Genomic DNA, 349414 nt, shown 5'->3' on the forward strand with positions numbered 1-349414 from the left:
CCCCCCCCCCCGGCCCCTTTCGGAGCCCCACCCGACGTCGACTTCCCGGTAGGAGCGTCGCTCCCGAGGTCGGAATGTCGTAGGAAGCGGAAGGCCGGCTTCGAGGCTTACCGCGCGTACAGCTTCTGTCCGAGTAGTTCCGGCAGGTGGACGCCGCTGTTCGGCGTAATCGCCAGGTACGGGTGGTCGACGGGGCCGAACACGTCGACCACGCGGCCGACCGTGGACAGCGACTCGTCGACCGCCATCGTGCCGATGTCGGGCGTCGACCCCTCGGGCGCCCGGACGATGGCGAGGCCCTGAGCGGTGCGCGAGACGGTGCCGAGGCGTTGCATGGCCATCAGTCGCGGAGGATGCCGACGTAGGCGGCGACCGCCTGCACGATGTCGTTCTTGCTGGAGTCGTCGGCGCCCTGCACGAGGACGCGACCGCGCTCCTCCCACTCCCGGGAGTACGTCTTGTCGCGTTCGACGACGGCGTCGTAACCGACCTGCTGGACCGCCTTCGCTATCTCGTCGACGGTCGGGTTCTCGACGGCGACGTCGAGGGGGACCCGCCGACCTTTCCGGCGCGTCAAGTCCGCGTCGATGTACGCGGGATAGATGACGTTCTCGACCATGTCTCAAGGGGCGTGTCCGCCCCGTAATACGGTTGTGGTCCAGCCGAGCGAAGGCGAGGCTGGGCCAGAGAGCGTCAGCGACCGTGGTGTCGCCTCGGTCCCCTCGGCGACACCAGGGAGGACCGCGAGCGTAAGTGAGCGGTCCGACCGTGGTCCCGAGGAGCGAAGCGAGTCGGGAGGTAGGGAGCGTCAGCGAAACGAGCGAAATCGGAGAACGAAGAAAACGACCCGTACCGAGGGCCGCAGGAGCCGTCAGTCCCGCCGAACCGCCAGCAGGGCGCTCGCGAGGAGTGCGAGTGCGGCGACACCGGCGCCGAAGCCGGGGGAGGTGGAACTCGTCTCGTCGCCGGTCTCAGTCGGGGTCGCCGTCCCAGTCGTGACCTCGGCACCGCCGTCACCGTCCTCGGACGCGGTGGAGTCGGAGGCGACCGTCGTGCTCGTCGCGTTCGCGTCGGTCGACTCGTCGCCCGCAGAGGCGTTCTCGTCCGTGGCGTTCCCGGTCGAAGCGTTCGCCTCGACCTCGCTGCGCGAGACGAACTGCGCCTCGCCGTAGGCGTCGGGGTGGAACGCCTCCGTGAGGTTGCGGACGCCGAAGACGACGCTGCGCGGGGCGGGCTGACCCAGATAGGTCGAGTCCACCGTCACCGTCGCGTTGTTCTGCCCGGCGGGCGTGTCGGCCCACGGCTGGGCGCTCAGGTCGACCGCGCCGGGGTAGGTGACGACGACGTACTCCGGGTCGAGCGAGGCGACGGTCTCGTCGCTCAACTGGGCGAAGCCGGTGACGTTCGCCTCGGCGGCGACGTTGGTCGCGCCGGAGACGGCGAGCATCGCGTCGACGAACGTCTCGTCGCCGGCGACGAACCCGCCGCCGAGTGCGTTGATTGCGCGGACCGGCTCCACGCCCGCGGTGGCGTTCTCCGCCGCCGCGACGTTCTGCATCATCCACGCGTTGGCCTGCGCGGCCCCCTCACAGTTGCCGGTGAGTTCGCCGACGAGCGTCGTCTTCTCGCGCACGTCCTCGACGCTCGTGGCCGCCTCGAACTTCACGACCGTGAGCCCGGCGTCGCGGAGCTGTGTCACCGTCTGGTTCGGGACGACGTTCGGCGCGAGGACGAGGTCCGGCTCGGTGCCGACGACCTTCTCGACGCTGATAGCGGCCTGTCCGGAGCCGGAGACGTTCGCCTTCGACTCGGCGCCGTCGAGGTAGCTCGCGAAGCGCGTCACGCCGACGACCTGCGACTCGCCGCCGACCTCCCACATCGTCTGGGCGGCGCTCGGCGAGAGCGTCGTCACGCGCTCGGGTCGCTCCTCGACCGCCACTTCGGTCCCCGTCGCGTCGGTGGCGCTGACGGGGAACTCACAGGTCCCCGCCTGCACGGCGACGTTCGGGGTCGTCGGATTCGCGGCGGGCGATTCGACGCCGGTGCCGACGCCCGCGGCCGCCACCGCGCCCGGAAGGGCACCGGCGACGGCGGCGACGACCAGTAGTGTCGACAACAGCAGTCCGGTAGTTGGTGTTCGCATCGTCGTAGACGCCGGGCGTATTCAATAAATATTTACCTACTGCAAGTCGGCTTTAGTTGTGCACCGCGGAAGCCGGACGGCCGCCTGGTCGGCGGGCCTGCTTGCCGTCCTCGTGGCCGTCGTCGTCGTGAGCGCCGGCGTCGGCCCGGTCTCCATCGCTCCCGGGGCCGTCGGTCGCGTCCTCCTCAACGCGCTGGCGCTCCCGGCATCGGTCGGTCTCGCGTGGACCGGCGTCCCGGTCCCGGTGGTCGGAGTCGCACTGCCCGTCCCGAACCCGGAGGTGGGGTTCGTCCACCCGTTCGCCTTCCCGGTCGAGTCGACCCACGAGACCATCGTGCTGCAGATTCGGCTCCCGCGCATCCTGCTCGGCGTCCTCGTCGGCTTCGCGCTCGCCGCCGCCGGCGTCGTCATGCAGGGCTTTTTCAGGAACCCCATGGCCGACCCCTCTATCATCGGCGTCTCCTCGGGCGCGGCCGTCGGCGCCGTCGCCGTCATCGTCGTCCCGTTCGCCGTCCCCTTCGGCCTCGGTATTCGCGCGGCCGCTTTCGTCGGCGCGGTCGTCACCGCCTTCGGGGTCTACCTCATCGCCTCGCGGAACGGGAAGACCCCCGTCGCGACGCTCCTGCTCGCCGGCGTCGCGGTCCAGACGTTCCTCGGCGCGGTGACGTCCTTCCTCCTCCTGCAGAGCGGCGAGTCGATGCGGGAGGTCGTCTACTGGTTGATGGGGCACCTCGACGGGTCGGGGTGGAACGAGGTGGTCGGCGTCGCGCTCGTCGTTCCGCCGCTCGTGCTCGTCCTGCTCGTCTTCGGGCGCGACCTGAACGTGCTCCTGCTCGGCGAGGACGACGCCGCCTCGCTCGGCATCGAGGTCGAGCGCACCAAGCGGCTCCTGCTCGCGCTCGCGAGCGTCGTCACCGCCGCCGCGGTGTCGGTGTCGGGCGTCATCGGCTTCGTCGGCCTCGTCGTCCCCCACGTGATGCGCCTGCTCGTCGGGCCCGACCACCGAATCCTCCTCCCGACGAGCGCGCTCGCCGGCGCCGCGTTCCTCGTCACCGCCGACACCGTCGCCCGCACCGCGATGGGCGGCACGGAGCTCCCCGTCGGGGTCGTCACCGCCGCGGTCGGCGCCCCGTTCTTCCTCTACCTCCTCCGCAGTCGGGAGGTGCACGAGCTGTGAGCCGATTTTTCTCGGGTGGATGGCGGTTCTGGGAGAACGGCTCGTCCGACTCGGAGAGAGCAGGCGACTACGAGCGTGAGCGACCGTGCGAGGAGGACCGCCCCGTCGACCGCGACCCCGCGGTCCGCGTCGAGGACGTGTCGGTCGCCCTCGGCGGCGCCGACGTGCTCACCGGCGTCGACGCGACCGTCGACGCGGGCTCGTTCGTCGGCCTCGTCGGCCCCAACGGCGCCGGGAAGACCACCCTGCTTCGGACGGTCAACGGGACGTTGCGCCCCGACGCGGGCCGGGTCGTCGTCGTCGGCGAGGACGTCCACGCCGTCCCGTCGAAGGCCGCCAGCCGGCTCGTCGCGACCGTCCCGCAGGACACGAGCGTCTCCTTCGAGTTCTCCGTGCGCGAGACCGTCGAGATGGGCCGGACGCCGCACCTCGGGCGGTTCGACCGCTGGTCGGCCGCGGAGGACGACGTCGTCGACCGGGCGATGGCCCGGACCGGCGTCGCCGACTTCGCGGACCGGCCCATCACCGCGGTGTCTGGGGGCGAGCGACAGCGGGTGTTGCTCGCCCGGGCGGTCGCACAGGACGCCCCCGTCCTCCTGCTCGACGAGCCGACGGCCAGCCTCGACATCAACCATCAGGTGCGCACGCTCGAACTCGTCCGGGAGCTGGTCGGCGAGGGCCGGACGGTCGTCGCCGCCATCCACGACCTCAACCTCGCCGCCCACTACTGCGACGGGCTGCTCCTACTCGCCGACGGGGCGTGTGTCGCGTCGGGGACGCCCGAACGGGTCCTCCGGGAGTCGACGCTCGAACGCGCCTTCGGCGCCAACGCCGTCGTGACGCGACACCCCGTCACCGGGTCGGTGTACGTCACCGCCCTCCCTGACAGGCCCGAACGGGGCGCGGCCGGTCGCGTCCACGTCGTCGGCGGCGGTGGCGGCGCCGCGCGCGTCCTCTATCTCCTCACCGCCGCCGGCTACACGGTCAGCGTGGGCGCGCTCAACGAGGGCGACTCCGACACCGAGACGGCTCGCCAACTCGGCTGTGACACCCTCACCGTCGACCCGTTCGCGCCCGTCGACGCCGCCGCCCGCGAGCGCGTCGTCGAGCGCATCGAGAGCGCCGCCGTCACCGTCGTCGCCGACGTGGAGGTCGGGGAGGGGAACCTCGCCAACCTGGAGGCCGCCCGCGCGGCCGACCGACTCGTCCTCGTCGAGGAGCGCCCGTTCGCCGAGCGCAACTACGCCGGCGAGCGTGGAGAGGCGGTCTACCGAGGGCTCAGGGAACGGGCGACAGTCGTCGAACGCGCCGACCTGCTCGGGGCGGTAGCGGCGGCGGTGGGTCCGTCGGACTCCGACGGCCAGCCGACGACCCGTCCGCTCGGCCCCGACGGAAACGGGAGCCTCCCGGACTCGTAGGGGCGTCGATACGCGCGAAACGTCACGCTTACTCCGCGGGACGGCGACCGTCGGGTATGGACGTGCCCTGCGTGCGTGTGCCGCGCGAGGAGGGTGAGCGCGCCCGCCGGGCGCTCGCCGACGCCGACCTCGTCGACCGGAGCCACGGCATCGTCGTCGAGGACGGCGAGATATTCATCCCGGTGACCGACCCCGCGGCGGTACCCGACGAGTTCGCCGTCGTCGACCACGAGGCCCCCGCCCGCGAACCGCAGCGGATGCCCGCCGACCTGCTCGGCTTCGAACCGTCCTACGAGCGCCTCGGCGACGTAGTCATCCTCGACGAGGACGACCCCGAGCGCGCCCGCGAAATCGCCAAGGCAGTCGTCGCCTCCGACCTCAGAGTCGGGACGGTCGTCAACCGCGCCTCGAAGGTGAAGGGCGAACTCCGGGTGCGCGACTGGGAGGTGCTCGTGAACGCCCGCGACGCCAAGGACGCCCGCCCGCCGACCGAGACGGTCCACCGGGAGTACGGCCACGAGTTCTGCCTCGACATCGCGACGGTGTACTTCTCTCCCCGCCTCGCCACCGAGCGTCGACGAGTCGCCGAGCAGGTTCGCGGGGGCGAGCACGCCTTCGACATGTTCGCCGGCGTCGGCCCGTTCGTGGTGCCGATGGCCGCCCGCGGCGCCGAGGTCATCGGCGTCGACCTCAATGAGGCCGCCGTGGCGTACCTCCGGGAGAACGCGACGCGAAACGGGGTCGAAGAGCGGGTCACCGCGATACAGGGGGACGTCCGCGAGGTCGCCCCCGACTACGAGGGGTGGGCCGACCGGGTCGTGATGAACCTCCCCCACAGCGCCGACGAGTTCCTCGGGGCGGCCGTGACGGTCGCCGGCGACGACTGCACCCTGCACTACTACGACATCCAGCACGAGGACGACCCGTTCGGGCCCGGAGCGGCGGCGATTCGCGCCGCCGCCGAACCCGAGTACGACGTGGAAGTCGTCACCGAACACGTCGTCCGGTCGTACGCACCCCACGAACACAACGTCTGTCTCGACGTGCGGCTGACGCGGTAGGTCGAACCCGGGCCCAGGGAGCCGGAGACCGCCGGCGGCCTACGCGTACCCGTACCACGGGCGGACGAATCCGCAACCCTTATTGAGTGTATCGCGGTAGGTGTGAGTACACCTCGCCGGTGTAGCTCAGCTGGCAGAGCGATTCCTTCGTAAGGAATAGGCCGAGGGTTCAAATCCCTCCACCGGCTCTTCTTCGCGCGACCACGACGAGGAGCGAAGCGACGAGTCCGGGAGCGCGAGACAGGATACGTGAGGATTTGAACCAGGGAACGTCGCGAGCGAAGCGAGCAGAGTGACCGTGGTTCCACATCCCTCCACCGGCCAGGTGTCCCTCGACCGAGTCGACCGTCCCCCGGACCGAAGTGTGAAGCCGAACCGTGAGTATTGGTCGTGATGCCACAGTTCGAAATCGAGTCGTACGAAGCCAGCGTCCTGAATCGACCGGGGGAGAACTGGGAGCGCATCAGCCTCCGCCCGGCGAACTCGTACGACGGCCCCATCTGGACCGTCACCCTCTGGTTCAGATACGACCGAAACGACCCCGGCGTAGGGTACCGCGGGAACGGGTACGTCTTCGGCTTCGACTCCCGAGACCGGTTCGAGGTCGTACACAGGCTCCTCCAGACGGAGGAGCCGACGTTCTTCCGGTGGTCTCCCGACCGAGTAGGGTTCCTCGACTCGTACGACGTCACGACCGAGGCGGAGCCACCGGGTGAGGGTCCCGCGGAGTGAGCTACAGGGAGCTACCGATTCACGGCCGTCAGACGCGCGTCACACCCGAGAATCGCTCGCGATACGGAACGGGTCGCCTACTATCTTTCAACCCGCGTTTGCGCGGGAGATACCGGCGCCGAACGGGCGTGTGAAGACCTATCGCGGGGTGAGGCGCCCGCGACGAGTGACTCGACCGGACCGGTCGGCAGGCACCAAATACCCGGTTGAAACGGTCCGAAACGGTCGAAACGACCTGTGGTACTCTAATGCACCGACGACGTATATCTGAGTGAGATGGCGGCGACCGACCCAGCCACGACCCGACCCGACCACGCCCTCGGCTGCCTCGGACAGGTGCTCTCCGACCCCCGGCGACAGCGGACCCTCGACGCGCTCGACGCATCGGACGCCGGCCGCGTCGGTCTCGAGACGCTCGCGGGGGCGGTGGCGGCCCGCGAGTTCGACGACGACTCGGGCCACGCCGACCGCGTCGCGAACGCGCTCCACCACGTCCACCTCCCGAAGCTCGAGGAGCTCGACCTCCTCGACTACGACCGAGCGACCCGCGAAGTCACCCCGAACGACTGCCGGATTGCGACGCTCCGTGAGGCCGCCTCGCGCGCGGCGAGCGCTCTCGGAGGGGGTGTGAGATGACCGACGAGTCCTCCGTCCCGCGAGTGCCCGCGGTCGTCCGTCAGCTCCGGGCGCGACTCCGCGGCCGCCGGGGTGCGCGCTCGAGGCTCTTCCGGACCGACTCCGACACGACCCGGACCCACACGGGGTACTTCTGTCGGACCTGTGGCGCCGGCTTCGAGGGCCGACACGGGACCTGCCCCCAGTGTGGCGGCGGCATGATCGAACGGGGCGTCGAGACCGGCGGCGAAGCCGACAGCCGCTGAGTCGCTCCGGGCTACGGTCGCCGACGACGGCTGGGACCGCCTTCGTCCGTCGCTTGGTCCCGCCTCGGTTCTCCCTCTCTCTCCGCCTCGTTTCTCGGCACTTCGTCTCTCGGCGATTCAGTTCTCGGTCTTCGATTCGCGTGGACGCCCTCGTCTCCGACTGCCGACTCCTACGGCGGGTTCTCACCGGCACGGTGAGACGGCGGGCTTATCCCGACCGCCACGCGAGGGAGCGTATGCTCGACTTCATCGGACTGGGGCTCTACGACGAGCGGTCCATCACCGTCGAGGGCCACGAGGCGCTCTCGGAGTGCGACCGGGCGTTCGCCGAGTTCTACACCAGCAAGCTCGCCGGCGCGACCGTCGAGGAGCTCGAGGAGTACCACGACGTCGACATCGAGGTCCGCGACCGCGCGGGCGTCGAACAGGAGCCCGAACCCATTCTCGACGCGGCCGAGGGGGGAGAAGTCGCGTTCCTCACCGCGGGCGATACGATGATATCTACGACGCACGTCGACCTCCGGCTCCGGGCACACGAACGCGGCATCGACACCCGCGTGTTCCACGGCGTCACCGCGCAGTCGGCCGCGAGCGGGCTGACGGGGCTCCAGAACTACCGCTTCGGCAAGTCGGTGACGCTCCCGTTCCCGTACGCACACGGCGGAGAGGACGTGCCGAAGAGCCTGGTGGAGGGGCTCGAAGACAACCGCGAGCGGGGGCTCCACACGCTCGTCTACCTCGATATAAAGACCGAACGGGAGGAGTACATGAGCGCCGACGTCGCCGCCGGGATGCTCGCCGAGGGGTGGGCCGACGAACTCGCCGTCGCGGTCGCACGGGCCGGGAGTCCGGAGCCCATCGTCGCCGCGGACCGACTCTCCACGCTCGCCGAGCGGGAGTTCGGCGACCCGCTCCACCTGCTGGTCGTCCCGGGCGACCTCCACCACCTCGAAGCCGAGGCGCTCAAAGCGTTCGGCGGCGCCCCCGCTGAGCTGGTCGCGGTCGAGTAGTCGACGGGGAGAACGAACCGAAGACCGGCCGGAACGCGTCTACGCGACCGTTTTCTTCGCTACCGATTTGCTATCGTCGCCCGTCGCCGCCGCCGTCAGCGTCCGGAGCGTCGCCGTCGTCGAACCGCTCCCCATCGGCGCAACCCGAGCCGTCGGTCCCGGTCGACCGGTCGGCGCCGGCGGCCCCACCGGTGTCGTCACCGCCGAGCGGCGAAGTCTGCACGCCGCCGTCCGGGCGCGGGGCGTGAATGCCGAGCGCGCCGTGGAGGTCGTACTCCTCGCGGGTCGCGAGGTACAGCACGTCCTCGAAGACGGTGAGCAGTTCCGGGAGTTCACGGACGACGAGGTAGGTGATGCCGACGAGCGCGACGACCGCGAGCAGTTGGCTGATGACCCGGTCCGAGAGGTAGAAGGAGACGTTGTACGGGTCGGTACCGCCGAAGAGAAAGAGCACCTCGTCGACGAAAAAGTGCATGTACTGGTTGCCGAAGACGACGGTGATGAACGTCGTGCGCAGGAGGTTCAGCCCGTAGATGGTCGGGATGGCGACCGCGAGCGCGCGGGCTTTGCGGCGGAGCGGGGCGCGGACCGCGGCGATGAGGCCGCCGAAGATAGCCATACTGCCGAGGCCGGTGCAGGCGAGGACGACCTCCATGATGAGTCGGTGGCCGCTCTCGGTGACGAAGAGGAACGCGTTGTCGTACCCCGCTTCGGGACCGGCGACGCGCTCGGGGGTGTACCCCAGCAGTTCGACGAGGAAGCCGGTCTGGTCGGCGACGGTCTCGATGAGCACCTGCCGCGGGGCGGGGAACGCCACCCCGAGGAGCGTGAACGCCGGGATGGTCTCGAAGGGGAGGTAGATGAGCCCCATCGCGGCGACCGCCCTGGAGAGCAGGAACAGCGACTCGCGACCGTTCCAGAGGAGGTAGCCCGCGTAGAGACAGGCGGGGACGGCGGCGACGGTGAGCGCACCTTCGATGTAGCTCTTGTGGATGAACGCGAAGTGGTAGACGAGTCGGAGCCAGAACACGGCGAAGGCCCCCCAGCCGGCAGCGGCGAGGGCGCGGGCGCCGCGTTCGCTCCGGCGCTCGAACAGCGCGGCCGCGACGAACAGGGCGATCGCGACCCAGCCGAGCGCGTCGGAGAAAGCGTCGGGCTCGCTCAGGAACCACCCGAGCGGGTCGACGAAGGGGTCGGTCATGTCATCGGCCTAGCGACCCGACGGTAAATCCCTTGTCGTTGTGGGTAGACTGTTCGCATTATCGATAGGACCGCACGTATCGGTCAGTAAGTTTCGACGTCGAGACGTATTGAAGAGCACCAACGAACGCGTCGTAGCGGTCGAACACGGGACGACTCTATTCGGTCATCGACTCCGCCATCGGTCTGCCGGTCGAACCGAGACCGGCGTTCGTATCGCGTGAGCCGCCTGTATCGTACAGCGCTCCGTCGCGCTGTTCAGTAGCCCGAGAGCGAACGTCGCGAAATTTGGCTTCGGAGGTGAACTCGACCGGACAGCCGTCGCTACCGGGTGTGAGTCACGCGAAAGAATGGAACCGCGAAAGGTCGCTAAGCCGGCGCGTGCCGGGAGTTAGCGGTAGTTAGTCGCGACGGACCGCGAGGAGCGCGGCCGCGACGAGCGCGATGACAGCGACGGCGATACCGAAGCCGGGCGTGCTGCCCGTGGTCTCGCCCTCACCGTCGCCGGTGGTCGTCGTGCCCGCACCGTCACCAGTCGTCGTGGTGCCGTCGTCGGTCGTCGTCGTGCCGTTGTCGGCGGTCGTCGTCGTGCCGTTGTCGGCGGTCGTCGTCGTGCCGTTGTCGACAGTCGTCGTGCCGTTGTCGGCGGTCGTCGTGTCGTTCTGACCCTCGACGAACGTGGCGTCAGCCGTCACGTCGTCCTCGAAGCCGGGACTCGCGGTGGCTTCGACGGTGAAGTTCGAGCCAACTTCCTGACCGCTGAAGTTGAAGGCGGCCTCGAACGTGCCGTTCTCGGTGACGTTCGTGGTGACCGACTCGACGAACGGGTTCTCGGCGCCGGAGACGGACTGTGCGCGGACCGTCACGTCGGAGCCGGGCGCGATGGAGGTCTCACCGGAGATGGTCGAGTTCTCGGAGGCGGCAACCTCGAGGTTGTCGCTCTCGAACTCAGCCGTACGGTCGACGACGCGGAACTGCGCCGTCACCGAGGAGTCCTCGATCGGAAGCGGGCTGTCCTCGGGAGCCTCGACGGTCGCGTTGTAGCGACCCGTGTCTTCGCCCTGCGTGTTGATGACGACGAACACGTTGTTCGTCTCGTCGTCCGCGTAGATGGCCTCAGGAGTCACAGAGGCAGCATCCTGGTTCGGACCGGGGTTCGTCTCCTCAATCGAGAGGCTCAGAACGTCCGGGTCGAGCTGGCCGAGGAGGGTCTGGTCGCCGGTGAGGTTAGCCTCGACTCGCTCGAGGTAACCGAAGTGACCGGAGCCCTGAATCTGAACGACTGCGTAGTCCTGCTGCGCAATCGTACCGTCCTGGACGACGTCACCGGCCTCGACTGCTTCGAGGACGTCCTGCGCGTTGCCGACATCCTCAGCCGCGTCGGGGTAGGTGGTCCAGGTCTGTGCGCTCTCGAGAGCCGCGTCAGCGACGGCGAGCGTGCCGACAGCCTCGGGCGAGACGTCGTCAGCATCCTGCTCCGCCTCGGGCTGGTCGAGCTCGTCCTGGTAGTCGCCTGCGTTGTAGATTTCGACCTCGTAGTTACCCTGCTCGAGTGCACCGCTAGCACCCGTGTCGTCGCCACTGATGGCGGCGATGTCCGTCACGTCAGTGTCGTCGTCAGCAGCCGAAACACCGTAGAGCGGCGAGTCGGCGGCAGTGCCGAAGGTGTTGAGCGTGATGTTGGCCGTCTCCTCGTCGGTCTCGACGAGAACCGTGCTCTGGTAGCCAACGTCCTCGGCGTTACCGATCTGGACGACAGCCGAGTCGGTGTTCTCCAGGTTGATGGTCATGTTGACCGTGTCGCCGGAGTTGACCGTCGGGCTGCTGTCCTCGAGGCTGTAGGAGGTCGTCCCCTCCCGCGTCACCGTGATGCTCGCCTCGTCGGAAGCCGTCGTGTCGACGACGGCGAAGGTGAAGTTGTAGTCACCAGTGCTGATGCCATCGAAGTTCGCGTCGATGGGCGTCTCAGCGTCGCTGATGACGACTTCGTCCTCACCGTCGATCTCTTCGACCGAGGTCCGGTTGAAGATGTCCTGAAGCTCCTCGTCGTCGAGGCCGTCCGCGCGGACGTAGACCTCGTAGTTGTTACGCACGGAGGACGAGATGTCGACAGTCGTGCTGTCGCCCTGCTGGACCTCTTCGTCGTCGAACTCGGCGGTGATGCTCTGTTCGACGACCTCGAAGGTCACGATCTCGTTACCCGAGCGGCTCGTCGTGAGGACGTAGGTGCCGCTCTCGAGGTCGTCCGTGTCGATGAGGACGTCGCCGTCACTGTCGACTTCGACGGTCGACTCGAGACCACCGATGGTGCTCTCGGATGCGTCGTACGAGCGGACTTCGAGAGTGCTGTCGGTGGTGATGTCCGTGATAGTGTCAACGTTCTGTACGCCGAGCGTCTGGCCAGCGTAGACTGTCGCGCTGGCGCCGACGCCGTCCGCACCTGAAGCAACGTCTACCTCCGTGTCCCAGTCGTCCGCGTTAGCGGCGGCCGACGTCCCGGCGAACGCGACGGTCCCGGCGAAAACCGAGAAGACCATCAGCGCAGCCAGGAAGAGGCTACGAAGTTTTTCGTTAGTATCTGTCATGGGTTGTGTGGGTTCCGCAACTGCAATCGGCGACATCAGCTTTCGTCCGCCCTCCAGAGCTATCGCGCCCGGCGCAGCGCCGGGTCGATCCCAGCGCGACACCGCGCCGGACTCGAGCGGGGATACTCACTCCTGCCACCATGGGTAGGGGTGTTCGAAACCTGTGCCTGTCGTTATAAATGCTTTGTGGTGCTGCGTGGTATCCGTTACACGTTCACACTCCCGAATTCGGGCGCGAGACGGTTTCTTCGTCGATAGACACGTAAGTACTTTGTGGATAAATGCGCCGAGCGTCGTCGGACCGTCATCGTGGCGTCAGACGGGCGTCGGTCGCGCGGCACAGGCTCGGGGAAGGGGGTGGTTCGGGGGGACGAAGCGGGGAGGTCCGTCGGAACCGGCGAAGGTATTCGCCGGGAATACCTCTCGAGCCTCCTGTCGTTCTGTTCCATCCACGAGCTTTCCCCGCCATATCGCCCGCACATGTGGAGCAACATGTATGGGCCGTGAGCCTGTACGTGCTGATATGGCTGCGGACGACGCACACGAGGAGACGAAGGTGAGCGACCGAGGGATGGTGACGATTCCGGCGGAGATCCGTCACCGCCTCGGTATCGATGCCGGCGACAAGCTGCGCTGGGGTGTCGACGACGACGGGAACGTCACCGTCGAGGTCGTCCACCAACGGGACGGTGTCTTTGACGACTTCGAACCGGTCGACGCCGGTCCGACCGACGCCGTCGAGATCGAGCGGGAGTTCGGCAGCGAGTGATGCCGGTCCTTCTCGACACGAACGTTCTCTTCGCCACCGCCAGTGCCCGGGACGAGTACCACGATGCCGCACGTGAGATCGTCCGTGGCGTAGACCACGGTGAACTCCCGTCTGGCGTCGTCACCAACTACGTCGTCGCCGAAACCCTGAACCTCATCCGAGAGAAGCTCGGTCCTGAAACGGCGAACGCGATGCTCGACCGACTCGTCACGGGCGCACGGTTCGAGATCGCACACGCGACGCAGGTGGACTTCAACGCGGCACAGTCGCTGTTCCGTCAGTACCCCGCACTCTCGTTCGTCGACGCGACTATCGTGACGTACATGCACAGGGCCGGAATCGAGTACCTGTACTCGTTCGACGGCGACTTCGACGCCGTCGAGGGAATCACTCGACTCGCGACACCGGACGACCCGCTGGCCTGATTCTTACCGTGACGACGATTCTCCTCAGTCCGACGGCTCGACGATTTCTATCTCGTGGCCGTCCGGGTCTTTGGTGAACGCGTACATGTCGTCACAGGACTCGGGGTCGCGGTAGTCCTCGGCCTCGCGCTCCATCAGCGTCTCCCAGTAGTCGTGGAGGTCGTCCGCGCGCACGGCCACGTGCCCCCACGCGTCGCCCATGTCGTACGTACGCCCGTCGTAGTTGTACGTCAGTTCGACGGCCATCGCCTCGTCGGCGGCGCCCTCGGGCTTGACGAAGTAGTTCGCGAACGAGTCGGACTCCCAGCGGCTGGTGTGCTCGTACTCGAACTTCCGCGTCCAGAAGCCGAGCGCCTCGTCGGCGTCCTCGACGCGCATCATGGTGTGGTCGAGGCTCCACTTCGCGCCCTGGTCGGGGTCGCGCTTGACGATTTCGACCTCGTGACCGTCGGGGTCCTTCACGAACGCGTAGTTGTAGTCACAGGACTCGGGGTCGCGGTAGTCCTCGACGCCCTCGTCCATCAACTGCTGGTAGGAAGACTCCAGTTCGCCCTCCGGGACGCGGACGGCGATGTGGCCCCACGCGTCGCCCATCTCGTAGCTCCGGTCGTCGTGGTTGTACGTGAGTTCGAGCACGGCCCCCTCCTCGTGGAGGTCCTCGGGGCCGAGGTAGACGTTGGTGAAGGTGTCCGCCTCCCAGCGACCCTTCTCCTCGTAGTCGAGGTGGGTGGTGTACCAGTCGAGCGACGCGTCGAGGTCTTCGACGCGCATCATGGTGTGGTCGAGTACGCCGGACATGCCCGAACGAAGGGCCGAGCGCTCGAAAAGACTACCGGCGGCGGAAAGCGTGACGGGGCGACGCGAGGTCGAAGCGGCGCGAGGCCGACCGACACGGCGCGAGGAACGTGCTAGCCCGTGTCGACGCTTCCCCGGGTCGACAGCCCCATAACCTACGAACCGAAACAGTCGGTATCGACGTGTCCCGTCTCTCCGCCGCCCTCCGCTCCGTCCTCTCCCCTGCCATCCACTGGGTACACCGCGCCCGCTCGCGCGTGCGCAACCCGGTCCACCTCGTCGTCGTCGCGGTCGGCCTGCTCCTCGCGCGTCTGGGGCTGGTCGACCGGGAGCGCGCGGTCCGCACCGCCGACCTCGCGTGGCCCCGCGTCGTCACCGGCGTCGCCCGGATGTCGAAGAACGCGGTCGACGTGGCGATGGTCGGCGTCGCCGCCGGCACCGTCGCCATCACCGGCGTCGGCTTCGCCGCGCCGTACTGGGGACTCGCGTTCTCCGTCGGCGGCGGCGTCGCCGCCGGCACCATCGCCCTCGTCTCCCAGCGCTTCGGCGCCGGCGCCGACGAGGGGCTCGGTCTCGCGGTCCGGACGAGCGTCGCCGTCGTCGTCGCCGCCACGCTTCCCATCGCGGCGGCCTTCTGGCTGTTCGCTCCGGCCCTCATCGGCGTCCTGAGCGACACGCCCGAAGCGGTCACGCTCGGCGCCGCCTACCTCCAGGTCGTCGGCCTCGGCGTCCCCTTCGCCGCGCTGAACCTCGTCGGCAGCCGGGTACTCGTCGGCAGCGACGACGCCTACACGGCGATGCAGCTCCGAGCCGGCGGCGCCGTCTTCAACGTCGTCGCCAGCGCGGCTCTCATCTTCGGCCTCGACATGGGCGTCGTCGGCGCCGCCGTCGGCACCGTCCTCTCGAACGTCGTCGTCACCGGCGCGTTCGCCCTCGGCCTGAGTCGGGGAGGACTCCCGGGCGTCGGCGAGTTCCCCGTGCGAATCGACCCGTTCGGACCGGTCCTCGACCTCGGCACCGCCCGCGACCTCGTCTCCATCGGCCTCCCGGTGATGGGACGCAACCTCGTCTGGACCGTCGCGGAGTTCCCGATGCTCGCCATCCTCGCCGCCTTCGGGCCGACGGTCGTCGCCGCGTTCGTCATCGCCCGGCGGGTCTGGGGCATCATGAACACGCCGGGCTGGGGGTTCGGCCTCGCCTCCTCCAGTCTGGTCGGTCAGGCGCTCGGTACCGGCGACGAGGCGACCGCGGAGGCGTACGGGGTCGAAATCATCCGCTACGCGGTCGCGACCTACCTCGTCTCGGCGGCGCTGGTCGCGCTCTTCGCCGGCCCCATCGTCCGGCTGTTCGTCGACGACCCCGCGGACCCCGCGGTCCCCGTCGCCGTCACGCTCGTCTACGTCGCCTGCGTCGCCGTCGTCCTACAGGGCGTCTCCGGCGGCGCCGCCGGCCCGCTCGACGCCAGCGGCGACACCCGCTGGCCGTTCTACAGCCAGTTCCTGGGGATGTTCGGGCTCTCCATCCCGCTGACCTACCTCGGGGCGACGACCTCGCTGGGGCTCACGGGACTGTACCTCGCCTTCCTCGCGGAGACGAGCGTCCCCGCCGCGATCAACTACTACCGGTTCGCGACCGGGAAGTGGAAGGCCATCAGCCGGGAGTACCGCCCCGAGGCTGCAGCCGCCGACTGAGCGTAACGCCGGCTCACTCGTCGCCGCCGGTCCAGTAGACGACCAGCGCCACCGCCCACAGGGCGGCCGTCCCCAGGGGGTAGGCGGCACGGCCCGGCTGGACGGCGAGCCCCTGCGAGACGGAGAGGTGGGCCACCCCGGCGAACCCGAGCGTGAGTGCGGTGACGGTGGCGGTGTCGGCGCCGCGGAGTCGGCCGACCGCGTCGCTCGCGAGGGCGGCGGCGTAGAGGAGCGCGCTCAGGGGCCACGCGAGGAGGTAGTCGGGGAGCCCGCGCGTGTACACGAACAAGTACGAGTAGAGGTCGGTCACGTGGAGTGGGTCGGGGTCGACGAGTCCCCACGGGAAGACGAGCGCCACCTCGCCGCCGACGACGTACACCGTCCACGGGACGAACAGGGGCGCGAGGAGGAGCGCGGGGAGCGCGAACCGCGAGCGGGTGGACTGTCGTCGCTCCCGGTCGGCTCCGGACTTGGTGTCGGAGTCCGCGCCGGCCTCGGTGCCGGGACTCACTTGCGCGCGACGATGCGCAGGACGTCCTCGTCCATGAGTTCGTGGTCGCGACCGACCTGCTGTTCGTCGTGTTTGGCGCTGTCGCCGGAGACGCGAGCGAACTTGAAGCGCTCCTCGAAGTTGCCGCCGAGTTTCCGGAGCGCGTCGCCGACGGTGCACTCGCCCTCGCGGAGGACGAGCGGCTCCTCGTAGTCGACGCCGCGGCCGGGCTTGTCCATGTACACCCGGACGAGGCCGAGTCGCTCCCAGATGGTTTCCTTCAGCGAGTCGAGACCCTTCTCCTCGACGGCGCTGATGAACACCGCCGTCTCGGGGTCGATTCCGTGTTCGCGGAGGTCCTCCTTCACCGTCGGGAGGTAGTCGGGCTCGATGAGGTCGGCCTTGTTCACGCAGACCGCCGAGGGGAGGTACACCCGGTTGGCCATCACGCCGTCGATGAGTTCGTCGATGGTGGGGTCGCCGCGGACAGTCACTTCCGCGTTGACGTACCCGTGCTCGCGAAGCACCTCCTTGATGGTCGACTCGTCGAGGCTCACCTGGTCGTTCGTGGTGACGTTGATGCCGCCCCGACCGGTCTTGTTCACGGTCATGCTCGGCGGGGTCGTGTCGAGACGTATCTTGTTGTAGTACAGTTCCTGGCTCAGGCGCTCGTACTGGTCGATTTCGAACACTGAGAGGACGAACAGCACGAGGTCCGCGGTCCGAACCACGGAGAGGACCTCCTTCCCGCCGCCGCGTCCGCCGGCGGCGCCCTCGATGAGGCCGGGCACGTCGAGCACCTGGATGTTGGCACCGTTGTACTTCAGCATCCCCGGGTTCACGTTCAGGGTGGTGAACTCGTACTCCCCCGTCTCGCTGTCGGCGTTGGTGAGCGCGTTGATGAGCGTCGACTTCCCGACGGAGGGGAACCCCACGAGTGCGACCGTGGCGTCGCCCGTCTTCTCGACCGCGTAGCCGTGGCCGCCGCCGGAAGAGGAGCGGTTCTCCAACTTCTCCTTCTTCTCGGCGAGCTTCGCCTTCAGCCGGCCGATGTGGCCCTCGGTCGACTTGTTGTAGGGCGTGTTGGAGATCTCCTCTTTGATCTCCTCGATTTCCTCCTCCAGTCCCATTGTAGGGGAGTCGGCCGGGTCCGTCGAAAAACCTGTCCTTCCGGCGTCGTCGCTCCGGCGTCCTCCCGTGACGGGCCGCCACCTCGCCGTGCTTACTCCGCGCGCACGCGACTGGTTTAAATTCGCTCCCGCTTTCCGATACGATTATACTCCGACACCCGCATCGACCCACTAGACGATGCCGGACGCCGCCAGACTCCGTGACAGCACGCAGATAGTCCTGCCCTGCACCTCGCTGGACGGCATCCGCGGGGACCTCGAAGCGGAGTTCACCGTCACCGTGTTCTCGAAGGCCGGCCGCTGCCGAATCATCGGTAGCCCGGTCGAAATCAAGGCCGTGAGTGACTTCCTCGCGCGTCACGGCGTCTCCTTACAGTAGGTCGGCGAGGGGGCCGGACGGACCCGACCGTCGGGTCGACACCGCTCGATTCCGTTTCCGACACGCTTTGTACCCTGGGGTCACTATGTCGGCTATGGACGAGAACCCCGGGCTCAGCGACCAGTATCGGACCTCGAGCCCCTGGCCCGTCTTCGTCGCGTTCGGTTTCGTCATCTCGGAGGTCGGCATCCTGTTCGGCCTCTTCCCGGTTGCGGTCGGTGGCCTCCTGATGTTCTGTGGGAGCCTCGCCGGACTGGTTCACGAGGCTGGCTACGCCTCGACGCCGTGGCGGATGCTCGCCGCCCTCGCGGTGGTGTTTCTCGCCGCCGGCGGCGCGCTCGCGACGACCGACGTGGCCGCGACGCGCGGGTACGCCATCCTCGTCGCGGCGGGCATCCTACTGGTCGGCGCCGTCGTCGGCGAGTTGGTCGTCGACTCCGGTCCGACGCCGGTGTGACACGTCGGGTCTCGACTCCGGTCCGACGCCGCTCCGACACGTCAAACCGGAGCGGGCACCGAGGCCGTTCCGGGGCACCGACGAACCACCAACCTATTAGCGTTCGCTTCCGTACCCCCGTCCAATGGCGAACAAGATCTTCGACAAGGAGACGCTCCTCGACCTCACGGTCAACTTCGTCCCGCTGTTCATCATCCTCTTCTTCGTCGGCGTGTTCGCGGTACTGAACCCGTGGGGTGGCCTCGGGGACTTCCTCTCCATCGTCGCACAGGGACTGCTCATCATCCCCTTCATCGCCCTCGCCATCCTGACGTACATCTCGGGGAAGGCGATTGCGGGCGACGAGAAGACGAAGACCGTCTTCCCGCCGGGACAGGCGACGGTGCCGGGCACCCCGCCGCTGACCCACGACGAGGATGACGGCGAGACGGCCGAACTCGAGGGCGACTCCACGGCGGAGCACGCGGACGAACCGGCGGCGGTCGAGAGCGGCGAGCCGGCAGTCGTCGAGAGCGACGAGACGGCCGAGGAGGACGGCGAGACGGCCCAAATCGAAGCCACGGAATCGACGGACGGCGACGGCGACCGGTCGGCGTAGACGGCAATCCCGAACCTTTCATTACCCTCCGCTCCTGAGAGTTGTCCATGGCTGCAGTGAACGGAGAGTTAGCGCTGACGGTCCTCATGGGGCTTCTCCTCGTGGGGGTCGCCGCCTGGCTCGCCCGGGTGGAGAACTGGCGCTCGTACACGCCGCTCGGTAGCGGTGGTGTCTACGGTGGGGAGACCGGGCAGGCTCACCACGAGAAACCTTCGGGGTTGACCCGGTGGCTCACCACCGTCGACCACAAGGACATCGGCATCATGTACGGGCTGTACGGAGTAATCGCGTTCCTCATCGGAGGGGCGATGGTGATGGTCATGCGGGCGGAGCTCCTCGACCCCGGGGCGACCCTCATCTCGAACACGTTCTACAACTCGTTGCTGACGAGTCACGGGATTACGATGCTGTTCCTCTTCGGGACGCCCATCATCGCGGCGTTCTCGAACTACTTCATCCCGCTGCTCATCGGCGCGGACGACATGGCGTTCCCGCGTATCAACGCCATCGCGTTCTGGCTGCTGCCGCCCGGTGCCCTGCTCATCTGGGCGGGCTTCTTCCCCATCCCGAACCTCATCCCCGCCCAGACGGCGTGGACGATGTACACCCCGCTGTCGGCGGGTGTCGGCGGCGGTAACCAGGCGAACGCCGGCGTCGACCTGATGCTGCTGGGGCTCCACCTCACCGGGGTCTCGGCGACCATGGGGTCCATCAACTTCATCGCGACCATCATCACCGAGCGCGCCGAGGAGGTCACCTGGGCCAACCTCGACATCTTCTCGTGGACCATCCTCACTCAGTCGGGGCTCATCCTCTTCGCGTTCCCCCTGCTGGGGAGCGCGCTGCTGATGCTCGTCCTCGACCGGAACTTCGGGACGACCTTCTTCGTCAACGACGCCGGGGGCGCCATCCTCTGGCAACACCTGTTCTGGTTCTTCGGCCACCCCGAGGTGTACATCCTCGTCTTGCCGCCGATGGGTATCGTCTCGTTGCTCATCCCGCGGTTCTCGGGCCGGCGGCTCTTCGGCTTCAAGTTCGTCGTCTACTCGACGCTCGCCATCGGCGTGCTCTCCTTCGGCGTCTGGGCACACCACATGTTCGCGACGGGCATCGACCCGCGCCTGCGCGCCTCGTTCATGGCGGTGTCCATGGCGATTGCCATCCCCTCGGCAGTGAAGACGTTCAACTGGATGACGACGATGTGGAACGGGAAGCTCCGCCTGACGACGCCGATGCTGTTCTGTATCGGCTTCGTCCAGAACTTCATCATCGGCGGCATCACGGGCGTGTTCCTCGCCTCCATCCCCGTCGACCTCGTGCTACACGACACCTACTACGTCGTCGGGCACTTCCACTTCATCGTCATGGGCGCCATCGCCTTCGCCGGCTTCGCGGCCATGTACTACTGGTTCCCGCTCGTCTCCGGGCGGATGTACCAGCGCACGCTCGGGAAGGCCCACTTCTGGCTGTGGATCGTCGGCTCCAACATCACGTTCTTCGCGATGGTGCTGCTGGGCTACGGCGGGATGCCGCGCCGGTACGCGACGTACCTGCCCCAGTTCGCCACGCTCCACCAGATCGCCAGTCTCGGGGCGTTCCTGATGGTCATCGGCGGGCTCATCTGGCTGTACAACTTCGTCGTCTCGTACTTCGAGGGGCCGGTCGTCACGGACGGCGACCCGTGGAACCTCAAGGAGTACAACCTCTACACCGGCGAGTGGGAGTGGTTCGACCGCAAGCTGAAGACGACCATCACCGACGGCGGCGACGAGGAGGTCGCCACCGACGGCGGTCTCCACGGACCGGTCGGGGCGGAGACGGCGGACGCCACGGATTCGGACGACTCCGGTCGGGCGATGGACGCGAACGACGAGTAACGCCGGCCGCTGCGGTCGGTCCTGGCGGTCTTTTCTCGACGCGTTTCGGCGCGGTCACGAGAAACGAGAGAGTCGAGCGGCGGCGCCGGGCGTCTCGAGGGCGGCGGGTCGACTCTCGACGCCGGCCGAGCGCCGCCGCTCGCCGGGTCGGAAGAGGAGAAGCAGCCGCGTCGTCCGCTCAGACGGCGAGGATGATTCCGGTCGCGAACATGAGGAGCGCGACGCCGCCGAGGACGAGGGCGAGGAGGTCCTTGTCGGTCATGGCTAGAGCGTAGCGGTGTGCGCTCAAAGGTGCGTCGGTGTCGGTGAGCGAAGCGAGCCGACAACGGGGAGTGATAGTGACCGGGGTAGTGTCGAACGAGACGGACGAGTCGGAAACGATAATCCCGTTCGGACCCGAGCCACGACCGTGAGCCGCAGTCGAGTCAGCGGTCGACGCTTCGTCATCGGCCTGTACGCGACCCTCGTCACCATCGCCGGCGCCGCCGGCTACCTCACGGCGACGTTCGTCGACGGCGTCACGCGTCCGGCGTTCCTGTTCCTGATAGAGCTTCCGGCGACGCCGGTCGGCTTCGCCGTCTACGGCGCCGCGACCATCGCCCTCGTGCTCGGAATCCCGCTCCTCCTCGTCAGCTACGTCTCACAGAACATCGACGACGTGGAGGCGTGAGCCCGGAACGACGGAGCGTGGCCGGCGGTCGCCACCCCCAAAGGACTAAGCCTCGAGACGCGGATTCTCGCGTATGTATCACGTGGTACTCGGCGTCGACGAGGACGACGAGCGGGCGGTGCAGTGCGCACAGGAGATCGTCGACCTCCCGGGCGACGGCTCCGAGAAGGAAGTGACGGTTATCCACAGCTTCCAGGACAACCCGAGCGGAGCCTCCGCGACCCAGATCGGGTCGGTCCGGAAGGTCTCGGACCTCTTCGACGACGCGGGAATCGGCTACGAGGTCGAGGAGTCGAGCGGCGACGCCGCCGAGGCCATCATCGACGCCGCGGAGGGAACCGACGCCGACCTCATCGTCGTCGGCGGTCGGAAACGCTCGCCAGCCGGGAAGGCGCTGTTCGGGAGCGTCACCCAGACGGTCATCCTCAGCGCCGGCCGCCCGGTGATGGTCGCCGGGCTGGTCGACGAGTAACGCCGACGAGGAGAAAGGAGAGGTTCGACGGTCGCTTCTCTGCCGAACTGGCTCCGGCCGGCTACGTCTCGTACACCGACGCGAACAGCTCCGCGGCCGCCTCGGGGCGCTTCCGACCGGTCTCGGTCAGGCGATGCTCGCCGTCGCGGAAGCAGACGAACGCCGGCGCGGCGTTCACCTCGTACTCCAGTCGGAAGTCGAAGCAGGTCTCCCCGTCGATGCCGGCGACGGCGACACCCTCGGGGAGTGTGTCGAGGATGGACTCGATGTCGGCTTTCATCGCCTCGCAGGGCGCACAGCCGTGGGCCCACACCGTCACCACCGCGTCGGGGGTGGCCGTGAGGAAGTCCCGCCAGGACTCCTCGTCGAGCACTTCCAACCCGTCAGGAACGGGCGTCCCCGGCCCGACCTCGGCGACCAGCGCGGCCATCACCGCGAGCGTCTCCTGTCCGGGTGGGGTCTCGAGGAACGACCGGAGCGAGAGGTACGCGACGAGCTCCTCGCGAGTGACCCCGTGGCGCTCGACGTGGGTCGCGGCGTCGTCGCGGTCGAGCCCGAACAGCTCCGCGACGGTATCGTGGAAGCGCTCGTCGCTCGCATCGACGTAGCTGTCGTGGTAGATTCGTCGAGTGTCCTCGAACGCGTCGGTGGTAGTGAGGCTCCCGTCGGCCTCCTCGTCGACGACGCCGGCGGCGACGAGTTCGTCGAGGGCGGCCTCGGGGTCGACCGCGGATTCGGTGTTCTGTGACGACGGTCCCGCCACGTCAGACCCCCAGATACCGCTCGCGAGTCTCCTCGTCCTCGCGGAGTTCCTCGGCCGTCCCGTCGAAGACGATGGACCCCTGGTCGACGACGTACGCGCGGTCTGCGATTTTGATGGCCGCCGCCGCGTTCTGCTCGACGAGGAGGACGGTGGTGCCCTCCTCGTTGAGTCGGTGGACCGCCGCCTCGACGTCCTCGATGATCTTCGGCGCCAACCCCTCGTAGGGCTCGTCGAGTAGCATCAGGTCGGTGTTCTGTTTGAGCGCGCGGGCGATGGCGAGCATCTGCTGTTCGCCGCCCGACAGCGTGCCGGCCTTCTGGTCTTTACGCTCGCGCAGGCGGGGGAAGTCCTCGTACACCTGCTCGGTGGTGGCACCTTTGTGTTCGAACGTCAGGCTCCGACCCCAGGTGTTGGACTTGTTGCCGACGACCTCCGCGAGGTGGAGGTTCTCGGCGACGGTGAGGTTCGGGAACACTCGTCGCTCCTCGGGGACGAGCGAGATGCCCCGCGCCGAGACGTCCTCGGCCGGGACGCCGGTGATGTCCTCGTCCTTGAACCGGACCGTGCCGTCGCGGACCTGCGGCGGCGTCGCCCCGGAGATGGAGCGAAGCGTCGTCGTCTTCCCGGCGCCGTTGCGCCCGAGGAGGGCACAGATTTCGCCGTCTTCGACGGTCATCGAGAGGTCCCGCAGGATGTGGGACTCGCCGTAGTAGGCGTCGACGGCGTCCAACTCCAGGAGGCTCATAGCTCCACCCCCCCGAGGTACGCCTCCTGGACCTGTTCGTCGCCTCGAATTTCGTCGGGGGTCCCCTCCGCGATGACGCGGCCGCGGTTGAGGACGACGATGCGGTCGGAGATGCTGAAGACGATCTCCATGTCGTGTTCGACGAGCACGAAGGTGAGCCCCATGCGCTCTTTGACCTCCTCGATGAGGTCGACCGTCGAGCGGGTCTCCTCCGGCGACATGCCGGCGGTCGGCTCGTCCATCAGGAGGAGGTCGGGCTCGCTGGCGAGTGCGATGCCGATTTCGAGGCGGCGCTTGTCACCGTAGGGGAGGTCCTCCGCCGGCGTCTCGGCGCGGTCGAGCAGGCCGACCGCGTCAAGGGTGTCCGCGGCGACCTCGTGGACGCCGTGGAGCTTCCGCCGGTGGGTGAGGAAGTCGAAGCCGAACGACCCCCGCTCCGCGGCGAGTGCCGCGATTTCGGCGTTCTCCCGGACCGTGAGGTCGGGGAAGATGGAGGCGGTCTGGAACGACTTCGAGACGCCCCGCTGAACCACCTCGTGCGGTTCCATCTTCACGATGGACTCGCCCTTGAACCGGATGTCGCCCTCGGTGGGGTCCAGCCGGCGGGTGATGAGGTTGATGAGCGTCGACTTCCCGGCCCCGTTCGGGCCGATGATGGAGACGCGCTCGTCCTCGTTGACGGTGAGGTTCACGTCGTCGGTGGCGACGAGGCCGCCGAACTCCTTCACCAGCCCGTCGGTTTCGAGGAGCGCCATCAGCGCTCACCCCCCGTCTCCGCCGCCGAGTCGCCGCCGGTGACGCGGTTTCGGAGGTCCTGGAACAGCCCCCAGATTCCCCGCGGGAAGAACCACACGACGAGCACGAACAGGACCCCCAAGAGGAGGTGCCAGTACTCGCCGAACCCCTGGAGCAGGACGATGTCGGTGAACGGCACCGTCAGGTCGCGCACGCCGCTGACGATGTTCTCGAAGTAGAGGTAGATGCCGGCGCCGAGCATCGGGCCGAACAGCGACCCGGCGCCGCCGAGTACGGCCATGATGACGATTTCGCCGCTCTCGGTCCAGTACAGCGATTGGAGCGGGACGTAGTTCCCGTGGATGGTGAAGAGGCTCCCGGCGACGCCGGCGAACGCCCCCGAGATGACGAAGGACATCAGCTTGTACCGCCAGACGTTGAGTCCGACGAACTCGGTGCGCTGTTCGTTCTCGCGGATGGCGCGGAACACCATCCCGTACGGCGAGTTGAGGATGCGGTACGCGACGGCGACCGAGACCACCGTCATGAGACCGACGAACGCGTACAGCCACGTCCCCATGAGCGTCCCCAGAACCGAGGGTAACTCCGACTCGAGCTCGAACACCCCGAACAGGTGCCCGACCGTGACGGCGGTGAACCCGTTCTCACCGCCGGTGATTCCCGACAGCGGCGCCGAGGAGAGGTAGAACATCATCTGGGCGAACGCGAGCGTGAGGATGGAGAAGTAGATTCCCCCGCGCCGCAGCGAGAGGAACCCGAGCCCCCACGCCAACAGGACGGCAAACAGGGTCCCGACGACGACGATAATCACCGGGCCGGCCTCGAAGCCGAGCGACTCCGCCGCGAACTGCGAGAAGACGCCCGCCGCGTAGGCGGAGCCACCCCAGAACGCGGCGTGACCGAACGACAGCAGTCCGGTGTAGCCGAGCAGGAGGTCGAACCCGAGCGCGAAGATGCCCCAGATGAGCATGAGCGTCGCGAGCCCCTGATACCCCTGCAGGATGCCGCTCACGACGGGCATCCGGGCGAACACGTAGGGGAAGACCAGGACGAACAGCGCCGTCGCCCCGACGACGACCGGTTCGCGTGCGGTGTCGAGTTCGTAGCCGGCGAACCCCTCCTTCTCGGCGACGCCCTCCGAAGGAGCCGCTCCCTGAGCGGTCGCGTCCTGGGTCTCGTCGCTCACGGCGCCACCTCCTCGTTACCGAGGATGCCCTGCGGTCGCGTCAGGAGGATGACCGCCGCGATGGCGTACAGGCCGATTTGGGACCACGCTGGCGCGACCGCGACCAGCGTCGCGGTCGTGAGCCCGAAGATGACGCCGCCGATGACGGCCCCCACGATACTCCCGACGCCGCCGATGACGACGGTGAGAAACGCCGGAACGAGGATGTCGGTCCCGACAGTCGGGTTGACGACGTTCAACGGGCCGCCGACGACGCCCGCGACGCCGGCGAGCGCCGCGCCGATGCCGAAGACGACGATGTACGGCCGGGTGATCTTGATGCCGAGCAGGCGGACCATCTCCGCGTCGCGCGTCCCCGCGCGGACGACCAGCCCGAAGTCGGTGTACTCGACGAGGGCGTAGACGACGAGCACGAGCACCGCGGTGATGGCGATGACGTACAGCCGCCACTGCGAGAAGTTCCCGACGACCGGGAGGGCAATGGGGCCCGCGGCCCACGCCGGCTGGTCGAACGGGAGGCTGTTCGAGCCGAAGAGGATGCGAAACAGCTCCTGGACGACGATTGCCAGCCCGAACGTCACCAGAATCTGGTCGGTGTCGGGACGGTCGTAGAACGGTCGCGCGACGAACCGCTCCATCCCGAGGCCGACGACGAAGACGAACAGCGGGACGACGACGAGCGCCGCGAAGAACCCGAGGTCGAGTCCGAGGGAGGTGAACCCCCACGACTGGAGCTTCCCGCTCGTCAGGGCGATCTCGTGTGCCACGAGCAGACCGGTGTACGTCCCGACGACGTACAGCGCCCCGTGGGCGAAGTTCACGAACTTCAGGGTGCCGAGAATTATCGACAGCCCGACGGCCAACAGGGCGAAGATGGCCCCCTGCTGGAGACCGTTCAGCAGCACGGTCAGAACGTCGGCGAGGAGACTCATTCGTCCACCCCCGCCGGACGGCTACTCGCCCGAGAGGTTCGAATCGACGTGCGTGTGTTTGACTTACTCATGTACCTTGCGTATGCGTCTTTCACTAAATAGCATGAAGATAGCGACATCGGCTCGCGGAGCGACTACTCGTAGCTACCGAGTTCGCACTCCGCGGCCGGGCCCTCGTCGCAGCCGTAGCCGAGGTCGTCTCTGCTGGTCACGTTGACTATCTCGAAGTAGGTGCCCTGCTCCTGCTGGTCGGCGGGCAGTCCTCGGACGACCGGCACGTCGCGCTGAGCCTGGTGGTCGCACTTGCGCATCAGTTCCTGGCCCATGCCGATGTTGTCGTACTCGTAGTCTTCGAGCTGCTTGATGACCTCCGGCGGGTAGAACGTCCCGGCGCGCTCGACGGCGGCGGCGTACTGGAGCGTCTGGGCGTACGCGAGCTGTGCCGGCCCCGAGGGCGTCCGCTCGTACTCCTCGTTGAACACCTGCGTGAACTGCTGTGACGGCTCGTTGTCGAGCTGTGCGTCCCACGCGGCCGTCCCGAACACGCCGCTGATGGCGCCGCCCGCCGCCTCGGCCATCGGGCGATTGTACAGGGGAACGAGCAGTTCCATGTCCTGGTCGATGCCCATGTCGACCGCCTGCGAGAGCGAGTTCGCGCCGTCCAGCCCGTAGTGGTTGAGGACGATGACGTCGGCGCCGGAGTTCGCGGCCTCCGACAGGTACGAGGAGTAGTCCGACGTGCCGAGCGGCGTCGGGACGCTCTCGACCTGCGACCAGCCGGCCTCCTCTAAGAACATCTGCATCGAGGACTGCTGGGTCTGTCCCCAGGAGTAGTCGGCGTACAGCTGGTAGAACTCGTTGTCGCCGCCGTACTCCTCGGTGACGACCGGCGCGAGCGCCTGTCCCGTCATGTACGCGTTGAACATCTCGCGGAAGCTGTAGCGCACACAGTTCTTGCCGGTGGTGTCGTTAGAGTGGGTCAGACAGCACATGAACATGACCTTCTCCTGTTGACACAGCTCCTGCATGGCGATGGCCGTCGCGGAGGACGACCCGCCGGTTATCATGATGACGTTGTCCCGCTGAATCATCCGCTGGGCGGACTGGCGAGCGGTGTCGGCGTCGGTCGCGGTGTCGCCGCTCACGTAGTCTATCTCCATGCCGAGGACCCCGTCCCCCGAGAGGTCGTCGAACTGGGAGTCGACCCACCCGCCGCCGTTGTTCAGGTGCTTCACCGCCAGTTCGTACGCCCGCAGTTCGTCCTGCCCCTCCGAGGCGTACGGTCCGGACTGCGGGACGTTGAAGCCGAGCACGGCCGTGTCACCCTCGATGGGGTAGTTGCCGAGCGCCGGGTAGTCGTCGGACCCGGAGCCGCCACCGGAGCCGTTGCCAGAGCCACCCTCGCCGCCGGAGCCGTTACCCGAATCACCGCCCCCACCTGTACAGCCAGCCAGGCCGGCGATGCCGACCGCGCCCGCGGCGCCGGTCGTCTTCAACACGTCGCGTCTGGTTGGCAAATCGGTATCCCGTGCCATGGTTATTGCCAGCGTACTTCGTTAATAATAGTTGTGTACGTAATGCCCTAAGCCAGGATAATGATAGTTATATCATCTCCCTATACATTATATGGTATAATCTATCATGATATAGTTGTTCCAGCCGAACCGAGGCGGAGAGAAGTCCGTTCCGTCGGTCGGTCTACTCGAACGCGACCGCGACGTCGGTGAGCGTGCGGAACTCGTCGGTCGGGTCGGCCCCGATTTCCTCGGGCGGGTCTCGCGCGCGGTTCACCCACGCCGTCTCCATCCCGGCCGCTCCGGCCCCGGCTACGTCCCAGGCGTTGCCCGAGACGAGCGTGCAGTCGCCGATGTCGCGCCCGGTGCGCTCGGCGGCGTTCTCGTACACCGCCGGGGACGGCTTGAACGTCGACACCTCGTCGGCGCTGACGAGGTCGTCGAGATGGGGGGCGAGACCGGCGTTCTCCGCGAGTCGCTCCAGCATCTCCGGGTTGCCGTTCGACAACACGGTGACGGCGTGGTCGGCCGCACCGAGCCGTTCGAGCGTCTCCGCGGCCCCTTCGTGGGGGTCGAGGTGGTTGTACGCGTCGAGGATTCGCTCGCGCGTCTCCTCGTCCGGCGAGAGGGCGTACCGGGCGAGCGCGTAGTCGAGGGCGGCGCTCGTGACCTCCCAGAACGGCCGGTACGCCTCCATCAGCGACACCTGGTTCGCGTACTCGAGCTGGCGGCGGCGCCAGGTCGCGTCGATTTCGTCGACGAGCGCCGCCGAGACGCCGAGTTCCTCGCCGAGCGTCGCCGTCACGCTACTCGTATCACAGAGCGTGCCGTACATGTCGAAGCAGAAGGTTCGCGCCATGGCCGGGTCGTTCGTCACCGAGACAGATACACGTCGGCGAACGGGCGACCGTTGCCGAAATCGGCCGCGTAGCTTTTTGTGGCGAGGCCACGCACTGCCGGCATGGAGATTCGTGAGGCCACCGACGACGATATCGAAGGCATCCGAACCGTCGCCCGGGAGTCGCTGCTCGCCTCCTACACCCCGGCGCTGTCCGAGGAGCTGATCGAGGAGGCCGTCGACAACTGGTACGGCGACGGGTTCGAAGCGGAGCTCGCGGACGACGAGGCGTTGTTGCTCGTCGGCGTCGAGGACGACACCGTCGTCGCGTTCTCACAGAGCTACCTCACCCAGCTCGAGAACCAGACGGGCGACGTCAACTGGCTCCACGTCCACCCGGACCACCGGGGTCACGGGTACGGCTCGAAGCTCCTCACCGAGACCGAGGGGCGTCTCGTCGACAGCGGTATCGTCCGCCTGAAGGGCCGCGTACTCGAGGCCAACGAGTCGGGTCCGGAGTTCTACGAGAGCCACGGCTACGACCGCGGCGACGAGCGCGAGGTCGAAATCGGCGACGGCACGTTCACCGAGTGGTCGTTCGTCAAACTCCCCGGGGAGGAAGGCGAGGAGTACGAGGCGCCGCTCGACCCCCGCGAACTGGAGGACGGTCGGACGGTGTACGTCGCCTACGACGAGGCCGACCGCGGCGACAAGGGGCCGCTGTTCGTCGCGTACATGGACGAGAACCGCGAGGAGCGCTACGGCTACTTCTGTGGCCACTGTGAGAGCTTCGACATCGCGATGGACGCGATGGGCCGCATCGAGTGCAACGACTGCGAGAACAAGCGGAAGCCCTCCCGCTGGGACGCTTCGTACCTGTAGCGCTCGTCTTCCCGTCTTCCGTTCTCTTTCCCGGGTGGTCAGAAGTCGCTCAGCGACGACTGGTTGCGCTTCAGCGGTCGTGCCTCGTACCCCATGTTCGTCGCGAGGTGGTCGGCGAACGCCTCGTCGAACCCGTGGTTCGTGTACACCTGTTCCGGGTCGACGGCCCGGACCACGTCGCACAGTTCGCTGAAGTCGCAGTGGTCCGAGAGCACGAACGTCTCGTCGTAGCCGCCGCGGTAACGAAAGGAGTCGTTCGTCGCCCACCCGGAGAAGCCGGCCTTGATGGCGCCCGTCTCCTCGACGATGTCGTCGACGAACGCCAGCTTGCTCGTCCGCGAGGGGAGTACGAGCGCGTCGCCGGCGCCCAACTCGGTCTCCCGGCGGTAGCGCTCGGCGCCGAAGTCGATGCCCAGATGCTCCCCGATGACGCCGTTGACTCCCGCGACGGCCTTCGTGACGAACAGCCGGTCGCGCTCGGAGCGGGCGACGAGACGCTGGAGCTTCTGGGCGCGTCCCAGCGAGTAGCCGAACAGCAGCACCGGCGAGTCGTACTCCTCGTCGAGCCAGTCGACGATGCGTCGCTCCAACTCCTGCTGCTCGGGAAAGACGTACTCCGGTTTGCCGTACGTCGTCTCGATTATCAGCACGTCGGCCGGCTCGGGGTCGAACCCGGTGAGGTAGTCGCGGTCGCGCGTCGAGCAGTCGCCCGTGTAGCAGAAGACGGTCTCGCCGTCACCGGACTGCGTTCGGTCGGCAGAGGTGCGTGGCACCTCGCTCTCGTCGACGTACGTCGCCCGCGACCCGGCGACGTGACCGGCGTCTACCTGCCGGATGGCGGGGTGGTCGGTGCGTTCGAGGGGGACCGCGTCCTCGCCGCGGCGGTGGTTGGCGAGCGCGGCCGTCAGCTCGGAGCAGACCAGCGAACCCGGCGTCGCCCGGTAGAGGTGGTCGCCGTGGGCGTGACTCAGGGCGTTCACGTCGCCGGTGACGTCCTCGCTGTCGCAGGCGACCGTCTCGCCGGTCGCGAGGTCGATGCGGATGCCGTCGGTGTAGCGGACGTTGCTCATCGTTGTTCACTGCCCCTCGTACAGCTCTTCGACTTTCGACAGCGCGTCGGCGTCCGCCGGCCCGAGGTCGTCCCGGAAGCCGAGGAACCGGGGGAAGCGCAGGGCGAACCCGGATTCGTATCGCGGCGAGGACTGTATCTCCTCGTACTCCACCTCGACGACGACCTTGGGGCGGACGACCACCTCGTTCCCCCGGTCCTCGACGACGAGCGGTTCGAGGCGCTCGGTCATCTCCACCAGTTGCTCGTCGGTGAGCCCCGAGAACATCCGGCCGACCTTGACGAACCCCGACCCGGTCGAATCGGTCGACTCTCTCGGGTCTGCCGAGTCGGCCGTGCAGGCGAGGTGGAGCCGACCGAGCCAGTCGCTCTTTCTCCCCTGGCTCCACTCGGCGCCGACGACCACCAGGTCGAGCGGCTCCATCGTCGGCTTCACCTTCATCATGTAGCCGACGCGGGAGCCGGGCTGGTACGTCGCCGCGAGGTTCTTCAGGACGACGCCCTCGTGACCGTCCGCGAGGGCGGCCTCGTACAGCTCCGCGGCCGCCTCGTCGCTGGGGCCGTGGACGCGTTCGGCCGCTTCGACGTCGAGGTCCGTCGCCTCGAACGCGCCGTCGAGTCGGTCGAGTCGCTCCCGAAGCGGAGTGTCGAGTAGGGTGTCGCCGTCGACGTAGACGGCGTCGAACAGGTAGGCGACGACCGGAATCTCCTCGGCCATCGCTTCGACTCCCTCGGTGCGCTTGACGCGTCTGGAGAGTCGCTGGAACGGCACCGAGCGCCCGGTGTCGGGGTCGTAGCCGACGACCTCCGCTTCGAGGATGCAGGTCTCGACGTCGACCCCCTCGCGGACCGCCCGGACGAGGTCGGGAAACGCCTCGGTCACGTCGTCGAGCCGACGAGTGAAGACGCGCACCTCCTCGCCGTCCTTGTGAAGTTGGGCGCGAATCCCGTCGTACTTGTACTCGACGAGTACGTCGTCGCGGTCGCCGGCACCATTGCTCTCGTCGCCTCCGTCCCCCTCGTCGCCTCCGTGACCGTCGACCTCGCCTCCTTCCGGGTCGTCACCGCCGACGACCTCGACCAGTCCCGACGCCAACCCCTCCGCCTTCCCGGCGAGCATCACCTTGATGGGACGGAACAGTTCGACGTCGAGTCCGCGGAGACCGTCGAGACCCTCGTCCCGAGCCGTCGTCGCGACGACCCGGAAGTCGTTGGTCACCTGGTGGGCGCGCTCAACGGCGGCGACGGCCGTCTCGTCGTCGGAGTCGGCGTCCTCCGCCCCGGCGAGGAACGCCTGCGCCACCGCGTCGCGAACGGTGCCCTCGCCGACGCCGAGGCGCATGGCGCCGACGACCGTCCGGACGACGTAGCGCGCCTCGTCGGGGTCGGCGTCGGCGACCAAGTCGGCGACGGCGTCGACCCGGCGGTCGCGGCTCCCCTCCCCTTCGAACCCCGGGAGGGACCGGAGCGTCTCGACGACCCCCGCGACGGTGAGCGTCTCCGAGACGAGCGTCCGCTGGACGCGATTCTCGACCGCCCACGCCGCGGCGTCGCCGAGGTCCCCCCGCTCGCGGTACTGGGCGTCGAGTTCGTCGGCGTCGACGCCGGTGGCCTTGACGACCGCCTGCCGGGTCAGACTGGAGGAGACGCCGAGTTCGTCGCCCTCCCAGTCGGCGAAGGCGTTCCCGCGGACGAGCGTCGCGAGAAGCGGGAGGTGGTCCTCGGCCGCCTCGGGCGGGCGGGGGGCCGCCGCCAGCGTTTCGGCGACGATGGCGGTCTTCTCCAGGTCTGCCGGGGTGGCTTCGAGCCGCCGGTAGATGTCGGCGAGCGCGGCGTACTCCATCTGGATTCGGCTATGGAGTCAGCGAGCATAAGCGCGTTCGCCGTGCAATCAGGGTCAGGGTCAGAATCAGGGTTCTGGTTCGAAGGAGGGGTCCGTTGTGCAGAAAGTACTCATGCGGTCGGCGACTCCTCACCGAATATGTCCCTCCTCCGAACTGTCTCGCTGGTCGGTCTGACCCTCCTCCTCCTCGGTGCGGCGGCCGTCGGGGGAGCGACCGTCGGCGCAGTACCGAACGACTGCACCTCGGGGCACGGCGTCAGCGTTCACGCGCTCGGTGCGGACGAGTCCGTCGACCCGGGGACCGAAGTCGTCGCCTTCGAGGACCTGTCCCCGGTCGAACAACGGGTGTTCCTCGAGGCGTACACGGACCGGGAGAACGGGAACGACTACGGCTCCTCGCCGGTGTACGAGGGCGGCGTCCCGTGGGACACCGACGCCCGGGTCGTCGAGTACCGCGGCGAGCGGTACGAGGTCGGTACCTGGGTCGCCGACTGCGGGCCCGGATACCGGTTCGTACTCGGGTTCGGCGGCGGCGCCGTCGCCCTCGTCGGCGCCCTCGTCCTCGGACTCGCGGGTGTCGTCGGCGGGTACCGCCGAATCGCCGACTGACATCACGCGGGAACCGACGCCCCTCGCCGACTCGAACACCCTTTTGGCCGCCGGCTTCGACGAGCGACCATGCCCACCGCACTCGTCATCGGCGGCTCCCGGTTCATCGGCCGCCACGCCGTGACGGAGTTCCGCGACGCCGGCTACGACGTGGCCGTGTTCAACCGCGGGCGCCACGAGAACCCCTTCGCCGAGGACGACGCCGTCTCGCACGTCGAGGGCGACCGGAAGGACCGCACCGACCTCCGGACGGCGCAGTTGAGCGTCGACCCGGACGTCGTCGTCGACATGGTCGCCTACCAGCCAGCGGACGTCGAGGTCGCCGTCGACGTGTTCGCCGACGTCGACGCCTACGTGTACGTCTCCTCGGGGTCGGCCTACGGCGCCGAGACGATTCCCAAACGCGAGGACGAGACCGCACTCGAACCCTGCTCGGCGGAACAGGCGACCGACGACTCGTACGCCAGTTACGGCGCCCGGAAGGCGGAGGGTGACCGCGTCGTCTCCTCGGCCGCCGAGGACGGCGTCAACGCGATGAGCCTGCGACCGCCGGTCGTCTACGGCCCGCACGACTACACCGAGCGGATGGACTACTGGCTCGGCCGCGTGCTCGAACACGACCGCGTCGTCGTCCCCGGCGACGGGACGAACCTATGGCACCGCGCCTACGTCGAGGACGTGGCGAGCGCCCTCCGCGTCGTCGCCGAGGAGGGTGCGCCGGGCGAGGCGTACAACGCCGGCGACCGTCGACTGGTGACGCTCGGCGAGATGGTCGAGGTGATAGCCGACGCCGCCGGTACCGACGTGGAGGTCGTCACCGCGGGCGCGCGCGAGTTGGCGGCGGGCGACCTCGCTCTCGGCGACTTCCCGCTGTACCGCGAGTACCCGCACGTCCTCGACACGGGGAAGCTCCACGCGCTCGGGTGGGAGTCGACCCCCGTCGAGGAGGCGATGGCCCGGACCGTCGAGGAGCACCGCGAGAGCGACCGCGACGGGCGCGAGGAGGGGCCGGACCGGGAGGCGGAGGAGCGGGTACTGGGCGTGTTGGACACGTTTTGAGCGCCCCCCGCCGGACGGGCCGCGTGCAGGTGGGCGTCAGTCGCCGCCCTCGCCGGTCAGCCGGCCGACCGTCTCCAACAGGTCGACGACGGCTTCGAGCAGCCGGTCGACTTGCCGTATCAGGTCGACGAGCCAGTCGAGTTGCAGTGCGACGGCTCCGTGACTCGCGATGGGTACGGAGGAGGCTACGTCGCCGGCGTCGACGCCGACGGCCAGGGCGAGCGCGAGGGCGCCAGCCGCCACGAACAGGTGTGTAGAGGGGCGATGTTTCACTACAGCCGTGTTCCCCTCCCAACGGTCAAAGGGTGTCGGCCGTCGTCTACCTCGGTCGCCGGAGGCGGACGCTCGCCTCGGCGTAGCTGTCGCTGTCCGCCCGGCGTCCCGGGCGGGGAGAATCGCCGCGACTCAGTCCCTGCCGTCGCTGCCGCGGATGCGCTCCATCTCGGCGACCTCCTCCTCCAGCCACTCGCGGAACCACTTCACGCGTTTGAGGCGCTGGTGGGCGATACTCTCGGCGGTGTCGCTGACGATGCGCGCGGAGTGGTCGCGGCCGCGTTCGAGCACGCGGTCGACCATCTCGGCGGCGTCCATGTGGGTGCGGGCCTCGTACCCCATCCGGAGGAGCATTAGCGCGGTGCCGTTGGCGCCGACCTTGTCGAGGATGTCCGCCTCCATGAGACAGCGGGCTTCGAGCGACACGTCCTCCAGTGACCCCTGATAGGAGTGGTCGGAGACGCACTGGCAGATTTGGTCGACGAACGACGCCGGATACTCGCCGCGCGATTCGAGGTACTCGCGGGCGACACGCGCGCCCTCCTCGGCGTGGACGTCCTGTTCGGCGTCGAGCTTCGCGATGTCGTGAAACAGCGCGGCGACCCGGACGATGTCGGGGTCGGCCCCCTCCTCCTCGGCGATGTAGCTGGCGAGGTCGACGACGTTCAGGATGTGGTTGTACCGGTACTCGGCGCTGTGCCAGGGGTACCAACGCATTCGCCCGCCGTCATCCTCGTTCTCGACGCTCGCGGCCAGATAGTCGTAGACGAACCGCTTCATCTCCGCGAACTCCTCGTCGGAGACGGAGGACTCCTTTATCTCGACGCCCACGGTGACACCTCGCGCGGGAATCCGTCGTTACTCATTGTTGTTGGAAGTGAGGGTACTTCGCCTCTTAGGCGTTACGACAGGTTTTAGAGGGATGAATCCGCCACGGAAGCGAGGCGAGACCGGCCGTCGCCGGCAGAAGCGTCCGGATTCCGACAGAGTCGACGGGGTGGCGTGCGACCGCGGGCGGCGGTATAGGAGCGTCTGCAACTGTCTAGGCACTCGACCGCACGCTGTCGTGCGGTCCGATATGCCGGGACCTGCAGACGCTACTATATAAGTCGGTGTGGCGACTCCCCTCGAACGTGACCGAGGCACGCTACCTGCGGGACACCGACACCAGGGAGTTCGAGGCGCGCGTCGAACGTCGGCTCGACGACCGCGTCGTGCTCGACGAGACCTGTTTCTACCCGACCGGCGGCGGCCAGCCCCACGACACCGGCGAACTCGTCGTGGCCGGTGGGACGGGGGCGGACGGAACGACCGGCAGGGACGCGGCCGGACCGGAGACGTGGCGAGTCGTCGACGTGACGAAACGGGACACGATATACCACCGACTGGACGCCGACGGCGGCGGTTCCGACCTGCCACCCGAGGGAGCGACCGTCCGGGGTCGGGTCGACTGGGGCCGGCGCTCCGCCCACATGCGCTATCACACGGCTCAGCACCTCCTCTCGGGCGTCTTGCTCTCCGAGTTCGACGCGCCGACGACCGGGAACCAGCTCTACACCGACCACGCCCGCCTCGACTGTGCGTACCCCCGGTTCGACGAGGAGGACCTGGAGACGCTCGAACGGCGCCTGAACGCGCTCGTCGACGACGCGCTCCCGGTCCGCTGGTACGAACTCGACCGCGCGGAGGCGACGCTCGACCCCGACCGAACCCGAATCTCGCTCCTACCGGACTCCATCACCGAGGTCCGAATCGTCGAAATCGGCCCCGAAGACGACCCGTTCGACCGCACCGCCTGCGCCGGCACACACGTCTCGAACACCGAGGAGGTCGGCCCGGTCCGAGTGACCGGGCGACGGACACAGGGGAGCGAGGAGGAGCGAATCGAGTTCGTGTTGGGAGAGACGGGCGACGGTGACGGAGCCGACGGGGGCGACCGGAACCACGGAGCCGACGTGGAGACGGAGCGAGGGCGATGAACGTCCAGCAGGTGCTCCCGAGGGACGCCATCCCGAGCGTCGACGACCCGTCGTTCGTGACCGACTACGACGGTCGAGCGGACGACGAAGTAATCGTGGTCGACGTCGTCGACGCCGCCGTCGCCGACGACACTGCCGACGCCGCCGACGGTGGTGAGGTGGCCCGGGCCTACCCCGTTCGCTACCTCCACTACCACGAGATTGTCAACGACCGCGTCGGCGACGTGCCGGTCGCGGTGACGTGGTGTCCGCTCTGCGGGAGCGCCGTCGTGTACGACCGGCGGGTCAGCGGGGAGGGTGAGAGCCGAATCCTGGAGTTCGGCGTCTCGGGCAAACTCGCGGACGACGACCTCGTCATGTACGACCGAGAGACCGAGTCGGAGTGGAAGCAGTCGCTCGGACGCTGCATCGCCGGGCCGCTCGAGGGCCACGAACTCGACGTGCTCCCGGCGTCGCTGACGACGTGGGGCAGGTTCCGCGAGACCCATCCCGAGGGGGTCGTACTTGCACCACCGGGTGGAGCCAGCGAGGCCGCCAGCGACACCGACGACCCGGCACCCATCGACTACGACGCCGCGCCGTACGAGGCGTACTTCGAGATGGAGGGCTTCGGGCTGGGAGCCCACCGGGGCGACGACAGCCGCGACTGGAACCGAACGGACCTCGACCCGAAGACGGTCGTCCTCGGCGTCGAATCGGGCGGAGAGGCGATCGGGTTCCCGCTCCCGGTGGTCGAGGCGGAGGGTGGCGTCGTGACCGCCACCGTCGGCGACGTAGCGGCGGTGGTGTTCGCGGGCGACGGGGGCGTTCACGCGTTCGAGCGCCCGACAGGGTTCGAGTTCCGGCGAGGGGACGGGACCGACGACGGCGACGTGACCGCCGACAGCGACGTGACCGACGGCGACGATGACCAAACTGGGCGGTTCGTCGCCGACGGTACGACGTGGGACGGCGCCACGGGCGTCGGCGCGGACGGGCGTCAGTTGGTGCGACTCCCGGCGCGTCGGCTGTTCGCCTTCGCCTGGCAGGACGACCACGGTCGGGACGCGTTCTTCGGGGTGGAGGGCTGAGGAGGGGAGCCTCCCCCTCGTGAGGCGTCGGACCCCGGCAAACGAAGTGGGGGCCGACCCGTGACCGCCCGACAGCACGGGGGTCGGCACCGATTTTTCACCGTGTGACGGGATACCTATTTACGCTCCGGCCGAGAGACGGGAATCGAACTATGCCCCGTGAGGACGGCAAGCGCAACTTCGCGCTCCGCGATGCGGACGGTTCCGAGAACAGCGTCTACAGCGGCAACACCCCGCGTCAGGCCGCGCTGAAGGCGGCACGGCGGCTCCACCCCGCTCCGAGCGAGGAGGCGGTCGACGACCACGCGGAGCTCCGACTCCGCGAGAAGGGGACGGACCGGGTCCACGTCTACCACGGCTGGGCCTGGACCGAAGAGAAGCCCGACGACGGCCCCGACTGGATGCCCGACTCGGTGACGCGAGCGAACGTCTCGAAGCAGGGCATCGAACACATCGACGAGTAGCCGAGGACGCTCGGGGGCCCTGTCGGTCGACTCGGTCGGCGGACGACGCCGTTCGACCGAGAGGGCAGTTCGGGTGTCGGAACATCATACAGAAGAGAGCATATCGGTCGTGTCGCCGAGGGCGTCCGGCACGAGCAACGAGTGGACTGTCAGACCCCGGTCGTTCGCTCCCTGCTGTGAGGTCTCGGTGTCGACACGGCTGCTCGCCGACGCCCACAAAAGTAGTAGTCCCGGGCGGATTCGAACCGCGAGGACTCACCGTCCGCTATTCGTCCTCACTTCGTTCGGACAGAATAGTCCCGGGCGGATTCGAACCGCCGTCAACGGCTCCAAAGGCCGTTATGATTGGCCACTACACCACGGGACTGCGCAGCAGTTCGTACGAAACCCCGACACAATAGCGTTGCCGTTCGGTCCGCCCGGGCCGCCTCAGTCCGCCGGTCGCTCGCTCTCCAGTTCGAGGTACCGACAGGCGTCGCTCTCGGGGTCGAAGCAGTCCGGACACTCGGCGTTGCGGTCGATGATGGTGTCCAGTCGCTCGGCGACGAGGTCGTCGATGACCGGTTCCAACTCGCGAGCCTCCTCGCGGAACTCGTCGACGGCGAGCACGTTCGCGAGGAAGCGCTCGATGACGCAGTAGGTTTCGAGGGCGTCGCGGGCCTTCACGATGCCCTCCTCGGTGAGCGAGACGCCCTTGTACTTCTCGTGTTCGGCGAGCCCGCGGGATTCGAGCTTGCCGATCATCTCGTTGGCGCTCGCGGGACTCACGTCGAGCGTGTCCGCGAGGCGGCCGGTCGAGGCGGGACCGTCCTCGACCTGCTGGATGAGGTAGATCGCCTTCAGGTACTGGTCGGCCGTGTTCATCGTCGCCCTCGGCTGTGTGGCGTGGTTCGCGTCGCTGGGGTCATTCGCGTGTCTCCATAATCTGAGTCACTTCCTCGACGCCGGCGGCCTCCTCTTCGCGGATCTCCCGGAGCTCCTTCAGAAGGTGCTCCCGGTCGACGGAGAACTCGGCGTCGCTGGCCTCGATGGCCTCGATGAGGTCGTCGTAGAACTTGTACGCCGTCTCCTCGTTGCAGAGCTGGTCGTAGAGGACCCCGTCGAAGTCCTCGGGTTTCGTCTGTCCGTACTTCGCCTCGACGAGCGTCTCGATGTCCTCGAAGGGGATGGACTCGGCGTCGAGTTCGTCGATGACGGTTTCGAGGCGCTCGCGGTGGTCCGCGGACTCCTCCGCGGCCTCCTCGAGCAGCGTCTCGATTTCGGGGTCCAGCTTCCGGTCCTCGTCGGCGAGCGACTGGTAGTTGTGGTACGCGCGCGCCTCGACGACCTCCTCCAGCACGACCCCAATCTGGAGGAGCCGGGCGAGCTGGTGGTCGGAGGCGACGCGGTGGCCGACGCTCACGCGCTCCCCCGGCCGGTCGACTGACGTGGCGATGCGTCCGCAGTCATCTGTTCACCGAAAGTACGGGGCGTGTACGACTTAAGCGGTTCCCTCGCCGTCGGTCGGCACCTCCGACCTGCGAGGAAACCCGTCCCCGGCGTTACTTCACTTCGTCGCGGTCGACTCGGGAGTCGCGCCCACGTCCGCGAGGAACCCCAGGGCGTCGGCTTCGGCCCACGCCTCGACGACCTTCCCGTCCCGCACGCGGTTGATGACGACGCCCGTCGTCGTTCCTTCTTCGCGTGGACTCGGCGCCGACGAACGGCCCTTCGTGGTGCCCGAGTAGTGCAGGTACATGCAGACGAGGTCCGCCTCGTCGTCACAGAAGCACAGTTCCTCTCTCGCCTCGAAGTCGGGGAACGTCGCGTGGACCTCCTTCGCGTAGGCCTCGGAGGCGTCGATGCCCGTCGTCTCGCCGCCGGGGCCGCCGTAGAAGACGCAGTCCTTGGCGTACAGCCTCGGGCTGGCGTCGTACTCCTTTCCGTTCCAGACCTTCTCGACGGTGCGGCGGCAACACTGCGGAAACGAAGGTCGAGGGCGGGGTCCCGTTCTCGTGCGGACAGTACGATTTTCGGGAGTGTCCACACGGAGAGAGCGGGTCTCGACGGGGCCGGCGCTCGTCTCGGGGCAGTCACTCCGACGGTCGTCGACGGTGAGAAAAGAGAACCCGTGAAACGGGCGTGAAACGCGACCGCGTCAGCTCAGGACCGGAGCCGCTGGGCGATAAGCTCCTGCAGGTCCTCGCGGAACTCCTCGACTTCGATCTCCTCGAGGACGGGGACGAAGAACCCTTCCACGAGCATGTTCCGGGCCGTCCGCGTCGGGATGGAGCGCGACTCCATGTAGAACAGGTCCTCCTTGTCGACCTGTCCGACGGTGGCCGCGTGGGAGGCCTCGGTGTCGTGGTTGTTGATGATGAGCTTCGGCGAGGCGTCGGCCTCGGACTCGTCGCTCAGCATCAGCGTGTTCTCGCGCTGGTAGGAGTTGGTGTCCCAGGCGTCGCGGCCGACGTCTTGGACGCCCTCGTACACCGAGCGCGCGCGGTCGTCGAGCACGCCCCGGGTGACGAGGTCGGCCGTCGTGTGCTCGGCCTTGTGCCAGACGCGGGCGTTCACGTCGAAGTGCTGGTCGCCGTGGCCGAAGAACGCGCCGACGATCTTCGTCTCCGAGGAGTCGCCGTTGAGTTCGGTCTCGACGTCCGAGCGCGTGAGCCGCGAGCCGATGTTCCCCTCGATCCAGTTGATGGTCGAGTAGACGTCGGCGTCGCCGCGCTTCAGCGTGTACGTGTAGGTGTCCTCGTCGAGCGTCTGGAGCGAGCCGTACTGGACGTACGAGTTCTCGCCCGCGGCGATTTCGACGAGGTTGCTGAAGTAGCGCTCCTCGCCGGCCTCGGCGTCGAAGTCGCCGTCGGCGCCCTCGCCGGAGCTGATGCCCTCGAGGATGGTCGCCGAGGCGGACTCCTCGGTGACGACGAGCGTGTGGCTGAACAGCGACCGGGAGTTCATCTCGGCGCGCACCTTGATGTCCTCGGCGTCGACGCCCTCGGGGATGTAGACGAGCGTCCCGGTCGTGAACAGTGCCGCGGAGAGCGCGGTCAGGTAGTTCGACTCGAGGTCGACGACGCTGCCGAAGTGCTCCTCCAGCAGGTCGCCGTGCTCCGAGAGCGCCTCGGTGAAGGGGAGCACCGTCGCCCCCTCGGCGTCGACGCGCTCGGTCTCGTCTTCGGCGCCGAGCGGGTCGACGAGTTCCTCGAAGTCGAGCGCCTCCAGGTTGGTCCATCGACGGCCGGGCGTCTGGATGACGTCCGGCAGGTCGAGCTCTTCGAGCGCGGAGAGCGCCTCCAGGCGTCGCTGGAGGAGCCACTCCGGTTCGTCGCGCTCCTCGGAGATGGTGCGAACCGTCTCCTCGGAGATGTCGGCAGGCAGTGTCGTACTCATTGAATCGTAATCGTCGTCCTCGGAGTTACCCGAGGCTTCCCTCCATCTCCAGCTCGACGAGCCGGTTCAGCTCGACGGCGTACTCGATGGGCAGTTCCTCCGTGATCGGCTCGATGAACCCCGAAACGATCATCTGCTTCGCGTCGTCGTCGTCGAGACCGCGGCTCTGGAGGTAGAACACGTCCTCGTCGCCGATCTTCCCGACGGTCGCCTCGTGGGCGACGTCCACCGTCGACTCGTTGATCTCCATGTACGGCATGGTGTCGGAGGTGGACTCGTTGTCGAACATCAGCGCGTCACACTCGACCGAGGTCGAGGAGTTGCGCGCCCCCTCCGCGATGTGGACGAGGCCGCGGTAGTTCGTGCGGCCGCCGTCCTTCGAGATGGACTTGGACTCGATGGTCGACTTCGTCTCGGGGGCGTTGTGGTACACCTTCGCGCCGGTGTCGATGTTCTGGCCCTTGCCGGCGAACGCGATGGTGATGTGGTTGTCGCTCGCGCCGCGGCCCTTCAGGATGGAGGCCGGGTACAGCATGGTGGCCTTCGAGCCCATCGAGCCCGAAATCCACTCCATGCGGCCGCCCTTCTCGACGATGGCGCGCTTCGTGTTCAGGTTGTAGGTGTTCTTCGACCAGTTCTGCACGGTGGAGTACTGGACGTGGGCGTCCTCGCCGACGAACACCTCGACGCCGCCGGAGTGCAGGTTGAACGCCGAGTACTGGGGTGCCGAGCAGCCCTCGATGTAGTGGACCTCCGAGCCCTCCTCGGCGATGATGAGCGTGTGCTCGAACTGGCCCATCCCCTCGGAGTTCATCCGGAAGTACGCCTGCACGGGCATCTCGACGGTGACGTCCTCGGGCACGTAGAGGAACGACCCGCCGGACCAGATGGCGCCGTGGAGCGCGGCGAACTTGTTGTCGCTCGGGGGGACGCACTTCGTCATGAAGTACTCGCGGACGAGGTCCTCGTGCTCGCGGAGGGCCTTGTCCATGTCCATGAACACGACGCCCTTCTCCTCCCACTGCTCCTGCATGTTCTGATAGACGATCTCCGACTCGTACTGCGCGCCGACGCCGGAGAGCGCCTGCTGTTCCGCTTCGGGGATGCCGAGTTTGTCGAACGTGTCCCGGATGTCCTCGGGGAGGTCCTCCCAGGACTCGGCGCCGCCGCGGGTCTCGATGTCCGGGCGGATGTACGGGACGATCTCGTTCACGTCGACCTCGGAGAGGTCGGGCTGGCCGGGCCAGTCGGTCGGCATCGGCATGGCCTGGAACTGCTCCAGCGCCTTCAGGCGGCGCTTGAGCATCCACTCAGGCTCGTCCTTGTCTTCCGAGATGAGACGGATGGTCTCCTCGGTGAGACCCTTCTCCGTCTTGAACGCCGACGACTCCTCCTTCTTGAAGTCGAAGCGTTCCTCGGTGTCGGCTTCTTTGAGGTGGTCTTGATCTGAGCTCATTTGTTGTGTATCGCTTGGGGTTGTAGGGTTAAAGGTAGCAGGTCCGTGTTACGCCGTACCGTACACTTCCTCGCGGACCCAGTCGTACCCCTTGTCCTCGAGTTCGACGGCGAGAGAGGCGTCGCCCTCCATGGCGACTTCCCCGTCGAGCATGATGTGGACCTTGTCGGGTTCGACGTAGTCGAGGATGCGCTGGTAGTGGGTGATCTGGAGGACGCCGGTGCCCTGCTCGTCGCGCAGGGCGTTGATGCCGTGGGAGACGTCCTGCAGGCGGTCGATGTCAAGCCCGGAGTCGATCTCGTCGAGCACGGCGATGGTCGGCTCGAGGATGGCGGCCTGAAGCACCTCGTTCTGCTTTTTCTCCCCGCCGGAGAAGCCGGCGTTGAGGTACCGGTGGGCGAACTTCTCGTCCATCTCCAACTGCTCCATCTTCTCGTTGAGCAGCTGCTGGAACTCGGCGACGCCGACCTCGCCGTCGTCGGCGGGGCCCTCCATCGGGGAGGTGTCGTAGCCCGACTCCTCCTCTTCCGTGTCCGCCTCCGCCTCCGCCTCGTCGTCGTCCTCGAAGAGCTCCTCGCGCTCGTCGAGCTTCGCGTTGAGCGCCTGGCGCAGGAAGTTGACCATCGTGACGCCCTCGATCTCGGCCGGGTACTGGAAGCCGAGGAAGATGCCGAGTGCGGCGCGCTCGTTCGGCTCGAGGTCGAGGAGTTCCCACGTCCGCTTGTCGTCGGGGATGTCGAAGTCCTCGCCGAAGTCGCCGTCCTCGAGGTGGAGGAGTACCTCGCCGTCGGTGACCTCGTAGGCCGGGTGTCCGGCGATGACCTTCGCGGTCGTCGACTTTCCGGAGCCGTTCGGTCCCATCAGCGCGTGAATCTCGCCGCTCTTCACTTCGAGGTCGACGCCGCGGAGGATCTGCTCGCCGTCCTCCTCTGCGACCTTGGCGTGAAGGTTCTTGAGTTCGAGTGTAGCCATCGTGCTCTGATTCCTCGTGCCCGACCTTCGGCGTGTTTCGCCCATGAAGGTTACGCATTTGCCCCCGTGTGCTTTTTCGGCTGAGAAGAAATCTTTCCGATTCGGCAACGGCTGGCGGTGACCGTCGCGACGAACGCGGGTCGTGGGCGGGGAGAGTGTCCTCCGCCGCTACATGAAGGAGCCGAGACCAGTCTGTTCCTGTCCCGACCGCACCTCGTCCCACGAGATGCCGAGCGCCTCGATGACCCGCGAGATGGGTCCCTCGAGTGTCTTGTTCAGCATCTTCTCGTAGTCGATTTCGAACTCGTCGGGCACCTGGTCTTCGTACTCGAAGCAGACGACGTCCGGGTCGCGCTTGAACTCGCCGTACAGGTCGTTCGTCTGCGGGTCCATCCCCTCCTCCTCTTCCATCCGTCGCCAGAAGTCGGGGTGGACCTTCTTCAGGTACACCCGCTTCGGCTTCGCGCCGCGTTGGAAGTTCGTCCCGAGGAAGGCGTTCGCGTACTTCGCCCCGCGGACCTGCGCGGTCGCGGTGTCGTAGGCGTCGAGACGCTTGCCGATGCCCCCCGGGATGCCGATTTCGTCGAGGGGCACGTCGCCGGAGTCGAACCGCTGAATCACGTCGTGGACGTAGTCTTTCACCACGTCGAGGTCCTCCCCGGTGACTATCATCTCGATGACCTTCCGCTGGACCTCCTTCGTGATGCTCGCGATGTCCGAGCGCTTGTACTCGAAGCCCGTGATGTCGATGTCGTCGACGTCCTTCCCCTCCTTCCAGATGATGTGGCCGGCGTAGCGCTTCTTCTTGCCCGCCTGGAAGAACCGCCGATAGAGCTTCTCGAACTCTATCTGGAAGCGGTGTTCGTCGGCGCCGAGTTCCTCGCGCGCGAAGTCGTCGTAGCGACCGTTGATGTGCTCCTCGATGGCGAAGGACTGCTCGATGGCCTCCTCCTTCTCGACGCCGGGCCCCAGTTCGAGCATGACGGAGTCGGTGTCCCCGTAGGCGACCGTGTGTCCCATCTCCTCGGCCGCCTGCTCGGTGAAGTTGATGACCTCCCTGCCGGTCGCCGTGATGGCCGCCGCCGACTCCTTGTCGTAGAGCCGGAAGCGGTCCCAGCCCGACACCCCGTAGAGGGAGTTCATGATGACCTTCACCGCCGCCTGCTGGCGGTCGAACTGCCCGTACTCGGAGGTCCCCGGCTGGTGCTCGTCGCGCCGGGACTTCTTCTCCTCGCGCTCGGTGAGCAGTTCGTCGACCATCTCGCGCATCATCCCGTCCGGCTCCTGGCGAAACAGGGTCCCGTTGGGCGCGCGGTAGGTCGGCCCGTCGAACTCCTCGCCGACCTTGGTCTCGGGAGAGGCGTTCACCGTCACCATGCACATCGGGTACAGCGACTTCAGGTCGAGCACCGTCACGTTCTCCGCGACGCCCGTGATGGGGTCGAAGACGGCGCCACCCTCGAAGTCCTCGGACTCCTGCTGACCTTTCGTCGGCAGCGCGAACCGCCCATAGGCGTTGTGTAGGACGTACATGTCGACCGCGTCACCGGGGGTCGGGGCGTCCTCCAGCAGACAGCCGACGAAGGTGCGTACCTCGTCCCAGAACGTGACTACGTCCTGTTTCTTGTCTATCTCGACGCAGAGTTCCACGTCCCTCACGTTGTACTCGAGGAGGCGCTTCGGCTCCTGTTCCCAGAGGTCGCCGATGTCGCCGGCGTAACGCTCCTTGCCGACGTCGAGTTCGAGTTCCCCGACGGCGTCCAGCCGGTACGACTCCAGCTCGGTGAACTGCGTGCGCTTGTAGGCGTACAGCAGGTCGAAGACGACCCGGCCCTTCACGTCGGGGCCGCCCCAGCCGCTCCGCCACACCTCGCCGACCCGGGAGAGCCGCTCGATAGAGAGGTCGTACTCGGTGCCGGGGTCGAGCCGCTCGAGGCGGTCGAGGAAGTATGGCGCGTCGAAGTCCTCGAAGTTCCACCCCGTCAGCACGTCCGGGTCCGTCTCCTCGATGTAGGAGACGAACGCGTCGAGCATGGCCGCCTCCTCCTCGAAGGTCCGAACGTCGAGCGTGGGGCCGTCACGAATCGGCTCGTACTCGGCGAGTTCCTCGGGCGCCTCGCCGTCGCCGACGGGGGCCTCGTACAGCCACGCGACGTACTCGTCGCGGTAGGAGTCGTGGCTCGTCAGGCAGACGATGGGCTCCTCACCCTCCTCGGGGAACCCCGAACGGTCGTCGACCTCGATGTCGAACGTGTTCACGCGCAGGTCGGCGTCGACCTCGGTCGGCTCGACCTCGTTGCTCGGCACCTGAATCGAGCCGTCGTCGAGGCGGCGTTCGGGTACGCGGACCCCGCCGCTGATGTCGTGGTCGATGAGAAAGCGGTTGGGAAAGAGGATGTCGGCCTCGTAGCTCTCGGGAAAGTCGTCGCGAATCTGCCCCACGTCGCGGGGGGTACGGGCGACGATTTTCGTCAGCGCCTCCCCGCGGATGCTCTCGAAGCGTCGGCCGTTCGCGTCCTGTTCGCGGGCGTCGAGCACCACGTCGTACTCGTCGACCGGGTTCGAGGTGAGCGTGTCCGTCGGGACGTAGAAGTACGGCTCGGTGCCGAGGACGCGGACGTGCTCGGGTTCGTTGTCGGCGGTACGCCCGAACACGTGGACGACCGGATACTCCCCGCTGCCCTGCCCCTCGACGGTGTAGTCCACCTGCGACACCTGCAGTTCGAGGTGGTCGGTCGCCTCCGGGAACTTGGCGTCCTCCGCCTCGACGACGGCGCTCACGTGTCCGCCGCCGTTGCCGGCGACGACGACGGCCTCCTCGCTCGGGCGGGCGCCCCCGTCCCCCGTCGTCCCGTCCCCCGAGTCGTCGGCGGCGCTCCCGTCCGCGGCGCCGTCGAACTCGCCTAAGGTGGGCTGCGTCATGTTGTCTCCCCTTTGCGGTCGGGGCTAAAAACCCCCGTGGTGTGGGGTCCTCGGGCTGTTCAGCCCCATCTCACACCGCGGTCGCGACCACCTCCCCGACAGTCACACTCCGACGGCCACATTCCCTTTGGCGCTTCCAGCCGTCGGGACGACCCAGCGATGAGCACGATTGCGGAACTCGAGGTCCCCGCGGCCGAGTTCGCCCTCGCCGACAGCTTCGCCGCCCTCCCCGACCTCGAGGTCGAGGTCGAGCGGGTCGTCGCCCACGACTCCGACCGGCTCCTCCCCTTCGCGTGGGTCCGGGCCGACGCCGCGACCGCGACGGCGGTGGCCGACGCCCTCGAATCGGACCCGAGCGTCGCCGAGGCTCGGGAACTCGCGGACGTCGGCGACGAGCGGCTCTACGAGATGCGCTGGGAGACGGCGACGGAGCTCCTCCGACACGTCGTCCACGAACAGGGGGCCACGGTGCGTTCGGCGCTCGGGCGGGACGGACGCTGGTCACTCCACACGCTCTTTCCCGAACGGCAGGGGTTGTCGGCGACCCGCGAGTTCTGTGCGTCCGCGGACCTCACCCTCGACGTGCGCCGCGTCTACGAGTTGGACACCCGTCGCCGGGGCCGGTTCGGTCTCACGCGGAACCAGCACGACTCGCTCGTCCGGGCCGCACGAATGGGGTACTACGACGTCCCCCGCGACGCGACGCTGTCGGAGGTGGCGTCCGGACTCGGTATCTCCCACCAAGCTCTCTCCGAACGCCTCCGACGCGGCCACGGCCACCTCGTGCGGGGCGCCCTCACCGTCGGGGCTGACGGGAACGAGCGGTAGTACGCGGCGTGAAGAGCGTAGGTCGGACCGGGTGCGCGTCCGCGAGTGACCGCGAGTGGGCGCAAGAGCGCGCTGGGAGAACATCGCGACGGAGTCGTACCCGAGGCCGTCAGCCGTTCGTCGGACGAATCCGGCGAGATTCGCCGTCTAACCCGCAAAGCATATACCATGGTACCACATAGCACGCTCCGTCGATGACCGATCATGCAGACGACGGACGTCGGGACCGGACGGGCGCCGAGCGCCCGAACCAGACGTTCGACGCCGACGAGGTGGGTGCCAGTGGCGCGAACGAGGCCGACGGCGGTGCGGACGCGACCCCGGTCGAGTCCTACGAGACGGACGACGGGACGGTGTTCTACGAGTCGGAGAACCCGCTCGCGTGGGTGCAGTCTTCGTTGACGGTCACACTGCAGGACAGCGCCTGAACCCGCAGTCTTTTGTGCGCGCAGGGACCCTCTCTCGAACGTGTTCGACCCGGCACCTGACGAACCCGACGAGTGGTCCGCCGAGAAGCGGTGGGGGGACCCCGAGCGTGACCTCCCGAAGGTGCCGGAGGCGCCCTCCACGCGGGACACCTCGGAGAACGAGGTGTCCGCCGACGTCGCCGCCACCTTCTGGGGCGTCGTCTTCATCGTGAACATCGGGCTGTTCGCCGTCGCGCTCGGGCCGATGCTCGTCTTCTTCAACGGCCAGTGGGAGTGGGGTGGCGGTCTCTTCGCGTTCGGCGTGCTCGCCCTCGGGCACGCCTACAGCCGGTACCGGACGTTCAAACGTGACCAGGAAGCGAAGGAGCGCGAGGGGGACGGGGACGCAACGGCGGTCGACGGCGGCGGGGACGCCGATGGTACGGATGACGAGGGTGAGAATCCGGTCGACGCCATCGACGCGGCCGACACCGCCACCAGCGAGGAGGCGGCCGCCGACGGAGAGACGACCGAAGACGGGGGCCTGACGGAATCGTGGTCGTCCGACCGAGCGGCGACCGAACGCAAGCGTTAGGCGTCCGCCGACGCTCCGGACGAACATGCAGACCGTCGAGGACGACGCCGGCAAGCGGTACCTCCTCGTGAAACGCTCCGGCGAGTCGAGTCTCGTCCGCGACCCCGACACCGGCGCGGAGCGGTACCTCCCGAACGCCGACCTCGACCCCGTCGACGACGCGGCGACGCTCGTCGTCGCGAGCGAAGGCGTCCCCGCGAGCGTGCGGCGCGTCCTCACCGCCGTCCGCGACGAGCGGTCGCTCGGGCTCCTCCTCGAACTGGTCGACCGGGGTCCGCTCCCCGTCAGGACACTGCTCTCGGCGTACGACCTCTGTGAGAGTGACCTCCACGGGACACTGACCGAGTTCCGGGCGGCCGGACTCGTCGAGGAGGCGCGAGTCGCCGGCGAACGCGGCTACGCCGCGACCGACCTCGCGGTCGACGCCGCGGAGCGGCTTCGCTCGGGCGGAGCTGATACGGACGAGGAATTGGGGGAGTGGTAAACGGCAGACGCTGCGGCCACGTCGGTCGTCACCCTGTTGCGCCAAGGCGTCGACCGGAGACGGACTCCGGCCGTCGTTGCGCTCAGTCGTCACGCCACCGCGTCAGCGAATCGCGGGGCGACGGGACGCCCCGCGTCGTCGCGCTGGGTCGTCCACACCACCGCGTCAGCGAACCGGCCGCGCACGAGCGCGCGGCCGTCGTGGCGCTCAGTCGTCGCTCTGCCGCGGTGGCGCGTGCTCGCGCCCAGAGAGCGCTCGCGGCGCGACCGCGTCAGTCGTCGCCCGCCATCGCTTCGACCGCCCGCAGCGCGTCCGCGGTCTCGCGCTCCACGGTCGAACGGTTCGTCGTCGCGTCCTTCTCCACCGTCACGAGGTCGTCCGCGGCGCCGACGAGCTCGTCGTCGTGGCTGACGATGATTATCTGGGCGACGCCGAGCCCGCGCATCTCTTCGACGAGGTCGACCAGTCGGGAGACGTGTCCCGAGTCGAGAAAGACTGTCGGCTCGTCGAGGATGAGCGGCGGCATCGGCGCGGCCCCGTCGATTCCTTCCGCGAGCAGTCGGTAGATGGCACAGCGCAGCGAGAGGTTGAACAGCGCGCGCTCGCCCCCCGAGAGCTGTTCGGGGTCCAGCGCCTGCCCGTCCTTCTGGAAGACGGTGAGTTCGTACTCCCCGTCGAGGCGGATGCGCGAGTAGGCGTCGTTGCCGTAGACGAGGTCGAACGTCTCGTTGAGCATCCGCTCGAGACTCTCGACGTTTCGCTGCCTGAGCTCGGCACGGAGGTCGCCGTACATCGACTCCAACTCCTCGGTCTCGGCGTGGAGCGACTCCAGTGCGTTCACCCGCTCGGCGAGCGCCTCGCGGGTCTCTCGGAGGCGTTCGAGCTCCTCGATGGCGTTCTCGACGGCGCCGACCTCGCTCTGGAGCCCGTCGCGGCGCTCGCGGAGCTCTTCCAGTTTCGCCTCGACCTGCTCGAGGTAGTTCTCGGCACGTTCGCGGTCCGCACGTGCCGTCTCGACGGCCTCCTCGTCGACGGTCTCCTCGAGTTCACTCTGCGTCGCGCGCTTGTCCGCGAGCCACTCGCGGCGCTCGTCGTTTCGTTCCTCGATGGTCGCTCGCTTCTCGCGGAGGCGTTCGATGTCGTCCTCCGCGTCGGCGACGGCGTCCCGGAGCTCGCCCGCCCGCTCGATACGCTCCCGTTCGTCGGCGACCGACTCCCGCTCGGCCTCCAGCTCCTCGGCCTCCTCGCGGCGCTCTGCGGCCGCTTCCGCCTTCTCCTCGGCGACCTCCCGGAGCTCCGTCACCTGTGACTCCAGCTCCTCGGCCTCCTCGCGCAGGCGCTCGGCCTCCGCCTCCCGCCCGTCGAGGTCGCTCGCACGGTCCTCGACGAGCTGAGCGACGTTCTCCCGGTTCGAGCGCTTCCGCTCGACCGCGTCTTCGGTCGCCCCCAGCGCCTCGGCGGCGTCGACCGCCGAGTCGAGTTCCTCGACCTCGGCTTCCAGCTTCTCGACTTCGGCCTCCAGTTCGGCCACGCGCTCGCGGTCGTCTTCGAGGTCGGAGACGTGCGGGGAGCCGTCGAGGTCCTGCCCGCACTCCGGACACTTCCCCTCCTCCAGCAGGCGCTCCGCCTCCTCGACGCGGTCGCGGACCGACCGCAGCTCCCGCCGGACCGAGTTCAGCTCTTCGCGGCGCTCCTCACGCTCCGATTCGCGTTCTGCGAGGTGTTCGTCGGCGTCGCCCAACGCGACCGGCGCGTCGTCGAAGCGCGCCTCGAGCTCCGCGATGCTCTCGTCGAGCTCGTCGAGGCGCTCGCGACGGTCTTCGAGGTCCGCCTGCGACTGTTCGAGCTCGGCTTCGACCTCGTCGGCCCGCTCGCGCTTCGACGCGGCGCGGCGCTCGTTCTCTTCTGCCTTCTCGCCGAGGTTCGTCGACTGGTTCCGGAACCCGTCCGCCTCGCGCCGGAGGTCGTGCATCTCCTCGCCCAGCTCTTCACGGCGCGCCTCGAGTTCGTCGAGTCGCGCGGAGACCGCCTCCGCCTCGGCCGACGGGAGCGACGTGTCGGCGACGACCTCGTCGAGTTCTGCCCGGAGGTCGTCGATTCGCTCGCGCGTCTCGTGAATCTCCTCGCGGTGTGACTCGCGCCGGCGCTCGTCGGCCGCGATTTTCTCTTTCAGCTCCGAGATTTCGTCGGAGAGGGAGTCGAGTTCGGCGCGCTTCTCCTCGTGTGCGTCGAGGACGGCCGTCGCCTCGTCCCGCGTCTCCCGTGCAGTCTCCCGCTGTTCTTCGAAGCGCTCGACCTCCCCCTCGACCTCGCCGAGTTCCGACTGGAGCTCGTTGAGCCGGCCGTGGAGGTGCTGCTCCTCCTTGGCCTCTATCTGCGAGTCGAGTTCGGCGAGCCCGCCGCGCTTGTCCGCGAGCACGTCGTTGACGCCGAGTCGAGCCTCGCTCGCCCGCTCGCGGTACTCCTCCAGGCGACCGAGTTGGAGGAGGTCGTCTATCATGTCCTGACGTTGGCTCGGCGTGGCGTTGATGAGCTTGTTCACCTCGCCCTGTCGGACGTAGGCGCAGTTGACGAACGCCTCGCTGTCCATCCGGAGGAGGTCGGTGACGAACTCGCGAACGGCCTCCGCTCCGTCGCGGCTCTCGTCCGGCCCGTCGAGGGTGCAGTCGGCCGTGAGGACGCGCTCGCCGGAGCGCCGGAGCCGACGGTGGACGTGGTACTCGGCGCCGTCGTGCGTGAACTGCAGGTCGATTTCGGCCTCGTCCTCGCCGTTCGTGACCACGTCGTCGAGGGTGCCGTCGAGCGCCTTCGAGCCGTAGAGGGCGAAGAAACACGCCTCTAGGAGCGAGGACTTCCCGCTCCCGTTGAGTCCATGGATGACAGTCACGCCGTCGCGGAGTTCCAGGTCGGCGTCGGCGTAGGGCTTGAAGTTCGTCAGTCGGACGCGGTCGAACCTCACTGGAAGTCCTCCATGGAGACCTGGCCGTCGGTGTCGGTCTCGTTCCCGGTTCCACGTCCGTTCGTGGACTCGCTCCCGCTCTCGCTCGCGGACTCGGTCTCACTCGCCGACCCGCCATCGCTATCGCTCCCGCTTCCGGTTTCGCCCGCAGTCGCGGCGTCTGCCGTCTCCGCCGAATCCGTGGCTTCCGCGGTCCCGTCTCCGCCACCCGGTCGGTCCGCCTCCGCGGGGGTCGACGCCGATGCCGGACTCGTGCCCGCGTTCGCCGTCGCGGTCGACTCGGACTTCTCCGCGCGCGCGAAGGCGTCGGGGTCGTCGAGCAGGTCGGCCACCCGCCCTTTGACCTCCTCGCGGACCTTCGAGTCGACGACCTTGCTCGCGCGGACCGTCTCGTCTACGTCGAGCGCCGCCGTCGACAGCCCCATCTCGTCGACCCGTTCTCTGACCGCGGCGTCGGGGTCGGCGAAGGAGACGTCCGAACCGGTCTCGCCGTCGAACTCCCGGCGGTCGGTGACGCGAGCGACGAGTGCGCCGCGCTCGGTGGCGTACTCCTCGATGCTCGCGGGGGTGACGGGGTCCCCCTCGCCGGTTATCTCCACGACGACGACTGCGTCGTCCAGGTCGTACTGGCGGACTTGTTCACGCACGCGGTCGACGCCTTCGCCCTCGGCGAGGGGGGCCGAGACGAACCTGAACGGGCGGGTGTCGAGGGCCCGCCGCCGGATGTCGACGGCGGCAGGTGCCGAGCCGTCGTCGTGGTCGCTCTCGCCCTCGCTCCCGTCCACCGTCTCCCCCGTGTCGGCGCCGAACGTGACGAGGTTGTAGCCGCGGCCCGCCTCCTCGCTCGTGCTCGCGCGCTCGGTCGACCCGCAGTAGGTCACCCACGTCCCGAGCACCTCGGCGGTGTCGGCCTCGTGGTTGTCGCCGAGGAGGACGGCGTCGAAGTCGACGTTCGCGGAGTCGAGGACGGTCTCGGTGTCCCAGTTGGCGTGGGCGAAGGGCGTGAAGAGCCCGTGCCCGACGAGGGCTCGGTACGCCGCGTCGGTCTCAGCGAACTGGTACTCCAAGTCGTCGCGGCGGGACTCGGGGACGTGGTCGAGTCCGTAGAAGGCGGTGTCGCCGACGACGGTCGGCTCGGAGCCGAGTCGCGTCGCGAGTCCGAGGTTCTCGAAGAGGTCGAGCCACTGGCCGCCCCGCGTCGCCTCGTGGTTCCCCACGATGGCGAGAAACGGAATCCCGGCGTCGTCGAGCGTGCGGAGGACCGAGAGCACGCCGAGCAGGTCCTGAAGTTCGGGACGCCGGTCGTGAAAGAGGTCGCCCGCGTGGACGACGGCGTCGGCCTCGTCGTCGACGGCGTCCTCGACGACGGCGGCGAACGCGTCGAGAAAGTCCTGGCGTCGCGCCGGCGAGTGGTACTGCTGGTACCCCACGTGGGTGTCGCCGGTGTGTATCACCCGTGTCATCTGTCACCGCCTTGGCCAGCGTCCGATAAAGGCGTTCCGTGACCGGAGCGGAAGTGGTCCGGCGGGTCGGTGTCGGGCCCGGCGGAGGAACGTGCCGCCCGTCGATACCCGTCGAACCGGGCGACCGCCTCACGGCCGCTACGGGCGAGCGCGTCGTCCCCGCGGGCGTCGGCCCGGTCGACGACCGCTTCGAGTTCCTCCAGCCGGCCCCGTTCTCGGTACGCCGCCGCGGTGCGGACATCGCGGAGCGCCGCCGCCGCCCGACGGACGAGGGCGGCGTCCGCGTCCGTCAACGACGACTCGTCCGGCGGTGACTCTCCCAGTGCGAGCGCTCGGAGCGCCCGCTTCACGCGCTCGGTTTCCGGCATGGTGGGGAGTGGACCCACGCTCGTACTTGAACTCTCGGCGGCACCGGGGCGGTGATACGGCGGCACCGGAGTGGTGATACGACGGCCTCAGTGTCGAGCCGCGACTCGGACCGCGACGCCGGGGAGGCGGTTCAGATCGCGAGCCGGTACACGCGCTTGCGGGCGTCCGAGAAGGAGAAGCGCGACTCGACGGCGTCGACCGCTTCGAGCCGGGAGAGCGCGTAGCGGACGGTCCGCGGCGGGAGGAGCGTCTCCTCGGCCAACTGACTCTGTGTGAGCGTCTCCTCGTAGTCGAGCACCTTCGCGACGAGCTTCGCGCTCGGCGGGAGGTCCTCGACCGGTTCCCAGCGACCGGACTCCTCGGCGGTCGCCGACGTGACGGTACTCATCGTACACGTCGTTTCCCAATGCGATTGAATAATGGCTTCGGTATCGACTTATTACTGTAGAGAATCACGTCGGCGCCGAACGGGGCCATCGTCGCCCGTACGGGGACCTTACCCGAAGCCTCTTATTGAGGACCGCCTTAAGTGGACACAATGACCGACACGGTCGACGACGTCGATTTACCCTACGACGAAGAGGCGGCGTCGCAGCAAGAGAAGATCGAGGCGTTACAGGAACGCCTCGAGGTGCTGGAGGCGCAGAACGAGGAGATGCGGGACAAGCTCCTCGACGCGAACGCGGAGAACAACAAGTTCCAGCAGAAGCTCGAGCGGCTCACCCACGAGAACAAGAAGCTCAAGCAGTCGCCGCTGTTCGTCGCGACGGTTCAGGAAATCACCGACGAGGGCGTCGTCATCAAACAGCACGGGAACAACCAGGAGGCCCTGACCGAGGTCACCGACGAGATGCGCGAGGAGCTCGAACCGGACTCCCGCGTCGCCGTCAACAACTCGCTCTCCATCGTCAAGTCCCTCGACAACGAGACGGACGTCCGCGCCCGGGTCATGCAGGTCGAACACAGTCCGGACGTGACCTACGAGGACATCGGCGGCCTCGAAGAGCAGATGAACGAGGTGCGCGAGACCGTCGAGATGCCCCTCGAACGCCCCGAGATGTTCACCGAGGTCGGCATCACCCCGCCCTCCGGCGTCCTCCTGTACGGTCCGCCCGGCACGGGGAAGACGATGCTCGCGAAGGCCGTCGCCAACCAGACCGACGCGACGTTCATCAAGATGGCCGGCTCCGAACTCGTCCACAAGTTCATCGGCGAGGGGGCGAAGCTCGTGCGCGACCTCTTCGAGGTCGCCCGCGAGAACGAGCCCGCGGTCATCTTCATCGACGAGATAGACGCCATCGCCTCGAAGCGCACCGACTCGAAGACGTCTGGCGACGCCGAGGTCCAGCGCACGATGATGCAGCTGCTCTCGGAGATGGACGGGTTCTCCGAGCGCGGCGACATCCGCATCATCGCCGCGACCAACCGCTTCGACATGCTCGACCCGGCCATCCTCCGACCCGGCCGCTTCGACCGCCTCATCGAGGTGCCGAAACCCGAAGTCGAGGGTCGCACGCTCATCTTCCAGATTCACACGCGCGACATGAACGTCTCCGACGACGTGGACTTCGCCGCCCTCGCCGAGATGGCCGACGACGCCTCCGGCGCCGACATCAAGGCCATCTGCACCGAGGCCGGGATGTTCGCCATCCGCGACGACCGCACGGAGATATACATGGAGGACTTCGAGGAGGCGTGGAAGAAAATTCAGGCCGAGGCCGACGAGGACCCGGACACGTCGCGCGCGTTCGCGTGAGGTTTCCGGCGTAACTCTCGGCGACTCGCGGGCGGTTTCGTTTTCGACGACGTGCTCAGAACAGCGCGAACAGTAGCCACGGCACCACGAACAGCGCGAGGAACATCGCGGCGAGGATGAGCCCGTAGGCGACGCCGGTGCCGACTGCGGCCCGGAACGAGTCGTGGCGGTGGTCGACGGAGTCGGTCATGGAGACGAGTGTGACGGCGAGGGGCTTACCTCTTGTCGTCGGTGCGTCGGCCCGCCGGTCCGGTGGTCCGTCGGTCACGGAACCGACCGACTCCGAACCACTCAACAGGGCCGCTCCCGCAGAGGCGATATGGGCCAGCCGCTCGACTCGCGCGAGGCACAGGTGACGGAGGTGCTCGACCGCCTCTACGAGACCTACCCCGACACGACCATCTCGCTTCGGTTCTCGAACCGACTCGAACTGCTCGTCGCGGTGATGCTGTCGGCGCAGTGTACCGACGAGCGCGTCAACTCGGTGACGGAGGAGCTGTTCGACACCTACCGGACGCCGGAAGAGTACGCGAACGCGCCACAGGAGGAGCTCGCCGAAGCCATCTCCTCCATCACCTACTACAACAACAAGGCGAAGTGGATTCGCTCGGCCTGTGCGACCATCGTCGAGGAGCACGACGGCGAGGTGCCCGACACGATGGACGAGCTGACGGCGCTCACCGGCGTCGGCCGGAAGACGGCGAACGTCGTCCTCCAGCACGGCCACGACGTAGTGGAGGGCATCGTCGTCGACACCCACGTCCAGCGCATCTCGCGTCGGTTAGGTATCACGGAGGAGGAGACGCCACAGAAGATAGAGCAGGACCTCATGACCGTCGTCCCCGAGGCGGACTGGCAGCAGTTCACCCACCTGCTCATCAGCCACGGGCGGGCGACCTGTACCGCCATCAACCCGGAGTGTGCGGACTGCGTGCTCGAGGACGTCTGTCCATCCTCGAAGGTCGACGGCGACGTGGACCTCGCGAGCGGCGAGGTGTGGGGCTGAGTGACGACGGCGATGCGGGACGGACCGCCCCGACCCTGTTGTCGACGAGGGGCCGGAACTCATAACAGCCTCTCCGACCAATCTCGACCTATGACGAAAGACGAACACGGCATCGACCTGGAGGAGGACACCGACCTCGACGTGCAGAGCGAAGACGCCGACGACGAGGAACAGGCCGAAGCCGACGAGGAGCGCGAGGAGGAACTCGAGGAGGCAGAGCGCAAGCAGAAGGAGCGCGAGGTGGAGCAGCAGTCGGAGATGCGCGAGGAGGAGGCCGACGAGCAGGAGAACATCGACAACCACCGCGACGAAAAGCCCTTCGAGAGCTAACGGGGAGCCGGCCGCTCGACTGCACTCGTTTTGCGATATCTCGCGGACCCGTTCAGAGCACGTACTGGACCAGATACCTGATGACGCCCAGCCCGTAGGCCGCAATCCAGAACAGGACGTAGCCGAACACGCCGATGCGGAGGCGACTGCGCCAACTGGGCATATTCTCGTGAAGTTCGTCGAGGTCGGCGTCGGCGTCGGGGTCTCGATAGAGGTTCGCCCGGTGTTTGGCCTGGAAGATGCGGACGATGCCGGTGAGCGCGAACACGAGCATTGCGTACGCCTGGAGGCCGAGGACGGCGTGGAGCGCGGAGAGGCCGCCGAACTGGTCCAGGAGGCGAGGCATCATCCACGTCACCACCGGGACGGTGTTCAGCACCAGCCCGGCGACGACGAACCGCAGGTGGTAGGTAAGGACGTTCCACGACACCGTCTCGGCGTCGATCATGATCCAGGCGCCGTAGAGGTAGAAGGGGAAACTGGCCGTGACCGCGAGCAGGGCGAGCGTCGCGAGCCCCGTCTCGCTGGTCAGGAGACCGATCGCCGACTGGAGTGCCATCGTCGGCGTTAAGGGGAGTGTGCTGGTAAAGGGACCGGAACCGGTGTGCCGGTGAGGGGTCCGGAGGGGCGTCGACGGTGGTCGGGTGGAAGGTTCGTCCGGCCGGCCGAGACCGGGTGCGAGCCGAATCAGCGGGTCGGCGGTGTCGGAAGGCGTATAGGCGCCGCGCGACTAGTGACGAGCCGATGGCAGACCGGTCCTCGAAGCCGTCCGACTCGTCCGGTCGGACGGAGACCACGACGGAGGACGGCCCGGCGTCCGACGCGCTCGACGGGCCGGACCGCGACGCGGACGCCGAACTCGACGCCCTCAGACGCGAGGTCGAGGAGAAGTACGACTTCGACGACTTCGGCCCGGCCGACATGGCCCGGATGTCCGGCGAGGAGTGGGAGGCGGTGTTCGACGCCGACTCGTGGATAACCGGTCCAGAACTCCTGGAGCGGGTCGAAGCCGACCTCAAGAGTCGCATCGCCACCCGCGACGTGTTCGCCGTCCTCGAACGCACCGAACGGGAGGGCGAGCGCGTTCTCCTCGCGTACTCGGACGAGGGGTACGCGGTGGTCTACCCGGACGGGAGCGTCGAGGGGAGTGGGACGGTGCTCCGCGACGTGAAGCCCACCGTCGCGCTCTGTTCGATGGACGACTACGAACCGCCGACGCCGCCGGAGAACTACCAGCTCCCCGAACCCGAGGACGTGCCGGAGGGGACCGGCCAGTTGGGGAACTGGATGCTCCAGTTCATGGCCGCCGCCCAGATTCTCGCCGGGGTCGGCATCGTCGTCCTGTGGCTGTTCACCCCCCTCATCGAGTTTCAGGCGGGCAGCGGCGCGAACGACGTGAACATCGTCCCCCCCATCGCCGCGCTCGCGTTCATCGGCTTGGGAATCTTCCTCTTCGCGACCGTCGCCAACGCGCGCCTGTCGGACCGGTTCCGCGCCGAGGAGTACCGCGACCGGCTCCGGTCAGTCTCGCGGGACGGCGGGCGGCCGCCGATTCACCCGTTCGAGGGCGAGACGGAGCCCGGTGAATCGGCCGCCGACCGGGGGCGCGAGGGCCGCGACGGGTCGGGGACGAGGGAGTCCTGAATTCCGCCGCCGGGGGGTTGTTTCGGTGGGTTTAAGCGCGTTCCATCCTGAGCAAATACTTGTATGAAACGGCGGGATTTTCTGAGAGCGGCAGGTGGTTCGGCCGCCGCCGCGACGGCCGCGACGGCGGCTCAGCCCGCAGCCGCAGCAGAGGGCGGCGGGGGCGGCGGACAGGTCCCCGACTGGGGCGGCTGGCTGAGCGGCGTCGACGGGTCGGTCGTCGACGCCCGTGGGCAGAGCGAAGTTACAGTGCAGGTCGGTGCCCAGGGGAACGGCGGCGCGTTCGCCTTCGAACCGGCCGGCGTCTGGGTCGACACCGGGACGACCGTGAAGTGGAACTGGACCGGCCAGGGTGGCGGCCACAACGTCGTCGCCGACAGCGGGCCGGCCGCCCTCGACAGCGGGTCGCCGGTGTCGCAGTCGGGCGTCCAGTACGAGTACACCTTCGAGGAGGGCGGCATCACGACGTACTACTGTGACCCCCACCTGAACCTCGGCATGAAGGGCGCTGTCGCCGTCGGCGAGGACGTACCGACGACTGCGGCCGGCGGGGGTCAGAAGGAACTCCACGACCTCGGCGTCCCCATCCAGGCCCACTGGGTCGGGTTGGCGACCATCCTCGGCATCATCGGGGTCATCAACTACACGTTCTACGTGTTGAAGTACGGCGAATCCCCGAACACGGGTAACACCGGCGGAGGTGAGGACTGATGTCCTCGTCCGGGAGCACCTACGGTGACATTCACCGGTACGAGCCGGCCCGCGAGAGCACGGCGGCGGCCATCGCCATCGTCCTCCTGACGATTATCGAGGTCGTCTTCGTGTTCATGTTCACCTACGGGCTGGTGACGGGGTGGGCGCTGACGGACATCGGGAACATGTTCCTCGGCGCCGTGTTGGCCGTCATCTTCATCGACCTGGCGTTCATTCTCGGCCTGTATCGCAAGGAGTTCCTCCCCGACGTGATGATCGTGAAGAAGCGTCGGCGCAAGTGGGAGGACCTCTACATCCGCGGGGACCAGGTAGACGGCGAGTCCCTCACGGGTGGCGAAGACGGCGGTCCCTGGGAGACGGTGAAGCGCGCCGTCTACCCGTACTACAAGCGGTGATCCGATGAGCTTAGAGAAGAAAGACGACCACGACCACGGCGGGTGGATGAAGACGAAGGACCTCACTCCCATCGAGAAGGGGTTCCTCACCACGCTCATCTACCTCGACAAGCGGCTTCGCATCGTCGATTATCTGGAGATCATGGAGAACCTCTACTACAAGGTCAACCTCCAGATGCCGAAGAGTCACACCGAGCAGTACAACCTGGACAACAAGTTCTGGTACTGGTACCCGCTGTACACGCTCGGGCTGTTCTCGACGCTCGCCTACGGCGTCGCGGCCATATCGGGCGCCATACTGGGGTTCTACTACTCCCCGTCGACGGCGGCCGGCGCCTGTGCGAGCGAGATCAGCGGCGCGACGGTCAGTTACTGCTCTATCGCGTTCATCATGCGGGACCTCCAGTTCGGGTTCATGCTGCGGTCGGTCCACCGGTGGTCCGCACAGGTGATGGTCGCGGCCGTGTTCCTGCACATGCTCCGCGTCTACTTCACCGGCTCCTACAAGGAGCCCCGCGAGCTGAACTGGATTCTCGGCATCGTCCTCATCAGCCTCACAATGGTGTTCGGGTACACGGGCTACCTGCTCCCGTGGGACCAGCTCGCCTTCTGGGCCGGCCAGATCGGCGTCGAGATGTCGCTCTCGATTCCGCTCGCCGGCGAGTGGGTCGCCCAGCTCCTGTTCGGCGGCTTCACCTTGAGCCAGTCGACGCTGATGCGGATGTACATCATCCACGTGTTCCTGTTGCCGTTCGTGGTGACGACGCTCATCGCCATCCACATCGGCATCGTCTGGATGCAGGGCATCGCGGAACCCCACTGATACCATGACCGACCAAGACACCACCACCGACACCCCGAACCGCCGTCTCGTCACCGACGGCGGCACGGACGCGGACGAAGAAGCACAGCCCGACGGCGGGGAGGACGTGCAGGCCGACGGCTCCGGTATCGTCGCCCCCGACGACGAGACGCCGACGTGGCGCGAGCGCAAGGAGCGGAAGGTCGGCCTCTCGCGGCTGACCTACGAGTACTTCGAGCGCGCCCGCCGTGAGGACCAGGACCTGCGCCAGGAGTCGACGTACGTCGAGCGCGACGTGCTCGCCTTCCCGACGTGGCCCCACGAGACGGTCCGGAACCTCTCCATCGCGGCGATGTTCGTCGGGATGATTCTGTTCCTCTCGGCGACGCTCCCGCCGCACATCGGCAACCCGGCGAACCCGAGTTCCACGCCGGCGGTCATCCTGCCCGACTGGTATCTCTACTGGTCGTTCGGCCTGCTGAAGCTCAACCCGCTCAACCCCGAGCTCGCCATCCTCGGCGGTAGCAAGCTGATGGCGGACCGCACCTACGGCGTGCTGGCGAACGTCGTCGTCGTCGGGTTCGTGGCCATCGTCCCCTTCCTCAACAAGGGGTCCGCGCGCCGCCCCGTCGAGCAGCCGTTCTGGGCCGCGGTCGGCGTCTTCGGCGTCGTGTTCGCGTTCACCATCTCGGCGCTGTCGGTGAAGAACCTCATCCCGATGAACGTCGACCTGCTGTTCGACCTGACGTTCCTCCTGCCCGTCGTCGCCGGCGTCATCACCTACGCCGTCCTCAAGACGATGCGCGAGGGGTACATGTACGACCTCAACCGTCGGTACTACCGGCTCCGGCCCCCGAAGTGACGTAAGGGCGCCGCCGTCTCGAGTCGGCTCACCTGCCGCACCCGCCTCCCCTCTCGCTCGGTCGTCGTCCCGGCGGACGCGACGACGAACGAAGTACCGAAGTACCGCCGCCCCTTCTATCGACACATGAGTACCGACCCGTCGAGCGAGTCGTCCGCCCCCGGGACGGCCGGAGGGGAGGCGGCCGCTGGCGAGGCGTCCGGCGACGAACCCGCAGCCGACGAGACGCCCGACGACGAGGTGTCCGGCCCGTCCGGCCGCGGCCGACGCGACGTGGTGGTGCCGATGCGCGTGTACAAGACGGTCACCGTCTTCTCGACGCTCATCGCCGTCGTCGCCGTCGTCCTCGGGTTCGTCCTCATCGACGCGGCGACGCTGGGAGTGAGCTTCCTGCGTAGCTTCGTCGTGTTCCTCCTCTCGGCGGTCGGCCTGTCCGTACCGGGGGACGTGCTGAGCGCTGTACTGGCCGCGCTGGGACTGCTCGTCATCGCCGCCGGCGCCGGCGTCTACGTCCTCGGAACGCGCTTTCGGGCGGGGGGAATGGGAAACTCTCAAGAGGACTCCGGCGAAGGTTTCGATAATGGCTGACGAGTTCATCAAGGGGCTCGGGATATTCACGCTCGCCGGACTGGCGTGGATGGTACTCGCCGGGTGGTACCAGACCCCGTCGTTCGAAGGTACGCAGCTCGCGGCGACGCCCGAGGAGGCCGCCAACCTGTTCGACACCATCGCTATCGGGCTCATCGACGTGATGCTGTGGTTCGCCCTCTTCGGCGCCCTCACCTTCTGGGTCATCATCCCCGCGGTCCGTGAGGGCCGCCGCGCGTTCCGCAACTGAACAGACTCGGCGGCGACTCCCCGACTCCCGGCCGTCGCCACCGACGCACCGTACCGACTACGCACCGCCGGTTCCCGGTTCCGTTCCCGTTCCCGTTTCTCTGCCTCCTGTCGCCACTACGAGGAGACGGTACTCACGCCCCCGACGAGCCTCGCGGTCGGGGTCGGAGACTGGTCGACGTCGGCGAACGGTGAGAGCGGAGACGGGGAGTAGTAGTCGCCGAAGTGGGCGTCGGTCGTCGAGGTCGGAGCCGGTCGCCGAGGCCGAAGCCGGAGCCAGTCGTCGAGATGACCGACGCCGAGTCGGTAGGCGCCGTCTACGACCGCCGATTCAGCCGGCTGCGCGTGCGAGCGTCTTCACCGTGCCGCGGAGTTCGGCCTTGCGGACGGGTTTCTCGAGGGTCGTGTGAGCACCGCTCGCCTGTGCTCGCTCGCGGGCCGCCGCCGGGAGACGCCCGGCGAGGACGAGAATCGGGACGCCCAGGGCCTTGATTCGTTCACAGCGTTCCCACACCGAGGGGGTGAACCCGTCGAGGTCGAGGACAACGACGCTCACGCCGTCGGAGTCGGAGAGCAGCTCGTCGAACCGCTCCAGCGTCGACGCGGTCTCGACCTCGTACCCTTCCGAGCGGAGGTACTCGGACATCAACTCGAGATTCCGCTCGCGCGTCGCGATGGTGAGGATGAGCGCGGTCCGCCCCGAGGAGTCGCTCGAGTCCGCTTCGACCGACTCGTCGGGCGTGGTCATCGGTGCCGCCTCGACGACGGCCCGTCGGGTGGCGTTCGCGTTCGGTGCGGTCCACTCGTGCCGCCGCGACGTGCCTCGGCGCCGCGACGATGCTGTAGAAGCATGTAGGTCACCCGGATACCCGGCAGTCCGAGCCCCGTGTACAAAACGTTGGTCCCCGCCTGTCGGAGCGTGCGAGAGAAGCGAGCCGCGCCGTCAGATGACCGCGTTCCAGAACGGTGCGATGAGGAAGAACAGCGCCTGGTAGCTGGCGTACAGGAGCACGAACACCGACGCGACGAGGCCGGCCTTCGGGCGCTCGAGCGACAAGGCGTTGCGTGCCTCCACGTTGCGCGCCTCGAACTCGAAGAAGTCCGTGATGACCATCCCGAGGACGAGCACCGACAGCACCATGCCGCCGTGTGGCGCCACGATGAGGAACATGAACGAGACGAACAGCAACACGAGCGAGCTGACGATGTGGGGGGCGTACCAGCTCAGGTCCTCCTGACCGTCCTCGACCTGTGAGCGGTGTTTCCGGTAGCTCAGCAGGCGCGTCGCCATGTTCACCAGCACCAACACGAGCGCGGCAATCGCGATGGCCCGCTCGAAGTCGGCGAGGACGCCGACGGGGACGAGAAACTGCAGCGGTTGCATGGTCGTCATTCGGACGAGGAGTCATTAGAGTTTTTCCAATCGCCCCGCCCCGACGACCCGGGACGGAGGTCCGGCGCGTGGACGAGCGTCGCCTGCGCGTCCGGGGAGACCGTCACCCGCTCGCCCGGGTCGACAGGTCTGACGGACCGCCCGTCGACGACGAGCGACACGTCGCCCTCGTCGCGCTCGACGGTCAGGGTCACGTCGTCGCCGGCGACCCAGCAGTCGCGGCGCGTCGCGAACGCCGAGACCGGGACGACGCTCATCCCCGCGTCGGGGGCGAGCAGGGGTCCGCCGGCGGCACGAGCGTACCCGCCGCTCCCGAGCGGGGTCGCGACGACGACCCCGTCCGCCCGGAACGACGTCACCGCCTCGCCGCCGAAGCGGACGGCGTACTCGGAGATGCGGGCGGGTTCGGTCGTCACCAGCAACGTGTCGAGGGCGGCCTCGGTGACCGGCTCGTCCGCGACGTGCACCGACGCAGTCGGGTGATCGACGGTCCGCCACTCCCCGGCGAGGAGTGTGTCGAGTGCGCCCTCCGCATCGGAGCCCGCCAGCTCAGCGGTCGTGACACCGTACCGGCCGGCGTCGGCGTCGACCGGGAGGACCGGACGCTCGGCGTCGGCCCGGGCGGCCTCGGCGACCGACTCTGCGCCCACGGCGAGAACGAGGTCGGCGTCCGGCCCGTCGACGACCCGTCCGCCGCCGGCGGCGACGGCGTCCGCGAGCCGACCGTCGTCGCCGCGGAGCGCGACGTTCACCGCGGCTCACCCTGCGTCTCGTACATCGGGAGCGACTTCGCCGCGCGCGATAAAAAGCCCCAGTGGTTCCGGCCGCCCGCGTCGCGTCGGCGCGGGGTCGAGTCGAGTCGCCGAGCCGACTCGGCGTCCGTGGTCGCTTCAGCCTTCGTACGGCCAGTCGCCGGTCACTTTCATCCCGGCGGCCTGGTCGTTCGCCTCGAGTTCGGTCGCGATACCGTCCGTCTCCCGACGGGCGACCGTCGTCTCCGCGCCCGCGAGGTCGACGACGAGGTCCGTGAGGAGGATGGCCTGCTCGCGGAGCGTTCGGACTTCGAGTTTCTCCAGCGTGTCGGCGTGGGTGTGGCCCCAGCCGCGGCCCCGCGTGTCGGACTCGGCGGCGACCATGTAGCCGGGGACGCCGTGCTTGACGAACGACCAGTGGTCGCTGTGGGGGACGAGGTCTCCACTCGTCGCCACCGGGTGGTCGAACCGGTCGGCGACGCGCTCTGCGGCGGCCTCCAGTTCGTCGAAGCCGTGGGCGTCGAGCGTGAGGGTGCGCCCGTGGACGTTGCTGTCGACGTTGACGACGGCTCTGATGGCGTCGCGGTCGGCGCGGTCGGCCTCGTGGTTCGAGCCGACGAGCCCGACCTCTTCGGCGCCGAAACAGACGAACCGTACGCGGGTGTCGAGTTCGTCCTCGCGCTCCGCGAGGGCGTGGGCTAGCTCGACGACCGTCGCGGTTCCGGCACCGTTGTCCATCGCCCCCTCGGCGATGTCGTGTGCGTCGACGTGAGAGGTGACGAGCAGTTCCTCGTCGGTGTCGGGGCCGAGTTTGGCGTGGACGTTCCCACTGCGGGCGTCGTGCACGTCGCAGTCGGTCGTGACGGTCACGCTCTCGCCCTCGAACCGGCGGGTGAGGCGGGCACCGGCCTCGCGGCTCACACCGACGGCCGGGATGTCGCCGACGGGGGCCTCGGCGGTGCCGACGGAGCCGGTCGGAGGGAGACACCCCTCGACGTGGTTCTCGAAGACGAACGCGGCGGCGCCGGCCTCGACGGCGTAGTAGTACTTCTCGCGACGGTGGATGAACCGGTCGTAGTCGTCGGGGACCGTCGAGGAGACGCGGACGACCTTCCCGTCGAGGTCGGCCTCCTCGAACTCCTCGGGCAGGCCGTGGCCCACGTCGACCAGTTCGCCCGTCGCCGAGGCGTCGGGACTACGCGGGAGGGCGATACACTGGTGGGCGGCGTCGAACGTCTCGGCGGCGGCGTCGGGTCCGTCGCCGCCGGCACGAATCTCGCTCGACCCGCGGGCCCACCCCTGGATGTCGAACTCGTCGACGTGCGCCCCGCGGGCGCCCGCCTCGGCGAGCGCGTCGCGCGTCAGTTCGAGCGCCTCCCGCTCGCCCTCGCTCCCGGCCATCCGGTTGCCGACGTCGACGAGCGATTCGAGGTGGTTCCAGCCCGCGTCGCTCGTGAAGGTCCGGCCGATCCAGTCGGTCATAGACGGTCCTGCTCGCGGTTCGCGCCTAACGGTTTCGGTCGCCGGCACGGCCGCCAGGTCTCCGAGGGACTGTCAGTTCGGGGCGGAGTCGTCGAGCAGCTTGCGGACCGAGACTGCGACGACCTCCAGCGCCCGCGCGTCCAATTCGTCCGTCGTCACGATGACCCCGTGGCCGCCGGTCGCGACGCGACTCGCGAAGCCGCCCGAGAACACGCGAACGGTGAACTCGTAGTCGCCGAACCCCGGAGAGAGGTCGTCGTCGTGAAGGTGGGTGACGTACGGGTCGTCGGGCCACACCTCCAGCCGCTCGTTCTCGACGAGCGCGGCCTTCACCGTCCGCGCCGTTCGCTCGTCGTCGTACAGGTCCTGTCGAAGGTAGAGCAGGTCGAAGGTCTCGGGTGTGAAGTACACCACGCTCCGGAGCTCGTCGCCGAGGCCGGTACGGCACGTGCTGACGATGCTCTCGTTCAACTCGGAAGTGAGAGCGGAGTCCATGAGAAGAGTAGGTGGGAGACCAGATAACGGCGCCGGTGAGACGGTCGTGGAGCGCGGTCACCCGGTGACTCCGGACGGACATGTTTTGCCGGTTCCACGCCTACGGTACCGTGGACCATGACCGAGGCAGATGTCGACAGCTTGTCCGGGAACCGAATGGAGGAGACCGAAGCGCGGGCGTTCCTGAAGGAGCGCGGAACCGGCGTCCTCTCTCTCGCGCGCGAGGGCGAGGCGTACGGCTTCCCCGTCTCGTTCGGGTACGACGAGGACGCCGACCGTATCTACTTCGTCTTCGTCGGCTACGGCGAGGAGAGCCGCAAGGAGTCGTTCGCCGGCGAGACGACGCGCGCGAGCCTCTGTGTCTACGCGGCCGACTCGGCACGGGACTGGCGGAGCGTCGTCGTCGACGGGGCGATCGACGCCGTCGAGGACGGCTGGGAGGACTCCCGGGCGGCGCTCGAGGACAACGCCTGGTATCCGAGCCTCTTCTCCGAGGCCGACCCCCGTCGAGACCTGTCGGTCTGGGGGCTGAACGTCGAGTCGATAAGTGGGTTGCGCGGCCCCGACGCCGAATCGACGTCGGAGTAGTCTGGGTCGGAGTCCTCTGAGTCGGACTACGCGTCGTTCATGCGGACTTTCTCCTCCGAGCCACACACGTCACACTCCGAGACGCGGTAGGGCTCGCGGGAGAACTCCGCGTTGCGCTCGCGCTCGCTCTCGGTGACGAGCTCTATCGAGACTGTGTGGGTCGTCCGCGTATCGCACACGGTACACTCCTCCGTATCGGCTTCTGGGGGTTTTCGGCTTGACATAGGCATTCCGGCGTGCGCTCGGGGCGGCCGCCCCGCCCCGGCGCTTCCGACTCTTCCTACATGCGGGCGACGGAAAAGGGTAGGGATACGCTGTTTAGGTTCGTTCGGGTCAGATTCGAAGACAGTTAGGTTCGGTTTCCGAACCCGGGCCTAATCGGTCGTCCGGCGGAGGACGCAACCGGCACACGGCGGCGAGAGGGACTCGCCGGTCGGTGTGAGACAGGGAACCACGTCCATCGACGCCGTGGCGTGGCGTTCGGCCGCACGCACCGCCAGGTCGGCGCAGCCGTGTCGGCTGAAGCGCCTCGCGTGTGACACTCGCGGCCGACGAGGCTCAGTCGACGGCGACCGTGAAGTCGATAGCCGACTCGGTGACTCTGATATACAGCGTCTCCGCGTTCCTGCCATCCGACTCGGACCCCACGTCCCACTCGTGTTCGTCGCTCGCACCGTCGGCGACGGTCACCGCCGCTCGGTGCGGTCCAGTCGCGTCGAGCGGGTCCTGAAAGTCCACGTGGTCCGATGCGTCGACGTCGACGGCGCGCTCGAACACCGTCTCGCCGGACGCGACGTGGACGACGGAGACGTCGACCGAGACGCTCGACTCGGTGTGATTGCTGAGATAGATGTCCGGTGTTTGGCCGCCCGGTCCGACCGCGTAACAGCCACTCAGGGCCGCGACCGTGGAGACTGCCAGGGAGGTAACCCGCCTGCGGGTGAAGGGGCGTCTGAGCACGGCACCGACGACTCGGCGGCGACCCACAAAACGGTATCCGAAGGAATCACGTCGGCGTGTCAGCGCGTCACGAGCGGACGAATCCGCTCGCCGGCATTGCGCTCAGTCGCACCTCCGCGACGGCGCGTCGGGGCGTGCCAAGCCGCGCCCCGTCCGCGGTCGCTCCGGGCTAATCGTCCCGAGTCGGCGGCTCGTCGCCGCGTGACGGAGCACGCGGCGAACCACGGCCGACTCGGCTAGTCGTCCCACACCACCGCGTCGGCGAATCGAGCGCGCACGAACGCGCGCTCGTCGCGGCGCTCAGTCGCACCTCCGCGACGGCGCGTCGGAGCGTGACGAGCCACGCTCCGTCCGCGGTCGCTCCGGGCTAGTCGTCCCCTGACACGTACTCTACGCCCTCCCGACCCTCCTCGCCGGGTTCGACGGGCGCGGCCGACTCGGGGAGGGACTCCCGGACGTCCTCGCGGCCGTGCTCCTCGATGGCCTCGTGGTAGGCGTCGGGCATCACCTTCACGAAGTCGCCCACAGCCGAGGACCAGTCGTCGAGCAGGTCGGCGGCCCGGTCGCTGCCGGTGTGGGCCGCGTGGTTCTCGACCAGCCGACGGAGCATCGCCTCGTCGGACTCGTCGAGGCGCTCGTGGAGCGTCACCATCCCGGTGTTCGCCTTCTCGGGGAACTCGCCGTCGGGGTCGTAGACGTACGCCACGCCGCCGCTCATCCCGGCCGCGAAGTTCCGGCCGGTGTCGCCCAGGACGGCGACGACGCCGCCGGTCATGTACTCACAGCCGTGGTCGCCGACACCCTCGACGACCGCCTTCGCGCCGGAGTTGCGCACCGCGAACCGCTCGCCGACCTGGCCGTTGACGTAGGTCTCGCCGTCGGTCGCGCCGTACAGGCAGACGTTCCCCGCGAGGATGTTCTCGCTCGCCTCGAAGGCCGCGTCCTCGGGCGTCCGGAGGACGACCGTCCCGCCGGAGAGCCCCTTCCCGACGTAGTCGTTCGCGGCGCCGGTCAGCCCCATCCGGACACCGCGCTGGAGGAAGGCCCCGAAGGATTGGCCGGCGGTGCCGCCGAACTCGCAGATGATGGTGTCGCGTGCGAGCCCCTCGCCTTCGGTCGCCGTGGAGATGCGGTTCGAGAGCAGCGCGCCGACCGCGCGGTCGACGTTCGAAACCTCGCCGTCGACGTGGACCGGCTCGCCGCGCTCGATGGCGGCTTCGGCCTCCTCGAGGAGCGCCCAGTCGAGCTGGTCGTCGAGGTCCGAGTGAGCCTGTTCACGGGTCTTCCGGCGCTGGTCGCCTGCGGGCTCTGCGACGACCGCCGAGAGGTCGAGATGCTTCGCCTTCGGGTGGTCGGTGTCGCGCTGGGTGAGCACGGCGGGTCTGCCGACCATCTCGTCGAGGGAGCGGAAGCCCAACTCGGCCATGATCTCCCGAAGCTCCTGGGCGATGAACGTCATGTAGTTCACGACGTGGTCGGGCTGGCCGGGGAACCGCTGTCGGAGGTTCTCGTCCTGCGTCGCGACGCCGACCGGACAGGTGTTCTCGTGACACTGCCGGGCCATCACACAGCCGGAGGTGACTAGGGAGGCGGTGCCGAAGACGTACTCCTCGGCGCCGAGGAGGGCGGCGACGGCCACGTCGCGGCCGGTCTTCAGCCCGCCGTCGGCGGAGACGCGAATCCGGTCGCGCAGGCCCGTGGCGCGGAGCATCTGGTTCGCCTCGGCGAGGCCGAGCTCCCAGGGGAGGCCCGCGTTCTTGATGCTCGTCTTCGGCGAGGCGCCGGTGCCGCCGTCGTGGCCGGAGATGTGGACCACGTCGGCGTTGGCCTTCGCGACGCCGGCGGCGATGGTGCCGATGCCGGCCTCGGAGACGAGCTTTACGTTGATCTCGGCCTCAGGGTTGGCGGCCTTCAGGTCGTGGATGAGCTGTTTGAGGTCCTCGATGGAGTAAATGTCGTGCAGCGGCGGCGGCGAGATGAGCCCGACGCCGGGGGTCGCGTAGCGCACGTGGGCGATCATCTCGTTCACCTTCGAGCCGGGGAGGTGGCCGCCCTCGCCGGGCTTCGACCCCTGTGCCATCTTTATCTGCAGTTCGTCGGCCTCGGCGAGATACTGGCTGGTGACGCCGAAGCGGCCGGAGGCGACCTGCTTGACGTTACACTCCTTCTCCGTACCGAAGCGCTCGGGCGGCTCGCCGCCCTCGCCGGAGTTCGACTTCCCGCCGATGCGGTTCATCGCGATGGAGTTGTTCTCGTGGGCCTCCGGGGAGAGGCTCCCGAGACTCATCGCGGCCGTGGAGAAGCGCTCGACGATGTCGGACACCGGTTCGACCTCGTCGATGGGAACCGGGTCGCGGTCGGGGTCGAACTCCAGCAGACCCCGGAGCGTGGCGAGGTCCTCGGACTGGTCGTTCACGAGGTCGGCGAACTCGCCGTACCGCTCGTAGTCGCCGGAGCGGACGGCCTGCTGGAGCGTCCCGACCGTCTTCGGGTTCCAGCCGTGGTGGAGGCCGCCCGAGCGGTTCTCGTACTCGCCCTGCCGTTCGAGGTCGGGCGCGTCGCCGCCGAAGGCGACCTGGTGGCGGGTGAGCAGGTCGTCCTCTATCTGTTCGATGCTGATACCCTCCGTCCGAATCTCGGTGCCTTCGAAGTACTCGGCGACGAAGCCGGAGTCGAGCCCGACGGCCTCGAATATCTGGGCCCCCTGGTAGCTCTCGACCGTGGAGATGCCCATCTTCGCCATCGTCTTCAGCAGGCCGTCCTCCAGGGCCTTCCGGTAGGCCGCCTTCGCCTTCTCGGGGTCGGCGCCGTCCGGCCCGGAGACGATGTCCTCGATGGACTCGTAGGCGAGGTAGGGGTTCACCGCGCCCGCGCCGTAGCCGACGAGGGTCGCGAGGTGGTGGACCTCGCGGGGGTCGCCGGACTCGACGACGAGACCCGCCCGGTTTCTGAGACCGTCGCGGACGAGCGTGTGGTGGACCGCGCCGGTCGCGAGCAGGCTCGGCACCGCCACGCGGTCGGGGCCGACCGCTCGGTCCGAGAGGACCACGACGTCGGCGCCACCCTCGATGGCGTCGCGGGCGTCGTCGCGGACGCGCTCGACCGCCGCTTCGAGGTCGACGCCGCGCTCGTAGGTGGTGTCGACGACGACGGAGCGGAGGCCGTCGGCGCCGTCGTCACGGTCGCTCCCGTCGAGCGCCTTGACCGCCGCCGTCGCCTCGTCGGTCAGGACGGGCGAGTCGAGTACGAGTTGGCGGGCGTGTGCGGGCGACTCGCCGAGCAGGTTGCGCTGGTTCCCCAGCCGGGACTGCAGCGAGGTGACCAGCTCCTCGCGGATGTAGTCGAGCGGCGGGTTCGTCACCTGCGCGAACAGCTGTTTGAAGTAGGTGAACAGCGGCCGGTCCAACTCGGTGAGAACCGAGAGCGGCGTGTCGTCGCCCATCGACCCGACCGGGTCCTTCCCCTGTTTCGCCATCGGCTCGACGAGGTGGTTGAGCTGGTCGTGGGTGTAGCCGAAGGCGGCCTGGTGGGCGCGGACGGAGCGGTCGTCCGCGGCGAGTTCGCCGTCGCCGTCGTCCTCTGCGCCGTCGGGGTCGGTGTCCGTCTCCGCACCGTCGGCGCCGTCCGCGTCGAAGTCGGCCGCCTCGGCGTCGGCGAGCAGGTCGTCGAGGTGGCGCTGCTCCTCGCGGAGCCACTCGCCGTACTTCGGGTCGGTGAGCCCCTCGAACACCTCCTCGTCGGGGACGACGCGACCTTCCTCGGGGTCGGCGACGAACAGTTGGCCGGGTTGGAGGCGACCGCGTTCCTCGATTTCGGCGGCGGGGGTGTCGAGGGCGCCGGCCTCGCTCGCCATCACCAGACGGCCGTCGGTCGTCACGTCGTAGCGGCAGGGACGGAGTCCGTTGCGGTCGAGCACGGCGGCGATGCGGTCGCCGTCGGTGGCGGCGACGAGCGCGGGACCGTCCCACGGTTCGACCAGCGAGGCGTGGAAGTCGTACCAGTCCTTGCGTCCCGCGTCCATCCGGTCGTCGCCCTCGAACGCCTCGGGGACGAGCATCCGGAGGACGTGAGGAAGGTCCCGCCCGCCTTGGAGGAGCAGTTCGACGGCGTTGTCGACGCTCGCGGTGTCGGATTGGTCCGCGCTCGTCACCGGCCGGAGGGTGTCGAGGTCGTCGCCGAGTTCGGGGTGTTCGAGGTCGTTCTCGCGGGCGCGCATCCAGTTGACGTTGCCGCGGATGGTGTTGATTTCGCCGTTGTGGATGACGTTCCGGTACGGGTGGGCGAGATGCCACGCCCCGAGGGTATTCGTCGAGAACCGGGCGTGGACGAGCGCGAGTTCGGACGACACGCGCTCGTCGGCCAGGTCGGGGTAGTACTCCCGGAGCTGTTCGGCCGTCAAGAGCCCCTTGTAGACGACCGTCTTTCGCGAGAGCGAGCAGACGTAGAACCGGCCCGCACCGTCGGTTTCGAGGGTCTCGACGGCCTTCTCGGCCGCGCGACGGGCGACGTACAGCGCCCGGTCGAACTCCGAGAGGCCGCTGGCGCCGGGGTCGACGTCGACGCCGTCGTCGGGCGCGACGAACACCTGTCGCACGGCGGGTTCGTTCTCCAGTGCGGTCTCGCCGAGGCTCGCGTTGTCGGTCGGGACGTCGCGCCACGCGAGAACGTCGAGGTCGTAGTCGGCGAGTGTCGCCTCGAACGTCGACTCGACGGCCTTGCGCGCGTCGTCGTCGGTCGGGACGAAGAGGGAGCCGACCGCGTACTCCTCCGGGAGGTCGGCGTCGACGACTTCGGCGAAGAAGGCGTCCGGCCGCTGGAGGAGGATGCCCGCGCCGTCACCCGTGTTCGGGTCCGCCCCCGTCGTTCCGCGGTGTTCGAGGTTCGCGAGTAGGTCGAGCCCGTCCGATACGACGTCGTGGGAGCGACCCCCCTCGAGGTCGACGACGGCGCCGACCCCGCAGTTCGATCGCTCGTCGGTCGGGTCTGTCAGCCCGACCGACTCGTCGCTCCGTGGCTTGGTCATACACGTGCGGACCAATCACACAGGTAAGAGTCTACTCCTGAATGAATAAGGGTACATTTGTGTCATGGGTATGGATATAAGGTGTCTATGTCTCTCAAAGGATAGACTCGAATCCGAGTGAACAGTAGTGAGCGTCGGACCGGGGACTGAGCCACGCACGAAGCCCGGACGCCGACCGGCGCCGACCGCGTGGGTCGGGGGCGCTCAGTACGACTTCGCGAAGTACGCCGTCTCCTCGGCGTCGTCGCCACAGACCGCACAGTCCTCGCCCTCGTGAACGTGCTTCTCCTCGTCGTCCTCGAAGGGGACCATCACGATTTCCGCCGCGATCTGTTCTTTGATTTCGGTCTCGCAGTCCTCCTCCCCACACCAGGGCGCACGGACGTAGCCGCCGTGCTGGCCGATGGTTCCGAGAATCTCGTTGCGCTCGGTCGCGTCGCGGACGCCCTCGGCGAGGGTCTCCTCCGCGGTCGCGTACAGCTTCGCGAACACCTCGTCTAAGTGCTCCTCCGTCGTCTCGACGATTCCCTCGCGGGAGACGGTCTCCTCGGCGCCGTCGGGGCGGTGGACGACCGTCACCTCGTCGTCTTCGACCTCGTGGGGGCCGATTTCGAAGCGGACGGGGACGCCCTTCAGCTCGTGTTCGTTGAACTTGAAGCCGGGGTTGCGCTCGTCGCGGTCGTCGAGTTCGACGCGCACGCCCGCCTCCTCGAGGTCGGCGGCGACGCCGGTGGCGTACTGGAGCACGTCGTCGCGGGTGTCGTCCTGCCAGATGGGGACGATGACGACCTGCTCGGGGGCGACGGTGGGAGGCAGGACGAGCCCCTGGTCGTCGCTGTGGGTCATGATGAGCGCCCCGAGCGAGCGCCACGAGAGCCCCCACGAAGTGGTGTGAGCGGCCCGCTCCTCCTCGTCCTCGGCCGAGAACGTGAGGTCGAACGCCTCCGCGAACGACTGGCCGAGGTGGTGGCTCGTCGCCCCCTGCACGGACTTCCCGTCGGGCATCAGCGCCTCGACCGTGGTGGTCGTGTGCGCGCCGGGGAACTTGTCGTGGTCGGGTTTCTGTCCCCGGAGCACGGGGATGGCGAGGGTGTCCCGGTAGAGGTCCTCGTACTGGTCGAGACGGGTCATCGTCTCGTTCCACGCCTCGTCGTGGGTCTCGTGGGCCGTGTGGCCCTCCTGCCAGAGGAACTCCTTGGTGCGGAAGAAGGGCTTCGTGTCCGTCGCCTCCCAACGCACGACCGAACACCACTGGTTCACGCGCAGGGGGAGGTCGCGGTGGCTCCGGACCCACTGGGCCATGTAGGGGGCGATGATGGACTCGCTGGTGGGACGGACGGCGAGGCGCTCCTCCAGTTCCTCGTAGCCGCCCTGCGTGACCCACGCCACCTCGGGGTCGAACCCCTCGACCACGTCCTTCTCCTTCTCCAGGTAGGACTCGGGGATGAACAGGGGGAAGTAGGCGTTCTGGACGCCCGTCGCCTTGAACGCGCCGTCGAGTTCGTTCTGGATGGACTCCCAGAGCGAGTACGCCCGGGGCCGGGTGACGATGAACCCGCTCATCCCCTCGGGACCGTAGTTCGCGAGTTCCGCCTTCTGTACGACTTCGGCGTACCACTCGCCGGTGTTGTACTCCTTGGACTCGGTGATTCCGAGGTCCTGTCCGTCGTCTGCGTCGCTCATTGTCGAATGGATTCGGTCGGGGGCGGTAAGCGTTCTGGAAGTGTGCTAGTCGGGAGGGGCGCCAACAGGTTGTTCGACAGCGGCCACGATGACCCCGAAAGCCCCCGGCGGTCTCGACTCGCGCGGCTCGCTGCGGTCCTCACTCACTCGCTCCGCTCGTTCGTTGCGGTCCTTTCGTCGTCACCAGAAGCCGCGGGCTTCTGGCTGGCTCACGAGAGCTTTGCTCTCGTGAACGCCGTGCTTCGCCGAGACCGTCGGCCCCTTTCAGTCCCACCCACGGTAGTTCCGGACTCACGTCGAGCCTCCGAAATCGGACGCGTACCCCGGGATTTCGGCCGAGGGTCGTTCCCCTCACTCCTCGACCGGCTCCACCGCGAACGGGCTCTCCCCCTCGCGCCACTCCCAACCGGGCAGTCGCGTCTGAAAGCCCGCGGCGAGCGCCGCGTCGAGGTCGTCGGCGCCGGCCGTGTCGTCTTCGCCCTCGTGTGTGTGTACGTCCGCGAGGTGGAACGTCGCCTGTGCGAGCGTCGAGAGGGGCTGACCGCCGGCGACCGCGGCCGCGAGTTCCCGGCCCAGCACCTCGTCGACGACGAACCCGGGGTAGTCGCCCTCGACGTCGAGGTCACGGAGGAGGGCGACGAGGGCGGCGACGTTGACCGCGAGGTCGCCGTCGGCGAAGACGGCGTCCACCTCGGCGCGGTATCGGGCCTCGGAGACGTGAGCGACCTCCGTCTCGAACAGTTCACCGAGGCGGTCGCGGGTGTCGTTGAGCAGTCCGACGACCGTCGGGGCGCGCTCGCGGCAGCGGTCGCGTTCGGCGGCGACCGTCTCGGGAGTGAGTCGCATACTCGGAGCGACGGCTCCGGGACTCTTCGGCGTTACGTAGGGTGGTTCTAGCGTCGGTGGGGACGACGGCATTTGCGAAGCCCTTTTATAATCGGAGAGCAATTCAGCGAATAAGCGGGTTTTCGTGGCTCTTCCCGCAGTTCGACACTAACGAGAGTGTATTTCATCCGCCTATGCGCTTTCGCACGACCGGCAACGGACTCGCTCTCCCGGTCCCGGTGACCGACGGAGCGTCCCACTGTGTCCCACCCGGAGCGGGAGGGGAGACCCACGCCGCGACCCCGGCGGACCGTTTCGACCCATGAGTTCAGTTGAGAAGCAACTCGAGGACCTGAAAGCAGAGATCGACGGCGAACTTCCGAGCGACATCACCGTCTCCGACGTCAAGTACGAGGGCCCGGAGCTGGTGGTGTACACGCGCCATCCAAAGGAGTTCGCGAGAAACGGCGACCTCGTCAGGAAGCTCGCCAGTAAACTGAGAAAGCGCATCACCGTGCGTCCGGACCCGGACGTGCTCTCGGACCCCCGCGAGGCCCGGGAGAAGGTGATGTCGGTCATCCCGGAGGAGGCCGGCGTCACCGACCTCGACTTCCACGCCGACACCGGCGAGGTCGTCATCGAGGCCGAGAAGCCCGGCATGGTCATCGGCCGACACGGTTCGACGCTCCGGGAGATAACCAAGGAGGTCGGTTGGACCCCCGAGGTCGTCCGGACGCCGCCCATCGAGTCCTCGACGGTCTCGAACGTCCGGAACTTCCTCAAGCAGGAGCGCGAGGAGCGCCGCGACATCCTCGAGCGCGTCGGCCGGCAGATTCACCGCGAGGAGATGTCGAAAGACGAGTGGGTCCGCATCACCACGCTCGGCTGCTGTCGCGAGGTCGGCCGCGCGAGCTTCATCCTCAACACGCCCGAGACCCGCATCCTCATCGACTGCGGTGACAAGCCCGGCGCCGAGGGCGAAGTGCCGTACCTGCAGGTGCCCGAGGCGCTCGGCGCCGGCCCGCAGAACATCGACGCGGTCGTCCTGACCCACGCCCACCTCGACCACTCCGCGCTCATTCCCCTCCTGTTCAAGTACGGGTACGACGGGCCCATCTACTGCACCGAGCCGACGCGGGACCTGATGGGCCTCCTGACGCTCGACTACCTCGACGTGGCGAGCAAGGAGGGGCGCACGCCGCCGTACGAGTCCGAGATGGTGCGCGAGGCCATCAAACACTGCATCCCGCTGGAGTACGGCGACGTCACCGACATCGCGCCGGACGTGAAGCTCACCTTCCACAACGCGGGTCACATCCTCGGCTCCGCCGTCTCGCACTTCCACATCGGCGACGGCCTCTACAACGTCGCGTTCTCCGGCGACATCCACTACGAGGACACCCGCCTGTTCAACGGCGCCGTCAACGACTTCCCGCGCGTCGAGACGCTCGTGATGGAGTCGACCTACGGCGGACGCAACGACTACCAGACCGACCAGGAGGACTCCGAGAAGACGCTCGTCGACGTCATCAACCGCACCCACGACCAGGGTGGGAAGGTGCTCATCCCGGCGTTCGCCGTCGGGCGCTCCCAGGAGATCATGCTCGTCCTCGAGGAGGCGATGCGCAAGGGGAAGATTCCGAGCATGCCCGTCCACCTCGACGGGATGATTTGGGAGGCGACGGCCATCCACACGACCTACCCCGAGTATCTCCGTGACGACCTCCGCGACCGTATCTTCCACGAGGACGAGAACCCGTTCCTCGCCGAGGAGTTCAACCACATCGACGGGGGCGAGGACGAGCGCCAGGACGTCACCGACGGCGGCCCCGCAATCATCCTCTCGACCTCCGGGATGGTCACCGGCGGCCCCATCATGTCCTGGCTCCGCCACCTCGGCACCGACCCCGACTCGAACCTCGTCTTCGTCGGCTACCAGGCCCAGGGGACCCTCGGGCGACGCATCCAGAGCGGCTGGGACGAGATTCCCGTCTCCGACCGGAACAGCTCCGGGCGGACGAGCACGCTGTCGCTCAAAATGGGCGTCGAGACCGTCGACGGGTTCTCCGGCCACGCCGACCGACAGGGCCTCGAGAACTTCGTGAGTACGATGAACCCACGCCCGGAGAAGGTGCTCTGTGTCCACGGCGACGAACGCTCCGTACAGGACCTCTCCTCGGCGCTGTACCACGACTACAACATGCGGACGTTCGCCCCGAAGAACCTCGAAACGTTCCGATTCAAGTAGGTCGCCGGCGACCGGTTACGCCGAACGACCGTTCTCCCCGGTGTATTTTCCGTTCGGTCGGCTTTCGTTATAAGTCGCTTCGCCGTTGAAGCAGACGTACTTTATCAGTGTCGCCGCAAGTATCGGGCGTCCGGAAGGGGGCGAGTTCCGCGTCTTCAGACGGAGGGAGGGAACGACCCCACCGGCCGGACGCCGACCCCGCGGTCGGAAGGCGTGGCCCCACCCACCCACCCCACGCGTCCGTTCCGTCCGCGGGGTTCGGCCGTCACACGGTCCAACTCTCCCCTTCGGGAGAGTTTCCCCCTACCGACCCGGAGCGGTCGTGTCGTCGTCCACCATGTCCGAGGAAATCCCGAGTCTGGGTGTCTGCCCGCGCTGTGAGCGGACGCTGGGCGAGGAGTGGCTGCTCATCGAGTACGAGAGAGCCGACGGGAGTCGGGGGCAGTTCGCCGAGTGCCCGGAGTGCGACGCCGTCGTGGCGCCCGAGTCGGAGTAGGCGGTGGTCCCGGGAGTCGGGCCGAGGCTCGGGTGAGGCCCGGGCGAGGCTCAGATGAGGTTGTCGAGCTGGTCGTTCTGGAACAGCGAGTCGGCGCTCTCGCGTTCCTCCTCTATCGCGTCGGTCTCCTGCTGAGCCGCCTTCGCGCGTTCGAAGAACTGCTCGACGCGCTTCGAGCGTTCGACCCCGCCGAGCAGGACGAGCGCCGCGACCCGCTCGGAGCCGAGCGGGAAGTCGCCGCCGCGGACCTGCATGCAACCGAGCTCCTCTTCGAGCCAGCTTCGAGCGCGTTCGACACCCTTGCGCGAGAGGCGGTCGGGCTCGCCGGCGATGGCGAGCAGGGCCGCCTCCGCCTCCGTCGCGTCCGGAAGGCTCGTCCCGGTCAGGAGGGCGCGACGGGCCGTGCTCATGACGACGTTGATGTTCTCCTCGGCGTCCGGGGCGGCCTCGGCGGTGGCGTAGCCGAGTGCGGCGATGCCGCCGGTGCGGAGGGTGTTGATGACCTCGCTGGTGTCGACGACGCTCTCGCCGACCCCCTCGACGGCCTCGCCGGCGGCCAGCAACAGCCCGAAGCGCTGGGCGATGGCCTTGTTGATGGCGTCGAACCCCTCCTCGACGCTCTCGCCGGCCGAGTGCCAGGCGTCGTTGTCCACGAGGAGCGTCGCGTCGGCCTCGCGGGCCAGCGTCTTGAGCGAGCGGCCGGCGTTCACCTGGTACATCGACCCCTCGCCCTGCCCGGGGAGGACGCCGAGCGCGTAGACGGGGACCGAGTAGATACGCGAGAGCTCCTTCACGAGCACGGGCGCGCCGCCTGAGCCCGTACCGCCGCCGAGGCCGGCGGCGACCCAGATGGCCTCGGCCTCGCTCGTGATGCGCCCTTCGAGGGCCTCGACGACCTCGTGAGAGTCGGCCTGCATCACCTCGGCGCCGAGTTCGTTGTCGCCGCCGACGCCGTGGCCGTTCACGCGGTCCTGTCCGATCAACACCGTGTCGAGGGGGAGCGACCGGAGGTCGGTCTTCGCGCTGTTGACCGCGAGCGCACCCGTGACGGCCCCGAACTCCATCTCCGCGTCGAAGTTCGCGATCTCCGTCGCGAGTTTGCCACCTGCCTGTCCGACACCGATCAGGACGGTCTTCATACCCGTCACTCCGAGTCAGCTGCCTTGAATTTTCCGACGGCGAGAATTTATCCCGAAAGAGGCGACCACCCTCGCCGTGCCGACCGACACGTCCGACCTCGACCGCCGTCTGCGCGCCGTCGAACGTACGCTGACCGACGGGACCCTCGACGCCGGCGACGGCGACGCCGACACCCGCACCGACGGTGCTCGCGACCACGGCCTCGACGCCCTCCCGGAACGCGCGGCGCTCGCCGCCCGTCTCGGTGAGGTGGAGACGCAGTTGGAGACGGTCGAGTCCCGCCTCGACGAACTCGACGCGGCCACGCAGGCCGTCCGTGGCTACGTCGGCGGCGTCCGGGCGGTGAACCGCGACGTGGAGCGCCGGGCCGACGCCGCGCTCGCCGCCGTCGACCGCCTCGAACGCGCGATGGCCGACGGGTCGGGAATCGCCGGCGACGACGGCCTCTCCCGAGCGGTCGCCGCCGCCCGGGACGAGACTCCCGTCGGCGAGAGTGGGGGGAACGACGGAGGCGACGGCTCGGACGACGCCTGCGACCCCTCCAGTTCCGGCGGGGTTCGGTCCGGTGCCGACCTGACGGGTGACGACGCCGACGCCGCCGACGGGGCCGGTAGCACCGACAGCGCCGACAGCGAGAGCCCGGTCGATACCGTCGAGAGCGGCGACCGCGGCGGCCACGACGGCTCGGTGGCTGGTCGGCTCCGCGACGTGCTGTGATTCGCGTCGTCCTCGCCGTCGCGCTCGCCGTCGCCCTCCTCGCCGCCTCGGTGCCGGCCGTCGAGGACGCGCGGGAGTCCGCCTCCGTCTCGGCGCTCGACCGCGAGGTCCGTGCCGTCCACGGCGCGGCCGCCGGACTCGTCGACGCCGAAGACGCGACCGCCGACGGGGTGCCGGGCGCTCGCCGGACGTTGACCGTCGTCCTCCCACGCCGGGGGTGGCGCAGGGCCGGCGTCGACTACCTGAAAATCGGCTGTGACCCCCCCGACGCCGCCGGCGACGACGTCATCTCCTACCGCCTCACCGGTGGCGTCGCTCGTCGGTTCGGAGTGCCCGGCGTCGACCTCGACACGCCGGACCAGCCAGTGGTGTTCACCGAGCCGGGGGCCCACCGTCTCACGCTCGGGCTGGCGCGCGGGTCGTCCGGCGAGGAACCTCGGGTCGTCGTTCGCCGCGGGACGACGCCCTCGGGCTCCGGTCGGTCGCCCGCCCTCCTGTCGCCCCCTCCCCTGTTTCCTACCCTCCTGTCGCCCGTCGTCCCCGCGAGAGTTCAAGTGAGGTGAGGCGACCATCGAGCGTCGTGTTCCCCATCTCGAATTTCGACATCGGGTTCGACCTCGACTTCGACCTCGAACTCGGTTCGGTCGTCGGCTCCGACCCGAGCGGACTCCTGACCGACGGCGGCGACGACTCGAACGGCGACTGCCGCTGTCGGGCTTCCTTTCACGAGCCGCGGGGAACCGGGCTCGACCGACGGGTCGAACTCCACCTCGACGGCGACGACTGTCCGGGAGCGGGCGACCTCGCCGCGTCGCCACCCTGCCGAGAGCGGGCGATTCGAGCCCTCGCGAGCCGCGACGCCGACGTGGTCAGGAGCCGCCACCGGGGCCGCGAACGCCGGTACGTCGACGGCGCGGCCGGACTCCTCCTCGCCGCGGGACGCTTCGTCGAGCGCGCCGAGTGGCACGACGAGCGCCTCGCCGACCGTGCGGCACGCGACCCCCTCGCGGCGGCGCGGGAGGCGACCGGTCGGGCCGGCCCGGTGCGCGAAATCGCCGTCGAGACCGGACTCGCGGCGGGCGCCGACCGCGTCCGTGACCTCGGCAGGTGCGCGAGCGACGGGGGCGGCGACGGAGTCGGCCGGGGCGACGGTGTCGACGTGGACGACGCAGACGCGGACGACGTAAACGTGGTAGACGACGACGTCCGGGGTGACGAGGGCGACCGCTACGCCGGCGCGCTCCGGGCGTTCGTCGGCCCGACCGTGGCGCGCTCCCGGGTCGCCGGCCCGCCGCCGGGGGCCAGACTACTCGACCGGCGGACGCTCGACTCCGGCGCGGTGGTCCGGCGGTACGGGACCGCCGACGGGCGGGAGCGGTACTGTCTGGACCCCGTCGCCCACCGGCTGGACGACGAATCGACCGCCGTACTCGCCGCGGCCCGCGACCGTCTCGCCGCCGGCGCCGTCGACGGCGGGGAGCGGGCGCCACACCGGGCGGTGAAGGCCGTCGTCGACGCCGGGGAGGGAGGAAGGGAGCGAGGTGGAGGGAAGGGAGACACCGGAGGAGACGACGCACTCCCCGTCGAGCGCCTCGGGACCGTCCTCGCGCGCTACACCCGAGGCAACGGCGTGGTCGACGCGCTGTTCGGCGACCCTCGGGTCTCCGACGCCTTCGTCACCGCGCCGGCGGCGGCGAACCCGGTCCGCGTGACCGTCGACGGTGAGACGCTCCCGACGAACGCCCGGCTCACGCCGACCGGGGCGGCCACGCTCGCCTCCCGGTTTCGGCGGGCGAGCGGGCGCTCGTTCTCGCGGGCGGCGCCGACGCTCGACGCCGCGATTTCGGGGCCGGACGACGGCCGGATTCGCGTCGCCGGCGTCACCGACCCGGCGAGCGACGGCGTCGCGTTCGCCTTCCGGCGGCACGGCGGGGACGCGTTCACCCTGCCCGCGCTCGTCGCAAACGGGACGCTCCCGGCCGACGCCGCCGCGCTCCTGTCGCTCGCCGTCGAGCGCGCCGCGGCGACGCTCGTGGCGGGCACCCGCGGCGCCGGGAAGACGACGCTGCTCGGGACGCTCCTCTGGGAACTCCCCGAGTCGACGCGGACGGTGACGGTCGAGGACACGTCCGAACTCCCGGTCGAGGCGCTCCAGCGCGAGGGTCGGGACGTCCAACCGCTATACGCCGGCACCGACGCGGACGCGACGCTGACGCCGACCGACGCGCTCCGGACCGCCCTCCGACTCGGGGAGGGCGCCCTCGTCGTCGGCGAAGTTCGCGGCGAGGAGGCCGCGGCGCTGTACGAGGCGATGCGCGTCGGCGCGGGCGGCAGTGCGGTGCTCGGCACCATCCACGGCGACGGCGGCGAGGACGTGCGCGAGCGCGTCGTCGCCGACCTCGGCGTGACCCCGTCGGCGTTCGGCGCGACCGACCTCGTCGTCACCTGCGGCCGCGACGCCGACGGCCGCCACCGGGTGAACCGAATCGAGGAGGTTCGAACGACCGACTCCGGCGTCCGGTTCGCGACGCTGTTCGAAGTCGGCGGGGGTGACGGCGTCGACGAAGTTCGCGGCGAGGAGGAGTCCGCCGGACTCCGACCGACGGGGACGGTCGACCGCGGCAACAGCCGACTCGTCGCCTCCCTCGCCCGCCCCGACGAGTCCTACGCGGACGTGCTCGACGCCCTCGGCCGCCGCGAGTCCGCCGTCGCCGCCCTCGCGCGGACCGGGCGGACGCGACCGGCGACGGTCACCGCCGCGTACCGGAGCCGACGGGGCGGAGGTGAAGCCGCCGACGAAGCCGGCGGCGGCGACTCCGTCGCCGGGCGGGCCGACGACGGGGGCACGCCGTGAGTCGCACGTCGGGCGAGCGTCGACTCGACGTCGCGGTGAAATCCCTCGCGGGGGTCTACCCCTGGCCTGCGCCGGACGCCGGCGACGACCTCTCCCGGGCGCTCGCCTTTCTCGACTCGGCGCGGGCGCCGTCGGAGGTCGTCGCCGCGGGGTACGTCGCCGGTGCGGTCGCCGCGGCCCTCCTCCTCCCCCTCACGGTCGTCCTCCCCCCGCTCGTCGCGACCGCGGCCGCAGTCGCGGCCGGTTTCGGCACGATGTACGCCGCCCACCGCGGACCGGTGGTACTCGCCCGAATCAGGCGAACGCGGGCGCTCGGCGCGTCGAGCGACCTGGTCGGGCGGGCGGTGCTCCGGATGCGCCTCGACCCGGCACTCGAAGGGGCGGCCGCTTTCGCCGCCCGGGGTGGCGACGGGCCGCTGGTCCGGAGCCTCCGCCGACACGTCCGTCGGGCGGCCGGCACGCCACGGAGCGGCCTCGACGACTTCGCCGCCGAGTGGGGGTCGTCGTTCGCGGCGCTCGACCGGTCGGTGTCACTGCTAGTGGCGGGCGCCGCCGCGCCGGCGGAGGAGCGGGCGCGGACGCTCGACCGCGCCCTCGACACCGTCCTGGAGGGCACTCGCGAGGAACTCGCGGCGTTCGCCGGGCGGGTCAGGGGGCCGGCGACCGGCCTCTACGCCTTCGGCGTGCTCCTCCCGCTGGCGCTGGTCGGCGTCGTCCCCGCCGCCGGCGTGGCCGGCATCGGCGTGACGCCGCTCGCGTTCGTGCTCGTCTACGACCTGTTGCTCCCCGGGGGACTGCTCACCGCGAGTGTCTGGCTCGTCTCCCGCCGTCCGGTGGCGTTCCCGCCGCCGTCGGTGACTCGTGACCACCCGGGCGTTCCCGAGCGGCGCTGGTCCGAACCCGCGGCGGCACTGAGCGCGGGTGTGACCGGCTGGGTCGGCGCGGGCGTCGCGGCCGGGGACTGGGCCGCGCCGGTCGCCGCCGTCGGCGCCGGAGCGGGCGCGTGGCTGGTCGTCCGCTACCGACCGGTGGCGTCGGTCCGCGAGCGCGTCCGTGCCGTCGAGGCCGGCCTCCCGGACGCGCTCTACCTCGTCGGCCGGCGCGTCGCGGAGGGGGTCGCCGTCGAGGTCGCACTCGACCGCGCGGCCGACGAGGTCCCCGACGCGACCGGCGACGTGCTCGGGGACGCCGTCCGAGTCGGGCGCACCCTCCGAGTGGACGTCCACAGCGCCTTCCTCGGCGACTGCGGTGCGCTCGCCGACGTGCCGAGTCCACGCCTTCGGGGCGCCGCACGCCTGCTCGCGCTGGCGGCCGCCGAGGGGCGGCCCGCCGGGGAGACCGTCGTCGCGATGGCCGACCAGCTCGCCGACCTGCGACGGCTCGAACGCGAGGCGCGCCGCGAGTTAGCGTCCGTGACGGGGACGCTCTCGAACACGGCCGCCCTCTTCGGCCCGCTCGTCGGCGGCGCCACGGTCGCGCTGGCGGACGCGATGGCCGACCACGCCGGCGGCGAGGGGATGACGGGCGCACCCACCGCGCCGAACGGCGCCGCCGGCGCGACCGGAGGCGCCGCGCTCGCCACCGCCGACCTCGGACCGGCCGTCTTCGTCTACGTCCTCCTGCTCGCCGCAATTCTCACCGGTCTCGCGGTAGCGCTGGAGCGAGGACTGGACCCGGCGCTCGTCGGCTACCGCGTCGGGCTGGCGCTGCTGTCGGCGACGGCGACGTTCCTCGCCGCCGTCGCCGGCGCCGGCCTGCTGGCCTGAACGAGCGAGACCGGGCTTCGAGCGTGAACACACGAGCGTTCAAGTACGGGGACGGGACCACCCCCGTCGTGTTCGACGCACCCATCGACGCCTGGTACGTCTGGTTCGGAACCGCCGTCGCCGGCGCGACCCTGCTCGGCGTCGTCGGCTCGCTGCCGACGACAGCGCCGCCCGACGCGACGGTCGTGGCCGACACCGTGGACTCCGTCGCGGCCAGCGAGACGGCGGCGACGGGGGAGGTCCCACTCGACGCGACCGCGCTCAGAATCGGACCCCACCGGGTCGCCCTCCGCAACGACGCCGGAACGGCGCACGGGTCGTTCGCGTTCGGCCCCGTGACGCCCGTCGCCGACGGCTCGCGCCTCCAGCGGGTCGTGTACGGCACACCCCCGAACCGCGTCTTCGACTCGCCGACCGCCTTCCAGCAGGCGGTCGTCGAGGCGCGGACCCGCGAAGCGACCTGGGAGACCGCCGACCGAACGATGGTCGTCAGGTCGACCGAGTGGGGAGGTGTCGATGTCACGCTCGTCGACGCGTGAAGCCGGTCGAATCGGCACGCCGTCGCCGACACGACTATCGAGCCGACGGAGTGGCTATCCCGGCGACCGCGCACAGGCCGAACCGACAGTCGCGCTGGCGGCGGTCTTCGCCGTCGCCGTGGGGGTAAGCCTCTACGCCGGCGTCCTCGGCGACGTCGTCCCGGACCGCGAGCGAGACCTGTCGGAGCCGACGCTCCGACGGGTGTTCGACCGGGTGACTGCGGGCGGAGTCGCGTCGCCACCCCGACTCTCGGAGGCTCTCGCCGGCGACCCGGAGAGCGGTCGCGGCGGGTCGCAGGTCGGCCCGTCCGGGTACGGCGTGAACGCCACGCTCCGTGCGGGCGGCGAACGCTGGAGCGCCGGCCCGACGCCGCCGCCGGGCGCCGACCCCGACGTGACTTCGCGCTCGGTGAGTGTTCGGCTCGACCCTGGCACCGTCAGAGCGGGGAGACTCGTCGTCCGGGTGTGGTCGTGACCAGCGCCCTCATCGACGCGACGGTGTGTCTGTTGCTCGTCTCGGCCGGCGTCGGGACGCTCGTCTCGGTGAACGACCCGTCGGCGGTCGGCGGGCCGGCGTCCGGCGAGCGGGCGGCCGACCGTGCCGACGCGACCGCGGAGACGCTGGCGACGGCCACGGCGTCGGTGAACTACTCGCTCGCGACGGGGGTTCGCGAGGCCGGCGGGCCGACCGACCGTCTCCCCAGACTGGACGGCAACCGCTTCCGCCGGACCGACCACGGGTCGCTCGCCAGACTGCTCGCCGACGCTGCGGTGGCGAACACGACGGTCGACGGCCGGCGGACGAGTCTGGCATCGGTCGGGTTCGTCCGTGCCGTCCGGACGACGGTCGCGAACCGGACGGGCCCGCGCGTCCAGGTCGTCGCGCTCTGGCGGCCGTCTCCCGGGGGGGCCGTCGAAGGACGGGTCGTCGCCGGCGCCGAGCCGCCACGAACCGGAGCCGTCCACGCCGCGGCGCTGGCGGTTCCCGTCGGTGGAACGGGGAATTCCGGAGCGAGTAGGCGAACCGGAGAAGCGTCGTTCGGACGGCTGGCCGAGGGAGTCGCTCGGAAGACGATTCGAACGCTCGTCCCGGCCGGACGAACCGAGACTGCGCTCCGGGCCGACTACCCGGCGTCGGCGCTCGTCGAACACCGGTATCGTCGACTGGGTGCGGCGCTCGGCGTCGAGGTCCTCCCGGCCGTCGAACGGGGGAACACGACCGCCGCGAATCGTCAGCTCACCCGGGTACTCCAGCCTCGGGTCGAACGCGGCCTTCGGGACCGGTTCCCCTCCGCCGAGCGCGCGGGGGAGTCGACCGCCGCGAGCCGGGTGCGAATCGTCGTCAGGACGTGGTCGCCGTGAGGCTGGCCGAGGACCGTCGCGCCCGGGTCCCGTTCGCACTCGTCGGCGTCCTCCTGCTGGTCGGGAGCGCGACGTTCGCCGCGTCGCTCGCGCAGCCACCGGTCCGCGAGGACCGTTCGGTCGGGGTCGCGATGGACCGTGCCGAGGCGTCGGCGACGACCGAGTTGCGCTCGGCCGTCCGCGAGGCCGCGCGCGACGCCGCCCGTCGTCCGGTTACCGCGGCGGCAAACACGACGGCCGGGCGCGCCCTGAACGAGTCGACGCCGTTCCGAGACGCCCTCCGGCTCCGAATCTACCTCGCCGCCCGCGAGGCGTTCGCCTCCTCGTCCGTCGACCGACGGGGGGTCGTCGCGAGCGCGACCCTGTCCGGCGTCGAGGAGACCACGGCGTCGGTCCGGACGGCGAAACGCCGCGTCGGAGTCGAGTCCGTCGGCGGGGGGAGCGCGGTGCGCGTCGTCCTCCGGAACGTGACGATTCGGGCCGAGCGCCGGGACCGCGTCGTCGCGAGCGAACGGGAGACGCTGACCGCGACGGTGGCGACGCCCGTCCTCGCCGCACACGACCGGACCGTGGAGTACGAGCGACGGCTGAACGCCGCCCCGCTCGCGGGGCCCGGGCTCGGCAACCACCTCAGCGCTCGACTCTACCCCATCGCGTGGGCCCGGGGTGGCGCGCAGTTCGGCGGCGCGCCCATCGAGAACGTCGTCTCGAACCGACACGTCGAGTTCGCGACGAACGGCGGCCTCCTCGCGACCCAGCGCAACGTGTACGGTCGGACCGACCGCGGCGCCCGCTACGGCTATCGCGTCGCCGCCGGCACGGTCGCGCTCCACGACCTGTTCGCGGGGGAAGTGGTGACGGAGGGGAACCGGGCCGACGAGTTCGTTCCGCCGCCCGCCCTCGAGCCGCCCCGCCAGGGCACGCCGCCGACGCTGACGGCCGAGAGGAACGGAGGAACCGACTCCGGACCGAATCGGACGTTCACCGTGAGCGTCAACCGGACCGCGGACCTCGCGTACCTCTCGCTTCTCGACGGCGAGCCGACGCGTGGCGTCGCGCGGTCCGACGACCTCGACGCCGCGCTCGGCGGCGCGTACCGCGCCGAGGCCGTCCTTCTGACGCGTGTTCGCCAGACGCGGAACGAGGACCGACCCCCGGCGACCGCTCCCGGGGCGAACTGGTCGCTCGTCCGCGAGTCCGTGTCGACGCGGACCGTCGTCCGGGACACCGCGGTCGACGAACGGTGGCGTCCGACGACGGCGGGCGTGGAGGGGAGTAGGGGCGGAGGCTCGGACCAGACGTTCACACGGTTCGCCCGGTACGTCGTCGAGCGCCACACCGTGACCCGAACGTGGCGCCGGGGGAGCGAGACGGTCCGCCGCGAGTCGACCTGGGCGGACCGCCACCGAGTCGACGCCGCGCTCCGTGGCCGGTACCGGCCGACGGCGGGCGCACCGAACCGGTCGACCCGACCGCTGTTCCGCCGCGGCGGCGCCGTCGACGGCCCGAACCTCGCGGACGTGCGGGGAGCCGCCCGGAGCCGTCTCGTCGACGGCAACGGCGGCCGCGACGGCGTCGCCCGCCGAGCCGTCGAGGGTAGTCTCGACTCCGGGTCCCGACTCGGCGTCGGCCTCGGGGGCGGCGGGACCGAGACCGTCGTCCGCGGAGACCGCCCGAGGACGTTGCGGCCGTGGGTCGCCGCCGACCTCGCCGACCTCCGCGAGCGGGTCCGAGCCGTCGGCGTCGAGGTGTCGAGCGGCGCCGTCGCGGCCGGCGACGCGAACCCCCCGGCGGCGCTGGCGTCTCGCCTCCGGTCCCGGCGTGCGTCGCTCGTCGACGCCCCGGAGACGTACGACGGCGCCGCCGACCGCGCGAGAGTCGCGGCGCGAGCGGCGTACCTCGACCGGGTGCTCGCGGCGCTCGACCGGCAGGCGGCCGACCAGTCGACCGCGAACGGCCGGCTCGGGGACCTGCTGGCCGAGCGCGGACCGGGCCCCGGCGACGTGCGGCGTCTCGTCGCCGGGCGGTACGACGAGGGGTCGACCCCGGAGTCGGTCGTCGACGCCGACGCTCCCGGTGGGTCGGTGACGCTGGTTCCGGACGGGTCGCCCGGCTACCTGACCCTCTCGCCGACGACCGGTCGCCACGTCGCGGGCCTCCCGGAGGGCGCCAGCTACCGCCCGCTCGCCGCCAGGAACGTGAACCTCTTCACGGTTCCCTACGGCGACGCCGCCGACGCGGTGTTGGAGCCGCTCCTAGCCGAGGAGAAGCGCGTCTCGCTTCGCACCGGGGCGGCGACGCTCGTCGCCGCGAACCGGACACTGGAGCGAGAGGGCGGGTCGAACCTGACGCTCCAGAGACGGCGGACGCGGCTCCGGAAGGCCGTCTCCAGGGGGATACGACCGGTCGATACCGCCGCGAGGGCGACGCTGGCCCGGCGGACCGACCTCTCGAAGCGCGAGCGGGTGGCCGTCGTGACGGCGGCCGGGCGCGAGTGGAACGGCGTCGGGCGACGGGCGCTCGCGGCGACGAACGGGTCGTTCGCCCGGGCGGTGGCGGCGGAGGCGAGGACCCGAGCGGACCTGTCGGCGCGGGAGGCAAACACCCTCTCCGTCCGACTCCGGGTTCGCATCGGGAGCGTCACCGAGCGCTCGGCCGCGTCGGTGCCGCAGGCGCCGACGAATCGAACCGCGGTGGCGACGCAGGCGGTCTCGCACGCCCTCGTCGAGCACGCGGTCTCGGGGGCGGCCGGGAACCTCTCCGAGAGGGCGGTGGAACGGCTCGCCGGCGGCACCTACGGGTCGGTTCCGGCCGGACTCCCCGTCCTCCCGCCGGGCGTCGGACCGACGTACGGCGTGGTCAACGCGTGGACGGTCGACGTGCGCGGCGAGTACCGCCGCTTCGCCGTGCGAGCGCGAAGCGGACCACCGTCCGACGGTGCCGGCCTAACGTACGTCCGCGACGGGGCCTCGGTCCGTCTCGACGTGGACGGCGACGGCGACGGCGAGCGACTGGGGGCGAACGAACGAGTGTCGTTCCGGACCGGGACGGTCGTCGTCGTCGCCGTCCCGCCGTGGGGTACCGGCGTCGGCGACGTGGACGGCGTGATGAACGAGAGTTCGGAGGGGTGGCCTCGGCCCGGGTGCGAGTCCGAGCCGGCCCAAGCGTGTGAGACGGGCGGCGTGTGAACACCGGACGCCGTCGACCCGACCGCAGTGACAACCGTTTTGCCCGCGGCGGGCCGACTCCGGGGTATGTTGTACGACGCAGTCGACGAGCCGGCCTCGCTCGACGCCGCGGCGCTGCAGGCCGCCTACGAGCGCGAGCTGGCGGCCGTCGTCGAGGCCGAGGGGCTCGACGCCGTCGCCGACGAGACGGGAGTCGACCGGGACCGACTGGCGGCGCTCGACGGCGAGCGCGCCGACAGCGACACCGACGTCGGCCAGCTCACGCTCTCCGAGGCCGCCGCGGTGCTCGCGGTCTCGGACGACTACCCCGACGCCGAGGCCATCGTGATGGAGGTCCGCGACCACCTCCTGCTGTCGATGACGACCGGCGTCGTCGACGTCGACATCCTCGCCGCCAACCTCGACCACGACCTGACGGGCCAGGAGGTCCAGCAAGCCATCGAGGGGCGCAACCCGATGACGCTCGCCCAACTCGCCGCCATCCAGCGCTTCCTCGCCGAGCGCAACGACCGCTGACCCATGAGCGAGCCATCGACGACCGGCGCCGAGCGCGTCGTGATTCTGGGCTGTGGCTACGTCGGACTCGAACTCGGTCGCCAACTCCGGGCGGCCGGCCACGACGTCGTCGCCGTCCGGCGCTCCGACGACGGGTTGGACGCGGTCGAGTCCGCGGGGCTGGAGGCCGTTCGGGCCGACGTGACCGACCCCCACAGCCTCGCGGCCGTCCCCGACGCCGACTGGCTGGTGTTCGCCGCGAGCACCGGCGGGCGCGGCGCCGACGCGGCCCGCGAGACGTACGTGGAGGGGCTCCGGGCCAGCATCGACGCGTTTGCCGACCGCGACAGCGCACCCGACCGGCTGGTGTACACGTCGAGTACGGGCGTGTACGGCGACCACGGCGGCGACTGGGTCGACGAGTCGACGCCGCTGTCGCCGACGACCGAGAAGACCGAGGTGCTCGTCGAGGCCGAGTCGATAGCGACCGACTACGCCGAGGAGCGGGGAGTCGACGGTACTATCGCCCGTTTCGCGGGGCTGTACGGCCCTGACCGGTACCGGCTGGAGCGCTACTTGGAGGGGCCGGTGACGGCGGGCTACCTCAACATGGTCCACCGCGACGACGCCGCCGGCGCCGTCCGGTACCTACTCTCCGAGGACCTCGCGCGGGGGGAACCGGTGCTCGTCGTCGACGACGAACCCGTCTCGAAACACGAGTTCGCCGACTGGCTGGCGGACGCCTGTGGCGTCGACCGGCCGGAGAAGCGGACGAAGGAGGCGCGGTTGGCGGCCGGCGACCTCTCGGAGGCGGCGAGACGCCGGATTCTGACGAGTAAGCGGTGCTCGAACGCGCATCTACGGTCCTTGGGCTACGAGTTCACGTTTCCCACGTTTCGGGAAGGATACCGCGCCGCGGTCGACGGGTTTCCGTCGGGATAAGCCCGCCATTCTCCCTGTACGAGCGGGTTAACGGGCGGTTCAGTCGCCTGAAACCATGGGGAACCTTCTTGCCAGTCCCCACGTACTTGCAGGATATGCGTGGCTGGGCAGATAACCCCGCGGAGTCGTTCGCGGCGGCCGAACGGTTCGTCGTGACGAACCCCGGGGTGGTGGCCGCGGTGGCCGTCGCGGTGCTCGCGCTCGCTCTCGGGCTCTACGCGCTGCGTCGCTTCCGGCGGCCCATCGGCGCCCGCTTTCGAGGGGTCCTCGCGAACCGGGACCGCATCGTCGTGTTGATGCATCCGAACCCAGACCCCGACGCGATGGCCGCCGCCATCGGGGTCGCCTGCTTGGCCGAACAGGTCGACACCGACGCCGTCCTCCAGTTCTCCGGACAGATTCGTCACCAAGAGAACCGCGCCTTCCGGACCGTCCTCGACCTCGACCTCGAACGAATCGACCACGTCTCCGACCTCGCAGCGCCGGACGTGGTACTCGTCGACCACAACACCCCCCGCGGGTTCGGCGGCGCCGGCGGGGTCCTCCCCCTCGCCGTCGTCGACCACCACCCCGGCGAGGGCGCCGGCGAGGAGTTCACCGACGTCCGCACCGACTACGGCTCCTGTTCCTCCATCGTCGCCGAGTACATGCAGGACATCGGCGCGAAGCCCGTGCCGCCGGACCAGCACGCCTCCGAAATCGACGCCGAGTACACCGTCCCGTCGACGGTCGCGACCGGCCTCCTCTACGGCATCCTCGCCGACACGAAGCATCTGACGGCGGGCGCGGCGGCCGCCGACTTCCGGGCCGCCTCGTACCTCTCACCGGGCGTCGACGAGGACCTGCTCGACCGCATCGCCAACCCGCAGGTGAGCGCCGAGGTGCTCGAAGTGAAGGCCCGCGCCATCGCCGGGCGCAAAGTGGAGGGTTCCTTCGCCGTCAGCGACGTCGGTCAACTGTCGAACGTCGACGCCATCCCGCAGGCCGCGGACGAACTCATCCAACTCGAGGGCATCACCGCGGTCGTCGTCTGCGGCGAGCGCGAGGGGACGCTGTACCTCTCCGGGCGCTCCCGCGACGACCGCGTCCACATGGGCCGAGCGCTGGAGGCCGCGGTGTCGGACATCCCCCACGCCAGCGCCGGCGGCCACGCTCGGATGGGCGGCGGCCAGATTCAACAGGGGACCGCTCTCCCCGGCGGCGCCAACGGCGGGGGCGGAGGCGGGGGTGCCGGCAGCGTGGCCGAGCAGGAACCGGTCTCTCGCGCCGAAATCATCGAGCGCATCTTCCGGTCGATGGCCGGGGACGTCTGAGTTCCGTCCCGTCGACTGAGTTCCGTCCCGTCGACTATGTCCGGTCCCGCCGACCGGCACCGCGGACCCACGACCCTTTTCGCCCGTCCCGCCCAAACCCGAGCATGGCGACGACCAGCGGCACGTGGGGGTATCGCGACCGGTTCGGCGACGCCTTCGGCCGGACCTACTTCCGCCGCTTCGGGCCGGGCGTGGTCTCCAGCGTCGGCGTCGGCACGTACCTCGGTGACCCCACCGACGACGCCGACGACCGGTATCGCGAGGCGGTCCGGACCGCGCTCGACGCCGGCGTGAACGTCGTCGACACCGCCGTCAACTACCGCGCCGGGCGGTCCGAACGGGTCGTCGGCGAGGCGCTCGCCGAGTCGAGCGCCGACCGCGACGAGGTGCTCGTGGCGACGAAGGGCGGGTTCCTCCCCTTCGACGGCGAGCGGCCGGAGGAGCCCGCGGCGTACGTCCGTCGGGAGTTCGTTGAGCCGGGGCTGGTGGACCCCGACGACCTCGTCCGCGGGAGCCACTGCATCGCGCCCGACTTCCTGGACGCGATGGTCGACCGCTCGCTGTCGAACCTCGACCTCGACGCGGTCGACCTCTACTACGTCCACAACCCGGAGACACAGTTGACGGAGCACCCACGTGACGAGGTGTACGACCGACTGGAGGCCGCCTTCGAGACGCTGGAGCGGCGGGTCGCGGCCGGCGACGTCGGGGCGTACGGCGTGGCGACGTGGGAGGCGTTCCGGATGCCCGAGGGCCACGACAGCTACCTCTCGTTGCCGGCGGTGGTGGCGCGGGCAGAAGCCGCCGCGGAGACGGTCCACGGCGACGGTGCGAGCCACGGCTTCGAGGCCGTCCAGTTGCCGTTCAACGTCGGGATGGCGGACGCGTTCTCGCTGAAGAACCAGCGGAAGCCGGAGTCGGGCGACTCGGTGAGTACCCTCGAGTACGCCCACGACGCCGGCCTCGGGATGTTCACGAGCGCCTCCCTCTCGCAGGGCGAGTTGGCGCGCGAGGGCGTCATCCCGGACGACGTAGCGGCGCTACTGGAGGGCGACTCGGCCGCCCAGCGAGCCATCAACTTCGCGCGGTCGGCGCCCGGCGTGACCTGCTCGCTGGTCGGGATGGGGTCGCCCGAGCACGTCGCCGAGAACGTCGCCGCCGGGACGTTCGACCCGCTGGGCGCACAGGCGTTCGACTCGACGTTCGAGTGAGCCTCACCGGCCGGACGGCGGGGAGCAGACGGCCGACTTACGGATAGCTCCCGTAGCGGTCCTCGTACTCGAGGGCAAGCCGTTCGGCCGACAGCCCCGCGTGTGCGAGTTCGGGAGATTCGACCGCGAGTCCCCCGGCGAGCGTCCCCAGACGCATGCAGGTCTCCGTGTCTTCCCCCTGTGCGTGCCCGTAGAGGAACCCCGAGACGTAGGCGTCGCCGGCGCCGTTCGTGTCGACCATCTCGAAGGACTCGGCGGGCACCTCGATTCGCTCCCCGTCGGCCGTGAGCGCCGTCGACCCGTCCGCCCCCCGGGTGCAGACGACCAGTTCGGTGCCGGCGTCGACGCGCTCCCGCATGAACTCGGTCGGGTCGTCCATCCCCTCCTCGCTCAGAAAGAGGTAGTCGGCGGCGTCGACGAACGCGTCGTGGTGGGGGTCCACGCCGTCGTAGGCGTGCACGTCGCACCAGACCGGCGTGTCGTGGCGCTCGGCCGCGGCGAGGAGCGGACGGGTGTAGTCGACCGGGTTCACCACGAAGGCGTCGCAGGTCTTCACGAGGCGCTCCAGGCGCTCGTAGTCGATGTCGGGGGCCGGCGTCGACTCCACGACGAAGATGCTGATGCGCTCCCCCTCGGCGTTCATGAGGTTGACGTGGCGTTCGGTGCCGTTCGGGTCCACATCGTGGAGGAACGTCGCCGGCTCGTCGGCGAACGTCTCCCGAACGATTCGCCCGTAGCGGTCGTCGCCGAGCATCGCGTGGAACGTCACGTCCAGCCCCAATCGACCGAGGTTCATCGTCTTGCCCGCGCCGGTCGAGCCGACGGTCTCCCGGAAGTCGCGTGCGCGGTGCGTCTCCGTCTCCCGTGGGAACTCGTCGAGGTAGACCATCGCGTTGTACGAGCACCCGCCGGCGACGAAGGCGTCCATGCGTCGGGGTAGCCGAAGGTGCGGATTAGGCCTGCCGGTCGCCGACGACTCGCACGCGGAGACGTCGAACTGTTGAAATACGGTCTCGGAGATAGCACCGTATGACCGACACCAGCGGCCACTCGGCTCGCATCGACGACTCGGCCCGAATCGTCGACTCCGACGTCGGACGCTCCACGATTCGCGAGTTCGTCACCGTCCACGACTCGACGGTGGGCGACGACTGCGAAATCTACGAGCGAACCTCCCTCAAGAAGTGCCGAATCGGCGACGACGTGGTGGTCAACGCGGGCGGGTTCCTGGAGAACGTCGATGTCGAGGACGAGGTACAGGTCGGCCCGAACTGCAGCGTCGTCGGCGTCACGCACGAACTTAGCGAGTCGGGGATGAAACACCACGACGACGTGTTCGAGACGATTCTGTTGCGAGAAGGGTCGTTCGTCGGCGCCGGCTCGGTGCTAACGCCCGGCGTCGAAATCGGCGTGGACAGCGTCGTCGCGGCCGGGGCGGTGGTCACGGCGGACGTGGGCGACCGGAAGCTGGTCCTCGGCTCGGCGCCGAATCAGCGGGTCGTCGACCTCCAGGAGTGGGTGTGATATCCGACTCACGTCGACCCGGGAACGAATAGAACCCACCTCTTACCGCCTCGGTCGGGACAACTCGACTCTCGGACTCGGCGGGTGTTTCCAGCAGTCGGACCTAAGAGTCGGGCTGGTACGTTCGGCGATGTGTAGTTAAGAGGGGTTGAGTCGGTAGAAGTGCTGTGTCGGTAGTTCACGGAAGCCTCCGCGCTCGCGGCGAAGGCCGGCGTTCACGAGAGCTTCGCTCTCGTGAGCCCACGAGAAGTGCCGTCGGCACTTCTCGGGACGACGTAAGCACCGCAGGCGAGCGAACGCAGTGAGCGAGCCGAGGAGCGCAGCGAGCCGCCCGAGTCGCGAGCGCGGCCCCTTTCGAATTCCCTCTCAACACCGGCTGTTCGGCCGGTTGTTGCCCGTCTTTGCTCGGTGGGTCGCTCAACTAAACACGACCGTACGTTCGTGCCCATCTCTTATCAATGGCGAGTAGTAAGCGGTCCGCGCCGGGAAAAGACGCCCCGGCTCAGGGGGCGCCGCGTCGACCGGAATGCCTTGATGCAATCCAACTGACCCGGTTCGTATCGCCCGAGATGCTGAATTGCAGTTCCGTTTTTGGGGGTGTGACGGGAAGTACATGGCGGCAGAAGCAGCCGTGTTGCTGACTTGTAACTAACAGCGAAACGCTCGCGGTTTCTATCGAGTTCCCGGACTCGCGGTACGGCTCCGGGAGCCGACATAGTTCGACTTCGACCGAGAGAGACCCGGCCGGGAACGCCCGAGCGACCCCGACTACCCCTCGCCCACCATCCGGTCTTCCTCGTCCCACTCCCGCTCGCGGAGTTCGTACTTCTGGACCTTCCCGGTCGCCGTCGTCGGCAGCGACTTCACGAACTCGACCTCCCTGGGCACCTTGTACGAGGCGAGGTGCTCGCGGCTGAACTCGATGAGGTCCGCGGCGGTCACGCCCGGGTCGTCCACGTCCCCGTTCGCCGGGACGACGAACGCCTTCGGCGTCTCGCCCCACTCCTCGCTGGGCGCCGGGACGACGGCCACGTCGGCGACGGCACCGTGTTCGAACAGCGTGTCCTCGAGTTCGATGCTGGAGATGTTCTCCCCGCCGGAGATGATGATGTCCTTCTTGCGGTCCTGGATGGAGACGAGCCCCTCCTCGTTCACGACGGCGAGGTCGCCCATGTGGTAGTACCCCTCGACGCGGTCGTTGAACGCCTCCTCGGTGGCCTCGGGTTTCTCCCAGTAGCCGTCCATCACCTGGTTGCCGCGGACGACGATTTCGCCGACCGTGGCGTCGTCGTGGGGCACGTCGTTCCCGTCCTCGTCGACGACGCGGACCTCGGTGCCGAGGTAGCCAAAGCCCTGGCGCTTCTTCACGGCGAAGCGGTCGGGGTCGTCCTGGTCGAAGAAGCGACGGAAGTCGGAGGTGGTGATGAGTGGGCCGGTCTCGGTGGCGCCGTACACGTGTTTGAGATACCAGTCGAACTCGTCTTCCACCGTGCGGATGGTGGCCTCGGGCGGGGCCGCCCCGGCGGTGGCGACGCGCACGGGGTTCTCGCCGAGGGTCTCCGGGTCGTGCTCGTCGTAGTAGTCCATCAGGCGATTGAGGACGGTGGGCGCCGCACAGAGGTAGGAGACGCCCTCGTCGCGGACGGCCGAGAAGATCTCCTCGGCGTCGACGCCGCGGGTACAGACGTGTCGGGCGCCGTTGCCCGTGACGGCGTAGATGTGCCCCCAGCCGTTGACGTGGAACATCGGGAGCGTCCAGAGGTACACGTCGTCGTCGCGAATCTCCCCGTGGTGGGAGACGAGGTACGCGTGGATGGTCTCGGTCCGGTGGGTGCGACAGACCCCCTTCGGGTCGCCGGTGGTGCCCGAGGTGTAGTTGATGGTGATTATCTCCTCTTCGTGCATCTCGGGGCGCTCGTACTCGGCCGACTCGGCGACCACCTCGTCGAAGGACTCCCAGTCACCCTCGACCTCGTCGGCATCGTTCGTCACGAACGTGGTCGTCGGCACGTCGTCGCGAATTGACTCGATCTTGTCGGCGTAGGCGTAGTCGGCGTACACGACGTCGACGCCGGCGTCGTTCAGGATGTACTCGAAGTCCGACTCGATGAGCCGGTAGTTCAGCGGCGTGTGGATAGCGCCGACCTGCATCGACCCGTAGGCGGCTTCGAGGTGGTAGTGCGTGTTGGGGTCGAGCACCGCCACGCGGTCGCCCTTCTCGACGCCACGGGACTGGAGGAACGCGGACCAGCCGTCGGCGCGCTCGCCGAGTTCGTCGTAGGTGTAGCGCTCGCCCGTCGTCGCGAGCACCGCCTCGTGGGCGCCGTAGTTGCGCCGTGCCCTGTCCAGAAAGTCGGTGACCAGCAGTGGCTTCTCCATGCCGTCCGGTGATTCGTGAAGCGCATTGAAAAAGATGAAGGATGGTGTAACCCATGCGCCGACCCGGGCCGGAGCGCGCCGTGGTTCGGTACCGCTCCCGAGACGTTCGTACCCGTCCGTACGGGACCCTCCAGCAATCTTTTCTCCGTACTAATACCCACAAAAATCTCTTGTAGGCGACGGTCCGAATCGAGCGTATGGGACTCGCCGAGTTCACCGGGCTGACACCGACCGGCTACGACGAGGGCACACGAATCGAGCGCGTCTCCCGACACCACCGCTGGGACGTCGACCGCGAGGCTTGGAGCGACTGTACGAACTGCGGCTCCGAACTCCGACTCCGAGACCGTCACCTGCTCGTCAGGCTCGGTCCGGGGCGGGGCCACGAAGCCGGCCGCGTCCACGTCTGTGACGAGCGCTGTCTGGCCGAGTGGGTCGGTCAGGGGTGAGTACGGACGGTCGTTACGAGTCCACGAGTCGGCTCGCGTCGTGTGGAGGAGACGAACGCGGCGGGCCTACGACGACCCCCTCGTCGCCTCCAGCGACCAGAAGAACCCGAAGTAGGCGACGACGCCGAGCCCCATCGCGAGATACGTCGCCCACTGGGGCGCCGAGAGGAACCCGAACAGCGCCGAGACGACGGTCACCCAGACGAGGGCGAAGACGAGGTCGACGACCATCCCCGAGCGGTGGTCGCGGACGTGCTCGCCGACCGCTTCGAGGCGGCTCATCGGCTCCCCCGACCGGCGGGCTCCGGCACGGCTCACGCCTCCTCCTGTCGGTCGACGACGAGGACGGGGCGGTGTGTCGCGCGCAGAACACGTTCGGTGACGCTCCCGAGCAGGGCGCGTCTGACGCCCGCTCGACCGTGGCTTCCCATGACGACGAGGTCGACGTCCGCCTCCTCGGCGTAGTTGGCGACGACGACGTGGGGCTGTCCGACGCGCGTCTCCTCGACGGCGTCGACGCCGCGTTCGCGGGCCGCGGCGGCGACGGCGCCGGTCGCGGCCGACGCGCGTTCGCCGAGCTCCGTCATCTCGTCGAGCTTCCCCTGTCGGATGCGGTCGACCTGTTCGGTCCCGAGGCCGAGGTTGACGGCGTCGATGTCGACGACGTATAGGGCGTGAATCGTCCCCCCGTACTGTGCGGCGAGGTCGACCGCGTGGTCGACGGCCAACTCCGCCACGGGGCTCCCGTCCGTCGGGACGAGGATTCGGTCGTACATGCTCAGTCGTCTCCCTCGACCTGCCCGCCGTCGGTCGCGGCGACCTCCTCGGCGGACTGCATCTTCGACATCGGTTCGGGGCTGTGACACTGCCGGACCAGCCGCTTCGTCGCCATGTCCGGCTCTTCGGTCGCGAGCGAGACGGCGATGGTGACGACGAAGACGATCGGGACGGCGATGAGCGCCGACCCGATGGCCGGCACCCACTGGGCGAGCGCCGCCGAGTACGGCTCCCCGTTCCCGACGTAGGCGGGGAGCACCTCGTTCATCATCGGAACCAGCCAGATGACGAGGCCGGTGGTCATCCCCGCCAGCGCCCCCTGCCGATTGGTGTTCTCCCACCAGAGGCCGAGGAAGAACATCGGGAACAGCACCGCACCGGCGAGCGAGAACGCGTAGGAGACCAGCGCGGCGATGGGCGCCGCCGGGTCGAGCGCGGCGAGCGTGGTGACGACGCCGAGCGCGACGATGCTCGCGCGGCCGACGAGCACCTGCTGGCGCTGGGTCGCGTCCTCGTTGATGATGTTCGCGTAGATGTCGTGGGAGATGGCCGAGGAGCCGGCGATGAACAGCCCCGACACCGTCGCGATGGCGGCGGCGATGCCGCCGGCGGCGACGAGGCCGACGAACCACTGCGGGAGGTTCGCCAACTGGGCGGCGAGCACGACGATGACGTCGCCGGCGGCGCTCGTCATCCCGGGGTCGCCGTACGTCGGCCCGATGTTGTCCGTGTAGAGGTCGGTGCCGAACGCCGCGAACGCCGGCGCCGACAGGTAGAGCAGGCAGATGAAGCCGAGGCCCCACACCGTCGACCAGCGGGCGGTCCGCTCGTTCTCGACGGTGTAGAAGCGCACGAGCACGTGGGGGAGCCCACACGTGCCGACGACGAGCGAGAACGCGGTGGCGATCCAGAGATAGTAGCTCTGGTTGACGAACGGCTCGCTGAACTCGTTCCCGAGTGTGCTGATGAGCGCCCCGTACTCTATCTGGGGCAGTATCGTCGAGTATCCCTGCGTGTAGCCGACGGCGTAGAGGCCGGCGAGGAAGGCGACGATGAGGATGACGAACTGGACGGCCATGTTCTTCGTCGCGCCCATCATCCCCGAGAGGGTGAGGTAGCCGACCGTGATGGTCATCATCAGGACGACCATCGACTGGTAGCCCGTCAAGCCGAGGATGCCGAGGTTGCCGAAGATGTACAGGCCGACGAGCCCCATCCCGCGGGCCTGCCCGATGGCGTAGACGAATCCGATGAGGAACGTCGTCACCGCCGCGATGGCGCGGGCCGCGTCGGAGTTGAAGCGGTCGCCGACGAAGTCCGGCGCCGTGTACTTCCCGAACCGCCGCATCTGCGCGGCGAGGAAGATGAGGAGGATGAAGTAGCCGGTCGACCAGCCGACGACGAACGCCAGCCCGTAGAACCCCGAGAGGGCGATGAGCGCCGCCATCCCGAGGTACGACGCCGCGGACATCCAGTTGGCGCCGATGGCCATCCCGTTCTCGACGTTGCCGATGGACCGTCCGGCGACCCACATCCCGTCCGTGTCCGCGACGCGGAAGGCGTACCCGATGCTCAGGAACACCGCGAGCATCGCCGCGACCATCACGGCGGGAACGAGTTTGAACGAGACGTTCAGCCCCTCCGGGAGCAGGCCGCTCTGGAGGAGCAGGGCGAGCGACGCCGTCATCGGCGCTCACCCCCGTCGGCGGCGACGGCGTCACCGGCCTCGTCCTGTGCCGTGCCGGCGCTGTGGTCGATGCCGTACTTCGCGTCGAGCGCGTCGCGCTTGCGGGCGTACCACACCGACAGGAGCAGCGCGCCGCCCGGTGCCCCGATGGCGACGAGGAAGTAGTGCAGCGGGAACCCCAGGACGGGCATCGGCGCGGTCATGACGTCGGGTGCGACCGCCGTGAGCGTCACGGGGCCGAAGACGATGAGCGCCCACGCGACGAACCCGGTCCAGATGACCTTGAGATGGTCCCGCATGAACGGCGTACTCGGCCGGAGAAGATTCACCTCGCGTTCGAGGTAGTCCGTCTCCCGGTGGCCGTGTGTGGACTGTGTACCCGTACCACCGTCGGTCTCGATAGACGGGTCTCGTCTGTCGTTTTCTGCCATCGACCGGACTGACACAATCCTTCAGTATAGATGCTTTGAATCCCGAAGGCGTTGCGAAAAAGTCGAGTTCGGAGTCAATCAGTTTAGCCGACCAGTCTATATGATTACAATTCGGCGACTCAGTCCTCTCGCTCCACCTTCGTCTGGATGTCCTCGACGATCTCCGGGTTGCGGAGCGTCGTCGTGTCGCCCAGTTCCTCGTCGTTCGCTATCTGTTCGAGGAGGCGACGCATGATCTTCCCGGAGCGCGTCTTCGGGAGTTCGGGCGTGAACACGACCGCCTCGGGGCGGGCGATGGGGCCGATGCTGTCCTCGACGCCGCCGACGATGCGCTCGCGCATGTCGTCGTCGCCCTCGTACCCGTCTTCGAGGATGACGTAGGCGTAGACGGCTTCGCCCTTCATCTCGTGGTCGCCGCCGACGACGGCGGCCTCGGCGACGCCTTCGACGCCGACGATTGCGGACTCGATCTCCATCGTCCCCAGGCGGTGCCCGGAGACGTTGATGACGTCGTCGACGCGGCCCAGTACGGTGATGTACCCGTCCTCGTCTATCTTCGCGCCGTCCTCCGGGAAGTACACCCAGTCCTCGGGGTCGTCGCTGTCGGTGTCGGAGTACTCGGCCCAGTACTCGTTGACGAACCGCTCGTCGTTCTGATAGAGGGTGCGCAGCATCCCGGGCCACGGCTTGTTCACCGTGAGGTAGCCCGCGCGGCCGGGCTCCACCTCCTCGCCCTTGGTGTCGACGATTCGCACGTCGAGACCCGGAAGCGGCGGGCCGGCCGAACCGGGCTTCATCTTCTTGATGCCGGGCAGGGTCGTCACCATCATCCCGCCGGTCTCGGTCTGCCACCAGGTGTCGACGACGGGACACTCCTCGTTGCCGATGTGCTGGTAGTACCACTTCCACGCCCGCGGGTTGATGGGTTCGCCGACGGTGCCGAGCAGGCGGAGCGAGGAGAGGTCGTGCTCCTCGGGGAACTGCTTACCCCACTTCATGAACGCCCGAATCGCCGTCGGGGCGGTGTACAGCTGGTCGACCTCGTACTCCTCGACGATTTCCCAGAGGCGGTCGCGCTCGGGGTAGTCGGGCGTCCCCTCGTACATCACCGAGGTGGTACCGAGCGCGAGCGGCCCGTACACGATGTAGGAGTGGCCGGTGATCCAGCCGATGTCGGCCGAACACCAGTAGGTGTCGTCCGGTTTGATGTCGAGGACGGCCTGGGAGGTCCACGCCGCCCAGGCGAGGTAGCCGGCGGTGGTGTGTTTGACCCCCTTGGGTTTGCCCGTCGTCCCCGAGGTGTACATGAGAAAGAGCATGTCCTCGGCGTCGCGGTGGACCGGTTCGACCTCGGCGCCCTCGTGGTCGGCGACCAACTCGGCGTAGTCGTGCTGGCCGTCCCGGAGGTCGTGGCCGTGGCCGTCGTCGCCGAGGCGGTCGACGACCACCGTCGCCTCGACATCGTGGTCGACGCCGTCGAGCCCCTCGTTGGCCTTCTCCAGATGGTCGAGCGCGTCGCCGCGGCGGTAGTAGCCGTCACAGGTGACGAGGAACTCGGAGTCGGCGGCGTTCATGCGAGTCGCGAGGGCCTCCGCCGAGAAGCCGGCGAACACGACGCTGTGGGGCGCACCGATGCGAGCGCAGGCGAGCATGGCGACCGGGAGCTCCGGTACCATCGGCATGTACATCGTGACCACGTCGTCCTCCTCGACGCCGAGGTCCCGGAGGGCCGCCGCGAACTCGTTCACTTCGCGGTGGAGCTCCTCGTAGGTGAACGTCCGATTCTCCTCGTCGGTCGGCTCGCCGACCCACTCGATGGCGACCTCGTCGCCGCGTTCTTCGAGGTGGCGGTCGAGGCAGTTGTCCGAGACGTTGAGCTTTCCGTCGGTGAACCACTTGTAGAACGGCGGGTTCGAGTCGTCGAGGACCTCGTCGTACCCCTCGTACCAGTCGAGGAGGTCGGCAGCGCCCTCCCAGCACCCCGGCCAGTCCTCCTCGAACTCCTCGTAGATGCCCTCGTCGGTGACGTTCGCCTGCGAGACGAACTCCTCCGACGGCTCGAACTCCTCCTGTTCCTCCAAACGGGCTTCGAGTTGTCCCTCTTCCTCGGACATAGTTCGTTACGGTCTTCCCGGACTAGCGTGATAAGGGTTACCTCCACGGGCGGTATTTTCCGGGGGATAGCGTCGGGGTACGAAGAGTACCCCTCCCGAGGGAGGGTCCCCCATCCGCACCCCTTTTACCGGATTCCGAACTGTTCAAATTATAATTATTATAGAAGTATGTATCGAACGGCACGGGTGGCCCCTGCGTTCCGCTACCGGGGAGAGCTTCCGCCGACCGAAAGGATAGTGAGCGCGCCTTCACAGCCCGGTGCCCGCCGTCCACGCGAGGTCGTTAGTCTCAACGGCGGGCTCCGGCCCGTTCGCGCCGAATAGAGCATCGACGGGGAGGGGAAAAAGCGGGATGCCCTACCAGTATGTATCTCCCGGGCGGGCGGTGAGTCGGTCGGATTGGGCCGACTAGACGACCCCGACCGTCTCCCGGTAGCCGCCGTGTTTCGCTTCGAACACGCCCATGATTTCGCCCATCGTCGCGTACGCCTTCACCGCGTCGACGATGGCGGGCATCACGTTGTCGCCGCGCTCGACGACCTCCCGGAGTTCGTCGAGGGCGGCCTCGACGGCGTCGTCGTCGCGTTCCTCCTTCACCTCCGCCAGTCGGGCGAGTTGGCGGTCCTGGGTCTCCTCGTCGACGTGGAGCAGTTCGGGACGGGTGTCCTGGTCCATCGTGTACTTGTTGACGCCGACGACGACCTCCTCCTCGTCCTCGACGCGGGACTGGTACTCGTAGCTCGCCTCCTGAATCTCGCGGTGGAAGTACCCCTCCTCGATGCCGGCGAGCACGCCGTCGCGCACCGAACCGTCGCCGAGTTCCTTGATTTCCTCGATGTACGCCATCGCCTTCTCCTCGGTCTCCTCGGTCAGCGACTCGACCATGAACGAGCCGGCGAGCGGGTCGACGGAGTCGGCGGCGCCGGACTCCTCGGCGATTATCTGCTGGGTTCGCAGGGCGACGCGGACCGCGTCCTCGCTCGGCAGGGCGAGCGCCTCGTCGAAGGAGTTCGTATGGAGCGACTGCGTGCCGCCGAGTACCCCCGCGAGCGCCTGAATCGTGACGCGGACGACGTTGTTCATCGGCTGCTGGGCCGTCAACGACTGGCCGGCCGTCTGGGTGTGGAACTTCAACTGCAGGGAGCGCTCGTCCTCGGCGCCGTACCACTCGTTCATCACGCGGGCGTAGATGCGCCGGGCGGCGCGGAATTTCGCGACCTCCTCGAAGATGGAGTTGTGGGAGTTGAAGAAAAAGGAGAGTTGCGGGGCGAACTCGTCGACGTCGAGCCCGCGGTCCATCGCGTCCTCGACGTAGGCGAACCCGTCGGCGAGGGTGAAGGCGAGTTCCTGAATCGCCGTCGAACCGGCCTCGCGGATGTGGTAGCCGGAGACGGAGACGGGCTTGAGCTTCGGCGTCTCCGCGGCCGCGTACTCGATGGTGTCGGTGACGATGTCCAGCGACGGCTCGGGCGGGATGACCCACTCTTTCTGGGCGATGAACTCCTTCAGCATGTCGTTCTGGAGGGTGCCCCGAAGCTCCTCGCGCGGGACGCCCTGCTGGTCGGCGATGGCGACGTACATCCCGTAGACGACCGCCGCGGAGGGGTTGATGGTGAACGAGGTGGACACCTCACCCACGTCGATACCGTCGAAGAGAATCTCCATGTCGCGCAGGGTGTCGACGGCGACGCCCTCCTTGCCGACCTCGCCGTCGGCCATCGGGTCGTCGGAGTCGAGACCCATCAGCGACGGCATGTCGAACGCCGTCGACAACCCCGTCTGGCCCTCGTCGACGAGGAAGTGGAACCGCTCGTTCGTCTCCTCCGCCGTCCCGAAGCCGGCGAACTGCCGCATCGTCCACGTCCGCCCGCGGTACATCGTCGGGTACGGCCCGCGCGTGTAGGGGTACTCGCCGGGGTTGCCGAGGTCCTCACCGTAGTCGAGGTCGGCCACGTCGGTCGGGTCGTAGAGGCGGTCGACCTCGAGGTTCGAGACGGTGGCGAACCGGTCCTTGCGCTCGCCGAAGCGGTCGAGCACCGGGTCGAGGGTCTCCTCCTCCCACTCCTCGCGTGACTCCTGAATCTCCGCGAGGTCGTCCTCGTCGTACATGACTCGTGGTTGTGCCGGGCAATTGATTAAGGATTCGGGTCGTCGTGCACCGCGCCCTCGCCGTCGGGTCGACCCATAGATTTATCTACTCGTGTAAAGTATCCTTGACTGTAAAGCGATCTTTCCGACAAGGCCGCTTTCCATCCCCCATGACACCGACCGAAACCCCCGCTGCGAACCGGCTCTCCGAGGCGCGTACGTACCGACGACTGCTGCTCGGCGTCGTCATCGGCGGCGTCGCGCTCAACGTCGTGCTCAGGTACTTCGACTACTCGGTGCTCGCCGAACTGACCTACATCGGCGCGTTCGTCCTCGCGTTCGTCGTCTGGCTCGGGACGGACGTCCGACTGTTCGACGAGCGCGACGTGGCCATCGAACAGCGTGCGAGCCAACTCGCGCTCACCGCCTCCGCGCTCGTGCTCGTCCTCGGCGCGTCGGGCGCGCGACTGGTCACGGCGCTCGACCTCTACACCGTTCCGACCGTCGTCTGGGGCGCGCTGTACGGCTACGTCGCCGTGTTCCTGACCTTCGCCGGTGCGTATCTCTGGGTCCGCACTCGTCGATGAGAAACGACCTCCGGGCACACCGCGACCGGGAGGGACTGAGTCAGGCCGACCTCGCCGCCGCGGTCGGCGTCAGCCGACAGACCATCAACTCGATAGAACGCGAACGCTACGACCCGTCGCTCGAACTGGCGTTCAAGCTCGCGGCACGCTTCGAGTGCCGTATCGAGGACCTGTTCCACCCCGATTTCGGCGACGCCTGAATCACCCCGCCGACGCGGTCCTCCACCGACCCTCGTTCCCTTCTCGCTCTCCGGTCAGACGCCCTGCCCCATCAGGTGTGACCTGAGTAGGTCCGCCGTCTTCACCCCGGCCTCTCTGTTGACCAGGACGACCGTCTCGTCGCCGTCGAACGCCCCCTCGTCGGCGAGTTCCCACGCGCCGGCGAAGGCGATGCCGGCGTTGACACTCACCTCCAGCCCCTCGTGGTGGCCGGCGACGACCGCCGCTTCGAGCGCGTCCTCGTCGTCGACGGCGACCGCGCCACCCTCGGATTCGGCGAGGGCGTCGAGCGCCAGCGACCCGCCCGGCGGGTCCGGCACCTCCAGTTCGCCACAGATGGTGTCCGGCGGCCCCCACGGCTCCGGCACGTCGAGGCTGCGCTCCCACGCCGTCGCAATCGGCGCACAGCCGTCGGGTTGGGCCGCGTAGAGCCGGGGCAGTTCCCCCACTTCGACGAGTCCAACTTCGGCCAACTCCCGGAACCCCTTCCAGACGCCGTACAGCACCTCGCCGGTCCCGGTCGGGACGACCAGGGCGTCGGGGAGGTCCCAGTCGGTCCCGGCCGCGACCTCCCACGCGAGGCTCTTCTGCCCCTCGTGGCGGTACGGGGTCGTGAACGGCATGAGGTCGGTCCAGTCGTCCATCCAGCCGTCGGCGAGCGCCTCGACGGCGTCCGGGTAGCGCCCGCCGACCACCCGCATCTCGCCCCCGTGGACGTTGGTCATCGCCTTGTTGAGAAACGTCGACCGCGACGGGGTGAACGAGTGCGGGCGCATCCCCGCTCGCCCGGCGTAGGAGCCCATCGACTGCCCGCCGTCACCGGGTTCGGCGACGGCCACGTCGGTGGCGTCGGCCGCGTTCGCGGCCGTGACGGCGACGGAGAACCCCCGGTCGAGGACGGTCCCGGTCGGGTTGCGCCCCTCGTCTTTCACGAGCACCCCCGCGACGCCGAGTTCGTCGGTGAGCCGCGGCGCCAACACCAGCGGCGTCGCCCCCTCGGCGACCGAGACGGCCGTCTCCGCCGGGAACGGGAGGAGGGCGTCGACCGCCCAGACGCCGTCGCGCGGTCGCGGAGCGAACGCCGCGCGGTCGAGGTCGGCGGCGAGGGCGTCGTAGTCGTAGTCGGCGTCGAGCGGGGCGTCGCAGTCGGGACAGCGTCCCGAGACGACGACGGACCCCGACGACTCGCCGTCGCTGGCGCCGACTTCGGCTTCGTCACCCTGGTCTCCCACAACTCGCTCGCCACAGCCGGTACACCGGAGTCCGGTGAACGCCGCGGTCGTGTCCATGTCCGACCCTTCGACGCGACGGACAAATCGCTTCCCGTCCGCGGCGACGCCGCTGTCGCCGGGGCCGCGGAAGCGGCGAGGGCGATGGAGCCGAGGGAATCAGCGGGGGTGATAGAACCGACGGAGCCGGTGAGGGCGACAGAACCGACGGAATCGGTGGGATTACCGAGACGGGCGGCAGAAACGGCACCGACGAGACCGTCAGCGACGACGTCGGAACGGACCCCGACCACCGACACCTCACCTTTCGCACACAACCGCTATCGCCGTCCGTGGCCTTCGGATACCCGTACTCGGGCTGTCGACGGCCCGGTCACGACCATGTCATCCGCACCCCTCGCGGCCTCGGTGTACGAACGTCGGCACCGGGTCGCAGTCGAACGCCGGGCCGTACTCGCGGCGGCCGCCGCGCTCCTGCTTCTCGGGGTCGCCAGCCGCGTCGGCACCGGGCCGGCCGAGAGGTCCGAGCCGCCCGTCGAGGTCGTCGCGGCGTCGTTCTACGTCGGACGCGGTCTCGCAGGGGTCCGCGGCAGCCTCCGAAACGTCTCCGGGGAGTCGCTCCCGACGGTGACGGCGACGGTCCGGTTCCTCGACGTGGCGGGCGAGCGCCTCGCCGAAGGGACAGATCGCGTCGAGAGGCTCGCCCCCGGGGTTCTCTGGCAGTTCGAGGTACCATGTCTGGACACCCGCGACGGCACGGTGGACGCGGGAGCGATTGCGGATTACGACCTCGTGGTGCGGGTCGGCGGGTGAACGCCGTCGGGGTCGGAACTGCCGCCGAACCGACGCTTATGTGACGCCCGGCCGAAGCTCGTGGCATGGACGAAGACGCCTCCGTCGTCGTCGCCGGCGCGGGTCTCGCCGGCCTGGTCGCCGCCCGCCGACTCGCCGAGGACGGTGCCGACGTGACGCTGTACGAACGCCGCGACGAGGTGGGTGGCCGGGTCCGCACCCGCCACGAGAACGGGTTCACCCTCGACCGCGGGTTCCAGGTTCTCTTCACCGCCTACCCGATGGTCCGCCGGTATCTGGACCTCGACGCCCTCAACCTCCGGTACTTCACCCCCGGTGCGGTCGTCGCCCGGCCGGACAGTCGCTCGACGCTCGCCGACCCCCGGCGCGACCCGGGCGCTATCGTCGACTCGGTCACGACACGGGAGGTGACGACCGTCGACAAACTGCGGACCCTCGCGCTCGTCCAGCACCTGCTGAGTCGCCGCGAGGCGGAACTGTTCGCCGGTCCGGACATGACCATCCGCGAGTACCTCCGCGAGTGGGGCTTCTCGGAGAAGTTCGTCGAGCACTTCGTCGCCCCGTTCTACGGCGGCGTCACCCTCGACCGGTCGCTGTCCACCTCGAAGCACGTCTTCGAGTACACCTTCCGCGCGCTGGCGAAGGGCGATATCGCGGTGCCCGCCGCGGGGATGGGCGCGATTCCGAAGCAGTTGGCAGAGCGCGCCCGACGAGCCGGTGTCGAGTTCGCGTTCGACGAGCGGGTGACCGAGGTCGACGCGAACGGTGACGGGTCGGGCGTCACGCTCCGGGTGTCCGGAGAGACCGTCGAGGCCGACGCCGTCGTCGTCGCGACCGACCCGAAGGCCGCCCGAGAGCTCACCGGCGTCGAGTCTATCCCGACCGAGGGACGAGGCTGTGTGACCCAGTACTACCGGCTCCCACGCGGAACGGGCCTCGACGTGGGGACGAAGCTGGTGCTCAACGCGGGCGGGTCGGCGCCGAACACGGTCGTCCCGCTCTCGAACGTCGCTCCGGAGTACGCCCCCGCGAGCGCGGAGCTACTGAACGCGACGTTCCTCGGCGAGGGGGCGCTCGAAGCCGACGACGAGGACCTCGTGGCGGAGACCCGCGCCGCGCTCTCCTCGTGGTTCCCGGCGAGGGGGTTCGAGACGATGGACCTCGTCGCCACCGAGCGCGTCCCCTTCGCGCAGTTCGACCAGCCGCCGGGCGTCCACGAGACGCTGCCGGACGTTCGCGCCCCCGGCGCCGGCGTGTATCTCGCCGGCGACTACACCGAGTGGTCCTCGATTCAGGGAGCGATGGAGAGCGGCCACGAGGCGGCGCGGGCGGTGCTCGACGACCGCCGCTGAGCCCTCTCGAGACTCGTCTCGGTGTCGACCGGCAGGAACCACTCCGCTCCCGGAGGCGGACCGTGAGGTCCTCCGACCCGACGCGCCGCAGGAGGTGTGACCGACCCTGCAACGCGTGGTACATTCCATTACTATCTAGGTGGAAAATATTAAATATGGGTACTCATGAGATACAGATGGGCCGAGCAGAGGTGGTTGGTCCCCGCTGACGCCGCGCCCATCCACTGGTGCCACACCCCCCGCGGTTTTCGTCGGCTGTCGACTCGTTCCGGTGAGCGGAGACGATTCTTACGGCGTAGGCCCGAGGACGCGACTCGTGCCCGATAGCTGGCTCCGCCGACACGACACCGAGACGGGACGGCGGCGGCCTTTCGGGGTGGACGGTCGACTGCCACCGGCTACGGCGTCAGCACCGCCCGCCCCTCTATCTCCCCGTGCTCCAACTGCTCCGCGACATCGTTGATTTCGTCGAGGCCGTAACGCGTCGTCCGCAGTTCCACGTCGCCGCGGTCGACCAGCGCCATCAGCTCCTGCAGTTCGGCGTACTTCCCGACGAGCGTCCCTTTGAAGCTGAACTCCCCGTTGACGAGCGCCTGCGAGGGTTCGTGGACGTGCCCGCCGTAGCCGATGACGTGGAAGTCCCCGGTGCCGGCGACGATGTCGGGTGCCATCGAAGTCGTCGAGTCGCTGCCGACGAAGTCGAGGACCTGGTGGGCGCCCGTCCCGTCGGTGAGGTCGTCGATGCGGGCGGCCACGTCCTCGTTCGTCGGGTCGACGGTGTGACCCGCGCCGAGGTCGCCCGCCAGGTCGCGGGCCGCTTCCTTGGGGTCGAGGGCGACGATGTCGGTCGCGCTCATCGCGTCGAGACACTGGAGCCCGATGTGGCCGAGGCCGCCGACGCCGACGACGACGGCGGTGTCGCCGGGGTTCAACTGCCGGACGGCTTTCTTCACCGCGTGGTAGGCCGTGATGCCGGCGTCGGCGTGCGGCGCGATATCCGTCGGGTCGACGCCCTCTGGAAGCGGGATGACCGACCGTTCGGCGGTAGCGAGGTACTCGGCGAAGCCGCCGTCGCGGGAGAGGCCGGGGAACTCGGCGTTTTCACAGTGCATGTCCTCACCCATCCGACACGGGCGACACACGCCGCAGGTGACGTGCGGGTGGCAGATGACGGGGTCGCCCTCCGAGACGAGCGTCACGTCCTCGCCGACCTCGCGGACGATGCCGGCGTTCTCGTGGCCGAGCGTCATCGGGAGGTTCTGCTCGACGTAGTCGGTCCACATCCCCTCGACGATGTGGTTGTCGGTCTGACACCAGCCGGCGCCCTCGACCTCGACGAGGACGCCGTCCGGACGGTCGAGTTCGGGGCGGTCCACGTCGTCGAGGCTGAGCGCCTCGCTCATGTCGTCGGTGTACGCGTGGAGTCTGGCGGCTCGCATGGTACGAATAACCATGGTAGACCCGCAAGTAAACGTTGTTGCCGCGGCGTCGTCGGCCGATTTCCCGCCGAGCCGACCGTCGGTTCACGGCCCCCGCGTCCGCGCCTCCGCCAGCGGAATCTCCCGGATTCGGACCTCGTACTCCGGGTCGTCCGCGAGGCGCACCAACTTTCCTCGTCTATCCTCGGCGGTCGCTCGCGAGGCGTACACGTCGCGTTCGGCCGGGAGTTCCCAGCCGCTGTCGGGGCTCTCGCGCGCCTCGACTCGGTACACCGTCCCGGGGTGGAAGTAGAGCGTGAATCCGAAGTACGCCTCCGGGGTGACGCGGGCCTTGTAGCAGACGCGCTCGTGGTCGACGTCCGGGAGCCTGAGCTCGCCGGTCAGCTGTTCGTCGGAGGAGGCGGTCCGGAGGTACGGGGCGCCGCAGTGAGGACAGCCGTAGTCGGTCATGGTGGTCGGTGCTGTGTGTAGGCGTCGGCAGGTAAGGAGTCCGGCGGCCGGCGTCGCGAGCGGAGAGCGTCGAGAGCGGAGCGCGTCGGAGACAAGGAGCACCGACGGCGCGCTCGGACGACTTTACAGCATCCGCCGGAGTCGCCCGAGCGGGGGAAACGGCAGCGTCTCCTGGCTGTCCGGGTCGTAAACGACGGGGCGGAACTCGTTCACTGAGGAGACGAGCGGCGACTGGAAGTCCGTCCCCCACATCCCGTTGACCGTCGCGCCCGCGGCGAGGCGGTTGAACGCCGGGAGCATCAGCACGTCGCCGCCGCGGTAGACGCCCGAGCCGTAGAGGTAACAAGGTCGCTTGCGACCCTCGATGTCGATGGCCGGATGGTCGTGGCCGACGACGTAGAGAAGCGCCGTCTCGGCGGGTTCCTCGTGACCGTGGGCGACGAGAACGTCCTCCCCCTCGTAGGCGTCCTCGAGGCGGTAGCAGTCGTGGACGGCCCCGTCGTACACCTCGTCGAGGAGGGTGTCGTGGTTGCCGGCGACCAGCACCGGGGTGGCGTCGGCCGCCGCACAGCAGTCGAGCAGCTCCCGGAGGCCCGACTCGGCGTCGGGAGTGACGTCCCCGAACTGGTGGAGTACGTCGCCCGCGAAGACGACCTCGCGGGGCTCGAAGTGCGCGAGCAGGGCTTCGAGGCGCTCGCGGAGGTCGGCGCGCTCGCCGAGCGGGAACTCGACGCCGGAGGCCTCGTCGCGGCCGACGTGCGTGTCGGCGACGACCAGCGTCGCCGCGTCGGGGAAGTAGACGGCACGGTCCCGGAACGCGAGGTCGTTCACGTCCGAGACGACGTCGGCGAGTGATAAATCGTTAGCGTCGCGGGTCGGCCGCCCACGGTCGCTCGCGGCCTCCGATGAGTCGGCCGGTGACGGCGCTCGCCGAAGTCGTCACGTCCGTCACTCGGCGAAACAGGGGGTCGCCTCGGGGGCGTCGCCGGCCACGTCCTCGCGGACGAAGAACGCGAGCGGCCGGCCGTGCTGGTACCCCTGATACTCCCGGCAGACGTAGTCCTCGGCGAGGTACGGCCGGAGGTCGGTCGCGTTGTTCCCGAACCCGTTGCTGTCGAGCGCGACGACCACGGGCGGGCGGCGCTCGGCGAACGTCTCCGCCGAGTTCGTGCTGTTCACGTCGGCGTCGTAGCGACTGAAGTACCAGGGGAGCGGGAGCCGACTGAACCAGCCCGGCGTCGGCTGTTCACCCCGACTCCAGTTCTCGTCGGGCGAGTAGAGGTAGTAGCGGTCGTTCCCGTCGTTGTACCCGCCGTAGAACATCACGTCCGTCCCCTCGTTGTCGGCGGCGATGCGCTCGATTTCCCGGAGTTGGCCCTGCATCTCGCCCGCGGGCTGGGCGTACTGGACCATCCGGCTGTCCGGCCCCTGCGGGTTCACGTACACGTTGTCGACGGCGACGAACCCGGTGAACCCCGCGGAGACGAGCAACAGGGCGGCGGCCGCGCCGACCGCGACGCCGTCGTCTCGAGCGAGTGCGAGCCGCCCGCTCCGATACACCGCGGCGAAGCCGACGGCCGCCGGGACCGCGAGCGGCGTGTTGACGTGTGCGAGGTTCCAGGCGGCGTTGATGTCGACGGCGAGGGGGTAGCCGAAGAAGCTCGCCACCCCCCAGAAGAAACAGAGCGCGACGAGGTTCCGCGGCCCCTCGGGGTCGTAGCGGTCGACCAGGAACCCGACGACCGCGGCGGCCGCGAGCGGGGCCGCGAGGAAGGCCATCGTCTTCGCGAACCAGCCGAAGAACTCCAGATAGGAGTGGTCGCGGAGGTGGCCGCTGAGCCAGTTACGCTGGAGTTCGTTCCAGACGCGGGTTATCGTCGAGTCGGCGACGCCCCCGACCGCGAGCGGGTCGGCGAGGACGCCGTACAGCTCCGGTTTCGGCGCGTAGAAGAGGAAGACGACGAGCAGGAAGAGCGCGAGTGCGGCGACGACGTGGCCCATCCAGCCCGCCAGCCCGCGGCCGACGGCGGCGAGTCGGTCGGCGACGGCGTCGAGCGGGTCCCGGCCGTCGCGGTGACTCGCCAGCAGGGTCTCGCGGTCGAGAATCAGGACCAGCGCGCCGAGCCAGCAGACGGGGTAGAGAAAGGCGTTCTCCTTCATCGCGAAGCCGAGCCCCATCACGAAAGCGGCGGGGTAGAGGTAGCGCGGCCGGCGGGTGTCGAGCGCCCGGACGAACAGCCCCAGCGCGACGAACATCACGGTCGCGAGCGGCACGTCGTTGCGCATGAACCGCGAGTAGTAGAGGAGAGCCGGGTCGGCCGCGAGAACCAGCGCGAGCGTGACGGTCTCGGTCCGGGAGAGGCGCTCGCGAAACAGCCACGCCGAGAGGGGCAGCAGCGCCCCGAAGAGCGCGACGACGAGCCGGGCCGTGAAGTCGCTGGCGCCGAACAGCGAGAAGACGACGCCGTTGACGTGGGGGAGGAAGGGGCCGTGAATTATCGCGCGGTACTGCCACTCGCCGAACTCCATGTAGTGGAGAATCCAGTCGCCGACGCGTCCCTCGTCTTGGTGGAAGACGCGCCAACCGAGGGCGTACAGCCGCGCGAGGAGGGCGACGACCGACACCGCGACGAGGAGGGGGAGGACGCCGCCCTCCTCGCGCTCGCGGAGCCGACGCACCGAGAGGCTACTCATACCCGGGAGTGTTCTGCCGGTAATAAACGCTTTCCCATACGTCAAAGAGCCGCTTCACCGTCCGCCGGCGTCGCTCCCCAGTTCGGAGTCGCGGCGGCGGCCGGGTCGGAGTCGGTCGTCCGAGACGCGGCGAACCGAGGGTCGGCCCCTCGGCGACCGCGCCGCCTATGAAGGCCCATCGGGCGTTCGACCTGTCAGAGGCGGTGGGGGTCGTCGGACCGCGGTGGGCATGGCACGCGGTCTGACGGTCGGGTTTCAGTTCCCAATCCTCCCGATGAGCAATCCCACGTTTCGCTCCCATGTGTGTAGGTGCCACGGCTCGCCAACGAAGGTCGTTAAGTCAGCGTGAAGGCGAACGGATAGGTTCAACGACTGTTAATTACGCTCGGGTTTCGCCGACCATCCGTGACTGATGTCCGCCTTCCACCGTCGAATCGACAGCCTCGTCCCGTCGCGGCCGCAGTTACGACGGTCGGTCCGGCCGCAGCTCGAGTCCGTGACCCCGGCGGCAGCAGTCGGCAGTTCCTGCCGATCGTCGCAAGTTATAAATCCGCACACCGACGTGATGCGAACGTGAATCGACCCGTCGTCGTGGCCGGGGGCCGCTCCCGCACAGCGACGGCGACGCTCTTCTCCCTCGAGTTCGGTAAACCGAAAACACGCGACTGAATCGCTCGCGGCGGGCGTAGCGCCCCCGTCCCGGGTGAGCACCCGACCACACAGTAGCGTCCGGTAAACCCGACTCCGAATCTCGGAACCCACACCACACCATCGAACCCCTATGACAGGCACACACTCCCACTTCGCCGGGGTCTACCCGGCCATGACGACGCCGTTCGACGAGGACGGCGGAATCGACCACGACCAACTCGCCAGCGACGCCCGCCGTCTGGAGGACGCCGGCGTCGACGGCGTCGTCCCCGTCGGCTCGACCGGCGAGAGCGCGACGCTGACTCACGACGAACACGTCGCCGTCGTCGAGACGGTCGCCGACGCCGTCTCCGTCCCGGTCGTCGCCGGCGCCGGCTCGAACTCGACGCGCGAAGCGATCGAACTCGGCCGGCGGTCGGTCGACGCCGGCGCCGACGCGCTCCTGCTCATCTCGCCGTACTACAACAAGCCCGAACCAGCCGGGATGGAGGAGCACTTCCGGACCGTCGCCGACGAGGTCGACGTCCCGCAGATCGTCTACAACGTCCCCTCGCGGACGGGTCGAAACGTCGCCGTCGACACCGTCGTCTCGCTCGCGAGCCACGAGAACGTCGCGGGCTACAAGGCGGCGAGCGGCGACCTCGGGCGAATCTCGGAGGTGTGTGAGCGCACCCGTGACGAGGCGTTCGACGTGCTCTCCGGCGACGACGGGCTCACCCTTCCGACCTGCTCGGTCGGCGGCACCGGCACCATCAGCGTCGTCGCCAACGTCGAACCCGAGCGAAGCTGCGCGCTGGTCAACGCCGCGCTGGCGGACGACTATGAGCGCGCCCGCGAGATTCACCACGACCTCGGCCCGCTCGTCCGGGAGCTGTTCGTCGAGACCAACCCCATCCCGGTGAAGGAGGCGATGGCCATCCGCGGCTACGGTCCGGCGGACCTCCGCCCGCCGCTGTCGCGACTCTCCGAAGAGCACGTCGACGACCTCGCCGCCCTGCTCGACGACCTCGAGACCGAGCCGGTCGAGGACGAGTACGCGGAGGCGACGCCGTGAGCGGGTCGGTACGCGACGCCGCGAGCGGCCCCGTGCGACTCGCCGTCACGGGCGCCGGCGGACACATGGGCCGGGAGGTGCTCGAAGCCGCCACCACTCGCGACGACGTCGAGGTCGTCCTCGCCGTCAACCGGCCGCCGGTCGAGTCGGTAGCGGGGTACGAAGTCGAGGACGAGGCCGACCTCCCCGGTCTCCTCGCCGAGCGCGAACCGGACGCGCTCGTCGATTTCACGCTCCCCGAGGCGTCCGTCGACTACGTCTCGACCTGCGCCGAGGCGGGCGTCCCGGTCGTCGTCGGAACGACCGGCTTCGACGACGAGGCTGAGGCGGCGCTCGACGCCGCCGCCGAGGCGGTTCCCCTGCTCCACGCCGCGAACTTCTCGCGGGGGGTCGCCGCGCTCCGGCGGGCCGTCCGCGAGGCGGTCGCCGCGCTCCCCGGCTACGACGTGGAGCTGACCGAGACCCACCACAACCGCAAGCGCGACGCGCCGTCGGGGACGGCGAACGCCGTCCTCGACGACGTAGAGGACGTTCGGTCGGACCTCACCGCGCGCCAGCACGGCCGGGAGGGCGAGCAGCCCCGCTCGGGGGACGAAATCGGCGTCCACGCCCGCCGTGCCGGCGACGTGACCGGCGAACACGAACTGCTGCTCGCCGGCAACCACGAGACCCTGTCGCTGACACACCGTGCGGGGTCGCGGGGCGTGTTCGCCGAGGGGGCGCTCGACGCCGCCGTGTGGCTCGCCGGACGCGAGCCGGGCCGGTACGAGTTCTCGGCAGTAATCGACGGTGCCGACGGTTCGAACACCCGGGGCGACGCAGGTGACCGACAATGAGCCTCCAGACCGACGTGGACGACCTGTGGGAGCGCTACCGGAACGACGAGGTGTCGGCCGAGACGGTCGGCTCCGGCGGATTGGGGACGCTCGACGAGTTCCTCACCGCACTCGAGACCGGCGACGCCCGTGCGGCCGAACCGCTCGGCGGCTCGGGCCCGGACGCGTGGACGGTCAACGAGTGGGTGAAGCGCGGCGTCCTCCTGAACTTCGGCCTGCGCGAGACACAGGGGCGGAGCTACGGCGACGTGACCTACTACGACGTCCTGCCCCTCAGGGACACCGAGGACCTCGGCGCCCGCGGGACGCGCAACACGCCCGACGGCACCGTCATCCGCCGCGGCGGCTACCTCGGCGACGACTGCATCATGATGAGCCCCTCGTTCGTCAACGTCGGCGCGCGCGTCGGCGACGGGACGCTCGTCGACTCCTGTGACGTGGTCGGCTCCTGCGCCCAAATCGGCGCGGACGTGAAACTCGGCGCGAACACGCTCGTCGGCGGCGTCCTGGAGCCGGTCGAGGACGCGCCCGTCGTCGTCGAGGACGGTGTCTCCCTCGGTGCGGGCTGTCGGGTCACTTCCGGGTTCCACGTCGGCGAGAACTCGATAGTGGGCGAGAACACCCTGCTCACGCCGCGCATCCCCGTCTACGACCTCGTCGAGGAGGAGATACTGTACGGCCACCTGCCCGCGGAGCGCCGCGCGTTCCAGCGCATGGTCGAGTCGAGCGTGGGCGACCACGACCTGTTCGAGGGCGGGGCGTACAAGCCCGCCGTCGTCGCGACCGACGTCGAGGAGGAGACGCTGGACGCGACGCGGCGGGAGGAGGCGTTGCGTGAGTAGCCCGGACGACGACACCGACGCAGCGGGAACCGGCGGCGACGGCACCTCGACCGTCGACGCCGACGGCGGGTCGGCGGTCCGCCGACTCGACGACTGGGACCCCGCCCGCCTCGTCGGCCTCGCCGAGGAGTACGACACCCCGCTGTACGTCACCGACCTCGACCGCGTCCGCGAGAACTGCGCGCGCCTCCGGGCGGCGTTCCCCGACGCCGACGTTCGCTACGCCGCGAAGGCTCACACCGGTCGGGCCGTCCTCGAGACGGTCCGCGACGCCGGCCTCGACGCCGAGTGCGCCTCCGCCGGCGAGGTCCGCCGGGCGCTCGACGCCGGCTTCCCGGCCGAGCGGGTCCACTACACCGCTGTCAACCCGCCAGCCGTCGACCTCGACGCCGTCGTGGCGTGGTGGGCGGACGGCGGCGACGAGGAGAACGGGCACGACGGCCTCACCGTCACCGTCGGCGCGGCGGACACCGTCGACCGTCTGCGCGAGCGCGGCTACGACGGTCGGCTCTGCGTCCGGGTGAATCCGGGCGTCGGCGCCGGCCACCACGAGAAGGTCAGGACCGGCGCGGACGCGAAGTTCGGCGTCCCGCACGACCGGGCGGCGGACCTCGTCGCCGACGCCGAAGACGACTTCGACGTGGTGGGCATCCACGCCCACGCCGGCTCGGGAATCACCGGCGAGGACGACCTCGCGGCCCACCGCGAACTCGTCCGGCGGATGGGCGACCTCGCGCGCGACGTCGTCGCGGACGGAACCGACCTCGAGTTCGTCGACGTGGGTGGCGGCTTCGGCGTCCCGTATCGCGAGGACGAACCGGCGCTCGACCTCGGTTCGGTCGCGGCGGCGACCCGCGAGGCGCTCGGCGACGTGGACGCGACGCTGGCCGTCGAGCCGGGTCGGTACGTCGTCGCCGACGCCGGCGCGCTCGTGACCCGCGCCAACACACTTAAGACAACTGAGGAGACGACCGTGGTAGGAGTCGACGCCGGCATGACCACGCTGCTTCGCCCCGCGATGTACGACGCCTACCACGCCCTCCGGAACCTCACGGCCGCGGTCGAAGCCGAGGCCGCCGGGACCGAGAGCGGGGCGGAAAGCGGCGATGCCGGCCGGGACCCGAACCGTGTGGCAATCCCTGCCACCGTCACCGGCCCTATCTGTGAGTCCAGCGATGTGCTATGTGAAGACAGACCGCTCGCGCGGCCCGACCGCGGCGACCTCCTCGCCGTCGGCAACGCGGGTGCGTACGGATACGAGATGTCGAGCACCTACAACTCCCGCCCGCGCCCGGCAGAGGTCGCCCTCGAAGGCGGTCGAGCCCGCCTCGTCCGTCGCCGCGAGCGCCTCTCCGAGCTGACCGACCTCGAAGTGACGACCGACGAACCGACCGGTAGCGACCGAAGCGACCGAAGCGACGCAGACACCGACCGCGATTCCGGAGCCGAGTCGAACCGTACCCGACCGGGACCGCACGCAGACCACTGACCGAGCATGAGCCTACACGAGAGCCGAGCACGACCCGTATCGTTCGAGAAGTACCACGGAACCAGCAACGACTTCCTCGTCGTCGACGCCGACGCCTACGTCCCCAACCGGGCGGCGTTCGCGACCGCCTACTGTGACCGCGACGAGGGCGTCGTCGCCGACGGCGAGAGCGTCGAGGAGGAGGGACGACGCGGGGCGGACGGCACGCTCTTTCTCGCACTCGAAGACCAGTACTCCCCGCCGCGGGTCATCATGACGCTCGTCCAGCCCGACGGGTCGACGGCCGCGATGTGTGGCAACGGCGCCCGCGTCGCCGCCGCCTGGGCCGCCGAGCGCACCGGCGCAGACGAGGTGATGGTCGACACGCAGGCCGGCACGCGCCACGCCCGCGTCGAGGACGACGGCGACGTGACCATCGAGATGGGCGTCCCCGCGTTCGACCCGAAGAACGTCCCGCTCGCCCGCGACGCGCCGCTCGTCGAGGAGGACGTGGAAGGGCTGACCGTCACGGCGGTCAACACCGGCGTCCCCCACGCCGTCGCGTTCGTCGACGACGTGGACGCGGTGGACCTCGACGCCGTCGCCCCCGCCGTCCGCCACGCGGACGTCTTCCCGGAGGGCGCGAACGTCACCGTCGCCTCCGTCGAGGAGGACGCCGAGGGCGAGGTGTCCTTCCGCCAGCGCACCTACGAGCGCGGCGTCGAGGGCGAGACGCAGGCCTGCGGCACCGGCGCCGTGGCGCTCGTCGCCGCCGCGAAGCAACTCGACCTCGTCGGCTCCGAGGCGCGCAGCGCCTCGGGTGCGAGCGGGGAGCGAAGCGACTCGCGAACGGGCACGAAGTTCACCGTCTCGCCGCCGGGCGGCGACCTCGAGATTACTGTCCCCGACCGGCGCGGCGTCGCGACCCTCCGCGGCCCCGTCGTCCACGAGTTCTCGGGCGAGGTGCCGCGCCGGCCCGACGCCGAGCAGTGAGTTCCGATTCGGACCCGGCCGGACGGACTGACACCGGATTCGACCCCGTCTCCTTCCTGAACGACGCCGTCCCCGTCGCCTCCGACGAGGACGTGGCCGAGATGCGGGAGCTACTCGTCGACACGCTGGAGCGCCACAGTGACGACGCCGCGCTCGACGCGGACGTAGCGGTGGACGACGCGGGCAACGTCGTCGCGAGCAGGGGTGCCGCCCTCGACGACCTCGGCGGACCTGGCGACCCCGACACGGCCGGCTCGCACGTCGTCTTGAACACCCACGTCGACACCGTCACGCCACACGTCGCCCACGAGTACGACGGGGACGCCGGCGTGATTCGCGGCCGGGGGTCCTGCGACGCGAAGGGACCGCTCGCCGCGCTGCTGACCGGCTTTCTGAGCGTCGACCCCGGCGACGACCGCGTGACGCTCGCCGTCACGCCGGACGAGGAGACCCTATCGACCGGCGCCCACGCGCTCGTCACCGACCCCGACGGACCGCTCTCCGGCCTCGGCGACCGCGACGGTGACGCTGTGCTCGTCGGCGAACCCACCGGGCTCGACGTCTGCACCGCCGCGAAGGGTCGATTCGAGGGGACGGTCCACCTCTCGGGCGTCAACGCCCACGCCGCCGAGGCCGAGTCGGGCGCCAACGCCGTGGCCGCGCTCGAGGGCGTGCTCGCCGCGGTCCGCGAGTTCGACGCCGAACGCGACCCCCACCCGGAGCTCGGTCCCGCGTCGCTGACGCCGACGGTCGTCTCCGGCGGCGACGCCACCAACCAGGTCCCCGCCGACTGCGCGCTGACGCTCGACCGCCGGAGCGTCCCGCCGGAGACCGCCGACGGGTTCCGCGAGTCACTGCTCGTCGCGCTCCGCGACGCCGCTCCCGAGGAGGTCGGCGTCGACTTCGCGTTCACCGAGCGCGACACCCCCTTCCTGGAGGCGTTCGCGACCGACCGCGACGCGCCGGTCGTCCGGGCGCTCGCCGACGCCGCGGAGGGGGTGTCCGACCGGGCGGGCCGCGACTGCGGCGCCGTCCGGCCGTTCGGCGCCGCGACCGAGGCGTCGTACTTCGCCGACCTCGCGCCGACCGTCGTGTTCGGCCCGGGCGACCTGGCCGACGACGAGGGAGCGGTCGCCCACGCCGACCGGGAGTACGTCCGGGTCGCCGAGGTCGAGGCCGCCGCCGAGGCGGTGACGGCGGCGCTACGCTCGCTGGTCGGCGGGTAGTCCGCCGTCGGAGTCCGACTCGCCGCGTCCCCGGTTCCGGCCGCGAATCGGGTCCCGGTCCTCGCCGTGAAAGAGGAGGCCGAGCGCGACGGCGAGCGGCGACAGCGCCACGGCTCCGACGCCCAGCATCAGGTAGTCGTCGGTGCCGAGCGCGCCCGAGCCGCCGGCGCCGACCGCGTCGCCGACGACCACGACCCCCTTCATGCCGAGCGAGACGTGCGGCGCGCAGGCGTACTTCGTCACGCCGGCCGCGTCGAACGTCCGCTCGAACGTCGTGCCCGCGTCGCCGAGAAGGTCGCTCTCGAAGCTTCCGTCCTCGGCGACGACGTTGTGTGACCCGCCGTCGCCGGTCCACTCCCAGCGGACGGTCGTCCCGGGGTCGACCTGCACGGCGGGCGGGTCGAACGCGAACGCCCCGCCGTTGCCGGCGGCGCCGACCCGGACCGTCACCTCGCTCTCTCCGCGTTCGTCGGCGACGCCGTCGTAGTTGTCGACGCCGTCCAGCCAGCCGTCGAACGTCGGCGCCGCGGGGCCGGAGTCGGCTACGTCGCCCGCCCCGGGCAGTTCCGTGTCGCCGACGAGGACGGCACCCTTCATCCCCATCGCGCGGTGGGGCATGCAGTAGTACGCCGCGAAGCCGGGGGCGTCGAACGTCCGCTCGAAGGTGTACCCCGCGTCGCCGACCAACTCGCTCTCGAAGGAGCCGTCCTCGGCGACGACGTTGTGCGACCCGCCGTTGCCCGTCCACTCCCAGACCACCGTGGTACCGGGGTCGACACGGACCGCGGCGGGACCGAAGCCGAAGTCGCCGCCGTTGCCGGCGGTTCCGACCTCGACGGTGACTTCCGATTTCCCGCGTTCGTCGACGACGCCGTCGAAGTTGTCGACGCCGTCCAGCCAGCCGGCGGGTCCGCCGGAGCCACCGGAGTCGCTCGCTCCGTCAGTCTGGGCCGCCGCAGTCGACGCCGACGCGCCGAGCGCGAGCGACGCGGTGGCCGCACCCGCGCCGAGGCGGAGCGCGTCGCGTCGGGTGTAGTTCGTACTCATCCCCGGTCACCCCTCGTACCCCGCGTACTCCATCAGCTTCGCGAAGATGTCGGTGTTCATCGCCTCCTTGTACACGACGCCGGAGAGCATCCCGCCGGGGTACGAGGAGCCGTTGCGGACGTGGTCGACCTTGTGGCAGTGCATGAGGTAGATGCCGGGGTCGACGTCGGCCTCGAACTCGATAGTGTAGCGCTCGGCCGGCGCGACGTTCAGCACGTCCTGGTCGAACTGGAGCGCCTCGGGCATCGGGCTCCCGTCCTTCTCGACCACGCGGAAGCGGTGGTTGTGGATGTGTAACGGGTGGCTCATGAACCCCGCGTTGACCCAGTGGACTCGGACGGTGTCGCCCCGCTCGACGACGATGGGCGACCCGTCCTCCGGGTGGAGCGTCCGCGGGGCGCTCTTCCCGTTGACGGTGAAGGTGTCGGGCCGGCGGTTCGTGAGGTCGTAGGTCACGTCCTCGCCGCCGTACTGGCGGGTGAGCCGGGAGTCCCACTCCTTGACGGTCATGAAGTACTCCTTGTCGGCCGGCTCGTACCCCTTCGGGTCGACCCGGAGGATGCCGTACATCCCCATCTCCATGTGGTTCGGCGTCTGGTAGTGGCAGTGATAGAGGTGGGTGCCGGGGACGTTCGCGGGAATCTGGTAGGTGTGCTTCTCGCCGGGCTTCACGACGACACCGGTCGTCGTGGGGACGCCGTCGTTCTCCCACGTCTTCTGCACCCCGTGGAAGTGGAGCGTGTGGGGTCGCATGCTGTCCGTGTTGTCCAGCGTCACCTCGAGGTCGTTGCCCTCGGTCGTCCGCAGGATGGGACCGGGGACCGACGGCGCGCTGTCGTTCGCCTGGAACGCCCACACCTGGGGGAAGACGATGGGGCCGCCCATGTTCTCGCCCGGGTGGACGGCGTGACGGGCACGGGCCATCCGCATCGTCACCTTCCCGTCCGTCTCGTCGCAGTCGACGACCTCCGGCGGGCCGGTGAAGGGGAGGTTCTCGTTCATCGACGCCGACGCCCCGACGCCCGCGTCCGCGCCGTTCGTCTCCGCGACGGGGGCGGAGACACAACCCGCCGTCGCCGCGACGCCCGTCGCACCGGTCGCCGCGAGAAAACTCCGTCGTGAGATGCCGGTTCCGGGTGCACCGATTCTGTCTCGGCTCATACATCAGGGTGCGTCTCCGGGGAGGTTATAACGGGAGAGCGGTTCTCAGCCGTGTGAAACGGCGTCTTCCATCCTACGGGCTTCACCCGAGGAGTGTATATAAACGGCCGCCGATTCCGAGCGCGTGAGAACGGGGGTTGAGTCGAGTCGGGTCGAGTCGACCGAGTCCGGTCGGCGGTCGAGCCGCTGCCGGTCAGTTCGACGCGTCCAGTTCGTCCACCAGTTCGTCCGCGACGCCGGTGTACCCCGTCGGCGTCAACGCGAGCAGCTCCTCCCTGACCGACTCGTCCACGTCGAGGTCGGCGAACAGCTCCCGGAAGTCCTCGATAGTGACGCGCCGCCCCCGAGTCAGCTCCTTCACACGCTCGTAGGCGTCGGTGTCGCCCTCGCGTCGCAGAATCGTCTGGACGGCCTCGCCGATGACTTCGGGGGTCGACTCCAACTCCTCGCGCATCACCCGCTCGTTCGGGACGACCTTCGAGAGGCCCGCACTCGCCTTCGAGTAGCCGACGAGACAGTGGGCGAACGCGGCCCCGACGTTGCGTTTCACCGTCGAGTCGGAGAGGTCCCGCTGGAGCCGCGAGGTGGTGACGTAGTCCGCGAGGAAGACGAGGTCGGAGTTCGCCTTCGAGAGGTTCCCCTCGGAGTTCTCGAAGTCGATGGGGTTCACCTTGTGGGGCATCGTCGACGACCCCGTCTCGCCCTCGACGGCCTCCTGGCCGAGATAGCGGTCGGAGACGTACAGCCACATGTCGCGGTCGAAGTCGAGTAGCACGTCGTTGACGCCCCGGAGGGCGTCGAACAGTGCCGCGAGGTCGTCACAGGGGTTCACCTGCGTCGTCAGGGGAACGTGTTCGAAGCCGAGCGAGCCGACGAACTCGCGGGAGAAGGCCCGCCAGTCCACGTCGGGGTAGGCGGCGACGTGGGCCGCGTAGGTGCCGGAGGCGCCGCCGAGTTTGCCGGCGAGGTCGTCGGTCGCCCCTCGAACGCGTCCCATCGCCGTCCCCAGTCGGGCGGCGTAGACGGCCATCTCCTTGCCGAACGTCGTCGGCGTCGCCGGCTGGCCGTGGGTCCGGGCGAGCATCGGCGTCCCGCGGTACTCCCGAGCCATCGCGGTCAGGTCGTCGCGCACGTCGGCGAGTGCGGGGAGGAGGACGTCGTCGACGGCGGGGCGCACGAGCAGGCGCTGAGCGAGGTTGTTCACGTCCTCGCTCGTGAGTCCGAAGTGAATCCAGGGGGAGAGCCGTTCGGCGTCGTCCACGTCGGCCGTTTCGCCGAGTCGCACCCGGAGGAAGTACTCGACGGCCTTCACGTCGTGGTTCGTCGCCGAGTAACCGGCCGCGCCCTCGGTCTCGAGGCGCTTGACGAGCCGTGCGTCGGCGGCGCCGAAGGACTCGTAGACGTCGCGGACGGCGGCCGCCTCCCCGTCGGAGAGCGAGAGCGGCGTCGCGTCGAGGTCGGCGAGCGCGAGCAGGTACTCGGCCTCGACCTCGACCCGGGCGCGCATCAGGCCGGCCTCGCTGGCGTAGGCGGAGAGCGGCGCCGTTCGGCCAGCGTACCGCCCGTCGAGGGGTGAGACGGCCGCCAGCGGGTCCTCGCGGGAGAGGCCGAAGGCGCCGCCGTCGGTCCCGCCGTCCGCGACGGTCGGCCCGGTGAAGTCGCCTGCGTCGTCGGTGTCGGTCATGGGTCGGGATGCCCGCGGAGCCCGCAAAAGCGTATCGGTGCGGAAGAACAGTTTCGTGTACAGGTGTGGCCCGAATCGGCCCGGTTCGGGGCGAGAATATCCACGAACGAGTACAACTCGCCCGCCGCAACCGGAACTGTTTTTCTCGCGGCCGAGGGTCTTTCGCACATGCTCACCATCGCCGGTCTCGCGAGCAACCGTGGCCGCAATCTCCTGAACCTGGCCGACCGCGCCCCCGGCGGGGCGAAACTGGGCGTCGTCGTCTCCAACCGGGAGGACGCACCCATCCTCGACGCCGCGGACGAGCGCGGCATCCCGACGGAAGTCGTCGTCCGCGACGAGGACGGCGGCGAGTCCCGCGAGTCCCACGAAGAGCGCATCCTCGAGGCGCTCTCAGACTACGGCGTCGACCTCGTCTGTCTCGACGGGTACATGCGTGTCCTCACGTCGACGTTCCTCGACGCGGCGCCGACGACGCTGAACGTCCACCCCTCCCTCCTACCGTCGTTCCCGGGGATGAACGCCCACGAGCAGGTGCTCGACGCCGGCGCCCGCGTCACCGGGTGCACCGTCCACGTCGTGAGCGAGGCGGTCGACGCCGGCCCCATCGTCACCCAGGAGTCGGTCCCGGTGTACGAAGACGACGCCGAATCGGACCTCAAGGAGCGCGTCCTCCACGAGGCGGAGTTCCGCGCCTACCCCCGCGCGGTCAAGTGGTTCGCCGAGGACCGCGTGACGGTCGACGACGCGACGGGGGAGGTGTCAGTCGACGGTGACGACGCCGGCGCCGGCGGGGAGGGGGACGGCGCGTTCCCCGCCCGCAAGGTCGACTCCTTCGACCGCGAGGCCGACCTGCGGTACGGGGAGAACCCCCACCAGGACGCCGCGCTGTACGCCGACCCGACCTGCGAGGAGGCGAGCGTCGTCCACGCCGACCAGTTGAACGAGGGCGCGAAGGCGCTGTCGTACAACAACTACAACGACGCCGACGCCGCACTGAACCTCATCAAGGAGTTCGACGAACCCGCCGCGGCCGTCATCAAGCACACCAACCCCGCCGGCTGTGCGACGAGCGACACCCTCGCCGACGCCTACGACCGCGCGCTCCGGACCGACGCCAAGAGCGCCTTCGGCGGCATCGTGGCGCTCAACCGCGAGTGCGACGCCGAGACCGCCGAGCAGGTGGTCGACTCGTTCAAGGAGGTCGTCGTCGCCCCCGGCTACACCGACGACGCGCTCTCCGTCCTCCGGGAGAAGGAGAACCTCCGCGTGCTCGACGTGGGCGACGCGGACGCCCTCGGCGACGTGAGCGAACGCTACACCGAGAAGGACCTCGTCGGCGGTCGACTCGTGCAGGAGCGCGACCTCTCCGCGCCGACGGTCGAGGACCTCGAAGTCGTCACCGAGCGCGAGCCCACCGACGAGGAGCTGGAGACGATGCTGTTCGCGTGGAAGACGCTCAAGCACGTGAAGTCGAACGGCATCGTGTTCGCGACCGGTACCGAGACGGTCGGCGTCGGGACGGGGCAGGTCTCCCGCGTCGACGCCGTGAAACTGGCCGCGATGAAGGCCGAGAAAGATGCAGATGGAAAGTCCGCGGAGGGCGCCGTGATGGCTTCGGACGCGTTCTTCCCGTTCCCGGACGGCATCGAGGAGGCCGTCGACGCCGGCGTCGACGCCGTGATTCAGCCCGGTGGCTCGGTGAACGACGACGACGTCATCGAAGCGGCGGACGAACACGACGTGGCGATGGCGTTCACCGGGAGTCGGTGCTTTAGACACGACTGAACGGGGTGAAGGAGGGTCTAAAGTTCGGAAGACGACCATAGGGAGTCTTCCGGTGTTTCAGGCACGACTGAGCGGTGTGAAGTCGGCCCCGGCACACGGGAGGCGACGCAGCTACTCCTCGCCGTCGCCGTCGATGGGAACGTCGGTCCCCACCGCGGAATCGACGTGGTCGTCGCCGTCGGCGGCGGTCCCGTCGATAGGTACGTCGGTTCCCTCTCCGGGGCGGACGGGGTCGACGCGGTCGGTACGGCCGACGTTCCGACCACCCCGTTCGTCGCCGACTCTCTCGGCGAGGTCGAGGGCGGTCTTCACGGCGCCGTACGTGTCGACACCGGTGCGCTCGTCCGGAGCGTCGCGAACCCCGGTACGGCGTTTCGCGAGGCGGTACCCCACGAACCCGCCGGCGGCGGCGCCGGCGACGACGGCGCCGGCCGTCCCGTAGTGTCGAAAACCGTGCTTCGCGGCCCACCGTGCGAGTGTCGTCTCTTCGGTCATCGGACCGCGGTAGGCCACTGTCGCGTTTCTACCTTCCGCCTGTGTGAACAGGGTTCCCGGTGAGTTGATACGTCGAGTTCGCGTCCGTCGCGACATGGTTTCGGACGAGCACACCCACGACACGCCCATCGCCGGCCTCGGCGAAATCGCCCTCCGCGTCGACGACCTCGACGCGATGGCGACGTTCTACGAGGAGGTCGTCGGCCTCCGGCGGATGGAGCGCTCGGAGACGATGGCGTTCTTCGACGTCGCGGCGGGAGTCGAGGGCCACACCCAGATTCTCGCGCTGTTCGACCGGAGCGAGCGCCAGGCCCACCCGCCCGAGTCGGGCCGGAGCACGCTCGACCACTTCGCGTTCGGCATCCCGCTCGACGCCTACGAGGACGAACGCGAGCGTCTGCGAGGCCACGGCATCGACCCCGAGGAGACGACGTTCGAGTGGGTGTCGTGGCGGTCGCTGTTCTTCTACGACCCGGAGGGGAACCACGTCGAACTCGTCGCGTACGACCCCGACGCGGGCGAGGCGCCGCCGCGGGAGTAGCTCGCGCAGGTGGGCGGCGTCGGCGGGCCGCCGAGACGACCCGACCACGACAGGTTCATCCGTCCGACACTCCGAGACGGAGTAATGGCCACGCGACGGTCGCTCCTCGCGGCGCTCGCCGGCTTCGTCGGCGGCGCCGGGGCGGCGACGTACACGGAGTACCCCGAGCGCTGGGACCTCCCCGACAGCACCCCGCTCCCGCCGATTCCAGAGCAGGAAGAGCGGACGCCGATGCCGACGCCCGAACCCGGCGAGGCGCCCGACCCGGACTCGCTTCGCGGCCGCGCCCGACAAGAGGGCCTGGAGGCTAGGCCCGGTGTCGTCTACCTCGAAATCGACCGCGGCGGCGGACGCTACGGCGCCGGCACGGGCTGGGTGCTCGACGAGGGACGCATCGTCACCAACGGTCACGTCGTCGGGGCCGCGACGGACGTGACCTGCTACACGCTGGCGGGTGAGCGCCTCGAAGTCGAGGTGGTCGGGACGAGCCAACGCCCGGACGTAGCCCTCCTCGCCACCGACGACCCGGTGCCGGCGACGCTCCCGACTGGGTCGAGCGACGACCTCGAGTCCGACCAGCCGCTCGTGCAGGTCGGCCACCCGGGCGGCGTCGGCTACTGGGTCATCTCTCTCGGTCGGCTCCGACGCGGTCGAGGGTTCGGCTTCGTCGGCGGCGACCAACTGGTCTCGACGGTGCCGAGCGCGCAGGGCTCCAGTGGCTCCCCGCTCCTGAACCTCGACGGCGAGGTCGTGGGCCTGACCTACGCGGGCGTGCCGGAGACGACCCGCCGACCGGGGTCGGCGCCCGAGCCGAGCGACCCCCGCGTGCGGGAGTCCTTCGAGGTCGACACCGACTCGCTGCACGTCCCCGTCGAGACGGTGCTCGAGACGGTCGCGGACTGGGGCTGAGCGTCGCGGAGGCGACGCCGGAGGGTCGGCGCCACCCGGTCCGACACGCCTAAGCGACCGCCCTCACTCTCCGAGAGCATGCAGTACCACGAGGCGGCGAACTTCCTGTTCGACCTCCGCCGGTTCCGGGTGAAACCCGGCACGGAGTCGATTCGGGAGCTGCTCGCACACCTCGGCGACCCCCACTCCGAGGTCGACTTCGTCCAGGTCGCGGGGTCGAACGGGAAAGGGAGCACGGCGAGGATGGTGGAGTCGGTCTGTCGCGAGGCGGGACTCCGGACGGGCCTCTACACCTCCCCACACTTCGACGACCTCCGCGAGCGAATCCGCATCGACGGCCGGAAGATGACGAAGGGAGCCGTGGCGACGTTCGTCGCGGCGGCGAAGCCGTTCCTCGTCGAGCGGGCCGCCGCCGGGAAGCCGCTCACCTTCTTCGAGGTCGTCACCGCGATGGGGCTCTGGCAGTTCGGCCGACGCGAGGTCGACCTGGCCGTCCTCGAAGTCGGGATGGGCGGCGAACTCGACGCGACGAGCGTCGTCTCACCCGTCGCGAGCGCGGTGACGAACGTGACGCTCGAACACACCGCCGTCCTCGGCGACACCGTAGCGGAGATAGCGACGACGAAGGCCGCCGTCGCCCCCGACGGCGCGCCGCTCGTCACCGCCGCGACCGGCGAGGCGCTCGACGTGCTCCGCAGGGAGGCCGGCGAGCTCCTCGTGGTCGGCGAGACGGGAGCGGACGGCGACGGGGACGGAGACGGGAGCGGTGGTCGGGCCACAGAATCCGAAGCGGACCTCCTCGTCGACTACGAGGGACGAATCAACGACCAAGAGTCGCGAGTCACCGTCGTCGACGACGAGCGGACGCTCTCGGCCCGGCTCCCGCTAATCGGGGCGTATCAGGCGTCGAACGCGGGCGTCGCGGTCGCGCTCGCACGGCAGGTGCTCGGCGCCGACACCGACGACGAGACGGTGGCACGGGGGCTCCGAAACGCCCACTGGCCGGGTCGATTCGAGGTCGTCGAACGCGAGCCGACGGTGGTGCTCGACGGCGCACACAACCCCGGCGCCTGCGCGGAGCTCGCCCGAACGGTCGACGAGTTCGACGTCGACGGCCTACACCTCGTGTTCGCCGCGATGCACGACAAGGACCACGCCGGGATGGCGGCGGCGCTCCCCGACGCCGACTCCGTCGTCACCTGCCGTCCGGCTATCGACCGCGCCGAGGACCCCGAGGTACTCGCGCGGGTCTTCCGGAACGACGGCGTCGACGACGTGCGCGTCGTGGACACGGTCGCGGACGCGGTCCGCGACGCGCGAGAACGCGCCGCACCCGGCGAGTTCGTGCTCGTCACTGGCTCGCTCTTCCTCGTCGCCGAGGCCCGCGCGCCCTACTCCCGGGTGACGGTGCCGAGGACGGTACAGGACCGCGACGACGCGAGCCGGGTGCTCGCCGGCGCCGACGTGACCGCCGAGGACCGCGAACGGACGGCCGACGAGACCGTCCACCGGACGGTACGGACGCGCGTCCAGCGCCGGCAGGCACGGGAACTCCGCGCCGAGATGCTCGACGTCGGCGGCGCCTGTGTGAGTTCGGGCCTGCGAAGCGGCGGCGAACTGGTCGAGGTCGTGCTGTCGGGGACGCTCGCGCAGTTTGCGGCGTTGGTCGACGCGCTCGACGGTCAGGGATTGGGGTTGTCGGGCGTCGCCGCCGAACTCGCCGCGTCGGTCGGCCTCGACAGCCCGGCCGGTCTCGACGACCCGGTCGACACCGACACCGACCGGGAGCGCGACGGCTACCCGTGGGCGGACCGGACGGCCGTGATGGGTATCCTGAACGTCACCCCCGACTCCTTCCACGACGGCGGCGAGTACCTCGATCCCGGGGTAGCCATCGACAGGGCGACGGAGATGGTCGGCGCCGGCGCCGACGTCATCGACGTGGGCGGCGAGTCCACCCGCCCCGGCGCCGACCCGGTCACCGTCGACGAGGAGAAACGCCGGGTCCTCCCCGTCGTCGAGGCGCTCGTCGACCTCGACGTGACCGTCTCGGTCGACACGCGCCGGGCGGAAGTCGGCGAGGCCGCACTCGACGCCGGCGCCGACGTGCTCAACGACGTGACCGGGCTATCCGACCCTGAGATGCGCTTTCTCGCCGCCGAGCGGGAGGTGCCGGTCATCGTGATGCACAGCATCGACGCGCCCGTCGTCCCCGGGAAGGACGTCGAGTACGACGACGTGGTCGAGGACGTAATCGCCGAACTCCGCGAGCGCGTCCTGCTCGCCGAGAAGGCCGGGATTCCGAGAGCGCGAGTGGTCGTCGACCCCGGCCTCGGCTTCGGGAAGTCGAAGGCGGAGAACTTCGAACTGCTCGGGCGACTGGAGGAGTTCCGCGCGCTCGGCTGTCCGGTCCTCGTCGGCCACTCCCACAAGTCGATGTTCGAACTCGTCGGCGGCGACGGCGGCGACGACCTGCCGAGCACGGTCGCCGGGTCGGCAGTCGCGGCCGCGAACGGCGCCGACCTCGTCCGCGTCCACGACGTGGCGGAGAACGTCCGGGCGGTCCGGGTCGCGGAGGCTGCGAGCGACCCGTCGCAGTTCGGGGACGAGAGTCAGGACTGAGGGCTGGGCAGTGTGGCACAGATGGGGCGAACAGGCGACTCGTCGAGGACCGGAGACGGGTGTCGCACTCGTCGGACCAGGACTCCGCGGCGGAGTCTCGACCGTCGTCGGAACGGCTGGCGGGCCGTCCCGATGTCGGACCGCTCCGGGTGGGTGGTCAGGACACGACGGTCGTGGTCCCGGCACCGTACTTCAACTCCCGTGTCGAGGCCCGGGCTCGATTCGTCCCCGGTTCGCCTCGTGGCCTCGGCCCCGACCCGTCTCCGGTTCGCTCGCGGCGACGACGAATCCGAAACACGAAACGTTGAAACGCCCGACCCCGGAACGTAGAGCCATGGAACTGCGGGTCATCGACAAGACCGACGAGGAACTCCGGATGGAGGTAGCCGGCGAGGACCACACGTTCATGAACGTACTGAAGGGCGCACTGCTGGAGACGGAGGGTGTCGCGGCCGCGACGTACGACGTGAACCCCGAGCAGTCCGGGGGGCAGACCGACCCCATCCTCTCGGTGAAGACAGAGGGCGGTCTCGACCCGCTCGACGCCGTCGCCGAGGCCTCCCGCCGCGTCCAGGACATGACCGCCGACTTCTACGACGCCTTCGAGGCCGCGCTGTAGGCGCCGCTCCCGTCCCGAGGGCCGATAGACACAACCACGGCGAGGCCGTCTTTCCGCCAACGACGCGGGCGCGGATTCAGCTCCGAACACGGAGGAGCCGTGGACCCCCGTCGACGCTACACACATGTCTCAAGCGTCAGAAACGTCCGGAGTGAACGCGTCGGTCGACAGGAAGACCGTCGCGAAGGCGCTCGCCGGGTTCGTCGTCGCCGGAGTCGTCCTCTACCTGTTCGGCCGGGTCATCGGCTGGGCGGAGATAACGCGGACGCTCCGGGACGCGAACTTCGCGTGGGTAGCCGCCGCCTGCGGGTCGAGCCTCCTCTGTTTACTGGTGTGGTCGAAGTCGTGGGACGTCATTCTCCACCTCCTCGACGTCCACATCCCGTGGCGGTCGCTCGTTCCGACGTACCTCGCGGCGACGTTCGCGGACTACGTCACGCCGTTCGGCAAGGCCGGGGGGAGCCCGTTCATCGCCTACATTCTCTCGGCGGACGACCGCGCGAACTACCAGGAGAGCCTCGCCGGTGTCGTCACCGCCGACCTGCTGAACCTCCTCCCCTTCTTTACGTTCGCCGGCGTGGGGTTCGTCGCCCTGCTGGTGCAGAATCGCGTCCCGCAGAACGCGCGGGGGCTCATCGTCGGCCTCGCAGTTCTCGCCGTCGCCATGCCGCTCATCATCTACCTGAGCTACCGCAGACGCGACTTCGTCGAGGGGCTCGTAGTCAAGGTCGTCGGACCGATCGCCAGGCGGACGGAGCGCATCGACGCCGAGAAGATTCGCGACCGGGTCGACGGGTTCTACGACCGCATCGACATCATCGGCGGCAACCCCCGTGTGATGGTGCACACGCTCGTCTACGCCTTCGTTGGCTGGGTGCTGTTCGCCGCCCCGCTGTACCTCAGCGCGCGGTCGCTGGGCATCACCATCGACCCGCTCATCGTGCTGTTCATCGTCCCCGCGAGCACGCTCGCCGGCGTCACCCCCACCCCCGGCGGACTGGGCGGCGTCGAGGCGGCCATCGTCGGTCTCCTCGTCGCGCTCACGCCGCTCGGCACGGGGACGGCCGCCGCGGTCGCGCTGCTGTACCGGGTAGCGAGCTACTGGTTCGTCGTGCTCGTCGGCGGCGTCGCGACCGGGTACGAAATCTACGCGCACTGAGTCGGCCAAGTGGGTGACGCCGGTCGGCACTACGGTGCCGTCTCCGACCGCGTCAGCCCCGGTGGCTCTCGCTCCCCTCGTACGTCTTCTCGCCGGCCTCGATTCGGGTCTCGAGCCAGTTCGAGGCCGGGACGAGCGGGCACTCGTAGGCCGCGGAGTACGCACAGAACGGGTTGTACGCGCGGTTGAAGTCGACCACCCAGCGGCCGTCGTCGGTCCGGTCTTCGTCGGCGTCGAGGTCGACGTACCGACCCGCGCCGTACGTCTCCTCGCCGCTGGTCCCGTCGCGGAAGGGGAGCCAGAACCCCTCGTCTTCGTCGTCGCCGGCGTTTCGGAACGCCCGAAGGGTGTGCTCCTCCTCGTCGAGGTCGAAGCGGAAGACCCCCCACGCGACGTACTCGCGGACGCCGTCGGTCGTCGTCTCGACGGTGAGCGTCTCCTTCTCGTCTGCCTCCTGCAGGTCGAGTTCGAAGCGGTACGCCGGGTCGGGGTCGAAGTAGTCGAGCCCCTCGAACCCCTCGCGTTCCCCCTCCGGGAGCGGGGAGTGGGGGTGCTCACGCAGGAACTCGTCTTTCTCGTCGCGGTGGGTCTGGAGGTCGGACCGCCAGTCGTTCTCGGATACGTGAGACATGGGGAGGTAGTACGCGTCGCCGCGTTATCAACTCGGTCCCTCCGCCCCGACGCGGCGCCGGAGCGTTCGGTGAGGCTGTTCTCCCGTACCGAACCGCAATCGACGCTCTCGAGGCGACGCGACGACGACGGGTGAAAATCGGGGGACTGGATGGACCGAACCGGCCCGGACCGGACGTGTGGACGCGGACACCGAGTCGGGTCGGCCGGTCTCAGGCGGACTGCTGCATCATGCCACGCATGTCGTCGTCCGAGACGTCCATGTCGTGGTGGTCCTTCGCGTGCTTTCGGACGACGTCCATGACCTCGCGTTCGTCGCTCGACTCGACCGAGAAGTCACAGTCCATCCCCGCGTCACGACAGCTGATACGGTGTTTCATGGTCCTCACGCTCCCGAAGAGCGAGGGGAGGTAGGGGTGTGAGAGGAATACTCCTTCCTGTGAACCGGCGTCTCGGGATTCACAACAGCGGCCGAGAGCGTCTCAGAGCCGGACCGGCACGTCGTGCTCGGCGAGGAACTCCTTACACTCGCCGATGGAGTACTCGTCGAAGTGGAAGATGGAGGCCGCGAGCGCGGCGTCCGCGTCGGCCTCGGTGAACACCTCGTACATGTCCTCCGGGCCGCCACAGCCCGAGGAGGCGATGACCGGCGTCGAGACGTTGTCGCAGACGGCGCGGGTGAGCGGGATGTCGTAGCCATCCTTCGTCCCGTCGGCGTCGATGGAGTTGACGAACAGTTCGCCGGCGCCGCGGTCGGCGGCCTCGCCCGCCCACTCCACGACGTCGCGACCGGTGCCCTCGCGACCGCCTTTCACCGTGCACTCGAACCAGCAGGACTCGCCGTCGACCTGCTCGTAGTGCTCCCCTTGCTCGTCGTAGCGGCGGCGGGCGTCGACGGAGATGACGATGCACTGGCTTCCGAACGCCTTCGCGCCCTCCTCGACGAGTTCGGGGCGCTCCAGCGCGGCGGTGTTGATGGACACCTTGTCGGCGCCGGCGCGGAGGGTCTCCTTGATGTCCGCCTCCGTTCGGATGCCGCCGCCGACGGTGAGCGGGATGAACACCTCGTCGGCGACGGCGGAGACGGTGTCGAGCATCGTCTCTCTGCCTTCGGCCGAGGCGGTGATGTCGAGGAAGACGAACTCGTCGGCGCCGGCCTCGTTGTAGGCGCGAGCCATCTCGACCGGGTCGCCGGTGTACTCGAGGTCCTCGAAGTTGACACCCGTGTACACCGCCGGGTTTCCGTCCTCGTCCAGGTCCACGTCGATACAGGGGATGACGCGCTTCGTCAGCATTCGTTACCGGAGGTTCGCGGGTCGCGCGTTTCACGGTTTCGACAGCGGCGACTGGTCGGGAGGCAGTAGTCGAGGACGGCGAGCGAGGACGACAGGCGAAGACGACGAGAAAAGACCGTGTCGGGGTATCGCCCCGGCTAGACGTTGTTCATCCGCTGTTGGGTCTGTAGTCCACAGACCGAGCAGACGGTGACGCGGTACGGTTCGCGGGAGAACTCGGTGTTCGCTTTCTTCTTCGACTCGGTGACGATGCTAATCGACACGTCGTGGGGGGTGTCGTCGCCGCACGCCTCGCACGGCTCGACGAACAGCTGTTGTCGCGGGTGTTTCGTTGCCATCGGTGGGGGTGTCCGGCGTCTGTGCCCGGAGCGGTCCGGGCGTCCCGAGTCGGTCGACGGGTGCCGACCGACGGAGACTGATCGCGCGCCGGGACGATCACGATGGCACGCCGCTTGCGGCGGCATGCATTCCGGCTGTCACGGGTCGGATGGCCGCGTGACGCTTCGCTCGTACGCCAGGCGGCCGCATAACAGGGAGTCATCGTCCCGAGCCTGCAACGGTCCGGAAACGGGACTCGTCCGGCAAAGTGACGGTTTACCGGCCCCAACGGTGCGTTGACCGGACGGTCGGCTCACGGAGCGGAAACGTAACTGGGGGCGTAATCAGACGCCGGCGGGCGTTCGGCGGCCGTCGACGCTCAGCGGACCGCGAGCACCCGCGCCTCGTAGGGGCGGAGTTCTTCGACCCCGACCTCGTCGACCGTCGTGTCGTAGTTGCTGACGAGCGTCTCGACGTCGAGTCCGCGGATGGACGCCGGCGGCTCGAACGTCGTCGCCGTGTCAGAGAAGTTCAGCACGACGAGCACGCGCTCGCCGCCGTCGCCCTCGTCGGGGTCGGTCTCCTCGCCGGACGGCTCGTCACCGTCCCGCTCGAACTCCCGTTCGGGGGCGAGTTCGCGCTCGTACACCCACAGACACTCGTGGTCGGGGAGGTGGAGGGTGTACGTCCCGTAGACGAGCACGTCGTGGTCGTGACGCAGGTCGATGACGCGGCGGTAGTACTCGAGCACCGACTCCGTGTCGCCGCGCTCCGCCTCGACGTTGATTCTGGTGTGGTTCGGGTTGACCGGAATCCACGGCGTCCCCTCGGTGAACCCGGCCTGCGCCCCGTCCGTCCACTGCATCGGCGTCCGGGCGTTGTCCCGCGAGCGGTGCCGAACGAGTTCGAGCATCTCCTCCTCGCTGCCGAATCGACCCTGCTTGCGGGCGACCTCGACGTTGCGGATGGTGTCGACGTCGCGCACCTCGTCGAGCCCGGAGAACGGGTAGTTCGTCATGCCGATCTCGTCGCCCTGGTAGATGTAGGTGGTCCCCTGGAGCGTCATGAGGACGGTCGCGAGCAGTTTCGCGGACTCCCGGCGGAACTGGCCGTCGTGGCCGAACCGCGACACCATCCGGGGCTCGTCGTGGTTGCCCATGTAGACGCTGTTCCACCCTTCCTCCTCCAGTCCGTTCTGCCAGCGGGTCAGCGTCCGTTTCAGTTCACGGACCGACCACTCGCCTTTGTCCCAGCGCCCGTGGTGCCCGAAGTCGAGGCGCATGTGGTCGAAGTTGAACGCCATGCTCATCCCGTCGCCGTGGGGGCCGATGAACTGCTTCGCCTCCTCGACGGAGAGGTCGACCATCTCGCCGACGGTCATCGCGTCGTAGTTCGACAGCACCCGGTCGTACATCTCGCCGAGGAACTCGTGGATGCGCGGCCCGTTGACGAACTGGTCGGCGCCGCGGACGATGGCGTCGTCGTCCTCGCCGTCCGGGAACCCCTCGGGCTTCGAGAGGACGTTGATGACGTCCATACGGAACCCGTCGATGCCCTTCTCCAGCCACCACTCCATCATCTCGAAAATCTCCGTCCGGACCGCGGGGTTGTCCCAGTTGAGGTCCGGCTGTTTCTCGTGGAACAGGTGGAGGAACCACTCCTGGGAGGCCTCGTCGTACGTCCACGCCGGGCCACCGAAGAACGACTCCCAGTTGTTGGGCGGGCGTTCGGCGGCCGCCCCGGCGCCGGCGGTCGAACTCCCCCCGGACGCGCCGTCGGGGCCCTGCGTCTCGACTGGCTCACCGTCCTCCCAGACGTAGTAGTCGCGGAACTTCGAGTTCGGGTCGTTCCGGGCCTCGACGAACCACTCGTGTTCGTCGCTGGTGTGGTTGACGACGAGGTCCATGATGAGTTTCATGTCCCGGTCGTGCAACCCCGCGAGGAGTTCCTCCCAATCCGCCATCGTCCCGAACTTGTCCATAATCGACCGGTAGTCCGACACGTCGTACCCGTTGTCGGCCTCGGGCGACTCGTAGACCGGGTTGAGCCAGACGACGTCGACGCCGAGGTAGTCGAGGTAGTCCAACTTCTCGACGAGGCCGGGGATGTCGCCGATGCCGTCGCCGTCGCTGTCGTTGAAACTCCGCGGATAGACCTGATAGACGACTGCTTCCTTCCACCACTCTCTATCGATACGCGGCACGCTCACTGTACGGCTCTCTCCCGTGCGTGTTCTTTGTTCCGTCGGTTCGCCCCGTCGAGTTCGTGGCCGAATGTTGATATTTTCGGCGTCGAAGCGCCACTCGACGCCGAGGCGACGCTCGGTCCGACGGCGCATCCGGGTCGGGGTTTTACTCCACGCCAGTCAGGTGGTACACTCGTGCCTCCCACGGGCGGAGGACGTACTCGCTCGGGTCGTCGGTCTCGCCGACCTCGTCGTAGTTCGAGAGGAGGAGCTCGACCTCGTCTGCGCCGTCCACGTCGGGCGTCCAGATGGGGTGGTCGCCGTCGTGGTCCTCGGGGTTCGGCACCTCGAAGAACGTCTCGGTGTCCGAGAAGTTGAGCGTCACGAGCAGTCGCTCGTCGTCGAGCGAGCGCGTGTACGACCACAGCTCCGGGTGGTCGAACCAGAGGTCGTCGTAGCCGCCGTAGACGAGGATTTCGTGGTCGTCGCGGAGGTCGAACAGGCGGCGGTAGTACTCCAGGACGGAGTCGGGGTCGCCGCGCTCCACCTCGACGTTGATCTCGTCGTGGTTCCCCGCCACCTTGAGCCACGGTTCGCCCGTCGTGAACCCGGCGTTGTCCGTGTCGTCCCACTGCATCGGGGTTCGGGCGTTGTCGCGGCTGTTCGCCTCGAGTCCCTCGCGTACCTGCTCGAAGCTGTCGATATCGCCGGATTCGAGGGCGTTTCGGACCGGCTGGAGCGTCTCCACGTCGCGGAACTCCTCCAGGGAGTCGAAGGAGACGTTCGTCATGCCGAGTTCCTCCCCCTGGTACACGTAGGGGGTGCCCTGCATCGTGTGTAACAGCGTGCCGAGCAGTTTCGCGGACTCCCGTCGGTACTCCTCGTCGTTGCCGAACCGCGAGACCATCCGGGGCTGGTCGTGGTTGTTGAGATACAGCGAGTTCCAGCCGTCGTCCTGCAGGCCGTGCTGCCACTTCGAGAACACGCCTTTCAGCTCCCGGAGGTCCCAGTCGCTCGTCTCCCATATCTCTCCGCCCTGGTCGAGCAGGACGTGTTCGAAGTGGAAGATCATGCTCAGCCCGTCGCCGTCGCGGCCGACGTAGCGCTGGGCCTCGTCCATCGCCATGTCGCTCCCGATGCACTCGCCGACGGTGAGGAGGTCCTCGGAGAGGACGCGGTCGCCCATCTCGCCGAGGTACTCGTGGACCTTCGGCCCGTCGATGGTGCCGCCGAAGTCCGAGGGTTCGGGCGGATCGTGTTGCGTGATGGCGTCGGGCTTCGAGATGAGGTTGATGACGTCCATGCGGAACCCGTCGATGCCCTTCTCCAGCCAGAACTCCATCATCTCGAAGACGTCCTCGCGGACCTGCTCGTTCTCCCAGTTGAGGTCCGGCTGTTTCACGTCGAAGAGGTGGAGGTACCACTCCTCGGAAGCCTCGTCGTACTCCCACGCGGGGCCGCCGAAGAAGGAGCCCCACTCGTTGGGCGGCGCCTCGCCCTCGGGCCCGCGGTGCCCGGTGAAGCCGTCGACGTCGGTGCGGCCCTGCCGCCAGATGTAGTAGTCGCGGTACTCCGAATCCGGCTCGTCACGGGAGTTGACGAACCACTCGTGCTCGTCGCTCGTGTGGTTCACCACGAGGTCCATGATGAGCCTGATGTCGCGGTCGTGGAGGCCCTCCAGCAGGTCCTCCCAGTCGTCCATCGTCCCGAACTCGGCCATGATGGAGCGGTAGTCGGCGATGTCGTACCCGTTGTCGGCGTTGGGGGACTCGTACACCGGGTTGAGCCAGATGCAGTCGACGCCGAGGTAGTCGAGGTAGTCCAGCTTCTCGATGATGCCCGGGATGTCGCCCACGCCGTTGCCGTCCGTGTCGTTGAAACTACGCGGATAGATCTGATAGACGACCGCCTCCTTCCACCACTGGCGGTCGATCTCGTCGCGCGTCACGCCACTCATGTCACGTTGACTCACTCGCGCCTCCCATTTAGGTGAATCGTCGGACGTCGCGTCTGTCGGTCGGTACCACGTCTACACGGCAGCCGTCGGTCCGAACGGCGGCGGCGGTCCACCTGGCTTTTTGTAGCGGCGCCTCCGACCTGCATCTATGGCAGACCACAGTCACGGGTCGGGGTCGGGTCCGGCGGAGGACCGCGACGGCTCGCCGCACAACCACAGCGACAACCCGGCGACGGGGCGGACGACCTCGCCGATGCAGGCGTACTCGACGAAGGAGGTCGGAATCGGCTTCGCGGTCCTCCTCGTCGGCCTGCTCGTCGTCTTCGGCGTCCCGTTGCTGTTCTGATTTCTCGACGCAGTTCTCGGTGACGGACACCGTCACCGTCTCGCTCCCGCCTTCAGCGGCCGCGCTCGCGTTCCGTGACGACCGAGGTCGTCCCGAAGCGCTCGACGACCGGTTCAGTCCAGGCCCTGGGCTAGCACGTCCCGAAGCTCCCGAATCTCGGCGACGCCGTACTCGAGTGACTCGTCGCCGACCGTCAGCTCCAGTCGACCGCTTCCGTCCGCCGAGCCGAGTTCGACCACGTCGGCGACGCCGTCGAAGCGCTCGGTCACCGACTCGGGGTCGGTCGTCTCGACGACGGCTCGGCCGGGCGTCTCGTCGAACAGCGCGAGGGCGTCGTCGACCGCCGCGGAGAGACCGGCGTCGTCGGTCACCATCTCGGCGAGCGCAACGGCGAGGCCGCCGTCGCTCACGTCGTGGACGGCGAGGGTCCCCTCGGCGTCGGCGACGTCGGCGATGGCCCTGAGAGTCGGGGTCGGCGTCTCGGGGAGCGCCGGGAACCGGTCGCTGCCGCCCGTCGTCGCGAGGTACTCGGAGCCGCCGAGGGCGCCACCGGCGTCGCCGACGAGGAGGAGCGTCCCCTCGCCGGAGAGCGCCGACCCGGGCGCCGAGTACCCCTCACGGGTGCCGACCATCGCGAGCGTCGGCGTCGGCGGGATGGGGCCGGCGACCGAGTCGTTGTACAGCGAGACGTTGCCGCCGACGACCGGGACCGACAGGTCCCGGCACATGTCGGCGAGACCGTCGACGATGCCTTTGAACCCCCCATAGACCGCCGGCTTCTCCGGGTTGCCGCCGTTGAGACAGTCGACCGCCGCGAGCGGGGTCGCGCCGACCGCCGCGAGGTTGGTCGCGTTCTCCAGCGCGACGGCGCGGGCGCCCTCGTAGGGTGCGCAGGCGGTCCAGTTCGGGACGGCGCCGGCGGAGAGCGCGAGGCCGACGCCGTTTCCGTCGCCCGTCTCAGTCTCCCTGATGGCCATCACCGCCGCGTCGTCGCCGGGTTCGACCGCGGTTCTGAGCCCGACCTCGTGGTCGTACTGGCGGTACACCCACCGCTTGCTCGCCGTCGAGGGGCTGGCGACGACCGCCTCGAACGCCTCGCCGAGGTCCGCGTCGGGGAGGTCGCGTTCCGGCTGGACCGGGTCGCCGCTGTCGAGGTCGTTCGTGGGTGCGCCGTCGGCGAGCAGTTCGGCGGGGACGTCGACGACGGTCTCGCGTTCGAGGTTGTCGTCTCCGTCCTCGCCCGGGAACGTACAGACGTAGTTCCCGTCGGTCACCTCGCCGATGACCGAACAGCCGAGGTCGAAGCGGGCGGCCAACTCGCGGACGCGCTCCACGTCTTCGGGGGCGACCTCGTAACACATCCGCTCCTGGGACTCCGCGAGCAGGATTTCGAGGGGGCTCATGTTCGGCTCGCGCTGGTGGACCCGGTCGAGGTCGATGCGGGCGCCGAGGTCGCCCTTCGCGACGAGTTCCGAGGAGGCGCCGCCCAGCCCGGCCGCGCCGAGGTCACGAGCCGACAGGAGCAGGTCCTCGTCAAGCAGCGCCTCGTTGCACTCGATGAGACGCTTCTCGGCGTAGGGGTCGCCGACTTGGACGGCAGGGCGGTCCTCGGTCTCCGCGTCCTCGGCGAGGTCCTCCGAGGCGAAGGAGGCGCCGCCCAGCCCGTCGCGACCGGTCGCGTTGCCGACGAGTACCAGCTTGTTGCCCGGCTCCTGTGCCACCGCGGTGACGAGGCGGTCCGAAGGGAGCAGACCGACGCAGGCGACGTTGACGAGGGGGTTCCCTTCGTACCCCTCGTGGAAGGCGACGCTGCCGCCGACCGTGGGGACGCCGATGCAGTTGCCGTAGTGGCTGATACCCTCGACGACGCCCTCCAGCAGGTAGCGGGTGTGCTCGCGGTCGAACCCGCCAAAATAGAGGGAGTCAGTCAGTGCGATAGGGTAGGCGCCCATCGACAGCGTGTCGCGGACGATGCCGCCGACACCCGTCGCCGCGCCGTCGAACGGGTCGACGTACGACGGGTGGTTGTGGCTCTCGATACCGAGGGTTATCCAGTGGTCGTCGCTTCCGGGGAGCGAGACGACGGCGGCGTCGTCGCCCGGGCCGACGACGACGTGCTCGCCCTCCGAGTCGAACGCGCCCAGCAGGGGCCGGGAGGAGCGGTAGGCACAGTGCTCGCTCCAGAGGTTCTCGAAGAGGGCGGCCTCCTCGGGCGTCGGGTCGCGCCCGAGCTCCGCCCGGATCAGGTCGTGGTCCGAATCGGCGAGACTCATCCACTCGTGTGGTCAGAACGACCGGAGAAAGGCCTTTCGTTGTGCACGTTCGTGGATTGACGAGCGCGTCGCCCGAATTGCCGGCCGCGTCGCTCGACCGGTCGAAACCTCAGCCGTGGCTCGGACGAAGAGACGTCGGCGGTGTCGGTGTCGCGGGGACACCGACCGTCGTGGAGTTGTTCGTGCCTCCGGCGTTGCTCGCGTTTTCGTCGAGACGGGCGACCACGGCATCCGGTTCGCCGACGCGGTCACCGCTTCCAGTACGAGGGAGCGAACACCACGAGGACGGACAGAATCTCCAACCTGCCGATCCACATCAGAAACACCATGTACAGCTTCGCCGGCGCGGAGAAGGGCAGGAAGTTGTTCATCGGTCCGACGACACCGACCCCGGGCCCGACGTTACCGAGGGTCGCCACGGTCGCCCCGACCGCCTCGATGGCGGAGAGTTCGAGCCCGATTCGGAGGCTGTCGACGTAGATGAGCACCGTCGACACCGCGAAGATGGTGAAGAACGTCATCACGAACACGAGGATGCTTCTGACCGTCTCCTCCTCCGCGACGTTCCCCGAGAGCCGAATGGGGTGGACCGCCTCCGGGTGAATCGACTGGAACACCTCGCGGGACATCGCCTTCTGAATCACGTACCAGCGGACGATCTTGATGCCCCCGGCCGCGGAGCCGGCCGACCCGCCGAGGAACATGGCCAGGAGGAGCACGAGCTGGGTCGACTGGTCCCACGTGTTGAAGTCCATGCTCGCGTACCCCGTCGTGGTCACGATGGCGACCGTCTGGAACACGGCCTGGCGGAGCGCGTTCTCGACGTTACCGGGGATGGGGTCGATGTTGGTCGGCGCCTCGGCGAGGCCGACTCCGGCGAACAGCAGCCCCGCCAGGAGCGCGCTGACGACCGCCATCGCGAAGAGGTAGCCGCGGAACTCGTCGTTCCGGAGCAGCCGGCGGGGCTCTCCGCGGAACCCGTACCAGAACAGCGCGAAGTTGGTGCCGGCGACGACCATGAAGAGTATCACGGCCCACTGGATGGCCGGCGAGAACGCCTCCATACTCCGAGCCCGGGGAGAGAAGCCGCCGGTCGGGAGCGTGGTCAAGGCGTGCGCCACTGCCCCGTAGAAGTCCATGTTCGGTGCGACTCCGAGGAGGTGGAGCCCGTAGTAGGTGAGGACGGCGGCGAGGGTGAAGCCGGCGTAGATGGCCCACAGCGCACGGGCGGTGTCCTGGATGTGCGGCGTGAGCTTGTCGATAGTCACGCCCGGTGCCTCCTCGCGGAAAATCTGAGCACCGCCGACCGACAGCTCCGGGAGGATGGCGACCATGAGAACCAGGATTCCCATGCCGCCAAGCCACTGCGTCAGCTGTCGCCACATGAGAATCGAACGCGAGTGCGCCTCGAAGGAGATTTCGCCGAGGACGGTCGACCCCGTGGTCGTGAACCCGCTCATGCTCTCGAAGAGCGCGTTGACGGGCGAGGCAACCGTCCCCTGTCCGGCGACGAGGTACGGAATCGTCCCGACGACGGGGACGATAAGCCACGTGAGACTCACGAAGAGGAACGCCTCGCGGTGGCCGAGGTCGGGATCCGGCTGGAGCCGTTCGAGGGCGGTACCGAGGACGACCATGACGGCGGTCGTCACGAGAAACGGGAGCGGGCTCTCGCCGTACAGGAGGGCGACGGCCGTCGGAAACAGCGGTGCGGCGGAGAGGTACTTCAGCACCCGACCGATGAAGCTCAGACTCGACCGGTACTCGACGAAGTCACTGGGCTTAGAACCCGGACCGCCGTCGAGGACGGAGAGAGAGGCGGGACCCATCAGTATACACGGAACCATCAGCGCGCGCATAAGGGGTTCGGTATCCGAGAAGTCCGGGACTCGGTGGGGCCTGTCTACGCTATCGTCCCACAGTCTGCCCCTGCGCGGTGTCGACGCCCCACGGGAACCCGTGGCGTTTATCATACCGACCCGTGTTAGTACCCGATATGACTCAGAGAGCCGCCGGAGACGGCGTATTCGACCCGCGCGGGGGTCGCGAGGCAAGACAGCCACGGCGCAGCCCCCACATCGAACCATGAGCGGGTCGCGACTCTGGGGCGCGCTCGGCGTGGCAGTCGCTCTGCTCGGCGTCGTCATCATCGCTCCCGAGACGCTCACCGGAATCGTCGAGCACGGGGTCACGTCGCCGGAGGTGCTGTACGGGTTCGGCGTCGTGCTCGCGGCCGTCGTCACGGTACTCATCGTTCTGCCGAGCATGGTTCGCGGGTAAGTCGGCGCGGACCGCCGCCGACACGACCGGTACGAACCGAGCGGACCGGGCCGGACCGAGAAACTTTTTTAGGGGAATCGACAAGGAGCGCTCGTGCTATCGGTCGAGCTGCACGCGCACTCCGCGCTCTCGTACGACGGCCGCGACCCCGTCGAGCTGCTGCTCGAACAGGCCGCCGCCGTCGGCCTCGACGCCCTCGCCGTCACCGACCACGACGAGATAGACGCCAGCGTAGCGGCCGCGGAACGGGCCCCGGAGTACGGACTCGTCGGCATCCCCGGTATGGAAGTGACGACCGCCGCGGGCCACCTCCTGGCGTTCGGCATCGACGAACTCGTGCCGGCCGGCCTCCCCTTCGACGAGACGCTCGACCGCATCCGCGACCTCGGCGGGGTCGCAGTCGTCCCCCACCCGTTCCAGAAGTCCCGCCACGGCGTCGCGCCACACGTCTCGCGTGACCAACTCGCGAGCGCCGACGCCATCGAGACGTACAACTCCCGACTCCTGACCGGCGTCGCCAACAGACGCGCCGACCGCTTCGCCGTCCGCCGGGGGCTACCGACGACCGCCGGCAGCGACGCCCACATCGCCGAGATGGTCGGGCAGGCGGTGACGGAAGTCGGCACCGACGAGCGCAGCGCGGCGGCGATTCTCGACGCCATCGTCGACGGGCGAGCCAGCGTCAACGGGAGTCGGACGCCGTGGCGGGTCTCCGCCAGACAGGCCGCCGGCGGCGCGAAACGGCGGGTTCGACACCGCTTCGCCGACCTGCTGTGACCGCCGCAGGGGAGGACGAATCCGACCTGTCGGGCGTCGACGCCGACCTCGTCCGGGCGGCGCTCGGGGACAGTACCCCGCTCCCCGGCACCGGCGGGTTCGCCGGACGCCTCGACGGCGCCCTCGTCAGGGACGTGCTCGGCCGCCGGCCGGTGTTCTCCGAGGCCGACGATCCGACCGTCTGGAGCGACGACCCGACCGACCTCGTCGACCCCGACCCGGTTCCGGCCGGCTGTGTCCGTGACGGGACCGGCGACCGACGGGTGTGGACGCTCCCGTCGCCGCCGGCGTCCGATTCGGAGTCGGCCGGCGACACCGTCGAGTCGGCGGTCCGAACGAGCGTCGAGTCCGTCGACGCCGACGGGTTGGCCGTCGCGTTCTCCGGCGGCGTCGACTCCGCAGTCGTCGCCGCCGGCGTCCCCGAGGCGCCGTGTTACGTCGCCGGCTTCCCCGGCTCACACGACGTGGCCGCCGCTCGCGACGCCGCCGACGCGATGGGTCGCGAGTTGCGGGTGGTCGAACTCACCCACGACGACCTCGAACGGGCGGTGCCCGAGATTTCCCGGGCGACCGGTCGGGCGAACGCCATGGACGTCGCCATCGCCCTCCCGCTGTACCTCGTCGCCGAGTGCGTCGCCGCCGACGGGTACGACCGCCTCGCACTCGGGCAGGGAGCCGACGAACTGTTCGGGGGGTACGCGAAGGTCGTCGACCCCGCCGAGGACCACCGCGTCGACGCCGACACCGTCCGCGGGGCGACCCGCGAGGTCGTCGCGTCGCTCCCCGACCAACTGACCCGCGACGTGCTGACGCTCCGTGCCGCCGGCGTCGAGCCGGTGACGCCGCTGCTCCACGACCGGGTCGTCGACGCGGCGCTCCGACTGCCGGACGACCTCCTCGTCTCGGGCGACGAGCGGAAGGTGGCGCTCCGGCAGGCGGCGAGGGGGTTGGTGCCGGAGTCGGTTCGGACGGCCGACAAGAAGGCGGTCCAGTACGGCACCTACGCGTCGCGGGAACTGGATCGGCTGGCTCGGCAGGCCGGGTTCAAGCGGCGGATGGACGACCACGTCGGGCAGTACGTCGAGTCGTTGCTGGAGGAGTAGGGCGAACAGGCGACACGTCGGCCCGCGGGACGTGGAGTCGGCACTCGGAGCGGCGTGTCACACGACAGCCTCGACCGGCTCCGGAGCGACTCGTCAGGACATACGCCGGGGTGGTCCCGGCATCGCGTATCAACCTTCGGTGTGAGCGGTCGCCGACGACTCGGCCGTGGCGGCCGCGACCGCCTCGACGGCTTCGATACCGATTTCGACCGTATCGGGGTCCACGTCGCTCGCTCGAAGCTCCGCGGGCGTGTACCACTGCCAGACTTCGGGGTCTTCCTCGTCGTCGCCGTCGGGGTCGATGTCGCGGGAGTCGGCTTCGGCGAAGAACACGTGGTCTATGTGCTGGTGGTACGCTTCCCCGTCCTCGTTCACGTCGATGTCGTACAGCATCTGATAGCGCGGCGAGGGGAGCGCGCGGCCCGCCGGTGCCGGCACGTCGGGGGCATCGCCGACGAGTTCGGCGGCGAGGCCGGTCTCCTCTCTCACCTCGCGGAGGCCGGCCTCGTGGGGGAGTTCGTCGCGGTCGACGTGCCCGCCGGGCGGGATGCGGATGCCGAGACGGTCGTGCTCGTGGAGGGCGACGGCGCCGTCGTTGACGACGTAGACGGTGGCAGTGAAGTGGCGGGTGGTCTCCATGGCAGTCGCTCCGAACGCAGCGGCTTCGGCGTTGCGGATTCGGGTGGAAAAGACGGTGACTGCCGGCAGGTGGCTACGCTTCCGGCGTTACGGCAGCTGGACCGCTTCCTCGGCTTCGAGCAGCTCGTGGTAGCGGTTCCGGATGGTGACCTCGGAGATGTTCGCCACGTCGCTGACCTCGCTCTGTGTCACCTTCTCGTTGGTGAGCAGCGAGGCGGCGTACACCGCGGCGGCCGCGAGTCCGACCGGGGACTTCCCGGAGTGGACGCCCTGCTCTTTCGCGTTCTTCAGGAGCTGTCGAGCGCGACGCTCTGCCTCGTCGGAGAGGCCGAGGTCGGAGGCGAACCGCGGCACGTAGCTCTCGGGGTCGGCGGGCTGAATCTCGAGCTTGAGCTCGCGGACGATGTAGCGGTACGTCCGGGCGATCTCGTCCTTCTCGACGCGGGAGACGGCCGAAATCTCGTCGAGACTGCGCGGCGTGCCGGCCTGTCGGGCCGCGGCGTACAGCGCGCTGGTCGCGACGCCCTCGATAGAGCGACCCGGGAGCAGGTCCTCGTCGAGCGCGCGGCGGTAGATGACCGACGAGGTCTCGCGGACGTTGTCCGGGAGACCGAGCGCGGAGGCCATGCGGTCGATTTCGCCGAGGGCCTGCTTCAGGTTGCGCTCCTTGGAGTCGCGGGTACGGAAGCGCTCGTTCCACGTGCGCAGACGCTGCATCTTCTCGCGCTGGCGGCTGGACAGGGAGTTGCCGTAGGCGTCCTTGTTCTGCCAGCCGATGTTCGTCGACAGCCCCTTGTCGTGCATCATGTTCGTCGTCGGCGCGCCGACGCGGGACTTCTGGTCTTTCTCCTTCGAGTCGAACGCGCGCCACTCGGGGCCGTGGTCGATGGAGTCCTCGTCGACGACGAGACCACAGTCCTGACAGACGGTCTCGCCGTGTTCGTTGTCGGTCGCGAGGTGGCCGCCACACTCCGGACAGTGGAGCTCCTCGTCTGCGGTCTCGTTCTCGTCGGCACCGGTTTCGGCCTCGTTCTCTCGGGCTCGCTCGGCCGTGTAGCTTCGGACGCTTTCAGTCATTGTGTGCTGGGGGGTTAGGGGGGGGTGGGTGGGGTGAGTCAGATGGCTCTGCGTCCTGTCGTTCTTCACTCCCCTCTAGCGGAGTCTGCTACTTAAGACTTCTGTCTTATTACACTACATGTAAAAAAGAAAATTGAGTCTGTGAAGTTCGTACCGGCCGAAACCGATTCCGTCGACCGGGTGGCGACGGGTTCCCGGGTTCACCACCACTCCTCACGTGAAGATATATGTAGGTTTCGTCGCCGAGGGGTGAATCGGAGGCGCTCGGGTCGGTGCGGGTGAGTGACCGCCCCCGATTCGAAACCCTTACTCCCGGTCCGTGGCACCGACGAGGTATGAGCGACACCGCCGACGAGGAGCGCGCGGCGTCGGTGACCGCCGACGACGTCCGTCACGTCGCCGAACTGGCGCGGGTCGACCTCGACGAGGGCGAGGTCGACGAGTTCGCCGCGCAGTTCGTCGACATCCTGGAGTACTTCGAGGCGCTCGACGAAGTCCCCGAAGTCGACACCGAGGACGACCTCGCGAACGTCATGCGGCCCGACGAGGTCCGCGACGGCCTCAGTCAGGAGGAGGCGCTCTCGAACGCCACGGAGACCGAAGACGGCTACTTCAAAGGACCGCGGGTGTCCTGAATGGCCGACGCCGACCTCAACGTCTTCGTCACGGAGGAGCGCATCGAGGGCGAGGACGACGGTCCCCTCGCCGGGAAGACGGTCGCCGTCAAGGACAACCTCTCGACCGAGGGCGTTCGCACCACCTGCGGGTCCGCCATGCTCGATGACTACGTTCCGCCGTACGACGCCACCGTCGTCCGCCGCCTGAAGGGGGCCGGCGCCACCATCGTCGGCAAGGCGAACATGGACGAGTTCGGGATGGGCGGCACGACCGAGACCTCCGCCTACGGCCCGACGCGGAACCCCGTCGACCCCGAGCGCGTCCCCGGCGGCTCCTCGGGCGGGTCGGCGGCCGCCGTCGCCGCCGGCGAGGCCGACCTCGCGCTCGGCACCGACACCGGCGGCTCCGTCCGTAACCCCGCCGCCTTCTGTGGCGTCGTCGGCATCAAGCCGACCTACGGGTTGGTCTCGCGATACGGGCTCGTCGCCTACGCAAACTCCCTCGAACAGGTCGGCCCGCTGGCCCCGACCGTCGAGGGGGCCGCCGCCCTGCTCGACGCCGTCGCCGGCCCCGACGAGCGCGACGGGACCACCCGCGACCCGACCGAGGCCGTCGACGACTACCCCGACGGGAGCTACGCGGACGCCGCCGACGGCGACGTGGACGGCACCACGATAGGGGTCGTCTCCGACCTCGTCGAGGGCGCCGACGAGGCGGTCGTCGGGGCGTTCGAGGACGCGATTGCGGACCTCGAATCCCAGGGCGCGGAGGTCGTCGACGTGTCGCTCGAGTCGGTCGAGCACGCCGTGCAGGCGTACTACGTCATCGCCATGTCCGAGGCCTCCTCGAACCTCGCGCGCTACGACGGCGTGCGCTACGGGAAGTCGGGGGGCTACGAGGGCAACTGGAACGACGCGTTCGCCCGCGCCCGCGAGGAAGGGTTCGGCCCGGAGGTCAAGCGCCGAATCCTTCTCGGCACCTACGCCCTCTCGGCGGGCTACCACGACAAGTACTACAAGAAGGCGCAGGACGCCCGCGCGTGGGTGAAGCAGGACTTCGACGAGGCCCTGAGCGAGGCCGACGTGCTCGCGACGCCGACGATGCCCGTCCTGCCGCCGAAGGTCGGCGACAGCCTCGACGACCCCCTCTCGCTGTACCTGATGGACGCGAACACCGTCCCGGTGAACCTCGCGAACCTCCCCGCCATCTCGGTGCCGGCGGGCGAGGCCGAGGGGCTCCCGGTCGGCCTCCAGCTCGTCGGCCCGAAGTTCGGCGAGCACGATATCGTCCGGGTCGCGAGCGCGGTCGAGAACTGAACGGTCGTTCCGTACCCCGTTTTCTCACCCCCTGAGCAGGTTCAGCACTTCGTCGACCACGTCGGACTCGACGGCGACGACGTAGCGCGCACCGGGTTCGAGAACGGTCTCCGGGCCGCCGATGCGGTTTCCCTGGTAGTCGACGACGATGATGCTCCCGCGGGGGAGCCGCACCTCGTCGAGACGCTTGCCCGCGACGGGTGCACCTTCGGCTATCTCGACTTCGAGCACCTCCACGTCGCCGAACACCTCCTCGACGGTGCGGACGCCGACGCCGGTTATCTCGTTGGCCGCGGTCCGGGCGCCGGAGCGTTCGGGGAAGACGACGCCGTCGACGAACTCGGCGTACAGGTCGTCCGGCGTCGTCGTCGTCCGCATGACGGTTCGCACGTCCGCGAGGCGCTGGGCGGCCATGCAGACCGCGAAGTTCGTCGCCTCGTCGTCGGTGAGCGCGGCGACTACGTCCGCGCGGTCGAGCCGTGCCTGTCGGAGCACGGAGGGCCGGGAGGCGTCGCCCTCGATGACGGTCGCGACGTACTCGTCGCTCAACTCGGCCGCGCGCTCGGCGTCAGTCTCGACGAGCGTCACGTTGTGGCCGCGGTCGTGGAGCAGTTCGGCGGTCCGGAGGCCGAGTTCGCCGCCGCCGGCGACGACGACGCGAAGGTCCCCGGTTCGTTCGTAGTCGGTGTCGGATGTCGGGTTTCGGCTCATATCAGGCGGTCTCCTCGTCGACATCGGCGTCGAGGTCGATAGGTTCGGGGTCGGCGACGGTCGCCTCCGCGGCCGCCGTCGGTTCGGGGCGTCCCTCGTCCGTACGCCCGCTACGTGCCAGCAGGAGATAGACGACCCCCCCGAGAACCAGCCAGCCGACCGCGAGCGCCCATGTCTCGGCGTCGATGAACAGCCCCAGCAGGAGGTTGCAGACGATGCCCAGCGCGGGCGTCACGGGGTAGAAGGGCACCTGGAACGGTCGCCGGAGGTCGGGCTGTTGGCGTCGGAGTCTGAACACGGCGACGTTGACGATGGTGAACCCCAGCAGGGAGAACAGGCTGGCGAGTTTCCCGACGGTGCCGATGGGGACGACGAGGACGGCGACGAGCATCACCGCGGCGCTGGCGAGGACGCCGACGAACGGCGTCCCGTAGCGGTGGTGGAGCCGCCCGAGGACGGCCGGGAGCTGTCGTTCCCGTCCCATCGCGAACGCCACGCGGCTGGAGCCGATGACGACGGCGTTGAGCGCGCTGATGGTCGAGAAGACGGCACCGAAGGCGATGATGGCCGCGCCGGTCCCCAACACCGGGAGCGAGGGCATGAACCCCTCCGCGGCCTGCGCGACGGCCGTCTCCCCCGCGGCGGCGAGGCGCTCCGGGCCGAGTGTCCCGATGGCGACGAACACGACGAACAGGTAGACGACGACCGTGACGACGACCGAGAGCAGGATGGCCCGCGGGATGTTCACGGTCGGATTCTCGACCTCCTCGGTCACCGTCGCGATGAGGTCGTACCCCTGGAAGGCGATGAACGTCAGCCCCATCGCCGGGAGCACCGCGAGCGCCCCGTTCGGGAACAGCGGGTCGAACTCGGCGCCGCGGGCGACCGGGAGGCCGAGGACGACGAACAGCCCGAGGATGGCGATTTTGACGAGCGTGATGGCCGTCTCCGCCCCGCCGCTGGCCTCCGTCGACAGCGCGTTCAGCGCGACGAGGACGACGACGGCCAGGAGGGCGTAGGCGACGGGTGGGCCCGGCAGGGTCACGCCGTACAGGTGGACGAATTCCACGAAGTTCGAGGAGAACCCGAGCGCGTACAGCGCGCCCGCGATCATGTACGTGAACCACCGCGTCCACCCCATGACGAACGCGACGGGCGCCGAGAACACCTCGCGGACGTAGGCGTACCCGCCGCCGTTCCGAGGAATCGCGGCCGCGAGTTCGGCGTACGAGAGTGCGGTGAACGTCGTCACGCCGCCGTTGAGGGCGAACGCGACGATGGCGGCGGGACCGGCGAGTTCGGTCGCCAACCCCGTGAGGACGAAGATACCCGCCCCGATCATCGCCCCGATGCCGACCATCGTCGCGTCGAGCAGACCCAGGCTCGCCGCGGGCGCACGCTCCCCGGGCTGACTCACGGTTCACCTCCGGTCGCCGGTCCGAACCGGCCGGGCGAAGCGTGCATACTGCTACCAATCGTCGGTGCGGAGCTAAAACGTTCCTCCCGACGGGGTTACTCGACGTCCAACAACTGGAGCGCCTGTCGGATGTGGAAACTCGTGGTGGGGTGCTCGGCGCTGTCGAGAGCCGAACGGAGGTGGTCCCGAAGTGTGTCGTCACGGTCGTCGGCCTCCGTGGGGGGGTCGAAACGGGTCATACCCCCACACAGATGTGGCCGATAGTTAATGTTTTGATAGTGTCACGAACTTTCGGCCGGACAGGAGCCACGTCGCCGTTCGGTCGGCCAACAACGACCAACTCGTTTTCGGTGGTTCCGGAACGCTTTTGCGGTCGTCGTCTGTGCGTGACAGCATGGCAAGCGAAGAAGTGGAGAGCGAACTCCGCACGCAGCTCCTCGAAGCGTTCTCGGGCGCCGACTACCCCGTCAGCAACCAGATGGACCTCGTCCCCGCCCTCCCGAACGGGCCGGGCACGAAGTTCGAGGCCGGCGACGGCGAGGTGTCGTTCACCGCGATGGAGATGGCCGCGAAGCTGGGCAGTCACCAGGAGTTCCCCTACGACTCCGCCGAGAAGCTCGTCGACGACGTGATGGAGGGGCTCCGCGAAGAGGGGATGCTCTGAGCGGACGGTCGTAACCGGGTCCGAGTCGCTCGCCGACACGGTCGGTGGTGGCTCGGACCCGAGCCCCGAGGCGACCCGCTTCCGACCCACCTCCTCGGCCGTCGCGACTCCTTCCTCGCGATGGCCGCGCAGTCCTCGACGTGAGCCACCGCTGGAGCGGTCGCTGTCGACCCGACCGCCCGGACTGCGTCACCGGGTCGCCGGTCGGAGCGCTCTGAACGTGTCCGCGTCTACCGACTCGGCGTCGACTTGGACGAACCCCCGCTCGGTGAACACCGACTCCCAGTTCCGGTAGTAGAGCGGAATCTCCTCCGTCACGTAGTTCACGCCGCGCGTACCGGTCGCGTCGGGGACGTCACCGGTGTGGTCGTCGACCACCCCGCCGGCCTCACCCTCACGCCCGCCGTCGCCGTCCTCGGCGCCACGCTCGCCTCGTTCGCTCTCGACTTCGACCGTGACGAGGAGGTCGCTGGCGATTCGAGCCACCTCGTCGAACACCCACTCGTTCTCGGGTGGGATGTGTTGGAGAGTCTGGACCGAGTAGACCGCGGCGAACGCGTCGTCGTCGGAGTCCGCGACGAGATTCTCTATCGACTCGGTGTAGAAGCTCCCGTCCCTCGTGAGGTCGGGGTACGCGTCGGCCATCACCTCGAAGGACTCGCCGTTCACGTCGACCCCGTGGAGGTCGTCGTAGCCGGCGTCGTGGAGGTGCGCGAGGTGGCGGCCGGCGCTACAGCCCAGTTCGAGGACGGGCGCGTCGGGCTCGACGAACCGGTCGAGAGCCCCCCGGACCAGCTCGCTTCGCTCGTCCGGCCCGTAGTACGCGTAGTACTCGGGGGAGTACTCCCCGGAGCGCTCGGCCCACCGTTCGTGGACCCGATGAGAAGTCACGAGTACCGACCCGACGCCCAGCCGTAAAGCCCCTCGCACTCGCCGGGCGACCGGCCTACGGGGTGACAGGAGCCGGCCGTCGGTCGGTCCTGCCTCAGTCGTCCGCGGCCCCGCCGAACTGCTGCGGTGGGAGCCGGAGGTCGTCCAGCCCGGGCAGGTGTTTGACGTTGTAGATGATCTGCAGTTCGTCGGAGGCGGGGACCCCGATACAGGAGAGGCGAATCCCGGCGTCGAGCATCTGCGCCGAAAGCACGTGGTTCGAGGGCATCTTCAGCTCCCCGTCGAACAGCGCGACCGCGCAGTTCGCACACGCCCCGCCCCGGCAGGCAAAGGGCCACGAGAAGCCGCGGTTCTCCGCGGCTTCGAGCAGGCTCTCGTCGGGCTCACAGTAGAACTTCCCGTAGTCCTCGGGGTCGTACCCGCCGTCCGCGGCCTTCTCGAACAGGTCGTCGTCGTCGATCTCCCACCCCTCGTCGGCGACCACGTCGTAGTTGAGATACTCGACCCGCGTCCCTTCGGCCTCGGATTCGGCCGTGTCCGGGTCGGCCGACGTCGACCCGCTCGCGGCCTCCGCCGAGCCGTTCGTCCGCGGCCCACCGGCGCCGTCGCCGGCTCCGCTCGACTCGGACGGCTCCGACGCCGCCGTCTCGGACTCCGCGGACGCACTGGCGTCCCCGTTCGTCGCGGGCCCGTCGGCGTCGGCGACGCCGACCGCGGCGCGGAACGCGCGCTCGGGGTAGTCGGTCTTCGTGGCCTCGTACGCGGCTCGCACCCGCGCGAACTCGTCGCGACTCCCGCCGTGGTCCGGGTGTGCCTCCTTCACCCGCCGTCTGTACGCTCGCTTGATTTCGGTGTCGTCGGCGTCGGGACTGACGTCCAGAACGTCGAACGGGGAGTCCACACGCCCGGTTAGGGGATGAGACGCATAAATCCTCTCTCATCGGAAACCCTGGCGTCCCACCGTCTCGCGTCCCGCAGTGGGCTGGCTCCAGGGAGTCGACCCGCCGCCGGCCGGAGCGCTCCTCGATTCGTTCCGGACTGCTCCGGGTCACTCCCCCCGTCGCTCCCGGCCGTGTTCCTCACAGAGCACTTCGCCGGTCTCGGGGTCGAGGTAGAACGGCTCGCCGGCGACCACCGACGCTCCGCAGACGCTACAGCCGTCGTCGTGACGCAGGAAGTACTTGCCTTCCGCCTCGCCGGTGACGAGCCGGTCGGCCCCCACCGCGGGCCGCGTCAGCCCCTCGCCGATTTGGGTCCGCTCCGCCGAGTCCGCCTCTTCGAACCGGATGGGTCGCATATCGGTCGATAGCGAGTCGGGCGACAAAAGCCGCGCGACCCGAGCCTGTGCGGTGGGCCGGCCGCCGCAGGCAGCCGCAGCGAGGGGTTCATTGTCGTCCGTTTCCAAAGACGGGTGTGCTTCCGGAGCTGCTCGCGGAACTGCCGGCGTGGCTGGTTGCCGGCCTCGGGATGGGTGCCGTCGCCAGTTGCGTCGTCGCCCTCGTCTTCGTCGTCGGCGGCCGCCTCTTTCCGACGGCCCCCGTCGACCCGGCCCAGCGTATCGACGGGACGGCCCGCCGACGCGCCGAGATTCGGAGCTACCTCCGGGCCATCGGCGAACCGTTCGCCGAGGACCACCCCGTCCACGGCCGCACGGTCGCCTTCTACCTTCCCGGTCGAGACGTGGCGATTACGTTCGACGCGCAGGCGTACTTCCACATCGAGCGCGAGGGGAGCTACGCGGTGCTGTGTGAACACGAGATGCCCGGCGCCGCGCTGGGCCGGCGCCTCCCCTTCGAGGTGCCCGAACTGGACCCTCGACTCGACGAGATGGACGACCCCATCCGCGAGGCGTTCGAGTTGCTCGGACTCGGCGCGACCGCGAGCCCCGACGACATCAAGCGAGCCTACCGAAACCAGGTCAAGGAGGCCCACCCGGACCACGGCGGCAGTCGCGAAGAGTTCCAGCGCCTCCGCGAGGCGTACACGACCGCGAAGAGCCACGCCGACTGAGGCGCCGACGTGGGGAGCGCGAGGCTCGGAAGACGGCCCTCGCCCTGTCAGCCGGCGACTTCCGCGAGCTCGACGACGAGTCCCGGAACGACGAGCAGGAACAGACCGGCGACGACGAGGAGGGCCGGCAGGAAGAGCAGCCCCATCTCGGTGAACAGCCACAGTCCGAGACCGGCGACGACGGCCAGCAGGCCGACGAGTCGGAGCAACCAGACGACGATTCCGTCGAGTCCGGCGTCCGCGAACGCGTCGACGACGTCGAGCGCTTCGTCCATCTGTGCGCTGGCGTAGACGCCGGAGCCCCTTATCGGTGGGTGGCTCGGTCGGCCCGCGAAACGAGTCAATCGAATCGGTCGTTCGTACAACAAGATATCGCCTACATACCCATACATACATTCTGATGCACTCGTTTTATCAATCTCGAACGTTCTGTGACGATTATGCGTCGACGTTCCTTCCTGACTGCGCTCGCACTGGGGACCGCCGGAGCGGCGAGTTCCTCGGACACGCTCGTCGCCGACGCCGCCGCGGCGACGGCCATCGACCATCTCGAGTTCGACTCGGCGGCGAGTCTCCTCGACGCCTCCGGCGGGAGGCTGACCGACGGCTCCCGAATCGCGGTCCTCGCGGAGTCGACCGCGTGGAACGGCGACGGCGACGGGGACGGCGACGCTGTCGACTACGGTTCGGCCGACGTCCCGCTCGTCGCCGTCGACGGCGACGTCGTCGGGTTCGGGGCGACGCTCGTCGCCGACGACGCGAACTTCCGTAGCGGGAACGAGGAGTTCGTCCTGAACGTCTGGGACGCTCACCTCGGCGGCTCCGGGACCGTGCTCTACGACGAGGGACACGACCAGTACAACTCCCTCTCGGGCTTCTCGAACATGGCGAACTACGCCGAGGAGGCCGGCTACACGGTGCAGGCCACCTCGACGCTCGCCGCCGACCTCGCTACCGCCGACGCGGTGTGGCTCACCGGCCCCGCGACGGCGTTCACGAGTTCGGAGCAGTCCGCACTCGTCGACTTCGTCGCGAACGGCGGCGCGCTGTTCGCCCACGACCGCTCGGACTACTCGAACTACGACGAGACGGCGAACCTCAACGACCTCGCGGAGGCGCTCTCGCTCGCCTTCCGCTTCAACGACGACGAGGTCGTCGACGACACGAACAACGCGGGCGTGAGCTACACGCCGACGACGACGCGGTTCGACACCGCCTTCGACTACTTCGGCGACCGGCCGGGGCTGGAGATAGACCCGAACGCGACCCACGACGTGGCCGTCATCGACGTGAACGACGGCGACACCGTCGACGTGCGCTTCGACAGCGGGCGCGAGGAGACCGTCCGCATCCTCGGCATCGACACGCCGGAGAAAGAACAGTACCAGCGGTACGAGCGCGAGGAGGAGTGGGAGGGCATCGAGAGCCTCGACTACCTCGCGACGTGGGGGCAGAACGCCACCGACTACGCGGTGCAGGAGCTCTCCGGCGCCCGCGTCGACATCTCCTTCGACGGCGCCGAACCGAGCATCTTCGACGCCTACGACCGCCTACTCGGCTACATCCACTACGACGCCGGGAGCGGGAGCCGCGACGCCTTCTACAATTACGACATGGTCGCGAAGGGGTACGCCCGCCTCTACGCCTCGGGCTTCTCGAACCACGAGTCGTTCGCGGCCGCCGAGCGTACGGCCCGTGCGGACGGGGTGAACGTGTGGACCGACAGCGACCCCGACGCCTCCTCCGAGTACCGCAACCGCGACGCCGACGACCTGTTCGTCCCGAAGGCGACGACGGTGCGGACGGCCTCGGGTGGTATCGAGGACGCACGGGTCCCGTTGTACGCCGAGTCCACGGCCACACAGGCTACCACCGGCGGCTACGACTACGGGGGCGCCGACCTCCCACTGATGGGCGTGGACGAGACCGCGGGCGTCGCCGTCGTCGGCGGCCTCCTCGTCGACGAGGCCTACGAGCAGAACGAGGGGTTCGCGGTCGACACCTCGACGTACGAGAACTTCGTCGTCCTGACGAACCTCGTCGACTACCTCGCCTCGCGCTCGGGCGACGTGCTCGTCGACGGCGGCCACGGACAGTTCGCCGAGGACTACGCGCTCTCGGCGGAGGACGTCGCGTACTACCAGCGCCACCTCGAAGGGTTCGACGTCGGCCTCGAAGGGGTGAACGACCTGACCGGCGAGAACCTCGACCGGGGCCGCGCGCTCCTCGTCTCGACGCCCCCGCAGGCGTTCACGAGCGCCGAACTCGACGCCGTGGGGTCGTTCGTCGACGACGGCGGTGCGGTGATTCTCCTGGGCGCGAGCAACGCCCCCGACGCGCCGGTGACGAACCTCAACGAGGTGGCGGCCGGTCTGGGCACGGACATCCGGCTGAACGACGACGCCGTCTCGGACGCCTCGAACAACGTGAACGGCGACTCGTCGCTGCCGACGACGACCGTCTTCGACACCTCGTTCCCGCTGTTCGACGCCTACCCGGCGACGGGCGGGAGCGGGTCGCTCGCCATCGCGACGATTCACGAGGACGCCGCCGGCGACGACTCCACGAACCTCGAAGACGAGTACGTCGTCTTCGAGAACGCGGGGAGCGGGGACCTCGACCTCACCGGGTACACCGTCGAGGACGAGGCCGGACACACGTACGCGTTCCCGACCGGCTACACCCTCACCGGCGGCGCGTCGGTCACGCTCCACACCGGAAGCGGCACGGACACCGACGCCGACCTCTACTGGGGTCGCGGGTCGTCGGTGTGGAACAACTCCGGTGACACCTGCTTCGTGTACGACGACGCGGGCTCGCTGGTCGTCCAACAGTCGACCTCGGAGTCCGGCGGGGACGACGGCGGGAGCGGCTCGATAGCCGTGCAGTCGGTCCACCCCGACGCCGCCGGTTCGGACGGCGACAACCTCGAAGACGAGTACGTCGTCTTCGAGAACACCGGGTCCGGGAGTCTCGACCTCACCGGGTACACCGTCGAGGACTCGGTCGGGAAGACGTACCGCTTCCCGAGCGGCGCGAGTCTCGACGCCGGAGCGACGGTCACCCTCCACACCGGAAGCGGCGCCGACACGGCCGCGGACCGGTACTGGGCCTACGGCTCGCCGGTGTGGAACAACACCGGCGACACGGTGAACGTCTTCGACGACGGCGGGTCACAGGTCGAGTCGTACACGTACTGAGGCGGCCCATCAGGGACGGTTCGGCGTCCGTCTCAGCCCAGTTCCTGTACGAACGTCACCTGCTTCTCCTCGAAGCCGGTCTCGCGGTAGAGCCGCCGTGCGGCCGCGTTTCCCCACTCGCAGGAGACCTTCAGGTGGTCGCACCCTCGCTCTTTGGCGAGCCCCTTCGCGCGCTCTATCGCCTCGGTGCCGTACCCCCGATTTCGGTGCTCGGCCGCCACGAACAGGTTCACCAGTTTCGTGTACCGGCCGAACTCCCGCGAGGGGTGTGTGCCCTCGGCGAGCGTGAGGAAGCCGACCGTCTCGCCGTCGACTTCGACGAGGTAGTCCCGGATGTCGTCGCGCTCGAAATGGTCTCGGAACGCGTCGCCGGGCACCTCGTCTGCGCCGTCGTAAACGAGTTCGTTGAACCGGGAGTACTGCTCCATCCCACTCGCCAGCGAGAACCAGTACTCGACGAGCGTCCCGGCGTCGTCCTCGGTGGCCTCGACGAGTTCCATGCTGTGACCGTCGCGCGGCGGGTACTCGACCCTTGCGTCGGCACGGAGTGTGTTCACGGTCGCCATGGGATGCCGCCAACCGCGTCCGTCGACCCCTACCCCTCGACCACTTCGTACGCCACGTCGCCGTCGCGGAGCGCGTCCGTCACGCGCCCCACCGCGTCCGTGGTCGCGGCCACGACGACCGAGCGACCGCGGGCGGCGGCCTCCGCGGCGGCTTCGCCGGCGGCGACCGTCACGGTGGGTTCGACGTCGACGCCGCGCAGGGCGACGACCGCCTCGACGCCGGCGGCGACGACGAGGTCCGCCCCGGCGCAGGCCGCGGCGAGCGCGTCGGCGTCGACCGCGCGGCTCCCGCCCGAGCGGACGGCCGGCACCTGGACGACGCTGACGCGGCCGGGTTCCATCTCGATGACGCCCTCGAACCCCGAGACGCCCACGTCCTCGCCGGCGGCCGCGTCCGTGGTGGCGACGCCCGTCGCCGGCCCCTCGTCGCCCGGCGTCGCGTGGAGCAGGCCCTCCCGAAGCGAGAGGGTGACCGTCTCGCCGACTTCCACGTCGGCGACGGCGACGGCGGCGTCCTCGCCGACGCTGCCGAGCACGTCGTCGGTGACGTGGTCGGCGAACCGACGGATGTCCTTCGCCTCCTGGAACAGCCAGTCGACGCCCTCCTTCGTCACGCGGTACCGCGACCGGCCCTCCTTCTCGACGAGGCCGTCCTCGACGAGGTCGCGGATGTACTCCGAGACGGCCTGGCTGGTGACGCCGACGGCCTCGGCGATTTCGCCCTGGCTCACCGCCGGCTGGCGGTCGGCGATCTCGACGAGGATGCGAAAGCGCGTCGCCGTCCGCTTGTCTTCGAGAGCGCCGCTCATACCTCGCCGCTTGGGGCCGGACGGTAAAAAAGCACGCCACGCGGGCGTGACGGGTACGTGTCGGGAGTGCCCTCGACGACCGTTCGGCTTTTCAACCGGAACCCTGAATCGTCGGTGTCGACATGGTCTCCGACCCCTCCGTCCCCTCCAACGACACCGACGACGCCGACGACGCCGACCGACCGGCCATCTCCAGACGGCGACTGCTCGGCGGCGTCGCCACCGCGGGTCTCGTTGCCGGTGGCACCCTCGCCGTCGGCGCCGAGTCGCCGACGACGCTCCCCGACCTGCTGACGGACACGGCGACGAAACTGTATCCGACGCCGCCCGAGATTACCGCGCTCTGGCGTCCCACCGTGACCGAGGGCCACGCCCGCGAGGCGGTCGACCTGCTCGCCGACACCGTCTCCGAGGGGGAGCGACTCTGGGAGCGGACCGACACGGACGAACACTTCCTCGGTGCGGGCGGGTGGCTGGAGAACGCCCGCGAGTCGCTCGGGGAGGCGAAGTATCACGATGCGCTGTTCGAGGCCGGGTACGGCCTCCAGTTCGCCGGCGAGAGTCTCGGAGTCGCTCGGGCGCGACTCGGCCGGGCCGACCTCGGGTCGCTGGCCGACCGCGGGTTCGGCCTCCTCGACCGGGTCGACGCCCTCGCGGCCGACCTCGACCCCTATCCGGTGAGCGACCCCGGCCGCGACCTCGCCTGGTACTACCGAATCGAGCGCGACCTCGTCTTCGCACGCTTCGACGCCGACTGGGGTACGGAGGCGATGGAAGCCGCCAGGAACGGCGTCGACGACGCGAACGGTCCCGAGGCCGAGGAGTACAGCCCCCGCGACGTCGGCACCCTCACGGGGCGACTCCTGCAGGGACGACTTCACGTCCGGACCGCCGAACGGTTCCGCGACCTCCTCGCGGAGAGACTGGACGGCGACACGGGCGACACGACCGACTACGCAGACCACCTCCGGAGCGCCACCGGGGAGTTCCGCGCCGAAATCGAGGCGCTCCCGTCGCGCGGCGAGATTCGGTCGTCCTATCTCGACGAGGTCGACGACGACGGTAGGTACGGACCGTACGGGTTCGCCCGGTCACGACTCGCGATGTGGTGTTTCGACTCGGACTACCGTTTCGGTTGGGACGACAGCGACGGGTTGCTCACACACCGTGCGGTCGAGACGTCGAAGGCGGTCGCACAGCGGCGCGCACACGAGTTCGCACTCGACCGACTGGTCGTCGGTCCCGACGACGAGGGGTTCGACTCGGGACACACCCTCGCGGAGAAGCGTCGGGCGCGAGCGACGTACCGCTCGGTCGTCGGGTCCGACCCGCCGCCGCTGCTCACGCGACAGGTGAAGCGAGCGGTCGAGGACCTGCAGGTGGCGAAGGTCGGCTTCGCCGGGAACTACCAGCGGCCGCTGTGGCGCGAGCGCCTGAAGGCGTACCTCTACGCGCTGGTCGGGCGGGCGAAACTCCGCGAGTACCCGGCGGTCTACGACGCGGTCGTCTCGGTCGAGTGAATCGCTCCGAGAGGGACGACCGGGAGAACGTATCTGTCAGACGAGGGTGACGAGGAGGTCCGTCGCCAGCGACGACGCCCGTGCGAGCGCCGACGCCGACTCCGGCCCTACCGCCGACGCCGACCCCGCCATCGACGCCGACCCGCCCGACCCCGACTCCACGTACTCCCAGTCGTACACGTGGTTCAGGAGGGCGTACGTCACGACTCCCAGCGACAGCGAGAGGAGCCACGACCCCGCCGCGACGCGCCCGACGCGCTTGTGGGGCGTCTCGTTTCTGAGCTCCGTCGGGGTGTGGGTGATACCGAGTACCAGCGCGTAGAGCACCACGGGCACCGCGACGATGGAGAGGATGATGTGCACCGCCAGCATCGCGAGGTAGGCGTAGTAGACACCCGTAGGGCCGACGAACTCCTTCGTCCCGCCGCCCCCGATCTTCAGCAGGTACATCACGAGGAAGACGAGGATGAGCCCGAACGAGGAGGCCATCGCGGCGCGGTGCTTGTCGACGTCCCCCTGTCGGATGAAGTACCAGCCAAGCGCGATGACGCCGACGTTGAGCGCGTTGACGGCGGCGATGGCGTCGGTGAGCAGGTTCACCTGTGGGAGGGTGAGTTCGGGGTACACCTGCGTGCCGGCGCCCAGATAGGAGGCGGCGAACGTCCCGACGACGAGACCGTATCCGAGGACGGAGAGGACTGCGGTGACGGCGGCGGGATGCTCCTTCACCGCGTTGTCTTCGCTGGCCGTTGCCATACCGGCGGTTGGGACGGGCGGGGGATGTGGTTTCGGATTCCGAGTCGGAGCCCTCCCGGTGTCGGTGAGGTCGGACCCCCCGGCCATCTCGGAGGAGCCGGACCCGGCACGCCGGGGTCCGGTGACTGTAACGCCGACTTCAGTATCCATCAGCTACTTGAGAGTCGAGTCGCGATGGCCACCGACGATGCCACGGCCCTCCTCCCGCAGGCGGGTCCTCGCCGGAACGGCCACCGCTTGTACGGCCCTGGCCTGTGGGAGCGTTCCGGAGCGCCTCGGCGCCGCCCACCGACACGACCCCTACCCGCCACGTGAAGGTGGCCGCCGGCGCGCACAGCGGACGACCCGGACGGCCGACCCCGACGGTCTCGAAGCGTTCGTCGACGGCGTCGTCGCGCGGAGCTTCGACGAACACGGACCCGACGGGGCGGCCGTCTCGGTGGTCCACGACGGCGAGGTCGCCCTGTCGAAGGGGTACGGCCACGAGTACCTCGACCCGGATACGCCGGTCGACCCGGGGCGCTCGAACTTCCGGGTCGGGTCGATTTCGAAGGTGTTCACGTGGACCGCGGCGATGCAGTTGGTCGACCGCGGCGCCGTCGACCCGCACGCGCCCGCGAGGGAGTACCTCGACGCGGTGACGGTCCCGGACGGCGAAGCACCGGTGTCGCTCGCGCACCTCGCGACGCACACGCCGGGGTTCGTCCAGCGGACGGCCGGCAACGTCGCGACCGACCTCGACGGACTCCGACCCTTGGCCGAGACGCTCGAGGCCTATCCGCCCCACCGGTTCGCCCCACCGGGTGAGGTGCCGAGCTACACGAACTACGTCGCCGCGCTCGCGGGCCAACTCGTCGCGGACGTCGCGGGGACGACGTTCGAATCCTACGTCGCGGACGAACTGTTCGACCCGCTCGGGATGGACCACAGCACGGCCGGACAGGCACCCGACGCGCTCTATCCGGAGACGGCCGCGGCGGCCGCCGACCGGGAGGACTGGTACTCGAACGTCCCGCCCGCGTCCGGGGTCACGTCGACCGCGACGGGGATGGCGGCCTTCGCCCTGGCACATCTCGGTGGCGGCGACCGAATCCTCTCGTCGGAGGCGACCGCGGCGATGCACCGTCGGTGGTTCACGCCCGACGAGGCGCTCGCCGGGATGACGTTCGGGATGCCGGCGTTCCGGCGGGGCGGAACGCGAATCCTCCGACACGCCGGCGGGACGCGTCGGTTCGCGAGCGATTTCCTGCTCGTCCCCCGACTCGGCCTCGGGGTGTTCGTCTCGTACCACGGGCAGACCCTCGGTGCGGCCGGCCGGGCGAAGACCGACTTCGTCGACGCCTTCCTCGACCGGTACGTCCCGGTCGACGACGCCGACGCTCCCACGCCCCGTGAGGGGCGGCCGACACGTGGGGACGAACTGGAAGGCACGTACCGGTCGGTACAGGCGGCGGAGAACCCGACGTACGAGAAGCTCCCGATAGCGCTGCTCGGTTCGCGACAGGTCGAAGTGCGCGTCGACGGCGACGCTCTCCGTACCGGCTCCGGCGACGACGCGGACCGCTGGGTCGAGGTCGAACCGCTCGTCTTCCGGCGCGAGGGCGGGTCCGGGACGCTCGCCTTCCTCGAATCGGGAGGGAGTGTGACACACCTCGTCGAAGCGGGGGCGCCGCACACCGCCCTGGAGCGGGTCCCACGACGGGGACATCTCGACGCACACGGGGCGCTCGCCGCTGCCGGCGGACTCGCCGCCCTCTCCGGCGCGGTCGCCTGGCCCGCGGGCGCCGCGTGGCGTCGGCTCCGGCGACTCCGCGGCGGAGGAGCCGGCGACGGCGGGGTCGGCGACCGGACGGGCGCCAGTGTCGACGGGCGGGAGGGTACCGACGGCGACGGCCCGCCGCGGACCGCAGACTCGCCGTCGGCGCCGCCGCGTCTCGCTCGCTGGACTGCCGGGTCGATACCGGTTCTCCTGGCCGCCTTCGTTCTCGCGCTCGGGCACGTCGTCGCCTCGAGCGGGCTCTGGCGGCCGCCCTCCTGGCTCCCGGCCGCGTTCGTCCTGCCGGTTCTCGCGGCCGTCGCGACGGGGGTGACGTGCGTGTACGCGGTGCGGTCCTGGCGCGAAGGGTACTGGAGCCTCCCGGCGCGCATCCACTACACGCTCGTCGCCGCCGGGGCGGTCGTCCTCTGTGGGCTACTCCGGTACTGGAACCTGCTTCTCGGACCACTGGCCCCGTGATGCGACTCGACTACTTCCCGTCGCCGAGCCGGTCGCGGGCCGACCCGGCCGCGTCGCCGACCCGCTCCGCCGCTCCCTCCGCGGCCGCCCGCGACGCCGCCCCCGTCGACCGCGCCGCCCGGTGGGTAGCGTGCCACGACGCGAGCAGGTGGAACCAGACGACGACGGAGCCGACGAAGACGAACGCCGTCGTCGAGAGCCCGTCGACGAGCAGTCCTCGGAGCGGGAACTCCGGGCCGACCGGTGCGAGGACGACCGACGCTGGGACGACGAGTTCGAGACCGACGACGTTGAGCGTGAACGCCGTCCCGCCGACGACGCCGTTGGCGGCGTTCTTCGCCAACTCCTTCTTCGAGGTGAACACGCTCCACGCAAGCAGGACGGCGCCGCCGACCGACGAGAGCGCGTCCCAGAGCTCCGCGACGTATCGTCCTCGGCTGACGCGGCGTCCGGCGCGCACGGCGAGAGCGCGACCGAGGCGCTTCAGCGCGACGACCCCGAGGCCGAGACCGCCGAAGAACAGGAGCGCGAACAGCACGCTGTGGCGGAACGGGTCGGCGACGAACGTGGCGAACGGGAGCGCCGCCGCGAGGCCGAGCGCGAAGACCGTCCCGGCGGTCGCGTACCGTTTCGGTCCGTCGACCCACAGGAGGACGACGGTCGTCGCGGCGGCGCCGACCGCGACGGCGACGACCGGCGGGACGACGGCCCCCGCGGCGAGCGCCGCGACGACGCCCAGGAGGGCGGCGAAGAGGTCGGTGCCGGACATCGGTTCGGCACGGGCGTTCGACCGGGAGCGGGAAAAGTCCGGAGGCGGTGAGGTCGGGCGGAACCGGCGCCGATTCAGATGACGCCCGTCGCCGTCGCCACGTGGACCGCCGCCTCCTCGGTGATGCCGTCGCCGAGGATGGTGTAGCGGTCCCGGATGGTGTGGGCCGTAGTCAGCGCCTCGACGACCTCCTCGTCGGTGACGCCGAGGTCGTCGGCCGTCGTGGGGGCGTCGATGCCGGCGAGAGCGTTGCGGATGTCCGCCCACTGACCCTTCTCGCCGGAGTGGAGGAACTCGGTCATGATGGAGCCGACGCCGACCTGGTGGCCGTGGAGCGCCTTCCCGGGCGCGATGCGGTCGAGTTGGTGGGAGAAGAGGTGCTCGGCGCCCGAGGCGGGTCGCGAGGAGCCGGCGATGGACATGGCGACCCCCGAGGACATGAGCGCCTTCGCGACTATCCAGGAGGACTCCTCCAGCCCTTTCTTGATGGAGCCCGCGTTGCCGACGAGCATCTCGGCGGTCATCTCCGAGAGCGCACCGGCGTACTCCGAGTACTCGACGTTCTTCAGGCGGTTGGCGAGGCGCCAGTCTTTCACCGCGGTGTAGTTCGAGATGATGTCGGCACAGCCGGCGGTCGTCAGCTCCCACGGCGCCTTCGCGAGCAGTTCGGTGTCGGCGACGACCGCGAGCGGCGGGTCGGCGGCGACGGAGTGACGGGTGTCGCCCTCCGGGATGGAGGAGCGACCGGAGACGATGCCGTCGTGGCTCGCGGCCGTCGGGACGGAGACGAAGCCGACCCCGAGGTGGTCGGAGGCCATCTTCGCGATGTCGACGGGTTTGCCGCCGCCGAGACCGACCAGAAAGCCGGCGTCGCACTCCTCGGCGGCCGCGACGACGCGCTCGACGGACTCGAAGCTCGCCTTCTCGACGGTGACGGTCTCCGCGCCGTCGAACTGGCCGACGACGCGGTCGCCGGCGAGACGCATCGGGGTCGGACTGGTGACGACCAGCGGCGTCCCCGAGAGGTAGAGCTCGTCGACGGCCTCCCCGAGCCGGTCGAGGACGCCGTGGCCCACGAGGACGTTCCGTGGGAGCTTGATCCACGTCGATTTCTCGAACATACCCGGTGTGGTGCGCCCCCGGATGAAACCGTTTCGGGAGCGACGTGTCGGGACGACGACGCCCGGTCCGGGAACCGCCGGCGGCGCTCGGCCGGCCAACCGCCGGCGGCGTTCGACCGACCAACCGGCAGGGTGGGGCTCCGGAAGGGGCCGGCTTCTGGACGAAGCACGGCGACGCAAGCACCGCAGGGAGTGAGTGAAACGAACGACCGAGGAGCACAGCGAGCCGCGCGAGTCCAGAAGCCGGGGGCTTCCGAGAGTCCTCAGAGAAACGTGGACCGTTCCGTCGTTCGTGTGGTGACCGAGAGCGTCAGCGAATCTTGCTCACAACAGCGTCGTCACCGCGTCGTAGAGGAACACGACGCCGAACCCGGCGAGCACGAGTGCGCTCACGACGGCGACGACGGGCGCGAACTCGTCGACGCGGCGCTCGGCCGTGACCAGCGCGGCCGGGAACCCCGTCGCCCAGAGCAGGATTCCGGCGAAGAACCCGACGACGAGCGCCGGGCTCCCCGTCTCGACGACGAGCGTCCCCGCCAGCGAGTCGCCGACGTACGGCATCTCGGCGAGCAGGTCGGCCTCGCCCTTCCTGAGTAGACCGACGCCCATCGTGAGCCAGAACAGAATCTGGTAGGGGTTGGCGAGCGCGAGGACGAACGCCTTGCGGAAGCCGGTACTCGTCGCGGCGCTCCCCGGTGCCGTCGGGGCGTCGCCGCTTCCGTCGGCCCGGGTGTCGGCCCCGTCGCCGCCGGCGTCTCCGTCCGACTGCACGCGTTCGGGCCGGAACGTCTCCTCCGCGCCCTTCGCGGCACCGTAGGCGAAGTACACCATGAGGAGTCCGCCGACGCCGACCATGAGGGCGCGGACGGTGGGGTACCGCTCGACGAAGCCGACGACCCCGACCAGCGCGAGGAGGAAGAACGTCGCGTCCGCGGAGAGGGCGCCAAGGCCGGCCTTGAAGCCGGCGCCCCACCCGCGCAGGACGCTCTCCTCGGCGATGACGGCGTTCATCGGACCGGGCGGGGCGGCGAGGGCGAGGCCGAACACGACGCCGGCGAGTGCGGAGGAGAGCGCGTCGAGCATAGCGTGCGTGACCGACGGAGGCGTCGCGCCGTGAAAAACGCCGCGTTCGGCCCGCGGAGCGGACTCCCGGGCGAACCCGTCGCTTCAGCCGACGATGGCCGCCGAGAGCGCCGAGACGACGGTCTCCCAGACCGAGAACCCGACCGTGAGCGAGAGCACCGTGTCCAGCCCGAAGAAGAGAAACACCGCCGCTCCGAGGAGGTGCGCCTTCCGAGCGTCGACCCGGTGGGAGAACTTGTAGAAGAACAGGGCGTTGGCGAGGCTCACCGGGATGATGGCGAGCATCTCCCCGAGCCAGATCGCCGGCGTCGCACCGTACTGGACGGCGAGCCCGATGGTGACGAGCTGCGTCTTGTCGCCGAACTCGCCGGTCGCCATCATCAGGAAGATGGGGACGAACCCGCCGAACTGTTCGGGGAGTTCGCGCCCGAAGACGGTGGGCTGGTCGACGGTGCCGACCGTCCCGCCGTCGGTCTGGGCGGCCATCGACGCCCCCGGTTCGGGGGCCGAGCGGAGCAGGAGGAGACCGAACAGGAGGAACAACCCGGCGGTGATGGTGTCCAGGACGACCCCCGGAAGGACCTGCTGGACGGCGCTCCCGAACGCGACCTCGACGGCCGTCCACCCCGCGAAGGCGGTGCCGGCCGCCGCCACCACGACGTATGGGTTGTAGCGGGTCGACAGCCCGGCGATGATGAACTGCACCTTCTCGCCCGGGAGGACGAGTAGCTGTGCGACGAACGCGACCGCGACGATTTCGAGGAAGCCGGTCACGCCCCTCCGGCCCCTGTCGCGGCGTCACTCTCGATTTCGACGGCGCTGACCCGGATGGAGCCCGCGACCGACTCGGGGAGGCTCTGTTCGTCGTCACGGTCGGCGACCGGGTCCTCGTCGTCGCCGCGTCGGAGCACCCTGACGGTCACCATCCCGAACGGGGCCACGTCGACGACTTCGAGCTCGGTTCCGGGAGTGATGCCGGCTTCGGCGAGGTACGCCAGCTCCGCCTCGTCGCGGTCGCTGACGCGGGTGACGACGACGCGGTCGCCGACCTCGTGACCGCTGAGGCGGCTCCCCTCCTCGACCTGCAGGGGTTCGAGGTCGGCGCCGGGGATGGGGTCGCCGTGGGGGTCAACGGTGGGGTTGCCGAGCGCCTCGGCGACGCGGCGCTCGAACTCCTCGCTGATGTGGTGTTCGAGCGCGTCGGCCTCCTCGTGGACCTCCGACCAGTCGTAGTCGAGGTGCTCGGCGAGGTACGCTTCGAGGAGCCGGTGGTGGCGGATGACCTCGAGGGCGACGGTCTCGCCCTCGTCGGTGAGCTCGACGCCCTTGTACTTCTCGCGGTCGACCAGCCCGCGCTCCTCGAGCTTCTCGACCATGCTCGTCACCGTCGGCGGCGTCTTCCCGAGCCGCTCGGCGATGGCCGACGTGGACACCGGCGGCCCCTCCTCCGACTGGAGGACGTAGATGGCCTTCAGGTAGTCCTCCATCACGTCGCTCAACATACGCGGGATTAGGCCAGTCGAACGCAAATAGTTGGTGGGTCGAATTACGGCTGACGGTGGAAGGGTGCGTTCGGTGGGGGTCAAACCGTCGACGATTCTCGGAAGCCCCCGAACGCTGGACTCGCGCGCCTCGCTGCGCGCTTCGTTCGCGCCTTCGGCGCTCACTCCAGTGCTTACGTCGTCCCGAGAAGCCTGCGGCTTCTCGTGGGCTGCACGAGAGCTTTGCTCTCGCGAACGCCGTGCTTCGTCCAGCACCGGGAGAGCGAAGCTCTCCCGAGCTCACGGGCGCTTCGCGCCCGTGACCGCCCGGCCCCTTCCGGAACCCCACCCGACGCCGGAAGTCCGGCCGGTCGTCGCTTCTCTCGGTCCGGTGAGTCGCTCGGCGGGACGCGATTCGTCTTCCGTAGCGAGCCAGTGTGGGACCGCCCTACCGCCCCTTCACGTGCTCGTCGAGGAACTCCACGACCGCCGTGTACGTCTCGATGCGGTTCGGGAGTTTGGCGACGCCGTGGCCCTCGTCGTCGAAGACGAGTTCGCGGACCGGAATCCCCTGTTCGCGGGCTTCCTCGACGATTTGGTGGGCCTCGCCGACCGGCACGCGCGGGTCGTTCGCGCCGTGGATGACGAACAGCGGCGCGTCGATGCGGTCGACTCTGTTGATGGGCGAGATGGATTCGAGGAACTCGCGGTCCTCCTCCAGCGAGCCGTACTCGGCCTCGCGGAGCTCGCGGCGCCAGGCGCCGGTGTTCTCGAGGAACGTGACGAAGTTGGCGATGCCGACGATGTCGACGCCGGCGGCCCACAGCTCCGGATACTCGGTCATCGCCGCGAGCACCATGAACCCGCCGTAGGACCCGCCCATGACGGCGATGCGGTCGGGGTCGACCTCGGGGTGCTCGTGGAGCCACTCGACGCCCGCCTGCAGGTCCTTCACCGAGTCCATTCGCTTCTCCACGTCGTCGAGGTGTGTGTACGCCCGACCGTACCCCGAGGAACCCCGGACGTTCGGCTCGAACACCGCGTACCCGTTGCGGAGGAGGTACTGCTTGACCGGCGCGAACGACGGCCGACGCTGGGACTCGGGGCCGCCGTGGACGTCGACGACGACCGGGACGCCGCCCTCGGAGCCGTCGGCGGCGTTCCCCCCGGCCGAGTCCGGAAGCGAGAAGAAGGCCGGAATCTCCCGGTCGTCGAACGTCGGGTACCGGACGAGTTCGGGTTCGACGAACGTCTCGCGGGGGATACCGGCGGTCGCGGCGGCGGTCCAGCGCGTCGTCTCGCCGGTGTCGGCGTCGACGACGTGGACGTTCGTGTTCTCGGTCCGTCCGGTGACGGTGATGGCGAAGCGCTCGGCGTCGGGGCCGAAGCTCACGCCGCCGGCGACGCCGCGGGGGAGGTCCACCTCGACGCGGTCGACGAGCGTGTCCGGGTCGTCGCCGAGCCGGGCGCTCGTCAGCTCGGTGTAGCCGTCGACGTTGCGCGAGAAGACGAGCCGACCCGTGTCCTGGTCGAGGGCGACGCCGCCGAGGTTCCACTCGCCGCCGGACTCGACGGTGGAGAGTTCGCCGGAGTCGAGGTCAAGCCGACCGAGGTAGAGGGTGTCCGTCCCGCGGTCGGTGACGAGGTAGAGGCTCCCCCCGTCGGGCGCCCACTCGACGCTCACGTAGTTCACCTCGTCGTCGGTCTCGGGGGTGACCTGTTCGAGGTCACCCGTTTCGAGGTCGAGGACGTGCACGTCGTGGTCGAAGCTCGCGCGGGCCTCGTGGACGAGCAGGCGGGAGTCGTCGGGACTCCACCCGGCCAGGGAGAGCCAGCCGTCGCCCTCGTGGACCATCGTGGCCTCGTCGCCGCGCTCGTCGCGACACTGCACGTACACGTCGAAGGCGGACTCGTCGCGGCGGTTCGAGGCGAACGCGAAGCGCTCGCCGTCGTCGCTCCAGCCGCCCCAGCGGTGTTTCGCCTCGGAGTGGCGCGTCAGGTCGACGAGTTCGCCCGTCTGGGGGCGGAGCAGGTGGAGTTGCGCGCGCTCGTTGCCGCCCTCGTCGATACCGAAGACGAGTTCGGGTCGCTCCGGCGACCACGTACAGAAGGTGACGCCGTCCTCGTAGAAGGTGTGCTGTTCGGGCCATCGGTTCGGTCCCCCCACCGACCACACCTGCGCGGTGCCGGTGGTGTTCATCAGGAAGGCGAGGGACTCCCCGTCGGGGGCGAACGAGGCGCCGTACGCGCTCCGGACGTTGAGGTAGCGCTCGACGTCGTACTGCGGGTAGCCGTCCCCGTCGCCCTCGTGGTCCTCCCCGTCGTCCTCGTGGTCGGTCATTGCACACGAGTGCGGCGCCGAGGACAAAGCGGTTCTCATGCCGGAACCCGAAGCCGACCACGGCGGGGAACACCGCCTCTCGAGAGGCCACGTCCGACTGGGGCCCACGACCGGCCTACCCGAGGTCCGTCGCGGCCGCCCGCCCGACCCCGGTGCGTCCGACGGTGCGAGAGGCGGACGACGCGAGAGGTGGATTTTTAACGGCGGGTCGCAACCCGACCGATATGCGTATCGCGTTCGTCTCCATGCTCACGGCGGCTCACCGGGAGACGCCGGCGACGCGGCGGACGCGACGGGTCGCTCGCCAGCTCGCCGCCCGAGGTCACGACGTAGTCGTTCTCTGTTCGGGCTGGTGGGACGGACCCAACGAAGAGTTCCAGGCGGAGAACGTCCTGTATCGGGCAATCGTCGACGAGCCCTCGGCGCGGACGTTCGCCACTCGGCTCCCCTTCGCGCTCAGAAAGGTCAAGCCGGACGTGGTTCACGCCGTCAACAGCCCACCGGGGCACGTCCGCGCGGCCAACGCCGCCGGAACCGTGGTTCGAGCGCCCGTCGTCGTCGACTGGTGGAACGACGTGGAGGGCGACTCCGCGAAGGGGTACCGCCGGGCCGCCCGCGCCGCCGACGCCGTCCTCACCCCCTCGGAGACGGTGAAGACTCGCGTCCGCGAACACGGTGCCCGCGAGGCCGACGTGCGGGTCGTCCCCGAGAGCGTGGACATGGACCTCGTCCGAAGCGCGTCGGTCGACAACCGTGCGGACGTGGTGTACGCCCGCGACCTCGACGCCGCCTGCAACGTCGAGGGGTTCCTCCTCGCGCTCGCCGAACTCCGGAACCGGGACTGGCGCGCGACCGTCGTCGGCGACGGACCCCTCCGCGAGGAGGCCGAGGGCGTCGCCCGCGACCTCCGCATCGACGACCGCGTGGAGTTCCTCGGCGACCTCTCCCGCGAGGAGCGCGTGCCGATATTCAAAGGCGCACACCTGTTCGCCCAGACGGCCTTCCGCGAGGCGTTCCCGGCCGACCTGTTGTGGGCGCTCGCCTGTGGCTGTCTCGGCGTCGTCGAGTACCAGGCCGACTCCAGCGCCCACGAACTGGTCGAGGGCCGGGACCGCGGGCGCCTGGTGACGAGCCCGCAGGAGTTGGCCGCCGAGATAGCGGCCGCCGGCTCGGTCCCCCACGAGACGGTCAACGAGGACTACGCGGCGTTCGACCACGACGCCGTGCTGGAGCGATACCTCGACTGCTACCGGGCCACCGTCGACGCCCACGGACTGTTCTGAACGCGTCTCACAGGGCGGGGGACAGGGGAAAGTAGATGACGACAGACATCGTGGTAGTACGTGGGACTATCTCCATATATGATACGAACAGACTGTCCGAACTGTGGGGCGCTCTCCCGCCACATCTGGAACGGGACGACCTGCCAGCACTGCGACTTCGAGAGCGGTGGGTGAGCGACCGTCCTGCGTTGGCGGGCCGACGTAGTGGTCGACGACCATCGGAATCGGAGAGATTGGCGGTCGACAGCGCTCCATCGCCCGATAGCGGCCCGCGAGTCACCGGACGCTACGAGGGTGAGGCGCTGTCGGTCGGCGCCGACTGCTACCAGGTCCGGACCCACCAGTCGGCCGAACCGCTCGAGAAGTACGTCTTCGTCGCCTCAGGTGTTCGTCAATCGAGAGGCGTGAGGGTGACGGCGTACCGGGTCGGGCGAGTGACCCCCAGACCGACGAGGGTGGTCCGTCGAGTACTGTCAGAAATCCAGTACTATTTTGTTGCTTCGGATTCGCGAACCTGTAGATGCGCCGACGAGAAATTCTTGCCCTCGCGGGGACTGGTTTGGTGGGTAGCGTTGCTGGGTGTACCGGTGAAGGTGGGACCGAGACGATGGACGGCTCCGAAGGGACGGAAGCCGGTTCCGGTGACAGCGGTAGCGAATCGACGACTACGGGGACCACGACCGCGGCAAGCACGGGTACGATGACGCCGACGGCGACACCGACGACGACAGCCACGAGCACTCCCAGCGGAACGGCGGACGTGGGTATCGGGAAAGCCGAACTGGTCAAAGAAAGCGGCTCGTACACTACCGACGTCGGCGCACAGGTCGACGTCGAAAACTCGGGGTCGGCTCGTGTGGGACAAATCGAACTCAGTGCGAAGTTCTACGACGATTCGGATTCCCTGTTGGAGAACTCTTCGGGGTTCCTCCCGACGCTCGGTGCCGGCCAGATGTGGGACGCGTACGTGATGTATCTCGGGTCGAACCCCGAGAACGTCGCATCCGTCGAAGTCGACGGCCAGTACGCCGAACGGGTCCCGGACTACAACCCCGATGAGCTACCTGTCAGCGGTGTCTCGACGGAGAAGACGGACATGGAAGTCATGACGACGGGGTCCGTGAAGAACGATACAGGGGGCAGCGTTAGTTACCTGGAGGCAGTGGCGATTTACAAGAAAGACGAGAATACGGTTCTCAACAGCGGACTCGACAACGTCAACGACGTGCCAGCCGGGGACAACTGGAAGTTCGAGACGTCGGCGATGCCGCCGAAGTGGCGGATGGAGGAGTACAGCGGGGCGACTGTCTTCGTCTCGATGTCGAACTACTGAATCGGCTCAACGTCTATCGGAGGGACATCCGTTCGGTAGCCTCCTACTGCGGACTCTGCCACAGATAGCTACGATTGGCAGGACCTCTCGGATGACACTACTCGACCCCTCAATTTCGAAACATTTCATCGATTCGCCGACGACGGAGCTGTAGCCCCGTCCCTGCACCCATCAGAGATGTGACTCGACACCCGGCGATAGAGAAAAACGTCGAGCAGCGTGTCTTCCGTTACTCGGTCTCCGCCGCGCCGTAGTCGCCGCCGTACTTCAGGAAGAAGTACGACAGCCCCAGCGTCGCGATCATCAGGAACGTCGTCGCGAGGCCCAGAGACTTCGCGCTGTCGGGCACCTCGGGCGGACCGCCACCGCCGCCGCCACCGCCGCCACCGCCGCCTGCGTCGGCGCTCACCGTCACGCTACCGACCATGCCGGCGCTCTCGTGGGGGGTACAGACGTACTCGAAGGTCCCCTCCGTCTCGAAGGTGAAGGTGTACTCGTGACCGGTGTCGAAGAGGTCCTCCCCGGTCCCCTCCCAGCTCGACCCTTCGGGAATCGACGTGGGAACGACGTTGTGCCCGTCGCTCTCCCAGACCCACGTAATCGTGGAACCGGGGGTCACCTCGACCTCGGCGGGGTCGAAGACGAGTTCGTTGTCCGGCCCCACCGCGACGGTCTCGGACATCGCGGACGCACCGCCACCGCCCGAGGCGTTGCCGCCCGACTGGTTACCTCCGGAAGCGTTCCCGCCGGAGGCGTTGCCGCCCGACGCGTTGCCGCCGGTCTGGTTCCCGCCGGTCGCGTTCCCGCTCGACGTGTTGCCGCCGGCGGAAGCGTTACCCGCCGAGGCGTTCGTGTCGGCCGAAGCGTTCCCGGTGGAGCCGTTGCCGGCGCCGCCGGCCGTCGTGTTGTTGCCGGTCGCCGTTCCGTTCCCCTCCTGCTGGGCTGCCGCCGCGCCCGCCGCCGCGGTCGCTGCTGCACCCGCGGAGCCGAAGAGGAAGGCACGCCGCGAGACACCCTCGTTGGCGTCGGTCATTGTCGTCGCTTGGGAACCGGAGGTAGTGAATACTTTGGTTCGCCACCGACCTTTTTCTGCGTCGGGTCGCGCTGCGCGCGACCGCTCCTTGAAAAAGCTCGATCAAAAAGGGCCGCTCGCTCGGGCATCGCCCTCGCTCGCGGTTCTGCCCACTGGCTTACCTCCTCCGCACCGCCACCGCTACCGCCTCCGCACCGCCACCGCTACCGCATCTGCACCGGCAACGCCTATTCTCGCTTCGCCCCTACACCACGCATGCCGACCGCCGACCACCTCGGACACGTCCACCTCAAGGTTCGCGACCTCGACCGCGCCGTCGACTTCTACGGCTCGTTGCTCGGTCTCGGTGTGACCGAACGGCACGCGAACTTCGCCTTCCTCTCGTTCGGGGACCACCACCACGACCTCGCGCTGCAGGAGGTCAGTGACGACGCCCCGCCCGCGGAACTGGGACCGACCGTCGGTCTCTACCACAGCGCGTGGGAGGTCGCGGACGCGGCGGCACTCCGAACGACGTACGAGTACCTCCGCGAGCAGGGTACCGAGGTGACAGCCGTCGACCACGGCATCAGCAAGGCGCTGTACCTCGACGACCCGGACGGGAACGGCGTAGAGGTGTACCTCGACACGCGCGCGGAGAAGAACCGCGAGGCGTGGGAGGGACGGAACACTCGGTTCGACCCGGGGGCGCTCCGGACCGCCGACTGAATCCGGTCAGCGACCCAACAGCGTCGCCGCGGCGACCCCGTCGACCGCGACGACGAACCAGTAGCTACAGAGGCGATAGAGCAGGGCGACGGCGGCGGCGAGGTCGACCGGGAGCCCGCCGATTGCGACGAGCCCGGACGTGAGCGCGACCTCGACGCCGCCGAGTCCACCGGGGAGCGGGACCCACGTCGCCAATCCGGCGAGCGGGACGAGCAGGAGCGCGAGCGGAAGCGACACGGAGGCGTCGAGCGCCAGCGCGGCGGCGTACAGCGGCGCCGCGTAACAGCACCAGCCGAGCAGCGCGACCCCGCCCGCGACGCCGACCGCACGGCGGTTCCGCGCCTCGCCGACGACGTCGAGGGTCGCGTAGTAGTCCCGGAGGCCGGCCTCCACCGCGTCCGGGTTCAGGCGGCGCGGGGCGTGGCCGGTCGTCCGCCGGGCGAGAGCGTGACCGGCAGTCGCGAGACGCCGGACGGCCCGGGTGAGCGTCGGTCGGTAGACGGTGACGAGCGCGAGCAGTCCTGCGACGCCGCCGCCGGCGACCGCCAGCGACGCGACGAACACGTCCAGCCCCCGTCCGCCGGCGACGGCGACGGCACAGACCCCGACCGCCGCGATGGCGAGCGACGCGAGGAGGTTGAGCAGGTCCGACACCGTGACGGCCGCGAGCGTCCGCTCGTACTCCAGGTCGAACGCGTCGCTCACCCAGTAGGAGAGGATGGCCGGCCCGCTCACGTGGCCCATCGGCATGACCTGCTTAGTGAAGTCGCCGGCGAGGTACGCCGCGCGGAACCGAACGCCCGTGACCGGCCCCACCCCGTCCTCGGAGGCGGGTACCGTGAAGCTGAGCACCCGACGGAGCGCCTCGCTCCAGCAGAGGACGGCGACGACGGAGACGACGCCGCCGAGGGCGACCGGAACTGGGTCGGCGCCGGCGAGAGTACTCACGACACCGCGAACCCCGACGGTCTGTAGGAGTCCACCGACGACGAGGAGCGCGAGGGCGAAGCCGACGACGACGCGGCCGAACCGTCGGAGACGAGAGGGCACGTCCGGAGACGACGCGTGCTCGGGGCTTCGGTCTGTCGCCCTCGCGACGTCGGACTCGGGGTCGCCGTCGGCGTCACTCCGTGGTCGTCGCGTGGTCGACCTCGTCGTCGCTGGCGACCGCGGGCACCACCGTTTCGGGGGGCTTTTCTCCCCCTCTCGCCTACCCCGGCCCAATGAGAGTCGTCGTCATCGACAACCACGGACAGTTCACCCACCTGGAGGGGCGCGCGCTCCGGGACGCCGGCGTCGACCAGGAGATCGTCGACAACGACACGCCTCCCGAGGAGATAGACGCCGACGGGCTCGTCCTCTCGGGCGGCCCGGACATGGACCGCATCGGCCGCTGTGCCGAGTATCTGGAGCTGGACGTTCCCGTGCTCGGCATCTGTCTCGGGATGCAGGTCATGGCCGACCAACTCGACGGGCGCGTCGGGAGTGGCGAGTACGGCGGCTACGCCGACGTGACCGTCGAGATACTCGACGAGGCCGACCCGCTCGTCGGCTCGCTGGCACCCGAGACCCGCGTCTGGGCCAGTCACGCCGACGAGGTGAAGGAAGTGCCCGACGGCTTCACCCACACCGCGACGAGCGACGTCTGCGGCATCGAGGCGATGAGCGACGCCGACCGGGACCTCTACGGCGTCCAGTGGCACCCCGAGGTCGCACACACCGAGCGAGGACAGGAAGTGTTCGAGAACTTCATCGCGCGCTGTCGGTCGTAGTCGAACGTGTCGTCGGACAGTCGGACCCGGCGAACCGGAGTCGGCCCCTCTCGCCGACGCGTCCCAAATCGTTCAGGCGAATTTCCTATACGGCGAACCATCATTCGCCCTGGTAACAGAATGGTGCAAGAAACCGTGGACGCACGAACCCCGCAAGGACCCGGTCCGAACCGAGCGAAGCGCTCGACCGTCCGTCTCGGACACGGTACCGCCGCGCGACTGGCGTTCGAGGACGCGACGCAGTTCTACCGGTCTGCGAATCGCGAACTCGGCGACGAGATGGTTCGAGATGGGCTGGTCCACCTCGCGGTCGCGTTCGAAGGGGCGCCCGCCGACGAACGGGGTCCGTCCGCGATGTCCTTCGGTGGGGCGGACGGTTCGGCGGCCGACGACTGAACGCCGTGCGGGCCGGAGCACTCCCGACAGAGACCCAACGCGAGGTCGCGTCGGCGCCCGCCGCCGCGGCCCGGTCGCTGCCGTTATCGACGGCGTTGCTGCCGGCTTCCGGCGGAACCTCCGCCCTCGGGTGTCAGTCCGGCGTCGGGTCCGATACCGGGGCATCCGCCTCACATCGCCGTGCGGGGTGAGAGGGTCGTTCCGGCCTCCCGGCGAATCTGCAGTACCGTCGCCAGGTCCGCGGCGGTGACCGTTCCGACCACTTCGCCGTTCTCCTCGACGACTGCGGTCTTCGCTTCCGACCCGTTCAGCAGCCCGACGACCTCGAACATCGGGGTGTGGCCCGCCACCGTCGGGAACCCCTCGGACATGACGTCACGGACGGTCGTCGCGTTCCGTCGGCGCTTGCGGCGCAGACTGTCGAGCGAGACGACCCCGACGACCGACCCGGAGTCGTCCACGACGGGGTACGTCGTCCGCCGCTCCTCGAACATCCGCTCGCTCAGGTCCGACAGCCGGGTCTCGGGGGAGACGGGTCGCACGTTCGTGGACATGACGTCCGCCGCCGTCACGCCTTCGAGCAGCGTTTCGAGCGCGACGAACCTCGATTCGCCGTTCGCCGCCCCGTAGACGAACAAGGCGAGGAGGAACAGCATCGGACTGAACGAGAGGACGCCGAGGATGGCGAACCCGACCGCGAACAGCGACCCGACCCGGGCGGCCGTCCGGGTCGCCGAAGCGTACGGTCGCGAGCGGGCGAGCAGCGCGCGGAGGACCCGGCCGCCGTCCATCGGGAACGCCGGGAGGAGGTTGAACGCCGTGAGGACGACGTTCGTGACGACGAGCCACCCGAGGACGAACACGGCCGCCGGAGCCGAGGACGGGACCACCAGGACGGCGCCGTAACAGACGACGGCGACGAGCACGCTCGCCGCCGGGCCGGCGAGGGCTATCCACAGTTCCTGCGTCCACTCACGGGGCATCGACTCGAGATTCGCGAGACCGCCGAGCAGCCAGAGGGTTATCGACTGCACCTCGATACCGTACCGGCGTGCGGCCCACGCGTGGCCGAGTTCGTGAATCGTGACGCTGACGAACAGGCCGACTGCCGCGACGATGCCGATGAGCCACGGCGTCGTCCCGGCGCGGAGGACCGCCGGGTCGAGCGCCACGACGGGGAACGTGTTTATCAGTCCGGCGTAGAGGTCGATCTGTTCGCCGCTCCCGATGAGCCACGCCAGTATCGGGAGGACCACGGGGAGTGAAATGTGAATTCGAATCGGTATCCCCCACACCGAGACGAGTTCGTAATCCCTCACGGTCGAGATGTTGGGGAGGGGGAGGGTTGTACCTTGTGAGGGAGGGAGTCGGCCCCGAACGTTCGGATGGACTCTCGTCCGGGCGCCTTCGGCCGTCCTCCTCGACGGTGTGGTCGGCGGCGTCTCGGACGTGAGGCATATACTCTCGGCGAGTGGATTACCCGCTATGCCTGACGGCCGTGCGGCTCACCGTTGTTGGGCCGGCTATCTGACGCTGTTTCCGCTCCTGTTCGCACTCCAGACGACGACCCCCGACCCCGGCGTCGGCGTCGGTGGGGTGGCCGACTACTGGCCCACTATCGTCCGCGCGGGGTGGTTTCTCGGCGGGTTCCTCGTCGTCGTCCTGGTCGGCCGGTTCCTCGTCGAACCCATCCTCGCTCGAATCGTCCGCGACAGGAACCGGAACAATCCGACCCTTCGGGACGCGATTTTTCTCTACTTTCGGGCGTTCTTTCTCGTCGCGGCAGTGCTCGTCGGGGTGGGGTTCGCGGGCTACGGGCAGGTCCTGACCAGCTCCGCGCTCATCGTCGGCGCGGCGACGCTCGCCATCGGCGTCGCGGGTCAGCAGGTTCTCGGCTCGTTCGTCAGCGGGACGGCGCTGGTGTTCGACCCCGACTTCAACGTGGGCAACTACATCGAGTGGGACGGCGGCGAAGGCATCGTCGAATCGATATCGCTGCGAGTCACCCGCGTCAAGACGCCCGACGGCGAACTGGTCACGATTCCGAACACCGTCCTGACGAGTCAGGCGGTCACGCGACCCTACGGCCGGGGAAAACACCGTATCGTCGAGCGAATCAGCCTCACGAACGTGGACGATATCGACGAGGTGACGAGGCTCCTCGAAGGGGCGGCGGTCGGCCTCGACGGGGTGCTCGCGAATCCAGCGCCGAGCGTGTACGTCGACGAACTCACCGAGGACGGGGTCGTCCTTCGCGTCCGGTACTGGATCGAGGACCCGTACCAGCGCAACGTGTTCGCCATTCGGTCCGCGTACGTCCGCACCGTCAGGACCAGACTCGCGGAGGCCGGAATCGCCATCGAATCCGTTCTCAGGTCGTGAGCCGCGGGCCGACGGGCGCTCCGTGACGAGAGGGCGGCGGGCCGCCTCCGTCGCTCCGAGCGTCGGCGATGGCTTTCTTCCGTCCGGCAGGCGAGTGTCGAACCGATGTCGAAAGACGATAGCTCGTCGAACGTCGCGATCGCCTGTCAGGGCGGGGGCAGTCACACCGCGTTCACTGCGGGCGTCCTCCAGCGACTCTTCGACGAGTTCCCGTCGGACCGCAACCTGGTCGGAATCAGCGGCACCTCGGGGGGCGCCGCCTGTGCCACCCTCGCCTGGTACGGGCTGAACCATCCGAACCGGACGCCGCGAGAGCTGCTGTCCGGCTTCTGGGAGGACCTCGGCGCGTCCTCTCCCCTCGACCGGACGGTGAACACGCTCGTCCGGTGGAACGTCACCCTCCGCCGTATGGGTGTGCCGCTCCCCGAGACGAGCCCCGCACACTCCCCCGTCGCTCGCTGGGGCCAGGACGAGCTACGTCGCCTCCTCGAACGGTACGTCGACTTCGAGGAACTGCCCGACCTGCTCGACGGAACGGAACCCGCCCTACTCGTCAGCGCAATCGACGTGCTCACCGGGGAGTTCGAGCTGTTTCGCGGGAACGACCTCTCCGTGGACGAAGTGTTGGCCTCCGCCGCCGAGCCGCACCTCTTCGAGGCGGTTCCCGTCGACGGCCACTACTACTGGGACGGCCTCTTCTCGAAGAACCCGCCGATGAAGGACTTCCTGACCCAGTCCGACATCCCCGACCCTGACGAGCTCTGGCTGGTCGAAATCAACCCCCAGCGGCGGTCGGAGGTGCCGACGACCAGAGAGGAGATCGACGGTCGGCGCAACGAGCTGTCCGGAAACCTCTCGCTGAACGCGGAAGTCGGCTTTCTCGAGGCCGTCAACGGGTGGATAGAAGAGGGCTACCTTCCGGACGACTTCACCCACACGGACATCAAACGCATCCGCTTCCCCCGTCGCCGCCGGTTGTCCTGGCGAACGAAACTCGACCGCGACCCGGAGTTTCTGGACGAACTGATGGACGACGGCGAGCGGGCGGCACGGGCGTTTCTCGAGGAACTGTAGCGCTCCCGACTCGACGCCCGACGAGGGAGACCACCCGGACGGACGCGCGAAGGTGGTGTTCGGTCGAGTCGCTCACCGGACGGGGAGGTGGCGGCGACCGGTCAAACGGCCGCTGTCGGGTGAGCGTTCGGTAGGAGCCGGCCTGTCGACGAAGGCCGGAGGCTCCCGTAGTCACCGATTCAGCCCGTACGCTGCCGGCTCCGTGCCTACCGTGTCTATACACGCCGTCCGCGCGAATCCACGAACCTTTACCACGCCACCGCGAGAAGCCGGTTCGTATGACGCAGACGCAGAGCGACCTCGCCGGGCTCTCGAAGTTCATCTTCCGTGCGCCGCGGTGGTACACGAGCCTCGGGTTCGCTCTTGCGATCGCCGCCTTCGTCGGCATCGCCGCGTTCGACTCGGGCGAAACCGTCTCCACGTGGCGCGGCTTCCTCTTCATCGGCCGCGACGCCTGGGAGGGCATCTTCTTCATCGGGGTTCCGACGGTCATCGCGAGCTTCGCGACGACGGGCATCGACCGATTCGTCGGCGGGAAGCTCACGCCGAATCGGTCCTCCCTGCTCGCGCTCGCGGGCGAGCTACTCATCGTGGCGTTCATCACCGTCGCCGCGGTGCTCACGACGCTGACGCCGCTCGACCAGACGTTCGTCTACGACTCGCTGGTCGTCGCGCTCGCGTCCGTGTTCGCCCTCCGCCTGCTCGTAATCGTCGCCGTCTCCCGGCGCTCGCTCCTGCTGGCGACCGTCCCGGCGAGTATCCAGACCCTCGCCGGGGCCGCGTTGCTGTTCGTCTACTCCGGCGCGCTCAGTTATCTGGAGGTCGGCGGCCCGCTCCTCCCCTACGCCGGGAAGTACCTCGCACGCGCCGAGCAGGCGCCACCGGAGATAACCGCCGTCACCGCGAACCACTTTCTCCTGCTCGGAGTGCTCTGTGCGCTGTACGCCGCCTCCGTCTACGCGGTCGTCGTCGTCATCGACCGGCCGTGGCGCAAGAGCCTCGGGGTCTCGCCGCTCGACTTCCTGCGGGGATTCATCGGCCACGTCGCTGAGGGCACCCGAGAGCTGGAGGAGTTCTTCGAGAAACTCGGGCAGGACGCTATCGTCCCCGTCACCGTGCTCTCGTTCGCCCGCGAGGACGGCTCCGAGAAGGCGCGGTTCGTCCTCCCGATGATTCACCCCGGGCCGATGGGGGAGATCGGCGGCGGCAACTTCCCGGAGCGGGTCGCCGAGCACGCCGAGGGGATGGCGTTCCCGCCGCACGCGACCGCCGGTCACGACTTCAACCTCGTCACGGAGCGCGAGGTCGACACCATCCTCGACGCCGTCGACCGCGCGATGGACGACGTGGAGTACAGCTCGGAGGCGACGACGAGCGTCCGGGCGCAGTCGGGCGAGGCGAACCTCCTCGGGCAGGGGTTCGGCGACGACGCCTTCCTCGTCTCGACGTTCGCACCGAACTTCGCCGACGACGTGGAGTACGGCGTCGGCCTCGCCGCCGGCACCGAGGCCCGAACTCGCGGACTGGACGACGTGATGCTCGTCGACGGCCACAACTCGAACAACGGGCTCGACGGCCCCGACCTCGGGCACGTCACGCCCGGGAGCCAGCGCGCGTTCGACCTCATCGGCGCCGCCGGCGAGACGGGCGAGAGCCTCGCGGCCGCCGAGCGAGGGGAGCTCACGCTCGGGACGGCCTGGAACCGCACCGACTGGACGCCGATGGAGGGAATCGGCCCGCTCGGCATCCGCGTCGCGGTCAGCGAGGTCGCTGGACGCACCACGGCCTACGTGCTCGTCGACGGTAACAACATGGAGCCCGGGCTCCGCGACCGACTCGTCTCCTCGCTGACGGGGACGCCGGTCGCCGGCGCCGCCGCCATGGAGGGGAGCGAGGCGACCGCCGTCGCCACCGACGGCGCGGGTGCGGCCGACGGGGCCAGCGCGTCGACCCGGGCGGCGCCCGGCGGCGCTCCCGGAGCGGGAACGGAAGGCGGCCACGGTGGCGACCGCCCGCGCGACGGCCTCGTCGACGAGGCCGAGGTGATGACCACCGACACACACATCGTCAACACGGTGAAGGCGGACAACCAGGTCGGCGCCGTCATCGACCACGACGAGCTGGAGGCGCTCGTCGACCAGCTAGTCGACGAAGCGTTGGACGACCGCGAACCCGTCTCGGCCGGGATGGCCGTCGAACAGGCGAACGTCACCGTCTTCGGGAACGACCGCACGGAGACGCTCGCCAGTCACGCGAACGTCGCCGTCTCGATGGGGGGTGCCTTCGCCGCGGCGGTCGTCCTCTCGGCGCTCGCCGTGAGCGTGCTCATCTTCTTCCTCGCCCCCTGACCGGGCTGGTGGCCCCTCGCCGACGCTCGCCGTCGACCGTCGGGGCGGTCGCTATCAGCGTCTCCTGCTATCGGCGCCTCCTTACTCGTCGTCGCGTGACCCGCCCAACCTGAGCACGCGGGTGCTTCGTGACCCGCAACTGGGACACAGATGCCGGTAGTACACCCGCGAGCCGGTCGTCTGAACGCGCCAACTCCCGGCCTCGTCTTCGAAGCCACACTCCGGGCAGACCCGCGCCTCCTGGTCGTACCGTGCCCTGAGCCGGTCCAGCGCCGACGTGCCGCGGCCGTCCATGCTCATAGGTACCATATGACAGTCACGACTGAAAACGGTTTCGTCGGGCGGGTATAAGTGTGTACGCGGCAGAGCCGGCCGGGCCGGATTCACTGGGCACGCTTGCCTCGCCAGGTACGCCAGCCGTAGCGGCCCGACGGTTGCTCGGCGGGAGCGAGACGACGGACGGGACCGGGCGGCTCGAATCGCGGTCGAGCGCGCCGAGAGCGACCGGACGGAGCGGCCGCTGGTCGGGAACTGTCGAGAAGAACGGTCGCCGGCGGTCGTACCGATACCGGTCGGCGACGGTCGGTTTAGGCCGAGTCCGCTCGGTCGAAGAGGTCGTCGACGGCCTCACCCGCCGCGCGGGCGGCCTCGTCGGCGACCGCTTCGGGGTCGTGCTCGTCGTCGGGCGCGTTGAGGTACACGTCGACTTCGAGCACGCCGTCCTCGAACGTGACCGTCACGTCGAGGTCCGTCACGTCGGACTGTTTGTACCGCGCGAAGACGACGCCCTCGGCCGCCTCCGACGCCGCCTGGACGACCTCCTCGTCGGTCGGGTCGTCGGGCTGTGCGTCCTCCGCGTCCGCGCCGGGGGTCATTACGAGCCGCCGCTCGGGCCCATCGGACCGCCGGCGCCGCCGGGGCCGCCCGCACCGCCGCCCTGCAGCATCTGCTGAAGCTCCTGCTGGAGCTCCTCGAACTGGCCCTGGACGCGCTCTTCCTGCTTGTCGAGCTGCTCGACGCGCACTTCGAGGCTGTCGACCTTCTCCTCGAGGTCCTCCTGAGCCTCGTCGTAGCTCGTCTCGACGAGAAGCTCGCCGACCTCGCGGTACATCTTCGTGTCGCTGTCGATGTCCTCGAGCGTCTCGAGGGCCGTCTTGGACTCCGAGAGCGTCGTCTCGGAGGACTGCTTCTGTGCGGACAGCTGCTGTGCCGTCTCCTGAAGGTCCTGGAGTTCCTCGATCTTCTCCTGGGCCTCCGGCGGAAGGTTACCCTGCATGGTCGGGTCGACGTGACCCGGACTGAAAAAGCCCTGCATTCCGTCTCGCGGACGGGGACGGTTCCCGAACGGCGTCTCGGGAGCCGTCGACGGCGCGGACCGAGAAGTCGCGTTCCGCTACGGTCGCCAGTACCGCGTGACGACCTCGAACAGTACCAGTCCGACGGCGACGCCGACGCCGACCGCCAGCCCGAGGACGAGCGCGCCGCCGACGCTCCCCTGTTCGTAGAACCCGACGACGACGGCCAACGCGGTGGCGGCTACGACGTATCGGAGGGCACGCCGACCGTCGAACGGCGGCGGTCGCGTCATCTCACCCTTCCGGGGTCCCCACCGGCCCGGCCGACCACGTCCTCGGCGACGCCCACTAGCCGCCGCCAACTGTTCAGGCCGGCACGGAGCGCCACGAGGTCGGCGGCACGGACCCGGACGACCACCTCGTCGCCGGCGCGGTCGACGGTCGCGGCCGAGCGGTCGTCGTCGATTTCGCCGACCTCGACGCCCACGGCGCCGGCGACGAGGCGAGCGTGGCGCTCGTCGGGGTAGCGAAAGCGGAGAACCGCGTCGTGGACGAGGTCGTCGTGGGCGGGCGCGTCGCGCCCGACAGGGCCGCCGGCGTCGTCCGCCCGGTCGGGGTCGGTCCCGGCGTCCACGGCGTTACTCGACGTCGACTTCCTTCACCGTGCGGGCGCGCTCCTTCAGGAGCACGCGGTGCCCGCAGTACGGACAGCGGACCCCGCCGTACTCGTCCAGTTCGACGTCGCGCTTACAGCGGGAGCACTTGTAGCTCATGAGATGTGGGTGGAGAGGTGTTACTCGCTGTCCGAGGAGAGCGCGGCGCGGATGGAGCGGGTGACGGTGCGGCCACCGGGGGTCTCCGGCCGGTACGTCCCGCCGGCGAACTTGTAGCCACAGTTGCCGCACTGCCAGATGGCGGTGCCCTTGCGGTCGACGCGGTCCTCACCGCAGTCCGGGCAGGTGTGGTCGTCGTGCATGTCCCCCTCGATTTCGGCGACGCGCTTTCGCGCGACACGCCCGTAGCGGGCGCCGAATCGGCCGGCGCTGCCGGTCTGACGTGCCTTGTTCTCGGCCATAGTACCGGAGATTACCGCCAGCGGGCACAAAAAGGCTACGAGTCCGGGCCGCGAGGTCGGTTCGGACGTGGTGTCCCCGCCATCCCCGTCGACGGGGTGGCCCACAGCGTTTTGCCCGGACCGGGCGAAGCGGTCGACGACCGTGATCGTCGCAGACCTGGCGCTCCCGACGCCCGCACTCCGTCGAGTCGCGGGCGCCGCCGCCGAGGGCGCCGTCACGCTCGACCGGGTGTACGCGACCGTCGAGACGTCTCGCGTCCGCGTCCAACTGGAGGTCCCCCCGCGGCCGAGTGACGGCGACGCGACGGAGCGAATCGAGACCGCGCTGGCGGCCGACCCGACCGTCGAGGAGTACGCGCTGCTGTCCGAGACCGAAGCGGAGCGTCGGTACCGCGTCACGCTCTCGCCCGCGGGCGAGCGGGCGTCGACGTACCCCGACTGGGTCGCCGTCGACGCGGTGCTCCTCGACGGGCGGGCGTCGACGTCCGGTTGGGACCTCCGGCTACGCTTTCCGAGCCGGGAGGCGCTCGCACGCTACCGAGAGCGCTGTGGGGACCGGGACGAGGGAGCCGAGGCGGAGCTCCGGGGCCTCTACTCGAGCGGGACCGACGACGACCCGGAGTTCGGGCTCACCGACGCGCAGACGGCCATCCTCCACCGCGCCCTCGAGCTCGGCTACTTCGACATCCCCCGGAGCGCCTCGCTCGCCGAGGTGGGCGACTCCCTGGGCGTCACCGGACAGGCGGCTTCCGAGCGGCTCCGCCGGGCGCTGAAGACATACCTCTCGAACTCGATGTTCTCGGGGGGACGCGGCGAAGAGGGCCGCGGGGCAGACGGGACGGCGGTCGGGTCGGACCGACCGACCGGGTCGCCGGCGGACCCCGGCTCCGACACCGTCGGCGACACCGCCGACTGACGCACCTGCTCCGGGGACGACTCCCGACCCGAACTCACCCGTTCACTGGAACTCCGCCTCGTCGAGCGCCTCGTTCAGGTCCTCGCGCACCCACTCGCCGGTCTCGCGGTCGAACGCCGTCGTCACGACGCGGTTCTCCTGGACGCTGGAGCCGTCCCGCAGGAGGAGTCGGACGTTGCCGTTGCCGTCGGCACGGGTCACCTTCGCGCGCAGGCCCGTCCGCGACCCCTTCCCGCCGGCGTCGATGGGGCCGGGGACGACCTTCTTCACGTGCGGGTGGTCGGCGACGACGCCGATGGCCCGAAGGCCGTCGCGGTCCCCGATGAGGGTACTGTGTGTACCCCCGAGTTTCTCCCGCGGCGGCGTCTCGACGACCTCCAGCGAGCGCTGGCCCCGGCGGTCGAGCACCGCCGCCACGGGGTCGTCGCCGGCGACCCGTCGGAACTCGTAGCGCACCTGCGCGCGGGTCTCCCGGAGCGCGTCCTGGGGCGTGCGGAGGTCGGTCGACCCGCCGCCGGTCGGTGCGAGCGCGTCGGCGTCCACGGCGGCGGCGTACACCGCCTCCGGGCGCTTCCGGCGGAGTTCGTCGGCGACCCGGCCGGCGAAGTTGCGGAGTTCGACCACGCCCGCCTCCCCACCCGACTCGGGGACGGTCGTGACGGTCGTCTCGCCGACGACGACGGTGTCGACTTCGTCGTTGGGGGCGCTCCCCTCCTCGTCGCGCAGGAGCGTGAGCGTCGCGCGGTCCGCCTCGAAGACGACGACGACGGCGTCGCAGTTCCCCGTCTCGCACGTCAGACAGTAGTCGCCCGGCTTCTCGAGCGGGGTGCCACACCGCCGACAGTCCATAGACTCGCTCGGCGGTGCGCCGAAATAAGTGCGTCCGTTTCCGGCCGCGGGGTCGGGGGAGACGAGCGACCCCCCGTCGGGGTCGTCGGCCACGCCGCTACCCCGGTAGTCCCGCCGGCAGTCCGAGCCACCCCACCCGGACGGCCGCGACGACGAGTACCGTGTACCCGACCGCCAGGACGACGTCCGTGAGCAGGGCCCGCTTCGTGTAGCTCCGTCCCTCCTCCGAGACGACGTCCTGTGCTCCCACGTGCAGCAACACCAGTCCGACGACGTTCGTCAGCCAGTAGCCGACCACGAGCGCCGGGAGAAACTGGTCCCGGGCGGCGAGGGCCACGACCGTCGCGAAGGCGTACGCTAGCGGGACGTTCACCAGCAGGTCGTTCCACCACGAGAGCGGCGACAGGACGAACCCGACGGTGGCGAGAACGCTGCCTCGCAGCCGTCGACCCGGGTCCGTCGGAAGCATCTACGATGCCGAGTGTAGGGCGCACGGACGGTTAAGCGACACACCGCCCGAAACGGGTGACGTCGTTCCGAGCGGGCCTCGATTCGGCCCGTCGTCGGTCACCCCTCGACATCCGCGGTCGTCTCTGCCGGAGGCAGTACCGTCTTGCCGCCAGCGACCCAACCCACGCCGATTCCCATGCAAGTTCTCGTCGCCGGCGCACACGGTCCGACCGGACAGCACACGGTTCGACTGTTGGCCGAACGCGGCCACGACGTTCGCGCGATGGTCCACCGCGAGTCGTACGCCGGCGAGGTGGAGGCGCTCGGCGACCGCGTCGAGGCCGTCGTCGCCGACCTCACCGAACCGGAGACGCTCGCCGACGCGGTCCGGGGCTGTGACGCCGTCGTCTTCGCCGCCGGGTCGAACGGCGAGGACGTGTGGGGCGTCGACCGCGACGGCGCGAACGCCCTCGTCGACGAAGCCGAGGACGCCGGCGCCGACCGCTTCGTGATGCTCAGCGCGATGAACGCCGACGCGCCCGAGGACAGCCCCGAGGCGCTCCGGGAGTACCTTCGCGCGAAGGCCGAGGCCGACGCCTACCTCCGCGAGAGCGACCTGACGTGGACGGTCGTCCGCCCCGGCGCGCTCTCCGACGACGAGGGCACCGAACGAGTCAGCGTCGGCGACGACCTCGACCGCGAAGGTGACGTCCCTCGCGAGGACGTCGCCGCGACGATGGTGACGGCACTCGAACTCGAGGCGACACACGGGGCGACGTTCGAACTGCTCTCCGGGGACGAGCCAGTCGAGGCCGCCTTACGGGGACTCGCAGGCGGCGACTCGGAGTCATAGCCGTCGGGACCGAAACCGGGTCCAGTCTCGCCCGCCCGGACCGAATCGGTGAGAGAAAATATCAGTAGTTATGAAACTCTCTCCCGTCGCCGTGGTTACCCGGCTCTCCGGGTCCCGGTTTCCGGTCGGTTAGCGACCAGTTATCAAGGAGAGACCGGTTGCCACGTGTATGCGGCACCACTCGAACGGCCGCGGTTCGCGCTGGCACGCGACGACCCACGAGCGGGACGCGGTTTCGACCGGGAGGGGACGATGAGCGTCGTCGGCCCGAAACGACCGACCGAGACAGATGAGCACGCGAGGCTTCCGCACTTCGACCTGGAGTGTCTGTTCGACGACGAGGACGACCCCTCCGAGGTGACGGTGGTCTCCTGTCGGGACGAGGACGACCTGCTGACGACGTGGCTGACGGTCGACAGCGACACCGCGGTCCCGCTCGAGGACGTCCGGTAGGCCCGCAGCCTGCCGGTCGCCGGACGTCTCGCCGTCAGGGGCCGGTTCTCGGTCACGGGGGGCGACCCTCGGTCTGGAAGCGGCTCTTGGTCGACGAGCGTCTCACGGACTCGCCTCCCGGCGGCCGAGCCCGCGTTCCAGGTACCCGAGTGCGAGCGGCCACGACTCCGCCGCCGCTCGGGCGTTCGCGGCCGGCGTCCCGCCCCGACTTCCTCCTGCGATACCGTGGTAGTCGGCGTAGGGGACGCCGAAGGAGTGTCCGCACTCGCAGTACGCCCGGAGCCCGTACGGATGCGGGTGGTCGTGGCGACGCAGTCGACGCACCGCGAGCGCGGCGGACGGCACCGATGGCCACTCCCCGTCGTCGGCGCCGGCGAGAAACAGCACCGGGCCGTCTATCTCCTCGACCGGGACGAGCGCCCGGCCGAGCAGTTCGGCCGGCAGTTCGGTGGTGACGACCTCCACCGCGGCGTCGGGGTCACACCGGTGTTCGTACGCCGCCCGTACCGCGTCGAACGCCCTGTCTGCGGCGTCCGTGGGGACGACCGGGTCGCCGTCCCGCGTCCACGCGGGCCGGTCGACGAACCGCCTCGGCGGGACGCCGGACACGCCCTGTGAGACGACGCCGCCGCCGGAGTAGCCGACGACCGCGACAGGTCCGTCGTGGGCGACGCCCGCGAGGAGCGCGGCCCCGACACCCTGTGAGAAGCCGACCAACCCGACGCCGTCGTCGCGGACGCCCTCCCGACCCGTGAGCTTCGCTATCGCCCGCTGGAAGTACTCGACCGGGACCTCGACGAGGGAGTCAGGGAGCCCTGGCCCGTCGAAATACCGCAGCGCGAGTGTCGCGTACCCCTGGGTCGCCAGCAGTCGGCTCAGCCGGCGCGGGAGCACCCCGTGTGCCCCGTGGAACGTGACGACGGGCGAGTGAGACCCCGCCGTCGACGGCGTGTAGAGCCGACCGACGACGCCGGCGGCACGAACCGACTCCGCCTCGATCTCGGGGTCGAGGTACACTCGCCTCTGCCGCCGACGCACCGCCGCGTGGCCGAGCGGTCCGGTACGTGCTCTGAGGGCGACGTCGACCGTTCGTCGGTCCCCCGTCACGAACGTCGGCGGCGACACGGCCGGCGACGGCGGCGACAGCCGGTGGAGGAGCATCTCGAACCCCGACCGGTCCCCGATGCGTCTCGCGTCAGCGGGTCCGTACCAGGCCGAGTCGGTAGCCTCGGTCCGAGCGACGACGTCCGCGAGCGCGGCGCGACCGTCGCCGTCGGTCCGGAGCGCCCAGGACCCGTCGTAGGTGACACCCCGCGCGTCGGTCGCGACGGCCTCCAGCGTCACTCGCATGTCCGGGCCGAAGCCGACGAGTCTGACCCCGGCCGGGTCGCCGACGGGAGTCCGGGCCGGCGCCTCGATGGTTCGACCGTCGCCGTCTGCGGGGGTGCCGGCCAGACAGCCTGCGCTGCCGAGCGCGGTCGCCGTCGAGGCCGTCGCCAGCAGGAGGTCGCGCCTCGACCGTCGGTCGATGTGTGCTGTGCCGGCGCCGTGGTCGCCGTCGTTGTCGACACGTCCGAGGAGGGCCATAGGATAGTGTGTATGTGTGGCACACTTAGTCGTTCGTGAGTGTCGAGTCGGTCGTGGGGCGGTGGGTCGAGGAGGAGCGTCGAGTCGGTCGTGGGTGACGAAAACACCCCGTCGAGTCGGTGACTCAGGCTGGATTACGGCCGGCGACCAGCGTCAGCCGCGTCGTCGACCGCTCACCCGTCACCGTCACGTCGAACGCGACGGCGAGCACCGCCGTCTCGTCCGCCCGCTCTTGGACGACGACGGCGCGGTCGGTCTCGCAGGGGCCGAAGCGTCGGTCGGGACCGCGCGGACACTCCCTCGCCGCCCACGCGGCCGCGGCCGAGTCGTTCCGCCGGATTCTGACGGCCACGCCCTCGTCGAGCCGTGCACGTTCTATTCGTTTCGTCGTCGCCCTCAGCCGCCGGTCCACGACGTCGACCGCGCCGTCCCGAGCCGACCAACCGTACTCGCCCGCGACGGGTCGGGAGGCGTTGTGGACGGCGCGGTCGAGCGCCCGTTCGGTATCGGCGCCGACGCGGCCGTGGTCCGCGGTCGCCGCCACGTCGGCGTGGTACCCCAACTGGAGGTAGGCGAGCACCATCGGGACGAGCGCGACGGCGACGACCGCGGCCGCCACGAGGACGAGCTGTGCGCGGTCGGTGTCGCCAGTCGCCTCGTCGGTTCCATCACGACGGCTCACGCGTACCACACCCTGACGGTCACGTCGCCGTGGAGCGTCGTCACCGTCGCCTCGCCGGTCGGAACCCCGACCGGACGACGAAAGCCGACGGCGCCGTGGGGCGTCGACACCCGGAACAGGAGGTTGTCGGTGAGGATTCGGTCCACCCGGCGTTCCAGCGCGTCGCGTTCGCGCTCGAACGCCCGCTCGCTCCGGGCGACCTCCGAGAGCCGCGTCGCACCGGCGTGCCGGGGCGGCTCCCGCGAGAGCACCGTCGCCGTGTCTTCGGCGTAGGCGTCGAGCTGGGCCTCCTGGGTGTTCGCCGTCGGGACGCCCAGCCCGAACCCCGCCGCGACGGCGAGGACGAACACGACGCCGACGCCGGCCTCGACCACCGAGAGCGAGAGCTGGGCGCGGTCGCTCGCGCCGTCACGTCCTCTCCGGCGGTCCCGCCTCCTACGCTCAGTCACCGACGCTCACCACCAGCGTCGCCTTCGTCGTCTCCGCGGGGAACGACGTGATTTCGACGGTGGCGTTCGTCTCCCCGCGGGTCTCGACCGCGAGCGTCGTCGTCTCGTATCGCGAGAGGTCGACCGTCGTGGCCCCGTCGAGCCCGGACGGGTTGTGGAGGACGACACGACCGTTCGCCCGGACGGTCCGCACTGTGGTGTTCGGTCCGGAGTCGACGGCCAGCCGCACTCGCGGCGTTCGCCGCGGGAGCGTGAGCGCGTCGTGTACTCGACGGTCGAGCGTCCGCGTCGTCGGCCGACGTTCCGCGACGAGCACGAACCGGCGGGTCGTCGCCCCCGCCGTCGGGTCCCCGCGCGAGACGAGGGTCCGGTCGCCGAGGCGGACCCGAACCGAGCGGTTCCGCACCGCGGGGGCGAGCGCGTCGAGGTCGGCGGCCGTCAGGCTCCGGAGCCGACTCCGGTTCAGCACGTTCGGCCGGTCCGTCGTCGGGGCGTCGGCGGCGACGAGGCGTTCCGCGAGCGTCCCGGCGGCGCGCCGTTCGAGCGGCTCGCGGTCCGCGCCGTCGAGCGCGCCGTCCGCGAGCGCCAGGGCGACGCCGGTCGTCGAGGCGAGCGTCACGAGCGCCACGACGAGTGCGACCAGGTTCGTCTGTGCGCGGGTCGCGGTCGGCGAATCGAATCGACGCCGCGTCATCGGGTCACCGCTCCCGGTTCTCCGTCCGTCGACGACGCAGCGTCGGACGACCCGATTTCGACGGCCAACCCGCCGGCGGTGTCGTCGACGCGGACGACCGCCGGGTCGTCGCTCTCCCACTCCCCGTTCACGGCGACGACCGCGTCGGGGAGGGAGAGTCGCACCCGCCCGTCGAGGCGGTCGTCGGGGTGGTCGAGCGCGAGCGTGGAGCCGTTGGCCCGGAGGCGGTACTGTGCCCCGCGAATCGTCCGCGGGAGGTCGACGCGCGTCTCGCTGTCGACGCCGGTCGCGTTCGGCGGTATCGCGGTCTCGACCCGCTCGGCCGCCGTCGCGAGCGTCCGGTCGCCCACCTCGTCCGCGGCGGCGGTGCGGTAGGCGGGGACGGCCCCGCCGTACAGCGTCGAGACGAGCAGCGTGACGAACACGGTGACGAGCGCGACCTCCATCGTCTTCCCGACGACCGGCGAGAGGGCGCGGCGGTCGGCGAGGAGGGACGCGAGGGAGAACTCAGCCACGGGTCACCTCCAGTCGCATGTCGTGGACGACGAGGTACGCGACCCGGTCGCCACGGTAGTCGGCGACGACGCTCGGCACGCCGTCGCCGTCGAAGTCGCGCCGGGAGACGCTCGCGTTCGCCCGCTCGAAGTGTCGCTCCCACGCTCGCGGCGCGGTCGTCTCGACCGCGACGCGATAGGAGCCGTTGCCGAGCGCGCGGCGGCGATGGGTGACGTTCGTCCGCAGGGTCAGGCTCGTCGGCGTCGACGACGCCACCGAGTCGGGGGTCGTCGCCGAGGCGTTGAGCCGGCCGGCGCCGACGAGGAGCGTCCCCCGCGAGGCGGCGACCGGCGGTGCGGCGTACAGGCGCGAACCGTTCCCCGAACCGCGGGTGACGGCGCCGGCGGTGAAGGCTACCTGCCTGGTTCCGGACTCGAAGACGAGCGCGTCCGTCTCGACGGTGGCGACGGTTCCCGAGTCGTTCAACACCCTGAGAGTACGGTCTTCGACTCCCAGGCGTCCCTCGGTGAACGACACCCGGCCGCGGCCGGCGCCGGTGTCGGAGACGGGGTTCAGGCTCCCGTCGAGGTCGGCGGCGACGCGCCCGGCGTCGGCCGCGGCGGCGTCCTGCTGGACGACGGTACCGACCGTCGCGGTGAGCGCTCCGAGGCTCAGCATCGTCAACCCGAGCAGGATGGCGACGCCGACGACGTTCGCCTGAGCGCGGCGTCGGCCCGGGTCGGAGCGGTCGAGCCGGCTCATATCATCCCCGCCCCCGCGAAGACGACGTAGCAGACGAACACGAGCGTCCCGGAGTGTAGGAGCGCCTCGTAACGCCCGCGGCTCGCGGCCCCCGCGAACCAGCCCGAGGCGAGCATCGTCGCCTGGGTCACGACGTAGAACCGGAAGCGGTCGCGAGCGGGCTTCACGGCGTTCGGGTCGAAGGCGTACGACGACGCCGACGACCCCGAGAGGGAGGCGAGTTGCGCGAACCCGTCGAGCACGTAAGCGTTGACGGCGACGGTGATGCCGACCACGAGCAGGGCCGTCGTCCAGCCGACGGCGACGTAGGCCAGCAGATTGGAGCGAAGCGCCCGACGCTCGTGGTAGAGGTGCCCAATCTCGGTCTGGAGCGTCTCGAACACCGCCTCGGTGTCGCTACCGGCGTCGAGCGCACCCGTCACCAACCCCATCGTCTGCTCGGCGAGCGGCGTGCCGACGCGGGCGACGAAGCGGTCGAGCGCGGCGGTCCGGAGCTCGCCGGCGTCGGTCGCGCCACCGTCGTCCGCAGGGGCAGCCGCGGTACCCGCCCCGGCACCCGTCGTCAGCGAGAGGTTGAACGCGAGGTCCGCCACGTCCTCGTTCAGCGCTCCGAGGTCCACGTCGCGGGCGACGTGCTCGACCGCCGCGGAGAACGGTCGGCCGAGGCTCACGTGCCCCGAGACGGCGTGAACGAAGTCCTTTATTTCGCGGTCCTTCGCGTCGTCCCGTCTGGCACGACGGACCGCGACCACGCCCACCGGAACCGCGTAGGCCACGTACGCGAGGAGCGCGACGTTTACGGGGTGGTAGCCGAGGCGCCACAGCCCGACCGCGACGGCGGCGGCGGGGACGAGCAGGACGGCCGCCGCGCTGGCCGGCGTCCGGAACGTCGAGGTGAGCGTCGCCAGCGCGCCGTCGGGCCGGTCGTACGTCGTCGACAGCCCCGCCGGCCGGAGGTTCCCGACCAGCGCCGCGGCGGCGAGGCCGACGACGAGGACGAAGGCGGCGTTGCCGTAGACGAGCGCCGCCCGCACCGACACCGTGCCGAGCGGCGTCCGAACCGGCGCGCCGAGCCCCGGTGCGAGCACGCTCATCACGGTGAGGACGATGACCAGTAGCGCGGGCATGACGAGCAGGACGATGAACATCTCGGCGAGGAGTTCGAGAAAGCCCTCGGCGCGCTGCCGGGCGCGGTCCTGGCGGTGGCCGAGCATCCGGCTCTCCATCCGGAGGTAGTTCGCCAGTGCGTCCGACCCCTGGTCGGCGTGTTCGCGGAACTTCAGCAGGAACGGCGCCATCGCGTCCCGAGAGGGGGTGTCGCGGGCGACACGCCGAAGCCCCTCGCCGACGCTCCCCGTCAGCGCGGCGGTGTTGAGCGCCTTCCGGATGGACACCGCCGACTCCCCGTAGGCGTCGCTGTCGGCGACCTTCCGGAGCATCGCCCGCCGACCGTCGCTCCCCGAGGAGAGGGCGTGGAGGTAGCGGACGGCGCCGGGGAGCGTGCGCTCGATGTCGGTGCGGCGCGACGCGGCGACCCACTTCAGGTAGCGCCCGCCGAGGCGGACGACCGCCGTCTTCCCGAAGCCGCCCGCGACGGCCGCGACCGCGACCGCGACGTACGCTCGGGGGAGCGCCGGGAGGCCGACCGCCGCGGCGAACGGGACGCCGGCCTCGACGAACGCGGCGGCGTCGGCGAGCAGTCCCGACGGGGCGGCGGCGACGACGGTGAAGGTGGGCACGACTACGAGGGCGAACGCGAGCCACGAGAGCCCGTAGACGCGGGCGAGGTAGACGTCGAAACCGGTCCGGAGGTCGGTCCCCCGATAGCGCTGGCGGTCGACCGAGTGGCGCTCGGCGTCGGCGTGTCGGGAGAACAGTGCGTACAACACCCGGTCGAGGACGGAGAGACCGGCGATGCCGGCACCGACGCGTCCGGGGTCGTCCGCCGACGCCCCCGACCCGACCTCCCCCGACGAGGCGGCCCTCGGAGCGTTCGTCCGCGACGAGACCCCCGGCGAGTCGGTGCTCACGACGGTCCTCCGCCGTCGGCCGCGACCGACCCGTCGGGCGCGTCGACCGCCGCAGTCGTCTTCGACGCCTCCGTGGCGTCCGCGGGGCCGCCTCCGCTGTGCTCCGCGGCGACCGCGCGCCGGTGGGCGATACGCTCGACCGTCGCCGCCTCGTCCGTTCGGAGGCCGGCGAGGAAGGCGAAGAGGTCGTCCACGTCACTCACGTCGTCGTCGACGAGGTACTCCACGTACCGGTGTTTGCGGTGGAACTCCCGTTCCACGTCCGCGACGGCGCGGTCGGTGAGGGTCGCGATGCGGTGGAAGGTGCGCAGACCACACCGCCGCGAGTCGTCGCCGAGGTCCGGGTGGTCGTAGTCGAGCCGGAACTCTCCCCCAGTGTCGCGCCACGCGACCCGGTTCCAGTGGACGTCGGTACCGCCCTTCTGGACGACGCCGTGTTCGCCGCTCGCCTCTTCGTACGCCTCCGGCGAGAGGAACTCGACGATTTCGCCGACGTAGCGCTCGCCGTCGACGTGGCGCGGGAAGACGACGAGGTCGAGCTCGCAGAGCAGGTAGGCGGGGAGCCCCTGTTCGACGACGCGGTTGACGAGCGTTTCCACGTCCTCGGCGTGGGTCGTGCCGACGACGCCGTGGCCGGTGTTGAGCGTCTCGCCGAAGGTGCGGAAGCTCTCGGGCGTGTTTATCTCGGCGATGACCTCCACGTCCGGGTTGAGGTAGTTCGTCTGGGTCATCAGGTCGGCCATCGTCACCCGCTTGTACTCGCTCTCGTGGTCGCGCGTGGTGAGCGAGACGGCCGTCTCGTGGGGCAACTGGACCTCTCGCGACCCCTCGTCGATGCTGATGGGCCGGTCGTCGAAGGGGACGAAGGGGAGGTGCGCGTTCATCAGCGTCGTCTTCCCGGCGCCCGTCGGGCCGGAGAACAGCACGACGCCGTGGTGTTCGTACACCATCCAGAGCAGCGCGACGAGTTCGGTGGAGAGCGACCCGCGCTTCACGAGGTCGACCGGCGTCATCGCCTCCGGCGACTGTTTGCGGATGGAGACGTGCGGACCGCCCTCGGAGATGACCGGGAGCGCGACCGCACATCGGACCGTCTCGTCGACACCCGGCGGGTCGAGGTTCACCTTCGCGCTCGGCGTGCTGGCGTTCAGTTCGGTGCCGTCGCTCGCGGCCAGTTGCGTGACGACGTTGACGAAGGTGGTCTCGTCGTCGAAGGCGAGATTCGTTGGAACCCGACCCTCCGGGACGGAGACCCGGCGCTCCTCCTCGCCGCTTCGGTCGACGACCTCGCCGCGCGGGACGACCTTCACGCGCTCGCCCACGCGGTTCGCCTCCACGTCCTCCAAGTGTGGGTCGCGGATGGGGACGGTGAGGATGCCCTCGCCGACGTAGTCCCGGAGCACGTAGTAGACGAGGTCGTCGAGGCGGTCCGCGGCGTAGCGGCTCCCCACCGGCGGCACCGCGAGGTCGTACTCGGCGAGCGCACTGCGCAGGCGGTAGGCCGTCGCGTCGACCCACGCGCGGGTGTTTCGCGCCGTGAGCTGGCGGGATAGGAACGTGCGGGCGTGCTCGGCGACGAACGCCCGGCGGTCGTCGACCACGTCGGCGACGTTGGTCTCCCACACCCGCTCCTTGCAGACCTCGACGAGTTCGCGGTCGCCGGGTAGGAGGTCCGGTTCGAGGACGGCGTACTTCGTCGCGAAGCGGTCGTTCCCGAGCAGGTGCTCGCGGTAGACGACCACGTCGACGCCGAACCCCGCGAACTCGACGGTGTAGCGCGCGAGGCGCTCGCCGGCGACCCGCTCGACGCCCTCCGCGTCGGCCGCGTAGTCGGTGACGGCGGGTGCGTAGTCGGCGGTGTGGACGAGGAGGCGGTCGGCGTCACCGACTACGCTCGGCCCGTCGTCGACACTCGGCCCGTCACCGACGTTCGTCCCGATGCCAGCCTCGCTGTCGTCGTCGGTACCGGGGGTCGTCGGCCCCCTCGGCGGACCCCCGCCGTCCCCGTCGACGACCTCGATGGCGTCGTCGAGCGCCAACGGCGTCAACTCGCCGAGAAGCCGAAGGTCACGGAGGGCGTAGTAGTCGAGTCGCCGACGGGCGGCCGGCGTGGCGTCGACGAGTCGGTCGAGCGCCCGGCGATACTTCGACTGCAATCCGGCCGCCGCCCGTTCGGCGGTCCCCTCCCGGGTGAGCGGGCGACGCCGACGAACGTCGGCGAAGTGCTCGCGGACGCGTTCCAGTTCGGCCTCGTGGTCGGCGCCGAGCGAGGGCTCGCGGACCTCGTAGGCGAAGCCGGTCGTCGTCTCCCTGACCGTGGCGACGACGCCTGGGTGGACCGCGTACTGCGCCCGCACGTCGGGGGCGTACCAGGCATCGGCGCTGTCCGGCGGCGCCGGCGGCGGGACGCGACCGACCGGGTCGGCGGCGGTATTGACGGAGCCGGTGCCCCTTACCGCGTCAGGCACGTCGGAGGCTTCAGTCACGGCACGGTCGCTCCGTTGGGCGTCGCAGTCGACATGCACGACTCTGGACCGGTACTTCTTTTTAAAATTTTGGATATTCTGAATGTGTTCTAAGTCGATTGCTGCGGCACGAAAGGTGACTGACGGCCGGGTCGGAGGACCGCGGAGGGCGACGGTGGTGCTGGAGCAGGGCGGTGCGGTGACGTCTCAGGATACGACGGCCCGCGAGGAGAGTTAAGCCCGCGGCGTCCCTGTCTCGATTCGGATGCGTTCGCTCCTCACCGTGACCGGACGGGACGTGTGTTTCGTCCACTGGCCCGTCGCTCCCGACGCAGTCCGGTCACTCGTCCCCGACGCGCTCGAACTCGACACCTACGACGGGTCGGCGTGGGTGAGCGCGCTCGCGTTGGAGGTCGTCTCCGTCGGTCCCGGGTCGGTGGCCCCCGGCCCGCTCTCGGCCGACCCGCTCGCCGCGCTGGGGCGGGTCGCGGGCGGGTTCCCCCAGCTCGTCTTCCGGACGTACGTCCGGCTGGACGACGAGCCCGGTATCTACTTTCTCTCGGTCGACACCGGCAGTCGGGCCGCCGCGACGGTCGGGCGGCGCGCGTTCGGCCTCCCTTTCCACGGCGCCCGGATGCGCCGGACGCGTCGTGAGGACGGGACGGTCACGTTCCGGAGCTGTCGGCGGAAACGAGGACTCGACCCGTCGGCGTCGGCTGCGACGTTTCAGGCACGGTATCGACCGACCGGCGAGCCCTTCGAGGCCGAATCGGGGAGCTTCGAGGCGTTCGCCATCGAGCGGTTCCGCTACTTCCTCCCGCCGTCGACGGAACAGGTCCTCGGCACCGGCCGCGGGCGAGTGACGAGCGGAGCGGGGGAGGCGACCCGTGTCGGGACCGTCGAGCGCGTCCCGTGGACGCTCCGGTCGGTCGACGCCGAGGTTCGACAGAACACGCTGTTCGAAGCCGTCGGATTGCCGGCGCCAACGACGGCGCCGACCGTGCGGTACAGCCCCGGCTTCGAGATGGCCGTCGGCTCGGGGTCGGAACGGGACCGCTGAGTCACGCTTCGGGTCGCAGTTCGCGGTCGAGGTACGCGGAGAGGGAGGTCCGCACCGCGGCGGCGGCAGTCTTCCTGTCGGTCGTCGCACGGCCGTACATCGCCCCGTTGAGCGTCGCGAGCACGTGTTCCGTGACTCGTCCCGTGTCCACGGCTCGGAACGCGCCGCGTTCTACGTCCCGGTCGATAATCTCCGCGATGGTCGTCGAGATGCGGTCGTCTATCTCGGTGAACTGCTCGCGGTAGGCGTCGTCGGCGACGGCTGCCCCGGAGGCTCGTCAGGACGAATTCGACCTGGCGCCGGTCCTCGTTCGGCCCGGCTGGGAGCAGTCGCTCGACGACGCGGTCGAGTTCCACCGGCGGGTCCGTCTCGTCGTCGGGGTCGACCGCGACCTCGAAACGGTCGAGCGCGTAGGCGAGAAACCTTCGGCGGCCGTCCACTCCCGAACGCTCGACTCGACCGTCCCGTCACTCGACCCGGCGGTCACGGCTCCCGTCGCCAGGGACGTCGGCCTCAGTGTCGTCCGGCCGGTCGGCGGCCCCGTACGACTCCACTTCGGTCGTACACCAGTGACAGAAGCCGAGGTCGGGGTCGAACGCCTTCCCACAGGCGGGACAGTCGGCGGTGTGACCGCCGGTCGCGGGGTCGACGCGCTCTTCGCCGTCCGCCGACGGCTCGGCGTCCGCCGACCGCGATTCGGCGTCGAGCGCGATGCGGTAGGCGTCGAACGCGCTGGCGGCCGCGACGGCGAGCATCGGGAGGGCCGCCACCACGTCGGGGCGCTCGCCGGACGCCATCGCGGTCAGCACCGACTCGGGGACGAACAGGACGGCGACGACGTACGCGGCGACGAGCCACCCGGCCGCCCTGAGCCAGCGCCGGAGGTAGAGGTGGCCGGCGCCGGTCACCAGCGACCCGAGCAGCGCCGCGACGATGGGCCGGTAGGACGTTCGAGTTCTCGACACGCCTAATACTGAACGTTCGGTAAGCAAAAACGTTCCGTCGACTCGTGTCGACGGTCGTCGTCTGTAAGGCCAAACACTCCTCGGAGTCGGAGGTCCGCCGGCGAGAAGCCGACGACGACGCTCAGTGCGTCAACAACAGCACTCGGTCGTCCGTCCGTGTCAGACAGAACGGCCCCGGCGGCGAGTCGAACGTGTTGTGGCGGCGCGAGGAGACGAACAGTTTGCCGAACTCCCGGCCGCAGGCGGGACAGCCGAACCCCTCGCGGTTCTCCAGATGCATCGTCTCGGCGCCCTGTTTGCGCAGTTTGAGACCGTGACGGTACTCGTGTACGTCGAACCCGTCCGCGACGTCGAGGCGTTCCATCGCCCGGACGACTCCCGGCGACCGTGATAAGTCGTTCGTCGTCCGCCGTCGCCGCAGTCGTCGTCGCAGTCGTCGTCCGTCGCTCGGTGCGTACATAGGACTAGCCGCCGTTTGTGCTAAGCGTAGGGCTATCTCCTCGGCGGTCCTGTTATCTCCCATGTCACCGACACGACGCGGAATCATCGAACTGGGCGCCGTCCTCACAGTGGGCGCACTCGCCGGCTGCCTCGGCGACGGCGGGACGGGTGACCCGGGCACCGATGACGGAGAAGACGGCACCGACGGCAACGGCTCGAACGGGGACGGCCTCCCGGGCGGAAACGGTACCGGCGGCAACGCCTCGGGCGAGACCCGTCCTGCCGGCACCGGCGGCCCCGGCGTCATCGTCGTCGGAACCGACGAGGCGCCCGACCTGCCGGTGCGACCCGCAGTCGAGGTCGTTCGCGAGGCGGCGACCGACGACCACCCGCCCCAGCTCCGCGTGACGGTCGAGAACACGAGCCCCGAGACGGTTCGCGTCGGCGAGGGCCGGGCGGTCGTGTTCTCGTACGTCACCGACGACTCCGGCTACCTGACTCTCCTCCCGACCGGAGAGGAGTACCCCGCGGAAGCCGGCTGCTGGAAGCTGACGGAGGGAATCGCGGTCACCGAGGAGTACCGAACCGTCGAGATAGCGGCGGGCGAGTCGCTCACCCAGCTCGTCGACCTCTACGCCACACAGCAGGCAGACGGCTGTCTCCCCGTCGGGGAGTTCCGCTTCGAGACGACCTACAGCGTCCTGGACGAGAACGCCGAACCGGTCGAGAACGGACAGGCCGCCTGGGGGTTCTCGGTCACGCTCGAGTGAGACCGCGCCCCCTGTCTCGCGGCCCCGCCGACCCCACCTGAGGGCTCTCGACCAACCACCACCGACCCCGGACCCGAGGTCGGCCGGCCGAATCACCGAGCGCGCGCGATTCGTTTCATCAGTTTCGTGCCGTAATCTGTTCGTTGGCCGAACAGTCCATCGAAACAATTATTAAGAGGATTACAGAAAGGGCGGGGGCGTTTCGACCAGTCGTCGCCTCGATGACCCGCGTCGAACCCACACAGTGCGGAATTTGACAACCCGTACGCGACCGAATTCGGCGAGCGACCGCCACCGCGTGACACCTCAGTCGACCCTCCGTTTCGGGTTTACGTCCGACCAAAAGGACTGTTTCACCGTGTTTACTCACATGATAACTAACTAGTGATGCCGAAAGCGGCCGACGAACATGACAGGTGCCTTGAACCGTCGGACGTACCTCCGCGCGGCCGGTGGGGCGGTCGCGCTCGCGTCCGGTGCTGGGGTGGTCTCGGGGACGGGGACGAACGGCAAGCTGGTCTTCGTCTACGACGACGGGCCGGACGACGACTACACGCGGGCCCTCCCGATCCACGAGGAGGAGGGCGTGCCGGCGTGCTCGGCCTGTATGGGTGCATCCGTGGTACCGGGGCGCGAACACTACATGGGTCCCGACCAGCTCGTCGAGCTCGAGGAGGCCGGGTGGGAAATCATGTCCCACTCGCTGTACCACCTCCACCACGGCGAGATCGACGTCACCCGGAGCGTCGCCGCCGAGGACGAGCGACTCTCCGTCGCCTGGGACACCCACGCGAACCCGCCGAAGATCAACAGTCCGCTCGTCGTCTCCGACGGCGGGCGCTCGGCGACGGTCACCGTCGTCGGGAGCGGGACCGACGACACCGGGGAGCCCTACCTCCAGCTCGACGGTTCGGTGGGGACGACCTTCGACGCAGGAGCGGGCGTCACCGAGCGGTTCTCCGAGGACATCATGCGCGACCGGCTCGCCCGTTCGGTCGAGCGACTGGAGGGAATGGGCGTCACCGTCGACAACTTCGTCTACCCCTACGGCGCGCACTCCGCGGCCTCCGACCGGGTGACCCGGGAGTTGTTCGACGCCGTCGCCAACTGGGGGAAGGAGGGCGGTCGGAACCCGGGCCAGGGCGCCGACCCCTATCGGCTCCGACGCCAGCAGTTCGACGGTCGAGAGGCTTCCTTCGAGGAGATTGCCCGGTACCTCGACCGCGTCGCCGAGAACGACGAACTAGGTATCCTCGGGGGCCACACCTTCTACGACGACCTCCCCGCCTCGCGCATCCGCAAGACCATTCGGATGGCGAAGAAGCGCGGGTTGGAAATCGTCACCCTCCGCGAGGCGCTGGAGGCCGACGGGACCGCGTCTGGTGGGTCGTCGGGGGCGACATCGACACCGACACCCACACCGACGGCGACACCCACGCAGACGTCGACGGCGACGCCCGACGAAGTGGAGGACGAGGAGGAAGACGCGTCGTCGGGGACAACCCGACAGTCGTCCGGCGGCTCGGGGTCGAGCAGCGGTGGTTCGGGGTCGAGCAGCGGTGGTTCGGGGTCGAGCAGCGGTGGTTCGGGGTCGAACACTGGGAGTTCAAAATCGAGCAGCGGAGGGTCGAAACGGAGCGTCGGAAGCGGCTCCGGCGAGCGTTCGAGGACGACCGCCACGTCGACGCCGACCCGGACGACGACCTCGGCAGAGGGACCGGCATCTCGCTCGACGTCAACGCCGACCGCGACGGCGACGGAGACCCCCACGTCGTCGCCGACGACGGAGGCGACCGCGACGAGGACGCCGACGCGGACCCACACGCGGGCACCCGCCGAGCGAGCACGGCGGACGACACAGCAGTCGCGGGCCAAGCGCCGTCGCGAGGGGGACGACCTCTTCGAGTTCGTCGACGACATCGGGGCGTTCTTCGCCCGACTGCTGGGCCTCTGAGCAGCCGGCCACGGCGACGAGCGCCGATACGGCTCTCGTGACGGCCGACTAGACGCTCCCCGCCCGACCAAAACACGCTGTACGCCGTACGACGCCGGCGAGTCGACCGTCGCCGCGTACCGGAACTGACGGAGCGGACGGGCCGAGTGAGCCGACGCACCCCCGGGCGTTCGTTACGAGTCGGTTACTGTCGTTTCGGTGTACCGTATCCTGTAGGCATTCTTGCGTTAACGTGATATCACTTCTCACACCACCGATACTGTATGGTAGCATACACCACACGTCGGGGGGCGCTCCGACTGGGCGTCCTCGCGTCGGTCGGGGGAGTGGTGACGGGGGCAGCCGCCGACCGCGCGGCCGGACAGCAGGGCCGCCGGTTGGAGGTCCGCTCAACCGCGGCGGAGGAGACGGTCCACTACGAGTTCGTCGTCGACGGAGGCGTCCGGAAAGTCCGGGACGGGTCACGAAGCGAGTCGGAGGCGAACGACACCATCCTCGACAACGGGAACGGGACGGTGACCGTGCGAGGGACGACCGGCAACGAACGCGGCGACGCGTTCGTGGTCGACGGCGGGGTCGTGGCGTTCCGCCGGACCGGCGGACGCTCGGCGTTCTCCATCCTGCTCGACGGCGAGAACGTCAGCATCCCGGAACTCACTGGCGTCGAGGGGTCAACGGTGCGAGTCCTGTCGACCACCTCGGGGGAGCAGGTACAGTACGAACTCGGCGTCGACGGCGTGGCCTGGAAGGTGCAGGACGGCTCCCGGAACGAATCCGAGGCGAACGACGCTATCGTCGAGCACGGAGACGGCACTGTCTCGATACGGGGGACGACCGGCAACGAGCGCGGCGACACGTTCGCGTTCACCGGGACGTACACGGGGTTCCGGCGGACGGGCGGCGACTCAGCCGTGACCGTCGAGGTGGACGGACGGCCGGTCGACGCCTGGCGGAGCCAGGGGGGCGACGCCGGAAACACTCACTTCAACCCCGGGACGGACGGGCCGACGACCGCCCCCGACCGGGCGTGGGCGGCCGAGTTCCCGGAGGCCCGGAGCAGGTCCGGTGCGGTCGCCGCGCCGGTCGTCGACGAGGGGGTTCTCTACACGGCGACGGACGACCGAGCGTACGCCATCGACGTCGGGAGCGGCGACGTGCTCCGTCGGTTCGCGTACTCGAAGACTGGGGTACGGGCGCGACGGCTGGCGGTCGACGGCGACACACTGTACCTCTGTGAGGAGGACGCGACCTGGGACGACGGGAGCACCGGGCCGCTCCGGGCGCTGGACGCGACGACCGGGAGGGAGCGATGGCGCTTCGACCCCGGGACGCCGAGGTGGTTTGACGTCCGGGTCGGACGGAGTCGGCTGTACGCCATCTCGCTGTCCAGACTGTACGCGCTGGACCCGGCCGACGGGAGCGTCGTCTGGTCGGCCGGTGACGCGACGGGTTCGTCCGGAGGGCTGGCCGTCGGCCGTGGCGCCGTCTTCGCCGGCCAGGCGCCGACCGCCTACGACCGAAGCGACGGGAGCAGGCTGTGGTCCGGCCCCGGGACGAAACTCATCCACGGCGTCTCGGGGCCGCTCGTGCTCGCGTCGGAAATCGGGAGCGGCGCGGTGTACGGGTACGACGGCGCCGTCGGCAGTTGGCGGTGGGACCCACCGTACAAACACCGAGCGAACTGGACCGGGGGGTGGGCGCTGACGGGCGACACCGTCCTCCTCACGACCGACAGGAAGTACCCGCCCGAGGTGAACGCCGTCGTCGCCGTCGACCCGGAGTCGGGAACCGAGCGCTGGCGCGACGAGTACGACGAGCCGTCCGGAGACTTCGACCACCCCGACAGGGCCGTCTCGGGCGTGTCCAGCGACGGTCGGTACGCCTACGTCCAGCAGAGCCCCGAACAGTACGAGAATCGACTCATCGCCTACGACGTGGCGACCGGCGACCGCGTCTGGACGGTCCCGACGGAGACGGCCGTCCCGGCGGACGCGACTCCGGCCCCCGTCCCGGTCGGCGGAACGGTCTACGCCGTCGGACGGTCGCGCATCGCCGCGTTCCGGAACTGACCGTCGAGGGGCGGTCCCTGTCTGACCGTCGAGGGGCCGTCTCTCCGTCGCCGCGCCCGTCGGCTCCGCGCGAACCTTTTTCGTTCGACACACGCATGGTAACACCGGCCATGAAGAAGCTGATCAACAGTCCGGAGACGGTCGTCGACGAGATGCTGGACGGGATGGTCGCCGCACACCCCGAGTACGTTCGCCGGCTGGAGGGGACACAGGTACTCGTCCGTGCGGACGCCCCCGTCGACGGAGCGGTCGCCGTCGTCTCCGGCGGCGGGAGCGGCCACGAGCCCTCCCACGCCGGCTACCTCGGGGAGGGGATGCTCGCCGGCGCCGCCGCGGGCGAAGTGTTCACGTCGCCGACCGCCGACGAGTTCGAGGCGATGATTCGGGAGGTCGACGGCGGCGAGGGCGTCCTCTGCGTCGTGAAGAACTACGAGGGCGACGTGATGAACTTCGACACCGCCGCCGAGATGGCCGAGATGGAGGGCGTCGAGGTCAGGCAGGTCGTCGTCGACGACGACGTGGCCGTCGAGGACTCCCTCTACACCTCGGGTCGGCGGGGCGTCGCCGGTACCGTCCTCGTCCACAAGTGCGCCGGCGCGAAGGCCGCCGCGGGCGGGAGTCTCGACGAGGTCGCCGAAGTCGCGGAGAAGGTCGTCGACAACGTCGGGACGATGGGCACCGCGCTCACCTCCTGTGTCACCCCCGAGAAGGGCGAGCCCACCTTCGACCTCGGCGACGACGAGATCGAACTCGGCATCGGCATCCACGGCGAGCCGGGCGTCGAGCGCACCGAGCACACGTCCGCCGACGAAATCACGGAACATCTCACGGAGCGCGTCCTCGAAGACCTCGACCTCGACGACGGTCAGGAGGTCGTCACCATCGTCAACGGGATGGGCGGGACGCCGCTGATGGAGCTGTACGTCGTGAACCGTCGACTCCAGGAGCTGATGGACGACCACGGACTGGAGACGTGGGACGCCTGGGTCGGCGACTACATGACCTCGCTGGACATGATGGGCTGTTCCGTCACCGTCTGTGCCGTCGACGACGAACTGAAGGAGCTGCTCGCGGCGCCCGCGGACACGCCGGCGCTGACACGCTGATGCGCTGAACCGGGAGACAGCCACGGGTCGGTGCGTCGACGCCCGCCGTCACCGCAGCGCCAGCCCATCGACGAGAATGTATTGTGTTTTGCATTCAGAGAGACTTTTTATCCACATGGGTGATTTTGTAGAGCATTTTATGCGCACTCGGCAGCTATCGGCGGTATGGTCCCGGACCGAGAACAGGCCGCGCAGGCCGAGAACGGCCGCCGACCCGCCGTGGCACGGACCGCCGCCGACGGCCCACGCGAGGACGCCGCGTCGCCCGGTGGGGTTCTGACCGCCGACCGAGCGTGGCTGCTCGTCACCGGCGTGTTGCTGGTCACGATGCCCGCGCTGACCCTCGCCGTCGCGTACGCCGTGCTGACCGCGACCCGGAGCGCCGTGCTCGACGGGCTCACGCCGGTCGAGATAGTCGAACTCTACGTCGTCGAACTCGGCGCGTTCGCCCTGTTCGCGTACCTCCTGTACCGGGTGGCGAGCTACGGCGCCCGTCGAGAGGAGCGGGGGTGAGGTCAGCGACCACCGCCACCACAATCACTTTCTCCGCGTCGGCCCCTCTACCGGTATGGTAGACCCCGACACCCAGCGCGAGGCCGTCGTCGCCGCCGTCGAGGCGGTGGCCGAGCGGATGGCCGAGGAACGCCGATACCTGACCGACCTCGACTCCGCCATCGGCGACGCCGACCACGGGGGCAACGTCACCCGCGGGTTCGAGGCGGCCGCAGAACAGGTCGCGGAGGCTGCCGAGGCGGACGACGACGCGACTCCGGCCGACCTCGTCAAGCGCGTCGGCCGCGCGCTCATCTCGGAGGTCGGCGGCGCCTCCGGCCCGCTGTACGGCGGGTCGATTATGAGCGCCAGCGCCGAACTCGACGGGGGTATCACCGCCGAGACGACCGTCGCGTTCGCGGAGGCGTACCTCGACAAGCTCCAGGAGCGCGGAAAGGCCGAACTCGGCTCGAAGACGATGGTCGACGCCGTCACGCCCGCCGTCCACACCTACAAGAAGTCCATCGAGCAGGACGACCTCCCGCCGCTCTCTGCGCTCGCGAAGGCCGTCGACGCCGCCGAGCGCGGGGTGCGCTTCACCACGCCGCTCCGGGCGAAGAAGGGCCGCGCCTCCTACCTCGGCTGGCGCTCCGTGGGGCATCAGGACCCCGGCGCGACGAGCACGCTGTTCGTCCTCGAGGAACTGCTCTCCGTCGCCGACGACTACCTCGAGGGCGACGTCGAGCGCGACGCCACGTCGCCGACGGTGCCCGACGCGGACCCCGAGGAGGCGGCGGACGACGAGGGAGCAGGCGGCGCGGACGGACCGGACGCCGGAGGCGACGACTGATGGTCGGACTCGTCGTCGTCACTCACAGCGCGAAGGTGGCCGAAGGGGTCGCCGACACCGCGGCGCAGATGGGCGGCGAGGGTCGCGTGGTTCCGGCGGGCGGCGACCCCGACGGGGGGCTGGGCACCGACGTGGACCGCATCGAGGCGGCGATTCGGGAGTCCTACGAGGCGAACGTGGACGCCGACGCCGAGTCCGAGGCGGACGGCGTGGTCGTCCTCGTCGACCTCGGGAGCGCCGTCATGAGTGCCGAGACCGCGGCCGACGTCGTCGAGGTGGACGGCATCGAGGTCGCGTTCGCCGACGCGCCGGTCGTCGAGGGGACCGTCGAGGCCGCCGTCGAGGCGACGAGTCCGAAAGCGACCCTCGACTCGGTCGTCGAGCGGGCCGAGGGGGCGCGGGAGTACCGAAAGTTCGGCTGAGTTACCGGTTCGAATGGTCGAACGCCCGGAGAGTCGGTCAGAATATCCGGATTCGGTACCGGCGGCGAACCGTGTGGCATAAACGTGTGAGTCGTTGCGTGCCGGTAATGATTATCTGTGAGTTCACGCTCGACTCGCCTATCCTCGCGGAGGCCCTGAGTCGATGTCCCGCCGCCGAACTCTCCATCGAGTCACAGAACGCTCTCGGCGACGGCACCGTCCAGCTCCAAGTCTGGGGCGAGGGTGTCGAACACGAGGCGTTCGGGGCGGCACTCGAGGCGGACCCGACCACCGCGGACGGGCGGCTCCTGTTCGACGGGCCCGAGCGGTGGTACTACGACGTTCGATACAGCCACGAGGCGGCCGAGTGGTCCGTCTACGATACGTGGGCGGACCTCGGGGGACAACTGCTCGCCTCGACCGGGTCGAGCGACGGCTGGGAGCTTCGGATGCGCTTTCCCGACCGGGCGTTCGCCCGGTTCTACGAGACCTGTGAGGAACGCGGACTCGACATCGAGATTCGGACGATATACGGCAGTGTCTCGGACGACGGCGACGGGTTCGGCCTCACCGAGTGCCAGCGGGAGGCGCTCTCGACGGCCCACGAGCAGGGGTACTTCGACGTGCCGCGGGGAACCTCGCTCGACGAACTCGCCGCGGAACTCGGCGTCAGCGACACCGCCGTCTCGCAGCGGCTCCGACGCGGCGTCGACCGGATGCTCGACCGCTCCGTCCTCTGATTCGCGGCCCGAAACAGCGACGACGGGGGTCGACGCGCACGCCAACCGTTTTACACGTCCCGTGCGAGTCGACGGTGTGTCCTCCAGAAACGCCATCGGCGTCGCCCCGCTGGTCACCGGACTCGTGCTCGTGAGTCAGTCGTTCGGAGCGCTCACCGGCGGCGACTCGACCCTGTGGGTGGTTTCGAGCGTCGTCGGCGGCTGTGCGGCGGCTCTCGTCGGCGTCGGGATTCTGTTCGGGTGGGGCGAGTTCGACCCCGAGTCGGGCGAGGCAGACGAGTCCGAGTCCGGCGGGACGGGCGAGATGGGCAGGCCGGTGCCGCTCGCACTCGCGGGCGTCGCCCTCTGTGCGTTCCTCGCCGGCGCGGCGGTGACCGTCCTGTAGCGCCTCACTCCTCGGGCAATCCCAGCGTCTCGCGAACCTCCCGCCGTGTCTCCGCCGCCAGCGCCCGCTCCGCGGTCTCGGCCGCCGCCGCCGACTCCAGGTCGGCGACGCGGGCCTTCACGTCCGGCACCGTCACGGCGCCCATGCTCAACTCGTCGACGCCGAGACCCACCAGGAGCTCGGTCAGCTGTGGGTCGCCGGCCATCTCGCCGCAGACGCCCACCCAGGCGTCGCCCGCGTGGGCGCCCTCGACGGTTCGGGCGAGCGCCCGCAGGACGGCCGGGTACAGCGGGTCCCGGAGGTCGTCCATCGCGTCCACGTCGCGGCTGGCGGCCATCACGTACTGTGCGAGGTCGTTCGTCCCGACCGAGAGGAAGTCGACGCGGTCGGCGAGCCGGTCGGCCGTGAGCGCCGCCGCCGGCGTCTCCACCATGGCGCCGAGTTCGGGGCGGGCGTAGTCGACCCCCTCGTCGTCGAGGTCGGCGGCGACCGACTCGACCCGCTCCAGGGCCGCGTCCAACTCCTCCACGGAGCGCACGAGGGGGAACATAACCGCGAGGTCCGCGCTCTCGGGGTCGGCGGCGACCCGCCCGGCCGCGCGGAGCAACGCCCGCAACTGCGTCTCGAAGAGGTCGGCGTGGGCGCCCAGCGACAGTCTGATTCCGCGCTCGCCGAGGAATCCGTTCTCGACGGGGTCCAGGTCCATGTACGGCACGTCCTTGTCGCCGCCCACGTCGAGCGTACGGACGACGACCCGGTCGCCGGCCCCGCCGTCGGCCGCACTCCCGCCCGAGAACGCCTCGCAGGCGACGACGTACGCCTCGTACTGTTCGTCCTCGTCGGGCGGGGAGTCGCGGTCGAGAAAGAGGAACTCCGTGCGGTAGAGCCCGACGCCGTCGGCGCCGCGGTCGGCCGCCGCCTCGGCCTCGGCGGCGTTGCCGACGTTGGCTGCGACCTCGATTTCCTTCCCGTCGGTCGTCTGCACGCGCTCGTGGCGCACCGGCGCCGACTCGTCGGCTTCGGCGGCCGCGCGCGTCTCCGCGCTCGGGTTCAGGACGACGACGCCGGCCTCGCCGTCGACGACCACCTCGCTCCCCGCCGCGACCGATTCGAGGTCGTCGCCGACGCCGACGACGGCCGGCAGGCCGAGCGACCGCGCGATGATGGCCGCGTGGGCCGTCCGACCGCCCGTCATCGTCGCGAGTCCGGCCACCCGGTCGGGGTCGAGACGCACGGTGTCGCTCGGCGTGAGTCGCTCGGCGAGCAGGACCGTGCCTTCGGGCAGGGCGCCGAGGTCGGTCCGCTCGACGCCCAGCAGGTGCCGGAGGAGCCGGTCGCGAACGTCGCGGAGGTCGTCGGCGCGCTCCGCCATCCGGCCCTCCATCCCCTCGAACGTCTCGATGTGGGTCGCGAACGCCTCGCGGACGGCGAACTCCGCGGGGAGCCCCTCATCGGTGGCGTCCTCGACCCCCGATTCGACCTGCGGGTCGGTGAGGAACCCGACGTGGGCGTCGAGGACGTCGGCCTCGTCGTCGCCGACGGTCGCCCGCGCACGTTCGGCCTCGGCTTCGAGTTCCTCGCGGGCCGCCGCGACGGCCTCGTGGAACCGCTCGCGCTCCGCGACCGGGTCGACGGTGTCGGGCTCTGGCGGGTCGCCGAGGTCGAGGGCGGCATCCGGTCGGTGCCAGACGACCGTCCCGACGCCCGACCGGGGCGTGACGCCGGTGCCGGAGAGTCGGCGTTCGCCAGTGTCCGAGTCGGGGTCGGACTCGGCGTCCGGACCGGAGCCGGCGTCAGCCATCCGCGTCCTCCTCCACCGGCGAGGAGAGTAACGATTCGAGGGCGTCGAGTGCGGCCTCGGCGTCCTCCCCGTCGGCGATAATCAGCACGTCCTCGCCGCCGCGCACGTCCAGCCCGGTGACGGCGAGCATGCTGTTCGCGGGGACGGTGTTCCCGTCGCCGGCGCGGCCGACGCGAACCTCGCTGTCGTACTCGTTGGCGGTCGAGACGAACTTCGAGGCGGGGCGGGCGTGGAGCCCCTCCTCCGGGACGACGGTGACGACGCGTTCCATGGGCCGGATATGGGGGTCGCGGGGCTTGACTGTTGGCTCGGCGGCACCCGTCGCGCATCGGGAAGCTTCTTGTCCCGTCGCTGTCGACTTCGGCACGTGCGTCCCCGTTCCCCCTCCCTCGACGGGTTCAGCCTCACGCTCGGCGCCTTCGCGGGCACCTGCGTGACGCTCACCCTCCTGTACGGTCTCCCCGAACTCGGCGTCGACGCGCCGCCGTGGTGGGTGCCGGCGATGCCGGCGGCGGCGCTCGGGTGGGCCGCCGCGGAACAGGTGCCGGACGCCCTCGACCGCGCCGCCGTGCGCCGATGGTACCTCCTCGCACCCGCGCTCGGCGTCGTCCCGCTCGCCGTCATCAGCCTCGCAGGGGCCGTCTGGACACCGCCAGCGGCAGTAGAGTCGCTTCGTCTCCCGGCGCTCGCGCTAGCTTTCGTCGGCGTGCTCGTCGCCGGCGCGGGGTCGGCCCGCCGGACCGACGTGGTCGCCGAGCGGGAGACGGTCCACGCGCGGGCGGCGCTGTCGGAGCCGATTCACTCCCGGCTGTTCGGGTGGGTCGTGACCGTCCCGCTCACCGTCGTCGCTCTGGAGTTCGTCCTGACGGGACGCGTCGGCCTCCGGAACGTCGTCTGGTCGCTCGGCGGCATCGGCGTCGCCGCGCTCGTCGTCGGCTTCTTCGACGGCCCGAAGCGGGTCGAACTCCGGGCGCTCGACAGCGGCCTCGTCGTCTCCGAGGTGGGGACGACCGGCGGCGACCTCGTCCCGTGGACGCGAATCCGGAGCGTCGAGACCGACGGCGCCGAGGTCCGACTACACAGGGGACTCCCGCGGCCGGCGCGGTATCGCGGGGACCTCCCGGCCCCGACCGAGGCGAAGGCGTTCGCCGACGAAGTGCGGCGGAGACGACGGTCGTCGTGACCGCCCACGAGCGAGTGCATCCCGCCCGCTGCCCGCTCAGTCCACGATGGGCTCGAAGTACCGGACGACCCGCTTCCTGACCGCGGCGTAGACGACGCCGACGGCTATCGTTCCTAGTGCGACCAACCGGACCGGCCCCTCGAAGACGACGAGCGCGGGCGCCGTGAGGAGGACGGTGAGCAACAGGTCTTCGGGGGCACCGTCGTAACGAATCACGTACCGCGCCCGGAGCCACCTCCCGCAGGCGTGACAGTAGACCGCGTTCGGGTTCGTGCGCTCCCACGGCCGGAGTTCCTCGCCCGCGCCGAGGACGTCGCTCGCGGCGTGGGTCGCGGCGGTGAGACAGGCGACCGCCAGCCCGACCGTCGCCGGACCGGGCGCGACGAGCGCGAGCGGGACGGCGACGAGGACCGGAATCCAACCCAGCACGGGGAAGTGCAGGGTCTTCCGGTGCTCCCCGGCGAAGAGGTCGAGGTCCGGGAAGACCCCGCCGAGCACGCCGCCGGCCGCCGCGGCGGTGACGAGCGCCGGGTCGACGGCAGCCACGGCGGCGGCGACCGCCAGTCCCGTCGCGACGTGCGTCGGGCTCATCATCGCGGCGTCCTCCCGGTCGGGAGCGTTCGACCGTCCATCGTCAGTCCGGTGCCCGGTAGAGGAGGTCGTACTGGTGGGCCACGTAGGTCAACTCGGCGTCCGCGAGTTGGCGGCGGCGGGTCGCGAGCCAGTCGTCGGCGTCGTCGCCACCGTCGTCGGCGCCGTCACCGTCGTCGGCGGGAGCCAGCACGTCGGCGTCGCCGCCGCCGACCGCGTCGGCGACGAAGTCGAGGATACGACCGAGGAAGTGGCGCTCGTCGGCCGGGTACGCGCCGTCGACCGGACGGACGACCCAGTCGGAGGCGCCGACCGCGAGGAGGTCGGCGTCGCGCTCCCGGAGGCGGTCGAGCAGGTGTCTGCCGGCGCGGCTGTCCCGACCGGGAACGTCGTCGATGTGGGCGTGGTAGGCGTCGAGCACCGCGTCGTCGGCCGGGTGCTCCGGCGCGAAGAGGGAGACGCCGTCGAAGGTTATCGGCAGGTAGGCCAGGCCACTGGGTCGGAGCGCCCGCTCGACGGCGTCCATCGCGGGGCCGAGCGGGACGAGGTCGAACACGGCCTGTGCGACGAGGAGGTCCGCCGTACCGGCCTCGACGGGGAGGTCCTCGTCGAGGAGGTCGCCGACGGCGAACGACACGTCGAGGTCGCCGACACGGAAGCCGCCGAGAGCGTCGTCGTGGCCTGTCGGGTTGTCCGACCCGACCGAGTACGACCCGTCGAGTTCGTCGGGGAGCGTCGCCAGTGCGTACCGGAGCACCCCCTCGTCGCGGTCGACGCCGCGGTAGGTGCCGGCGTCGACACCCCACTCCAGCAGGGTCGGGACGAACGACCCGGTGCCGGCGCCCACCTCGGCTACGTCGGGTCGTGAAGGGAGGTCGGCGAGCAGGCGGTCGCGGACCCGCCGATTCCGGGCGCGGGCGTCGACCGTCCGCTTGCTCTCCAGGTAGCGGGCGTCGGCGTGGTCCACCCCCGACTCAGAGCTCCCGGCGGTGGCTCGCCCAGGCGTCGTCGTCCTCCCACATCCGAACCGTCAACTCGGTCGGGACGTCGGTCGGGACCCGGTCCTCGACCCGGTCGGCGAAGTGGCGCGCGAAGCGCTCGACGCTCGGGTTCTGGCCCTCGAACTCCGGCAGGTCGTTGAGAAGCGTGTCGCGGTAGCGGTCGTCGAGCGCGTCGAGCGCGTCGTCCACGGCGTCGATGTCGACCAGGTAGCCGTACTCGTCGAGTTCCGGCCCCGAGAAGCGCACCTCCGCGCGGTACCGGTGGCTGTGTACCTCCCCCTCCGGACCGGGGTCGGGGACGGTCAGGAAGTGCTGGGCGACGAAGTCTCGGCCGACCGACAGCGAGTACATGTGACGTGGGTAGGAGGCGACGAGCAAAACGTCACGGGTCGGTCTCTGATATTGTTTCGCCACGGGTCGCCGAGGTGGTCTCGTCTCTCTCGGAATGAGCCCCACCCGATGCCGGCCGTCCGGCCGGTCGTCGGTCGCTCTCCGTCCGGTGAGACCCTTCTCGAGGGCGTCCGTCAGTCGTACGTGAACAGGACTCCGAGCGCGTCGGTCGCGCCGTCGTCGAGCAGGTCGTACGCCCGGGGCGCCTCCTCGAAAGGGATTCGGTGGGTGACGAGTCCGGCGGGGTCGAGGTCGCACAGGCGGTCCCACGCCACGCCGAGTCGGCGCTCCTTCGTCCACCGGCCGCGGAGAGCGGGGTCAATGGTCGACACCTGACTGGAGACGAGCGAGACCCGACTCCGGTGGAAGCGCCCGCCGAGGTCGACCGGCGCCCGCTTCCGGCCGTACCAGGAGCCGACGACGACTCGCCCGTCGTAGCCGACGTGGGTCACGGCGTCGTCCAGCGTCGCGGGCGACCCGCTCAGTTCGAGGACGGCGTCCGCGTCGCCGTCGAGCGTCTCCCGGGCGTCGGCGGGCGACACCGTCTCGTCGGCGCCGACCGCACGAGCACGTCCCCGGCGGCTCTCCAGCGGGTCGACGACCGTCAGCCGCGAGAGGGGGAACCGAGCCAGGAGGGCGGTCGTCAAGAGGCCGACGACGCCCGCCCCGAGGACGACGACGCGCTCCCCGAGCCGGGGGTTGGCGTCGTGGACGAGGTTCACCGCGGTTTCGACGTTCGGGAGGAACGTCGCCGCCTCGACCCCGACGCCCTCGGGAAGCGGGTGGAGCGACGCCGGGTCGGCGACGAAGCGCGTCTCGTGGGGGTTGAACGCGAACACGCGCCGACCGGCCCACTCCGTCTCGACCGCCTCGCCGACGGCGGCAACCTCGCCGACGGCCGCGTACCCGTACCGGAGCGGGAAGGAGAGGTCGCCCGCGAGCGCGTCGATGGTCTCGTCGGCCGGGAGGTCCGTCGGCGCGTTCCCCCGGTAGACGAGCAGTTCGGTGCCGGCGCTCACGAGCGACGCTCGCGTCTCGACCAGCACCTCGTCGGGTCCCGGGTCGGGCACCGCCCGGTCCTCGACGCGCGCCGCCCGCGGGCCGACGAAGTACAGCGAGCGTCCTGTCGTGCGGTCCACACGTGTCGGTTGGGACCGACGACGCATCACTCTTCACCCGACCCGTCGGCGGCGACTGCGCCGGCGTCGGTGTCGGTGACGGCGACGGTGTCGTCCCCGCTGTCTTCCCCGGTGCAACCCTCGTCAGTCGAATCGGAGCGACCCTCGTCAGTCGAGCCGGACGACGACAGCCGTCCGGAGACGACGAGCCAGTCCCGTCCGAAGACGAGGAGCGAGGGCACCATCGCGACCGTCGCCAGCGCCGTTGCGGCGCTCCGGGGGAGCACCGGCAGCAGCGCGGCGGTGATGACGGCCATCTGCAGGGCGGCGAGCGGCCGCCGGACCCGACTCTCCGGGAGCGGCGCGACGGGTCGGCCCCGGTGGCGACGGTAGGCCTCGCCCGCCCGGAACAGGTAACGGGCGACGGCGAGCGCGAGATACCAGACGGGGAGTCGGCCCCAGGCGACCCCGACGAGCGGGACGACGAGGAAGCCGAGCGTGTCGAACGCGAGGTCGAGTTTCGCGCCGAGCACCGACCGCCGGCCCGTCCGCCTCGCGACCCAGCCGTCGACGAAGTCGAGCGCGGCGCCGGCGCCGTAGCAGAGCCCCGGGAGCCACCGGATTCCGACGACCGGCGGGACGAGGAGGAAGCCGCCGGCGACGGCGTACAGCATCCCCCGCACGAGCGTCACGGCGTTCGCCGGGCCGAGGGACGCCCGAACCGGCCCGTCGCGGCCGCCGTTCCGGTCCAGGTGCCGACGGAGAAAGTCCAACTCGTAGACGAGCACGCCGCCGGCGACGAACAGCCACGCCCGGCCGGCGGCCGCGCCCGCGACGTCGCCGACGACACGGTTCCCGACGACTGCGACCAGGAGCGCGACGAGGCCGACGACGACCCACTCGGCCCGGAGCCTGACGCCGACGACGCGCGTCTCGCCGTTCATCGGTCGAACTCCGGGTCCGCGAGGGCGTCGACGCGCGCCCGTTCGTCGGCCGTGAGGCGAATCCCGGCCGCGGCGGCGTTCTCAACGACGTGCTCGGCGTCGACGCTCGACGGGATGGGGACGACGCCGCGCCCGACGTTCCACGCGAGGACCACCTGTGCGGGGGTCGCGTCGTGGGCGGCCGCCACCTCGGCGAGGACCGGTTCGTCGAGCAGGTCCGGCGCCGACAGCGGCGAGTGCGCCACGACGCGAATCCCGCGCTCGTGGCAGTACTCGACCAGGTCGGTCCGGGGCAGGTACGGGTGACTCTCGACCTGTACGACCGCGGGCGGGACTCGTGTCGCCTCCAGCAGGTCGGCGAGCGTCGCCCGGTCGACGTTGCAGACGCCGAGCGTCCGTGCGAGTCCGTCGTCGTGGAGTGACTCCATCCGGGTCCACGTCTCGACCAGCGTGGTGTCCGCCGTCCGGCGGTTACCGTCCTCGTCCGTCGGAAACGTCCGGGCCTCCTGTTCCTCGACCGGACGGTCGGCGAGTTCGCCGAGCGGCCCGGTGTACGCCCACGACGCCGGCCAGTGGAGGGCGTAGCAGTCGAACGCGTCGACGCCGAGTCGGCGGAGGCTGGCCTCGCAGGCCTCGCGAACGTGCTCGTGGTTCGTGTTCCACACCTTCCCGAGAAGGAAGAGCGCCTCGCGGGCGGGGCTCCCCGGCGCGTCGAGCACGTCGCCGATTCGCCGCTCGTTCCCGTACAGTTCCGCCGAGTCGAGCAGACGGTAGCCGGCGTCGAGCGCGACTTCGACCGACTCGGCCCGCTCGACGTACTCGCCGTCCCGGTAGCGCGAGCAGCCGAAACCGACCGGCGGGAGGCGGAGCGCGGCGCGGTCGGCGGGGTCGGCGGGGTCGGTGTAGTCGGTACGGTCAGCGCGCGCCCCCGTCGTCGACTCCCCGACCGACTCGGACCACCTCGTCGGCGCCGGCACCCCTTCGGGGACGAACCCACAGTCGCCGACGGCGACGGGTCCACCCGATTCTGCGGCGCGCTCGATGGCGTTGCAGACGGCGACGACGTGGGCCCCGCGCCGGGCCGAGGCGGTCGACGGCCGACCCGCTCGAATCGAGTCGGCGAGCGACGCCAGGCCGGCGAGGGGCGGGGTCGTCCGCGGCGGGCGCTGGAGGGGGACCGGGGTGTACCCGCGGCCGGCGCGGCCGAACGCGACGCCGGTGTCGCGCTCGCCGCCGAGGCCGCCGGCATCGGCGAGGTAACAGGAGCCGTCGTCGCCGTGGAGTTCGAGACCGTAGAACTCCCGGCCCCGGTGCGGAACGTAGAGGCTCGCCGTCAGGCGGACGAACGGCCCGCCGGCGAGGTCGAGCGTCGCCTCCACGTGGGTCGGGCGGTCGGGGGCGGCGGGGTCGACCTCGGCTCGGCCCGGATACCGGGTCAGCGTGTCGGCCGACCGGACCCGCGTCACGGGGCCGAACCACTCGGCGAGGAGGGTGAGCGGGTACACCGCGCCGTCGTACAGCGGCCCGACGGCTAGGAAAGAGTCGGGCCGCTCGTGCCACTCGGTGACGCGCCCGACGTGCGCCGTCGCAGTCGCGACCCCGACGGCGCCGAGGCTCCCGTCGGCGACCCGGCCGGCGGCGAGGCGCTGGCCCTCGCCGCGGTGGTTCGTCGGCGCACAGCCGAGGCCGAGACCCTCCGACTCGGCGAGTCGCACGAGGGCGCGCGCCTCCTCTGCGTCGAGTGCGAGCGGCTTCTCGCTGTAGACGCTCGCGCCGGCGTCGAGGCAGGTCCGCGTGACCGCCGCGTGGGCGCCGTGGCTCGTGAGGTTGAGCACAAGTTCGGGGCCGGCGTCGTCCAGCATCGCCGCCGCGTCGTCGTACCCCGAACAGCCGTACTCGGCGGCGAAGGCGGCCGCTCGGTCGACGTCGCGGTCGGCGGCGGCGACGAGTCGGAGGTCGTGCGCCCGCCCGAAGTCGCCGTCCGGTTCCGGACCCCCGTCGGTTCCGAAACCGGCCGCGTAGCGCGACGCGACCGCTCCACAGCCCACCAGTCCCACGTCCATGGTGGGTCGCAGGACCGTGTGAACAAAAAGGCACGTCCCGCGGTAACGTGGGGCGACTCCCGCTCACGGGAGCGCCACGGTCTTGCCGCCGCCGCGACAACTGCGTTCATGGCTCGCGTCGCCGTCCTCCACAACACGCTCGACCTGCGCGGCGGGGCCGACGCCGTCTGTCTCCACGTCTGTGCGGCGCTCCGTGCCGACCACGAGGTGACCCTCTACACCCTCTCGCGGGCGTCGCCGCGGGCGCTCGGGCGGTTCTTCGGCGTCGAGGTCGGCGCGGACCTCCGGGTGCGGACGCCGCGCGGGACGACCCTCTTGAACCGCGGGCTCGACGCCGTCGCCGACCGAGTCGGGCCACAGCTTCCGGCCCGGAGCGTCCTCCTCGACCGATTCTTCCGGCGCGAGGCCGGCCGGTACGACCTCGCGGTGAGCACCGCCAACGAGTTCGCGCTCCCGCTCCCCTCGGTGCAGTACGTCCACTACCCGCAGTTCCGGCTCCGGCGAATCGGCGAGGGGGGCCGGTTCAACCCGCTCTGGACGCGGCTCGCGGGCGTCGACCGGCTGGCGGCGGGCAACGGTTCGAACTCCGGTCCCGGGTCGGAGTCGCCGCCGACGACCCTGCTCGCGAACTCCGCGTGGACCGCCGGGGTCGTCGAGCGCCTGTACGGTCGGCGGCCGGCGGTGCTCCACCCGCCCGTGGACCCGATTTCGGACCCGCTTCCGTGGGGGGAGCGCGAGTTGGGAGTCGTCACCGTCGGTCGGTTGGCCCCCGACAAGCGGCCGCTCACCGCCGTGCGCATCGTCGAGGGCGTCCGCGAACGCGGTCACGACCTCCACCTGCACGTCGTCGGCTCCGCGAGCCCGACCTACCGGGAGTACACCCGTCGCGTCCGGCGGGCGGCGGCCGAGCGCGACTGGGTCCACCTCGAGGAGGAGGCCTCCCGCGACCGGCTCGACGACCTCCTGCGCCGGCACCGCTACGGTCTCGCGGCGAAGCCGGACGAGCACTTCGGCATGGCCGTCGCCGAGTACGTCGCCGCCGGGATGGTCGCGTTCGCCCCCGACTCGGGCGGGCAGGTCGACGTGCTCGACGGTCGACCCGAGCGGCTGTTCGGCTCCGTCTCGGCGGCGGTCGACCGGGTCGCGACAGCCGTCGAGCGCGACGACCGCCCGTCGCTCCCGCGGGACCGCTTCGACCGCGAGCGGTTCCACCGGGCGGTGCGCGACCGCGTCGTCGACACCCTCCGGCGGTAGTTTCGAGCCGGTGTGCGCCGACCGAGGTAGTTTCAAGTCGCTGGCAACCCGTGTGGTAGGTATGAGCACCGCAGGTGCCACGGAGAGCGGGGTCGGACTCCGGACGGAGACGCTGACGCCGCTCCACTGGGCCGGCATCGCACTCGCCGCCATCTCGGGGGTCATCCACCTCTGGCTCGGCGTCTCCTTCTTCCCGTCGCCGTTCGGGGTGGCCTTCCTCGTCGCCGCAATCGGCTTCTTCGCCGGTATCGCCGGCGTGCTCGTCGACGTCCGTCGCCGGGCGCTGTACGCGCTCGGGGTGCCGTTCACCGCCGGGCAGATAGTTATCTGGTACGCCGTCAACGGGCTGAAACTCGCGCCGGTCGACCTCGTCGACAAGGTGGCCCAACTCGCACTCGTCGCCGTCCTGCTCGTCCTCTACAGTCGGTCCTCCTGAGGCGACGGGCACGCTTCGGGGCCGAACCCGCGGACGGCTGGAGACTCCGGAGACGGAACCCGCGGGCCGCCGGAGCCGCCAAACCGCCGGAGGTCCCAACCACCGGAGCCCCCGAACCGGGACCCGCGACAGCGTTATTCGTGCTCCACCGTTAGGTCAATCATCGTGCAACGTACAGGTGTCGCCCTCCTCGCCCTCCTGCTCGTCCTCTCGGCCGTCCCCCTCGTCGGCCCCGCCCTCGCCGTCCCGGAGGCACGGCTCACGGTCGGCGACGTGACCGTCGTTCCCGGGACCCCGGTCACCGGCGCCCCCGTGACGGTCGAGGCGACCGTCCGGAACTCCCCCGGGAGCCCGTCGGCGGTGACGGTCGACGAGGTGTTCCTCCGGGCGCAAAACGGCGACCGACTCGCCGAGGCGACCGACCTCGGGGCGCTCTCGCCCGGCGACACGCTCGTGGCGCCGCTGACGGCGACGTTCGACGCGCCGGGGGCCCGAAGCCTGACCGTCGTCGTCGTCGGCACCGACGCGAACGACGAGGCGGTGCGGGTCACCCGCCCAGTGACGGTCGCCGTCGAACGCGCGCCGCCGCTGGTCGAACTCGGTGTCGGCACCGGCGCCGGCGCGGCCACCGGCGTCGGCGGCGCCGACCGCCTCGTCGCCGGCGTCGACAACCGCGTCTCCCTGACCGTGTCGAACCCGACGGCCGAGCCGCTCCGGAACGTCGTCGTCTCGGTCGCGCCCGACGCCGGTACCGCGGTCGACGCCCGGCGGACGGTCGCGGCCCTCGACGCCGGCGCCGCAGAGACGCTGAACGTCACCGTCCGACCCGCCGCCGACGCGACCGAACTGGTCGCGACGGTCGACTACACCACCGCCCGCGGCACGGGGGCGACGGCGACCCAGAGTCGGTCCGTCGTCGTCGACCCGCTCCGCGACGACGTGGGCGTCCGGGTCGAGCCCGCGACGACTGCGATGACCGGGGAAGCCGACCCGACCGGCGGGCTCGGCGGGCTCCTCGGCGGCGGCGGAGCGGCCGGCCTCGCCGGCACCGCGACCGAGGACGAGGGCGACGACACCGGGGACCGGGTCGACGTGACGGTGACGAACTTCGGGAACGCCCCGATTACGGACGTCGTCGTCACGCCTCGGGCCGGCGGCACGGGCGAGGCCGACGAGGTGGGCTCGCGTTACGCCGTCGACGGGCCGCTCGCCCCCGGCGAGTCCGACACCGTGACGGTGACGCTCGGCGGACTCGCCGCCGGCGACGTACGGTTCGAGGCGACCTACCGGGTCGCCGACGGCTCGGGCGGCGCCGACGGGAGTGACGGAGCGCCCCGGACGGCCGTCGGAACCTACGACTACCGACCCGGCGTCGGCGAGGTCGTCCTCACCGGGCTCAACGTGACGACGGCCGCCGACGGCACCGTGCGAATCGATGGCAACGCGGGCAACACCGGCGAGCGGAGCGTCACCGGCGTCGTCGTCGCCGTCGGCGAGGCGCCGGGTGTCGCACCGGCGTACCCCAGCCGCGACTACTTCGTCGGGAGCGTCGAAGGGAGCGAGTTCGCGCCGTTCGAGCTAACGGCGACCGTCGACGAGGGCGTCGACGAGGTACCGATTCGGGTCGCGTACACCGTCGACGGCGAGCGCGTCGAGCGCGAGGCGACGGTCCCCTACGTCGCCGACGACCGGGGGACGCCGCGAGCGGGCCTCCTCGGGCTCCTCGGCGGCGGCCGGAACGCCGGCATCGTCCTCGGCGCCGCCGTCGCCCTCGGCATCGGCGCGGTGGCGTTCGGCGTCGTCGCGAGGCGCGGTCGATGAGCGAGGCGGAGACGGTAGCGGCCGATTCGGGTGGCGAACGCTTCGACGGTCCGACCATCGAACTCCGTCGGGTCCGCAAGGAGTACGAGAGCGGCGCGGGAACGGTCGTCGCGCTCGACGACGTGGACTTCGGGGTCCAGCCGGGGGAGTTCGTCGCCGTCGTCGGCCCCTCCGGGAGCGGGAAGTCCACCCTTCTGAACGTGCTCGGCCTGCTCGACACGCCGACGAGCGGCCTTCGTCTCCTCCGAGGTCGAGACGTGACGAGCCTCGACGACGAGGCGCGGACGCGAGCGCGCAAGGACGCCATCGGCTTCGTTTTCCAGGATTTCTTTCTCATCCCGTCGCTGACGGCGACGGAGAACGTCGAACTCCCCACGCTGTTCGGCGACGACCCGACCGCGACCGACCGCGCCCGCGACCTCCTGCGGCGGGTCGGCCTCGGCGACCGTCTCGACCACACGCCGAACCAGCTCTCCGGGGGCCAGAAACAGCGCGTCGCCATCGCCCGCGCCCTCGTAAACGAGCCGGCGGTCGTCCTCGCCGACGAGCCGACCGGGAACCTCGACAGCGACACCGGCGCGCAGGTCTTAGAGGAGTTCCGACGTATCTGTGAGACCGGCGTCAGCGTCGTCGCCGTCACCCACGACCCGCTGGTGACCGAGTACGCCGACCGAACGGTCGAACTCGTCGACGGGCGGCTGGGCGGGGTCGACGACCGACACCGGTCTCGACCCCGACCCCGACCCCGGGAGGCCGACGAGTGAACCTCGACACCCGCCTCGACGGCCGGCCCCGTCTCGACCGGCGGTTTCCGGCGACGCTGATGGCGTGGCGCAACCTCTCGCGCAACCGGCTCCGGTCGACGCTGGCGGCGCTGGGCATCGTCATCGGCGTGTTCGCCATCGCCACGCTGGGGGTGTTCGGCAACGTGCTCCAGCTCTCCGCCACCGACTCGCTGGGCGACCTCGGGACGCAGGTGGTCGTCTCGCCGAACCCCGAGGCGGGCGTCGAGACGCTCACCTCGCGGGACCTGCAGGAGATTTCGCGGGCGACCGCCGGGAAGGGGACCGCCGTCCCCCTCTACACGGACCGGGCGGTGGTCACAGGCCCGGGCACCCGGACGGGGGCGTCGCTGTACGGCACCGCCGACCCGCGACCCCTGTTCGAGGCCGACCGCGGGACGATTCCGGCCTCCCACCGACAGGGGGCACTCGTCGGCAGCGAGGTGGCGACGCGCCTCGGCGTCGGCGTCGGCGGAGTCGTCGAGGTCGATGGCACCCGCTACCGCGTACTCGCGGTGCTCGCCGAGTCAGAGGGCATCTCCCCTGTCTCGCCGGACAACGCGGTCGTGCTCCCCGAGCGGGCGTTCGGCGCCGACGGCTACGACCAGGTCGTCATAGAGGCCCGGTCGGGCGAGGCCGCGACGGACGTGGCCCGTACCCTCGACACCCGGCTGAACGTCCGAACGGAGCGCGTCGTCGTCTTCGAGTTCGGACGGATTCTGGAGCAGATAGGCGAGTTCTTCGCGCTCCTCAACGGCTTTCTCCTCGGACTGGGCGCCGTCTCCCTGCTCGTCGCCGGCGTGAGCATCTTCAACGTGATGCTGATGAGCACCGCCGAACGGCGGGGAGAGATCGGCGTGCTCCGGGCCGTCGGGGTGCAGAAGCGCGACGTGCTCCGGACGCTGCTCGTCGAGGCGGCGCTGCTCGGTCTCGTCGGCGGGGCGGTCGGCGCCGTGCTCAGCGTCCTCACCGTGTTCGCCCTCTGGTGGGCGACGCCCATCGAACTGGCCGTGGTGCTCGTCGCGCGAAACGCCGGCGCCGTCCTCGTCGCCTTCGGATTCGGCGTCGTCGTCAGTCTGCTCTCGGGGCTGTACCCCGCGTGGAAGGCCGCGAGCGAGCGGCCGGCCGAGGCGTTGCGGGGGTGACACACCCCACGCCGCCCCTCGGGAACGCCACGGGGAAGGGTGAAATCCGCGCTTTCCCCATATCAGCGCCTCGAAACGCCTAACAGGCGGGCACTGCTACCACGTGGCGTGAATCGACGCACTGCCCTGACGGTGGCCCTCGCGGCCCTCGCGCTGGTGGCGGTCGCGCTCGCCGCCGCCACGCTGGACTCGGCGACGGCGAGTCAGGGCGGCGGTCTCGGCCTCGGGTCGACCGACCAGGCCGGCGCCGGCGACGGGGAGACCGGCCCCATCGGCGCCAGCGACGGCGGGCTGATGGAGTTCCAGAGCGCACAGACGCAGGTCTGTGTCCCCTTCCTGACTCGCCCACCGGTACTCTTCGCGATTGTCGGCGCGTTCCTCCTTCTGGGGTACGTCATCTACAACGAGACGGGGACGGTGTTCGTCCCGGCGGCCGTCATCATGGCCTTCGGCATCCCGGTAACCCTCGTCCACGCGCTGCTCACCAACTGTGGGCCGCCGCCGGAGTCGGACGGGCGAAGCCTCGTCCCGCCGCTCCCGTTCGACGGGAACGGAAGTAGCCTCCTCCCCTCCGGGGCCGGTTCGACGGGCGTGGCCGACGCCGCCGGGCAGGTGACGACGCCGACGATGCTGCTCGGAATCGTGTTACTCGCCGCGCTGGCGGGGAGCGTGCTCCTCCTGCTGATTTCGACCGGCGACGACGAGGAGGTCCTCCCGGACGAGGAGCCCGAACCGCCCGCCGAGACCGACGTGGCGGCGGTCGGGCGCGCGGCGGGCGAGGCGGCCGACCGCATCGAGGCCGACGCCGACGTGGACAACGAGGTGTTCCGCGCGTGGCGGGAGATGACCGACCACGTCGCCGTCTCCCGGCCGTCGTCGAGTACGCCCGGCGAGTTCGCCGCGGCCGCCGTCGACGCCGGGATGGACCGCGAGGACGTGACCGAACTCACCTCGCTGTTCGAGGACGTGCGCTACGGCGGCGAGGCGCCGACCCCGGAGCACGAGGAGCGTGCGGTCGCCGCACTCCGTCGCATCGAGGTGGCGTACGCCGACGGGGACGAAGGGTCGTCGGAAGCGGCGGGCGACGGCGGTGATGCGGACGACGTGGGGGGCGCAGGTGACCCCAGCGACGACGGCACCGACCACTCGGGAGGGACCGACCGATGAGAGTCCTCCGGGGGGTGACCATCGCGTTCGGCGTGCTCGCGGCGCTGGCCGGCCTCGCGAGCGTCGTCACGAACAGCACGTTCGGCTTCGCACTCGACTACCTGTTCGTGACACTCGTCGGACTGTTCGCCATCGCACAGGGGTTGCGGTACGCCGGCGCCCGACGCGGCGCCGACCTCGAGTTCACCGAGACCGGCGACCCCGAACTACGCTACGAGGTGCCGACGCCCGGAGGCGACTTCGACGAGCAGGTGGCGAACGCCGAGGGCTGGTCGTTCCGGAGCGTGCGCGACCGGGACGCCGTCCGGGACCGTCTGCGCGAGGCGACGGTGGAGACGCTCGTCGTCCACCGCAGCCTCGACCCCGAGGAGGCGACGCGCCGCGTCAACGCCGGCGAGTGGACCGACGACCCGGACGCGGCGGACCTGCTCGCCGACGGAACCGTCGAGCGGGGCGCCCGTGACGTGCTCCGTGGGCTGTTCCGGCGCGAGTCCCGACACTCCCACGGCGTCCGCCGGATCGTGGCCGAGGTCGACGCCATCCAGCGGGGGGAGCGATGAGCACCGTCGGGAGCGAGGAAGGGACCGACGTGGACGACGGGACGGCCACCGAGGGGCGGAGCGCGACCGCTCGCGACGGCTCGGACGACGCCGACGACCGCGAGGGCTCGATGCGAGGAGGTGTCCAGGAGGGCGCCGGCGACGGTCCGGACGAGCACGACGGAGACGACGAGTCCCCCGAGGAGGCCGAGCGCCTCACCGTCCGCGACGTGCTCGACACCGACCGCTGGGTCGGTGCGCCCGCGGTCACGCTGCTGTTCGCCGGACTCGCCATCGTCGTCGACCGGCAGGCGGGGCTCCTGCTCGCCGGCGCGGTCGGCGTCGTCTTCGCAGCCTACGCCTACGGTTCGGGGACGCCGGCGCCGACGCTCGCGGTCGAGCGGCGTCTGAGCGACGAGACGCCCGGCCCCGGCGACGACGTGCGGGTGACCGTCACCGTCCGCAACGAGGGGGAAGCGACGCTCCCCGACCTCAGGCTCGTCGACGGCGTCCCACCGGCGCTCGCCGTCGGCGAGGGGTCGCCACGCCACGCGACGGCGCTCCGGCCCGGCAAGCGCGCCACTTTCTCGTACGTCGTCCCCGCGGTCCGCGGGCGACACGAGTGGGAGTCGATGCAGGTCATCGTCCGCAACGCGCCCGGCACCCGCGAAGTCGACGCCACCGTCGACTCCGCCGAGCCGACCACGCTCCGATGCTCGCCGGACCTGGACGCGACCGGCGACCTCCCGCTCCGGGGGCTCACCACCCAGTACACGGGGCGCATCGCGACCGACGTCGGCGGCCCGGGTCTGGAGTTCCACTCGACGCGCGACTACCGACACGGCGACCCGCTCAACCGGGTGGACTGGAACCGGATGGCCCGCACCGGGGAACTCGCCACTCTCGACTTCCGAGAGGAGCGCGCGGCCACCGTCGTCCTGCTCGTCGACGCCCGCGAGGAGGCGTACGTCGCCCCAGAACCCGGCGCCGAGAACGCCGTCGAGCGCAGTGTCGAGGCCGCCGGGCGGTCGTTCTCGGCGCTCCTCGGCGGCGGCGACCGGGTCGGCCTCGCCGCGCTCGGGCCGGACGAGCTGTGGCTCGCGCCGGGCGCCGGCAACGACCACCGAGCACGCGCTCGCGACCTGCTGGCGAGCCACCCGGCGCTGTCGCCGACGCCGCCGGACGGCCGGTTCTTCCCCTCGCTCCGGCTCCGGCGCCTGCGCCGACAGCTCCCGAGCGACGCTCAACTCATCGTGTTCTCGCCGCTCGTCGACGACTACGTGGCGAGCGTCGCCCGCCGACTGGACGCCTACGGCCACCTCGTGACGGTCGTCTCGCCGGACCCGACCGCCGGCGGGACGCCGGGAGAGCTACTGGCGCGAATCGAGCGACGGAGCCGCATCAGCCGGCTCCGACGGGCGGGCCTCCGGGTCGTCGACTGGGGCGACGAACCGCTCGCGACGGCCGTCGCGGGCGCCGCCGGGCGGTGGTCCGGATGAGCGGGACGAGCGCCGTCGCGAACGACGGGGACGAACGGACGAACGGCCACGACGGGGACAGAAAGCTGGCCGCAGGCGAGGGAGCTACGGGGAGTGCCGACGACGCCGACGACACCGAGACTCACCAGCGCGGCGTCGACCGGTCGCCGGCGACGTTCAGCGCCTCGCTCTCGCTCCTGGCCGGGCTGTTCAGCGTCCTCGGGTCGGGCCTCGGCGTCCTCACCGCGGCCGCGCCGGGGTTCGCCGGCCTGCTCGTACTCGCGGCCGGTCTCTACCGGGGATCGAGACGCGCCGTCACGGGCGGCGGCGTCGTCCTGCTCGGCGGAGTCGTGTTCGCCGGCGTCGGCGGCGGCCCGCCCGCGGGGCTCCTGCTCGGCGCCCTCGGGGCGTTGCTGGCGTGGGACTACGGGGAGAACGCCATCACGATGGGCGAACAGCTGGGACGGGCGGCCGACACGCGCCGAGCGGAACTGTTCCACGCCGCCGCCAGCCTCGGCGTCGGGGTCGTCGGCTCGGGCGTCGTCTACGGGATATACCTCGGCGCGTCGGGCGGTCAGCCGGTGACGGCGCTCGTCTTCCTCCTGCTCGCCGTCGTCCTACTCGCGGGCGTGCTGAGCGAGTGACTGGTGAGTCACGAGTGAGTGGCGGACGGGTGACAAGTAAGTGACCGACGAGTTCGGCGGGTGACCCACGAGTGAGACGACGGCGGTTGGGCGCTCACTTCGCCCGACCGTTAATGTGCCGTGTTCACACGACTCGTGGTGAGTATCGGCCGAACTCAACAACGTTATTACTGGAGGAGCCCCAACTCGGGGATACGAATGAGTCTGCTCAGAAACCCGATGCTCGGCGCCGCGCTGCTCCTGCTCGGCACGGTCCTCATCGGAGCCGTCGTCTGGCTGAACGCCGGTCCGCTGGCCATCGGCGTGGGCGTCGTCGCCACCGCCGCCATGATCGCCGGGACCCTCATGCTCGGGACGAGCGAGGGCGGCCGCCCCGTCTGATCGGCGCGACCCACCGCTTCGTTTTTCTCGAACGCTCGCGACCGTCAGAGTCGTCTGTGGATGACATGGGGTAGCGACTCGCACGCCCTCGGTTAGTCCAGCGTCGGAACCGCCACGTCGCCGAGCACGTCGGCTACCACGTCCGATTTCTTCACGTCCTGGACTTTCGCGTCCGGCGTCAGCACCAAGCGGTGAGCGAGCACCGGTTGGGTGACGCGCTTCACGTCGTCCGGAGTGACGTACTCGCGCCCGTCGAGGACGGCGCGGGCGCGCGAGGACTCGAACAGCCGTTGGGTCCCGCGGGGGGAGACGCCGATGGCGACGCGGCGGTCCTCCCGGGTCCCGCGGGCGAGTTCGGCCATGTAGGTGAGGAGGTCCTCGTCGACGCGGACCGTCTCGGGGGTGGCGCGCACGTCGAGGACGGCCTCCCCGTCGAGCACCGGGGAGACGCTCGGACTCCGGGCTTCGCGGCCGGCGCGTCGTCGCAGCAGTTCGACCTCGCCGTCGAGTTCGGGGTAGCCGATGCTCGTCTTCACGACGAAGCGGTCGATCTGTGCCTCGGGAAGGGGGAAGGTCCCCTCCTGCTCGACGGGGTTCTGCGTCGCGATGACGAAGAACGGCTTCGGAAGTCGGTAGGTGTCGCCGTCGACGGTGACCTGCCCCTCCTCCATCGCCTCCAGCAGCGCGGCCTGCGTCTTCGGCGGCGCGCGGTTGATTTCGTCGGCGAGGACGACGTTCGCGAAGATGGGCCCCTCGGAGAACTCGAAGGTAGACTCGGCCTCGTTGTACACGTTCGTCCCCGTCACGTCGGAGGGGAGGAGGTCCGGGGTGAACTGCACCCGGGAGAACGAGAGGCCGAGTGCGGTCGCGAACGAACGGGCGGTGAGGGTCTTTCCGGTGCCCGGAACGTCCTCCAGGAGGACGTGCCCGCGGGCGAGCACCCCGAGCATCACGCGCTGGAGGAACTCTTCGTCGGCGATGACCGCACTCGACACCTCGTCCAGTACCTCGGCACAGGCGCGGCTGGCTGCGTCGACGTCCATACCGTCGTGGGGACCGTCCGAGACTTAGCTCCCCCGATGGCTCACATCGCCGTCTTCGTCTTCGATGCCGGCCGGGCGGAGCCCGGGCGCGCTGTGAAGTCGCGACTCCTTCGTGTAGCCGTGGGCGACGGTGGCACATCGAGAGGCTACGGCCCTCGCGAGACTCGCCACGGTCTGGCGACACGGTTAGGTCCGTGGAGAACCAAGCTATCTCGTTCCAGCGTGCCAGTAAATGACTATCGTCCCAACGAAGCGACCGTGGTTGCGGCGTACGAGGCCGACGACCCACCTCGCGCCCGCTTCGGGGGCGTTAGAGGTGGATTTGTGACCGACTCCGACGAGCCGGATGGACCCGACCCCGACGTTCCCGACCCGATAGACGTCCCGGACGAGGAAGGAGCCGACGCCCCAAACGGTCCGCTGTACGTCGAGTACGTCGCCGACTCCGGACGACACGTGATGCTGTTCGACCGTCGGCCGACAGCGCGTGGCTTCGGTCGTCCGTGAGCCACGAAATCGAGCCGTAGCCCGGCGTACGGTCGGGCTACGGGGGTTCCAGCCGACAGTCGGTGTGGGGTGAAGCCGAAACCGTAACTACTTAATCGGTTCCCATCGTCGTGTGAGACGAGCCGAGGTAGCCTAGCCTGGCCAAGGCGGTAGATTCGAAATCTACTGTCCATTCGGACTCGAGAGTTCAAATCTCTCCCTCGGCGCTTCTCTCGAAACTACGTTCCAGCGCGGCGTCTCGTCGCCGCGCGGCGAGCCGAGTTCGAGTGACTTGTACTGGAAGATTTGAACCAGAGAGTGAAGCGAGCGTATGCGAGCGAAACGACCGTGGTTCAAATCTCTCCCTCGGCGCTTCTCTCGATTCTACCACCGCGAGCGCGCTCTGTCGCGCTCGCAGGCGCGAATCGTCGTGGACGACACCGTAAGGTTCGAACCAGAGAGCGATGCGAACGGAGCGAGTGGAGCGACCTGATGCGAATCGCTCCCTCGACGCGACGTTCGAAATCACGACCGTGGAATGGGCTCGGCAGTCGGGACCTCGAAAGAAGCAGTCGAATCCTCACTCGGGAGCTCACCCCGCTTACGCGGCGGGGCGAGCGCGGTCGACGTCGGTCCGTCGGGCCAGCAGGCCGCCCAGGGCACCGCCGACGGCGCCGGGGATGCCGGCGACGAGGACGTACACCAGCAGGCCGAGTAGGCCGACGAGGCCGAGGAAGCCCGACGCGAGGGTGCCGAGGAGGACGAGCACGAGCCCGACGACGATGGCGCCGAGGGTCGTCGCGACGATGCCGTGCAGGGCGCCGCCGCCGACACCGCGGGCCGCCACGTAGCCGGCGACAAGGCCGCCGACGATGCCGGTGAGGCCGGCGCCGACGGTGGGGAGGGTGGCGTCGGTGAAGGGGAGTCCCGTACCGCTGAGGAAGCCGACCACGAGCGTGGCGACGAAACCGTAGATGACCGCTCTCCAGTTCATATCGTGTCGTAGCTCAGAACGCGCTCTGAGCTATTGAATCGCGATGCTCGGCCGGACGACCGTCCGGCGGCCGGGACGGACGACCCGAGTCGGGATGGATAGCCCGAACTCGGGTGGGCGAGCGGGTCAGGCGACCTGCGCCGGGTTCGGGTGTGGTCGGAGCCAGACGGGCGTCTCGGTTCCGCCGTAGGTCTTCGTCAGGTCGCCACGACCGGCCAGCCGTTCGAGGAGGTCCACCGCGGTCTCCTCGGCGATGCCGAACTCCTCCGCGACCATCCGCGCCGTCTTCGGCTGATACGTCGCGAACGTGGCGAGCACCGCGTCCGGGGTCGGTTCTGCGACGGTTCGGTGCCGTGGGGCGTAGGTGAGTTGGGTCATCGCTCTCTCTCCAGTCGTTCCTACGCGTCCGAGTGAAAAAACCCGAGATGCTCGTTCCCAGCAGGTGAGAACCGTGACGAACCTCGGGAGCACTGGACGTCGGCCGTCCCCGCGCTCGTCGTCTCCGGTGACCGTACCGTTCGCCCCCGGTAGGGGCGTCCCCGCCGGAGACGCACCTCGACCGACTCCGGGCCCCACGACGTCGACATCACCACCGCCACTGGCGACCGGCCCAATCGTATCCGGAAACACAAGAATTAAAAACGAGTTTCCCATCTCTCCGCCAGTTCCGGACCGCTGCGTTAGGCCGGAGTCGGTCCCGGAACGGCGCGGTGCGGGTCGTCATCCAGCCATCACCCGACGACCCGGAGCCGCTCTCGCGACGCTCTCAACCCGACGAGCGCCGCGATTGTCCGTTCCCGCGACCGTTCCGGACAGCTCAGTCCACTGGGAAGCGGAGCAGCGCGCCGACGTCCCCTTCCTCCCGGAACTGTTCGCTTCGGTCGACGTCGGTGGGGACGACGACGAACTCGCCCCCCTGCTCGACAGTCCGCTGTTCGAGACTGCGGAGCTCCTCGGTCGGCAGCGTTCCGGCGGCGAGCGTCGTCGCGACCCCCTCGTACTCGAGGGCTTCGTCGGTCGCCTCGCGGCCGGCGACGGCCTCCTCTCCGGAGACGAGTTCGGCGAAGTACTCGTCGAGCAGGTCGTCGACGTTCCGTCGCTGTTCCTCTTCGAGTCGCTCCCTGGCCTCCTCGGCGAGCCCTCTCAGCCCCTTCTCGGAGGCGTCGCCGACGGCGACCGCGTCGCCGACGACGCGGCTCTGCAGTCGGTGGTCGAGATACTCCTCGTCGAGGAACTCGGTGGCGGTGACGTCGGACCCGCCGACGAACAGCCCCTCGACGGGGTCGACGTCGGATTGGCCCGGGTTCGCGTCGTCCCTGCGTTGCTCGTCGGCGTCCTCGCCCAGGAACGCGACTTCGGCGCGCTCCGCGACCCGTTCGAAGAACTCGCGGCTCCCCTGTTCCCGGTCGCCGAGCGCCCCGCTCGTCGGGTTGTCCTCGCGTCTGTCGCTCCCGAGCGTCGCCACCTGCTCGACTTCGTCGCCGCGTAACGTGCCGAGCGTCGCCTCGCCGTGTTCGACGACCAGCAACCCGTACGTCGACTCGGCGGCGGCGACGTCGAGCGGGTCGGTGTCGAACTCGTTCGAGCGCTCGAACGCCTCCGCTCCGACGGGCGACGGGAGGTCGTCGAAGACGTAGTCGACGGTCTCGGCGTCGACGACACCGGCGTAGACGACGAGACCGTTCTCGGGCGTCTCCTCGTAGTCGTTGAGAATTCGCCGGGTCCGTTCCAGCGCCTCGGTGGCGCGCTCGCTCGTCTCGTCGGCGTCGATGTACTCGGCCTCGGCGTGTTTCTCTTCGACCAGTTCGAGCGCGGCGTCGAGTGTTTGTTCGGGCGGAACCGCGAGCGTGACGAGGTGGGGTCCGTCGGCGGTCGCGTTCGATACGTCCTCGATTCGGTCGTGTACGTCGTTTGTGGCGGACATGGGTGTTCGTTGTCGAGATGTCGTAGGTCGGTGAGACCGCCGGAGTCGAACGCGGCCGGCGGTGGGCTGTGTACGGACCGTTCTGCTGCCGGACGGATGAACTTCGTGGCAGTTCGCCCGTCAGACCGTCACACGGGGTGTCGAGGAGGGGACGACCGGAGCCGCGGGGTCGGCCGTCGTCGGCGGCCGGTGGCGCCGGGCGCGTTCGCAGACTCGGCGAACGCGCTCCGGGCTTGTCAGTCGCTCACCGGTGATTCCAGTGCGTTCGACCGACGTTCGACGGCCGCTGGCAGCAACGAGTCCGGCTCTCGTCGCGCCATCCGAGGGGTGTTCCGGCGTGAACGGAGTCTCGAGGGCCGGAAGCGAGTACGGCTACCGGAGCGTCTGCAAACACTGCGGGGCGAGACCTTTCAGCGAGGGCCCTCACCACGACCCCGCCTGTAACCGTCGCCGGGAGACGCTCGCGACGGAGAGCGAACTGGCGCTGAGCAAGGGCTGTCAGTTCTGTGACGGCCGGCCGTTCGTCGCCGGTCCCCACCACGACGCCGACTGCTGACGGTTCTTCGAGGTGGAGTCGGCCCGGGGCCGGCCGGCAGCCGAGGACGGGACGACCGTCGAATCCGGCGGGAGCGTCACCCCCGTGACCCCGAACGGCCTCCTCGACGCGTTCGAGTCGGCCGACCCGCCGCTGCTCACCGCCGCGGAGGTCGCAGAACGGGCGGGCTGTTCGGGCGGGGCGGCCCGCGCGGGCCTCGGCGCCCTCGTCGACCGGGGGCAGCTTCACCGGAAGGCCGTCGACCCGGACTCGACGGTGTTCCTGCTGTCCGAGAGCGGAGCCGACGGGAGCCGTCGGTAAGGGTCGACCGCCGATGGAACGGCGTCCGTCGTCGCGAGCAGTCGCACCTCCGCGACGGCGGAGCGCGGTCGCGCCGGGCTAGTCGTCCGCACCACCGCGTCAGCGAGTCGGCTGGCGACGGGCCGCCAGCCGTCGTTGCGCTCAGTCGTCCGCGGGCACCCGACTCTCCCCCTGCACCAGCAGGCGGTCGAGCGCGTCGACCATCGCCTCGACGGAGGCGCGGGTGATGTCCGAGTGCGACCGGGCGACCGTCACCGTGCGGTCGTCGCGGGACATCTCCACCTCGACGGTGACGACGGCGTCGGTGCCGCCGGTGATGGCGTCGACGTGGTAGGAGTCGAGCGACGCCGTCGCCTTCGGGCCGAGCGCCGAGCGCACGGCCGAGACGGCGGCGTCGACGGGGCCGCTCCCCGTCCCGCTCGCGACGCGCTCCTCGTCGTCGACGAGCAGACGGACGCTCGCGGTCGGCGTGCCGCCACCGGAGGCTGCGGTGAGGTCGACCAACTCGATGCGGCGCTCGCGCTCGCGACCCTGTACCTCCTCTGCGACGGCGAGCAGGTCGGCGTCGGTGACGCGCTTGCCCCGCTCGCCGAGGGCCTTCACGCGCTCGACGACGGCCGCGAGTTCCTCCTCGTCGGCGTCGACGTCGTGTTCGGCGAGCGCGGCCCGCACGCCGGCCCGACCGGCGTGCTTCCCGAGGACGAGCCGGCGTTCGCGACCCACCCGCTCGGGCGGGTAGGGTTCGTACATCCGGTCGTCCTTGAGCGTGCCGTCGGTGTGGATGCCGCTCTCGTGGGCGAAGGCGTTCTCGCCGACGACAGCCTTGTTCGGCGGGAGCGGGACGCCCGTCACCTGCGCGACGAGGCTGGCGAGGTCGTACAGTTCGTCCAGTTTCGCGGTCTCGACGCCGTAGCAGTGGTCGAGCGCGACGGCGACCTCCTCGAGGGCGACGTTGCCGGCGCGCTCGCCGACGCCGTTGACGGTCGCGTGGACCATGTCGGCGCCGTTCGTCAGGCCGGCGTGCACGTTCGCCATCGCGAAGCCGAGGTCGTCGTGGGTGTGGACGCTCGTCGGGCCGAACTCGGTGAGTCGAGCGACCGACTCGGCGACCTCCTCGGGGCTCGCGTGGCCGACGGTGTCGGCGTAGCAGAAGCGGTCGGCGCCGGCGTCGTGGGTCGCGCGGGCGACCCGGTCGAGGAAGTCGGCGTCGGCCCGGGAGCCGTCCTCGCCGATGACCTCGACCCAGAGCCCGTGGTCGCGGGCGTACTCGACCAGTTCCGTCGTGGTCTCGACGACGTCGTCGCGGGTCGTCCCGACTTTGGTCTCGACGTGGCGGTCCGAGGCCGGAACGACGACGTGGACGCCGTCGACGCCGCAGTCGAGCGCGAGGTCAACGTCGCCCTTCACGCCGCGTGCGAAGCTCGTCACCGTCGCGTCGAGGCCGAGTTCGGCGACCCGGCGGACGGTCTCGCGCTCGCCCGCACCGGTGCAGGCACTGCCGGCCTCCACCACGTCGACCTCCGCGCGGTCGAGTGCGCGTGCCACGTCGGCCTTCTCCTCGGGCGTGAGCGACACACCGGGCGCTTGCTCACCGTCCCTGAGCGTCGTGTCCAGAAGCAGTACGTCGTCGTCTTCGTGGGGGGCGAGTTTACGAGCGCCCACGAATTTCACAGCCAGCCGCCTCGCGGCGACTTCCTCTATCCTCCGTCGGGTGTTCCGACATTGTGAGTCAGTGTCTCCCCCCGACGGGCATAAAGCGGGTGGTTCGGACAGTTCTTGCTGTCGGGTGGTGCGGAGGGGGCGTCGTTCGAGTGACCGGTCAGCACGCTAACCGGGAGCGCTACGTACCGCCACACACCCGCTCGTATCCCACATATACAGGGCTAAACGACCGCCAGGCCACCCTTCCCTTGTCACCGACCGTCCGTCGCCGACGAGTCCCGCGTCCGTCGGCACGGCGCGGTCCTCACTCCCCCATGTCATCCACAGACGACCCGACGACGGCCGGAAGCGAATCGATTCACCGCGAGTACGTCCTCGACGTGCGCATCGTCGAAACCGAGTCGGTCGACGCCGACGGCCCCCGTTACCGCTTCGAGGCGCCCGGTCAACGGGCGGTCGAGTTCGAGAGCGCGGAGAAGGCGGAGCTGTACGCCGACGTGTACTTCGACGTGAACGGGTTCGACGAGGAGGGGACCGGCGAGCGCGGCGTCCCGCCCGAGATTATCCAGGCCGGGAAGGACACCCTCTCGGCGTACTTCCTCTCCCAACCGGGAGTCGACCGCAACTGGGTCGTCTCCTACTGGGGCATCAAGCCGATGCGGGTCGACCGGTACGTAAAGAGCGTCCGCCGGCGGGCACAGGAGATACGGGACGGCGCCGCCGAGATGGCTCCCGAGGAACTCGGCGTCGACTGAGAGCCGGAGCCGACCGCCATCCAGGCCACTGTCGTCGCCCCGAGGTACAACGGCCGCAGTCGGCCGGACCGCCCCGTACTACTGTGTTCGAGAGCCACAGCCCGATAACCGTCGACGGCCGGCCACGGCCGACAGTTGTTTTTGGCTGGCCGAAGAAATGTTTAGCTGAACGTCATTCTTGTTTCTCTCTCCGTAAAACTAACCAGTAGATGTAGAAGCGTCTCTATATGTCTCTGAACCCTCACCCCTTGATTCATCTCGCTCTACACCCGCATTACCAACCTACTTTCCAAGTCCGTTCGAGGCGACAACCGCAATGTTCGACCTGTCACGGCGGAACCTGATGGCGAGTTCGGCGGCGGCGGCGCTCGGAGCGAGCGTCGCGGGAAGGGCGGTCGCACAGGAAGACGAGGACACCGACACGCCGAAAGCGCCGATGGTGAAGGGTGACCTGGAGCGGTTCGCGTGGACCGCACTCGGTGCCGAGGTGACCGGCCCCGAGGTCACCAAGAGCGGCACGCTCTTCTTCAGCGTCCAGCACCCGAGCCGGAAGAACCCCGCCCCGTACAACAAGGGCGGCATCGGCTACGTGGAGGGGTACGACTGGGAGGACGGTAGCGAGTTCGACACGCTCGGCATCCCCGAGACGAAGGAACAGCAGGGGCAGGTGACGGTCGGGAGCGGCGACTTCGTCGTCTTCGCACAGGAGGGCGACAACATCGGCGGGGACGAGGACCTCGGGTACCCCCAGACCCCCGACGGCCTCGCGCTGAGTGAGTTCCCCGGCTCGCGTTACGGGAACTTCGGCTACAACCCGGACTGCAACCGGTTCATCCCGACGAACGAGGCGGAAACCGAGGGGTACCTGTTCACGAACTTCGAGCAGTCCCCCGGCGACGTCAGCCGGATTCCGCTCTCACGGGCCGAGGACGGGAGCTGGGAGGCCGACCTGGAGAACGCACGGAACCTCTCGAACACGGAGGAGCTGCGGAGCCTCGGCGGTACCCGCATCAACTGTTACGGCGACACCAGCCCGTGGAACACCTACCTCTCGGCGGAGGAGGAGTACTCTCACCCGCGGACGGCCCCGTACGCAACGGTGAGCGACTTCACCGGCGACTCGGACACCGAGTACGAGGGACCGAACAAGCGCGGCGCGGCCCAGTTCTACAACCGGCCGAACCCCGACGGTATCCAGTCGGCGGTCGACGAGTACTACGGCGAGGACTCGTGGTTCGTCCAGGGGTACTGGGCGCTCGCCGGCCTCGAACTGCAGGCGTACTATCTCGGCGCCGACGCGGTCGACACCCCGTCGGACCTCGCAGGCGACGTGGACCTGGAGACGAGCCTCCAGCCCATCGAGGGCCCGTACCCGAACCCGTACCGCTACGGCTACATCGTCGACTTCCGCGAGCCGGACTCCGAGACGCCGGAACCGGTCAAGTACCACGTGATGGGCCGTGCGGCATGGGAGTGTCCCGACGTACAGGCCGACGAGAAGACCGTCTATCTCAGCTGTGACGGCGACAACAAGGGGTTCTACAAGTTCGTCGCCGACGAGCCCATCCCGTCCTACGAGGATCCGATGGACGTCGAAGGGTCGCTGTACGTCGCGAAGGTCACCAACCAGCAGGCCGCCGCCGACCTCCCGCCGTACGAGGCCGAACTCGAACTCGACTGGTGGGAACTCGGTCACGCCCGCAACGGCGACGTCGCGGCGTTCATCTCGCAGTTCGACGACGTCGACCAGGTCTGTTACCTCGAGACCCACGCCGACACCGACTGGCAGGAGGACCTCCAGACGGCCCTCGAGGAGGCCGACAAGGAGGTCGTCGAGAACGGCAACCGGAACTACATCCCGGACGAGGACATCGTCGAGTGGGCGCGCCAGTGGGAGGAGAACGGCCCGAAGGGCGTCGACGCCGACCTCCAGTACCTTCCGTTCGTCGAGACCCGCGCCTGCGCCAAGGAGGTCGGCGCGACCGTCGAGTTCCGCAAGAGCGAGGGTATCGACAGCGTCGACGACGCCGGCCCCGGCGAGTACGTCTACCTCGGCATGTCCGAAATCAACACCGGACTGTCCGACGACGAGGGCGACGTGCAGGTCGACCGCGTCGACGGCGGTCTCGTCTACCGCGCCGAAATCGAGGAGGACTACAACCTCTCGACGCTCGAACCCGTCATCGTCGGCCCCGACGCGACCGACACGGCCGACGTGGCCAACAGCGCCCTCATCAACGTCGACAACGTGTTCGTCCTCGAGGACGGCCGCGTGCTCTGCTGTGAGGACGCGGACCAGTACAACCGGACGTACCCCAACGACTGCCTGTACGTCTACACGCCGCCGGAGTACGAGGGCGGCGAGGACGAGGGGGACGACGGCAACGGGAGTCCAGGAGACGGTAACTCGAACCCCGGGAACGGCAACCCTGGAAACGGAAAGGGGAAAGGGAACGGGAACGCCGGCGGCGGAAACGGAAGCGGCGACGACGGAGACGGAAGCGGCGACGACGGCGACGACGAAGAGGACGACGAGTAGCGACGCTCCGGCCTCCACACGCTTCCCCGGCACGGCTCCGCTTTTTCTCACCGACAGGACGAAGACGCGAAGCGTCGGCCGGCCTCAGTCGACCAGCGCGACCTCGTGACCAGGCTCGACGCCGTCGGCCGCACCCGCGGGGAGTTCGTATATCTCGTCGGCGGTCGCCCACCCTAGCCCCCGCCACGCCGGGAGGCGCTTCACCTTCGTCACCTCGCCCTCGACGGTCCAGACGGCGTCGATGGCGAAGGGGACGAACGCCATGTGGAGCGAGCGGGTGCCGGGCCCGTCGAAGCGGAAGGCGAGGGCGTAGTCGTCCGGGATGGAGCGTCGGAACATCAGGCCGCGGGCCTTGGTGAGAAACGAATCGGCGACGTCGACGTCGCTGGCGAGGACGCGCTCGTGTCCGTCGTGTCGGTGGACGAGTCGCACGTCGCCTCCCGACGCGGTGGTGTGGTATAAGTGCGGCGACGCCCCACCCCCGATATGGAGAAGACCCCCGACGGCACCCCGGTCGGGGTGGACGACCCCTACGAGTTCGCGGGTCGCTGTGACCACCTCACCGGGGACGGCCGCTGTCGGTACGCCCTGCAGTACGCCGGCCACGACCCGACGTTCGCCGCCGAGCGCCGCGCCGACGACTACCAGTGCGTAGCCGCCGACGAGAACGCCGACTGGCGCGACTGTCCCCACTACCGCTCGACGACCGACGGCCGCGAGTGCGTTCGCTGCGGGCTGGCGGAGGTCCGGATGGCCCACGAGTCGGCCCGGCCCCTCCTGGAAGAACACCACCTCTCGTACGGCGATGAGGCTTCCAACGCCGACGGGGAGGACGAACCGAACCACGAGATAACCGTCGCGCTCTGTCGCTGGTGTCACACGAAGGTCCACAAGTCGTTCGCGCGGGTCGACGACGACGCGAGCCCCGACCCCGAGGCGGTCGCCGCCCGCGAGGGACGCCGGGGGAAGGAGATGGACGAGTTCGGCTTCTCCTCGGCCAAGGAGCGCTACCGTCCGGACGACGGCTGACCGGCCCCAGCGCCGGCGCCGACGCTACGTTCATCTCCCCAGCCGACGACATCACTCCCGATGCGAGAGATTCGTACCGACATCGAAATCGACGCGCCGCCCCGGGTGGTCTGGGAAGTCCTCACCGACCTCGACGCCTACGCCGAGTGGAACCCACAGACGACGAACGCGAGCGGCGCGGTCCGCGAGGGCGAACGGGTCGCCATCACCGTCGACCGGCAGGGTCGGCGGTCGGCTTCGATGCGGCCCCGCGTGGTCGAGGCAGACCCCGAGCGACGGCTGGAGTGGGTCGCCACCGTCCTTCACCCGCGACTGTTCGAGGCGCGCCACTCCTTCGAACTCGACGCGCTGGACGGGGACCGGACCCGCGTCCACAACCGCGAGCGCCTCTCCGGAGTTCTCGTGCGGTTTCTCGTCGACGAGGACGCCGTTCGGGCGTACGAGGCGATGAACCGAGCGTTGGCGGCGCGGGTGGCCTCGCTGGTCGCCGAGAGCCGAACCGCCTGAGTCGCCGCCCCGCCCCGTCTCGTCGTCGTCCTCGTCGTCCTCGTCGTCCCGTCGTCCCCATCGTCCCCGTTGTCCCCGTCGTCCCCGTCACAGAACGGTCGGCACGTCCGCCAGCGACCGAACCGTCTCCACCCCGTCCGGCACGCTCGGGTTCACGTCGTCGCCGACGAGTACCCCCCGCCAGCCGCAGTCGACGGCGGGGAGGACGTCCCGCTCGAGGTCGTCGGCGACGAAGACGTACGAATCCGCCGCGAGGCGACCCTCGGCGGCCCGATAGATTGCTGGCTCGGGCTTCCTCGCACCCACCTCGCCGGAGACGACGACCGACTCGAACCGGTCGGTGAGGCCGACCGTCTCCAGCTTCGCCCGCTGTGCTGGACCGAACCCGTTCGTCAGGACGCCGAGTCGCCACTCCCCGGAGAGGGTGTCGAGAACCGCGTCGGCACCGTCGACGACGACCGTGTGCTCGGCCTCGGTTCGGACCATCGCGTCGCTGAACGCCGCCGGGTCGACGCCGGCGTCCGTTCGATCGATCGCCGCGGCGAACGGGTCGTCGGCGTCGCCGAGTACGTCGAAGAACGCCTCGCTGTACGTTTCGAGGAGGGTTCGGTCGGCGTCGACGCCGACCGCCGCGAACGCGTCCGAGAGCACGTCGGCGAAGGGTGCGTCGTACTCGACGAGGGTTCCGTCGAGGTCGAAGTAGCAGGTAGGCACGTCGCTACCTGCCGTGTGGCCCACGCAAAACAGTTCCGGGGGTGTGCGGGTCCGTCCGCTCGCGTCCGGACGCTATCGAACGGATTCCCGGAGCCGACGACACCCTCTCCGTTCCAGAACGGTCGTTCGTTCGCGTCTCTCCCCTCGACCGTGATGTGTGGTAACAGATAACACGATTGGAGTTCAATCGATAGGATGCCCGTCGCGGCCGGCCGACGGTCCGGTCCGTGGTCGGCGCGGCGGGGCAGGGAGGAACTATGGTCACGATAGGAGACGAGAACAAGGAACTCGTCCGGCGCGTGAACGATGGTCTCAACGAGCAGAGCCGGGAGGTCTTCGCGGCTCTCCACGCCGACGACGTGGTGGTTCACGACGGGAGCGAGGAGATACGGGGCATCGACGCGGCGCTCGAACACGAGTCGGAGCTCTGGACCGCCTTCCCCGACATCCACCACACGCTGGAGACCGTTCTGGCGGACGGGGACGAGGTCGCGTACCGGTTCACCGCGACGGGGACCCACGAGGGACCGTTCCACGGCGTTCCACCCACTGGACGGGCGTTCGAGATAACGGGCCACGGGTCGGTCCGAATCGAGGACGGCGAACTCGCGGAGGTGTGGCTCGACTACGACGCGCTCGGCATGCTGCGACAACTCGGGGTCGTCGACTCGCCAAGCGAGTGACGGCTCCGCCTCGGTACAGGGTTTCGGTGAACACGACCTCGCCGTGGACCGCCCATCGTCCGGACAGTCGAGCGGAGACGGGTTCGCCCTTCGAGGGTCGCTCGCGGCGCGACGCGCCGTTCGGGCGTTCGAGAAGCTATCGCTCTTCGGAGTCGAGCACGCGAATCTGGTCCCCGCGCACCGTCACGGGAATCGGGACCGTCGCCTCGTACAGTTCGACGGTGACCTGGTCCTTCCCCTCGTCGATGCGCTGGACGCGGGCCTTCTCACCCTTGAACGGGCCGGCGATGAGTTCGACGATGTCGCCCTCGGCGATCCCCTCCACGTCGGGGGTCGGCGAGAGGAAGTGCTCCACTTCGGCCATCGAGGACATGCCGGGGACGATGGAGCGCGCGTGGGGAATCTCGTCCATGAGCCGTTCGAGCACGGCCGTGTTGTCGGCTTCGACCATCACGTAGCTGGTGAGCTGGTCGGGGGCGAGCACGGCGTGAATCTCCGGCTCCTCCTTCGTCGCGAGCATGTCCGCGACCGTCCGCTCCTGGCTCGCGGTGGTCTTGACGGCGAAGATGGGCATCGACTCAGACACCACCGGGCAGCACGCTCATCACCGCGAAGATCAGGAAGCCGAGGAACCCGACGAGAATCACGCCGGCACCGGCGATCAGCGCGACCTGGGAGAACTCCTCCCACGAGGGCGTGCTGGCCATCTTCAGCACGCGCACGTAGGCCGAGAGGTCGTATTTGACGTCCATTGTTGTGACGAGGGTAATGCGTCACCCTTCTTCTATCTGACGATGGATGCGAGTCGCCGATGGCAGCCGGTGCGTTCGGAGTCGGGACTCACAGAAACCAACTGTCGTCGCTACAGAAGGCACCGCCGAACACCATCCCGCCTCCCGTCCGAGTTATCTCCGCGACGAACCCGTCTTCCGGAGGCCCGTCGTCGGGCGGGGTGGGCGTGTCGCTCCCAGAGTCGTCCGTCCCCGACCGCGAGACGGTGGTACCGCCGGCGCTCCCCCCTTCCCGACCGGCGCAGTCGGGGAAGTAGTGGTAGCTCGCAGTCCACTCCCGGTCGACCTCGAATCGGGCGAGGTAGGCGCCGCTCGGCAGGAGGTTCTCCAACCGTACGGTCGCGACCCCCGACTCGTCGGCCGCGGAGAGGTCGTACCACTCCCGGTGCGCCAGCCGTTCGCTGTACTCCGCGTCGCCCCCGAAGCGGAGCGCCTCGAACTTCACTTCGTGTGGTTCGTCGTGGCGATTGAGCAACAGTACGTCGATGGGCCGGTTCACGAAGGGGAGGGAGACACAACCCGCGAACGACGCGGCGGCCGCGAGACTCCCTGCGCGGAGGAGGGACCGTCGGTTCGAGTGGGGAGACACGAGTGACCAATCAGAATTCGTGATTATAGTGGTGTCGGTGAAGGGTACTGACGGGTCGAAACCCAACGCAGAAAAACCGAACCGCCGTCCGAGGCCCGCCGACTACTCGACGAAGTCGATGTCCTGCTGGTCCTCGACGCCCTGCGGCGCCGGGGCGTTCTCGCGGCCGTATATCTGGGGCGACTGGACGCCGGTGACGACGATCATCGTGCGCATCTGGCCCTCCAGTTCGTCGTCGACGCTGGTCCCCCAGATGATGCGGGCGTCGGGGTCGATGCGGTCGTATATCTCCTCGACGACCCCTTCGGCCTCCTCGATGCTCATGTCCGAACCCCCCGTCACGTTGACGAGCGCGGAGTTGGCGCCGGAGATGTCCACGTCGAGCAGCGGCGAGCGCAGGGCGCTCTTGACGGAGTCCTGGGCCTTCTGCTCGGAGTCGGATTCGCCGAGACCGATCATCGCGACGCCGCCCTTCTCCATGACGGTGCGGACGTCGGCGAAGTCGAGGTTGACGAGTCCGGGCTTCGTGATGAGTTCGGTGATGCCCTTCACGGAGCGCATCAGCACCTCGTCGGACACCTTGAACGCCTGACGGACGGGAAGCTTCCCGACGGAGTCGAGCAGGCGGTCGTTCGGTACGACGATGACGGTGTCGGCCACGTCGCGGAGCCGTTCGAGGCCGGCCTCGGCGTTGGTGCGGCGAACCTCCCCTTCCGCAGTAAAGGGCGTCGTCACGATGGCGATGGTGAGCGCGCCCGACTCGCGGGCGGCCTTCGCCACGACCGGCGCGGAGCCGGTGCCGGTGCCGCCGCCGAGACCGGCGGTGACGAACACCATGTCCGAGCCCTGAATCGCGTCGTGGATATCCTCCTGCGATTCGAGGGCGGCCTCCTCGCCGACCTGCGGCAGGGAGCCGGCGCCGCGGCCCTGCGTCTTCTGCTGGCCGATGAGAATCTTCGTGTCGGCCTCGATGTTCACGAGGTGCTGGACGTCGGTGTTGGCGGCGACCAGCTTCGCGCCGTGAATCCCCTCCTCGGCCATCCGGTTCACCGTGTTGCCGCCCGCACCCCCACAGCCGACGACGGTGATGTCGGTCTGGAGGTCCTGCAGGATGTCCTCGAGCTGGTCGTCGGACATCTTGCCGGTCATATTCGTGTGCGTCTCGGAAGCATCGACCGTCCCCTCCCCGTTCTGGGCCGGCCCATCCTCCGAATGTTCGGCCTCATCGATTGCATCCTCGACGATGGAGTCCATTTACGGCAAACGGTTACGAAGCAGGGTTAATTATCTTTCCCATGGCCGTCCGACGGCCGTCAGACGCTCATTTCAGCGAAATCCCCCTCGGAGGTATCTCAGCGGGTCGCCGACCGGCTCGCTATCCGGGTTTCCGGCCGGATATCCCTCCAGCTATCTCCGTTGATAGCCGGAACGTCGGACGAGGCGGCGGGCTCAGACGGCGAAGCGACGCTCCCGCTCGTCGCGCACGTCCTCGGGGTGAACCGTCGTCCCGTCGACCTCGACTGCCTCGCCGTCTGCCAATCTCCCGAACGCCGGTCCCTCCGGCACACCCAACTCCCGCGCCACCGCCGGGACGAACGCCGTCTCGCGCGCGACGACTTCGGCCCCGTCTCCGTCCCCCTCGGTCTCGACCGTCACCGAGTCGTACTTCTCGCGGAGCACCGCGGCGAGGGCGTCGACGAGCGAGCGGTAGGCGTCGCGGGTCGACTCGGCTCCGTCCGAGTCACCGTCGCCCGAACTACCGCCGGTCGCCGGAAACGCCGCCCGCCCGACCGCCCGCGTTCCGCTCTGCTCGGTCCAGAAGGCGACGGTGTCGGCCGCGACCGCCTCTCGAACCGCGCCGGCGTCGACGCCCTGTGCCTCGCTCAGCAGGTCGCCCGGGAGCGCTCGGACCTCGAAGGCGTCCCGCGGGCCACCACCGTCGTCGGCACCGAAGTCAGGGACGACGTTTCCGAACCGGAGGCCGTCGTCGACGCGCCCGAGTGCGTTCTCGAGGGCGGCGACCAGCGCGAGCGGTCGGTCGTCGACCTCTCGAGCCCACGTTTCGCTCACGACGCGGTAGCCGAGGTCGGTGAGCGTCGCCCGCAGTTCGGACTTCTCGCCCTCGACCAGGGCGTGCTCGGCGGCGCTCGCCGCGAAGGTCCGCCGGAGCACCTCGGGGTGGGTCTCGGGGTCGCCGAGTTCGTCGAGTTGCCAGTCGGCGGCGACGTGGCCCACTCCCCACGCCGTCTCGCGGAGGACGCGCTCGAATCGAGGCGCGTAGTGGCCGCCGCCGAACCCGACGAGGTGGCGGGGGGTCTCGGCGCCCTCGTCGCCCGTACCGACCGTACCGACCGACCCACCCGCGCCGCCCGCGCCGTCCGCGCCCCGAACGTCGGCCGCCACGCCGGCGAGGTCGAGCACCGAGCGGGCGACCGCCCGGGCGCCGTCGGGGTCCGCCCACTCGGTCTCGCCGCTGCCGAGTTCGACGAACATCGACGGGGCGCCCACCTCGCTCGGGCCGTGGTGCGTGCACTCGACGCCCACCTCGTACCCTTCGGGCGCGTGGTCGTCGAAGGCGGCGACGAGGCGCTTCTGGGCGTTCGGCGCGGCTCGGCCGAAGCGCCGGTCCGCGCCGCCGTACTTCGCCGGGCCGAAGTTCCCCGTGAAGTGGCAGGTGAGCAGGGGTCCGGTGTCACCGGAGTGCCGGGAGACGAACAGCAGGAGGTCGACTCCGGCCTCGGGACCGTCCTCGACGACGCCGAACGCGCCGGCCGGTCGGTCGAGGTCGAGATGCATCGCGTCGAAGGTCCGGAGTTCGAAGGCGGGGTCGGCGGAGTCCGCGTCGGAGTCGGCAGAGTCGACGTCGGAGTCGGCGGCGGCCTCGGCGTCAAGTCGGTACACCGTCCCGCCGCCGTCGTCGTCCGCACGGCTCTCGTCCGCGTGTTCGGTCCAGTCGGCCAGGTCGAGTAGCCGCTCGCCGATGTGTTCCGATGCGTGGTCGGCCCGGGAGACGACGATCGCGATCACTGGACGGGCGTTGTCCCAGCGTGGATAAAACGCGTCCGGGTCGCGGTCGCCGGCGCCGACTGAGGGTCGTCGGGGCGGTCACCGGCCGGAGTCGCTACATCACCGCGTCAGCCGGATGGCCGCGTGAACGCGCGGCCGTCGTGGCGCTCGGTCGTCCACACCACCGCGTCAGCGAGACACGCGGCGACAAGCCGCCGCGCGTCGTGGCGCTCAGTCGTCCACACCACCGCGTCAGCGAGACGAGCACGCATGAACGCGTGCTCGTCGTGGCGCTCAGTCGTCCCCGCTCTCGTGCCCACCGTCGGCCGCCGCCGGCCGGCCGCGGACCCGGTTCGCCGTCAGCCGGAACACCTCGCGGGTGTCGTCAATCCGGACCGCGAACAGGGCGAGTCCGAGCATCATGTAGAGGACGGTGAAGCCGATGAGCATCCAGTAGGAGTACGTCTCGGCGAGCGCCTCGGGGTAGAGTTGGATGATGGCGAACTCCGCGGCGACCTGCGAGAGGAACAGCACCAGCAGGGTGACCGCCTCGCGTACGCTGATGTTGAAGTTCACGAGGATGGCGATGGCGAAGAAGCTCTGGGCCGCGGTGAGCCAGATCTCCGCGGCCTGCTTCTGGTCGAAGGGGAGCACGCCGTAGCTTCCGAGAGCGATGCTGTACACCGCCACGAGTGTCCCGACGAGCAGCGTCCACTGGTTGAGCTTCGAGGAGATGAGCGCGTTGAACGCCGCGGTCGAGCGGGCCTTGTTGACGAGGTAGGCCGTGACGATGAGTTCGGGGCTCTCGGAGGCCAGCGGCGCGAACCACTGAATCATGAAGAAGCGGGGGATGCCCAGCTGGAGGCCGAGCTCTTCGAGCCCGTGGGCGAACGGCTCGACGGCGGTGAAGATGAGGAAGGCGGAGTAGGTGAACAGGGTCAGTACGACCGGAATCCGGACCGACCGGGACTTCTCGTGGAAGTACTTCGGGACGCCGACCTGCTCCTCGTGTTCCTCCACGTCGCCGCGGACGATGACCGCGATGTACGTGAGGTAGAGCCCGACGAGAATCACGAAGTCGACGGCGTCGATGCCGAGTCCCGGGGAGTTGGCGGCCCCGAACGAGAGCGAGATGGGGACGAAGAAGGCGAACAGCGTCGCGCCGAGGAGAAACACGATTTCGGTCGAGATGTCGCGGTCCAGCTTGACGGCGTCCTTCATCGTCCCGGCGCGGTCGATGACGGCGACGTCGTCGCCGCGGGTCGCCTTGTAGATGGAAAACAGCGCGATGGCCGACCAGCCCAGCCCGATGAGAATGCGGTTGGCCCCGGTCATGTTCGCGATGGCGAGGTTCGCGGCCTCGGTGTTTCCGGGGTTCGAGCCGGCCTCCCAGGCGTACAGCGCGTCGACCGCGTACTCCGGCGCTACCGCGAGGACGGCGAGGACGGCGAGGGCGAACGCCCGCGGGACGTCCTTCTCCGCGCTCTCCGCACCCCACGCGAGGAGGAACGACGCGCCGAGGACGCCGATGCCGGCGACACCGACCTGTGCGACCGTCGAGAGCCCAACGGCCTCGGGCCCGCCGACCGCCCAGACGAAAATCCACGGAAGTGTCAGTACCGCCGCCCCGGCCAGTGCCGTGAGCGGGTGTCGGAGGAGCGAGCTCATGGCACCATCGACACGAGGGCCGCAAGTAACCCTTCTGTTTTCGTGGCCCGGCCGTGGCTCTCGGTAGCTCGAAGCAGGCCCGTAGCGTCGAGTTCGGCGACCGACCCGGCCGCCGGGTCCCACATCGGCCGACAGCGTTCACTGTCGGCCCCCCGTAGTCCGACGCGTGACCACGTACGAGGACGAACTCCGCGTCGACGTCGCCCCCGGAATCGGACTCGCCGTCGCGTACGAACTCGACCCGAAGACGAACCGGACCCGAGTCCGGACGCGCATCGAGCGCCGGAACGGAGCGACCGACGCCGTCGGTTCCGAGGAGCGGTCGCCGGACGAGCAGGGGGACACCGTCGCCGCCGACAGTCGCGAGGAGGGTACTCCAGCCGAAGGCCGGGAGGAGGGTGTCCCGGCCGCCGACCACAGTGGCGCTTCCGACGGGCCGGCCACTCCAGATGCCCCCGGTAACCCAACTGACTTCGATGGCCACGGCTCCGCCAACAACGGCTCCGACGACGACGCGGGCGACGGCAGAACGGGGGAAACGCCGCCCGCCGCGGAGGACGACCCGGCCGCGCCGGACGCCGCCCGGAGCGTCGAGGTCGACCAGACGGGCGACGAACCGGTCGCCGTCGGGCTGGACGCGGGGCGCTCGCAGGCGACGTTCGAGCTCTTCCGGGACGCCGCCGACGAGTGGCGCTGGCGGCTCCGTCACCGGAACGGGAACGTCGTCGCGAGCAGCGGCGAGGGGTACTCCTCGAAGGCGAACGCGCGCAAGGGGCTCCGGAGCGTGAAGCGCAACGCGCCGGCGGCCCCGGTCGAGGAGGTGGCCGGGGCTGGCGACCGCGACGCCGACTGAGAGGTCGGTGAGGGCGCCGAGTCGGTCGACGCCGAGGAGTAGACATATCCGGACCCGACGCGACCCGTCGACCATGCAGGTCTACGGACTCCTCGGCAACCCGGTCGGGCACTCGCTCTCCCCGCCGATGCACGAGGCGGCTTACGAGACGCTCGGGATGGACGCCCGATACGTCACCTTCGAGCCGGAGCGAGACGCCGTCGAGGCGGCGGTCCGCGGCGCCGACGCCCTCGGCATCGACGGCCTGAACGTCACCGTCCCGTTCAAGCGGGAGGTCCTCGACCAGGGGCTCGTCGACGCCGACCCCTTGGCCGCCCGCGTCGGCGCGGTGAACACCGTCGACTTCGGCGACCGGGACGAGGAGGGCCGTCCCCGCGGCTACAACACCGACGTGGCGGGCGTCACGCGGGCGTTCGAGCACCACGGCGTCGGCCTCGGCGGTCGGGAGGCAGTCGTGGTCGGCGCCGGCGGCGCGGGCCGGGCGGCGGCCTTCGCCCTCGCCGACGCGGGCGCCTCGGTCCACGTGGCGAACCGAACCGCGTCGACCGCCGAGGCGCTCGCCGAGGACGTGGCCGCGACCGAGGGGGTCACCTCCGACGCCGTAACCGCTGGCGGGTTGGACTCGCTCGCGGCGACGGTCCCGGGCGCCGACCTGCTGGTGAACGCGACGACGGTCGGGATGGCGGAGAGCGACGAATCGGGCGGGGACGACGGCGAGTCGGGCGACGAGACGCCGGTCCCCGCCGAACTCCTGCACGGAGAGCTCGCGGTGCTCGACGCCGTCTACTCGCCGCTCCGGACCCGGCTCCTGCGGGACGCAGAGCGGGCGGGTGCGACGACGATAGACGGTCTGTGGATGCTGTTGTATCAGGGGGTCGAAGCGTTCGAGCGCTGGACCGGACGGGACGCGCCGGTGGCGGAGATGGACGCCGCAGTACGGTCCGCGCTGTAGTCTGTCGGTTGCTTTTAAATAGGGCCCACTCATACTGTCGGGCAATGGCACTACTCGACAAGCTGAAGTCGTTGCTCGGGATGGGGGACTCCTCCCGCGACGACAGTCGCCGGGAGCCCGGTGTGACCGTCGAGCGGGACACACGCGAGGGCGCCGGGGCGGAGGCCGGGACGGAGGCCGCGGTGAAGGGGACCGACGAGGCCGGAGCCTCGACGGACGCCGGTGCCGCCGCGGACGAGCGCGAGACGGGGACCGAACGGGCGGACGAGGCCGCCTCGACCGGCGAGATGGTCGACGAGACGGCCGAGGAGGAACCCGACGTGGCCGCCGAGCCCGGCGAGGCCGTCGAACCGGAGACGGAGCCGGTCGACGAGGCCGAGGACGTCGACGCCGGCGAGGTTGACACCCCCGAGGTCGAGGACGCGGTCGCGGCCGACGACGACGCCGACGCGACCGCCTCCACCGGCTCGATGGTCGACGAGGAGGCCGAGGACGCCGAAGCCGCGGAGCCGGCCGAGGCCGCCGGCCCCGAGTCCGAGGCCATCGACACCGACATCTCCGAAGCCGAGCCGGAGGCAGACACCGGCGCGGACGAGGACGAGGACGAAGCCGACGCCGAGGCCGACGCTGGCGAAGTCGACACCGAGGCCGAAGCCGACACTGAGGACGAAGTCGACACCGAGACCGAAGCCGACGCCAGCTCCGAGTCCGTCAAGAACGTGAAGGGCATCGGGCCGGCGTACGCCGACCGCCTGCAGGAGATCGGCATCGACACCGTCGCCGACCTCGCCGCCGCCGACGCCGAGGCGGTCGCAGAGCGCATCACCGTCTCCGAGAAGCGCGTCCAGCGCTGGATAGACCGCGCACAGGAGCACTGAGAGACCGGTCGTCGCCGGTCGCCACGGGTCGGAGTCGGTCAGCGGACCTGCGCCGGTCAAACGACGACTTCGACCGAGGACCGAGCGGTCGGTCGACCGACTCTTCCTCTCGAAACCGTTACTTGCGGGCGTACCCACGCTCAGTACGTGCCACGAGTCGCCACCGACCGAGGGGCGTTCCGCGAGGCGCTCGATTCGAGCGCGAGCGCCCCGACCGCGGACGCCCCGGTTCGCGTCCCCGTCGAGGTCCGGGTCGCGGTCGCGGACCCCTTCGACGCCTACCGACGGGCCCGCGACGGACCGGGCGGGTTCTACCTCGAGACGACCGGCGGAAGCGACGGCTGGGGCTACTTCGCGGTCACCCCCCGGGAGCGCCTCCAGGTCCGTGCCGACGCGGTCGAACTGGAGCCGACCGAACGCGGCTACGCCGGCTCGTCGCCGACCCTCGCCGCGCTGGAGGGAGTGCTCGACGGCGAGACCCTCGCCCGCGGCGACTGCGACGTCCCCTACCCCTGCGGCGTCGTCGGCTGGCTCTCCTACGACGTCGCCCGCGAACTGGAGACGTTCCCCGGCTCGGCCGACGGTGCCGTCGACGACCGGCGGCTCCCCCAGCTACAGGCGGGCGTCTACGACCTCGTCGCCGCGTGGGAGGAGCCGCGCGACCCGGACGGCGAAACGACACTGCGGATTACAGCCTGTCCCAGCGTCGACCCGGAGGCCGACGACGCGACCCTCGACGCCGCCTACGGCGCCGCCCGGAAGCGCGCGCTCGCCCTCGCCCGCGACTGCCTCGACGGCGACCCGGCGGTCGGGGCGGCGCCCGTCGCGGCCGACGAGGCGACGTTCGAGAGCGACACGGGGCGGGAAGCGTACGCCGAGGCGGTGCGGCGCGTCAAGGAGTACGTCCGCGCCGGCGACACGTTCCAGGCCAACATCAGCCAGCGCCTCGTCGCGCCCGCGGCGGTCCACCCCGTCGAGGCGTACGCCGCGTTGCGCCGGGTGAACCCCGCGCCGTACTCGGGGCTCGTCGAGTGTTCGGACCGCCCCGGCGGCGTGGACCTCGTCAGCGCCAGCCCCGAACTCCTGCTCGAACGCGACGGCGACCGTCTCGTCACGGAGCCCATCGCCGGGACGCGCCCTCGCGGGGCCGACCCCGAGTCGGACGCCGCGCTCGAAGCCGAGTTGACGGGCGACGAGAAGGAGCGCGCCGAGCACGCGATGCTGGTCGACCTCGAACGCAACGACCTCGGGAAAGTGTGTGCGTACGGCAGCGTCGAGGTGTCCGAGTACCGCCGCGTCGACCGCTACTCCGAGGTGATGCACCTCGTCTCCGTCGTCGAAGGGCGCCTCCGCGAGGACGCCACCCTCGCCGACGCCGTCGCCGCGACGTTCCCGGGCGGCACCATCACCGGCGCGCCGAAACCCCGGACGATGGAGATTATCGACGAACTGGAATCCACGCGGCGGGGTCCGTACACCGGGAGCGTCTTCCTCGCCGGGTTCGACGACAGGGCGGCCTTCGACATCCTCATCCGGACGCTCGTACGCCACGGCGAGGAGTACCACCTGCGCGTCGGCGCAGGAATCGTCCACGACTCCGACCCCGACCGCGAGTACGAGGAGACGCTGGCGAAGGGGCGGGCGCTCGTGACGGCCGTCGACGAGGCGCTCGGCGAGCGCGCGGACCTGGGGGTCGGCGACTCGGAACCGAGCCGGGGGGGACGCTCGGAGACGAACGCGGGCGGCGAGGAGCCTCCGGAGGCCCGCCGATGATTCTCGTCGTCGACAACTACGACTCCTTCGCGTACAACCTCGTGCAGTTCCTCGGGGCGCACGACGAGGTGGTCGTCCGGCGCAACGACGCCGTCGACGTGGCCGGCATCCGCGACCTCGACCCCGACGGCGTCGTCGTCTCGCCCGGCCCGGGGACCCCCGCCGACGCCGGCGTCTCGGTTCCCGTCTTCCGCGACCTCGACTACCCCTCTCTGGGCGTATGTCTCGGCCACCAGGCGCTGTGTGCGGCAAACGGCGCGTCGGTCGGGCGGGCCCCCGAGGTGGTCCACGGGAAACCCTCGTCCATCACCCACGACGGCGCGGGCGTCTTCGCCGGTCTGCCGGTCCCCCTCGACGTCGGGCGGTACCACTCGTTGGCGGTCGAGCGCGCGGACGTCCCGGACGGCCTCGTCGAGACCGCCCACACCGACGACGAGCGCCGGGTCGTCATGGCGGTGCGTCACCGCGAGCGGCCGCACGTCGGCGTCCAGTTCCACCCCGAGAGCGTTCTAACGGAGGGCGGACGCGACCTGATTCGGAACTTCGTCGCGTGGTGTCACGGGGGCGAACTCCCCGAAGGCGCCGGAGCCGACGCGGCGACGACGGGAGGCGACCGATGAGCGACGAACCCCCGTCGGAGCGCGACGCCGAACCCCGCTTCCACGTCGACGGTGCGGTCGTCCCGGCGAGCGAGGCGACCGTGAGCGTCCGCGACCGCGGGTTCAGGTACGGCGACGCCGCCTTCGAGACCCTCCGGACGTACGCCGGCGACGTGTTCGAGTGGGCGGCCCACGCCGACCGGCTCCGGGCGACCTGCGACCTGCTCTCCATCGACCACGGGCTCTCCGACTCGGAGCTCCGGCGACGAATCGACGAGACGCTCGTCGCGAACGACCTCGACGACGCCTACGTCCGGCTCTCGATTTCGCGCGGTGTACAGCCCGGGAAGCTCACTCCCCAGCCGGACGTGACCCCGACCGTGGTGGTCGAGGTCGACGCGCTCCCGCGGGGAGGACTGGAGGGGGAGTCAGTCTGGGACGGGCCGGCGACGCTCCAGACCGTCAAGACCCAGCGCGTGCCCGACCGCGCCATCCCGGCCCGAGCGAAGACCCACAACTACCTCAACGGCATCCTCGCCCGCCTCGAACTCCGCATCGACGGGCCGGACGGCCCGGAGACGACGGCCGACGAGGCGCTGCTGCTCGACGCGGACGGGGCCGTCACCGAGGGGGCGACGAGCAACGTCTTCTTCGTCGACGACCGGGCGCTGCACACGCCGAGTCTCGACGGACCGGTCCTCCCCGGAATCACCCGGTCGGTCGTGCTCGACCTCGCCCGTGAGGAGAGAATTCCGGTGAACGAGGGGCGCTACACACCCGACGACCTCCGGAGCGCCGACGAGGTGTTCCTGACGAACACGACGTGGGAACTCCGGCCCGTCTCGAAAGTCGACGGCATCGAGGTCGGCGGCGGCCCGGTGACGCCGCTGCTGTCGAAACTGTTCGACGCGCGGGTCGAAGGCGAGTACTACTGACGCACGGGCGGGCTTTCTTGACCGGCGCGCGCTGGCGCGGCCTGGGTGTCGGCGACGAGGCCCACCGTGTCGCTCCCGTAAGCGTAGCGAGCGGGAGCCAGCGGGTGCCTTGCTCCCGCATCGCGCCACGATTCGCGCGAGGCCGTGCTCGCCTCCGGGGGGAGCACACCGAGGCTGGGGAGGTACGAGGCCGCGGTGCTGTGGGTGGGGCTCCGGAAGGGGCCGGGTGCTCCGGGAAGCACGGCGTTCACGAGAGCTTTGCTCTCGTGAGCCAACCAGAAGCCCGCGGCTTCTGGTGACGACGAAAGCACCGCGACGAGTGACCGAAGGGAGCGAATGAGGAGCACAGCGAGCCGCGCGACCGGAGCAACCGGGGGCTTCCGTGTGTCGCTCGGAGCTACATCCACCCGTGCCGTCCGAGAAGGTTGAGTCCGTTCAGACAGAGGACAACGACCCCGTAGACCCCAGCCAAAACGAGAGGCCACCGCAGCCACGTCCGCTCTCGAACCGCCGGGCGCGTGAGCAGCAGCGACGACATGAAAACCACCGAGAGCACGACGAGGTCGGCCTCGTTAGGGAACGGTGGCGGCGTCCGGAGGGGAGACATACCCTACCCCTACCGCGACCGGTTGTAGGTCTTTCTCGACTCGCGAAGACTCGCGACACACTGCCACGACCCGGACCGAAACCACAAGCTACGAACGCCCCGCACACCAACCCGGCAACATGGAACTCGACGAGGACCGCCGCGTCGCGGCGGTCGAGGAGGTACCCGAGGAGGGGACGCTCCTCTTCACCGTCCGTGACGGCTTCGACAAGGAGGAGGCCATCCTCACGAAGCTCTCGGACGGGAGCGTCCACGCCTTCCGGAACTACTGCATGCACTGGACCGACGTGCGCCTCGACAAGGGCTCCGGCGCGATGGTCCGAAACGGCGAAATCGTCTGTCAGAAACACGGCGCGACGTTCGACCAGTCCTCGGGGTTCTGTGACTTCGGCCCCTGCGAGGGGTCGACGCTCGACACCGTCGACGTGACCGTCGCCGACGACGCCGTCTACCTCACCGACGAGGCCTACGAGTTCGAGGCACTCGGCCCGTCCGGCGAGCACGACCTCTCCTCGGGGAGTCGCATCGACTTCACCGGGACCTGAGAGGTAACCGCCCGCAATCCGGCGATTCGACGGCGCCAGACCCGACCCGCCGGCCAATAGTCCTAACTCTTTGGGGAGTATGGTAACGAGGTAACCACTCCTTCGTTCTGGCAGGGATTGGGTGAAATCATGGACCGGGCGAACTCCTCGCGCGCGGTGGGTGGGGCGGACTCGGCCGTCTCCGGACCTACCGCGGGCGACTTCGACGACACGGGTGAGACGGGTGTGAACACGGGTGCGAACGCGAGCGGAGATGAGAACGGGACCGCGGCCGCCGACACGGAGACGACCACGACGAGCGCCGACGCGGCCCCGATGGCGAAGGACGACCTCTTTCACGTCCTGCAGAACCAGCGCCGTCGCCGGGTGCTCGCGTACCTTCGCGGAGCGACCGGGCCGGTCGACATGCGGGACATCGCCGAACTCATCGCCGCCCGGGAGAACGGCAAGTCGGTGGCGGCAATCAGCTCCGACGAGCGCCAGCGGGCGTACATCGCGCTGTATCAGAGCCACCTCCCGAAGCTCGACGAGATGGGCGTCGTCCGGTACCAGCAGGACCGCGGCATCGTCGAGCGGACCGAACTCGCCGACCAGTTCGACCCGTACCTCGACGTAGACTCGGCGGCGACGACCACGACGACCACGACGGACGACGACCCCCGACCCGGCCGGACCGTCCGCTACTACGGCGGGGCGACCCTCCTCGGCGCCGCGATATCGCTCGCCTCCTGGGTCGGCGCGCTCCCGGCGCTGTCGCCCGCCGCGCTCGCGACGGCCGTCGTCTCGCTGTTCGTCCTCGTCACCGGTCTCGTCGTGTGGGGCCGACGGCGGTAGCCGCGAAACTCGGCCGCTCGTGTAACCCGCGTCGTCGCGCATCTCGTGTGACTCGCGACGAGTGACTGCCGTCACCACGTGTTCCGACTCGACTCGCTACGTTCGACGGTCGCGCGCCGCCGAGACGGCGCGCTCGGAAGGTGACCGGTGCAGAGACGATAGCGGGAGGTAGATTCGAACCACGGTCGCGTTGCTCACTTCGTTCGCAACGCTCCCTGATTCAAACCTACTCCGTGGACTATCTCGTGGCGCACGGCTCACGACTCGCTTCGCTCGTCGTTCGCTGTGTGTGCCACAGAAGATAGCGGGAGGTAGATTTGAACTACAGTCGTTCCACTCACTGCGTTCGTTTCACTCCTCAGTTCAAATCTCCACGTACACTATGACCGCCGAACTCGTCCGTCGCTCGGCGACGAGACGCCTCGCTTGGGGCGTGAGTTCGGCGAGAACATAGCGGGAGGTAGATTTGAACTACCGATCTCCGGGTTATGAGCCCGGCGGAATCTCCTGGCTATCCCATCCCGCTACTATCAGCAAACCGCGGCTTGCTGTTAAGGGTTGTGTTTCGTCCGCCGTGTGGGGGTTTCCGCCGTGGCGAGCGCCCTCACCCGGCGGTGACCCGCCACGTGAACAGCGACTCGGCGACGTAGTTGAACAGCACCGACGCCGCGATGGCCAGCGGGAACGGGGCCACCTGCCAGAAGTCGAAGCCGGCGACGACGAGCGTCACGTCCAGCAGGCCGAGCAGCCAGACGACCGTCACCTGGATGCCCAGCCCGCCGACCCGAACGAAGTTCGACTTGGCGAGCCGCCGGGGCCACGGTCCACCGTCGCTCTCGTCGGCGAACGTCCAGTACTCGTTGATGAAGAACATGATGACGATAGCCACCTCGGCGCCGACGAGCTTCGCGAGCACGCCCGGCGGGACCGAGAGGCCAACCCAGGGAAGCGAGAGTGCGCCGATTCCGACCACGACGAGCAGCAGCGTGCTGACCGTAAGGTCGAACACGGCACCGACCGCGCCGACCGAGAGGAACTTCCCGAACCGGACGCCGGAGACGAGTTCGTCCACCGCGTCGCGGTTACTCATCGGCCGGTTCCGGGGTGAAGCGGTCGACCAGTGCGAGCTCCTCGGTCCGCCCCGCGTCGAGTAGCGCGTGCAGGCGATTCTCCCGGATGAGCTTCGCACGGTGCCGGGAGACGAGGAGACTGCGGGCCATGTCGACCGACGCGCCGACGGGGTCGACCGTCGACCCGGGCTGGTCCTCCCACCGAACCGGCACCTCCGCGATTCGCCGGTCGAGCGCGCCCGCGACGGCCACGAACTCCACGTCCCACGCGAAGCCGGGCTCGTAGAGGTGCGGTCGGACGGTCTCCCACGTCGTCGCGGTCAACGCCTTGGCGCCACACTGGTAGTCGAACAGCTCCGCCTCCAGCAGTCGGCGGGCGAGCCACGCGAACCCGTCGCCGAGGCGCCGCCGGGCGAACGTCTGGTGGGAGGCGACGACCGAATCGGGGTGTCGTCGCGACCCGACCGAGAGGTCCGCCTCGCCGTCGACGACGGGGTCGAGAACGCGCGCGACCGACTCGGCGGGCGTGCTCCCGTCGGCGTCGACGAACAGCAACACGTCGGTGTCGAGCGCCTCGAACCCGGCAGTGACGGCCGCCCCTTTCCCCCGGCGGCGGGGGACGGTCCGGACGGTCGCTGGGAGCCCGCGCAGCTCGTCGACGACCCCCGGTCGCGGGTCGTCGAGTTCGATGCGAATCGTCGCCGGGCGGAGGCGCTCGTCGAGGGCGCGGACGTAGGCGGCGAGGCGCGCGGTGTCCGGGCGGTAGGCTGGGACGACCACCCCGACGGAGCGTGACATTACCCCCCGATTCCGCGTGGCCAGTAAAAAAGCGTTTGTCTCGGGACGAGACCAGTTCTCCGGCGCCCGGCGGGACGAACGACGAGGACACTCCGAATCCGGGGCGAGGAGGGAACCCAAAAAGCGTTTACACGCCCGCGGCGGTGAGACCGGTAGATGGAGTACGTTCTCGTCCTGCAGTGGCTCCTCGTCGTCGCCGCCCTCGCGACGCTCGCGCTGCCGGTGACGACCCGCCTGTTCGAGTCGCTCCCGGGACGCGGCGCCGGCTTCGCCCTGCCGGTCGCGCTCGTCGCCGTGACGACCGTCGTCTACTGGGTCGGCCACCTCAGCTACGGCCCCACGACCGCCCTGTTCGGCGTGCTCGCGCTCGCGGCGGTCGCCGGTGTCCTCGCCCTCGACACCGACGCCCTCCGCGACCGCCGAGTCGAACTCCGGACGGACCTCGGCGTCGACCGGACCGCGGTCGCCGAGGCCGCCGCCGTCTTCCTCGTCGGGTTCCTGTTCGTCCTCGCGATTCGTGCCGCCGACCCGGCGGTCTACGCACGGTCGGGCGAGAAGTTTCTCGACTTCGGCCTGCTGAAGTCGCTATCGCGGGCCGACCGGCTCCCCCCGGAGGACATGTGGTTCGCCGGCGAGGCGGTCAGCTACTACTACGGCGGCCACCTCGTCACCTCGACGCTGTCGCTCCTCTCGGGGGTCCCCCCGGCCGTCGCGTACAACCTCGGGCTCGCCACGTTCTACGGCGCGCTCGTCGCCGCCGCCTACGAGTTAGCCGGGTCGGTCGCCGCCGTCCGCCGCGGTTCCCGCCGGCTCGCAGGCGCGCTCGCCGTCTTCTTCGTCGGCGTCGCGAGCAACCTCGTCACCGGCGGCCGGCTCCTCGCGGTAGCGCTCGCGCCGGCCTCGCGAAAGCGCGAGGTCGCCCGGGTCGTCGCCGAGGCGTCCCCCCAGTTGACGACGGCGGACGTGCTCGCCGGCGCCGACTCCTTCTTCTACTGGCACGCGAGTCGCGTCATCCCCGGTACTATCAACGAGTTCCCCCTGTTCGGCTGGCTCAACGGCGACCTCCACGCCCACATGATGGGGACGCCCTTTCTCCTGCTCGGGGCGGGCGTCGCATTCGCCTACTTCCTGACCCCCGAGACGGACACCCGCCGGCGGTGGGCGCTCCTCTTCGGCGTCCTCCCCGTCGTCGGCGGGTTCCAGGTGGTCACCGACACCTGGAGCTTCCCGTCTATCTTCGGCGTCGCGTGGCTCGCACTGCTGTTCGCCCCCGCGGACCCGCTGACGCTGTTGCCGGGCGGGCTCGGCGGTCGGCTCAGGCGGACCGTCGGCGTCGCCGACGTAGAGACCGAGGCCCCGACGACCGCCGCGGACCGAGACGGTCGCCGCGAGGAACGTCTCCGGACCGACGGCGATGCGGCCGTCACCGCCACCACGACGGCGAGCGGGGACGACGACTGGCTCGCGGGCGAACTCGTCCGGCTCGTCGGCGCGACCGCCGTCGCCGCCGCCGCGACGGGGCTCGCGACCCTGCTCGGGCTCTCCTTCCTGCTCGGAGCCGGGGGCGGGAGCTCCCGCGAAGTCGCGCTGGTCGCCCTCGAGATGCGGAGTCCGCTCGGAAACTTCCTCCTCGTCCACGGGACCTTCCTCGTGGCTTTCGCGGCGTACCTGTTCGGACGCCTCGACACCGACCGCCCCGGTCTCGTCGCGCTCGCGGTCGGCGCGTTCGCCGCGCTCGCGTTCGGACAGGGGCTCGCGGCGGTCGCCGTCGCGCTCCCCCTGCTCGTCGGGAGTTGGCTCGCGCTCCGTATGGGCCGGGCGGTCGGCTTCGAGGCCGTCCTGATCGCGGCCGGCGCCGGGCTGGTGATGCTCGTCGAGCTCGTCTACGTCAAGGAGCAGGCCGGACCGGGCCGGATGAACACGGTGTTCAAGACCTACATGCAGGTGTGGGTGCTCTGGGGGAGCGCGATGGGCGTCGTCCTCGCCGGACTGGTGGACGGTCAGACGGCGTCGACCGCCCGGACGGCCGCGGGGGCGTCGGGACGGTGGCGACCCTCCGGACGGACGCGACGGCTCGCGGCGGTCGGCTTCGTCGGGCTCCTCGTCGTCACCACCTCGGCGTACGGCGTGCTCGCACTCGGCAGCCACTTCCAGGGGGCGCGTATGGAGACGCTGGACGCGACGGCGTTCGCGGACCGACAGCATCCCGAGGACGCGGAGGCCATCCGCTGGCTCGACGACAGGGAGGGTCGACCCGTCCTGCTATCCGCCCCCGGCACCGCGCAGTACCCGACCGCCGACGGCGGGTCCTACCCCTACCCGCCGGGGATGTACAACTGGAACGCGAACCCCGCCTCCAGCCTGACCGGCCTGCCGACCGTCGCGGGGTGGGCCCACGAGGTCGGATACCGCGGTCCCGACGCCTACTGGGCGCGTGCCAACGCCGTCGACCGGGCGTACACCGGGTCGACCGCCGACCGGGTCGCGCTGCTCCGTGAGTACGACGTGCAGTACGTCTGGGTCGGTCCGGCGGAGCGGGCACGCTACGGGGAGGACGTGAGCTTCGCCGACGTGCCGGGCGCCTCGGTCGCCTACGAGACCGAGACGGTCACGGTGTACGCGGTCGACCACGAGAGGCTCCCACAGCGTGGCGTGGTCGAGGCCGGGTCGCCGACACCGGAGCCGGCGTCCGTGGCCGCGGCTAGGAACCGGTAGCGAACAGGCGGCGCGTGAACGGCGTCTCGCGGGCCGGCGCGCCACACACCCGCCTCGACCGGCCCGCGACCGAACGCAGACCACGACGGGGATGGTTCCGTCGTCGGACTTGAACGTTCGCGGAGGTGAGGGGCGACGGCCGAAGACCGGCGAGGGACGGCCGCGATGCTGTCGGATTCGGCGTGTGGTTCGAAGAGAGCGGGAGAAGCGAAGCGGCGGGACCGAGTCGGGGGACGAGTTCAGACCGCGAGGTCGCCTTTCCCCTTCACGACCGTGAGCGCGTCGGCGTCGATGGCCTCCACGTCGAGCCAGTGAGAGACGTACTGGCGCTTCTCGAACGTCTCGCGCTCCGATTCGGTGCCGATGACACACCAGAGCTGGACCTCGTCGGGGCCGTGGAAGTCCCCCTGTCGCTGGACCGAGAAGAGGACCTGCTCCTCGTCGTCGTACTCGATGACGGCGTCCTTGCGGATGCCGGGGTCCCCGCGGACGATGAGGTGTTGCATGGTCGGGCGTTCGGAGAGTCCGGATTTAACGGCTTCGGATGTCGGTGCCTCCCCGGTCGCCCGTGGCCCCGTCGTGACGGGGTCGGCGGCGAACGAGGCGGCCGGCCGCGGCGACGGCACGCCCGACGGCGAAGAGCGTCGCTCCGAGGGCGGAGCCGACCGTCGCGGCGAACGGAGCGGCGAACGCGACCGACTCGCCGAGGGACGGCACCCCGCCGCCGACCGGTGCATTCACGACCAAGACGGAGAAGACCGCCGCGAAGGCGAGTGCGACCGTCGCGAGGAACCCCCCGTTCCGGACCGCCTCGGCGAACGCGAGCAGGAGGAGACCGACGAGGACGACCCACCAGACCGTGAGACGGCCGAACAGGAGGACGTCGACCCGCCGGAACGGGCTCGCCGCGAACGCGACCGCTGCGAGAGAGACTACCACCGCGAGGGTCAGGGCGACGACGGTCGCTCGCCGGGAGCGACCGAGGAGGACCGAGCGAACCGACGGGAGAGCGCGTGACATCCCCTCATAGACGACCGCTCAGGGGATAGCGATGTGCGCTCCGTGTCCCTCGCCGCGGACCGCGTCGCCGACGCGGCCCCGTCCGTGGGCGCCGCCCGGTGAACATCCCCCTACGCCCCGTCGTGAGCGTCCCGTCGGTTAGCGGAAACCAAACGGGTTTTAACGGGCGACGGCAAACTGTCCTCAAGGTAGATATCCATGCAGATGCCACGCCGCTTCAATACGTACTGTCCGCACTGCAGGGAGCACCACGAACACGAGGTGCAGAAGGTGCGGAGTGGCCGCCAGACCCACATGAAGTGGAACTGGCGCCAACAGAAGCGCCGAACGAGCGTCATCGGGAACACCGGGAAGTTCTCGAAGGTGCCGTCCGGCGAGAAACCGACCAAGAAGACGAACCTCAAGTACATCTGTGGCGACTGCGGCAAGGCCCACATGCGCGAGGGCTGGCGCGCCGGTCGCCTGGAGTTCCAGGAGTAATCATGGCAGGAAGCTTCGTCACGGTCCAGTGTCCGGACTGCGAGAACGAACAGGTCGTCTTCAGCAAGGCCTCGACGGTCGTCAACTGCGCCGTCTGTGGCACGACCCTCGCCCGCCCGACCGGCGGCAACGCCGCCGTCGAGGGTGAGGTCACCGAGACGGTCGAGGCTCGATAACATCACCCCTCCGGAGGAACGTCCATGAAATACAGTGGTTGGCCCGAGAAAGGTGACCTCGTCGTCGGCAAGGTCGACGAAATCGAGGACTTCGGCGTGTTCGTCGACCTCGAGGAGTACGAGGACAAGCGCGGCCTGACCCACATCTCCGAGGTCGCCAGCGGCTGGATCAAGAACGTCCGCGACCACGTCCGCGAGGGACAGACGGTCGTCGCGAAGGTGCTCGAAGTCGACACCGGCAGCCAGCAGATCGACCTCTCCATCAAGGACGTCAACGAGCACCAGCGCAAGGAGAAGATTCAGGAGTGGAAGAACGAGCAGAAGGCCGACAAGTGGATGTCCATCGCCTTCGGCGAGGACGTCACCGACGAGCAGTACGGCGCCGTCGCCAACGCGCTGCTCGCCGAGTACGGCTCGCTGTACGACGGCTTCGAGCAGGCGGCCATCCACGGGATGGAGGCGCTCGAGGACGTCGACCTCGAGGAGGAGGAGAAGCGCGCGGTCGTCGACACCGCCCGGGAGAACGTCTCGGTGCCATACGTCAACGTCACCGGGTACGTCGACCTCCGCTGTCCGGCGTCCGACGGCGTCGACCACATCAAGGAGGCGCTGCAGGCCGCCGAAGGCGAGGGTGAGGTGCCCGACGAGGTCGAACTCACCGTCGCGTACGTCGGCTCGCCCGAGTACCGCATCAAGGTCCGCGCACCCGACTACAAGACGGCGGAGTCCGAGCTCGAGGCCAGCGCCGAGCGCGCCATCGCGTCCATCGAGGCCGCCGACGGCTCCGGCAACTACCACCGAGAGCGCTCCGAAGAGGACGAGTAGCCCCTCGGAGTCGACTTCTCACGACGCATGAAGGCAGATATCCGGGTGTGTTCGGCGTGGCGCGACCGCCACGACCGCCCGGTGTACTCCCTCTCCGAGAGCTGTCCGGACTGTGGCGCGCCGACGGAGAACAGCGCGCCCGCACCGTTCACGCCCGAAGACCCGAACGGCGAGTACCGACGCCGCGCGAAGCGCAAGCGTCGAGACTGACGGGGCCACGACGGGCGATTTCTGCGCCGCGACGGTCGCTACCGACGACGACTTAAGTTCCGCACCCGCGAGTACCGACCATGGAGTCCATCGAAATCGACGAGATCGCCGACCCCGAACTCGACGAGCCGGTGCTGGTCGAGGGGCTACCGGGCGTCGGCCACGTCGGGAAGCTCGCCGCCGAGTACCTGCTGGAGGAGTTCGAGAGCGAACTCGTCCGCCGGGTGTACGCAGACGAGTTCCCGCCACAGGTGAGCATCGACGACGAAGGTGTCGCCGAACTCACCTGCGCCGAGTTCCACGCCGTTCACCTCACGGCTGAGGATGGAGCGGACGGAGCGGACGACGGGGACGACGAGGACGAGGCGGACGGCGAGGGGGACACGGAGAGCCAGGACCTGCTCGTCCTGACCGGCGACCACCAGGCCCAGAGCAACGCCGGCCACTACCACGTCACCGACGCGTTCCTCGACGTGGCCGAGTCCTTCGGCGTCGAGCGCGCGTTCGCCCTCGGCGGCGTCCCGACCGGCGAACTCATCGAGGACGAGGAGTACACCGTCCTCGGCGCCGTCACCGACGCCGCGATGAAGGAGGAGTTGGAGGCGGCCGGCGTGGAGTTCCGCGAGGACGAACCCGCCGGCGGCATCGTCGGCGTCTCGGGGCTCGTGCTCGGTCTCGGCGAGCGCCGCGGCCTCAAGGCGGCCTGTTTGATGGGCGAGACCAGCGGCTACCTCGTCGACCCCAAGAGTGCCCGCGCGGTGCTCGAAGTGCTGCAGGAGCGCCTCGGCTTCGAGGTGGACTACGAGTCCCTCGAGGAGCGCGCCGAGGAGATGGAGGAGGTCGTCAGCAAGATTCAGGAGATGCAGGGTGGCGACGAGGGGATGCCGACCGGCGACGACCTGCGCTACATCGGCTGACCTCGGCGGTCGAAGTCGACGATTCCGTTCGCTACGCCCCTTCACTACCGCTCTCGCCCCGCTCTCGCGTCGAGTCCGTAGACGGCCAGCGCACCGCCGAGCACCGCGAGGGGGACGCCGGGGTTCGCGAGAGCCGCGTCGACCGCGCCGGTTATCGAGCCGACGCCGTGGAACGCACTCCCCAGCGTGAACGCCACGAGTGCGGAGACGGCGGCGACGGCGAGGGTCGTGGACGTCAGCGAAGCGGACGGTGCCACGTTCACAGTCGCCACACCGTACCACACCAGTCTTTCGGTCGTCACCCCGGTCGCTCTGCGTCGGCGGTCGGTGTGACCCCACTCACTGCGCGTCTGCCCGCACCACGACGGTCGCGGCCGCGAGGTCGCCCAGCCGCTGGGTGTCGTCGGTAACGTACAGGAGGACCGCACCGAGCAGGTAGCCCGCCGGCAGCCAGTCGACGAGGCGGAGGACGTTCCGAATCGCGGCGGCGCGCAGGTCACACGGCCCGCCGTCGAGACGGACCACTCGGAGGCCGAACAGCTGTTTGCCGGGCGTCGTCCCGCGGAGGCCTTCGAGGAGGACGAAGTACGCGAAGAAGACGGCGACGACGGCGACCGAGGCGGAGGGAGTGCCCAACTCGGGCGGGACCGTGAGGGAAATCGCCCCGCCGAGGAGGCCCCCGACCGCCGCGACGACGACCGTGTCGACGAACACCGCGGCGGCACGGCGGACGAGGTGGACCCGGTCCGCCGCCGCCGACGACGAGGACACCGACGAACTGGGCGGGGTGGACGCAGTCGGGGAGGTCGACGACGGCGACTCGCTCATCGCTCGAAGGGTCGCCGAGCCGCGGGTTAACTCTGTCCAACCGCACGCCTGGCAGTCGCCCCGCCGGTCCTTCCCGGTCTTCCGTTAGAATCAAACGCTCCGGCGGCGACGACCCACCTATGAGCGCGGACCAGGACCAGAACCAGCGCCAGATTCGCTGCCTCGTCGCGAAGGTCGGACTGGACGGACACGACCGCGGGGCCCACGTCATCGCCCGGGCGTTCCGGGACGCGGGCTTCGAGGTCGTCTACTCCGGACTACACCGGTCGCCGGACGAAATCGTACAGGCCACCGTGCAGGAGGACGTCGACGTCCTCGGCATCTCCATCCTCTCGGGGGCACACAACACGCTCGTTCCGAAGGTCGTCGAGGGGCTGAAGGAGTACGACGCCTTCGAGGACACCCTCGTCCTCGTCGGCGGCATCATCCCCGACGACGACCGCGACGACCTCAAGGAGATGGGCGTCGCGGAGGTGTTCGGGCCGGGGACGCCGATGAGCGAGACCATCGACTTCGTCCGGGAGAACGTCTCCGGGAAGCGATGAGCGGGTCGGCAGAGTCCGACGCCGAACCGGAGTCGGCGAGCGAGTCGGACCTCGTCGCCGCCCTCCTCGACGGCCACCACCGCTCGCTCGCCCGGGTCATCACCCGAATCGAGAACCGCTCGGCGGGCTACCGCGACCTCGTCTCGGACCTCCACGAGCACACCGGCGACGCCCACGTCGTCGGCGTCACGGGGAGTCCCGGCGCCGGGAAGTCGACGCTGGTCGACAAACTCGCCAAACACTACCGCGACGAGGGGTTGACCGTCGGCGTCATCGCCGTCGACCCGTCCTCGCCGTACACCGGCGGGGCGGTCCTCGGCGACCGCATCCGGATGGCCTCCAACGTCGGCGACATGGAGGTGTTCTTCCGGTCGATGTCCGCCCGCGGCACTCTCGGCGGACTCTCGACGGCCACGACGGACGCCGTCCGCGCGCTCGACGCCTTCGGCAAGGACGTGGTCATCGTCGAGACCGTCGGCGCTGGCCAGAACGAAATCGACATCGTCCGCACCGCCGACACCGTCGCCGTACTCGTCCAGCCCGCCTCGGGCGACGACGTGCAGATGCTCAAAGCCGGCATCCTCGAAATCGGCGACGTGTTCGTCGTCAACAAGGCCGACCTCGACGGCGCCTCCCGCACCGTCACCGAACTGAAGGAGATGATTCACATGCGCGGCGACGAGCCGCGCGTGCTGGACTCCTTCGACGCCGGAGGCCACCACGGGACTGCCGGTGCCGGGTCCGACCCGGACGGCCACGGGTCCGGGGGCGGAGCCGAGCAGAACGGTGGCGGCGACACGACCGACCACGACGCCGGCGCCGACGACCCCGAGACGGAGCCCTGGACGCCGCCGGTCGTCGAGACGGTCGCTACCTCCGGCGAGGGAATCGAGGAACTCGCGGACACGCTCGCCGACCATCTGTCCTACCTCGAACGCTCCGGCGAACTCGAAGCCAAGGAGCGCACCCGCTACGCCGAGGAGATTCGCGCGCTCCTGCGTAGTGACGTGGGCGGCCTGCTTGAGGGCGAGATTCGACGACAGGGCGGCATGGCGTCGTTCGTCGACGCCATCTACGCCCGGGAGACGGACCCCTACACGGTCGCCGAGGAGCTCCTGAACCCGGTCCGGGAGTGTCTGGAGGAGCGGGACGGAGAGTAGCGTCGTCTCGGAATCCCGTCGACGGGACGGACGCTCGGCGTGGCCTCCGAACGAACGACACGCCGAGCGGGCAGCGAGCGACGACCGGCCGACTGTCCGGCGTCGGGTGGGGCTCCGGAAGGGGCCGGTCGGTCGACGAAGCACGACGACGTAAGCACTGGAGTGAACGAGCGAAGGGAGTGAACGAAGCGCGCAACGAGTCGCGCGAGTCGACCGACCGGGGGCTTCCGTGTATCCTGTCTTCTCGTCCGCTCCCCCGTCCGTCGCCGAGGCGCTTTTCGAAAACGCCTACAACGCATAAGTCGCCGGCGTCCGTCTCCACGAACATGAGCTTTCGACGCGCCCTGACCGTCGGCGCCGCCGGCGTCGCCGGCGTCGGTCTCGCAGTCGCCCTCGACCGCGCCCTCGAAGCCCGGGCCGGCGAGCTGGAGCCGCGGCTGTCCGGCGACCAGCACGTCTACCGCTGGCGTGGCATCGACGTGGCCTACAGCGAGGCCGGCGACCCCGACGACCCGACGCTCGTTCTCCTGCACGGCATCAACGCCGCGGGCACCAACGGCGAGTTCCGGTCGGTGTTCGACGCGCTCGCCGAGGAGTACCACGTCGTCGCCCCCGACCTACCGGGGTTCGGCCGGTCCGACCGACCGCCGCTTCGCTACTCCGCGGCGTTGTACGAGGACTTCGTCGCCGACTTCGTCTCGCAGTACGACCGGCCGGCGGTCCTCGCCTCGTCGCTGACCAGCGCGTACGTCGCCGCCAGCGCCCCGGACCTCGACCTCGCGGCGCTCGTCTGTGTCTGTCCCACCGCGGCGGGCGGTCCCGAGCCGAAGCTGTGGCTCCGCGAGTTGCTCCGCTCGCCGATTCTGGGGGAACTCGCATTCGACGCCATCACGTCGAAGCCCTCCATCCGGTACTTCAACGCCGACCACGGCTACTACGACCCGGAGAAGGCGACCGGCGACTGGACGGACTACGAGTGGCGCACCGCCCACCAGCCCGGCGCCCGCTACGCCCCCGCGTCGTTCGTCTCGGGGTACCTCAACTCCGCGGTCGACCTCGGGGACGCGCTCGCCGAGTTGGACTGCCCCGTGACGTTCCTCTGGGGTCGCGAGGCCGACATTACGCCGCTCTCGGACGGACGCGACCTCGCGGACCGCGCCGACGCCCGACTCGTCGTCTTCGACGACGCGAAGCTCCTCCCGCACGTCGAGTTCCCCGAGCAGTTCGCCGACACGGTGCTCGGCGAACTGAACCGGGCGTTCGCCTGAGACGGAGTGCGCCTCGGGCCGCGCCTGCGAGCACTCGCCGGCGTGTGAGCGCGAGCGGCCGACGAGCCGTCAGTTTCCGGAGGAAACGTCGCCGTCGGTACCCTCGGTTCCGTCGACTCCCTCAGTTCCGTCTGTTCCCTCGGTGGCGTCGTCCGCTTCGTCGCGCAGATTCTCGGCCTCGGACTCGGCGTCGTCGCTGACCTCGTCGAGGTCGACGTCGGTGTCCAGTCGGTCCTCGTCGACGACCTCGTCGAGCGTCCCCGGGTCGGTGACGGCGCCCACGCCCTTCTCGTCGACGACCCGCTTCACCGCGTCGGGGTCGATGGCGGACTCGGCGTTCCCCCCGCGGACTCGGGAGTTCAACGCGCGTTTCACCGCCAGGTAGCCGAGGAGCGCCGCCCCCCCGGAGGCGACCGCCCCCGGAATCCCGAAGCGTTTGTAGCCGAACTTGAGCGCCTTCTTGCCGACCGTGTACTTCCCGAGCATGATGCCTGCGCGTTTCGCCCGCGACACGGGAAAGGGCGTGGGCCGGAAGGAGTCGCGTCCGCTACGGTCGCGTCCGTCGCAGGCACGTGCGCCACGGTCGGTGTCGGTCCGAGTCAGTTCCCCGAGGACGCGTCGCCGGTCGCCTCGATTCGGCGCTCGTACTTCGCCAGTGCCTCGTCCAGCGCGTCGTCGAGGTCGACGTCGAGCGATTCGGCGACGGTGATGAGCGAGAACAGCGCGTCGCCGAACTCGTCGGTCGCGAGGTCGAAGTCGTCCGGGTTCTCCCCCCAGTCGGTCGACTCGCAGGCGTCTTTCGCCAGTTCGCCGACCTCGCTCGCCAGGTCCAGGAGTTGGAACTCGGGGCGGCCGTCCACGTCGTGGGTCTCGCAGAACTCGCGCACGCGGTGTTGGGCGTCCATGACAACCCATCGATAGGTGGGGCGGTAGAAAAACTGGCGGTTCGGTGGCGGGGCGGTCGCTCCGACCGGCCGTCTCAGCGCGGGTGGAAGACGACCAGTCGCTCACCGTCGGTCGTCTTCGTCCCCACGTCGACGCCGACGGCGGTTCCGACGGTCACGTCCTCGGGGGCGACGTCGCGGACGACGCCGGTCAGTCGTACGTCGCCGAAGTCGACGACGGCGGTGACGTACGGGGCGTCGTCGACGAAACTCGGCGCGGCGACGTGGACGACGGTGAACGTCTCGACGTTCCCGGAGTCGGGGAGGTCGACCTCCGAGAGCGCCGACGAGCCACAGTGCGGACAGACCCGCCGCGGCGGGAGCGAGCCGTGGCCGTTCTCGCAGGCGAGGTAGTAGCCGTCGCCCGCGGCGAGGGCGTCGAGCCAGTCGTCGTAGCCGGCGTCGCGTGGAGAAGCATCGTCGCCGCTCATTCCGCCACCTCCAACACGTGAACGACCGCACTCGCGACCGTCCCACCCGCGTTGTGGGTGACGCCGACCCGGGCGTCCGGGACCACGTCGCTGTTGGGGTGGTCCCCTCGGAGGAGGCGCGTCAGTTCGACGATTTGGCTCCCGCCGGTGGCGCCGACGGGGTGGCCCTTCGCCTTCAGTCCGCCCGAGAGGTTGACGGGAAGCCGGCCGTCGCGGGTCGTCTCGCCGCGGCGGGCCGCCCCGATTGCCTCGCCCGGTTCGTACAGGCCGAGAGACTCCAGTGCCAACACTTCCGCGATGGTGAAGCAGTCGTGGACCTCGGCGACTTCCACGTCGTCGGGGCCGATGCCGGCCTCGTCGTAGGCCATCTCGGCCGCACGCGTGGCCGCCGGGGTCTGAGCGAGGTGTTCGCGGTCGTGGAGCGCGAGGTTGTCGCTGCCCTGCCCGGTGCCGACGACGGCGACGGGGGCGTCGATGTCGTGCGTCTCGGCGTACGCCTCGGAGACGAACACGAGCGCGCTCGCCCCGTCCGTGATGGGGCAGGCGTCGAACAGGTGGAGCGGTTCGGCGACCGGGACGCTCTCCATGGCCTCCTCGACCGTTATCTCGCGCTGGTACTGGGCGTACTCGTTGCTCACGGCGTTCGCGTGGTTCTTCACGGCGACGTGGGCGAGGTCCTCGCGGTCGCCGCCGAAGGTCTCGAAGTAGGCGCGAGCCATCAGCGCGTAGGCGCCGGGGAACGTCATCCCCTGTCGGACCTCGAACAGTTCGTCGGCGGCGATGGCGAGTGCCTCGGTCGTCGCGGCCGTCGAGAGGTTCGTCATGCGCTCCATCCCGCCGGCCAGAATCACGTCGGCCTCGCCGGAGCGGATGGACTTCACGGCCTCGCGTGCCGCGACGCCGGCTGAGGCACACGCCTCCTCGTAGCGCGTCGCCGGACAGGTGAGGCCCGCGGCTTCGGCCATCAGCGGCGCCTGGTGGCCCTGGTGCTCCGCCAGCGCCCCCATGAAGTTCCCGTAGTTCAACCCCTCCACGTCGTCGCGCGGGACGCCGGCGTCCTCCATCGCGTGGAGGGCGGCCTCCGCGAACAGGTCCCGGCCCGTACGTTCCGAGTGCCGGCCGAACTTCGTCAGTCCGACGCCGGCGACTCGCACTCCGTTCATGCACGAACGTTCATCCGGGACCGGCTAAAGACCTGCCGGAAGGCGAGCGTCGACCGTGCGTTCGTCCACCGCCGGGCGGGGTCTCGTCGACGAGTCGAACTACACCCACCCGTCCGGCGACACGCCGACCAGCCCGCTGCTCACGTCCCAGAGCCGGCGGGCGACCGCGTCGTCGCGGGCGCGGTCGGCGGGGTCGGTCGGACCGTCGGGAGCGACGTACGTACCCGAATCGCTCGCGAGCTCGGTGTCGGCGACACACCGAACGAGCGCCGACGCGCCCGTTCCGAGGTCGTTCGTGAACGGCAACGGGAGCCGCGAGAAGAGGTCGAGCGCCGCCCGCGCCCGCAGACTTCCGGACCGGCTCAGCGCCGTCGACGGGACGAACCCCGGGTCGGCGGCGAGCGCGACGGCGTCGCTCCCCTCGGCTTCGAGGCGGCGAGCCAGTTCGCGGACGAACAGGACGTTCGCCAGTTTCGACGCGGCGTAGGCCCCGCGGCCGTCGTACTCGTGCGCTCGAAACAGGTCGTCGAATCGGAGGTCGCCGCGGCGGTGGAGCCCCGAGGCGGTGACGACGACCCGACCCGGCGGCCCGTCCTCCCGTCCGTCGACGCCGAGGGTCGGGAGGAGTTCGTGCGTGAGCAGGACGGGTGCGAGGTGGTTCACCGCGAACGTCGTCTCGTAGCCGTCTTCGGTCTCCGTGCGCTCGGTCCGGTAGACGCCCGCGTTGTTGACGAGGGCGTCGAGGCGGCCGTGGCGGTCGCGGAACTCGGCGGCGAGGTCGCGTACGGCGTCGAGCGAGGCGAGGTCGACGCGGTAGCACTCCGCCCAGCCATCGCCGTTTCGCGCGTCGATCTCCCGGCGGACCGCCCGGCCCGCCTCCCGATTCCGGCCGACGACCGCGACCGAGGCGCCGCGGTCTGCGAGGGCGAGCACGGCCTCGCGGCCGAGGCCGCTGGTGCCGCCGGTAAGCAGGACGACCCGGCCGTCGAGGTCGGTGTCTGTCGGGTCCGTGCCGGTGGGGTCAGCGTCCGTCGAATCGGCGTCGCGTCGGAGCATGGTCGACCGACGGTAGGCTCCGTTCCGGGAAGTCGGTCCCGGCTGTCTCCGGGGCGGTTCCCGGCCGACGAGTAGTTATCGACCGACGGTCGGACTCGCGGGTGCCGCCTCCACGATGGTCGCCAGCACCGAAGTCGCCTCCGAGGGAACGTACACCTGCGTGTCGAGGTCCTTGCGCTGACTCGGCCGGACGGTCCCGATGGGGAGGTACTCCCGACGGACCTGCGTACCGGCGTCGTGGACGACCCGCTACGCCTGCGCGTCGAGGAGCCCTGTGACGAAGTCGACGACTACGCCGGCGGCTGTCCGGCGTACGAGTAGCCAGACGCCGACCGTCGCGTTCGACTCGCCCGTCGAGTCGGAGCCGTCGGACCCGACCTCGGGAACCGAGCGGCGCCTTCTACCGCGCGACGATGCGGGCGAGCCACACGATTGGAATCACGGGAATCGCGAGTCCGGTGACTATCAGGAAGATGGCGATGACGACCTTCTCGGTGGTGCTCGAATCGTGCCAGATGGACTGCCACATGTCGTCGATGGCCTGTGCGGTTCGCTGGATGAGTCCTGCCATACCGGTGGCTGACGCGTGAGTCGCTTGAAAAGCTCGTGGCCGAGCCATGTCGTCGAACTGGCACTCCAAGGGCGACCGACACTCCGAGAACGACCGGCACTCCGAAGGCGAGGGCTCAATCGACCGTCCCGACGCCGAGCCGTGCGAACCCCAACGCGTGCGTCGAGTAGGTCGCATCGGAACAGCGCTCGCGGAGCCGACGTTGGGCGGCGGCGATGCGGGCGTCGAGCGCCGAGGCGGCGCCGGTCACCGCGCCGCGCTTCGACGGCGACGCGGCGAAGACGAGGCCGTGAAAGAGGGCGTTCGCCGGGCGGCCGACCGGCCGAGTGCTCCGGCCGAGGTCGAGGACGCCGACGCGCCCGCCGGAGCCGACGAGGTCACACCAACCGTCGACGACGGCCGCGGGGTCGGCGAGCATCCCGGAGACGAACGAGCTGAAGAGCGAATCGGCCGCAGCTATCGGCGGTCGGGTCGCGTCCCCGCGGACGACGTGGACGTTCTCCCACCCTTCGCGCTCGATTCGATGACGGGCGCGTGCGACCATCCCGGGCGTGAAGTCGACGCCGACGACCGTCCCCTCGGGGCCGACGCGCTCGCGGAGGGACGGAAAGTTGGCGCCGGTGCCACAGCCCATGTCGACGACGAGGTCGCCGGGTGCGGGGTCGAGCGCGGCGACGGCGCGCTCCCGGAGGCTCCCGACGCCGGGCGTGTGGGTGGCGACCGCGTCGTACAGCGCCGCCCAGCGCGTGTAGAACGACTGCGTGGCGGCGACGCCCGCGTTCCCCTCGTCCGCGTTCGAACTCGGCTCCCGGTGTTCGCTCATGGCAGGCTCACGTCGGCTCAGAGGAGAGTGTCGCGGACGACTCTTGCGGCCGTCGGGGCGTCCGGGGCGAGCACGTACGCGATGGGTTCGATGCCGAAGCCGCCGGTCTGGTACAGGAGGAAGGTGTCGGGGAGGTCCCGACCGTCGAGCGCGGCGGCGATTGCGTCGGTCTCCCGCTCGTCGCGCTCGTCGTCGTCGCTATCGTGGCTGTCGTCGCTATCGTGGCTGTCGTCGCTATCGTGGCTGTCGTCGGCTTCGTCGGGGTCGAACGCGACGGTCTCGTACCCCGCGGCCTCGAACGCGGCGACCACTTCGGGAGTGTAGCGGACGTTGAGCGCGGCCGCCACGTCGGCGCCGGCGGCGCGGGCCTCGAGGAGGACGCCCGCGACGTGTTCGCTGACGCCGAACTCCGGTTCGCCGGGGACGGTCGTCCGCCCCTTCACGTCGAAGATGCGCCCCGGAACCGCGGCCACGTCTTCGAGGTCGGTCGCGTCGGGCAGGCACTCCGCCAAGTTCGAACCCACGTTGGGGATGAGCCCGGCGAAGCCGGAGGCGTTGGTGAGCGTTCGAAGCCCGCGACGGACGGAGGAACGGACCCGCTCGGTGGTGCGGAGGGCGCTGTCGGGGTCGTGCACCGAGAAGTCGGCGTCGACGCCGGCGAGTTCGGGCATCGCCTCCGCGTGGAGGTCGGCGAGCAGGTCCCCCTCCTCCAACCGACGGATGAGCACCTCCGTCTCGACGAGCGCCTGCACCGGCGTCATGTCGCCCGAAGCCAACCCCTCTCCGACGCGGGTGACCAGCTGCTGCACCCGCTCGTCGTCGAGGAAATCCCCCCTGCGACCCACCTCGCCGTGGGCGTACTTCGACACCGCCGACTGGCTGATGCCGAGGGCGTCGGCCACCTCGCGCTGGGTGAACCCCCGTTCGCGGAGGTCCTCGGCGAGCATCGAGCGGAACGTCGGAAGGAACTCCTCGACGACGATCTCCTCGACGAACTTCATGGCTCGGGCCCGGAGTCCGTGTCGGTGTCTGCGTCGACACCTGCCCCGTCAGCCTCCTGTCCCCTGCCGCGCTCGAACTCCGGGTCCCCGCGGATGCGCGAGGCCTGCGGCCCGCGTTGGTCCTGGTACTTCGAACCCCGTTCCGAGCCGTACGGCCGGGCGGCGGGCGTCTTCAACTCGGTGAACACGAGTTGCGAGACCCGCATCCCCGGCGTGAGCGCGACCGGGGCGGTTCCGAGATTCGAGAGTTCGAGCGTTATCTGCCCGCGGTAGCCGGGGTCGACGAAGCCGGCGGTCGCGTGGACGACGACGGCGAGGCGGCCGAGCGAGGAGCGCCCCTCGACCTGCGCGACGAGGTCCGGCGGAATCTCGACGCGTTCCTTGGTCGTGCCGAGCACGAAGTCGCCGGGGTGGAGGATGAACTCGTTCCCCTCCTCGACGACGGTCTCGGTGACGTACTCGCCGACCTCCTGCTCGCTGTTCGGGTGGATGCAGGGGATGTTGGCGCGCTGGAACTCCAGAAACTCCCGCCCGAGGCGAACGTCGATGCTCGCGGGCTGGACCTGCATCTCGGGGTCGTCCAGCGGCTCGACGACGAGGTCGCCGGCCTCCAGACGCCCGAGCAGGTCGGCGTCCGACAGTATCATTGCTCGAACGCGGGCGCGGGAGGTGCTAAAGGTTCCCGGTCGATGGGGACGAAGCCGGCGGGATGGCGCGGCGACGACTCGAACGGACAGCCGCCAGCGACAGCCGACCACTCAACGACGACTGCCGGCCAACCGCCGGACGACGACAGCCGACCGCCGAGCGGCGACGGCCCAGCAGACCACCGTGGGTGGGGCTTCCGGGAGTCACCGCGGACGACATATCGTGGACGGCGGGACCGGTAAGCCACGAGAATCGGCACGAACGACTTAGCACCGCGCCACCCAACACCGACAACGAACCATGGACACGGACAGACAACTCTACGAGGCCGACGCGACGGGCTGGAAGCGCGGCCTCTACGAGGACGTACAGACCACCTTCCGCGCCCCGGTCGTCAACTGGATATTCCGCACCCTCCTCGCCAACGAACCCGACCTCACGCGCTACCTCTGGGGACAGGTCAAGCCGGCCTTCGAGACGCGGGCGTTCGGTTCGTTCACCCTCCAGTGGCGCGACGCCGTCCTCTCGGCGGTCGAGGGCGGCGACGCCGACCTCCCCGTCTACCGCAAACCCGACCACGACCTCTCGCCGGCGGAGTTCGCCGAACTCCGGGGTCAACTCGCGACGTTCGACGTCGTCGTCCCGCGGCTGGCCGTCCTCTTCGAGACGGTCGACCGGTCGCTTCGCGGTGACTCGGTCGGCGAGAGCCCCGCCGAAGACCGGGCCGCGACGGCACCGCTGCCCGACTGGCTCGACCGCGACCGCGCACACGCTCCGCGGTCGCCGACGATGACGCCGTTCTCGGACCTCGACGAGGGCCTCTCGGGGACGGTCGAGGCGGTCCAGTCGTTCCACGGGTTCGACGAGGGGCTCCCGAGCGTCTATCGCTGTCTCGCGCAGTGGCCGGGCGCCTTCGAGCGGCTGTGGGACGACGTGGCGCCCGTACTGGAGAGCGAGGCGTTCGAGCGCGCGGTCACCGAGGCGACCGACCTCGCCGCCGACTACGTCTCGTCGCTTCCGTATCGGCCACGGCTCGCTCCCGAGGACCTCCGGAGTGTCGGCGTCGACGACGGGACCGTCGAGGAGCTACGGGGACTGTTCGAGACGTTCAACCGCGGGCCGGTCCGGACGGTCCTCCCGGCGGTGCCGGCGTTCGCCGCGGCCTTCGGCGTCGAGGGCGAGCGGTCGGGGCTCTGAGGCGGAGAGAGCGGAGAGAACGGAGAGAGCGAAGAGGACGTGGCTCTGGGGGCGCAGGGGGCGGAGAGAATGGGCGACTCGGCGGGAGTTCAGTTCGCCAGCCCGCCGAGGAACGCGAGCGCGGCGGCGACCCCGGCGATAGTCCACGACGCGTCGGCGCTGATGTCGCGGGCGCGACGCAGGCCGACCGACCAGACGACCGCCTTCCAGGCCGTGACGACGAGGAGCACCGCGACCATCGGGAGGCCGCTCCCGAACGTCGCGAGCGTCTCCAGTTTCGCGACGGCCGCCGCCGGGTCGGAGGGGACGGTGAGCGACTGGAGGCGGAGGTAGACGAACCCGGTGCCGAGAGCGACTTGGAGGAGGTTCGGCCCGGCCGCCCAGCCGGAGACGGCGAGCGTGCCGGCGAACGACCCGGAGGCGCCGTCGGCGAACGCGGTCGCGGCGTGAGCGAGGACCGCGGCACCGACCCAGGCGACGACCGTGACGACGAACACGAGCGGCAGGAAGCCCCGGAACTCCTCCCACACTTTCTGACCGAAGTTCACCTGCGTCGTCTCGGGCACGTCCTCGCCACAGCCCGAGGGTGTCGACATCTCGCTCGTGGCGAAGGCGTCACACATGTGTTCGGGAGTATGTGCGGGGTTGTCGACGGTGACCATGAAGTCGAGGCGCTCGGCGAATGTGAGTCCGACGACGGCGGCCGCGGCGGTCGTCGCCAGCGCGACGAGGAGGACGACGGCGGCGGCGCGGAGGAGGTCGTCTTCGGGCGGGCGTTCGGCGAAGTACTCGCCGGGGTGGAGGAGCGGTGTACGGGGCACGTTCAGCGCTCGAGACTAATCAGATAAGTATCTTCTCGTGGCGCGGACGGCGACGACGAGTCCCGTCGAAATCGGGCGACGAGGAGTCCCGTCGGGCCGTGGGCGATGGCAGGAGTTTTGCCCCGGGAACGGCGACTCGAGGTATGAAACAGGCCATCGTCGCCCGAACCGACATCGGGATGGGAAAGGGGAAACTCGCCGCGCAGGTCGCCCACGCGTCGCTGTCGGCCTACGAGGATGCCAGCCCGAAGGACCGCCGGGCCTGGAAAGGAAGCGGCCAGAAGAAGATCGTGCTGAAAGCCAGCGGCGAGGAAGAGCTGTTCCGCCTCGCCGACGCCGCCGAGCGCGAGGGACTCCCCCACGCCATCGTTCGGGACGCCGGCCACACCCAGCTCGACCCCGGTACGGTCACGGCGCTCGCCGTGGGACCGGGTCCGGAGCGAATCGTCGACAAGGTGACCGGCGACCTCTCGCTGTTCTGACGGCGCCCACGACGCCGTCGACGCCGAGGTTCTCGTCGTCGTCGTTTCCCGTCGTGCTCATCTTCGTCCGGGTCCGGGTCCGCGCCGGCGGCGAGAGGCGCGCTCACTCCTCGGCGGGGGTGTGCGATACGCCGTTCGTGGCCGTGGAGCCGTAGCCATCGTCGCTACGACCGGTCGACGTCTCGACGATTTCGAGGTCCCAGCCAGACCTGCCGTTCTCGACTGGCCACCCGCCTCGGACGTCGACGCCGTTCGCGTCGGCGGTCCGGACGAGTCGGCGGAGCTGTTCTTCGAACTGGTCCTCGGTCGTGACCTCGGGTTCGTGGTTCGTAGGCATCGTTTGCGGCGGGTCGGTCCTCGTCCCGAGGGCAACGGTCAGGACCCGCTTCAACTACCTCCCTCCCATGCTAGAGTGGAGTGTGTGTCGGCACCTGCTTCCGGCTCCGGTCCGGCCGTGGCTCCGTGCTGGTCGTGATGTTTCCGCGTTCGGCGCGTCGGCGCCGTCCGGTCAGGTCATCTCCTCGGCCGTGTCGACGCCGACGACCACGGCTCCCTCGCCGAAGTCCGCCTCCTCGACCGCCTCGGCGTCGAGCAGGCGCGCCTGTTCGAGGTGTGCGTCGCGTACCGCCCGCTCGGTCCCGTCGTCGAAGGACATCCCCGCGGTGAGTCGTTCCCAGAGACCGTCGTCGGCGGCGTAGGCCCGTCTGTCGTCCGTCGTGACGTACGTCCGGTCTCGCTCCAGTTCGGCGTGTCGACCCCGCAGCTCCGAGTCGAGCACCGCGAGGGCGTCCCGGAGCGCCGACTCCGAGAGGTCGGCGTCCTCGGCGACACGCGCGATGACGTTCGTGTCGATCGGTACCTGCCGTTCCTCCGTCGGTGAGTCGTCGACCATCGTAGCGGGCCAGACGGACCGGTCCGGGTTCTCCCTTGTGGCCGCGGCGGTCGTGCAGTTCGCTCGTACTCGCCGCCATCGGGTCGCTCTCGCTCACTTGGCTCGGTCGTGCCTGCCCTCTCGGCCGTAGTCGCGGAGAGCACCGCTTTTATCGCCGGTCGGTGAACGTCCGAATATGAGCGCAGACGGGAAGCGGCGTGGGGTACGGCGGCGCCGAGGCGGACCAAGGGTCACCAACGGACCGGAGGACACGAGTCCTCCGGAAGGGACGAACCATGCGTGAGGCCCACCCGCTCGAACGCGCGGTCGGTATCGACCACTACGTCAGCGACGCCGACGGCATCGGCGGCCGCCTCCGCGACACTCCCGAGGACTTCCGCGTCCGCGAGGTGGAGGACTTCGACTACGCCCCCGTCGACGCCGACCCGGGCAACTACTCGCGGCTCGTCCTCCGGGTGACGCTGCGCGGGTGGGACACCAACGATTTCGCCTCCCGGCTGTCGGACAAGTTGGGGGTCAGCCGCGAGCGGGTGGCGTGGGCCGGGACGAAGGACAAGCACGCGGTGACGACCCAGCTGTTCACCGTCAACGGTGTCGACGCCGACGCCGTCCCCGAAATCGACCACGCCGACATCGAGGCCGTCGGCCGCGCCGGTCGCGACCTCGGCTTCGGCGACCTCGCCGGCAACGAGTTCGGAATCACCGTCCGCGACCCCGACCGGCCCGAGAACGTCGCCCCCGTAACCGCCGACCTCGCCGCGTTCGGCGGGATGACGGAGGACGAGGCGGTCGCCGCCGCCGAGGCGGCACTCGACGGCGACGAGCCGGTCCCCGTCGCGCTCCCGAACTACTTCGGCCAGCAACGCTTCGGGAGCATCCGGCCGGTCACCCACGAGGTCGGCCTGCACGTCGTCCGCGGCGACTGGCGCGGCGCCGTCCTCGCGTACGTCGGCAACCCCCACGAGGACGAGCCCGACGACACCCGCGAAGCGCGAGCGTTCGTGGAGGAGCAGGCCGCGAGCGACGACCCGGACTGGGCCGAGGCCCTCGACCGGGTGCCGGGTCGTCTGCGCTACGAACGGTCGATGCTCCACCGACTCGACGTGGCGAGCGGGACCGACGAGGACTGGCGCGACGCACTCGAAGCCGTTCCGTCGAATCTCCAGCGGCTGTTCGTCAACGCCGCGCAGTCGTACGCGTACAACCGAATCCTCTCCGCGCGCCTCGAGCGCGGCCTCCCCTTCGACCGTCCCGTCGCCGGCGACGTGGTCTGTTTCGCCGACCGCGACGCACCCGACGGGATGCCGCTCCCCGACCCCGGACGCGAACAGCGCGTCGATTCGGGGCGGGTGGACGTGGTGACCCGCCACTGCGAGCGCGGTCGGGCGTTCGTCACCGCGCCGCTGGTCGGCCGCGACACCGAACTCGCCGACGGCGAGCCGGGCGAAATCGAACGCGAGGTGCTCGACGACCTCGGCCTGTCCCAGTCGGACTTCGACCTGCCGGGCGAGTTCGACTCGACGGGCACCCGACGGGCGATTCTCCTGCGCACGGACCTGACGGTCGCCGGCGATGAGAACGCCCCGTCGTTCCGGTTCGCACTGCCGAGCGGGTCGTACGCGACCGTGCTCATGCGGGAGTATCTGAAGCGCGGGCCGCTCGACCTCTGAACTAGTCGGCCCCGGAGACCGGCTCCGACGCGCCGGGTCGTCCACCCGCGAGCGACGCACCCGCGACGAGCAGCGGGACCCCGAGCAGTCCGAACCCGACGGCGGCGACGACGCCGACGCCGACGTACAGCAGGCTGAACCCCCGGACAGGCGTCGTCAGCGGCGCCGTCGCGACCATCGGTACCGCGAACCCGGCGGCCGCGGTGGCGAGCGCGAGCCGGATTCGGCCGCGGGCGAGAGCGTACCCGGTCGGCACCAGCGTGAACGCCGGCAGGAGCCACGGGAACGACCCGAGCGACCACCGAGTGAGGCTCCCGCCCGCGTAGGCGGCCGCCGCGGCGACGCTCGCACCCAGACCCGTCGCGACCAGCGCCCCGGCGAGGAGACTCCAGTAGCTCGCGCGGGAGCGACCGGCGGCCGACGAGAGCACCCCGCCGAAGGCGACGAGGCCGACGCCGGCACCGAGAGCGGGCGGGTCGACGCCGACCACGACGGGGACGCTCCCGGTCGCGACCGAGTAGACGACGAGGAGGCCACCGGCGGCGGCGACGAGATGCCCACCCCGGTCGACGGGGGACGAGTCGGTTCCGGTCGAGAGACCCACCCGCCGGAGGCCGAGCGCGACCGCCGCGGTGACCGCCCCGAAGACCGCGACCGGAACCCCGACGAACACCAGTGCGTTCCGGAGCACCAACGGGCCTGCGACGTGCGCGACCGCGATGGCCGTCGGAACCGGGCTGGGGAGCGCCGCGTCGGGTGCGAACACGACGAATCCGGCGGACTCGTCGTCGTACTCGGTCAGCACCGTCCGCTGGTCGGGCTCGCGGTCGGAGTCGCCGTCCTCGGTGGCCTCGCCATCTTCGGCGGCCCCGGCGTCCTCGGCGGCCTCGCCGTCTTCGATAGTTCCCCCGTCGAGCGTCGTGTCGACGTGCATCGACTCGGGGGCGACGACGGTGAGTCGGTCCGCGCCGAGGCCGTCGTAGTTAGCGTACGCCCACCCGGGGTGGAACTCCGTCGTGAGGAGCGCACCGCCGAGGGTCCGCCGAGCGAACTCCTCGTGTGTCCACGTGAGGGTCACGACGGGGCGGTCGGCGGCGACCGAGGCGTCGACCGACTGCTCGTTTCGGACCGCGTCGGTCGCGACCGAATCGAGGAGGGTCGCGTTCGCGCGGAGCCGGTCCGCCGCGTCGACGCCGACCCGGTTCTCGACCGTCCACGTGGCCGACCCGTCCTCGTGGACGGCGACGGTCGCGACGCTCCGCTCGACGGTCAGGTCGACCCCGCGGTGGTCGGCGGCCGACTCGAAGGGCTCCCCGCAGGCGCCACAGACGGGCGCGGGCGGTGGGGCGGCGACCGACGGCGTGACGCTTCCGACGAGCAGGGTGCCGAGGAGCGCGACGAGGAGGGTGTGGCGTACGGGGGAGCGCATGTCGGCGCCTCTCGGTGGGGTGGTAAGTGTCTTGCCCCGTCGAATCGCCTCTGTCGGCCACCACTGTCGACAGAGCCGACCGGGCCGACTGGACTCGACGACGGCCCGCCTCAGTCGGCGTGCCGTGTCGGCTCGGCTTCCGTCGTACGCCAGCCGGCCAGCGACGTGCCCGCAGCGAGGAGCGGACTGGCGAGCACGGGGAACGACGCCCCGTAGACGACGGCCGAGAGAACGACGAGGAAGGTGAACCGGTCGAGCGGTGTCGTGAGCGAGATGGGAACGACTATCGGGAGCAGGAAGCCACCGAAGGCGGTGAGCACCGCCAGTCGCCGTCTGCCGCGACCGAGCGCGTAGCCGGCGGGAACCAGCGAGACGGCGGCGAGGAGGAGCAACGCCTGGAAGTCGACCGAGCGAGCGAGCGACCCGCCGTTGAGTGCCACGGCGGAACCAGCCGTCGCGACCGCCGACAGCGCGACCCCGGCGACGAGGGTCCGATAGCTCGTCACCTCGCGGGCGGTCAGCACCACCAGCCAGCCGCCGAAGACCGTCAGCCCGGCACCCACTTCGGGTGACGGAGGGACGCCGAGAATCGACGGTCCCCCGCCGAGAACCGACGGGGCGAGTTCGGCGAGGACGGAGTACGCGAGGTAACAGAGCCCCACCGCGGTGGTCAGGAGCGCCACCGGACTGGGGCCGAGACCGCTCCGAACCCGGCTCAGCCACTCGGACGGGCGGACGCGGTCGACGGCGGCCGAGACGAGCCAGAACCCGCCGAGGAAGAGCGCCCCCGGGAGCCCGACGAACAGCAGGAGGTTCCCGGCGAACACCGGGGCGGTGAGGTGGGCGACGGCTATCGCCGTCGGAATCGGCTGTGGGAGGGCGGCGCGCGGGGCGAAGGTGACCAGCACCCCGTCGTCGTGCTCGTATTCGGTGAGCACCATCCGACGCGACTCCTCCCCCTCGACAGTCGCCCCGTCGACCGCCTGCCGGACACGCATCGACTCCGGCGCGACGACGGTGAGCCGGTCGGCGCCGAGCTCGTCGTGGATCACGCCGGCCCAGTCGTTGTGGAACTCGGTCACCACGAGCGCGCCGCCGAGCGTCCGCTTCGCGTACTCCCCCTCCGTCCAGCGGAGCGTGACGACCGGGCGTTCGGCGGCGACCGTCGCGTCGACGGCGTCGGTGCTCCACACCGCGTCCGCGGCGACCGTATCGAGGAGCGATGGGTCGTCACGGAACCGCGCGGCCGCGCTCTCGTCGACACGGTTCTCGACGGTCCACGTCGCCGACCCGTCGTCGTGAATCTCGACGGTGGCGACGCTGTGGTCGACGGTCAAGTCGAGGTCCTCGTAGGCGGCGTGTTTCTCAAAAGACTCGCCGCAGGCGGTGCAGACTGGCTGGGGTGGCGTGCTCGCGAACGTCGGGGCGACGCTGCCGACGAGGAGGAGCGAGAGGAGGGCCAGCAGGAGGGCGATTCGACGTGTGGGGACGCGCATATCGGCGCCTCTCGGTGGGGTGATAAGTGTCTTGTCCCGTCTGCGGACCTGTCGAACGGAGGTGTGTGGGAAGTAGAGACTGAAGACCGGAGGCCGGAGACTACGCCAACTCCTTCAGCCGGGAGTCCCGAAGCAGCACCTTCCGGACGATGGCGGAGTCCTCGAGCAAGCGGTGTTTCCCGATTTGGCCCTTCCCCCGGCCGCGACCCTTCCGTTCGGACTGGATGACGTTGAGGAAGTCCTGTTCCTTCAGCAGTTCCTGTACCCGTCGCTCGGAGAGGACGGCCATGTCGAGTTCGTCGGCGACGGACTCGTAGACGCTGTAGATGACCTTCGTCGTGAACTCCTGTCGGTCGTTCTTGTCGGTGAGGGTCGTCAGCGCGTAGAGGATGGCCTTCGCCTGCGTCGGCGCCCCCTGGATGAGTTCGCTGAAGCGGTCGGCCTCGGCTTTCTCCTTGCCGGCCCGGACGTGGTCCTCGGTGACCTGTTCCGCGTTCTCCTTCTTCGCGATGCGGCCGGCGTTGCGGAGGATGTCGATAGCCTTCCGGGCGTCACCGTGTTCCTGGGCCGCGAGGGCGGCGGTGAGCGGGATGACGTCGTCGGTCAGCACGCCTTCGCGGAAGGCGTCCTGGCGCTTCTCCAGAATCTCGGAGAGCTGGGTCGCGTCGTAGGGCGGGAAGACCAGTTCGTCCCGCGAGAGACTCGACTTGACGCGTTCGGAGAGCTCGTCCGGGAAGTCTATCTTGTTCGAGATGCCGATGATGCCCACCTTCGAACTGGAGAGGCTCCGGTTCTCGCCCGCCCGGGAGAGCTTCCTGAGCACCTCGTCGTCCTGGAGCATGTCTATCTCGTCGAGGATGACGATGACTACGTCGGTGCAGGCGTCGACGGCCGTCCAGAGGCGCTTGTAGTAGTCGGCGGTGCCGAGTCCACGGTCGGGGATGGAGACGCCGGTGCGGTCGGGGTCGTTGACGGCCTGTCCGATGGTCTTCACGATGGCCGTCTCGGTGTCCTGCTCGCCGCAGTCGACGAACACGTACTCGACGATTACGTCGTCTCGGTCGGCCTCGGCGACGACGCGTTCGGAGACGCTCCGGGAGATGAGCGACTTCCCGGTTCCGGTCTTGCCGAAGATGAACACGTGGGAGGGTTCGCTCCCGAAGATGGCGGGGTTGAGCGCGTTCGCGACCTTCGACATGTGCTCGTCGCGCCCGACGATGCGGTCGGGGCCGGGAACGTGGCTGATTTCGAGGAGCTCCTCGTCCTCGAAGACGGGGTCGTCGTAGCGAAAGAGGGGGTCCCTGTTCGTCTCGTCCTGGACCATGTAGGAAAGAGACGAATCGAGGACGACACTTAAACACCGGGGGAGTGGCCTCGCGGGTGTAACACCGGACTATTCGGCCCGTAGAAGGATTTCAGCGCAGGAACCGGGAGAAACGCTCCCGGCGGCACCGTCGCGTTCGTTTTCCTCCTCCCGTCTTCGGTTGCTTGGGATAGAGTATGTGATGAAGGAGCGTGAGGAGGGGGTGGCGAGGGAGAGGGTGCTGTGGGGGGTGTAACGGATGACGTAAGGTGTGTTAACTAGTAGTACGTCCGTATCGACACGGTATTGATATCATATCGACACTCCCTTGTTTCGACACCTACGTACTTCTCCACTCACACGCTCCTCTACTCCGAGACCCCCTCCGCCTCCACGCTTCTCACCCTCCACACTCCTCCATCCCCATTCTTCCATCCCTGCACTTCTACACCCCCACACCCCCTTCGCGTTTGTAACGAAGGGAACGGAGGGGCTAGAAGAGACGAACACACCACTGTCGCGTTTGTAAACCGCGCTTCTCGAGCCGTGATTACGGAGAAAGCCCCGCCCGTGCGAGAGATCGTCGCGAACACGGCACCGGACCGAGGCCCCCACCCCCTCTCGCGCCGTTACAAACGCGAGGGAGGTGTGGGGGTGGCCCGTGCGACGACGTTACAAACGCGAGGGGGGTGTCCCCGTCGGCGGAGACCGGCGACCAGTCCCCCCAACAGCGCTTCCCGACGAAGCTCGACGGGACGGATGCTCGTTCCGCACTTTCACTTTCACTCCGCTAGGCTGACGTACATATCGACTCCGGACGTCGTATCGGGTATGGTGACACGGATGGGCGGACTGTCCACTGGTCGGTCCGGAGAGCGCGTCGACGTGACCGAAGTGCCGGCAGCGGAGGTGGAGGCGTACGCGACGACGGGCGCCGACCTCACCGAATCCGCCGACTTCTTCCTCGAACGGCGGGGTGCGCGGACGTACCTCGTCACGCGGACGGAGCGGGCTTCGTCCTCGGCCTGAAGCGAGGCCTCCGTAACTGGCGCCGCTCCTGCCTGCGACCGCGTCGTCACCGTCCGAGGACCGGGTCTTTCAGCGCCGCCACTTCGGACATGATGGCCCCGACGTTCCTCTCCGAGACGCCGTTCTCCCGCAGAGCGCGTTCGAGGTAGGCGGCCACGAGGTCGAAGTGCTCCTCGTCGATGTCGAGGTGAGCGTGAGCGTCGCGCATCTCCCCTCCCGTATACTCGACCGGGCCGCCGGCGACGGCGCTGACGAACTGAACCTGATGGGTCCGGAGTTCGGTCATCTCGGTCGCCTCGAAGTAGTCGACCAGTCGGTCGTCCGACAGCACGCGGTCGTAGAAGTCGTCGACGACGCGTTCGACCGCTTCCTGTCCTCCGATCTGGGAGTAGATGGACTCTGACATCGAGAACGCTCGTACCTCGGGACGAGACGCTCATGAGTCCTCTCCCGAACGCACTCGGCTCTTTATCAGTCCCCTCGCCAGGATTGCTTATTGGCCCGCCAACAGCTGGTCGAGGAGCTTCCCCTGCGCGACCGAGAGATGTTCGCTGAACGTCGACACCGAGACGTCGAGTGCCGCCGCGACCTCGGCGGAACGAGCCTCCTTCGGCTGAGCGAAGTACCCCATCTCGTGGGCAGTTCGGAGCACCTCGTACTGTCGGTCCGTGAACGCCGTCCGGTCGACGACCACGAGCTCCCCGCCGCCGTCCGGCGTCGACCGAGTGAGCCGGCGAATGCGGACGGCTCCACAGTGGGACCGAAGGTCCTCGACCACCGAACGCACGACCGACACGTCCGGTGCGACGAACGATACGACGAGTTCGTCGGACTCGGTTCGGAGCCCTCGAACGGGACAGCCGTGGTCGGGAATGCGCCCACACGGACACTCCCCGTCGGCGGTGAACCGGTACACTGTCCGTCCACCGTCCTCGAACACGGGCTCGAAGTCGGACGCCTGATCCGGATTGGACGCCTGATCGGGGTCGGACGCCCGATTGGAGTCCGCTGTCGGACTGGAGTCGGACGTCCGGCTGGAATCGAATACCGGACTCGTCCCGTCGGACCGACCGAGGGTGACTTCCCCGACGAGCCCACCGCCGGCGTCTTCGGAACGTCGGTCCGTCGAAACCGATTCCACCTCGGCCTCGCAGCGCAGGTCGGCAACCGGACAGGAGTCGGCGTCGCCGACTGCTACCTGTACGTAGATACCGGAGCCCATGCTTCGACGACACGGCCCCTGGTACAAGTCCGAATCGAACCGCAGCGACCCACGCCGGGACCGGTCGCGCCGGAGGTGTGAGCTCCGCCGGAACCGTCGACTTCGACCGGCGCCCCGAAGGTGAAAAATGTGCTTTACCGAGGGACTCACACGGTAAAACGAGCGTTTCAGCGTACAGCAGGTACTTGACTCTCGGTCGATAGGTTCGTCAATATGCTCGGCGCGCGGTCCCGACCCACCGACCGTGGGACGCGCTCACGTCGCGTCGCCGTGCACGCACGACAACGATGACAGACGACAACCTCCACCGACGACGGTTCCTCAAGGCGACGGGGAGCGCGGCGGCCGCAGTGGCTGTCGCTGGCTGTACAGGCGGCGACTCCTCCGGTAACGAGTCCGGCGGCTCGACGAACGAGAGCGAGACCACCGGCACCGGCGGGAGCAACGAGTCCACCAGCGGCGAGGGGACGCAGGACGTCGAGGTCGACGGCGACACGCTCAGCCTCGTCAACTCCACGATGACGACGCTGGACCCGGTCGCGTCGACCGACACTGCCTCCGGGACGGTCATCACGCAGGTGTTCGACGCGCTGATGAACTACCCGAACGGCGAGACCAGCGTCGAGAACCTCCTCGCGTCGGAGTACCAGAACTCCGAGGACTTCCAGACGTACACGTTCACGCTGAAGGACGCGACGTTCCACAACGGCGACTCGGTCACCGCACAAGACTTCGTCTACTCGTTCAAGCGGCTGGCCGCGTCGCCCAACTCGAAGCGTTCGTACTTCATCCTCGACTCCCTCGGGGTCAAACACGAGACCGAGGAGGACAGCGAGGGCAACGAGGTCCTGAAGCCCGACTCGCTCGGCGTCACCGCCGAGGACGAGAAGACGCTCACGGTTGAGCTCTCCCAGCCGTTCCACTCCGCACTGGAGATGCTCGCGTACTCCTCCTTCGCGGCGGTTCCGCAGGGCGCGGTCGGCGAGACGCCCGCCGACGAGGTCGGTAGCGACGGGCAGCCGACGACGACGTACAACGAGTTCGCGACGAGCAACCCGGTCGGCGCCGGCCCCTACACCTTCGATACGTGGGAGCAGGGGACCGAGGCCGAAGTCTCGGCGTACTCGGACTACCACGACGGGGAGCCGGCGAACGCCGGCGTCCACTGGCAGATCATCGAGGACACGTCCGCGCGTTACAACTTCGCGATGAACAAGAACGCGGACATCTTCGGCATCCCGTCCTCGAAGTACGACCCCAACAAGGTCAGCATCGAGAACACGGACGACAAGGGCCGGAAGTTCGGCACCTACGGGAGCCTGCGTAACGGCGACACGGCCAACTACATGTCGACGCCGCTCATCAACACCTTCTACATCGGCTTCAACATGCAGGCCGTCCCGAAGGAGGTCCGGCAGGCGTTCGCCTACGTCATGAACCAGCAGACGATGGTTCAGCAGGTGTTCAAGGGGCGCGGGAAGCCCGCATACCACCTGACCCCGCCGCCGGTGTTCCCGAACGAGAACTACGACCAGCACGCCGAGGAGAACTACCCGTACGGGTACAACGAGTCTCAGATCGACCAGGCGCGGCAGGTCATGGAGGAGGCCGGCTACGGACCGGACAACATGTACGAGGTCCAGTGGACCCAGTACGACTCCACCGTCTGGGAGGAGATGGCGAAGATTCTCCGCGACCAGCTCCAAGCGGCCCACATCAAGATGAGCATCGAGAAGGCACCGTTCTCCACGCTCGTCAAGCGCGGGACGAACGGCAATCTCGAGGCGTACACCCTCGGGTGGATCGCCGACTGGCCCGCGGCGGACAACTTCATGCAGCTCATCAACCCGCCGCAGACGGACACCTCGACCTCCGACGCCATCTCGTACATCAACTGGTCCTCGGACAACGGCTCGGCGGCGAACACGGCCAAGGAGGCGTTCACGAAGGTCCAGAACAACCTCGCGCCGACGGATTCGGCGAAGCAGACCCGGAACGAGGCGTACCTCACGATGGAGGAGGCCAACTGGGAGGACGTCGGCTTCCTCAACGTCTACCACCAGACCGGCGAACGCTTCTGGTACGACTCGGTCGAGTACCCGCCGTTCGGCGGCATGGACTACAGCCGCCAGAAGTACGACGACGTGAAGGTCGACCGCTCCGACTGAGCCCGACTCGACGGGCTACCGTCCACCGCTGGCGACGTTTCTTTTTGAACACGAGATCGAGAGAAGCGTCGCTGTATCGCACCCCTGCATTGATGTCAGAATGCAAACTGAACGCGTGTTCTCCAAACGTATAAGTTGGGGACGTGCGTTCGTTCGCCCGTCGACACGGTCCCCGCTTGAAACCGACCCAGGTCGGTCCCTTCCCCATCGACCGACCGTTCACCCGCGGTGTACGCGGCCGTGTCGACACCGACCGCTGTCATCCCACCACAGCTGTCGTCTCGACACGGCGGCTCACGCCGCCGTCCGTTTTCGGAGCCCAGTTGGTAGGCCACGTCGCTGAGACCTGAGACCGGTCAGACCGTCTCGAACTGCCGCCGCGCTTCACGCGTCGCTCGACGCGTCACCACCGTCTCGGCCCGGCGCATCGTCCGAATCGCCTCGTCGGTGTACTCGACGGTGACCGTCGGGACGCCGCGACCGAGCGGACCGAGTTGGAGTACCTCACCGGGGTCGAAGCTGGCGACGAACGCGAACGCCTCGCGGTCCGCGACCACCGGGTCGGTGAAGGAGAGCGCCGTCTCGAGCAGCGACCGAGCCGCGTCGGCGTCGAGGGAGTCCCGGACAGCCGGCCAGAACTCGTCTTCCGGCGACTCGACCGGCGGGCGAGCGGCTTCGACGAGCCGGCGATGACGCTCTAACAGGCGCTCCCGGGCGGCTTCGCGGCGCTCGCGGGCGAGGTCCTCGCGCAGCGCGTCGTAGAACCCGTCGTGAGCGAGGAGGTCGTCGGCGCGGTCCGAGACCGAGTCGTCGGACTCCGCGACGTCGAGGACGACCGCGAACCCGTCGAGCACGTCCCGGCGGGTCGCGTCGAGTTCCGGGCGGACCACGTGGCGTCTGAGCGCCCCTTCGCGCCCGAGCAGGCGGTCGACCACCGCACCGCCGGGACCACGGACGCCACCTCGGAGGGCGGCCGCGACGCTGAACTCGTCGGCGGCGACATCTATCAGGTCGTCGACGTACCGTTCGATGCCGCGCTCGACCGCGGTACGACTCATACGCGGTCGAGGGGCGGGAACGGAATGAGCCTGACGCCCGTCGCTGACGAGTCCGACTCCCGGCACCGGACGAGAACGACGCGCACACCAGTCGGGAACCGGACTTACTCGCGGGTTATCGTCCGGGTTACTCTCTGGTCCGCGAAACTACTTATTCGGAAACGTGACATTCTTGGGTAGAGGATGGAGACCGACTCACACACCGCGTCCGGCGTCCGGTCGAGCCGTCGTCGGCCCCGACCGTGGCCCGTTCGGCGCATCGGCCTGGCGAACCTGCTGGTCGTCGTCGCGGCGCTCGGCGACGTGTTGACCACCTACGTCATCCTGACGACGCCCCGCTCGGAGGGGAACGTCGTGCTCAACGCGCTGGCCAGACGGGGCGTCGGCGTCGCCATGTTCGCGTTCGTGGGGTTCTGTCTCGTGCTCGTCGGGGTCGCGCTGCTGGAGCGCGGCTGGCTCTCCGACGTGGCCGGGACGTACGTTCTGCTCGCGATGGGGTTCTCCACGGTGAACAACGCCGTCGCCTTCGCCACCGGTGTGGTTCCGCTCTCCCATCTCTTCGCCGACCCCGCGACGGCCATCGCCTACGGGTTCCCCCTCTGTGGGCTCGCCCTCGGGACGTGGCGGGCCTACCGTCGCCGCGGGACGCTCCCGTGGCGGGAGGTGCTGTCGGTGTCGGCCGCCGTCGTCGCCGCCGTCGTCGCTCTTCCCATCCTCCTGGCCTGATCGGCCGGTCTCGGAGGTCCGACGCTCCATCCGCGCTCGTTCTCGGTGCGCTCGCCGGTCGACGTCGCCCGCGACCGACTGCGCACGCCAACCGATTCCGTTCGTTGGTCGGCTCCGACCCCCGGCCTGTCGTCGGCTCCTCACTCTACCACCGACCGACCGGACCGGCCGTGAGTGGGAGGTCCGGACGAGGGTGCCGCGAGGCTGAATCGTCGACTTCAGTCACCCCGACGCATTTAGGGCAGAGGTGAGTTAGGCCCCTATGCCGTACTGTGATACGGTATCACGGGACGTGGGTGCGAATCGAGACAGTATCGACCGGAGCGCGGGGTGGTCGGCGTGACCGACGCCGAGGAGTCCGTCTCCCGACGACGGTTCCTGCAGGCGACCGGTGGGACGGCCGCGGCGGTCGGCCTCGCCGGCTGTACCGGCGGGAACGACGACGCCGGCGGTGGGGGCGGCGGTGACGGCACCGAGACGGCCGCCACGAACACCACCGCGACGACGGACGGAACGACCGAGTCCGGCGGCGAGGGGACACCCGAGGGGACGCTCAACCTCGTCAACGCGACGATGGACACGCTCGACCCGGTGGCCGCGGCCGACACGGCCTCGGGCGAGGTCATCCAGCAACTGTACGACGGGCTGACGAACTACGTCAACGGGACGACGGCCGTCGAACCGTTGCTCGCGAAGGGGTTCGAGGCCAGCGACGACTACACGACGTACACGTTCGACCTGCAGAAGGGGGCGACGTTCCACGACGGGAGCGAGGTCACCGCGGAGGACTTCGTGTACGCGTTCGAGCGACTGGCCGGGTCGGAGAACTCCCGCCGGTCGTACTTCATCCTCGACTCGCTGTCGGTCGAACACGACACGGAGGGCGAGGAGTACAAGCCCGGGTCGCTCGCGGTCGAAGCCGTCGACGACTACACCCTGAAGCTGTCGCTCTCGAAGCCGTTCCACGCCACGACCGAGATGCTCTCGTACTCCTCGTTCGCGGCGGTACCCCAGGGAATCGTCGGCGACGTCGAGGGTCACGACGGGCAGGTCCGGTACGAGCAGTTCGCGACCGCCTCCCCGACCGGCGCGGGCCCGTTCGAGTTCGAGACGTGGGAGCAGGGGACCGAGGCCGAGGTCTCCCGCTACGACGACTACTACGACGGAGATGCGAACGTAGAGCGTATCCACTGGCAGATAATCTCGGACCCGAACGCGGCCTACAACTACGGCCAGAACCGGAACTCGGACGTCGTCAGCATCCCGACCTCGAAGTACGACCCGAGCAAGGTTCAAGTCGAGGAGACGGACGACAAGGGCCGGAAGTTCGGCACCTACGGACCGCTGCGAAACGGGGAGACGGCACAGTACATGGCGGCGCCGCAGATCGGCACCTACTACGCCGGGTTCAACATGCAGGCGGTGCCCAAGCCGGTGCGACAGGCGTTCGCCTACGTGCTGAACCAGGAGCTGATGGTCGACCAGGTGTTCAAGGGGCGCGGCCAGCCGGCGTACCACCTGACGCCGCCGCCCATCTTCCCGAACCAGAACTACGAGCAGCACGCGGAGGAGTACCCCTACGGGTACGGCGAGTCGAACATCGAGAAGGCGAAGCAGGTCATGGAAGAGGCCGGGTACGGGCCGAACGACCAGTTCGAGCTCAACTGGACGCAGTACGACTCGAACACCTGGGAGTCGATGGCGAAGATTCTCCGCGATCAGCTCTCGGCGGCGCACGTCTCGATGAGCATCGAGAAGGCGCCGTTCTCCACGCTGCTGAAGCGCGGCCGGAACGGGAACCTCGAGGCGTACTCGCTCGGATGGATCGCCGACTGGCCCGCGCCGGACAACTTCATGCAGCTGCTGAACCCGCCACAGACGGACACGTCGAGTTCCGACGCCATCATGTACACGAACTGGTCGTCGGAGACCGGCAGCGCGGCGGAAGCGGCGGAGAGCGCGTACAACGAGATTGTCGACAACCTCGCGCCGACGGACGCGGCGAACCGGGCGCGCAACGAGGCCACGCTCGCGATGGAGGAGGCCAACTGGGAGGACGTCTCCGTCGCGCCCGTCTACCACAGCGTCGACGAGCGGTTCTACTACGACTGGCTGGAGATCGAACCGTTCGGCGGCATGGGACCGAGCCGACAGAAGTACACCGACGCACGGATTACCAACGGGGAGTAGCGCCGGCTTCGGGCCGGCAGTAGCGCCCACGTCGGTCCGTCGGGGCGCTTTTTTGACGTCGGAGCGTGCGTCACACCGTGGTTAGCTCTCGTGCGCTCACCGCAGTCGTCGGCCTCGGCGTGAGCCTGTTCGTCAGCGTCGCGGCGTGGGCGTACTTCGACACGCTCCTGGTCTTCCTGGTCGTCCCGTTCGTGCCGTTGCTGTTCCGGAGACGAGCCACAGGAGAGTCGGAGGACCGAGCCGACGGCCGCGTCTGTCCGGCGTGTGGGTTCCGGTCGCGCGACCCTTCGGTCGCGTACTGCCCCCGCGACGGGACGAGACTCGAACCGGGCGACCGACGGTCACCCTGACCCGTGTCTACGCATCCGTCGCCAACCGCTCGCGCTCGCGGCGGAGGATGCCCTCCCACACGCCGAACAGCGCGCTGTCGAGTCCATAGGCGTCGTCGACGCCGCGGACCCACGCGTCGTCGGCGAACAGCGCCCGCTGGAACCGTCGTACCTGCGGCGAGAGGTCGCCGTCGGCGAGGTAGTGCGACAGCGTCTCCTCTCGGGTTCGGGCGACGAGGTCGGGCGGCACCTCGACGCCGGACTCGCGGGCGACGTGGACGAACCACTCCAGGTGGAGCAGGGCGTCCGCGACGACGAACCGCTCGGCGAAGCCGAGGTCGCCCACGAACCGGGAGGCCGGGCAGCCACCGACGTACACGTCCCGCGGCCGGCTGAACCGCGGCGCCGACACCGGTTCGACGCCGGTCCGCCGGGCGACGGTGCCGGCGGCCGAGCGAAGCTTCCGCTCGGCGATTCGGCCGAAGGGGAGCAGTCCGAGTTCGTACCAGAGCGGCATCCACTCGCAGTACGGCTCCGTGTAGGTCGCGTCCGCGAGGAAGTCCGCGGCGACCGACCGGGCCGCTCGGGGGTCGAGGTCGTCGCCGGTTCGGAGCGCGGCGACCGTCTCCGGGTACGCCTCGGGAAACGTCCCGAGGTCGAACGCCATCTCCTCGGCCACGTCGTGGACGTACTCGGCGCCGAGGCGATACCAGTCGGCGAAGTCGGCGGGCGTCCGCAACGACAGGAGCGAGAGCACCGTCACGAGCGGAGTGACGGCCTCGAACGGTTTAGCGGGTCGGATTTCGGAAGTCCGGTCCGTCAGCCGTCGCCACCGGGGGTGCCGTCACGGGGGGACGAGTCGGGGGGAGTTCCGTCGCCCGCCTCCTCGGCCGCTTGAGCCCCGTCGCCCGCCTCCTCGGCCGCCCGGGCGTCGCCGATTCGCTCCGCGTCCTCCTCGTCGCGGATGTCGTCGGCTTCGGCGCCGGCCACGTCGAGACCCGCCTCGGACGGGTCGGTCCCGAGCGAGGTCGACCCGACGGCCCGCGGGAGCGGGTCGCGACCGTCTATCAACTCCGGGAGCACCACGTTCGCCGCCTGGACCACCCCGACGAGGAAGAGCGGGCCGAGAAAGAGCCCGTACCAGCCGAACACGGTCGCACCGAGGATGTACGACAGCATCGCCATCCCGTCGTGGATGGTCTGCCCCGAGAACTTCCCCCGGATGAACGTCATGGGGAGGATGTCGAGCAGGAGGAAGGCGGCGACGAGAAACGCCGCAGGCCACCAGAGGGCGGCCGCACCGTTACCCGCCTGCCACGCCTGATAGAACAGGTACGCCGCAGTCGGGAGGTAGACGACCTTACCGACGACGACCGGGACGAACGTCGCGAGGCCGGTGAGGATGGCGAGGAGCGTCGGGAACGGCATCGTGAGCCCCTGTGGTGCGACGTACGCGAACCCGTTGTACAACCCCAGGGCGAGCACCGTGACGGCCGCGACGGTGAGGACGTTCCCGAAGTAGACGACTTCGAGGTCGCGGTCGGCGGCGCTGAGGGCGGCGTACGTCGTCGAGTGTTCCCCCCACTCCTCGCGCACCCAGCCGTGCAGGCGGTGACCGTCGCTGTAGAGGAAGAACGCGAACGTGAGCGCGAGCCCGAGGTGGAGCAGGCCGGTCGATATCGTTCCGAGCGTCGTCAGAACTGCGTTCACTCCCTGCTGGACGCTCGGAAGTCGGTCGAGCCGACCGAGGAACTCCATCGGGCTCCGGAGGATAGCGCCCAGCGACTGCTGGTCGCCCGGCAGCCGCTGCAGCACGAACTGGGTCGCGCCGTCGCCGGCGACGCGGGTGAACTCGCTCCACGCCATGAGTCCCGCGTAGGAGAGCAGGGCGATTGTCGGGACGACGATGAGCAACAGCGTCGCGGCGGCGGCGAGTCCACGAGAGTCGACGCGCTCGTGCAGGCGCCGGAACATCGGCCGCGCCCCGTAGTAGACGAACAGCCCCATGACGACGGTGCCGACGATGCGCCAGGCGACGAACGCCAACACGCCCGCGAGCGCGAACACGACCACCCACCACGCGAGGCGCTCCCGGCTCAGCCCCCACGGTCCCTCGGTCATACGGCGGGGTTCGACCGGGCGACGTTTGTATGTACTCGCCGTCTCTCGTCAGCTGTTCGCGGCGTCGGAGGTGGGGTCGTGGTGCGTACAGAGGCCCCCGGACCTCTTCCGGAACCCCCCATGGTGGTGAGTCGAGCGGTCGCCGTCCGGCGGCCGGTCGGTCGTCGCCTGCGGCCGTCGGACCGTCGCTACTCCGTCGTGAGCGCGTCGTCGCCAGCCGTCGGCTCCCCGTCCCCCGCGAGTTCGCCCGTCAACCCCCACTCCGCTGCGCGTTGTTCCGCCTCGTCGCGCGCCTGCTCGCGGATGGCCGATATCTTCTCCTCGTCTTCGAGGAACGCCTCGAGGGCGCTCGCCTCGTCGTCGCCGTCGTCGTCGACGCGTTCTGGGGGTGCGACCTCGCGAGTCCGCTCGGCCAGCGCCGGGTCGTCGGCCAGTTCGGTCGCCGGCGTCGCCGGTGGTACCCGGAGGTCCGTCGCCTCGTGGGCCGCGGCGAGCGACGACGCCGGGAGTTCGTACAGCTCGACACGGTACGGACCGGGGTGAGCGAACTCGGCGATGGCGTCCGGCCCGCCGCGGTCGCTCGCGGCCTCGTAGGCGAGCGTCGGGACGCCCGCCTCGAACGTCAGGACGCCGCGTTCGCGCGCACCGAGCAGCAGGGCGTCGCTCGGCTCGAAGACGGCGTAGCCCGAGAGCTGGCGGTCGAGCGCCGTCCGGAGGGGGCCGGCCGGGTCGTCGACGACGTGCGAGCGCAGGAGGTCGCCGCGCGGGAGCCGCATGGGTGTCGCCTCCGAGCCGGGGCCGGGCTCCTGCATCTCAGGGGGTTTCGGGAACCACGGCGCTCCTGAAGCGCGCGGCCACGTCGGCTTCGTCGCCGTCGCGCACGTCGATACGACTCGCCGCCTCGCGGTACGCCGTCGCCGCCGGACAGGTCGGCGCGTGCGCGAGCAGCGGCTCCCCGGCGCGGCGGGCGGTTCGGGCGGTCTCCGTGGCGGGGACGGTCGCCAGCGTCTCGCCGCCGAAGTACTCGCTCGCGCGGTCGGCGACGCGGTCGACGCCCGCCTCGTCACGCACCTTGTTGAAGAGGACGCCGGCAGTCGCCGTGCCGTACGAGCGGGCGTACTCCTGTACTTTGAGGGCGTCGGAGAGCGCCGGAATCGTCGGTTCCAACACGACCACGCTACGGTCCGCGAGGACGAGCGGGAGGACGGCGGACTTCGAGCCCAGCGCCGCCGGCGAGTCGAGCAGGAGCACGTCGGTGTCGCGGGCGAGTTCGGCGACCACGTCGCGCAGGCGGGCCGGGTCGGCGTTCTCGAAGGCCGCGAGGCTCGTCCCGCAGGGGACGACGCGCATCCCGAAACGGTCGTACGCGGCGTCGTCGACCGTCGCCTCGCGGTCGGTGAGCAGGAGGTCGTGGAGCGTCGTGTCGGCGTCGTCGAGCCCCGCGTGAAAGAGCAGGTTCGCCATCCCCGTGTCGGCGTCCACGACCGTCACGTCGTGGTCCTCGGCGAGCGCCATCCCCAGTGCGAGCGTCGTCGTCGTCTTCCCCGTGCCGCCCTTGCCGCTGGCGACGGCGAACGCCTCGACCATCGAATCACCTCGGAGTAGCCCCGCTTCCGAATTTAAGTTTTGCGCACGGGCCGACGGAGAGCAGAGCCGGTGCCGGGTCGACCAAGCCCGATGGACCCGACGCCGGACCGGCCGAATCGGACCGAGTCGGCCTACAACGACACCGTCGTCGTCCGGTCGTCGCCGAGGCCGGAGACGGTCAGCGTGGCCTCGCGGCGGCCGGTGCGCTCCACCTCGACGTGTGCCGAGAAGGAGGTGTTCATCCCGGCGACGACGCTCCGCGCGTTCGTACCCACGTCGGCGCTGGTGTCGAGCGCACAGACGCCGATACCGTCCCCGCGACGGAGCTCCGGGAGGAACGTGCTGTTCAGCAGGCGATAGACGGAGCGCATGTCGGCGGCGGCGGCACAGACGCTCGAACAGAGGAGCATCCCGGTACGGAAGCGGGCCGACTGCCCCTGTGCCTCGGCGACCATCGACGAGAGGTCCATCCCCAGTCGGGTGAGGTCGCCGAGGTCGTCGACGACGCGGACGTCCCCGCCGTCGCCGGTCCCGGTGCACGCGAGCACCGCGGCACGGTCGCCGGAGCCTCGCTTCGTCCGGTCGAGCGAGCGGCGGACGGTCCGGCCGCTCTCCTCGGTCGCCAGCACGACGGCCCGCTCGTCGCCGTCGGCGTCGGGGGCGACGAGCCGGTAGAACACCGACGCGAGGGCGTCGCCGTCGTCGCCGGTGAGCAGAATGCTCGTCCCGCTCTCGATGGGGCCGAGCGACAGCCCCTCGGCCTCGAACGTGTCCTCGCTGACGAGCGTCATCGCGCCACCTCCAGGGGTCGCTCCGCGCGAACCGCCTGCCTGAGGTCGAGAATCTCCATCGCCGTCTCGGCGAACTGTTGGAGCTCGTGGCGCTCCGCCTCGGAGTACCGACGCTCCTCGAAGTCGATGAGACACACCTGCCCGATGACGTGGCCGTCGTCGGTGGTCATGTTGGCGCCCGCGTACGAGACGATGCCGAGGTTCACGAGCAGGTCGTTCCCGCTGAAGCGCTTGTCCTCGTGGATGTTCTCGACGACCATCACGTCCTCTTCGAGCATACTGTGGGTGCAGATGGTGTCCTCGCGGGTGATGGAGCCCATCTCGGCGCCGTGACAGGAGAGGACGTTCTCCTCGTCGCGCTCGATGAGGCCGATGAACGCCACGCCGGCGTCGAAGTGGCTGGCGATGAGGTCGGTGAGGCGGTCGAAGCTCTCCTCGATGGGGAGCTCCGCCACGTCGTAGGCCGCGAGCGCCTCCAGGCGCTCACCCTCGTCGTCGGGGGCGAGAAAGCCGACCTGCGCGCTGTGGTCGATGACGTCGTTCGCGACGAACCCCAGTCGGTCGGCGGCGTCGGGGAGGTCGCGATTGAGGTACTCGACGATGACCTCCTCGAAGGAGGCGGTGTCGATGTCGCTCGGCGCCACGTCGGTGAACAGCACGCAGGGCGTCTGCGACGCGGTCTCCCGGATGGCACCGACCACGTCCATCCCGGTCCCGTCCGGGAGGTCGTAGGCGGTGACGACACAGACGATGGATTCCGACTCGAGGCGCTCGCGCGCGGCCTCGACCGACGGCGCACGGACCGCGGTCAGACCGTCCTCGGCCTCCACCGCGTCGACGACGCCGCCGATTCGCTCACTCCTATCTACACAAAGGACATTCCGGCTCATCGACTCGAGCGAGGAAGGGCGAGTATAAAACGGTACGCGGCAAATTATCGGGACAAATATTCTGTTGTGTTACCGGAAATTCTCGTTTCGAATATCGAAAAACGAGCCTTCTCCGGCTCGTGAAGCGTTCCCGGTGACCGGGAGCGCTCGTGCCGAGCGGACGCCGAATCCGCCCGCCGAGTCGTCCGTGGGCGGGTCCTGCCCGGACGGCCGCGCCGAACCGCCTGTCGAATCGCCCCGTGGGAACGTCCGCCCGGCGTTCGGACGGTCGGCGTTCCTCGACGGCCGACGCCTGCTCGGGGAGGCGAGCGGTGACGAACGTCCCCGACCCCCACCGAAAGTCCCTACCCGGAGCCGGCCGATTCCGCCGGGAACAGCCGGCAACACCGTCCGGGGACTTCGATTCCGGCCCGAACTATTACACTCGCTCGGTCCCACCATATGCCAATGGTTGACAGTGACGACGATTCGACCGACGGCGCAGTCGTCCGCGTCCCGGTCGGGTCGGCGAACGAAGGGCGAGCCCGACGGTTGGTCGACGCCGCCCACGACGCTGCAGGCGGCGGTGTCACCGTCGTCGAGACCGGGCCCACGGGGGTGGACACGTCCGAGCCGCTGGTCGCACTCACCGCGGGCGGACGGACGACGCTTCACGGGGGGCTCACTCCGGACGGCGTTCGCACGCTGGTCGAGGCGGCCGCCGACGGCGACCTCGGGGCCGAACGCGCGCGCTCGAGCGTCGAGCACGACACGGAGACCGACGCCTTCCCGACCCCCGACACGGGGCCGCTCTCGGTCGGGCGGCGTCGCGTGCTCGCCCGCGCCGGGTGGACCGACCCCACCGGGGTCGAGGCCGACGAGCCGTTCGCGGCCGACCGCGCGGCCGACGCCGGCGACGAGGTGCGCGAGCGACTCGCCGAGGTCGGTCTGCTCGGCCGCGGCCGCGGCGACGGCGCCCCGGACACGCAGGTGAGCGAGGAGTGGGAGGTCGCCCGCCGGACCGACGGCGACCCGGTCGTCGTCGTCAACGGGAACGAGGCCGACCCGCGCAACGACACGGACCGACTGCTGCTCGAGTCGGACCCCGTCGCCGTGCTCGACGGCGCGCTCGCGGTCGCCGAACTGGTCGGCGCCGACGACGTGGTCGTCTACCTGAACGAGGCCGACGACCTCGCGCGACGGCGCGTCCACGGCGTCGTGAACGCGGTGGCCGACGCGGTCGACGCCGACCACGACACCCTCCCCGAAATCGTCGCCGGCCCGGACCGGTACATCGCCGGCGAGCCGACGATGGCGCTCGAGTCCCTGGAGGGCAACGACCGCCTCGAAGCCCGCCTGCGCCCCCCGACGCCGGCCCGACACGGCATCTACGGACGGCCGACGGTGATTCACACCCCCCGGACGCTGGCACAGGTCCGGCGGGCGATTCTCTCCCCCGAGGAGTACGACCCCGACGACGCCGACCCCGGCACCCGTCTCGTCTCCGTCACCGGCGACGTGGACGGGTCGGCGGTCGTCGAGATTCCGACGGGCGGGTCGCTCGCGACGGCCGCCGAGGCGGTCGGCTTCGAAGGGAACCCGAAGCTGGCGGTCGTCGGCGGGCAGTTCGGCGGCCTCACGCGGACGCTCGACCACCCGGCGAGCGCTCCTGGACTCCGCAGTGCCGACCTCGGGACGGCCGGCGTCGTCGAACTGTTCGACGACGGGGCCTGCGCGCTGGCGGCGGTCGGCCGGCGGGCGCGCTTCGGTGAGGAGGAGAACTGCGGACGCTGTGTCCCCTGTCGCGAGGGGTCGAAACAGCTGACCGGGATGTTGCGCGACATCTACGACGGCGAGTACCGGGACGCGAAGCTGCGGGAACTCGCCCGCGTCGCGCGCGAGTCGAGCACCTGTTCGTTCGGCCGGGAGTTGGCCCGCACGGTCCTCACCGGCGTGGACCAGTTCGAGAACGAGTTCGCGGCCCACGCCGAGGGACGCTGTCCCGCCGGCGAGTGCGGTAGCGAAGGACACGAGGGACACACATGAGCACCGACGAGTACACCGACGACCCGACAGGCAGCAGCGAGTCGGCGCCGGCGGACCCCCTTCCGGGCGTCCCCGGCGTCGAGGACCCCCGCCCGAGCACCCCGCTGACGGAGGACTTCAACGACGGGACGGCGAACGACCCCGACGTCGGCACCCCCGGCGAGGAGATGACCCACGTGACGGTCGACGGCGAGCCCGTCGCCGTCCCGCCCGGCTCGACCGTCATCGAGGCGATGGAGGCGCTCGGCGCCGACGAGGACGTACCCGCGCTCTGTTACTACGACCGAGGCACCGAGCAGGCCGAGAACATCGGCCCGCGCTCGGAGTGTCGCACCTGCATGGTCGACACCGAGGAACACGGGTTGGTCCCCTCCTGTTCGTTCCCCGCCGAGGACGGGCTGACGGTCCGCACCGACGCGGAGGACGCGGCGGAGGCCCGCGAGGTGAACTTGGACCTCGTCCTCTCGAATCACAACCTCCGGTGTACGACCTGCGGGAAGAACGGCCAGTGCGAACTGCAGGACACCTCCATCGAGCAGGGCGTCAACGAGCCCCGCTACGGCGTCTTCGAGGAGCGCGACGAGTACGAGCCCATCGACGACACCAGCGAGGTCATCCAGATAGACCGCAACAAGTGTATCCTCTGTAACCGCTGTGTCGAGGCCTGCAACGACGTGCAGGTCGAGGGCGTCCTCCGGATGGAGGGGAACGCCGGCGACATGCGAATCGCGTTCCAGAACGACTCGGATACGTTCGAGGACTCCACCTGCGTCTCCTGTGGCCACTGCGTCACCGTCTGTCCGACCGGCTCGCTCGTCGAGCAGGGGCTGACGAACGCGGCGACCATCCCACTCCCCGGGTTCAACCAGAAGAACTCCATCGGGAAGGTCATCGAGAGCCCGGCCCCGGAGACCGCCGACGGCGCCGCCGCGCCGAACCGAGGCGTGCCCGGCGCCGACGAAGACGAGGAGCTCACGGGCGTCTCACGGTTCATGGCGAAGGCCAAGCGGGGCGCGTCGGACCTCAAAGAGCGCGTCCGTCAGGACGGTCTCGAAGGGGTCGAACACGTCGCCGAGAAGGCCGCGTCCGAGTCGATGACCATCGGTCAGCTGTTCGACGTGTCGCAGGTCGTCAGCGAGACGCGGCGCTCGCGCATCACGAAGGCCGAGACGACCTGTAACTTCTGTGCGGTCGGCTGTCGGTTCGACCTCTACGGTCGTGACGGCGAGGTGCTCGGGGTGCGGCCCGCCGACCCCGAGGCGACGCCCGCCAACGACTTCTCCACCTGCGTCAAGGGGAAGTTCGGCTACGACTTCGCCAACAGCGACGACCGCCTCGAACACCCGCTCATCAAGGAGGACGGCGAGTTCCGCGAGGCCTCGTGGGACGAGGCGCTCGACCGCATCCACGCGGAACTCTCGGGCATCCAGGAGGAGCACGGCCAACACTCCGTGGCGGTCACCTCCTCCTCGAAGTGTACGAACGAGGAGAACTTCCTCAACCAGAAGTTCGCCCGGCAGGTGCTCGGCACGCCGAACGTCGACAACTGCGCCCGGCTCTGTCACTCCTCGACGGTCACGGCGCTCAAACAGGTGCTCGGTTACGGCGCGATGTCGAACCGCATCAACGAGGACATCGGCGAGACCGACTGCTACCTCATCACCGGGTCGAACACGACCGAATCCCACCCGGTGCTCGCGACGCGCATCAAGCAGAACGTCCGCGACGGCGCCGACCTGTTCGTCTTCGACCCCCGGAAGGTCGGCATCGCCGAGCACGCCGACCAGTACAGCCGGCCGAACCCCGGCACCGACATCGCGTGGATAAACGGGCTCATCCGCTACATCGTCGAGCACGACCTCCACGCGGAGGAGTTCATCGAGGAGCGCACGAAGCACTTCGACGAACTCGTCGAGAAGGTCGACCCGTTCACCCCCGAGAAGGTCGAGGAGCTGACGGGCGTCCCCGAGGAGGAACTCGTCAACGCGGCGCAGACCATCGGCGAGGCAGACACCTGCATCTTCGGCTGGGCGATGGGGATGACCCAGCACGCCCACGGCACCCGAAACCTGCTCGCGCTGACGAACCTCGCGCTCGTCACCGGCAACCTCGGCAAGCCCCGCGCCGGCGTCTCGCCGTTCCGCGGCCAGAACAACGTCCAGGGCGGCGGCGGCGACATGGGTCCCGCCCCGCACAACCTCCCCGGCTATCAGGACCCGACCGACGAGGAGGTCGCACGGAAGTTCGAGGCCGAGTGGGGTGAGCGCCCGCCCGAGGAGGTCGGCCTGCGCCTGCCCGAGCAGTTCGAGGAGATGAAGGAGGGCAACATCCGCGGCATGTTCATCATGGGGGAGAATCCCGTGCTCTCCGAACCGGACATCCGCGACGCCGAGGAGTCCATCGGCGAACTCGACTTCCTCGCGGTGCAGGACATCTTCCTCACCGAGACCGCGGAGTTCGCGGACGTGGTTCTCCCGGCCGCCTCCGGCGCCGAGAAGCTCGGCACGCAGACCAACACGGAGCGGCGCATCCAGATGGTCCGACCGGCTATCGAGCCGCCGGGCGAGGCCAAGCGCGACCTCGACATCCTGATGGAGCTCGCCGAACGCTGGGGGTACGACTGGCGCTCGAAGTACGACGGCCCGGCCGACGTGATGGACGAGATTGCCCGACTGGTCCCCATCTACGGCGGCGTCAGCTACGACCGCCTCGAGGAGATGCCCGACGGCATCCAGTGGCCCTGCGAGGACGAGGACGACCCCGGCACACCCTACCTCTACGAGGACGAGTTCAACTTCGAGGACGGAAAGGCCCGGTTCGTCCCCGCCGACTACGCCGGTCCCGTGGAGCTTCCCGACGAGGAGTTCCCGCTGATGCTGTCGACCGGCCGGGTGCTGTATCACTGGCACACGGGGACGATGACCCGGCGCGTCGAGGCGCTGATGGAGCAGGTGCCGGAGAGCTTCGTCACCATCCACCCGGAGATGGCGGAGGAACTCGGCGTCGTCGACGGGGAGTACGTCAAGGTGACCTCCCGGCGCGGCGACATCACGGTGAAGGCGAACGTCGAGGACCAGTCCGACCCCGGCGTCGTGTTCATCCCGATGCACTTCGTCCACGGGGCGGTGAACGAGCTCACCCAACACGAACTCGACCCGGACTCCTACATCCCCGAGTTCAAGGTGACGAGCGTGAAGGTGGAGCCGGTCGGCCCGAACCCCGACGGCGACACCCTGCCGGTCGACCCCCCCGTCGACGAGGGGACGACCGGGGCGGAGGGTGACTCGGGGCCGGTTCCGGGGGACGACTGAGATGAGCGATTCGACGCTCGACTCCGCGTCCGACCCGGTGCCGGAGCCCGCATCCGACGCCGCGAGTCGGCGGTCCCTGCTGGTCGCCGGCGTGCTACTCGCGGCGCTGGGCGGGGCCCTCTTCTGGCTCTGGCGGAAGAACGCCCCGCTGTCGCGACACTACCGCCGGCTGAAGGACCGGCGGGCGTGAACTCCGGCGCCGGAGGGCCGCCCGGTGCCGGCGGGACACCCGGAATCGACACGAGCCGGTTCCAACGGTAGCGTGGTACCGCGGTACCGCTGAGAGAAAACGCCGCACCTCGTCTCGCTTCGTTTCCACACCCCTTCGAGCCCGTTCGCGAGACCGAAGTGCGGACTCGACCAGTTACGCGACCGAGTCGGAACGGGAGCGGTGGCGCCGCGCTCTCGTGACGCCGGACGCGACCGCCCGACCGCTCGCCGTTCAGCTCACTCGAGGTCGAATCGGTCGTGGGTCATGACCTTGTGCCACGCCTCGACGAAGTCCGTCACGAACTTCTCCTCCCCGCCGTCCTCGCCGTACACTTCCGCGACGGCTCGGAGCCGGGAGTTCGACCCGAAGACGAGGTCGACTCGGGTGCCCTTCCGCACGACCTCGCCCGTGTCGCGGTCGTGTGCCTCGTACAGGTTCTCGGCGTCGGCCTCCTTCCACTCCGTCTCCATCCCCAGCAGGGTCTCGAAGAAGTCGTTGGTCAGCGTCCCCGGCCGGTCGGTGAAGACGCCGAGGTCGGAGCCGTCGTAGTTCGCGTCCAGCGCGCGCATGCCGCCGACCAACACCGTCATCTCGGGGACGGTCAGGTCCAGCAGTTCCGACTTGTCGACCAGCAGCTCCTCCGCCGGCTGGTCGGCCTCCTCGGAGTAGTAGTTCCGGAACCCGTCGGCCCTCGGCTTGAGCGCCTCGAAGGACTCGACGTCGGTCTGCTCCTGCGAGGCGTCGGTGCGACCCGGCTCGAACGGCACGTCCACGTCGTAGCCGGCGTCCGCGGCCGCCTGCTCGACGGCGACGTTGCCACCGAGGACGACGAGGTCGGCGAGCGAGACGCGAACGTCGTCGTCGCGCGAGCCGTTGAAGTCCTCCTTGATCTCCTCGAAGGTGTCGAGCACGGTCGACAGCTCCTCGGGGTTGTTGACCTCCCAGTCACGCTGCGGGCGGAGACGGATGCGGGCGCCGTTGGCGCCGCCGCGCTTGTCGGACTTGCGGAACGTCGACGCCGACGCCCAGGCGGTCCGCACGAGCTGGGGCACGGACAGCTCCGAGTCGCGAATCTTCTCCTCAAGCTCGGCGACCTCCTCCTCGCCGACGACCTCGTAGTCGGCGTCCGGGAGCGGGTCCTGCCACAGCATCTCCTCGTCGGGCACCTCCGGGCCGAGCATTCGGGACGGCGGACCCATGTCGCGGTGGATGAGCTTGTACCAGGCTTTCGCGAACGCCTCCTGGAACTCGTCGGGGTTCTCCTGGAAGCGTTCGACGACTTCCCGGTAGTCCGGGTCCTCCTTCAGCGCGATGTCCGTCGTCAGCATCATCGGCGTGACCGACTCGTCCTGGTTGTGAGCGTCGGGGACGGAGCCCTCGAGCTCCTCGTCCGTCGGCCGCCACTGCCACGCGCCGCCGGGACCCTTGTGGGGTTCCCACTCGTAGTCGAGCAGGTTGTCGAGGTAGCCCATGTCCCAACTGATGGGCGCCTGCGTCCAGGGACCCTCGATGCCGCTGGTGATGGTGTCGGCGCCCCGCCCGGACTCGTGGTCGCTCTCCCAGCCGAACCCCTGTGACTCGATGGGTGCCGCCTCGGGTTCGGCACCGACGAACGCGTCGGGGTCGTCGGCGCCGTGGACCTTCCCGAACGTGTGGCCGCCGGCGATGAGCGCGACTGTCTCCTCGTCGTTCATCGCCATCTGGCTGAACGTCTGGCGGATGTTGTGCGCGGAGCCTTCGAGGTCCGGTTCGCCGTTCGGCCCCTCTGGGTTCACGTAGATGAGCCCCATGACGGAGTTGCCGAGCGGGTTCTTGAGGTCACCCTCCTCGTCGAATCGCTCGGGGGACGACTGCTCCATCTCGTCTTCCGGACCCCAATCGACGGCCTCGTGAGGTTTGTAGGTGTCCTCACGGCCGCCGCCGAAGCCGAACGTCTCGAACCCCATCGACTCCAGCGCGACGTTGCCGGTCAGGACCAGCAGGTCGGCCCACGAGAGGCTATCGCCGTACTTCTGCTTCACCGGCCAGAGCAGTCGGCGCGCCTTGTCGAGGTTGGCGTTGTCCGGCCAACTGTTGAGCGGCGCGAGCCGCTGGCCGCCGCGGGATGCCCCGCCCCGCCCGTCGGAGACGCGGTAGGTGCCGGCGCTGTGCCACGCCATGCGAATCATCAGCGGTCCGTAGTGGCCGTAGTCGGCCGGCCACCACTCCTGTGACTCTTTCAGGACTGCGTCGATGTCCGCTTTCACCTGCTCGAAGTCGAGCTTCTCGAACTCCTCGGCGTAGTCGAACTCCTCGTCCATCGGGTCGCCCGGACGGGCGTTGTTGTCGAGGATGTCCAAGTTCAACTGGTTCGGCCACCAGTCTCGGTTGGTGTTCTTCATCACCGGCCAGTTACCGCCTTGGCCTGTTAAGATTGACTAATTCGGAAAGGAGTTTCGTCGCCGCCCAACTCATCTATCGGATGTGCGAACCCTCGTCGTCGATGGTTAGCGTCCCCCGCGGACGGCGCGTCCGAGGTGCTCGCCGTCGGTGACTCCCCGAACTGGCTCTGTCCCGGCCGAGCCCTTTGGCCCTGACCGACCCGTGGTTCACCCGCTCGACTCCGACGCGTCCGTTCCCCTCCGAGCCGTCCATTTCCCTCCGACTCGCCAACTCGACCCCGTTCGCGGTGGGAGCCGGCCGGGATGCGTACACGACATATCGATGTATAGAACAGTCGCTTCGAAGGAATATTTTCGCTTCCGGCACCTCTCGAGTCGCTAATCGTCGCAGGCGGCGGCGTCACTCGACCTACCGACCGGGGTCGTGTCGTCGACGAGGTCCGACAGGTCCAGCCGGCGTAGCGTCGAGCGCGTCGGGACGCCGTGTTCGTCCCACCCGCGTCGGTCGTAGTACGCGTCGAGCGCGGCCTCGAACTCCGCGGGGTCGAGACCGACGTCCTCGCCGGACCGGGCGAGCGCCATCGGCAACGCGTCGTCCGCGCGGCCGAACCCCTCGCGGACGTTGAACAGTCGCGTGAGGTTCCAGACGCGCTCGCCGACCCGGCGGAGGTCGGCGGCGTCGTAGTCGAGGCCGACGGCGCGGAGCCACTCCGCGCCGAGGTCGGTCTCGAACGCCTCGGCGGCGAGGTCGTCGACGACGAGCGACCAGAGGGCGGAGCGGAGGTCCTGTTCGGCCGCGACGGCCGCCGCTCGGCGGGCCGGCGACCAGTCCGCGACGGCGAACACCTCCTCCACGACGGGCCGGGCGCGGCGGTGGCAGGCTCCCCGGTCGGAGGTAGCGTAGGCGAGTGCCATCGCGGGCGAGCGCCGCGGGTCGTACGAGGAGAGCGACATGGCCTTCACCGTCGGGACGGCGTCTGCGTTCCCCCGGCGCTCGGCCGCGCGCTCGACCCCCTCGGCGAGGTCGTCGCCGAGCGGCGTCGACCGGGTCGCGATTTCCTCGAGCAGGCGCCGGGCGGCCTCGTCGTCGCCGAAGTCGACGTCGACGCCGTCGGCGTGCATCACCCACGCGACGGCGTTGCCCGCGGAGATGACGTCGAGCCCGAGTCGGTCACAGCGTCCGCCGAGCGCCGCCACCGCGTCGAAATCGGCGAGGTCGAGGTTCGAGCCGAGCGAGATGGGTGTCGCGCCGCGCGGAACCGGCTCCGCGCCGTCGTCGGCCTCGACGCGGAACCCGCCGGGCACCGCGTCGTCCGCTCGCTCGCGGGCGACGGCCGCGGCGCGAACCGCCTCGATGCCGAGGTCGGCGGCGGGGTCGGTCTCGCCGCCGTCGCCACCGGCGGTCCCGTCGCCGCTCCACCCTCGCGTCGGCAACACGCCCGTCTCAGCCGCGAAGTCGACCGTCTCCATCGTCTCGCCCGCGCCGTACCAGCGCCCGCTGTCGGTCTCGGCGAGCCGGCGGTCGTACTCCCGACGGAGGGCGTCGAGACCGTCGCGGTCGGGGGAGTCGTCACGGCCGGCGAAATCAGTGTCAGCGTGGGTGTCGGCACGGTCGTCGCCGTCGACGACGACGGCCTTCAGCCGCTTCGCCCCGAGGACGGCGCCCGCGCCGCCGCGGCCGGCCTGGTGGTCGCCGCCGTCGGAGGCGACGGTCGCGTAGCGGACCCGGTTCTCGCCCGCCGGGCCGATGCAGGCGACCGCCCGGCGGTCGGCGTCGGGGGCGTCGGCGAGGAGACGGTCCGTGGTCTCGACGGCGTCCAGCCCCCACAGGTCGGTGGCGGGCTCGAGCGTCGCCTCGCCGTCGGCGACGTGGAGCGCGACCGGGTCCTCGCTCTCGCCCTCGACCAGGACGGCGAGACAGTCCCCGAGCGCGCCCGCGAGGCGGGCCGGGAAGTCGCCGCCGGCGTAGGAGTCGAGGAAGGTCCCCGTCAGCGGGGACTTCGTGACGACCGCGTCGGTCGCGTGACCGGGAGTGAGCCCGGTGACGGGGCCGAGGCTGAACAGGAGGACGTTGTCGGGGCCGAGCGGGTCCGTCCCCGGTTCCAACTCGTCGTAGAGGTAGCGCGCGCCGAGCCCCTTCCCGCCGACGTACTGCCGGCGCCAGCGCTCCGGAATCGGCTCCCGTTCGGCGGTACCCGCCGTGAGGTCGACCCGGAGGAGTCCACCCGGCGGCGTGTCGTCGGTCACACGCGAGGTTCGGTCGCGAGGACCCTAAGCCCCCCGGCCGCGGAATCGCGGCGAGGGCCGACGTTCGCGACCGACTCGGTCACTCCTCGAGCGCGACGAGGTCGATGCCGCCGTTGCCGGTCCGGATACGGAGCCGATTCCCGCCGTCGCCCAGTCGTCCCTCGACCCGGCGAGCGGGGCGCTCTCCCGGGTCGAGCGCGAGGTCGTCGACGTCGATGGAGCCGAGTTCCGTCGTCGCCAGCAGTTCGGCGTCGAGGTCGGCGCCCAGCGCGACGTCGACGTTCCCGTTGCTCGTCCGGACGGTCGTGTCCCGGCGAATCGCCGGAACCTCCGCGTCGATGGAGCCGTTGCTCGTCTCGATGCCGTCGACGCCGGCCACCCCCGACACGTCGACCGACCCGTTGGCAGCGGTCACGGTGACGAACCCGTCGACGTTCCGCACCTCGATGGCTCCGTTCGCACTCTCTACGGTGAGGTCCCCGGCCGTGTTTCCGACCGTCACCCGGCCGTTGGCGGTCGTCGTCTCCGCGACCCGCGTCCCGGCCGGGACGGCGAGGTCGAGTCCGACGCTCACCGTCCGTCGAGCCTCGTCGGTCCCGTACACCGTCTCGACGAGGTAGGCGGCTCCGTCCCCCTCTTCGCCGTCGGACGCGGAGTCGGAGCCGGTCTCGACGGTCACCTCGTCGAACCGGCCGGCGCTCGTCGGAGCGCGTTTCGTAACCGTCAGCACGACCCCGTCGCCGTCGTGCGTGTCGACGACGACGGAACCGTTCGTGTTTCGAACGCGGACCGCGGCGCCGTCGGGGACGTCGAGGTCCGTGGACGTGGTCTCTTCGGGGGACGTTCCGGGGGCCGTACAGCCGGCGAGGCCGACCAGCCCGGCGGCGCCCGCGAGGCCGGTCGACCGGAGGAGGGTGCGGCGACGCATACCGGAGAAACGTCTCAGTCGCTCATCAACTCTCCGGGGGCGAGCGAACCGTTCGCACGAGCCGGGAGCGGCTGTCGCCGGGGGACCGACTGCGCTCGCGACGTGGGTTCGATTCGACCGTGCCGCCGCCCTCATACGACCTGGCCTCGAAGCCACGGCCATGCGCGCCGCAGTGATAATCGCCGGCGGCCGGTCGACCCGCTTCGGCGACGCCGACAAAGCCGTCGCCGACCTCGCCGGCGTCCCGATGACCCGCCGGGTCGCCGACCGACTCGTCACCGTCGTCGACCGCGTCGTCGTCAACTGTCGGGCCGACCAGCGCGACGCGCTCGAACGGGCGATGGCCGGCTACCCGCTCCCCGTCGCGTACGCGGTCGACCCCGACCCAGACGAGGGACCGATGGCGGGCATCCGCACCGGGGTACGAGCGGTCGCGGCGGGCGCCGACGAGGCGAGCGGGAACGGGGCGGCCGACCCGGACGCCTACGCCCTCGTCGTCGCCTGCGACATGCCCTTCGTCGACCCCGAGTTCGTCGACTACCTCTTCGAGCGTGCGGCGGGCCACGAGGCCGCGGTCCCCCAGCTCGACGACGAGTGGTTCCAGACGACACAGGCCGTCTACCGCGCCGGGCCGATGGCCGACGCCTGCGAGGCCGCGCTCGACGCCGGCGAGCGGAAGATTCTCGCGCCTCTGGAACGGTTGGAGTGGGTCGTCGTCGACGACGCCGAGATTCGGGCGCGGACGACGCCCGAGACCTTCGAGAACTGCAACACGCGCGCGGAGTTCGAGGCGGCGACCGAGCGGCTCGCGGCGGACGACGGCGGCGACGGTGGTGGGGACCGGTCCGATGGCGACGGCGGCGACGGTCACGAGGGCGGTGTCGGTTGACATACACGAAAAGTTGAAGTTCTGTAGTAGTGATAGCCGGTCGAATGCTTCCCTCGCCGCTCGAGGCGGTCGCCGAATGGATACTCGTCGCGGTGCGATTCGTCGGCGGCGTCGGCTCGGTGACGCTGGCGGCCGCCCTCGTCTACCTCGTGCGCGACGCCTACGCCGACCGGCGCGACGCCGAGGCCGCACGCGAGCGGGGACTCGAACTGCAGGAGCGACAGACGAAGCTGTTGGCGGCGAGCCACGAGCCGGTCGTCCGCCGCGGGGCGTGGACCGAGCGGGCGCCGGACCAGCTGGCGGTCGAACTGACGAACCAGGGGTCGGGCGTCGCCCGCGACCTGCGGGTCACCGTCGACCTCGACGCCCCGAACGACGCCTACGAGGTGGGCGCCGCGGAACTCCCGCTGTACCGCCTCGACGAGAACGGCGTGGTCGACACGCAGGAGGCCGACCTCCGGGCGGACGAGACGGCGACGTTCGTCGCCCCGCTCGCCGTCGACCTCGACTCGACCGGCGCGTTCTCCGGCTCGACCTGTCCGTTCTCGGCCGCGGTCGAGAAACTGCGCTACACCGGGACGCGTGAGGCGTCCGTCGACGTGACTGTCGAGTACGGGAACGTCCTCGACGAGCGGACCGACCGGAGCGTCCTCTCGGGGTCGTTCACGTTGGTCGAGGGGCTCGACTTCCCGGCCGCGATGCGCCTGCGGACCGACGACGAGACGGTCGCGCGCTCGGACGCCGACGACGGACGCGACGCGCGGTTCTCGCGCTTCTCCCCCTCGCGACACATGAGCGGCGACGCGACGACGGTGCCGGAGGCGACGGTGTCGTACTTCACCGCCCCGGGACCCGGCCCCGACGAGTACACCCTCCGGGTCGGCGTCGACCTCTCCGACGCCGACCTGGTGACGTTCACCCGCGGCGACCGCGTCGTCGCGAGCGTCGACACCGGTACCGACGAGCCGGTGCCCGTCTGCGGCGGCGGGGCCGAGGAACCGGCGCTCGCCCACGGCGACCTGCTCCACGTCCACGCCGTCGTCGGCGGCAACGAGGTGGAGATAGACTGCTTCGCCGCGCCGGACGCGGTGGCACTCCCCCCGAGGGTCGGCCACACCGACCCCCCGACCGCCGTGGAACGGGGTGAACCGGTGGACACCAGCACGAGCGCACGGGACGGCAGTGCACGCGCCGTCTCCGACCGGACCGAAGCGTCGAACGCCGTCGTCGGTACCCGGCCGACGGCGTCGGAGACGGTCCACGAACCGGCGGCCGAGTCGCGGGAGCGAGGAGAGGCGAAGGTCGAACCCCACACCGACGACTGACGGCCGGGGTCCGAAGCGCCGAAGCCCGAACTGTCGGTTCCTATCGTTCGACCACGTCGACCAACGGCTCGGCCGCGGTCATCCGGGCCAGCACCACCCGCGGTACGTCCGCCCGGGCGAGCACCTCGTCGGCGACCTCGCGGGCGACCGTCTCCAACTCCTCGTCGTCGACCATGTTGACGAGCGGAATCGCGGTCGCACCCTCGGGGACGGCCTTCAGCCCGCCGTGTTCGCTCGCGAGCACGCGCGCGACGTGTTCCGACCGAATCTCGCCGCCGGGTTCGAGTCCGGCGACTTCGGCGACCAGCTCGGGCCGGTGGACCCGCTCCTCGGTGAGCGACTCGCCGACGACCCGCGCGCTCGCGACCGGCACGACGGTGTCCGCGGCGTCGGGGATTCGAGGCTCGCGCTCGTTCGGCGCCTTCAGCCACCGCGTCCGCGCGCCGTCCGCTTTGACGAGCACCGGCCCGTCGTGGGCGGCCGCGAGGCGGTCGACCGTCGCCGGGCCGTAGCCGCGGTAGCGGTCCTCGCGCTCGCGCTCCGGGACGAGTCCGAGCGGGAAGTCCGCGGGGCCGGCGTCGTCGAGGGCGACGACCGGGTCGTCGGCGACGACCACCCGGGAGACCTGCTCGTCGAAGATGGGGATGCGGACCGTCGCGGTGACGACCGCCCGGTCGAGCCGCGATGCGAGGACGTACAGCGTCGTCTTCTTGCCCCCGGCGCCGACGACGGCGAGGAGACCGGCGTCGGCCGCGAGAGCGTCGACGATGTCCATACTCGCGGATTCGGCCGGTGTCGACAAAAGCGCGCGGGGCCGGGCGTCTCGACCGACGAGGAGCCGACGCCGACCGTTCGGGGTGGTTGTCAGCGAGCGCTCGAGACGGTCGTCTCGCTCCCGCTCTCGACCTCACCGCCGGCGGCCGTTCCACCCTCGCCGCCGGCCTCGACCTCCGCCGACGCCGCGGAGACGTTCGGGGTGTCGGAGCCGGTCTCCTCGGTCTCGGGCGCGCCCGGCGTCCCGTCATCGGGGTCCGTCGCCGCTGCTCCGGAGCGGTACCACGCCGGTGCGGGCGCGGTCGTCTCCCCGACGTTGACGACCTCGACGGTCACGGTCACCGAGACGCCGGGGCGACCGGGGACGTCGTACGAGCGCCGGAGCGAGTGGACCAGTCCGCGTTCGTCGACGAGAGCGCTCCCGGTCGAGTTCTCTACGCCTAGCCACGGGTCGTCCGCGAGCGACAGCCAGTACAGCGTCCGCCCGTCGCGCTCGACGGTCTCGACGACGCCCGCCTCCCGGACCGACGTGAACCAGTCGACGTAGTTCTCGGCGCGCGACCGGAAGGGGTCGTCCGGCTCCGCGAAGTCGGACTGACCCGACCGTGCGTCACGCGGTTCGCCGTCGACTCCCCGCTCGACGCGGACGCTCCCGTTCGCGAACACCTCCTCGTCCGCGACCACTTGGACGGTGGCGGTAGGCTCACCCGCGCCGGTCACCGAGGAGACGTACCGCTCCGACCCCTCGACGCGGGCGACTTCCCGTCGAACGGCCGTGGGGCGACCGTCCCGGAACTCGCGGTGGGTGAGCACCAGCGTGTACGAGGTGTTTCCGAGGACCCGACCGTGGGCGGCCGCGAGCGCCCGCGCGTCGACGGCGTTCGGGGTGACACCCGGCGGCAGCGAGGCGTCCGAGTCGCCCCCCGTGAACGGCGCCGCGTCGTCGGGAGGGCTATCCGCGTCGTCGGGTGACTCCTCCGCGCCGCTGGCGGTCCGCGCGGGGTCTGTCGCCGACGCCGACCCCGCGCCCGTGCCGTCGACAGCGGACTGTGCGTCCGACGCGGCCGTCTCCGCCGACTCCGTGGTCGTCGTGCCCTCGTCGGCCGTCGACAGCGCCCCGTCCGGCGAACCGAGTGAGGGGAGTCCGAGACCACCCCCGCCGAGCACGGCGGCGACGACCGCGACGCCGACGAGGACTACGACGGCCTGCCGACGCCGGGAGGTGGGCACCCAGGGGCCCAGCGAGTCGGAGGTGCCGCGGAACGAACCCCGACTGGCCGCTTCGACATCGTCGGCCGCTTCGGCATCGTCGGGCCCTCCTCCCTCGTCGGGTCCCTCTGCCTCGACAGCCCCTCCGAGGTCGCCGGCCAATTCGGCATCGTCGGTCGAGTCGCCCGCGTCGGGGGGCGTCGCTCTGGGGTACTGCGTCGACCGGAGCGCCACGCCGAGGTGCGCCCTGACGAGTCGGTCGCCGGTCTCCGCGGGAAGCGCGTACAGAAGTAACCGTCGGAGGTCCGCCGGGTCGAGGAGCGCCTCGCCGTCGTACCGTCGGTCGTCGGAGTCCACGTCGTCGGCTTCACGCCGCTCGAAGTCCACGTCGACGACCCACGAGCGGCTCTCGACACCGTCGGCCGACGACTTCTCCGCGATACGGACGCGGGTGCCGTCGACCGACGCCGAGCGACCGCGGGCCCGCCACACCGCGGCGACGAACGCCGCCCGGTCGGGGAGCGAGAGCGCGGCAAGTCGCTCCCTGAACGCCGTCGACGACAACGGTGGCATGACCCACTCTCGGGACCGCACGGAGTAAGCGGTTTCCGCCGGGGCGGCGGGGCCGGGTCGGTCGCGCTCGGACCCGCGTTCGGCCGAGTCGGTCGTCCGCCGACTCCGCTCCCATCGACTCCGTCACCCGTCGCCGCCGGTGCCGTTATCTCCTCGCGGCGCGTCGGTCTCCCCCGACCCGAGATGACCGAACGCGGCTATCGATGTGGGGCCTGCAACGAGTTGCTCCGGACGACGGAGGACCTCCGGCGCCAACAGGGGGTAACCGGGTCGCGCTGGTTCTGTCGGTACTGCGGGACGTCCGTCCCGGGGATGGTCGGCGAGAAGCTGAAACACCGGGAGTGAGGCGGTCGCTCCGGGCCCGTGGTCAGTCCTCCGGGTCGGTGCCGAGGTTGACGCCGTAGCCGCGGACCTCCGCGGCCGTGATTCGCTCGGCGGAGACGCCCACCCCGTCCCCGTGAATTCCGGCCTCGAGGACGGCGCTGATTCGCCCCCGCGGCGCATCGCGTGGGAGCTGCGTAATCGCGTGAAGCGCCTCGTTGAACCGCTCACACCGGACACGGGCCTTACAGCGCGGACAGCCGGCGTCCGTATACGGGTACGCCGCGGAGACCTCGATTTCACACCCGCAGAACGGACAGTCGACTCGATAGCTCACGACTGCGGAGAGATTTTCAGCTTGTGGCCCGTCTCCCGTCCGTGTTCGGTGACGACTTCCCCGGGGAGTCTCGCGTCCCCCCGATACACCACCGTGGAGAACCGGCACTCGGTACAGACGACTTCGACCGTTCCACGATTATGTGCTGACACGCGGTCGTTCCCTCATCACGGTACTCCGATTCAGGCAATCACGGTAGAGGGTTCCGCCTCATCACCCAAGGGTGCGTCCGAAATCTAACGTGTTCGAAGCGGAGTGAAGAGGTCGACGGAGAAGCCGTACCGGTCGCTCCGACGGCGGTTAGGGCTCCGAACCGCCGTCGCCCAACCGCGCCTCGAACTCCGGGACGGTCTCCTGGCAGTCGCCGACGAGTTCGGCGGGGTTGCCGATGGCGGTGCAGTGGGGCGGCACGGAGTCGAGGACGACCGAGGCGGCGCCGACTTTCGCCTGCCGGCCGATGGTGATGGGGCCGAGGAGGGTCGCACCGGCGCCGATGGTGACCCCGTCCTCGATAGTCGGGTGGCGCTTCTCGCGTTTCATCGAGTCGCCGCCGAGCGTGACCCCGTGATACAGCATCACGTCGTCGCCGATTTCGGTCGTCTCGCCGATGACGACGCCGTTCCCGTGGTCGACGAAGAAGCGGCGGCCGATCTCGGCGCCGGGGTGAATCTCGATGCCCGTCGCGAAGCGGGAGAGGTGCGAGAGACCGCGCGCGAGTAGCGTGTGGTCTCGCTCCCAGAACGCGTGAGCCAGCCGGTGAGCCCAGACGGCGTGGAGGCCGGGGTAGAAGAGCAACACCTCGAGCGACGAGCGGGCGGCGGGGTCCTTCGAAAGCGCCGTCCGGACGTCCTCGCGGATCCGGTCGAGCAGTCCCATGGCCACCCGTAGGACGGTCGAGGCAAAAGTGCTACTGGATGCGGATGCGTCGTCCCCGTCCCTGGTCGCACGCACGCCCCGAACGCGACTCTCGTCCCGTATCTCGAGGGGGCGAACCGTCCGCGAGCGCCGTCGCCGCCACACGTCTGTTGCTGACGTTCTTCGTCACGTCGGCGGACCCGGGGTCGCTCGTCGTCGAAGGAGTCGGCACCCGGGTGGACTACTCGGAGCGCAGTCGCACCTCCGGTCGAGGCCGCCGGGAGCGGCGTCGTTCGGCCCCCAACGATGCGACTGACGTCGGCGTCACTCGTCGGAAGCCTCGACGTGGTCGGTGCTGGCTGGCTCCCGGGCGCCGTTTCGGAACGCCATCGCGGGGTGGCGTTCCCGGGTCCGGGAACCGAACAGCCGGTCGCGCAGCGACCGCTTGGAGGCGCGCTCGGCCAGCAACACCGAGCAGTCCACGTGGTTGACCACGTCCAGATGGAGCGAGTTCTGCACCAACCGGGACAGCATCCCCTGTTCTGTCGCGCCGAGCATGAGCATCGTGCTGTCGCCGGCCGCTCCGACGATGGCCTCCTCGACGTCGCCCGAGCGGACGGTGATAGTCGCGTCCGTCAGGCCGTGCTCGGCGGCCCACTCCCTGAGGAACGCCTCGCCCGCGCGTTCGTCCGTCTCGTCGCCGACGACGTGGAGCAGTTCGACCTTCGCGTTCGCCACCTCCTGAAGCGCCCGGGCGACCTCCGCGTTCAGGTCGGAGTCGGGCCCGCCGGCGGTCGGCAGGAGGATTCGCGACGGGTCGAGACCGCGGTCGTTGGCCACGAGGAAGTCACAGGGCAGCTGGTTGGTCAGCTCGGCGAGCGGTCTCTCGGCGCGGGCCGAACTCCACAGCCCCTCCTCGTCCCAGCCGATGAGCGCCAGGTCGGGACTCGTCCGCCGGGCCAGCGTGAATATCTCCTCGAAGGAACGCGGGGTGACCACGGTCGAGGTCTCCAGGGTGACGTCGTACTTGGTGCCGATTCGACGGGTATCCTCCAGCAGTCGCTCGGAGTTACGCCGGATGCGGTCCTGCTGGACCCGCTCCGTGTTCGAGGACCAGCGCCGGGGCGCCTGAACGACGTGGACGACGTGGACTTTCCCCTTCTTCTGACGGCTGGCCAGCTGGCAGGCCAGCCGCACTACCTCGGTTTCGGTCCGCGGGTTGGCGATGGGTACCAGAATCCGGTAGGTCTCCGGGTCGCGGACGATCTCCTCGACGGTGTCGATCACCGGAACGTACGAGCGACCGGCCAGCGAGCCTACCAACCACTCCCGCGGCGTGAGCCGACGGACGTCCTGAAACCGGGGAATCTGGAGGCGCCGGTCGGAGGTCTGGTAGTAGTTCACAACCGTCACCAGTACGATTCCGCCGAGCGTGTTTCCGAGCAGCACCGGAAGGACGAACCCGAATAGCGCGGGAACCGGGTTCGCCCCGGTGACCAGCGCCAGGTAGACGACCTCGGTGAAGGAGACCACCACGTGGTACAGGTTCCCCAGCGGGATGGCCAGGAACGCCAGGTACACGACGACCAGCTTGGAGATGGTGTCCCGGGCGGCGAAGCTGATCCACACCACGCCGGCGACTATCAGCCCGGCGAAGGCCGCCTTGACGAACAGGGCGGAGGCGGGGGTGGCGATGCCCTTCTCGGCGAACCCGACCGCCACCGCCGCGGTGGCGTCGTCGAATACGCCGCCGTAGGCCAGCGCGAGCGCTCCGAGTCCGCCGCCAAGGAAGTTCCCCGCGAGCACGATGGACCAGTGACGAAACAGCGTGGGAATCGAGACCAACCGCTCCAGTGTCAGCGCCACCGGCGGCAGCGTGTTCTCCGTGTACAGCTGGTAGCCGCCGATGATGATGTAGATGAACCCCAACGGGTACAGCAGGACGCCGCCGATCTCGGAGTCCGTAGCGGCGGTCACCGAGGCGTAGAGCAGGAACGTGATGGTAATCGCGAAGCCGGCCGCGAGCGCGCTGAAGAACAGCTCTCGCACCCCGGAGGTGACCTCGTGGTCGGCGTCCGTGACGACCCGCTGATACACTTGGTCGGTGGATAACTGGTCCGCGAGCACGTCGTCCTCGTCCCCGTGAGCAGATTCAGCCTCGTCGGCGAGCGTAGAGTTGGCGTCCGAGTCGACCATTCAGTGGGTGCTCTTCCCGGCGAAGCCGAAAGTAGCTTACCACCTGTCCTCCACCCGGTGTCGACGTCCCCGGAGTTCGACCCTGGGCTCGACCCGTCGGCGTCGCGGGCGGACGCCTCGCCGCTCTCTACGTCCCTCCGGTGACGACGTCGGTACTCGCCGCGACTCGTCGGCGCGGCCCGGACGCTCCCTTCACGTACTGGGACGCCGACTGCCGCGTCGCCGACCGATTCGATATCGTGCCTATTAGTTTATTGGACTGACTGTACTTCAATCTGTTAGATCGAGATACAGCGCCGCAGTCCACGAGAACCGGTCGCTCCCGCGTCCCTCCCCCGTCTCCGGCGAGAAGTACTCCCGAAACCCCTCGCGCTCGACGAGCGAGACGGTGTCGCGCTCGATTCGCGACGCGAGGTCGGCGGCGCCGTATCGTCGGAGCCCGTCGGCGAGGAGCCAGTTCGTGTTGACCCACACCGGGCCGCGCCAGTAGCGGTCGAGGTCCATCCCCTCGCCGACGTAGGAGGGGCAGGCGCGTTCGTAGGAGAGGAAGTTCTCGCTGAGGTTCGTCCGAACTGCCTCGAACTGCCCCTGGTCGGGGAGACCGCCGAACGTCGAGACCAGCCCGGCGACGGAGTTCGCCGGGAGCCGACGCTCGCCGACGCGGTCGTAGGAGACGAACGTTCCGAGCGCCGGACTCCACAGCCGGTCACGACAGGCTTCCCGCGTCGATTCGGCCTGCTCGCGCCAGCGGTCGGCCGCGTCGACGCCGGCCGCGCCCTCCTCACCGAGCGCGTCGAGTTCGTCGTACATCCCCCCGAGGTCCGCACAGGCGCGGGCGAATATCGCGTTCGTCAGGACGTCCTCGACGACGAACGGGCACACCTCCCGCAGGCGGACCTCGTCCCAATCGAAGGCCCGACCCTGTCGGACGAGCGCGACGTACCGGTCGTAGTCCCAGTCGGTCGGGCGCTGGTCGGCGAGCGACTCCGACTTCCGGTCCTCGCGGGCGTAGTCGAGGTCGTCGACGCCCGGGAGGTCGAGCGGTTCGAAGGACTCGAGGACCGGCGTCCACGCCGGCGAGTCGTCCATCCCGGTCGCCCATGGGTGGCGGACGTAGACGACGTCGCCGTCGTCGGAGCGCTCGCGGAGCCACCACGAGAGGAACGCGTCGAGTGCGGGAACGACGGCGTCGAGGAACGCTTCGGCCGCCGACCCCCCTCGTTGACGCCGTAGCGCATCGGCTACCCGGCGCGCCGCCGGAACGACCATCGGGGGCTGAGTGATACCGCTGGTCCGGACGCGGTCGGACCCGGCGCCCCACTCGTCGGGACCGGGGAAGTAGCCCGTCGCGTCCGTCCAGAAGGCGATCTGTGGGACCATCCCGTTCGCCCACTGTGCGTCGAGGAGCGTCCGAATCTCCGTCGCGGCGGCGTCGGGGTCGGCGCTCGCGAGGCCCGCCGCGACGAACGCCGAATCCCAGTTCCACTGGAAGGGGTACAGCGTCGCGGAGGGAATCGTGTACCCCTCGCGGCGGTTCGCCCGCAGGACGGCGAGCGCCGCCTCGCGGCGCGCTTGGGTGTCGTCTCCGGTCGGCGGCGTGTCGGCGTCGTCGGTCATGAGTGGGCCGACGCGGCGCGGTCGATTCGGGTTTTCGGTCCGGAAGCGTGTCAACCTCGAACCACACCCGGGTTTCTTGCTCGGGCGACGCCAACTCGGCCCATGCGACTGGACGACGAGACGGTACTCGTGACGGGCGGCGCCTCGGGAATCGGACGCGCGACGGCGGCGCGGTGTGCCGACCTCGGCGCGCACGTCGTCGTCACCGACGTGGACGAGTCCGGTGGAACGGAGACGGTCGACCGCATCGCCGGGGTCGACGCCCGAAAGGGCGGAGCCGACGCCGGAAGGGGCGGAGCCGACGCCGGGGAGGAGGGGAGCGCCGAGTTCCGCCCACTCGACGTGACCGACCGTGAGGCGTTCGAGTCGGTCGTCGACGACGTGGCCGCGGAGCGGGGACTCGACGCCCTCGTGAACAACGCCGGCGTCGGCCACCTCCCGGCGCCCGTGGAGGGAATCGACGACGCGGCCCGCGAACGCGTGCTCGACGTGAACGTCCGCGGCGTCTGGAACGGCTGTGCGGCGGCGCTTCCGGTCATGAAGGCGCAGGGCTCCGGGGCCATCGTCAACGTGGCCTCGCTGGCTGGCGTCGTCGGGAGCCCGCACCTGGGTGCTTACTCGCTGTCGAAGGGCGCCGTCGTCAACTTCACTCGGACGGTCGCCGCCGAGGCGGGCGGTCACGGCGTGCGAGCCAACGCGGTCTGTCCGGGGTTCGTCGAGGGGGGCCTCGGTGCGCAGTTCTTCGAGACGTTCGACGACCCCGAGGCGGCAAAGCGGCAGATGGTCGCCGACTACGCGCTGGAGCGACTGGGGACCGTCGAAGAGGTCGCCGACGCGGTCTGTTATCTCGCCAGCGACGCCGCCTCGTTCGTCACGGGCGAGGCGCTGATGGTCGACGGCGGCTACTCGATGCAGTAAGTGTCGGTCACCGGAGCGCGGCGAGGAGGTCCACGCTCTCGCGAGCGACCTCGTCCAGCACGTCGGCGTGCGCCGCGAGCGCGAGCGCGCCGCCCATCAGCGACCCCTCCTTCATCTCGCCGGCGGCGAAGCGAGCCAGCGCGGCCGGGCCGCGACTGCCGGCCCCGCCGCCCCCGTCGGGCACCGGTTCGGTCGGCTCGTCGAGGTCGACGAGCGCGTCGAACCCCGGGTCGGTGACGCGCACGTCGGCGTCGAACCCGGCGGCGGCCTCTGTGAAGTCGGGAACCGCGTCGGCGAGGTACCGCGTCGTCGCCAGCGAGAGCCGGCCGTCCACGTCGGCGTGGCGGACCAGCGCGGCGACCGCGAGCATCTGGGTGCCGCCCCCGAGGAGGACGCGTTTGTCGGTCTCGAGCGCCCCGACGACGAGGCCGGCGACGACGGGTAAGGTGGGGTCGCCCATCGCTTCGACGGCGGTCGTGGGCTCGCCGGCCGCGTCCCCGGGTGCGAGGCCGCTCGCGTCGAGCCCCTTCGCGACGACCGAGCGCTTGAGTTCGATGGGGTTCCGCGACAGCGAGGAGGAGACCGGGGCGTCCTCGTCAAGGGCGCGCAGGACCCCCATCGCCGTCGTCGTCCCGCCCGGAACCGTCTCGCCGATGACCAGCCGGCGGTCCGGGAGCCGCGAGCCGAGCCGGCGCCCACCCACGAACAGCGCCGAGGCGTTCGAGACGGCCGTCGCCTCCCTGATGTCCCGGCCGGGCGTCGCCCCGACGGCAACCGTCGGCGCCGCGGTCGGCTTCCCGATGCCGGCGTCGACGACGGTACACTCAACGTTCACGAGTTCGCGCACCGCCCGAGTGACGAGCGCCGGCGACGGACAGCCGCCGGGCGTCCGCGGCAGTGACGGCGCCTCCACGAGTCGGCCGTAGCTCACCAGTTCGGCGTCGGCACTCGGCGTGTGCGTCGCCTCCGCCGGCGAGGCGCCCGCCGCGCTGATGCCGTCGATTCGGGCCGTCTCCGTGTTCCCCGCCACGAGTACTAGGCGCATGTGAGTCAGGTCCCCTCCCGGCGACCGGTCGACGGTCGCCGAAGCTACCGACCGGTCGGTCTCCTGATGAATAAACCCGGTGGTCGTGGCGGCCGGGTCGGCCGGGTCGGCCGTGGAGGGCGACGCGCCCGCCGGGTCAGTCCGTGTCGAACCGTTCCGGACGACGGGCCAGCGCCGCGAGCGAGGTGTCGGCGAGGTCGACGAACCGACCGCCGGCGTCGACGACCCCGTCGTCTCCCCGCCCGACGACGCCGACGTGGACCAGGTCCGCGGGGTCGACGGCGAGTCGACGGGCCAGCGTCTCGAACGCCCGGGGGTCGGGTTTCTCCCAGCCGGAGCCGACGCTCGTGACGACCGCGTCGAAGTCCGTGCGCGAGAACTCGGCGCGGACGAGCACCCGTCCGACGGTCTCGGGCGCCGGCGCGTCCGCGAGCAGACCGACCGGGCCGCGCTCGCGGGCGGCCTTGACGGCCTCGACCGCGCCGGGTCTGGTCCGAACCGCCGGGTCGAAGGCGGAGACCGCCGCCCGGCGCGGGGCGTTGTTCGGCGCTTCGACGCCCCGGCTCCGGAGTGCGTGGGCGACGTGGGCCGGGAGCGGGACCGTCGCGCCCGCGGGGGCGTCGACGTGCGTTTCGTCGTAGGCCGCCTGCCAGTCGTCGGGGACCGGGACGCCGAGCCGGTCGAGTTCGTCGGCGACCGCCGCCGCCGGGTCGGTCGGGAGGTCGGCGTCGACGAGGGTGTCGAAGAGGCCGAACGAGACTGCCATGGTGGGCCGATGGGCGGGTGAGGGCGTGTAGGTGTCGGTGTCGGTGTGTCGGCGTGCTCGGCTACGGGTGGGTTCGTGGCGGCGCGTGTCCGCCGGCCCACTCCGAACCTGACAGCCGACGGAACGGCGATGCCGTGAATACGCCTCCTGTCCAACACTAGCGCATGACCACCGCGAACCTCGCTCTCGACCTCCCACAGGGCCGACTCCACTACCGCGACCTCGGCGAGGGCGACCCGGTCGTCTTCGTCCACGGGGTCCTCACCAACGGCGACCTCTGGCGCAACGTCGTCCCGCGGGTGGCGGAGACTCACCGCGTGCTCGCCCCCGAACTCCCCCTCGGCGCCCACTCCGAGGCGATGGACCGCGAGGCGGACCTCTCGCCGCCCGGGCTCGTCCGCCTGCTCGCCGACTTCCTCGACGCGCTCGATATCGACCGTGCGACGTTCGTCGGCGTCGACACCGGCGGCGCCCTCTGCCAGTTGTTCCTCGCGGCGTTTCCCGACCGCGTCGAGCGACTCGTCCTCGGTAACTGCGACGCGTTCGACAACTTCCTGCCGGCCCCGTTCCGCCCGCTCCAGTACGCCGCGCGCGCGCCGGGCGTCGTCTCCCTCTTCGGGCGGGCGCTCGGCGTCGACCCGCTCCGGCGGGCGGTAGCCGCGACGGTCGCGCGACACCACCTCAGCGACGTCGTCGCCGACTCCTACTTCGGACCCGTGAGCCGCGACGCGGGCGTCCGGCGCGACCTGCGGAAGGTGCTCGCCGGCATCAGTGCCGGCTACACCGTCGGCGCGGCGACGCGCTTCGAGACGTTCGAGCGCCCCGTCCTCCTCGTCTGGGCGCCCGAAGACCGGCTGTTCCCGGTCGCTCACGCGGTCCGGATGCGCGACCTCTTCCCGGACGCGCGGCTCGAACTCGTCGCCGACTCGCGGGCCCTGATTCCGGAGGACCGCCCCGACGCGTTCACCGACCTGCTCCTCGGGTTCCTCGGCGAGGCGCCGGCCCGGGCCGAGGCGCCGGACGCGGACCCCGACGCCGACTCACCGGAGCCGACCCGCGGGCCGACGGCTCCCTGAGTCCGGTTCGCTTCTCCGCACCCCATGTCTGCTCCCGCTACCCGCCGAGCGTCGCCTCCAGCACGCGGAGCCAGTTCCCGTGGGCGATTCGCTCGCGCTCGCGCCGGGTGAACCCTCGGTCGGCCAGCGCCTCGAAGAGGCGGGGGAGCCCCGTCACGTCGCCCACCGACTCCGGAACCGTCGCCCCGTCGAAGTCCGAGCCGAGCGCGACGCCCTCGACGCCGATTCGCTCGGCGACGTACGCCACGTGGTCGACGACGGTCGCGAGGGGGGTGTCGGGTTCCTGCTCCCCGTCGGGGCGGAGCCCCTCCACCGCGAAGGAGACGCCGACGACCCCGTCCGAGTCGCCGACGGCGTCGATGGTCGCGTCGGAGACGTTGCGAGCCGAGGGACAGATGCCGTGGACGCCGGCGTGAGACACCACGAGCGGCGCCTCCGAGACGCGGGCCACGTCGCGGACCCCCGCCTCGTCGAGGTGTGCGCAGTCGACGACGATGCCTCGCTCGTTGCAGGCGCGGACCAGCGCCTCGCCGCGGTCGGTGAGGCCCGGCCCCGAATCGGGCGACGCCGGGTACCTGAACGGTGCGCCGTGTGCGAAGGCGTTCTCGCGCGCCCACGTGAGCCCTATCGAGCGTACCCCGCGCCCGTAGAGGGCGTCGAGGTTCGACAGGTCGGGTGCCACGGGGTCGGCGCCTTCGAGATGCGGGAGGGCGGCGACCGGCCCGTCGGGGTCGGAGAGGCACGACTCGATTTCGCTCGCCGACTCGACGACTCGAAGGGCGCCCTCGGACGCGGCTTCGAGCCGGTGGAGTCGGTCGAGCAGGTCGTTCGCGTACCGGCGGGCGTAGTCGGGGGCCAGCGGCGGGGGGAACGGGACGTCGTACCCGTCGTCGGTGCGGACGAGTTCGTGGGTGACCTCGCTGGGGACGAACATCGCGAAACAGCCGCCGGCGAACCCGCCCTCGCGGGCTCGCGGGAGGTCGATGTGTCCGGCGTCGCTCCGCCCGAAGAACGAGCGCCCGCCGCCGCGCTCGTCGAGGTGGAGGTCGAGCAGCGTGTCGTTGTGCCCGTCGAACACCGGCGGTGGGGAGGCGGTCATCCCCGGAGTCGACGGCGTGGGCGGAGAAGAAGGTCGGGGAGGGCGGAGCCACACGTCGGACACGACCACCACGCCGACACACCGCCGGAGTCGACGCCACCGTGTTACTGCGCTCGCGGCGGACGGTCGGCGGGAGCCAACTCGACGTGGTGGCCCGTCCGCTCGAAGTGTGTCAGGACAGCGTCCGTGACCTCGGTCGCTTCCGCCGCCTCTGCCGGGGACACCCCGTTCGAACTCCCGCCGTCGGCACGCACGCCCTCGGCGGAGGTCCACGAGCACTCTCGGCACACGAACACGGGGTCGACCATCTCGGGTTCCGGAACGCCGTCGAGAGAGATAGACGTTTCTGCCGGTTGCCACGTGTGAGACGGGCGAGACGAAGAGTCGGATTCGGCGGTGAGTCGGCGCCGACCGTGCGCGACGGCTCACCGAATCACGTTCGACTGCAGGTCCCGAGGGTAGTGTGTCAGACGCTCCACGCCGTCCTCGGTGACCGCCACCGTGTCGGAGTGGCGGTAGCCCGCCTCGTCGGTGTAGAGGCCGGGTTCGATAGTGTACACGTGGCCGGGTTCAATCACGGCCTCGGCGGGGTCGCCGAACGCCTCGCAGTGCTCACCCCACCCTCGGTCGAGGTACGGCGGTTCGTGCGCCCCGAGACCGATGTTGTGGCCGACGTGGTGGCGCGCGAGGTTCGCGACGCCCTGCTCCTCGAAGTACTCCCGGACGACCTCGTCGACGTGTGCGACCGGCACGTCGGGGCCGAGCGCGTCGATGGCGAGGCGCTGGGCCTCGAGCATCAGCGAGAAGTAGTGTTCGTCCTCGTCGCTCGGCTCGCCGACGAACATGGTGCGTTCGAGTTCGGAGTAGTAGCCGTCGACGTTCGCGGTGGCGCCCGTTATCAGCACGTCACCCTCGAAGAGGCGCTCGTTCGGCGTGTGTCCGTGGGGAAGTCGCGTCTCCTCGCCCGAGACGTAGCCGGCGAACACCGGCCCGTCGCCCCGAGTGCGGACCGCGTAGCGGTCGCCGAGCGCGTCGAGCATGGCGCGGGAGGCGTCGGTCGTCGCGCGCTGGGAGACGGTGACGGGGTGCGCGCCGACCTCGGTGTAGTCGGTGAGGTAGCGGTGGCCGAGGTTCGCCCACGTCGCCGACTCGCGAATCAGGTCGACCTCGGCGTCGGACTTCGCCCAGCGCATCCGTGGAACCCAGTCGACGGTGTCGACGACGACGCCGGCCGCCGCGGAGAGTGAGGGCCCCTCGTACCCCATCACGCCAGGCGCGCCGTCGCCGTCGGCGACGACCGCGTCGGCGTCGAGGCCGGCGAGCGTCTCTCCGAGCACCCCTATCGGGTCGCCGCCGGGGTAGTCGAAGTAGTCGTGGACGGCGTCGATTCGGGGGTTGTCGGCGACGCGCTCGACCTCGAGGCGCGGGACGACGAGGTCGACCCGCTCCGGGGTCACGACGAGCGCGACGGGGCGCTCGGTCTGGATGTGGTGGAACCCGGAGAGGTACTCGACGCTGGTGGCGTCGAACAGGACGAGCGCGTCCGCGCCGGCTTCGACGAGACGGCGGCGGACGGCGGCGAGACGGTCGTCGAACGCGGCGTCGGGAACGGAGGCGACCATGACGGGTCTTCGACGGGCGGGCTAATAGGGCCGTGGTGGCTCACGGACGTCGGGGCGTGCGGTGGCTCACGGACGCCACGGCGCGTGTGGTAGCTCAGTACGACTCGGCGAGCACGGAGACGACCCGTTCCCGGGGAATCGTCGCAATCGGCTCGTCCTCGGCGTCGTAGCAGACGAGTTCGGTTTCGAACTCCTCGTAGGCGTCACAGCGGACGGTTCGCTCGCGGTCGTCGGCGGTTCGGTAGGTGACCTTCACACCCGTACGGAGGCGCCGTGAGGGCATGAACGCGCGCTCGACGGGGTTCCCGAACGCTGCCGGCTACCACTCGAACAGCCGTCCGAGCCCCACGTCGCGCCCGTCGACGCCGAGCGTTCGGAGCGCGTCCCACAGCGTCGCCGCGTTGCTGGAGACGACGGGGAGCCCGAGGTCACGCTCCAGCGTCTGGAGGACCTCGACGGTGCGGTAGTTGGTACAGGAGACGAAGACGGCGTCGGCCTCGTCGGTCGGGAGTTCGCGGGCGCGCCGGTACACCGACTCGGGGGGCTCCCGGCCGATGTCGGTGTTCGCCTCGATGCCGAGTCCCTCGATAGCGACGACGTCGAAGCCGGCGTCCTCGAGAAAGGTCTCCTCGCGCGCGACGAGGTCGTCGACGTAGGGGGTGGTGACGGCCACGCGGTCGACGCCGAGATGCTCCAGCGCCCGGACGACCGACGCCGCCGTCGCGACCGCCGGGGCGTCCGCCGCCGCCGAGACCCTGTCCTCTATCTCCCGGTCGTACCCCGGCCCGTGGACGAGGCTCCCGGTCGTACAGCCGTAGGCGACGGCGTCGACGTCGGCGGTGGCGAGCAGGGAGCCACAGCGCTCGGCCTCGTCGGCCATCGCCGACAGCGCGTCGGCGTCGACGGATTCGAGGCGCATCCGGGCAGCGTGCAGGGAGACCCCGTCGGGGAGATGCGCCCGGAACTCCGGTTCGTTCGTCGTGTTCGAGGAGGGGACGATGAGCCCCAGCCGTCCGCGCCAGCCGTACATGGTTCGGGCGCGATTCGTGACGGAGGGGCTTAGGAGTAGGGTGAGTCGAGGTGCGATTCGCCGGGGAGGGACGGACGACACTCGGCCGAACAGCCGGCGGCGGCGCTCCATCGAACAGCGGGCGAGCGACGCTCGGCACATCAGCCGACAACGACGCTCGGTCCGTCAGCCGTCACGGGTGGGGCTCCGGAAGGGGCCGGTCGCTCGCCGTCGCTCGCGACGTAAGCACCGCAGGTGAGCGACCGGAGGGAGCGAGCCGAGGCGCGTGGTTCGAGAGAGCTTCGCTCTCTCGTCATCACGAAAGGCCGGCTCTGCCGGCCTTTCGAACGACAGCGAGTCGAGCGGCGGCGAGCACCGGGAGAGCAAATCTCTCCCGAACTCACGGACGCGAAGCGTCCGTGAACGGCCGGGGGCTTCCGAGGGTCACCACCGACTCCACCGACTCCACCGACTCCACCGACTCAATTCACAAAAACCCAAACCCCGAAAGCTACGGTTTCTCGACGTCGTCCGCGTAGTCGCCCTCGACCTCCGAGAGCTCCTGGACGTCGCGCTCCTCGTTGTACTCACCCATGCTGTCCCCCCCGGCCTGTCCGGAGAGTTCGTTGTAGAGCGCCTCGCGGACCTCTTGGGGGGACTCGAACTCCTTGCGCTCGGTCATGCGGTCGAAGACGCTCCCCAGCGACTCGGTCTCGTTGACCATGTCGAGGGGTTGGTCGGCGTACTCCGTGGCGAGTTCCTCGGTCGTGACGGGGAACTTTCGGCCCTCTAAGCCCAGCACCGTCTCGTCGAGGATGTGCTCGACGGTGTCGGCCCGCTCGCTCTTTCGCTCTCCCATCCGGTCCTGCGCGCGGTCCTTGTCTGGCATTGGCCCGAGATTGGGCCGCGACAGGCAAGGATGTAGTGGCCGGCGACTCCCGCCGGTGCTGACGCCGCCGCCGCCCTGGCCGAGGAGTGGCGGGGACGACGCGGCCACCCGGTTACACTCGTGTCGCCGGATACTCAAGACGGTCGGGTGCCTACTGTGAGACATGGTCGACCTCAACCCGACACCGGGCATCCACCACGTCACCTGCGTCGCCGGCGACCCCCAGCGAAACCTCGACTTCTGGGTCGAGACGCTGGGCCTGCGCCTCGTCAAGCGCTCCATCAACCAGGACGACCCCAGCACGTACCACTTCTTCGTCGCCGACGCGGAGGGGACCCCTGGGACGAGCATGACGTTCTTCCCGTGGGAGGATATGAAACAAGGGAAGGTCGGCACCGGGCAGGTCTCCCGAACCGCCTTCCGCGTCCCCGAGGGGAGTCTCGACTACTGGGAGGAGCGCTTCGACGAGTACGGCGTCGACTACGACGCGAGAGTGGAACGCTTCGGCGAGACCGTCCTCCCCTTCCGCGACCCGGACGGTCTCCCGGTCGAACTCGTCGAGGTCGACATCGGCGACGACGACCCGACCGTCCCGTGGACGGAGTTCGTCCCCGAGGAGTCCGCGATTCGGGGGTTCCACTCGGTGACGCTGTGGCTCGCCGACCCCGAGCCGTCGATGGACCTCCTCCGAACGATGGGGCTCGAAGAGGTCGGCACCGAGGAAGCACAGGGCGACGCGCCCGGCGACGAGCGCACCCGCTTCGCCGCGAACGGCACCGTCGGGAAGTACGTCGACGTGCTCCCGACCATCGAGAGCGGTCGACAGGGCCACGGGACGGTCCACCACGTCGCCTTCCAGACGCCCACCGACGACGACCAGATGGCGATGCGCGAGGCAGTCAGTTCGAAGGGCCTGCGCCCGACGCAGCAGATAAACCGCCACTGGTTCCGGTCGGTGTACTTCCGCGAGTTCGGCGGCGTGCTGTTCGAACTCGCGACGAAGGACCCCGGGTACACCAGCGACGAACCGCTCGACGACCTCGGCGGGCGACTCGTCCTTCCCGGGGAGTTCGAGGCCCGCCGCGAGGAAATCGAAGCCAACCTGACCGACGTGACGGTACCGCGGGCGGAACCGGTCGAGGCCGACGACTGAGGGCGGCGGGTCGCCCGTCTCGCCAGTCGCGGCCGACCAGGGAGAAGAGCCAAACCGCGGGCGCCCCTGCGTGCTCACATGGACATCGAACGGAACGTGGGCGGTCGGGACCGACTTCTCCGAGCGGTGCTCGCGGTCGTCCTCTCGGTCGCGACGGTGAGTGCGCTCCGGAGCGGGAACCGGGTCGCAGGGCTGTTGTTCGCGACGGGCGCGCTCGGACTCGGAGTCAACGCGGTGACCTGCTTCTGCGGGCTGAACCGGGCGCTCGGCATCGACACGAGCGAGTGAGGCCTCGCGGGGCTTTTTTCACGGCGACATAGTCGACTCAGCCCCTAAGGAGGTGCCGCAAGTCTGGTATGTGCTGGAGTAGTCCCATCATACGACTGCGTATGGACAATGTCCTTGTTCGCGCCGATGCGTGGCTCTGGCACCTGCTCAACGTCTCTGTCGGTGCCGCCGTTTTTCTTGTTACTATCCTCTATGTCACGCCCGGGACGTTCTCGCTCGAGCTTCCAATTGGCGGCGTAGACCCGTTTTACGCCCTCGTTCTCCTATCGGTGCTCTACTTCGGTTGGGCCGTAGCTGACTTGTGGCGGTGGTACACCGGAGGCGATGTGTTGTAACGAAGGAACGCCCTGAGTCGAGGAGCCGAGTTAGTCCGAACCGCGCTGGGGGGAACATCCATTCTTCCGACCCCGTTCAGCGTGAGTCAGCATCCAGAGTCGTGCCGCGAGTCTCTTCCAATTTGCTCGGAAGATTTCCCTCCAGAAAGGCTATACCAAGAGGTAGAATACTGTCATCTAATGGCTGAAGAACCCGCCGAGCAAATGATTGAGGACTGGAAGACGGGGGCGTTCTTTCTCCTTCTCTGTGTCGTAGCCGCCTTCTTTTCGAGTCTACTTCTCGTTTTGTTGCTCGGTCCGTTCGTGGGATTCCTCGGATTCTTTCTTGGAGGGGTGGGGATGTTCCTCCTGATTTCTCGCAAGCTCTACGGATGAGACACGCTCTGCCTCTAAGAGCCGAGTCAATCCGACCGCCGCTGGAAGGAACACCCTTTGTTTCGACCGGGTTCGACGTGAGTCAGCTGTTAGAGTCGTGCCGCGTGTAGCGGATGGATTCAGCGATTGATGGAGTCACATCCTTGGAGCAAGACAAATAAGGGTGATTCTGGCCAATCGCCAGTTACGACAGCAACGCTGTAACATTCATCCTCAGAACCTCTGGAAGCGTCGATCGTGGCAGCTCTCCAATCGCTGTTGGGCACCTTTGCTCGAACAGTCCACCTCTGAGCCTTCGGGTTATCTCGCCACTCGGTGACGGTGACTTGCGGACGTTCTTCTTCGGTTCCCGGTTCGAGATGGTGCGTCGATTGATGAATGATAGAACCATTGCGGGCGACTTCGAGCGAAACCCCAAACGTGTCTGCAACGCTGTTCGCGAGCGTTACTGCTTCGAGACTGTCCGTTCGCAATCCAAGCTCAGCTTCCAGGGTTGCACACCCTGCTGCTGAGGTGAGCGTCGACGTACCGAGTGCCGCGAGGACCTGACGGCGCTTCATGCATACGACTCCCTAACCCCAATACAAGTACTTTCTTACAGAGTGAAATGTGACACACGCTCTGACTTCTGGAACTGAGTCAGCTCAACCACCGCTGGAAGAAGCCACCTTTCTTCCGACCGGACTCAGCGTCAGTCAGCTCCTAGAGTCGTGCCGCAAGTCTCTCGTCGGACATGTTATATTGGATTAGTTTAATCAATCTGTAATGAACTTGCTCTTGGTTCTGTTTGGACTCGGATTGGCTGCTCTTGGAGGATATGGTGTCGTACATCCGCAGAGAATAGTAAATATTGGTGCGAAAGCTCATTTTGAAGACTCTACACTATCCGAGCGTGGAGAACTCGTACAGCGAGGCAAAGGAGCGATTGTCGTCCTTCTTGGAATGATAACTATTTTCACTGGGCTCATAGTGTAACAATTGCCACATGCAACGCTCTGTCTTCTGGAGCCGAGTCAGTTCAGACCACGCTGGAAGAAATCTGGTTTGTTGCGCCTGTAATTGGCGTGACTCAGCTCCTATAGATGTGCCGCGTATTCTGGATTCGTCGCGACTCAGCACCAGCAATCGTGCTACGAATCCCCTACATACGAGTCACGCTTTCGACTCCCGACTCGATACGGGCTTTCCCGGCAGCCGTCGGCTTTTTTCGTTGCACTCGCAAAAGGGGAATATGATAGACCTGCTGTCGATAGTCGGCGTTGGGGCGGTGGTGTTTCTTCTGTTGTGCAGCGCTTTCTTCTCCAGTTCCGAAACCGCGATTTTCTCGTTGTCTCCGGATTGGGTCGACGAACAGACGAAGGACTCTCACTCCGAAGCGCTCGTTCTCAAGGAACTGTACGACGACCCGCATCGCCTGCTGGTGACGCTGTTAGTCGGAAACAACATCGTCAATGTAGCGATTTCGAGCATCGTGACCGTTCTCATCGCACGTTTCCTTCCCGCCGGGTCTACTATCGCCGTAACGACCCTTCTCACCAGCTTTCTGCTGTTAGTGTTCGGAGAGATAGTTCCGAAGTCGTTCGGCCTCGCGAACGCGGAACGGTGGTCACTGGTCGTCTCGAAACCGGTTCGGTCCGTCGAACGTCTACTCTCACCGCTTATTACGCTGTTCGATTGGATCACTCGTCGTCTGAACGCGCTTATCAGCCTCGAAGACGCCATCGAAAAGCCATATCTGAAGTAACGAGCACTCGGGTCCCTTCGGATTATCCGAGAACCCGCTGGACTCAATCCGTCCACAGACGCTCTGTCTGCAGGTGCTGAGCCAGCCGGACCGACGCTGAAAGAAACGACCGTTCTTCGGACCGGACTCGGCGTGACTCGGCTCCTAAAGAGGTATCGCACGTCCAACGACACGACTTCTGCCAGATTGGGTGCAGACCATCTACGACCTGCTGCATACAGAGCGCATATTTCGCAACCCGGCCGCGACCATCACGAGCGAAGCAAGAGCCAGGTAGGCGACAGCAATCTGCCGGGAACCTGTATTCGCGGCGTTATCGAATCGTGCAGAACGTCAGAGTCGGGTACGGGGTGAGTCCGTCTCCGAGCTCCGGCGTTCGATGCACTCGTAGACGGCTTCCCTGAGTGCCACCTCCCGGGGGTCGTCCTTCAGGTGGAGGCCCAGTCGGTTGGGTGTGTAGGCAAAGCCCAGTCCCACGTCGGGGTCCGCGAACCCGAACGAGCCGCCGGCGCCGGGAGTGCCGAACGAGGCATCTGAAGTCCCGAACCGGAAGTCGGGCGACGGTTTCGAATATCCCATCGCGTACGCCGTCTCCATGCCGATGACGACGTCCCGCCGGTCACCTGACGGCGGCAACGGAGGCGCGGTCAATTCCGCGAACACGTCCTTGTCGAGACCCAGCGCCCCGCCGCCCGTCGCGAGTTCACCATACAGCCGTGCCATCGCACGGGCGGTTCCGATGCCGTTGCCCGAGGGAATCTCCACCGCACGGAACGCCGGACTGTTCAGGTCGGCCGGACGCCGGGTATCGAGCACATTCAGCGCCCGATTCGTCACCGACCACGGGTTGAAAAACGACAGGACGAACCGCGGCGACAGTGTCCGGAGGTTCAAGAGCATATCCAGATACCCAAATGCATCGAGGTCCGCCACGCGGTCGGGTGGAATCTCCTCGGGAAGCCCGATGTAGAACTCCAGGCCGAGCGGCTCGGCTACCTCCTCGGTGAAGAACTGTCCCAGCGTCCGTCCGTCGGTGTGTCGGAGCAGTTCGCTTGCGTACCAGCCCAGTGTGAACGCATGGTAGCCGTGGCGGGTGCCGGGCACCCAGTCGAGTTTCTCGCTCGCGAGCAGGCCCGAGAGGAACTCCGTGTCGGCAATCTGCTCCGGCGAGAGGCGCCCATCGAGCGTCGCGAGCCCTGCCTGGTGACTCAGCAACTGTCGGACCGTGACCTGGTCCTTCCCGTGCTGGGCGAACGCTGGCCAGTGGTCGGCGATGCGGTCGTCGAGTGCAAACAACCCCCGCGAGAGCGCGACAGCGATGGCCGCCGCCGTCATCCCCTTCGTCCCCGAGGCCACGAGGACCATCGTGTCGGCCTCCCACGGATGCTCGTGGTCGGTGTCCCGGTAGCCACCCCAGAGGTCGACGACGAGCTCGCCGCGAGAGTAGACGGCAACCGCCGCCCCCAATTCGTTGCGGTCGTGAAAATTCTCCGCGAACACTTCACGGACAGGCTCGAACCCGGACTCGACGGTGCCGTGGATTGTCACGGCGCCCGCGGACGGCACGCTAACGTTTGACACCCCATCTGATACGTCCTCTGAAAGCATAACCGTGGAGTCGATAACTATCTGGGCGATTGGCCGACTCGCGCCCTGTATGCAGCACGGCGAAGCCGGCAAAACTGTGGGTGGTTGGCCTTCCTCTGGTAGACATACGCTCTGCCTCCAGGAACTGAGTCACACGACCACCACACGGAAGAAAGGACTCTGGACACGTCCGTCGACGCGAGGCTTCACGGCCTGTTCGAATCGGGACAGTTCCGGGACGTTCACGACCCCCGCCCGAGCGTCTCGTCCAGCCAGTCGTACACCACCCCGTGGGCCAGCGAGAGGTTCCCGACCTGACAGTGGTCGGCGGCGCCCTCCTCGCGGGTAAACACTCGCAACTCGGCCTCCCCACCCAACCGGTCGACGAGTTCGTACGCCAGCGGCAGCGGCATCAGGTGGTCGTCCTCGCCGGCGAGCACGAGCGTCGGACACTCGATACGATCCGCGACGTCGACGAGCGAGTACTCCTTCAGCGTCGCCGAGAGTCCCGCGGCGTCGACGCCGAACACCCACTCCGAGTTCCGCAGTTGCCACCGGGCGCCGGGGTCGAGTCGCGCCCGGAGGCTCGCGACCGCGTTCACGACGGGGCCGGGGACCTGCTCGACCAGCGAGGCGACAGACTCCTTCCCGAAGGTCGCCGCCTCCCACACCCCGAGGCAGTGGTCGAAGGCGACGCAGGCGGCGACACGGTCGTCGAAGGCGGCGGCGCGCGGGGCGTAGTAGCCGCCCATACTCGCGCCGAGGAGGGCGGTTCGGTCGTCGTCGACTGTGGGTTCGTCCCCCAGGAAGTCGAGGACGGGACCGACGACGGCCTCCCAGTCGGGGCGGGCCGTCAGGCCGTCGTATCTGAGTGGCGCACCCTGTCCGGGCCCGTCGAAGGCGAGGACGGCGTACCCGCGTTCGAGCGCGGCGGGGACCCCACAGAGAAAGTACAACTCCTCGGCGATAGCGTCGAACCCTCCGACCGCGACGACCGTCGGGCGAGCCTCCGCCGACGGCGAAGGCGAAGACGTAGACGAAGTCGACGAGGACGCGGGTTCGAACAGGTACCCCGGGAGGGTCCGACCCTCGTACGGGACCTCGACCTCGCGCGCGGCGGCGTCCAGCAGGGGGAGCGCCGCCCGGAACGTCTCTCGGCTTCGTTCGTAGGTCGGGAGTCGACGCGGGTCGTCCGGGCCGAGGAAGAACTCCGCGGTTCGATAGTAGTTCGACGCCCGCAGGAGGGCGTCGCGGGCGGTCTCCTCGTGGCCGGCCGCCAGTGCGCTCTCGGCCTCGCCGGCGACGCGGTCGGCGGTCGCGCGCCACGCCACGTACCAGCCGACGTAGTCGCCGTCTTCGACGCCTTCGCCGTCCTCGGCCCCGTCGACCGTCGCGAGCACCTCCCCGAGTTCGGCGCCGCGGTAGGTCGCGTAGGCGGCCGCCCGACGGGTCTGGTAGTCGAACGTCGGGTCGTCGAACGCGAGCGGTCGCATGGGGAGGAGTACGCGTCGGGGGTCCAAGAAACGACCCCCGTGACCGGCTACAGCGGGGACGCGCCGTTCGTGATTCGCTCGGCGACCAGCGCCAGATACTCGATCAGCGGTTCGCGCTCGGGCGCCGCGCCGGTCGCGACCCGGTTCCGGTCGAGGTCCGCCCACACCGTCGCCAGCCCGAACGTCGCGTTCGCCACGTAGAACCGCTCGTGTTCGAACCGAGCGCCCGTGGCACCCTCGTAGCGGGCGACCAGCTCCCGGCGGCCGAGGCTTCCGGCGTCGGCCGCGAACGGGGAGAGTCCGTGCTCGTGCATCCTGCGAACCCACGTCATCCCGTCGTGGTCCGGGTACCGGGCTTCGAGGTCGGCGAACGCATCGGGCGCCGGTCGCGGGTCGTCCGCTCCCCGCCAGTCGAGCAGGAAGTAGCCGAGTTCGGCCAGCGGGTCGCCGAGCGCCGCGGTCTCCCAGTCGAGAACCCCGGTGAGGTCGGGCCGGCCGTCGTCGGTGCCGGTGAACAGGAGGTTCCCCGTCCGGAAGTCGCCGTGGGTGAGGCTCGTCGTCGGACTCGGCGGGACGTGCTCTGCGAGCCAGTCACCGACGGCCCGGAGGGTCGGGAACTCCTGCCCGGTCACGCGCGCCGCCTCGTCGAGCCGGTCGGTCGCGGCGTCGAGTTGGTCTCGCGGCGGCCGGCGCTCCAGCACGTCCTCGAACGGCTCGGTCGGGAGGGAGTGTATCCGTGCGAGCGTGTCGACCGACTGCTGGGCGATGCGGCGGCGCGCGTCCGGGTCCCGGTACCGGCGTGGAAGGTCCTCTCCACGCGGGAACGGCTCACCGTCGAGCGCCGTCGTGAGACAGAACGGGCCGCCGGGGACCGACTCGTCGTCACAGAAGCGGACGGGTTCCGGGACCGGCACGTCGGTGTCGCGGAGCCGCTTCAGGGTCGCGTACTCCGTCCGCAGGTCGACGAACAGCCCCGACTCTCGGAGCTTGTTCGGCCGCCGCAGGACGTACCGGTCGGCGTCGGCAGTCGATATCGCGACGACGAGGTTGAGGCCGTCGCTCACCACCTCGGTGTCGGTCACCGTCGTCTCCAGTACCGACGAGAGGTACGACCGGAGGGCGTCGGCGTCGAAGTCGGTCGCGGTGTCGCTCACGACCGGAGCGACTCGGGGCGGGCCGAAAAGCCCCGCGGTGGTGTGGGTTGCACCCGCGTTCGAGGCGAAACCGAAGACGGGTCGGTCGAGCCGACGACCCGGGAACGCGAGTCGAGAACGGAGAATCGGCGTCGAGCGCCGCGGACGGCTCAGTCCTGGACGATGCGCGAGAACGCCAGCGTGCCGGAGATGTTCTCGATGTAGATGTTCACCACGTCGCCCTCCTGTGCGCCGGGGACGAAGATGGTGTACTTGCCCTTCTCGGCGACGCCGTCGCCCTTGCGGCCGGTGCCGGTGATTTTGACCTCGTAGGTCTGGCCCTCCTCGACCTCGTCGCGGTTCTGCTGGCTCGACGAGGAGCGCTTGCGCTTCGAGACGGGGCGGAACGCGCCGCAGGCCTCACAGCGAAGCATCAGCGTGCGGTCCTCGTGGACGAGACGGGTGTCGGGCAGGCCACACTCGCCACAAGTGACGTACGTGGCGATGTACTTGTCGAGGGCGGCCTGCATGTCCGAGGCGGAGAAGTTCCCGTTGTAGCGGGCGCGGCCGTCCTCGTACTGGCCGTTCGTCCCGAGGTCGCGCTGGATGTTCGAGTGGACGTGCTCGGGGTCGCGCGACAGCGCGTCGGCGATGGCCGAGAGGTTGGTGAGCCGCGTGAACGCACCGTCCTTCTGCACGGTCGGGTCCGGGACCGAGAGGCGCTCGTCGTCCCCTTTCAGGTCGGGGACCTGCTCGAGCGCTCGGTCGAGGCTTGCGTCGTAGTCCATGGGCGGGTGGAGGCGACCGCGACCTAAAGGCGTTCCGTGATAGGCCCTCCCGGAACGGACGGCGACGCCGGTCGCTCAGCCGGCGTCGACACCCGCGATTCGGGCGTCGACGGCGGCACCGAGGAACCGACCCACGTCGGTGGCTTCGGCGTGGACTCCCTCCGCGACGACCGAGCCGAACTCCGACGGCTCGAACGGCTCGACGGCGACGCCGACCGTCCTCCGCGTCCGGTCCAGCGTCCACGTGCCGACGACCGCGCCGTCGACGACGACCGTCGGGCGGATGACGCCGCCGCCGGGCCAGACCGTCGAGGTGTGTTCGGCCGGAACCGGTCGGTTCTCCGGGGCGTACCCGAGCAGGTACGTGTCGTACCCCGGGAGGAGTCGGACGGCCGGCCCGTCGGACGGCGCGTCGACCGTGTCGGACACTGGCCCGATTTCTGATACGTCTTCGGCCAGCATCGCCGCCGGCGCAGACGCCCCTTCGACGAGTACCTCGACCCGTTCGTCTTCGACTGCAGCCCACGCCGCACGCACGTCCGCGGCGTACAGCCCGGACCACGCCGCGAAGTCCGGGAGGGACGTCGGCCCGTAAGCGGCGAGGTATCGTCGCGCCAGTTCGGTGAGCGCGGCTTCGCGGTCCGGTCCCTCGGCCCTGCCGGCGTCGGCCTCGACCGACTCGTCCAGCAGGTCGTACGCGCTCGCTCCGCCGAGGGGGCCGACCTCACAGATGACCCCCCACAGCGCGGCCCGCCTCACGAGGTAGAAGACGAGTTGGCTCCTCGGCGGCACCTCGACGCCGGCGGTTTCGAGCCGCGCCGCCAGGTCGTCCCGCGTGAGCGGACCGTCCGCGGCGATGGCCTCGCGGATGACCACCACCGCGTCGGCGACGGCCTCGTCGTCCAGTCCGAGTTCGGCAAGTCGCTTCGGCTCCGGGCTCCGGGTCGCAAACGTCGGTCCGAACAGCGAGAGCAACCACGGGAGGTCCGCTGTCGGGAGCAGGTGGAGCGTCCCGCGCGGGCCCCACGTCCGGACGACCGAGCGGTCCGTCGCGAGCGCGTCGTCCACGTCGGCCAGCGTCGTCCCCGGACAGCGAGCGCGCACCGAGAGCGCGGCGGCGGTCTTCTCCTGTGCCTGCAGGCCGCAGGCGCCGGCGACCGCGTCGGCAATCGACACGCGGTCGTCCGGTCGACGGTCGAGTCCCTGTGCCCGGAGTCGGAGTCGACGGGCCGCCGCGACCGAGAGTTCGAGCGTCACGGTCGGCCCTCGAGGGTCGTCGGGCGGGTGCTCGGAGAACGGGGCTGCATGGGTCGTGAAGGCGCCGACCGGGACTAAGACTTGCGCGCGACGCGCCGACCGAGGCCGATTCAGGGGTGACTCAGGACCGGTCCAGCGCCACGTCGTCGGGGTCGACGGCGACGAACGAGCCGTCGCCGCGGGCGGACTCGTAGGCGGCCTCGGTGACGGCCGTGACGCGGAGGCCGTCGAGGGCGGTCGCGACCGGCTCCGTCCCGGTTCGGACCGACTCGAGGAACGCGTCGACCTTCGACTGCTGGTTCCGCCGGTCGAGATACGGGCGGTGTTCGCCGCTCGTCTCGTCGATTTCGACGTACTCGCTCGGCTCCCAGTCCTTGCTGTCCATGGTGACGGCCCCCTGCTCGTCCCACATGCGTACGTGCTCGCGCATGCACGGCGTCTCGCCGGAGAGCGAGAAGGAGGCGGTCCCGCCGTTCGTGAAGCGGACGGTGACGTTCGCGCGGCCGTCGACGCGCCGTTCGTCGTCGACGAAGTCCATGCTCGCCGAGACGGCCTCGGGGGTGAGCCCGGTCGACCACAGCACGCAGTCGAGCAGGTGGCTCCCGGTGTCGTACAGGTAGCCGCCGCCGGAGAGGTCGGCGTTCTGTCGCCACGCCCCCTCGAAGCGGTCGACCCAATCCTGGCACACTTCGGCGGTGATCCACTTGGGTTCGCGGCCCTCCTCGGCCCACAGGTCACGAGCCTCGACGAACGCCTGAAACAGGTGGCGCTGGTAGCCGACCATCAGGACCTCCTCGCGCTCGGCGTCGCGGGCGACGAGGTCGCGGGCGTCGTCGAGGTCCGTGGTCAGGGGCTTGTCACAGAGGACGTGGAGGTCGTGTTCCATCGCCGCGAGAATCTGCTCGTAGTGGAGCGTGTGGGGCGTGCCGATGAGCACCGCGTCGAGTCCGTCCGCCTCGGCGTCGAGCATCGTCTCGTAGTCGGTGTAGCGACCGTCGGCGTCGACTTCGAGCTCCTCGGCGGCCTCCGTCAACGCGTCCTCGTCGATGTCGACCACCGCGACGACGCGGGCGTCCTCGTGTTCCGCGAACTCCCCGCCGACGACCGTCCCGATGTAGCCGGCGCCGACGACGCCGACCCGAGTCGGACGGAGTTCGGTGTCGGCGCTCGTCGTCCCATCACCGTCTACTGCAGTGTCACTCATTGGCGAGTGAACTCCGCCGGTGGCCAAAGGTGCTGTGTTTCGGGCGGGCGGTATCGCCGGGGGACAGGGACCCGTCGGGGAGGAGACAGCACCCGCGCGTGGCTTAAGCCGGCTCCGTGCCTCTCCGAGCGTATGGCTTCGAAGCGAATCCTCGTTGCAGGAGCCACCGGCAAGCAGGGCGGTGCGGTCGTCTCCCACCTCCGCTCCGGTGCGTACGGCGAGTTCGACGTCTTCGGACTGACCCGCGACGCGACGAGCGACGCGGCCCGCGAACTCGAATCTGCGGGCGTCCACGTCGTGGAGGGCGACCTCACCGACCGGGCGACGCTCGACGCCGCGCTGGAGGGGATGGACGGGGCGTTCCTCGTGACGACGTTCTTCGAGTCGGGCGTCGACGTCGAGACGGAGCAGGGCGAGACGTTCGTCGACGCCTGTGCCGACGCCGGCGTCGAACACCTCGTCTACGCCTCGGTGGGGGAGGCGGACGGCGACACCGGCCTGGCACACTTCGAGTCGAAGCACGCGGTCGAGCGCCACATCCGCGAGCGGGGCGTCCCGGCCACGGTCCTCAGGCCGGTGTTCTTCATGCAGAACTTCGAGGGGCTGCTGGGGGACGGACTCGACGAGGGCCGCCTCGCGATGCCGATGGCGGAAGGCGTCGAACTGGAGATGGTCGACGTCGACGACATCGGCGCCGTCGCCGCCATCGCGTTCGCGAATCCCGATGAGTACGTCGGCGAGACGATTCAACTCGCCGGCGACAGCCTGACCCTCGCGGAGATGGCCGAGGCGTTCGAGACGGTGCTCGGCCGCGACGTAGAGCCGGAGTACGTCCCCATCGAGGACGCCCGCGCGGCGATGGGCGACGAGATGGCGGACATGTTCGACTGGTTCGACCGCGTCGGCTACGACACCGACCGCGACGCGCTGGCGGTGCGGACCGGCCACGCGTTCGCCGACTTCGAGACGTACCTCGCCGAGCACTGGGGCGAGCGGCGGCGACCTGCGAGCGCGTAAACGCTCGGTTCAGACCTCGAAGCGTCGTTTACGCGCGTCACCACCGCTGGTGGACGTGTTCTTTCACGTGTGCCTCGTACACCCGTCGGACGGTCGCGTGTGTCTCTTCACTCGGCGCCGGGAGGTCCGCGGCGGCGACGTTCGACTCGATGTGTTCGGGGCTCGTGGAGCCGGGGATGACCGTCGACACCGCGTCGAAGGAGAGAATCCACCGGAGCGTGAACCCCGCCATCGTCGCGTCGTCGGGCACCGCGGGTCGGAGCGCCTCGACGGCCTCGGCGCCCGCGTCGAGGGGGACGCCCGCAAAGGTCTCGCCCACGTCGAACGCCTCGCCGTGACGGTTGAAGTTTCGGTGGTCGTTCTCCGGGAAGTCGGCGTCGGCGTCGACGTTCCCGGTCAGGAGCCCCGAGGCGAGCGGGACGCGGACGATGACGCCGACGTCCCGTTCGCGGGCGACCTCGAAGAAGCGCTCCGCGGGGCGCTGGCGGAAGGGGTTGAATATCAGCTGGACCGTCTCCACTCCGTCGAACTCCGTCGCCTTGAACGCCTGCTCGACCGTCTCGACGGAGACGCCGTAGGCGTCGACTTTGCCCGCGTCGCACAGCGCGTCGAGCGCGTCGAACGTCTCGGGCCGGTAGTAGACGGGCCACGGTGGACAGTGAAGCTGGAGCAGGTCGAGCGAGTCGACGCCGAGGTTCTCGCGGGAGCGGTCGACGAACGCCTCGAGGTGGCCGTGGTCGTACCCGTCGGCCTCGTGCGGGTCGAGGCGGCGGCCGGCCTTCGTGGCGACGGTCACGTCCCCGCGGGCGTCGCGCTCGTCGAGCACGTCGGCGATGAGCCGTTCGCTCCGTCCGTCGCCGTACACGTCGGCCGTGTCGAGGAAGTCGACGCCGGCGTCGAGGGCGGCACGCACGGCGTCGCGCCCGTCGTCGTCCGACACGTCTCCCCAATCGCCGCCAATCTGCCACGTGCCGAGGCCGACTTCCGTCACGTCGTACCCGGTGGTGCCGAGCGGTCGGTGGTCCATGGCCGACGGTCGGACGCCACGCCCCTAAGTGTCCGCGCACCGGCAGGCGCCTCGGCGGGTTGGCGAGGCTCGGCACCGCAAACGGGTGATTCGTCCGGGCGCGAGCCGGCCCCTCCCTCACACACGTCAGACGTATTGGATACATTGAAATAGCCCCACGTGCATGAGTGCCACGTACGATGAGCAAGATTACGTTCCGCGCCGCCGACGACCTCGTCGAGCGGATCGAGGCGCTCGACGTCTCGAAGAGCGAGGTCATGCGGGAGGCCCTGCGGGCGTACTTGTCCGACGACACCGGGGCACACATCTCGGACCTCGTCGACGAGGCGCCCGACGGCGGGGCCGTCGGCGCGTCCGACGGGGACACCGACGCGGACGGTGGCGGCCCCGGATCGGGCGCCGAGGCCGGAGCGGCGACGCTCGACGAGGTGCTGTTCGAGCGGGTCGACCGGTTGGTCGCCGAGCGGGTCGACGCCCATCTGGGGGACCGGGAGACCGTCCGGTCCACGGGCCGGACGCCGGCCCAGGACGTGAACGTAAACGTGACGCTCGAGGACGCTCGCGGCGGTTCGGCCGATTCCGAGCGGACGGCGGAGCCGGCGGCCGAGGCGCGTAAGACGCCACCCCGCGGTGCCGAGGCGGAAGCCCCGGAGGCCCCAGAGGCTCCGGAAGCCGCGAATCGACGGCGAACGTGCGGCCAGTGTGGGGACGCGATGGACGGAGACCACGTCTACTGTCCGAACTGCGGAGAGAAGGCGACCCACCGCGTGTTCTGTGACTGCGGGGACGAGCTCCGGTCGGACTGGGCGTTCTGTCCGGGCTGCGGTCGTCGGACGCCGGCGGCGGACGTTCTAGACGGCGCGTAAACGGCAGACTGCATCGGGTTCGGACCGGTGTGTGGACGGTCTGTCTTACGCACCCCGTAACGTTTATATTCCGTGGCACTATGGTATCGTTTGCGTAAGACAATCGTCTTACACAGCCGCACCGGGATGGGGACCGTACTCCCCGCTGGCGGTTTCGGGTGTAAGACGATGGCGGGGCTGCCCGCCGTCTTACCGGGGGAATACAACCATGGAGCGTGTGACACTGCGAATTCCGAAGCAGCAGATCGAAGCGGTCGAACAGATGGTCGAGACGGGCGAGTATCCGAACCGGAGCGAGGCGATTCGCTCCGCCGTCCGTGAGATGCTCAACGAGCAGGGTGACGGCACCCGCGAGTCCTCTCGACAGAACAAGCGCAACTGGGCCCAGGTGTAACGATGCAGGACATCGTTCAGGACGCACTGGACAACGCCGAGGCCGAGCAGCGCGAGATGAGCGAGATGGACGACGACGAGTTCGGCGACCCCCGAATCGTCATCGTCGGCTGTGGTGGTGCCGGTAACAACACCATCAACCGCCTGTACAACATCGGCGTCGACGGCGCCGAGACGGTCGCTATCAACACCGACAAGCAGCACCTCAAGATGATCGAGGCCGACACGAAGATCCTCGTCGGCAAGTCGCTCACCTCGGGGCTCGGTGCGGGTGGCGACCCCTCGATGGGCGAGCGTGCGACCGAGATGGCCCAGGGGACCATCAAGGAGGTCCTCGGCAACGCCGACCTCGTGTTCGTCACGGCCGGCATGGGTGGCGGCACCGGCACCGGCGCCGCGCCCGTCGTCTCGAAGATCGCCAAGGAGCAGGGCGCCATCGTCGTCGGCATGGTGTCGACGCCGTTCAACGTCGAGCGCGCCCGCACCGTCAAAGCCGAGGAGGGCCTCGAGAAGCTCCGTAACGAGGCGGACTCCATCATCGTCCTCGACAACAACCGACTGCTGGACTACGTCCCGAACCTGCCCATCGGCAAGGCGTTCTCCGTGATGGACCAGATCATCGCGGAGACCGTCAAGGGCATCTCCGAGACCATCACCCAGCCGTCGCTCATCAACCTCGACTACGCCGACATGTCCACCATCATGAACCAGGGTGGCGTGGCGGTGATGCTCGTCGGGGAGACCCAGGACAAGAACAAGACCACCGAGGTCGTCAACGACGCGATGAACCACCCGCTGCTGGACGTGGACTACCGGGGTGCCTCCGGTGGGCTCGTCCACATCACGGGCGGTCCGGACCTGACGCTGAAAGAGGCCGAGGGCATCGCGGACAACATCACCGAACGCCTCGAGGCCAGTGCGAACGTCATCTGGGGCGCGCGCATCCACGAGGAGTACAAGGGCAAGGTGCGGGTCATGGCCATCATGACCGGCGTCCAGTCCGCACAGGTGCTGGGTCCGTCCACCCAGAAGCAGGCCGACCGCTCCCGCGCGAGCATCGAGGGGGCTTCGGAGTTCCAGAACGACGCCAAGGCGAACGCGAACGCCGGCGGCTCCTGGCAGTCCGACGGCGGCCAGGAGGAAGTCGAGGAGAACGACAACGGCCTCGACGTCATCCGCTGAACGCGGTCGTCTCGGTTTCGACCGACCACTCTCTTTCACGCTGTCACGCTCTTCGCCCGGTAGCGGCCGTGTCGTCTGTGGGGCCTCCGCTCTCGAAGCGGCGAGCGGCGGTGTTCGAACGCCCGCCAGTCGTCGTTCGCGACTAGCGTCCCGTCTGGCTCCGCGCCGACTGCCCCGCCGCGGTTCGCCGACCGCCACGCCGAGACCCCCGAGCCGTCGGTCCCGTTCCCGCGCCCGCTCGCTTCCCGACTTTCACGTCGGGTCGAGCGCGTCGACGCGTTCCCTGTCGAGGTCGAACCGCGTCCACGCCGAGCGCGGCGTTTCGAGCGGAGTCAGTCGCCACCGACGGCGTCGACCAGTTGGCACTTCCGACAGACGTCGCCGGCCGTCGGCGACCCGCAGCGTTCACACTCGCCGAGGGAGTCGGGAGCGTTCTCACTGGCTCCCTGCTCCTCCCGGTTGTCCCGCGCCGCTAACTCGGCCAACTCCTCGTAGCCGGACATGATGGAGTGGCGCACGCCCGGGTGGTTCTCCTCCAGTCGGAGGAGGAGCTGTTGAATCTCCCCCCGATACGCCTCGGAGGCGTGTGGGCACTCCGTGATGTGCGCCGGGAGGTCGCGGAAGCGCGCGTAGAGGGCGACCTCCTTCTCGGGCACGTCCCGCAGCGGCTTGGCGCGCGGGACGAACTGCTCCGAATCCTCGCGCGCGTCGAAACTCCCGAGGCTCGCGTCGAAGTGCTTGGCGACCTGCTTCACGTCGCCCTCGAGGAAGTTCATCAGCGCGGTCTGCGCCTCGTCGTCGAGGTTGTGGCCCGTCAGGAGTTTGTCGGCGCCGAACTCCGCGGCGTACCCCGCAAGCAGGTCGCGGCGGAACACCCCGCAGTACGCACACGGGGCCATGTTCAACGGGTCGTCCTCGGCCACGTCGTCCATGCGGACGCCGAACTCCTCCTCGTAGGTGACGACCTCGTGACGGAGGTCCAGGTCCTCACAGAGGTCGACGCAGGCGTCGAGGGAGGCGTCGCGGTACCCCTCGATGCCCTCGTGGATGGAGAGGGCGACGAGGTCGACGCGGGGGTCCTTCCCGAACGTCTCGTCGAGGATGTGGGTGAGGACGACGCTGTCCTTTCCGCCGGAGAGGCCGATCACCCACGTCTCGGGCTCCTCGGGAGTGGCGTCGTCGGAGAGGAGGCCGTCCTCGCGGATTCGCCGGCGGACGCGCTTCTCGACGGAGCGACAGAGGTGCTCCTGACAGAGGTGGGCGCCCGAGTAGGCCGCGTAGTGGACGGCGTCCCGGCCGCACTTGTCGCACTCGGTGGTCACTGACGAGTGGTTGCCCGTGGGTGGGTTTGTGGGTTTCGTCTCTCCGTTTCAGTGGGTGGTGTGGTGGAGGGGCCGAACGGGGCTTTCGAAGGACACCGCGTTCGCAGCCGAAGTCGTCGCTCCCCGGACACTACCGCGAAATCACAACCCCGACACACCCACGTCCCCGAGCGCATCCCGAAACGCGCTCTGGACCAGCTCCGACAGCGCGGGGTGGACGTGAATCGTCTCGGCGACGTCCCGGGCGTCCCCACCCGACGCGACGGCCGTGTTCACCTCGTGAATCAGCGTCGACCCCTCCGGGCCGACGACGTGACAGCCCAGAACCTCCTCGTCCGCGCCGACGAGTGCCTTCACGAACCCGCCCTCGGGCTGGAGGAGCTTCCCGAGCGGGTGCCCCGAGTACTCTGCTCTCCCGACCTCGTACTCGACTCCGTCCTCGTCCAGTTCCGACGCGGTCCGCCCGAGCGAGCCGACCTGCGGCGACCCGAACACGGCGTGGGCCATCCCGGGGAACTCGACCTTGGCGCCCTCGCCGTGGACGGCGTTCTTCACCGCGTAGGCCGCCTCCTTGTCGCCGGAGTGCTTGAAGTTGTAGTTGTCCGCGACGTCGCCGATGGCCCACACGCCGTCGACGGAGGTGCGGAGCCGCTCGTCCACCATCACGAACCCGTCGTCGTCCGTCTCGATGCTCGCGGCGTCGACTGCCCAGCCGTCCGCGTCGGTGTTCGGCCGCCGCCCCACGGCGAGCAGGAGCGCGTCGCCGTCGACCGCGAGTTCGTCGCCGTCGTCGCTCTCCGCGTGGGCGGTGACCGTCCGGTCGTCGCCGTCACTGTCCCCGTCCGACGCCTCGACCGCTTCCACGCGATAGCCGGTGTGGACCTCGCGGTTCTCGCCGTCGGCGAACGCGTCGGTGAAGAACTCGGAGACGGCCTCGTCCTCGCGGGGGAGCAGGTGGTCACCGTGACCGACGACGACGACCTCGGTTCCCATCGCGGCGTAGAAGTGGCCCATCTCGGCGGCGATGTACCCGCCGCCCACGACGACCAACCGGTCGGGGCGTGCCTCCAGCCGCAGCGCGTCGTCGCTGGTAAGGTAGTCGACCTCGTCCAGCCCGTCGACGTCTGGGACGACCGGGCGCGACCCGCCGGCGAGCACCACGCGGTCGGCCGCGACGCGGACCGACTCGCCGGCGTCGCGTCGGTGACCCTCGGTCTCGGTCGCCTCGTCCAACTCGACCGCGACGGCGCGCTCGTCGACGAACCGACCCTCGCCGCGGTAGAGGGTGAGCGACTCGCGCTCGCGAGCCTCCTCGGCCTTGCGCTCTGCGACCTCGGTCACGTCCTCCGTGACGGTCCGCGTGATGTCGGCGAAGTCGACCCCCTCGACCGAGGCGTCGACGCCGAGTTCCCCGGCGGCCTCGACCGCCTCGACGAGGTCGGCCCGGTGGATGAGCTGTTTCGAGGGGTTGCAGCCTCGATTGAGGCAGGTACCGCCGAGCGGCCCCTTCTCGACGAGCGCCACGTCGAGCCCCGCCTCGGCGGCCTCGGCCGCGACGATGTTGCCGGTGCCGCCGCCCAGTACGAGCAGGTCGTGGGTCTCCGTCTCCGTCTCTGGCCCCGGCCGCGTTCCCGCTTCGGTGGTCATGTCGGTGAGGTAGGACCCCGCCCGAATGAATCTCATTGCCGATGCCGGCGGTTTCACAACCGGTTTCCCGACGGCCGCCTCGGAGGGGGAACAGGAATGACCGACGAATCCCTCCGCTCGCGACTGACCCGCCTCTACTTCAACTGCCATCCGACCTACCGGAGCACCGGTGGGTGGGTGACCCACCTCGCCGACGATTGGAGTCGCGCCCGCGTGAAGCTCCCGCTGACGTGGCGCACGAGGAACGTCCACGGGACGCTGTTCGGCGGGAGCATCTACGCCGCCGTCGACCCCCTGTACGCGCTCATGCTCGGCCGACGACTGGGTGCGGGGTACGAAGCGTGGGACGACGAGGCCCACGTCGACTTCCGTAAGCCGGGCCGGGAGACCCTGTACGCGGAGTGTCGGGTGTCGGACGAGGAGGTGGCGACGGTCCGCGAGGCGCTCGCCGGCGACGAATCGGCGTCGACGACCCGGGAGTACGACATCGACCTCGTCGACGCCGACGGGAGCGTCCACGCGACCGTCGAGAAGACGGTGTACGTCCGACGGCGGGAGTAGGACCGCGACGGTCATCCTCGGCGTCGACTTCGTTCCCGTTCCACGTCGCCCTCGGACCGGTGCCGTTTTGCCCGGCGGACCCCGACCACCGGGCGATGAGCATGGACCGCGCCGCCGCCCTCGACCGCGTGGAGGCGCTCCTCGACGCGGTCGAGGCCGAGGAGATGCCGGTGCCCGTCCGCGAGGTGTGGGTGTACGGCGACGTGGCGCTCGGACTCGACCCCATCGACCGCCTCGACGTCTACCTCACCAAGGACATCCTGATGCGCGGCGACGCCGACGCCGCCGCCGACTTCGAGGAACGACTCGGCGTGAAGGGAATCGGGCGCACCGTCCGCGCCGACTGGGCCGAGGCCCACCCCGAGTTCGTCCGCGCCAACGACAACGGGTACGCCGCCCCGGAGAAGTGCCTCGCCGCCCACCTCCTCGCCGAGAGCGAGGCCGACGACGAACCCGTCCACCTCGAGGTGTGCAACGCCTCCTTCGACGACAACGTCACCCAGCGCCTGAAGGGCGCCGTCGCCCGCGACGCCTACGAACAGATTCTCGACCCCCGCGGCGTCTGTCTGTGGGTCGACGGCCAGCGCGCCGAGGAGACGATGGAGAAGCTCCGCGGCGGCGAACTCCCCTTCCCGACGCTGTCGGGTGCCCTGGAGATGCTCGGGCTAGAGGACGAACAGGCCGCCGACGCGGCCGACGCGATGCGCGCTTACCGGGCCGAGCAGACAGGGACGACCGTTCGCGGCGACGTCGTCTAACCCGCCTTTTTTCGTCGGGGAATCGCCCGGCTTCACCGGCCTCAACCCCCGGCAAAAAAGGCCGCTCGCTCCCTCCGGTCGTCGCCGACGAGCACCGTTCGCCGGCTTCGAGCGGGAGCTTCGGTTCTACCTTGCTCGCGGTGCTACCGAATCGGCTCACAGCCTCCGTAGCCGCACGGCCCCGCAGTCGGCCACCACAGTTAGGACCGCCGACGTGGACTCGGTAGCCATGGCATCCGACGACGCGGAGCGACTGGAGACCCGACGATGGACGCTCAAACGCGGCGCCGCGGCGCTCGCGGCGGCCGGTGCGGTCGGCCTCGCCGGTTGTGGCAGTGCCGGTGAAGGCGAGGAGGGCGGCGAAGGTGAGGAAGGAGGCGAGGGTGGAGAAGGCGGCGAAGGCGAGGATGGCGGCGAGGGCGGCGAAAATGGAGAGAACGGCGAGGGAGGCGACGGTGAGGAGGGCGGCGAGGAGGAGGAGGGTCGCGTCGCCCCCGGCGGTCGGCCGGCGTAGCCGAGGCGACGTCACGGCCCGTCCTAGCGCGTCACCCCGAACGCCACCGCCGTCGGCGCGATGAGGTTGTCGAGCACGGGGTTGCGCGACTCCATCTCGGCGAGCCACGCGGTCACCGTCGCCTCGTCCTCGGTCGTGTCGAGGCCGACCGTCACCCGGATGGGGTCGAACCCGGCCCGGGCGTCGGTGTCCGCTCCGACGAAGCGCGCCGGGTCGATGTCGGCCTCGATGTCGACGCCGGTCACGGTGAGGTCGATGTCCATGTCGCTCGCGACCCTACTCCCGGTGACGTTCACACAGCCGGCGAGCGCGCCGAGGAGGTACTCCACCGGGGTCGGCCCCTCGTCGGTGCCGCCCGACGCCTCGGGCGCGTCGACGGTGAACGCGTGGTCCCGGACGCGGACGGTCGCCTTTCTCGGCCCGTGGGTGTCGGTACGGAGACGATACGTCTTCTTCGTCGACTGGCGGTGGGCGTCGCTCATGGCTCTCGACCGTCCCGGTACGCGGGCGAACGACCTGAACCTAGTTCTCACCGGGTGACCGGTTGGGCGGCCCGGCCCCGTCCTCACTCCCGTTCCCCGTCGCGGCGGGCACCCGCCCGACCGTCACGTCGAACGGCACGAGTTCCACCCGCCGATAGCGCTCCTCCTGCATCGCCCGGACAACCTCGCGGCCCATCTCCCGCCAGCGTCGGCGGACGTCGTCGTACCCCTCGTCGCCGAGCGCCCGCCGGAGTTCGGTCTCATGGTCCGCCAGCCCCGCACCGCTGGCCTTCCGTGCGGCGTCCTGGAGGTCGCCCTCGTCGTACGGCGGTTCGACCCGCTTCTCGTGGTGGTACCGGCGCGTCCGCACGTCCGAGAGACCCGCCGCCGTGAACAGTTCGCGGGCCCGGTCGCCGAGCGCCACGTCGGTTGCGACCCCGTCGAGGTACGCCGCTCGGACCTCGGCTTCGAGCGGCGCCTCGGCGTCGACGGTCGACTCCACGCCCACGTCGGCGTTGTCGGGTTCGACCGCGGCGACGAGGTCCGAGGAGACGCGGGCGAACTCCCGTATCGCCTCCCGTGGCTCGGGGAGGTTGACTAGCAGTGCCTGACAGACGACGAGGTCGGCGACCCCGTCGCGGAGGGGGAGCCGGGTCGCGTCGCCGGCGAGTACCGGACCGTCGGTCGCATCTCCGGCGACGGCGAGCA

At 69.6% G+C, this 349414-nt stretch carries 355 protein-coding genes, 4 tRNA genes and 1 pseudogene; 168 read left to right on the forward strand and 192 right to left on the reverse strand.

Annotated features, from left to right (window positions below):
* Window positions 1–107: 107 nt before the first annotated feature.
* The 3 genes from N5095_RS13180 to N5095_RS13190 all read right to left on the reverse strand — a co-directional run bounded on the left by N5095_RS13180 (window position 108) and on the right by N5095_RS13190 (window position 2143).
* Complete coding sequence (locus tag N5095_RS13180; RefSeq protein ID WP_267623351.1) at window positions 108–335, reverse strand: H/ACA ribonucleoprotein complex subunit GAR1; 228 nt, start codon at window positions 333–335, stop codon at window positions 108–110.
* 5 nt (window positions 336–340) lie between these two features.
* A complete protein-coding gene (gene srp19 / locus N5095_RS13185) occupies window positions 341–619 on the reverse strand; it encodes a signal recognition particle subunit SRP19 (protein WP_267623352.1) in 279 nt (92 codons plus the stop codon).
* Window positions 620–871: 252 nt separating this feature from the next.
* The gene (locus tag N5095_RS13190) at window positions 872–2143 is read right to left on the reverse strand and encodes a PGF-CTERM-anchored ABC transporter substrate-binding protein (RefSeq protein WP_267623353.1); all 1272 of its coding nucleotides are present in this window, start codon (window positions 2141–2143) and stop codon (window positions 872–874) included.
* A 58-nt stretch (window positions 2144–2201) separates the two neighbouring features.
* Here N5095_RS13190 and btuC point away from each other — a divergent pair, with 58 nt between their 5' ends.
* The 8 genes from btuC to dph5 all read left to right on the forward strand — a co-directional run bounded on the left by btuC (window position 2202) and on the right by dph5 (window position 8422).
* Window positions 2202–3320, forward strand: a complete 1119-nt coding sequence (gene btuC, locus N5095_RS13195; RefSeq protein ID WP_267623354.1) for a vitamin B12 ABC transporter permease BtuC — start codon at window positions 2202–2204, stop codon at window positions 3318–3320.
* Complete coding sequence (locus N5095_RS13200; protein ID WP_390203180.1) at window positions 3317–4738, forward strand: ATP-binding cassette domain-containing protein; 1422 nt, start codon at window positions 3317–3319, stop codon at window positions 4736–4738. The genes btuC and N5095_RS13200 overlap by 4 nt, the downstream gene beginning before the upstream one ends.
* Window positions 4739–4794: 56 nt before the next feature.
* Entirely contained in the window at window positions 4795–5799 is a 1005-nt protein-coding gene (locus N5095_RS13205; RefSeq protein ID WP_267623355.1) for a class I SAM-dependent methyltransferase, read from the forward strand.
* 115 nt (window positions 5800–5914) lie between these two features.
* A tRNA-Thr gene (locus N5095_RS13210) sits at window positions 5915–5987 on the forward strand.
* Between the two features lie 205 nt (window positions 5988–6192).
* Window positions 6193–6531 (forward strand): hypothetical protein, encoded by a 339-nt coding sequence (locus N5095_RS13215; protein WP_267623356.1) that lies wholly within the window; start codon window positions 6193–6195, stop codon window positions 6529–6531.
* Window positions 6532–6807: 276 nt separating this feature from the next.
* Window positions 6808–7167 (forward strand): DUF7344 domain-containing protein, encoded by a 360-nt coding sequence (locus N5095_RS13220; protein ID WP_267623357.1) that lies wholly within the window; start codon window positions 6808–6810, stop codon window positions 7165–7167.
* A complete protein-coding gene (locus N5095_RS13225) occupies window positions 7164–7412 on the forward strand; it encodes a hypothetical protein (RefSeq protein ID WP_267623358.1) in 249 nt (82 codons plus the stop codon). Before N5095_RS13220 ends, N5095_RS13225 begins: the two co-directional genes overlap by 4 nt.
* A 236-nt stretch (window positions 7413–7648) precedes the next feature.
* Window positions 7649–8422, forward strand: a complete 774-nt coding sequence (dph5, locus tag N5095_RS13230) for a diphthine synthase (protein ID WP_267623359.1) — start codon at window positions 7649–7651, stop codon at window positions 8420–8422.
* 70 nt (window positions 8423–8492) lie between these two features.
* Here the strand turns inward: dph5 and artA are convergent, their stop codons facing one another.
* Together artA and N5095_RS13240 are read right to left on the reverse strand one after the other, a co-directional pair.
* Window positions 8493–9623, reverse strand: a complete 1131-nt coding sequence (artA, locus tag N5095_RS13235; protein ID WP_267623360.1) for an archaeosortase A — start codon at window positions 9621–9623, stop codon at window positions 8493–8495.
* Window positions 9624–10023: 400 nt separating this feature from the next.
* Window positions 10024–12243, reverse strand: coding sequence for a BGTF surface domain-containing protein (locus tag N5095_RS13240; RefSeq protein ID WP_308203540.1), 2220 nt, complete (start codon window positions 12241–12243; stop codon window positions 10024–10026).
* Window positions 12244–12730: 487 nt separating this feature from the next.
* Between N5095_RS13240 and N5095_RS13245 the strand changes: the two genes are divergently transcribed.
* Both N5095_RS13245 and N5095_RS13250 read left to right on the forward strand, forming a co-directional pair.
* The gene (locus N5095_RS13245) at window positions 12731–12976 is read left to right on the forward strand and encodes an AbrB/MazE/SpoVT family DNA-binding domain-containing protein (RefSeq protein WP_267623362.1); all 246 of its coding nucleotides are present in this window, start codon (window positions 12731–12733) and stop codon (window positions 12974–12976) included.
* The gene (locus N5095_RS13250) at window positions 12976–13401 is read left to right on the forward strand and encodes a type II toxin-antitoxin system VapC family toxin (protein WP_267623363.1); all 426 of its coding nucleotides are present in this window, start codon (window positions 12976–12978) and stop codon (window positions 13399–13401) included. Before N5095_RS13245 ends, N5095_RS13250 begins: the two co-directional genes overlap by 1 nt.
* Window positions 13402–13425: 24 nt before the next feature.
* On the opposite strand, the gene N5095_RS13255 is transcribed toward N5095_RS13250, so the two are convergent.
* Window positions 13426–14199: a VOC family protein gene (locus tag N5095_RS13255; RefSeq protein ID WP_267623364.1), complete on the reverse strand. Its 774-nt coding sequence runs from the start codon at window positions 14197–14199 to the stop codon at window positions 13426–13428.
* A 224-nt stretch (window positions 14200–14423) separates the two neighbouring features.
* Here N5095_RS13255 and N5095_RS13260 point away from each other — a divergent pair, with 224 nt between their 5' ends.
* Window positions 14424–15887, forward strand: a complete 1464-nt coding sequence (locus N5095_RS13260; protein ID WP_267624480.1) for an MATE family efflux transporter — start codon at window positions 14424–14426, stop codon at window positions 15885–15887.
* 13 nt (window positions 15888–15900) lie between these two features.
* On the opposite strand, the gene N5095_RS13265 is transcribed toward N5095_RS13260, so the two are convergent.
* On the reverse strand, window positions 15901–16398 hold the full coding sequence (locus N5095_RS13265) for a TIGR04206 family protein (protein WP_267623365.1): 498 nt from the start codon (window positions 16396–16398) through the stop codon (window positions 15901–15903).
* Complete coding sequence (locus N5095_RS13270; protein ID WP_267623366.1) at window positions 16395–17507, reverse strand: OBG GTPase family GTP-binding protein; 1113 nt, start codon at window positions 17505–17507, stop codon at window positions 16395–16397. Before N5095_RS13270 ends, N5095_RS13265 begins: the two co-directional genes overlap by 4 nt.
* A gap of 178 nt (window positions 17508–17685) precedes the next feature.
* On the opposite strand from N5095_RS13270, the gene N5095_RS13275 reads away from it, so the two are divergent.
* The 6 genes from N5095_RS13275 (at window position 17686) to N5095_RS13300 (ending at window position 21960) form a co-directional block, all read left to right on the forward strand.
* Window positions 17686–17886, forward strand: a complete 201-nt coding sequence (locus N5095_RS13275) for a VNG_1110C family protein (protein WP_267623367.1) — start codon at window positions 17686–17688, stop codon at window positions 17884–17886.
* A 94-nt stretch (window positions 17887–17980) separates the two neighbouring features.
* Complete coding sequence (locus tag N5095_RS13280; RefSeq protein ID WP_267623368.1) at window positions 17981–18343, forward strand: DUF7541 family protein; 363 nt, start codon at window positions 17981–17983, stop codon at window positions 18341–18343.
* A 124-nt stretch (window positions 18344–18467) separates the two neighbouring features.
* Entirely contained in the window at window positions 18468–18941 is a 474-nt protein-coding gene (locus N5095_RS13285) for a DUF6684 family protein (protein WP_321169803.1), read from the forward strand.
* 86 nt (window positions 18942–19027) lie between these two features.
* The gene (locus N5095_RS13290) at window positions 19028–20818 is read left to right on the forward strand and encodes a cbb3-type cytochrome c oxidase subunit I (RefSeq protein WP_267624481.1); all 1791 of its coding nucleotides are present in this window, start codon (window positions 19028–19030) and stop codon (window positions 20816–20818) included.
* Between the two features lie 409 nt (window positions 20819–21227).
* Window positions 21228–21488 (forward strand): DUF7520 family protein, encoded by a 261-nt coding sequence (locus N5095_RS13295; RefSeq protein WP_267623369.1) that lies wholly within the window; start codon window positions 21228–21230, stop codon window positions 21486–21488.
* Window positions 21489–21561: 73 nt separating this feature from the next.
* Complete coding sequence (locus tag N5095_RS13300; RefSeq protein ID WP_267623370.1) at window positions 21562–21960, forward strand: universal stress protein; 399 nt, start codon at window positions 21562–21564, stop codon at window positions 21958–21960.
* A 61-nt stretch (window positions 21961–22021) separates the two neighbouring features.
* Here the strand turns inward: N5095_RS13300 and N5095_RS22375 are convergent, their stop codons facing one another.
* From N5095_RS22375 to N5095_RS13335, 7 genes are all read right to left on the reverse strand, one after another.
* Window positions 22022–22723 carry a thioredoxin family protein gene (locus tag N5095_RS22375; RefSeq protein WP_267623371.1) on the reverse strand — a complete coding sequence of 234 codons (702 nt, stop codon included), beginning with the start codon at window positions 22721–22723 and terminating at the stop codon, window positions 22022–22024.
* Window position 22724: 1 nt separating this feature from the next.
* Window positions 22725–23468: an ABC transporter ATP-binding protein gene (locus tag N5095_RS13310; protein ID WP_267623372.1), complete on the reverse strand. Its 744-nt coding sequence runs from the start codon at window positions 23466–23468 to the stop codon at window positions 22725–22727.
* Complete coding sequence (locus N5095_RS13315; RefSeq protein WP_267623373.1) at window positions 23465–24223, reverse strand: ABC transporter ATP-binding protein; 759 nt, start codon at window positions 24221–24223, stop codon at window positions 23465–23467. The genes N5095_RS13310 and N5095_RS13315 overlap by 4 nt, the downstream gene beginning before the upstream one ends.
* On the reverse strand, window positions 24223–25410 hold the full coding sequence (locus N5095_RS13320) for a branched-chain amino acid ABC transporter permease (protein WP_267623374.1): 1188 nt from the start codon (window positions 25408–25410) through the stop codon (window positions 24223–24225). The genes N5095_RS13315 and N5095_RS13320 overlap by 1 nt, the downstream gene beginning before the upstream one ends.
* Window positions 25407–26342, reverse strand: coding sequence for a branched-chain amino acid ABC transporter permease (locus N5095_RS13325; protein ID WP_267623375.1), 936 nt, complete (start codon window positions 26340–26342; stop codon window positions 25407–25409). Before N5095_RS13325 ends, N5095_RS13320 begins: the two co-directional genes overlap by 4 nt.
* Window positions 26343–26476: 134 nt before the next feature.
* Window positions 26477–27877: a substrate-binding protein gene (locus N5095_RS13330; protein WP_303651651.1), complete on the reverse strand. Its 1401-nt coding sequence runs from the start codon at window positions 27875–27877 to the stop codon at window positions 26477–26479.
* A 163-nt stretch (window positions 27878–28040) separates the two neighbouring features.
* Complete coding sequence (locus N5095_RS13335; RefSeq protein WP_267623376.1) at window positions 28041–28715, reverse strand: haloacid dehalogenase type II; 675 nt, start codon at window positions 28713–28715, stop codon at window positions 28041–28043.
* 102 nt (window positions 28716–28817) lie between these two features.
* On the opposite strand from N5095_RS13335, the gene N5095_RS13340 reads away from it, so the two are divergent.
* Entirely contained in the window at window positions 28818–29576 is a 759-nt protein-coding gene (locus N5095_RS13340) for a GNAT family N-acetyltransferase (RefSeq protein WP_267623377.1), read from the forward strand.
* A 38-nt stretch (window positions 29577–29614) separates the two neighbouring features.
* On the opposite strand, the gene N5095_RS13345 is transcribed toward N5095_RS13340, so the two are convergent.
* Entirely contained in the window at window positions 29615–30646 is a 1032-nt protein-coding gene (locus N5095_RS13345) for an MBL fold metallo-hydrolase RNA specificity domain-containing protein (protein ID WP_267623378.1), read from the reverse strand.
* 6 nt (window positions 30647–30652) lie between these two features.
* The gene (locus N5095_RS13350; RefSeq protein ID WP_267623379.1) at window positions 30653–32488 is read right to left on the reverse strand and encodes an ATP-dependent DNA ligase; all 1836 of its coding nucleotides are present in this window, start codon (window positions 32486–32488) and stop codon (window positions 30653–30655) included.
* A gap of 138 nt (window positions 32489–32626) precedes the next feature.
* On the opposite strand from N5095_RS13350, the gene N5095_RS13355 reads away from it, so the two are divergent.
* Window positions 32627–33097, forward strand: coding sequence for a DUF7979 domain-containing protein (locus N5095_RS13355; protein WP_267623380.1), 471 nt, complete (start codon window positions 32627–32629; stop codon window positions 33095–33097).
* Between the two features lie 69 nt (window positions 33098–33166).
* Window positions 33167–34156, forward strand: coding sequence for an NAD-dependent epimerase/dehydratase family protein (locus tag N5095_RS13360; protein ID WP_267623381.1), 990 nt, complete (start codon window positions 33167–33169; stop codon window positions 34154–34156).
* 36 nt (window positions 34157–34192) lie between these two features.
* Here the strand turns inward: N5095_RS13360 and N5095_RS13365 are convergent, their stop codons facing one another.
* Both N5095_RS13365 and N5095_RS13370 read right to left on the reverse strand, forming a co-directional pair.
* Window positions 34193–34429 carry a hypothetical protein gene (locus N5095_RS13365; RefSeq protein WP_267623382.1) on the reverse strand — a complete coding sequence of 79 codons (237 nt, stop codon included), beginning with the start codon at window positions 34427–34429 and terminating at the stop codon, window positions 34193–34195.
* 132 nt (window positions 34430–34561) lie between these two features.
* Window positions 34562–35260, reverse strand: a complete 699-nt coding sequence (locus tag N5095_RS13370) for an HD domain-containing protein (protein ID WP_267623383.1) — start codon at window positions 35258–35260, stop codon at window positions 34562–34564.
* Window positions 35261–35562: 302 nt separating this feature from the next.
* Here N5095_RS13370 and N5095_RS13375 point away from each other — a divergent pair, with 302 nt between their 5' ends.
* The 3 genes from N5095_RS13375 (at window position 35563) to N5095_RS13385 (ending at window position 37942) form a co-directional block, all read left to right on the forward strand.
* Window positions 35563–36408 carry an alanyl-tRNA editing protein gene (locus N5095_RS13375; protein WP_267623384.1) on the forward strand — a complete coding sequence of 282 codons (846 nt, stop codon included), beginning with the start codon at window positions 35563–35565 and terminating at the stop codon, window positions 36406–36408.
* Window positions 36405–37478 carry a DUF3179 domain-containing protein gene (locus N5095_RS13380; RefSeq protein ID WP_267623385.1) on the forward strand — a complete coding sequence of 358 codons (1074 nt, stop codon included), beginning with the start codon at window positions 36405–36407 and terminating at the stop codon, window positions 37476–37478. The genes N5095_RS13375 and N5095_RS13380 overlap by 4 nt, the downstream gene beginning before the upstream one ends.
* Window positions 37479–37630: 152 nt before the next feature.
* Window positions 37631–37942, forward strand: a complete 312-nt coding sequence (locus N5095_RS13385; protein ID WP_267623386.1) for a non-histone chromosomal MC1 family protein — start codon at window positions 37631–37633, stop codon at window positions 37940–37942.
* A 294-nt stretch (window positions 37943–38236) separates the two neighbouring features.
* On the opposite strand, the gene N5095_RS13390 is transcribed toward N5095_RS13385, so the two are convergent.
* From N5095_RS13390 to N5095_RS13425, 8 genes are all read right to left on the reverse strand, one after another.
* A tRNA-Gln gene (locus tag N5095_RS13390) sits at window positions 38237–38309 on the reverse strand.
* Between the two features lie 62 nt (window positions 38310–38371).
* On the reverse strand, window positions 38372–38806 hold the full coding sequence (locus N5095_RS13395) for a metal-dependent transcriptional regulator (RefSeq protein ID WP_267623387.1): 435 nt from the start codon (window positions 38804–38806) through the stop codon (window positions 38372–38374).
* Between the two features lie 40 nt (window positions 38807–38846).
* Window positions 38847–39344, reverse strand: a complete 498-nt coding sequence (locus N5095_RS13400) for a ferritin family protein (RefSeq protein ID WP_267623388.1) — start codon at window positions 39342–39344, stop codon at window positions 38847–38849.
* A gap of 144 nt (window positions 39345–39488) precedes the next feature.
* Complete coding sequence (locus tag N5095_RS13405; RefSeq protein WP_267623389.1) at window positions 39489–39968, reverse strand: ester cyclase; 480 nt, start codon at window positions 39966–39968, stop codon at window positions 39489–39491.
* A 116-nt stretch (window positions 39969–40084) separates the two neighbouring features.
* The gene (gene sufD / locus N5095_RS13410) at window positions 40085–41320 is read right to left on the reverse strand and encodes a Fe-S cluster assembly protein SufD (RefSeq protein WP_267623390.1); all 1236 of its coding nucleotides are present in this window, start codon (window positions 41318–41320) and stop codon (window positions 40085–40087) included.
* Between the two features lie 25 nt (window positions 41321–41345).
* The gene (sufB, locus tag N5095_RS13415) at window positions 41346–42776 is read right to left on the reverse strand and encodes a Fe-S cluster assembly protein SufB (protein ID WP_267623391.1); all 1431 of its coding nucleotides are present in this window, start codon (window positions 42774–42776) and stop codon (window positions 41346–41348) included.
* A 48-nt stretch (window positions 42777–42824) separates the two neighbouring features.
* Window positions 42825–43748: an ABC transporter ATP-binding protein gene (locus N5095_RS13420; protein WP_267623392.1), complete on the reverse strand. Its 924-nt coding sequence runs from the start codon at window positions 43746–43748 to the stop codon at window positions 42825–42827.
* Between the two features lie 168 nt (window positions 43749–43916).
* Window positions 43917–46670, reverse strand: coding sequence for a DNA-directed DNA polymerase (locus N5095_RS13425; RefSeq protein ID WP_267623393.1), 2754 nt, complete (start codon window positions 46668–46670; stop codon window positions 43917–43919).
* Window positions 46671–46829: 159 nt separating this feature from the next.
* Between N5095_RS13425 and N5095_RS13430 the strand changes: the two genes are divergently transcribed.
* The 4 genes from N5095_RS13430 to N5095_RS13445 all read left to right on the forward strand — a co-directional run bounded on the left by N5095_RS13430 (window position 46830) and on the right by N5095_RS13445 (window position 48984).
* A complete protein-coding gene (locus N5095_RS13430) occupies window positions 46830–47498 on the forward strand; it encodes a helix-turn-helix domain-containing protein (protein ID WP_267623394.1) in 669 nt (222 codons plus the stop codon).
* Window positions 47499–47692: 194 nt separating this feature from the next.
* Window positions 47693–47926 carry a DUF7331 family protein gene (locus N5095_RS13435; protein WP_267623395.1) on the forward strand — a complete coding sequence of 78 codons (234 nt, stop codon included), beginning with the start codon at window positions 47693–47695 and terminating at the stop codon, window positions 47924–47926.
* 40 nt (window positions 47927–47966) lie between these two features.
* Window positions 47967–48500, forward strand: coding sequence for a DUF7322 domain-containing protein (locus tag N5095_RS13440; protein ID WP_267623396.1), 534 nt, complete (start codon window positions 47967–47969; stop codon window positions 48498–48500).
* 25 nt (window positions 48501–48525) lie between these two features.
* Entirely contained in the window at window positions 48526–48984 is a 459-nt protein-coding gene (locus N5095_RS13445; protein WP_267623397.1) for a DUF7346 family protein, read from the forward strand.
* 271 nt (window positions 48985–49255) lie between these two features.
* Here N5095_RS13445 and rad50 read toward each other — a convergent pair whose 3' ends face one another.
* The 4 genes from rad50 to N5095_RS13465 all read right to left on the reverse strand — a co-directional run bounded on the left by rad50 (window position 49256) and on the right by N5095_RS13465 (window position 54163).
* Window positions 49256–51943 (reverse strand): DNA double-strand break repair ATPase Rad50, encoded by a 2688-nt coding sequence (gene rad50 / locus N5095_RS13450; protein WP_267623398.1) that lies wholly within the window; start codon window positions 51941–51943, stop codon window positions 49256–49258.
* A complete protein-coding gene (mre11, locus tag N5095_RS13455; protein WP_267623399.1) occupies window positions 51940–53406 on the reverse strand; it encodes a DNA double-strand break repair protein Mre11 in 1467 nt (488 codons plus the stop codon). The genes rad50 and mre11 overlap by 4 nt, the downstream gene beginning before the upstream one ends.
* A complete protein-coding gene (locus tag N5095_RS13460) occupies window positions 53403–53774 on the reverse strand; it encodes a DUF7966 family protein (protein WP_267623400.1) in 372 nt (123 codons plus the stop codon). Before N5095_RS13460 ends, mre11 begins: the two co-directional genes overlap by 4 nt.
* A gap of 131 nt (window positions 53775–53905) precedes the next feature.
* Window positions 53906–54163 (reverse strand): MarR family transcriptional regulator, encoded by a 258-nt coding sequence (locus N5095_RS13465; RefSeq protein WP_267623401.1) that lies wholly within the window; start codon window positions 54161–54163, stop codon window positions 53906–53908.
* A 150-nt stretch (window positions 54164–54313) separates the two neighbouring features.
* Between N5095_RS13465 and pan1 the strand changes: the two genes are divergently transcribed.
* Window positions 54314–55531, forward strand: a complete 1218-nt coding sequence (gene pan1, locus N5095_RS13470; RefSeq protein WP_267623402.1) for a proteasome-activating nucleotidase Pan1 — start codon at window positions 54314–54316, stop codon at window positions 55529–55531.
* Between the two features lie 55 nt (window positions 55532–55586).
* Here the strand turns inward: pan1 and N5095_RS13475 are convergent, their stop codons facing one another.
* Window positions 55587–55721: a hypothetical protein gene (locus N5095_RS13475; RefSeq protein ID WP_267623403.1), complete on the reverse strand. Its 135-nt coding sequence runs from the start codon at window positions 55719–55721 to the stop codon at window positions 55587–55589.
* 129 nt (window positions 55722–55850) lie between these two features.
* Here N5095_RS13475 and nth point away from each other — a divergent pair, with 129 nt between their 5' ends.
* Both nth and N5095_RS13485 read left to right on the forward strand, forming a co-directional pair.
* Window positions 55851–56537 (forward strand): endonuclease III, encoded by a 687-nt coding sequence (gene nth, locus N5095_RS13480; protein WP_267623404.1) that lies wholly within the window; start codon window positions 55851–55853, stop codon window positions 56535–56537.
* A gap of 90 nt (window positions 56538–56627) precedes the next feature.
* Window positions 56628–56867 carry a hypothetical protein gene (locus N5095_RS13485; RefSeq protein WP_267623405.1) on the forward strand — a complete coding sequence of 80 codons (240 nt, stop codon included), beginning with the start codon at window positions 56628–56630 and terminating at the stop codon, window positions 56865–56867.
* A 52-nt stretch (window positions 56868–56919) separates the two neighbouring features.
* Here the strand turns inward: N5095_RS13485 and N5095_RS13490 are convergent, their stop codons facing one another.
* Window positions 56920–57399 (reverse strand): DUF7321 family protein, encoded by a 480-nt coding sequence (locus N5095_RS13490; RefSeq protein WP_267624483.1) that lies wholly within the window; start codon window positions 57397–57399, stop codon window positions 56920–56922.
* 212 nt (window positions 57400–57611) lie between these two features.
* On the opposite strand from N5095_RS13490, the gene N5095_RS13495 reads away from it, so the two are divergent.
* The 7 genes from N5095_RS13495 (at window position 57612) to N5095_RS13525 (ending at window position 62122) form a co-directional block, all read left to right on the forward strand.
* Complete coding sequence (locus N5095_RS13495; RefSeq protein WP_267623406.1) at window positions 57612–58511, forward strand: DUF7319 domain-containing protein; 900 nt, start codon at window positions 57612–57614, stop codon at window positions 58509–58511.
* A gap of 63 nt (window positions 58512–58574) precedes the next feature.
* Window positions 58575–59222, forward strand: coding sequence for a halocyanin domain-containing protein (locus tag N5095_RS13500; protein WP_267623407.1), 648 nt, complete (start codon window positions 58575–58577; stop codon window positions 59220–59222).
* Window positions 59222–59620, forward strand: coding sequence for a DUF7318 family protein (locus N5095_RS13505; protein ID WP_267623408.1), 399 nt, complete (start codon window positions 59222–59224; stop codon window positions 59618–59620). The genes N5095_RS13500 and N5095_RS13505 overlap by 1 nt, the downstream gene beginning before the upstream one ends.
* Before the next feature lie 4 nt (window positions 59621–59624).
* A complete protein-coding gene (locus N5095_RS13510; protein ID WP_267623409.1) occupies window positions 59625–60443 on the forward strand; it encodes a cytochrome b in 819 nt (272 codons plus the stop codon).
* Window positions 60444–60447: 4 nt separating this feature from the next.
* Complete coding sequence (locus N5095_RS13515; RefSeq protein WP_267623410.1) at window positions 60448–61284, forward strand: cytochrome b family protein; 837 nt, start codon at window positions 60448–60450, stop codon at window positions 61282–61284.
* Between the two features lie 126 nt (window positions 61285–61410).
* A complete protein-coding gene (locus N5095_RS13520) occupies window positions 61411–61872 on the forward strand; it encodes a DUF7315 family membrane protein (RefSeq protein WP_308203541.1) in 462 nt (153 codons plus the stop codon).
* A complete protein-coding gene (locus N5095_RS13525; RefSeq protein ID WP_267623411.1) occupies window positions 61865–62122 on the forward strand; it encodes a DUF7314 family protein in 258 nt (85 codons plus the stop codon). Before N5095_RS13520 ends, N5095_RS13525 begins: the two co-directional genes overlap by 8 nt.
* A 330-nt stretch (window positions 62123–62452) precedes the next feature.
* Here the strand turns inward: N5095_RS13525 and N5095_RS13530 are convergent, their stop codons facing one another.
* The 5 genes from N5095_RS13530 to N5095_RS13550 all read right to left on the reverse strand — a co-directional run bounded on the left by N5095_RS13530 (window position 62453) and on the right by N5095_RS13550 (window position 66243).
* Window positions 62453–62869, reverse strand: coding sequence for a response regulator (locus N5095_RS13530; RefSeq protein WP_267623412.1), 417 nt, complete (start codon window positions 62867–62869; stop codon window positions 62453–62455).
* A 195-nt stretch (window positions 62870–63064) separates the two neighbouring features.
* Window positions 63065–63505, reverse strand: coding sequence for a DUF7313 family protein (locus tag N5095_RS13535; RefSeq protein ID WP_267623414.1), 441 nt, complete (start codon window positions 63503–63505; stop codon window positions 63065–63067).
* A 5-nt stretch (window positions 63506–63510) separates the two neighbouring features.
* Window positions 63511–64266, reverse strand: coding sequence for an NAD(+)/NADH kinase (locus tag N5095_RS22380; protein WP_267623415.1), 756 nt, complete (start codon window positions 64264–64266; stop codon window positions 63511–63513).
* Between the two features lie 138 nt (window positions 64267–64404).
* Window positions 64405–65748: a M28 family metallopeptidase gene (locus tag N5095_RS13545; protein ID WP_267623416.1), complete on the reverse strand. Its 1344-nt coding sequence runs from the start codon at window positions 65746–65748 to the stop codon at window positions 64405–64407.
* 72 nt (window positions 65749–65820) lie between these two features.
* A complete protein-coding gene (locus N5095_RS13550) occupies window positions 65821–66243 on the reverse strand; it encodes a DUF7522 family protein (RefSeq protein ID WP_267623417.1) in 423 nt (140 codons plus the stop codon).
* 117 nt (window positions 66244–66360) lie between these two features.
* On the opposite strand from N5095_RS13550, the gene N5095_RS13555 reads away from it, so the two are divergent.
* Entirely contained in the window at window positions 66361–66831 is a 471-nt protein-coding gene (locus N5095_RS13555) for a pyridoxamine 5'-phosphate oxidase family protein (protein ID WP_267623418.1), read from the forward strand.
* A 26-nt stretch (window positions 66832–66857) separates the two neighbouring features.
* Here N5095_RS13555 and N5095_RS13560 read toward each other — a convergent pair whose 3' ends face one another.
* The 5 genes from N5095_RS13560 to N5095_RS13580 form a co-directional block, all read right to left on the reverse strand.
* The gene (locus N5095_RS13560) at window positions 66858–67055 is read right to left on the reverse strand and encodes a DUF7835 family putative zinc beta-ribbon protein (RefSeq protein WP_390203206.1); all 198 of its coding nucleotides are present in this window, start codon (window positions 67053–67055) and stop codon (window positions 66858–66860) included.
* A gap of 334 nt (window positions 67056–67389) precedes the next feature.
* Complete coding sequence (locus N5095_RS13565; protein ID WP_267623420.1) at window positions 67390–67791, reverse strand: Ig-like domain-containing protein; 402 nt, start codon at window positions 67789–67791, stop codon at window positions 67390–67392.
* Between the two features lie 367 nt (window positions 67792–68158).
* Window positions 68159–72814, reverse strand: a complete 4656-nt coding sequence (gene gltB / locus N5095_RS13570) for a glutamate synthase large subunit (RefSeq protein ID WP_267623421.1) — start codon at window positions 72812–72814, stop codon at window positions 68159–68161.
* A gap of 204 nt (window positions 72815–73018) precedes the next feature.
* Window positions 73019–74497, reverse strand: a complete 1479-nt coding sequence (proS, locus tag N5095_RS13575) for a proline--tRNA ligase (RefSeq protein WP_267623422.1) — start codon at window positions 74495–74497, stop codon at window positions 73019–73021.
* A 351-nt stretch (window positions 74498–74848) separates the two neighbouring features.
* A complete protein-coding gene (locus N5095_RS13580; RefSeq protein WP_267623423.1) occupies window positions 74849–75343 on the reverse strand; it encodes a DUF7984 family protein in 495 nt (164 codons plus the stop codon).
* Window positions 75344–75644: 301 nt separating this feature from the next.
* On the opposite strand from N5095_RS13580, the gene N5095_RS13585 reads away from it, so the two are divergent.
* Together N5095_RS13585 and N5095_RS13590 are read left to right on the forward strand one after the other, a co-directional pair.
* Entirely contained in the window at window positions 75645–77570 is a 1926-nt protein-coding gene (locus N5095_RS13585) for a beta-CASP ribonuclease aCPSF1 (RefSeq protein ID WP_267623424.1), read from the forward strand.
* A 337-nt stretch (window positions 77571–77907) separates the two neighbouring features.
* The gene (locus N5095_RS13590; protein ID WP_267623426.1) at window positions 77908–78066 is read left to right on the forward strand and encodes a DUF7837 family putative zinc-binding protein; all 159 of its coding nucleotides are present in this window, start codon (window positions 77908–77910) and stop codon (window positions 78064–78066) included.
* 50 nt (window positions 78067–78116) lie between these two features.
* Here N5095_RS13590 and N5095_RS13595 read toward each other — a convergent pair whose 3' ends face one another.
* Entirely contained in the window at window positions 78117–79205 is a 1089-nt protein-coding gene (locus N5095_RS13595; protein WP_267623427.1) for a tubulin/FtsZ family protein, read from the reverse strand.
* 76 nt (window positions 79206–79281) lie between these two features.
* On the opposite strand from N5095_RS13595, the gene N5095_RS13600 reads away from it, so the two are divergent.
* From N5095_RS13600 to N5095_RS13655, 12 genes are all read left to right on the forward strand, one after another.
* Window positions 79282–79923: a DUF7310 family coiled-coil domain-containing protein gene (locus N5095_RS13600; RefSeq protein WP_267623428.1), complete on the forward strand. Its 642-nt coding sequence runs from the start codon at window positions 79282–79284 to the stop codon at window positions 79921–79923.
* Entirely contained in the window at window positions 79920–80486 is a 567-nt protein-coding gene (locus tag N5095_RS13605) for a DUF7311 family protein (protein WP_267623429.1), read from the forward strand. Before N5095_RS13600 ends, N5095_RS13605 begins: the two co-directional genes overlap by 4 nt.
* Window positions 80483–82777 (forward strand): ATPase, T2SS/T4P/T4SS family, encoded by a 2295-nt coding sequence (locus N5095_RS13610; protein ID WP_267623430.1) that lies wholly within the window; start codon window positions 80483–80485, stop codon window positions 82775–82777. Before N5095_RS13605 ends, N5095_RS13610 begins: the two co-directional genes overlap by 4 nt.
* Window positions 82774–84543, forward strand: a complete 1770-nt coding sequence (locus tag N5095_RS13615; RefSeq protein ID WP_267623431.1) for a type II secretion system protein — start codon at window positions 82774–82776, stop codon at window positions 84541–84543. The genes N5095_RS13610 and N5095_RS13615 overlap by 4 nt, the downstream gene beginning before the upstream one ends.
* A gap of 68 nt (window positions 84544–84611) precedes the next feature.
* Window positions 84612–85082 carry a DUF7283 family protein gene (locus tag N5095_RS13620; protein ID WP_267624485.1) on the forward strand — a complete coding sequence of 157 codons (471 nt, stop codon included), beginning with the start codon at window positions 84612–84614 and terminating at the stop codon, window positions 85080–85082.
* Window positions 85060–85557, forward strand: coding sequence for a DUF7285 family protein (locus tag N5095_RS13625; RefSeq protein WP_267623432.1), 498 nt, complete (start codon window positions 85060–85062; stop codon window positions 85555–85557). Before N5095_RS13620 ends, N5095_RS13625 begins: the two co-directional genes overlap by 23 nt.
* Complete coding sequence (locus N5095_RS13630; protein WP_267623433.1) at window positions 85548–86444, forward strand: DUF7284 family protein; 897 nt, start codon at window positions 85548–85550, stop codon at window positions 86442–86444. The genes N5095_RS13625 and N5095_RS13630 overlap by 10 nt, the downstream gene beginning before the upstream one ends.
* On the forward strand, window positions 86441–89632 hold the full coding sequence (locus N5095_RS13635; protein WP_267623435.1) for a DUF7286 family protein: 3192 nt from the start codon (window positions 86441–86443) through the stop codon (window positions 89630–89632). Before N5095_RS13630 ends, N5095_RS13635 begins: the two co-directional genes overlap by 4 nt.
* A 66-nt stretch (window positions 89633–89698) precedes the next feature.
* Window positions 89699–90148, forward strand: a complete 450-nt coding sequence (locus N5095_RS13640) for a DUF5791 family protein (protein ID WP_267623436.1) — start codon at window positions 89699–89701, stop codon at window positions 90146–90148.
* Between the two features lie 3 nt (window positions 90149–90151).
* Window positions 90152–91069 (forward strand): SDR family oxidoreductase, encoded by a 918-nt coding sequence (locus N5095_RS13645; protein WP_267623437.1) that lies wholly within the window; start codon window positions 90152–90154, stop codon window positions 91067–91069.
* Between the two features lie 95 nt (window positions 91070–91164).
* Complete coding sequence (locus tag N5095_RS13650; protein ID WP_267623438.1) at window positions 91165–92382, forward strand: DHH family phosphoesterase; 1218 nt, start codon at window positions 91165–91167, stop codon at window positions 92380–92382.
* Between the two features lie 104 nt (window positions 92383–92486).
* Complete coding sequence (locus tag N5095_RS13655; protein WP_267623439.1) at window positions 92487–93593, forward strand: aldo/keto reductase; 1107 nt, start codon at window positions 92487–92489, stop codon at window positions 93591–93593.
* 37 nt (window positions 93594–93630) lie between these two features.
* Here N5095_RS13655 and N5095_RS13660 read toward each other — a convergent pair whose 3' ends face one another.
* Window positions 93631–94521 (reverse strand): carbohydrate kinase family protein, encoded by an 891-nt coding sequence (locus N5095_RS13660; protein ID WP_267623440.1) that lies wholly within the window; start codon window positions 94519–94521, stop codon window positions 93631–93633.
* A 101-nt stretch (window positions 94522–94622) separates the two neighbouring features.
* Between N5095_RS13660 and N5095_RS13665 the strand changes: the two genes are divergently transcribed.
* Window positions 94623–95117, forward strand: coding sequence for a DapH/DapD/GlmU-related protein (locus N5095_RS13665; protein WP_267623441.1), 495 nt, complete (start codon window positions 94623–94625; stop codon window positions 95115–95117).
* A 768-nt stretch (window positions 95118–95885) separates the two neighbouring features.
* On the opposite strand, the gene N5095_RS13670 is transcribed toward N5095_RS13665, so the two are convergent.
* Window positions 95886–97496: a long-chain-fatty-acid--CoA ligase gene (locus tag N5095_RS13670; protein ID WP_267623442.1), complete on the reverse strand. Its 1611-nt coding sequence runs from the start codon at window positions 97494–97496 to the stop codon at window positions 95886–95888.
* A 197-nt stretch (window positions 97497–97693) separates the two neighbouring features.
* On the opposite strand from N5095_RS13670, the gene N5095_RS13675 reads away from it, so the two are divergent.
* Entirely contained in the window at window positions 97694–97945 is a 252-nt protein-coding gene (locus tag N5095_RS13675; RefSeq protein ID WP_267623443.1) for a DUF7576 family protein, read from the forward strand.
* Window positions 97946–98011: 66 nt separating this feature from the next.
* On the opposite strand, the gene N5095_RS13680 is transcribed toward N5095_RS13675, so the two are convergent.
* From N5095_RS13680 to N5095_RS13705, 6 genes are all read right to left on the reverse strand, one after another.
* On the reverse strand, window positions 98012–98227 hold the full coding sequence (locus N5095_RS13680; protein ID WP_267624486.1) for a DUF8119 family protein: 216 nt from the start codon (window positions 98225–98227) through the stop codon (window positions 98012–98014).
* A 32-nt stretch (window positions 98228–98259) separates the two neighbouring features.
* Window positions 98260–98721: a universal stress protein gene (locus tag N5095_RS13685; RefSeq protein WP_267623444.1), complete on the reverse strand. Its 462-nt coding sequence runs from the start codon at window positions 98719–98721 to the stop codon at window positions 98260–98262.
* Between the two features lie 2 nt (window positions 98722–98723).
* Window positions 98724–100409, reverse strand: coding sequence for a sodium:solute symporter family transporter (locus N5095_RS13690; protein ID WP_267623445.1), 1686 nt, complete (start codon window positions 100407–100409; stop codon window positions 98724–98726).
* Window positions 100406–100840, reverse strand: a complete 435-nt coding sequence (locus N5095_RS13695; RefSeq protein WP_267623447.1) for a DUF4212 domain-containing protein — start codon at window positions 100838–100840, stop codon at window positions 100406–100408. Before N5095_RS13695 ends, N5095_RS13690 begins: the two co-directional genes overlap by 4 nt.
* Window positions 100841–100959: 119 nt before the next feature.
* Complete coding sequence (acs, locus tag N5095_RS13700; protein WP_267623448.1) at window positions 100960–102954, reverse strand: acetate--CoA ligase; 1995 nt, start codon at window positions 102952–102954, stop codon at window positions 100960–100962.
* Between the two features lie 408 nt (window positions 102955–103362).
* Complete coding sequence (locus tag N5095_RS13705) at window positions 103363–105063, reverse strand: acyl-CoA mutase large subunit family protein (RefSeq protein ID WP_267623449.1); 1701 nt, start codon at window positions 105061–105063, stop codon at window positions 103363–103365.
* Between the two features lie 149 nt (window positions 105064–105212).
* Here N5095_RS13705 and N5095_RS13710 point away from each other — a divergent pair, with 149 nt between their 5' ends.
* Window positions 105213–105629: a DUF2178 domain-containing protein gene (locus N5095_RS13710; protein WP_267623450.1), complete on the forward strand. Its 417-nt coding sequence runs from the start codon at window positions 105213–105215 to the stop codon at window positions 105627–105629.
* Window positions 105626–105829, forward strand: a complete 204-nt coding sequence (locus N5095_RS13715) for a helix-turn-helix transcriptional regulator (protein ID WP_267623451.1) — start codon at window positions 105626–105628, stop codon at window positions 105827–105829. Before N5095_RS13710 ends, N5095_RS13715 begins: the two co-directional genes overlap by 4 nt.
* Window positions 105830–105883: 54 nt before the next feature.
* On the opposite strand, the gene N5095_RS13720 is transcribed toward N5095_RS13715, so the two are convergent.
* Window positions 105884–107137, reverse strand: a complete 1254-nt coding sequence (locus N5095_RS13720) for a pyridoxal-phosphate dependent enzyme (RefSeq protein ID WP_267623452.1) — start codon at window positions 107135–107137, stop codon at window positions 105884–105886.
* 321 nt (window positions 107138–107458) lie between these two features.
* On the opposite strand from N5095_RS13720, the gene N5095_RS13725 reads away from it, so the two are divergent.
* Window positions 107459–107890, forward strand: coding sequence for an FxLYD domain-containing protein (locus tag N5095_RS13725; protein WP_267623453.1), 432 nt, complete (start codon window positions 107459–107461; stop codon window positions 107888–107890).
* Between the two features lie 65 nt (window positions 107891–107955).
* Window positions 107956–109242 carry an NAD(P)/FAD-dependent oxidoreductase gene (locus tag N5095_RS13730; RefSeq protein ID WP_267623454.1) on the forward strand — a complete coding sequence of 429 codons (1287 nt, stop codon included), beginning with the start codon at window positions 107956–107958 and terminating at the stop codon, window positions 109240–109242.
* Window positions 109243–109640: 398 nt separating this feature from the next.
* Here the strand turns inward: N5095_RS13730 and N5095_RS13735 are convergent, their stop codons facing one another.
* The 4 genes from N5095_RS13735 to N5095_RS13750 form a co-directional block, all read right to left on the reverse strand.
* A complete protein-coding gene (locus N5095_RS13735; RefSeq protein ID WP_267623455.1) occupies window positions 109641–110681 on the reverse strand; it encodes an NAD(P)-dependent alcohol dehydrogenase in 1041 nt (346 codons plus the stop codon).
* A gap of 84 nt (window positions 110682–110765) precedes the next feature.
* The gene (locus tag N5095_RS13740) at window positions 110766–111131 is read right to left on the reverse strand and encodes a hypothetical protein (protein WP_267623457.1); all 366 of its coding nucleotides are present in this window, start codon (window positions 111129–111131) and stop codon (window positions 110766–110768) included.
* 123 nt (window positions 111132–111254) lie between these two features.
* Window positions 111255–111962: a metallophosphoesterase gene (locus N5095_RS13745; protein WP_267623459.1), complete on the reverse strand. Its 708-nt coding sequence runs from the start codon at window positions 111960–111962 to the stop codon at window positions 111255–111257.
* A gap of 117 nt (window positions 111963–112079) precedes the next feature.
* Window positions 112080–113825: a flippase activity-associated protein Agl23 gene (locus tag N5095_RS13750; protein ID WP_267623460.1), complete on the reverse strand. Its 1746-nt coding sequence runs from the start codon at window positions 113823–113825 to the stop codon at window positions 112080–112082.
* 781 nt (window positions 113826–114606) lie between these two features.
* Here N5095_RS13750 and dapA point away from each other — a divergent pair.
* From dapA to N5095_RS13780, 6 genes are read left to right on the forward strand one after another with little or no spacing between them, the layout of a single operon-like run.
* Entirely contained in the window at window positions 114607–115530 is a 924-nt protein-coding gene (gene dapA, locus N5095_RS13755) for a 4-hydroxy-tetrahydrodipicolinate synthase (protein WP_267623461.1), read from the forward strand.
* Window positions 115527–116366, forward strand: coding sequence for a 4-hydroxy-tetrahydrodipicolinate reductase (gene dapB, locus N5095_RS13760; RefSeq protein WP_267623463.1), 840 nt, complete (start codon window positions 115527–115529; stop codon window positions 116364–116366). The genes dapA and dapB overlap by 4 nt, the downstream gene beginning before the upstream one ends.
* Window positions 116363–117208, forward strand: a complete 846-nt coding sequence (locus N5095_RS13765; protein WP_267623465.1) for a 2,3,4,5-tetrahydropyridine-2,6-dicarboxylate N-succinyltransferase — start codon at window positions 116363–116365, stop codon at window positions 117206–117208. The genes dapB and N5095_RS13765 overlap by 4 nt, the downstream gene beginning before the upstream one ends.
* Entirely contained in the window at window positions 117201–118697 is a 1497-nt protein-coding gene (lysA, locus tag N5095_RS13770; RefSeq protein ID WP_267623467.1) for a diaminopimelate decarboxylase, read from the forward strand. Before N5095_RS13765 ends, lysA begins: the two co-directional genes overlap by 8 nt.
* A 6-nt stretch (window positions 118698–118703) precedes the next feature.
* The gene (dapF, locus tag N5095_RS13775) at window positions 118704–119669 is read left to right on the forward strand and encodes a diaminopimelate epimerase (protein WP_267623468.1); all 966 of its coding nucleotides are present in this window, start codon (window positions 118704–118706) and stop codon (window positions 119667–119669) included.
* Window positions 119666–120895 (forward strand): M20/M25/M40 family metallo-hydrolase, encoded by a 1230-nt coding sequence (locus N5095_RS13780; protein ID WP_267623469.1) that lies wholly within the window; start codon window positions 119666–119668, stop codon window positions 120893–120895. Before dapF ends, N5095_RS13780 begins: the two co-directional genes overlap by 4 nt.
* Here the strand turns inward: N5095_RS13780 and N5095_RS13785 are convergent.
* From N5095_RS13785 to purB, 3 genes are all read right to left on the reverse strand, one after another.
* The gene (locus N5095_RS13785) at window positions 120872–121942 is read right to left on the reverse strand and encodes a halocyanin domain-containing protein (RefSeq protein ID WP_267623471.1); all 1071 of its coding nucleotides are present in this window, start codon (window positions 121940–121942) and stop codon (window positions 120872–120874) included. The genes N5095_RS13780 and N5095_RS13785 overlap by 24 nt on opposite strands.
* A 6-nt stretch (window positions 121943–121948) precedes the next feature.
* A complete protein-coding gene (locus N5095_RS13790; RefSeq protein ID WP_267623472.1) occupies window positions 121949–123103 on the reverse strand; it encodes a multicopper oxidase domain-containing protein in 1155 nt (384 codons plus the stop codon).
* A gap of 193 nt (window positions 123104–123296) precedes the next feature.
* Window positions 123297–124787: an adenylosuccinate lyase gene (gene purB, locus N5095_RS13795; protein ID WP_267623473.1), complete on the reverse strand. Its 1491-nt coding sequence runs from the start codon at window positions 124785–124787 to the stop codon at window positions 123297–123299.
* Window positions 124788–124955: 168 nt separating this feature from the next.
* Here purB and purH point away from each other — a divergent pair, with 168 nt between their 5' ends.
* The gene (gene purH, locus N5095_RS13800) at window positions 124956–126575 is read left to right on the forward strand and encodes a bifunctional phosphoribosylaminoimidazolecarboxamide formyltransferase/IMP cyclohydrolase (RefSeq protein WP_267623474.1); all 1620 of its coding nucleotides are present in this window, start codon (window positions 124956–124958) and stop codon (window positions 126573–126575) included.
* Between the two features lie 111 nt (window positions 126576–126686).
* Here purH and N5095_RS13805 read toward each other — a convergent pair whose 3' ends face one another.
* On the reverse strand, window positions 126687–127070 hold the full coding sequence (locus N5095_RS13805; RefSeq protein WP_267623476.1) for a hypothetical protein: 384 nt from the start codon (window positions 127068–127070) through the stop codon (window positions 126687–126689).
* Between the two features lie 94 nt (window positions 127071–127164).
* Between N5095_RS13805 and N5095_RS13810 the strand changes: the two genes are divergently transcribed.
* From N5095_RS13810 to N5095_RS13830, 5 genes are all read left to right on the forward strand, one after another.
* Window positions 127165–127611 carry a VOC family protein gene (locus N5095_RS13810; protein WP_267623477.1) on the forward strand — a complete coding sequence of 149 codons (447 nt, stop codon included), beginning with the start codon at window positions 127165–127167 and terminating at the stop codon, window positions 127609–127611.
* An 84-nt stretch (window positions 127612–127695) separates the two neighbouring features.
* The gene (locus tag N5095_RS13815; RefSeq protein WP_267623478.1) at window positions 127696–128520 is read left to right on the forward strand and encodes a S1 family peptidase; all 825 of its coding nucleotides are present in this window, start codon (window positions 127696–127698) and stop codon (window positions 128518–128520) included.
* A gap of 78 nt (window positions 128521–128598) precedes the next feature.
* Window positions 128599–131142: a dihydropteroate synthase gene (gene folP, locus N5095_RS13820; protein WP_267623479.1), complete on the forward strand. Its 2544-nt coding sequence runs from the start codon at window positions 128599–128601 to the stop codon at window positions 131140–131142.
* A gap of 334 nt (window positions 131143–131476) precedes the next feature.
* Window positions 131477–131761, forward strand: coding sequence for a DNA-directed RNA polymerase subunit L (locus N5095_RS13825; protein WP_267623480.1), 285 nt, complete (start codon window positions 131477–131479; stop codon window positions 131759–131761).
* Between the two features lie 151 nt (window positions 131762–131912).
* The gene (locus tag N5095_RS13830; RefSeq protein ID WP_267623481.1) at window positions 131913–132920 is read left to right on the forward strand and encodes a lysylphosphatidylglycerol synthase transmembrane domain-containing protein; all 1008 of its coding nucleotides are present in this window, start codon (window positions 131913–131915) and stop codon (window positions 132918–132920) included.
* 52 nt (window positions 132921–132972) lie between these two features.
* On the opposite strand, the gene N5095_RS13835 is transcribed toward N5095_RS13830, so the two are convergent.
* The 6 genes from N5095_RS13835 to N5095_RS13860 all read right to left on the reverse strand — a co-directional run bounded on the left by N5095_RS13835 (window position 132973) and on the right by N5095_RS13860 (window position 139305).
* Entirely contained in the window at window positions 132973–133551 is a 579-nt protein-coding gene (locus N5095_RS13835; protein ID WP_267623483.1) for a DUF1684 domain-containing protein, read from the reverse strand.
* Between the two features lie 211 nt (window positions 133552–133762).
* Window positions 133763–133930, reverse strand: a complete 168-nt coding sequence (locus N5095_RS13840; protein WP_267623484.1) for a DUF1059 domain-containing protein — start codon at window positions 133928–133930, stop codon at window positions 133763–133765.
* Between the two features lie 102 nt (window positions 133931–134032).
* Window positions 134033–134845 carry an imidazole glycerol phosphate synthase subunit HisF gene (hisF, locus tag N5095_RS13845; RefSeq protein ID WP_267623486.1) on the reverse strand — a complete coding sequence of 271 codons (813 nt, stop codon included), beginning with the start codon at window positions 134843–134845 and terminating at the stop codon, window positions 134033–134035.
* 137 nt (window positions 134846–134982) lie between these two features.
* Window positions 134983–135183, reverse strand: a complete 201-nt coding sequence (locus tag N5095_RS13850; protein ID WP_267623487.1) for a DUF7835 family putative zinc beta-ribbon protein — start codon at window positions 135181–135183, stop codon at window positions 134983–134985.
* Between the two features lie 359 nt (window positions 135184–135542).
* Entirely contained in the window at window positions 135543–137366 is a 1824-nt protein-coding gene (locus N5095_RS13855) for a glycoside hydrolase family 13 protein (RefSeq protein ID WP_390203448.1), read from the reverse strand.
* 148 nt (window positions 137367–137514) lie between these two features.
* Window positions 137515–139305, reverse strand: coding sequence for a glycoside hydrolase family 13 protein (locus tag N5095_RS13860; RefSeq protein ID WP_267623490.1), 1791 nt, complete (start codon window positions 139303–139305; stop codon window positions 137515–137517).
* A 148-nt stretch (window positions 139306–139453) separates the two neighbouring features.
* Here N5095_RS13860 and N5095_RS13865 point away from each other — a divergent pair, with 148 nt between their 5' ends.
* The gene (locus tag N5095_RS13865; protein WP_267623491.1) at window positions 139454–139651 is read left to right on the forward strand and encodes a DUF7550 family protein; all 198 of its coding nucleotides are present in this window, start codon (window positions 139454–139456) and stop codon (window positions 139649–139651) included.
* Window positions 139652–139764: 113 nt separating this feature from the next.
* Here N5095_RS13865 and purL read toward each other — a convergent pair whose 3' ends face one another.
* Both purL and N5095_RS13875 read right to left on the reverse strand, forming a co-directional pair.
* Complete coding sequence (purL, locus tag N5095_RS13870; RefSeq protein WP_267623492.1) at window positions 139765–141924, reverse strand: phosphoribosylformylglycinamidine synthase subunit PurL; 2160 nt, start codon at window positions 141922–141924, stop codon at window positions 139765–139767.
* Between the two features lie 248 nt (window positions 141925–142172).
* Window positions 142173–143753, reverse strand: a complete 1581-nt coding sequence (locus N5095_RS13875; protein WP_267623493.1) for a TrkH family potassium uptake protein — start codon at window positions 143751–143753, stop codon at window positions 142173–142175.
* Window positions 143754–144009: 256 nt separating this feature from the next.
* On the opposite strand from N5095_RS13875, the gene N5095_RS13880 reads away from it, so the two are divergent.
* The 3 genes from N5095_RS13880 (at window position 144010) to N5095_RS13890 (ending at window position 146084) form a co-directional block, all read left to right on the forward strand.
* Window positions 144010–144204: a hypothetical protein gene (locus N5095_RS13880; RefSeq protein ID WP_267623494.1), complete on the forward strand. Its 195-nt coding sequence runs from the start codon at window positions 144010–144012 to the stop codon at window positions 144202–144204.
* Window positions 144205–144297: 93 nt separating this feature from the next.
* A complete protein-coding gene (locus N5095_RS13885) occupies window positions 144298–144981 on the forward strand; it encodes a PHP domain-containing protein (RefSeq protein WP_267623495.1) in 684 nt (227 codons plus the stop codon).
* 26 nt (window positions 144982–145007) lie between these two features.
* Window positions 145008–146084 carry an asparagine synthase C-terminal domain-containing protein gene (locus N5095_RS13890; RefSeq protein WP_267624487.1) on the forward strand — a complete coding sequence of 359 codons (1077 nt, stop codon included), beginning with the start codon at window positions 145008–145010 and terminating at the stop codon, window positions 146082–146084.
* A 129-nt stretch (window positions 146085–146213) separates the two neighbouring features.
* Here the strand turns inward: N5095_RS13890 and N5095_RS13895 are convergent, their stop codons facing one another.
* Both N5095_RS13895 and N5095_RS13900 read right to left on the reverse strand, forming a co-directional pair.
* Entirely contained in the window at window positions 146214–146723 is a 510-nt protein-coding gene (locus tag N5095_RS13895; protein ID WP_267623497.1) for an NUDIX hydrolase, read from the reverse strand.
* An 87-nt stretch (window positions 146724–146810) separates the two neighbouring features.
* Complete coding sequence (locus N5095_RS13900) at window positions 146811–147800, reverse strand: transcription initiation factor IIB (protein WP_267623498.1); 990 nt, start codon at window positions 147798–147800, stop codon at window positions 146811–146813.
* A gap of 335 nt (window positions 147801–148135) precedes the next feature.
* Here N5095_RS13900 and gatC point away from each other — a divergent pair, with 335 nt between their 5' ends.
* Together gatC and gatA are read left to right on the forward strand one after the other, a co-directional pair.
* A complete protein-coding gene (gene gatC, locus N5095_RS13905; protein ID WP_267623500.1) occupies window positions 148136–148435 on the forward strand; it encodes an Asp-tRNA(Asn)/Glu-tRNA(Gln) amidotransferase subunit GatC in 300 nt (99 codons plus the stop codon).
* Window positions 148436–149734 (forward strand): Asp-tRNA(Asn)/Glu-tRNA(Gln) amidotransferase subunit GatA, encoded by a 1299-nt coding sequence (gene gatA, locus N5095_RS13910; RefSeq protein ID WP_267623501.1) that lies wholly within the window; start codon window positions 148436–148438, stop codon window positions 149732–149734. It abuts the gene before it with no gap.
* Window positions 149735–149758: 24 nt separating this feature from the next.
* On the opposite strand, the gene N5095_RS13915 is transcribed toward gatA, so the two are convergent.
* The 3 genes from N5095_RS13915 to N5095_RS13925 form a co-directional block, all read right to left on the reverse strand.
* Entirely contained in the window at window positions 149759–150445 is a 687-nt protein-coding gene (locus tag N5095_RS13915; RefSeq protein ID WP_267623502.1) for a potassium channel family protein, read from the reverse strand.
* Between the two features lies 1 nt (window position 150446).
* A complete protein-coding gene (locus N5095_RS13920; protein WP_267623503.1) occupies window positions 150447–151862 on the reverse strand; it encodes an APC family permease in 1416 nt (471 codons plus the stop codon).
* A gap of 95 nt (window positions 151863–151957) precedes the next feature.
* The gene (locus tag N5095_RS13925) at window positions 151958–152101 is read right to left on the reverse strand and encodes a hypothetical protein (protein ID WP_267623505.1); all 144 of its coding nucleotides are present in this window, start codon (window positions 152099–152101) and stop codon (window positions 151958–151960) included.
* Between the two features lie 155 nt (window positions 152102–152256).
* On the opposite strand from N5095_RS13925, the gene N5095_RS13930 reads away from it, so the two are divergent.
* Window positions 152257–152526, forward strand: coding sequence for an MTH865 family protein (locus tag N5095_RS13930; protein WP_267623506.1), 270 nt, complete (start codon window positions 152257–152259; stop codon window positions 152524–152526).
* 189 nt (window positions 152527–152715) lie between these two features.
* Here the strand turns inward: N5095_RS13930 and N5095_RS13935 are convergent, their stop codons facing one another.
* From N5095_RS13935 to N5095_RS13945, 3 genes are all read right to left on the reverse strand, one after another.
* A complete protein-coding gene (locus N5095_RS13935) occupies window positions 152716–153417 on the reverse strand; it encodes a class I SAM-dependent methyltransferase (RefSeq protein ID WP_267623508.1) in 702 nt (233 codons plus the stop codon).
* 94 nt (window positions 153418–153511) lie between these two features.
* On the reverse strand, window positions 153512–154318 hold the full coding sequence (gene fer / locus N5095_RS13940; RefSeq protein WP_267623510.1) for a ferredoxin Fer: 807 nt from the start codon (window positions 154316–154318) through the stop codon (window positions 153512–153514).
* Between the two features lie 147 nt (window positions 154319–154465).
* On the reverse strand, window positions 154466–154714 hold the full coding sequence (locus N5095_RS13945) for a DUF8075 family protein (RefSeq protein ID WP_267623511.1): 249 nt from the start codon (window positions 154712–154714) through the stop codon (window positions 154466–154468).
* Window positions 154715–154830: 116 nt separating this feature from the next.
* Between N5095_RS13945 and N5095_RS13950 the strand changes: the two genes are divergently transcribed.
* Window positions 154831–155427, forward strand: coding sequence for a J domain-containing protein (locus N5095_RS13950; protein ID WP_267623512.1), 597 nt, complete (start codon window positions 154831–154833; stop codon window positions 155425–155427).
* Between the two features lie 47 nt (window positions 155428–155474).
* Here the strand turns inward: N5095_RS13950 and N5095_RS13955 are convergent, their stop codons facing one another.
* On the reverse strand, window positions 155475–155702 hold the full coding sequence (locus N5095_RS13955) for a hypothetical protein (RefSeq protein WP_267623514.1): 228 nt from the start codon (window positions 155700–155702) through the stop codon (window positions 155475–155477).
* A gap of 165 nt (window positions 155703–155867) precedes the next feature.
* Here N5095_RS13955 and N5095_RS13960 point away from each other — a divergent pair, with 165 nt between their 5' ends.
* Entirely contained in the window at window positions 155868–158627 is a 2760-nt protein-coding gene (locus N5095_RS13960) for a DUF4350 domain-containing protein (RefSeq protein ID WP_267623515.1), read from the forward strand.
* A gap of 32 nt (window positions 158628–158659) precedes the next feature.
* On the opposite strand, the gene N5095_RS13965 is transcribed toward N5095_RS13960, so the two are convergent.
* Both N5095_RS13965 and N5095_RS13970 read right to left on the reverse strand, forming a co-directional pair.
* Window positions 158660–159127, reverse strand: a complete 468-nt coding sequence (locus N5095_RS13965; protein ID WP_267623517.1) for a GNAT family N-acetyltransferase — start codon at window positions 159125–159127, stop codon at window positions 158660–158662.
* A 95-nt stretch (window positions 159128–159222) separates the two neighbouring features.
* On the reverse strand, window positions 159223–160002 hold the full coding sequence (locus N5095_RS13970; RefSeq protein WP_267623518.1) for a DUF7839 domain-containing protein: 780 nt from the start codon (window positions 160000–160002) through the stop codon (window positions 159223–159225).
* A gap of 122 nt (window positions 160003–160124) precedes the next feature.
* On the opposite strand from N5095_RS13970, the gene N5095_RS13975 reads away from it, so the two are divergent.
* The gene (locus tag N5095_RS13975) at window positions 160125–161522 is read left to right on the forward strand and encodes a hypothetical protein (protein WP_267623519.1); all 1398 of its coding nucleotides are present in this window, start codon (window positions 160125–160127) and stop codon (window positions 161520–161522) included.
* Window positions 161523–161558: 36 nt separating this feature from the next.
* Here the strand turns inward: N5095_RS13975 and N5095_RS13980 are convergent, their stop codons facing one another.
* Entirely contained in the window at window positions 161559–162278 is a 720-nt protein-coding gene (locus N5095_RS13980) for a DUF420 domain-containing protein (RefSeq protein WP_267623521.1), read from the reverse strand.
* Window positions 162279–162465: 187 nt separating this feature from the next.
* Between N5095_RS13980 and N5095_RS13985 the strand changes: the two genes are divergently transcribed.
* Window positions 162466–164514: a serine hydrolase domain-containing protein gene (locus N5095_RS13985; RefSeq protein WP_267623523.1), complete on the forward strand. Its 2049-nt coding sequence runs from the start codon at window positions 162466–162468 to the stop codon at window positions 164512–164514.
* 10 nt (window positions 164515–164524) lie between these two features.
* Here the strand turns inward: N5095_RS13985 and N5095_RS13990 are convergent, their stop codons facing one another.
* The 6 genes from N5095_RS13990 to N5095_RS14015 all read right to left on the reverse strand — a co-directional run bounded on the left by N5095_RS13990 (window position 164525) and on the right by N5095_RS14015 (window position 171309).
* The gene (locus N5095_RS13990) at window positions 164525–165283 is read right to left on the reverse strand and encodes a hypothetical protein (protein WP_267623524.1); all 759 of its coding nucleotides are present in this window, start codon (window positions 165281–165283) and stop codon (window positions 164525–164527) included.
* A gap of 74 nt (window positions 165284–165357) precedes the next feature.
* Window positions 165358–166404, reverse strand: coding sequence for an NAD(P)-dependent glycerol-1-phosphate dehydrogenase (locus N5095_RS13995; RefSeq protein ID WP_267623525.1), 1047 nt, complete (start codon window positions 166402–166404; stop codon window positions 165358–165360).
* A 324-nt stretch (window positions 166405–166728) separates the two neighbouring features.
* Window positions 166729–167487 carry a LysE family translocator gene (locus N5095_RS14000; protein ID WP_267623526.1) on the reverse strand — a complete coding sequence of 253 codons (759 nt, stop codon included), beginning with the start codon at window positions 167485–167487 and terminating at the stop codon, window positions 166729–166731.
* A gap of 84 nt (window positions 167488–167571) precedes the next feature.
* Complete coding sequence (locus N5095_RS14005) at window positions 167572–168261, reverse strand: TMEM165/GDT1 family protein (RefSeq protein ID WP_267623528.1); 690 nt, start codon at window positions 168259–168261, stop codon at window positions 167572–167574.
* A complete protein-coding gene (locus tag N5095_RS14010; protein WP_267623530.1) occupies window positions 168258–168989 on the reverse strand; it encodes a metal-dependent transcriptional regulator in 732 nt (243 codons plus the stop codon). The genes N5095_RS14005 and N5095_RS14010 overlap by 4 nt, the downstream gene beginning before the upstream one ends.
* A 427-nt stretch (window positions 168990–169416) precedes the next feature.
* On the reverse strand, window positions 169417–171309 hold the full coding sequence (locus N5095_RS14015) for a S9 family peptidase (RefSeq protein ID WP_267623532.1): 1893 nt from the start codon (window positions 171307–171309) through the stop codon (window positions 169417–169419).
* Window positions 171310–171533: 224 nt separating this feature from the next.
* Between N5095_RS14015 and N5095_RS14020 the strand changes: the two genes are divergently transcribed.
* Together N5095_RS14020 and N5095_RS14025 are read left to right on the forward strand one after the other, a co-directional pair.
* Window positions 171534–172592 carry a glycosyltransferase family 4 protein gene (locus N5095_RS14020; RefSeq protein ID WP_267623533.1) on the forward strand — a complete coding sequence of 353 codons (1059 nt, stop codon included), beginning with the start codon at window positions 171534–171536 and terminating at the stop codon, window positions 172590–172592.
* Window positions 172593–173112: 520 nt separating this feature from the next.
* Window positions 173113–173925: an FxLYD domain-containing protein gene (locus N5095_RS14025; RefSeq protein ID WP_267623535.1), complete on the forward strand. Its 813-nt coding sequence runs from the start codon at window positions 173113–173115 to the stop codon at window positions 173923–173925.
* Window positions 173926–174154: 229 nt separating this feature from the next.
* Here the strand turns inward: N5095_RS14025 and N5095_RS14030 are convergent, their stop codons facing one another.
* Complete coding sequence (locus N5095_RS14030) at window positions 174155–174958, reverse strand: plastocyanin/azurin family copper-binding protein (protein ID WP_267623536.1); 804 nt, start codon at window positions 174956–174958, stop codon at window positions 174155–174157.
* A gap of 255 nt (window positions 174959–175213) precedes the next feature.
* Between N5095_RS14030 and N5095_RS14035 the strand changes: the two genes are divergently transcribed.
* On the forward strand, window positions 175214–175666 hold the full coding sequence (locus tag N5095_RS14035) for a VOC family protein (RefSeq protein WP_267623537.1): 453 nt from the start codon (window positions 175214–175216) through the stop codon (window positions 175664–175666).
* A gap of 6 nt (window positions 175667–175672) precedes the next feature.
* Here the strand turns inward: N5095_RS14035 and N5095_RS14040 are convergent, their stop codons facing one another.
* Complete coding sequence (locus tag N5095_RS14040) at window positions 175673–176716, reverse strand: lysylphosphatidylglycerol synthase transmembrane domain-containing protein (RefSeq protein WP_267623538.1); 1044 nt, start codon at window positions 176714–176716, stop codon at window positions 175673–175675.
* A gap of 173 nt (window positions 176717–176889) precedes the next feature.
* On the opposite strand from N5095_RS14040, the gene N5095_RS14045 reads away from it, so the two are divergent.
* The gene (locus N5095_RS14045; protein ID WP_267623539.1) at window positions 176890–177438 is read left to right on the forward strand and encodes a GMP synthase subunit A; all 549 of its coding nucleotides are present in this window, start codon (window positions 176890–176892) and stop codon (window positions 177436–177438) included.
* A 135-nt stretch (window positions 177439–177573) separates the two neighbouring features.
* Window positions 177574–177834, forward strand: a complete 261-nt coding sequence (locus tag N5095_RS14050) for a hypothetical protein (protein ID WP_267623541.1) — start codon at window positions 177574–177576, stop codon at window positions 177832–177834.
* Window positions 177835–178004: 170 nt separating this feature from the next.
* Here N5095_RS14050 and N5095_RS14055 read toward each other — a convergent pair whose 3' ends face one another.
* A complete protein-coding gene (locus N5095_RS14055) occupies window positions 178005–179153 on the reverse strand; it encodes a site-2 protease family protein (protein ID WP_267623542.1) in 1149 nt (382 codons plus the stop codon).
* A gap of 166 nt (window positions 179154–179319) precedes the next feature.
* On the opposite strand from N5095_RS14055, the gene N5095_RS14060 reads away from it, so the two are divergent.
* The 3 genes from N5095_RS14060 (at window position 179320) to N5095_RS14070 (ending at window position 183638) form a co-directional block, all read left to right on the forward strand.
* Window positions 179320–180216, forward strand: a complete 897-nt coding sequence (locus N5095_RS14060) for a mechanosensitive ion channel family protein (protein ID WP_267623543.1) — start codon at window positions 179320–179322, stop codon at window positions 180214–180216.
* Window positions 180217–180321: 105 nt separating this feature from the next.
* Entirely contained in the window at window positions 180322–181290 is a 969-nt protein-coding gene (locus N5095_RS14065; protein WP_267623544.1) for a patatin-like phospholipase family protein, read from the forward strand.
* Window positions 181291–181568: 278 nt separating this feature from the next.
* Window positions 181569–183638, forward strand: coding sequence for a DUF2070 family protein (locus N5095_RS14070; protein WP_267623545.1), 2070 nt, complete (start codon window positions 181569–181571; stop codon window positions 183636–183638).
* 81 nt (window positions 183639–183719) lie between these two features.
* Here the strand turns inward: N5095_RS14070 and N5095_RS14075 are convergent, their stop codons facing one another.
* From N5095_RS14075 to N5095_RS14105, 7 genes are all read right to left on the reverse strand, one after another.
* Complete coding sequence (locus N5095_RS14075) at window positions 183720–183938, reverse strand: HVO_0649 family zinc finger protein (RefSeq protein ID WP_267623546.1); 219 nt, start codon at window positions 183936–183938, stop codon at window positions 183720–183722.
* A 287-nt stretch (window positions 183939–184225) separates the two neighbouring features.
* Entirely contained in the window at window positions 184226–184513 is a 288-nt protein-coding gene (locus N5095_RS14080) for a DUF3194 domain-containing protein (protein WP_267623547.1), read from the reverse strand.
* Window positions 184513–184914, reverse strand: a complete 402-nt coding sequence (locus N5095_RS14085) for a prefoldin subunit beta (RefSeq protein ID WP_267623548.1) — start codon at window positions 184912–184914, stop codon at window positions 184513–184515. The genes N5095_RS14080 and N5095_RS14085 overlap by 1 nt, the downstream gene beginning before the upstream one ends.
* Window positions 184915–185031: 117 nt before the next feature.
* Entirely contained in the window at window positions 185032–185226 is a 195-nt protein-coding gene (locus N5095_RS14090; RefSeq protein WP_267623549.1) for a hypothetical protein, read from the reverse strand.
* Window positions 185223–185567, reverse strand: coding sequence for a KEOPS complex subunit Pcc1 (locus N5095_RS14095; protein WP_267623550.1), 345 nt, complete (start codon window positions 185565–185567; stop codon window positions 185223–185225). The genes N5095_RS14090 and N5095_RS14095 overlap by 4 nt, the downstream gene beginning before the upstream one ends.
* A 4-nt stretch (window positions 185568–185571) precedes the next feature.
* The gene (locus N5095_RS14100) at window positions 185572–185706 is read right to left on the reverse strand and encodes a DNA-directed RNA polymerase subunit P (RefSeq protein WP_267623551.1); all 135 of its coding nucleotides are present in this window, start codon (window positions 185704–185706) and stop codon (window positions 185572–185574) included.
* A gap of 20 nt (window positions 185707–185726) precedes the next feature.
* The gene (locus tag N5095_RS14105; protein WP_267623552.1) at window positions 185727–186008 is read right to left on the reverse strand and encodes a 50S ribosomal protein L37ae; all 282 of its coding nucleotides are present in this window, start codon (window positions 186006–186008) and stop codon (window positions 185727–185729) included.
* Between the two features lie 142 nt (window positions 186009–186150).
* On the opposite strand from N5095_RS14105, the gene N5095_RS14110 reads away from it, so the two are divergent.
* Window positions 186151–186924 (forward strand): helix-turn-helix domain-containing protein, encoded by a 774-nt coding sequence (locus N5095_RS14110; RefSeq protein WP_267623553.1) that lies wholly within the window; start codon window positions 186151–186153, stop codon window positions 186922–186924.
* A 42-nt stretch (window positions 186925–186966) separates the two neighbouring features.
* Here N5095_RS14110 and N5095_RS14115 read toward each other — a convergent pair whose 3' ends face one another.
* Window positions 186967–187773: a DUF2103 domain-containing protein gene (locus tag N5095_RS14115; RefSeq protein ID WP_267623554.1), complete on the reverse strand. Its 807-nt coding sequence runs from the start codon at window positions 187771–187773 to the stop codon at window positions 186967–186969.
* A gap of 97 nt (window positions 187774–187870) precedes the next feature.
* Window positions 187871–188242, reverse strand: coding sequence for a DUF7980 family protein (locus N5095_RS14120; RefSeq protein WP_267623557.1), 372 nt, complete (start codon window positions 188240–188242; stop codon window positions 187871–187873).
* A 177-nt stretch (window positions 188243–188419) separates the two neighbouring features.
* On the opposite strand from N5095_RS14120, the gene N5095_RS14125 reads away from it, so the two are divergent.
* A complete protein-coding gene (locus N5095_RS14125) occupies window positions 188420–189076 on the forward strand; it encodes an SDR family oxidoreductase (RefSeq protein ID WP_267623558.1) in 657 nt (218 codons plus the stop codon).
* 252 nt (window positions 189077–189328) lie between these two features.
* Complete coding sequence (locus tag N5095_RS14130; protein ID WP_267623561.1) at window positions 189329–189529, forward strand: DUF7511 domain-containing protein; 201 nt, start codon at window positions 189329–189331, stop codon at window positions 189527–189529.
* A 102-nt stretch (window positions 189530–189631) separates the two neighbouring features.
* On the opposite strand, the gene N5095_RS14135 is transcribed toward N5095_RS14130, so the two are convergent.
* The 8 genes from N5095_RS14135 to N5095_RS14170 form a co-directional block, all read right to left on the reverse strand.
* The gene (locus tag N5095_RS14135) at window positions 189632–191116 is read right to left on the reverse strand and encodes an acyl-CoA thioester hydrolase/BAAT C-terminal domain-containing protein (protein WP_267623563.1); all 1485 of its coding nucleotides are present in this window, start codon (window positions 191114–191116) and stop codon (window positions 189632–189634) included.
* Window positions 191117–191240: 124 nt separating this feature from the next.
* A complete protein-coding gene (locus N5095_RS14140; protein ID WP_267623564.1) occupies window positions 191241–191807 on the reverse strand; it encodes a DUF7261 family protein in 567 nt (188 codons plus the stop codon).
* Complete coding sequence (locus N5095_RS14145) at window positions 191795–192247, reverse strand: DUF7262 family protein (protein ID WP_267623566.1); 453 nt, start codon at window positions 192245–192247, stop codon at window positions 191795–191797. The genes N5095_RS14140 and N5095_RS14145 overlap by 13 nt, the downstream gene beginning before the upstream one ends.
* Window positions 192240–192941: a DUF7263 family protein gene (locus N5095_RS14150; RefSeq protein ID WP_267623567.1), complete on the reverse strand. Its 702-nt coding sequence runs from the start codon at window positions 192939–192941 to the stop codon at window positions 192240–192242. Before N5095_RS14150 ends, N5095_RS14145 begins: the two co-directional genes overlap by 8 nt.
* Complete coding sequence (locus tag N5095_RS14155; protein ID WP_267623568.1) at window positions 192938–193456, reverse strand: DUF7266 family protein; 519 nt, start codon at window positions 193454–193456, stop codon at window positions 192938–192940. The genes N5095_RS14150 and N5095_RS14155 overlap by 4 nt, the downstream gene beginning before the upstream one ends.
* On the reverse strand, window positions 193449–194198 hold the full coding sequence (locus N5095_RS14160) for a DUF7289 family protein (protein WP_267623569.1): 750 nt from the start codon (window positions 194196–194198) through the stop codon (window positions 193449–193451). Before N5095_RS14160 ends, N5095_RS14155 begins: the two co-directional genes overlap by 8 nt.
* Entirely contained in the window at window positions 194195–196114 is a 1920-nt protein-coding gene (locus tag N5095_RS14165; protein WP_267624488.1) for a type II secretion system F family protein, read from the reverse strand. The genes N5095_RS14160 and N5095_RS14165 overlap by 4 nt, the downstream gene beginning before the upstream one ends.
* Window positions 196115–196224: 110 nt before the next feature.
* Complete coding sequence (locus N5095_RS14170) at window positions 196225–198696, reverse strand: type II/IV secretion system ATPase subunit (protein WP_267624489.1); 2472 nt, start codon at window positions 198694–198696, stop codon at window positions 196225–196227.
* A 262-nt stretch (window positions 198697–198958) separates the two neighbouring features.
* Here N5095_RS14170 and N5095_RS14175 point away from each other — a divergent pair, with 262 nt between their 5' ends.
* Window positions 198959–199753, forward strand: coding sequence for a YqjF family protein (locus N5095_RS14175; protein WP_267623571.1), 795 nt, complete (start codon window positions 198959–198961; stop codon window positions 199751–199753).
* Between the two features lies 1 nt (window position 199754).
* On the opposite strand, the pseudogene N5095_RS14180 reads toward N5095_RS14175, so the two are convergent.
* The 3 genes and pseudogenes from N5095_RS14180 to N5095_RS14190 form a co-directional block, all read right to left on the reverse strand.
* Window positions 199755–200009 (reverse strand): annotated as a pseudogene (locus N5095_RS14180) (TetR family transcriptional regulator C-terminal domain-containing protein); the annotation flags it as partial.
* Window positions 200010–200220: 211 nt separating this feature from the next.
* Complete coding sequence (locus tag N5095_RS14185) at window positions 200221–200718, reverse strand: DUF7575 domain-containing protein (RefSeq protein WP_267623573.1); 498 nt, start codon at window positions 200716–200718, stop codon at window positions 200221–200223.
* A 121-nt stretch (window positions 200719–200839) separates the two neighbouring features.
* On the reverse strand, window positions 200840–201082 hold the full coding sequence (locus N5095_RS14190; protein WP_267623574.1) for a DUF7385 family protein: 243 nt from the start codon (window positions 201080–201082) through the stop codon (window positions 200840–200842).
* Between the two features lie 157 nt (window positions 201083–201239).
* Between N5095_RS14190 and N5095_RS14195 the strand changes: the two genes are divergently transcribed.
* From N5095_RS14195 to N5095_RS14235, 9 genes are all read left to right on the forward strand, one after another.
* Entirely contained in the window at window positions 201240–201929 is a 690-nt protein-coding gene (locus N5095_RS14195; protein ID WP_267623575.1) for a hypothetical protein, read from the forward strand.
* Window positions 201930–202338: 409 nt separating this feature from the next.
* Window positions 202339–203883 carry a polysaccharide deacetylase family protein gene (locus N5095_RS14200; RefSeq protein ID WP_267623577.1) on the forward strand — a complete coding sequence of 515 codons (1545 nt, stop codon included), beginning with the start codon at window positions 202339–202341 and terminating at the stop codon, window positions 203881–203883.
* 263 nt (window positions 203884–204146) lie between these two features.
* Window positions 204147–205952: an outer membrane protein assembly factor BamB family protein gene (locus tag N5095_RS14205; protein ID WP_267623578.1), complete on the forward strand. Its 1806-nt coding sequence runs from the start codon at window positions 204147–204149 to the stop codon at window positions 205950–205952.
* A gap of 110 nt (window positions 205953–206062) precedes the next feature.
* Window positions 206063–207058, forward strand: coding sequence for a dihydroxyacetone kinase subunit DhaK (dhaK, locus tag N5095_RS14210; protein ID WP_267623579.1), 996 nt, complete (start codon window positions 206063–206065; stop codon window positions 207056–207058).
* Window positions 207059–207223: 165 nt separating this feature from the next.
* Window positions 207224–207571, forward strand: coding sequence for a hypothetical protein (locus N5095_RS14215; RefSeq protein ID WP_267623580.1), 348 nt, complete (start codon window positions 207224–207226; stop codon window positions 207569–207571).
* Between the two features lie 55 nt (window positions 207572–207626).
* Entirely contained in the window at window positions 207627–208400 is a 774-nt protein-coding gene (gene dhaL, locus N5095_RS14220; RefSeq protein WP_267623581.1) for a dihydroxyacetone kinase subunit DhaL, read from the forward strand.
* Window positions 208400–208822 (forward strand): PTS-dependent dihydroxyacetone kinase phosphotransferase subunit DhaM, encoded by a 423-nt coding sequence (locus tag N5095_RS14225; RefSeq protein ID WP_267623583.1) that lies wholly within the window; start codon window positions 208400–208402, stop codon window positions 208820–208822. Before dhaL ends, N5095_RS14225 begins: the two co-directional genes overlap by 1 nt.
* 107 nt (window positions 208823–208929) lie before the next feature.
* Window positions 208930–209562: a helix-turn-helix domain-containing protein gene (locus N5095_RS14230; RefSeq protein ID WP_267623584.1), complete on the forward strand. Its 633-nt coding sequence runs from the start codon at window positions 208930–208932 to the stop codon at window positions 209560–209562.
* 76 nt (window positions 209563–209638) lie between these two features.
* Window positions 209639–209947, forward strand: a complete 309-nt coding sequence (locus N5095_RS14235; protein WP_267623585.1) for a hypothetical protein — start codon at window positions 209639–209641, stop codon at window positions 209945–209947.
* Between the two features lie 4 nt (window positions 209948–209951).
* Here N5095_RS14235 and ptsP read toward each other — a convergent pair whose 3' ends face one another.
* The gene (ptsP, locus tag N5095_RS14240; protein ID WP_267623586.1) at window positions 209952–211748 is read right to left on the reverse strand and encodes a phosphoenolpyruvate--protein phosphotransferase; all 1797 of its coding nucleotides are present in this window, start codon (window positions 211746–211748) and stop codon (window positions 209952–209954) included.
* Window positions 211741–212019: an HPr family phosphocarrier protein gene (locus N5095_RS14245; protein WP_267623587.1), complete on the reverse strand. Its 279-nt coding sequence runs from the start codon at window positions 212017–212019 to the stop codon at window positions 211741–211743. Before N5095_RS14245 ends, ptsP begins: the two co-directional genes overlap by 8 nt.
* A 96-nt stretch (window positions 212020–212115) precedes the next feature.
* On the opposite strand from N5095_RS14245, the gene N5095_RS14250 reads away from it, so the two are divergent.
* Entirely contained in the window at window positions 212116–212931 is an 816-nt protein-coding gene (locus tag N5095_RS14250; RefSeq protein WP_267623588.1) for a hypothetical protein, read from the forward strand.
* A gap of 36 nt (window positions 212932–212967) precedes the next feature.
* Here N5095_RS14250 and N5095_RS14255 read toward each other — a convergent pair whose 3' ends face one another.
* The 6 genes from N5095_RS14255 to N5095_RS14280 all read right to left on the reverse strand — a co-directional run bounded on the left by N5095_RS14255 (window position 212968) and on the right by N5095_RS14280 (window position 219038).
* Entirely contained in the window at window positions 212968–213525 is a 558-nt protein-coding gene (locus N5095_RS14255; protein WP_267623589.1) for a metal-dependent hydrolase, read from the reverse strand.
* 40 nt (window positions 213526–213565) lie between these two features.
* Window positions 213566–214489 (reverse strand): class I SAM-dependent methyltransferase, encoded by a 924-nt coding sequence (locus N5095_RS14260; RefSeq protein WP_267623590.1) that lies wholly within the window; start codon window positions 214487–214489, stop codon window positions 213566–213568.
* Window positions 214490–214496: 7 nt separating this feature from the next.
* Window positions 214497–214874, reverse strand: coding sequence for a 6-pyruvoyl trahydropterin synthase family protein (locus tag N5095_RS14265; RefSeq protein WP_267623591.1), 378 nt, complete (start codon window positions 214872–214874; stop codon window positions 214497–214499).
* A gap of 173 nt (window positions 214875–215047) precedes the next feature.
* Window positions 215048–216052, reverse strand: coding sequence for a zinc-binding dehydrogenase (locus tag N5095_RS14270; RefSeq protein WP_390203245.1), 1005 nt, complete (start codon window positions 216050–216052; stop codon window positions 215048–215050).
* 26 nt (window positions 216053–216078) lie between these two features.
* Window positions 216079–216975: a CDP-alcohol phosphatidyltransferase family protein gene (locus tag N5095_RS14275; protein WP_267623593.1), complete on the reverse strand. Its 897-nt coding sequence runs from the start codon at window positions 216973–216975 to the stop codon at window positions 216079–216081.
* A complete protein-coding gene (locus tag N5095_RS14280) occupies window positions 216972–219038 on the reverse strand; it encodes an aldo/keto reductase (protein WP_267623595.1) in 2067 nt (688 codons plus the stop codon). The genes N5095_RS14275 and N5095_RS14280 overlap by 4 nt, the downstream gene beginning before the upstream one ends.
* A 108-nt stretch (window positions 219039–219146) precedes the next feature.
* Between N5095_RS14280 and N5095_RS14285 the strand changes: the two genes are divergently transcribed.
* The 10 genes from N5095_RS14285 (at window position 219147) to N5095_RS14330 (ending at window position 228685) form a co-directional block, all read left to right on the forward strand.
* Complete coding sequence (locus tag N5095_RS14285) at window positions 219147–220292, forward strand: glycosyltransferase (protein ID WP_267623596.1); 1146 nt, start codon at window positions 219147–219149, stop codon at window positions 220290–220292.
* A gap of 61 nt (window positions 220293–220353) precedes the next feature.
* Window positions 220354–220728, forward strand: a complete 375-nt coding sequence (locus N5095_RS14290; RefSeq protein WP_267623597.1) for a DUF7475 family protein — start codon at window positions 220354–220356, stop codon at window positions 220726–220728.
* Window positions 220729–220893: 165 nt separating this feature from the next.
* The gene (locus tag N5095_RS14295) at window positions 220894–222549 is read left to right on the forward strand and encodes a COG1361 family protein (protein WP_267623599.1); all 1656 of its coding nucleotides are present in this window, start codon (window positions 220894–220896) and stop codon (window positions 222547–222549) included.
* Window positions 222546–223313: an ABC transporter ATP-binding protein gene (locus N5095_RS14300; protein ID WP_267623600.1), complete on the forward strand. Its 768-nt coding sequence runs from the start codon at window positions 222546–222548 to the stop codon at window positions 223311–223313. The genes N5095_RS14295 and N5095_RS14300 overlap by 4 nt, the downstream gene beginning before the upstream one ends.
* Window positions 223310–224476 carry an ABC transporter permease gene (locus N5095_RS14305; protein WP_267623601.1) on the forward strand — a complete coding sequence of 389 codons (1167 nt, stop codon included), beginning with the start codon at window positions 223310–223312 and terminating at the stop codon, window positions 224474–224476. The genes N5095_RS14300 and N5095_RS14305 overlap by 4 nt, the downstream gene beginning before the upstream one ends.
* A 108-nt stretch (window positions 224477–224584) precedes the next feature.
* Window positions 224585–225643: a DUF4129 domain-containing protein gene (locus N5095_RS14310; protein ID WP_267623603.1), complete on the forward strand. Its 1059-nt coding sequence runs from the start codon at window positions 224585–224587 to the stop codon at window positions 225641–225643.
* Window positions 225640–226203: a DUF7269 family protein gene (locus N5095_RS14315; RefSeq protein ID WP_267623604.1), complete on the forward strand. Its 564-nt coding sequence runs from the start codon at window positions 225640–225642 to the stop codon at window positions 226201–226203. Before N5095_RS14310 ends, N5095_RS14315 begins: the two co-directional genes overlap by 4 nt.
* On the forward strand, window positions 226200–227681 hold the full coding sequence (locus tag N5095_RS14320; protein ID WP_267623605.1) for a DUF58 domain-containing protein: 1482 nt from the start codon (window positions 226200–226202) through the stop codon (window positions 227679–227681). Before N5095_RS14315 ends, N5095_RS14320 begins: the two co-directional genes overlap by 4 nt.
* The gene (locus tag N5095_RS14325; RefSeq protein ID WP_267623606.1) at window positions 227678–228304 is read left to right on the forward strand and encodes a DUF7519 family protein; all 627 of its coding nucleotides are present in this window, start codon (window positions 227678–227680) and stop codon (window positions 228302–228304) included. Before N5095_RS14320 ends, N5095_RS14325 begins: the two co-directional genes overlap by 4 nt.
* Window positions 228305–228502: 198 nt before the next feature.
* Window positions 228503–228685 carry a DUF8178 family membrane protein gene (locus tag N5095_RS14330; RefSeq protein WP_267623607.1) on the forward strand — a complete coding sequence of 61 codons (183 nt, stop codon included), beginning with the start codon at window positions 228503–228505 and terminating at the stop codon, window positions 228683–228685.
* Window positions 228686–228777: 92 nt separating this feature from the next.
* Here N5095_RS14330 and N5095_RS14335 read toward each other — a convergent pair whose 3' ends face one another.
* On the reverse strand, window positions 228778–229728 hold the full coding sequence (locus N5095_RS14335) for an AAA family ATPase (protein ID WP_267623608.1): 951 nt from the start codon (window positions 229726–229728) through the stop codon (window positions 228778–228780).
* Between the two features lie 324 nt (window positions 229729–230052).
* Between N5095_RS14335 and N5095_RS14340 the strand changes: the two genes are divergently transcribed.
* Both N5095_RS14340 and N5095_RS14345 read left to right on the forward strand, forming a co-directional pair.
* Window positions 230053–230235, forward strand: coding sequence for a hypothetical protein (locus N5095_RS14340; RefSeq protein ID WP_267623609.1), 183 nt, complete (start codon window positions 230053–230055; stop codon window positions 230233–230235).
* Between the two features lie 121 nt (window positions 230236–230356).
* Window positions 230357–230441, forward strand: a tRNA-Ser gene (locus tag N5095_RS14345).
* Window positions 230442–230815: 374 nt separating this feature from the next.
* Here N5095_RS14345 and N5095_RS14350 read toward each other — a convergent pair.
* The 3 genes from N5095_RS14350 to N5095_RS14360 form a co-directional block, all read right to left on the reverse strand.
* Window positions 230816–231208 (reverse strand): DUF5518 domain-containing protein, encoded by a 393-nt coding sequence (locus N5095_RS14350; RefSeq protein WP_267623610.1) that lies wholly within the window; start codon window positions 231206–231208, stop codon window positions 230816–230818.
* Window positions 231209–231334: 126 nt separating this feature from the next.
* Window positions 231335–231586 carry a hypothetical protein gene (locus N5095_RS14355; protein WP_267623611.1) on the reverse strand — a complete coding sequence of 84 codons (252 nt, stop codon included), beginning with the start codon at window positions 231584–231586 and terminating at the stop codon, window positions 231335–231337.
* 439 nt (window positions 231587–232025) lie between these two features.
* Complete coding sequence (locus tag N5095_RS14360; RefSeq protein ID WP_267623613.1) at window positions 232026–233132, reverse strand: peptide chain release factor 1; 1107 nt, start codon at window positions 233130–233132, stop codon at window positions 232026–232028.
* A 337-nt stretch (window positions 233133–233469) separates the two neighbouring features.
* On the opposite strand from N5095_RS14360, the gene N5095_RS14365 reads away from it, so the two are divergent.
* The gene (locus N5095_RS14365) at window positions 233470–233688 is read left to right on the forward strand and encodes a hypothetical protein (protein ID WP_267623614.1); all 219 of its coding nucleotides are present in this window, start codon (window positions 233470–233472) and stop codon (window positions 233686–233688) included.
* Window positions 233689–233700: 12 nt separating this feature from the next.
* Window positions 233701–233988 (forward strand): helix-turn-helix domain-containing protein, encoded by a 288-nt coding sequence (locus N5095_RS14370; protein WP_267623615.1) that lies wholly within the window; start codon window positions 233701–233703, stop codon window positions 233986–233988.
* A 141-nt stretch (window positions 233989–234129) separates the two neighbouring features.
* Here N5095_RS14370 and N5095_RS14375 read toward each other — a convergent pair whose 3' ends face one another.
* On the reverse strand, window positions 234130–235659 hold the full coding sequence (locus N5095_RS14375; RefSeq protein WP_267623616.1) for a (R)-citramalate synthase: 1530 nt from the start codon (window positions 235657–235659) through the stop codon (window positions 234130–234132).
* 305 nt (window positions 235660–235964) lie between these two features.
* Between N5095_RS14375 and N5095_RS14380 the strand changes: the two genes are divergently transcribed.
* Both N5095_RS14380 and N5095_RS14385 read left to right on the forward strand, forming a co-directional pair.
* Window positions 235965–236405 carry a hypothetical protein gene (locus tag N5095_RS14380; RefSeq protein WP_267623617.1) on the forward strand — a complete coding sequence of 147 codons (441 nt, stop codon included), beginning with the start codon at window positions 235965–235967 and terminating at the stop codon, window positions 236403–236405.
* Window positions 236406–236721: 316 nt separating this feature from the next.
* The gene (locus N5095_RS14385) at window positions 236722–238944 is read left to right on the forward strand and encodes an alkaline phosphatase PhoX (RefSeq protein ID WP_267623618.1); all 2223 of its coding nucleotides are present in this window, start codon (window positions 236722–236724) and stop codon (window positions 238942–238944) included.
* An 84-nt stretch (window positions 238945–239028) separates the two neighbouring features.
* Here the strand turns inward: N5095_RS14385 and N5095_RS14390 are convergent, their stop codons facing one another.
* The gene (locus N5095_RS14390; protein ID WP_267623619.1) at window positions 239029–239376 is read right to left on the reverse strand and encodes a DUF192 domain-containing protein; all 348 of its coding nucleotides are present in this window, start codon (window positions 239374–239376) and stop codon (window positions 239029–239031) included.
* Window positions 239377–239430: 54 nt separating this feature from the next.
* Here N5095_RS14390 and N5095_RS14395 point away from each other — a divergent pair, with 54 nt between their 5' ends.
* Both N5095_RS14395 and N5095_RS14400 read left to right on the forward strand, forming a co-directional pair.
* Complete coding sequence (locus N5095_RS14395) at window positions 239431–239973, forward strand: DUF7097 family protein (protein WP_267623620.1); 543 nt, start codon at window positions 239431–239433, stop codon at window positions 239971–239973.
* A 60-nt stretch (window positions 239974–240033) separates the two neighbouring features.
* Entirely contained in the window at window positions 240034–240480 is a 447-nt protein-coding gene (locus tag N5095_RS14400) for an SRPBCC domain-containing protein (RefSeq protein WP_267623621.1), read from the forward strand.
* An 87-nt stretch (window positions 240481–240567) separates the two neighbouring features.
* On the opposite strand, the gene N5095_RS14405 is transcribed toward N5095_RS14400, so the two are convergent.
* Window positions 240568–241194, reverse strand: a complete 627-nt coding sequence (locus tag N5095_RS14405; protein WP_267623623.1) for an HAD family hydrolase — start codon at window positions 241192–241194, stop codon at window positions 240568–240570.
* Window positions 241195–241451: 257 nt separating this feature from the next.
* Between N5095_RS14405 and N5095_RS14410 the strand changes: the two genes are divergently transcribed.
* Window positions 241452–241877: an ester cyclase gene (locus N5095_RS14410; protein ID WP_267623624.1), complete on the forward strand. Its 426-nt coding sequence runs from the start codon at window positions 241452–241454 to the stop codon at window positions 241875–241877.
* A gap of 136 nt (window positions 241878–242013) precedes the next feature.
* On the opposite strand, the gene N5095_RS14415 is transcribed toward N5095_RS14410, so the two are convergent.
* The 6 genes from N5095_RS14415 to N5095_RS14440 form a co-directional block, all read right to left on the reverse strand.
* Window positions 242014–242451, reverse strand: coding sequence for a transcription elongation factor Spt5 (locus tag N5095_RS14415; RefSeq protein ID WP_267623625.1), 438 nt, complete (start codon window positions 242449–242451; stop codon window positions 242014–242016).
* Window positions 242452–242455: 4 nt separating this feature from the next.
* Window positions 242456–242629: a protein translocase SEC61 complex subunit gamma gene (locus N5095_RS14420; RefSeq protein WP_267623626.1), complete on the reverse strand. Its 174-nt coding sequence runs from the start codon at window positions 242627–242629 to the stop codon at window positions 242456–242458.
* Window positions 242630–242717: 88 nt separating this feature from the next.
* Window positions 242718–243257, reverse strand: coding sequence for a hypothetical protein (locus N5095_RS14425; RefSeq protein ID WP_267623627.1), 540 nt, complete (start codon window positions 243255–243257; stop codon window positions 242718–242720).
* A gap of 102 nt (window positions 243258–243359) precedes the next feature.
* Window positions 243360–244511: a cell division protein FtsZ gene (ftsZ, locus tag N5095_RS14430; protein WP_267623628.1), complete on the reverse strand. Its 1152-nt coding sequence runs from the start codon at window positions 244509–244511 to the stop codon at window positions 243360–243362.
* Window positions 244512–244706: 195 nt separating this feature from the next.
* Window positions 244707–246284 carry a D-aminoacyl-tRNA deacylase gene (locus tag N5095_RS14435; RefSeq protein WP_267623630.1) on the reverse strand — a complete coding sequence of 526 codons (1578 nt, stop codon included), beginning with the start codon at window positions 246282–246284 and terminating at the stop codon, window positions 244707–244709.
* Between the two features lie 273 nt (window positions 246285–246557).
* Entirely contained in the window at window positions 246558–247931 is a 1374-nt protein-coding gene (locus tag N5095_RS14440; RefSeq protein ID WP_267623631.1) for a sodium:calcium antiporter, read from the reverse strand.
* Window positions 247932–248097: 166 nt separating this feature from the next.
* Between N5095_RS14440 and N5095_RS22385 the strand changes: the two genes are divergently transcribed.
* The 6 genes from N5095_RS22385 to N5095_RS14470 all read left to right on the forward strand — a co-directional run bounded on the left by N5095_RS22385 (window position 248098) and on the right by N5095_RS14470 (window position 253921).
* The gene (locus N5095_RS22385) at window positions 248098–248784 is read left to right on the forward strand and encodes an HVO_2922 family protein (RefSeq protein ID WP_267623632.1); all 687 of its coding nucleotides are present in this window, start codon (window positions 248098–248100) and stop codon (window positions 248782–248784) included.
* Between the two features lie 73 nt (window positions 248785–248857).
* On the forward strand, window positions 248858–249736 hold the full coding sequence (locus tag N5095_RS14450; RefSeq protein ID WP_267623634.1) for a shikimate dehydrogenase: 879 nt from the start codon (window positions 248858–248860) through the stop codon (window positions 249734–249736).
* A gap of 44 nt (window positions 249737–249780) precedes the next feature.
* The gene (locus tag N5095_RS14455) at window positions 249781–250614 is read left to right on the forward strand and encodes a helix-hairpin-helix domain-containing protein (protein WP_267623635.1); all 834 of its coding nucleotides are present in this window, start codon (window positions 249781–249783) and stop codon (window positions 250612–250614) included.
* Window positions 250615–250761: 147 nt separating this feature from the next.
* Window positions 250762–252387, forward strand: coding sequence for an aminodeoxychorismate synthase, component I (gene pabB / locus N5095_RS14460; RefSeq protein WP_267623636.1), 1626 nt, complete (start codon window positions 250762–250764; stop codon window positions 252385–252387).
* Window positions 252384–253007: an anthranilate synthase component II gene (locus N5095_RS14465; RefSeq protein ID WP_267623637.1), complete on the forward strand. Its 624-nt coding sequence runs from the start codon at window positions 252384–252386 to the stop codon at window positions 253005–253007. The genes pabB and N5095_RS14465 overlap by 4 nt, the downstream gene beginning before the upstream one ends.
* Window positions 253004–253921: an aminotransferase class IV gene (locus tag N5095_RS14470; protein ID WP_267623640.1), complete on the forward strand. Its 918-nt coding sequence runs from the start codon at window positions 253004–253006 to the stop codon at window positions 253919–253921. Before N5095_RS14465 ends, N5095_RS14470 begins: the two co-directional genes overlap by 4 nt.
* A gap of 397 nt (window positions 253922–254318) precedes the next feature.
* On the opposite strand, the gene N5095_RS14475 is transcribed toward N5095_RS14470, so the two are convergent.
* Window positions 254319–254528, reverse strand: coding sequence for a hypothetical protein (locus N5095_RS14475; protein WP_267623642.1), 210 nt, complete (start codon window positions 254526–254528; stop codon window positions 254319–254321).
* A 119-nt stretch (window positions 254529–254647) separates the two neighbouring features.
* Here N5095_RS14475 and N5095_RS14480 point away from each other — a divergent pair, with 119 nt between their 5' ends.
* On the forward strand, window positions 254648–255073 hold the full coding sequence (locus N5095_RS14480) for a Rieske (2Fe-2S) protein (RefSeq protein ID WP_267623644.1): 426 nt from the start codon (window positions 254648–254650) through the stop codon (window positions 255071–255073).
* A gap of 129 nt (window positions 255074–255202) precedes the next feature.
* Window positions 255203–255907 carry a DUF7344 domain-containing protein gene (locus N5095_RS14485; RefSeq protein WP_267623646.1) on the forward strand — a complete coding sequence of 235 codons (705 nt, stop codon included), beginning with the start codon at window positions 255203–255205 and terminating at the stop codon, window positions 255905–255907.
* A 451-nt stretch (window positions 255908–256358) separates the two neighbouring features.
* Here N5095_RS14485 and N5095_RS14490 read toward each other — a convergent pair.
* The 3 genes from N5095_RS14490 to N5095_RS14500 form a co-directional block, all read right to left on the reverse strand.
* Window positions 256359–256433, reverse strand: a tRNA-Met gene (locus N5095_RS14490).
* Window positions 256434–256511: 78 nt separating this feature from the next.
* Window positions 256512–256997, reverse strand: a complete 486-nt coding sequence (locus N5095_RS14495; RefSeq protein ID WP_267623648.1) for a GtrA family protein — start codon at window positions 256995–256997, stop codon at window positions 256512–256514.
* The gene (locus N5095_RS14500) at window positions 256990–257775 is read right to left on the reverse strand and encodes a glycosyltransferase (RefSeq protein WP_267623651.1); all 786 of its coding nucleotides are present in this window, start codon (window positions 257773–257775) and stop codon (window positions 256990–256992) included. The genes N5095_RS14495 and N5095_RS14500 overlap by 8 nt, the downstream gene beginning before the upstream one ends.
* Before the next feature lie 156 nt (window positions 257776–257931).
* Here N5095_RS14500 and N5095_RS14505 point away from each other — a divergent pair, with 156 nt between their 5' ends.
* Entirely contained in the window at window positions 257932–260490 is a 2559-nt protein-coding gene (locus N5095_RS14505; RefSeq protein ID WP_267623652.1) for a DUF2298 domain-containing protein, read from the forward strand.
* A gap of 239 nt (window positions 260491–260729) precedes the next feature.
* Here the strand turns inward: N5095_RS14505 and N5095_RS14510 are convergent, their stop codons facing one another.
* Together N5095_RS14510 and N5095_RS14515 are read right to left on the reverse strand one after the other, a co-directional pair.
* On the reverse strand, window positions 260730–260996 hold the full coding sequence (locus N5095_RS14510; RefSeq protein WP_267623653.1) for an HAH_0734 family protein: 267 nt from the start codon (window positions 260994–260996) through the stop codon (window positions 260730–260732).
* A 25-nt stretch (window positions 260997–261021) separates the two neighbouring features.
* Window positions 261022–261510: a hypothetical protein gene (locus N5095_RS14515; RefSeq protein ID WP_267623654.1), complete on the reverse strand. Its 489-nt coding sequence runs from the start codon at window positions 261508–261510 to the stop codon at window positions 261022–261024.
* A 198-nt stretch (window positions 261511–261708) separates the two neighbouring features.
* On the opposite strand from N5095_RS14515, the gene N5095_RS14520 reads away from it, so the two are divergent.
* From N5095_RS14520 to N5095_RS14540, 5 genes are all read left to right on the forward strand, one after another.
* Window positions 261709–261990: a 50S ribosomal protein L44e gene (locus N5095_RS14520; RefSeq protein WP_267623655.1), complete on the forward strand. Its 282-nt coding sequence runs from the start codon at window positions 261709–261711 to the stop codon at window positions 261988–261990.
* A 2-nt stretch (window positions 261991–261992) separates the two neighbouring features.
* The gene (locus N5095_RS14525) at window positions 261993–262166 is read left to right on the forward strand and encodes a 30S ribosomal protein S27e (RefSeq protein WP_267623656.1); all 174 of its coding nucleotides are present in this window, start codon (window positions 261993–261995) and stop codon (window positions 262164–262166) included.
* A 24-nt stretch (window positions 262167–262190) separates the two neighbouring features.
* Window positions 262191–262991 (forward strand): translation initiation factor IF-2 subunit alpha, encoded by an 801-nt coding sequence (locus N5095_RS14530; protein ID WP_267623657.1) that lies wholly within the window; start codon window positions 262191–262193, stop codon window positions 262989–262991.
* A gap of 27 nt (window positions 262992–263018) precedes the next feature.
* A complete protein-coding gene (locus N5095_RS14535; RefSeq protein WP_267623658.1) occupies window positions 263019–263201 on the forward strand; it encodes an RNA-protein complex protein Nop10 in 183 nt (60 codons plus the stop codon).
* 80 nt (window positions 263202–263281) lie between these two features.
* A complete protein-coding gene (locus N5095_RS14540; RefSeq protein ID WP_267623659.1) occupies window positions 263282–264118 on the forward strand; it encodes a PAC2 family protein in 837 nt (278 codons plus the stop codon).
* Between the two features lie 44 nt (window positions 264119–264162).
* On the opposite strand, the gene N5095_RS14545 is transcribed toward N5095_RS14540, so the two are convergent.
* Window positions 264163–264375, reverse strand: coding sequence for a hypothetical protein (locus N5095_RS14545; protein ID WP_267623660.1), 213 nt, complete (start codon window positions 264373–264375; stop codon window positions 264163–264165).
* Window positions 264376–264457: 82 nt separating this feature from the next.
* Entirely contained in the window at window positions 264458–264946 is a 489-nt protein-coding gene (locus tag N5095_RS14550; protein WP_267623661.1) for an RDD family protein, read from the reverse strand.
* Window positions 264947–265065: 119 nt separating this feature from the next.
* Here N5095_RS14550 and N5095_RS14555 point away from each other — a divergent pair, with 119 nt between their 5' ends.
* The 3 genes from N5095_RS14555 to N5095_RS14565 all read left to right on the forward strand — a co-directional run bounded on the left by N5095_RS14555 (window position 265066) and on the right by N5095_RS14565 (window position 267919).
* Window positions 265066–265491: a cobalamin B12-binding domain-containing protein gene (locus N5095_RS14555; protein ID WP_267623663.1), complete on the forward strand. Its 426-nt coding sequence runs from the start codon at window positions 265066–265068 to the stop codon at window positions 265489–265491.
* A complete protein-coding gene (gene meaB, locus N5095_RS14560) occupies window positions 265488–266651 on the forward strand; it encodes a methylmalonyl Co-A mutase-associated GTPase MeaB (RefSeq protein ID WP_267623665.1) in 1164 nt (387 codons plus the stop codon). Before N5095_RS14555 ends, meaB begins: the two co-directional genes overlap by 4 nt.
* Window positions 266652–266977: 326 nt before the next feature.
* Entirely contained in the window at window positions 266978–267919 is a 942-nt protein-coding gene (locus N5095_RS14565) for an alpha/beta fold hydrolase (RefSeq protein WP_267623666.1), read from the forward strand.
* A 69-nt stretch (window positions 267920–267988) separates the two neighbouring features.
* Here the strand turns inward: N5095_RS14565 and N5095_RS14570 are convergent, their stop codons facing one another.
* The 9 genes from N5095_RS14570 to dcd form a co-directional block, all read right to left on the reverse strand.
* Entirely contained in the window at window positions 267989–268405 is a 417-nt protein-coding gene (locus N5095_RS14570; RefSeq protein WP_267623668.1) for a hypothetical protein, read from the reverse strand.
* A 113-nt stretch (window positions 268406–268518) separates the two neighbouring features.
* Window positions 268519–268824 carry a MazG-like family protein gene (locus tag N5095_RS14575; protein ID WP_267623670.1) on the reverse strand — a complete coding sequence of 102 codons (306 nt, stop codon included), beginning with the start codon at window positions 268822–268824 and terminating at the stop codon, window positions 268519–268521.
* 74 nt (window positions 268825–268898) lie between these two features.
* Entirely contained in the window at window positions 268899–269294 is a 396-nt protein-coding gene (locus N5095_RS14580) for a Zn-ribbon domain-containing OB-fold protein (protein ID WP_267623673.1), read from the reverse strand.
* Window positions 269291–270457, reverse strand: a complete 1167-nt coding sequence (locus tag N5095_RS14585) for a thiolase domain-containing protein (RefSeq protein ID WP_267623675.1) — start codon at window positions 270455–270457, stop codon at window positions 269291–269293. The genes N5095_RS14580 and N5095_RS14585 overlap by 4 nt, the downstream gene beginning before the upstream one ends.
* A gap of 99 nt (window positions 270458–270556) precedes the next feature.
* Window positions 270557–271513 carry an SDR family oxidoreductase gene (locus N5095_RS14590; RefSeq protein WP_267623676.1) on the reverse strand — a complete coding sequence of 319 codons (957 nt, stop codon included), beginning with the start codon at window positions 271511–271513 and terminating at the stop codon, window positions 270557–270559.
* Window positions 271514–271913: 400 nt separating this feature from the next.
* Entirely contained in the window at window positions 271914–272084 is a 171-nt protein-coding gene (locus N5095_RS14595) for a hypothetical protein (protein WP_267623677.1), read from the reverse strand.
* A 115-nt stretch (window positions 272085–272199) separates the two neighbouring features.
* A complete protein-coding gene (locus N5095_RS14600; protein ID WP_267623679.1) occupies window positions 272200–272907 on the reverse strand; it encodes a class I SAM-dependent methyltransferase in 708 nt (235 codons plus the stop codon).
* A gap of 17 nt (window positions 272908–272924) precedes the next feature.
* Window positions 272925–273908, reverse strand: coding sequence for a thiamine-phosphate synthase family protein (locus tag N5095_RS14605; RefSeq protein ID WP_267623680.1), 984 nt, complete (start codon window positions 273906–273908; stop codon window positions 272925–272927).
* Window positions 273905–274555: a dCTP deaminase gene (gene dcd / locus N5095_RS14610; protein ID WP_267623681.1), complete on the reverse strand. Its 651-nt coding sequence runs from the start codon at window positions 274553–274555 to the stop codon at window positions 273905–273907. Before dcd ends, N5095_RS14605 begins: the two co-directional genes overlap by 4 nt.
* 301 nt (window positions 274556–274856) lie before the next feature.
* On the opposite strand from dcd, the gene N5095_RS14615 reads away from it, so the two are divergent.
* The gene (locus tag N5095_RS14615; RefSeq protein ID WP_267623683.1) at window positions 274857–275753 is read left to right on the forward strand and encodes a halocarboxylic acid dehydrogenase DehI family protein; all 897 of its coding nucleotides are present in this window, start codon (window positions 274857–274859) and stop codon (window positions 275751–275753) included.
* A gap of 89 nt (window positions 275754–275842) precedes the next feature.
* Here N5095_RS14615 and N5095_RS14620 read toward each other — a convergent pair whose 3' ends face one another.
* Window positions 275843–276574 (reverse strand): Yip1 family protein, encoded by a 732-nt coding sequence (locus N5095_RS14620; RefSeq protein ID WP_267623685.1) that lies wholly within the window; start codon window positions 276572–276574, stop codon window positions 275843–275845.
* A gap of 143 nt (window positions 276575–276717) precedes the next feature.
* Between N5095_RS14620 and pth2 the strand changes: the two genes are divergently transcribed.
* Window positions 276718–277056 (forward strand): peptidyl-tRNA hydrolase Pth2, encoded by a 339-nt coding sequence (pth2, locus tag N5095_RS14625; protein ID WP_267623686.1) that lies wholly within the window; start codon window positions 276718–276720, stop codon window positions 277054–277056.
* A gap of 103 nt (window positions 277057–277159) precedes the next feature.
* Here the strand turns inward: pth2 and N5095_RS14630 are convergent, their stop codons facing one another.
* The gene (locus tag N5095_RS14630) at window positions 277160–277393 is read right to left on the reverse strand and encodes a hypothetical protein (RefSeq protein ID WP_267623688.1); all 234 of its coding nucleotides are present in this window, start codon (window positions 277391–277393) and stop codon (window positions 277160–277162) included.
* Window positions 277394–277564: 171 nt separating this feature from the next.
* A complete protein-coding gene (locus N5095_RS14635; protein WP_267623689.1) occupies window positions 277565–277948 on the reverse strand; it encodes a DUF8048 family protein in 384 nt (127 codons plus the stop codon).
* Between the two features lie 275 nt (window positions 277949–278223).
* Here N5095_RS14635 and truD point away from each other — a divergent pair, with 275 nt between their 5' ends.
* The gene (gene truD, locus N5095_RS14640) at window positions 278224–279618 is read left to right on the forward strand and encodes a tRNA pseudouridine(13) synthase TruD (protein WP_267623690.1); all 1395 of its coding nucleotides are present in this window, start codon (window positions 278224–278226) and stop codon (window positions 279616–279618) included.
* Between the two features lies 1 nt (window position 279619).
* On the opposite strand, the gene N5095_RS14645 is transcribed toward truD, so the two are convergent.
* The 3 genes from N5095_RS14645 to N5095_RS14655 form a co-directional block, all read right to left on the reverse strand.
* Window positions 279620–281047 (reverse strand): hypothetical protein, encoded by a 1428-nt coding sequence (locus N5095_RS14645; protein WP_267623691.1) that lies wholly within the window; start codon window positions 281045–281047, stop codon window positions 279620–279622.
* Between the two features lie 110 nt (window positions 281048–281157).
* On the reverse strand, window positions 281158–282543 hold the full coding sequence (locus N5095_RS14650) for a hypothetical protein (RefSeq protein ID WP_267623692.1): 1386 nt from the start codon (window positions 282541–282543) through the stop codon (window positions 281158–281160).
* Between the two features lie 100 nt (window positions 282544–282643).
* A complete protein-coding gene (locus tag N5095_RS14655) occupies window positions 282644–283867 on the reverse strand; it encodes a Cdc6/Cdc18 family protein (protein WP_267623694.1) in 1224 nt (407 codons plus the stop codon).
* 810 nt (window positions 283868–284677) lie between these two features.
* Between N5095_RS14655 and N5095_RS14660 the strand changes: the two genes are divergently transcribed.
* Window positions 284678–284875, forward strand: a complete 198-nt coding sequence (locus N5095_RS14660; protein WP_267623695.1) for a hypothetical protein — start codon at window positions 284678–284680, stop codon at window positions 284873–284875.
* A 46-nt stretch (window positions 284876–284921) separates the two neighbouring features.
* On the opposite strand, the gene N5095_RS14665 is transcribed toward N5095_RS14660, so the two are convergent.
* Window positions 284922–285281, reverse strand: coding sequence for a group I truncated hemoglobin (locus N5095_RS14665; protein ID WP_267623696.1), 360 nt, complete (start codon window positions 285279–285281; stop codon window positions 284922–284924).
* 87 nt (window positions 285282–285368) lie between these two features.
* Complete coding sequence (locus N5095_RS14670) at window positions 285369–286097, reverse strand: helix-turn-helix domain-containing protein (protein WP_267623697.1); 729 nt, start codon at window positions 286095–286097, stop codon at window positions 285369–285371.
* A gap of 287 nt (window positions 286098–286384) precedes the next feature.
* On the opposite strand from N5095_RS14670, the gene N5095_RS14675 reads away from it, so the two are divergent.
* Window positions 286385–288265, forward strand: a complete 1881-nt coding sequence (locus N5095_RS14675; RefSeq protein ID WP_267623698.1) for an ABC transporter substrate-binding protein — start codon at window positions 286385–286387, stop codon at window positions 288263–288265.
* Between the two features lie 356 nt (window positions 288266–288621).
* Here N5095_RS14675 and N5095_RS14680 read toward each other — a convergent pair whose 3' ends face one another.
* Window positions 288622–289323: a hypothetical protein gene (locus tag N5095_RS14680; protein ID WP_267623700.1), complete on the reverse strand. Its 702-nt coding sequence runs from the start codon at window positions 289321–289323 to the stop codon at window positions 288622–288624.
* Between the two features lie 183 nt (window positions 289324–289506).
* Between N5095_RS14680 and N5095_RS14685 the strand changes: the two genes are divergently transcribed.
* The 3 genes from N5095_RS14685 to N5095_RS14695 all read left to right on the forward strand — a co-directional run bounded on the left by N5095_RS14685 (window position 289507) and on the right by N5095_RS14695 (window position 292589).
* On the forward strand, window positions 289507–290049 hold the full coding sequence (locus N5095_RS14685; protein WP_267623702.1) for a hypothetical protein: 543 nt from the start codon (window positions 289507–289509) through the stop codon (window positions 290047–290049).
* 339 nt (window positions 290050–290388) lie between these two features.
* A complete protein-coding gene (locus N5095_RS14690; RefSeq protein WP_267623703.1) occupies window positions 290389–292239 on the forward strand; it encodes an ABC transporter substrate-binding protein in 1851 nt (616 codons plus the stop codon).
* A 77-nt stretch (window positions 292240–292316) separates the two neighbouring features.
* Window positions 292317–292589 (forward strand): hypothetical protein, encoded by a 273-nt coding sequence (locus tag N5095_RS14695; protein ID WP_267623704.1) that lies wholly within the window; start codon window positions 292317–292319, stop codon window positions 292587–292589.
* A gap of 7 nt (window positions 292590–292596) precedes the next feature.
* Here N5095_RS14695 and N5095_RS14700 read toward each other — a convergent pair whose 3' ends face one another.
* The 6 genes from N5095_RS14700 to N5095_RS14725 all read right to left on the reverse strand — a co-directional run bounded on the left by N5095_RS14700 (window position 292597) and on the right by N5095_RS14725 (window position 297957).
* A complete protein-coding gene (locus N5095_RS14700; protein ID WP_267623705.1) occupies window positions 292597–293331 on the reverse strand; it encodes a DUF8116 family protein in 735 nt (244 codons plus the stop codon).
* A 56-nt stretch (window positions 293332–293387) separates the two neighbouring features.
* Window positions 293388–294689: an AI-2E family transporter gene (locus N5095_RS14705; RefSeq protein WP_267623706.1), complete on the reverse strand. Its 1302-nt coding sequence runs from the start codon at window positions 294687–294689 to the stop codon at window positions 293388–293390.
* 188 nt (window positions 294690–294877) lie between these two features.
* Entirely contained in the window at window positions 294878–295465 is a 588-nt protein-coding gene (locus N5095_RS14710) for a DUF8054 family protein (protein WP_267623708.1), read from the reverse strand.
* Window positions 295466–295502: 37 nt separating this feature from the next.
* Window positions 295503–296276, reverse strand: a complete 774-nt coding sequence (locus tag N5095_RS14715; RefSeq protein ID WP_267623710.1) for a nucleotide-binding protein — start codon at window positions 296274–296276, stop codon at window positions 295503–295505.
* Between the two features lie 131 nt (window positions 296277–296407).
* Window positions 296408–297067 carry a DUF7504 family protein gene (locus N5095_RS14720; protein ID WP_267623711.1) on the reverse strand — a complete coding sequence of 220 codons (660 nt, stop codon included), beginning with the start codon at window positions 297065–297067 and terminating at the stop codon, window positions 296408–296410.
* Complete coding sequence (locus N5095_RS14725) at window positions 297064–297957, reverse strand: GAF domain-containing protein (protein WP_267623713.1); 894 nt, start codon at window positions 297955–297957, stop codon at window positions 297064–297066. The genes N5095_RS14720 and N5095_RS14725 overlap by 4 nt, the downstream gene beginning before the upstream one ends.
* Before the next feature lie 447 nt (window positions 297958–298404).
* Between N5095_RS14725 and N5095_RS14730 the strand changes: the two genes are divergently transcribed.
* From N5095_RS14730 to N5095_RS14740, 3 genes are read left to right on the forward strand one after another with little or no spacing between them, the layout of a single operon-like run.
* On the forward strand, window positions 298405–299982 hold the full coding sequence (locus N5095_RS14730) for an NADH-ubiquinone oxidoreductase-F iron-sulfur binding region domain-containing protein (RefSeq protein WP_267623714.1): 1578 nt from the start codon (window positions 298405–298407) through the stop codon (window positions 299980–299982).
* Window positions 299979–303293 (forward strand): formate dehydrogenase subunit alpha, encoded by a 3315-nt coding sequence (gene fdhF / locus N5095_RS14735; RefSeq protein WP_267623715.1) that lies wholly within the window; start codon window positions 299979–299981, stop codon window positions 303291–303293. The genes N5095_RS14730 and fdhF overlap by 4 nt, the downstream gene beginning before the upstream one ends.
* A 1-nt stretch (window position 303294) precedes the next feature.
* Window positions 303295–303483, forward strand: coding sequence for a flagellar basal body-associated FliL family protein (locus tag N5095_RS14740; RefSeq protein ID WP_267623717.1), 189 nt, complete (start codon window positions 303295–303297; stop codon window positions 303481–303483).
* A 257-nt stretch (window positions 303484–303740) separates the two neighbouring features.
* On the opposite strand, the gene katG is transcribed toward N5095_RS14740, so the two are convergent.
* From katG to N5095_RS14755, 3 genes are all read right to left on the reverse strand, one after another.
* Window positions 303741–305885 (reverse strand): catalase/peroxidase HPI, encoded by a 2145-nt coding sequence (gene katG / locus N5095_RS14745; protein ID WP_267623718.1) that lies wholly within the window; start codon window positions 305883–305885, stop codon window positions 303741–303743.
* 378 nt (window positions 305886–306263) lie between these two features.
* Entirely contained in the window at window positions 306264–308132 is a 1869-nt protein-coding gene (locus N5095_RS14750; protein WP_267623719.1) for an aldehyde ferredoxin oxidoreductase family protein, read from the reverse strand.
* A 79-nt stretch (window positions 308133–308211) separates the two neighbouring features.
* Complete coding sequence (locus N5095_RS14755) at window positions 308212–309060, reverse strand: DUF4097 family beta strand repeat-containing protein (RefSeq protein WP_267623720.1); 849 nt, start codon at window positions 309058–309060, stop codon at window positions 308212–308214.
* Window positions 309061–309220: 160 nt separating this feature from the next.
* Here N5095_RS14755 and N5095_RS14760 point away from each other — a divergent pair, with 160 nt between their 5' ends.
* Together N5095_RS14760 and N5095_RS14765 are read left to right on the forward strand one after the other, a co-directional pair.
* Entirely contained in the window at window positions 309221–309949 is a 729-nt protein-coding gene (locus N5095_RS14760; protein ID WP_267623721.1) for a molybdenum cofactor guanylyltransferase, read from the forward strand.
* Window positions 309950–309993: 44 nt separating this feature from the next.
* Window positions 309994–311274: a hypothetical protein gene (locus N5095_RS14765; protein ID WP_267623722.1), complete on the forward strand. Its 1281-nt coding sequence runs from the start codon at window positions 309994–309996 to the stop codon at window positions 311272–311274.
* 40 nt (window positions 311275–311314) lie between these two features.
* Here N5095_RS14765 and yqeC read toward each other — a convergent pair whose 3' ends face one another.
* Together yqeC and N5095_RS14775 are read right to left on the reverse strand one after the other, a co-directional pair.
* Window positions 311315–312049 (reverse strand): selenium cofactor biosynthesis protein YqeC, encoded by a 735-nt coding sequence (yqeC, locus tag N5095_RS14770; RefSeq protein ID WP_267623723.1) that lies wholly within the window; start codon window positions 312047–312049, stop codon window positions 311315–311317.
* 89 nt (window positions 312050–312138) lie between these two features.
* Window positions 312139–313830 (reverse strand): hypothetical protein, encoded by a 1692-nt coding sequence (locus tag N5095_RS14775; RefSeq protein ID WP_267623724.1) that lies wholly within the window; start codon window positions 313828–313830, stop codon window positions 312139–312141.
* A gap of 183 nt (window positions 313831–314013) precedes the next feature.
* Here N5095_RS14775 and N5095_RS14780 point away from each other — a divergent pair, with 183 nt between their 5' ends.
* Window positions 314014–314175: a hypothetical protein gene (locus N5095_RS14780; RefSeq protein ID WP_267623725.1), complete on the forward strand. Its 162-nt coding sequence runs from the start codon at window positions 314014–314016 to the stop codon at window positions 314173–314175.
* A 22-nt stretch (window positions 314176–314197) separates the two neighbouring features.
* Here N5095_RS14780 and N5095_RS14785 read toward each other — a convergent pair whose 3' ends face one another.
* The 4 genes from N5095_RS14785 to N5095_RS14800 all read right to left on the reverse strand — a co-directional run bounded on the left by N5095_RS14785 (window position 314198) and on the right by N5095_RS14800 (window position 319156).
* Window positions 314198–314488 (reverse strand): hypothetical protein, encoded by a 291-nt coding sequence (locus N5095_RS14785; protein ID WP_267623727.1) that lies wholly within the window; start codon window positions 314486–314488, stop codon window positions 314198–314200.
* A gap of 300 nt (window positions 314489–314788) precedes the next feature.
* Window positions 314789–315508, reverse strand: a complete 720-nt coding sequence (cysE, locus tag N5095_RS14790) for a serine O-acetyltransferase (RefSeq protein WP_308203542.1) — start codon at window positions 315506–315508, stop codon at window positions 314789–314791.
* Window positions 315509–315667: 159 nt separating this feature from the next.
* Window positions 315668–317539, reverse strand: a complete 1872-nt coding sequence (locus N5095_RS14795; RefSeq protein WP_267623730.1) for a formate/nitrite transporter family protein — start codon at window positions 317537–317539, stop codon at window positions 315668–315670.
* A 270-nt stretch (window positions 317540–317809) separates the two neighbouring features.
* Window positions 317810–319156 carry an MGH1-like glycoside hydrolase domain-containing protein gene (locus N5095_RS14800; RefSeq protein WP_267623731.1) on the reverse strand — a complete coding sequence of 449 codons (1347 nt, stop codon included), beginning with the start codon at window positions 319154–319156 and terminating at the stop codon, window positions 317810–317812.
* Between the two features lie 102 nt (window positions 319157–319258).
* Between N5095_RS14800 and N5095_RS14805 the strand changes: the two genes are divergently transcribed.
* On the forward strand, window positions 319259–320074 hold the full coding sequence (locus N5095_RS14805) for an SDR family NAD(P)-dependent oxidoreductase (RefSeq protein WP_267623733.1): 816 nt from the start codon (window positions 319259–319261) through the stop codon (window positions 320072–320074).
* A gap of 7 nt (window positions 320075–320081) precedes the next feature.
* Here the strand turns inward: N5095_RS14805 and N5095_RS14810 are convergent, their stop codons facing one another.
* Window positions 320082–321119: a nicotinate-nucleotide--dimethylbenzimidazole phosphoribosyltransferase gene (locus N5095_RS14810; protein WP_267623735.1), complete on the reverse strand. Its 1038-nt coding sequence runs from the start codon at window positions 321117–321119 to the stop codon at window positions 320082–320084.
* 136 nt (window positions 321120–321255) lie between these two features.
* Window positions 321256–321885: an HAD family hydrolase gene (locus N5095_RS14815; RefSeq protein WP_267623736.1), complete on the reverse strand. Its 630-nt coding sequence runs from the start codon at window positions 321883–321885 to the stop codon at window positions 321256–321258.
* Window positions 321886–322049: 164 nt separating this feature from the next.
* Between N5095_RS14815 and N5095_RS14820 the strand changes: the two genes are divergently transcribed.
* A complete protein-coding gene (locus N5095_RS14820) occupies window positions 322050–322961 on the forward strand; it encodes an alpha/beta fold hydrolase (RefSeq protein WP_267623738.1) in 912 nt (303 codons plus the stop codon).
* Between the two features lie 37 nt (window positions 322962–322998).
* On the opposite strand, the gene N5095_RS14825 is transcribed toward N5095_RS14820, so the two are convergent.
* The 6 genes from N5095_RS14825 to N5095_RS14850 all read right to left on the reverse strand — a co-directional run bounded on the left by N5095_RS14825 (window position 322999) and on the right by N5095_RS14850 (window position 327580).
* Complete coding sequence (locus tag N5095_RS14825; RefSeq protein ID WP_267623739.1) at window positions 322999–324060, reverse strand: dipeptidase; 1062 nt, start codon at window positions 324058–324060, stop codon at window positions 322999–323001.
* 104 nt (window positions 324061–324164) lie between these two features.
* Window positions 324165–324368: a hypothetical protein gene (locus tag N5095_RS14830; RefSeq protein WP_267623740.1), complete on the reverse strand. Its 204-nt coding sequence runs from the start codon at window positions 324366–324368 to the stop codon at window positions 324165–324167.
* Window positions 324369–324485: 117 nt separating this feature from the next.
* Window positions 324486–325682: a M24 family metallopeptidase gene (locus tag N5095_RS14835; RefSeq protein ID WP_267623741.1), complete on the reverse strand. Its 1197-nt coding sequence runs from the start codon at window positions 325680–325682 to the stop codon at window positions 324486–324488.
* Between the two features lie 94 nt (window positions 325683–325776).
* The gene (locus N5095_RS14840) at window positions 325777–325938 is read right to left on the reverse strand and encodes a hypothetical protein (protein ID WP_267623742.1); all 162 of its coding nucleotides are present in this window, start codon (window positions 325936–325938) and stop codon (window positions 325777–325779) included.
* A gap of 63 nt (window positions 325939–326001) precedes the next feature.
* Entirely contained in the window at window positions 326002–326712 is a 711-nt protein-coding gene (locus N5095_RS14845) for a maleate cis-trans isomerase family protein (protein WP_267623743.1), read from the reverse strand.
* Between the two features lie 490 nt (window positions 326713–327202).
* Window positions 327203–327580 carry a DUF5789 family protein gene (locus N5095_RS14850; RefSeq protein WP_267623745.1) on the reverse strand — a complete coding sequence of 126 codons (378 nt, stop codon included), beginning with the start codon at window positions 327578–327580 and terminating at the stop codon, window positions 327203–327205.
* Between the two features lie 163 nt (window positions 327581–327743).
* On the opposite strand from N5095_RS14850, the gene N5095_RS14855 reads away from it, so the two are divergent.
* From N5095_RS14855 to N5095_RS14870, 4 genes are all read left to right on the forward strand, one after another.
* Window positions 327744–328733 carry a ring-cleaving dioxygenase gene (locus N5095_RS14855; protein WP_267623746.1) on the forward strand — a complete coding sequence of 330 codons (990 nt, stop codon included), beginning with the start codon at window positions 327744–327746 and terminating at the stop codon, window positions 328731–328733.
* 78 nt (window positions 328734–328811) lie between these two features.
* The gene (locus N5095_RS14860) at window positions 328812–329021 is read left to right on the forward strand and encodes a YgaP family membrane protein (RefSeq protein WP_267623747.1); all 210 of its coding nucleotides are present in this window, start codon (window positions 328812–328814) and stop codon (window positions 329019–329021) included.
* 101 nt (window positions 329022–329122) lie between these two features.
* A complete protein-coding gene (locus N5095_RS14865) occupies window positions 329123–329356 on the forward strand; it encodes a hypothetical protein (protein WP_267623749.1) in 234 nt (77 codons plus the stop codon).
* A gap of 180 nt (window positions 329357–329536) precedes the next feature.
* Complete coding sequence (locus tag N5095_RS14870) at window positions 329537–329731, forward strand: DUF8144 family membrane protein (RefSeq protein WP_267623750.1); 195 nt, start codon at window positions 329537–329539, stop codon at window positions 329729–329731.
* A gap of 119 nt (window positions 329732–329850) precedes the next feature.
* Here the strand turns inward: N5095_RS14870 and N5095_RS14875 are convergent, their stop codons facing one another.
* A complete protein-coding gene (locus N5095_RS14875; RefSeq protein ID WP_267623751.1) occupies window positions 329851–330291 on the reverse strand; it encodes a hypothetical protein in 441 nt (146 codons plus the stop codon).
* Window positions 330292–330496: 205 nt separating this feature from the next.
* On the opposite strand from N5095_RS14875, the gene N5095_RS14880 reads away from it, so the two are divergent.
* Entirely contained in the window at window positions 330497–330706 is a 210-nt protein-coding gene (locus N5095_RS14880; RefSeq protein ID WP_267623752.1) for a hypothetical protein, read from the forward strand.
* Between the two features lie 256 nt (window positions 330707–330962).
* Window positions 330963–331475, forward strand: a complete 513-nt coding sequence (locus N5095_RS14885) for a DUF21 domain-containing protein (RefSeq protein WP_267623754.1) — start codon at window positions 330963–330965, stop codon at window positions 331473–331475.
* A 333-nt stretch (window positions 331476–331808) separates the two neighbouring features.
* On the opposite strand, the gene N5095_RS14890 is transcribed toward N5095_RS14885, so the two are convergent.
* The 6 genes from N5095_RS14890 to N5095_RS14915 all read right to left on the reverse strand — a co-directional run bounded on the left by N5095_RS14890 (window position 331809) and on the right by N5095_RS14915 (window position 338937).
* Window positions 331809–333056 carry a serine hydrolase domain-containing protein gene (locus N5095_RS14890; protein WP_267623756.1) on the reverse strand — a complete coding sequence of 416 codons (1248 nt, stop codon included), beginning with the start codon at window positions 333054–333056 and terminating at the stop codon, window positions 331809–331811.
* Window positions 333057–333304: 248 nt separating this feature from the next.
* The gene (locus N5095_RS14895) at window positions 333305–334555 is read right to left on the reverse strand and encodes an alpha/beta hydrolase family protein (protein ID WP_267623757.1); all 1251 of its coding nucleotides are present in this window, start codon (window positions 334553–334555) and stop codon (window positions 333305–333307) included.
* Between the two features lie 47 nt (window positions 334556–334602).
* Window positions 334603–335709 (reverse strand): phosphotransferase family protein, encoded by a 1107-nt coding sequence (locus N5095_RS14900; protein WP_267623758.1) that lies wholly within the window; start codon window positions 335707–335709, stop codon window positions 334603–334605.
* A 149-nt stretch (window positions 335710–335858) separates the two neighbouring features.
* Entirely contained in the window at window positions 335859–336476 is a 618-nt protein-coding gene (locus tag N5095_RS14905) for a translation initiation factor IF-2 subunit beta (protein WP_267623759.1), read from the reverse strand.
* A gap of 75 nt (window positions 336477–336551) precedes the next feature.
* Entirely contained in the window at window positions 336552–337733 is a 1182-nt protein-coding gene (locus N5095_RS14910; RefSeq protein ID WP_267623761.1) for a winged helix DNA-binding domain-containing protein, read from the reverse strand.
* A gap of 121 nt (window positions 337734–337854) precedes the next feature.
* Entirely contained in the window at window positions 337855–338937 is a 1083-nt protein-coding gene (locus tag N5095_RS14915; RefSeq protein WP_267623763.1) for a Gfo/Idh/MocA family protein, read from the reverse strand.
* A 132-nt stretch (window positions 338938–339069) separates the two neighbouring features.
* Here N5095_RS14915 and N5095_RS14920 point away from each other — a divergent pair, with 132 nt between their 5' ends.
* Window positions 339070–339954, forward strand: coding sequence for an NmrA/HSCARG family protein (locus tag N5095_RS14920; RefSeq protein WP_267623764.1), 885 nt, complete (start codon window positions 339070–339072; stop codon window positions 339952–339954).
* A gap of 37 nt (window positions 339955–339991) precedes the next feature.
* Here N5095_RS14920 and N5095_RS14925 read toward each other — a convergent pair whose 3' ends face one another.
* Window positions 339992–340981, reverse strand: a complete 990-nt coding sequence (locus N5095_RS14925; protein ID WP_267623765.1) for an aldo/keto reductase — start codon at window positions 340979–340981, stop codon at window positions 339992–339994.
* Window positions 340982–341160: 179 nt separating this feature from the next.
* On the opposite strand from N5095_RS14925, the gene N5095_RS14930 reads away from it, so the two are divergent.
* From N5095_RS14930 to ftsZ (N5095_RS14940), 3 genes are all read left to right on the forward strand, one after another.
* Window positions 341161–341847, forward strand: a complete 687-nt coding sequence (locus N5095_RS14930) for a double zinc ribbon domain-containing protein (RefSeq protein WP_267623766.1) — start codon at window positions 341161–341163, stop codon at window positions 341845–341847.
* A gap of 208 nt (window positions 341848–342055) precedes the next feature.
* On the forward strand, window positions 342056–342241 hold the full coding sequence (locus tag N5095_RS14935; protein ID WP_267623767.1) for a ribbon-helix-helix domain-containing protein: 186 nt from the start codon (window positions 342056–342058) through the stop codon (window positions 342239–342241).
* Window positions 342242–342243: 2 nt separating this feature from the next.
* Window positions 342244–343422 carry a cell division protein FtsZ gene (gene ftsZ, locus N5095_RS14940; protein WP_267623768.1) on the forward strand — a complete coding sequence of 393 codons (1179 nt, stop codon included), beginning with the start codon at window positions 342244–342246 and terminating at the stop codon, window positions 343420–343422.
* A gap of 332 nt (window positions 343423–343754) precedes the next feature.
* Here ftsZ (N5095_RS14940) and ncsA read toward each other — a convergent pair whose 3' ends face one another.
* Both ncsA and N5095_RS14950 read right to left on the reverse strand, forming a co-directional pair.
* Window positions 343755–344744, reverse strand: a complete 990-nt coding sequence (ncsA, locus tag N5095_RS14945) for a tRNA 2-thiolation protein NcsA (protein ID WP_267623769.1) — start codon at window positions 344742–344744, stop codon at window positions 343755–343757.
* 141 nt (window positions 344745–344885) lie between these two features.
* Window positions 344886–346391, reverse strand: coding sequence for a dihydrolipoyl dehydrogenase family protein (locus N5095_RS14950; RefSeq protein WP_267623771.1), 1506 nt, complete (start codon window positions 346389–346391; stop codon window positions 344886–344888).
* Between the two features lie 96 nt (window positions 346392–346487).
* On the opposite strand from N5095_RS14950, the gene N5095_RS14955 reads away from it, so the two are divergent.
* The 3 genes from N5095_RS14955 (at window position 346488) to N5095_RS14965 (ending at window position 348224) form a co-directional block, all read left to right on the forward strand.
* The gene (locus N5095_RS14955; RefSeq protein ID WP_267623773.1) at window positions 346488–346952 is read left to right on the forward strand and encodes a PaaI family thioesterase; all 465 of its coding nucleotides are present in this window, start codon (window positions 346488–346490) and stop codon (window positions 346950–346952) included.
* 101 nt (window positions 346953–347053) lie between these two features.
* On the forward strand, window positions 347054–347710 hold the full coding sequence (locus N5095_RS14960; protein WP_267624490.1) for a DUF7095 family protein: 657 nt from the start codon (window positions 347054–347056) through the stop codon (window positions 347708–347710).
* Between the two features lie 229 nt (window positions 347711–347939).
* A complete protein-coding gene (locus tag N5095_RS14965; RefSeq protein ID WP_267623774.1) occupies window positions 347940–348224 on the forward strand; it encodes a hypothetical protein in 285 nt (94 codons plus the stop codon).
* Between the two features lie 23 nt (window positions 348225–348247).
* On the opposite strand, the gene N5095_RS14970 is transcribed toward N5095_RS14965, so the two are convergent.
* Window positions 348248–348706: an OsmC family protein gene (locus N5095_RS14970; protein WP_267623775.1), complete on the reverse strand. Its 459-nt coding sequence runs from the start codon at window positions 348704–348706 to the stop codon at window positions 348248–348250.
* Window positions 348707–348746: 40 nt separating this feature from the next.
* The coding region (locus N5095_RS14975; protein WP_267623776.1) for a methyltransferase domain-containing protein at window positions 348747–349414 on the reverse strand (668 nt) is incomplete at its 5' end.

It is taken from the genome of Halobium salinum, from assembly GCF_026586625.1.
Lineage (GTDB): Archaea > Halobacteriota > Halobacteria > Halobacteriales > Haloferacaceae > Halobium > Halobium salinum.

Bases quoted from the DNA above. Each gene is read 5' to 3' on its own strand.
- N5095_RS13180 (WP_267623351.1), bottom strand. From the start codon at position 335: ATGCAACGCCTCGGCACCGTCTCGCGCACCGCTCAGGGCCTCGCCATC.
- srp19 (WP_267623352.1), bottom strand. From the start codon at position 619: ATGGTCGAGAACGTCATCTATCCCGCGTACATCGACGCGGACTTGACG.
- N5095_RS13190 (WP_267623353.1), bottom strand. From the start codon at position 2,143: ATGCGAACACCAACTACCGGACTGCTGTTGTCGACACTACTGGTCGTC.
- N5095_RS13205 (WP_267623355.1), top strand. From the start codon at position 4,795: ATGGACGTGCCCTGCGTGCGTGTGCCGCGCGAGGAGGGTGAGCGCGCC.
- N5095_RS13215 (WP_267623356.1), top strand. From the start codon at position 6,193: ATGCCACAGTTCGAAATCGAGTCGTACGAAGCCAGCGTCCTGAATCGA.
- N5095_RS13220 (WP_267623357.1), top strand. From the start codon at position 6,808: ATGGCGGCGACCGACCCAGCCACGACCCGACCCGACCACGCCCTCGGC.
- N5095_RS13225 (WP_267623358.1), top strand. From the start codon at position 7,164: ATGACCGACGAGTCCTCCGTCCCGCGAGTGCCCGCGGTCGTCCGTCAG.
- dph5 (WP_267623359.1), top strand. From the start codon at position 7,649: ATGCTCGACTTCATCGGACTGGGGCTCTACGACGAGCGGTCCATCACC.
- artA (WP_267623360.1), bottom strand. From the start codon at position 9,623: ATGACCGACCCCTTCGTCGACCCGCTCGGGTGGTTCCTGAGCGAGCCC.
- N5095_RS13240 (WP_308203540.1), bottom strand. From the start codon at position 12,243: ATGTCGCCGATTGCAGTTGCGGAACCCACACAACCCATGACAGATACT.
- N5095_RS13245 (WP_267623362.1), top strand. From the start codon at position 12,731: ATGGCTGCGGACGACGCACACGAGGAGACGAAGGTGAGCGACCGAGGG.
- N5095_RS13250 (WP_267623363.1), top strand. From the start codon at position 12,976: ATGCCGGTCCTTCTCGACACGAACGTTCTCTTCGCCACCGCCAGTGCC.
- N5095_RS13255 (WP_267623364.1), bottom strand. From the start codon at position 14,199: ATGTCCGGCGTACTCGACCACACCATGATGCGCGTCGAAGACCTCGAC.
- N5095_RS13270 (WP_267623366.1), bottom strand. From the start codon at position 17,507: ATGGGACTGGAGGAGGAAATCGAGGAGATCAAAGAGGAGATCTCCAAC.
- N5095_RS13275 (WP_267623367.1), top strand. From the start codon at position 17,686: ATGCCGGACGCCGCCAGACTCCGTGACAGCACGCAGATAGTCCTGCCC.
- N5095_RS13280 (WP_267623368.1), top strand. From the start codon at position 17,981: ATGGACGAGAACCCCGGGCTCAGCGACCAGTATCGGACCTCGAGCCCC.
- N5095_RS13285 (WP_321169803.1), top strand. From the start codon at position 18,468: ATGGCGAACAAGATCTTCGACAAGGAGACGCTCCTCGACCTCACGGTC.
- N5095_RS13290 (WP_267624481.1), top strand. From the start codon at position 19,028: ATGGGGCTTCTCCTCGTGGGGGTCGCCGCCTGGCTCGCCCGGGTGGAG.
- N5095_RS13300 (WP_267623370.1), top strand. From the start codon at position 21,562: ATGTATCACGTGGTACTCGGCGTCGACGAGGACGACGAGCGGGCGGTG.
- N5095_RS13310 (WP_267623372.1), bottom strand. From the start codon at position 23,468: ATGAGCCTCCTGGAGTTGGACGCCGTCGACGCCTACTACGGCGAGTCC.
- N5095_RS13315 (WP_267623373.1), bottom strand. From the start codon at position 24,223: ATGGCGCTCCTCGAAACCGACGGGCTGGTGAAGGAGTTCGGCGGCCTC.
- N5095_RS13325 (WP_267623375.1), bottom strand. From the start codon at position 26,342: ATGAGTCTCCTCGCCGACGTTCTGACCGTGCTGCTGAACGGTCTCCAG.
- N5095_RS13330 (WP_303651651.1), bottom strand. From the start codon at position 27,877: ATGGCACGGGATACCGATTTGCCAACCAGACGCGACGTGTTGAAGACG.
- N5095_RS13335 (WP_267623376.1), bottom strand. From the start codon at position 28,715: ATGGCGCGAACCTTCTGCTTCGACATGTACGGCACGCTCTGTGATACG.
- N5095_RS13340 (WP_267623377.1), top strand. From the start codon at position 28,818: ATGGAGATTCGTGAGGCCACCGACGACGATATCGAAGGCATCCGAACC.
- N5095_RS13345 (WP_267623378.1), bottom strand. From the start codon at position 30,646: ATGAGCAACGTCCGCTACACCGACGGCATCCGCATCGACCTCGCGACC.
- N5095_RS13350 (WP_267623379.1), bottom strand. From the start codon at position 32,488: ATGGAGTACGCCGCGCTCGCCGACATCTACCGGCGGCTCGAAGCCACC.
- N5095_RS13355 (WP_267623380.1), top strand. From the start codon at position 32,627: ATGTCCCTCCTCCGAACTGTCTCGCTGGTCGGTCTGACCCTCCTCCTC.
- N5095_RS13360 (WP_267623381.1), top strand. From the start codon at position 33,167: ATGCCCACCGCACTCGTCATCGGCGGCTCCCGGTTCATCGGCCGCCAC.
- N5095_RS13380 (WP_267623385.1), top strand. From the start codon at position 36,405: ATGAACGTCCAGCAGGTGCTCCCGAGGGACGCCATCCCGAGCGTCGAC.
- N5095_RS13385 (WP_267623386.1), top strand. From the start codon at position 37,631: ATGCCCCGTGAGGACGGCAAGCGCAACTTCGCGCTCCGCGATGCGGAC.
- N5095_RS13395 (WP_267623387.1), bottom strand. From the start codon at position 38,806: ATGAACACGGCCGACCAGTACCTGAAGGCGATCTACCTCATCCAGCAG.
- sufD (WP_267623390.1), bottom strand. From the start codon at position 41,320: ATGAGTACGACACTGCCTGCCGACATCTCCGAGGAGACGGTTCGCACC.
- sufB (WP_267623391.1), bottom strand. From the start codon at position 42,776: ATGAGCTCAGATCAAGACCACCTCAAAGAAGCCGACACCGAGGAACGC.
- N5095_RS13420 (WP_267623392.1), bottom strand. From the start codon at position 43,748: ATGGCTACACTCGAACTCAAGAACCTTCACGCCAAGGTCGCAGAGGAG.
- N5095_RS13425 (WP_267623393.1), bottom strand. From the start codon at position 46,670: ATGACGCAGCCCACCTTAGGCGAGTTCGACGGCGCCGCGGACGGGAGC.
- N5095_RS13430 (WP_267623394.1), top strand. From the start codon at position 46,830: ATGAGCACGATTGCGGAACTCGAGGTCCCCGCGGCCGAGTTCGCCCTC.
- N5095_RS13435 (WP_267623395.1), top strand. From the start codon at position 47,693: ATGACCGATCATGCAGACGACGGACGTCGGGACCGGACGGGCGCCGAG.
- N5095_RS13445 (WP_267623397.1), top strand. From the start codon at position 48,526: ATGCAGACCGTCGAGGACGACGCCGGCAAGCGGTACCTCCTCGTGAAA.
- mre11 (WP_267623399.1), bottom strand. From the start codon at position 53,406: ATGACACGGGTGATACACACCGGCGACACCCACGTGGGGTACCAGCAG.
- N5095_RS13460 (WP_267623400.1), bottom strand. From the start codon at position 53,774: ATGCCGGAAACCGAGCGCGTGAAGCGGGCGCTCCGAGCGCTCGCACTG.
- N5095_RS13465 (WP_267623401.1), bottom strand. From the start codon at position 54,163: ATGAGTACCGTCACGTCGGCGACCGCCGAGGAGTCCGGTCGCTGGGAA.
- pan1 (WP_267623402.1), top strand. From the start codon at position 54,314: ATGACCGACACGGTCGACGACGTCGATTTACCCTACGACGAAGAGGCG.
- N5095_RS13475 (WP_267623403.1), bottom strand. From the start codon at position 55,721: ATGACCGACTCCGTCGACCACCGCCACGACTCGTTCCGGGCCGCAGTC.
- nth (WP_267623404.1), top strand. From the start codon at position 55,851: ATGGGCCAGCCGCTCGACTCGCGCGAGGCACAGGTGACGGAGGTGCTC.
- N5095_RS13485 (WP_267623405.1), top strand. From the start codon at position 56,628: ATGACGAAAGACGAACACGGCATCGACCTGGAGGAGGACACCGACCTC.
- N5095_RS13495 (WP_267623406.1), top strand. From the start codon at position 57,612: ATGGCAGACCGGTCCTCGAAGCCGTCCGACTCGTCCGGTCGGACGGAG.
- N5095_RS13500 (WP_267623407.1), top strand. From the start codon at position 58,575: ATGAAACGGCGGGATTTTCTGAGAGCGGCAGGTGGTTCGGCCGCCGCC.
- N5095_RS13505 (WP_267623408.1), top strand. From the start codon at position 59,222: ATGTCCTCGTCCGGGAGCACCTACGGTGACATTCACCGGTACGAGCCG.
- N5095_RS13510 (WP_267623409.1), top strand. From the start codon at position 59,625: ATGAGCTTAGAGAAGAAAGACGACCACGACCACGGCGGGTGGATGAAG.
- N5095_RS13515 (WP_267623410.1), top strand. From the start codon at position 60,448: ATGACCGACCAAGACACCACCACCGACACCCCGAACCGCCGTCTCGTC.
- N5095_RS13520 (WP_308203541.1), top strand. From the start codon at position 61,411: ATGAGTACCGACCCGTCGAGCGAGTCGTCCGCCCCCGGGACGGCCGGA.
- N5095_RS13525 (WP_267623411.1), top strand. From the start codon at position 61,865: ATGGCTGACGAGTTCATCAAGGGGCTCGGGATATTCACGCTCGCCGGA.
- N5095_RS13530 (WP_267623412.1), bottom strand. From the start codon at position 62,869: ATGACCACGCCCGACGAGTCGGTCGAAGCGGACTCGAGCGACTCCTCG.
- N5095_RS13535 (WP_267623414.1), bottom strand. From the start codon at position 63,505: ATGCAACCGCTGCAGTTTCTCGTCCCCGTCGGCGTCCTCGCCGACTTC.
- N5095_RS13545 (WP_267623416.1), bottom strand. From the start codon at position 65,748: ATGACCGACTGGATCGGCCGGACCTTCACGAGCGACGCGGGCTGGAAC.
- N5095_RS13550 (WP_267623417.1), bottom strand. From the start codon at position 66,243: ATGGACTCCGCTCTCACTTCCGAGTTGAACGAGAGCATCGTCAGCACG.
- N5095_RS13555 (WP_267623418.1), top strand. From the start codon at position 66,361: ATGACCGAGGCAGATGTCGACAGCTTGTCCGGGAACCGAATGGAGGAG.
- N5095_RS13560 (WP_390203206.1), bottom strand. From the start codon at position 67,055: ATGTCAAGCCGAAAACCCCCAGAAGCCGATACGGAGGAGTGTACCGTG.
- gltB (WP_267623421.1), bottom strand. From the start codon at position 72,814: ATGACCAAGCCACGGAGCGACGAGTCGGTCGGGCTGACAGACCCGACC.
- proS (WP_267623422.1), bottom strand. From the start codon at position 74,497: ATGAGCGACGCAGACGACGGACAGGACCTCGGAATCACCGAGTCCAAG.
- N5095_RS13580 (WP_267623423.1), bottom strand. From the start codon at position 75,343: ATGCGACTCACTCCCGAGACGGTCGCCGCCGAACGCGACCGCTGCCGC.
- N5095_RS13585 (WP_267623424.1), top strand. From the start codon at position 75,645: ATGAGTTCAGTTGAGAAGCAACTCGAGGACCTGAAAGCAGAGATCGAC.
- N5095_RS13590 (WP_267623426.1), top strand. From the start codon at position 77,908: ATGTCCGAGGAAATCCCGAGTCTGGGTGTCTGCCCGCGCTGTGAGCGG.
- N5095_RS13595 (WP_267623427.1), bottom strand. From the start codon at position 79,205: ATGAAGACCGTCCTGATCGGTGTCGGACAGGCAGGTGGCAAACTCGCG.
- N5095_RS13625 (WP_267623432.1), top strand. From the start codon at position 85,060: ATGTCACGCTCGTCGACGCGTGAAGCCGGTCGAATCGGCACGCCGTCG.
- N5095_RS13640 (WP_267623436.1), top strand. From the start codon at position 89,699: ATGTTGTACGACGCAGTCGACGAGCCGGCCTCGCTCGACGCCGCGGCG.
- N5095_RS13645 (WP_267623437.1), top strand. From the start codon at position 90,152: ATGAGCGAGCCATCGACGACCGGCGCCGAGCGCGTCGTGATTCTGGGC.
- N5095_RS13650 (WP_267623438.1), top strand. From the start codon at position 91,165: ATGCGTGGCTGGGCAGATAACCCCGCGGAGTCGTTCGCGGCGGCCGAA.
- N5095_RS13655 (WP_267623439.1), top strand. From the start codon at position 92,487: ATGGCGACGACCAGCGGCACGTGGGGGTATCGCGACCGGTTCGGCGAC.
- N5095_RS13660 (WP_267623440.1), bottom strand. From the start codon at position 94,521: ATGGACGCCTTCGTCGCCGGCGGGTGCTCGTACAACGCGATGGTCTAC.
- N5095_RS13665 (WP_267623441.1), top strand. From the start codon at position 94,623: ATGACCGACACCAGCGGCCACTCGGCTCGCATCGACGACTCGGCCCGA.
- N5095_RS13670 (WP_267623442.1), bottom strand. From the start codon at position 97,496: ATGGAGAAGCCACTGCTGGTCACCGACTTTCTGGACAGGGCACGGCGC.
- N5095_RS13675 (WP_267623443.1), top strand. From the start codon at position 97,694: ATGGGACTCGCCGAGTTCACCGGGCTGACACCGACCGGCTACGACGAG.
- N5095_RS13680 (WP_267624486.1), bottom strand. From the start codon at position 98,227: ATGAGCCGCCTCGAAGCGGTCGGCGAGCACGTCCGCGACCACCGCTCG.
- N5095_RS13685 (WP_267623444.1), bottom strand. From the start codon at position 98,721: ATGTACGACCGAATCCTCGTCCCGACGGACGGGAGCCCCGTGGCGGAG.
- N5095_RS13690 (WP_267623445.1), bottom strand. From the start codon at position 100,409: ATGACGGCGTCGCTCGCCCTGCTCCTCCAGAGCGGCCTGCTCCCGGAG.
- N5095_RS13695 (WP_267623447.1), bottom strand. From the start codon at position 100,840: ATGGCAGAAAACGACAGACGAGACCCGTCTATCGAGACCGACGGTGGT.
- acs (WP_267623448.1), bottom strand. From the start codon at position 102,954: ATGTCCGAGGAAGAGGGACAACTCGAAGCCCGTTTGGAGGAACAGGAG.
- N5095_RS13705 (WP_267623449.1), bottom strand. From the start codon at position 105,063: ATGTACGACGAGGACGACCTCGCGGAGATTCAGGAGTCACGCGAGGAG.
- N5095_RS13710 (WP_267623450.1), top strand. From the start codon at position 105,213: ATGACACCGACCGAAACCCCCGCTGCGAACCGGCTCTCCGAGGCGCGT.
- N5095_RS13715 (WP_267623451.1), top strand. From the start codon at position 105,626: ATGAGAAACGACCTCCGGGCACACCGCGACCGGGAGGGACTGAGTCAG.
- N5095_RS13720 (WP_267623452.1), bottom strand. From the start codon at position 107,137: ATGGACACGACCGCGGCGTTCACCGGACTCCGGTGTACCGGCTGTGGC.
- N5095_RS13725 (WP_267623453.1), top strand. From the start codon at position 107,459: ATGTCATCCGCACCCCTCGCGGCCTCGGTGTACGAACGTCGGCACCGG.
- N5095_RS13730 (WP_267623454.1), top strand. From the start codon at position 107,956: ATGGACGAAGACGCCTCCGTCGTCGTCGCCGGCGCGGGTCTCGCCGGC.
- N5095_RS13735 (WP_267623455.1), bottom strand. From the start codon at position 110,681: ATGCGAGCCGCCAGACTCCACGCGTACACCGACGACATGAGCGAGGCG.
- N5095_RS13740 (WP_267623457.1), bottom strand. From the start codon at position 111,131: ATGACCGACTACGGCTGTCCTCACTGCGGCGCCCCGTACCTCCGGACC.
- N5095_RS13750 (WP_267623460.1), bottom strand. From the start codon at position 113,825: ATGAGTAGCCTCTCGGTGCGTCGGCTCCGCGAGCGCGAGGAGGGCGGC.
- dapA (WP_267623461.1), top strand. From the start codon at position 114,607: ATGACAGGCACACACTCCCACTTCGCCGGGGTCTACCCGGCCATGACG.
- N5095_RS13765 (WP_267623465.1), top strand. From the start codon at position 116,363: ATGAGCCTCCAGACCGACGTGGACGACCTGTGGGAGCGCTACCGGAAC.
- dapF (WP_267623468.1), top strand. From the start codon at position 118,704: ATGAGCCTACACGAGAGCCGAGCACGACCCGTATCGTTCGAGAAGTAC.
- N5095_RS13785 (WP_267623471.1), bottom strand. From the start codon at position 121,942: ATGAGTACGAACTACACCCGACGCGACGCGCTCCGCCTCGGCGCGGGT.
- N5095_RS13790 (WP_267623472.1), bottom strand. From the start codon at position 123,103: ATGAGCCGAGACAGAATCGGTGCACCCGGAACCGGCATCTCACGACGG.
- purB (WP_267623473.1), bottom strand. From the start codon at position 124,787: ATGACCGACACCGACGACGCAGGCGACTTCACCGGGCCGACCGTCGCG.
- purH (WP_267623474.1), top strand. From the start codon at position 124,956: ATGCTCACCATCGCCGGTCTCGCGAGCAACCGTGGCCGCAATCTCCTG.
- N5095_RS13805 (WP_267623476.1), bottom strand. From the start codon at position 127,070: ATGACCGAAGAGACGACACTCGCACGGTGGGCCGCGAAGCACGGTTTT.
- N5095_RS13810 (WP_267623477.1), top strand. From the start codon at position 127,165: ATGGTTTCGGACGAGCACACCCACGACACGCCCATCGCCGGCCTCGGC.
- N5095_RS13815 (WP_267623478.1), top strand. From the start codon at position 127,696: ATGGCCACGCGACGGTCGCTCCTCGCGGCGCTCGCCGGCTTCGTCGGC.
- folP (WP_267623479.1), top strand. From the start codon at position 128,599: ATGCAGTACCACGAGGCGGCGAACTTCCTGTTCGACCTCCGCCGGTTC.
- N5095_RS13825 (WP_267623480.1), top strand. From the start codon at position 131,477: ATGGAACTGCGGGTCATCGACAAGACCGACGAGGAACTCCGGATGGAG.
- N5095_RS13835 (WP_267623483.1), bottom strand. From the start codon at position 133,551: ATGTCTCACGTATCCGAGAACGACTGGCGGTCCGACCTCCAGACCCAC.
- N5095_RS13840 (WP_267623484.1), bottom strand. From the start codon at position 133,930: ATGAAACACCGTATCAGCTGTCGTGACGCGGGGATGGACTGTGACTTC.
- hisF (WP_267623486.1), bottom strand. From the start codon at position 134,845: ATGCTGACGAAGCGCGTCATCCCCTGTATCGACGTGGACCTGGACGAG.
- N5095_RS13850 (WP_267623487.1), bottom strand. From the start codon at position 135,183: ATGGCAACGAAACACCCGCGACAACAGCTGTTCGTCGAGCCGTGCGAG.
- N5095_RS13860 (WP_267623490.1), bottom strand. From the start codon at position 139,305: ATGAGTGGCGTGACGCGCGACGAGATCGACCGCCAGTGGTGGAAGGAG.
- N5095_RS13865 (WP_267623491.1), top strand. From the start codon at position 139,454: ATGGCAGACCACAGTCACGGGTCGGGGTCGGGTCCGGCGGAGGACCGC.
- purL (WP_267623492.1), bottom strand. From the start codon at position 141,924: ATGAGTCTCGCCGATTCGGACCACGACCTGATCCGGGCGGAGCTCGGG.
- N5095_RS13875 (WP_267623493.1), bottom strand. From the start codon at position 143,753: ATGGGTCCCGCCTCTCTCTCCGTCCTCGACGGCGGTCCGGGTTCTAAG.
- N5095_RS13880 (WP_267623494.1), top strand. From the start codon at position 144,010: ATGAGCGGGTCGCGACTCTGGGGCGCGCTCGGCGTGGCAGTCGCTCTG.
- N5095_RS13895 (WP_267623497.1), bottom strand. From the start codon at position 146,723: ATGGAGACCACCCGCCACTTCACTGCCACCGTCTACGTCGTCAACGAC.
- N5095_RS13900 (WP_267623498.1), bottom strand. From the start codon at position 147,800: ATGACTGAAAGCGTCCGAAGCTACACGGCCGAGCGAGCCCGAGAGAAC.
- gatC (WP_267623500.1), top strand. From the start codon at position 148,136: ATGAGCGACACCGCCGACGAGGAGCGCGCGGCGTCGGTGACCGCCGAC.
- gatA (WP_267623501.1), top strand. From the start codon at position 148,436: ATGGCCGACGCCGACCTCAACGTCTTCGTCACGGAGGAGCGCATCGAG.
- N5095_RS13915 (WP_267623502.1), bottom strand. From the start codon at position 150,445: ATGAGCCGAAACCCGACATCCGACACCGACTACGAACGAACCGGGGAC.
- N5095_RS13925 (WP_267623505.1), bottom strand. From the start codon at position 152,101: ATGACCCGTTTCGACCCCCCCACGGAGGCCGACGACCGTGACGACACA.
- N5095_RS13930 (WP_267623506.1), top strand. From the start codon at position 152,257: ATGGCAAGCGAAGAAGTGGAGAGCGAACTCCGCACGCAGCTCCTCGAA.
- N5095_RS13945 (WP_267623511.1), bottom strand. From the start codon at position 154,714: ATGCGACCCATCCGGTTCGAAGAGGCGGACTCGGCGGAGCGGACCCAA.
- N5095_RS13955 (WP_267623514.1), bottom strand. From the start codon at position 155,702: ATGGACGAAGCGCTCGACGTCGTCGACGCGTTCGCGGACGCCGGACTC.
- N5095_RS13960 (WP_267623515.1), top strand. From the start codon at position 155,868: ATGCGTCGACGTTCCTTCCTGACTGCGCTCGCACTGGGGACCGCCGGA.
- N5095_RS13965 (WP_267623517.1), bottom strand. From the start codon at position 159,127: ATGGAACTCGTCGAGGCCACCGAGGACGACGCCGGGACGCTCGTCGAG.
- N5095_RS13970 (WP_267623518.1), bottom strand. From the start codon at position 160,002: ATGAGCGGCGCTCTCGAAGACAAGCGGACGGCGACGCGCTTTCGCATC.
- N5095_RS13975 (WP_267623519.1), top strand. From the start codon at position 160,125: ATGGTCTCCGACCCCTCCGTCCCCTCCAACGACACCGACGACGCCGAC.
- N5095_RS13980 (WP_267623521.1), bottom strand. From the start codon at position 162,278: ATGGCAACGGCCAGCGAAGACAACGCGGTGAAGGAGCATCCCGCCGCC.
- N5095_RS13985 (WP_267623523.1), top strand. From the start codon at position 162,466: ATGCCACGGCCCTCCTCCCGCAGGCGGGTCCTCGCCGGAACGGCCACC.
- N5095_RS13990 (WP_267623524.1), bottom strand. From the start codon at position 165,283: ATGTCCGGCACCGACCTCTTCGCCGCCCTCCTGGGCGTCGTCGCGGCG.
- N5095_RS13995 (WP_267623525.1), bottom strand. From the start codon at position 166,404: ATGTTCGAGAAATCGACGTGGATCAAGCTCCCACGGAACGTCCTCGTG.
- N5095_RS14000 (WP_267623526.1), bottom strand. From the start codon at position 167,487: ATGCTCGACGCGCTCTCCTCCGCACTCGCCGGCGTCGTGTTCGGCCTC.
- N5095_RS14010 (WP_267623530.1), bottom strand. From the start codon at position 168,989: ATGTTGAGCGACGTGATGGAGGACTACCTGAAGGCCATCTACGTCCTC.
- N5095_RS14015 (WP_267623532.1), bottom strand. From the start codon at position 171,309: ATGACCGACCACGAGGACGACGGGGAGGACCACGAGGGCGACGGGGAC.
- N5095_RS14020 (WP_267623533.1), top strand. From the start codon at position 171,534: ATGCGTATCGCGTTCGTCTCCATGCTCACGGCGGCTCACCGGGAGACG.
- N5095_RS14025 (WP_267623535.1), top strand. From the start codon at position 173,113: ATGCGCCGACGAGAAATTCTTGCCCTCGCGGGGACTGGTTTGGTGGGT.
- N5095_RS14030 (WP_267623536.1), bottom strand. From the start codon at position 174,958: ATGACCGACGCCAACGAGGGTGTCTCGCGGCGTGCCTTCCTCTTCGGC.
- N5095_RS14035 (WP_267623537.1), top strand. From the start codon at position 175,214: ATGCCGACCGCCGACCACCTCGGACACGTCCACCTCAAGGTTCGCGAC.
- N5095_RS14045 (WP_267623539.1), top strand. From the start codon at position 176,890: ATGAGAGTCGTCGTCATCGACAACCACGGACAGTTCACCCACCTGGAG.
- N5095_RS14060 (WP_267623543.1), top strand. From the start codon at position 179,320: ATGCCTGACGGCCGTGCGGCTCACCGTTGTTGGGCCGGCTATCTGACG.
- N5095_RS14065 (WP_267623544.1), top strand. From the start codon at position 180,322: ATGTCGAAAGACGATAGCTCGTCGAACGTCGCGATCGCCTGTCAGGGC.
- N5095_RS14070 (WP_267623545.1), top strand. From the start codon at position 181,569: ATGACGCAGACGCAGAGCGACCTCGCCGGGCTCTCGAAGTTCATCTTC.
- N5095_RS14075 (WP_267623546.1), bottom strand. From the start codon at position 183,938: ATGAGCATGGACGGCCGCGGCACGTCGGCGCTGGACCGGCTCAGGGCA.
- N5095_RS14080 (WP_267623547.1), bottom strand. From the start codon at position 184,513: ATGACCCCCGGCGCGGACGCGGAGGACGCACAGCCCGACGACCCGACC.
- N5095_RS14085 (WP_267623548.1), bottom strand. From the start codon at position 184,914: ATGCAGGGTAACCTTCCGCCGGAGGCCCAGGAGAAGATCGAGGAACTC.
- N5095_RS14090 (WP_267623549.1), bottom strand. From the start codon at position 185,226: ATGACGCGACCGCCGCCGTTCGACGGTCGGCGTGCCCTCCGATACGTC.
- N5095_RS14100 (WP_267623551.1), bottom strand. From the start codon at position 185,706: ATGAGCTACAAGTGCTCCCGCTGTAAGCGCGACGTCGAACTGGACGAG.
- N5095_RS14105 (WP_267623552.1), bottom strand. From the start codon at position 186,008: ATGGCCGAGAACAAGGCACGTCAGACCGGCAGCGCCGGCCGATTCGGC.
- N5095_RS14115 (WP_267623554.1), bottom strand. From the start codon at position 187,773: ATGGACTGTCGGCGGTGTGGCACCCCGCTCGAGAAGCCGGGCGACTAC.
- N5095_RS14120 (WP_267623557.1), bottom strand. From the start codon at position 188,242: ATGCTTCCGACGGACCCGGGTCGACGGCTGCGAGGCAGCGTTCTCGCC.
- N5095_RS14125 (WP_267623558.1), top strand. From the start codon at position 188,420: ATGCAAGTTCTCGTCGCCGGCGCACACGGTCCGACCGGACAGCACACG.
- N5095_RS14130 (WP_267623561.1), top strand. From the start codon at position 189,329: ATGAGCGTCGTCGGCCCGAAACGACCGACCGAGACAGATGAGCACGCG.
- N5095_RS14135 (WP_267623563.1), bottom strand. From the start codon at position 191,116: ATGGCCCTCCTCGGACGTGTCGACAACGACGGCGACCACGGCGCCGGC.
- N5095_RS14150 (WP_267623567.1), bottom strand. From the start codon at position 192,941: ATGACGCGGCGTCGATTCGATTCGCCGACCGCGACCCGCGCACAGACG.
- N5095_RS14160 (WP_267623569.1), bottom strand. From the start codon at position 194,198: ATGAGCCGGCTCGACCGCTCCGACCCGGGCCGACGCCGCGCTCAGGCG.
- N5095_RS14175 (WP_267623571.1), top strand. From the start codon at position 198,959: ATGCGTTCGCTCCTCACCGTGACCGGACGGGACGTGTGTTTCGTCCAC.
- N5095_RS14190 (WP_267623574.1), bottom strand. From the start codon at position 201,082: ATGGAACGCCTCGACGTCGCGGACGGGTTCGACGTACACGAGTACCGT.
- N5095_RS14195 (WP_267623575.1), top strand. From the start codon at position 201,240: ATGTCACCGACACGACGCGGAATCATCGAACTGGGCGCCGTCCTCACA.
- N5095_RS14200 (WP_267623577.1), top strand. From the start codon at position 202,339: ATGACAGGTGCCTTGAACCGTCGGACGTACCTCCGCGCGGCCGGTGGG.
- N5095_RS14205 (WP_267623578.1), top strand. From the start codon at position 204,147: ATGGTAGCATACACCACACGTCGGGGGGCGCTCCGACTGGGCGTCCTC.
- dhaK (WP_267623579.1), top strand. From the start codon at position 206,063: ATGAAGAAGCTGATCAACAGTCCGGAGACGGTCGTCGACGAGATGCTG.
- N5095_RS14215 (WP_267623580.1), top strand. From the start codon at position 207,224: ATGGTCCCGGACCGAGAACAGGCCGCGCAGGCCGAGAACGGCCGCCGA.
- dhaL (WP_267623581.1), top strand. From the start codon at position 207,627: ATGGTAGACCCCGACACCCAGCGCGAGGCCGTCGTCGCCGCCGTCGAG.
- N5095_RS14225 (WP_267623583.1), top strand. From the start codon at position 208,400: ATGGTCGGACTCGTCGTCGTCACTCACAGCGCGAAGGTGGCCGAAGGG.
- N5095_RS14230 (WP_267623584.1), top strand. From the start codon at position 208,930: ATGATTATCTGTGAGTTCACGCTCGACTCGCCTATCCTCGCGGAGGCC.
- ptsP (WP_267623586.1), bottom strand. From the start codon at position 211,748: ATGGCTGACGCCGGCTCCGGTCCGGACGCCGAGTCCGACCCCGACTCG.
- N5095_RS14245 (WP_267623587.1), bottom strand. From the start codon at position 212,019: ATGGAACGCGTCGTCACCGTCGTCCCGGAGGAGGGGCTCCACGCCCGC.
- N5095_RS14255 (WP_267623589.1), bottom strand. From the start codon at position 213,525: ATGATGAGCCCGACGCACGTCGCGACGGGACTGGCGGTCGCCGCCGCC.
- N5095_RS14265 (WP_267623591.1), bottom strand. From the start codon at position 214,874: ATGTACTCGCTGTCGGTCGGCCGAGACTTCGTCGCCCAGCACTTCCTG.
- N5095_RS14275 (WP_267623593.1), bottom strand. From the start codon at position 216,975: ATGAACGGCGAGACGCGCGTCGTCGGCGTCAGGCTCCGGGCCGAGTGG.
- N5095_RS14280 (WP_267623595.1), bottom strand. From the start codon at position 219,038: ATGGACGTGGGACTGGTGGGCTGTGGAGCGGTCGCGTCGCGCTACGCG.
- N5095_RS14285 (WP_267623596.1), top strand. From the start codon at position 219,147: ATGGCTCGCGTCGCCGTCCTCCACAACACGCTCGACCTGCGCGGCGGG.
- N5095_RS14290 (WP_267623597.1), top strand. From the start codon at position 220,354: ATGAGCACCGCAGGTGCCACGGAGAGCGGGGTCGGACTCCGGACGGAG.
- N5095_RS14300 (WP_267623600.1), top strand. From the start codon at position 222,546: ATGAGCGAGGCGGAGACGGTAGCGGCCGATTCGGGTGGCGAACGCTTC.
- N5095_RS14315 (WP_267623604.1), top strand. From the start codon at position 225,640: ATGAGAGTCCTCCGGGGGGTGACCATCGCGTTCGGCGTGCTCGCGGCG.
- N5095_RS14320 (WP_267623605.1), top strand. From the start codon at position 226,200: ATGAGCACCGTCGGGAGCGAGGAAGGGACCGACGTGGACGACGGGACG.
- N5095_RS14325 (WP_267623606.1), top strand. From the start codon at position 227,678: ATGAGCGGGACGAGCGCCGTCGCGAACGACGGGGACGAACGGACGAAC.
- N5095_RS14330 (WP_267623607.1), top strand. From the start codon at position 228,503: ATGAGTCTGCTCAGAAACCCGATGCTCGGCGCCGCGCTGCTCCTGCTC.
- N5095_RS14335 (WP_267623608.1), bottom strand. From the start codon at position 229,728: ATGGACGTCGACGCAGCCAGCCGCGCCTGTGCCGAGGTACTGGACGAG.
- N5095_RS14350 (WP_267623610.1), bottom strand. From the start codon at position 231,208: ATGAACTGGAGAGCGGTCATCTACGGTTTCGTCGCCACGCTCGTGGTC.
- N5095_RS14355 (WP_267623611.1), bottom strand. From the start codon at position 231,586: ATGACCCAACTCACCTACGCCCCACGGCACCGAACCGTCGCAGAACCG.
- N5095_RS14360 (WP_267623613.1), bottom strand. From the start codon at position 233,132: ATGTCCGCCACAAACGACGTACACGACCGAATCGAGGACGTATCGAAC.
- N5095_RS14380 (WP_267623617.1), top strand. From the start codon at position 235,965: ATGTCATCCACAGACGACCCGACGACGGCCGGAAGCGAATCGATTCAC.
- N5095_RS14385 (WP_267623618.1), top strand. From the start codon at position 236,722: ATGTTCGACCTGTCACGGCGGAACCTGATGGCGAGTTCGGCGGCGGCG.
- N5095_RS14395 (WP_267623620.1), top strand. From the start codon at position 239,431: ATGGAGAAGACCCCCGACGGCACCCCGGTCGGGGTGGACGACCCCTAC.
- N5095_RS14400 (WP_267623621.1), top strand. From the start codon at position 240,034: ATGCGAGAGATTCGTACCGACATCGAAATCGACGCGCCGCCCCGGGTG.
- N5095_RS14410 (WP_267623624.1), top strand. From the start codon at position 241,452: ATGGTCACGATAGGAGACGAGAACAAGGAACTCGTCCGGCGCGTGAAC.
- N5095_RS14415 (WP_267623625.1), bottom strand. From the start codon at position 242,451: ATGCCCATCTTCGCCGTCAAGACCACCGCGAGCCAGGAGCGGACGGTC.
- N5095_RS14420 (WP_267623626.1), bottom strand. From the start codon at position 242,629: ATGGACGTCAAATACGACCTCTCGGCCTACGTGCGCGTGCTGAAGATG.
- ftsZ (WP_267623628.1), bottom strand. From the start codon at position 244,511: ATGGACTCCATCGTCGAGGATGCAATCGATGAGGCCGAACATTCGGAG.
- N5095_RS14440 (WP_267623631.1), bottom strand. From the start codon at position 247,931: ATGAGCTCGCTCCTCCGACACCCGCTCACGGCACTGGCCGGGGCGGCG.
- N5095_RS14450 (WP_267623634.1), top strand. From the start codon at position 248,858: ATGCAGGTCTACGGACTCCTCGGCAACCCGGTCGGGCACTCGCTCTCC.
- N5095_RS14455 (WP_267623635.1), top strand. From the start codon at position 249,781: ATGGCACTACTCGACAAGCTGAAGTCGTTGCTCGGGATGGGGGACTCC.
- N5095_RS14465 (WP_267623637.1), top strand. From the start codon at position 252,384: ATGATTCTCGTCGTCGACAACTACGACTCCTTCGCGTACAACCTCGTG.
- N5095_RS14470 (WP_267623640.1), top strand. From the start codon at position 253,004: ATGAGCGACGAACCCCCGTCGGAGCGCGACGCCGAACCCCGCTTCCAC.
- N5095_RS14475 (WP_267623642.1), bottom strand. From the start codon at position 254,528: ATGTCTCCCCTCCGGACGCCGCCACCGTTCCCTAACGAGGCCGACCTC.
- N5095_RS14480 (WP_267623644.1), top strand. From the start codon at position 254,648: ATGGAACTCGACGAGGACCGCCGCGTCGCGGCGGTCGAGGAGGTACCC.
- N5095_RS14485 (WP_267623646.1), top strand. From the start codon at position 255,203: ATGGACCGGGCGAACTCCTCGCGCGCGGTGGGTGGGGCGGACTCGGCC.
- N5095_RS14495 (WP_267623648.1), bottom strand. From the start codon at position 256,997: ATGAGTAACCGCGACGCGGTGGACGAACTCGTCTCCGGCGTCCGGTTC.
- N5095_RS14500 (WP_267623651.1), bottom strand. From the start codon at position 257,775: ATGTCACGCTCCGTCGGGGTGGTCGTCCCAGCCTACCGCCCGGACACC.
- N5095_RS14505 (WP_267623652.1), top strand. From the start codon at position 257,932: ATGGAGTACGTTCTCGTCCTGCAGTGGCTCCTCGTCGTCGCCGCCCTC.
- N5095_RS14510 (WP_267623653.1), bottom strand. From the start codon at position 260,996: ATGCAACACCTCATCGTCCGCGGGGACCCCGGCATCCGCAAGGACGCC.
- N5095_RS14515 (WP_267623654.1), bottom strand. From the start codon at position 261,510: ATGTCACGCGCTCTCCCGTCGGTTCGCTCGGTCCTCCTCGGTCGCTCC.
- N5095_RS14520 (WP_267623655.1), top strand. From the start codon at position 261,709: ATGCAGATGCCACGCCGCTTCAATACGTACTGTCCGCACTGCAGGGAG.
- N5095_RS14525 (WP_267623656.1), top strand. From the start codon at position 261,993: ATGGCAGGAAGCTTCGTCACGGTCCAGTGTCCGGACTGCGAGAACGAA.
- N5095_RS14530 (WP_267623657.1), top strand. From the start codon at position 262,191: ATGAAATACAGTGGTTGGCCCGAGAAAGGTGACCTCGTCGTCGGCAAG.
- N5095_RS14535 (WP_267623658.1), top strand. From the start codon at position 263,019: ATGAAGGCAGATATCCGGGTGTGTTCGGCGTGGCGCGACCGCCACGAC.
- N5095_RS14540 (WP_267623659.1), top strand. From the start codon at position 263,282: ATGGAGTCCATCGAAATCGACGAGATCGCCGACCCCGAACTCGACGAG.
- N5095_RS14550 (WP_267623661.1), bottom strand. From the start codon at position 264,946: ATGAGCGAGTCGCCGTCGTCGACCTCCCCGACTGCGTCCACCCCGCCC.
- N5095_RS14555 (WP_267623663.1), top strand. From the start codon at position 265,066: ATGAGCGCGGACCAGGACCAGAACCAGCGCCAGATTCGCTGCCTCGTC.
- meaB (WP_267623665.1), top strand. From the start codon at position 265,488: ATGAGCGGGTCGGCAGAGTCCGACGCCGAACCGGAGTCGGCGAGCGAG.
- N5095_RS14565 (WP_267623666.1), top strand. From the start codon at position 266,978: ATGAGCTTTCGACGCGCCCTGACCGTCGGCGCCGCCGGCGTCGCCGGC.
- N5095_RS14570 (WP_267623668.1), bottom strand. From the start codon at position 268,405: ATGCTCGGGAAGTACACGGTCGGCAAGAAGGCGCTCAAGTTCGGCTAC.
- N5095_RS14575 (WP_267623670.1), bottom strand. From the start codon at position 268,824: ATGGACGCCCAACACCGCGTGCGCGAGTTCTGCGAGACCCACGACGTG.
- N5095_RS14580 (WP_267623673.1), bottom strand. From the start codon at position 269,294: ATGAGCGGCGACGATGCTTCTCCACGCGACGCCGGCTACGACGACTGG.
- N5095_RS14585 (WP_267623675.1), bottom strand. From the start codon at position 270,457: ATGAACGGAGTGCGAGTCGCCGGCGTCGGACTGACGAAGTTCGGCCGG.
- N5095_RS14590 (WP_267623676.1), bottom strand. From the start codon at position 271,513: ATGCTCCGACGCGACGCCGATTCGACGGACGCTGACCCCACCGGCACG.
- N5095_RS14595 (WP_267623677.1), bottom strand. From the start codon at position 272,084: ATGGCAGGACTCATCCAGCGAACCGCACAGGCCATCGACGACATGTGG.
- N5095_RS14600 (WP_267623679.1), bottom strand. From the start codon at position 272,907: ATGAGCGAACACCGGGAGCCGAGTTCGAACGCGGACGAGGGGAACGCG.
- N5095_RS14605 (WP_267623680.1), bottom strand. From the start codon at position 273,908: ATGAAGTTCGTCGAGGAGATCGTCGTCGAGGAGTTCCTTCCGACGTTC.
- dcd (WP_267623681.1), bottom strand. From the start codon at position 274,555: ATGATACTGTCGGACGCCGACCTGCTCGGGCGTCTGGAGGCCGGCGAC.
- N5095_RS14615 (WP_267623683.1), top strand. From the start codon at position 274,857: ATGGACACGGACAGACAACTCTACGAGGCCGACGCGACGGGCTGGAAG.
- pth2 (WP_267623686.1), top strand. From the start codon at position 276,718: ATGAAACAGGCCATCGTCGCCCGAACCGACATCGGGATGGGAAAGGGG.
- N5095_RS14630 (WP_267623688.1), bottom strand. From the start codon at position 277,393: ATGCCTACGAACCACGAACCCGAGGTCACGACCGAGGACCAGTTCGAA.
- N5095_RS14635 (WP_267623689.1), bottom strand. From the start codon at position 277,948: ATGGTCGACGACTCACCGACGGAGGAACGGCAGGTACCGATCGACACG.
- truD (WP_267623690.1), top strand. From the start codon at position 278,224: ATGCGTGAGGCCCACCCGCTCGAACGCGCGGTCGGTATCGACCACTAC.
- N5095_RS14645 (WP_267623691.1), bottom strand. From the start codon at position 281,047: ATGCGCTCCCCCGTACGCCACACCCTCCTCGTCGCGCTCCTCGGCACC.
- N5095_RS14650 (WP_267623692.1), bottom strand. From the start codon at position 282,543: ATGCGCGTCCCCACACGTCGAATCGCCCTCCTGCTGGCCCTCCTCTCG.
- N5095_RS14655 (WP_267623694.1), bottom strand. From the start codon at position 283,867: ATGGTCCAGGACGAGACGAACAGGGACCCCCTCTTTCGCTACGACGAC.
- N5095_RS14660 (WP_267623695.1), top strand. From the start codon at position 284,678: ATGGTGACACGGATGGGCGGACTGTCCACTGGTCGGTCCGGAGAGCGC.
- N5095_RS14665 (WP_267623696.1), bottom strand. From the start codon at position 285,281: ATGTCAGAGTCCATCTACTCCCAGATCGGAGGACAGGAAGCGGTCGAA.
- N5095_RS14670 (WP_267623697.1), bottom strand. From the start codon at position 286,097: ATGGGCTCCGGTATCTACGTACAGGTAGCAGTCGGCGACGCCGACTCC.
- N5095_RS14675 (WP_267623698.1), top strand. From the start codon at position 286,385: ATGACAGACGACAACCTCCACCGACGACGGTTCCTCAAGGCGACGGGG.
- N5095_RS14680 (WP_267623700.1), bottom strand. From the start codon at position 289,323: ATGAGTCGTACCGCGGTCGAGCGCGGCATCGAACGGTACGTCGACGAC.
- N5095_RS14685 (WP_267623702.1), top strand. From the start codon at position 289,507: ATGGAGACCGACTCACACACCGCGTCCGGCGTCCGGTCGAGCCGTCGT.
- N5095_RS14705 (WP_267623706.1), bottom strand. From the start codon at position 294,689: ATGACCGAGGGACCGTGGGGGCTGAGCCGGGAGCGCCTCGCGTGGTGG.
- N5095_RS14710 (WP_267623708.1), bottom strand. From the start codon at position 295,465: ATGCGGCTCCCGCGCGGCGACCTCCTGCGCTCGCACGTCGTCGACGAC.
- N5095_RS14715 (WP_267623710.1), bottom strand. From the start codon at position 296,276: ATGGTCGAGGCGTTCGCCGTCGCCAGCGGCAAGGGCGGCACGGGGAAG.
- N5095_RS14720 (WP_267623711.1), bottom strand. From the start codon at position 297,067: ATGACGCTCGTCAGCGAGGACACGTTCGAGGCCGAGGGGCTGTCGCTC.
- N5095_RS14725 (WP_267623713.1), bottom strand. From the start codon at position 297,957: ATGAGCCGGAATGTCCTTTGTGTAGATAGGAGTGAGCGAATCGGCGGC.
- N5095_RS14730 (WP_267623714.1), top strand. From the start codon at position 298,405: ATGGTTGACAGTGACGACGATTCGACCGACGGCGCAGTCGTCCGCGTC.
- fdhF (WP_267623715.1), top strand. From the start codon at position 299,979: ATGAGCACCGACGAGTACACCGACGACCCGACAGGCAGCAGCGAGTCG.
- N5095_RS14740 (WP_267623717.1), top strand. From the start codon at position 303,295: ATGAGCGATTCGACGCTCGACTCCGCGTCCGACCCGGTGCCGGAGCCC.
- katG (WP_267623718.1), bottom strand. From the start codon at position 305,885: ATGAAGAACACCAACCGAGACTGGTGGCCGAACCAGTTGAACTTGGAC.
- N5095_RS14755 (WP_267623720.1), bottom strand. From the start codon at position 309,060: ATGCGTCGCCGCACCCTCCTCCGGTCGACCGGCCTCGCGGGCGCCGCC.
- N5095_RS14760 (WP_267623721.1), top strand. From the start codon at position 309,221: ATGCGCGCCGCAGTGATAATCGCCGGCGGCCGGTCGACCCGCTTCGGC.
- N5095_RS14765 (WP_267623722.1), top strand. From the start codon at position 309,994: ATGCTTCCCTCGCCGCTCGAGGCGGTCGCCGAATGGATACTCGTCGCG.
- yqeC (WP_267623723.1), bottom strand. From the start codon at position 312,049: ATGGACATCGTCGACGCTCTCGCGGCCGACGCCGGTCTCCTCGCCGTC.
- N5095_RS14775 (WP_267623724.1), bottom strand. From the start codon at position 313,830: ATGCCACCGTTGTCGTCGACGGCGTTCAGGGAGCGACTTGCCGCGCTC.
- N5095_RS14780 (WP_267623725.1), top strand. From the start codon at position 314,014: ATGACCGAACGCGGCTATCGATGTGGGGCCTGCAACGAGTTGCTCCGG.
- N5095_RS14795 (WP_267623730.1), bottom strand. From the start codon at position 317,539: ATGGTCGACTCGGACGCCAACTCTACGCTCGCCGACGAGGCTGAATCT.
- N5095_RS14800 (WP_267623731.1), bottom strand. From the start codon at position 319,156: ATGACCGACGACGCCGACACGCCGCCGACCGGAGACGACACCCAAGCG.
- N5095_RS14805 (WP_267623733.1), top strand. From the start codon at position 319,259: ATGCGACTGGACGACGAGACGGTACTCGTGACGGGCGGCGCCTCGGGA.
- N5095_RS14810 (WP_267623735.1), bottom strand. From the start codon at position 321,119: ATGCGCCTAGTACTCGTGGCGGGGAACACGGAGACGGCCCGAATCGAC.
- N5095_RS14815 (WP_267623736.1), bottom strand. From the start codon at position 321,885: ATGGCAGTCTCGTTCGGCCTCTTCGACACCCTCGTCGACGCCGACCTC.
- N5095_RS14820 (WP_267623738.1), top strand. From the start codon at position 322,050: ATGACCACCGCGAACCTCGCTCTCGACCTCCCACAGGGCCGACTCCAC.
- N5095_RS14825 (WP_267623739.1), bottom strand. From the start codon at position 324,060: ATGACCGCCTCCCCACCGCCGGTGTTCGACGGGCACAACGACACGCTG.
- N5095_RS14830 (WP_267623740.1), bottom strand. From the start codon at position 324,368: ATGGTCGACCCCGTGTTCGTGTGCCGAGAGTGCTCGTGGACCTCCGCC.
- N5095_RS14835 (WP_267623741.1), bottom strand. From the start codon at position 325,682: ATGGTCGCCTCCGTTCCCGACGCCGCGTTCGACGACCGTCTCGCCGCC.
- N5095_RS14845 (WP_267623743.1), bottom strand. From the start codon at position 326,712: ATGTACGGCTGGCGCGGACGGCTGGGGCTCATCGTCCCCTCCTCGAAC.
- N5095_RS14850 (WP_267623745.1), bottom strand. From the start codon at position 327,580: ATGCCAGACAAGGACCGCGCGCAGGACCGGATGGGAGAGCGAAAGAGC.
- N5095_RS14855 (WP_267623746.1), top strand. From the start codon at position 327,744: ATGGTCGACCTCAACCCGACACCGGGCATCCACCACGTCACCTGCGTC.
- N5095_RS14860 (WP_267623747.1), top strand. From the start codon at position 328,812: ATGGACATCGAACGGAACGTGGGCGGTCGGGACCGACTTCTCCGAGCG.
- N5095_RS14865 (WP_267623749.1), top strand. From the start codon at position 329,123: ATGGACAATGTCCTTGTTCGCGCCGATGCGTGGCTCTGGCACCTGCTC.
- N5095_RS14870 (WP_267623750.1), top strand. From the start codon at position 329,537: ATGGCTGAAGAACCCGCCGAGCAAATGATTGAGGACTGGAAGACGGGG.
- N5095_RS14875 (WP_267623751.1), bottom strand. From the start codon at position 330,291: ATGAAGCGCCGTCAGGTCCTCGCGGCACTCGGTACGTCGACGCTCACC.
- N5095_RS14880 (WP_267623752.1), top strand. From the start codon at position 330,497: ATGAACTTGCTCTTGGTTCTGTTTGGACTCGGATTGGCTGCTCTTGGA.
- N5095_RS14885 (WP_267623754.1), top strand. From the start codon at position 330,963: ATGATAGACCTGCTGTCGATAGTCGGCGTTGGGGCGGTGGTGTTTCTT.
- N5095_RS14895 (WP_267623757.1), bottom strand. From the start codon at position 334,555: ATGCGACCGCTCGCGTTCGACGACCCGACGTTCGACTACCAGACCCGT.
- N5095_RS14905 (WP_267623759.1), bottom strand. From the start codon at position 336,476: ATGGACTACGACGCAAGCCTCGACCGAGCGCTCGAGCAGGTCCCCGAC.
- N5095_RS14915 (WP_267623763.1), bottom strand. From the start codon at position 338,937: ATGAGTGACACTGCAGTAGACGGTGATGGGACGACGAGCGCCGACACC.
- N5095_RS14920 (WP_267623764.1), top strand. From the start codon at position 339,070: ATGGCTTCGAAGCGAATCCTCGTTGCAGGAGCCACCGGCAAGCAGGGC.
- N5095_RS14925 (WP_267623765.1), bottom strand. From the start codon at position 340,981: ATGGACCACCGACCGCTCGGCACCACCGGGTACGACGTGACGGAAGTC.
- N5095_RS14930 (WP_267623766.1), top strand. From the start codon at position 341,161: ATGAGCAAGATTACGTTCCGCGCCGCCGACGACCTCGTCGAGCGGATC.
- N5095_RS14935 (WP_267623767.1), top strand. From the start codon at position 342,056: ATGGAGCGTGTGACACTGCGAATTCCGAAGCAGCAGATCGAAGCGGTC.
- ftsZ (WP_267623768.1), top strand. From the start codon at position 342,244: ATGCAGGACATCGTTCAGGACGCACTGGACAACGCCGAGGCCGAGCAG.
- N5095_RS14950 (WP_267623771.1), bottom strand. From the start codon at position 346,391: ATGACCACCGAAGCGGGAACGCGGCCGGGGCCAGAGACGGAGACGGAG.
- N5095_RS14955 (WP_267623773.1), top strand. From the start codon at position 346,488: ATGACCGACGAATCCCTCCGCTCGCGACTGACCCGCCTCTACTTCAAC.
- N5095_RS14960 (WP_267624490.1), top strand. From the start codon at position 347,054: ATGGACCGCGCCGCCGCCCTCGACCGCGTGGAGGCGCTCCTCGACGCG.
- N5095_RS14965 (WP_267623774.1), top strand. From the start codon at position 347,940: ATGGCATCCGACGACGCGGAGCGACTGGAGACCCGACGATGGACGCTC.
- N5095_RS14970 (WP_267623775.1), bottom strand. From the start codon at position 348,706: ATGAGCGACGCCCACCGCCAGTCGACGAAGAAGACGTATCGTCTCCGT.